This is a genomic window from Peribacillus sp. GL_122, assembly GCF_057835005.1.
This window is the reverse complement of the sequence record NZ_CM174415.1, coordinates 2,771,616-3,232,988: the sequence shown is the minus strand read 5'-3', so window position 1 is coordinate 3,232,988 and position 461,373 is coordinate 2,771,616. Positions and strand designations below refer to the sequence as shown.

General features: G+C 37.9%; 400 protein-coding genes, 1 other RNA gene, 27 pseudogenes and 1 riboswitch (2 of these 429 running past the window's edge). Of the genes and pseudogenes, 343 read left to right on the top strand and 85 right to left on the bottom strand.

The features are described 5' to 3' along the window. The 5 genes from AC3ISB_RS15500 to AC3ISB_RS15480 form a co-directional block, all read left to right on the top strand. Positions 1 to 1,126 carry the end of a metallophosphoesterase gene (locus AC3ISB_RS15500; RefSeq protein ID WP_489276946.1) on the top strand. The gene continues 1,130 nt to the left of window position 1, outside the view, so the window shows 1,126 of its 2,256 coding nt (coding positions 1,131–2,256); its start codon lies beyond the left edge, outside the window; the stop codon is at positions 1,124 to 1,126. A 542-nt stretch (positions 1,127 to 1,668) separates the two neighbouring features. Continuing rightward, positions 1,669 to 3,117 (top strand): sensor histidine kinase, encoded by a 1,449-nt coding sequence (locus tag AC3ISB_RS15495; protein WP_489273680.1) that lies wholly within the window; start codon positions 1,669 to 1,671, stop codon positions 3,115 to 3,117. Beyond that, entirely contained in the window at positions 3,114 to 3,800 is a 687-nt protein-coding gene (locus tag AC3ISB_RS15490; RefSeq protein ID WP_141995212.1) for a response regulator transcription factor, read from the top strand. The genes AC3ISB_RS15495 and AC3ISB_RS15490 overlap by 4 nt, the downstream gene beginning before the upstream one ends. Positions 3,801 to 4,089: 289 nt before the next feature. Next, positions 4,090 to 4,791 carry an ankyrin repeat domain-containing protein gene (locus tag AC3ISB_RS15485; RefSeq protein WP_489273679.1) on the top strand — a complete coding sequence of 234 codons (702 nt, stop codon included), beginning with the start codon at positions 4,090 to 4,092 and terminating at the stop codon, positions 4,789 to 4,791. 81 nt (positions 4,792 to 4,872) lie between these two features. Beyond that, positions 4,873 to 5,832, top strand: a complete 960-nt coding sequence (locus AC3ISB_RS15480; RefSeq protein WP_489273678.1) for a DUF4822 domain-containing protein — start codon at positions 4,873 to 4,875, stop codon at positions 5,830 to 5,832. A 71-nt stretch (positions 5,833 to 5,903) separates the two neighbouring features. On the opposite strand, the gene AC3ISB_RS15475 is transcribed toward AC3ISB_RS15480, so the two are convergent. Beyond that, a complete protein-coding gene (locus AC3ISB_RS15475) occupies positions 5,904 to 7,640 on the bottom strand; it encodes a methyl-accepting chemotaxis protein (RefSeq protein ID WP_489273677.1) in 1,737 nt (578 codons plus the stop codon). 876 nt (positions 7,641 to 8,516) lie between these two features. On the opposite strand from AC3ISB_RS15475, the gene AC3ISB_RS15470 reads away from it, so the two are divergent. From AC3ISB_RS15470 to AC3ISB_RS15360, 23 genes are all read left to right on the top strand, one after another. Then, entirely contained in the window at positions 8,517 to 9,545 is a 1,029-nt protein-coding gene (locus AC3ISB_RS15470; protein WP_489273676.1) for a TRAP transporter substrate-binding protein, read from the top strand. Between the two features lie 36 nt (positions 9,546 to 9,581). Beyond that, complete coding sequence (locus tag AC3ISB_RS15465; RefSeq protein ID WP_260398134.1) at positions 9,582 to 10,154, top strand: TRAP transporter small permease; 573 nt, start codon at positions 9,582 to 9,584, stop codon at positions 10,152 to 10,154. After that, complete coding sequence (locus tag AC3ISB_RS15460) at positions 10,151 to 11,428, top strand: TRAP transporter large permease (protein ID WP_098369467.1); 1,278 nt, start codon at positions 10,151 to 10,153, stop codon at positions 11,426 to 11,428. Before AC3ISB_RS15465 ends, AC3ISB_RS15460 begins: the two co-directional genes overlap by 4 nt. A gap of 58 nt (positions 11,429 to 11,486) precedes the next feature. Then, a complete protein-coding gene (locus AC3ISB_RS15455) occupies positions 11,487 to 12,533 on the top strand; it encodes a TRAP transporter substrate-binding protein (RefSeq protein WP_489273675.1) in 1,047 nt (348 codons plus the stop codon). Positions 12,534 to 12,557: 24 nt separating this feature from the next. Then, positions 12,558 to 13,808 (top strand): nickel pincer cofactor-dependent isomerase, group 22, encoded by a 1,251-nt coding sequence (locus AC3ISB_RS15450; RefSeq protein WP_489273674.1) that lies wholly within the window; start codon positions 12,558 to 12,560, stop codon positions 13,806 to 13,808. Between the two features lie 64 nt (positions 13,809 to 13,872). Then, a complete protein-coding gene (locus tag AC3ISB_RS15445; protein WP_489273673.1) occupies positions 13,873 to 16,077 on the top strand; it encodes a dihydroxy-acid dehydratase domain-containing protein in 2,205 nt (734 codons plus the stop codon). 63 nt (positions 16,078 to 16,140) lie between these two features. After that, positions 16,141 to 16,908, top strand: a complete 768-nt coding sequence (locus AC3ISB_RS15440) for an IclR family transcriptional regulator (RefSeq protein WP_489273672.1) — start codon at positions 16,141 to 16,143, stop codon at positions 16,906 to 16,908. A gap of 31 nt (positions 16,909 to 16,939) precedes the next feature. Then, on the top strand, positions 16,940 to 17,827 hold the full coding sequence (locus AC3ISB_RS15435; protein WP_489273671.1) for a fumarylacetoacetate hydrolase family protein: 888 nt from the start codon (positions 16,940 to 16,942) through the stop codon (positions 17,825 to 17,827). A gap of 11 nt (positions 17,828 to 17,838) precedes the next feature. Further along, a complete protein-coding gene (locus AC3ISB_RS15430) occupies positions 17,839 to 18,138 on the top strand; it encodes a UxaA family hydrolase (RefSeq protein WP_489273670.1) in 300 nt (99 codons plus the stop codon). A 4-nt stretch (positions 18,139 to 18,142) separates the two neighbouring features. Further along, positions 18,143 to 19,300 carry a UxaA family hydrolase gene (locus AC3ISB_RS15425; RefSeq protein WP_141994834.1) on the top strand — a complete coding sequence of 386 codons (1,158 nt, stop codon included), beginning with the start codon at positions 18,143 to 18,145 and terminating at the stop codon, positions 19,298 to 19,300. Positions 19,301 to 19,322: 22 nt separating this feature from the next. Then, a complete protein-coding gene (gene gucD, locus AC3ISB_RS15420; RefSeq protein ID WP_098369634.1) occupies positions 19,323 to 20,792 on the top strand; it encodes an alpha-ketoglutaric semialdehyde dehydrogenase GucD in 1,470 nt (489 codons plus the stop codon). Between the two features lie 68 nt (positions 20,793 to 20,860). Then, on the top strand, positions 20,861 to 22,009 hold the full coding sequence (gene dgoD, locus AC3ISB_RS15415; RefSeq protein ID WP_489273669.1) for a galactonate dehydratase: 1,149 nt from the start codon (positions 20,861 to 20,863) through the stop codon (positions 22,007 to 22,009). Between the two features lie 17 nt (positions 22,010 to 22,026). After that, on the top strand, positions 22,027 to 22,938 hold the full coding sequence (locus AC3ISB_RS15410; protein WP_098369636.1) for a dihydrodipicolinate synthase family protein: 912 nt from the start codon (positions 22,027 to 22,029) through the stop codon (positions 22,936 to 22,938). After that, a complete protein-coding gene (locus tag AC3ISB_RS15405; RefSeq protein ID WP_144552206.1) occupies positions 22,935 to 23,882 on the top strand; it encodes a U32 family peptidase in 948 nt (315 codons plus the stop codon). Before AC3ISB_RS15410 ends, AC3ISB_RS15405 begins: the two co-directional genes overlap by 4 nt. A gap of 67 nt (positions 23,883 to 23,949) precedes the next feature. Continuing rightward, positions 23,950 to 24,909 (top strand): C-terminal binding protein, encoded by a 960-nt coding sequence (locus tag AC3ISB_RS15400; RefSeq protein WP_098369475.1) that lies wholly within the window; start codon positions 23,950 to 23,952, stop codon positions 24,907 to 24,909. Between the two features lie 15 nt (positions 24,910 to 24,924). After that, the gene (locus AC3ISB_RS15395; protein WP_144527779.1) at positions 24,925 to 25,788 is read left to right on the top strand and encodes a fumarylacetoacetate hydrolase family protein; all 864 of its coding nucleotides are present in this window, start codon (positions 24,925 to 24,927) and stop codon (positions 25,786 to 25,788) included. Between the two features lie 21 nt (positions 25,789 to 25,809). Then, positions 25,810 to 26,766: a sugar kinase gene (locus AC3ISB_RS15390; RefSeq protein WP_144527778.1), complete on the top strand. Its 957-nt coding sequence runs from the start codon at positions 25,810 to 25,812 to the stop codon at positions 26,764 to 26,766. Positions 26,767 to 26,779: 13 nt separating this feature from the next. After that, positions 26,780 to 27,412, top strand: coding sequence for a bifunctional 4-hydroxy-2-oxoglutarate aldolase/2-dehydro-3-deoxy-phosphogluconate aldolase (locus AC3ISB_RS15385; RefSeq protein ID WP_098369478.1), 633 nt, complete (start codon positions 26,780 to 26,782; stop codon positions 27,410 to 27,412). 181 nt (positions 27,413 to 27,593) lie between these two features. Beyond that, positions 27,594 to 28,409 carry an ATP-dependent sacrificial sulfur transferase LarE gene (gene larE, locus AC3ISB_RS15380; RefSeq protein WP_430100145.1) on the top strand — a complete coding sequence of 272 codons (816 nt, stop codon included), beginning with the start codon at positions 27,594 to 27,596 and terminating at the stop codon, positions 28,407 to 28,409. Then, positions 28,406 to 29,176, top strand: a complete 771-nt coding sequence (gene larB / locus AC3ISB_RS15375) for a nickel pincer cofactor biosynthesis protein LarB (RefSeq protein ID WP_098369480.1) — start codon at positions 28,406 to 28,408, stop codon at positions 29,174 to 29,176. The genes larE and larB overlap by 4 nt, the downstream gene beginning before the upstream one ends. Next, on the top strand, positions 29,157 to 30,053 hold the full coding sequence (larC, locus tag AC3ISB_RS15370; protein ID WP_489276944.1) for a nickel pincer cofactor biosynthesis protein LarC: 897 nt from the start codon (positions 29,157 to 29,159) through the stop codon (positions 30,051 to 30,053). Before larB ends, larC begins: the two co-directional genes overlap by 20 nt. Further along, complete coding sequence (gene larC2 / locus AC3ISB_RS15365) at positions 30,050 to 30,526, top strand: nickel pincer cofactor biosynthesis protein LarC2 (protein ID WP_489273668.1); 477 nt, start codon at positions 30,050 to 30,052, stop codon at positions 30,524 to 30,526. The genes larC and larC2 overlap by 4 nt, the downstream gene beginning before the upstream one ends. After that, complete coding sequence (locus tag AC3ISB_RS15360) at positions 30,523 to 31,161, top strand: urease accessory protein UreH (RefSeq protein WP_141994814.1); 639 nt, start codon at positions 30,523 to 30,525, stop codon at positions 31,159 to 31,161. Before larC2 ends, AC3ISB_RS15360 begins: the two co-directional genes overlap by 4 nt. Before the next feature lie 386 nt (positions 31,162 to 31,547). Here AC3ISB_RS15360 and AC3ISB_RS15355 read toward each other — a convergent pair whose 3' ends face one another. Next, on the bottom strand, positions 31,548 to 32,465 hold the full coding sequence (locus tag AC3ISB_RS15355; RefSeq protein WP_098369482.1) for a DMT family transporter: 918 nt from the start codon (positions 32,463 to 32,465) through the stop codon (positions 31,548 to 31,550). Positions 32,466 to 32,859: 394 nt separating this feature from the next. Between AC3ISB_RS15355 and AC3ISB_RS15350 the strand changes: the two genes are divergently transcribed. The 8 genes from AC3ISB_RS15350 (at position 32,860) to AC3ISB_RS15315 (ending at position 41,023) form a co-directional block, all read left to right on the top strand. Beyond that, positions 32,860 to 33,816: a sugar kinase gene (locus AC3ISB_RS15350; protein WP_141994816.1), complete on the top strand. Its 957-nt coding sequence runs from the start codon at positions 32,860 to 32,862 to the stop codon at positions 33,814 to 33,816. 26 nt (positions 33,817 to 33,842) lie between these two features. Further along, on the top strand, positions 33,843 to 34,853 hold the full coding sequence (allD, locus tag AC3ISB_RS15345; RefSeq protein ID WP_489273667.1) for an ureidoglycolate dehydrogenase: 1,011 nt from the start codon (positions 33,843 to 33,845) through the stop codon (positions 34,851 to 34,853). 8 nt (positions 34,854 to 34,861) lie between these two features. Next, the gene (locus AC3ISB_RS15340) at positions 34,862 to 35,881 is read left to right on the top strand and encodes a zinc-binding alcohol dehydrogenase family protein (protein WP_141994818.1); all 1,020 of its coding nucleotides are present in this window, start codon (positions 34,862 to 34,864) and stop codon (positions 35,879 to 35,881) included. A gap of 13 nt (positions 35,882 to 35,894) precedes the next feature. Beyond that, positions 35,895 to 36,515: a bifunctional 2-keto-4-hydroxyglutarate aldolase/2-keto-3-deoxy-6-phosphogluconate aldolase gene (locus AC3ISB_RS15335; protein WP_141994819.1), complete on the top strand. Its 621-nt coding sequence runs from the start codon at positions 35,895 to 35,897 to the stop codon at positions 36,513 to 36,515. A 12-nt stretch (positions 36,516 to 36,527) separates the two neighbouring features. After that, positions 36,528 to 37,604, top strand: a complete 1,077-nt coding sequence (gene uxuA / locus AC3ISB_RS15330; RefSeq protein WP_098369487.1) for a mannonate dehydratase — start codon at positions 36,528 to 36,530, stop codon at positions 37,602 to 37,604. Further along, complete coding sequence (locus AC3ISB_RS15325) at positions 37,601 to 38,437, top strand: SDR family oxidoreductase (protein WP_098369488.1); 837 nt, start codon at positions 37,601 to 37,603, stop codon at positions 38,435 to 38,437. Before uxuA ends, AC3ISB_RS15325 begins: the two co-directional genes overlap by 4 nt. Positions 38,438 to 38,622: 185 nt before the next feature. Beyond that, entirely contained in the window at positions 38,623 to 39,624 is a 1,002-nt protein-coding gene (locus AC3ISB_RS15320) for a LacI family DNA-binding transcriptional regulator (protein WP_377411998.1), read from the top strand. Between the two features lie 157 nt (positions 39,625 to 39,781). Next, positions 39,782 to 41,023 carry an MFS transporter gene (locus AC3ISB_RS15315; protein WP_489273666.1) on the top strand — a complete coding sequence of 414 codons (1,242 nt, stop codon included), beginning with the start codon at positions 39,782 to 39,784 and terminating at the stop codon, positions 41,021 to 41,023. Positions 41,024 to 41,119: 96 nt separating this feature from the next. Here AC3ISB_RS15315 and AC3ISB_RS15310 read toward each other — a convergent pair whose 3' ends face one another. Further along, a complete protein-coding gene (locus AC3ISB_RS15310; protein WP_489273665.1) occupies positions 41,120 to 41,989 on the bottom strand; it encodes a helix-turn-helix domain-containing protein in 870 nt (289 codons plus the stop codon). Positions 41,990 to 42,187: 198 nt separating this feature from the next. On the opposite strand from AC3ISB_RS15310, the gene AC3ISB_RS15305 reads away from it, so the two are divergent. From AC3ISB_RS15305 to AC3ISB_RS15290, 4 genes are all read left to right on the top strand, one after another. After that, a complete protein-coding gene (locus AC3ISB_RS15305) occupies positions 42,188 to 43,693 on the top strand; it encodes a UxaA family hydrolase (RefSeq protein WP_489273664.1) in 1,506 nt (501 codons plus the stop codon). A gap of 44 nt (positions 43,694 to 43,737) precedes the next feature. Continuing rightward, on the top strand, positions 43,738 to 44,751 hold the full coding sequence (locus tag AC3ISB_RS15300) for a zinc-binding alcohol dehydrogenase family protein (RefSeq protein WP_489273663.1): 1,014 nt from the start codon (positions 43,738 to 43,740) through the stop codon (positions 44,749 to 44,751). An 88-nt stretch (positions 44,752 to 44,839) separates the two neighbouring features. Continuing rightward, on the top strand, positions 44,840 to 46,360 hold the full coding sequence (locus AC3ISB_RS15295; RefSeq protein ID WP_489273662.1) for a tagaturonate reductase: 1,521 nt from the start codon (positions 44,840 to 44,842) through the stop codon (positions 46,358 to 46,360). A gap of 287 nt (positions 46,361 to 46,647) precedes the next feature. Beyond that, positions 46,648 to 47,352, top strand: coding sequence for a TerC family protein (locus AC3ISB_RS15290; RefSeq protein ID WP_141994836.1), 705 nt, complete (start codon positions 46,648 to 46,650; stop codon positions 47,350 to 47,352). A 198-nt stretch (positions 47,353 to 47,550) separates the two neighbouring features. On the opposite strand, the gene AC3ISB_RS15285 is transcribed toward AC3ISB_RS15290, so the two are convergent. Then, positions 47,551 to 49,032 carry an aldehyde dehydrogenase family protein gene (locus AC3ISB_RS15285; RefSeq protein ID WP_489273661.1) on the bottom strand — a complete coding sequence of 494 codons (1,482 nt, stop codon included), beginning with the start codon at positions 49,030 to 49,032 and terminating at the stop codon, positions 47,551 to 47,553. A gap of 518 nt (positions 49,033 to 49,550) precedes the next feature. On the opposite strand from AC3ISB_RS15285, the gene AC3ISB_RS15280 reads away from it, so the two are divergent. The 9 genes from AC3ISB_RS15280 (at position 49,551) to AC3ISB_RS15240 (ending at position 62,509) form a co-directional block, all read left to right on the top strand. Continuing rightward, complete coding sequence (locus tag AC3ISB_RS15280) at positions 49,551 to 51,383, top strand: sigma-54-dependent Fis family transcriptional regulator (protein WP_489273660.1); 1,833 nt, start codon at positions 49,551 to 49,553, stop codon at positions 51,381 to 51,383. Between the two features lie 252 nt (positions 51,384 to 51,635). Beyond that, positions 51,636 to 52,766: a histidine kinase N-terminal domain-containing protein gene (locus AC3ISB_RS15275; protein WP_063235023.1), complete on the top strand. Its 1,131-nt coding sequence runs from the start codon at positions 51,636 to 51,638 to the stop codon at positions 52,764 to 52,766. Positions 52,767 to 53,583: 817 nt separating this feature from the next. Continuing rightward, positions 53,584 to 55,005 (top strand): amino acid permease, encoded by a 1,422-nt coding sequence (locus tag AC3ISB_RS15270; RefSeq protein ID WP_480339483.1) that lies wholly within the window; start codon positions 53,584 to 53,586, stop codon positions 55,003 to 55,005. 15 nt (positions 55,006 to 55,020) lie between these two features. Continuing rightward, entirely contained in the window at positions 55,021 to 55,152 is a 132-nt protein-coding gene (locus AC3ISB_RS15265; protein ID WP_489273659.1) for a hypothetical protein, read from the top strand. Between the two features lie 428 nt (positions 55,153 to 55,580). Further along, positions 55,581 to 56,339 (top strand): hypothetical protein, encoded by a 759-nt coding sequence (locus tag AC3ISB_RS15260; protein ID WP_489273658.1) that lies wholly within the window; start codon positions 55,581 to 55,583, stop codon positions 56,337 to 56,339. Between the two features lie 270 nt (positions 56,340 to 56,609). Beyond that, on the top strand, positions 56,610 to 57,605 hold the full coding sequence (locus AC3ISB_RS15255) for a cation diffusion facilitator family transporter (RefSeq protein ID WP_098369502.1): 996 nt from the start codon (positions 56,610 to 56,612) through the stop codon (positions 57,603 to 57,605). A 176-nt stretch (positions 57,606 to 57,781) separates the two neighbouring features. Next, a complete protein-coding gene (locus AC3ISB_RS15250; RefSeq protein ID WP_098369503.1) occupies positions 57,782 to 58,525 on the top strand; it encodes a Cof-type HAD-IIB family hydrolase in 744 nt (247 codons plus the stop codon). Between the two features lie 171 nt (positions 58,526 to 58,696). Continuing rightward, positions 58,697 to 59,695 carry an NAD(P)H-dependent flavin oxidoreductase gene (locus AC3ISB_RS15245; RefSeq protein ID WP_098369504.1) on the top strand — a complete coding sequence of 333 codons (999 nt, stop codon included), beginning with the start codon at positions 58,697 to 58,699 and terminating at the stop codon, positions 59,693 to 59,695. 420 nt (positions 59,696 to 60,115) lie between these two features. Next, positions 60,116 to 62,509, top strand: a complete 2,394-nt coding sequence (locus AC3ISB_RS15240; RefSeq protein ID WP_489273657.1) for a YhgE/Pip family protein — start codon at positions 60,116 to 60,118, stop codon at positions 62,507 to 62,509. Between the two features lie 828 nt (positions 62,510 to 63,337). On the opposite strand, the gene AC3ISB_RS15235 is transcribed toward AC3ISB_RS15240, so the two are convergent. The 3 genes from AC3ISB_RS15235 to AC3ISB_RS15225 all read right to left on the bottom strand — a co-directional run bounded on the left by AC3ISB_RS15235 (position 63,338) and on the right by AC3ISB_RS15225 (position 65,958). Beyond that, complete coding sequence (locus tag AC3ISB_RS15235; protein ID WP_489273656.1) at positions 63,338 to 63,937, bottom strand: exonuclease domain-containing protein; 600 nt, start codon at positions 63,935 to 63,937, stop codon at positions 63,338 to 63,340. Between the two features lie 209 nt (positions 63,938 to 64,146). After that, positions 64,147 to 65,028: a helix-turn-helix domain-containing protein gene (locus AC3ISB_RS15230; RefSeq protein WP_098369507.1), complete on the bottom strand. Its 882-nt coding sequence runs from the start codon at positions 65,026 to 65,028 to the stop codon at positions 64,147 to 64,149. A 303-nt stretch (positions 65,029 to 65,331) separates the two neighbouring features. Beyond that, positions 65,332 to 65,958, bottom strand: a complete 627-nt coding sequence (locus tag AC3ISB_RS15225) for a CAP domain-containing protein (RefSeq protein ID WP_098369508.1) — start codon at positions 65,956 to 65,958, stop codon at positions 65,332 to 65,334. A 784-nt stretch (positions 65,959 to 66,742) separates the two neighbouring features. On the opposite strand from AC3ISB_RS15225, the gene AC3ISB_RS15220 reads away from it, so the two are divergent. The 8 genes from AC3ISB_RS15220 to AC3ISB_RS15185 all read left to right on the top strand — a co-directional run bounded on the left by AC3ISB_RS15220 (position 66,743) and on the right by AC3ISB_RS15185 (position 75,404). Next, a complete protein-coding gene (locus tag AC3ISB_RS15220; RefSeq protein WP_098369509.1) occupies positions 66,743 to 67,321 on the top strand; it encodes a GNAT family N-acetyltransferase in 579 nt (192 codons plus the stop codon). A gap of 176 nt (positions 67,322 to 67,497) precedes the next feature. Further along, on the top strand, positions 67,498 to 67,932 hold the full coding sequence (locus AC3ISB_RS15215) for a DMT family transporter (RefSeq protein ID WP_480339490.1): 435 nt from the start codon (positions 67,498 to 67,500) through the stop codon (positions 67,930 to 67,932). A 706-nt stretch (positions 67,933 to 68,638) separates the two neighbouring features. Next, a complete protein-coding gene (locus tag AC3ISB_RS15210; protein WP_480339491.1) occupies positions 68,639 to 70,273 on the top strand; it encodes a peptide ABC transporter substrate-binding protein in 1,635 nt (544 codons plus the stop codon). Between the two features lie 133 nt (positions 70,274 to 70,406). Next, positions 70,407 to 71,336 carry an ABC transporter permease gene (locus tag AC3ISB_RS15205; protein WP_141994689.1) on the top strand — a complete coding sequence of 310 codons (930 nt, stop codon included), beginning with the start codon at positions 70,407 to 70,409 and terminating at the stop codon, positions 71,334 to 71,336. Then, entirely contained in the window at positions 71,336 to 72,265 is a 930-nt protein-coding gene (locus AC3ISB_RS15200; RefSeq protein ID WP_063235006.1) for an ABC transporter permease, read from the top strand. Before AC3ISB_RS15205 ends, AC3ISB_RS15200 begins: the two co-directional genes overlap by 1 nt. A 49-nt stretch (positions 72,266 to 72,314) precedes the next feature. After that, positions 72,315 to 73,328 (top strand): ABC transporter ATP-binding protein, encoded by a 1,014-nt coding sequence (locus tag AC3ISB_RS15195; RefSeq protein ID WP_480339492.1) that lies wholly within the window; start codon positions 72,315 to 72,317, stop codon positions 73,326 to 73,328. 13 nt (positions 73,329 to 73,341) lie between these two features. Continuing rightward, positions 73,342 to 74,334, top strand: a complete 993-nt coding sequence (locus AC3ISB_RS15190) for an ABC transporter ATP-binding protein (protein WP_377412043.1) — start codon at positions 73,342 to 73,344, stop codon at positions 74,332 to 74,334. Between the two features lie 215 nt (positions 74,335 to 74,549). Beyond that, positions 74,550 to 75,404 carry a crotonase/enoyl-CoA hydratase family protein gene (locus tag AC3ISB_RS15185; RefSeq protein WP_218925100.1) on the top strand — a complete coding sequence of 285 codons (855 nt, stop codon included), beginning with the start codon at positions 74,550 to 74,552 and terminating at the stop codon, positions 75,402 to 75,404. 220 nt (positions 75,405 to 75,624) lie between these two features. Here the strand turns inward: AC3ISB_RS15185 and AC3ISB_RS15180 are convergent, their stop codons facing one another. Continuing rightward, positions 75,625 to 75,825, bottom strand: coding sequence for a cold-shock protein (locus AC3ISB_RS15180; protein WP_029714163.1), 201 nt, complete (start codon positions 75,823 to 75,825; stop codon positions 75,625 to 75,627). 154 nt (positions 75,826 to 75,979) lie between these two features. Next, complete coding sequence (locus AC3ISB_RS15175; RefSeq protein ID WP_489273655.1) at positions 75,980 to 76,156, bottom strand: hypothetical protein; 177 nt, start codon at positions 76,154 to 76,156, stop codon at positions 75,980 to 75,982. Positions 76,157 to 76,556: 400 nt separating this feature from the next. On the opposite strand from AC3ISB_RS15175, the gene AC3ISB_RS15170 reads away from it, so the two are divergent. The 5 genes from AC3ISB_RS15170 (at position 76,557) to AC3ISB_RS15150 (ending at position 82,024) form a co-directional block, all read left to right on the top strand. Further along, positions 76,557 to 77,105: a GNAT family N-acetyltransferase gene (locus AC3ISB_RS15170; RefSeq protein WP_144552263.1), complete on the top strand. Its 549-nt coding sequence runs from the start codon at positions 76,557 to 76,559 to the stop codon at positions 77,103 to 77,105. 219 nt (positions 77,106 to 77,324) lie between these two features. Further along, the gene (locus AC3ISB_RS15165) at positions 77,325 to 78,782 is read left to right on the top strand and encodes a CoA-acylating methylmalonate-semialdehyde dehydrogenase (protein WP_347939637.1); all 1,458 of its coding nucleotides are present in this window, start codon (positions 77,325 to 77,327) and stop codon (positions 78,780 to 78,782) included. 71 nt (positions 78,783 to 78,853) lie between these two features. Further along, positions 78,854 to 80,194 (top strand): aspartate aminotransferase family protein, encoded by a 1,341-nt coding sequence (locus AC3ISB_RS15160; RefSeq protein WP_489273654.1) that lies wholly within the window; start codon positions 78,854 to 78,856, stop codon positions 80,192 to 80,194. A 324-nt stretch (positions 80,195 to 80,518) separates the two neighbouring features. After that, entirely contained in the window at positions 80,519 to 81,133 is a 615-nt protein-coding gene (locus AC3ISB_RS15155) for an NUDIX hydrolase (RefSeq protein ID WP_141994694.1), read from the top strand. A 93-nt stretch (positions 81,134 to 81,226) separates the two neighbouring features. Continuing rightward, a complete protein-coding gene (locus AC3ISB_RS15150) occupies positions 81,227 to 82,024 on the top strand; it encodes an endonuclease I family protein (protein WP_452450637.1) in 798 nt (265 codons plus the stop codon). 61 nt (positions 82,025 to 82,085) lie between these two features. Here AC3ISB_RS15150 and AC3ISB_RS15145 read toward each other — a convergent pair whose 3' ends face one another. The 3 genes from AC3ISB_RS15145 to AC3ISB_RS15135 all read right to left on the bottom strand — a co-directional run bounded on the left by AC3ISB_RS15145 (position 82,086) and on the right by AC3ISB_RS15135 (position 85,566). Beyond that, positions 82,086 to 83,144: a lactonase family protein gene (locus tag AC3ISB_RS15145; protein ID WP_489273653.1), complete on the bottom strand. Its 1,059-nt coding sequence runs from the start codon at positions 83,142 to 83,144 to the stop codon at positions 82,086 to 82,088. 146 nt (positions 83,145 to 83,290) lie between these two features. Next, positions 83,291 to 85,048: an adenine deaminase gene (ade, locus tag AC3ISB_RS15140; protein ID WP_489273652.1), complete on the bottom strand. Its 1,758-nt coding sequence runs from the start codon at positions 85,046 to 85,048 to the stop codon at positions 83,291 to 83,293. Positions 85,049 to 85,080: 32 nt separating this feature from the next. Beyond that, on the bottom strand, positions 85,081 to 85,566 hold the full coding sequence (locus AC3ISB_RS15135) for a nucleoside deaminase (protein ID WP_141994698.1): 486 nt from the start codon (positions 85,564 to 85,566) through the stop codon (positions 85,081 to 85,083). 225 nt (positions 85,567 to 85,791) lie between these two features. On the opposite strand from AC3ISB_RS15135, the gene AC3ISB_RS15130 reads away from it, so the two are divergent. The 10 genes from AC3ISB_RS15130 (at position 85,792) to AC3ISB_RS15085 (ending at position 93,180) form a co-directional block, all read left to right on the top strand. Continuing rightward, complete coding sequence (locus tag AC3ISB_RS15130; RefSeq protein ID WP_480339498.1) at positions 85,792 to 86,694, top strand: AEC family transporter; 903 nt, start codon at positions 85,792 to 85,794, stop codon at positions 86,692 to 86,694. A 274-nt stretch (positions 86,695 to 86,968) separates the two neighbouring features. After that, positions 86,969 to 87,379 (top strand): hypothetical protein, encoded by a 411-nt coding sequence (locus AC3ISB_RS15125; RefSeq protein WP_141994699.1) that lies wholly within the window; start codon positions 86,969 to 86,971, stop codon positions 87,377 to 87,379. A gap of 442 nt (positions 87,380 to 87,821) precedes the next feature. Then, positions 87,822 to 88,550, top strand: a complete 729-nt coding sequence (locus AC3ISB_RS15120; protein WP_098369521.1) for an amino acid ABC transporter ATP-binding protein — start codon at positions 87,822 to 87,824, stop codon at positions 88,548 to 88,550. 22 nt (positions 88,551 to 88,572) lie between these two features. Next, a complete protein-coding gene (locus AC3ISB_RS15115) occupies positions 88,573 to 89,400 on the top strand; it encodes a transporter substrate-binding domain-containing protein (protein ID WP_098369522.1) in 828 nt (275 codons plus the stop codon). 106 nt (positions 89,401 to 89,506) lie between these two features. After that, positions 89,507 to 90,145, top strand: a complete 639-nt coding sequence (locus tag AC3ISB_RS15110) for an amino acid ABC transporter permease (RefSeq protein ID WP_489273651.1) — start codon at positions 89,507 to 89,509, stop codon at positions 90,143 to 90,145. A 14-nt stretch (positions 90,146 to 90,159) separates the two neighbouring features. After that, on the top strand, positions 90,160 to 90,810 hold the full coding sequence (locus tag AC3ISB_RS15105) for an amino acid ABC transporter permease (RefSeq protein ID WP_098369524.1): 651 nt from the start codon (positions 90,160 to 90,162) through the stop codon (positions 90,808 to 90,810). 675 nt (positions 90,811 to 91,485) lie between these two features. Beyond that, positions 91,486 to 91,767 (top strand): DUF4190 domain-containing protein, encoded by a 282-nt coding sequence (locus tag AC3ISB_RS15100; RefSeq protein WP_098369527.1) that lies wholly within the window; start codon positions 91,486 to 91,488, stop codon positions 91,765 to 91,767. A gap of 103 nt (positions 91,768 to 91,870) precedes the next feature. Further along, positions 91,871 to 92,191, top strand: coding sequence for a type II toxin-antitoxin system HicB family antitoxin (locus AC3ISB_RS15095; protein WP_076369562.1), 321 nt, complete (start codon positions 91,871 to 91,873; stop codon positions 92,189 to 92,191). Positions 92,192 to 92,491: 300 nt separating this feature from the next. Then, a complete protein-coding gene (locus tag AC3ISB_RS15090) occupies positions 92,492 to 92,941 on the top strand; it encodes a nucleoside 2-deoxyribosyltransferase (protein ID WP_311624969.1) in 450 nt (149 codons plus the stop codon). 110 nt (positions 92,942 to 93,051) lie between these two features. Further along, positions 93,052 to 93,180, top strand: coding sequence for a hypothetical protein (locus tag AC3ISB_RS15085; protein WP_260398137.1), 129 nt, complete (start codon positions 93,052 to 93,054; stop codon positions 93,178 to 93,180). A 394-nt stretch (positions 93,181 to 93,574) separates the two neighbouring features. Here the strand turns inward: AC3ISB_RS15085 and AC3ISB_RS15080 are convergent, their stop codons facing one another. Beyond that, positions 93,575 to 94,318, bottom strand: coding sequence for a L,D-transpeptidase family protein (locus tag AC3ISB_RS15080; protein ID WP_141994700.1), 744 nt, complete (start codon positions 94,316 to 94,318; stop codon positions 93,575 to 93,577). Positions 94,319 to 94,539: 221 nt separating this feature from the next. On the opposite strand from AC3ISB_RS15080, the gene AC3ISB_RS15075 reads away from it, so the two are divergent. Beyond that, a complete protein-coding gene (locus AC3ISB_RS15075; protein ID WP_286178826.1) occupies positions 94,540 to 94,992 on the top strand; it encodes a YueI family protein in 453 nt (150 codons plus the stop codon). 606 nt (positions 94,993 to 95,598) lie between these two features. Here the strand turns inward: AC3ISB_RS15075 and AC3ISB_RS15070 are convergent. Next, the gene (locus tag AC3ISB_RS15070; RefSeq protein WP_141994701.1) at positions 95,599 to 96,666 is read right to left on the bottom strand and encodes an AI-2E family transporter; all 1,068 of its coding nucleotides are present in this window, start codon (positions 96,664 to 96,666) and stop codon (positions 95,599 to 95,601) included. Positions 96,667 to 96,999: 333 nt separating this feature from the next. Further along, complete coding sequence (locus AC3ISB_RS15065) at positions 97,000 to 98,268, bottom strand: L-lactate MFS transporter (RefSeq protein WP_098369531.1); 1,269 nt, start codon at positions 98,266 to 98,268, stop codon at positions 97,000 to 97,002. Between the two features lie 686 nt (positions 98,269 to 98,954). On the opposite strand from AC3ISB_RS15065, the gene AC3ISB_RS15060 reads away from it, so the two are divergent. Continuing rightward, positions 98,955 to 100,043 (top strand): branched-chain amino acid aminotransferase, encoded by a 1,089-nt coding sequence (locus tag AC3ISB_RS15060; RefSeq protein WP_141994439.1) that lies wholly within the window; start codon positions 98,955 to 98,957, stop codon positions 100,041 to 100,043. A gap of 42 nt (positions 100,044 to 100,085) precedes the next feature. Here the strand turns inward: AC3ISB_RS15060 and AC3ISB_RS15055 are convergent, their stop codons facing one another. Beyond that, positions 100,086 to 100,772 carry a response regulator transcription factor gene (locus AC3ISB_RS15055; protein WP_098369533.1) on the bottom strand — a complete coding sequence of 229 codons (687 nt, stop codon included), beginning with the start codon at positions 100,770 to 100,772 and terminating at the stop codon, positions 100,086 to 100,088. Between the two features lie 130 nt (positions 100,773 to 100,902). Here AC3ISB_RS15055 and AC3ISB_RS15050 point away from each other — a divergent pair, with 130 nt between their 5' ends. Together AC3ISB_RS15050 and AC3ISB_RS15045 are read left to right on the top strand one after the other, a co-directional pair. Then, entirely contained in the window at positions 100,903 to 101,790 is an 888-nt protein-coding gene (locus AC3ISB_RS15050; protein ID WP_098369534.1) for a R2-like ligand-binding oxidase, read from the top strand. 118 nt (positions 101,791 to 101,908) lie between these two features. After that, complete coding sequence (locus AC3ISB_RS15045; protein ID WP_489273650.1) at positions 101,909 to 103,138, top strand: iron-containing alcohol dehydrogenase; 1,230 nt, start codon at positions 101,909 to 101,911, stop codon at positions 103,136 to 103,138. A 145-nt stretch (positions 103,139 to 103,283) separates the two neighbouring features. On the opposite strand, the gene AC3ISB_RS15040 is transcribed toward AC3ISB_RS15045, so the two are convergent. Beyond that, positions 103,284 to 103,538 carry an alpha/beta-type small acid-soluble spore protein gene (locus AC3ISB_RS15040; protein WP_489273649.1) on the bottom strand — a complete coding sequence of 85 codons (255 nt, stop codon included), beginning with the start codon at positions 103,536 to 103,538 and terminating at the stop codon, positions 103,284 to 103,286. 231 nt (positions 103,539 to 103,769) lie between these two features. On the opposite strand from AC3ISB_RS15040, the gene AC3ISB_RS15035 reads away from it, so the two are divergent. The 7 genes from AC3ISB_RS15035 to pabB all read left to right on the top strand — a co-directional run bounded on the left by AC3ISB_RS15035 (position 103,770) and on the right by pabB (position 113,999). After that, positions 103,770 to 104,504: a YqcI/YcgG family protein gene (locus tag AC3ISB_RS15035; protein ID WP_098369536.1), complete on the top strand. Its 735-nt coding sequence runs from the start codon at positions 103,770 to 103,772 to the stop codon at positions 104,502 to 104,504. A gap of 185 nt (positions 104,505 to 104,689) precedes the next feature. Continuing rightward, positions 104,690 to 105,364, top strand: coding sequence for an FMN-dependent NADH-azoreductase (locus AC3ISB_RS15030; RefSeq protein ID WP_489273648.1), 675 nt, complete (start codon positions 104,690 to 104,692; stop codon positions 105,362 to 105,364). Between the two features lie 117 nt (positions 105,365 to 105,481). Continuing rightward, positions 105,482 to 107,278 carry an oligoendopeptidase F gene (pepF, locus tag AC3ISB_RS15025; protein WP_489273647.1) on the top strand — a complete coding sequence of 599 codons (1,797 nt, stop codon included), beginning with the start codon at positions 105,482 to 105,484 and terminating at the stop codon, positions 107,276 to 107,278. 231 nt (positions 107,279 to 107,509) lie between these two features. Next, the gene (locus AC3ISB_RS15020) at positions 107,510 to 109,756 is read left to right on the top strand and encodes an AAA domain-containing protein (RefSeq protein WP_489273646.1); all 2,247 of its coding nucleotides are present in this window, start codon (positions 107,510 to 107,512) and stop codon (positions 109,754 to 109,756) included. A 287-nt stretch (positions 109,757 to 110,043) separates the two neighbouring features. Further along, on the top strand, positions 110,044 to 111,042 hold the full coding sequence (locus AC3ISB_RS15015; RefSeq protein ID WP_141994433.1) for an LLM class flavin-dependent oxidoreductase: 999 nt from the start codon (positions 110,044 to 110,046) through the stop codon (positions 111,040 to 111,042). Between the two features lie 93 nt (positions 111,043 to 111,135). Next, the gene (locus AC3ISB_RS15010; RefSeq protein ID WP_098369541.1) at positions 111,136 to 112,158 is read left to right on the top strand and encodes an LLM class flavin-dependent oxidoreductase; all 1,023 of its coding nucleotides are present in this window, start codon (positions 111,136 to 111,138) and stop codon (positions 112,156 to 112,158) included. A gap of 92 nt (positions 112,159 to 112,250) precedes the next feature. After that, on the top strand, positions 112,251 to 113,999 hold the full coding sequence (pabB, locus tag AC3ISB_RS15005; RefSeq protein ID WP_489273645.1) for an aminodeoxychorismate synthase component I: 1,749 nt from the start codon (positions 112,251 to 112,253) through the stop codon (positions 113,997 to 113,999). 281 nt (positions 114,000 to 114,280) lie between these two features. On the opposite strand, the gene pdxR (AC3ISB_RS15000) is transcribed toward pabB, so the two are convergent. Further along, positions 114,281 to 115,675, bottom strand: coding sequence for a MocR-like pyridoxine biosynthesis transcription factor PdxR (pdxR, locus tag AC3ISB_RS15000; RefSeq protein WP_489273644.1), 1,395 nt, complete (start codon positions 115,673 to 115,675; stop codon positions 114,281 to 114,283). 134 nt (positions 115,676 to 115,809) lie between these two features. Here pdxR (AC3ISB_RS15000) and pdxS point away from each other — a divergent pair, with 134 nt between their 5' ends. From pdxS to AC3ISB_RS14865, 27 genes and pseudogenes are all read left to right on the top strand, one after another. Beyond that, positions 115,810 to 116,697, top strand: coding sequence for a pyridoxal 5'-phosphate synthase lyase subunit PdxS (gene pdxS, locus AC3ISB_RS14995; protein WP_098369544.1), 888 nt, complete (start codon positions 115,810 to 115,812; stop codon positions 116,695 to 116,697). 1 nt (position 116,698) lies between these two features. Continuing rightward, on the top strand, positions 116,699 to 117,298 hold the full coding sequence (gene pdxT / locus AC3ISB_RS14990; protein ID WP_141994430.1) for a pyridoxal 5'-phosphate synthase glutaminase subunit PdxT: 600 nt from the start codon (positions 116,699 to 116,701) through the stop codon (positions 117,296 to 117,298). A 156-nt stretch (positions 117,299 to 117,454) separates the two neighbouring features. Beyond that, positions 117,455 to 118,200: pseudogene (locus AC3ISB_RS14985) on the top strand (SDR family NAD(P)-dependent oxidoreductase). Between the two features lie 175 nt (positions 118,201 to 118,375). Then, positions 118,376 to 118,963 carry a TetR family transcriptional regulator gene (locus AC3ISB_RS14980; RefSeq protein WP_141994428.1) on the top strand — a complete coding sequence of 196 codons (588 nt, stop codon included), beginning with the start codon at positions 118,376 to 118,378 and terminating at the stop codon, positions 118,961 to 118,963. A gap of 210 nt (positions 118,964 to 119,173) precedes the next feature. After that, positions 119,174 to 119,707: an NADPH-dependent FMN reductase gene (gene ssuE, locus AC3ISB_RS14975; protein ID WP_141994427.1), complete on the top strand. Its 534-nt coding sequence runs from the start codon at positions 119,174 to 119,176 to the stop codon at positions 119,705 to 119,707. 276 nt (positions 119,708 to 119,983) lie between these two features. Further along, positions 119,984 to 120,092, top strand: a riboswitch (SAM riboswitch). 163 nt (positions 120,093 to 120,255) lie between these two features. Next, entirely contained in the window at positions 120,256 to 120,399 is a 144-nt protein-coding gene (locus AC3ISB_RS14970) for a YezD family protein (protein ID WP_141994426.1), read from the top strand. A gap of 180 nt (positions 120,400 to 120,579) precedes the next feature. After that, the gene (locus AC3ISB_RS14965; RefSeq protein WP_377412323.1) at positions 120,580 to 121,284 is read left to right on the top strand and encodes a phosphoadenylyl-sulfate reductase; all 705 of its coding nucleotides are present in this window, start codon (positions 120,580 to 120,582) and stop codon (positions 121,282 to 121,284) included. 29 nt (positions 121,285 to 121,313) lie between these two features. After that, complete coding sequence (gene sat, locus AC3ISB_RS14960) at positions 121,314 to 122,462, top strand: sulfate adenylyltransferase (RefSeq protein ID WP_141994425.1); 1,149 nt, start codon at positions 121,314 to 121,316, stop codon at positions 122,460 to 122,462. A 43-nt stretch (positions 122,463 to 122,505) separates the two neighbouring features. After that, positions 122,506 to 123,105: an adenylyl-sulfate kinase gene (gene cysC / locus AC3ISB_RS14955; RefSeq protein ID WP_061463380.1), complete on the top strand. Its 600-nt coding sequence runs from the start codon at positions 122,506 to 122,508 to the stop codon at positions 123,103 to 123,105. Between the two features lie 16 nt (positions 123,106 to 123,121). Beyond that, positions 123,122 to 124,747 (top strand): nitrite/sulfite reductase, encoded by a 1,626-nt coding sequence (locus tag AC3ISB_RS14950; RefSeq protein ID WP_489273643.1) that lies wholly within the window; start codon positions 123,122 to 123,124, stop codon positions 124,745 to 124,747. A 20-nt stretch (positions 124,748 to 124,767) separates the two neighbouring features. Then, entirely contained in the window at positions 124,768 to 124,983 is a 216-nt protein-coding gene (locus AC3ISB_RS14945; RefSeq protein WP_076369513.1) for a DUF3906 family protein, read from the top strand. A 19-nt stretch (positions 124,984 to 125,002) separates the two neighbouring features. After that, positions 125,003 to 125,779, top strand: coding sequence for a uroporphyrinogen-III C-methyltransferase (gene cobA, locus AC3ISB_RS14940; protein ID WP_141994423.1), 777 nt, complete (start codon positions 125,003 to 125,005; stop codon positions 125,777 to 125,779). After that, positions 125,779 to 126,540, top strand: coding sequence for a sirohydrochlorin chelatase (locus AC3ISB_RS14935; protein ID WP_489273642.1), 762 nt, complete (start codon positions 125,779 to 125,781; stop codon positions 126,538 to 126,540). Before cobA (AC3ISB_RS14940) ends, AC3ISB_RS14935 begins: the two co-directional genes overlap by 1 nt. Continuing rightward, positions 126,521 to 127,153, top strand: a complete 633-nt coding sequence (locus tag AC3ISB_RS14930) for an NAD(P)-binding protein (RefSeq protein ID WP_098369553.1) — start codon at positions 126,521 to 126,523, stop codon at positions 127,151 to 127,153. The genes AC3ISB_RS14935 and AC3ISB_RS14930 overlap by 20 nt, the downstream gene beginning before the upstream one ends. A 153-nt stretch (positions 127,154 to 127,306) precedes the next feature. Next, positions 127,307 to 128,206 (top strand): sulfite exporter TauE/SafE family protein, encoded by a 900-nt coding sequence (locus tag AC3ISB_RS14925; RefSeq protein ID WP_489273641.1) that lies wholly within the window; start codon positions 127,307 to 127,309, stop codon positions 128,204 to 128,206. 1,163 nt (positions 128,207 to 129,369) lie between these two features. Beyond that, a complete protein-coding gene (locus tag AC3ISB_RS14920) occupies positions 129,370 to 129,888 on the top strand; it encodes a mismatch-specific DNA-glycosylase (protein WP_098369556.1) in 519 nt (172 codons plus the stop codon). A gap of 30 nt (positions 129,889 to 129,918) precedes the next feature. Continuing rightward, the gene (locus tag AC3ISB_RS14915; protein WP_141994419.1) at positions 129,919 to 130,659 is read left to right on the top strand and encodes an AzlC family ABC transporter permease; all 741 of its coding nucleotides are present in this window, start codon (positions 129,919 to 129,921) and stop codon (positions 130,657 to 130,659) included. Next, positions 130,650 to 130,976 carry an AzlD domain-containing protein gene (locus AC3ISB_RS14910; protein ID WP_141994418.1) on the top strand — a complete coding sequence of 109 codons (327 nt, stop codon included), beginning with the start codon at positions 130,650 to 130,652 and terminating at the stop codon, positions 130,974 to 130,976. Before AC3ISB_RS14915 ends, AC3ISB_RS14910 begins: the two co-directional genes overlap by 10 nt. 326 nt (positions 130,977 to 131,302) lie before the next feature. Next, on the top strand, positions 131,303 to 132,316 hold the full coding sequence (locus AC3ISB_RS14905; protein WP_098369559.1) for a glycoside hydrolase family 15 protein: 1,014 nt from the start codon (positions 131,303 to 131,305) through the stop codon (positions 132,314 to 132,316). 247 nt (positions 132,317 to 132,563) lie between these two features. Continuing rightward, entirely contained in the window at positions 132,564 to 134,504 is a 1,941-nt protein-coding gene (gene glgB / locus AC3ISB_RS14900) for a 1,4-alpha-glucan branching protein GlgB (protein WP_489273640.1), read from the top strand. Continuing rightward, positions 134,504 to 135,670 (top strand): glucose-1-phosphate adenylyltransferase, encoded by a 1,167-nt coding sequence (locus AC3ISB_RS14895; RefSeq protein ID WP_489273639.1) that lies wholly within the window; start codon positions 134,504 to 134,506, stop codon positions 135,668 to 135,670. The genes glgB and AC3ISB_RS14895 overlap by 1 nt, the downstream gene beginning before the upstream one ends. Before the next feature lie 21 nt (positions 135,671 to 135,691). Beyond that, positions 135,692 to 136,798 (top strand): glucose-1-phosphate adenylyltransferase subunit GlgD, encoded by a 1,107-nt coding sequence (gene glgD / locus AC3ISB_RS14890; RefSeq protein WP_489273638.1) that lies wholly within the window; start codon positions 135,692 to 135,694, stop codon positions 136,796 to 136,798. Between the two features lie 16 nt (positions 136,799 to 136,814). Next, the gene (glgA, locus tag AC3ISB_RS14885) at positions 136,815 to 138,251 is read left to right on the top strand and encodes a glycogen synthase GlgA (protein WP_141994415.1); all 1,437 of its coding nucleotides are present in this window, start codon (positions 136,815 to 136,817) and stop codon (positions 138,249 to 138,251) included. Between the two features lie 127 nt (positions 138,252 to 138,378). Then, the gene (cls, locus tag AC3ISB_RS14880) at positions 138,379 to 139,884 is read left to right on the top strand and encodes a cardiolipin synthase (protein ID WP_489273637.1); all 1,506 of its coding nucleotides are present in this window, start codon (positions 138,379 to 138,381) and stop codon (positions 139,882 to 139,884) included. Positions 139,885 to 139,959: 75 nt separating this feature from the next. Then, positions 139,960 to 140,715 carry an exodeoxyribonuclease III gene (locus tag AC3ISB_RS14875; RefSeq protein ID WP_489273636.1) on the top strand — a complete coding sequence of 252 codons (756 nt, stop codon included), beginning with the start codon at positions 139,960 to 139,962 and terminating at the stop codon, positions 140,713 to 140,715. Positions 140,716 to 140,777: 62 nt separating this feature from the next. Next, on the top strand, positions 140,778 to 141,182 hold the full coding sequence (locus AC3ISB_RS14870; RefSeq protein ID WP_098369566.1) for a cytosolic protein: 405 nt from the start codon (positions 140,778 to 140,780) through the stop codon (positions 141,180 to 141,182). Between the two features lie 15 nt (positions 141,183 to 141,197). Beyond that, positions 141,198 to 141,401, top strand: a complete 204-nt coding sequence (locus tag AC3ISB_RS14865; RefSeq protein WP_489273635.1) for an HNH endonuclease — start codon at positions 141,198 to 141,200, stop codon at positions 141,399 to 141,401. Between the two features lie 115 nt (positions 141,402 to 141,516). On the opposite strand, the gene AC3ISB_RS14860 is transcribed toward AC3ISB_RS14865, so the two are convergent. Beyond that, the gene (locus AC3ISB_RS14860; protein WP_034306915.1) at positions 141,517 to 142,038 is read right to left on the bottom strand and encodes a DUF2179 domain-containing protein; all 522 of its coding nucleotides are present in this window, start codon (positions 142,036 to 142,038) and stop codon (positions 141,517 to 141,519) included. Positions 142,039 to 142,273: 235 nt separating this feature from the next. Between AC3ISB_RS14860 and AC3ISB_RS14855 the strand changes: the two genes are divergently transcribed. From AC3ISB_RS14855 to AC3ISB_RS14820, 8 genes are all read left to right on the top strand, one after another. Further along, positions 142,274 to 142,624, top strand: coding sequence for an avidin-fold protein (locus AC3ISB_RS14855; protein WP_489273634.1), 351 nt, complete (start codon positions 142,274 to 142,276; stop codon positions 142,622 to 142,624). Between the two features lie 27 nt (positions 142,625 to 142,651). Continuing rightward, positions 142,652 to 143,221 carry a histidine phosphatase family protein gene (locus tag AC3ISB_RS14850; protein ID WP_098369645.1) on the top strand — a complete coding sequence of 190 codons (570 nt, stop codon included), beginning with the start codon at positions 142,652 to 142,654 and terminating at the stop codon, positions 143,219 to 143,221. Between the two features lie 73 nt (positions 143,222 to 143,294). Beyond that, positions 143,295 to 143,975 (top strand): NAD(P)H-binding protein, encoded by a 681-nt coding sequence (locus AC3ISB_RS14845; RefSeq protein ID WP_489273633.1) that lies wholly within the window; start codon positions 143,295 to 143,297, stop codon positions 143,973 to 143,975. Between the two features lie 259 nt (positions 143,976 to 144,234). Then, positions 144,235 to 144,651 (top strand): BlaI/MecI/CopY family transcriptional regulator, encoded by a 417-nt coding sequence (locus AC3ISB_RS14840; protein WP_063233685.1) that lies wholly within the window; start codon positions 144,235 to 144,237, stop codon positions 144,649 to 144,651. Continuing rightward, positions 144,651 to 145,505 carry a M56 family metallopeptidase gene (locus AC3ISB_RS14835; RefSeq protein ID WP_098369569.1) on the top strand — a complete coding sequence of 285 codons (855 nt, stop codon included), beginning with the start codon at positions 144,651 to 144,653 and terminating at the stop codon, positions 145,503 to 145,505. The genes AC3ISB_RS14840 and AC3ISB_RS14835 overlap by 1 nt, the downstream gene beginning before the upstream one ends. A 69-nt stretch (positions 145,506 to 145,574) precedes the next feature. Next, entirely contained in the window at positions 145,575 to 146,003 is a 429-nt protein-coding gene (locus AC3ISB_RS14830; protein WP_141994409.1) for a DoxX family protein, read from the top strand. Positions 146,004 to 146,413: 410 nt separating this feature from the next. After that, the gene (locus AC3ISB_RS14825; RefSeq protein ID WP_144553421.1) at positions 146,414 to 146,839 is read left to right on the top strand and encodes a VOC family protein; all 426 of its coding nucleotides are present in this window, start codon (positions 146,414 to 146,416) and stop codon (positions 146,837 to 146,839) included. 611 nt (positions 146,840 to 147,450) lie between these two features. Next, entirely contained in the window at positions 147,451 to 148,230 is a 780-nt protein-coding gene (locus AC3ISB_RS14820; RefSeq protein ID WP_141994407.1) for a hypothetical protein, read from the top strand. 197 nt (positions 148,231 to 148,427) lie between these two features. On the opposite strand, the gene AC3ISB_RS14815 is transcribed toward AC3ISB_RS14820, so the two are convergent. Next, positions 148,428 to 149,072, bottom strand: a complete 645-nt coding sequence (locus AC3ISB_RS14815) for a 2OG-Fe(II) oxygenase (protein WP_141994406.1) — start codon at positions 149,070 to 149,072, stop codon at positions 148,428 to 148,430. Between the two features lie 610 nt (positions 149,073 to 149,682). Here AC3ISB_RS14815 and AC3ISB_RS14810 point away from each other — a divergent pair. After that, on the top strand, positions 149,683 to 150,204 hold the full coding sequence (locus tag AC3ISB_RS14810; RefSeq protein WP_141994405.1) for a kinase: 522 nt from the start codon (positions 149,683 to 149,685) through the stop codon (positions 150,202 to 150,204). On the opposite strand, the gene AC3ISB_RS14805 is transcribed toward AC3ISB_RS14810, so the two are convergent. The 3 genes from AC3ISB_RS14805 to AC3ISB_RS14795 all read right to left on the bottom strand — a co-directional run bounded on the left by AC3ISB_RS14805 (position 150,136) and on the right by AC3ISB_RS14795 (position 153,053). Beyond that, the gene (locus AC3ISB_RS14805; RefSeq protein WP_489273632.1) at positions 150,136 to 150,924 is read right to left on the bottom strand and encodes a HipA family kinase; all 789 of its coding nucleotides are present in this window, start codon (positions 150,922 to 150,924) and stop codon (positions 150,136 to 150,138) included. The genes AC3ISB_RS14810 and AC3ISB_RS14805 overlap by 69 nt on opposite strands. A gap of 567 nt (positions 150,925 to 151,491) precedes the next feature. After that, a complete protein-coding gene (locus AC3ISB_RS14800; RefSeq protein ID WP_489273631.1) occupies positions 151,492 to 152,580 on the bottom strand; it encodes a glycosyltransferase in 1,089 nt (362 codons plus the stop codon). Then, on the bottom strand, positions 152,580 to 153,053 hold the full coding sequence (locus AC3ISB_RS14795; protein ID WP_489273630.1) for an NUDIX hydrolase: 474 nt from the start codon (positions 153,051 to 153,053) through the stop codon (positions 152,580 to 152,582). The genes AC3ISB_RS14800 and AC3ISB_RS14795 overlap by 1 nt, the downstream gene beginning before the upstream one ends. 327 nt (positions 153,054 to 153,380) lie before the next feature. Here AC3ISB_RS14795 and AC3ISB_RS14790 point away from each other — a divergent pair, with 327 nt between their 5' ends. The 7 genes and pseudogenes from AC3ISB_RS14790 to AC3ISB_RS14760 all read left to right on the top strand — a co-directional run bounded on the left by AC3ISB_RS14790 (position 153,381) and on the right by AC3ISB_RS14760 (position 163,223). After that, entirely contained in the window at positions 153,381 to 153,977 is a 597-nt protein-coding gene (locus tag AC3ISB_RS14790; protein ID WP_144553412.1) for a serine/threonine protein kinase, read from the top strand. Positions 153,978 to 154,190: 213 nt separating this feature from the next. After that, a pseudogene (locus tag AC3ISB_RS14785) lies at positions 154,191 to 155,395 on the top strand (IS3 family transposase). A 951-nt stretch (positions 155,396 to 156,346) separates the two neighbouring features. Beyond that, positions 156,347 to 157,252 carry a UTP--glucose-1-phosphate uridylyltransferase GalU gene (gene galU, locus AC3ISB_RS14780; RefSeq protein ID WP_061463341.1) on the top strand — a complete coding sequence of 302 codons (906 nt, stop codon included), beginning with the start codon at positions 156,347 to 156,349 and terminating at the stop codon, positions 157,250 to 157,252. Between the two features lies 1 nt (position 157,253). Beyond that, positions 157,254 to 158,573, top strand: a complete 1,320-nt coding sequence (locus AC3ISB_RS14775) for a UDP-glucose dehydrogenase family protein (protein ID WP_489276940.1) — start codon at positions 157,254 to 157,256, stop codon at positions 158,571 to 158,573. A gap of 409 nt (positions 158,574 to 158,982) precedes the next feature. Next, positions 158,983 to 160,632 carry a glycosyltransferase gene (locus tag AC3ISB_RS14770; protein WP_489273629.1) on the top strand — a complete coding sequence of 550 codons (1,650 nt, stop codon included), beginning with the start codon at positions 158,983 to 158,985 and terminating at the stop codon, positions 160,630 to 160,632. Continuing rightward, a complete protein-coding gene (locus AC3ISB_RS14765; protein ID WP_141994398.1) occupies positions 160,619 to 161,800 on the top strand; it encodes a hypothetical protein in 1,182 nt (393 codons plus the stop codon). Before AC3ISB_RS14770 ends, AC3ISB_RS14765 begins: the two co-directional genes overlap by 14 nt. Before the next feature lie 418 nt (positions 161,801 to 162,218). After that, the gene (locus tag AC3ISB_RS14760; RefSeq protein WP_480339522.1) at positions 162,219 to 163,223 is read left to right on the top strand and encodes an NAD-dependent epimerase; all 1,005 of its coding nucleotides are present in this window, start codon (positions 162,219 to 162,221) and stop codon (positions 163,221 to 163,223) included. A gap of 781 nt (positions 163,224 to 164,004) precedes the next feature. Here AC3ISB_RS14760 and AC3ISB_RS14755 read toward each other — a convergent pair. The 3 genes from AC3ISB_RS14755 to AC3ISB_RS14745 form a co-directional block, all read right to left on the bottom strand. Further along, positions 164,005 to 164,370: a hypothetical protein gene (locus AC3ISB_RS14755; protein ID WP_098369580.1), complete on the bottom strand. Its 366-nt coding sequence runs from the start codon at positions 164,368 to 164,370 to the stop codon at positions 164,005 to 164,007. Between the two features lie 141 nt (positions 164,371 to 164,511). After that, entirely contained in the window at positions 164,512 to 165,168 is a 657-nt protein-coding gene (locus tag AC3ISB_RS14750; RefSeq protein ID WP_480339523.1) for an acetyltransferase, read from the bottom strand. Beyond that, entirely contained in the window at positions 165,165 to 166,190 is a 1,026-nt protein-coding gene (locus AC3ISB_RS14745) for an SDR family NAD(P)-dependent oxidoreductase (protein WP_489273628.1), read from the bottom strand. The genes AC3ISB_RS14750 and AC3ISB_RS14745 overlap by 4 nt, the downstream gene beginning before the upstream one ends. 459 nt (positions 166,191 to 166,649) lie before the next feature. Between AC3ISB_RS14745 and AC3ISB_RS14740 the strand changes: the two genes are divergently transcribed. From AC3ISB_RS14740 to AC3ISB_RS14650, 19 genes and pseudogenes are all read left to right on the top strand, one after another. After that, entirely contained in the window at positions 166,650 to 167,768 is a 1,119-nt protein-coding gene (locus AC3ISB_RS14740; protein WP_489273627.1) for a DegT/DnrJ/EryC1/StrS family aminotransferase, read from the top strand. Beyond that, positions 167,765 to 168,811, top strand: coding sequence for an N-acetylneuraminate synthase (gene neuB / locus AC3ISB_RS14735; RefSeq protein ID WP_480339526.1), 1,047 nt, complete (start codon positions 167,765 to 167,767; stop codon positions 168,809 to 168,811). Before AC3ISB_RS14740 ends, neuB begins: the two co-directional genes overlap by 4 nt. Beyond that, positions 168,804 to 169,964, top strand: coding sequence for a UDP-N-acetylglucosamine 2-epimerase (gene neuC / locus AC3ISB_RS14730; protein WP_480339527.1), 1,161 nt, complete (start codon positions 168,804 to 168,806; stop codon positions 169,962 to 169,964). The genes neuB and neuC overlap by 8 nt, the downstream gene beginning before the upstream one ends. 21 nt (positions 169,965 to 169,985) lie before the next feature. Continuing rightward, on the top strand, positions 169,986 to 170,699 hold the full coding sequence (locus AC3ISB_RS14725; protein ID WP_480339528.1) for an acylneuraminate cytidylyltransferase family protein: 714 nt from the start codon (positions 169,986 to 169,988) through the stop codon (positions 170,697 to 170,699). Positions 170,700 to 170,762: 63 nt separating this feature from the next. After that, positions 170,763 to 172,223: a hypothetical protein gene (locus tag AC3ISB_RS14720; RefSeq protein ID WP_480339529.1), complete on the top strand. Its 1,461-nt coding sequence runs from the start codon at positions 170,763 to 170,765 to the stop codon at positions 172,221 to 172,223. A 308-nt stretch (positions 172,224 to 172,531) separates the two neighbouring features. Then, a complete protein-coding gene (locus tag AC3ISB_RS14715) occupies positions 172,532 to 173,998 on the top strand; it encodes a CDP-glycerol glycerophosphotransferase family protein (protein ID WP_480339530.1) in 1,467 nt (488 codons plus the stop codon). Positions 173,999 to 174,176: 178 nt separating this feature from the next. Next, positions 174,177 to 175,637 (top strand): CDP-glycerol glycerophosphotransferase family protein, encoded by a 1,461-nt coding sequence (locus AC3ISB_RS14710; RefSeq protein WP_489273626.1) that lies wholly within the window; start codon positions 174,177 to 174,179, stop codon positions 175,635 to 175,637. 23 nt (positions 175,638 to 175,660) lie between these two features. Next, the gene (locus AC3ISB_RS14705) at positions 175,661 to 176,623 is read left to right on the top strand and encodes a Gfo/Idh/MocA family oxidoreductase (RefSeq protein ID WP_489273625.1); all 963 of its coding nucleotides are present in this window, start codon (positions 175,661 to 175,663) and stop codon (positions 176,621 to 176,623) included. After that, positions 176,608 to 177,570 carry a Gfo/Idh/MocA family protein gene (locus tag AC3ISB_RS14700; protein WP_141994387.1) on the top strand — a complete coding sequence of 321 codons (963 nt, stop codon included), beginning with the start codon at positions 176,608 to 176,610 and terminating at the stop codon, positions 177,568 to 177,570. Before AC3ISB_RS14705 ends, AC3ISB_RS14700 begins: the two co-directional genes overlap by 16 nt. An 846-nt stretch (positions 177,571 to 178,416) precedes the next feature. Beyond that, a pseudogene (locus AC3ISB_RS14695) lies at positions 178,417 to 179,180 on the top strand (sugar phosphate nucleotidyltransferase). Positions 179,181 to 179,283: 103 nt separating this feature from the next. Next, the gene (locus AC3ISB_RS14690; protein WP_141994386.1) at positions 179,284 to 179,625 is read left to right on the top strand and encodes a hypothetical protein; all 342 of its coding nucleotides are present in this window, start codon (positions 179,284 to 179,286) and stop codon (positions 179,623 to 179,625) included. Next, positions 179,622 to 181,373 carry a glycosyltransferase gene (locus AC3ISB_RS14685; protein ID WP_489273624.1) on the top strand — a complete coding sequence of 584 codons (1,752 nt, stop codon included), beginning with the start codon at positions 179,622 to 179,624 and terminating at the stop codon, positions 181,371 to 181,373. The genes AC3ISB_RS14690 and AC3ISB_RS14685 overlap by 4 nt, the downstream gene beginning before the upstream one ends. A 28-nt stretch (positions 181,374 to 181,401) precedes the next feature. Further along, positions 181,402 to 181,857: an NUDIX hydrolase gene (locus AC3ISB_RS14680; RefSeq protein ID WP_489273623.1), complete on the top strand. Its 456-nt coding sequence runs from the start codon at positions 181,402 to 181,404 to the stop codon at positions 181,855 to 181,857. Positions 181,858 to 182,160: 303 nt separating this feature from the next. After that, positions 182,161 to 183,891 (top strand): phospho-sugar mutase, encoded by a 1,731-nt coding sequence (locus AC3ISB_RS14675; protein WP_489273622.1) that lies wholly within the window; start codon positions 182,161 to 182,163, stop codon positions 183,889 to 183,891. A 660-nt stretch (positions 183,892 to 184,551) separates the two neighbouring features. Further along, positions 184,552 to 184,672 (top strand): annotated as a pseudogene (locus AC3ISB_RS14670) (oxidoreductase); the annotation flags it as partial. A gap of 325 nt (positions 184,673 to 184,997) precedes the next feature. After that, positions 184,998 to 185,384 carry a DUF192 domain-containing protein gene (locus AC3ISB_RS14665; RefSeq protein ID WP_098369594.1) on the top strand — a complete coding sequence of 129 codons (387 nt, stop codon included), beginning with the start codon at positions 184,998 to 185,000 and terminating at the stop codon, positions 185,382 to 185,384. A gap of 245 nt (positions 185,385 to 185,629) precedes the next feature. Continuing rightward, entirely contained in the window at positions 185,630 to 186,082 is a 453-nt protein-coding gene (locus AC3ISB_RS14660) for a YoqH family protein (protein WP_141995194.1), read from the top strand. A gap of 813 nt (positions 186,083 to 186,895) precedes the next feature. Beyond that, positions 186,896 to 187,294, top strand: coding sequence for a hypothetical protein (locus AC3ISB_RS14655; protein ID WP_489273621.1), 399 nt, complete (start codon positions 186,896 to 186,898; stop codon positions 187,292 to 187,294). Positions 187,295 to 187,357: 63 nt separating this feature from the next. After that, positions 187,358 to 187,618: pseudogene (locus AC3ISB_RS14650) on the top strand (transposase); the annotation flags it as partial. 13 nt (positions 187,619 to 187,631) lie between these two features. Here the strand turns inward: AC3ISB_RS14650 and AC3ISB_RS14645 are convergent. From AC3ISB_RS14645 to AC3ISB_RS14635, 3 genes are read right to left on the bottom strand one after another with little or no spacing between them, the layout of a single operon-like run. Continuing rightward, positions 187,632 to 188,936: a (Fe-S)-binding protein gene (locus tag AC3ISB_RS14645; protein ID WP_489273620.1), complete on the bottom strand. Its 1,305-nt coding sequence runs from the start codon at positions 188,934 to 188,936 to the stop codon at positions 187,632 to 187,634. 1 nt (position 188,937) lies between these two features. After that, the gene (locus AC3ISB_RS14640; RefSeq protein ID WP_489273619.1) at positions 188,938 to 190,347 is read right to left on the bottom strand and encodes an FAD-binding oxidoreductase; all 1,410 of its coding nucleotides are present in this window, start codon (positions 190,345 to 190,347) and stop codon (positions 188,938 to 188,940) included. A gap of 24 nt (positions 190,348 to 190,371) precedes the next feature. Beyond that, positions 190,372 to 191,079 carry a FadR/GntR family transcriptional regulator gene (locus AC3ISB_RS14635; RefSeq protein WP_056528840.1) on the bottom strand — a complete coding sequence of 236 codons (708 nt, stop codon included), beginning with the start codon at positions 191,077 to 191,079 and terminating at the stop codon, positions 190,372 to 190,374. Between the two features lie 434 nt (positions 191,080 to 191,513). Here AC3ISB_RS14635 and AC3ISB_RS14630 point away from each other — a divergent pair, with 434 nt between their 5' ends. The 11 genes from AC3ISB_RS14630 (at position 191,514) to AC3ISB_RS14580 (ending at position 203,183) form a co-directional block, all read left to right on the top strand. Continuing rightward, positions 191,514 to 191,810, top strand: coding sequence for an MFS transporter (locus AC3ISB_RS14630; protein ID WP_427586844.1), 297 nt, complete (start codon positions 191,514 to 191,516; stop codon positions 191,808 to 191,810). 83 nt (positions 191,811 to 191,893) lie between these two features. Next, the gene (locus tag AC3ISB_RS14625) at positions 191,894 to 192,349 is read left to right on the top strand and encodes an N-acetyltransferase (RefSeq protein ID WP_098369600.1); all 456 of its coding nucleotides are present in this window, start codon (positions 191,894 to 191,896) and stop codon (positions 192,347 to 192,349) included. Between the two features lie 1,216 nt (positions 192,350 to 193,565). Further along, positions 193,566 to 194,267: a FadR/GntR family transcriptional regulator gene (locus AC3ISB_RS14620; RefSeq protein WP_098369601.1), complete on the top strand. Its 702-nt coding sequence runs from the start codon at positions 193,566 to 193,568 to the stop codon at positions 194,265 to 194,267. 202 nt (positions 194,268 to 194,469) lie between these two features. Next, positions 194,470 to 194,793 (top strand): hypothetical protein, encoded by a 324-nt coding sequence (locus tag AC3ISB_RS14615; RefSeq protein WP_098369602.1) that lies wholly within the window; start codon positions 194,470 to 194,472, stop codon positions 194,791 to 194,793. Then, entirely contained in the window at positions 194,790 to 195,797 is a 1,008-nt protein-coding gene (locus tag AC3ISB_RS14610; RefSeq protein ID WP_098369603.1) for a DMT family transporter, read from the top strand. Before AC3ISB_RS14615 ends, AC3ISB_RS14610 begins: the two co-directional genes overlap by 4 nt. A gap of 17 nt (positions 195,798 to 195,814) precedes the next feature. After that, entirely contained in the window at positions 195,815 to 196,054 is a 240-nt protein-coding gene (locus AC3ISB_RS14605) for a hypothetical protein (protein WP_098369604.1), read from the top strand. Positions 196,055 to 196,157: 103 nt separating this feature from the next. Then, a complete protein-coding gene (locus AC3ISB_RS14600; RefSeq protein ID WP_489273618.1) occupies positions 196,158 to 198,200 on the top strand; it encodes a hydantoinase/oxoprolinase family protein in 2,043 nt (680 codons plus the stop codon). 3 nt (positions 198,201 to 198,203) lie between these two features. Further along, a complete protein-coding gene (locus tag AC3ISB_RS14595; RefSeq protein WP_098369606.1) occupies positions 198,204 to 199,883 on the top strand; it encodes a hydantoinase B/oxoprolinase family protein in 1,680 nt (559 codons plus the stop codon). A gap of 43 nt (positions 199,884 to 199,926) precedes the next feature. Beyond that, positions 199,927 to 200,121 (top strand): hypothetical protein, encoded by a 195-nt coding sequence (locus tag AC3ISB_RS14590; protein WP_144527680.1) that lies wholly within the window; start codon positions 199,927 to 199,929, stop codon positions 200,119 to 200,121. A gap of 156 nt (positions 200,122 to 200,277) precedes the next feature. Beyond that, positions 200,278 to 201,741, top strand: coding sequence for an NAD-dependent succinate-semialdehyde dehydrogenase (locus AC3ISB_RS14585; protein WP_489273617.1), 1,464 nt, complete (start codon positions 200,278 to 200,280; stop codon positions 201,739 to 201,741). 101 nt (positions 201,742 to 201,842) lie between these two features. Next, positions 201,843 to 203,183 (top strand): aminotransferase family protein, encoded by a 1,341-nt coding sequence (locus AC3ISB_RS14580; protein ID WP_480339544.1) that lies wholly within the window; start codon positions 201,843 to 201,845, stop codon positions 203,181 to 203,183. A gap of 490 nt (positions 203,184 to 203,673) precedes the next feature. On the opposite strand, the gene AC3ISB_RS14575 is transcribed toward AC3ISB_RS14580, so the two are convergent. Continuing rightward, a complete protein-coding gene (locus AC3ISB_RS14575) occupies positions 203,674 to 204,864 on the bottom strand; it encodes an MFS transporter (protein ID WP_098369610.1) in 1,191 nt (396 codons plus the stop codon). A gap of 644 nt (positions 204,865 to 205,508) precedes the next feature. Between AC3ISB_RS14575 and AC3ISB_RS14570 the strand changes: the two genes are divergently transcribed. From AC3ISB_RS14570 to AC3ISB_RS14530, 9 genes are all read left to right on the top strand, one after another. After that, a complete protein-coding gene (locus AC3ISB_RS14570; protein ID WP_098369611.1) occupies positions 205,509 to 205,691 on the top strand; it encodes a hypothetical protein in 183 nt (60 codons plus the stop codon). Between the two features lie 80 nt (positions 205,692 to 205,771). After that, the gene (locus tag AC3ISB_RS14565) at positions 205,772 to 205,903 is read left to right on the top strand and encodes a DUF6254 family protein (protein WP_220127011.1); all 132 of its coding nucleotides are present in this window, start codon (positions 205,772 to 205,774) and stop codon (positions 205,901 to 205,903) included. Between the two features lie 65 nt (positions 205,904 to 205,968). Then, positions 205,969 to 206,154, top strand: coding sequence for an SDR family NAD(P)-dependent oxidoreductase (locus AC3ISB_RS14560; RefSeq protein ID WP_489273616.1), 186 nt, complete (start codon positions 205,969 to 205,971; stop codon positions 206,152 to 206,154). Positions 206,155 to 206,604: 450 nt separating this feature from the next. Continuing rightward, positions 206,605 to 207,696: a GerAB/ArcD/ProY family transporter gene (locus tag AC3ISB_RS14555; protein ID WP_430095605.1), complete on the top strand. Its 1,092-nt coding sequence runs from the start codon at positions 206,605 to 206,607 to the stop codon at positions 207,694 to 207,696. A gap of 412 nt (positions 207,697 to 208,108) precedes the next feature. After that, the gene (locus tag AC3ISB_RS14550) at positions 208,109 to 208,279 is read left to right on the top strand and encodes a hypothetical protein (RefSeq protein ID WP_489273615.1); all 171 of its coding nucleotides are present in this window, start codon (positions 208,109 to 208,111) and stop codon (positions 208,277 to 208,279) included. A 113-nt stretch (positions 208,280 to 208,392) separates the two neighbouring features. Continuing rightward, positions 208,393 to 209,217, top strand: coding sequence for an SAM-dependent methyltransferase (locus tag AC3ISB_RS14545; protein WP_098373839.1), 825 nt, complete (start codon positions 208,393 to 208,395; stop codon positions 209,215 to 209,217). A 326-nt stretch (positions 209,218 to 209,543) separates the two neighbouring features. Continuing rightward, positions 209,544 to 210,404, top strand: coding sequence for a transporter substrate-binding domain-containing protein (locus tag AC3ISB_RS14540; RefSeq protein ID WP_489273614.1), 861 nt, complete (start codon positions 209,544 to 209,546; stop codon positions 210,402 to 210,404). A gap of 178 nt (positions 210,405 to 210,582) precedes the next feature. Continuing rightward, positions 210,583 to 211,095 (top strand): DUF6584 family protein, encoded by a 513-nt coding sequence (locus tag AC3ISB_RS14535; protein WP_098373837.1) that lies wholly within the window; start codon positions 210,583 to 210,585, stop codon positions 211,093 to 211,095. Between the two features lie 181 nt (positions 211,096 to 211,276). After that, positions 211,277 to 212,068 (top strand): phosphotransferase, encoded by a 792-nt coding sequence (locus tag AC3ISB_RS14530; protein WP_489273613.1) that lies wholly within the window; start codon positions 211,277 to 211,279, stop codon positions 212,066 to 212,068. Between the two features lie 562 nt (positions 212,069 to 212,630). Here AC3ISB_RS14530 and AC3ISB_RS14525 read toward each other — a convergent pair. The 4 genes and pseudogenes from AC3ISB_RS14525 to AC3ISB_RS14510 form a co-directional block, all read right to left on the bottom strand. Further along, a pseudogene (locus AC3ISB_RS14525) lies at positions 212,631 to 213,847 on the bottom strand (Ger(x)C family spore germination protein). 343 nt (positions 213,848 to 214,190) lie between these two features. Next, positions 214,191 to 214,349, bottom strand: coding sequence for a hypothetical protein (locus AC3ISB_RS14520; RefSeq protein ID WP_185150970.1), 159 nt, complete (start codon positions 214,347 to 214,349; stop codon positions 214,191 to 214,193). A gap of 210 nt (positions 214,350 to 214,559) precedes the next feature. Beyond that, positions 214,560 to 215,405, bottom strand: a complete 846-nt coding sequence (locus AC3ISB_RS14515; RefSeq protein WP_489273612.1) for a TVP38/TMEM64 family protein — start codon at positions 215,403 to 215,405, stop codon at positions 214,560 to 214,562. A 136-nt stretch (positions 215,406 to 215,541) separates the two neighbouring features. Next, positions 215,542 to 215,759: pseudogene (locus tag AC3ISB_RS14510) on the bottom strand (IS110 family RNA-guided transposase); the annotation flags it as partial. Between the two features lie 420 nt (positions 215,760 to 216,179). Between AC3ISB_RS14510 and AC3ISB_RS14505 the strand changes: the two are divergent. From AC3ISB_RS14505 to AC3ISB_RS14490, 4 genes and pseudogenes are all read left to right on the top strand, one after another. Continuing rightward, a pseudogene (locus tag AC3ISB_RS14505) lies at positions 216,180 to 216,350 on the top strand (NADPH-dependent FMN reductase); the annotation flags it as partial. A 223-nt stretch (positions 216,351 to 216,573) separates the two neighbouring features. Next, positions 216,574 to 217,410, top strand: coding sequence for an alpha/beta fold hydrolase (locus AC3ISB_RS14500; protein WP_489273611.1), 837 nt, complete (start codon positions 216,574 to 216,576; stop codon positions 217,408 to 217,410). Positions 217,411 to 217,641: 231 nt separating this feature from the next. Further along, positions 217,642 to 217,806 carry a hypothetical protein gene (locus AC3ISB_RS14495; protein WP_179891114.1) on the top strand — a complete coding sequence of 55 codons (165 nt, stop codon included), beginning with the start codon at positions 217,642 to 217,644 and terminating at the stop codon, positions 217,804 to 217,806. Between the two features lie 696 nt (positions 217,807 to 218,502). Next, positions 218,503 to 219,759 (top strand): cation:dicarboxylate symporter family transporter, encoded by a 1,257-nt coding sequence (locus AC3ISB_RS14490; RefSeq protein WP_098372412.1) that lies wholly within the window; start codon positions 218,503 to 218,505, stop codon positions 219,757 to 219,759. A 551-nt stretch (positions 219,760 to 220,310) separates the two neighbouring features. On the opposite strand, the gene AC3ISB_RS14485 is transcribed toward AC3ISB_RS14490, so the two are convergent. Beyond that, the gene (locus tag AC3ISB_RS14485; RefSeq protein WP_489273557.1) at positions 220,311 to 221,546 is read right to left on the bottom strand and encodes an IS110 family RNA-guided transposase; all 1,236 of its coding nucleotides are present in this window, start codon (positions 221,544 to 221,546) and stop codon (positions 220,311 to 220,313) included. 468 nt (positions 221,547 to 222,014) lie between these two features. Between AC3ISB_RS14485 and AC3ISB_RS14480 the strand changes: the two genes are divergently transcribed. From AC3ISB_RS14480 to AC3ISB_RS14465, 4 genes and pseudogenes are all read left to right on the top strand, one after another. Further along, positions 222,015 to 222,200 carry a hypothetical protein gene (locus tag AC3ISB_RS14480; RefSeq protein WP_034306238.1) on the top strand — a complete coding sequence of 62 codons (186 nt, stop codon included), beginning with the start codon at positions 222,015 to 222,017 and terminating at the stop codon, positions 222,198 to 222,200. Next, positions 222,197 to 222,589, top strand: coding sequence for a hypothetical protein (locus tag AC3ISB_RS14475; RefSeq protein WP_489273610.1), 393 nt, complete (start codon positions 222,197 to 222,199; stop codon positions 222,587 to 222,589). The genes AC3ISB_RS14480 and AC3ISB_RS14475 overlap by 4 nt, the downstream gene beginning before the upstream one ends. Before the next feature lie 1,111 nt (positions 222,590 to 223,700). Beyond that, a pseudogene (gene ltrA / locus AC3ISB_RS14470) lies at positions 223,701 to 224,900 on the top strand (group II intron reverse transcriptase/maturase). A gap of 199 nt (positions 224,901 to 225,099) precedes the next feature. Continuing rightward, entirely contained in the window at positions 225,100 to 226,377 is a 1,278-nt protein-coding gene (locus AC3ISB_RS14465) for a DUF4365 domain-containing protein (RefSeq protein ID WP_489273609.1), read from the top strand. Positions 226,378 to 227,047: 670 nt separating this feature from the next. On the opposite strand, the gene AC3ISB_RS14460 is transcribed toward AC3ISB_RS14465, so the two are convergent. Beyond that, on the bottom strand, positions 227,048 to 227,467 hold the full coding sequence (locus tag AC3ISB_RS14460) for a hypothetical protein (protein ID WP_489273608.1): 420 nt from the start codon (positions 227,465 to 227,467) through the stop codon (positions 227,048 to 227,050). Continuing rightward, positions 227,454 to 228,956: an FTR1 family iron permease gene (locus AC3ISB_RS14455; RefSeq protein ID WP_489273607.1), complete on the bottom strand. Its 1,503-nt coding sequence runs from the start codon at positions 228,954 to 228,956 to the stop codon at positions 227,454 to 227,456. The genes AC3ISB_RS14460 and AC3ISB_RS14455 overlap by 14 nt, the downstream gene beginning before the upstream one ends. Before the next feature lie 627 nt (positions 228,957 to 229,583). On the opposite strand from AC3ISB_RS14455, the gene AC3ISB_RS14450 reads away from it, so the two are divergent. Continuing rightward, entirely contained in the window at positions 229,584 to 230,081 is a 498-nt protein-coding gene (locus tag AC3ISB_RS14450) for an LURP-one-related/scramblase family protein (protein WP_489273606.1), read from the top strand. Positions 230,082 to 230,268: 187 nt separating this feature from the next. On the opposite strand, the gene AC3ISB_RS14445 is transcribed toward AC3ISB_RS14450, so the two are convergent. Beyond that, positions 230,269 to 231,531: a benzoate/H(+) symporter BenE family transporter gene (locus AC3ISB_RS14445; RefSeq protein ID WP_489273605.1), complete on the bottom strand. Its 1,263-nt coding sequence runs from the start codon at positions 231,529 to 231,531 to the stop codon at positions 230,269 to 230,271. A gap of 122 nt (positions 231,532 to 231,653) precedes the next feature. Between AC3ISB_RS14445 and AC3ISB_RS14440 the strand changes: the two genes are divergently transcribed. Both AC3ISB_RS14440 and AC3ISB_RS14435 read left to right on the top strand, forming a co-directional pair. Continuing rightward, on the top strand, positions 231,654 to 232,523 hold the full coding sequence (locus tag AC3ISB_RS14440) for a LysR family transcriptional regulator (protein ID WP_144529279.1): 870 nt from the start codon (positions 231,654 to 231,656) through the stop codon (positions 232,521 to 232,523). Between the two features lie 583 nt (positions 232,524 to 233,106). Further along, complete coding sequence (locus tag AC3ISB_RS14435; protein ID WP_402937401.1) at positions 233,107 to 234,204, top strand: L-dopachrome tautomerase-related protein; 1,098 nt, start codon at positions 233,107 to 233,109, stop codon at positions 234,202 to 234,204. Positions 234,205 to 234,841: 637 nt separating this feature from the next. On the opposite strand, the gene AC3ISB_RS14430 is transcribed toward AC3ISB_RS14435, so the two are convergent. Both AC3ISB_RS14430 and AC3ISB_RS14425 read right to left on the bottom strand, forming a co-directional pair. Next, entirely contained in the window at positions 234,842 to 235,222 is a 381-nt protein-coding gene (locus tag AC3ISB_RS14430; RefSeq protein ID WP_489273604.1) for a topoisomerase C-terminal repeat-containing protein, read from the bottom strand. Positions 235,223 to 235,291: 69 nt separating this feature from the next. Further along, entirely contained in the window at positions 235,292 to 235,597 is a 306-nt protein-coding gene (locus tag AC3ISB_RS14425) for a DNA topoisomerase (protein WP_056519680.1), read from the bottom strand. A gap of 467 nt (positions 235,598 to 236,064) precedes the next feature. On the opposite strand from AC3ISB_RS14425, the gene AC3ISB_RS14420 reads away from it, so the two are divergent. After that, positions 236,065 to 236,214, top strand: coding sequence for an AbrB/MazE/SpoVT family DNA-binding domain-containing protein (locus AC3ISB_RS14420; RefSeq protein WP_489273603.1), 150 nt, complete (start codon positions 236,065 to 236,067; stop codon positions 236,212 to 236,214). A 350-nt stretch (positions 236,215 to 236,564) separates the two neighbouring features. On the opposite strand, the gene AC3ISB_RS14415 is transcribed toward AC3ISB_RS14420, so the two are convergent. Continuing rightward, positions 236,565 to 236,864, bottom strand: a complete 300-nt coding sequence (locus AC3ISB_RS14415) for a spore coat protein (protein WP_489273602.1) — start codon at positions 236,862 to 236,864, stop codon at positions 236,565 to 236,567. Continuing rightward, positions 236,864 to 237,067, bottom strand: coding sequence for a hypothetical protein (locus AC3ISB_RS14410; protein ID WP_098371985.1), 204 nt, complete (start codon positions 237,065 to 237,067; stop codon positions 236,864 to 236,866). Before AC3ISB_RS14410 ends, AC3ISB_RS14415 begins: the two co-directional genes overlap by 1 nt. A 187-nt stretch (positions 237,068 to 237,254) precedes the next feature. Here AC3ISB_RS14410 and AC3ISB_RS14405 point away from each other — a divergent pair, with 187 nt between their 5' ends. From AC3ISB_RS14405 to AC3ISB_RS14395, 3 genes are read left to right on the top strand one after another with little or no spacing between them, the layout of a single operon-like run. Further along, the gene (locus AC3ISB_RS14405) at positions 237,255 to 237,470 is read left to right on the top strand and encodes a spore coat protein (protein ID WP_489273601.1); all 216 of its coding nucleotides are present in this window, start codon (positions 237,255 to 237,257) and stop codon (positions 237,468 to 237,470) included. Positions 237,471 to 237,482: 12 nt separating this feature from the next. After that, positions 237,483 to 237,845: a spore coat protein gene (locus AC3ISB_RS14400; protein WP_048682441.1), complete on the top strand. Its 363-nt coding sequence runs from the start codon at positions 237,483 to 237,485 to the stop codon at positions 237,843 to 237,845. A gap of 15 nt (positions 237,846 to 237,860) precedes the next feature. Continuing rightward, complete coding sequence (locus AC3ISB_RS14395) at positions 237,861 to 238,997, top strand: zinc-dependent alcohol dehydrogenase (protein ID WP_057215463.1); 1,137 nt, start codon at positions 237,861 to 237,863, stop codon at positions 238,995 to 238,997. Between the two features lie 249 nt (positions 238,998 to 239,246). Here the strand turns inward: AC3ISB_RS14395 and AC3ISB_RS14390 are convergent, their stop codons facing one another. Further along, entirely contained in the window at positions 239,247 to 239,480 is a 234-nt protein-coding gene (locus AC3ISB_RS14390) for a topoisomerase C-terminal repeat-containing protein (RefSeq protein WP_489276938.1), read from the bottom strand. 67 nt (positions 239,481 to 239,547) lie between these two features. Next, complete coding sequence (locus AC3ISB_RS14385; protein ID WP_057215460.1) at positions 239,548 to 240,213, bottom strand: GntR family transcriptional regulator; 666 nt, start codon at positions 240,211 to 240,213, stop codon at positions 239,548 to 239,550. 593 nt (positions 240,214 to 240,806) lie between these two features. Here AC3ISB_RS14385 and AC3ISB_RS14380 point away from each other — a divergent pair. The 5 genes from AC3ISB_RS14380 to AC3ISB_RS14360 all read left to right on the top strand — a co-directional run bounded on the left by AC3ISB_RS14380 (position 240,807) and on the right by AC3ISB_RS14360 (position 247,787). Continuing rightward, the gene (locus AC3ISB_RS14380; RefSeq protein WP_489273600.1) at positions 240,807 to 242,249 is read left to right on the top strand and encodes an aldehyde dehydrogenase family protein; all 1,443 of its coding nucleotides are present in this window, start codon (positions 240,807 to 240,809) and stop codon (positions 242,247 to 242,249) included. An 18-nt stretch (positions 242,250 to 242,267) separates the two neighbouring features. After that, positions 242,268 to 243,473, top strand: a complete 1,206-nt coding sequence (locus AC3ISB_RS14375; RefSeq protein WP_489273599.1) for a hydroxyacid-oxoacid transhydrogenase — start codon at positions 242,268 to 242,270, stop codon at positions 243,471 to 243,473. Between the two features lie 117 nt (positions 243,474 to 243,590). Then, a complete protein-coding gene (locus tag AC3ISB_RS14370) occupies positions 243,591 to 244,835 on the top strand; it encodes an iron-containing alcohol dehydrogenase (protein ID WP_489273598.1) in 1,245 nt (414 codons plus the stop codon). Between the two features lie 134 nt (positions 244,836 to 244,969). Beyond that, positions 244,970 to 246,265 (top strand): MFS transporter, encoded by a 1,296-nt coding sequence (locus AC3ISB_RS14365; protein WP_489273597.1) that lies wholly within the window; start codon positions 244,970 to 244,972, stop codon positions 246,263 to 246,265. A gap of 58 nt (positions 246,266 to 246,323) precedes the next feature. Continuing rightward, on the top strand, positions 246,324 to 247,787 hold the full coding sequence (locus tag AC3ISB_RS14360; protein WP_489273596.1) for an NAD-dependent succinate-semialdehyde dehydrogenase: 1,464 nt from the start codon (positions 246,324 to 246,326) through the stop codon (positions 247,785 to 247,787). Between the two features lie 244 nt (positions 247,788 to 248,031). Here the strand turns inward: AC3ISB_RS14360 and AC3ISB_RS14355 are convergent, their stop codons facing one another. After that, complete coding sequence (locus AC3ISB_RS14355) at positions 248,032 to 249,540, bottom strand: phospholipase D-like domain-containing protein (protein ID WP_489273595.1); 1,509 nt, start codon at positions 249,538 to 249,540, stop codon at positions 248,032 to 248,034. 144 nt (positions 249,541 to 249,684) lie between these two features. Further along, positions 249,685 to 249,819 carry a hypothetical protein gene (locus AC3ISB_RS14350; RefSeq protein ID WP_321175395.1) on the bottom strand — a complete coding sequence of 45 codons (135 nt, stop codon included), beginning with the start codon at positions 249,817 to 249,819 and terminating at the stop codon, positions 249,685 to 249,687. A 357-nt stretch (positions 249,820 to 250,176) separates the two neighbouring features. Between AC3ISB_RS14350 and AC3ISB_RS14345 the strand changes: the two genes are divergently transcribed. Next, on the top strand, positions 250,177 to 251,016 hold the full coding sequence (locus tag AC3ISB_RS14345; RefSeq protein ID WP_489273594.1) for a tyrosine-type recombinase/integrase: 840 nt from the start codon (positions 250,177 to 250,179) through the stop codon (positions 251,014 to 251,016). Positions 251,017 to 251,125: 109 nt separating this feature from the next. On the opposite strand, the pseudogene AC3ISB_RS14340 reads toward AC3ISB_RS14345, so the two are convergent. After that, positions 251,126 to 252,103, bottom strand: a pseudogene (locus AC3ISB_RS14340) (IS110 family RNA-guided transposase); the annotation flags it as partial. A gap of 1,008 nt (positions 252,104 to 253,111) precedes the next feature. Between AC3ISB_RS14340 and AC3ISB_RS14335 the strand changes: the two are divergent. The 3 genes from AC3ISB_RS14335 to AC3ISB_RS14325 all read left to right on the top strand — a co-directional run bounded on the left by AC3ISB_RS14335 (position 253,112) and on the right by AC3ISB_RS14325 (position 256,892). Next, positions 253,112 to 254,479, top strand: a complete 1,368-nt coding sequence (locus AC3ISB_RS14335; protein ID WP_489273593.1) for a purine-cytosine permease family protein — start codon at positions 253,112 to 253,114, stop codon at positions 254,477 to 254,479. 47 nt (positions 254,480 to 254,526) lie between these two features. Continuing rightward, positions 254,527 to 255,204 carry a cyclase family protein gene (locus AC3ISB_RS14330; RefSeq protein ID WP_048683782.1) on the top strand — a complete coding sequence of 226 codons (678 nt, stop codon included), beginning with the start codon at positions 254,527 to 254,529 and terminating at the stop codon, positions 255,202 to 255,204. A gap of 218 nt (positions 255,205 to 255,422) precedes the next feature. Then, positions 255,423 to 256,892 carry an aldehyde dehydrogenase family protein gene (locus AC3ISB_RS14325; protein ID WP_489273592.1) on the top strand — a complete coding sequence of 490 codons (1,470 nt, stop codon included), beginning with the start codon at positions 255,423 to 255,425 and terminating at the stop codon, positions 256,890 to 256,892. 343 nt (positions 256,893 to 257,235) lie between these two features. On the opposite strand, the gene AC3ISB_RS14320 is transcribed toward AC3ISB_RS14325, so the two are convergent. Continuing rightward, on the bottom strand, positions 257,236 to 257,655 hold the full coding sequence (locus tag AC3ISB_RS14320) for a MarR family winged helix-turn-helix transcriptional regulator (protein ID WP_489273591.1): 420 nt from the start codon (positions 257,653 to 257,655) through the stop codon (positions 257,236 to 257,238). A gap of 103 nt (positions 257,656 to 257,758) precedes the next feature. Between AC3ISB_RS14320 and AC3ISB_RS14315 the strand changes: the two genes are divergently transcribed. The 6 genes from AC3ISB_RS14315 to AC3ISB_RS14290 all read left to right on the top strand — a co-directional run bounded on the left by AC3ISB_RS14315 (position 257,759) and on the right by AC3ISB_RS14290 (position 265,095). Continuing rightward, positions 257,759 to 258,745, top strand: a complete 987-nt coding sequence (locus tag AC3ISB_RS14315) for a YhdH/YhfP family quinone oxidoreductase (protein WP_489273590.1) — start codon at positions 257,759 to 257,761, stop codon at positions 258,743 to 258,745. Positions 258,746 to 259,295: 550 nt separating this feature from the next. Beyond that, the gene (locus tag AC3ISB_RS14310) at positions 259,296 to 260,843 is read left to right on the top strand and encodes a spore germination protein (RefSeq protein ID WP_489273589.1); all 1,548 of its coding nucleotides are present in this window, start codon (positions 259,296 to 259,298) and stop codon (positions 260,841 to 260,843) included. Beyond that, complete coding sequence (locus AC3ISB_RS14305; protein ID WP_489273588.1) at positions 260,840 to 261,934, top strand: GerAB/ArcD/ProY family transporter; 1,095 nt, start codon at positions 260,840 to 260,842, stop codon at positions 261,932 to 261,934. Before AC3ISB_RS14310 ends, AC3ISB_RS14305 begins: the two co-directional genes overlap by 4 nt. Further along, positions 261,931 to 263,157 carry a Ger(x)C family spore germination protein gene (locus AC3ISB_RS14300; protein ID WP_489273587.1) on the top strand — a complete coding sequence of 409 codons (1,227 nt, stop codon included), beginning with the start codon at positions 261,931 to 261,933 and terminating at the stop codon, positions 263,155 to 263,157. The genes AC3ISB_RS14305 and AC3ISB_RS14300 overlap by 4 nt, the downstream gene beginning before the upstream one ends. Before the next feature lie 779 nt (positions 263,158 to 263,936). Continuing rightward, positions 263,937 to 264,305: a DUF2750 domain-containing protein gene (locus AC3ISB_RS14295; protein WP_283867320.1), complete on the top strand. Its 369-nt coding sequence runs from the start codon at positions 263,937 to 263,939 to the stop codon at positions 264,303 to 264,305. Between the two features lie 325 nt (positions 264,306 to 264,630). Beyond that, entirely contained in the window at positions 264,631 to 265,095 is a 465-nt protein-coding gene (locus tag AC3ISB_RS14290; RefSeq protein WP_489273586.1) for a VanZ family protein, read from the top strand. A gap of 296 nt (positions 265,096 to 265,391) precedes the next feature. On the opposite strand, the gene AC3ISB_RS14285 is transcribed toward AC3ISB_RS14290, so the two are convergent. Further along, a complete protein-coding gene (locus AC3ISB_RS14285; protein WP_489273585.1) occupies positions 265,392 to 266,213 on the bottom strand; it encodes an STAS domain-containing protein in 822 nt (273 codons plus the stop codon). 343 nt (positions 266,214 to 266,556) lie between these two features. Between AC3ISB_RS14285 and AC3ISB_RS14280 the strand changes: the two genes are divergently transcribed. The 8 genes and pseudogenes from AC3ISB_RS14280 (at position 266,557) to AC3ISB_RS14245 (ending at position 270,756) form a co-directional block, all read left to right on the top strand. Further along, entirely contained in the window at positions 266,557 to 266,745 is a 189-nt protein-coding gene (locus AC3ISB_RS14280; protein WP_489273584.1) for a YolD-like family protein, read from the top strand. After that, complete coding sequence (locus AC3ISB_RS14275) at positions 266,724 to 266,900, top strand: YolD-like family protein (protein ID WP_387548532.1); 177 nt, start codon at positions 266,724 to 266,726, stop codon at positions 266,898 to 266,900. Before AC3ISB_RS14280 ends, AC3ISB_RS14275 begins: the two co-directional genes overlap by 22 nt. Before the next feature lie 56 nt (positions 266,901 to 266,956). Further along, positions 266,957 to 267,223 (top strand): hypothetical protein, encoded by a 267-nt coding sequence (locus tag AC3ISB_RS14270; RefSeq protein ID WP_489273583.1) that lies wholly within the window; start codon positions 266,957 to 266,959, stop codon positions 267,221 to 267,223. Positions 267,224 to 267,651: 428 nt separating this feature from the next. After that, on the top strand, positions 267,652 to 267,831 hold the full coding sequence (locus AC3ISB_RS14265; protein WP_330502006.1) for a hypothetical protein: 180 nt from the start codon (positions 267,652 to 267,654) through the stop codon (positions 267,829 to 267,831). A gap of 168 nt (positions 267,832 to 267,999) precedes the next feature. After that, on the top strand, positions 268,000 to 268,548 hold the full coding sequence (locus AC3ISB_RS14260) for a GNAT family N-acetyltransferase (protein ID WP_430102251.1): 549 nt from the start codon (positions 268,000 to 268,002) through the stop codon (positions 268,546 to 268,548). Between the two features lie 209 nt (positions 268,549 to 268,757). Then, entirely contained in the window at positions 268,758 to 269,012 is a 255-nt protein-coding gene (locus tag AC3ISB_RS14255; RefSeq protein ID WP_489273582.1) for a hypothetical protein, read from the top strand. Positions 269,013 to 269,070: 58 nt separating this feature from the next. After that, entirely contained in the window at positions 269,071 to 269,277 is a 207-nt protein-coding gene (locus AC3ISB_RS14250; protein WP_489273581.1) for a hypothetical protein, read from the top strand. Between the two features lie 268 nt (positions 269,278 to 269,545). Beyond that, positions 269,546 to 270,756: pseudogene (locus AC3ISB_RS14245) on the top strand (IS110 family RNA-guided transposase). Positions 270,757 to 271,161: 405 nt separating this feature from the next. Here the strand turns inward: AC3ISB_RS14245 and AC3ISB_RS14240 are convergent. Beyond that, positions 271,162 to 271,278 (bottom strand): annotated as a pseudogene (locus tag AC3ISB_RS14240) (YjcZ family sporulation protein); the annotation flags it as partial. Between the two features lie 466 nt (positions 271,279 to 271,744). Between AC3ISB_RS14240 and AC3ISB_RS14235 the strand changes: the two are divergent. The 27 genes and pseudogenes from AC3ISB_RS14235 (at position 271,745) to AC3ISB_RS14105 (ending at position 298,692) form a co-directional block, all read left to right on the top strand. Next, positions 271,745 to 271,939, top strand: coding sequence for a CDGSH iron-sulfur domain-containing protein (locus tag AC3ISB_RS14235; RefSeq protein WP_081109037.1), 195 nt, complete (start codon positions 271,745 to 271,747; stop codon positions 271,937 to 271,939). A gap of 255 nt (positions 271,940 to 272,194) precedes the next feature. Then, positions 272,195 to 272,479, top strand: coding sequence for a hypothetical protein (locus AC3ISB_RS14230; RefSeq protein WP_489273580.1), 285 nt, complete (start codon positions 272,195 to 272,197; stop codon positions 272,477 to 272,479). A 74-nt stretch (positions 272,480 to 272,553) separates the two neighbouring features. After that, positions 272,554 to 272,784, top strand: coding sequence for a hypothetical protein (locus AC3ISB_RS14225; RefSeq protein WP_144480161.1), 231 nt, complete (start codon positions 272,554 to 272,556; stop codon positions 272,782 to 272,784). A 151-nt stretch (positions 272,785 to 272,935) separates the two neighbouring features. Further along, complete coding sequence (locus AC3ISB_RS14220; protein WP_144480159.1) at positions 272,936 to 273,223, top strand: hypothetical protein; 288 nt, start codon at positions 272,936 to 272,938, stop codon at positions 273,221 to 273,223. 297 nt (positions 273,224 to 273,520) lie between these two features. Next, entirely contained in the window at positions 273,521 to 273,973 is a 453-nt protein-coding gene (locus AC3ISB_RS14215) for a hypothetical protein (protein WP_489273579.1), read from the top strand. Between the two features lie 328 nt (positions 273,974 to 274,301). Further along, positions 274,302 to 274,652, top strand: coding sequence for a helix-turn-helix transcriptional regulator (locus tag AC3ISB_RS14210; protein WP_202317114.1), 351 nt, complete (start codon positions 274,302 to 274,304; stop codon positions 274,650 to 274,652). Beyond that, complete coding sequence (locus AC3ISB_RS14205) at positions 274,639 to 275,460, top strand: permease prefix domain 1-containing protein (RefSeq protein ID WP_489273578.1); 822 nt, start codon at positions 274,639 to 274,641, stop codon at positions 275,458 to 275,460. The genes AC3ISB_RS14210 and AC3ISB_RS14205 overlap by 14 nt, the downstream gene beginning before the upstream one ends. After that, the gene (locus AC3ISB_RS14200; protein ID WP_489273577.1) at positions 275,447 to 276,289 is read left to right on the top strand and encodes a permease prefix domain 1-containing protein; all 843 of its coding nucleotides are present in this window, start codon (positions 275,447 to 275,449) and stop codon (positions 276,287 to 276,289) included. Before AC3ISB_RS14205 ends, AC3ISB_RS14200 begins: the two co-directional genes overlap by 14 nt. A gap of 156 nt (positions 276,290 to 276,445) precedes the next feature. Beyond that, positions 276,446 to 276,952 (top strand): hypothetical protein, encoded by a 507-nt coding sequence (locus AC3ISB_RS14195; protein ID WP_061463518.1) that lies wholly within the window; start codon positions 276,446 to 276,448, stop codon positions 276,950 to 276,952. A gap of 195 nt (positions 276,953 to 277,147) precedes the next feature. Then, entirely contained in the window at positions 277,148 to 278,425 is a 1,278-nt protein-coding gene (locus AC3ISB_RS14190) for an IS110 family RNA-guided transposase (RefSeq protein ID WP_489273571.1), read from the top strand. 540 nt (positions 278,426 to 278,965) lie between these two features. Further along, positions 278,966 to 279,457, top strand: coding sequence for a DinB family protein (locus AC3ISB_RS14185; protein WP_489273576.1), 492 nt, complete (start codon positions 278,966 to 278,968; stop codon positions 279,455 to 279,457). A gap of 647 nt (positions 279,458 to 280,104) precedes the next feature. Further along, positions 280,105 to 280,329 (top strand): annotated as a pseudogene (locus AC3ISB_RS14180) (YolD-like family protein); the annotation flags it as partial. Positions 280,330 to 280,550: 221 nt separating this feature from the next. After that, entirely contained in the window at positions 280,551 to 280,811 is a 261-nt protein-coding gene (locus AC3ISB_RS14175) for a hypothetical protein (protein WP_289321062.1), read from the top strand. A gap of 9 nt (positions 280,812 to 280,820) precedes the next feature. After that, positions 280,821 to 281,087, top strand: coding sequence for a hypothetical protein (locus AC3ISB_RS14170; protein ID WP_289321061.1), 267 nt, complete (start codon positions 280,821 to 280,823; stop codon positions 281,085 to 281,087). Positions 281,088 to 281,205: 118 nt separating this feature from the next. Further along, entirely contained in the window at positions 281,206 to 281,868 is a 663-nt protein-coding gene (locus AC3ISB_RS14165) for a DUF421 domain-containing protein (RefSeq protein ID WP_098373593.1), read from the top strand. Positions 281,869 to 282,015: 147 nt separating this feature from the next. Continuing rightward, positions 282,016 to 282,495, top strand: a pseudogene (locus AC3ISB_RS14160) (alpha/beta hydrolase); the annotation flags it as partial. Between the two features lie 291 nt (positions 282,496 to 282,786). Continuing rightward, complete coding sequence (locus AC3ISB_RS14155) at positions 282,787 to 283,866, top strand: DUF3626 domain-containing protein (protein WP_489273575.1); 1,080 nt, start codon at positions 282,787 to 282,789, stop codon at positions 283,864 to 283,866. Positions 283,867 to 284,582: 716 nt separating this feature from the next. Next, positions 284,583 to 286,958: a M14 family zinc carboxypeptidase gene (locus AC3ISB_RS14150; protein WP_489273574.1), complete on the top strand. Its 2,376-nt coding sequence runs from the start codon at positions 284,583 to 284,585 to the stop codon at positions 286,956 to 286,958. 1,378 nt (positions 286,959 to 288,336) lie between these two features. Next, complete coding sequence (locus AC3ISB_RS14145; RefSeq protein WP_430100036.1) at positions 288,337 to 288,564, top strand: COG4315 family predicted lipoprotein; 228 nt, start codon at positions 288,337 to 288,339, stop codon at positions 288,562 to 288,564. A gap of 185 nt (positions 288,565 to 288,749) precedes the next feature. Next, positions 288,750 to 289,253 carry a hypothetical protein gene (locus AC3ISB_RS14140; protein ID WP_489273573.1) on the top strand — a complete coding sequence of 168 codons (504 nt, stop codon included), beginning with the start codon at positions 288,750 to 288,752 and terminating at the stop codon, positions 289,251 to 289,253. Positions 289,254 to 290,258: 1,005 nt separating this feature from the next. Further along, the gene (locus AC3ISB_RS14135; protein ID WP_141995095.1) at positions 290,259 to 291,086 is read left to right on the top strand and encodes a glycerophosphodiester phosphodiesterase; all 828 of its coding nucleotides are present in this window, start codon (positions 290,259 to 290,261) and stop codon (positions 291,084 to 291,086) included. A gap of 599 nt (positions 291,087 to 291,685) precedes the next feature. Beyond that, positions 291,686 to 292,195, top strand: coding sequence for a DinB family protein (locus tag AC3ISB_RS14130; RefSeq protein WP_489273572.1), 510 nt, complete (start codon positions 291,686 to 291,688; stop codon positions 292,193 to 292,195). Between the two features lie 241 nt (positions 292,196 to 292,436). After that, positions 292,437 to 293,714, top strand: a complete 1,278-nt coding sequence (locus tag AC3ISB_RS14125; protein WP_489273571.1) for an IS110 family RNA-guided transposase — start codon at positions 292,437 to 292,439, stop codon at positions 293,712 to 293,714. A gap of 455 nt (positions 293,715 to 294,169) precedes the next feature. Continuing rightward, positions 294,170 to 295,648 (top strand): UDP-N-acetylmuramoyl-L-alanyl-D-glutamate--2,6-diaminopimelate ligase, encoded by a 1,479-nt coding sequence (locus AC3ISB_RS14120; protein WP_489273570.1) that lies wholly within the window; start codon positions 294,170 to 294,172, stop codon positions 295,646 to 295,648. A 302-nt stretch (positions 295,649 to 295,950) separates the two neighbouring features. After that, on the top strand, positions 295,951 to 296,526 hold the full coding sequence (locus AC3ISB_RS14115; RefSeq protein ID WP_489273569.1) for a hypothetical protein: 576 nt from the start codon (positions 295,951 to 295,953) through the stop codon (positions 296,524 to 296,526). A 234-nt stretch (positions 296,527 to 296,760) separates the two neighbouring features. After that, positions 296,761 to 297,213, top strand: coding sequence for a DUF4279 domain-containing protein (locus AC3ISB_RS14110; protein WP_489273568.1), 453 nt, complete (start codon positions 296,761 to 296,763; stop codon positions 297,211 to 297,213). A gap of 276 nt (positions 297,214 to 297,489) precedes the next feature. Next, positions 297,490 to 298,692: an IS110 family RNA-guided transposase gene (locus AC3ISB_RS14105; RefSeq protein ID WP_489273567.1), complete on the top strand. Its 1,203-nt coding sequence runs from the start codon at positions 297,490 to 297,492 to the stop codon at positions 298,690 to 298,692. Positions 298,693 to 299,065: 373 nt separating this feature from the next. On the opposite strand, the pseudogene AC3ISB_RS14100 reads toward AC3ISB_RS14105, so the two are convergent. Further along, positions 299,066 to 299,182 (bottom strand): annotated as a pseudogene (locus tag AC3ISB_RS14100) (YjcZ family sporulation protein); the annotation flags it as partial. 749 nt (positions 299,183 to 299,931) lie between these two features. On the opposite strand from AC3ISB_RS14100, the pseudogene ltrA (AC3ISB_RS14095) reads away from it, so the two are divergent. Beyond that, positions 299,932 to 301,193, top strand: a pseudogene (ltrA, locus tag AC3ISB_RS14095) (group II intron reverse transcriptase/maturase). Positions 301,194 to 301,361: 168 nt separating this feature from the next. On the opposite strand, the gene moaA reads toward ltrA (AC3ISB_RS14095), so the two are convergent. Continuing rightward, the gene (gene moaA, locus AC3ISB_RS14090) at positions 301,362 to 302,375 is read right to left on the bottom strand and encodes a GTP 3',8-cyclase MoaA (RefSeq protein ID WP_057219154.1); all 1,014 of its coding nucleotides are present in this window, start codon (positions 302,373 to 302,375) and stop codon (positions 301,362 to 301,364) included. 803 nt (positions 302,376 to 303,178) lie between these two features. Further along, a complete protein-coding gene (locus AC3ISB_RS14085; RefSeq protein WP_048683094.1) occupies positions 303,179 to 303,397 on the bottom strand; it encodes a hypothetical protein in 219 nt (72 codons plus the stop codon). A gap of 269 nt (positions 303,398 to 303,666) precedes the next feature. Here AC3ISB_RS14085 and fdhF (AC3ISB_RS14080) point away from each other — a divergent pair, with 269 nt between their 5' ends. The 4 genes from fdhF (AC3ISB_RS14080) to AC3ISB_RS14065 are packed head-to-tail and all read left to right on the top strand — an operon-like array spanning position 303,667 to position 307,607. Further along, on the top strand, positions 303,667 to 306,648 hold the full coding sequence (fdhF, locus tag AC3ISB_RS14080; protein WP_489273566.1) for a formate dehydrogenase subunit alpha: 2,982 nt from the start codon (positions 303,667 to 303,669) through the stop codon (positions 306,646 to 306,648). Next, on the top strand, positions 306,623 to 307,141 hold the full coding sequence (locus AC3ISB_RS14075; RefSeq protein WP_489273565.1) for a helical membrane plugin domain-containing protein: 519 nt from the start codon (positions 306,623 to 306,625) through the stop codon (positions 307,139 to 307,141). Before fdhF (AC3ISB_RS14080) ends, AC3ISB_RS14075 begins: the two co-directional genes overlap by 26 nt. Beyond that, complete coding sequence (locus tag AC3ISB_RS14070) at positions 307,141 to 307,374, top strand: heavy-metal-associated domain-containing protein (RefSeq protein ID WP_489273564.1); 234 nt, start codon at positions 307,141 to 307,143, stop codon at positions 307,372 to 307,374. Before AC3ISB_RS14075 ends, AC3ISB_RS14070 begins: the two co-directional genes overlap by 1 nt. A gap of 23 nt (positions 307,375 to 307,397) precedes the next feature. After that, positions 307,398 to 307,607 (top strand): hypothetical protein, encoded by a 210-nt coding sequence (locus AC3ISB_RS14065; RefSeq protein ID WP_048683083.1) that lies wholly within the window; start codon positions 307,398 to 307,400, stop codon positions 307,605 to 307,607. Between the two features lie 247 nt (positions 307,608 to 307,854). Here the strand turns inward: AC3ISB_RS14065 and AC3ISB_RS14060 are convergent, their stop codons facing one another. Continuing rightward, positions 307,855 to 308,910 carry a P-loop NTPase gene (locus AC3ISB_RS14060; RefSeq protein WP_377373687.1) on the bottom strand — a complete coding sequence of 352 codons (1,056 nt, stop codon included), beginning with the start codon at positions 308,908 to 308,910 and terminating at the stop codon, positions 307,855 to 307,857. 262 nt (positions 308,911 to 309,172) lie between these two features. Here AC3ISB_RS14060 and AC3ISB_RS14055 point away from each other — a divergent pair. From AC3ISB_RS14055 to AC3ISB_RS14040, 4 genes and pseudogenes are all read left to right on the top strand, one after another. Beyond that, positions 309,173 to 309,370, top strand: a pseudogene (locus AC3ISB_RS14055) (IS110 family transposase); the annotation flags it as partial. Between the two features lie 8 nt (positions 309,371 to 309,378). Then, positions 309,379 to 309,471, top strand: a pseudogene (locus AC3ISB_RS14050) (VOC family protein); the annotation flags it as partial. A 238-nt stretch (positions 309,472 to 309,709) separates the two neighbouring features. Next, positions 309,710 to 310,045: a hypothetical protein gene (locus AC3ISB_RS14045; protein WP_489273563.1), complete on the top strand. Its 336-nt coding sequence runs from the start codon at positions 309,710 to 309,712 to the stop codon at positions 310,043 to 310,045. A gap of 852 nt (positions 310,046 to 310,897) precedes the next feature. Continuing rightward, entirely contained in the window at positions 310,898 to 311,332 is a 435-nt protein-coding gene (locus AC3ISB_RS14040) for an OsmC family protein (protein ID WP_063593813.1), read from the top strand. A gap of 399 nt (positions 311,333 to 311,731) precedes the next feature. Here the strand turns inward: AC3ISB_RS14040 and AC3ISB_RS14035 are convergent, their stop codons facing one another. Continuing rightward, positions 311,732 to 311,971, bottom strand: a complete 240-nt coding sequence (locus tag AC3ISB_RS14035) for a hypothetical protein (RefSeq protein ID WP_387513078.1) — start codon at positions 311,969 to 311,971, stop codon at positions 311,732 to 311,734. A 487-nt stretch (positions 311,972 to 312,458) separates the two neighbouring features. Here AC3ISB_RS14035 and AC3ISB_RS14030 point away from each other — a divergent pair. The 3 genes and pseudogenes from AC3ISB_RS14030 to AC3ISB_RS14020 all read left to right on the top strand — a co-directional run. Further along, positions 312,459 to 312,623: pseudogene (locus AC3ISB_RS14030) on the top strand (hypothetical protein); the annotation flags it as partial. After that, positions 312,563 to 312,859 carry a DDE-type integrase/transposase/recombinase gene (locus AC3ISB_RS14025; protein ID WP_489276936.1) on the top strand — a complete coding sequence of 99 codons (297 nt, stop codon included), beginning with the start codon at positions 312,563 to 312,565 and terminating at the stop codon, positions 312,857 to 312,859. The pseudogene AC3ISB_RS14030 and the gene AC3ISB_RS14025, both read left to right, overlap by 61 nt. Then, on the top strand, positions 312,777 to 313,085 hold the full coding sequence (locus tag AC3ISB_RS14020; protein ID WP_353051630.1) for an IS3 family transposase: 309 nt from the start codon (positions 312,777 to 312,779) through the stop codon (positions 313,083 to 313,085). Before AC3ISB_RS14025 ends, AC3ISB_RS14020 begins: the two co-directional genes overlap by 83 nt. Positions 313,086 to 313,257: 172 nt before the next feature. Here AC3ISB_RS14020 and AC3ISB_RS14015 read toward each other — a convergent pair whose 3' ends face one another. The 3 genes from AC3ISB_RS14015 to hxlA form a co-directional block, all read right to left on the bottom strand. Continuing rightward, positions 313,258 to 313,974 (bottom strand): 3-ketoacyl-ACP reductase, encoded by a 717-nt coding sequence (locus tag AC3ISB_RS14015; RefSeq protein WP_387594928.1) that lies wholly within the window; start codon positions 313,972 to 313,974, stop codon positions 313,258 to 313,260. Between the two features lie 137 nt (positions 313,975 to 314,111). Continuing rightward, on the bottom strand, positions 314,112 to 314,669 hold the full coding sequence (gene hxlB, locus AC3ISB_RS14010; protein WP_056519727.1) for a 6-phospho-3-hexuloisomerase: 558 nt from the start codon (positions 314,667 to 314,669) through the stop codon (positions 314,112 to 314,114). A 7-nt stretch (positions 314,670 to 314,676) separates the two neighbouring features. Continuing rightward, positions 314,677 to 315,324 (bottom strand): 3-hexulose-6-phosphate synthase, encoded by a 648-nt coding sequence (gene hxlA / locus AC3ISB_RS14005; protein ID WP_048686234.1) that lies wholly within the window; start codon positions 315,322 to 315,324, stop codon positions 314,677 to 314,679. Between the two features lie 222 nt (positions 315,325 to 315,546). On the opposite strand from hxlA, the gene AC3ISB_RS14000 reads away from it, so the two are divergent. The 5 genes and pseudogenes from AC3ISB_RS14000 to AC3ISB_RS13980 all read left to right on the top strand — a co-directional run. Further along, positions 315,547 to 315,912 carry a winged helix-turn-helix transcriptional regulator gene (locus AC3ISB_RS14000; RefSeq protein ID WP_063593816.1) on the top strand — a complete coding sequence of 122 codons (366 nt, stop codon included), beginning with the start codon at positions 315,547 to 315,549 and terminating at the stop codon, positions 315,910 to 315,912. A 273-nt stretch (positions 315,913 to 316,185) separates the two neighbouring features. Beyond that, on the top strand, positions 316,186 to 316,338 hold the full coding sequence (locus AC3ISB_RS13995) for a hypothetical protein (RefSeq protein ID WP_489273562.1): 153 nt from the start codon (positions 316,186 to 316,188) through the stop codon (positions 316,336 to 316,338). 74 nt (positions 316,339 to 316,412) lie between these two features. Beyond that, complete coding sequence (gene yraA / locus AC3ISB_RS13990) at positions 316,413 to 316,925, top strand: cysteine protease YraA (RefSeq protein WP_489273561.1); 513 nt, start codon at positions 316,413 to 316,415, stop codon at positions 316,923 to 316,925. A gap of 99 nt (positions 316,926 to 317,024) precedes the next feature. Next, positions 317,025 to 317,741, top strand: coding sequence for an SDR family oxidoreductase (locus AC3ISB_RS13985; protein WP_377373676.1), 717 nt, complete (start codon positions 317,025 to 317,027; stop codon positions 317,739 to 317,741). Between the two features lie 255 nt (positions 317,742 to 317,996). Then, positions 317,997 to 318,468 (top strand): annotated as a pseudogene (locus AC3ISB_RS13980) (aldo/keto reductase); the annotation flags it as partial. 354 nt (positions 318,469 to 318,822) lie between these two features. Here AC3ISB_RS13980 and AC3ISB_RS13975 read toward each other — a convergent pair. Beyond that, positions 318,823 to 319,473, bottom strand: a complete 651-nt coding sequence (locus AC3ISB_RS13975) for a TetR/AcrR family transcriptional regulator (RefSeq protein WP_230302911.1) — start codon at positions 319,471 to 319,473, stop codon at positions 318,823 to 318,825. 291 nt (positions 319,474 to 319,764) lie between these two features. Here AC3ISB_RS13975 and AC3ISB_RS13970 point away from each other — a divergent pair, with 291 nt between their 5' ends. The 4 genes from AC3ISB_RS13970 to AC3ISB_RS13955 all read left to right on the top strand — a co-directional run bounded on the left by AC3ISB_RS13970 (position 319,765) and on the right by AC3ISB_RS13955 (position 323,209). Beyond that, the gene (locus AC3ISB_RS13970) at positions 319,765 to 320,607 is read left to right on the top strand and encodes an SDR family NAD(P)-dependent oxidoreductase (RefSeq protein ID WP_489273560.1); all 843 of its coding nucleotides are present in this window, start codon (positions 319,765 to 319,767) and stop codon (positions 320,605 to 320,607) included. A gap of 400 nt (positions 320,608 to 321,007) precedes the next feature. Then, positions 321,008 to 321,313: an NIPSNAP family protein gene (locus AC3ISB_RS13965; protein ID WP_141993620.1), complete on the top strand. Its 306-nt coding sequence runs from the start codon at positions 321,008 to 321,010 to the stop codon at positions 321,311 to 321,313. A gap of 449 nt (positions 321,314 to 321,762) precedes the next feature. Further along, on the top strand, positions 321,763 to 322,395 hold the full coding sequence (locus AC3ISB_RS13960; protein WP_489273559.1) for a LysE family translocator: 633 nt from the start codon (positions 321,763 to 321,765) through the stop codon (positions 322,393 to 322,395). A gap of 268 nt (positions 322,396 to 322,663) precedes the next feature. Then, on the top strand, positions 322,664 to 323,209 hold the full coding sequence (locus AC3ISB_RS13955) for a GrpB family protein (protein ID WP_489273558.1): 546 nt from the start codon (positions 322,664 to 322,666) through the stop codon (positions 323,207 to 323,209). Between the two features lie 172 nt (positions 323,210 to 323,381). Here the strand turns inward: AC3ISB_RS13955 and AC3ISB_RS13950 are convergent, their stop codons facing one another. Beyond that, positions 323,382 to 324,617, bottom strand: a complete 1,236-nt coding sequence (locus tag AC3ISB_RS13950) for an IS110 family RNA-guided transposase (RefSeq protein WP_489273557.1) — start codon at positions 324,615 to 324,617, stop codon at positions 323,382 to 323,384. A 423-nt stretch (positions 324,618 to 325,040) separates the two neighbouring features. Here AC3ISB_RS13950 and AC3ISB_RS13945 point away from each other — a divergent pair. Beyond that, positions 325,041 to 326,310, top strand: a pseudogene (locus AC3ISB_RS13945) (IS110 family RNA-guided transposase). A 551-nt stretch (positions 326,311 to 326,861) separates the two neighbouring features. Next, the gene (locus AC3ISB_RS13940; RefSeq protein ID WP_480340496.1) at positions 326,862 to 327,143 is read left to right on the top strand and encodes a YesK family protein; all 282 of its coding nucleotides are present in this window, start codon (positions 326,862 to 326,864) and stop codon (positions 327,141 to 327,143) included. Positions 327,144 to 327,322: 179 nt separating this feature from the next. Here the strand turns inward: AC3ISB_RS13940 and blaI are convergent, their stop codons facing one another. Together blaI and AC3ISB_RS13930 are read right to left on the bottom strand one after the other, a co-directional pair. After that, the gene (gene blaI / locus AC3ISB_RS13935; RefSeq protein ID WP_098372414.1) at positions 327,323 to 327,703 is read right to left on the bottom strand and encodes a penicillinase repressor BlaI; all 381 of its coding nucleotides are present in this window, start codon (positions 327,701 to 327,703) and stop codon (positions 327,323 to 327,325) included. Continuing rightward, entirely contained in the window at positions 327,684 to 329,495 is a 1,812-nt protein-coding gene (locus tag AC3ISB_RS13930) for a BlaR1 family beta-lactam sensor/signal transducer (RefSeq protein ID WP_489276934.1), read from the bottom strand. Before AC3ISB_RS13930 ends, blaI begins: the two co-directional genes overlap by 20 nt. Positions 329,496 to 329,805: 310 nt before the next feature. Here AC3ISB_RS13930 and bla point away from each other — a divergent pair, with 310 nt between their 5' ends. Then, entirely contained in the window at positions 329,806 to 330,738 is a 933-nt protein-coding gene (bla, locus tag AC3ISB_RS13925; RefSeq protein ID WP_489273556.1) for a class A beta-lactamase, read from the top strand. 135 nt (positions 330,739 to 330,873) lie between these two features. Here bla and brnQ read toward each other — a convergent pair whose 3' ends face one another. Further along, entirely contained in the window at positions 330,874 to 332,217 is a 1,344-nt protein-coding gene (brnQ, locus tag AC3ISB_RS13920) for a branched-chain amino acid transport system II carrier protein (RefSeq protein ID WP_489273555.1), read from the bottom strand. A gap of 724 nt (positions 332,218 to 332,941) precedes the next feature. Continuing rightward, positions 332,942 to 334,621 (bottom strand): NucA/NucB deoxyribonuclease domain-containing protein, encoded by a 1,680-nt coding sequence (locus AC3ISB_RS13915; protein WP_489273554.1) that lies wholly within the window; start codon positions 334,619 to 334,621, stop codon positions 332,942 to 332,944. 588 nt (positions 334,622 to 335,209) lie between these two features. On the opposite strand from AC3ISB_RS13915, the gene AC3ISB_RS13910 reads away from it, so the two are divergent. Further along, complete coding sequence (locus tag AC3ISB_RS13910; protein ID WP_286178864.1) at positions 335,210 to 336,379, top strand: MFS transporter; 1,170 nt, start codon at positions 335,210 to 335,212, stop codon at positions 336,377 to 336,379. Between the two features lie 323 nt (positions 336,380 to 336,702). Next, positions 336,703 to 337,260 carry a cysteine hydrolase family protein gene (locus AC3ISB_RS13905; protein ID WP_480340499.1) on the top strand — a complete coding sequence of 186 codons (558 nt, stop codon included), beginning with the start codon at positions 336,703 to 336,705 and terminating at the stop codon, positions 337,258 to 337,260. A 286-nt stretch (positions 337,261 to 337,546) separates the two neighbouring features. Here AC3ISB_RS13905 and AC3ISB_RS13900 read toward each other — a convergent pair whose 3' ends face one another. Beyond that, a complete protein-coding gene (locus tag AC3ISB_RS13900) occupies positions 337,547 to 338,005 on the bottom strand; it encodes a DUF3574 domain-containing protein (protein ID WP_489273553.1) in 459 nt (152 codons plus the stop codon). 592 nt (positions 338,006 to 338,597) lie between these two features. On the opposite strand from AC3ISB_RS13900, the gene AC3ISB_RS13895 reads away from it, so the two are divergent. Further along, positions 338,598 to 339,755, top strand: a complete 1,158-nt coding sequence (locus AC3ISB_RS13895) for a trans-sulfuration enzyme family protein (protein ID WP_480340500.1) — start codon at positions 338,598 to 338,600, stop codon at positions 339,753 to 339,755. 556 nt (positions 339,756 to 340,311) lie between these two features. Here the strand turns inward: AC3ISB_RS13895 and AC3ISB_RS13890 are convergent. Both AC3ISB_RS13890 and AC3ISB_RS13885 read right to left on the bottom strand, forming a co-directional pair. Further along, complete coding sequence (locus AC3ISB_RS13890) at positions 340,312 to 340,524, bottom strand: hypothetical protein (protein WP_480340501.1); 213 nt, start codon at positions 340,522 to 340,524, stop codon at positions 340,312 to 340,314. A gap of 228 nt (positions 340,525 to 340,752) precedes the next feature. Then, complete coding sequence (locus AC3ISB_RS13885; protein WP_489273552.1) at positions 340,753 to 341,397, bottom strand: YczE/YyaS/YitT family protein; 645 nt, start codon at positions 341,395 to 341,397, stop codon at positions 340,753 to 340,755. A 144-nt stretch (positions 341,398 to 341,541) separates the two neighbouring features. Here AC3ISB_RS13885 and AC3ISB_RS13880 point away from each other — a divergent pair, with 144 nt between their 5' ends. The 3 genes and pseudogenes from AC3ISB_RS13880 to AC3ISB_RS13870 all read left to right on the top strand — a co-directional run. Beyond that, on the top strand, positions 341,542 to 341,886 hold the full coding sequence (locus AC3ISB_RS13880; RefSeq protein WP_489273551.1) for a MarR family transcriptional regulator: 345 nt from the start codon (positions 341,542 to 341,544) through the stop codon (positions 341,884 to 341,886). Positions 341,887 to 341,911: 25 nt separating this feature from the next. After that, positions 341,912 to 342,430 (top strand): spermidine/spermine N(1)-acetyltransferase, encoded by a 519-nt coding sequence (paiA, locus tag AC3ISB_RS13875; protein WP_489273550.1) that lies wholly within the window; start codon positions 341,912 to 341,914, stop codon positions 342,428 to 342,430. Positions 342,431 to 342,451: 21 nt separating this feature from the next. After that, positions 342,452 to 342,610 (top strand): annotated as a pseudogene (locus AC3ISB_RS13870) (FMN-binding negative transcriptional regulator); the annotation flags it as partial. Between the two features lie 171 nt (positions 342,611 to 342,781). Here AC3ISB_RS13870 and pdxR (AC3ISB_RS13865) read toward each other — a convergent pair. After that, positions 342,782 to 344,161, bottom strand: a complete 1,380-nt coding sequence (pdxR, locus tag AC3ISB_RS13865; RefSeq protein WP_489273549.1) for a MocR-like pyridoxine biosynthesis transcription factor PdxR — start codon at positions 344,159 to 344,161, stop codon at positions 342,782 to 342,784. Between the two features lie 182 nt (positions 344,162 to 344,343). Between pdxR (AC3ISB_RS13865) and AC3ISB_RS13860 the strand changes: the two genes are divergently transcribed. The 4 genes from AC3ISB_RS13860 to AC3ISB_RS13845 all read left to right on the top strand — a co-directional run bounded on the left by AC3ISB_RS13860 (position 344,344) and on the right by AC3ISB_RS13845 (position 348,444). Then, on the top strand, positions 344,344 to 344,955 hold the full coding sequence (locus tag AC3ISB_RS13860; protein WP_141994953.1) for an FMN-binding negative transcriptional regulator: 612 nt from the start codon (positions 344,344 to 344,346) through the stop codon (positions 344,953 to 344,955). 277 nt (positions 344,956 to 345,232) lie between these two features. Beyond that, a complete protein-coding gene (locus AC3ISB_RS13855; RefSeq protein ID WP_489276830.1) occupies positions 345,233 to 346,834 on the top strand; it encodes a bifunctional metallophosphatase/5'-nucleotidase in 1,602 nt (533 codons plus the stop codon). 430 nt (positions 346,835 to 347,264) lie between these two features. Further along, complete coding sequence (locus AC3ISB_RS13850) at positions 347,265 to 347,654, top strand: cupredoxin domain-containing protein (RefSeq protein WP_489276828.1); 390 nt, start codon at positions 347,265 to 347,267, stop codon at positions 347,652 to 347,654. Positions 347,655 to 347,889: 235 nt separating this feature from the next. Then, a complete protein-coding gene (locus tag AC3ISB_RS13845; RefSeq protein ID WP_489276827.1) occupies positions 347,890 to 348,444 on the top strand; it encodes a hypothetical protein in 555 nt (184 codons plus the stop codon). A gap of 84 nt (positions 348,445 to 348,528) precedes the next feature. Here the strand turns inward: AC3ISB_RS13845 and AC3ISB_RS13840 are convergent, their stop codons facing one another. Continuing rightward, positions 348,529 to 349,956 carry a PQQ-dependent sugar dehydrogenase gene (locus tag AC3ISB_RS13840; protein WP_489276825.1) on the bottom strand — a complete coding sequence of 476 codons (1,428 nt, stop codon included), beginning with the start codon at positions 349,954 to 349,956 and terminating at the stop codon, positions 348,529 to 348,531. A gap of 794 nt (positions 349,957 to 350,750) precedes the next feature. Here AC3ISB_RS13840 and AC3ISB_RS13835 point away from each other — a divergent pair. Next, positions 350,751 to 351,131 (top strand): DedA family protein, encoded by a 381-nt coding sequence (locus AC3ISB_RS13835; RefSeq protein ID WP_489276823.1) that lies wholly within the window; start codon positions 350,751 to 350,753, stop codon positions 351,129 to 351,131. A gap of 370 nt (positions 351,132 to 351,501) precedes the next feature. Here the strand turns inward: AC3ISB_RS13835 and pdxR (AC3ISB_RS13830) are convergent, their stop codons facing one another. Next, entirely contained in the window at positions 351,502 to 352,902 is a 1,401-nt protein-coding gene (pdxR, locus tag AC3ISB_RS13830) for a MocR-like pyridoxine biosynthesis transcription factor PdxR (RefSeq protein ID WP_489276822.1), read from the bottom strand. Between the two features lie 193 nt (positions 352,903 to 353,095). Between pdxR (AC3ISB_RS13830) and AC3ISB_RS13825 the strand changes: the two genes are divergently transcribed. The 11 genes from AC3ISB_RS13825 (at position 353,096) to AC3ISB_RS13775 (ending at position 363,179) form a co-directional block, all read left to right on the top strand. Next, positions 353,096 to 353,542 (top strand): carboxymuconolactone decarboxylase family protein, encoded by a 447-nt coding sequence (locus AC3ISB_RS13825; protein WP_339200100.1) that lies wholly within the window; start codon positions 353,096 to 353,098, stop codon positions 353,540 to 353,542. Positions 353,543 to 353,846: 304 nt separating this feature from the next. Continuing rightward, positions 353,847 to 354,029, top strand: coding sequence for a DUF4083 family protein (locus AC3ISB_RS13820; protein WP_098372434.1), 183 nt, complete (start codon positions 353,847 to 353,849; stop codon positions 354,027 to 354,029). Between the two features lie 504 nt (positions 354,030 to 354,533). Further along, on the top strand, positions 354,534 to 355,028 hold the full coding sequence (locus tag AC3ISB_RS13815; RefSeq protein WP_144529625.1) for a helix-turn-helix transcriptional regulator: 495 nt from the start codon (positions 354,534 to 354,536) through the stop codon (positions 355,026 to 355,028). A 316-nt stretch (positions 355,029 to 355,344) separates the two neighbouring features. Next, positions 355,345 to 355,809, top strand: a complete 465-nt coding sequence (locus AC3ISB_RS13810; RefSeq protein WP_339200098.1) for a hypothetical protein — start codon at positions 355,345 to 355,347, stop codon at positions 355,807 to 355,809. Positions 355,810 to 356,057: 248 nt separating this feature from the next. Then, positions 356,058 to 356,444, top strand: a complete 387-nt coding sequence (locus AC3ISB_RS13805) for a DUF1259 domain-containing protein (protein ID WP_141992093.1) — start codon at positions 356,058 to 356,060, stop codon at positions 356,442 to 356,444. Between the two features lie 239 nt (positions 356,445 to 356,683). Next, entirely contained in the window at positions 356,684 to 357,337 is a 654-nt protein-coding gene (locus AC3ISB_RS13800) for an ArsR/SmtB family transcription factor (RefSeq protein WP_141992092.1), read from the top strand. 11 nt (positions 357,338 to 357,348) lie between these two features. Next, a complete protein-coding gene (locus tag AC3ISB_RS13795; RefSeq protein ID WP_141992091.1) occupies positions 357,349 to 358,620 on the top strand; it encodes an MFS transporter in 1,272 nt (423 codons plus the stop codon). A gap of 581 nt (positions 358,621 to 359,201) precedes the next feature. Then, positions 359,202 to 359,960 carry a carbon-nitrogen hydrolase family protein gene (locus AC3ISB_RS13790; RefSeq protein WP_141992090.1) on the top strand — a complete coding sequence of 253 codons (759 nt, stop codon included), beginning with the start codon at positions 359,202 to 359,204 and terminating at the stop codon, positions 359,958 to 359,960. A gap of 269 nt (positions 359,961 to 360,229) precedes the next feature. After that, complete coding sequence (locus AC3ISB_RS13785) at positions 360,230 to 361,084, top strand: hypothetical protein (protein WP_480340514.1); 855 nt, start codon at positions 360,230 to 360,232, stop codon at positions 361,082 to 361,084. A gap of 62 nt (positions 361,085 to 361,146) precedes the next feature. Then, positions 361,147 to 362,052, top strand: coding sequence for a VanW family protein (locus AC3ISB_RS13780; RefSeq protein ID WP_489276819.1), 906 nt, complete (start codon positions 361,147 to 361,149; stop codon positions 362,050 to 362,052). A 443-nt stretch (positions 362,053 to 362,495) separates the two neighbouring features. Beyond that, entirely contained in the window at positions 362,496 to 363,179 is a 684-nt protein-coding gene (locus AC3ISB_RS13775; protein WP_489276818.1) for a C40 family peptidase, read from the top strand. A gap of 269 nt (positions 363,180 to 363,448) precedes the next feature. On the opposite strand, the gene AC3ISB_RS13770 is transcribed toward AC3ISB_RS13775, so the two are convergent. The 3 genes from AC3ISB_RS13770 to AC3ISB_RS13760 all read right to left on the bottom strand — a co-directional run bounded on the left by AC3ISB_RS13770 (position 363,449) and on the right by AC3ISB_RS13760 (position 366,084). Further along, complete coding sequence (locus AC3ISB_RS13770) at positions 363,449 to 363,673, bottom strand: twin-arginine translocase TatA/TatE family subunit (protein ID WP_489276816.1); 225 nt, start codon at positions 363,671 to 363,673, stop codon at positions 363,449 to 363,451. A 209-nt stretch (positions 363,674 to 363,882) separates the two neighbouring features. Beyond that, complete coding sequence (locus AC3ISB_RS13765) at positions 363,883 to 365,052, bottom strand: ZIP family metal transporter (RefSeq protein WP_489276814.1); 1,170 nt, start codon at positions 365,050 to 365,052, stop codon at positions 363,883 to 363,885. A 15-nt stretch (positions 365,053 to 365,067) separates the two neighbouring features. Further along, the gene (locus AC3ISB_RS13760) at positions 365,068 to 366,084 is read right to left on the bottom strand and encodes a multicopper oxidase domain-containing protein (RefSeq protein ID WP_098373275.1); all 1,017 of its coding nucleotides are present in this window, start codon (positions 366,082 to 366,084) and stop codon (positions 365,068 to 365,070) included. A gap of 843 nt (positions 366,085 to 366,927) precedes the next feature. On the opposite strand from AC3ISB_RS13760, the gene AC3ISB_RS13755 reads away from it, so the two are divergent. The 11 genes and pseudogenes from AC3ISB_RS13755 (at position 366,928) to speD (ending at position 377,742) form a co-directional block, all read left to right on the top strand. Beyond that, a complete protein-coding gene (locus AC3ISB_RS13755) occupies positions 366,928 to 368,373 on the top strand; it encodes an alkaline phosphatase PhoX (protein ID WP_489276812.1) in 1,446 nt (481 codons plus the stop codon). 56 nt (positions 368,374 to 368,429) lie between these two features. Next, positions 368,430 to 368,657 carry a twin-arginine translocase TatA/TatE family subunit gene (gene tatA / locus AC3ISB_RS13750; protein WP_141992084.1) on the top strand — a complete coding sequence of 76 codons (228 nt, stop codon included), beginning with the start codon at positions 368,430 to 368,432 and terminating at the stop codon, positions 368,655 to 368,657. A gap of 47 nt (positions 368,658 to 368,704) precedes the next feature. Beyond that, entirely contained in the window at positions 368,705 to 369,718 is a 1,014-nt protein-coding gene (locus AC3ISB_RS13745; protein WP_489276810.1) for a bifunctional metallophosphatase/5'-nucleotidase, read from the top strand. A 916-nt stretch (positions 369,719 to 370,634) separates the two neighbouring features. After that, positions 370,635 to 370,862, top strand: a complete 228-nt coding sequence (locus AC3ISB_RS13740; RefSeq protein WP_141992083.1) for a hypothetical protein — start codon at positions 370,635 to 370,637, stop codon at positions 370,860 to 370,862. A 161-nt stretch (positions 370,863 to 371,023) separates the two neighbouring features. Continuing rightward, a pseudogene (locus AC3ISB_RS13735) lies at positions 371,024 to 371,131 on the top strand (HU family DNA-binding protein); the annotation flags it as partial. A gap of 805 nt (positions 371,132 to 371,936) precedes the next feature. After that, positions 371,937 to 373,112, top strand: coding sequence for an acyl-CoA dehydrogenase family protein (locus AC3ISB_RS13730; protein ID WP_489276807.1), 1,176 nt, complete (start codon positions 371,937 to 371,939; stop codon positions 373,110 to 373,112). Positions 373,113 to 373,315: 203 nt separating this feature from the next. Next, positions 373,316 to 374,470, top strand: a complete 1,155-nt coding sequence (locus tag AC3ISB_RS13725) for a betaine/proline/choline family ABC transporter ATP-binding protein (RefSeq protein WP_489276806.1) — start codon at positions 373,316 to 373,318, stop codon at positions 374,468 to 374,470. A gap of 12 nt (positions 374,471 to 374,482) precedes the next feature. Beyond that, the gene (locus AC3ISB_RS13720; protein ID WP_347939536.1) at positions 374,483 to 375,136 is read left to right on the top strand and encodes an ABC transporter permease; all 654 of its coding nucleotides are present in this window, start codon (positions 374,483 to 374,485) and stop codon (positions 375,134 to 375,136) included. 11 nt (positions 375,137 to 375,147) lie between these two features. Beyond that, a complete protein-coding gene (locus AC3ISB_RS13715; RefSeq protein ID WP_489276804.1) occupies positions 375,148 to 376,065 on the top strand; it encodes an osmoprotectant ABC transporter substrate-binding protein in 918 nt (305 codons plus the stop codon). A gap of 17 nt (positions 376,066 to 376,082) precedes the next feature. Continuing rightward, a complete protein-coding gene (locus tag AC3ISB_RS13710) occupies positions 376,083 to 376,745 on the top strand; it encodes an ABC transporter permease (protein WP_098373284.1) in 663 nt (220 codons plus the stop codon). A 160-nt stretch (positions 376,746 to 376,905) separates the two neighbouring features. Beyond that, positions 376,906 to 377,742: an adenosylmethionine decarboxylase gene (gene speD, locus AC3ISB_RS13705; RefSeq protein ID WP_098373285.1), complete on the top strand. Its 837-nt coding sequence runs from the start codon at positions 376,906 to 376,908 to the stop codon at positions 377,740 to 377,742. Positions 377,743 to 377,766: 24 nt separating this feature from the next. Here speD and AC3ISB_RS13700 read toward each other — a convergent pair whose 3' ends face one another. Further along, entirely contained in the window at positions 377,767 to 378,792 is a 1,026-nt protein-coding gene (locus tag AC3ISB_RS13700) for a YeiH family protein (RefSeq protein WP_489276932.1), read from the bottom strand. Between the two features lie 134 nt (positions 378,793 to 378,926). Between AC3ISB_RS13700 and AC3ISB_RS13695 the strand changes: the two genes are divergently transcribed. The 10 genes and pseudogenes from AC3ISB_RS13695 to uvsE all read left to right on the top strand — a co-directional run bounded on the left by AC3ISB_RS13695 (position 378,927) and on the right by uvsE (position 393,583). Then, positions 378,927 to 379,817, top strand: a complete 891-nt coding sequence (locus AC3ISB_RS13695) for a selenium metabolism-associated LysR family transcriptional regulator (protein ID WP_098373286.1) — start codon at positions 378,927 to 378,929, stop codon at positions 379,815 to 379,817. Positions 379,818 to 380,060: 243 nt separating this feature from the next. Continuing rightward, complete coding sequence (locus AC3ISB_RS13690) at positions 380,061 to 380,972, top strand: hypothetical protein (protein ID WP_480340525.1); 912 nt, start codon at positions 380,061 to 380,063, stop codon at positions 380,970 to 380,972. A gap of 499 nt (positions 380,973 to 381,471) precedes the next feature. Continuing rightward, positions 381,472 to 382,098, top strand: coding sequence for a metal-dependent hydrolase (locus AC3ISB_RS13685; protein ID WP_098373289.1), 627 nt, complete (start codon positions 381,472 to 381,474; stop codon positions 382,096 to 382,098). Between the two features lie 205 nt (positions 382,099 to 382,303). Beyond that, positions 382,304 to 382,747 carry a C40 family peptidase gene (locus AC3ISB_RS13680; RefSeq protein WP_260398190.1) on the top strand — a complete coding sequence of 148 codons (444 nt, stop codon included), beginning with the start codon at positions 382,304 to 382,306 and terminating at the stop codon, positions 382,745 to 382,747. 507 nt (positions 382,748 to 383,254) lie between these two features. Then, on the top strand, positions 383,255 to 385,384 hold the full coding sequence (locus tag AC3ISB_RS13675) for an ATP-dependent Clp protease ATP-binding subunit (protein WP_489276801.1): 2,130 nt from the start codon (positions 383,255 to 383,257) through the stop codon (positions 385,382 to 385,384). A gap of 382 nt (positions 385,385 to 385,766) precedes the next feature. After that, positions 385,767 to 387,647: pseudogene (gene pulA, locus AC3ISB_RS13670) on the top strand (type I pullulanase); the annotation flags it as partial. Between the two features lie 189 nt (positions 387,648 to 387,836). Further along, a complete protein-coding gene (gene fdhF, locus AC3ISB_RS13665; RefSeq protein ID WP_489276800.1) occupies positions 387,837 to 390,800 on the top strand; it encodes a formate dehydrogenase subunit alpha in 2,964 nt (987 codons plus the stop codon). Beyond that, positions 390,793 to 391,314 (top strand): annotated as a pseudogene (locus AC3ISB_RS13660) (helical membrane plugin domain-containing protein); the annotation flags it as partial. The gene fdhF (AC3ISB_RS13665) and the pseudogene AC3ISB_RS13660, both read left to right, overlap by 8 nt. A gap of 611 nt (positions 391,315 to 391,925) precedes the next feature. Next, positions 391,926 to 392,429 (top strand): PCYCGC motif-containing (lipo)protein, encoded by a 504-nt coding sequence (locus tag AC3ISB_RS13655; protein ID WP_489276798.1) that lies wholly within the window; start codon positions 391,926 to 391,928, stop codon positions 392,427 to 392,429. Positions 392,430 to 392,611: 182 nt separating this feature from the next. Next, positions 392,612 to 393,583: a UV DNA damage repair endonuclease UvsE gene (gene uvsE, locus AC3ISB_RS13650; protein ID WP_489276797.1), complete on the top strand. Its 972-nt coding sequence runs from the start codon at positions 392,612 to 392,614 to the stop codon at positions 393,581 to 393,583. Between the two features lie 306 nt (positions 393,584 to 393,889). Here the strand turns inward: uvsE and AC3ISB_RS13645 are convergent, their stop codons facing one another. Both AC3ISB_RS13645 and AC3ISB_RS13640 read right to left on the bottom strand, forming a co-directional pair. Then, positions 393,890 to 394,021, bottom strand: a complete 132-nt coding sequence (locus AC3ISB_RS13645) for a TetR/AcrR family transcriptional regulator (protein WP_489276930.1) — start codon at positions 394,019 to 394,021, stop codon at positions 393,890 to 393,892. A 136-nt stretch (positions 394,022 to 394,157) separates the two neighbouring features. Next, positions 394,158 to 395,078: an SDR family oxidoreductase gene (locus AC3ISB_RS13640; RefSeq protein WP_489276795.1), complete on the bottom strand. Its 921-nt coding sequence runs from the start codon at positions 395,076 to 395,078 to the stop codon at positions 394,158 to 394,160. A gap of 928 nt (positions 395,079 to 396,006) precedes the next feature. Between AC3ISB_RS13640 and AC3ISB_RS13635 the strand changes: the two genes are divergently transcribed. After that, positions 396,007 to 396,579: a site-specific integrase gene (locus AC3ISB_RS13635; RefSeq protein WP_194719377.1), complete on the top strand. Its 573-nt coding sequence runs from the start codon at positions 396,007 to 396,009 to the stop codon at positions 396,577 to 396,579. Between the two features lie 802 nt (positions 396,580 to 397,381). Here AC3ISB_RS13635 and AC3ISB_RS13630 read toward each other — a convergent pair. Beyond that, positions 397,382 to 398,089, bottom strand: coding sequence for a Dph6-related ATP pyrophosphatase (locus AC3ISB_RS13630; protein WP_098373299.1), 708 nt, complete (start codon positions 398,087 to 398,089; stop codon positions 397,382 to 397,384). A 592-nt stretch (positions 398,090 to 398,681) separates the two neighbouring features. Here AC3ISB_RS13630 and AC3ISB_RS13625 point away from each other — a divergent pair. The 4 genes from AC3ISB_RS13625 (at position 398,682) to glaH (ending at position 402,225) form a co-directional block, all read left to right on the top strand. Beyond that, the gene (locus tag AC3ISB_RS13625) at positions 398,682 to 399,356 is read left to right on the top strand and encodes a GntR family transcriptional regulator (RefSeq protein ID WP_489276792.1); all 675 of its coding nucleotides are present in this window, start codon (positions 398,682 to 398,684) and stop codon (positions 399,354 to 399,356) included. Between the two features lie 14 nt (positions 399,357 to 399,370). Next, positions 399,371 to 400,588, top strand: a complete 1,218-nt coding sequence (gene lhgO, locus AC3ISB_RS13620) for an L-2-hydroxyglutarate oxidase (RefSeq protein WP_098373301.1) — start codon at positions 399,371 to 399,373, stop codon at positions 400,586 to 400,588. Between the two features lie 28 nt (positions 400,589 to 400,616). Next, positions 400,617 to 400,958 carry a DUF3870 domain-containing protein gene (locus tag AC3ISB_RS13615; RefSeq protein WP_098373302.1) on the top strand — a complete coding sequence of 114 codons (342 nt, stop codon included), beginning with the start codon at positions 400,617 to 400,619 and terminating at the stop codon, positions 400,956 to 400,958. Positions 400,959 to 401,286: 328 nt separating this feature from the next. Continuing rightward, positions 401,287 to 402,225, top strand: coding sequence for a glutarate dioxygenase GlaH (glaH, locus tag AC3ISB_RS13610; RefSeq protein WP_098373303.1), 939 nt, complete (start codon positions 401,287 to 401,289; stop codon positions 402,223 to 402,225). A 1,054-nt stretch (positions 402,226 to 403,279) separates the two neighbouring features. Here glaH and AC3ISB_RS13605 read toward each other — a convergent pair. Then, positions 403,280 to 404,398 (bottom strand): NAD(P)/FAD-dependent oxidoreductase, encoded by a 1,119-nt coding sequence (locus tag AC3ISB_RS13605; RefSeq protein WP_489276788.1) that lies wholly within the window; start codon positions 404,396 to 404,398, stop codon positions 403,280 to 403,282. A gap of 175 nt (positions 404,399 to 404,573) precedes the next feature. Between AC3ISB_RS13605 and AC3ISB_RS13600 the strand changes: the two genes are divergently transcribed. From AC3ISB_RS13600 to AC3ISB_RS13590, 3 genes are all read left to right on the top strand, one after another. Next, complete coding sequence (locus tag AC3ISB_RS13600) at positions 404,574 to 405,167, top strand: branched-chain amino acid aminotransferase (RefSeq protein WP_098373304.1); 594 nt, start codon at positions 404,574 to 404,576, stop codon at positions 405,165 to 405,167. Between the two features lie 696 nt (positions 405,168 to 405,863). Beyond that, positions 405,864 to 406,802 (top strand): MBL fold metallo-hydrolase, encoded by a 939-nt coding sequence (locus AC3ISB_RS13595; RefSeq protein WP_480340352.1) that lies wholly within the window; start codon positions 405,864 to 405,866, stop codon positions 406,800 to 406,802. A 206-nt stretch (positions 406,803 to 407,008) separates the two neighbouring features. After that, positions 407,009 to 408,235 (top strand): MFS transporter, encoded by a 1,227-nt coding sequence (locus AC3ISB_RS13590; protein ID WP_489276786.1) that lies wholly within the window; start codon positions 407,009 to 407,011, stop codon positions 408,233 to 408,235. An 81-nt stretch (positions 408,236 to 408,316) separates the two neighbouring features. Here AC3ISB_RS13590 and AC3ISB_RS13585 read toward each other — a convergent pair whose 3' ends face one another. Beyond that, the gene (locus AC3ISB_RS13585; protein ID WP_489276784.1) at positions 408,317 to 409,924 is read right to left on the bottom strand and encodes an FMN-binding glutamate synthase family protein; all 1,608 of its coding nucleotides are present in this window, start codon (positions 409,922 to 409,924) and stop codon (positions 408,317 to 408,319) included. Positions 409,925 to 410,882: 958 nt separating this feature from the next. Between AC3ISB_RS13585 and AC3ISB_RS13580 the strand changes: the two genes are divergently transcribed. The 7 genes from AC3ISB_RS13580 (at position 410,883) to AC3ISB_RS13550 (ending at position 419,462) form a co-directional block, all read left to right on the top strand. After that, a complete protein-coding gene (locus tag AC3ISB_RS13580) occupies positions 410,883 to 412,022 on the top strand; it encodes a glycerate kinase (protein ID WP_489276782.1) in 1,140 nt (379 codons plus the stop codon). Positions 412,023 to 412,763: 741 nt separating this feature from the next. Continuing rightward, positions 412,764 to 413,519: a GTP cyclohydrolase II gene (locus tag AC3ISB_RS13575; protein ID WP_489276780.1), complete on the top strand. Its 756-nt coding sequence runs from the start codon at positions 412,764 to 412,766 to the stop codon at positions 413,517 to 413,519. A 706-nt stretch (positions 413,520 to 414,225) separates the two neighbouring features. After that, positions 414,226 to 415,221, top strand: coding sequence for an asparaginase (locus tag AC3ISB_RS13570; RefSeq protein WP_098373309.1), 996 nt, complete (start codon positions 414,226 to 414,228; stop codon positions 415,219 to 415,221). Between the two features lie 150 nt (positions 415,222 to 415,371). Further along, on the top strand, positions 415,372 to 416,805 hold the full coding sequence (locus tag AC3ISB_RS13565; RefSeq protein WP_489276778.1) for an alanine/glycine:cation symporter family protein: 1,434 nt from the start codon (positions 415,372 to 415,374) through the stop codon (positions 416,803 to 416,805). 270 nt (positions 416,806 to 417,075) lie between these two features. After that, positions 417,076 to 417,864, top strand: a complete 789-nt coding sequence (locus tag AC3ISB_RS13560; protein WP_339202274.1) for a fumarylacetoacetate hydrolase family protein — start codon at positions 417,076 to 417,078, stop codon at positions 417,862 to 417,864. Positions 417,865 to 418,138: 274 nt separating this feature from the next. After that, positions 418,139 to 418,486 carry a PadR family transcriptional regulator gene (locus AC3ISB_RS13555; RefSeq protein ID WP_034306796.1) on the top strand — a complete coding sequence of 116 codons (348 nt, stop codon included), beginning with the start codon at positions 418,139 to 418,141 and terminating at the stop codon, positions 418,484 to 418,486. Next, positions 418,473 to 419,462, top strand: a complete 990-nt coding sequence (locus tag AC3ISB_RS13550; protein WP_489276775.1) for a hypothetical protein — start codon at positions 418,473 to 418,475, stop codon at positions 419,460 to 419,462. The genes AC3ISB_RS13555 and AC3ISB_RS13550 overlap by 14 nt, the downstream gene beginning before the upstream one ends. A 176-nt stretch (positions 419,463 to 419,638) precedes the next feature. On the opposite strand, the gene AC3ISB_RS13545 is transcribed toward AC3ISB_RS13550, so the two are convergent. Beyond that, positions 419,639 to 420,172 carry a DL-endopeptidase inhibitor IseA gene (locus AC3ISB_RS13545; RefSeq protein ID WP_098372401.1) on the bottom strand — a complete coding sequence of 178 codons (534 nt, stop codon included), beginning with the start codon at positions 420,170 to 420,172 and terminating at the stop codon, positions 419,639 to 419,641. 655 nt (positions 420,173 to 420,827) lie between these two features. Between AC3ISB_RS13545 and AC3ISB_RS13540 the strand changes: the two genes are divergently transcribed. The 5 genes from AC3ISB_RS13540 to ssrS all read left to right on the top strand — a co-directional run bounded on the left by AC3ISB_RS13540 (position 420,828) and on the right by ssrS (position 426,066). After that, positions 420,828 to 421,220, top strand: coding sequence for a sporulation protein (locus AC3ISB_RS13540; protein ID WP_286177144.1), 393 nt, complete (start codon positions 420,828 to 420,830; stop codon positions 421,218 to 421,220). Positions 421,221 to 421,241: 21 nt separating this feature from the next. After that, the gene (locus AC3ISB_RS13535; RefSeq protein ID WP_489276773.1) at positions 421,242 to 422,123 is read left to right on the top strand and encodes a mechanosensitive ion channel family protein; all 882 of its coding nucleotides are present in this window, start codon (positions 421,242 to 421,244) and stop codon (positions 422,121 to 422,123) included. A gap of 661 nt (positions 422,124 to 422,784) precedes the next feature. After that, positions 422,785 to 424,038: an MFS transporter gene (locus AC3ISB_RS13530; protein WP_144551677.1), complete on the top strand. Its 1,254-nt coding sequence runs from the start codon at positions 422,785 to 422,787 to the stop codon at positions 424,036 to 424,038. Between the two features lie 229 nt (positions 424,039 to 424,267). After that, positions 424,268 to 425,749, top strand: a complete 1,482-nt coding sequence (locus tag AC3ISB_RS13525; RefSeq protein ID WP_480340344.1) for a UDP-N-acetylmuramoyl-L-alanyl-D-glutamate--2,6-diaminopimelate ligase — start codon at positions 424,268 to 424,270, stop codon at positions 425,747 to 425,749. A gap of 130 nt (positions 425,750 to 425,879) precedes the next feature. Further along, positions 425,880 to 426,066: non-coding RNA, 6S RNA (gene ssrS / locus AC3ISB_RS13520), on the top strand. A 161-nt stretch (positions 426,067 to 426,227) separates the two neighbouring features. Here the strand turns inward: ssrS and AC3ISB_RS13515 are convergent. Beyond that, a complete protein-coding gene (locus AC3ISB_RS13515; RefSeq protein ID WP_098372396.1) occupies positions 426,228 to 426,770 on the bottom strand; it encodes a ribonuclease H-like YkuK family protein in 543 nt (180 codons plus the stop codon). A gap of 672 nt (positions 426,771 to 427,442) precedes the next feature. Here AC3ISB_RS13515 and AC3ISB_RS13510 point away from each other — a divergent pair. From AC3ISB_RS13510 to cobA (AC3ISB_RS13495), 4 genes are all read left to right on the top strand, one after another. Continuing rightward, the gene (locus tag AC3ISB_RS13510) at positions 427,443 to 428,648 is read left to right on the top strand and encodes a nitrate/nitrite transporter (RefSeq protein WP_098372395.1); all 1,206 of its coding nucleotides are present in this window, start codon (positions 427,443 to 427,445) and stop codon (positions 428,646 to 428,648) included. Between the two features lie 54 nt (positions 428,649 to 428,702). Continuing rightward, on the top strand, positions 428,703 to 431,024 hold the full coding sequence (gene nirB / locus AC3ISB_RS13505) for a nitrite reductase large subunit NirB (RefSeq protein WP_489276770.1): 2,322 nt from the start codon (positions 428,703 to 428,705) through the stop codon (positions 431,022 to 431,024). Between the two features lie 96 nt (positions 431,025 to 431,120). Beyond that, a complete protein-coding gene (gene nasC, locus AC3ISB_RS13500; RefSeq protein ID WP_489276768.1) occupies positions 431,121 to 433,271 on the top strand; it encodes an assimilatory nitrate reductase catalytic subunit NasC in 2,151 nt (716 codons plus the stop codon). A gap of 117 nt (positions 433,272 to 433,388) precedes the next feature. Then, positions 433,389 to 434,159, top strand: a complete 771-nt coding sequence (cobA, locus tag AC3ISB_RS13495; protein ID WP_489276766.1) for a uroporphyrinogen-III C-methyltransferase — start codon at positions 433,389 to 433,391, stop codon at positions 434,157 to 434,159. A 183-nt stretch (positions 434,160 to 434,342) separates the two neighbouring features. On the opposite strand, the gene AC3ISB_RS13490 is transcribed toward cobA (AC3ISB_RS13495), so the two are convergent. Further along, positions 434,343 to 434,663 carry a MerR family transcriptional regulator gene (locus AC3ISB_RS13490; RefSeq protein ID WP_098372410.1) on the bottom strand — a complete coding sequence of 107 codons (321 nt, stop codon included), beginning with the start codon at positions 434,661 to 434,663 and terminating at the stop codon, positions 434,343 to 434,345. 210 nt (positions 434,664 to 434,873) lie between these two features. Here AC3ISB_RS13490 and nirB (AC3ISB_RS13485) point away from each other — a divergent pair, with 210 nt between their 5' ends. The 6 genes from nirB (AC3ISB_RS13485) (at position 434,874) to AC3ISB_RS13460 (ending at position 441,997) form a co-directional block, all read left to right on the top strand. Further along, the gene (gene nirB / locus AC3ISB_RS13485) at positions 434,874 to 437,288 is read left to right on the top strand and encodes a nitrite reductase large subunit NirB (protein WP_489276764.1); all 2,415 of its coding nucleotides are present in this window, start codon (positions 434,874 to 434,876) and stop codon (positions 437,286 to 437,288) included. Between the two features lie 17 nt (positions 437,289 to 437,305). Next, the gene (gene nirD, locus AC3ISB_RS13480) at positions 437,306 to 437,623 is read left to right on the top strand and encodes a nitrite reductase small subunit NirD (RefSeq protein WP_098372390.1); all 318 of its coding nucleotides are present in this window, start codon (positions 437,306 to 437,308) and stop codon (positions 437,621 to 437,623) included. Between the two features lie 218 nt (positions 437,624 to 437,841). Further along, positions 437,842 to 439,461 carry a family 14 glycosylhydrolase gene (locus AC3ISB_RS13475; RefSeq protein ID WP_489276763.1) on the top strand — a complete coding sequence of 540 codons (1,620 nt, stop codon included), beginning with the start codon at positions 437,842 to 437,844 and terminating at the stop codon, positions 439,459 to 439,461. A 662-nt stretch (positions 439,462 to 440,123) separates the two neighbouring features. Continuing rightward, positions 440,124 to 440,549 (top strand): OsmC family protein, encoded by a 426-nt coding sequence (locus AC3ISB_RS13470; RefSeq protein WP_489276762.1) that lies wholly within the window; start codon positions 440,124 to 440,126, stop codon positions 440,547 to 440,549. Between the two features lie 353 nt (positions 440,550 to 440,902). After that, complete coding sequence (locus tag AC3ISB_RS13465) at positions 440,903 to 441,223, top strand: hypothetical protein (RefSeq protein WP_098372388.1); 321 nt, start codon at positions 440,903 to 440,905, stop codon at positions 441,221 to 441,223. Between the two features lie 312 nt (positions 441,224 to 441,535). Then, the gene (locus AC3ISB_RS13460) at positions 441,536 to 441,997 is read left to right on the top strand and encodes a hypothetical protein (RefSeq protein ID WP_141994452.1); all 462 of its coding nucleotides are present in this window, start codon (positions 441,536 to 441,538) and stop codon (positions 441,995 to 441,997) included. 470 nt (positions 441,998 to 442,467) lie between these two features. On the opposite strand, the pseudogene AC3ISB_RS13455 reads toward AC3ISB_RS13460, so the two are convergent. Continuing rightward, positions 442,468 to 442,584 (bottom strand): annotated as a pseudogene (locus tag AC3ISB_RS13455) (recombinase family protein); the annotation flags it as partial. Between the two features lie 163 nt (positions 442,585 to 442,747). On the opposite strand from AC3ISB_RS13455, the pseudogene AC3ISB_RS13450 reads away from it, so the two are divergent. From AC3ISB_RS13450 to AC3ISB_RS13405, 10 genes and pseudogenes are all read left to right on the top strand, one after another. Further along, positions 442,748 to 442,987, top strand: a pseudogene (locus AC3ISB_RS13450) (ArsR/SmtB family transcription factor); the annotation flags it as partial. 93 nt (positions 442,988 to 443,080) lie between these two features. Continuing rightward, on the top strand, positions 443,081 to 443,473 hold the full coding sequence (locus tag AC3ISB_RS13445) for an SRPBCC family protein (RefSeq protein WP_489276928.1): 393 nt from the start codon (positions 443,081 to 443,083) through the stop codon (positions 443,471 to 443,473). 82 nt (positions 443,474 to 443,555) lie between these two features. Beyond that, positions 443,556 to 444,149 (top strand): YdeI/OmpD-associated family protein, encoded by a 594-nt coding sequence (locus AC3ISB_RS13440; RefSeq protein WP_098372385.1) that lies wholly within the window; start codon positions 443,556 to 443,558, stop codon positions 444,147 to 444,149. Between the two features lie 898 nt (positions 444,150 to 445,047). After that, a complete protein-coding gene (locus AC3ISB_RS13435) occupies positions 445,048 to 446,991 on the top strand; it encodes a transporter substrate-binding domain-containing protein (protein WP_489276758.1) in 1,944 nt (647 codons plus the stop codon). Positions 446,992 to 447,015: 24 nt separating this feature from the next. Then, complete coding sequence (locus AC3ISB_RS13430) at positions 447,016 to 448,392, top strand: sigma-54-dependent transcriptional regulator (protein WP_489276757.1); 1,377 nt, start codon at positions 447,016 to 447,018, stop codon at positions 448,390 to 448,392. A gap of 162 nt (positions 448,393 to 448,554) precedes the next feature. Beyond that, positions 448,555 to 449,562, top strand: coding sequence for a TAXI family TRAP transporter solute-binding subunit (locus tag AC3ISB_RS13425; RefSeq protein ID WP_489276755.1), 1,008 nt, complete (start codon positions 448,555 to 448,557; stop codon positions 449,560 to 449,562). A gap of 19 nt (positions 449,563 to 449,581) precedes the next feature. Next, positions 449,582 to 450,682, top strand: coding sequence for an ABC transporter substrate-binding protein (locus AC3ISB_RS13420; RefSeq protein ID WP_144551650.1), 1,101 nt, complete (start codon positions 449,582 to 449,584; stop codon positions 450,680 to 450,682). A gap of 47 nt (positions 450,683 to 450,729) precedes the next feature. Next, on the top strand, positions 450,730 to 451,863 hold the full coding sequence (locus AC3ISB_RS13415) for an ABC transporter ATP-binding protein (protein WP_098372407.1): 1,134 nt from the start codon (positions 450,730 to 450,732) through the stop codon (positions 451,861 to 451,863). Then, positions 451,827 to 452,771 (top strand): ABC transporter permease, encoded by a 945-nt coding sequence (locus AC3ISB_RS13410; RefSeq protein WP_098372380.1) that lies wholly within the window; start codon positions 451,827 to 451,829, stop codon positions 452,769 to 452,771. Before AC3ISB_RS13415 ends, AC3ISB_RS13410 begins: the two co-directional genes overlap by 37 nt. Then, the gene (locus tag AC3ISB_RS13405; RefSeq protein ID WP_094246734.1) at positions 452,771 to 453,577 is read left to right on the top strand and encodes an ABC transporter permease; all 807 of its coding nucleotides are present in this window, start codon (positions 452,771 to 452,773) and stop codon (positions 453,575 to 453,577) included. Before AC3ISB_RS13410 ends, AC3ISB_RS13405 begins: the two co-directional genes overlap by 1 nt. Positions 453,578 to 453,639: 62 nt before the next feature. On the opposite strand, the gene AC3ISB_RS13400 is transcribed toward AC3ISB_RS13405, so the two are convergent. Beyond that, positions 453,640 to 454,281 carry a hypothetical protein gene (locus tag AC3ISB_RS13400; RefSeq protein WP_489276753.1) on the bottom strand — a complete coding sequence of 214 codons (642 nt, stop codon included), beginning with the start codon at positions 454,279 to 454,281 and terminating at the stop codon, positions 453,640 to 453,642. Positions 454,282 to 454,393: 112 nt separating this feature from the next. On the opposite strand from AC3ISB_RS13400, the gene AC3ISB_RS13395 reads away from it, so the two are divergent. Both AC3ISB_RS13395 and AC3ISB_RS13390 read left to right on the top strand, forming a co-directional pair. After that, a complete protein-coding gene (locus tag AC3ISB_RS13395; RefSeq protein ID WP_489276752.1) occupies positions 454,394 to 455,800 on the top strand; it encodes an FAD-binding oxidoreductase in 1,407 nt (468 codons plus the stop codon). A 32-nt stretch (positions 455,801 to 455,832) separates the two neighbouring features. Further along, positions 455,833 to 457,128 (top strand): (Fe-S)-binding protein, encoded by a 1,296-nt coding sequence (locus tag AC3ISB_RS13390; protein WP_430099464.1) that lies wholly within the window; start codon positions 455,833 to 455,835, stop codon positions 457,126 to 457,128. Between the two features lie 296 nt (positions 457,129 to 457,424). Here the strand turns inward: AC3ISB_RS13390 and AC3ISB_RS13385 are convergent, their stop codons facing one another. Continuing rightward, on the bottom strand, positions 457,425 to 458,054 hold the full coding sequence (locus AC3ISB_RS13385) for a homoserine/threonine efflux transporter (RefSeq protein ID WP_098372376.1): 630 nt from the start codon (positions 458,052 to 458,054) through the stop codon (positions 457,425 to 457,427). 138 nt (positions 458,055 to 458,192) lie between these two features. Here AC3ISB_RS13385 and AC3ISB_RS13380 point away from each other — a divergent pair, with 138 nt between their 5' ends. From AC3ISB_RS13380 to AC3ISB_RS13365, 4 genes are all read left to right on the top strand, one after another. Continuing rightward, positions 458,193 to 459,020, top strand: a complete 828-nt coding sequence (locus tag AC3ISB_RS13380; protein WP_141994459.1) for a TrmB family transcriptional regulator — start codon at positions 458,193 to 458,195, stop codon at positions 459,018 to 459,020. Positions 459,021 to 459,345: 325 nt separating this feature from the next. After that, a complete protein-coding gene (locus AC3ISB_RS13375; protein WP_141994460.1) occupies positions 459,346 to 459,801 on the top strand; it encodes a HEAT repeat domain-containing protein in 456 nt (151 codons plus the stop codon). A 319-nt stretch (positions 459,802 to 460,120) separates the two neighbouring features. Then, entirely contained in the window at positions 460,121 to 461,062 is a 942-nt protein-coding gene (locus tag AC3ISB_RS13370; protein WP_489276926.1) for an XdhC family protein, read from the top strand. Further along, a protein-coding gene (locus AC3ISB_RS13365) for a nucleotidyltransferase family protein (protein ID WP_430099472.1) crosses the window boundary here: on the top strand, positions 461,059 to 461,373 show its 5' portion. It continues 288 nt past the right edge of the window; 315 of the gene's 603 nt are visible here — the first part of the coding sequence; its start codon is at positions 461,059 to 461,061; the stop codon falls past the right edge of the window. The genes AC3ISB_RS13370 and AC3ISB_RS13365 overlap by 4 nt, the downstream gene beginning before the upstream one ends.

Sequence of the window (461,373 nt, the reverse complement as noted above, 5' to 3'; positions counted from 1 at the left end):
GTTAGACGCAGACTTTACCGCATTTTCTGAATTCTATATTGATCCTGTTCCAAAGAATTTAGAGTTCCCTGTAGCTGGTCTTAAGCCAGGTACAGATTATGAAATTAAGGTACAAGCACTAGATTCATTTAACAATAGCAGTAAAAAGGTGTTACTGGCTGAAGGCCAGACAAAAGCCCTGGAAATGGTCTCAGCACTAGCTTCTCCTTCTTTAGTAACGGAAGGTGAATCGACTACACTCCAAGTGAAGATGAAAAATTTTGGAAATGGTAGTGTGAAGGGGAAAATTAAAGTTGATGCACCTGAAGGTTGGAGTTTGGAGCACAATGAACTTGATTATGAGCTTTCGGGAACTGAAGAAAAAATGTTGCCAATTAAAGCTACACCTAGTAAGGAAAGTTCCGGATCATCACAATTCACGATTACTGCTTACGAGGGCGGCCAAATAATTGGCTCCAAGAATATAAATGTATTCGTAAACATGTTGCTTGGAGAAAGTTTTGACCAATTAGAGTCTGGATTAAAGCCAGCAGTGAATGAAAACATTCCAGGTTCTATTCTCGGTTGGAGCCATGCAGCCCCTAACGGCTGGTCGGTGACAAATAGCTCAAATATGCCAGCCGGTACAATGGAGTGGCAAGGTTGGAGCTTCACAACAAAGGACTTTTGGACAAAAGCAGAAGACCAAGATCGTAACAAATTTGAGCTTGGTCAAGGTGTTATAGCTGTAGCGGATCCTGATGAATGGGATGATAACGGTTCACCATCATCAAAAGGTTTTTTTGATAGTACATTAACTTCACCTTCTGTAAAAGTTGATGGTGCAAAAGATCTGTACTTAGGATTTGCATCCCATTATAAACAAGAAGGAACGCAAACAGCTGAAGTAACTGCTGTCTTTGATAATGGGGAAAAACAACAAGTTCTCGTTTATGACAATAAAGCTGCTTCCGATAATAAAAATGGACATGTTTTGAATAAGTATGAAGTTAAATCGATTAAGGTTCCTGAAGATGCTTCTTCGATGACAGTACAATGGAGAATGCATAATGCGAAAAATAATTGGTTTTGGTCGATTGACGATATTAGATTGGATGACCAAATGATCGTTTCACCAAATGAATGAGAAGAACAGGTGAACTTTTCTTGAAATTTGTATTAGTAAAAAGCGGACTTTCCTTAAGGGTAAGTTCGCTTTTTCTTAATTTATAATGGTTTATTACTCATTTATTTCGTATCTTTGTTAGGATAATACATCAAAATAAAGGTATAGTTATTAATTTATTAATCATTGAAGTGCAGCTTTATTTAACTCTTGGATAATTTATAAACCATTCCATTATTATAAAAGGTAGGATGAAAATCTAATATTTTATCAAAAAATTAGCTAGCCGAGACCCGAGAGAAGCTTTCGTCGAGGAGGCTTGGCATACAGTAGGCAGAAATGGAGCGATTTCTGAAAACAACTGGAACGTTTTATAATTAAAAAATTGTAGACCGACATAGAATTTTTTCTATGTATTTTAGAAAATTTTAAGATTTGTGTGATATGTTTTTTTAAAGTTCTAAGAAAAATTATCGTGGAAAACATTTTCCATGCAAGAACAGCGGATAAACGGTGAACTTTTCTATAATCGTAAACGAGAGATCGATATGGGGTGAAAATATTTGTCAATTAAAATGAGGTTTCTATTGTCCTACGTTGGCGTAATTCTTATTTCCATCACTTTATTTTTAGCAGCTGGATTTTTACTTACTTTTGCAATAACAGGCGATATAAAATCGATAGAGCATTTATACAAAAAATCTTATCTCCAAAAACCTTTGACTGCAGTAGAAGAAAGTGTGTTTCTCGATTTAAAGCTTTTGGCAAAAAATAATCCAGAGCAGCTTTTGAATGAAGAACAGCTGGAGAAGATTGAACATAGAGATATTAAAATTGTCGTTAGAAAAGATAATAACATTGAGTATACGTCTCCCACACTTGATAAGCTGGGCTTGGTTCAATCACTTCCTATGTTCGAAGAAACGAACATCAATACGCGGGACACAATCAAAATGAAAGACACTTTTTTCACATATGTGAAGTTTGATTTTTATTTTTCTGATAAAAGTGAAGGAAGTATTTTTGTATTGAGAAAGGCAAGTTCCTTTGCTGAGCTGACCCGCGAGTCATTTCCCATTTTATTCGCGCTATTGTTATTACTGTTTGTAATGATTATTGGACTTTTAAATTATTTAGTTTCAAGAAGCATCATCAAACCTATCTCAATACTTAAAGAAGGTGCAGAGCGTATAAAATCAGGAGATTTAAACTTTGAAATCAAAGCGACTTCGAATGATGAAATAGGACAATTGAATAGGGAGTTTGAGGAAATGAGAAAAAGGTTAAAAGAGTCCGTAAACCTTCAGCTTCAGTATGAGGAAAATCGCAAAGAACTTCTTTCCAATATTTCTCATGATTTGAAGACACCGATCACTTCGATTATGGGATATGTAGAGGGGATAAAAGACGGAGTAGCAAACACCCCACAGAAGATGGACAAGTATTTATCGACTGTATACCTAAAAGCAAGAGATATGGATTCATTGATAGATGAATTGTTTTTATTTTCCAAGCTGGATTTAAAAAAAGAACCATTCACTTTTGAAACGGTCAGACTAGATAAATATTTAATAGACTACGTAGATGAACTTCAATTGGATTTACTTCAACAAGGAATCCAGATTGAACTTCAACAGCTGCATACACCGATACACGTGACAGCGGATAGAGAGAAACTAAAACGTGTATTGGCCAACCTAATCAGTAATTGTGTAAAGTATATGGATAAAAATGAAAAACACATTTCCATTTCTCTGCATGAAGGACAATATGATGTAGTCGTACAAGTAACAGATAATGGCTATGGAATAGAATCTTCTGCATTGCCTTATATTTTTAACCGCTTTTATCGTGCTGAGCAATCTAGAAATTCTCTGACAGGTGGAAGTGGTTTAGGGCTTGCGATCGCAAAAAAAATTATCGGCGAGCATGGAGGAGATATTTGGGCTACTAGCGAGATAGGAAAAGGAACAAGTGTCTTCTTTTCCATAAAGAAAGGTGAGGAAATGTGAAAAAGATATTACTTATTGAAGACGAAGTCAGTATTGCTGAATTGCAAAGGGACTATTTGGAAATAAATGATTTTAGTGTCGATATTCAACATACAGGTGATGCAGGTCTCCAACAGGCCCTTCAAGGAAATTATCATTTAATCATTTTGGACATCATGCTTCCAGGATTGAATGGATTTGAGATATGCAAACAAATACGTGCAGTCCATAATATTCCGATATTGCTTGTATCCGCCAAAAAAGAAGATATTGATAAAATTCGGGGACTTGGTTTAGGGGCAGATGATTATATTACAAAGCCATTTAGTCCAAGTGAACTAGTTGCAAGAGTGAAAGCGCATTTAGCGCGTTATGAACGTTTATCAGGAAGTCACCCCAAATCTAATTCAATCTATGTTCATGGGATTTCAATAGATAAGTCAGCACGCAGAGTTCACATAAATGGGGAAGTGGTCCCGTTTACAACGAAGGAATTCGATACTTTAGTGTTTTTTGTCATGCATCCGAATCAAGTATTAAGCAAAGAGCAGCTTTATGAAAATATTTGGGGATTGGAATCGGCTGCAGATGTTTCGACTGTCACCGTCCATATCAGGAAACTACGTGAAAAAATTGAAAGAAATCCTGCACATCCTAAATTTTTGGAAACCGTTTGGGGAGCAGGGTATCGCTTTAATGTTTAAATAGCATGTTTTATGACCCGTCACGAAGGTGGCGGGATTTTTTTATAAAGATTAAGAAATTTTATGAATAAGTTAATCATTTTTTAAGAAATTGTTTAGAGGGAGTTTAAGAATAGGCACTAATATAATGAAGACGGAATAAGTAAGCAACTAAAAATAAAAGGGAGAAAAAAACCTCATGAAACCTTAAAAAGCATTTTAGAACAAGCCCTTTTGTTTGGTGCATCAAAATGACGGAAAATCTTTTTGGGGCAGATGATGTACAAACGGGGAAAGGATGGTGTGTTTCATGTGGAGACGGCTAACGATTGTCATCTGCTGCCTTTTCATCCTTCAAGCCTGTGTCTTAGATAACGAAGGAGAGTTAAATAAACAAGAAAAGGAGACAGGAAAGGGAATGAATGAACAACTGATTCAAGCTGTAGAACGAAATGAAACGGAAAGAATAAGAAGTTTGATTGAGCAAGGTGCTGATATTAATACACAGGACTCGGAAGGGCGAACCGCCACTATGATTGCGACTTATAACAATGATGTAGAGACTGCAAAAATCCTTATTGAAGCGGGTGCAGACGTCAACATTCAGGATGACATGAAAAATAGCCCCTTCTTGTATGCCGGTGCTGAAGGTTATGTAAATATACTTAAACTTGCAATTGAAGCAGGTGCCGACCCGTCTATTACAAACCGTTATGGAGGAACGGCTTTAATCCCTGCTTCGGAACATGGTTATGTTGAGGTTATTAAAGAACTCCTTACTAAAACCGATATTGATGTGAATCATGTAAATGATCTCGGCTGGACAGCTTTGCTAGAAGCTATCATTTTGAATAATGGTGATGGAAAACAGCAAGAAACAGTGAAATTGCTTATTGATCATGGGGCAGATGTCAACATCCCTGATAATGGTAGTATGACACCTATACAACATGCCCGTGAGAAAGGATTTAAAGAGATTGAACAAATTTTACTATCCGCAGGAGCAAAATAACCGATCGCCGATACTTGCAATTTGAAATGTCAATTGCACTACTAATTAATTACAACCATAAAATATTGAGGAGACGAAAAAATGAACAAAAAAGCAAAAATTTCATCATCTATACTACTTGGGTTAACATTGGCCTTAACAGGATGCAACACAAACGCACAAGACAATCAAAGTGCTCAGAAGCATGAACAAACTGCTAAAGAGAGTAAACAAGAACATAAGTTAACCGCAGGACAGGAAATGACTAAAATTCTTAGTGGCACGAATTGGCAAGGATCAAAAGTTTATGATAAGAATAATAATGATTTAACAAAGGAAAACGCAAACTTTATTGGTCTAGCGAAATATGATGCTGAAGCATCGAGATATGAATTTTTTGATAAAAATACTAAAAAAAGTCGTGGTGATAAAGGAACTTTCTTTATCACAAATGGGAAGATGCGAGTGTTAATTTCAGAATCAATGGGTTACCAAGCCGTTGTTGAAATAACAGAACTGAATAAGGATATGTTTACTTATAAAAGAATGGGTAAAGATGCAAAAGGTAACGACGTAGAGGTGTTTGTTGATCATATTCCTTATACTGAAACAGAACTTTCCTTTACTGATCCAGACAAAAAATTGGAAACTTACACAGGAAAAGTAGTTACAGACGTTGATGGTGACAAAATTTTATCCAGCACTCCATGGCAAGGAACGGTGGCATTGGATGAAAAGGGAAATGATGTATCAAACTATAACTCGAATTATTTAGGACTGGCAAAATACGATGATAAAACAAATAAGTATGAATTTTTTGATGCTAAAACCGGTGAAAGCCGTGGTGATTACGGCTTTTACGATGTTGTTCATGGAAATAAGATTAGAGCCCTTGTTTCACAAGGGGAAAATAAGTATGGCGCAGTTCTTGAACTTACAGAGCTTAATGAAGATAAATTCACTTATAAAAGAATCGGTAAAGATAAAGATGGAAAAGAAATAACGATAACAGTTGAACATATACCATATGAAGGTAATTTGAAACTAAAATCAACTAAGTAAAATAGAAAGGGATTTTGCATTAAAGCAAAATCCCTTTCTTAATATAGTAATAGAATAGTGGTTCAAGATGTTTACGCGTTAAACTGTTCAACAGATGTTTCCAGGTCATTAGCGAGTTTTACCATCGAGGAGGTTGATAAGGAAATATCCTCCATGGATTTCGCTTGTTGATCTGTTGATTGTGCCACTTGTTTTGAAGCCACTGCAGTTTCCCTTGTTAACACTGCAAAATCTTCTATCGAAGCATTGATTTCCTGAGAACTCGCTGCCATTTGCTCTGTAATGGCTGATATTTCTTGAATCTGATCACTAACATGCTCAAAAGATTTTATAGTCTGTTTAAAAGTTTCTCTTGTATTCAGGACAAATTTTGTCCCTTCCTCTACCTCTTTAGTTCCAGTTTCCATCATTTTCACTGACTCATTTATGATGGATTTAAAATGTAGTAGGGACTCTTGTATATTGATAGCAGATTCCTTCGTACCTACTGCCAATTTCCGTACTTCGTTCGATACCACCGCAAAACCTTTACCCTGCTCACCGGCTCTAGCAGCTTCAATTGCCGCATTTAGTGATAGCAGGTTTGTTTGCTCGGCAATTCCTGTAATTAAATGTACAATATTCACAATTTCATTTGCTTGTTCGTCCAATTTCTTTATTTTTGAACTTGTTTGCAGCATCACATCTTTTACTTGCAGAATTTGATTTGAGAGTTCATTTATATCTTTATTTCCAATGGACATTCTAGTTGAAACATGATTTGTCTGTTCGCTGACTTCTGAAGAAGCTTCTGCAATTCTTTGTATCCCTATGGTCATTTCCTCGATGACCCTCGATGATTCTTCACTTCTGTGCAATTGTACTTCCGCAGCTCCTGCGACTTGCTGAATGCCATTAACGATATATTGTGTGGAAGTATCCATTTCTTTGATTTTGTGTTCGATATCACTTGATGACTCCAAAAGCTGGAATGATGAGCTTTTCATGGAGTTGACGATCCTACTTGTATTGGTAATCATTTCTTCAAAGGATTTCACTAAAACCTTGATTTCATCGTTCCCATTTACTTTTATGTTGCTAATCAGTTTATTGGCAGTTAATAAATTCCCATTTGAGATCTCCTTTGCAGCCAAGCTGACTTTAAGAAGGGGACTTAACTTTTTAGTCAAGAACCATATTAAGGCACCCACTACGATCGCCATTAAGATTACATTGATTATTATGGTCAGTGGAAGGATGCCGCCCAGAACCTTGCTGGCAGTTGCGTCGACTTTGCTGGCATCAATATCCACCCCTAGTATTCCTATGACCTCGTCCCCTTTCTTTATGGGAACAAAAACGGATAAATAGTCACCATATTCAGGATCATGAACGATGGAAGTGGTAGAAACCTTTCCCTTCATGACTCTTTCTACATCCTGATATGAAGTTGCGGTTGTGGGTGTTAAAATGGGGGATGCTTTTTTATCTCCATTACCCATTCCATCTATAAGAATATGGACTTTTTCGCTACTTTCGTTAATCCCCAATGTATATACATATAATGCTCCAGTTTTTTGCCTATAATCGTCTAACTGTTCGCGTATCTCCCAATATGTAGAGGTTTCGGATTGATTACTTAAAAAATCAGCATAAGATATTGGATTTATTCCTTGAGAGATGTTGCTTGCTATGTCTAAGCTGCTCATAGCGATTGTTTTCTCAACCGTATCATTTGTACTTTTATACATCAATAGTAAACTTCCAATTAATGTAATGGCCGTGCCTGTTAAAAGGACAAAACCTATTTTCGTACTGAGTTTATTCATCTTTGTTTATTCCTTCCCCGTGTTATATATTAACCATGTTTTATATATCGGTAATAATTAAATATATTTAATGAGACCTTTTTAAAACCTTCTGGTGGAGTTTTTATTCATTTAGTCTTTAACCTGTTGTAATAGAGGTTCATAATGAAAAGATCTCAATATTAATAATGGATTGTAATTTTTCAAAAGTGAAAAAAAGATATATACCTTTAAAAATGGAATATATCTTTTGAAGGAAATGGACGGGTGAATAAACATACTAACAAGGAAAAAATTAAACAGACGAATACCACTCTGATAAAGCGGAAGTTCAAATAAAAAATAATTTCTTAAAGACAGATTTTTCAGCAGGAAATACAAAATTCCCGACTAAAAGTTCAATTAAAAAGAGTAGAGGAATGTATTTTTAAGAAAACCTGATTTTGTATGATTTTCTATTCTATAAATATCCTAGTATAGAAAAAAATAAATTTTCTTTTGCGTTCTGATTCCATAAATCTTGACTGGAAGGATGAAATTATTAAATGTTGAACCTCTAAATATTAATTAGTGAAATAGAGGATTTGTTAAATTGTTATAAAATTCAAAAAATGGTTTGACATTAGTAAAAATGGAAGCTTATAATCAACGTAAGATTTCAAATTCAAAAACCGAGTTTTATATTATAGAACACTCTTAAAAGTAATCGTTTAAAAAGTCATGAATCAACTTGAAAAACGCAATTAGAGGTGAAGTGTTTTCCTTACTCCGAATAAAACAAAAACGGAGTTTTATATTATAAAACAAAATAATTTTGGCTTATACAAGGGTGAGGAGAAGTTATTAAGATAGGTCATAAATGATAACGCTTACAAAAAACTTTGGGGAGGGTTTTTATTGAAAAAAAGAAAGCTTTTTGTATTATCCACAAGCTTAACTCTAGCAATGGCATTCCTTTTATCAGGATGTGGTGGAGACGAGGGAGAAAAGACCAGTGGATCTGGAGTTGAAAAGAAAACGATTAAAGTGGCAAATTATTTTGCTGAAAATCATCCTCAAAACATTGCATTGAAAGAAAAATTCAAAAAAATGGTTGAAAAGGAGAGTAATGGTGAATTAGAGGTTCGGATTTATGCGAACAGTACATTAGGTGCAGAAAAGGAATTTTATGACGGCGTCAGAAATGGAACGATTGAAATGGGTGTTCCAGGACTAATTATGCAGTCGGACATTCCTAAAATGGGTGTTCCGGAATGGCCCTTCCTATTTAGGGATTACGACCATGTAAAGAAGGTATTGAATGGACCTATCGGAGAGGAATTGACAGAAGAGCTTGATCCAAAACATGGAGTGACACCGCTTGCTTGGAGTGCAAATGGATTTAGGATGTTTTCGAGTAATCGTCCAATAAAGAGTATGAAAGATTTTGATGGACTTCGACTCAGAATGCCGAACATCCCGAATTACATAAAATTAGGTGAATCATTGGGAGCGAACGTTAGCCCATTACCTATTTCAGAAGTTTTTACCGCACTTGAACAAAAGGTAGTTGATGCTCAAGATAATCCAATTGCCACGCTGAGATCCTCGGGGTGGAATGAAGTTCAAAGTGATGTACTGGAATCCAAGCATATGTTCAGCCCCAATATTTACATTATCAATAGCAAATTCTATAAAGGGCTAACAAAGGAGCAACAAAAAATCATACAAAAAGCAGCAAAAGAGTCGGCAGCATATGAGTTTGAATTGATGGAAAAAAGTTATGAAGATGACAAAGCATATCTTAAGGATAATGGAATCAAATTCACTACGCCTGACGAAGACTTTTTAGAAAAAATGTTAAAAGCATCTCAACCTGTTTATGATGACGTCTTTAAGGAAAATGACTGGGCGGAGGAGCTCGTCGGAAAAATAAAAGCAGAATGAAGCAGGCGCTCTAGATAGGAAGGGGGAGATGTATAGGTGAATAAAATATCCAGAATCTTGGAAAATTCGTTAAACATTATTATGGCAGCTGCTTTAGCAATAATGGTCGTGCTCGTGTTTGGTAATGTAGTTCTTCGTTATTTCTTTAATTCAGGAATTACTTGGTCAGAAGAAATGTCAAGGTATCTCTTTATTTGGTTGACGTTCCTCGGCGCCATCGGAGCTTTCAAAAACAAAGAACACTTAGGTGTCGACATGGTCATTAAACGGCTCCCGAATAAAATGAAAAAAGTGGTACTTGTTATTAGTGATTTGATGATGTTATTCGTTCTTCTCTTAATCCTGGATGGAAGCTGGAAAATGACTATGATAAACATTGATAGTGCTGCACCGGCCACTGGAATGCCACTGGCTTTTGTATATGGTACAGGTATTCTTGTAAGTATTTCAATGGGCAGTATGATCATTTTCAATTTGTATCGGATTTTCTTCAATAAAATTAAAGACGAAGAATTGGTGATGATAAGTGAGTCAGAAGAGCTAATTTCCCTCCATGCTGATGATTTTGAGTCAGATATTAGGATAGTTAAGGAGGAGAAGCAGGGATGATAGGTGTATTTGTCGGATCTTTACTGGGAGCCATGGGACTTGGAATACCTATTGCATTTGCCTTACTTGTTAGTAGCGTAGTGCTTATGTACTTTCTTGGTATTTTTGATAGTCAAATTATCGCACAAAACCTAATCAGTGGCGCGGATAACTTTCCTCTAATGGCTATACCGTTCTTTATGCTGGCAGGAGAGGCGATGAATCGGGGCGGTTTATCACGGCGTATCGTTGAGATGGCAATGAATTTGGTTGGCCATATCAAGGGAGGCCTTGGCTATGTTGCGATCATTGCGAGTGTGTTGTTTGCGAGTTTATCAGGATCTGCTGTTGCCGATACGGCAGCGCTTGGGGCTATATTAATTCCAATGATGGTGAAGTCTGGTTATGATGTGAACCGTTCAAGTGGGTTGATTGCATCAGGTGGTATCATTGCCCCGATCATTCCGCCAAGTATTGGCTTTATCATTTTCGGTGTCGCGAGTGGTGTGTCCATTACAAAGCTGTTCATGGCAGGAATCGTTCCAGGTATTTTACTAGCGGTTGGACTTACGGTTACCTGGGCCATTGTTGCACGAAAAGATAAAGTCGCCGTTAACCCCCGAGCTTCAGCAAAAGAAATACTTACTTCTTTTCGTCAAGGCATTTGGGCTCTATTCTTGCCCGTCATTATCATTGGTGGATTGAAATTCGGTTTATTTACACCTACTGAAGCGGCAGTGGTGGCTGCAGTCTATGCAATATTTGTCGGTCTTGTAATCTATCGCGAAATGAAAGTGAAAGATTTGTATGAGGTCTTTGTCCATGCAGGAAAAATGACGAGTGTTGTCATGTTTCTAGTCGCTGCAGCACTCGTGTCATCCTGGCTGATAACTGTAGCCGATTTACCTGGTCAGGTAATTGGATTGCTTGAGCCATTTATGGATCATCCATTCCTTCTATTAATAATGATAAACCTATTGGTTATCGTAGTCGGAACTGCTATGGATATGACGCCGACAATCCTTATTCTAACACCTGTCTTGATGCCATTGGTGGTCGCTGCAGGTATTGATCCAGTTTACTTTGGTGTCCTGTTTATCCTGAATAACGCCATCGGTTTACTTACACCACCTGTCGGAACCGTTTTAAATGTCATGTGCGGCATAAGTAAGATCAGTATGGAAGATATCATGAAGGGGATTTGGCCTTTCTTGCTCGTTGAAGTGATTGTATTGATCTTGTTGATTTTGTTTCCTTCCTTAGTGCTGGTTCCTCTAGAATGGTTTACCTCCTAAAGGAATTTATCAAGTAATTGGTCTGTATGCTGATATTCAACTTATTTAATAGGAGGAAATGAAAATGAATAATTTGTTCAAACGTTTGGCGGTTGGAGTTTTACTGCCGGCAGTACTGCTATTAAGTGCTTGCGGAAGCGGACAAAATGAAAGCGCTTCAGCTGACGGTATTCAGAAAAGAACAATCAAAGCAGGGATCGGAAATAGTAAAATGCATCCACAAGGAAAAGGAATGGAGAAATTTAAAGAACTGGTTGAAGAAAAAAGCGGGGGGAAAATGAAAGTCCAAAACTATTTTGATGCCACCCTCGGAGATGATCAGAAAATGACAGAAGCTCTTCAAGGTGGCTTACAGGAAGTAACTGTTCCTTCAACCTCACCACTTGTTGGTATGATTAAGGAATTTGGAATTTATGACTTCCCATTTGTCTTTAATAATGAAGAAGAAGCTTATACAGTACTTGATGGTGCAGTAGGCAAAAAACTTTTGGATAAATTACCGGAACATGATTTAGTAGGTTTGGGATACTGGGAAAATGGTTTCCGAAACTTAACCAACAGCAAACACCCTGTAAAAACGGCTAACGATTTCAAAGGTCTTAAACTTCGTACCATGCAAAATGAAGTGCATTTAGATGCATTTTCAAAGTTAGGGGCGAATCCATCGCCGATGGCCTTCTCTGAAGTATTTACTGCACTGGAAACAGGCACTGTTGATGGTCAGGAGAATCCACTCGCAACAATTCAAACGCAAAAATATAATGAAGTGCAAGAATACTTAAGTCTTACAAATCATGTTTATACACCATTTGTATTCCTTGTAAGTAAAAAGTTCTGGGATGACCTATCAGAACAAGAGCAAGAAATCATGAGTGAGGCCGCACAAGAGGCTGGAAAGTATCAACGGGAAGTTAACCAAAAAGAAAATGAAAAAGCACTTAAGTATCTAAAAGAAGAAGGAATGAAAATCAATGAAGTAAAGCCGGAAGAAATTGAAAAAATGAAGAAAATCATCCAACCAGTGACGGACGAATATGCTCAAAAATTCGGGCCGGATCTTGTAGAGGAAATGATGAGCGAAGTTGAAAAAGTACGCGGTAAATAATCCAGACTGTTTGGAGGATTGAAAATGGACATTATCTCTGAACTTTTACGTGAAATCCAATTACCGAAAATGGTCAAAGTGAGGCAGAAATTTCATACACCTCAAATCGCTGATGTAGCTGGTGAGGTGAAGAAGGCGATAAAAGAAGCAGGTGTTTTATCAAGAATAAATGAAGATGACAGGGTGGCAATTGCAGTAGGAAGCAGAGGGGTAGCGGACCTCCCTACTCTAGTAAGAGAAACGGTGGCTGCCGTTAAGGAGGCTGGCGGCAATCCTTTTATAGTCCCTGCAATGGGAAGCCATGGGGGGGCTACAGCGGAAGGACAAATCGATGTGTTGCTTCAGCTGGGTATTACAGAAGAATCGGTTGGAGCGCCAATACTGTCATCGATGGAAGTTATTAAACTGGATGAATTGCCAAATGGGCTCCCTGTCTATATTGATAAGCTTGCATATGAATCAGATAAAATCATAGTCATTAATCGGATAAAACCACATACGGCATTTCGTGGACCGGTTGAAAGCGGACTAATGAAAATGATTACAATCGGTTTAGGCAAGCAAAAGGGAGCCGAAGCTGCACATGCATACAGCTTTAAGTATATGGCGGAACATGTCCCTGAAATGGCGAAAATCTCTTTAGCAAAAGCTCCTATCATATTTGGTCTTGCGACTATTGAAAATGCCTATGATAAACCAGCGAAAATCGTCGCAGTCCCCGCAGAGGAACTGGAGGAAGTGGAACCGGGACTATTGCTTGAAGCAAAATCAATGATGCCAAAAATCCATTTCGATTCGATCGACGTACTTATTGTAAATGAACTCGGAAAGGATATTTCGGGGGATGGAATGGATCCGAATATTACGGGTAACTTCGCCACTCCATATGCTACCGGGGGGCCAGACGTTAAACGGACCGTTGTACTTGGACTTACTGAAAAAACTCACGGTAATGCAAACGGCATTGGCATGGCTGATATGACGACGAAGGCCGTCATGAATGAAATCGAATGGGAAAAAGGCTATGCCAATGCACTCACAAGCACAGTGACAGATGTAGTAAAGCTCCCAATGTTTTTAGATACGCAGGAATTGGCTGTTAAAGCTGCTATCAAAACGTGCAATGCCTTCGATTTGAATAAAGTGAGAGTGGTAAGAATAAAAAACACGCTTGAAATCGGTGAAATTTGGATTTCTGAAAGCATGAAGGAAGAAGCTTTAAAAAACAAAAATATAGAGCTCCTTTCAGAACCAGAAGAATTGGCACTAGACTAAAAACCTTTGTTAATATTTTTAGAGAATGGAAGAATCCATTTGAAATCAGAAAAGGAGTGCTGAAATGACACACCTATATCCACTAATTGATAACGAAATAAACTCTTACCGCGATAATGTACAGGGAAAAGCAAATGAACCCATTACGGTTGCGGGTCTGTTGGACCGTTCGAAGCTGACGCTTGGCTCCACATATGAAGGGGGGAAGCCTGATTGGACGCTTGAAGAAATTTATATGCGGCTCGAGAGGAATGCCCCGCGTATCGCAATTATCGGTGGTTCGTCCGATCATCCGGCCCACATAATGGATTATCAAACGTCGGCACGGGCAGCAATCCGCATCTGGCAAAACGGCGGCGTGCCGTTTCATTTCTCGACACCGGTAATGTGTGATGGAACTGCGCAAAACAATCAAGGAATGAGTTACTCTCTCCAGAGCCGAAACGCGGTTGCACAAATGGTTGTCAACCAGCTAGAAGCTCACAGTTATCATGGTGCATTCGTCATTCAAGGGTGTGATAAGCAGCCTCTTGGTGTTGTAAGTGCACTCGCACATGTTGATCGTGTTCGCCGAAACCGTGGTGAAGCTCCCTTTTTCGCAACATTCGCGCCTGCTCACGTATTAGAAGGCGGTTCGATTCCAGCTGACGTGATCGAGGAATTGGAAACTCTTGCGAAAAAAGCGGAAAATAAAGGAGCTACTGATGTAGCCGTTGATTTACGAGATACGATGGCATATATATTGCAATGTTCATCGAATACTGCATTTCAGGGTGTGTTTGAAAGGGCGTATGAACGTGGAATATTGACGAAGGAACAGCATAAATATTTTGAAATGAGACTTGCTGTCGCAACATGTGACGGGCAGGGAGGTGTATGTGCCTTCAATGGTACGGGTAATAGTTCACGTCATTTAGTGGCAGGCATGGGTCTCGTTCATCCAGCCGTGGAGCTGTTAACCGATCCACCAACACAACGCCAGATTAACTCGGTGCTTGATAGCTTTGCCGGCATGATAAATGAAGAGCGCTACGGCGTGGCCAACATTGTCGCTGCGAACATAAAAAATGCAATCCGTATTCACAGCGCCTCGGGTGGTTCTACTAATTTAATGATGCATATTGTTGCAGGCATGCTTTATGCAGGATTCAAATTCAGCTTATGGGACCTTGACCGCATACATCATTCACATCCAATTCCTGACTTATTTGATTACAGTTTGACAGAAGGAAGGGACATTTATTCACTTGCGATGCAGTGTTGCAGCGGGACAAGCAGGGGAATGGAAACACTTTTTTATGAACTTATCGAGAATGGTGTACCAATGGATCAGGATGCGCCGACTGTCGCAGCAAAAACCTGGAAAGAACGTCTTTCGATTACAAGTAGCCTAAAAGCGGTTAATGTAAAGAAAAATCAGGTCATTTTATCCAATCCACGCCGTGGATTCAGCGGTGTAGATGTATTAAAAGGAAACTTCTTTGAAAGCGCCGTTGTTAAAATCAGCGGAATGCCGACTCCTCAGCTTGACCAATTCGATGATAAGCTGGCATTTGTCCTTTATTATGAAAATGAAGATGATGCAAATAAAAGCCTGCTCGATTCAAATCTGCTTTCAAAAATAAAAGAGCAAAGGCTTTTTGAACATAATCTATTGCTAGAATCTCTTAAATACAACAATGAGCCGGAATGGTCTCTTCTAAAAACTGCTTCCTATGGGGAGTTATTTGACAGGATGGTTGAAGAAGGCACATTGAAAATTGCCGTCATTATCTCAGGGCAGGGGCCAGTAGCATTCGGAATGCCGGAAATGTTTACACCAATGCAACACATCAATGCAAATCGTGTTATGAAAAAAATCGCTACAATCATAAGCGACGGCCGCTATTCAGGAGTCACATATGGTGCTGCTATAGGACATATGACACCGGAATCGTATGAAGGCGGCGGTATTGGTTTACTTAAATCAGGGGATGTAATTCACCTTCAGCTTCGTAATCGACGGATTGATTTTGTAGATGCTACTCAACTTCATTCAGGAAAGGTTGTTCATGATTTTGCAGATCATTTTAAAGAAGAAAGACAATCATTGGCAGCTGAACGTAAGCAGCGGATGAAAGTTAGACAAAAAATGGTTGCGGCCAGCAACAGGATGTTTGGACATACAGATGCAGCAAATGGTGTTGTTCCAATCGCTGTAATTGAGGATGCGGTACTTGATTATGAACAGGATATATTACTCCAAGGAAAAAAAGTTGAAATAAAGTGAGGAATGCTCGTCATAAATCCGATAAGATAAAGGTAGACAGAATTATAAAAGGAGTGAGGAACGATGCCTATCATCCAATCGGTGGAGCGTGCCTTGAAAATATTGGATTTATTTGATGAGCGTGAGCGCGAACTAACTATCACAGAGATAAGCAAGCGAATGAATTTACATAAAAGTACGGTTCATTCACTATTAAAAACTTTACAGGAGCATCACTATATTTCACAAGGCGAAGAAAATGGAAAATATTCGCTAGGATTAAAGCTATTGGAGAGGGGAAGTGTTGTTGTGACCCATCTCGATTTGCGCAACGTAGCAAGAAAACATCTTGAATGGCTTTCAGCAACAACGAATTTAACACTGCACCTTGTCATATTAGACGGGCAGGAAGGCGTCTATGTTGATAAAGTGGAGGGCACTGGGGTAACGGTCCTCTATTCCCGTATTGGCCGACGTGTTCCGATTCATACGAGTGCAGTTGGCAAATCTCTTGTTGCAACCAAAACGGATAGTGAAATGGATTTGCTCTTGGACGGCTATGATTATACGGGACCGACCGAAAAATCGATTAGATCCAAGGAGCAGTTTTTAGCGGAAATCAAAAAAGCCCGCATTAATGGCTATTCAATGGATAATGAAGAAAACGAACCGGGCATTTACTGTCTTGCTGTACCGATAAGAGATTATTCAGGAAAGGTAATCGCTGCAATGAGTGTTTCGATGCCTGCTTCGAAAGTAAATGAAGAAACACATGAGTATTATGTATGTCTCTTAAAGGAATGCAGCAGTAAAATTTCGCAGGAGCTCGGTTATGAATATCAAAAAATATAAATGAGGCCTGCCATTTAGGAGGAACTAGAAAATGAGAATTATTCGCTATGTAAAGGAAAATCAGAAACAACTTGCTGCCGTGACAAACGAAAACAATGTGGTGGATCTTCCATTTACAGATTTTATGTCGTTGATTACAGCGGCACGCCATGATAACAGAACGGCGTTTGACATTGTAAAACAAGTTGTCGCCGAAGGGGAAAAGCGGCCATTGGAAGGTCTTCAATTAACAACGCCTATCGATGCACCGGAAGTATGGGCATCTGGCGTTACGTATAAGAAAAGCAAGGAAGCACGTAACTACGAAGCAACACAAGGAAAGCTGGACCGCCAAACTTTCTATGACAAAGTTTATGATGCAGTGCGTCCTGAGATTTTCTTTAAATCGACTGCAGCAAGAACCGTGGGCCCGAATGATCCAGTATACTTGCGTTCTGATTCAAAATGGCAAATTCCGGAGCCGGAGCTTGGTCTTGTCATAGATAAAGAGGGAACGGTACTCGGATATATCGCAGGTAATGACATGAGCTGCCGTGATATTGAAGGTGAAAATCCGCTTTATCTTCCACAGGCAAAAGTATGGAAAAACTCTTGCTCCATTGGACCGGCCATCTTGTTAAAAGAGGCTGTTCCGGATCCATATGAGCTTAAAATCATGTGCCGTATTTATCGAAATGAAGAAAAAGTATTTGAAGGTGAAGCGAAAGTAAACCAACTGAAACGAAAATTGGAAGAGCTTGTCGACTATTTAGTATTAGATAACACTATTTTTGACGGATCAGTGTTACTTACAGGTACATGCGTGGTTCCGCCAAATGAATTTACATTGAAAGGCGATGACCGAATCGAAATCGAAATACCAGGGATTGGAGTATTAAACAATCCGGTTATCCAAAGTAAAGCAGTTCAAACAATTTAAGGGGTGACAAAATGGGCGAGTTTAAAACACTTTACTTAAGTACGAAAGATAGTGTAGCTGTCGCTTTATCCGAAATCCCTGCAAACACATCAGTAGTTGTGAAGGCAGACCTTGAAGAACTTGTCGTACCCATTCTTGAACCGATTCGTTTTGGACATAAGTTCGCAGTCAAAGCCATCGAACAAGGAGCAGACATATTTAAATATGGGGAAGTCATAGGGGCAGCCTCAGCTTTTATTCCCGCTGGTGCACATGTTCATGTACACAATTTAGAAGGTAAAAGAGGAAGGGGTGACAAAATTGCTGAATGAAAAAATGCAGTTTTGGGGCTACCGCCGTCCGGATGGCCGCGTCGGAGTCCGGAATCATGTACTGATTTTGCCAACGATAACATGCGCAACCCAAACTGCACAGCGCGTCACAGAATTGGTGAGCGGAACCGTCACATTCATTCATCAGCATGGCTGTGCGCAAGTGGGCTCTGATTTTGATCAAACGGCCAGAACCTATGCGGGAATGGGGATGAATCCAAATGTATATGGTGTCATAGTACTCGGTCTTGGCTGTGAAACACATCAGGCGCACCGTATTGGAGATGAAATTGCTAAATGCGGTAAACCAGTGGAAACTGTATCGATTCAGGAACATGGCGGCACTCTTCAAACCATTGCCGAAGTAGCTAAAATTGCGGTCAAAATGGTTCAGGATGCCTCAATGGTGCAGCGGGAATTATGTGATTTTAGCGAGCTGATTGTCGGCACGGAATGCGGTGGGTCTGATGCATGTTCAGGCTTATCGGCTAACCCGGCAGTCGGACGTACAAGCGATTTGGTTGTTCAGCAGGGGGGAACCGCAATATTAGCGGAAACGACTGAACTTATCGGTGCAGAGCATTTGATCGCTAACCGGGCGGCAAACGACCAGGTAGCCAAAAAAGCTTATACGGTTATTAAAATGATGGAAGACCGCTCGATTCAAATGGGCGTAGACATCCGCACCGGAAATCCGAGTCCGGGAAACATTGAGGGAGGTCTCAGCTCAATCGAAGAAAAATCACTGGGGGCAGCGACAAAATCAGGCACAACCAGGCTGGAAGAGGTCATTGATTATGCCCAGGTGCCCACAAAAAAAGGGCTCGTATGGATGGATACGCCTGGCCACGACATTGAGCAATTGACGGGTATGGTCGCAGGCGGTGCCCAAATCGTTCTCTTTACAAGTGGAAGAGGGACGCCAACAGGTTCTCCTATAACACCCGTCATAAAAATCTCAACTAATACTCCAATGTTTGACAGGATGAATGAAAATATGGATTTAAATGCAGGTACGATTGTTGATGGTTTAGAAACCGTTGATGAGGTGGGAAGTCGCATCATGCAAGAAATTCAACATGTTTCAAACGGAAAACTAACAAAAGCGGAGATCTTAAAGCAGCATGACTTTGGTATTTGGAGAATTGGACCGACATTCTAAAACGAAAAAGGAGCTAAAGATTATGATATCAACTACATTTGCAACGAAGACATATAAAAATTTCATTAATAATGAGTGGGTGGATGCATCTTCTGGAAATACAATCGAAAGCATTAATCCTGCGGACAAAGAACCGGTTGGCTACGTTCAAAGCTCAACCGGAGATGACTTAAACAAGGCTGTAGCTTCTGCGCATAAGGCAAAGAGGGATTGGCGCAGGCTCGGGCAGTCTGCACGTGGGCAAATCCTTTTCAAAACGGCTAATATATTGGAAGAAAATCTAGATGAAATTGCCGAAACCATGACTCGCGAAATGGGTAAAACGTTACCTGAAGCAAAAGGGGAAACGGCACGAGGTGTTGCGATCCTCCGTTACTATGCTGGTGAAGGGATGCGGAAAGACGGCGATGTTATACCATCATCCGATAAAGATGCCCTAATGTTTACAAAACGCTCCCCACTTGGTGTTGTCGGGATAATCACACCATGGAACTTCCCGGTTGCAATTCCCATCTGGAAAATGGCTCCAGCTCTTGTATATGGCAATACAATCGTATGGAAACCCGCTACGGAAGGGGCCGTTACAGCAGCGAAAGTCATGGAATGCTTTACCAAAGCAGGCTTCCCAGAGGGTGTTGTGAATTTTATTACCGGTAAAGGATCAATCATTGGCCAGGGGCTCATCGATCATCCGCTTTTAAATGCAATCACCTTTACCGGTTCTGAAAGTGTCGGTCAGAGCGTCGCAAAATCAGCTTCCGCCCGCGGCATAAAATATCAGCTTGAAATGGGAGGCAAGAATCCAGTCATCGTGACGAAAGATGCAAACATCGACCAGGCAGTCGAGGCGGTCATCAACGGTGGATTTCGTTCCTCCGGCCAAAAATGCACAGCTTCTAGCCGTGTGGTTGTTGAATCATCGGTCTATGATGTATTTAAACAAAAACTAGTTGAAGCAGCAGCGGAAATAACGGTTGGCAACGGCCTTCAAGAGGGAATTTGGATGGGTCCCTGTGCAAGCGAAAGCCAGTTCAATACGGTGAAAGAGTACATTGAAAAAGGCAAGCAGGAGGGTGCAAAACTCATACATGGCGGGGAGATATTAACTGGCGGTGACTATGATAGGGGCTTTTTCATTACACCAGCGATTTTTGAAGATGTGACGACGGATATGGTGATAGCGCAGGCAGAAATTTTTGGACCAGTTATCGCGCTTATGAAAGCTAGCGATCTTGTCGAAGCGATAGACATGGCAAATAATACGAAATACGGATTGAGTGCTTCAATCTTCACATCAAATATTAGCTCGATTCTGGAATTCATCGATGAAATTGAAGCAGGGCTTGTCCGTATTAACGCAGAAAGTGCGGGCGTGGAATTGCAAGCCCCATTCGGAGGCATGAAAGCATCGAGCACGGGTTCGCGAGAGCAAGGTGAAGCGGCGAAAGAATTTTATACAGCCATAAAAACGGTTTTTATTAAAGGTTCTTAATAAGAGTAAGAGAGGTTTCCATGTTTGAAAATCTCTCTTTCTTCCAAAAAAACAATGCGAGGTGCTTGATGAAAATCATAAAAATTTCTTTATACAAAGTTCCACCCCGCTGGCTGTTTTTAAAAATCGATACGGATGAAGGCATTTCCGGCTGGGGAGAGCCTGTCGTGGAAGGCCGTGCTGAAACGGTTAAAGCAGCAGTTAACGAATTGACCGATTATTTGATTGGGAGAAATCCGAACGACATTGAAGACATCTGGCAAACACTTTATCGAGGTGGATTTTACCGTGGGGGGCCAATTTTAATGAGTGCCATTTCTGGCATTGAGCAGGCACTATGGGATATAAAAGGAAAATACTTCAATATTCCTGTATACCAAATGCTCGGCGGTAAAGCACGCCAAAAAATTAAAGTGTACTCATGGGTCGGAGGAGATCGACCAGTGGATGTCGTTGCTGCTGCAATCGAAAAACAGAAGGAGGGCTTCCTTGCTGTCAAAATGAACGCATCAGAAGAAATGAATTACATTGATAGCTTTTCGAAAGTAGAGGCGGTCATCGAACGCGTTGCATCAATTAGGGAAGCGGTTGGCAAAGACTTTGGCATTGGTGTGGATTTTCATGGAAGGATTCATAAAACGATGGCAAAGGCGATTGTGAAAGAACTTGAACCGTACCATCCAATGTTCATTGAAGAGCCGGTGCTTCCGGAAAATAATGAAGCACTTCGTGAGATTGCCTGGCATACTACGTGCCCGATTGCGACGGGTGAAAGGATGTATACACGCTGGGGCTTTAAGCAGCTTCTTCAAGATGGCTATGTGGATATTATTCAGCCGGATCTATCCCACACAGGTGGTATTTTAGAAGGAAAAAAAATTGCCGCGATGGCAGAAGCCTATGATGTAGCGATCGCTCCGCACTGCCCGCTCGGTCCGATGACTCTCGCTTCATCAATTCATTTGGACGCAACGACACCGAATTTCATTATTCAAGAGCAAAGCCTTGGTATTCATTACAACGAAGGCATGGACATTCTCGATTATACGAAAAATCCAGAATTATTCGACTATGAAAATGGTTATGTGAACATTCCGGATAAACCGGGTCTTGGTGTGGAAATCGATGAGGAAAAAGTGAAGCAGGCAGCAGAAACCGGACATGATTGGAAAAACCCCATCTGGCGTAATGAAGACGGGAGTATCGCTGAATGGTAATAAAAGGAGGAAAAACAATGGACTTTCATGGCATCATTCCACCGGTAGTCACCTTATTTGATGAAACGGGGAACTTAGATATGGCGCTGAACAGAAGCTATATCGACCTATTAATCTCACGGAATATAGACGGTATTTTATTGATGGGAAGTTCAGGTGAGTTCTCATCGCTTACAACAGAAGAAAGAAAATTATATGTACGCGAAATGATAAAGCATATTAACAACCGAGTGCCTGTTATGGTCGGGGTGGGGCATACCGCATTAAAAGAGGTGCAAGAACTGACTTCTTATGCAGAAGAGCATGGAGCGAACGGCGTTCTCGTAGTCAACCCATATTACTGGAAGCTGTCTGACGAGCAATTATACCGACATTTTTCCAGTGTAGCGAATCATACTAATCTGCAAGTTTTCATTTATAATATACCGCTCCTGACAGGTCAAAATTTATCAATCGAATTGATTAAAAAATTAGCTGAAGATCATTCAAACATTGCTGGAATTAAAGAGACGGTCAGTGATTTCGGGCACCTTCGTCAAGTGCTGGCGGAAGTGAAGAAAGTTCGCAGTGATTTCCGCGTCTTCTCTGCTTTTGACGAACACTTGCTTCCGGCTCAAATGATTGGTGCAGCGGGAAGCATTAATGGAAGCGCTGTCTTTGCACCGGAAATTTCCGTTGATTTATATCAATCGTATCATAAAGGTGACCTTGCTGAAGCACAGAAAAAGCATCAAGTGATTTCAAAACTGATGGATGTGTACAATTACGGTCCGACATTTTTTACTGCCATGAAAGAAGCAGTTCATCAGCGCTGGTTTGATGTTGCGGCTGGACACCGTGCACCCTGCGACGTATACCCTGCTGATTTGAGCGACAAAGTAGCTGCTCTTTTAAAAAATATAAATATGAAAGAAGGCGTCCAAAAATGAAAGAATCACGAGACTTGCTCGAACAATTAGGCTACCCATCAACTGATCTTAAAGACCTTCCTACATCAACGAAAACATTTCCAGACGGTGCTCAATACCGCATTGAACTCCCAAGCGTAGAAGGTCCAATAGCACTAAAAGAAACATTGAAAGAAATTGACCGACTCGGCTTGACTATTCACCGAATATCTCAAGGCAGCGGTATCATGCTTCAAACGGATGAAGAAATTATAGAAATGTGTAAAATGACAGCAGAGCGAGGCATGGAACTGAGTTTGTTTGTCGGTCCCAGGGGTTCATGGGATGTCAGTGCGGGACCGCTTACGCCAGGAGGCAAATCTCAGGGAATCCGCCATGAGGGCTCCGATCAGCTTGTTTATGCCATGGAAGACCTGAAAAGAGGGGCTGCACTAGGTCTTCGCGGTGCGTTAGTTGCGGATGAAGGACTCCTTCTTTTAACGAAAGAAATGAAAAAATACGGACAGCTTCCGGAAGACTTTGTTGTTAAAGTATCGGTTCAAATGGGGTCAGCCAATCCAGTATCCGTCAAATTAATGGAAGACATCGGTGCGGATACCTACAACGTGCCACCTGCATTAACGCTGTCTAAACTTGCAGCGATCCGACAATCAATAGACATTCCAATTGATTTATACGTTGAAGTTCCGGATACCTTCGGAGGCTTTCTTCGCTATTATGAAATACCGGAAATAATCCGTGTGTTGGCGCCTGTTTACATCAAATTCGGCCTTCGTAATCACCCAGATGTATACCCCTCAGGGAAACAATGGGAAAGTACGAACATCTCACTTACAAAGGAACGTGTACGCCGTGCCGCAATTGGTATTCAAATGATCGAACGATACTATCCAGAAGCAAAAACATCGAAACTCGGTGCAAAAGGACTCGGAATTGCGAAAATTGAAAAGGCAGCAGCGAAATAGATGATATTAACGTGAGGGATCCCCTCTGATATTCACGTATTTGTTACTAAAAAGGAGTTGGGCACAAATGTCCTTTAAAATATTATTAACGGATTACGAATTTGAACATTTGAAATATGAAGAAGAGATTTTTCAAGAAAGCGGTCTTGAAATCGAATTCATCAAAGCGCAATGCAAAACTGAAGAAGAAGTAATGGAGCAGGCAAAAGAAGTGGATGCAATTTTAAATCAATATGCTCCTATCTCACGCCGAGTTATTGATTCGCTTGAAAACACGAAAATCATTTCCCGTTACGGTGTTGGCGTCAATACAATTGATCTCAATGCGGCTAAGGAAAAGGGGATTACTGTCGCCAATGTACCGGATTATGGCATGGAAGAAGTATCGAATCATGCATTGGCACTTTTACTTTCTTCGGCGCGGAAAGTGACACTGTTAAACAAGGAAGTGAAAAAAGGTAACTGGGACTTTAAAGTGTGTGTCCCGATTCATCGCTTTAACGAGCAAACTGTTGGGGTTCTAGGCTTTGGCCGGATTCCGCGCCGTTTCATTGAAAAGGTGAAACCGCTCGGCTTTAAAACTGCTGCTTACGATCCTTTCGTATCGGCGTCCGACATGGATGCGGTTGGGGTTCAAAAAATGGAACTCGACGAAATTATAGCAGAAGCCGATTATTTGTCGATCCATGTGCCCTTAATTGATGATACATACCATCTGATTAATGAGGAGCGCCTTAAACAAATGAAGAGAAATGCGGTTATCATTAACACGGCACGTGGACCGATAATCGATGAAAAAGCACTTTCTGATGCACTTGAAAAAGGAGTAATTGCAGGTGCAGCACTTGATGTGACAGAGAATGAGCCGGTCAGCACCGATAGCCCGCTGCTCACAATGGACAATGTCATCATTACGCCTCACAGCGCCTGGTATTCAGAGGAAGCAATGGTTGAACTTCGTCAAAAGGCAGCGAGAAATATCGTTCAGGTGCTAAACGGAGAAATAACACCATACGCTTTGACTTAGGAAAGGGGAAAAAATATGAAAATAGCGACTTTTTCCGTACAAACCGAACAACACATCGGTCTTGTTAAAAATGATCAAATTATTAGTTTAACGGCTCTCGGTCCAGAAGAATTTCCAGCTTGCATGAAAAAATTCATAGAACGAAGCAGCGAGTTAAGAACACGTGCTGAACAGTTAATTGAGCAACGGGTTAATGACGATGCAATATTCAATCTGTCAGAAGTAAAAATCCTCCCGCCAATCGCAAAGCCGGATAAAATCATTTGCGTAGGACTTAACTATTTTGATCATTGCAAGGAAACGGGGATGGAGCCTCCTGAATCACCGGTCATTTTTTCAAAATATTCAAATGCCATTGCCGGTCATAATGATGCGATTGAAATTCCAATTAATTCAACCGCGGTCGACTTTGAAGCAGAGCTTGCATTTGTCATTGGAAGAGAAGCGAAACATGTATCAGAAGAAGAAGCGAATGACTACATCTTTGGCTATACAATCATGAATGATATTAGCGCCCGAGACTTGCAATTTCAGGATGGCCAGTGGTCGAGAGGCAAAACGGCGGACACATTTGCTCCATTTGGTCCTGTTATCGTGACACAAGATGAAGTGGGTGACCCCCACAATCTAGCGATTTCGCTTGAATTAAACGGTGAAATTATGCAGGATTCAAATACAAGCAACCTAATTTTTACGGTTCCGAAAATCATATCATTTTTATCACAGTCCATGACACTAATGCCAGGTGATTTGATTGCAACTGGCACGCCACCAGGCGTTGGAATGGGAAGGAATCCGAAAACCTGGTTGAAAAAAGGTGACCGGATGAACGTCAGTATTGAGAAAATCGGTACGCTTTCTAATCACGTAATAGCATGACAAGAGAAAGTAGGTGATGATATGGATGTTGTAACCATCGGAGAAACAATGACAGTGTTTACCCCGAATGAAGAAGGTCCACTTCGCCACGCCCGTTCTTTTTCAATGAAGTTTGGCGGTGCGGAATCCAATGTCGCGATCGGGTTAAGCCGACTCGGTCATAGGTCACGCTGGATTAGCCGTCTCGGCGAGGATGAATTTGGCGATGCCATGCAATCGTTCATTCGCGGAGAAGGCGTTGATGTCTCTTATGTAACAAGAGACCCAGATGCGCCTACCGGAGTCTTTTTTAAAGAATTCAGACGGCTGAATGATACTAGAGTTTATTATTACAGGAAAGATTCGGCAGCTAGCAAAATGACAGCGGAATTACTAACTGATCTTGCCATCCAAGACGCAGCTTATCTCCATATTACCGGAATTACCCCTGCACTAGGGAATTCGTGTCAGTCGCTCTTGGATAAAGCGATCCGCATTGCTAAAGAAAACGGAACAAAAATCGTCTTCGATCCGAATATTCGCTTGAAAATATGGTCGGATGAAAATGAAGCACGTCACATCATAACAAAGTACGCCTCGAAAAGTGATATCGTCATGCCCGGGGTGGCCGAAGCCGAATTTTTATTCGGCTCCCATACTCCGGAGTTATTTGTCGATCATTTTCATGAACTCGGTGTCGAAACAGTTTTACTTAAATTGGGCAAAGAGGGCTCTTTAATTTCAGCCCCGACTGTACCGAAAACATACGTTCCTGGATTCTTTGTGGAACGGGTCGTGGATCCCATCGGTGCTGGTGATGCTTTTGCATCCGGTGTACTTTCCGGCCTGCTTGATGGACTGCCGCTAGATGAAGCTGCAAGGCGTGGAAATGCCATGGGAGCAATGGCAACGATGGTAAATGGCGATGTTGAGGGTTTGCCGGTCCGTGCCGACCTCGCTTTGTTCATGAGTGGCGGCACTGATGATGTGACGAGGTAGAAAGGTGGAAAAAATGACTAAACTTGAAGAGCTTAAACATGGGAAGCTGGTCGCCGTCATTCGCGGTGCACGCCCAGATCAAATTATACCAATTGCCCGGGCCCTGAAAGAGGGCGGCATCCGAACGCTAGAAATAACAGTGGAAACTCCCAAAGTGTGCCATTTAATTGAAAGAGTGAAAGAGGAGTTCGGTGATGATATCATAGCGGGTGCCGGTACAGTATTGGATCCTGAAACGGCCCGTGCGGTCATCATGGCAGGGGCGGAATTCATCTTTTCTCCAACCGTCAATGTCAAAACGATTAAAATGGCGAAGCGCTATGGCGTTATTAGTATTCCTGGTGCGCTCACACCAACCGAAATATTGACTGCTTATGAGCATGGAGCTGACATTATCAAAGTTTTCCCGGCAGATGCACTGGGTGTTAGCTACTTTAAAAATCTTAAAGGACCGCTTCCTCACATTCCCCTTATGCCAACTGGCGGTGTCAACCTTGACAACCTTGCATCTTTTTTTAAGGCAGGGGCCATCGCGGCGGGACTTGGTGGTTCATTGATCAATCCTACGAAATTGATTACGGGTGAAGATTATACCAGGCTGACAGAAACGGCAAAAAAATTTTCAGCTATCGTACAAAAAAGCTAAAGCAATCCGTCGCTTATATGAATTTCAGTCCAATAGGCGCTGGGAATGAAAGTATGAATGTGTTTATTTCCTCCTTCTAACCAATTTGATGTATCTCTTTCAATCTTTTAGTAGTCCATCAAGGGTTTTATTTCTGGTGGACAGTAGATAAATTCAGACAAATAGAAAGGGGAAAAGTGCTATGTTACAAGAAAAGTATAGAAATCTGCAGGGGATTCTCCAAAAAATGGAGTCGGTGGTGGTCGCTTTTTCAGGAGGGGTGGACAGCACTTTTTTGCTAAATGTTGCTATTGATACTTTGGGTTATGATAATGTGTTAGCCATTACAGCAGATTCGGAAACCTATCCGTCGAGTGAGTTGAAAGAAGCCATTATGCTATCAAAATGGATTGGTGCCAACCATCGAGTCATTCAGACTTCGGAGTTGGCCATTCCTGGATATTCAGAAAATAATCAGAATCGCTGTTACTTTTGTAAAAGTAGTTTATTTGACCACCTGCTTCCTATTCTTGAAGAATATGAATTTAATAATATAATTTATGGAGTCATCGCTGATGATGCTAACGAATTTCGTCCAGGCATGAAAGCAGCTAAAGAAAAAGGAATCAGGGGACCTCTTCTAGAAGCCGGTTTATTCAAAGAAGAAATAAGAGAATTGTCCAAGCAAGCCGGTTTGCCAACCTGGGATAAACCATCATTCGCTTGCCTATCTTCACGCATTGCATATGGCGATATCATTACGAAGGAAAAATTGACGAAAGTGGATAAATCAGAAGCTTACTTAAAATCATTGGATATTCATCAGGTAAGAGTCAGGACGCATGAGGATACTGCCCGAATTGAAGTTGAACCCGTTGATATGCCGCGAGTGCTCCAATACCATGTGGCGATCACGAAACGACTGAAGCAATTTGGTTATAAGTATGTATCAATGGATCTCACGGGCTATACAAGTGGAAGTATGAATATAGCACTTAAAAAGGAAGAAAAGTTATGATTGATGATATTTTAGAGCAGGTTCAAAATGGTTCATTGACAGCAGCTGAAGCAAAGGAAAAACTTGCATCATATGAAAATTTAGGGTTTGTAAAAATTGATCATCATCGTAAAAGGAGACAAGGCTTTCCCGAAATTGTGTTTGGAGAAGGTAAAACAGCTGAGCAAATTTTAACGATTGTACAATCACTGCGGACAAGGAATGATTCTGTGCTTGTGACTCGAATTTCTCGGGAAAAAGCAGTATTTGTACAAAAAGAATGCAGTGAATTTGAGTATAACGATATGGCACGGACACTTGCTTGGGTTAAAGAAAAACCTAAATCCGTTGGTTCATATATTGCAATTGTGTGCGCCGGTACATCAGATTTGTCCGTTGCTGAAGAAGCTGCCGTGACGGCCGAAACACTAGGTGTTCCAGTCAGGCGTATATACGATGTTGGTGTTGCTGGGCTGCACCGCCTCCTTGATAATATAGACGAGATACGAGGGGCTACCGTATCAGTTTGTGTAGCGGGGATGGAAGGGGCACTCCCAAGTGTGTTAGGAGGCCTTGTCACGAATCCAATTATTGCTGTTCCGACAAGTATCGGTTACGGTGCCAATCTTAACGGTTTATCGGCACTTTTATCAATGCTTAATTCATGCGCATCGGGTGTAAGTGTGGTGAACATCGATAATGGATTTGGTGCAGCCTACAATGCAGCGATTATATACAAACTTGTACATAAAAAGGAGATCAATGATGATGAGGACATTATATTTTGACTGCTTTTCCGGCATAAGCGGAGATATGGTTATTGGTGCATTGATTGATGCAGGTGCAGACCCTTTACAAATGGAAGAAGAGTTAAAAAAGCTGAATATAGATGAAGAATATAGTCTGTCATGGGGGAAAGTCGTCAAAAATGGCATTACGAGTACTAAATTTGATGTCATTCTTACCAGTAAATCAGAGCAACCACATGAACACAGCCACAGTCATGGACATGAACACAGCCACAGTCATGGACATGAACACAGCCATAGTCATGGACATGAACACAGCCACAGCCACAGTCATGGACATGAACACAACCACAGTCATGAAACCGAACCCAACCATAGCCATGCACCTCACAATCATCATGGTAGCCGCACCTACAAACAAATTGTAGAAGCTATCAATGAGGCAAACCTTAATGAATCGGTAACAAACATGTCACTCGCCATATTTAAGAAGATTGGTGAAGCGGAAGGGCACATACACGGGCTTCCGCTTGATAAAGTTCACTTTCATGAGGTAGGAGCTGTAGATTCAATAATAGATATAATCGGGGCTGCAATTTTAATCGATCAGCTAGGTATTGAATCAGTTCAGTCATCAGCCATTCCAACGGGATCTGGACATATACATATTGATCACGGTGTATACCCGGTTCCTGCACCTGCCACACTTGAAATATTAAAGGGGGTACCGATTGCCTCAAACGTTATTCGTTCTGAATTAGCAACACCGACCGGTGCTGCCATCGCTGCGGTTTTAGCTGGAAAATTTGGCACGCTTCCAGCCATGACTGTCGAATCGATTGGCTATGGTGCGGGGACAAAAACATTTGAAAATCATCCGAACGTCCTTCGCATTATTATAGGGGACATCCAATGAAGCGCCCACCTGATCATGAGCATCTTGATGGACAAATGGTAAAAATGGAAGTGAATCTAGATGATATTTCCGGTGAATGGCTTGGTCATGTAATGGATTTGTTGTTTGAATCAGGAGCAAATGATGTATTTTATACTCCAATCTTCATGAAAAAAAATCGACCGGGGGTGTTATTGCAACTTCTCTGTTCACAGCAGGAGATTTCGAAAATCAAGAAGATATTATTTGCTGAAACAACGACTCTCGGTATACGCTACTATCCTCTTACCGTGCACAGGCTCGAACGATCTTTTTTACATGTAGACACACAATGGGGGCAAGTGACGATAAAGAAAGGGTACTATGAGGGCCAACCCATACAGCAGGCACCTGAATATGAAGATTGCCGTAAAATTGCCGTTCAGAACAATATACCTCTTAAAAGGGTGTATGAAGAAGTATGGAAGTGTCTCGGGGAGGTGGTAGAGAAATGAGCTTGGTATCGATTCTTACATTAGGATTCCTATTGGGGATAAAGCATTCGTTAGAGCCGGATCATGTTATTGCAGTAGCAACCACGGCAGGAAAAACGAAAAAATTATCACGGTCCACTCTAACGGGGGTGTATTGGGGAATAGGGCATACATGTACGCTGTTTCTTATAGGTATGCTATTCATTTGGATGAAAGGGGAAATTCCAGAGTCGTTAAGCATGTCGCTGGAATTCGGTGTTGGTATCATGCTTGTTATGCTAGGGGCGAAAAGTTTATTTAAAGCTCGCCCTGATATCACGAACGACAAAGATAGATTTCGTCCTTTTTTGGTGTCCGCTTTAATTGGGTTCGTCCATGGTCTCGCGGGCAGTGCTGCAATGGTCATTCTAACGATGTCGACCGTAACCGGTATAGGTGAAGGATCCATCTATATCATTATATTTGGCGCAGGGACGATTATTGGCATGCTGTGCTTTACAACTTTACTAGGCATACCGTTTGCTTTGAATGGAAAGGACATCGTTTTGAACCGAATCTTCATCAAAATGGCGGGAGCTTTAAGTTTTGCATTCGGACTTTATTATATATACAAATTGGGTGTAACAGAAGGCTTGTTTGCAATCTGGGCTAATTGATTTATTTTTAAGCATGACTGGAATCTCAGGCTGTCTGTAATCTCCGTAGACAGTCTCTTTTATATTTATTAATTCAACAAACAATAAGTCTTCAAGGAGGTTTCTCAGAAAGAAAAGGGCCATAGCTGATAAAAAAGCTTGTCATAATGGGCACACTTCAATGGACATGTCCATGTGAATTTAGGGGTATATTGTAACGGTTATGAATCTCCAATTATTATTCTGCAAGTATGTTTCAAGGGCTTATAATCATCTGTAGATGGAGGAGAGGGTGGACAACATATAATAAGACCCTATGACACTGCTATGCCATTGGGATGGTAGTGTCATAGGGTCTCTTATTCTGGTACGAAGAAAGTTACTGAATCTAGGGGCTGCCGTTGCCGCTAGGCAGATATACGTTTATTTTTCCTTTGAAGAATCCATATTTCAATTGCACCGGAGCCAAGCAATACCCCCGAAACAATGAAGATAAGTCCAATGAAATGTGCAGGCACAATGGCTTCATTAAGGAAAAAAGCTGCCCCTAACAAAGAGAATAAGGTGTTTAAGTTAAGAAATATGGATGATTCGGCTGCGCCTACCTTCCCAATGGCATAATTATAGCTCATGTGCCCGAGGGCAGTAGCAAAAATGGCGGAGAAAATGAAAGCTCCCCAGATGGAGGGTGGTGCAGTTGTCAGTGAAGATAAGCCCTCTGGTTCCTTCCATAAGCTGATGGCAAAAAGAATAAAAGACCCGATCAGCATCATGTAGCCGGTTAGTAATCGTGGATCCATTGTTTTTGAGGCTTTATTGATAAGTATGAAACTTAATGCCTGTGAAAGTATGGAAAGTAAAATATCCACATCCCCCAGATTAATAGAATGAAGTCCTCCACTTCCTGCCATAACGGTAAAACTCACACCCATGGCACCGCATATAAAGCCAAAAAGCCTGATTAAAGTGGGCTTTTTACGAAAGAATATCATGGTCAAGATGACAGTCAAAATTGGCCCCATGCCCAAAATCAGTCCAGCATTCGATGCAGAAGTCTTCGTCAATCCCTCAGCTAAAAAATAATGATGAAAAACGACACTCAAAAGTGCTCCTCCAAAAACGTAAAAAAGTTCACTCTTTTTAGGAAGGCGTATTAGTCCAAAAAAGAAAAGGATAAGAATGACTATAAGAGAAGCAGTAAAAATTCTCAAAGAGGTTATTGTTACGGGCTGTGTATTCGCAACTAAAATTTTAATAACCGAGACATTTAACCCCCATGTAATCATTATTCCGGTAAGTAAGATGTATATTTTCAAAAGACTCATTCCAAACAACCTTTCAAACTTATTTAACAATTGATATATTATACAACTTTCTCCAAATTAATAGCAAAGAGTAAATTTGATAGAAAGCTCTTGGATGAAAAATCAGAAACTCTTAATCATTATAAAAGAGGGAAGAAATAAGTCCTTCCATTTTACCGTAATGTGGTTTTTTACCATAAATTTGGATGGAAAATAATATGAAATATACCAAATAAAAATAAAATTATAAATTATCAAACTTTTCTATTGTTTTTGGTAGGGTTTTCATTTACAATTTCCTTATGATTTACCAAACCGGTTTAGTATTTAACTAAATCGATTTAGTTAATGAAAATGATATGATCAAATGTTTTTTGTTTTTATTTGTGATTGTTCGAAAGAAGGAGGTACTGTATTGTCATCAAAATATGGTGTTTTAACGCTTGGCGACGCCATGATTACGCTAAATCCGGAAGAGACAGGACCTTTAAGATTCGTAAACCGTTTTGAGCGAAAAGTAGGAGGCGCTGAACTGAATTTTGCGATTGGCTGTGCAAGGCTTGGCATGCGGGCAAAGTGGATAAGCCGCTTAGGCAAGGATGAGTTCGGTAAAGTTATATATAATTTCGCTCGCGGGGAAGGCGTGGACATGAGTGATGTTGCCTATGTAAATGGATATCCAACATCTCTTAACTTTAAAGAAATCCGGGAAGATGGTTCCGGAAAGACATTTTATTACCGCTATCAATCTCCCATTTTAACTTTAAACCCGGGAGATATAACAGAGAAGATGTTTGAAGAGATTGATATAGTCCACCTTACTGGAGTGTTTTTGGCTATAGATCCCAAAAATGTGGATATTGCCAAGAGGGTCATGGATATTGCAAAACAAAAAAATATACCTGTTTCTTTTGATCCGAATATCCGCTTAAAGCTATGGTCCATCGAGGAAGCAAGATCAGTTTATTATGATATTTTTCCATATGTTGATATTTTGCTTACAGGTTTGGATGAAATAAGATTGATCATCGGAACGGACTCTAAAGAATCTTTGGCGGAATTCGCAAAGGTGAATGACATTGATCAGCTTGTCATTAAGGACGGGAAACATGGTTCAAAACTATATACCGAAAGTGAATGGCATGAAAAAGAAGCATTCCCAGTTATACCTGTTGATACTGTTGGTGCGGGAGATGGTTATGATGCCGGTTATATTTACGGATATCTTCATGGTTTATCTATTGATGAAAGATTGACATTCGCAAATGGTGTAGGAGCTCTTGTCACCACTGTTGCAGGGGACAATGAAGGGTTACCGTATTTGGATGAAGTAATGCCTTTCATACAGAATGAGGCTGTTATAGAAAGATAGATGACAGAAAGAAATGAGGGGAGAAAATGGCAACAGTAACGATACAAGCCGAGGAAGCAAAACGATTAGTCATTCAACAGCTGACCAAAGAGGGTTTAAATGAAGAAAATGCCGGGAAAATCGCGGAAGTATTGGTTCATGCCGATCTCAGAAACGTCAATTCCCATGGTGTTTTGCGAACAGAGCATTATGTGAACCGTTTACAGGCAGGAGGCATAAATCCCGATGCCCAGATTTCCTTCCAAAAGACAGGGCCAGTTACCGGTGTAGTTGATGGAGATGATGGGTTTGGGCATGTGATTAGCGACGTGGCCATGGACCATGCAATCGAAATGGCTAGAGATAATGGCGTGGGAATGGTGACAGTTTTTAATAGCAGCCATTGCGGGGCACTAAGCTATTTCGTTCAAAAAGCCGCTGATGCAAAGTTGATTGGCATCGCGATGTCACATACCGATAAAATTGTGGTCCCATTCGGAGGAAAAACATCATTTCTTGGTACCAACCCAATCGCTTACGGAGTTCCTGCCAAAACGAAGAAACCCTTTATTCTTGATATGGCAACATCCAATGTTGCGCTGGGGAAAATCCTCCAGGCACGCGAAGAAGGAAAGGAAATCCCTGAAGGATGGGGAGTGGATGAAAATGGAGCTAATGTGACAGACCCGAAGAAAGTCGTTTCCCTTTCCACTTTCGGAGGCCCTAAAGGCTATGGCCTATCCGTAATTGTGGATGTGTTTTCTGGATTATTGGCCGGTGCGGCATTTGGCCCTCACATTGGGAAAATGTATGACGACCTTGATAAGAAACGGAAGCTGGGACATTATTTTTGTGTGATTAATCCTTCGTTCTTTACGGATACTGAAATATTTTTAGAGCAAATGGATCAAATGATCGAAGAGCTGCAACAGGTTGAACCTGCTCCAGGGTTCGATCGCGTATATGTACCGGGTGAGATTGAACAAATCAATGAAGAAAAAAACCTGAAACAAGGGATTACGATAGCATCAAGTGTTTATGAATTTCTTACAAAGTAGGTGGGGAAATGAAAGCGGTTCAAGTACGGAAAGCTCATGAACTTATCATTCAAGAAGTGGAAAAACCTCGGATTTCAAACTCGACGGATGTCCTTGTGAAAGTAAAAAGAGTCGGGATTTGTGGATCGGATATGCATATTTATCATGGTACGAATCCTCTTGCTACACTGCCGCGAGTCGTTGGGCATGAAGTAGCGGGAGAAGTTGTGGAGATAGGTCAAGGTGTCACGGGCATAAAAGTGGGGGACCACGTTGTTATTGAGCCCATCAGTTATTGCGGGGAGTGTTACGCCTGCCGTAAAGGCCGCCAAAATGTTTGTGAAAAACTTTCCGTTTTTGGGGTGCATGAAGATGGTGGGATGAGGGAATGGTTCGTCCTTCCGGAGAAACAATTACATGTTGTGGATCCCGCTTTAGCTTGGGAAGAAATAGTATTGGCTGAGCCATACACAATCGGCGCACAGGCCGTTTGGAGAGGCGAAGTGGAGGAAGGGGAAACAGTGCTTATCCAGGGGGCCGGGCCTATTGGAATTTGCATATTAAAGATGGCAAAGCTTCAAGGAGCATCAGTGATGATCACGGATTTAAGTGATGAGCGTTTGGAATTCGCTAAAGAAAGCGGCGCCGATATCACCGTCCATGCTGGAAAAGAAGATGTTCAAAAACGAGTGGAAGAATGGACGAATGGCGAAGGGGCGAACGTCGTCATTGATGCAGTATGCTTGCCGATGACATTCGAATTGTCCTTCGATGTCGTGTCAACGGCGGGGCGGATTGTCGTACTCGGTTTTGATGAACGTCCTTCATCGGTTTCCCAGCTACCAATCACAAAAAAGGAAGTATCGGTGAAAGGGTCCAGATTGCAAACCGATCAGTTCCCGAAAGTGGTAAAACTTTTAAATGAAGGAAAACTCAGACATGAAGGTTTAGTTACCCATACATTTTCGCTCGATGATATCCAGGAAGCATTTAATTTTGTTGAAAATCATCCCGAACAAGTTCGAAAAGCGATCATCGTTTTTAATTAAGGGGGTAGGAGTTATGGATAAACATTCAATCATACATCGAATAACGGAAACGAAAGTTGTAGCTGTTATCCGGGGACAGGATGCAAAGGAGGCGGCACAACTTTCTAAAGCAGCTGTGGAAGGCGGTATTCAGGCAATCGAATTGACTTATACAACACCGGGAATTGAAGAAGCTTTCAAAGAAATGAAAAATACGGATGCACTATTAGGAGCAGGCTCTGTACTTGATTCTGAAACGGCTCGGCATGCGATTTTAGCTGGCGCCAATTTTATCGTCAGCCCCTATTTTGTCAATGGCGTAGCAGAACTTTGTAATCGATACGGCATTCCCTATATGCCTGGATGCATGACCATTAGAGAAATGGCTACATCATTGGAAGCAGGTTGTGATGTTTTGAAGTTATTTCCGGCAAACCATTTTGAACCTTCTTTCATTAAGTCGGTTAATGGTCCACTCCCCAATGTAAGGATCATGCCAACCGGCGGAATTAATTTGGATAACATGAAGGACTGGCTGAATGCAGGCGCGGTAGCAATCGGGATCGGCAGTGACTTGAACAAAGCCTATCAAAATGGCGGCTATGAAGCCGCAGTGGAATTAAGCCGAAAATACATGCAAAAAATTGCGGAATAATGGAGGTGCATGATGAACATTACATTTAGATGGTACGGGAAAGACAATGATACCGTTACATTGGAGCACATTAAACAGATTCCTGGAGTGAAAGGGATTGTCTGGGCACTTCACCAAAAACCTGTTGGTGAGGTATGGGAAAAGGAAGAAATTCAAGAAGAAATTGAGTATATCCAATCATTTGGTTTTCACACGGATGTCGTAGAAAGTGTAAATGTCCATGAATCGATTAAATTGGGTAATGAAGACCGCATGATATATATAGAGAAATACAAAGAGACGATCCGGAATCTTTCGGAAGCTGGAGTGAAAGTCATTTGTTATAACTTCATGCCGATCTTTGATTGGACTCGGACGGAAATGTTCCATCCTTTGGAAGATGGCTCAACTGCCCTGTTTTATGAAAAAGCGAAAGTGGATACGTTAGAGCCGCAAGATTTAATTCGTACTGTAACGGAAGCTTCAGATTTGACTTTACCAGGTTGGGAACCAGAAAAGATGGATAGAATCTCTGAATTATTCGAAGCTTACAAAACTGTGGACGAAGAGCAGCTATGGGCAAATCTTGAAATATTCCTAAAAGAAATATTACCTGTTGCCGAGGCTTGCGGTATAAAAATGGCAATACACCCGGATGATCCACCATGGTCCATTTTTGGCTTGCCAAGAATCATCACCGGAGAGTCGAGCTATGAAAAATTGATTTCGATTTCGGATTCACCATCGAATGCATTTACCTTGTGTACAGGATCGATGGGGGCAAACCCTGAAAATGATATGGTTCAGGTGGCTAAAAAGTATGCAAACCGTTCGCCTTTCTCCCATATACGCAATGTGAAGATTTATGAAAACGGTGACTTTGTGGAAACATCCCATCATACCCAGGATGGATCGATCAATATACAGGGCGTCGTGGAAGAATTGAATAAGCAAAATTATACTGGTTATGTCAGACCGGATCATGGCCGCCATATATGGGGTGAAGTTTGCCGCCCAGGTTACGGTTTATATGACCGAGCATTGGGAATCATGTATTTGCTCGGATTATGGGATGCATATGAAGCTACTAAATTAGGTGAAAAATCATGATTCCCATTCATGAAAACTTATCGAACAGGGTGGCAGTGATCACTGGAGGCAGCGGTGTTTTATGTTCCAAAATGGCGGTGGAATTGGCCCGTCATGGTGTCAAGATAGCTATATTGAACAGAACGGCGGAAAAAGGGCAAGAAGTGGTCGAACTCATTGAACAAACTGGGGGGACTGCGATTTCCATAGCGGCAGACGTTTTGGATAGAACCTCATTGGAAAATGCAAAAGGGAAAATAATAGAATCGTTCGGAAGAGTGGATCTATTAATAAATGGTGCGGGAGGCAATCACCCTGATGCCATTACAGCTCCAGAGAAATATGGGGAAGAAGCAGAAGGAAAATCCTTTTTTGATTTGGATGAAAATGGTTTCTCCCAGGTTTTTGCCAGTAATTTCACCGGTACATTTTTGGCCAGTCAGGTTTTTGGGAAAGAGTTATTGCAAGTGGAAGCACCTGTTATCGTAAATGTATCTTCCATGAGCGCCTACGCTCCAATGACTAAAGTACCAGCATATAGTGCTGCCAAAGCTTCGATAAATAATTTTACCATGTGGATGGCTGTTCATTTTGCCGAAGAAGGTTTACGGGTGAATGCCATTGCTCCAGGATTCTTTTTGACGAAGCAAAATCGGAATCTTCTGCTTAATGAAGATGGCAGCCTGACGGCAAGATCTAATAAAATAATTACTTCAACACCCATGAAGCGCTTTGGGCAGCCTGAAGATTTACTTGGTACCTTGCTTTGGCTAGTTGATGAATCCTATTCGGGCTTTGTCACAGGAATTACGGTACCAGTCGATGGGGGCTTCATGGCATACTCAGGTGTCTGAATTCGGGGCCAATAAAAAGGCAAACAAGTGACCGTGATTAAATTAGTTCCACGGTATGGGAAATTGACTTTTTTACTGCATCAGAAGGTGATTGTAAAGCTTTCCTTATTATAATAGAATATTCCTTATATATCTAAGCCATTTTGGTAATAGAGAATTGAAACCACACGACAGGAATGAATGAATTGAAAACCATTACAATTACTGATGTTGCCAATCACGCGAAAGTATCAAAAAGCACAGTTTCCCAATACTTGAACAAACGTTACGAATATATGAGTGAAAAAACCAGGAAAAAGATTGAAGAAACTATAGAAGAGTTAAACTATCAGCCTAATATAATAGCACGCAGTTTAAAACAAAAATCCACTTTTACCGTTGGGGTGGTGGTTGCCAATATTCTTCACACGTTTTCAACTCAGGTTATTAGAGCTATAGAAAACTACTTTTATGAACAAGGGTTCCATATTATCGTATGCAATGCAGATGACAATCCTGAGAAGGAAAAGAATTATATTGAAATGCTAAGAGCTAAACAAGTTGATGGGATCATCATATTCCCCACAGGGGACAATCTTGATTTATATCAACGTATGAAGAGTGATCATTTCCCGATTGTTTTCATGGATAGGACGATCGAAGAATTGGATATTGCAACAGTCATGCTCGATAATCACCTTGCTTCCAAGTTAGCGATCGACAGGTTTATTGAAAAGGGTTATGAAACCATTGCAATCATAACCACCTCAATAATACGCGATATTAGTCCTCGTATCGAACGGATCCAAGGGTACAAGGATTCACTCGCGACACATGGGATACCATTTAATTCTGAATATATTAAAACAGTGAACGCAGATGAAATTCCGGTTGCACTTTCAGAATTTTTCGAATTGGAAAAGCCGCCTCAAGCCATTTTGGCAGGAAATGATATCGTACTTAATGAAGTGTTGCGTTATATGAAACAGCACGAAATCAATATACCTGATGACATAGCGGTCATAGGGATCGATGATGTGCCCTATGCCAGTTTCTATACACCGACCATCACAACGGTTAATCAGCCAGCCATTGAAATGGCCAACTTGGCAGCAGAGTTATTGCTTAGTCAAATCAATAAAACAGGAATAGAGGATACAAGCGTGCATCGCTTGAAACCGACTTTGCTTTCAAGGAATTCTTGCTAGAACCCGATGTAAGAATTCCTGTGAAAAAGAAAGCGCTTTTTTACGGGAATTCTAAACCGATTTAGTTAAAGGTCATATAGGCTTTACTCTTGGTTATTAAATGGAAACGTTTCCAAAAATGCTGCTGCATTTATTGAAACGTATAGGGGGGTATTTTATGTTTTCAAATGGTAGAGGGATGGTTATCGTTTTCTTGTTCTTGGCAGGTGTAATAAATTATCTGGACCGATCTGCACTGTCCATTGCAGCTCCGTTCATCCAAGATGATTTATCCTTAACAGCAACACAGATGGGGATTATTTTTAGTAGCTTTTCAGTTGGTTATGCCATATTTAATTTTCTTGGAGGAATGGCGTCCGATAAATGGGGTGCAAAGCTTACGCTTTTCGTGGCGATGATCGTTTGGTCTTTATTCAGTGGTGCACTTGTACTTGCTGTCGGTTTTGCCAGTATGATAGTCATCCGCATCTTGTTTGGAATGGGCGAAGGCCCTCTTTCTGCAACCATCAATAAGATGGTGAATAACTGGTTCCCAGCGAATCAACGGGCATCTGTCGTTGGTTTGACGAATAGTGGGACGCCGCTTGGTGGCGCCATAGCAGGTCCGATTGTTGGATTTATTGCCATCTCTTATGGATGGAGAGTTTCTTTCATTGCCATAATGGTGATTGGCCTTATATGGGCGATTTGCTGGTGGAAGTTCGTTAAAGAAAAACCAGCAGAGTCAAAAGAACAGAAACATACTGGTAAATCTTATGTAGCCGCAACATCGGAAGGAAAGTTGAAATTCACCTTTTATTTAAAACAAAAAACTGTTTTATTTACAGCTCTAGCCTTTTTTTCTTACAACTATATTCTCTTCTTTTTCTTAACTTGGTTCCCAAGCTATTTGGTGGATGCACGCGGCCTAAGTGTAGAAAATATGAGCATCATTACTGTGATTCCATGGATTTTTGGATTCATCGGACTTGCTTTGGGTGGATTCGTTTCGGATTTCTTCTCTAAAAAATTCGCTCAAAAAGGTGTTTTATTCTCACGTAAGCTCGTGCTTGTAACATGTTTATTCTTATCGGCGGTATGTATCGGCTTTGCCGGACTGGTATCCACAACGGTCAGTGCGGTAACGCTTGTCGCACTTTCCGTCTTCTTCCTATATTTGACTGGTGCCATTTACTGGGCAATCGTCAACGATGTTGTCGACCCTGGTAATGTTGGATCTGTTGGAGGTTTTATGCATTTCTTGGCAAATACAGCAGGTATCATCGGACCGACGTTAACAGGATATATTGTCGATACCTCAGGCACATACACAGTTGCATTCTTGCTTGCAGGAGGATTGGCCATCGTTGCATCGCTTGCAGTCATCCGTTTTGTAAGACCGATAGTAAAGCCTGCGTAATAGATTGTTAGAATGGAAGTGTCTCCCAAAGAAAATATCAAGGGAAGACACTTCCATTTTTCATGAATTAATATTTTTCATGTTTACTAGGCATGCTTAGCGCATCCGATATTCTTTTCGAAATGTTGCAGGTGTTTTTTTATTGTATTTTTTAAAGGTGCGAAAAAATTGGGGCATGCTTTCAAAACCACACATCTCAGCAATATGGGCAATGGTGTGATTCGTTTCCAGCAAAAGTTCCTTTGCCTTGATGATTCTTTTCGTATTTAAATATACTATTAAGCCAATTCCGGTCGTTTCCTTAAAAACTCTGCTGAAATGAGCGGGACTGACCAAAGCTTTTTGTGCAAGTGTCGTCAAAGTCAATGCTTCATCGATATGTTCATTAATATAAATTAAAATATCTTTGATCCATTCTGAACTATAGCTATTGCCCTCTGGTATATCTTCTTTGCCATTTATCCGGGTACGGTATAAATCAAGTATGATTTGATGAACGGTCAGCAAACAAGCATGCCTCGAGCCCATTGATTGGCTAGTGGTTTCTTGCAGGATGAGTTGTAGCTGTTCCTCCATCTTTACTTGTTTATTTTTCGGCAATGATATTTTATAATTCTTACTCTTTTTTGTCAGGTCAAACAAATGTAAATATGAAAAAGAATCATCAACCATATCTTTATATATCAATGTGGGACTGAAAAAGATAATGGTGGAGGTAACAGGGTCGTCCTTATTGGGTAAAGCCCTATGAATTGTATTATTAGGGATCAGGAATACATCCCCTTGCTGCATATCATAAAACACATCACCGATAAAAAAGGTCCCCTTACCGTTATAAACATAAACAATTTCATAATAGTCATGCATATGATCGGACAATTCATTCTGGGGACTTTTCGTATCCTGATAGACAAAAGAAAATGGGAAGAGTAAATCATGATTTAATGCATTATGAATTTTTTTCATTTCGTTCATCTCCTGAAAGTATAATACAACAAGAATGAGTATATTTATAACAAAATATGCAATTTATATTTCGAAAATTGATGTTAAAATTAAAATAGATTTAAAAATTAAAAAAGTTCAAGCGAAAAATGAAAGGGCTTTCGGAATGGATTGACGTTTGGTTTTGAACGTCTTCACTCATGATAAGGAGGGGACAAAATGAATAAATTTGTTCAATTGCATTCAAATGATGATGTTGTTATTTCCTTGGAGGGGATTCATAAAGGACAGAGCCTCCAGATTCAATCGGAAGACAGTGGAATGATCCATATAAAGGCAAGTGATGACATTCCTAAAGGGCATAAAATGTTAGTGAAACCGATAAAACGAGGGGAGGACGTAATCAAATTTGGCTACTCGATCGGAAAAGCTAAAGAAGATATCTCGATTGGCGATTGGGTTCACACCCATAATCTAGCATCCGGTTTGCATGGTATATTGGATTATTCCTATCAACCTAGCAGTCAAAATACAAAAGAGTCAAGTCAAGATCATACCTTCCAAGGATATATCCGTGAAAATGGGGAAGTGGGTATCCGAAATGAAATCTGGATCATCAACACGGTTGGTTGCATCAATAAAACATGTGAAATTCTCGCTAAAATGGGAAATGAGCAGTTTAAAGATCGACAAATCGATGGGATTCAACACTTTTCCCACCCATACGGCTGTTCTCAATTGGGTGATGATTTGACACATACACAGAAACTTTTAGCTGCCTTGGCTCAACATCCAAATGCGGCAGGGGTTTTAGTTGTAGGGTTAGGATGTGAGAACAATCAAATCGAAGCATTTAAAGAGGTCATAGGCGAATTTCCTCCAAATCGCATTAAATTTTTAAAAGCCCAGGAGGTTCAAGATGAATTGGAGAGCGGCTTACGTTTAATGGGAGAATTAGTGGAATATGCCGAAGGATTCGTACGCAAGCCCGTACCGGTTTCAAAGCTGAAAATAGGCTTGAAATGCGGGGGTTCCGATGGTTTTTCAGGCATTACAGCTAATCCATTGGTTGGTGCGGTTTCCGACCTTATTGTAGAAAATGGCGGGACCACGATATTGACAGAGGTTCCTGAGATGTTTGGAGCGGAAACGATATTGATGAACAGGGCAAGAGATGAAGAAACCTTTAATAAAATCGTTTGCCTTATTAATGATTTCAAACAGTATTTCATTCGCCATGATCAGGAAATTTATGAAAACCCTTCACCTGGAAACAAGGAAGGCGGCATAAGTACGCTGGAGGAAAAATCTCTTGGGTGCACGCAAAAAGGCGGCCATGCCACTGTAGTGGATGTTAGCCCATATGGTGAAAGGGTAGTGAAGCATGGTTTGAATTTAATCAATTCTCCTGGAAATGACCTGATTTCGGTGACGGCTTTGGCAGCAGCAGGTGCACATATCGTTCTGTTCACTACGGGAAGGGGAACACCATTTGGCGGACCGGTGCCAACCGTGAAAATAGCAACGAATTCAGATTTAGCCGATCGTAAAAAACACTGGATTGATTATAATGCAGGGCAACTGATTGAAGGTCAAAAGATCGAGGAATTAAAGGACGATTTATTCCAATACATTCTTGAACTTTCATCAGGTAAAAAGAAAACGAATAATGAAAAATTCGGTTATCGGGAGATAAGCATCTTTAAAGAAGGCGTCATTCTCTAACAGGTGTAAATATCTATTAAGATACTAAAAAGGAGTGTTATTCAGTGAAAAGTATTGTTTGTGAACAACCTTTTGAATTTAAGATGATCGAGACGGAAAAACCGGTTCCAAATTCAGGCGAAGCTTTGGTTCGTGTGCGGCGAATAGGAATTTGCGGTACGGATATTCATGCCTATGGTGGTAATCAACCCTTTTTTAGCTACCCTCGAATACTTGGACATGAATTATCCGGTTATATTGAATCCATATCGGAGAATGAATCAGGGCTGAATGTCGGAGATCAAGTATCGATCATCCCCTATATGGAATGTGGAAAATGCCTGGCTTGCAGAAGTGGAAAAACGAACTGCTGTACGGATATGAAAGTTTTGGGTGTACATGCTGAAGGCGGCATGAGTGAGTGGATGACGGTTCCTTATAATCATTTGGTGAGAACAGAGGGTCTTACACTTGACCAATCCGCAATGATAGAGCCTTTAAGTATAGGGGCTCACGCAGTTAGGCGCGCTGCTATTCAAAAAGGGGAATTTGCACTGGTAATTGGTGCTGGTCCAATTGGCTTGGGAGTCATGGCATTCGCTAAAGAACAGGGTGCGAAGGTAATCGCAATGGATGTAAATGATGAACGCCTTGCGTTTGCTGGCAAATGGGCAAATGTCGATTATACTTTGAACGTTTTGGAGAATCCAATGGCGAAATTAGCTGAATTGACAAATGGAGATATGCCAAGCGTGGTATTTGATGCAACAGGTAATGCTAAATCAATGATGGATTCATTTAAATATCCTGCTCACGGCGGAAGATTGATATATGTAGGTTTAGTTAAAGCGGATATTTCCTTTAATGATCCTGAATTCCACAGTAAAGAGCTTACATTAATGGGAAGCCGTAATGCAACAAGGGAAGACTTTGATTATGTCGTGAATACGCTGAAAAATGATAAGTTGGATATGAGTCAGTATATTACACACCGCACACATTTACATGAAATGATCAATCAGTTTGAAGGGTGGTTAACTCCTGAAGCTAAAGTGATCAAGGCCATTGTCGAAATATAAGCATAAGCATTAGGTTTGCTGTCGTAAGGGTAACCTCTTGAAATCACACTCAAATTGGATATTTCTGTTAGAAAGGAGTTCTTTGGTCATGAACTTTAATAAAAGCCAACTGAAGGGTCTGAGTAAAGATACAAAAGCTGTCCAATATTCACATATGATGGATTTTCCCATAAAAGTATTGCAGATTGGGGAAGGTAATTTTCTTCGGGGCTTCTTTGATTGGATGATTTATGAATGTAATAAACAAGGCCATTTCCTGGGAAGTATTGCAGTTACCCAGCCACGCCCCTCCGGAAAAGGCAAAATAGAGGAAGTAAAGCGGCAAGATGGATTGTATACATTAATGTTACGTGGTTTTCACCAAGGGGAGAAAGTGGAACATACAGAGATCATTTCCGTTTTTTCGAAGGTAATTGATCCATATGGAGAATGGATGGAATTTTTAGCACTATCAGAAAACCCTGCATTGGAATTTGTAGTTTCTAACACGACTGAAGCAGGACTCAAATACCAGCCGATTCCTTTGGAAGAAGGAATCCCGATTGAATCTTTTCCAGGAAAACTGACTGCTTTTTTATATCATCGTTATCTGCATTTCAACGGAGATGCGGAAAAAGGACTCACCATGCTTCCATGTGAGCTTTTAGAGAGAAATGGTGATTCATTGAAGCAATGTGTTCTTAAGCATAGCAGGGATTGGGATTTACCAATTCCCTTCATGGAGTGGGTGGACCGGGACAATCTATTCTTAAACTCGCTTGTAGACCGTATCGTTACAGGATTCCCAGCTAATGAGGCGGAAAAACTATTTGCATCATGGGGATATACGGATACTCTGCTAAATACGGCAGAACCCTATCATTTATGGGCTATTGAAGGTGACCCTTCTATTGATGAACGTCTTCCCTTACAACAATCCGGATTAAATGTGCGTTGGGTTAAAGATTTAGTGCCTTATCAAATGAGGAAGGTACGGATTCTTAATGGTTCACATACCTTGATGGCTCCTTTAGGCATTTTATCTGGATTGGAGGAAGTAAAACAGGTAATAGATCATCCTGATTTCAACCGATTCCTGAGCAATGCCATCGAAAAGGAAATAATTCCTTCATTACCTTTTGATCAAAATGAGATGATGCTATATGGGGAAAGTGTTCTTGAGCGATTTAAGAATCCTTTTGTACATCACCTCCTGGCCGATATTTCGCTGAATAGTATTTCGAAGTTTAAGGTTCGTCTCCTGCCTACGTTAGAGGAATATCATAGGGCGAAAGGCAAGCTACCCGACTGTATCGTCCGAGGTTTTTCGGGCCTGATCCGATTTTATAAGGTTCATGATGTAAAGGGGAGTTATATTGGTAAAAGCTTCGCGGGTAAAGTCTATGTTGTTAAAGATGATATAAAGACTATTGAATTTTTCAAGGAACAATGGCTTGGTTATGAGAGGGGAGGGATCCCGCTTAGACAATTGATAGAAGCCACCTTAAGTAATCAATATCTATGGGGGAAGGATTTGAGCGGTATCCCGAACCTAGGAAATGAATTATGCCAATATCTAGAAGGAATGATTGATGGAGATTATCCGTTGAAAGGATTCGGGCAAAGTTAAGTTCATGAATATCCTTCCTATCTCTTATTTTTTTCTTTATTTTATTTGTATTTTTGGTATACTGGATAAGTGATATAATTACTTGGTAGTTTCCTAATGGAAGATATCAAAAGAATTACATATTCTTTATTCCCGTGAAGGGGAGTAGCGTCAGGGATAACCTGAAATAAAGTCGTCATTACGTGGAATTCCACCGGCTTTATTGGCCTAATTCATTTAGTGCTTAGCGAGACCTTTGCCATATATGGCAGAGGTCTCTTTATTTTTGTATAAAGGAGGAAAATATGTTGGATTTTTTAACAGGTGAATTCATTTCAGGACTTTTAGCGATCATTATGATAGATTTGGTTCTAGCCGGTGATAATGCGATCCTTATTGGATTGGCTGCAAGAAAGCTTCCAAAAGATCAGCAAAAAAAGGTGATAATATGGGGAGCGGTCGGGGCAATAGTGATAAGGATCATCGCAACGCTGCTGGTTGTTTGGCTCTTAGAGGTGCCTGGACTGCATTTAATAGGGGGATTACTTCTTGTATGGATTGCTTATAAGCTCCTTATCGAAGAAGAGGAACATGATTTGAAGCCTGCAGACTCTATGTGGGCTGCCATAAAAACTATCATTATTGCGGATGCTTTGATGGGATTGGATAACGTCCTAGCGGTTGCAGGTGCATCTCATGGTAACTTCACTTTAGTGGTGATCGGTTTACTTGTATCTATCCCAGTAGTGATGTATGGAAGTACTTTGATCCTGAAACTGATTGAACGTTTCCCAGTCATCATAATAATTGGTGCGGGAATACTAGGTTGGACAGCTGCTAAAATGATTGTAGCTGAACCCTTCATGCAAGACTATTTTGCAAATCCCTTCATTAAATATGGATTTGAAGCGATAGTGGTGATTGGAATCCTGGTTGCCGGGACTTCAAGACAGAAAAATATAGAAAAAGAAAAAGCAAACAGAGAGAAAATGCAAATCGAACGTAATGGATGATGGACACAAAGGGACCTTTCGAAAATGAAAGGTCTCTCTTTTTTTCTATGCCCCAATGATAAAAGTTTCAAAACAAGAAAAGGGAGTACCAAAGTCCGCACTTTGGTACTCCTTTTTGCGAATATTTATGGAATCGATAACATGCATTCCAATCACGATACCCGAGACAAATGATCATATGGAGCGTTCATTCTTTTATTAGTTTAAGTTAATCCATACACTTTTGACTTCCGTATAATTATCCAAAGCATAACTGCCCATTTCCCGTCCGATTCCACTTTGTTTATAACCGCCAAATGGTGAAGCTGCATCGAAGGCGTTATAACAGTTTACCCAAACTGTACCTGCCTTTAATTCATTAGCCACATAATGGGCTTTTTTTACATCTTGTGTCCATAAACCAGCAGCCAATCCATATTCAGAGTTATTTGCACGGTTTATCACATCATCCAAATCGTCAAATGGCATGGCAGCTACAACAGGACCGAAGATTTCTTCTTTAGCGATTGTCATTTCATCTTCAACGCCTGCAAATATTGTAGGTGTTACAAAATAGCCCTCTCCTTGTCCGTAATTGCCCCCGGTAACCACTTCGGCTCCTTCAGACTTTCCTTTTTCAATATAACTACCCACTCTTTCCAATTGTTCACTGGAAACCAAAGGCCCTATCTGGGTAGATGGATCAAGACCGGCCCCTTGTTTAATGTTTTTTGCATGTGACACTAAGTCAGCTACCACATTGTCATAGGATTTCTTTTGAATGTACAGTCGGGAACCGGCACAGCAAACTTGTCCTTGATTAAACATGATGCCCATTAAAGCACCAGGAATGGCTTTACTCATATCTGCATCCGGTAAAATGATATTAGGTGATTTTCCGCCTAATTCCAACGAGATTTTTTTCACAGTTCCCGAAGCTTGGCGCATGATCATTTTCCCTACTGAGGTTGAACCGGTAAAGGCAATTTTATCGACATCTGGATGGTCTACAAGCGGTGACCCTGCTGTTTCCCCAAATCCAGGTATGACATTAAGAACGCCAGGAGGAAAACCTGCTTCAAGCGCCAATTGACCTAAATATAATGCTGAAAGCGGCGTTTGCTCCGCTGGTTTTAAAACGATCGTACATCCGGTTGCTAGGGCTGCGCCTAATTTCCATGCGGCCATAAGTAGAGGGAAATTCCAAGGGATGATTTGCCCTACCACTCCAACTGCTTCATGACGGGTATAGTTGAAGTAATTCCCAGCAACAGGTATTGTTTGTCCTACTATCTTAGTGGTCCATCCAGCATAATAACGGAAGTGATCGATTGCAAGGGGGACATCGGCATTAGCCGTTTCGCCAATTGGCTTGCCATTATCCAGGGTATCCAATTGTGCTAACGCCTCTTTATGTTCCTCCATGAGGTCCGCTAATTTATAAATGAGGCGACTGCGTTCCGATGCACTCATTTTTTTCCAAGGACCGTTGTCGAAAGCCTTACGGGCTGCTTTGACTGCTTTATCGACATCTTCCGGACCTGCTTCACTCACAACCGCTAAAACCTTGCCGTTTGAAGGATCAAGAGTCTCAAAGGTTTTTCCTGAAGCAGCTTCCACCAATTCCCCATTAATCAAAAGCTTTTTAGTGCCCTTCAAGAATTCTTGCACTCGTGGATTTAGTTTAATAGTTTGTTCCATGTATAATACCCCTTTTCATTTGGATTTAAGGTTCCATCATAAAATCTGTTGAGACAATGGCGTTCCTCTAAGTAAAGGATTAGGTATAAGCTTATGTTTTCGATACATTTCTCTTTAGCTGACTTGCAGCATGTCTGAATATCTTTAAAAACTTGATTACTTGATTTCGTTCCCCCCTTATCAAAAAGGAATCAATTTCTCGACATGTAATTATGCAAGACTTATGCCAATAACAAAAAAACAATGAAACCAGTTAAAGAAGATAGTAGAGGGATATGGGAAGGTGCCGTTCTGTTCCATATTGGAACAAGCAGGTGTTCCAATATGGAACAAAAAAGTGAAGTAGTTCGCAGATGGCTGTCTTCACTTTGGTGAATATCTGAATTTTCTGTTATAATTAAATTGAATGAACAAATCCTAAATACTCTAAAATATTAAATTGCATATAATTTCATTAATGAAATTGAATAAAAAACAGTGGCCATTTTACTGGATTATACATACGGGAGGATTATTCAATGTCTGTTAATATTAGCGCGGATAAAGGAACCATACCGGCATTTATTCAAGAATCATGGCAGCGGTGCATTTCGAAGGGGCTTCAGCCAAGCAGGATGGATAAGGAAGATATGCTTGGTGCATTTGAGTTGGCCGAATACCACGAACGATATGCAGAACTCCTGTACCATTCTTCCCCCATTTTAGAAGAAGTTTATCGCTCGATTAATGGTTTGGAGTCCATATTATTACTTGCTGCTCCTGAAGGATATATCATCGAAACAGTTGGAGATCCAGCTTTCATTCGCCATGCAGATAATGTTTCCCTGAGAAAAGGGGCAAATTGGCTAGAGGAATCAAAAGGAACAAATGCAATAGGAACTGCCATAGTAGAAAAAAACCCAGTATTGATTCATGGCAGTCAACACTTTCATCAGGATAACCATTTCCTTACTTGTGCCGCATCGCCCATTTATCACCCCGATGGGCAGCTGCTTGGTGTTTTGAACTTAAGCAGTCATCAACAGAATTATCATCCTTTTTCCATTAGTTTAGTTCAGAGGGTGGCTGATAGCATCAAACAAGCACTATTATTGTCCCATACTCAAAAAAGGGAGAAAAACCTTTATTATATTTATGATTCATACCCTGATCCGTTAATTACCCTTGATAAAGAGGGGAAAGTTACAGATCTCAATTTAGCGGCGTCGCATGTTATAGGCACATTGAGAAAACCGGTATCGAATATAATATCTGGAACAGACCCACTTGTTTTAGAACAGAAGGTTTCAATTAAAGACCAGGAGTTCTTGGTACAAACCCTCGGCAATAATATAGAACATCAATCCTCCGTGATCGTGCGGTTAAAAAAACAAAAATTGATTGATGGTTTAACAACTAATCGTTATCAATTTACTGATATAATAAGTAATGATCCGCAAATGAATCAAACCATATCCATTGCTAAAAGAGCTGCAGCACTTGATATCAGCCTGCTAATCACTGGAGAAAGCGGAACGGGAAAAGAACTGTTCGCTCAATCCATTCATGGGGTTAGCTTAAGAAGTGATAAGCCATTCATCGCCATCAATTGCAGCGCAATTCCCGAAAACTTATTGGAAAGTGAGTTATTTGGGTATGAAAAGGGTGCCTTTACTGGCGCAAAAAGCGGCGGGCATAAGGGGAAGTTCGAAGCGGCAGATGGCGGAACCCTGTTTTTGGATGAAATCGGGGATATGCCGCTTCAAGCTCAAGCGACACTGCTCCGTGTGCTTCAGGAACGATGTGTGACGCGTGTCGGCGGACATGCTTCCATTCCCATCGATGTAAGGGTCATTGCCGCCACCAACAAAGACTTACAAAAAGAAATTGAAGCTGGAGAATTCCGTGCAGATCTATTTTTCCGTCTTTGTGGATTATCTTTAAAACTTCCAAATCTAAGGAGTCGTAAAGATTTATTGCTGTTAGCAGAATACATTTTAGCGGATTTACCTTATAAGAGTGAACATACCGAACTAACTGACGAAGCTAAAACATTCATTTTGGAATATTCGTGGCCAGGAAATTTCCGCGAATTACAAAACGTGCTCGGTCAGGCTGCATTCCTAGCTGATAATGGCCCGATTAGAAGGGACTTGCTTGTAGCACTTTGTCCTGTTTCTTCCGTTACACATGAGGAAGGGGCAAATGCCGATCGAGAACCAAGAAACTTTCAAGAACAAGAAACCCAACTTATCAGAAATGCATTGGAACGAACAAATGGAAATATCAGTAACGCCGCGAAACAACTCGACATCGGCCGAAATACGCTTTATAGAAAAATGAAAAAATATGGAATCAACTATCAAAAGTAAGAGTTTCATCGTATATAAAAAAACATGAATGATGCGTTTCCTTTTTATGACAATATCGAATTTTCGACCTGATTTGGTCGAATCTTTGTTATCGCAAGTAACTATATGCGGACCAGCATACCTTATCTCTTTATAAGCTACATTTCACCTTGAAAAACAATAAATAATGAAGTGCAGGAAATCAAAATCTCATATAGAATGATGTTATTGATATAGTATCTAAAATTCCGCAAGGGATGTGTGGTCAATAGTATGAAGTTGTCATCTGAACATACGAAGTATAAACATGTATTGATTCAATATTTGGAAGAAAATGAATCTGCGTTTTTAAATGAATGGAATGAGACTATTAAGATCAATGAAATAGACCCCTACAAAGAAAAGATTAAAGAAAATGGTTATGGGATGTACTCACTGGTCATCCAAACGTTCAAGGAAATATTGTCTGATGATGTGCTGATAAAATTGGCTTACCAGGTTGCAAAAGAACGTCTTGAAGCAAATATCAACATTGGGGATTTTCTATATAATATCAATTTGGGGAGAAATATCATAATTAGAAATGTTTTTGGGGCCAATATCCCAATTAATTATATGAAGAAATTCATTAATGACATCAACTTGCACTTTGATACGTTCAGCTACCATGCAGTAACTAGATATACGAATCTTACAAATGAAGTGATTGAGGAAAAAAAGTCTTATATTAGTGAAAACCACAAAGATAAATTAGCGGTACTGGGTCAGATATCATCAAGTTTTGTACATGAGTTCCGAAACCCTCTTACAGCTATCATGGGGTTCAATAAATTACTGAAGAGGGAGAACCCGAGCTTGAAATATTTGGATATCATTGATTATGAGTTAAATCAGTTGAATTTCAGGATAACCCAATTCCTCCATACCTCTAAATCTGATTTTAATGAGGAACAAAGAGAGGAAATTTCCGTGTTAAAGTTAATTGAAGAAATACAAGAACTGACATATGCAAATATAGTGGATGCCAGCGTTAATGTGGAAATAAATATTTATCCAAACTTTGTCATGACAGCGAGCAAGGATGGGTTAAAACAGGTGTTCTTGAATCTTTTTATAAATTCCATTGATGCCTTAAAGGATAAGGAACATCCTAGAATTTTGAGGATAAACTCTATAATTGAGGCGAATGAAAGAATAATCCGAATTTCAAATAATGGACCGGCCATTGCCAGTGAATTGATAGAATCTATTTTTGAGCCTTTTGTCACAACGAAGGAGCTAGGAACGGGAATTGGATTATACGTATGTAAAAAGATTATTGAAAGTAATGATGGATATATGAATTGTGTCTCCAATGAAAATTTAACTACATTCAGCATCCATTTCCCAAAAGTTCAGAACTGAATATATAATGGGTTAATACATATCATATTGTGACTTTACATACAGCATTATATACATATCGATATTTTTCGACGCTTGTACATAGTTCTTTGATTAATAGTAGAAGGGCATTCCGGGTCTGCCGGTAATTTACATAAAATCATTCTCAGTGAAAATAAATCTATTTGGAAGGTGCCAAGAAATCATTTTGGATTTTAGCATCTTCTTTTTTATCCCTGTTATTTTTCAGTATATATGTGTGTCGAAATTTCAAAAGAAAACAATTAAATTGTCATTTTTGATTCGATTGTGAATCGAAAAGGGTTAATAATTAATATTTGAATCGAAAATTGAATTTTTGATTCAATATCGAATCGTTTTAAATTCATAAAAGCGTTAAACACTACTAAAATAACTATCCTTTTTTTGGCATGGATATTGCTTTTATAATATATGAATAAAATTTTTAGTGAGAGAGGGTGCTTTTATAAAAAAAGAAGAGTGAGGAAGGAATAATAGAGCTGGGTAACTATATTTTTACATAAAAGGACTTCACTCAACAAAAAGCAAAAAGTGCAAAATCAACCAGAACATTGTACTTTCCGTGTATTTCGTTGAGGGGCTGATGGTAGTAAAAAAGGATTATAAAAAGAAAGCGGATACAGTTAATAGAGTATATGCTGTGCAATATACATATATCGATATGAATTTGGCCTCATTAAAACTATTGATGAAACGGGATAAGACTGTAACCTTTTTTTGAATGAAAGATTTCTACTAGGGTACCCATGAGCAGTGGTTTACTGCTTACAAAACGGTAAATAGACAGTTTTAAAGGATGGTGACAATAGTGGCACTTCAAACAAATGAATTGAAACATGGTCTCAAGACCAGGCATGTCACAATGATTTCTATTGGCGGGGTAATTGGGGCAGGACTATTTATCGGAAGCGGAACAATAATAAATTCAGCAGGACCTGGTGCTATTATATCGTATATAATCGCAGGATTGATGATCGTGCTTATAATGCGCATGCTGGGTGAAATGGCTGTAGTAAATCCTGATAGCGGATCCTTTTCAACATATGCACATCAAGCATTTGGTCCCTGGGCCGGATACACGATCGGCTGGTTATACTGGTTCAACTGGGTTATCATCATTGCTATTGAAACTACATTATTGGGTACTATGATTCATGATTGGTTTCCTGGTATACCTATGTGGGCTGCTAGTCTATCTTTCCCTATATTAATGACGATTACTAATATCTATTCAGTCAAAGCTTATGGGGAATTTGAATACTGGCTAGCTTTCATGAAAGTGGCTGCCATTGTAATATTCCTCTTCCTGGGTGCCGCCATGATTTTTGGATTTGTTCCGGGTTTTGATTCACCAGGCCTTTCAAACATTACTGGGGATGGAGGATTTTTACCAAAAGGTTTTCTGCCTGTCCTTCTTAGTGTGATATTCATTACTTTCTCTTTATCGGGAAGTGAGGTAGCTGCAATTGCTGCAGGAGAGTCTGAAAACCCTGAAAAAAATATTATTAGAGCCATAAACAGTGTTGTCTGGCGTCTCCTTCTTTTCTTTGTTGGTTCAGTGACCGTGTTGGTTCTCGTAATCCCCCAGGGGGCTGAAGATTTACTAAAAACCCCCTATGCCAGCGTATTTGATATGGCAGGCCTGCCGGCAGCGGGTCAAATCATGAATATCGTAATCTTCACTTCATTGCTTTCTGTTTTGAATTCAGGGCTATATACAAGCTCCCGTATGTTATATTCTTTATCAAAAAAAGGTGATGCACCGAAAATCCTTTCTCGTGTGAATAAGAGGGGAATCCCGATTTGGGCGTTAACGGCAAGTGTTTTCTTTTCTTATGTGTGCACGACATTTAAATTTGTTTCTCCTGATAAATTGTTTGCTTTTCTCGCAAACAGCTCTGGAGGAGTCACTATGATCATGTATATCTTTATCGCCTTTTCCCATCTATATTTACGGAAAAAGACGGAAAAAGAAAATCCCGGGACACTCAAAGTGAAAATGTGGCTATTCCCTTATTTAACCTACGCGACTATTGCCGTATTATTTATTATATTCGTTGCTCAGGCGTTTATTGATTCCATGAGATTGCAATTCTTTCTTACAACCCTTCTCACGATTCTAGTAATTGGGTCATACTTCCTGTTTTATCATAAGAAAAAGGTAATAACTCCTGAACAAGAAGCAACACTAAAAAAAATTCACGTTAAGGAAGGGTAACGGATGTAGTCGATTTTGTGTAATTATAGAAAGAAAAGATTGACTATTCTAATAAAACGCTGCTCTTCAAACAACCGTTTTCTAGCAAAAGGATATTATGGTAAACAGAACAAGGGCTACGGCTGTATTGACCCGAAGAGAAAATGAAATGATCGATCAAACCTTCTTTAACGCAAAATCCAGCCAGCATATGAATTCCAAAAGTCTTTTTTGAAGATGGGGAGACTCCTGTGGGAAAAGCGCGTCAAAGGGAGACCCCACAGGCGCAAAGAGCGCCGAGGGCGGAACGCCCGCGGAATGCGAGTACCCTACGTTCCAATCAACGTTCAAGTTTTTACAAACCCTCAAAAAAACATAGACAAACTTAATTTTTATCTAGTTTGTCTACAGTCTGAGCTGCTCTTAATGGGCAGCTTTTTTTCTGGTTCCATAAATGATCACATACATTTAATGGGGGGAATTTAAGCGTGTTCGTAATTGTGACTGCTATCAACCCCATTATGATGCTCATTCATTTGCAACTTTGAAATCCTTTGCTAGAATATAATCTATAGAAAAGATTAGGAGTGGTGACTGTGGCTGAAACTCCAGCTGAAGATTTGATTCATTATATTGCACCAAAAGGAGAGTATATCTCTTTTTTAGATGATACGGACTATATCGCTAAAGGATTGGAATGGAAATTATTCACTGCCCGTTCGGTAAAAAGAGAACTATTATATAAAAGCGGCAGTTTTCAAGCAAAAGTCAAATTAGCAGGCTATGAACAGTATGGAAATGGTCTAGACACTGTAGTCGTTGAATTTGAAAATGGTAAGCTTAGTTGCATTCACCCTTCCTATTTAAAGGAAATGCAAAGCTCCAGTTTCGAAAAAGAATTGTTGAGTGGACCGGTTTCCGAAACATCTGCAGATCCAATTGAAACTGAACAGGTAATGGAAGCACCAATTACGGAAAACTCTGATCAGCTAAGTGAAGAACCAAAAAAAGCAAAAACCAAAACTAAAAAGACGACAGCAAAACCTAAGTTAGACTTACCAGGGGAAAAAGTGCATTTCACTGCAACCGTCAAGGAGTTCACGGCGAAAATGAACCATTTCACTGGTGAAGAAGATGAAGTCATACTCTTGGAGAATGTCAAAGTGACAACGGAACCTGAATTGACAATCGGCGATGCTTGGTGTGGTTATAGCAAGACATTAAAAAAAGCTGAGCTCGAAGAAGGGGACGCAATCGAATTTGATGGAAAAGTGGTCGACAAAAAATACAATAAAGAAATACGGTATAAAGTAAATAATCCATCTAAGTTAGTGAAAAAGGGGATGGAAGCTTAAAAGCATAAGTTCTTGAATGAAAGGGAGTAAGCTACCGCTTACTCCCTTTTTTTGTTGTATTAATCAGTTTTCTAAAGAAATGAATGCTCATTGTGAACTTATTAGAATAGATGAGTCCATTCCTGGAATATATTCGTTTGTGGGAGATACAACATATAACCATTCTCCAATCGTATAGTTAAGGGTTTCGCTTTTGTGGTTTCATATATTCCAGTGTTGGGGATAATACATTATGATAATGGATTTATAAAAAGATTAGGGGGGGGTTATATGAAAGAATTATTTCGGTTATTAAAACAAGGTAATAAATCGGCGTTCATTGCTGCCTGTGTGAATAGTATCATCGCTGTGCTAAAGGGGATTGCTTATTTCATGACAGGGAATGTCGCTATGTTTGCTGAAACTTTACATACTTTGGGCGATGCTGCAAATCAGTTTTTCGTCTTCATTGGATCCGCACTAAGTAAAAAGTCACCAACTGATCGATTCCCTGATGGTTTTGGACGTTTGGTTAACCTCGTATTATTAGGGGCAGTATTGGTTGTCGGGATTATGTCTTATGAAACGATTAAAGAAGGGTTCCATCACATTTTGCACCCTGTAGAATCAACTGGTATCCTTATTAACTTGTCCGTCCTTTCGTTAGCGGTTGTGTTGGAATCATATGTATTATTTAAAGCGATGAAAGAAGTGGTGCATGAGACTGGAATCGAAGCTAAAGGAGCAGCCGTCATATTTAAGAGCTTCGCTGGTTTAAAAAGAGCAAAACCGGCGACGAAATTAGTATTTATGGAAGATATGGTAGCAACCGGTGGTGGGGTACTAGCGATAATTGCCATTTTATTAGCAAACTTCACGCCCTTCATCCAAGCGGAAGGCGTTGCTTCCGTCATGATCGGTCTCGGTATGTTCTATGTGGTTGGTAGGGTATTTCTTGATAATGCTGCAGGTGCTCTTGGGGAAGCCGATATTGAAATGCGACAAAAAATCGGAACTAAGGTCATGGATGATCCAGACGTAAGGGATATACAGAAACTTGCCGTAATAAAAGAAGGGGAAGACTTTCATGTTGAACTTGAAGTTGAACTTGATCCCCATATTTCAATCGCCCAGGCGGATGACATTAAAGATCGGCTGTTTAATGAGATATTCAAGGAAAGAGGAGTAACGGATGTCATTATAGAATTTGATGAAAATGATGGTATCCCAAAATGGGAAGGTCAGATAAAAAAAGAATTGAATGAAATGAAAAAAGAAAGGGAGTAGACGATGTTTAGAATGGCAGAATATAAAGTGGCCGGATAAAGATATTTGGTTGATTATAAAAATCATGAAACGAATGGCAATACCTGTTCAATTATTCACGTACTTTCCCTGCGTATGCATTATAAGCTATCATGGAATTAGTTACATAAAGAAGGATTATGGAAGGGTGAATAAGAATGAAGGAACAAGATATTAAGCTGGTTGCACTTGATATGGATGGCACGCTTCTCAATAAGGCTGGAGAGATATCCCAAGAAAATCGGAGAGCGATAAAAGAAGCAGAAAATCAAGGGATTTTTGTTGTATTGAGCACAGGAAGATCCTACGCGACATGCAGTGATTTTGCAAAGTCAATGGAACTCCAATCATACCTCATTACCGTTAACGGAAGTGAAATATACGATAATCAAGGAAAACTGGTGGAAAGGAATATCGTCGATAGTGAGTCCATACAATGGATGTGGGAACTAAGCCAAAAACATGGTACACATTTTTGGGCAATTAGTTGCGATAATATTTACAGGGCTGAAATGCCTGAAAAAATCCATGATTCGCAATGGCTTAAATTCGGTTTTGATACAACTGATGATGACGTCCGCAAAATCATCATGGATGAACTGGTATCAAAAGGAAACTTTGAAATAAGCAATTCTAGCCCAACGAATATTGAAGTGAATGCCATGGGCGTCAATAAAGCGAAAGCGATAAAGCTTGTATGTTCATTGCTCGATATTACGATGGATAATGTTATGGCAGTAGGTGACAGCCTTAACGACCTTGCAATGATTTCTGATGCAAAAGTGGGTGTGGCAATGGGAAACGCCCAAGAAATTGTGAAAGAAAAAGCAGATTGGGTTACAGCAACAAACGAAGAAGATGGTGTGGCTAAGGCCATTCGTAAATGGGCGCTTTCAAATTGAATCGAAACTGTATATGGGATGCATTCCATATACAGTTTTTTCATTGACATGGCGCTTCATGACAAGTTAATTCAGCTGCTGAATTAATTTCTTGAAAATTGTGTATTTTAGAAGTATGATAATCTTGTAGTGTTATATTTTGGTAATATATTAAAATGGGAGGTTTCATAGATGACAAGAAGTTTGCCTGAACAGTGGTGGAATCAATTAACTTTACCAGTTATCTCAGCACCTATGTTTTTAATATCCGGTCCTGAGTTAGTGAAAGAATGCTGCTTGAATGGGGTGATCGGCTCTTTTCCAGCACCGAATGCGCGGCCGATTGAGGTACTGGATCAATGGATGAGTGATATAAACGACACATTGATTGCAGCAAAGGATAAAGAACCTGGCTCAAAGATTGCTCCATGGGCAATGAATATGGTTGTCCACCGTACATATAGCCGTCTTGAAGAAGAGCTGGAATTGGTCAAAAAGCATCAGCCTCCCATCGTCATTACATCATTAGGTTCACCAAAACATGTGGTGGATGTCGTACATAGCTATGGCGGGTTGGTCTTTTCGGATGTCAGCTCGGTGGATTTTGCAAAAAAAGCTGCGGAGTCAGGTGTGGACGGATTGATCTTGGTTGCTGCGGGAGCCGGTGGTCATGCTGGTGAGATAAATAGCTTTGCTTTCGTGGACAGCGTAAGGACATTCTGGGACGGAATCATTTTGCTTGCCGGATCCATCAGTACTGGTCACAGTATCTTGGCAGCTCAAGCTGCAGGAGCGGATCTTGCATATATGGGTACACGTTTTATCGTGGCTAAAGAGAGCAGGGCCAATGATGAATATCGTGAAATGCTTGTCGATTCTGATCATGATGACATCATCTTGACTGATGCATTTTCAGGCGTTAATTGTAATATGCTGAAACCGAGCATCAGAAAGGAAGGATTAGACCCTGAGCAATTAGCCAAAAAAGAAAAAGTCGATTTTGACAGCATGTCCAAATCATCTGAATCTAAAGCGTGGCGTGATATTTGGTCAGCGGGTCATGGCGTAGGGGCGATTAAAAAAATAGATACCGCCGCCGGCATCATAAAACAATTAGAAAAAGAATATCAGCAATCCTTAAAGAAACTGACCGGGCAGGCGGAAAAATTAAAAGGCATTATATCAAAATGATATGTAAGCGCTTCATTTAATTATGCTAATATAGCTAATTAAAAGGGTATCCATAATGGATACCCTTTTTTGCCATGAAATATAGAGGAAATTTTAACAGCCGATGATAAGGGCTTAATCAATAAAAAGGGAATCTAAACAGAATATAAAGAGATAAATAGTAGGTATAGGATGTAAGACAGTGAAAAAGTATTGATAAATGAATGGATAAATGTTATATTATTTTCGTGTTAATGACCAAATGAACGATATAGTCATTAATTATTGTTTGCTTAAAAAGTAATATATATTAATGATTAAGATAGTGAATTTTAAATATATTGCAGAAGCAAATGAGTTAAAAATGTATTCTTCAATCCGTTTTTCACCGAGATAGATTAAATAAACGGCATATTCGTCGTATAGGAGGGCTTGGTAGGCGTGTTAAAATCTTTAAAGGGTGAAATTTTAGCCATAATAAAACATCCTATGATACTCATTTCGATAATAGGGATCATACTGGTTCCATTATTATACAGCGGCACTTTCCTGTGGGCATTTTGGGATCCATATGGTAAGGTGGACCAATTGCCTGTTGCCATTGTCAATATGGATGAGGGTGCGGAGTTCAATGAATCGGAACTTACAATAGGAAAAGATTTAGTCAAGGAGTTAAAGGAAAAGAAGGATTTCGATTGGCATTTCGTCAGTCAAAAAGAAGCAAATGAAGGCCTGGAAAAACAAGATTATTACATGAAAATAGAAATCCCGAAAAACTTCTCCAAAAATGCAACGACCTTACAGGAGGACAATCCGGAAAAACTTGATTTAATTTATACGTCCAATGAAGGGTTCAACTATATTTCCACTAAAATAGGTGACGCAGCTTCGGAGAGAATTAAAGGGGAGGTTTCGTCAGCCGTTACGAAAACCTATGCGGAGTCAATGTTCGATAATTTGAACGAAATGGCTGACGGACTCAAAAGTGCCAGTGACGGAGCTGGAGAATTGAAAGATGGAACAGATACAGTGAAGAACGGATCAAGTGAACTTGGTGATGGGATTAACTCGGCTAAAGAGGGTTCCAAAAAAGTCGATGAAGGAATTGATTCCCTTCATTCAGGTTCTGTCGAAATCCATGAAAACCTGGAAAAATTAGCTGAAAAATCATTGACCTTTTCGAATGGAGTCGGTTCGGCAGCTATAGGATCAAAAGAACTCAATCAAGGGTTACAACAGTTTAGCTCTGGTGTTGGACAAATGAAAGATGGGCAATCCGAGCTTTTGCAAGGAGCCAAGAAATCTGAAGCGGGTACTGGTGAATTGGCCTCTGGACTGCAACAGTCATTAGAGGGCTTCAATCAAATCGAAGAAAAGCTGCCCGCTTTGACAGATGGAGCAAATGGTGTAGCTGCTGGAGCTTCCCAACTTTCAGGTTCATTGGCTGAATGGAGTGCAGCATCGAACGAAGCAAAAGCTGGGGCATCTGAAGTTTCTGCAGGTTTGGATGAGGTAATTTCCGGATTGAAACAACAATCTGAAGCTACGGATGATCCTGCAGAGAAAGCGCGTTTGGAGGGAGTGATTACTTCTCTAACCCGCATCAGTGAAGGTAGTAAAGGAGTATCTGAAGGAGTAGGGGAACTATCGGCAAGTGCAACTGAAATTGCTAAAGGCTCAAATAGTCTTAGTGCTGGAGCTAATCAGTTAGGTGAAGGCACAAGTGCAATAAGCGGCGGTTTCACTCAATTGAAGCAAGCTCAGGATAAACTCGCCAATGGGGCGGATGAACTGAAAAATGGTCAAGGTCAATTGGTATCTGGCTTGACAACATTTGGCGATAGTATAGATTCAGCACAAAGTGGGCTTGGACAGTTAACCGAAGGCAGCAATAACTTGGTAAGCGGGCTTGATCAGCTTGAAGATGGCTCCAAGCAATTATCAAGTGGAACCTCACAGCTTTCCGAAGGTTCGAAAGGTCTGGTTACAGGAACGGATAAGCTGAAGGAAGGTTCATCCAGCCTTACTAGCGGAATGGGAGAACTGGCAAATGGAGCCATTAAGTTACAAGATGGAATCGCCAAACTTTCAGATGGATCTGCAGAATTACATGACGAATTAAGTGATGGGGCAGACGAAGCAGGTAAGATAAAGTCCAATGAAGAAGTATATGACATGTTTGCAAGCCCAGTTAAAGTGGATAAATTACCAATTAATAATGTCCCGAACTATGGCACTAGTTTTGCACCATATTTAATTTCATTAAGTTTATTTATCGGGGCTATCGTTCTGACGATCATTTTCCCGTTAAAAGATCCTGCTGTTAAACCTGCGAGTGGATTTAGCTGGTTTATTAGTAAATACAGCGTCATGGCACTCATAGGAATCTGTCAAGCCATATTGGTGGACTCGATTTTAATTTTAGGTCTTGGAATCAATGTTACGAGCCTGCCGCTATTTTTTGCAGTAAGCATTCTTGCTAGCTGTACATTCATGGCAATCATTCAGTTCCTGGGTTCGGCCTTTGACAATCCTGGTCGGTTCATAGCGTTATTGATTTTGATTCTTCAACTGACCAGCAGTGGCGGAACATTCCCAAATGAATTAGTTCCTGGCTTCTTGCAAGGATTCACACCGTTCCTACCGATGACATATTCTATTAATGCTTTCCGTGCAGTCATCTCAACAGGAGATTATAGCTTCATGTGGCATAATCTTGGCATATTGGCCATATTCCTCGTTGTGGCATTAATATTATCACTTCTTTACTTTATTTATCGGTATAAGAAATTGAACGGCGCATTAAATGAAAAACAGGAAGAAGCAACTGTATAATGATCAAAAAACAGCGACCCGTCATGGGTCGCTGTTTCAGACTGTAGGCAAATTCGAGGAAAGCGAGTTTGCCTACAGTTTTTTTAAAAAAAATTTCCAGTTGGTTGAAGAAATCCACTCCCTTTCCGCCGACTGTCTGACAAGCCACATCAAAGCAAGCGGCTGTGGGGTCTCGACTAGCCAGTTATTCGGCAGGAGTGTCGCAAATTTCTTCAATCTTGAGAGGATTTCACCCTATATAAAACAGTGAAAAATTATGGAGTAAAACCAAGTCTCGTTTTGAAATCATGGTAATAATTTCGGATTCGGGATAAGGCCGTCCCGGCCCCACTTTTGTCGACAAAGGGGTTTCTATCTAAATTTTAAAACAAAGTATGGAACGGAAGGTACGAGACTCCTGCGGGAAAAGCGTGTCCAAGGGAGACCCCACAGGCGCAAAGAGCGCCGAGGAGGCTCCCGGACCGCCCGCGGAAAGCGAGTGCCTGGAGTGGAAATCAACGTTCAAATTTTAACTCCTCAAAATAACGTTCCAGTTGATTTCATCCAAATAAAAAAGTGAAGATACATGAAGGATAACTAAGTATTCTTTTATAATCATGTTTTGGGGAGAGACCATTCCGAACCCCCTTTTGTCGACAAACTGAAACAGCGACCCGTCATGGGTCGCTGTTTTTTAATAAATATCAGGAAATAAGTGAAATGCAGGGAAATAAAAGTGTCCCTAAAATAACACCCATCGTAAAGAAATGTATTCCTGTTCTCATGGAATGAGCAATTTTGTGACAAAACTTTGGTGCAGCCTGTACAATGAAGTATTTTTGCAATCAGCTATACCCTTGTCTTTTGAGAAGCAGGTGCATATTTCTTCATTGGATTTTTTGCTATGACTTCCTTTAAATAAGGATGGCCAGAAGGTCCTGGTTTTCTCATGAGTTCCATTAGGTAAGATATATCGTCCATAGCCCTGTGTGTTTGGAAATTTGTGATATTATGTGCCTGCAGTAATGTTAAGAGTTTACTATTCTCAAATCCGTATTGCTTCCAAGGAACATTCCGCATCGTACAGAACCACTTTTGATCATTGATTTCCGGATACATTTGGTAAAGGAAACTTCTATCGAAAGAAGCATTATGTGCGAAAATCGAATCGGTACGGGCAATGAAGGATTTAATTTTTTCATCGTGAAAACTTTTTCCTTCTACTGAGCTGTATGGAATTCCATGAATTCTGTACGCTTGATCATAATTCCTTCTTGATCCATAGGAGAGAGGCTCCCTTAAAAATGATTCCTGATCAATAAGATTAATAATTTCACCTGTTTCACTGCTGTATGTAAAGAGTATAAGAGCAAGCTCGATGATTTCATCGGAAGAGGGACGTAAACCAGTTGTTTCTACGTCAAGCACTAAACCTAATCTATTAGACAATTTTTTTTCCTCCAGTTGGGTTTCATTCTTCTATTATAGCTGACATAGAATAGCTAATGAAAGTGTAATGATTGTTTTAAAGCAGCATTTTTAACTTGAAAAAAATAGTCATTCCAATGATTGGTAGAACAAGAACTAACAATGCTAAAAAAAAAGATAGAGTATTGCTTTTTTCAAAGCAATCTCTATCTTTTTTTATCCATTGAAATTCATAAGCATTGCAAAATGCTTTCCAATTCATCTTCGGCAATTCGTATGAATTCTTCGTTTTTTTGAAGACTGAAAATGTTCTTGGATTGTTTTATATAGTGCAGTCCTTTTTCAGGTTGTTGAAGATGAACTAGATTCTTACCAGTTAATAGATGGAGTTCCGCATATAAATATAATGATTCTATCGAATTACAAATGTTGATCCCTTTAAGGGTATAATTTAATGATTCCTGATAATAATGAAGTTCAGTCAATGTTTGTGCCAATCCATGAATGATCTTCAAGATAATGGTACCTTCTTGATTCACATGGGGAATATTCTCGATAAATTCCAGTGCTTCATTGAAGATGTTGATGGCCTCTTCATAATTCTTCGTTTTAAAATGGATAATTCCGATACTATTTAAAACTTCTATCTCCTGTTGATGAAGAATGACCCGTTTACCCATGGTAATCTGAATGGCCTCATTCAATAATTCTATAGCCCTTTGTTTGTCATTGTACAAATAAAAAAAAGAGATACCTTCATGCCATTTCAAGAATTGATAAAACGATATCGATTTTTCCGGTGCAGTTGCCATTTCTTTTTGGACGATTTCATAAATTGCTTCATAATTACGTGTGCGTTTGTATTTGTTAATCAAAAGTTTAATGGTTTCTATGTAATTATAAATCGGTTCATTTTTGGTGGTGAAGAAATACGGCAGGTCAACTTTAAGTTTATCCGCAAAAAGTGCCAATTCATCAATTGTTGGAGAAGTGATGCTTCTTTCATAATCTGACAGGGCATTAGGTTCACATATATCCCTAGCCAGTTCTTCTCTTGTAAGATTTTGTTTTATTCGTAATTCGTTGATAACAGAGCCAACCTCAATTTTCATTACAATTGCTCCTTTGTACCTATGTCTAGAATTCTATTTTAACATAATTTTATTTTTATAAGAACGATAATTGAAAGATAGTATGATATAACTACTTTACGTGTATTCCTATAGTATTCATCCAACAAAAAAAATGAAGAACGACTTTTTATTGAAGCGAAAAATGCAAGACGTCTTTTCTATATAAAGTGAAAGATCCCCGCATATTTTTGCTTGGAGTCTATAATCCCGGATAATAGCAAGCTTTAGATTTGGAATATAAGGATAAAAAAAGGAGGCGGCAATCTGCCGCCTCTAACGTTTTTAATTTCCAATGAATTGCTGGGTCCAATAGTGGGTGTATTTCCCACCTGTCACATGCCCAATTCCAATATGTGTATAGTTCTTGTTCAGGATATTGGCCTTATGTCCAGGGCTGTTCATCCATGATTTCATGACAGCATCCGCACTAGGTTGACCTGCTGCGATATTTTCCCCTGCGTACTTGTAACTGATCCCAAAGGATTTCATCATTTCGAAAGGCGATCCATAACTGGGGCTTGTATGATTGAAATAATTACTATCTCGCATATCCTCAGATTTCAGAATTGCTACGTTAGAAATGGCTGTATCCATTTTAAGGGAAGGTAGGCCCGATTTTGACCGTTCTTCATTCACTAAACTAAGGACCTGCTGTTCAACTGATTGACTTTCTGCGCGATTAACTGTGGTGTTGGACGTGGGAAGATTTATGATTTGTCCGATTCGAATTTGATTTGCATCGTTTATAGCAGAGTTCGTTTTAAGTAATTCGTCAATGCTGACATCATATTCAGTAGCAATTTTCGTTAAGGTATCTCCTTTTGCCACCTCGTATGTATTGGCTCCCAGAGCAACTTTTGGAGATAATAGGGATAGAGACAGTGCTGATAAAAGGATGATTTTCTTCATTTTGATTCCTCCTAGTAGAATATCTGGATTGGAAGTATAGTATGCTATAAAAATAGTTTTGTGTAAAATTAGCTCATTAACAATCTCTATTGGAATGGGAAAAAGGTATCGAATGGGAAGATGATGTTAAGGGTCCATATAACCCGGAAGTGTGTTAAGGGTAACCAAAATCATAGGGCTTTTTGATAAATTGGAAGAATTATTTCATGTAGATAAAGAATCATTTTACGTTTGCAGGCCATATTTGTCAGGGAAAATAATAATAACATCAAAACGATATAGTTATATGGAACTAAAAATGATGGATTCAATAAATTATCCTAAGGGTGGAATTGAATGGATTTAAAGGCAGGGAAAGTGTTTTGGAAAAGATAAATTTGAAGCTAGAAAATATCCAATGTTGGAAGAGAATCTTTCATGTGATGTTTGTATAGTAGGAAGAGGTTCATCGGGGGCACACTGTGCCTATTTTTTTGCAGATACGGGCCTGAATGTCGTCCTGGGGGCTCTTTTTGGTGAGACCCATGATGGTTTACCGACGATAGTAGAATGTATCCTAACCATCCAAATTGCTATTTCTTATAAGGTTATGGCGGAATGGGACGGTTTACAGTGTCAGCCTTTCCCATATCATCATGGATTTGATTACAAAGGGAGGACATTAGGACTCGGCATTGTATGTAAAAGAAATGGATTTTTCAAAAAGTATTGTACATTAAGAAAGGTATCTCTTCTTCACGAATAGAATAAAGTAGTCAGCTGAAAATACCGGGGGGATTCTTCGATGTGGTTTAAGGAATTGGAAACAGAAAGGCTGCGTTTAATCGAAATAGGTCACCATCATGCTGAAAGTCTGTTCGAAATTCTCTCTAAAGATGAAGTGACCAAATATGATGGAATAGAAAGTTTAATCCGAGTTGAAGATGCCCGCCGCTTAATCGATTCGTTTAAAAGTGCTTATATAAACAAACGTGGGATGCGGTGGGGAGTCATTTTAAAGGATTCAGGCAAATTCATCGGTACTGTTGGGCTGAATCAATTGAGCCTCGCGAACAAACGCGTCGAAATAGGATATGAAATCCATCCCGAATATTGGAGGAATCACTTTACGTCTGAAGCCGTCAACGAAGTATTGCGCTATTGCTTTGAAGAATTGGGACTAATCAGAATTGCGGCTTTAACTTTCAAGGATAATATTGCATCCAGAAACCTATTGAAGAAATTTGGATTCAAAGAGGAGGGCAGCCTTCGAAGTTATCTATTTCTTCGGAATCAATCCCATGATGCCCTTGTATTTTCCTTGTTAAGTACAGAGTATTGCCAGTTAAGACAACAAAGTATTCAGGGGTCAAATAGATTATAGTTTAGTATTAGAACATTGCAGCTGGCCAATAGTGCCAGTTTTTTATTTGTGCAATATCTCTTCCGTTTGGATCAATTTATATCACTAAAGGACAATATACATATTTTTCATGTTAAAATAGAGTGCGGATTCATAATCAGTCCGGATGGACGGACATAAAAAGGAGCAAAATCATTGTGAAGATATTATTTCCGTTGCTTGCGGTCCTAGGCGGAATCACCATTGCCATACAAGGTCAAATCAATGGTGGATTAGGGAAAAAAGTGGGGGTCATTGAAGCCTCTTTCATATCGTTTGGAATCGGGACACTTGCTTTATTATTAATTGTTTTGTTCGCGGGAAATGGAAACATATCTGCCATCGCGTCTGTACCAAAATGGCAATTGATAGGCGGACTGTTAGGGGCTATTTATGTCATTGTGATAGTATTGGTTGTCCCTCAGATTGGAGTGGCACCTGCATTGGTCGGGGTTATCGCAGGCCAGATACTGATCGGGGCAGTCATTGACCATTTCGGTTTATTTGGAGGCGTACGAATCCCATTGGATGCGAAAAAGGTGGCAGGCATTTGTTTACTTTTCGTGTCATTATATTTATTTAATCATAAATGAGGAAGGGTCATTATTCATTGGATTTGCTTCGTACATATAGGTGAGAAACTGATGGAATATCTCTATTCCTACATAGTTATTATCCGTTATTTGGGATTTGCTTGAAAATAACTCAATAGTTTATTGAGAAAAAATATTATTCTACTAAAATATATTATTGAATTGGGAATGGTTTGCTAGGAAAGTGGTCTTAGTAACCAACCCGACTTTAATTATTAGAATATTTAGAAAAAAATAGACGAGCGAACTTATATGAATACTGTCATAAAGGTGTTTGAAAAAACCACTGGAAGTCGGAAGTCATTTTACATCAAATAGGTTATCATTTCTTTTTACCTAGTATCTAGATCGAATTGATTAGCAAATAATTACTATCTTGTGAAAAAGTACTCATCGGTTTATTGATTTTTTGATTTATTCGTAATATACTTAAAATTCAACATCTTTAATTCGAGGTATAGTACCCTTAGCGAGGTTGAAAAGAGGGTGATTTTTTACTAGTAAACTGCATTAATGCGTTTTTTAGGGAGAACTACAGATTTATGCAAACGGTTCGCTAGTTGTTTTTGGTGAATTCCTGCAATGAATGCTTCTAACTTTCCTCGCTGACATTATATGTACTATACGGAAGATTAATAGGTGCTAGAAGGATAATCTCTTAAATGAGAATATCCTAAGAAAGATTAAAGATAAGGGGGAATATTTTTTGAAAAAGTCTAAATTTTCAGTGCTTGCTCTTCTTATGGCCATCATGCTTATGCTTGCGGCATGCAACGGCGGTTCGAAGGAAACTTCGAATGAAAAAGAAGGCGGCTCGGGTGACTCATCCGGATCAAAAGTATTAAACGTAAACAACTCAAGTGAACCTGGTTCGCTTCACCCTGCAAATGCGCAAGGTACTCATGAATCATGGATCCTTGAACATACGTTTGAGGGACTGACAAAGAAAACAGAAGAAGGCAAAATCGTACCTGGTTCTGCAGAATCATGGGAAATCAGTGAGGATGGATTAACTTGGACATTCAAATTGAAAGATGGTTTGAAATGGTCAAATGGTGATCCGCTTACAGCCAATGACTTCGAATATGCTTGGAAATATGCTTTGAAACCGGAAACAGCTGCTGATTATGCTTACCAACTTTATTATCTTAAAGGCGGGGAAGCTTACAACAGTAAGAAAGGGAAGGAAGAGGACGTAGGCGTTAAAGCGACAGACGATCATACATTAGTCGTTACTTTGGAACAGCCTACACCATATTTCCTTGACTTGACTTCTTTCTATACTTTCTATCCAATCGATAAAAAGGTACAGGAAGAAAATCCAAAATGGGCTTTGGATGCAAAAACACACGTTTCAAACGGTCCGTTCAAATTAACGGAGTGGAAACATAAAGAAAGCCTGAAAATCGAAAAGAATGAAAATTACTACGATAAAGATAAAATCAAATTGGATGCGGTCAACTTTGCTCTAATTGAAGATGAAAATACAGCATGGCAAATGTATCAGAGTGGCGAATTGGATATTGCGTATCCACTGCCAGTGGACGTGCAAGGTCAATTGGTTAATTCTGGAGATAAAGAATTTAAAAACGGTGCAGAACTTGCTGTTTACTATTACAACTTCAATACGGAAGTAAAACCTTTCAACAATGCAAAGGTAAGGAAAGCGCTTTCAATGGCTATTGAACGTAAAAAAATTACCGAAAATGTTGCTCAAGGCGGTCAAAAGCCTGCATTTGGTGTAGTCCCTCCGGGAATTCCTGATGCAACTGGTGATTACCAGGAAAATACAGGTGACTTGTTTAAGGAAAACGTAGCTGAAGCAAAGAAATTGTTAAAAGAAGGTCTTGCTGAAGAAGGCATGAAAGAATTACCTGAGTTTTCAATTTTGTATAATACTTTAGATTCCCATAAGAAAATTGCTGAAGCCGTTCAAGGGATGTGGCGTGATAACCTAGGTGTTGAAGTGACACTTGAAAATGCAGAATTCCAAGTTAAGCTTGATCGTGAAAAAGCTGGCGACTTCGAAATTTCCCGTGCAGGATGGGTTGGTGACTATGTTGACCCGATGACCTTCATGCTTTGGGAAACTGACGGTGCCTATAATGATGCAGGTTGGTCCAACAAAGAATATGATAGTTTATTAAAAAAGGCAAAATCTACAATGGAACCAAAAGAACGGATGGCTGCTTTACATAAAGCAGAGGAAGTTCTGATTGAAGAAATGCCGATCCTTCCGGTTTACTTCTATACAAAACCATATATGGTTAAATCGAATGTTACTGGAGTCTATGCTCCGATTAACGCTTATCCGAACTTTATTTACGCGGATAAAAAGTAAGAGAGTGATAAAAGTGAAATGGGAGGTATGTCCGATTAAGGACATACCCCATTTTTCAATTGCGAATTTGAATATTTCATGAATTCATTTCCGTTTTCAACTCCTTAGAAAATCGATGATTGGGGTGATTACCATGTTGAGATATACATTAAACCGTTTTAAATGGGCGATTATTACTTTATGGGCTGTTATTACATTAACGTTCATCATAATGCATACGATTCCGGGAAATCCATTTGCGAAAGAAGGAGCTATGCCTCCTGCAGTTTATGAAAACCTTCAAGTCCACTATGGATTGGACAAGCCGTTGTTGACCCAATATGGGAATTATTTATTGGAAGTCGTTCAATTTGATTTTGGTCCTTCATTGAAATCTTCATCCATTTCTGTGAATGATTACATTTTGAAGGGATTTCCAGTGTCCTTGCACTTAGGGGCACAAGCATTGGTGATTGCCATCTTCTTTGGGCTAATTTTGGGTGTAGTGGCTTCACTGAAAAGAAATAAATGGCCCGACTATTTATCAATGGTCATTGCCATCGTAGGGATTTCCGTTCCTAACTTTATCCTGGCGACTATTTTAATCAATTATTTTGCGATTAAATGGAATATATTCCCTGTTGCTACATGGGCGACATGGCAGCATACCATTTTACCATCCATTGCCCTTTCGATGATGCCGCTTGCTTTCATCGCAAGATTGATGCGGACAAGCATGCTTGAAGTAATGGGGCAGGATTACATTTTGACAGCAAAGGCCAAAGGGTTGAAACGGAGCGGTGTCATAATCAAACATGCGATTCGAAATGCGTTATTGCCGATTATCACGATTCTGGGCATCCTTACGGCTAATATCGTGACAGGAAGCTTCATCATTGAACGTATTTTTGGTATTCCAGGCATGGGAGATATGTTCGTAAAGGGAATATCCAACAGAGACTACCCGGTCATTCTTGGTTCCACAATTGTGTATAGTGCGGTGCTTATCCTATTGATATTCATTGTTGATATAGCCTATACGTTGATTGATCCTAGAATTAAAGTGACGGGGGAGAAGAAATAATGGCAGATAAAGTGCATTTAACCGAAGATATGTTCCAACCCGCAGAAGACAACTTTAAGGAAGCTGAAAAAATAGCCAGACCTACAGTTTCATATTGGTCTGACGTCTGGCGTCGGTTTAAAGAAAATAAGCTGGCGATGACGGGATTTGTTCTTATAATCCTCCTGGTATTGATGGCGATTTTTGGTCCATATATTAACGGATATACTTATTATGGACAAGATTTCGAGAAAAAGAATCTTAGCCCAAATAGCGAACACTGGTTTGGAACGGATTCATCAGGAAGGGATCTATTTACGCGAGCTTGGTATGGTGCGAGGATATCCTTGTTCATTGGATTGATGGCAGCGCTGATCGACTTTTTAATTGGTGTCCTTTATGGCGGAATTTCAGCCATTCGCGGTGGGCGCACAGATAATATCATGATGCGTTTTGCTGAGGTGATCTATGCGATCCCATACCTATTGATGGTTATCTTAATGATGGTCGTATTAAAACCTGGTATTCTGCCGATCATCATTGCGATGTCGATTACAGGGTGGATTCCGATGGCTCGACTGGTACGTGGACAGGTATTACAACTAAAAGAGAATGAATATATCCATGCTGCAACCATCTCTGGAGCCAACACGAGCTGGACTTTAAGAAAACATATGATTCCAAATACAATGGGACCGATCCTTGTCAATTTAACGTTGACTGTGCCTACTGCCATTTTCGCCGAAGCTACACTTAGCTTTTTGGGATTGGGAGTGCCAGCACCTCAGGCAAGCTGGGGAACATTGACAAGTGATGCCCTGGGAAGCATTCTGGTAGGGAATTTCTATCAACTTTTAATCCCGGCAATATTGATCTCCTTAACCATGTTCGCGTTCAATGTAGCTGGTGATGGACTGCAGGATGCCCTGGATCCAAAACTACGGAAATAAATGAGTCCTAACATAAAGAATTGATATTACTAGAATAGGAGGGACGATGATGGAGAACCTATTAGAAGTGAATGATTTACACATCACCTTCCATACGTATGCAGGAAAAGTGCAGGCTGTGCGCGGCGTGAACTTTGAAGTGAAAAAAGGGGAAGCCGTCGCCATTGTCGGGGAGTCCGGATGCGGCAAAAGTGTAACTGCGAAATCTATCATGAGATTATTGGAAACACCTCCAGCAGAGTATGGAAAAGGGTCAATAAAGTTCGGCGGTAAAGACCTTATTAAAATGAGTGAAAAGGAAATGCAGAAGATTCGTGGAAATGAAATTAGCATGATTTTCCAGGATCCGATGACTTCGCTCAATCCAACGACAAAAATCGGCAGCCAGATCATGGAAGGTATTTTAAAGCATAATAAAAACATGTCCCGAAATGATGCATATGAACGGGCGTTGGAAACGCTCAAACTGGTAGGTATTCCTCAGCCGGAAAAAAGGATGCAGCAATATCCGCATGAGTTTTCAGGTGGTATGCGTCAAAGGGCGATGATAGCAATGGCCCTTGCTTGTGAACCGAAATTGCTGATTGCCGATGAACCTACAACAGCATTGGATGTAACGATACAAGCGCAAATTTTGGAACTGATGAAAGATATCCAACGAAGAATGGATACTTCCATCATTTTAATCACTCATGATTTAGGTGTGGTTGCGGAAACTTGTGAACGGGTAGTCGTCATGTATGCAGGCAAGGTCGTGGAGACGGGGACGGTAGAAGCTATATTTTCAAACCCGCAGCATCCATATACAAGAGGCCTGCTTAAAACGGTGCCAAGGCTCGATATGGAAAAAACGGCCCCGTTGGTTCCGATTATCGGATCACCACCGGATCTATTGGATCCGCCAAAAGGGTGCCCATTTTATCCAAGATGTGAATCAGCAATGAAAGTGTGCAAAGACCATGATCCGGAGCTTGAAGTAGTGGAAGAAGGTCAGACAGCCGCATGCTGGCTGCACCACCCAATGGCAAAGGCAGCACAGGTACAAGCACCGACTAATGTATAAAGGAGGAGAACCAATGGTTTCACTGAAAAATAAGGCCGTAAAAGAAATGACAGACAACGAAAATTCTCCTCTTGTTGAAATAAAGAATCTGAAGAAGTACTTTCCTATTGGTTCTCAATCGCTGAAGGCGGTAGATGGTTTGGATCTCAAAATCTATCCAGGGGAAACTGTCGGTCTTGTTGGGGAAAGCGGTTGCGGTAAATCGACTGCAGGTCGTACGATCACTCGGCTTTATGAACCGACAGATGGAGAAGTTCTTTTTCAGGGGAAAAATATTTTCGATTACAAACCTGGGGAAATGTCACATATCCGCCGTGAAATACAAATGATTTTCCAAGATCCCTACGCATCATTGAACCCAAGGATGAAGGTGGAGGAATTGATTGGGGAGCCACTTGCCATTCATGGGATATCAAAAGGTAAAGAGCGAAGAAAACGGGTGGAAGACCTGTTAAAGCTGGTTGGTTTAAGTCCGGAACATATCACTCGTTTTCCCCATGAATTCAGTGGTGGACAACGCCAGCGTATTGGAATTGCAAGGGCTTTGGCTTTAAATCCTAAATTCATCGTTTGTGATGAACCAATTTCTGCATTGGATGTTTCAATACAGGCTCAAGTGGTCAACTTATTAAAAGAGCTTCAAAAAGAAATGGGATTGACTTATTTATTCATCGCTCATGATTTATCAATGGTCAAGTATATTTCAGATCGCATTTTAGTCATGTACCTTGGAAGAATGATGGAACTTTCGGATAGTGATTCTTTAACGAAAGATCCGCTTCACCCATACACACAGGCCTTGCTTTCTGCAGTGCCGATACCAGACCCGACTATTAAACGGGAAAGAATCGTACTTAAAGGCGATGTACCAAGTCCCATCAATCCGCCGAGCGGCTGTGTATTCCGAACTCGCTGCCCTAAAGCGATGGAGATATGCTCAAGTGCTGTACCTGAATGGAAAGAACAAAAACCAGGGCATTTCGTTGCTTGTCATTTATATTGGTAAACAAAAAAACCAGTTGCATTTGCAACTGGTCTTTTTTACACATTTATGTAAAATATTTTTAGAATAGGAGCGATTATCCTGAAGATTTAAATTATTTATCAGTATGTCAAAATAAATTACTAGGAATCTGAAAATAAAACATATAATATGTAATTATATGTAAAAATTAACTTCTGTAGAATTTTTTCAATTTGTGAGAGAGGGAGGGACTGTTATTGTATTCCACGATAACTAGTGAAATCGTCGATCGTGTCATGATTGTTACTCTTAATCGTCCTGAGAAAATGAATGCTTTCAATGAAAAGATGTGTGAGGAGATGATTCACGCTTTTAATGAAGCGGACGAAAATGATGACGTACGAGCCGTCATTTTAACTGGCGCTGGGGATGCTTTTTGTGCTGGAATGGATTTGGAAAAAGGTGCAGAAACCTTTATGGATCACACTCCTTTGGTTGAATATCGCGATGCAGGGGGAATGTTGTCATTACGGATTTTTGAAATGAAGAAACCTATGATAGCGGCCATTAATGGAGCGGCAGTCGGGATAGGCATAACAATGACTTTGCCCATGGACATTAGAATTGCTTCATCAAATGCAAAAATGGGTTTTGTATTTGCGAGGCGGGGGATAACGATGGAGGCATGCAGCGGCTGGTTCTTACCTAGGCTTGTCGGAATGGGTAAAGCTTCCGAATGGATTTTTACCGGCAGGATGATTTCAGCCAGTGAAGCATATGAGGGAAGGTTGGTAAATAAGATCGTCGAGCCAAACGAATTGATGTCGGCTGCAATGGAAATTGCAACAGACATTGCGGAAAATACATCTTCCGTCTCTGTGACGCTATCCCGGCAGTTAATGTGGACGATGCTCGGTGCAAACCATCCTGTTGACTCACACAAAATAGAATCAAAAATGATTCATTGGACCGGAAAACAAGCGGATGCACTAGAAGGGATTGAAGCTTTCCTCGAAAAAAGGAAAGCCGAATTCAAAATGAAAAGCAGCACTGATATGCCACCGTTTTATCCATGGGGAACAGATCGAACATATGAAGTGGAAAAGAAATGAATGGGGTAATATCAGGGAATCCAGGGCTTCGAAAGTGCTTGATAATTTTTACTTTTCGGATAAATTAGGGTTTCTATTCCTAGTGTGTTATACTGAGTTTACCATTTACTAAACTTGTTTCATGTTCCCTATTCCATGTGAATAGGGTTTTTTTATGATTGCTTTTTCAATCAAAAAAACAGACCCTACAAGTAGGGTCTGTTATATATTGTATTTAAAATTACGCTTTTTGAACGTTAGTAGCTTGGGGTCCACGTTGACCTTGCTCAACTTCAAAAGTAACTTCTTGACCTTCGTCTAATGATTTGAATCCTTCGCTTTGGATAGCTGAGAAATGTACGAATACATCGTCTCCGTTTTCGCGTTCGATGAAGCCAAATCCTTTTTCTGCGTTAAACCATTTTACTTTACCTTGTTCCATTGTTGTTGCCTCCTAGTGTGAATCCACACATTGTGTTACTACCCTTGCTCAATCATTAGACGAAAAGTTTTTCACTTATCAATCTTCCCGAACAAAAATAATTCTTTTTAAATATAACAGATAATGTCGGAATCTGCAAGCTATCAAAGGAAGATTATTTATGTTCACAGACAATGAATAATTCTTGATACCCTTTTTTGTAATCAAGCAAATTTGTTGAATGTTTTTTCCATTTAGATAGTTCATTAAATTCGGCATGAAAATATCTAAGCCTTTGGTCGTAAAATTCCGTATTTCCGTATGTGTGCGGAGTGATGATTACATTGTTCACCCCCCCATAACGGACTATTCTCAGGAAGTGGCTCCGTTTCAAACACATCAAAGTCCAGCGCCCGCAATATCTTTGTCCATAAGCGCGTGAACCAATACGTATTGAATGACGAGATTACGCCTTCCTATGTGCGTGATGCCAAGTCTTTGCAAGCTGTTGATTACTATATTTATCTACTTTGTTGAGGCAAGCATTAACCCGATATCATTTCTGAAATGAGATACGCATGAACGCCGGTTGACAGGGTAATGCATTCACTCCGGCGCTCCATGTCTGGATCCATTTTACATCGCTTGTATCATTTGGAATTATTCGTAAGTTTCGATATTATTTCAAAGGGGAAAGCGATTGCTTAACAATCTTGCTATAATACTAGTAATAAATGGAATGGGGTGTAATCATGAACGTGAAAGACATATATGGACAGCTGCCTACTATGGAATCAAAACGCTTGGTTATGAGGAAAGTCACCATGAATGATGCCGAAGACATGTTCGCTTATGCATCCAACAGTGAAGTTTCCCGTTACGTCACATGGGAAGCTCATCGTTCCCTATGTGATACAAAAGATTTCATCCGATTTATCCTACAAAATTATGAGGATAAGAAAATTGCTCCATGGGGCATAGAACACAAGGAAAGTGGTAAGTTGATTGGTACGATTGATTTTGTTACATGGCAGGTTGATCATCATAGTGCAGAAATCGGGTATGTGCTTGCACCCGAATATTGGGGGAGTGGCTTGATGACGGAGGCAGCCCAAAAGATAATCGCCTTTGGCTTCGAAAATATGAACCTAGTTCGAATACAAGCACGGTGCTTCGTTGAAAATTTGGGTTCAGAGCGAGTCATGCAAAAGGCTGGCATGTCTTTTGAGGGAATCATAAGAAAAGGAATGTTTGTTAAGGGAAAGCATCAAGACCTAAAGCTATATTCCATTATAAAATGATGGCTGTGAAGTCTGCTGATCAAAGAGAAAATAAAAGGAAATATACATCGGCTTTGAAAGCCTGAATTTCTGTTCATGATTATTATGAATATGGGAAAATCAAAAACAAACAATATGTGCAAATATTGAATCAAAAACTATACAAAACGTCTAATGTAAAAAGTCGATTTGAAAAATATAATGAAACTATGAAATCGTGTTGAAATGGAGGGTATATTAATGGCAGTAATCAATGATGTAGAAACGTTGAAAAATTATATCGGTGGAAAATGGGTGGATTCCACAACTTCGAAACATGAACAAGTGCCTAATCCGGCAACAGGAGAAGCATTGGCAATCGTTCCCCTTTCAACAAAGGAAGATGTAAACCAAGCGGTGCAGGTTGCTAAAAAGGCTTATAAAGAATGGAAAAAGGTGGCCGTTCCAAAAAGAGCTCGCTTCCTATTCCGTTACCAACAATTATTGATAGAACATTGGGATGAGCTTGCAAAGCTGGTCACTATCGAAAACGGAAAAAGCTATACAGAAGCATATGGTGAGGTTCAGCGTGGGATTGAATGCGTGGAGTTCGCAGCAGGTGCGCCTACCTTGATGATGGGCAGTCAGCTACCTGATATTTCCCCAGGCATTGAATCTGGCATGTACCGGTATCCAATGGGTGTCGTTGCCGGAATTACGCCGTTTAATTTCCCGATGATGGTGCCATGTTGGATGTTCCCGCTGGCAATTGCTTGTGGAAATACGTTTATCTTAAAACCTTCAGAACGGACACCGCTCTTAGCCAACCGTCTTGTGGAATTATTGACAGAAGCCGGAGTTCCGGATGGCGTTGTCAATATTGTCCATGGTGCCCACGATGTCGTGAATGGGATTTTGGAACATGAAGACATTAAAGCGGTATCATTTGTTGGATCCCAGCCTGTCGCAGAGTATGTATATAAAACGGCAGCTGCCAATAAAAAACGTGTCCAGGCTTTATCAGGAGCGAAAAATCATTCAATCGTCATGCCTGATGCGGATTTGGATAATGCGGTAACGAACATAACGAATGCCGCTTTCGGATCTGCAGGCGAGCGCTGCATGGCTGCATCAGTGGTTGTTGCGGTGGGGGAAGTTGGAGATTCGCTTGTTGAGAGATTAAAGGCTGCAGCGGATGATATCAAGATTGGAAATGGAATGGATAAGGACGTTTTCCTGGGACCTGTGATCCGTGATACTCATAAAAAGAGAACAGAACAATATATTGAAATCGGGGAAAAAGAAGGAGCTGTCCTCCTTCGTGATGGCAGGAATGAAGGCGATCAGGAAAATGGCTATTTCGTTGGACCGACATTATTTGATCATGTGAAAACAAATATGAAAATATGGAAGGATGAAATTTTTGCCCCTGTCTTATCCATAGTTCGGGTTAATACCCTGGAAGAGGCAATTGAATTGACCAATCAATCCGAATTTGCCAATGGTGCCTGCCTCTATACGGATAGTGCAAAAGCCATCCGGGAATTTCGCGAAGAAATTGATGCAGGGATGCTTGGTATTAACCTCGGGGTACCCGCACCAATGGCATTCTTTCCATTTTCCGGATATAAAAGTTCATTTTATGGAGACCTTCATGCCAATGGGAAAGACGGCGTTGAATTTTACACTAGAAAGAAAATGTTGACGGCAAGATACTGATAGGAAAGTGGGGGTCGACACAAAGTGTGGTCGGCCTTCATTTATACATTATTTTAGGAGGAGTGCAGCTTATGCAGGTTGAAAAACAGGGTCAGGATCTTAAAGCGATGGATGGTAAATATGTATGGCATCATATGAAAGGGGCTGAATCCAGCCCTGAAGCAATGGTGATTAAAAACGGGCAAGGAGCATGGATAACGGATGTTGATGGGAATCGTTACCTGGATGGGATGTCAGGTTTATGGTGTGTCAACGTTGGTTATGGCCGCACGGAACTGGCTGAAGCAGCTTACGAGCAGCTGAAGGAACTTCCTTATGCCCCTTTAACGAATAGCCACATACCGGCCATTAAGCTAGCAGAGAAATTAAATGAATGGCTTGGTGGGGATTATGTGATTTTCTTCTCTAACAGCGGTTCAGAAGCGAATGAGACTGCTTTTAAAATTGCGCGGCAGTATCATCAGCAAAAAGGTGAACATGGACGTTATAAATTCATTTCCCGTTATCGCGGCTATCATGGGAATTCAATGGGCGCCCTGTCAGCTACCGGGCAGGCGCAGCGAAAATATAAATATGAACCACTCGCCCCAGGATTTCTTCATGTATCACCGCCAGATTCTTACCGAAATCCAGAGGATGAAAGCGGTGAAAAAAGTGCAGCGGAAATTGAACGTACCATTACATGGGAGTTGAGCGAAACGGTGGCTGCGGTCATCATGGAACCAATCATCACTGGGGGCGGAATTTTGATGCCGCCTGATGGTTATATGAAACGTGTCAAGGAAATTTGTGAGAAAAATGGTGTCCTTCTCATTTCGGATGAGGTCATTTGCGGGTTTGGTCGTTCTGGTAAGAAATTCGGATTTATGAACTATGATGTAAAACCAGACATCGTAACAATGGCTAAAGGAATCACGAGCGCTTATCTGCCATTATCCGCTACAGCAGTCAAACGTGAAATTTATGAAGCGTATATTGGCTCAGACGTTTATGACCGCTTTCGACATGTAAATACATTTGGAGGCAATCCGGCTGCCTGTGCACTTGCTTTAAAGAATATTGAAATATATGAAAATGAAAAACTTATAGAACGGTCTAAGGAGTTAGGTCTACGCTTTCTGCAAGAGTTTGAAGAAATCAAATCTCATCCCAATGTTGGGGATGTACGTGGGAAAGGTTTATTGGTAGGCATTGAACTAGTGGAAGATAAACTTACAAAACAACCAATCGAACTTTCCAAAATCAATAAAGTGATTGCATCATGCAAAGAAAAGGGGCTGATCATAGGTAAAAATGGTGATACAGTAGCAGGTTTCAATAATGTCCTGACTCTTGCTCCCCCACTTAGTATAACTGAAGAGGATTTTTCATTCATCATAACGACGGTAAAGCGAACGTTAGCTGAACTATGAAAATAAGGTGATGGTAAAAAACTGAAAATTCAGCATTTAATCAAGTTTCTGTATATACCTGCTGATACTCACTATTTATTTAAGAAAGATCGCATCCATACTTTGCTTTTTAAACGAGACTGCTGCGTTTAATTTTAGCACCGTTCAGAAATTTGAACGGTGCTTTTGGCAATGATCTAGGAAGAATAAGCGGAAAAGGATTCTATTGCGAACTTAGGGGACATTTTGGAATCGTTTTCCTTGCTTAGTTATAGCGGATGTTCGAAAATGGAATGATAAGGAGTAGCAGAAAATCGATACTATCAGGCAGAAGAGGTGAGGGACATGAATAATGAAGATATAACAAAAAAACTGACATTACATATCCCTGAAATTTTAGGGAGTGGAAATTTTTCTAAGTATGCTGTATTGGTACCGCTTATTGAGAAAGAAGATGGAGTTCATGTTCTTTTCGAAGAGCGTTCACACAAACTGAGAAGGCAGCCGGGGGATATATGTTTTCCGGGCGGGAAAATAGACAAATTGGACCATGATGAACAGGCGGCTGCGCTAAGGGAAACATATGAGGAACTTAATTTGAGAAAAGAAGATATCGATAATGTCTTTCCAATCGATTATTTGGTATCTCCATTTGGGATGATTGTCTATCCATATGCAGGATTTGTTCGTAACCATCAACGGATAATACCTAATCCAGCTGAGGTAGAAACCGTTTTTACGGTCCCGCTATCCTTTTTCATGGAAAAACCGCCAGAGATTTATCATGTCAAATATAAGGTGGAACCGCATGACAACTTCCCCCATGATTTAGTCGTTGGCGGGGAGAATTATAAATGGCAGCCAAAACAGATGGAAGAATATTTTTACTTATTTAATGATCGGGTAATCTGGGGAATGACGGCGAAAATCCTTACCCATTTTATTGAAATTCTTCGTTAGACCCTTCTAAAGGACCTTTTTTTCTCGATGGATTTCTATTAAACTAAAATTATGGTAAAAGTTAGGTTTTAATAGAAGCGGGGGGATGAGTGGATGAAGTATAGTTTTGAAGTACTTGAAAAAGAACGGGAAATGGCAATGGCTGCACTTGTGAACTTCAATGAAAACCGCGAATACTATGATGAAAACAAAGATCAGGAACTTAAGCTAGCATACTATAAAGATGGTTCCTTGGACCGGGAAGGATTGAAGGACCTACTTGTGGCAACCCATAAAAACCAGCTGAACTACTCACCACATCGTCATGTTTACCCTTGGGTGGACTTACAGGAAAATGGCCAGTTGAAAAGTCTGTATTCCGGTAAAGGTATGGATCCTGTACGAGTAATAGAGGAAGATATCCGTATACTAGAATTGGTGTCAAGAGACATAGAGTCAACAAATACGGAGAACATTCTCGTTAATTGTGAACATGTCGTACCTCAATCATGGTTCGCTAAAAAAGAACCGATGAGGGGGGATTTGCATCATCTATTCGCCTGTGAACCAACTTGTAACAGTAGCCGGAGTAACTATCCATACCATGATTTTAAGGATTATATCCCTGAGAAATCGGCTGCCGGTATAAAAGCGGGTTGCGGGAAATCAGAGGAGGGTAAATTCGAGCCTGAATACGGAAAAGGCATCGTGGCGAGGGCTACTTTATACTTTTTACTCAGATATGAGGGCATCATCGATAGCGGCAATATTGACCTGGCGCTGCTCATGGAATGGCATCGGCTTTTTCCGGTCAGCACTTATGAAAAACATAGAAACCAGGCTATACATGAAATGCAGGGTAATCGTAACCCATATATAGATTTTCCCGAAATGGCGGAGAAATGGAATTAAAGAAGGATAATAAAAAAGGATTGAAGCTGTGGTACAAGCTTCAATCCTTTTTTATTATCCATTATAAGAATTTTACGCAAACAGGGAAGGGAACTTGAACATCTTTTTGCAATAATGTTAACTTTCCGTCATGTTCATTCCGGGAATATAGTGTCAGGTTTCCTGATTGTTCATTTGAAGCGATTAGGAATTTTCCGCTAGGATCCAATGAAAAATCACGTGGCCAATGTCCTTCGGTAGAAACCAGTTCAACGAATGCCAGTTTGCCAGTTTCTTGATTGATTTGGTAAACGGCAATACTATCATGTCCGCGATTTGCGGCATATATGAATTGACCGTCATCAGAAATATGAATCGCGCTTCCTTGGTTATTTTCCTTGAAATCTTCCGGAACGGACCGAACTGTTTGTACTTCAGAAAAGCTTCCGGTTTGACTATCGAAGCTCAAAACAATGACTTCAGGTACAAGCTCTGCCATAACATACGCAAATTTTCCGTTTGGGTGGAAGGTCAAATGCCGTGGTCCGCTGCCGGGAGCAACAGATAAGCTGTTTACTTCTTCCAAAACCCCATTATCTATTTTATAGGTTATTACTTTATCTATTCCTAGGTCGACTACAGCAATGAACCTTTCATCCGGTGTGAACCCGGCGAAGTGAGTGTGCGCTTTTTCCTGACGTTCTTCATTCGGTCCTTGACCCTCATGCTGAACAGTGGATGATACGGGCAAAGGGGTCGCATCGTCAAGAAGCGGATATGATTCAATCACGCCTTCTCCATAACTGGAAGTGACCAAGACCTGTTTCTTGCTGTCGACACTTATATGGCAGGAAGAGCCATTTGGTGTCAGTTGTTTGCCCAAGAAGGTAAGCTCACCTGATTCTTCATTGATCGAATAGGCTGAAACTCCACCGCTGCCCGCTTCTTTTAAAATGGCGTAGAGATTCTTCTTGTCCTGGCTGATGGCGATATAAGTTGGATCGGTTAATTCTGCTGCAAGAACCGGTGTACTGAGTTTTCCTTCTGCTGTATCTAAAGTGAAGCGGTAAATACCTTTGCTGTTTCCTTTTGTGTAAGTGCCTATGTATCCAATTATGGTTTGTTGATCATGTTTTGCCATATTTATCTCCTCCAAGAAAGATTTGTGTTTAATTTTATTTTAACATAGATGATACCCATAATATCCTTTTCCCGGTTTAAGTCGAGTTGGAACCTGATTCATTTAGAAATTACTAGGGTGAGAAGAAAAAAACCCCGACTAGGGGGTTAAATTTTATCGACTGGCTTTGATGATTCGATAGGAATATGCCTAAACTCAGAAACTGAAAATAAACCCTGATCCGTCAGTTTAATTTCAGGGATGACAGGCAACGCCAAGAATGCAAGTGTAAGGAAAGGGTTGAAATGCCTGTTGGCACCCAGTTTCAATAGGGCTCCATCGATTTTTTTCAATGAACGGACTACATCCATATAATTCCATTCACTCATCAATCCAGCTATCGGAAGGGGAAGTGAAGCGAGTATTTCCCCATTTTGGATTACGGTCAATCCGCCCTGCATTTTTTTGATTTCATTTGCTGCCATAAGCATATCTTGATCATTCGTCCCGGCAATGATCAAATTATGTGAATCATGGGCTACTGTCGTGGCAATTGCACCTGAATTCAAACCGAGCCCTTTGACGATTCCTAGACCTACTTGTTTGGTCATATGATGCCGTTCAATTACAGCAAGTTTTATATGATCAACATGTTTGGAGAACCGGAATAGCCCATCCTGATTAAGTGTAACCGGTTCAATCGAATGCTTTGTAATCAAGCTGTTTGGAGTTATCTCAATAATATTAGCGAACTTATTTTTAAAAGGTATCGCCAAATCACCTTCCGTTATTTCATGAAATTGAACGGAGTGCTTCAACCCTTCGTCAATGACCTGTTCCTTTTCAGGTGGAAAGTTAAATAAACGATTATTTTGAACGATAAGCTTTCCCTCTTTAAAGACCGAGTGGATGATGACTGAATCAAGATCATCCAATATAAGAAAGTCTGCCTTGTATCCAGGTGCTATGGCACCAGTTTCCTTTAAGCCAAAACATTCAGCTGCATTAATGGTCGCCATTTGAATGGCGGTTATTGGCGGGACACCTGTTTTTATGGAAAGTCGAACGTTGTGATCGATACTACCCTCAGATACAATATCGTCAAGGTGCCGGTCATCGGTGACGAATAAACAACGGCGGGAGTTCTTCTCATTAATAACTGGAATCAGGTTTTTTAAGTCTTTGGCAACGGTGCCTTCCCTGATCATAAGATACATTCCTTTACGCAGTCTTTCTTTTGCCTCTTCCGCTGTAGTGCATTCATGATCCGTTTTAATGCCTGCACACATATAAACATCGAGCTGTTGTTCGGATAATCCTGCCGCATGGCCATCGATGTTTTTGCCTAGTCTATTAGCATCGTATATTTTTTGCAGCATATCCTCCTCCGTATGTGAAACGGCCGGGAAATTCATGACTTCGGCTAAACCGAGCACTCTCGGGTTCTGATAAAACGGAATTAAATCTTCACTTCTTAAGACAGCACCAGAATGTTCAAACTCAGTAGCAGGTACACAAGAAGGCATCATGAAGTAAAAGTCAAAAGGAAGTTGATCGGATTGATCAATCATATATTCCATGCCCATTTTGCCAGAAACATTGGCAATTTCATGAGGGTCTGCAATAATGCTGGTCACACCATGTAAAAGGAGGATTTTTGCGAGTTCCGATGGCCTTACCATCGAAGATTCAATATGGACATGGCCATCAATGAATGTAGGGCATACGAATTTTCCTGCTGCATCTATTTCTGAAATACCCTCATAACGCCCAATTCCAGCAAAAAAACCATCGACGATAGCAATGTCGCCTGTATAGATATCACCATTGAAAACATCTATGATTTGTCCGTTCTTAATGACGCAATCCGCAGGCGTTCTCCCTGCAGCAACGTCTATTCTCCTTTTAAGCAAGTTTTTATTCATATGCGTAACCCCTTTGGCAAAAATATAACCGGTTAATATTTCACTTTTTCAGTATTGGTTTCCCATGTTCGGAATGGTAATTCGTGGTCATTAAAAGACAGTTGTTCCATTTTTATCGTGCGTTTTTCCATTGGCAGGGCAAGTTCTTGGTATATAAAGTGATCATCAAAGCCAATAAGTGCAGCGTCTTCTTTAGTACATGCGTAATAAATGGCTTTTGGACGTGCCCAATAAATAGCACCGATGCACATGGGGCAAGGTTCGCAGCTAGTGTAAATTTCACAATCTGTAAGCTGGAAGCTGTCGAGATTCCTGCATGCATCACGAATCGCCTGCACTTCGGCGTGAGCTGTAGGATCGTTGGCCGTTGTCACATTATTACATCCTCTGCCTACGACTTTGCCATCTTTAACGATTATAGCACCAAAAGGTCCCCCGTTCTTTGCCACAACATTTTCATATGCAAGCCGAACAGCCATCTCCATGAATTTTACATCCACTAAAAAACACCCCTTCATATATTAATAACCAAAAAGTGTTGATGTTACGTTTATTAACGTAAATATAATAAACAATATACCATATGCATTGGGAAATGGAGCGTTATTTTCTGAAAATAAAGAAAATTCATTTACGTTAGAATATATGACGTGCAATCAAAAGTGGTTTAAAAGAATTTTTACAAATAATTATAAAACTGATATTGTTAGAAGAAAATCATTAGAATTATGAAGGTGATATGCATGGGGTTTTTGGGAGTTCTTTTACCGATATTCGGTATATTTGTTTTAGGTTTTATCGGTCAGAAAAAGTTTAAACTTGATACAAAATCGATTTCCACGATGGCATTATATTTAATGTCACCTTTTCTTGTATTCCGAACTTTTTATTCCGCAGAATTTACGATTAATTATTTTTATCTATTCTTATTCACGATAGTACTTTGTCTTTCTCTCATTCTGGTAGTCTACATCATATCTTTTTTCCGCAATTATACAGTCACTGAAACAAGCGGCATGATATTGGCATCGGCATTCATGAATAACGGGAATTACGGAACACCCGTAATTTTCCTGTTATTCGGAGCCGCAGGACTCGATTATGCAATCATCCTTATGGTGGGACAGCAGTTAGTGATGTGCACGATAGGCATTTATTTCGCAGCAAAGGGCAGCCCGGAAGGTAACGGAGTTCAAACAGCGATTAAAGCAGTATGCCGGATGCCAATTGTTTATGGAGCCATTGCGGGTACAGTATTTCAGTTCGTGAACATACCTTTAAGCAATTCGGTTATGGAAGCTATTAACCTTGTTGCAAATGCAGCGATCCCAACAATCATGATTACACTGGGAATGCAGCTGGCCAACATTTCCCTGAAAAAGATTGCCTATCGAAAGCTATCAGTTTCGCTGCTACTTAAACTTGCCGTTTCACCAGCCATTGCCTTCCTGTTATCACTTGCCTTACCAGTGGGTGACATGGTCAGGCATATCATGATCATCGTAGCTGCCATGCCAACGGCGGCCAACACTACGATGTATGCGCTCCAATTCAATACGGAGCCTGAATTCGTATCAAGTGCTACTTTCATAAGTACATCATTAAGCCTGATTACGCTTCCGATCATCTTTTTCATTGTATTATAGAAGATTATGATTCTAATTATATGGGCAAACTTATTATATGCACGAAGCAGAGGATTCCTAACTGATTAAAAAACGGGATTCGGACAGATTGCATGTATTGCCCTTGATGACCAAAACTTGGGCTAGGTTTCCATAGTTGTTAGTAAACGAACTAAGGGACTTGGATTTATATGTTGATCGGGAAAAGATCTTCAACAATTCATTTATATTAAAGGGTGAGCTTGTTTAACTGGCGTTTACTTTTTTAAATGCTGTATTTGATTGGAGGGATTTTGTGTTCCAGACTAAAATTAAACTGATTAATACTGGAAAGATTGATGCCATTTTAAAGGAAATCGTTCTGAAAACCTATGAAGAAGCACTAGAAGAAAAACTCTTGCTATGCATGGAGTGCGGGGATGTCGATTTTTATATCGCGTATTCAAATAACGAGGAACTTCAAGATGCGATCAATGAAAACTTTGAAATTGATGAATGTGGGGAAATCATGAAAATAGATGAACATCAGGAGCTTATGGATGATTTATTCGATTATTTCTTGATCATACATAAGGAAAGTGAAATGTTTGATTATTTTCCAGCAGGTCCATATACTCTCGGTGGGGAAATCCGTGAATCGGATACGGATATGCTGGCGCCAAGAGGTTTATATTCAGCGCCATTTGAAGATGCGTTAAAGGAATGATGAAAAAGACAGCAAATGCTGTCTTTTTTTTCGTGCTGATTTACAAAAGCTCGTTGTGCTTACGGGAAATAAATGATTTTTTACAAAAAGAGGGAAGGGGTTGGGGGTAAACAGTTTTTACTTATCAGTTTTATGAAATATAGCAATAATATCATGGAATATGAAATCATTTTTAACAAATTAAAGTTTATATGGTAATTTTAAGAAAAATTTTATATAATAAAAAGTGTGAATATTGAATATATTATTTAAATTACTAGTTTAAAATAACAATAAAAATGGTCGTTTTACTATAACTCTCGAAATATTGGGAAATAATATTGGAAGAAAGGATTATACATAAAATTTGATTGAGTTAGGAGAATGCTATATTACGCTTTTATAATTCTGATTATTATAAATTTTCAGCTTTGGAAGATTGATTATGGGCGGGGGGCTAATTATGATAGTTTTTGACCGAGTGAATAAGTTTTATGGCGATTTTCATGTATTGAAAGAGATTAATCTTACAATTAAGAAGGGGGAAGTGGTAGTGGTCATCGGACCGTCCGGATCAGGGAAAAGTACACTGCTTCGATGCATTAATCGTCTAGAGACCATTTCGGAAGGTTCCCTTTCCATAAATGGTTCAAATGTAGCGGATAAAAAAACGGACATAAACAAACTCCGTCGGAATATCGGTATGGTTTTCCAGCATTTTCACTTGTATCCTCATAAAACCGTGATCGAGAATATCATGCTTGCCCCCAGGAAGGTTTTAGGACAATCCGAAGAGGAAGCGAAAAAGATTGCACTAAAGTATTTGGACAAAGTGGGGATTGGAGATAAAGCGAATTCATTTCCTTCCCAGCTTTCAGGTGGACAGCAACAACGGGTAGCGATTGCCAGAGGTTTGGCAATGGGGCCCGAAATCATGCTATTTGATGAACCTACCTCAGCCTTGGATCCAGAAATGATCGGCGAGGTACTGGATGTGATGAAAGCCCTTGCCCATGAAGGAATGACGATGGTGGTGGTTACGCACGAAATGGGATTTGCCCGTGAAGTAGCGGATCGAATCGTATTCATGGACGAAGGCAGGGTATTGGAAGAGGCATCACCGGCTGAGTTTTACGCCAATCCTCGTGAAGAGAGGGCTCGTTTATTTCTTAGCCGTATATTAAATCATTAAATAAAAAACAGGGGTGAATTGCATGTTGAAGAAAAAGAAATGGTTAAAATTATCTTTGCTATCATTACTGGCTGTCATCTTATTAGCTGGATGCGGCGGGGGGAATGATTCAGACAAGGCTGAAGAGGGTGGAGGAAAAGACAAAGAAAAAGATGTTCTCGCACAAGTGAAGGAAAAGGATAAGATCGTTTTTGGGGTGAAAAATGATACAAGGCTATTCGGACTGAAAAATCCTAAAACTGGAGATGTAGAAGGCTTTGATATTGATATCGCCAAAGCTCTTGCAGCAGAAATCCTTGGTGATGAGAATAAAGTTGAATTTAAAGAAGTGACTTCTAAGACAAGGATGGCATTATTGAATAATGGTGATATCGATGCGATTGTAGCGACCATGACGATCACGGAAGATCGTAAAAAAGAAGTTGACTTCACTGATGTTTACTTCGACGCCGGACAATCTTTGTTAGTCAAAAAGGGCAGCGATATTAAGGGGATTGATAGCTTAAAAGGGAAAAAGGTATTGGCCGTCAAGGGCTCTACTTCTTCCATAAATATCCGTGAAAAAGCTCCTGAAGCACAAGTGCTTGAATTTGAAAACTATTCCGAAGCGTTCGCTGCACTTAAATCCGGACAAGGGGATGCCTTGACCACAGATGATTCCATCCTTTATGGAATGGCGGATGAAGATCCAAGTTATGAACTTGTTGGAGGTACATTTACGGAAGAGCCTTATGGGATTGCCGTGAAAAAAGGAAATGCTGACTTTGTTGACGAGTTGAATAAAGCCCTTAAGTCACTTAAAGATTCAGGCAAGTACGATGAAATCCATGATAAATGGATTAAACATTAAACAATTTAGCAAATGTATAAGGGAAGCTGACCTTAAATAACATTTGAACATTTGTCTATGAGGATGAGCGTTTTGCTCATCCTTACTAGTTAAAGGAGTGTACGCCGTGCTTGATTTCTCCATTTTAACAGAGAACCTGGATATGTATTTATTAGGCTTTAGAAATACGATCATGTCGAGTTTGATCGCGTTGATAGCGAGTTTGATTCTTGGTGTGCTTATTGCTATCATGCGGATTGCGCCGATAAAGCCACTAAACTGGCTGGGTACCGCCTATGTCGAGTTCATTCGGAATATACCGTTATTGATCATTACCTTTTTCTTCTTTCTCGGTCTTAAACTAAGCGGTCTATACGCAGGGACATTGGCCTTGACCATTTACACTTCATCTTTCATAGCTGAGGCAATTCGAGCGGGCATACTTTCCGTGCCAAAGGGTCAAATGGAAGCTGCCCGTTCATCAGGTCTGACATATGGGCAGGCAATGAGGCTCGTCATATTGCCACAGGCCGTTAAAATAGTCATACCTCCTTTAGGGAACCAATTTATCAATCTAGTTAAAAATTCTTCCATTTTAGCCGTCGTTGCAGGACTTGATCTTATGTACCACGGGGATTTGATTTCTTCAAGGACATTTGTCGTGTTTGATGTGTACATTTTCGTTGCAGCGTTTTACTTAATACTTACCATTCCTTTAAGTTTTGGCGTTGGTTATTTGGAAAAACGTCTGGCTAGGAGTAATTGAGGGAGGTATATGATATGGATTTTGCAGGTGCCTATACACCAGATAATCTAAAGTTTTTATTAGAAGGATTTTGGGTAACGCTCCAGGTAGCTTTTATATCCATTATTCTAAGTTTCATTATTGGCGGGCTTGTAGGTATAATCCGTTACGCAAAGGTGCCGGTGTTATCACAAATATTAGCTCTGATTGTAGAAACGGTACGTAATTTACCGCTGTTATTAATTATATTTTTTACGTATTTTGCTTTGCCGGAGGTGCGAATTAAACTGGAAATCATTCCGGCAGCCATTGTTGCCTTGACAATTTTCGAGTCTGCCATGCTTTCTGAAGTCATTCGAAGTGGGCTTAAATCGATTGATAAAGGCCAAATGGAAGCTGCCCGTTCATCAGGCTTGAGCTATACACAGGCATTGATACATATTATTCTGCCCCAAGCGCTGCGCCGCATGGTTCCTCCTATTGTCAGCCAATTCATTTCATTATTAAAGGATACCTCTTTAGCTGTTGTTATCTCTTTACCGGAACTGACTCATCATGGCCAAATCATATATGGACAAAGTCAAAAGTACTTAATACCTATTTTGATCCTGGTGGCTCTCATGTATTTCATTGTTAACTATTGTCTTTCTTTGGTAGCCCAGAGACTTGAATTGAAACGAACCTAAGAAAACGACTCAGAAATGAGTCGTTTTCTACTTGTCTACAAAAGGTGGTTCGGATTGATCTCACCTCGGACCATGGTTATAAAATAAGGCTTGGATATCCTCATGTATTTTTACAATGGTTTGTATAATTTGAACGTAGGGAACTCGCTTTCCGCCCTTGACGCACTTTGCGGGTCTCCCTTGGGCGCGCTTTGCCTTCAGGAGTCTCGTAGCTGCCGTTCCAATCAACTGGAATGTTTTAATAAAAAACTGTAGGACGGTCTCATCCCGATTTCCTGTCACGATTTTTCCATGGGAATGATTACCATGATTTTTTTCTCATTTATATGGGATGAAACCTCAAAAGATTGAAGAAGTTTGCGACACTCCTGCCGAATTGCTGGCTAGCCAAGACCCTGCTAGAGGCTTGGCAGACAGTCGGCGGAAAGGGAGCGGATATTTGAAATCAACTGGAACGTTTTTTAGAAAAACTAAAGGCAAACTGGCATTCTTCGAATTTGTCTATAGTCTCAAACGATTCAGATAGAGGGTTTTTTACATGTATGAATCCGACCAGGTGCATGATGAATTAACCGGCAGGATAGCTTGGAATATTAGAGATGAATGAGTACACAAAAAAATGAATCTTTTGCTTTTATTAACCGTATATATAAAGGAAGAAAGAAGGTGGAATATATGTCGGAAATCAAACAAAGCAATAGCAAAGCGATTGTAGCATTGATCATGGGGGTATTATCGCTGTTAATTCCATTCATAGGAATCATATTAGGTATTCTAGGTTTAATATTTGCATCGAAGAGTAAACAAGAAATTAAGCTTACTGGTGAATCTGGAAATGGATTAGTGACAGCTGGAAAAGTGTGCAGCATTATTGGAATAATCTTGAATGTTGTCGTGATCCTGATCTTCCTGGTGTTTTTTTATTTCGCAGTTAGTACGGACATAACAACCTATTGAATGTAACTTGACAAACAAAGAAAAGTAAATTAAACCTATAAAAAATGGAAATTCATGTTATAATTAATTTAAAAACCTGAATATTGTATGAAGGGATGATATTTTGACCATTCAAATCTTTGAGTATCCAGCCGTATTCTATTATGAAAAGCACCCGTTGATTATCGATTCTTTTTCCGTTCAAGTTTGTTTCCCGGATTTTAGGCGAGAAGGTATTATTTCTTCCGTTAGCGGTAGGAATCGGGTAGATGCCTTAGCTTGTGCTCAAGAACTGTTGGAAGCCATGGTCGAACATTTTATTCACGATAAAAAAACAATCCCGGATGCAAGTGAAATGGAAAAGGTGAATCTGGATAGGGGAATTAATATTTGTGAGGCTGCACCCTTCAGGATTGAAATAGAAAATATCACATATGAAAAATAAAAAAACCTTGCCGATTAGGGGACAAGGTTTTTATTTTGTATTTTTTTACATTCAATGAACATTTTATAACCCGGAATGTCAAACCAAAATGAGTATATGGTTTACTATTTTTTGAGTTAGCTGAAGTCGAAGGTGAAAATGATTCCACTGCATACTTGAAAAACCATCATTACCTGTAAAAGGAATGAAGGTTTTTTGTTTCGCTTGAATCCTTTTAATTATTTTTTATTTTTGGGTAAAGGATATTGCGTTCTTAATAACGAATATGTATAGTATAGGTAACATAGGTAAAAAGTATCAATAGTTATATATTTTGGAGGTGTATGTGTGAAATATTATATAGCATCAGACGAAAAAAATATGAAGCAAGTAAGGTCATTGATCAAGAAATTGACTTCAAAAGGGTTTACTTGTGTGAATGACTTGAATTTAATTACGAATGATGAGAAAAACCAAATAACGGACGACATTGGAGAATATGAAAAAAAGGGGATTGAGGAAGCCGACTTCATGCTGATCTTCCTAACAGCAGGAAAAGGCAATCTATATGAGCTTGGATATGCTTTATCTTTAAATAAGAAAATTATTGTGTATTCACCAGAGAAAGACAATTATCATATTAATAAAAAATCAATATTTCATAATCTGCCCGAGGTTACAATCTGCAGCGGGACCTTTTATAAGCTGGTTAAATTGATACATACGCTTTCTCCGGAAGGATCTGAAAAAGACTCACTGCATCTAAAATGAATGTCAAATGTAAAATTTAAAGGAAACCCTCAAATAAAATTTCTTTTGAACGAAGTGTTTAATGTATTAAAAATGAGGGTAAAGACCATTAAAAAAGGGAGAGGACTGTTTTGGCCATTATTGATATCGACCAATTATTGTCAGCCACTGAAGCGATTGCAGAAGAGTCAGTTCCATTCCATCTTGATACATTTGACATCGATCAACTTTTAGATAAAACGGATTATTGGAATTGGTAAGGAAAAGCATGCCCAGAGAGGATATGCTTTTTTTCTGAGTGAAAAATAACCTGATTACCGGTATGAAAATAATACATGTAATCAGGCAAGTGAGAATATTTTAGATAAAGTTAAAAACGGCGTCCTTTTACGAATCCTAAAATCACAAACATCGCGATGGTACCAATTACAAAAATTGCTTTAATGGATGTTAAGAGAATTTCATCGTACATTTGTATTACCTCCTTGTATGTAATGACAATGCGATTATGATTAGCTGTTGATGTATAAATTATAACATAAAGTCAATAACGGATGGTGGAAAATTAAAGACGATATGGGTAATAATGTATAGTTTGTACATATAAAACATAAAAAAAGATATCCTCTAAACAGTGGATATCGATAATGAAAATTATTTAAGTCCAAGCGCTTTTTTCGTTTTGGGTCCGACGACCCCATCGGAAGTGAGTTTTTTGGCTTTTTGAAATTTCTTTACAGCAGCTTCAGTATTTTTTCCAAATGACCCATCTACTCCTTTAGTGCTGTATCCAAGTTTAGTTAATCTTTTTTGCAGTTCAATTACTTGGGGGCCACTGCTTCCTTTCTTCAGGGAAGCGTTGGTATTTACGGGTAGGCTCACAGATCCGCTCACTTTATATCCATTCGTGGCAGCTATGGTGGCAAATGATTTATTCGAACTGGCAATCAACACTACAGTGTTCATTTTTACCCTATCGTACAGCCATTGAACATCATTGTTATACATACGAATACAACCGGCACTTATATATTTCCCAATGGTGTTAGGATCATTATTGCCGTGTATTGCGTACGTATTTCCTGGTGTATTCCTTGCATTGATCCCCAGCCATCTTTTACCTAGAGGGTTTTTTGGGTCTCCGCCTCTAATGTTGCCTTTATAATAAGGCCGATTCACAATTTTTGTCACTACCTTGAACTTTCCTTCAGGAGTGTAGGATGCTTTCTTTCCTGTCGCCACGCTGAATACCCTCACCAAATTATCATTTTCGTAATAGGCAAGCTGATTATTGGCTTTATTGATGATAATCAGTTGTCTTGCTGCCGCATCTGAAGTATTACTGAACCCAACAAAACTAAAAGCGAATATTAATATAAATACAATTAATTTTTTCATTTTTTTCCCCGTCCCTCATTTAAGCAACCTACATTTACACATATACTATCCTATGCATGAAGTGAAGCTAGAGTGACAATTTTTTAAAGTGGGGGTAGACTAAAAATGTGTAATATTAAACCCAGAGCACTTTCTGCTTTTTTGCATACCCAGAAAATGATGGGCACTAATTTTGGCCATATTACATACATTATTGAAGTGAAAGCGGAGGTGGGTAAGAATTGTCACGCCTAAAGGTGGAGGACTATCTAGAACAAGGCATCCATGGTCCAAAAGAAATCAAGCCTGGTGAACGTAGGGAATTTCTGGGCACATTACGGGAGCGCGTCGTCATCGTCCTAAAAAAAAGGCAAGTCTTTGAAACGAATGTATATCCGGAGATAGAGCAAATGATGAAGAAGCATCCCCGTTCAAATTTGTTTTTAAATGGTCAGATGGACTATCAATATTTAGGGAAATATATAAAATTGGCAATGAGTCATAATATTCCTTACAAAATTGTCCTAAACAAAGATCATAACTCCGATTTGGGTCTGGTATTAGCAGAAATTAATGCCATAAACAAAGAAGAAATTTATATCGAGAAGCAATATGATGTCCAGCAAGTTATTAAAAAGAAAAGCTTCAAAGCATTTTTCAAACGCTGTGTTAAAAAATTATTAAACAAACGTTGATAGAATTATCAACGTTTTTAGCTTGTCTACAAAAGGAGGCACGGAATGGTCTCACCCCGAACCATGATTTTAAAACAAAAATAGGTTATCCTTCTTGTTACGGTGAAATCAACTGGAACTTTTTTTTAGGGTTTGTAAAATTTGAACTTTCATTTCCACTCCAGGCACTCGCTTTCCCCCGGGCGGTCCGGGGAGCCTCCTCGGCGTTCTTTGCCCCTGTGGGGTCTCCCTTGGACGCGTTTTTCCTGCAGGAGTCTCGCACCTTCCGTTCCAATCAACTGAATTAGACAATTCTTTATGGTTTTTAACTGTTTTAAACCCTCACTAGATTGAAGAAATATGCGGCACTCCTCCCGATTAACTGGCTAGCCAAGCCTCCAAAGACGCTTGCGTCGAGGAGGCTTGGCAGACAGTCGGCGAAAAGGGAGCGGATTTCGGAAATCAATAGGAACTTTTTTGAAATAAAAACTGCAGGCAAACCCGCTTCTCATAGAGGTTGACTACAATCTAAAACGTTGAGGGGATGTCCTTTTTTAAAAAAATACTTCTAATAGGATTACTAAGGATATAGCTCCATTATTAAGGTGCGTAGACAACCATACTTGTTTATGTAACCCTTTTCCGTAATCTATAAAACCTCCTGAAATTCCCTATAATTGTTTTTACTACGGAATAAGCGGGGATAGCGATTAAAATGCCAACGAAACCGTATATTGATCCTGCAGCAAGCAGCAATAAGATAATGGTAAGTGGGTGAATGTTAAGCCGTTTTCCCATAATATTCGGTGTAACCAAGTGCCCTTCGACCTGTTGAACAACGGTAAGGACAATGAGTACTTTCACTGCCAACCCAATGTCTTGCTGTAAGGCAATGAAAAGGGCAGGGATGATGCTTATTAATGGACCAAGGAATGGTACAACGGTAAAAATCATGGCGAATATGGCTAATACGAGTGCATAATCGAGACCGATAATCAGGTAGCCGATATACATCAAAGTCCCAATAACGATTGATATGATAAATTGACCGATAATATAAGTTGAAAGGGCTTTATCGACGTCTTTTAAAATCGTGTTCCCCTCTGATTCAACATCGTTCGGTATATATTTTAATAGAAATGGTCTTAATTTACCTCCATCCTTCAAGAAATAGAATAAAATGAATGGTGTAATGACCAATACTGTTAATACACTAGTGATCGTGGAAAAAATGGTATTGACATTCACTAATAGTTTTTCCGAGTAATCTTTCAAATGCGAGACCGCTTTTCCTTTTAGAACTTCCATATTAACCATGCCAAAATCATTTTTTTCAATCATAACTTCAGATTCTTTAGAGAATTCCTTGACTTTGCTAGGGAGGTTTTCAGATAATTTTTGAAATTGGTCCACGATTACTGGACTTCCAAAGTAACTTACCATCCCAATTATGCTAAATATAATCAAAAACACGGTGAAGATGCTAGCTGACCTCGGGATAAATTCAGTTAATAAGTTAACGACCGGCCGTAATATATAGTATAAAAGCCCAGCCACAATAATTGGGAAAAACATGGCAGCAATGATTTTTTGTAGCGGCAGCAGAACGTAATCAATCTTACCTAGTAAAAAAATAATTAAAATGATCAAAATGGTCGCGCATGCATATTTGAAAAACGGTTTATTGATCCACAAGACTATCCCCCCTAATTCCATCTCTTACTTGATTCCCTGATTTAGCTTAATGTTAAACTAAATAACTTGTTCAAATGTTTGGTGCAAAACATGTTATAATGATGAATGTTTATCATTCAACTTTAATTCGATTGTAATGTTTCAATTTAGAAATGATCACAACTGCACGAGCAAAGGTTCCGGAGGGGATGACATAATCCATAAAATCTCCGGATGGGCTTCAGTTCCAAAAGATACACCGTTATGGCCATAAACAAACTAAAAAAAGGCATCATCAAAGGTAAATTCCGTTTAGGGAAGTTTACTTGATAATGCCTTTTGCAAGGTTTTAAATTAGGATATTTTACTAAATGTGTTCGTTACTCCTTGTTTCTGTTTACTTTGCATTTTTTTAATGTCGAGACGCAGCCAGATGGAGATGGCGAATGCTATCGCAATTAATACTGCGAAAACGTAGAATACCGGGATGTAGCTGTTCGTACTTTCCCTGATTGCAGTAACCAACATTGGTCCGCAAACCCCGCCTAGAGACCACGTAGTTAAAAGATAACCGTGGATGGCCCCAATTTCCTTAGTTCCAAATAAATCCCCGGCAAACGCAGGGAGATTTGAAAATCCTCCTCCATAACAACTAACGACCAGCAAGATGAGTCCTTGGAACAATAGTGTATTTGTAGTCGTTGGAAGTAAAAGGAACGCTCCGATTTGAATGATGAAGAAAATGACGAAAACATTTGGACGGCCAATATAATCAGATGCTGCTGCCCAGCCAAGTCTTCCTCCTCCATTAAAGATTCCCATAATGCCGACTAATGTTGCTGCACCTGCTACAGACAGACCAACAACGTCTTGAGCCATAGGTGAAGCTACAGAAATCATCATGATCCCTGCACTTGTATTTATCAATTTCATGGACCATAACATCCAGAAGTGTTTAGTTTTAACCGCTTCTTTTGCAGTTAATTGCCTTAGGTCTTTCTTTAGTTCTTTCTTACCGGACTCAATATCTTTCTTCATTCCTTCAGGTAGCCAGTTGGCCTTTGGAGGTGCAATATAGGATGCACCTAAGAACATCAGTATGAAATAGCCTGCTCCTAAAATATAATATGTAGTATAAATGCCAACGGATTCCATAAGGCTTGCAGCTACTGGGGCTGTAATGAGAGCTCCGGCACCGAATCCTAATACTGCCATTCCTGTTGCCAATCCCCGGCGATCTGGGAACCATTTGACTAAAGTGGATACTGGTGAAATGTACCCGATCCCCATGCCAAGTCCACTTAAAACTCCATATGTCAATAGGTAAAGCGGAAGTGAATCGACCATTACTGCTAAACCAGAACCGGCTTGTCCTAAGCCGAATAATACAGCTGCGACCATAGCAGACTTTCTTGGGCCATTTTTTTCCACGAATTTACCAAAGAAGGCTGCAGAAGTTCCTGCAAGCGCCATCATTATTGTGAATGCTAACGTTACTTCAGTTTCTGACCACCCCATAGTCTCAACTAAAGGTTTTTTGTATACGCTATAGGCGTATGCACCACCAATGGAAAGGTGAATGGCGATAGCTGATAAAGCGATTAACCATCTGTTTTTTGTCATGTTGTTACCCCTTTTCGTCAAAAATAAGAAAGTTGCATGCGTTTTATCTATAATATATCGTTTTGCATGCGTTTTATCTATCTTGTGGAATAAGTATATAAGATTATTATTTAGTAGTAAACTACTAAATTGAATTTCATGAAAATTTTTCCTCTTTATTCCATTGGATTAAAATTGGTAATGGCACGAAAAAACCACTTTATGAATCAGAATAAAAAATGATATATTTTCTTAGGTTTTATAATATACATATAAGTTTGTAGGTATCAGCTTTAAGTGTTTTTAGAGCACCTGTAATCACGAACTTGCTGCACATCTTTTTATTTATCGATTTTCCTGTTTACAAAAAGGGACGATTAAATTTACTTAAGGTGGCATGATGAAATAATTAGAATTATTCTCATTGGCTTTATTATAATTATTTTGTTAAAATAAACTAATATTTACGAGTTCAAGTTACCTTGGCGAACAATCGGAATGGATATTTTTTGAGAGGTTTCAGGAATAATTCATTCTTTTTTCAGGAATCATAGTCTGGAAATCAAAAAAATTTCATTTATTTTAAAAAAATTCCGAAAATTTCGTCTTAAAGGCTTGAACTATGATTCCTGATAGGAGTAAACTAATTAAAGATAGATTTTATGGAAGTGAAATCTTGTAAATTTAATCAACAAGGGGTTTTGGTAATGAAGGAACATGACATGCAAATCACGCTTAGTACAACAAAGAAAGAAAAACCACAGGCGGACCAGCTTGAGTTCGGTAAGCAGTTTACCGATCATATGTTTATAATGGATTACACACAAGGGCAAGGGTGGCATGATCCAAGAATTGTTCCTTATCAACCGCTCTCATTAGAGCCTTCAGCTATGATTTTTCACTATGGCCAATCCGTTTTTGAAGGATTGAAAGCATATGCAACACCTGAGGATGAAATTATCTTATTCCGTCCGGAAAAGAATTTCCAACGCTTAAATAGTTCAAATAGCCGATTATGCATACCGGATATCGATGTTGATTTTGCGTTGAAGGCCTTAAAGACTTTAATTAGCGTTGATAAGGATTGGGTTCCCCAGGCAGAAGGGACATCCTTATATATCAGGCCATTTATTATAGCTACTGAGCCATATCTAGGAGTTTCTCCATCGGATAAATATCAGTTCATCATCATCATGTCACCAGTGGGCTCGTATTATAAAGAAGGTATTCATCCAGTTAAAATTGCAGTGGAGTCAGCTTTTACACGTGCAGTTAATGGAGGTACGGGTGAAGCCAAAACGGGCGGTAATTATGCATCGAGCCTGAAAGCCCAAGAAGTATCCGAAAAGATGGGTTATGCCCAAGTTCTTTGGTTAGACGGAGTAGAGAAAAAGTATATCGAAGAAGTTGGAAGCATGAATGTTTTCTTCAAAATTAATGGTGAAATCATCACTCCTGCTTTAAATGGAAGTATCCTTCCGGGTATTACTCGTGATTCCATTATCGAATTGCTGAAACATTGGGGTCTTCCCGTGTCGGAAAGACGCATTTCGATGGAGGAAGTCCATGAAGCCTATAAATTAGGTCAATTGGAAGAGGCCTTTGGAACGGGTACAGCCGCGGTCATATCACCAATTGGTGAATTTTTGTGGAATGGTGAAGAAATGATTGTTCAAAGCGGGGAAACTGGAGAACTTTCTAGAAAGCTTTATGATACACTGACAGGTGTGCAAACAGGTAAAGTCGCAGACGAGTTGAACTGGACTGCGAAAGTTGAAGAAAAAGTGACTCAATGATACTTAAACAAAAAAAACCTTCTTAGAAGGTTTTTTTTGTTTTCACATAATCATTTTGTGTCTTATGGCAACCGCGACGGCCTCTGTCCGATGATTCACTCCCAATTTCCTGATAGCAGAAGAAATATGATCTCTGACGGTAAATTCACTAACGCTCATTTTTGGTGCCATTTGCTTTAATCCCATTCCATTGGCTAAATATTGAAGGACCTCCACTTCACGTTTGCTTAGAAGGTAAGTGGGAGGGGCGGAATCCATTGTTGAACCGAAAGCCAGTTTTAAATAATGGGAAAGCTTCATTAAATCATTCTTGGTAATTGGCTCGTTGGCGTGAATGGGGTCGACCAAAACTAAACCGATGGCCAAGTCATTCACAATTATCGGAATGATTGCCAATGATGAGATGGAAAATCTTTTAACGTATTTTGCAGGGATGGAGGATTTTGCATGCTGGATGGTTAAGAATATGGGTTCGTTATGGATGACTGCTTGGTGGATGGGGTATATATCATGAATATTTTCTCTAACATTATGTAATGAAAAGGTATCTTCACTTGTACATGCACATATTCCTTCACCCATTCCCGTTAAACATGAGTAACTGAATAAAGATGCTCGTTGAAATGAAAAAAAATCCACACAGCCCTTTACGATCATTTGTGATTTATTTGCCATATCTTTTTGTTGGGAAATCTTTTTTACATGATTCAACAGAGTTTCCTCAAGCATTCGACTTTATTCCTCCCTACATTTTCAGTGCTAGGATAAATTCTACTAATATCTTACAATATAATGAAAACTCTTACAAATTAAAAAAATCCAGAGATTCAAAAGTTAATAATTTCAAGGAGGCATTACCATGAAAAGAATGAATTTAACGACCACCAGCAGGAGTTTTAGAGAAGGTTCCCTACCATTTAAACTTTATCAAAAGGCTAAGAAATTCGGAATATGGAATCCTCGTGACATTGATTTTAGCCAGGATAAAGAAGATTGGAAGTCATTTACTGATATTGAAAGGCAAGTGTTATTAAGGATCATTTCCCTTTTTCAGGGCGGAGAAGAAGCGGTGACTTTGGATTTGCTGCCGCTCATTATGACGATAGCCAAGGAAGGCAGGATCGAAGAAGAAATGTACTTAACGACATTCCTTTTCGAGGAAGCGAAGCATATGGAGTTCTTTCGTTATACGTTAGATCAAATAGGTGAAACGGGTGATTTGACGGTTTATCACTCAGACACTTATAAATCGATTTTTTATGAAATATTGCCTGAAGCGATGGAGAGACTTTTATCCGATCAATCCCCTGAAGCATTGGCGGAAGCAGCCACTGTTTATAATATGTTTACCGAGGGTGTACTTGCAGAAACTGGATATTTCGGGTTTTATCAGACTCTCGAAGCTAATAAAATGATGCCAGGTTTATTAAAAGGCGTGGGTCTGTTGAAGAAGGATGAATCACGCCATATTGCTTATGGGACCTTCCTGCTGCAGAGAATCATCAGTGAACATCCACATATCTTTAAACAGGTTGAAAAGAGAATGGAGGAACTTTCACCACTGGCCATCGCGTTAAATACGGAGGGATATGATCGGTTCGGAAATCCATTTGATAATGACCAACAAGCTATATTGAATTTTACCATGAAACAATTATCAGTGCGGATGGAGATTTTAGCCAGGGCAAAAGGAAAGGGGATTGAAGAGATCTATCAAACTAACGAAAAGGAATATGGGGTTTTGTAAAGCCAATAAAAGAGACAAGCTTAGTGTCCATTTTACATTTGCTAATGACTGGCCATCAGAAACTTGGTAGCAGGGCATGAACAATTCTTAATTGCGAATATAGACTAATATATCTGAGGTGAAATTTTATGATGGTAAATACTCATTCGAATTTTTGTTAAGGTCTTCAGTTTACAGTGGCACTAACACTCGTTCACTCATTCCGGACCTATTCAATGGTCTCGGGGCCAAAAGGATTCTACTCGTGAGTGATGCCGGGTTGGAAAATGCAGGTGTCGTTAAAAAGGTTGCCGAAACTTTTGAGCAACAGAAATTAGGTGCCAGAGTTGAAATAGTTGGACAGTTTCTGGATGTTACACAAGACGCTGCTAGTGAATGTGTAAACGCAGCATTGAAATATGCACGCGAAGTGAATGCCGATGCCATACTTGCCATTGGTGGAGGGAGTGTCATTGATACAGCAAAAGCATTGAAATTCGGATTATATAAAGGAATTACGGATATAAATGATTCGATACCAAGCGGTAATCTGTATGAGGGTTTTCCAAAAGCCCAATCCATGAATATCCCGCATATTTCCGTAGCCACAACAGCAGGGACCGGTTCTGAAGTATCCCCGATCGCGGTCATATACAATGAACATAAAAAAGTCAAAATGAATATATACAATGTTTTTTTAAGTTCGGATGTTGCCATTCTAGATCCCGAATTAACAGTCGGACTGCCGTCTGACATTACGGCGTTTACTGGTGCAGATGCATTGACACATGCAATTGAAGCGATCGTTTCACCTGCAGCGACATCAATAACCGATGCATATGCATATCAGGCCATTCGAGTTATTGAAAGAAACTTACCGAGGGCAGTAAAGGACGGAACGAACATTGAGGCCAGAATGGAAATGCTGCATGGAAGCATGATGGGAATCACTGCATTTTGTAGTGCACTGAATGCGATTCCGGTTCATAACTTTGCCCATGCATATGGGGCGTTATTCCGTATTCCGCACGGATTGGCCAATGCCGTGTTATTACCGGTCGTCATGGAATCAACCTCGGATTTATATCTTCCAAAGGCCCATTTGATAGCCGAAGCCTTTAGTGTGAAAATACATGATGAAGATTCAAAAGGGATCTTAGCGAAAGTGATAGAAAAGCTCCGCATTTTCCTATCTGAACTTGGGCTGCCCTCCGATTTCAGCGCATATGGAATTAACCAGTCAGATATGGGAAGAATTCTTAAAGCAGTAATGACGGATCCAGCTGCCACTAATTACCCGATGTCAGAGGAATTAATAATGTCAGTAGTTTCAAGAGTTTCAAGAGTTGCACCCGTGAGAATTAATTAATATTAAAAAAAGCCAGCCCATAAAGGTTGGCTTTTTTGCGTTGTGTAATAATTTCCATATGTTAAGTCCCAAAATTTTTCGTTCAGTCAGTTCGTTTCGATATATGATCTTTTAAAGGAGCAACCCCAACCGGAATCGACTCTTGTTAATGTTTTTTTCCTAAGTTCTCCTGTGCCAACTTTACAAGTTCCTTGACCATTCCTCCGCCTAACTTTCCGCCTATTTTTCCATTTTGCTTGGATGTCAGTTCACCGTTATAATCTTTTTTCAGGGGTACGCCCATTTCTTTTGCTACTTCAAACTTTGCTTCTTCGGGATTGTTTGTACCAGCAACTTTGGCTTTTAAATCATCGAGTCCTTTTCGCGCTTCAGATACTAAAATTTTCCTTCTCCTTGCCAATTTGCATCACTCCTATTTTTTTCTTAGGTTATCCTAATGTAAAGAAAATGATTAATATGCAGATCGAAAGTTTTTTAATTGGAATCCCGAAGAATCGGGAGGCAGTCATACACTCTTAAATAAAGAAGTAAATATATAGGATGCGATTTATTGAGTTTATTTGCAGTCCGAAGAAGTTTTAGTTTATTTAAAGCGGGTAACATATAATAAAATGATTTAAGGAGAAAAATAATGCTGACTGCTAATTCAAGTTTGTTAACAAAAGAAGATATAACAAACCCCGATCGAGTGCCGCAATGGTTAATTAAGGAATATCAAACATTCCATAATACAGTGACCGATAAAACCTTTCCTTGTTATTTTGGTATGAAAGCTGAAAATAAAGGGGAACTTCGTTATGCTTATATCACACAGGAAGATTGGTCCAATCTCCCAAAAGCAGTGGAAAGCTTTCTTGATTTATTTCAGGAACCACCATATATCAGGCATGGCCTTTTTGTCTTTATGGAGCCTGAATCGATAGAGGGTGATATAGAAATTTACCGTAAAAGGTTTTGGGATATCCTGCAATACCTGCATAAAGCGGATAAAAAACCTTGGCCAATCGAAAAGCCGAAAGATCCCGAGCATTATTTATGGGACTATCATTTTGCAGGGCAACCAATCTTTGTCTTTGGTAATGCACCTGCTTATAAACAGCGTAAAACCCGAGATTTAGGAAATAGCCTTGTACTTGGATTCCAACCCCGGATGATCTTTGAAGGCCTGGAAGGAACGGAAAAAGGCGGAATCATGTCGCGTGAAAAGGTTCGGGAACGAGTGGAGAAATGGGATAACCTTCCTAAACATCCTGATATCAGTCACTTTGGAGATGTAAATCATAATGAATGGAAACAATTTTTCATAGGGGATGATATAGAACCGATAAAAGGTAAGTGTCCCTTCCATCATAAAGAGTTAACTTAACCGAGAGCAAATTGCTTTCGGTTTTTTCGCATCTTAATTAGAAGGCATCAGGGATAAAAACTCAAGGAGTGGAAATTACGTAAAATGTACATTTGAAAATAAAAAACATATCTCTTGCCTTATTGGATTTTCAGTTTTATAATGTGAAAGTAGCAATTGCAGTTAATTCGAGATATATGGATTAAATGCTATTTTTTAAAAAACATACAAAAATAACAATTGGGGGAACTAAAATGTCTAAAGTATTATTTGTTAAATCAAATGACCGCCCAGCGGATCAAGCTATTAGTGTCAAAATGTATGAAACGTTTTTGAACACATATAAGGAAGCAAATAGTAACGATGAAATAACTGAATTGGATTTATTTAAACTGAACTTACCTTACTACGGAAATACAGCAATTACTGCCCTATATAAACGCAGCCAAGGTATGGAATTGACTGAAGAGGAAGTGAAGATTGCCGATATCGTGCAACAATACTTGAATCAATTCCTTGCTGCCGATAAAGTAGTATTTGCCTTCCCGCTATGGAATGCAACGGTTCCGGCACCATTGGTCACTTATATTTCTTATCTTGCTCAAGCGGGAACAACATTCAAATATACAGCTGAAGGCCCAGTCGGCTTAGCTGGAGGTAAAAAAGTGGCATTACTTAATGCACGCGGATCCGATTATGCATTGCCTGGAATGGATGCTGGCGAAATGGCAGAGAAATACGTAACGATGAATTTAAACTTATGGGGCATAACAAACCCAGAAACAGTTGTAATCGAGGGACATAATCAATACCCAGATCGCTCACAGGATATCGTTGCAGAAGGATTGGCGAAAGTTGCTGAAACTGCAGCAAAATTCTAATTACAAAAGCGGAAACCAGTATGTATTTTTAGCATACTGGTTTTTCTATGCAGATTTTTCTGAAAGTCGATTATAATAAAGAGTAAGCCTATAAGCATGAAAGGAAGTGCAGACAATATGCAAACGTTTAAATCACGTGACGAAATAAAAATAGAAGAAACATGGAACTTAAAGGATATTTACGATGATCAGTCTAATTGGGAAAATGATTTTCAAGAAGTCCTGAAGATGACAGAAAAATTAAAAACTTACGATGGACATATTCAGTCGGCTCAAGATTTGTTCGAGTATTTACGATTAAGTGAGGAACTTGGGTACATTTATAACAAGCTATATGTTTTTGCCATGCTGCAAGCGGATTTGGATACACGGGTAACCACATCACAAGCATTACTGGATCGGGCTGGTAAGTTAGGGCAGAAAATAAGTAATGCTTCTGCATTTTTCATGCCGTTTCTTTTGAGCCTGGAAGAACAAACATTAAAAGGGTACATAAAAGAAATCGAGGGTTTGAAATATTTTGAGGAGGATCTACTGGATTCCTTCCGCTATAAAGCCCATGTGTTAACGAAAGAACAAGAAGAGGTGCTTTCCCAAATAGGCGAAGCCTTTTCAGCACCTCAAAAAACGTTCGGGATGATAAACAATACTGATATTAAATTTGGGGAAGTTACGAATGAAGACGGCGAGAGGGTAGAGCTGACGCGAGGATTGTATTCCAAATTGATTGAAGACGATGATCGCGATAAAAGAAAAGAGGCCTATTTCGCCTATTATCAGCCATATGTACAATTGAAGAATACAATCGCTTCCACACTTTCCACAGCAATCAAGAATAATGTGAATCTGTCAAAACTAAGAAATTATCCATCTGCCTTGGAAAAATCATTATTTGGAGATCAAGTTCCAAAAGAGGTTTATGATAATTTGATTATGTCTACTAAGCAAAATATCGGACCCATGCATAAATATATTCATTTAAGAAAAAAATTGCTGGGTGTAGAAGAATTGCGTGCCTATGATTTAAGTGTACCATTAGTCGAAGGCGCTAAAGAGGAGATTTCTTACGATGATGGTTTTTCTTTGATGGTGGAAGCGCTGAAACCTCTTGGCGAAGAGTATATCACAATTCTGAAAACGTTTAAGGAAAAAAGATATATCGATGTCAGGGAAACACCTGGAAAACGTTCAGGTGCTTACAATATAGGACTTTATGGTGTTCACCCATTCATCTTATTAAATCACCGTGATGACTTAGACAGTGTATTTACACTTGCACATGAATCTGGACATGGCATGCATTCATACTATAGCTCAAAATACCAACCGCAAATAAGTGCTGGGTATTCCATTTTTGTCGCTGAAGTTGCTTCCACTGTGAATGAAATCCTTTTAATTCGCCATTTAATTAAGACTACAAAAGATGTACAGAAGAAAAAACACTTACTTAACCATTTCATAGATAGTTTTAAAGGAACATTCTTCACACAGGTGATGTTTGCGGAGTTCGAAAAGATCGTACATGAAAAAGCTGAAAATGATGAACCCCTAAATGCCGAGGTTTTTAATACAGCCTATGAATCGATATTTCGTGCTTATAATGGAGATGAAATAATTTTCGATGAAGAAGTGAAGTATGGCTGGTCACGCATCCCGCACTTTTATCGTCCGTTTTATGTCTACAAATATGCTACTGGTTACGTTTCAGCCATTACTATCGCTGATAAGATCCTTTCTGGGGACAAAAAAACACTTGAAAGTTATTTGACTTTCTTGAAAAGCGGGAGTTCTGATTTCCCATTGGAGCTGCTTAAGAAAACAGGCGTAGATTTAACTAAACCTGATCCAATCGAAAATGCAATGAAGATTTTCAGTGATCTGGTCGATCAATTCACTGATTTGACAGAAGGCTAATCTAAACCATTTCTTCCAAAAGAGCCCATGGTATGATGTTATAAAAAATGCTATAGTTAAAACATTGGCGTAGGAAAGGCCCAATCAATAGATTGGGCCTTATTTTATATGCTGAAGAAACAGGTAATTCGCGAAAAAAGTCATGGTGACAGCGTTTTTTAAACATCGGAGCCTAGCCAATGGGCCAGTTTCTTTGTACTTCAATGGCATATTTTGTGAGGAAAGTGAAAAATGAATTCGACAGTAAATTATATAAAAGAATGGCAGCAGGCACTTCAACTTGAGATCCTGCATTTGAAAAAGTATGGCAGCACAAAATACCTGGTTTCAAACGGCCATCTGCTTACAAGTGACGGTTCTTTCAATTATTATTTTGAAACAGGTTCATCGATAAAAATCCCTGTCGGTTCCCTCGTTCGACTGGAATGGGGAGGGATTAAACAGGATGGAAGAATCCTTTCATCAGAGGGGAAAAGTATAATCATTGTTTTTGATCGTTCGTTAGGCGATATGATCGGTGAAGCCTTTTTATATCATGATCCTTGGGAATTGCTGGAACAATTGATTGTCCGCTTGGATGAAATCAAGAGAAGCAAAAGGAAAAGGCTTCGGATCAAGCGACTGATGGATCCGTCCATGCCGCAAAAACATCCTTTAAATGAAAATCAAAGCAGTGTGAAAGAATTATATGCGCGCTCGAAGTTCAATCCTGTTACTTTTGTTTGGGGACCCCCTGGTACAGGAAAAACCTATACATTGGCTCGTACAGTAGCCAATCATTATTTACAAGATAAAAAAGTTCTGGTTTTGTCACATAGCAACCAGGCTGTCGATGTTTTGATGGCTGAAATTTCATCATTTATTAAAAAGAAAGATCGTTTCAAAGAAGGCGATGTGCTTCGCTATGGATCTCAAATCGGTGAATCACTAGCCATCCATGATGATATTGTTACAGGGCAATTATTAGGTAAACATGAACCGACATTAGTTAAAGAAAAAGAAGAGCTTGGCGAAGAGAAACGTCTATTAAAGTATGACTTGGCAGGGTCATTCAGTAAAAGGGATACAGATCAATTAATTGAGATAGAGAAAAAGCTGGCCAAGGTCTTGGAGAAAATCCGCCAAAAAGAGATTCAATTCGTAAAAGAAGCAAAAGTTATCGGGACGACCTTAGCTAAAGCCGCAAATGATGAAACGGTTTATCAAAAAGAGTATGATCTGGTTATTTTGGACGAAGCGAGTATGGCTTACGTACCTCAGGTAGCTTTTGCTGCAGCGTTAGCCAAACATATTATCGTTTGTGGTGATTTCAAACAATTGCCACCTATAGCTTCGGCTCGTGATTCCCTCGTGAAACTTTGGCTGAAGGAAGACATATTTCATCGGGCCGACGTCGCCCAGTCTGTTGAAGAAGGAGAACTCCATCCTCATTTATTCCTATTAAAGGAACAGCGCCGCATGCATCCGGATATTTCAGCATTCACTAATCGTGTCGTCTATAACAATTTTGTTGGCGATCATAAAAGTGTTGCGACTAGCAGGGAGGGCATAATGCTGTCGGAACCGTTTGCCAATAAGGCAGCAGTACTTCTTGATACTAGCTTAGCAGGGGAATATTGCATCACTGAACGGACATCCCACTCTAGAATGAATTTATGGCAATTGCTTTTATCTTTTCAACTGATTCATGAAGCTTATATGGGCGGATCAAGGTCAATTGGTTATGTTGCCCCTTACCGTGCTCAGGCAGACTTGATGGAAAAACTATTGGATGATTTATATGAGAAAGAACGGCAAACGGCGGATATCATCGCTGCAACTGTACATCGTTTCCAAGGAAGTGAACGTGAGATGATGATCTTTGACACTGTTGATAGTTATCCGCAAAACAGGGCTGGAATGTTATTGACAGGGAGAGAAAGTGAAAGGCTCATTAATGTAGCCATAACAAGGACTAAGGGTAAGTTCGTACATGTATGTGACACTTCATTTGTTAACAAACACGTTTATCGCAGCAAAACACTTCGTCAGCTTGTTGATCATCAAATTCAAAATGATCAGATTGTATCAAAGAAAGACATTGGAAAATGGGTTAAACACCAGCACCCGAGATTGAAATGGATGCATGCCCGTAAATTGGGGGACTTTCAGGAAGATGTTGAATCAACAAAACAAGAGATGGTTATCGCTGTTCCGGATTTGAACAGTTTGTCAGAAGAATGGCAGCAATATTTAATGAAACGAAACCCTGCAGTGAAATTGACGATCATTTCAGCAAAAAGAAACCCTGATATCAGCGCTGATCATTTTATTTGTTCACCTGTTTCTTTTTCCTTTATCATCTTTGATAAAAGAGTTGTCTGGCTAGGTTTGCCCGTAGAGTCCAATAATCGGGTCCAGCCCCCGTTTATAGCGGCTCGTTTGGATTCGCAAATAATGGCGGATGAATTACTATCTCAATTCAAAAAAAGTGAATAGCTTCGGAAAGGCCCTTAAAAAGGGCTTTTCTTCATTTGTGTTTATTCAAAAAAAACCTCGATAGAATAAGTGATGAAATGACTCCTTAAGTCACCTGCACAATTAATGTATTATATCAAACACCTCGCTAGAATATATTATTCACTTCTACTCCCCAATTTAGTTTCAACTCCTTATAATTTCCGTTAAAGGCTGCAAACTAAAAAAACAAAGCAAGCTTTTCAAGCGACTTTCGACTAGTTATGATTTACCATTAAGTTACGAAAGGCAAGAAAGGCGGTAACAAAATGAAACTGAGCATTTTGGATCAATCCCCAATTGCATCCGGACAGTCAGCACAAGAAGCATTGCAGGCATCATTACAACTAGCGCAAGAAGGGGATAGACTTGGTTATAGCAGAATCTGGTTAACTGAACATCATGATCTGCCGGGATTGGCCTGTTCCGTTCCAGAGGTTTTGATAAGCTACATTGGTGCACAAACAAAAAAAATCCGGATTGGATCAGGGGCAGTGCTGCTTCCGCATTATAAGCCATATAGGATAGCAGAGACTTATAATATGCTTGCAACACTTTTCCCAGGACGGATTGATATAGGACTGGGGCGTGCTCCTGGTGGATCTGCCGAAGCAACGATGGCATTATCCGATAATTTTCTTCAGAATGTTTACAAAATGCCAGAACTTGTTCAAGAACTGTTGTATTTTCTAAGAGATGAATTTCCGAAAGAACATCCTTTTTCAAATGTCTCAGCTGCTCCTATCCCAATGGTACCGCCTGAACCATGGATATTGGGAACAAGCGGGAAAAGTGCAAAACTTGCCGCTGAGAATGGAACTGCATATGCGTTTGGTGAATTCATGAGTGAAAGTGATGGCGTGCAGAGTTTTCACCAGTACCGTGAGGACTTTCAAACAAAAGGGTTACTTAAAGCACCTAAAACGATCGTTACGGTTTCGGCCATATGCGCAGAAACGGAGGAACGTGCGAAAGAAATCGCTCTTAGCAACATTCTATGGAAAATTCAAAGTGGACAAGGGGAAAGAAAGCAGGTTCCAAGTATAGAAGAAGTAAGGAACCATGATTGGACTGAAAAAGAAAAAGCATTGATGGAGACCATGGATAAAAAACTGATTTATGGTACGCCTTCACAAGTGAAGTATCATCTTTTGGAGATTCAGGAGAAATATCAAGCAGATGAAATCATGCTGATAACCATCACTCATAAGTTGGAGGATCGGCTTAATTCGTTTCGTTTGATTGCCAGGGAAATTCTTAACAGTTAATCCGTGCGAGCATTTTAAGTGCATTTTGTGTACATTTTCTATATGATGGCTTTGCGTCCAATTAATCATAATTGAAAGAAAGAAGATGAAGATATGAATGCTGATCAACATGCAAAAAAACTTAGCGACATTTCTTTTTCCGTTCTGGATCTGGCTTCTATCGTTGAGGGTGGTACAGTTTCGGGAGCTTTTAAAAATACAGTAGAATTAGCTAAACATGCGGAGCAATGGAATTACAACCGTTTCTGGGTTGCAGAACACCATAGCATGCCTGGGATTGCAAGCTCTGCAACGTCAGTGCTTATAGGCTATGTTGCAGGTAGGACGGAAAGGATTCGTGTGGGATCTGGAGGCATAATGCTACCGAATCATGCACCGCTGGTTATCGCAGAACAATTTGGAACATTGGAAGCAATGTATCCTGGTAGAATAGATTTAGGACTGGGGCGTGCTCCGGGAAGCGACCAATTTACAGCCATGGCACTCCGGGGTGATGTACGTAATAACGGACAGGATTTTCCTGAACAATTGGCACAGCTCCGTAGCTATTTAGATGCGGATTCTAAACATAATCGTGTTCGCGCCATACCTGGCGAAGGACAGGATATCCCGATTTGGCTGCTTGGTTCAAGCGGCTTCAGTGCAGCATTATCAGCACAGCTGGGATTGCCATTTTCATTTGCAAGCCATTTTTCCCCTGAAAATACTCAACCAGCTTTAGCTCGTTACCGCAATAATTTCCAACCATCCGACGTTCTCAATAAACCTTATGTCATGGTTGGTATCAATGTATTTGCAGCTGATACTACGGAAGAAGCGCAAAGGATTGCTACATCTTATCAACAGCAGTTCTTGAATTTGATACGGAACACGCCTGGTCAACTTGCTCCTCCAGTTGATACGATGGAAGGCCTTTGGACAGAATATGAAAAGGCCATTGTCATGAAGCAGCTGAACGCTTCCATTATAGGAAATCCAAAAGAGGTTAAAGAGCAGTTGCAGTCATTTTTAAATGAAACACAGGCGGATGAAATGATTATAAACTCTGCCATTTATGATCAGGATGCACGCCTTCGTTCTTATGAAATCATTGCAGAAGTTACTGGAATGAAATAAGTGTCAAAGAATGAGCTTGCAGATTACGTGTCTGCAAGCTTTTTTATAAAATACATACCGATTGTCTTCATAAACAAAGTTAGGAGAGAAGAATGAAAAGAGAAGATCCTTTATCCTTAATATTTCACTTCACAGATAAACAAGGTGACAGCCGGCCTCTTTATTTTACGAACCCGAAAAAAGTGTTCACCGCCCATTCAATTGGGGATGTCCTTCCCCAATTCCAAAAAGTCCAGGAAGCGATTCAACAGGGGCATTATGCAGCGGGATATGTTTCCTATGAAGCGGCACCTGCTTTTGAAAAATCTTTTAAAGTAAAAGATGGAGCCAAGATGCCGTTATTATGGTTCGGGATTTTTGATAAACCGGAAGAAGAATTACCTGAAAAAATGACAGGGGCTTTTAATTTAGCTGAATGGCAATCAGAAACGGATTCAAATACCTATCATTCCGGGTTTCAAAGAATAAAATCCGAAATCGAGAAAGGCAATACGTATCAAGTCAATTATACGATGCGTTTGCAATCCCAGTTCGAAGGAGATGACTTCGCTTTCTTTAATCGCTTGAAGAGAGCCCAACGCTCGAACTATAGTGCATATTTGAATGTGGGGACACATCGAATCCTATCGGCTTCACCCGAGTTGTTTTTCCGTTGGGAAGATGGTCAGCTGATTACTCGTCCAATGAAAGGAACGGTAAAACGGGGAACGACACTGAAAATGGATCAGCTCAATGCAGACTGGTTAGCAGCCTCGGAAAAGAATCAGGCTGAAAATTACATGATTGTGGACTTGCTCAGAAATGATTTGGGAGTGATTGCAGAACCTGGAAGCGTCAAGGTTCCACAGCTTAAGGCAATTGAAAAATATCCGACCGTTTGGCAAATGACATCCACGGTTACAGCCGATACGAATCCCGAAACAACAATCATTGATATATTCAAGGCACTTTTTCCATGTGGATCGATAACAGGTGCACCTAAAATAAAAACGATGGAGATCATCGCTGATATCGAGAATTCACCACGTGAAGTTTATTGCGGTGCAATCGGGTTTATCACCCCTGAATCCGAAGCCGTTTTTAATGTACCGATTCGTACAGTCGTGATCGATGAGGCAACAGGGAAAGCTGAGTATGGGGTAGGCGGGGGAATCACTTGGGATTCCGAGTTATTGGAAGAATATGACGAAGCTTTTTTAAAAGCCAAATTATTGACGGTGGAAAGGCCTGCTTACAAACTATTGGAATCGATGAAACTTAAGGATGGCGAATATTATTTGTTGAATGATCATATCGATCGGATGAAACAATCCGCTGATTACTTCAATTACCGATTCTCTGAATTGTATGTAAGAGATCGACTCCAAAAGTATGCGGAATTAAACCATGGGACGTTGCAAAAGGTAAGGGTACTACTTAATGAAAATGGTGAAATTGAAGTCTCCGGACAAGCAATCAAGCCCCTTGATTCAGAATTTACGGCCATCTTGGCTGAAACTCCAATATCAAGTGCAAATCCATTTCTATTTCATAAGACCACCAATCGTGATGTATATGAAGGCTTTCAAATGAATAATCCCGACTTCCAGGATGTTCTGCTTTGGAATGAAGAAGGATTCATCACCGAATTCACGAACGGAAATGTAGTGGTGAAGTTAAATGGTGACCTCTATACCCCTCCTGTGGACTCAGGTCTCCTTGCTGGAACATTTCGTCAAGACTTGATCAGGAAGAAGGAAATCAAAGAAAAACCCATTTCAAAGGATGACCTAAATAACGCTGAGGAAATTTGGTTTATTAATAGCGTGCGAGGGAAATTAAAAGTGAATTTAACTTTCTAAGCTGATTATTCGTAAAAAGTGAAAATTGAAATCTTTATTGCAGTTTATAGAATGCTTGCGAGTGATGAATACAAGGAGCTTTTTTAAAAAAATATTCGAATGCTGACGATTCAACCGGAAATTAGGAATGAGTATTGGAATACATTCGGCAGGAGTCTCGCAAATTTCTTCAACCTATTGTGGTTTCATCACAAATAAAAGTCTTGTATTAAAATCATGAAAGGGACCTCATTTTGTTCGACAAACTTAAAGAAGTTCACGAAAGTGAACTTCTTTTTTCTTTATAAACCCCATGAGAACAATAAAAGGTGAATGGCCTTTTCCAATTCGGATTCAGGGATCCCTGCAAAGCCCAATATGATTTTTGGAGGGTTTTCGTCAATTTTTTCAATAGAATATGTCGATAGTCCATAAATTTTAATATGATTTTCATTTGCCTTTTGAATAAGTGTCTCTTCATCCATGCCGTTCTTAACGATGAGGACGATATGCAATCCTGACCGTTCACCAATGATCTTTATTTGCTTATGTGGTTTAAACAGATCAATCACTTTATCCAATTTGCGACGGTAAACTTTCCTCATTCGATTCAAATGCTTTTCGAAATCCCCTTCCTTCATGAACTGTGTTAACACATGCTGATCAATCCGAGAAACGGTGGAATGGTAAAAAGATAATTCCTGTTGATGGATTTGTAACAATGGAGCGGGAAGAACCATATAACTGATCCGAATCGATGGCATCAATGATTTGGAAAACGACCCTAAATAAATCACCTTTTCACCAGCATCCATACTTTGTAAGGAAGGAATTGTTTTTCCACTATAACGAAATTCACTATCATAATCGTCTTCGATAATATAGCGGTTTGTTGCCCCTTGGGACCAGTTCAACAATCGCGTCCGTCTGTTAACGGATAGGATCGTCCCATTTGGGAAGTGATGTGAGGGAGTGACATACACGACGTCGATCTTTGAATCTTCAATTTGGTTAACCTTTACGCCTTCTTCATCAATTTGAAGGGGATGGACTTCATTTGGGTAGCTGCGTAAAATCCGGTGAATCAAGTGATACCCAGGATCTTCAACACCATAGATGGCATTTTTATCGAATAGAAGGACAAGCTGCTGCAATAAAATCTCCATTCCTGCACCAATGATGATCTGTTCGGGAACACATTGTACGCCACGTGCATGATACAAATAATGGGCAATTTCACATCGTAGTTCATATTCCCCTTGAGAATCCCCCAGTAAAAGAAGATCTTGATGTGATTCATCGATTTTGCTTTTCGTGTATTTTCTCCATTTTTCAAATGGGAAGTGTTCCGTGTCAATTTGGCTGGGATGAAAATGATACAGTAATTCCCCTTCTTTATGATTGTTTTTTTCCAAGGATACTTGGTTAGCTTGTGTATACTCTAAATCCTCGAATGTTTGAATATAGTACCCTTTTCTTGGGATGACTTCAACGTAACCTTCAGCAGTCAATTGTTCATATGCAGTCTCGACAGTATTTTGACTTATTTGAAGGAACTCTGCCAATTTCCGTTTGGAAGGTAACTTTGTACCGTAAAGAAGACGGCCATCAATGATTTCTTTTTTAATATGTGAATATAATTGTTCGTACAAAGGTATTTCACTTAACCGATTTAAATCACAAGAAAGCATATTCATTTTGTTTCCACCTTTTATAAAAAATTAATACTGACCCCATTAAATTTATTAAAACTGACACTTTCAATGCGGTCAACTATTTTTTATACTAAATCTAACAAATCTAAAAAATGCAAATATTAGGGGGAAGAGAAATGGAAAAATTATTAGGAACTGACACAGTAAAAAGAGGAATGGCACAAATGCAAAAGGGTGGCGTAATAATGGACGTCATTAACGCTGAACAAGCAAAAATCGCAGAAGCATCAGGTGCTGTCGCTGTCATGGCATTGGAAAGGGTTCCTTCCGACATCCGTGCGGCTGGCGGGGTAGCTAGAATGGCAGATCCGCGAATTGTCGAGGAAGTAATGAATGCAGTGTCCATCCCGGTCATGGCTAAAGCAAGGATTGGCCATATTGTTGAATCAAGGGTACTTGAATCCATGGGAGTCGATTATATCGATGAAAGTGAAGTGCTGACTCCTGCTGATGAAGAATACCATATTCTAAAAAGTGATTTCACCGTACCTTTCGTTTGTGGATGCCGTGATTTAGGCGAAGCTGCACGCCGTATTGGTGAAGGAGCATCAATGCTTCGTACAAAAGGAGAACCAGGTACTGGGAATATTGTGGAAGCTGTGCGTCATATGAGAAAGGTACAGTCACAAATTCGTAAAGTGAGCATCATGAGTGATGATGAATTAATGACAGAGGCAAAAAATATTGGGGCCCCTTATGAAATTTTAAGAGAAATCAAACGCACAGGTAAATTGCCTGTAGTTAACTTTGCAGCTGGCGGAATTGCCACTCCAGCAGATGCAGCACTGATGATGGAATTGGGAGCAGATGGCGTTTTCGTGGGTTCTGGTATTTTTAAATCTGAAAATCCAGAAAAATTCGCATCGGCAATCGTTCAAGCTACTACATATTTCACCAATTATGAATTGATTGGCCGCCTATCCAAAGAGTTGGGCAGTGCAATGAAAGGAATTGATATTTCCAAACTAGCTCCGGCAGAACGGATGCAGGAACGTGGATGGTAATATGATAACTATCGGTGTTTTGGGATTACAGGGAGCAGTTGAAGAACACTTGAACCAAATCAAAGCTGCCGGCGAACAAGCAATTATAGTAAAAAAACCGGAACAGTTGCTGGAAATCGATGGCTTGATCATTCCAGGCGGAGAAAGCACCACGATGAGGAAGCTAATGGATCGTTATGGATTTATGGAGCCGATCAAAACTTTCTTCGAAGGTAAAAAACCTATTTTCGGTACATGTGCAGGGATGGTATTGGCGGCCAATGAATTGACTGGCGATGAGAAGGCCTATCTTGGACTAATGGACATTTCCGTGAAACGGAACGGATTTGGACGTCAACGGGATAGTTTCGAGGCTGAACTATCAATCAAAGGAATGGAAGACCCTTATAAGGCTGTATTCATCCGGGCGCCATTTGCTGATGGAATTGGAGAAGGTGTAGAAATATTGGCTGTTTATGAAGAGAATGTAGTGGCTGCAAGACAAGACCATGTCCTTGTCAGTGCGTTTCATCCAGAATTAACAGGTGATGATCGTTTTCTGCAACTTTTCATTGAAATGGTGAAGACCTCCGTAAGTAAGGTCGAATTGAAAACCTGCTAAACAAATGAAGCTGTCCTATTAATAGGACAGCTTCAATTTTTGAATGCTCATAACACTATAAAAATACATATTGCTTGAATTCAATATTCTTTACTTTTATAATGAAAAAAATAAGTAATCACTTACTTAATTTTTAGTGGTGAGAGGTGAATGGAAATGACAGCAAGAGTTGCAGTTATTACAGGAGGAGCAAGCGGAATTGGCCGAGCAACATGCTTGAAATTCGCAGCAAAGGAGGATAAGGTCGTCGTTGCGGATTTTAATGAAGAAATGGGACAGGAAACTGTTAAACAGATAAAAGCGGATGGTGGAGAGGCCATTTTTGTTAAAACGGATGTATCTAAGCAGGAAGATGTTGAATCGTTAATCAATAAAGCAGTGCAAACATATGGAAGGATCGATATCATGTTTAATAATGCCGGCATTGGTGCAGGCGGTATGATCCTCGATCAGATATGGAGGGTTACTTCAAAACGATTGAAGTGAACCAGCACGGAGTTGCCTTTGGAATCATGGCAGCAGGACGGAAAATGAAGGAGCTAGATAACAAGGGAGTCATTATAAATACCGCTTCCGTGTTTGGCTACTTAGCTTCCCATGGGACTTTTGCCTATCAGGCAACTAAAGGCGCTGTAAGAATGATGACACAGACAGCAGCTTTGGAATTGGGTGCTTATGGCATACGCGTAGTGGGCATTGCGCCAGGCGGGGTTGACACTCCTATCATACAAGGCTATAAAGATATGGGAATCATCGATAAATTGAATGCAAGTCAAATGCGCGGTAAATTAATTAAGCCAGAAGCCATTGCAAATGCCGTCTATCTATTATCGTTAGAGGAAGCGGATGCAATCAATGGAAGTGTAGTCATGGTCGATGATGGCTATGCATCTTTTAAGTGATTTTCTGAAAGAGAAAACATCGTCCCAATCAGACGATGTTTTCTATTAATGATATATGGGAATATTGAATTCTAATAGATCAAAGGTAATATGTTGACCGATTGATACCATCGAGATATCATGGAAAATAGATTGGTGAAACCGGTCTTATCTTTATAAAAGAAGGTTGATATTTTTGAAAAAAGGGCAGCAAACCAAAGAACGAATCATAAATGTAGCCCGGACTCTTTTTGCCACTAAAGGTTTTGACATGACAAGAACGAATGAAATTGCCTCTGCTTGCAATGTTTCCGAAGCTACTATTTATAAATACTTTGACAGCAAAAAAGATTTGCTTTTGGCTACAATTACCCCTAATGAAAAAGAAGAATCCGAAGATGGGACTAGCCATCTATCTACGGATGAACTAGTTGAGAATCATGTTTGCACCATGATAAAAAAAATTCTTGAAAATAAAGAACAGTTTTCGATATTATTTAGGGAAACACAATTCGATCAAGATATTTCAAAGCAATATGTAGATCAGATTTTCAAGCCAAATGCCAAGCATATTGAAATACAGAAGAGAATAGATAGCGGAGAGATACAATATATCTCTGATATTATCCTATTTAATGTGGGGATCATTTCTTTTACATTGGCATTATCCACACATTATGAGATCCATCAACAAAAAAAGGAGCCATATTTTACTTCTGAACGAATTAAGAGCATTGCTCAACTTTTGGTATATGGTATTCATGGTAAACAAAATCATACATAATGAAACGGTCATATTGAAGGGCATGAGCATCAAGCCGCAAATATGACCGTTTTATTTTCATTCAGAGTCGATGAAGTCAACTAGTGAATTCATTAAACCCGAGTGTAAGATTTGACTTATATTTTTCAGACTATTACGATAAAATCATGCTGCACGAAATGCTTTACGAAGATTTTATCTTTAAAACATGTAACATAGGAGGGGTTTTAAATGAGCGATATCGTAATTTTATCAGGAAGTCCTGCTATACCATCAAGAACGGACATTTCACTAAAACATATTCAATCATTAGTCGAAAACGAAGGATTTACCACAGCTTATTTCTCAATTACGGATTTCTCAGCAGATGATTTATTTCAAGGGAAATATAATAGCGAAGATATCTTAAAGCTTTCAGAGAGAATTCAAGCAGCTAGAGGAATTATTATTGGTTCACCGGTTTATAAGGCTTCTTATACAGGTGTATTGAAAGCCTTGATTGATTTGCTGCCAGAAGGTGCTTTTAAGGGTAAGCCAGTTCTGCCAATCATGATTGGTGGAAGTAACAGGCATCTATTGGCGATTGACTATGCGCTTAAACCATTAATTTCAATATTAAAAGGCGAGCCGCTGCAGGGCATTTATTTTGTTGATAAGGAAATAGATAAACAGAATTCAGAAAAACCGATTAATGATTCGCATTTAATTGATCGCGTCCAGAGTCAAGTTCAAGAATTTGTAGAAGCGATACAGTTAAGAAATTAATGACTTCAAGTAATCCCCTCTTCAAAAGGACTGAAATTCGAGAATTTTTTTAAAGTAAGGATATACGACAATAATAGGCTTTTTATGAAAATAGACTTATTTTTTTGGAGACCTTATCTAAAAAGACAAGTCTATTTTCTTATTTATATGAACATAAAATCATAAATTGAATAGTGTGTATAAAAATAACAGTTCATCCATAATATTAAACCAAGTTATTTTATAAGAAAACTCCATTGACAAGGATTAAATATATGTTAATATTTAAAATAATAAAACTTATCCAGAGCGACGGAGGGAATTGGCCCTTTGAAGTCCAGCAACCTGCATGATGGATGCAAGGTGCTACCTCCAACAAAATGTTAATCATTTTGGAAGATAAGGTAAAGATATTTACCTTGGGATCTTTCCATCATGGAAAGATTTTTGTTTTTTTTGAGGCAAACCATAACAATGTAAGGTTGTATGGAATTATATAAATCTAAGAAATTTTTTTAATCAGCGTTGAAAATAAAATATTCGCGGATTTTCTTAAAGGAGGAACTGGTTTGGAAAAAGAGAATCAGCTTGAAGAAATATTTGAACGACTTCAAGAAATGCTTAATTCAATGAAATATGGATCCATTACACTTATTGTCCAGGATGGTAAAATCATTCAAATGGAAAGAAATGAAAAATTAAGAATTAAATAAGGTATCTGCTGACTAGAAAAACTAGAGGCGGGTTTAACTGATATAAAGAGAGTATTGGTTAGATTCGTCTCTTTTTCCTAGAATCAAATAAACTGGGGAAGTTTAAACGGGTATTGATCAACAGTTACTCTAACCTGATACAGCAAGTTTTTAGAGGGGGCTACAAAGTTGGCTGGATTAATAAACTATGAAAATTTCAATACAGGGGAATTCCCTGTATTTCCTGAAGACAGTGAAACAAAAGGTGCTTTGGAAGTTCTGCAATGGGCGAATGACCATTATGGAAGCAAACTGATTTATGCTTGCAGTTTTGGTATTGAAGGCATCGTGCTTACGGATTTATTGGCGAAGGTCAACCCTTCGGCAAAAATTGTTTTCCTTGATACAGATGTTCATTTTGAGGAGACTTACCAATTGATCGAGCAAGTGAAAAAGCGCTATCCAAAGCTTTTGATCGAAATGAAGAAACCGGCCTTGACGCTTGAGGAGCAAGCAGCGGAATATGGGGATGAATTATGGCTTAGTGATTCCAATAAGTGCTGTAACATCCGTAAAATCATACCGCTTACCGATGTGCTTTCAACGGCAACAGCCTGGCTTTCGGGACTGCGGAGGGAGCAATCCGAAACAAGGGCCTTAACCGAGTATATCAATAAGGATAATAAGTTCAAGTCAGTTAAAGTATGTCCACTCATACATTGGACATGGAAAGATGTTTGGCGCTACGCCCACAAAAACGGACTTCCATATAATATCCTGCATGATAATGGATATCCGAGCATTGGATGTAAAACGTGTACAGCACCTGCATTCAATGCAGATGATTTACGCTCAGGCCGTTGGCAAGGAGCCCAAAAAACGGAATGCGGATTGCATTTATCATAAATAAATAGAAACCATAGGGGGAATTTAGCATGACAATCAGTTTACCGCACGGAGGAACATTAATTGATCTTTGGGAACCAAAATATGATTTTAGTAAATTAACAAAATCAATCGAAATCGATGAAATTGCTTTGAGTGATCTTGAATTGATAGGCACTGGTGCCTACAGTCCGATTAAAGGATTCTTTACAAAAAGTGATTATGAGGCAGTGGTCAAGGATATGAGGCTTAGTAGCGGACATGTATGGAGCATCCCGATTACGCTGCCTTTGACCGAAGAAACTGCAGAAACCCTTACTATAGGTGAAGAAGTAAAGTTGACTCATGAAGGTGAAACATACGGGGTTCTCACCGTTTCCGATATTTACACTCCGGATAAGCAATTGGAAGCGACATTAGTATATCAAACGGATGATGAGAAGCATCCCGGAGTGAAAAATTTATATAACCGCGGTGATGTATATGTCGGCGGGGAAATAAAGTTGATTAAGAGAATAGAACGTCCGCTATTTCAAGCTAATTATCTGGACCCGGTCGAGACAAGGAAAGCTTTTGCTGAAAAAGGATGGGAAACGGTTGTTGGTTTCCAAACGAGGAACCCTGTTCACCGTGCACATGAATACATTCAAAAGACAGCATTGGAGATTGTCGACGGCTTATTCTTAAATCCTCTCGTAGGTGCCACTAAATCCGATGACATTCCGGCAGATGTAAGAATGGAAAGTTATAAAGTGCTGCTTGAAAAATATTATCCTAAGGATCGCGTCTCTCTTGCAGTTTTCCCTGCTGCCATGCGTTATGCAGGACCTAGAGAAGCCATTTTCCATGCGATGGTCCGTAAAAATTATGGTTGCACCCATTTTATCGTCGGACGTGATCATGCGGGTGTGGGCGATTATTATGGCACATATGATGCTCAAAAAATCTTTGGGAATTTTAACGCCGATGAGTTAGGGATCACGTTATTATTCTTTGAACATAGTTTTTACTGTAAAGCATGTGGCAATATGGCTTCCGCTAAAACTTGTCCGCACGGGAAGGAAGACCATGTCATCCTGTCTGGAACGAAGGTTAGGGAAATGTTGCGTAATGGAGAAATTCCTCCAGCTACCTTTAGCCGTAAAGAGGTCATCGAGGTGTTGATCGAAGGTCTAAAAAAGAATGAAGTTTTTAACTGATTGGACATAAATTGAAGGATCACATGAAGAGGGGGATTATTATATGAGTAAAAGTACGAATGTCACTTGGCATGAAACGTCATTGACCAAGGAGCTCCGCCGGAAGCAAAACGGGCATGAAAGCACAGTTCTATGGTTTACAGGGCTCTCGGGATCCGGAAAATCAACGATTGCTAACGCGGTCGCTAAAGAGTTATATAATCGGAATATTCGAAGTTATGTTTTGGATGGTGATAATATCCGCCACGGTTTAAACAAAGATTTAGGTTTTTCTGAAGAGGATCGAACCGAGAATATTAGGCGAATCGGTGAGGTTTCTAAGTTATTCGTGGATAGTGGGCAGTTCGTATTGACCGCCTTCATATCCCCATTCAGGGCAGATCGGCAGATTGTACGTGATTTACTCGAAGAAGGGGAGTTTATTGAAGTATACATAAAGTGTCCGATCGAAGAGTGCGAAGTGCGTGATCCAAAAGGTCTTTATGACAAGGCGCGTAAAGGAATCATTAAAGATTTTACCGGAATCGACTCTCCTTACGAAGAACCAGAACAACCGGAAATCATTTTAGAATCCGACCAATATAGCATTGAAGAGTGCGTTGAACAGGTAATCGGCTATTTGACAGCAAAGAAAGCGATCTAATCAAGGAGGAAATGTAATGGTTTACGAGAAATTTTGGTCGGAAAATCCACTAATCGCTAAAAATAAAACGGAAATCTGGAAATTGGAAAAAGACGGATTGAAGATATTCGCTGATATTCCACATTACGCTGCAAATGGTTTTGATTCCATCCCTAAAGAGAATTGGGATATGTTCAAGTGGGCAGGTCTATACCTGCAACGGCCAAAAGAAGCTGGTTACTGGATGATGCGTGTCGTTATTCCCGGAGGTATCCTGTCTTATGATCAACAGATAACTCTAGCTAACATCGCTAAAGATTATGGGAGGGATGTATATGATATTACAACCCGTCAAGCCATTCAATTCCACTGGTTGACCATCGAACAAGTCCCGGATATCTTAAACCGTTTGGAAAAGGTTGGACTGACTACGGCCGGTGCATGTGGTGATATCACACGTAATATCATCGGTAATGCATTGGCAGGCATCGATCCTGACGAACTTTTTGATACACGCGAAGTACTTTATGATGTATTTGAGTATTTCCGCCTTAACGAAGACTATTCGAACCTTCCTAGGAAATATAAAATGTCCATTAGTGCTAATATCCATAATGCTTCAAATGCTGAAATCAACTGTGTTTCATTCAATCCAGCCACTAAAGTAATTGATGGAGTAACGGAAGTTGGTTTTCACGTGAAAGTAGGCGGTGGGCTATCCTCCGTTCCGATGCTGGCAGAAGAACTTGACTTATTCATTTTACCTGAAAAAACAGTCGAAGTAGCGGCCGCCATCACGACGATATTCCGTGACTTTGGGTACCGTGAAAAACGTCATCGCTCGCGTTTGAAATTCCTTGTCGCTGATTGGGGTCCTGAACAATTCAAGGAAAAATTGCTGGAGTACACCGGTCCGCTTCCTGAAAAGGGTGAAAGTGCGGTGAAGGGATGGAATGCAGGCTATTTCTACGGCATCCATAAACAAAAGCAAGATGGTCTGAATTATGTTGGAGTCAATATACCAGTTGGTCGTCTAAATCCAGACGAAGTGATTGAGTTTGCCGAACTTGCGAAGAGATATGGAAATGGTGAAATCCGAAACTGTAATTCTCAAAATCTAATCATTCCAAATGTGCCGGATGCAAAACTTGAGGAATTAAAACAGGAATCCATCTTTGAAAGATTTCCATATCAACCAAAAAAATTCATTGGTTATTCCGTTTCTTGTACAGGCATCGAGTATTGTAACCTGGCACTCGTTGAAACAAAAAAACGAATGAGGACCATATCTGAATCATTGGACAAGGAAATAGATCTCGATGTACCTGTAAGGATGCATATGGTCGGTTGTCCGAATAATTGCGGTCAAAGAGCCATCGCTGAAATAGGGCTTCAAGGCATAAAAATGAAAAACCAGGACAAAAAGATGGTCGAAGCTTTTGAGATATACGTCGGAGGAACGCTGAATGAAGGCGGTAAGTTCAATGAAAAACTTAAAGGAAAAGTGGAAGCTGAACAGCTCTATCATGTTCTGAAAGAACTGATCCTATTTTTCAAAGAAACAAAACTTCTATCAGAAACCTTTCTTGATTTTGTGGAAAGGGTAGGGATATCGCAGTTACAAAGTAAGCTTGATGATATATTAACGGAAGTGGCCGTTTAATAGGGGAAGGTAAGCAATCCATGAATCTATACCGTTTCGAAGTCACTATCAAGGAAAAACCAATCCATGTCATCATTGTTGCCGATTCGGATGAAAAGGCGTTTGAACTTGTTGATATCGAGCTGGAAAAACATTTTTTGAAAATGCCTGAAGTGGATGACATCTCATTATATGAAAAAAAGAAAATTAAAAATGGAGCAGGTTTCGTTTTATCGGAATTCGAAACGATTCTCTAAGGGAAGGCAGGTTGCATAAATGGGGAAAGTATATCTAGTAGGAGCCGGTCCCGGAGATCCAGATTTAATTACATTAAAAGGATTAAAATGCATTCAAGAAGCTGATGTCATTTTATATGATCGACTTGTCAATAAAGAACTTTTGAATCATGCAAAAGACGGTGTAGAGCTGATTAATTGCGGTAAACTGCCGGATTATCATTTATTGCAGCAGGATACCATCAATCGGTTCCTGGTCAAATATGCAAAAAAGGGAAAAATAGTCACCCGTTTGAAAGGCGGCGATCCATTCGTCTTTGGGAGAGGCGGGGAGGAAGCGGAAGCCCTTGCCAAAAGTGGCGTGAGCTTTGAAATCGTTCCAGGAATTACGGCTGGTATCGCCGCTACAGCTTATGCGGGAATTCCAGTTACACATAGGGACCATGCTTCATCTTTTGCAATTATTACCGGTCATCGGAAAAAGGATGAAGAGGACAATATCAAGTGGGAATCCCTTGCAAAAGGAATCGATACATTAGCCATTTACATGGGTGTTAAAAACCTGCCATATATTCAAGGAAAACTTTTGGAGCATGGAAAAAGTCCAGAGACTCCTGTAGCCCTTATTCATTGGGGGACATTAAAAACGCAAAAAACAGCTGTCAGTACTTTGGCTAATGTAGTGGAAACGGCCAATAACGAACAGATTTCGAATCCTTGTATGATAGTCGTGGGCGATGTCGTTAATTTACGAGAAAAAATCAAATGGTTTGAAGGAAAACAAACCGAAAATTTGTTGGCGAATGAGGCATTTTAATGGAAGCCATTTTATATATTTGCCATGGCAGCCGTGTTAAAGAAGCTTCAGCCCAAGCCATTGATTTTATTAAAGTTTGTATGCAAGCACAGCCAAGTTCCATTCAGGAGTATTGCTTCTTGGAATTGGAAACTCCTACGATTGAAGAGGCGTACGAACGATGCGTAAAAAAAGGTGCGACAAGAATCATTGCCATTCCAGTTCTATTGCTAACAGCTGTACATGCAAAACATGATATTCCAGTCATATTGAACAAAATGAAAGAACGGTACCCAGCCGTTGACTTGAAATACGGAAGGCCAATTGGTGTCAGTGATAAAATGGTTGACATTTTAGTGGAACGGTTGGAGGAAACAAATGTAAGGGTTACGGAGGATTCCTTAGTTTTATTGGTTGGAAGGGGCAGCAGTGATCCCGACGTGAAAAGGGATTTGTCTCGATTGGCCGATTTGCTAAGGAACAGGTTTCCAAAAATCCGTGTGCAAGAGTGTTATTTGACAGCTGCTACACCAAGCTTTGGAGAAGCATTGGAATTCGCAGAGGAATCTCGACCAAACTTAGTATTTATCATTCCTTACCTATTGTTTACCGGTCTCTTAATGCAGTCCATCGAAAATGGAATAAAAAAGATTCAAAAAAAGGGTAAGCAGAATTTCATACTTTGCCGATATCTAGGTTATCACCCAAAGATTGAACAAGCCATATCGGAACGAATTCATGAAGTGAGTGGGGAGGGAGCTTATGTATCCAATTACGCTTAATATTGAGAACAGAAAGTGTATCATCATCGGCGGTGGTAAAATAGGTTACTTTAAAGCGGGCCCATTATTGGAAGCTGGTGCTGAAGTGACCGTCGTAAGCCCCGAGATTTGCACAGGTTTTCAACTGTTGGAGAAAGAAGGTAAGATTCAAGTTTTACTTAAAGAAGTGGAAGAAACTGACTATAAAGATGCGTTTTTAATCATCGTTGCAACAAATTCGACTGAAGTTAATGAACGAGTGTACGAGAATGCATCCAAAAGTCAGTTGGTGAACGTAATCAGTAATCATGAGCTGGGTAATTTTCATATACCGGCGACATTGAATAGAGGCATGCTTTCCATAAGTGTTTCTACCAATGGAGCAAGCCCAACACTCGCAAAAAAAATTCGGAATGATCTAGGTAAAGTATATGATGAATCATATGAAGAATATCTTGAATTCCTTTTTGAAGCAAGGATGATTATAAAAAATGGTTCATTTTCAAAAGAGGAAAAATCTAAGTTACTGAAAGATTCAATAGAGGATATTTATAAATATTCCCTGAAAGAAAGATATCGTTTTTTAGCTAGGCTTTTACCAGTAGAAACCGAAGAAAATATATCATTGGGCTGATCAGAAAAACTGAAGGCACCTAACCAACATGTCATTTCATTTTGGTTAGGTGCCTCTTTGTGTCTTAATGGAAATCTAAATGATTTTTAAAGGCAAACGGTTCCATCGGGTGATGTTATATAGGTTCTATTTTAATGAAAAAAGGGGAATGTCATGAAAAAGTTAATCGTTTTGGCCTTTATCGGGTTTTTAGCCCAATTAATCGATGGTTCGCTTGGAATGGGGTATGGAGTGAGTTCCACGTCCTTATTGCTGACATTCGGGATCGCCCCTGCAGTAGCATCAGCATCCGTTCATTTATCGGAAGTAGTGACCACAGCAGTATCCGGAGCTTCACATATAAAGTTTGGGAACGTGGATAAAAATATGGTCTATCGCTTGATCATTCCAGGTTCAGTTGGTGCATTTGTAGGTGCATGTTTCCTGAGCAACCTGCCAGCCGAATTAGCTAAACCGTATATTGCCATATTTTTATTTGGCCTAGGTGTATACGTTTTATTCCGCTTTTTATTTATTTTTAAACCGTCGAAGGAAAATGAAATCGTAAAGCCATTGACCGCAAAACAATCCATTCCGTTAGGCCTTTTTGCAGGCTTTTGTGATGCAACAGGCGGAGGCGGTTGGGGACCGATTGCAACGCCCGTTTTATTGTCAAAAAAAGGAATGACGGCGAGAAAAGCCGTAGGGACTGTAGATACGAGTGAATTTGCCATTGCTATCTTCGGAAGTCTTGGTTTTATCATTTCGCTCGGATGGGAAGCTGTCAATTGGCTTTGGGTCGTAGCGTTGATAATTGGTGGAGTGGTTGCCGCACCAATTGCAGCCTGGCTCGTCAGGATGCTTCCTGCTCAATTAATGGGTGTTTTAGTGGGTGGTTTCATTATCTTAATCAATGTAAGAACATTATTAGCTACATGGATTCCGGTTGAAGCCCATATATATATCTATACAGGCATCGTGATTATATGGCTTTCTGGAATTCTTCTTACCATCAATAAGATGTCCAATACGAGAAAACATGATCATATCGAACAACGGCAGAATGTTTCCTGATTCCCGAGCTTGAAAGAAGCGAATATACACAAAAGCATATTCAGAAACGTAACTTAAAAACTCGTAGGTACATAAATACCTACGAGTAAAGTCATTTGCCAAATTGGATTCCCACTTTAAAGTTGTTGCTGTTTTAATAAAGGTTCTTGATCCTATTTAATAGTTTCATTTATTTTCTGGCCCCATTTTTTTAACTGTCTTTATCATCGTGAGATTTAAGCCCCCAGTCTATTCTCCTAACAAAGAATCAATAGTATCCCCTTTAATAAAGTCAGCCATCGTAAGAGATTTGAATAATTTTAGAACAGCAGCAGAACCATTAATTTATGGCCTGCTTTAAGTTCAAATGATTGAACTTACTTTCATATAATAAGCGGTATTATATTTTTTTTACTATCGAATTTAAATCCCTGTCTGTTTGAACAACGGCATTTGGTTGATGGAGGCTTATTCACCGTCCAAAATATCAGTGATTTCCACAAGAAATAACGGGTCTTTCGCATGCCATTGCTTCCAAAGTAACCCTCCCCGTAGCACTTTCACTTTCTCTAGATTCCCCAGTGAAATGAATGAACTCTTTCTTACATGAAAATTGGATGCTAACAGCTACATGCTTTAATGTCCATTAGCTGGCTGCCGTTTCCGACGGTGATTACATGAAGATTGAGATATCTTTTAATTTTGAATCCCTGCAAGCTTTGATTAAAGGCATGCAGGTTTTTGCTTTATGCCGAGTTGTCCTGGTAAGTATAGATTTTGGCATTCAGAGGATATTCATTTTTCTTAATAATTCCAGTGAGGGGGAATGGAGAGAGATCGGTTATCAATCCATTGCATTTAAGAAATATTCTTTGATATTTTTGTATATGTTTTTTTACCGGTTCAATAACTGCAACCGCGGCATTTGTAAACTGTAAAAAACCTTTTATAAATAATTTCTGGAAGTGTGTCCCGGAAGTTATGAACGGCATTTTTTAGGAGCAATAGGTTTTTTAATATTCAAGTTGTCATGTTTTCACCCATATTATTTAGCTATCATCGTTCATTCTTTTCAAAACGTTTTAAGTTTTTGAATAAAAGTTGTGAAAATGACGGAAAAGGTAGTTAAATATATTTCAGTTTTGTACAATGATTAAATAGCAAATTTTAAAAGGAGTTTTAATATGGAAGGCATCTCTGATCATTTAAAAGAAGATTTGGATATTTTGTTCGTAGGTTTCAATCCAAGCATTCGTTCAGGCGAGACTGGCCATCATTATGCGAATCCAAACAATCGCTTTTGGAAAATCCTCTTCGAGTCCGGGTTGACACCAAGGAAATATGAACCAACTGAAGACTCGTCTTTATTGGATTTAGGTTATGGTTTTACCAATATCGTTTCCAGGCCTACAAAGGGTGCGGACGAAATCACTAAAGAAGAGTACATAAAAGGAAGGAAGCAATTAAAAAGGAAAATAGAAAAGTATAAACCTAAACTCGTCTGTTTTGTAGGCAAGGGTGTCTATCAGGAATATCGTCAATTACGAAAAATCTCTTGGGGTCTGCAAGAAGAGCCTTCATTGAATGAGACCATTGAATTCGTTGCCCCTTCTTCCAGCGGTTTAGTTAGAATGCCGATAGAAGAGATCATCGAAATATATAGTGAGTTGCCAATTCTGCTTGGCAAGTTGAAAAGCAATTGAAGGAACTAATTAAAACAAGGGTGGAATTATATGAGTCAGGATAGTGCTGAATGGAAAAGCGATGGATTTTCCGAGGTCAATGATGGGGAAGGCTTTTGGCAAGGAGTAAGAGATTGCATTCCGACATTATTGGGATACCTTAGTATCGGTTTTGCTGCAGGGGTCGTCGAAAAAACGTCAGGATTAAGTATGATTGAAGTGGCACTTATGTCGCTTTTACTCTATGCAGGGTCTGGTCAATTCATAGCTGCGGGGATGATAGCTGCAAGTCATCCAGTATCGGCCATAATTTTCACGATTTTTTTTGTTAACAGTCGTCATCTATTACTTAGTGCTGCATTGGCTCCATATTTCAGGCAGCAAAGTTTGAAACAAAACCTGATAACCGGAGCTTTATTAACTGATGAAACGTTTGGAGTGGCCGTCACAACGGCACAGAAGAGGAAACAACTTGATTTTCAATGGATGTTAGGCCTGAATCTTGCAGCCTATTTAAATTGGTTCATTGCAAATATGGCCGGCGGTTTCTTTGGCCAATGGATTCCAAATCCCGAAAAATATGGGATGGACTTCGCCCTGCCAGCGATGTTTATCGGCCTTTTAGTTTTGCAAATATTAAGTAAAAAGGACTTTTTTATTGATCTTGCAGTCGCTTTTAGCAGCATATTAATCGTTGTTGCAGTAAGTTTCTTCTTTCCTGGCAGTACTGGCGTCATAGTGGCAACTGTTGTTGCTTCAACGATAGGGATGGTGATTGGCAGGTGGAAATAAGCGGATATATCCTTGCTGTCATTGTAGGGATTTCGATTGTAACTTTCATACCTAGAGTCGTTCCTTTGATACTGCTTAGTAAAATGGAGATTCCAAAGTGGGGCATCGATTGGCTAAAGCATGTCCCAGTGGCTGTAATGGCGGCGTTATTGGCTCAAGAACTTCTATTATCGGAACAGGTCTTTTCAATTAAGGATAATGCGTTGAATTTGGTCGCAGCTTTACCAGCTTTCCTGGTTGCCATTTTTACGAGAAGTCTATTGGGTACGGTTATGATTGGCGTGCTTTCCTTGATGATATTACGATTTTTCTTTTAATAAATACTAAACATTTAAATGATAGGCCGATATAACCAGTAATGGATTGCCATTACTGGGTTTTTATTTTCCAAAGAACATATGTCATGACCGGTAGCTTTTTGAGTTGGTTTCGGTTAGGCAAATGACGCTTTTTAATGAACATTGGAAGCTTGATTATCAAAAAGGGCAGTGATTACATAAACTAAGGTGAATGTACTTCTGAAAAATTGTGTTGGTTAGCTGAATTGAAAGCGCTTCTAATTGAAAATGAAACAACAAACGTTTAGAAAATGAGAGTCTGTCAACAATGGGAATAAGCAAATTATTATGGAGGTGCTTAATTAATGAATGTAAATGGTGCACTAGAGGTTCTTGATCGCATGCGGCTTCCTAATGGCGCATATACTGCAAGCGTTTCCGATGATTATAATTTTGTCTGGATAAGGGATGTCGTTTATACAGTATTGCCTTTTTTAAATGATCCATCCAATCGTTACGAGAAAGCATATCATGCTTTATTCGACTTATTTCAATCCTATGAGTGGAAGATAGATATTCATACGGAACAGAAACCCCAGTTTCTATTTGAACATATCCATGCAAGGTATTCCACTGAGCTTAAAGAACTGCCCGATGAGTGGGGCCATGCCCAAAATGATGCGATAGGTGCCTTTTTATGGGGTGTTGGTGAAGGATATAGGCAGGGTAAAAAGGTGATGAGAAATCAACGTGATTTACAAATTGTTCAAAAGTTGGTCAATTACTTGGAATGCCTGCAATATTGGCAGTCGGAAGATAACGGGATGTGGGAAGAAAATATAGAAATCCACGCTTCAAGCATAGGTGCATGTGTTGCTGGTTTGAATTCAGTCAAAATGCTGGTCAACGTCAAGGAAGAACTGATTAAAAAGGGAGAAGAAACTCTACGTTTCTTGCTTCCAAGGGAAAGTTATTCAAAAGAGACGGATTTAGCACTTTTATCCTTAATTTATCCGTATCGGCTGGTAGACCGTGAAATAGCACTTAAAATATTGAAAAATGTCACAGAGCGCCTTGAAAGAACAAATGGTTGTATAAGATATGAAAAGGACCTTTATTATAATGACGGTCAAGAAGCGGAATGGTGTTTCGGGCTTCCGTGGTTGGGCTTATGCTACCTTGAACTTGGAATGATGAACAAAGTTAAGGAATATATAGATAAAACGAAAATGATCATACCGGAAAACTGGGAAGTACCCGAATTATATATAGGAGGCAGTAATATTCCAAACAAGAATACTCCTTTGGCATGGTCAGTCTCATTATCCTATTTATTTTTGACGAAGACTTCCGTGAATCGAACTGAACAAATAACATGAAGCATTCATACATGATACCTTAAAGCTCTTTCCAAAAAATAGGGGGAGCTTTTATTGGTATAATGTTTTTTTTTACAAAAAATGTCTATTTTCTTTAAAAAAATGTTTTAATTTACAAAAAAACGGCTATTTATAACAATAACTTCACCTCCATTTGAAGGATTAATATCATTTTCATCGAATATATATAATAACTGGGGAAGGATGGGTAAAATACTATCGAGTTAATACTGATGGAGGGGTTTTATTGAGTACAATTATTGACCAGCTGCAAGAGATTTATCCAAGCGAATTTGATTTGTATTTGTTTCATGAAGGCACCCTTTATGAAAGCTATAAAATGCTTGGGGCACACATTGTAACATCATTAGGTAAAGAAGGAGTACGCTTCGCCGTTTGGGCCCCCCATGCCAAGCAAGTTTCAGTAGTCGGTAATTTTAATAATTGGGACGGAAAAGATCATGCGATGAAACGGATCGAGCGATCAGGTATCTGGGTGTTGTTCGTACCAGGACTACAAGAAGGGGAACTATATAAATACGAAATACATACACCTGGAAATAAACGAATCCTAAAAGCCGATCCATATGCTTTTTATTCGGAAGTCAGACCAAATACAGCCTCGGTCATTAAAAGGCTGGATAATTTTGAATGGCAAGATTCGAAGTGGATAGCCGATAGGAAAAAGGAAAATATTTATCATAAACCCATGTCCATTTATGAAGTGCACCCAGGAACATGGAAACAGAAAGAAGATGGCGAATTTTATTCGTACCGTGAATTGGCTGATAGATTGATTGATTATGTGATTGATAATAGTTTTACACATATTGAAATCATGGCCATAATGGAACACCCATTTGATAAATCGTGGGGATACCAGGTCACGGGCTATTATTCTGTAACCAGTCGTTACGGCTTACCGGAAGATTTTAAATATTTAATAAACCTTTGCCACCAAAAGGGCATTGGTGTAATTCTTGACTGGGTTCCCGCCCATTTTTGTAAAGACACGCATGGACTTTCCCGTTTCGATGGTACGCCTCTCTATGAACCAATTGATCATACTAGAGCAGATCGCCCGTTATGGGGGACATACAACTTTGATTTTACCAAACCGGAAGTAATCAGTTTCCTTATATCAAATGTAATGTTTTGGATGGATGTATACCATATTGATGGGATCCGTGTCGATGCGGTATCGTCAATGGTTTACTTAAATCATGATAATCCATTGCCGGTCAAGCTGAAAAACCAGTTTGGCGGAGAGGAAAACCTGGAAGCCATACAATTTTTGCAAAAACTTAACGAAGTGGTTTTCAAGAAATATCCCAATGCATTAATGATGGCTGAAGAAGCAACAGACCGGCCACTTATAACTTCTCCTACCGATATAGGCGGCCTAGGCTTTAATTACAAATGGAATATGGGATGGACTAACGATATCCTTCGTTATATGAAACTTGAAACGGGGGAAAGGCCAAATCATCATAGTCTCTTAACTTTTTCATTTTTCTATGCTTTTTCAGAAAATTTCGTCTTGCCCTTTTCACATGATGAAGTGGTTCATGGCAAGAAGTCTTTATTGAATAAGATGCCAGGCGACTATTGGCAGAAATTCGCTAATTTACGGTTACTCTTTGGGTATTTCATGACACATCCAGGAAAGAAGCTTCTATTTATGGGCGGTGAATTTGGCCAGTTCATAGAATGGAAAGATGAGGAACAATTGGATTGGCTTCTTTTGGAATATGAATCCCACGAAAATCTGGCCTATTACTTCCGTACCCTTCAGGATTTTTATAGGCAATCATCCGCACTTTGGAGACTGGATCATGTCCAGGAGGGATTTGAGTGGATAGATCCGAACAATAGTAAACAGAGTATCATTACCTTTATGAGAAAAGGCAAACGCAAAGGCGATTATTGCATTGTTGTCTGTAATTTTTCTGCGCAGGCTCATGCTCAATATCAAATAGGCGTACCATCTCAGGGTAAATATATAGAGGTTTTCAGCAGTGATTCAGCAGCTTTCGGAGGATCTGGTCAGATCAATGAAGAACCCATTAATGTCAAAAAGGAACCATACCATAATCAACCATTCAGCATGGAAATAACAGTACCTCCATTAGGCATTTCTATTTTTATGAAGCAAACAAAAAAAAGACGGGGGAGAGTGAACGAATAATGGGAGCGAAAAAATGGATAGCAATGTTATTGGCAGGAGGCCAGGGTTCAAGGTTAGGTGAATTGACAATCGGTTTGGCAAAACCAGCTGTTCCCTTTGGCGGTAAATATAGAATCATCGATTTTCCATTAAGTAACTGCACTCATTCTGGTATTGATACGGTTGGGGTACTGACCCAATACCAGCCATTGATTCTAAATGATTATGTTGGTAATGGCAAAGCTTGGGACCTTGATCTGGATGTTGGCGGAGTTTCCGTACTTCCCCCTTATCAAGGGAAAGAAGGCGGTGAATGGTATAAAGGGACGGCAAACGCTGTTTATCAAAATATCCAATATATTGATAACTATGATCCGGAACATGTACTGATTCTCTCCGGTGACCATATTTATAAGATGGATTACAGTAAGATGCTGGATTATCACATCGAAAAAAATGCAGAGGCAACCATAGCTGTCATTCAAGTGCCGTGGCAGGAAGCAAGTCGTTTCGGGATCATGAATACCAATGATGATGATAAAATCACTCAATTCGATGAAAAACCAAAGTATCCAAAGAGTAATCTCGCTTCAATGGGAGTTTACCTTTTCAAGTGGAAAACCCTAAGAAAGTATTTAATAAATGATGAAAAGGATGAAAATTCTTCCAATGATTTCGGCAGCAACATCATTCCAAAGATGCTTGAAGACCGAAAAAAGCTATATGCCTATCGTTTTAATGATTATTGGAAAGATGTCGGAACGGTCGAAAGCCTTTGGCAGGCACATATGGACTTATTGGAAGATACGCCAAATTTCCAGTTGGATGATCAGCAATGGAAAATTTTTGCCCGCAATGCAAATCATCCGCCGCAATATATATCACCGGATGCCGAGGTCAGTCAGTCGCTTATCAATGAAGGGTGCATGATACATGGGAAAATTGTACATTCGGTTTTATCCTATAATGTTCAGGTTGGCTATGGGTCAACCATAAAAGATTCAGTCATCATGCCTAATGTCACGATTGGTGAAAACGTTCATATAGAAAGAAGCATCATAGCCAGCAATTGTGTTATAGAAGATGGTGCCATAGTTGGCAATTCAGCGATTACATCCGATATTACCTTAATTGGTGAAAATCAGACCATTATCAATCCAAACAAAAAAAAGATCACTCACTCTTAACTAGAAAAAGGGGAAGATGCTATGGAAAATGTGTTGGGTATTATTAACTTAATCAATGAAAGACAACATTTAAAAGATCTGACTGCTCACCGAAATGTAGCATCTGTGCCATTTGGTGGACGCTACCGATTGATTGACTTTACGATGTCGAATCTCATTAATGCAGATGTATCAAAAGTAGCCGTTTTTCCAAAAGAAAAGTATCTTTCTGTTATGGATCATCTTGGCTCAGGTAAAGAATGGAACTTGGCTCGGCGTTCAGGAGGCTTATACATCTTGCCCCCTATCCATCCGGATGAAACGGTAACAGGTGATATGAAACAATTTTATGATCATCTTAAATTTTTCGAACGTGCAGAGGCAGATACTGTAATCATTTCCCCTGGAAGCCATGTATGCAAATTGGATTTTAATGAAGTGCTTGATTATCACAAAAAACAAAAAGCGGATATCACGGTCGTATATAAGGATTATGTAGGGGAATTGATTGAAAAACCAATCTATCACACTTGCTCGGTAAATACGGATGAAGACATTACTGACATTAGCTTTTATACCATCCCTAGACCAGGTGACCATGTTTGTCTAGAAACCTTCATCATAAGTAAAACGCTATTGGTGAACTTGATCAAAAGCTGTGTTGCCAGTGGGGAATATGACTTTTTGAAAGACGCTGTGAAAGCAAATCTTCATCGCTTTACAGTTAAAGGCTATAATTTTGCTGGAGATATGCCATTCATCCATTCCATTGAAAGCTTTCATTCCAGTAATATGAATTTCCTGAACCCTTCGGTAATCCGTTCTTTCTTCGGGGATACTTGGGATGTTTATACAAAAATCAAACATGAGGCACCGACCAAATATTCAAGTTCTTCGAAGGTTACCAATTCATTGATAGCCAACGGTTGTGATATTGAAGGGACTGTCGAAAACAGTATACTATTCCGTGGGGTAAAGGTGAAAAAGGGTGCGATTATAAAAAATAGCATCATCATGCAAAAAGGCGTGATTGAAGAAGGAGCCATCGTTGAAAATGTCATAACTGATAAAGAAGTGAGAATTACTAGTGAAAAATCAGTTATTGGATTAAAACAGCCTACTGTAATAAAAAAAGCGGAAGTAATTTAATAGAGGAGGTGCGGCAATGAATGTTGTATTTGCTGCTTCAGAATGCGCCCCCTTTATAAAAACGGGAGGGCTCGGAGACGTTATAGGCGCGCTCCCGAAAGCGCTGAAAAAACAGGGAGTCCATGTAAGTGTCATCCTTCCTAAATATGGGGATCTTCCTAACCAAATCAAACAGGAATTGGAACATATGACGAGTATTGAAGTTCCTGTTGGTTGGCGCCAGCAATTCTGTGGCATCGAAAAACTTGTTGCTAATGGAATTACATATTATTTTCTGGATAATGAATATTATTTCAAAAGACATGGTAGTTATGGTTTCTTTGATGATGGCGAAAGGTTCGCCTTCTTTTCCCGTGCAATTTTAGAGGCTTTACCCTATTTAGAAGAAAAGCCGGATGTCATACACTGTCATGATTGGCAAACGGGCCTTGTCAGTGTTTTGCTGAAAGCTCACTATAGTAACCATCCATTCTATCAGGATATTAAAACGATATTTACTATACATAATTTACGCTATCAAGGAGTTTATCCTAAAGCTGTTTTAGCTGAATTACTCGATTTGAGTGAGTTATATTTTAATATCGATGGTCTTGAATTTCATGGAAATGTAAGTTATTTGAAAGGCGGCCTAGCTTTTTCTAACATTGTCACAACTGTAAGCCCAAGTTATGCGGACGAAATTCAAAGTCCTTATTTCGGGGAAAATCTGGATGGGTTTTTACGCAAGAGAAATGGTGACCTTAAAGGGATTATCAACGGAATCGATTATGAGGAATATAATCCGGCGGCAGATGAATATCTTGCTGTTCCATTCGATTCCTATGAGGGTAAGATGGAGAATAAGCGTCAGCTACAGGAATCGCTGGATCTTCCTGTAAATGATGGGGTCCCGGTTATATCCATGGTAACCAGGCTTGTTGATCAAAAAGGAATTGATCTTATTCTCCATGTTTTTCATGAAATGATGAAGCAAGGAGTTCAATTCATTCTTTTAGGTACGGGTGATGAGCAATATGAATCGGCATTCCGCCATTTAGCTGACCAATATCCAAATCAGGTTTCAGTCAATACATATTTTGATGAGGGTTTAGCAAGACGGATATATGCAGGTTCTGATTTATTCCTGATGCCGTCACAATTCGAACCATGTGGTATCGGCCAGCTTTTGGCGTTGCGTTATGGTACTCTGCCTTTAGTGAGGGAAACTGGCGGACTTCGGGATACGGTCATACCGTATAATCAATTTACTGGTGAAGGCAATGGCTTTAGTTTTACGAATTATAATGCACACGATATGCTTCATACAATTGAGCAATCTGTTGGTCTGTACAAATTCCAGTCGAAAAGATGGAGGAAAATGGCCGAAAGTGCAATGAAGTTAGACTTCAGTTGGACATCATCTTCCTTAAAGTATATTGAGCTGTATGAAAGTTTGATTCCTGTCATGAAGTGATAATTGGATAGGTAATACACAAAGCACTTGCGAATATTTTTTTCGTAAGTGTTTTGTTTCTTTTACCATCAAATATGGGTATATGTATAGATATATATATAATATTGCTGTGTAGGAGAATGAAAAGATGAAAAGAAGAAGAATGGAATTTGTATTTTTATTTATTTTAATTGCTTCAGTCTATATGATCCTATTCACTCAAGTTAGCTTCGACGTGAAGCTATTTTTTATTGGATTATATATTTTAGTCATGTTTATTACCATATTTTCACTCATGCTTGAAAATAGATTTGCCCACGAGACCCTTTTGTGGATGTATGTGCTTTTGTTTTTCCCGGTATTTGGATATGTATTTTATCTATTCTCAGGTCAGCTCTATTTAAAGGGGTATTTATTTCAAACTAAAAGGAAAAAAGATCGTGAAGAATGGAAGAGTCTTGTCACACAGGTATCATCTCCAGATTTATCGTTCTTGAATAATCATCAGCAATCATTTGCAGCTTTTGCCAAAAATGCTTCTGAGACCATCATTAGTACATCATCGCAAACGGAAGTATTGAAAAATGGTAATGAAACGTTTACAGAAATCATAAAACAGTTAAAAAAAGCTGAGAAATTCATCCATATTGAATATTATATCTTTCGTTCCGACAGGCTTGGTACTGAAATTATAGATATACTTATTGAAAAAGCAAAAAATGGTGTGGAAGTTTTATTCATTTTTGATGCGGCCGGAAGTTTAAGCCTTTCAAATAATGAAGTTAAACGAATGAAAAATGCCGGGATAAAAGCATATCCATTTTCGCCACTGAAACACGGATTTTTTAATCAAAAGTTTAATTTTAGGAATCACCGTAAAATCATCATCATAGATGGGGAAGTTGGCTTTGTTGGAGGTTTAAACGTAGGAGAGGAATATTTGGGCCGAAATAAAAACATTGGCTTTTGGAGAGATACACATATGGTACTTAAAGGTGAAGCGGTATTTATGCTCCATACTGTTTTCCTTTTGGATTGGGAATATGTCAGCGGGGAAGATGTATTGCAAGATCGTCCAGAATTCAAGAATAAAGTGGAACAAGGGGATGGAGCCGTTCAGGTGGTAGCAAGCGGACCTGATACACAACAGGGAATCATGAGTGATTATTACTATTCACTTATCACAAACGCGACTGAATCAATCTGGATTGCAAGTCCATACTTCGTACCTAATCAAGCGATTAAAGCAGCCATTAAACATGCCGCAATTAAGGGGATACAAGTCAGGCTTATGGTTCCGGCAGTAAATGATGGGTTTTTAACCCAATATGGGAGTCGCTCCTATTTCGGGGAGCTGCTACAATTCGGTGTAGAGGTATACTTGTATAAAAAGGGTTTTCTACATCAGAAACTTATTATCGTTGATGGTGATATGGCTTCCATAGGAACAGCAAATATGGATATGAGAAGTTTTCATCTGAATTTTGAAGTCAATGTCTTTCTTATGGGCAGCCGTTCCATTGAAGATCTCATCATTCATTACAAAGAGGATATGGGGGATAGTGAAAAACTAAATTCTATCGTTTATAACAAGCGTGGTTTACTGGAACGTTCAAAAGAATCATTTGCCAGATTGTTTTCGAATGTACTCTAATGGGAAAAAAAGCAGATAAATAGTATAGTTGAAATGTAAAGAAATTAATTGGCCATAAGGAGAATTAAAGAAAATATGAAATTGGTTTCCTGGAATGTGAATGGAATAAGGGCTTGTGTAAAAAAAGGATTTTTAGATTACTTTAAAGATGTGGATGCAGATATTTTTTGCCTTCAAGAAACTAAGCTACAAGAAGGGCAGATTTCACTTGAGTTGGAAGGGTACCATCAATATTGGAATTATGCATTGAAAAAAGGATATTCCGGTACAGCCATTTTCACGAAGGAAAAACCGCTTTCCGTGAAATATGGGGTAGGGGAGCTGAACGAGGAGCCGGAAGGCAGGATCATAACACTGGAATTCGAGAAATTTTATATGGTGAATGTTTATACACCCAATGCAAAAAGGGATTTATCCAGGCTGAATTACCGTCTCGAATGGGAAGATGGGATGATAAATTATCTTAAGGAACTGGACTTGGTGAAGCCGGTTATCTTTTGTGGGGACCTTAATGTCGCGCATTCTGAGCTTGATTTAAAAAACCCAAAAACCAATATTGGGAATTCCGGATTCACTAATGAAGAGCGTGGAAAGATGACTGATTTACTTGATGCAGGATTTATCGATACTTATCGCTATTTTTATCCGGACCGGGAAGGTGCCTATAGTTGGTGGTCATATATGGCTAAAGTGAGAGAGCGGAATATCGGGTGGAGAATCGATTATTTCATTGTTTCAAAACGTTTGGGGGATTCCTTATTAGAGGCTAACATTCACTGCGATGTCATGGGCAGCGATCATTGCCCTGTTGTCTTGGAAGCAAATCTCTAAATCGAATAAATCCGGTTAAATGGGAATACTATGGTTATCCATATTCAACAGGAGGTTAGATTATGAACACATTTATCGTGGGCTTTCATAAGGAAGATAATGTAGACAGCATGCAAGTGCAAAAATTGACGTCGGCTGAGTTTGAAAAATCAACATCACGCGGTTTTCGCAGATTATTTGAACTGGATACAAATATCGGGTATTTCGTTTTTTTTGATGCTGAAGATGATGAGGGTGATTTATCCCATCTAGTTTTACAGTATGAAGAAGATAGTCAGGATCCAAGTGATTGTTACTCCTTTACTAAAAATGATTTTTATGAGTTCATGGCACTTTATTTACAAGGGATGGATGAAGTGGAAGTGGAGAATGAAGAAGATGATGACAATGAAGAGTATGGACCAATACACCATCTTGCCCATTTGATGTTTCATATTGTTGAAGAAGGAAAATCCGTAAAGCCATAATGGACGAGTAATGAGATGAAGGGTATTTGTGAGCTTTGTGACAGGGATGAGATAGAACTGACCATCCATCATTTAACACCTAGAGAATTAGGCGGCAGCCATTTACCCATTGCCTATCTCTGTAAATCTTGTCACAAACAGATTCACGCCCTGTATTCAAACCGAGAGCTGGCCATCCGGCTGAATACCGTGCTATTGCTGAAAGATGATGAAGAATAAAAAAATACTTAAAGTGGATTAAAAAACAACCGATAACGAGGGCAGTGAAGATCAGAAAACCAAAAACGAAATAATGCAAAAGCCCATCTTGAAAAGATGGGCTTTTGCATTTCATTCAGCTTGCTTTATTTTTCAACCGGTCCAATAAAAATCCACCTTTAAAATAACGTGGTTCATATGAAATGATGAAAGCCTTAGGTTCAAACTTTTCAACGGTTGCTATCAATTCTTGTTCCCGATTCCGTTTTGTCAAAATTTCCATACGATAACGGTTGCTATCCCTGCCCTCGCCTGTATAAAGAGTTACACCAAATCCGTTGTTCCTCAGTGTATCTACCAAATGTTCATTTTTGGTTTGAGTATTAACGGTTACATTAATAAAACCGATGGCAAGTTTTTGCTCAATTTTCGTACCAAAAATTATTCCGATTCCAAAACCGACTGCATATACAACCATGGCGAGTATGCTTTGGTCACCGCCAAATACTAAGGATAAACCAAAAACGTATATTAACATTTCTGCTATACCAAGTATCGAGGCAAGTATGGTAATATTTTTTACTAAGAAAATGGTTCGCAACGTGTAAATCGGAACATAAATAAGTTGTAATAGTAGAATCAGAAGTATTTCTTTCACTTGAGCACCTCACCAACATCTTCCAGTTTAATTAGACGTTTCAACTTGGGGATTGTTCATTCCATAAGTAACATCTTCCATAATCTAACCACAATATAATAGTGGAATTCAATGGGGAATATTATGTATTTTTTGTGTCATTTCCATCGACACAGAATTAAAATCCCATAAGATTTTTCAATATTATTTTTTTGAATAATTTGGTATCATTATCCTTATTAATTCATATGGGGGAATGATGATGTTTAATTATGATGGTCGGATATTCAAAGCTAAAGTCAATTCTGAAAATGGAGAAGTGTCAGGAAATACTTCCTTCCACTATTCACAAGAAGGCTCAATCCTTTCAGCAAGTTATCAGGGCGGAGAGATTGTTAAAGGGACTTTAATAGGGCTTGTCAATCTGGATGGAACTCTTGAATTCAGGTATAATCATATCAATGAAAAAGGGGAAATTAGAGGAGGCAGCTGTCTTTCCACCCCTGAAATGTTGCCGGATGGAAGGATACGTTTGCATGAAAAATGGAATTGGTCAGATCTTGAACAGACTGAAGGACATTCCATCATTGAAGAAGTGAAGAAATAACAATTTACTTAGAGGGGTTTGAGGACAATTACTACTATTTGTTTAGTGCGGCATGGTCAAACAGATTGGAATGCACTAGGGAAACTGCAGGGGCAGACTGATATTCCTTTAAATGAACTCGGAAAGATTCAGGCACGGCAATGTGGTGAATTTTTGTCAAAAGATGATTGGGATGTAATTATTTCAAGCCCTTTAAAAAGGGCAAGGGAAACGGCAGATATCATTTCGCATTATATTGAAGTCCCGGTTATTGAAAAAATGGAATTCATTGAAAAGAATTTTGGCGTCGCTGAAGGAATGACAGCAGCTGAAAGGGAGTCAGCATTCGTGAATAAAGAATATCCTGGTCAAGAAAATCAGAAATCTTTACGAAACAGGCTGATGAATGGACTCCAGGAAATTCAGAAGGAGTATCCTGAAAGGAAAGTCATACTTGTTGCACATGGAGCCGTCATTCATTTTATTTTACGCTTGATGTCAAACGAGTCAATCGTATCCAACGAAATGCGATTGTTCAATGCATGTTTGAGTACGATTAGATTTGAAGTCGACTCTTGGATAATTAATGATTTCAATCAAGTAAATCATTTATCTTAGTCCTATTAAGCTTGGTTATAGTTAAAAAGGATATGGTTGATAGTAAGGTGCTAATTATAGAAAGAAGGGAATCATGACTAATAAGACGGCATTGATTTTAGGGGCTACAGGTTTGGTCGGCACCCAGTTGGTTAAAGAGCTAAGCAACAGCAAAATCTATAGTGAAATCCATTTACTGACAAGAAGCGAAATGAAAATCACTGATGCCAAGTGCATAGGCCATGTGGTGGATTTCGATAATTTATCCAAGTACGCCGATTTGTTCAAAGTCAGCGATGTTTTCATTTGTTTGGGTACTACGATCAAAAAGGCTAAATCGAAGGAAGCTTTTCGTAAAGTGGATTATGACTATGTTATCGAAGCAGCTAAAATGGCAAAGACGGCCAATGTTGAAAAATTACTCGTCATAACGGCAATGGGAGCGAATTCCAAATCAAAGTTTTTCTACAGTCGTGTTAAGGGCGATGTAGAAGGAACACTACAACACTTGGAAGTGAATACTGTACATATATTCCGCCCTTCCTTACTTCTTGGAGAACGCAAGGAATTCAGGGCAGGTGAAAAGATTTCTGGGCTGATAAGTACTTTTGCTAAATATTTCTTTGTGGGCTCTATACGCCCATATCGTGCAATAGAAGCAAACAAAGTAGCTGCTGCAATGTACGCTGCGGCCCAAACGACGGCAAAAGGATATCATTTTTATAATTCTGATGAAATAGAGAAACTTGCACAAAGAGAAATTATTAATCAGTGAAACGAGCCTCCAATAGGCTCGTTTTTTTATTTATTAGCAAATTTTGATCCCTGCTTATAAGGAAAAAGGAACGGATGAACATTTTCTGCTGAAAAAGGAGTGGAGTGTAATAGAGGTGGAGGACCAGAGGAACTTGGTAAAGCAAGGACAATAGAGACCTGAAAAGTCAATCTATAGACATCCGTGATACTAATCTTCCGGATGAAACTTGATTGTAACAAGGATTTCCACTACAATTTGTAGTGGGAGGTGTTAAAGGATGAATATTAAAAATTTTAAATATGATGAAGTTGGACTGAATCGTTTCTTTGGTCCATTGGAAGCTAATATCATGGAATATTTATGGGATAAAGATGAACAGAGCATTAAATCGGTTCAGCAATCATTGGAACTTGACAAACCTATCAATTTCAACACAGTAATGACCGTCATGAATCGTTTAGTAGAAAAAGGCATTCTTGAAAAGAGGTCTGAAGGGAGACTTTCATTATTTCGCCCGGTGCAGTCCAAAGCGGAGTTTTTAGAAGAGCAGTCAAAGAAATTGACTGAGAATTTGCTGGATGAATTTGGTGGGGCGGTCATAAGCCATATGCTGGATGCCATGAAAGACGCTGACCAAGGTTTAATTGAAAAATTGGAACAAAAAATCCAATCGTTAAAAAAGGATAAATTATAATGTGGAAGAGAAAGTCTTATTTTGTTATAAGTCTGAGCCTTTTAATTGCATGTGTAGTATGGTGCCAAATGGGAGCGTTTTTAGTACATATCTTTTTTGGTGTGAATATTAAAGCCAACTTTTTTAAATTTTGTTTTAGTTTATTCAAGGAAGATTCAGTATACTACTTTGTGGTTGTCACCCTGCTCAGTATAATAATATCCTATAGTATATTGAGCACATTATTCAAAATTGCTGAGCAATACTTCTTATCCAGAAGATTTAAACAAAAGCTTTTTCTTTCAAAAAACGTTGATATGACAAGGTCCATAAATGAAACATTCAATCGGGTCAACAATGATATCTTAGTTGTGAACGCTGAACATCCTCTTGCGTTTACGCTTGGTTTCAGGCGGCCTTTCATTGTGTTCAGTACTGGCTTAATTCGATTATTGGACTTTGATGAACTAGAAGCGGTAGTGGAGCATGAAGCCTTTCACCAAAAAAAATATGATCCGCTGGTAATCTTTATTTTACAGTTGATCTCAGATGGGTTATGGTTTGTCCCACTGACAAAATGGTGTCATAAAAATTACAAAATAATAAGTGAATTATCAGCCGACGAGAATGCGATTAAAAAAATGGGGACTGAATTAGGCATAAGTGCCGCTTTATTGAAGTTAATTAAACATGGTTGCACTGATAAATCCTCTCCTGTCCTTGTCCACTTCTCCAATGAATCAGTTAACTATAGACTTCAGCAATTAATTGATCCTCATAAATCAATTCCTTTGAAGGCTGAAACTATCACGATTTTCGTTTCAATTTATGTTTTGGTTTTACTTCTGGGAATGACTATAGTGATTGTCGGATGACTTTCACTTGATTTTTTTACCACTTTACACTACACTTTGTAGTGTAAAATAAAAAAAAGGAGATGTGACATGAATAAACAAGAGATCGGTACCTTTTTATTAAGAGTTATGTTGGGAATTTCATTTTTCTTGCATGGTTTGTCAAAATTCAAAGGTGGATTGGATAACACTGCAGGATGGTTTCAAAGTATAGGCATTCCGGGATTTATGGCCTATGTAGTAGGTATTATTGAATTGGTTGGAGGAATTGCCTTAATTATAGGTCTTGGAACAAGAATAATTTCTGCCCTCCTTGTTTTCATCATGGCTGGAGCAATTGTTTATGTGAAATTCCCAGCAGGTTTTATGGGGAATGGAGAAGGTACAGGGTACGAACTGGATCTCGTACTTATGATTATTGCACTTCACCTAGTATTGAATGGAAGCCGATTCCTATCTATAGACTCTAAGTTACCAAACCTTAAAAAAGGACAAGATTCTGAAATGATAGCAAGTTAATTAAAATAAACGATATCACAAAAAATTAAACACTTTTTAAACAGACTTGAGGCATGAAACCGGCAATCTACTGGGGTCATGCCTTTTTCATTTCACCTTGTTCTCGTTTGAAATGCTTCATGATTTGAAAAACCGATAATAAATCAATCAGATTTTGGTAATCAAAAGTAGTTTTACATGACTGCATTAAAGGCCGGACCAACCACCTTGGAATTTTCATTTCAATCGTTAACACAAAAAAAATTGATAGTTTTCAGTAAATTTTAATTGACGAACACATGTTCCGTGTTATAAAATCCAATCATGGGTAATAATGGTATGGTGGTTATTGCCACTGACCAGTTCAAAAGGAAGCTTGGAAATTTCTCAAGCTTTGTAAAAAAACTCAAAGCAAAAGGAGCTATTTAATTATGACAATGCGATTATCTCCATATTTAATGATGAACGGAAATGCAAAGGAAGCGATCCAATTTTACGAAAAAGCATTGGATGCAAAAGTCGTTTTTAATCAAACTTTTGGAGAAATGCCAGAAAACCCGGAATTTCCTCTGCCAGAAGAAGCAAAGGATCTTGTGGCGCACGCAATGTTAAAGGTTGGGGAAACGGACCTCATGTTTTCCGATACGTTTCCAGGTCAAACCAGTCAATCTGGAGATCAAGTCACGATCTGTATTTCAATTAATGATATTGAAAAATCAAAACGAATCTTTGAAACTTTGTCGCAAGGTGGAGAAGTGAAAATGCCGCTGCAGGAAGCATTTTTCAGCCCTGCTTATGGGATTGTATCAGACAAATTCGGCGTAACCTTCCAAATTTATACAGAGGGTCAACAATAATTTTCTGTAGTTAAATAATATCAACATGGAAATAGCGGCTGTTTTAGTGTCTTTTAGTTGCAGCTTAAATCGTAATTGATGAATAAATAAATCCCAATTTCTCATTTATATCACTGAGAGATTGGGATTTTTAATATTGGAATTTCCTTAACGCTGTAAATCCACTTATTGCTTGCGGTACTCCTTATGGGATTATTGGTATGATTCTTATCTCTTTTCATATGCAGCCAAAAATCATCCCGCACGGTAGCATAGCATGTAAGATATGTATAATGTAGCGTTCATTCTCACTTTCCCATGATCCTGGATTCAATCTGAATGTATATATTGCTCATAATAACTGAACTCCACCATTGATTTCATGACTTTAGTAGTTACCGATAATTTATTTCTGGTTTCACACTTTTAATTTTGATACCTAATCGTTACCTCTCTGTGATATTCGTCATATATTCTTCATCTATTTGTTCTTTGTTTAGAAAATGGCTATGCTATTATTTAAAACATTGACATACAAATTAATCGCATTCGTTGAAAAATATATTCCTTTTAATAGGCTAATATCATTCGAGTAACATTACATTGCGTAATAAGGAGAAAGGGGGAACAATGTGAACACAGATCAAGCTTTCGACCTGTTAAAGGATGCAGGAGTAACAGAAAGTAGCAGTATACAAACTGTAAGACGCTGGCTTCGTGAAGGTAAGATTAAATATGAGGGAGGAAACAAGAATAGAAAAGCCGGATACATAATGGATGGCACAGATCAAGCATTTGAAATGTTGAAAGATGCAGGAGTAACAGAAAGTAATAGTGTACAAACTGTAAGACGCTGGCTTCGCGAAGGTAAGATTAAATACTCTGGAAACGGAAAGAGGAACAATGGTTACATAAGCGATGGCTCAGCTTCAAAGCTGGCTATAAATGATATCATAGATCAAAATAAGGACGAAATCATACATCGATTAAAATTAAAAATACAAGCTCAAGATAAGCATATAGAAGGTATTGAAGAACTTCATGAGACTGCAAAAAGAATATTGATTCAGCAGAGGGATATGTTCAAAAAGGAAGTTACCATTCTAAAGAATGAGAAGAGTGAATTACAAAATGAAACAAAGGATTTATTAAAAGAAAATATTGAATTACGTAATGAATTGATAAAATTAAAAGAAAACATCAGAAACAATTACAATATTGACTCCACTACTCAATCAAATGATTATAGTGAAAAATTAGGGCTTTCTAAAACGGCGAGCAATAAAGAAGTATTAGCAGAATATAAAGGGTTATTAAAAATAACTCATCCAGACCATAATGGCAACGCGAAGGTATTCCATTACATTAAGACCGATTACGATAATTTTAGAAAAAGTACTAAGGGTAAATGAATAGTGTACTCAGAAATTTTGGAGTTCAAAGAGACCAACCAGTGTTAATTTAGACTATTGATCATTCTTTTTTTGATTTCATCGTTTGGCCATTTTTAATAAACAGAATCCTAATGAACAAATAGGTGCCTAATGAACAAAGGCACCTAAAATTAAGACTTTTAAAGTCAATCGTTTAAACATTATCAAGCTGCAGACTATTTTTGTCTCCTCATCCATTGTGTTGCAACCCATTTTTCACCAGTGATAACGGGTGCTCCAGCGTGTAGAGTTAGTTCGTTTAGATTTTTGTCGTTGTAGAAGTATTCGAAATACACAGCCATTCCCTTTCGCGGGGACACTGAAAAATTCAGTTTAGGAAAAAAAGTTTCTCCCCCATGCTCCACATCATTTAAGTACATGATGATTGTGCTAATTCTATTATTTTTTGCTGCTATACTTGAGGATGTAAAAAAATCAAAATGAGCTTTATATTCTTGCCCAGGAGTATATTTAAGAATTTGAATACCATCTCCATGTTCAATGGGTATATTCATGATTGTTGAAATCCTTTTTTCGATTTTGGTAATGATTTCATATTCATTTTCTTGAAAAAACATACTACTGCTCGTTCTTATCTCATTTACTTCGTGCTTAACTCCAATTTTGGAACGATTCATTCTGTCTTTTGACAATTCAATAAGTCCGTCACATTCTTCGTCACTCAAAACATTCCCTAATATTACAATTAGTGGTTCATCTAATCTAGCAATTACATTAATTTCTCGATCTTCCGTTTTGATTTTATTTCCAATATGATTAAAAATAGTTTGTTCTTTACTTATTTTATTTTCCACCGTCAACTTTCATCGACTCCTAATAGAATGAATTTTCCGAACAATTAGTTTGAATTGCCACAGTAAGCGTTTTACTATGTTAATTATACCATGAACCTTGTTATATAACTGTTTCTTAGTTCTTGCTAACAGTGCACCGATTATGAGGTGGACCAGTAAAAATTACTGGTGACCTGGCGCTTGATTATGGCAAACTCTAATCATTTACATAAAATATAGAAAGCTCACAATCTGCCCAAGTCACTTTGTAAAGATATTCATGTGTGTATTTTCACCAAAATTCATACGTGAATTTATGTCCTTCTTCATCAATTATAGAAGGACTTTTCAAAAAAGGAACATATTTCATTTTGTAATAAGCCGTTCAAGAAACTTAGAGAAAAAGAGATAAAGAGAAAAAGAAATGTATGATAGGAAATGTGAAGGAAGTGAACGAAAGCGGAGGACTTTAAATCTTTCAGTGTTACTGAAGGGATTAAAAAGGTGATGTAATAAAAAATCCAACTTCGTTTCCGCTGAATGGTAAGGGGTCGCAAGGTGCCGTTTTAAAAATCTCTTCAGACAAATGTGTGAAAATTTGTAAAAACCAGAATATGCCATTAAAGAGGGGGATGTATTGAAAATTGCACAAGAGTCTTCCACTATTCCACGGCTTTATGAGGTGGGGAAAAACTATATTATTATGGAATATCTTGAGGGGTCAACTATATTCCAATATTTAGAATTTGGAGGGATCCTATCCGGAAAATTGATGAGGCAAATTCTTTTTGCGCTTAAAGAAATGGAGCGTTTAAAGTTTATCAGAATGGATGCCTATTTGCGCCACATTATTGTAACTAAGGATGAGGAATTAAAAGTAATTGATCATTATAGCTCCTATACAAGGAATCGAAACAGGCCAGAGTCGATATTCAAAGGTTTAAAAAAGTTGGGTCTATTACCATTGTTCTTGGAAGAGTTAAAAGAAATGGATCCCGAGTCCTATATGGAATGGAAAGATTTACAGATAAAAAAAGTAACTCCTTTAAAGCTAATAAGGAGTTACTTTTTTCTGGGGAAAAAACCAGCGTTATCTTGGATTGCTATGATGCTGGATGATACGATCAACGATATCTGGCAATTTAATTTTCTGGTCTAAAAGAAACTTGTAGAGAGCATCTCTATCCTCCGTACTCACATTCCACTCTTTTGGGATTGATTCAATCACTTGGAAAATCGATTTGTTCGGCAAATTCACTATTTTTTCTATATACGATGTAAGCTCTGTGTGATCATCGAGAAGAGAGAAGGTCCATTTATAAAATGGCCAATGGTAGTTATATACCGGTGTTTCTCTCAGCGTTTGAGCTGACCATTGGTAACGTCCCGGAAAAACTCTGCCATGATCAATCATATGGACATAATAGCCACCATCACTGAGATTTTCCAAAATGACATTCATCGTACCTCGATCAGAGTTATTTACCCATTGGTCGAATACCGTTATACCGGCTAGCATATCGCGGTTTTTAACATCCGTCTTAGTGGGAGGATTTCCTCTAACATTTTCGAAAACTGTACTGTTTTTAATAAAAACACAGCCATATTGGTATCCAGAACTATAGTTGTGTTTAGTGGATTGTAATTCAGGAGTTTTCTTGATAAATTCTTCTGGTATATATACAAGATCAAATGGGATAACGGGAAGTGAAAGCAGCTCTGCCAATTTGCCGATCAGGTATTCATTGACCACTTCTTTTTCTCTACCTTTATTAATACCGAACCACTTCACGACATATTCTTTACCATCGCTGAAAAGAATGACATGAGCTGTTCCGCCCCTTAATGTTTGTACATATTGAACTGGATATTTTGTCATATCACTTTGTCTCCTTTAAAAAGATTTGTCTAGCTCTATATCTTTTTTACCTTATCTTTTTTATTAACCATATTGCTTTTGCATTGTTCAATGAAATTGGTTATAAGATTCGGTAAATGACTTTTTTGTTCTAAAAGAAATTTGTACAGCGCTTCACTTTACTCCTTCGGGACCCCACCATCTACAGGGATGGTTTGGGTAACTTCATAGTTGATTCGTTTGGATGGGACAATTTTTTTAGCATAGAGGAGCCCCATCGGTTAGTTTCATGGTAAGGGATATCGTATTTCAGATTCTGGGTAAGCATTTTTTCAGACCAATGATATCCACCCAAACATGTTCCATGATCAATCAAATGGACATAATTGCCGGCTTCCTGTACTTCAATGTAAATGATTATGGTCCAATCTCGCGTATTGTCATTCTGAACTGAATTTGTATTTTTTAGAATGTGATTTAGGAGTACTTTTATGAATTCATCTGGGATATATACTAGTCCGAGGGGAACAAAAGGAGTGAAGGAACATCGCTAATTTACTGAGCACATAATCATTTACTTTGACTATGTCAATTAACTCCGTTATTTTTTTCCATTAAGCTGTATAGCCTTTGTTGTTCGATGATTTGTTTTTTTAAATCAAAATTTTCATCAATAACCTGTCTTGCACTTCTGGTATATCTCTTCCATACTCTTGGATGGTTCAGGAAATATTTTATACCTTGAGCCAATTTTATATCATCTTTCTCAGGAACAAGGTATCCTGTTTTTTTATGCTCAATCAATTCCGGGATTCCTCCATGAAAGGTGGAGATGACTGGTAAACCGCTTGCCATGGCTTCTTTTAATGCATTTGGGATTCCTTCTACATCGCCATCTTCGCCCGTTTCACTGGCAAGGCAAAAGAGATGGGAATCTCTTAATTCCTTAGAAATTTGGTTAGAATCCATTGGCCCCCTAAGAAAAACGTGTTCGTTTAATTGGTTTTCATCAATGAAAACTCTTAGCTTCTCTTCATCTTCACCTGTCCCAATGATGTGCAGTGTCGTTCTTGGGTATTCCTGATGAATCCGTTGAAAAGCCTTCAAAAGCGTAAAAAATCCTTTTTTCGCGACAAGCCTGGCTACAGACAAGATTCGAATTTCACCTCCCTTAGGTAGGGAACGTTGGACATATGGGTATAAATCTAAATCTAGACCGCCATATAATACATGTATTTTATCTTCTTTAAATCCTAATTTTTTTAATTCATCTGCAAGAAAATGGCAAACAGCAAAACAACCAGCTCCATGTTTTACTAAATTTTGATATCGGAGTACATTTTTGCGAAATCTCTTATATGTTTGAGTGGATGAATCACGTCCCCGAAAATGTACAATCAAAGGAATATCATACTCTAAAGCTATTGGTAAAATATCGGTGGAATGTTTCCCTTGATGAGCGTGAATCGCGACGACATTTTGCTCCTTAAGGAAGGTACCAAGGTCTTGAATTTCGTTCAAATTATAATAATGTTCAAACTGAAATTGAACATTGTCGCTATTTGGGTAAGGTCCTATTACAATAGGCCGATATTGATCCAACATAATGATCTGATTGTACATAAATCCTTGATTTATTTTAATAGGCTCTCTAATGTAAAAAGCGATTGTCTTCACTATTTCAATCCCTTCCTTCCCTCTAAAATCAAATTTTCGATAAAACTTTGAAATATTTGTCGATCTCGTTCAGTTAAATCTTTCGGAAAAGCGGACCATTTAAAAAATTGTACCTTTTGTATTTCTAAATCATCAGGTTTTAAATCTCCGCTGAGTATTTCTTTGGTCACGTAAGCAATATTGACTGGAAAGTATTCATCACCATTAGGAAGCTTCGTAAAATAGTCCTTCCCTGAAAAAACGCCAATTAATTGAAGGTTGCCAATGTTAATCCCTGTTTCCTCCAAAATTTCACGTCTGCATGCCTCTTCCGCAGATTCTCCTAATTCAATAAAGCCGCCTGGAAATTTCCACATATTATCGGATTGTACCATCAGAAAACGGCTGTTCTGATCGATAACCAAAACGGTGACCCCCGTAAGGATCAAAGCTCTAGTCCCAACGAGAGCACGTAAATCTTCAATGTATCCCATCACAAGTCTCCTTTCTGGTTTTTACTCTTTTATAGTAAATGCAAAATAGAAAAGATTCGAAACGGACAAGTACATATATTTGTATGTTTTTTGTAAATTTCTTAATTGTATGTGTATGAGCATAAGACACTGAAGAAATGCTGGGAAAAGATTTCCTTAAGAGAATTATGCACCAATTGCTAATAGGTCCTTCTCGTCCTTAAGAACCCAGTAAAAGAGGGTATGACTTAATTTTGTGAAAAAGTGTTATTTACCTAAAGCAACTAATCGATGATTTCATATTATAGGTTATGGTTATTAAAAAGAAGAAAAGAGGTGCAAGATTAGATGGATGATTTTAAATTAATAAAGGTTGAAAGAATAGAAAAGAACGGTAAAAAAGAACTTATTATTCATAATCCAACCACGTTAAAACTAATTGGGGAAGGAAGTCAAGGTGCAGTTTTTCAGCTTGATGAAGATCTTTGCGTAAAAATTTATGTCAATCCAAATGCAGCAACTAAAGAGGGGAAAGCACTTGAAGCAGCGAAAGAAACTCAAATTGTTCCGAGGTTATATGAAGTCGGACCAAACTATGTAATCATGGAATATTTAAAAGGTCCCAATTTAAGAGATTATTTGAAAAAAACGAAAGATATTCCCGAATCGTTTACAGAACAAATCATAATGATTCGAAAGGAACTAAAGAGAGTTGGATTTATTAGAATCAAGACCTCAATCGGACATTTTGTTGTAACAGAGGGGAATGTGCTGAAAGCAATCGATCATTCAGATGGTCTCACAATGAATGATCCATATAATCCGAAGATGTTTCGTGATCTAAAGAAATTGGGGTTATTGGATACATTCCTGGAACAAGCAAAGAAAATCGATCCTGAATCATATGAAGACTGGCAGAAAAATATCGATTTCAATGCGATATAGGAAACCTACCCGTTAGGATGACAATATGGGCAGATGGCTTCAGCAAAGGCTCTAACCGGTTCAAGTATGGCATACGTCAAAAAAATTTATGATGAATTCCTCACAAAACCAATTATGTTGTACAAGCAGGAAAATCTAAAAGAGTCGATTCCTTAACGTTGAACTGCACCCCAATTGTTAGACACAACTTACAATTGGAGGTGCAGTTTTTTTATGGCGAGATTTTCTTCAGAGAAAAAATACAGGCAGTAAGACAATATATAGATGGTAATGAGGGAGGAAAAACAATTGCTAAATCTATTGGTGTTCATCCGAGTTTACTCCATCAGTGGATTAAACAATTTGAACTTTTTGGTTTAGATGCTTTTGAAAAACGCTATACACCCTACCCCGCAAAGTTTAAACTAGATGTACTCAATTATATGAACGAACACGGGGCGTCCATCCATGAAAAAATAAGACATCAAGTACTCAAGTACCGGATGAAGGATCAATAGAGGCTTTACAGGCGGAGAATGAACGTTTACGTATGGAGAATGCCTATAGTTCAAAACAAGGAAAAATCACCAAACAAGACAAAGCACAAGTAGTCTATGAATTAAGGAATGCATTACCGGTGAAAGCACTTATACAGCTGGCAAACATTTATCGTAGCACGTATTACTATTGGGTAAAAAACTTCGGTCGTCCTAATCCAGATGCAGAACTGAAAGTATTGATTATCTGTTTTCGATGAACATGAGGGTCGGTTTGGTTACCGGTGTATTCGTGATGAATTTAAAAATCGCGGACACAAAGTAAACCACAAAAGGTACAGCGTATCATGAAAGAACTAGTGCTAAAATGTCTTGTCCGTATGAAAAAATACCGCTCTTACAAATGGACTGTGGACAAGATTACACGAAATATTTTAAATCGCAATTTCAAAGCTGAAAAACCAAATGAGAAATGGGTTACGGATATTACAGAGTTTAAATTATTTGGAGAAAAGCTATATTTATCGCCGATATTGGACTTATTTAATGGAGAAATCATTACGTATACAATCGGTTTATGACCAACACTAGTCACTCATATCAACGATGTTAGATCAAGCATTTGAACGGTTAACAGACGACGATACTCTCCTTATTCATTCAGATCAAGGCTGGCATTATCAAATGAAACAATACTGTAATGCCCTTAGGGAGCGTGGCATTACGCAAAGTATGTCTCGCAAAGGGGATTGTTACGATAAAATCTGTAATGGAAAATTTCTTTGGTATCATGAAATCGGAACTTCTTTGTCTAAAAGAATTTTAAAGTGTGGAACACTTTAAACAAGAACTAGCAAAATATATAGAATACTATAATCACAATCGAATCAAGGCAATATTAAAAGGCATGAGCCCGGTATACAATACCGAGCTCATGTCTAACAAGCTGCCTAACGAGATTACCTGTCTAACTTTATGGGGTCAGTTCACGTAAAGGAGTTCGACTTTTTAGGTTGGAATTCTCTTAGACTATAAAATTTTCGAAATTTACTCCCGTTCATAAAAGTACACGTTCGCGAACGGTGGCGTTTTTTCCTGAGACAGCCATTTTTAATGTTCGTAAAACTACGAACGTTTTGAATGCGTCATTTTTATTTTTTAATAATGAAAACGCTAAATGTTTTTAGTACATTGTTTCTTCTTCGGTAATACCCATGTAGCGTAGGGTGACAGAAGGATAGGAATGATGCAGGATCTGTTGCAGCATGGTAATATCCTTCGTGGCTTTGTAAAACCAATAGCCAAATGTCTTTCATAAGGTATGATTTCTGACATACTCCACGCCAGCAAACTCTGCAGCCTAATTTAACTGCCTGTAGGCCTGAGTTAGGCCTCCCTTTCTGGACGGGAATAAATAGTAGGGACTCTGGACGTTTTTGGCATAGCAACAGACCTCCTGAAAGCAATTCGCGATTTACATATCGCGGATTTTTTCATTTTTGCCTTCCTTGACCCGGAGATCTTGTTTTTTTTGCCTTTGAGTTCCAGGATCTGTTGCGTGGTTAGTCGGAGCAAGGTCCCCGACACGGAGGCCGGTTTCACAGTATTGCCCAATCCTGTTCTACAAATGTACATCCAGTGGTTTATCCAAACCGTTTACCGACCATTACACGAAAACCATGGTAACTCCATTGCATAAAAAGTGTAATGAAGTTTTTAATTTGGCACGTAACCGATAGGTTGCGAGGCTCGGCCACAGCCAGATTGGGATTCTTACATGTATAGCCTACTAGTCCCTGTTAAATAAAAAAAGGACTAATTGGGCTTCTAACTAGACCGAAAGTTGTCCTATTGCATATAAAGGATTAATGAATGACAAAAGGGAGGCAGCTTATGAAAATCCGAAAGGCTATTATTCCGGCCGCAGGCCTCGGAACCCGATTTTTGCCTGCAACAAAAGCTCAGGCTAAGGAAATGCTGCCGATTGTTGATAAACCAACGATTCAATATATTGTTGAAGAAGCAGTAGCTTCAGGTATAGAGGAAATTATTATCATAATCGGTAGAGGAAAAAGATCAATAGAGGATCATTTTGATAAATCCTATGAGTTGGAAGATGCACTTTTAAGAAAAAACCAGCTAGATATTTTAGAGGAAGTTCAGAAAATATCTAGTTTGGCAAATATCTATTATGTCCGCCAAAAGGAACCGATGGGGCTAGGACATGCAATTCTCTGTGCTAAAAGCTTCATTGGAAATGAACCTTTTGCTGTTTTGTTAGGGGATGACATCGTTATGTCTGAAACACCCTGTCTGAAACAAATCATCAGTGTTTTTGAGTATTGCAACAGTTCCGTCGTAGCTGTTCAGAATGTACCGGAAAAGGATGTCAGTAAATATGGAATTATTAAGCCAAAAGGGACAATGATTGAGCCTAACCTTTTTCATATTGATTCTTTGGTGGAAAAACCGAAAAGGGAAGAGGCTCCTTCCAGATATGCGATAATGGGGCGTTATGTTTTTAGACCTGAGATTTTTGAAACAATGTCAATGCTTCCGGTTGGACATGGTAATGAATTACAACTTACTGATGCCATAAATGAGCTAAATAAGCAGCAGGCAGTATTAGCATATAATTTTGAGGGAAACCGATATGATATTGGTGATAAAGTTGGATTTATTAAGGCAACAATAGACTTTGCTTTGCGCAGGGATGATATAAGAGACGAGGTACTTTCCTATTTAAGGGATGTAAATAAGAAAGAAAACCTTCAGATTATAAAGAGAGAGCTTGAATAATATGAAAATTGCTGTTTTGGGTACAGGTTATGTCGGGCTTTCCACTGGTGTTTGTTTGTCAGAAATAGGGCATAGTGTCATTTGTATCGATACAGATGACAAGAAAATTAAAAGTCTACGTCAAGGAATTTCTCCAATATATGAACCGGGTCTGGAGAATTTGCTTGCTCAAAATGCTGCAGCGGGTAGACTGCTATTTACAACATCTCATCGAGAAGCGCTAAATGGTGCCGAGATTATCATCATTGCCGTAGGAACACCGCAAATGGAGGATGGGGGAGCAGATTTATCGTATATTGTGCAAGCCGCGAAGGATATTGCTGCGAACCTAGTACAGAGTTCAGTAGTCGTTATAAAGAGTACTGTACCAGTTGGTACGAATGATTTTATTAAAAAAATTATGGAAGAACTTTGTAACAAAAGGATCACCTTCAATATGGTTTCAAATCCTGAATTTTTAAGACAAGGGTCAGCTGTTATGGATACGATGCAAGCAGATCGAATCATCATTGGTTCTGAAAATGACGAGGCGGCTAAGAAAGTACAAGAAATGTATCGTCCGTTAAATGTACCATTTATATTAACAAGTATTAGAAGTGCGGAAATGATTAAGTATGCTTCTAATGCCTTTTTGGCGACTAAGATTAGCTTTATCAATGAAGTTGCCAATTTATGCGGAGTAGTAGGTGCAGATGTTAAAGATGTAGCAAAGGGAATGGGAAAAGATAAAAGGATTGGAGAAGCTTTTTTACAGCCCGGTATTGGTTATGGAGGATCTTGTTTTCCAAAGGATGTTAAAGCGTTGCTTCATACTGCCAAGTTAAATGGAGTACATTTTTCCTTGTTAAAAGAAACAGTAGCGATTAATGATTATCAGCAGGAACTCCTTGTAACGAAAGCGATAAATCGCTTGGGGGATTTAAAAGGGAAAAAGGTTGCAATGCTTGGTCTTGCTTTCAAGCCAGAGACAGACGATATGAGGGAAGCACCATCAATAAAAATTGCGCGTTCATTAACCAAACTTGGAGCAGAAGTGGTAGCTTATGATCCGGTTGCAATAAATAATGCGAAGAACATATTAGGGGATACAATTAGATTTGCCAGCTCAGTTCGCGAAGCGACAGTGGATGCGGATGCTGTATTTATTGTTACCGAATGGAATGAGTTTAGACATTTAGATCTGGAGACATTGATGAACACAATGAAACAACCGATTGTTTTTGATGGTAGAAATTGTCTTGAAGAAAATCGAATCAGAGCTTGCAAGAAAATTGAATATTATCCAATAGGAAGGCCAGCAATTGTTATTGGTATGACATAAAACGAAACTTTTTCTAACACTTTATTAACGAGAACATGATTTTTTAAAGCCATATATTAGGTTAACTTAACCATTCAAAGAGGGAGTTGTTATTCTATAGGCGGGCAAACTGGCAATGCAGCACCTTTGATATAGTTCTTAGGTGCTTTTTTTTTATTTCTTTAAATAAAAGAAAAATCTTCATCGACCATTAGAACCATAGAAAAACGTCAATTATTAGTATCATTGTTTGCAAATACTCTTGTGTCATAGCACTTACTTAACTCACCTTTACATTAAGTAAACGCATACTCACTGCCATTTAGCTTTACTGTATGTTATTAGTCCATGCGTACTTATAGAGTCCTGCATAATATACTTGAAAAGGTCCAGGAAATTTGCTTACTATGCTAGAAAGGAGAACATTAATTTGCACACAGTTATGCATTTGAATTTAAGAGTTGATCAGACCCAATATATCCCACAGATTCGAGAAGTTCCTGATTATGATTATATTCATATGGTACGACAACCTAAATATATGATAGATCTTTCCCTTTTGAATGAGAAAGTTCATTATCTCAATGAAATTTTCTCACCAAAAGAATATGTGAAAAGAAATGATATCTCCCTCTTACATGCTCACCATGGTCAATTAGGGATGTTATTACTTCCTTTTAAAGAAGGAACAAACCTTCCGTTGGTAACAAGTATTCGAGGCAGGGATGCAACCCTAGCTAATCAGCCCATTGGCTATCTAGATAACATGAAAATGCTATTTGATCGAGGTGAGCGTTTTTTTCCAGTTTGTCAGTATTTAGCAGATAGGTTAATTGCTTGGGGTTGTCCATCAGAAAAAATTAGAGTGTTATATGGTGGCGTTGACCTTAACGAATTCAAATACCGGACTCCACATAAAGGGGGCTCTCAAAACATTTTATCCATCGGTAGGTTGGTGGAAAAAAAAGGACATCACATCTTAATGCAAGCTTTTCAAAAAATCAAAGATAAATTTCCAAATGCAACCCTGACGATCATCGGAAGAGGGGAGCTTGAAGAATATCTCATTTCTTTGGCAAATCAACTTAATTTAGGAGACTCTTTTCATTTATTAAATCATCTACCTAAAGATCAAGTACGAGAACAATTGACCAATGCAGATTTATTTTGCGCCGCGAGCCTAGAAGCCGCCGATGGAGATGTAGAAGGTATACCTAATACATTAAAAGAAGCTATGGCGATTGGGGTACCAGTGATTTCGACCAATCATGCCGGCATCCCTGAATTAATAACAAATAACAAAGAGGGTGTTTTAGTACAAGAAAATAATGTAGATGAACTGGCAGATGCTCTTGAATTTATGCTAACTAACAGAGAATTATGGGAAACATATACAGTAGTGGCTCGTCAAAAAATCGAACAAAACTTTAACCTCGTCCAACAGCTTCAACAACAAGCTGAATTTTATGATGAACTTTTAGCCCCTTATAAAGTAAGTAAACAAAATTCAGTAACACCTCGCCAAATAGATAAAAAAACCCTTAAGGAGACTACAAAGCCTCAACAGCAAGATAAGTATGATGGCGAAACAATAGCGCCTAGAAAAAAAGCCGGTTTAGCCAGAAAAGCCCTTATTTATATGCAACAGCATCAAGAGCATCAAGAGCATCAAGAGCATCAAGAGCATCAAAAGCATCAAGAGCATCGAGAGCTTCAACAGCTTCAACAGCTTCCACGGCTTCAACAGCTTCAGCAGCTTCAACAGCTTCAACAGCTTCCACAGCTTCCACAGCTTCAACAGCTTTCACAGCTTCCAAAGCTTCAGCAGCTTCAGCAGCTTAAGCAGCTTAAGCAGCAGACTAAAGATAAAGTCAAAGATAAACATGAAGCATCTAATAAAAAAGACAAAAAAGCAAAGATTCAACAAAAGACTAAAGGAAATGAGGAAACAATAGCATCTCGTAAAAATAAAAATAAGGCTCAAAAATCCGAAAAAGTTAAAAAAGCCCTTAATAAAATTCAACAGTTTCAACAGAAGTCGATGGATGAGCAGTTAGGAGGAGATCATGGAGAATTTTAAAACCATTACTGTAACCAAAGGTGAAAAATCTTTGGAAATTCATAATCCCACAACCTATTCGCTGATTGGAATGGGTGCTCAAGGTGCAGTATTTAAACTTTCAGAAGATAAATGTGTAAAAATCTATTCAGACCCGGTACAAGCGAAAATGGAGGATGAAGCTCTTAATGCTGGAAAAAATCTACCCTTTATGCCTTTGGTATATGATACAGGACCAAACTATATAGTCATGGAATATTTTAATGCTCCAACCTTAAAAGAATACCTGAGAAATTGTACGTATATCCCTGATTCTATAGTAAAGAAACTTCTCTATATATTAAGGGAATTAAAACAAGCAAAATTCACCATGATAGATGCTCCCCTACGCCATATTTTTGTCGTTGGGAATGAGGAACTTAAGGTGATTGACCATGTAAATTCCTTTAAAAGAATGCATCCTGTACCATTAAAATTATTAAGAGATTTAAAAATAATCCTTTTAAAGGATTCGTTCTTAGCCCAAGTGAAAAAGCTCGAACCGGACACCTTCAATGAGTGGGAGGATTATTTCAATCAAAATAGTTTGGACTTTAGAAACATTCCCGTCCTCTCAGGAGGGTCAGGGAATGGAGTAAAAGTGGATAGCGCTATAACACAAACACTCATTGGAAAAGGGCATCAAGGTGCTGTTTATCGAGTGTCTGAAGACACATGCGTAAAACTTTACGGAAAAACTGAACATGCAAATCAGGAAAAAATGGTTCTTTTATCAAGTCAAGACTTGCCTTTTATCCCGAAAGTCTTTGAAACAGGACCAAATTATATTTTAATGGAATATCTATTAGGACCAGATTTAAATACGTTTCTTAAAAAACAATCTGTACTTTCTGAGGACATAACAAAACGTTTACTCTATATATTAAAAACAATGGAAAAATCAGGTTTTAAGCAAATTGATGCCCCATTACGGCATATTATTATAACCAGGAATGGTTTTAAATTAGTCGACCATGTGTACTCGTTTTCACGTGAACAAAAAAGACCTCTCGAGTTATTTAAAGACCTGCGAGAAAGAAATTTTTTAGATTCTTTTCTAAAACAAGTGAAGGCGATAGACCCTGGTACGTATGCTGAATGGACAAAAACACCAATCCCATTAGATGAAAATGAAAATACGCTTATGTAACTGAATCAACTGAATCCTAACGAAAAAATTAAAAAGGTATTACTCCTAATTTTTGAAGTTTTAGTTATCACAAAAATGAGCATATCAAAATCTATGGTGATTTTGCATTCAACGGTTTCCGAGATCGTTTTAGCTTAAACTTCATTCGTAGGTGCTAGTTCACAGCGGGTATAAGAGTGGAAAACTCATAAGGCTTAAAGCGAAAAAGGATATCATGTCATTGGTGGATTACGAATAAAACGTAAGTCTCTCCCCCATGAAGATTTTGAGTTTGCTTCCTCTTTATATCCGTCATCATGAACACTGTTCTGTTATTGTAAAGGATCGAAAGTATCAATATATATAAATACGGATGCTTACTCAGTGTTCCAGAAAGGTGTCAAAATCCTATTGTATAGAAAGGATTGAAATCAATACTATGAACATTATAGTAACAGGGGCTGCAGGTTTCATTGGTTTCCATTTAACAAAACGTTTGTTAGCCCAAGATATCAATGTTATAGGAGTAGACAATATTAATGATTATTATGATGTCTCTTTAAAGAACAATCGACTCAAGATATTAGAAGAAAACCCTGATTTCGAATTCCATAAAATGGATTTATTGAATAAAGAAAAATTAAATCAATTATTTAAAGACAGAACCATTGATATAGTCATCAACTTAGCAGCTCAGGCTGGAGTACGTTATAGCATAGACAACCCGGATTCTTATGTTAATTCCAACCTAGTTGGGTTTGTAAATATCTTAGAGGTCTGTCGACAAAATAATGTAAAGCACTTAATTTATGCATCCTCAAGTTCTGTATATGGAGCAAATATTAATATCCCCTTCTCAACCAAAGACCCAGTGGATCATCCAGTAAGTTTATATGCTGCCACTAAAAAGTCTAATGAATTAATGGCTCATACTTATAGTCATTTATATAATATTCCAACTACTGGACTCCGTTTCTTTACGGTGTATGGTCCATGGGGGAGACCTGATATGGCTTATTACTCTTTTACTAAAAATATTATTGAAGAGAATACAATAAAGGTTTTTAATAATGGGAATATGAGAAGAGACTTTACTTATATTGATGATATTGTTGAAGGAATAATCCGATTACTTGATAAACCACCGGTTTGTAATATTGGATGGGATAGAGCTAATCCTGATTCAAGTTCAAGTTATGCCCCATACAAAATTTATAATATCGGTAACAATAAGCCCATAAAATTAATGGATTTCATTAACACATTAGAGAAACTAATTGGCAAAAAGGCAAAAATAGAATTCTTACCAATGCAACAGGGAGATGTTAAGGAGACATATGCAGATATTGCCGATTTGCATGCTGATGTGGGGTTCTATCCTTCAACAACAATAGAAGAAGGTTTAACTCATTTTGTAAATTGGTACAATAAGTACAATAAATAAGGAAAAAAGAAGTAGTGAATTTTACTAAGTGGGATATTAGTGGATAAAAAATAATGATGGAATCTCTGCTTCAGTCAGTAAGATTAAAAAATATCAATCACGTCAACTTTGTTAATGATAACAAAAGAGGAGGTAATGAATCTAGTTTCCAATGACCAAATATTTCAAGTGTTTTTACTTCCTTTGGGCATTTTTAGATGGAGGTGCCAACATTAAAACTGCCCGGGTCTCTCTTGGATTTTGGCGCGATATCATTAATGACTCAGTATGGTAATAACTTCCCGTGATAAAGCCAGTAATAATTTGTTTAAAAAGATAATTACTCTGTTAGGAAATTGAATTAGTTCAGGTTACCGTGTATGATCCTACTTTGGAATCTGTTTGGCTAAGTCTAAAGAATACTTTCCAAAGGGTTTTCAAGTTTTACGGCGCTCAGCATACTGCTCTTGAGCTTCCTAGCTGTTATATTATATATAGCGCTTATATTTATGGATACTCACGCTCAAAACAGGAATGATGACGATTAAGAACAGCACTAATTTCCTCTTGTAGAATGCCCTAGTGTATGGAGCACTTCTAGTTGTCCACGCTCAAATGTGGTAAGTTCATACTCGTCCTCCATGTAAAAAGTTGTGTGGTAACTTCTATTTTACAAGAGGCAAGTAGGGCTTTTTTTCTAGGTGTCGCATTTAAGTCTGCAATTCATATAATCTAAAAAAAGCAAGCCACAGTAAAAACCAGTTATGTTAGCTTGCATAAACACGATGATTAAAGTAGCTTTTTATGATTTTATGCGTGTTAACGGCAGTTCTCTTATAATTTCTCCTAAAGCATTTTTCCCGGTCACAGATGCGAGGACATCGTCTTTGCGTAGCTCAATTTGAATTTCAAAACGGTTTAATTCAGATACGTCTAATTCAGAAGTGTAACCATATTGTTCCTCTACTTCACCCTTATACCGTCCTACTCTGGTTTTTAGACCATCTACATCGTAGACTTCTATTATTATTCCGGTACTCTTTCTTTCATTATTATTTAGAATGTTTACTACGAGAGTATAAAAAAGCTTGTCCAACGTAAATGATGGGTCTAAGGAACCGTCACCATTCATGTTTTCAACAGGACCTGTTGAGTATAGTACTGACATATCTTAATCCCCTTTTTTTAGCAAAAATTTGACTTTCATCAATTATTTATATGAAATAATTGGAATGATTGTTATGGATAAATAGTGGAATTTGAGAAAAATGGTTAATATTTATATAGATTAAGTTAAGCAAGATTAAATCTATATGGTTTTCTTACACTGTTTGTCCTCTAAAAGTTTTATTACTTGAGCTGGAACACCATAAGCCAAGCTGAAGTCTGGTATGTTTTTTACTACCACAGAACCTATCCCGATTATACAGCCTTTTCCTATTTTTACATGTGGTGCCACAGAAACCCCAGTTCCTATTTCAGTTTTTGTTCCAACTGAAACATGACCTGCTAAACGGGAACCTGGTCCAATATTTACAAAATCACCTATCATACAATCGTGATCAATGCTTGCAGAGGTATTGATAATACAGCCTCTACCAATTCTTGTAGACGCATTAACTACTGCACCTGCATTTACAAAGGTACCTTCATCTATAGTTGCAGAAGGGCTAACAATAGAGTTCTTGTGAATAATAGAAGAAATGATTAGTTTTTTTTGTTCTAACTGTTCTAGCTTTTTTTCCCTGATGGAAATATCTCCAATCGCTACATGCCAACTATCAATAGTATTTTCATGCAAATGAATCATTTTTTCTTCATCTAATACGATCGGATATGGAAGGAAAAAGGGATGATTAGGAAGTGCTTTTGAAAAACAAGTAACCTGAACATAATGACCGAAGGATTTAATGGCTTCAAGAACTACTTTGCTGTGACCTCCTGTCCCGATTATTCCCCACTTCATGTTCGGTCAAGATCCTTGAGTATTTGGAGAACTTCCTTCTGAGTAATTAGATTAACTTTATCTGATCGATAATCAGATAAGTATAATTTTTTGAATAGGGTTGTATCGGGGGAGTTAGGCGAAATTACATACATCTCTTCGTTTTCATACAAATTTTCAAGTTCCGATTCCAGTACCAATTCTTCGTATAATTTTTCTCCTTGTCTTATTCCAATAATTTGCACTTCAGGTTCTTTTACCTGTTTTTGTTTTGAATACTCTTTTAAACCAACTACTAGATCTGAAAGCATTAAAGCTTTCATTTTAAGAATGTATATTTCTTCGCCCTCAGCATAAGCGCCTGCCTTAATAGTAAGTAGAACTGCTTCTTTGATAGACATAAAAAAACGTGTCATTCCAAGGTCGGTAATGGTCAAGGGCTCTTGATTCATAAGCTGTTCAAATAGGAGAGGAAAGACAGAACCGCGTGAGCCGAGAACATTCCCAAAACGAACAGAAGAGAACTTTGTATGGTGATTATTTAATTTTAAATTAGCCTGCTTAAATAATTTTTCTGCTAAAAGTTTTGTTACCCCCATGGTGTTTGTCGGGTTGACTGCCTTATCAGTACTAATATTTATAACTTTCTTTACTCCATTATTTATGGCAGCTTCAATAATATTTAGACTCCCTAAAAGGTTTGTTTTTATGGCCTCATCTGGATTTTCTTCGCATATAGGTACCTGTTTCAATGCAGCAGTATGAAAAATATAATCTACCCCACGTGATACATATTCCACTCTCTGGAAATCGCGAATATCCCCTAGTATATAATAAATGTTATTAAATTCTTTCATTCTTTTTTTCATTAAATATTGTTTGCTATCGTCTTTACTATAAATAATGATTTTTTTAGGAGAATATTTGACTAGTTCCATTACAATTTGACTGCCAATTGAACCAGTGCCGCCAGTAATGAGAATGACTTTATCTTGATAATGATCATATAGATCAGGATTAATATTTAAAAAAGAACCCTGCAAAATATAAAACCTCCTAATTAATAAGAATTGGTAAAAATTATCATTAATCATATTATGTAGATCTATAACAAAAGGCGTTAGTGAATTCAAACATTTTACAAGTAAAACTAGAAAAGATTTGGAAAGCTCCTTTTAATTGAAGAATAATGTTGGAATGATAATATTTTCCTTGGGTAAAGTATTTTATGAGAAATATCGAATGGAGGCAAAGCATGGGAATGCGCCTTTTATTGATAGGCTAGGTTTTTGGTGTGAACAGAAATTCCTTATCTTAATATAATAAAAAGACTTCGGTTTTACGTTAAGTACAAAACTCATAAAGGGTTGAATGACTAGAGTAAAAGCATAGCCAATAGCCCCTTAAATAAAAACCATCGGGATCTGAGTGATTTTTAGAGGTTGAATCCAAAAAGAATATTTTAGAATAAGCCCTTATTTAGAATAGAAAGGAGAATGTATGTGCAAATTCCATTATCTAAGCCTGATATAACTCACATAGAAAAGACATATGTAATGGATGTTTTGAATACAGGGGAATTAAGTTTAGGGAACAAAATTATCGAGTTTGAGCGGAAATTCCAAGATTTATTAAACGTTTCCTATGCAGTAGGAATGAATAGTGGTACTAGTGCTCTGCATGTTGCAGTTAAGGCATTGGGACTAAAGGAAGGTGATGAGGTTATTACGTCACCGTATAGTTTTGTGGCTTCAAGTAATTGTTTACTCTATGAAGGAGTAAAGCCTGTTTTCGTGGATGTTCATCCTGATACAACCGTTATGGATGAAAGTTTAATAGAAAAAGCAATTACTGATAAAACAAAAGCCATTTTAGTTGTCCATATATTCGGTCACCCTTGCAATATGGATGAAATTGTTAAAGTAGCCAAAAAATATAATTTAAGGATCATTGAGGATGCTTGTGAAGCAATCGGGGCTACCTGGAATGGCAGGCTTGCCGGAACCTTTGGAGATGTAAGTGTATTTGCCTTTTACCCTAACAAACAAATAACAACGGGTGAGGGAGGAATGTTAGTTACGAATGATGAACAAATATATAACATGGCAGCCAGTCTACGAAATCAGGGTAGAAGCATAAGCAATGAATGGTTAAGCCATGAAAGGCTCGGATACAATTATAGACTTTCAGATATCCATGCGGCTATAGGTGTTGCCCAAATGGAAAGACTTCCAGAAATCTTAAAAAAACGAGAGAAGGTTGCCGAACAATACCATAAGCTCATAAATGAATACCAAGTTCCAGTGATGTACTTAAAAAATCATCAACATGCAACGATTAGCTGGTTTGTGTATCCTGTATTGCTTCCTGAATATACGAATCGAGATAAAGTGTTGGAAGAGCTTCTTAAAAAGGGCATTCAGTCAAAACCATATTTCCCATCGATACATTTACAACCTTTTTATAAAGATCTTTTTCAAACAAATGAAGGTGATTTTCCAGTCTGTGAAATGTTGGCAAAACGATCTCTGGCAATTCCGTTTTTTAATGATTTAAGTGAAAAAGAACAAAAATATGTTATGACAACTCTGTTAGATATATTAACGAGGGATACTCAATGAAACTAGAATTAAAGCATATATTGATTGACCGTAACAGTCCAACATTCATTATTGCTGAAATCGGAGTAAATCATAATGGGTCTTTAGAATTGGCTAAAAAATTAGTGGATGCGGCCATTGATGCAGGTGCAGATGCCGTGAAATTTCAAATGTTTGACACCGAAGAATTGACAACAAGACAAGCGGATTTAGTGCAGTATCAAAAAAAGACGAAGGAAAAAAACCAGTATGACATGTTAAAGAAATTAGAGCTATCATCTGTTGAATTCATAGATCTAAAAAAATACTGTGACAAGAAAAATATTATTTTTTTAGCAACTCCTTTTGATTTGAAGAGTGTTGATTTTTTAAACGATTTGGATATGTCCGCTTTTAAAGTGGGAAGCGGAGACCTTACGAACTACCCCCTCTTAAAACGTATTGTTGAAACAGATAAACCAATTATTCTTTCTACGGGAATGTCTTTAATATCCGAAATTGACCAAACTATCGCCTATTTAAGGGGATTAAAAGAAAACTTACAAATTAGTATTCTCCATTGTACCTCCAGTTATCCAACTCCCGAGCAACAAATCAATTTAAAAGTCATTAACGATTACTTAAATAGATATCCTTATGTGATCGGCTACTCGGACCACTCAATCGGGACCCATATTCCTATTGCTGCGACTGCTTTGGGTGCAAGGATTCTCGAAAAGCATATTACCCTAGACAATACATTGCCAGGCCCGGATCATTTAGCTTCTATTGATATAAAGGGATTCAAGGAAATGGTTCAATTAGTGAGATTAACGGAATTATCCCTTGGTTCCGAACAAAAGCAGTTAACGGCAAATGAAAAAGGAGTGAAACCTTTAGTAAGGAGGAGCCTTTATTTAAAATCAAATGTCCCCATCGGAACCATTATTTCAGAAAATGATCTTATCGCTCTTCGACCGTTAGCTGGAATAGAGGCAAATGAATTTGAAAAAGTAATCGGGAAAGTCTTAAGAGTTCCAAAAAAGAAACATGAACCTTTATCGTGGACTGATTTCAATGACTAAAAAAGAAGTTCTTTGTGTTACTGGTTCAAGAGCAGACTACGGAATCTATCGGCCCTTATTGCTTAAACTGGAGGAAAATTCAGAATTCAATCTCTCCCTTATCGTAACGGGAATGCATTTGTTGGGTGAGTATGGGGAGACCATTCAAGAGATTAAAAAAGATCATCTAAGGATTTCAGCAACTCCTTCGATTTTAGTGAAAGGTGATAATAAGGCTTCCATGTCCCAATCGTTAGGGTTAGGAATCTTATACTTTACTGAGATTTTCAGGGTAAATAACCCCGACTTCTTATTAGTTTTAGGAGATAGAGGGGAAATGCTTGCTGCTGCCATCACTGCTCATTATTTGAATATCCCGATTGTTCATTTTCATGGAGGGGAAGTGAGCGGATCGGCTGATGATTCCATTCGTCATGCGATCACAAAATTAGCACATCTTCATTTTGCTTCTACTGAAAAATCATACAGGACCTTACTCCGATTAGGTGAGGAAGACTGGCGGATACACGTGATAGGCAGCCTTCGAAAAACTGAAATTAATCAGGTGAAAAATCAGTCCATTTCTGAAAATGAGTTGTTAAGGAAAAAATATTCTATTCAATCTAATAAAAATCTCCTGATAGTGGCTTTTCATCCAGATTCCCGTGATGCTGTCCCTGTTGAAAAACAAGTGGAGACTCTACTTTTTTCATTAAAACCAATTTGTCATGAACAATTAATCTTTATTGGGGCAAATAGTGACGCTGGAGGGGATTTCTTTAATCAAAAAATAAAGGAATTTTGCCACTTTAATAAAGCTGCAACATCTTTTTATCATTCAATACCGCAAGAGGATTATTTGTTTCTTTTAAGTCAAGCGAATGTATTGGTTGGCAATTCCAGTAGCGGATTGATAGAAGCCCCCTTTTTTAATCTCCCGTATGTCTTAATAGGAAATCGGCAAAAGGGAAGAGAACGGGGGAGTAATGTAGTAGAGACTCCCTATAATGAGGTACAAATTATCGAAGCAATAAAAACGGTTTTGCTAACGGAAAAGAGAATTAGTTCAAATCCATATGATACTGTAAAATGTCCGGAAACTCAGGTTATTAAGGTGTTAAAAGAAATGACAATTGATAAATGGATGTTAATCAATAAAAGTTTTAATAAATAAAACAAGTGGGGGTGAACAAGATTGTATAAAGGCAAAAAAATTATTGCTTTAGTACCAGCAAGAGGAGGAAGCAAAGCCGTTCCTTATAAAAATATAAAACTTCTTTGTCAAAAGCCCCTTATTGCTTGGACCCTTGACCTAGTAAAGGAAATTCCTGAAATCGATAAAGTAGTCGTATCAACTGATGATATAAATATTTCGATCATTTCCCAACATTTTGGTGCTGATGTCATAAAGAGGCCTGAACATATATCAGGGGATCACGCTTTGGCGATTGATGTAGTTAAGCATACAATTGATGTAATAAATGAACAAAAGGAGATCTATGATATTATGCTCTATTTGCAACCGACCTCTCCTCTTCGCTCCAAAGAAGATATTTATGATTGTTTAGATCTTCTTATTGAAAATAATCAAGGTTACAGAGCAGTTGCGACTTTTTCAGAAGCTGAATTAAACCCAATAAGAGCGTGGGTTTTTGAGGATACAAGTCCCATAACTTTCATAGAAAAGGCAAATCCCTTTTTGCCACGACAAAAGCTTCCGAAAGCTTACCAACTTAATGGTGCTGTTTATTCGTTTTATCTAAATGAGATAAATGATGAAAATGAACAATTTCTTGGTAACCATCCTGGGGGAATCATTATTCCGAAAGAAAGAGCGGTTGATATTGATGAAGAAATGGACTTTTTAATAGCAGAGATGCTTATAGAAAAGAGATTAAATGATCAATAAGGAACGTTGAACTTTTGATATGAGATTTGAATAGAAATTTCACTTATTAGCGGGAGGTTTATAATGTACGGTGAAAATGAGGTGAATGATTATCATCTAGTGAAGTATTCTTTACTGTATGATTTTTTTAACAGTTTTTCTTCAATTGAAATTTCAGGTTTGCCTTTACCTCAATGTTTAGCAGCACAATTTTTAGTCCATATCCAACCATTCGTTGATAAGAACAGGGTAAATCAAAGCCTCATTAAACAGTTGCATAAGCAACAAAAATTTCACACAATGGGGGATGTTAATGAAAAACTTGTAGCTTTCGAAAATATATCTCAGGTAACTATTCAAAAAAATCAGAAGTCTATACTCCTCTCGAACGATTATTATGCTTTCGCGACTGATCAACTAAAAGATTACGAAGTCACATTATTTGCTGTTGCCGATAATGAACTGCATGATAATCTACCGAATCATTTTGAAAATTACCTATTTAGGGAGGAATTTTTAAAAACTAATAACCAGGAAGTTAAACAACAACAAGTACTCCTGAAAAAACAGGTGGATGATAGGTTAAAGGGTATGCCACAACATTATTACTTCAGTAAACCATCATTTTACCAATGGGTTTCAAAATCCTGTGGTGGCATTATTAGATGGGTTTATATTTTAAATCGGTTAATTTTGAAAACGAGACCATCTGTAATCATCATACCTTCAGAAGCAAGCCCTTTTGGCTCAATACTTGGGCTTCTCTCAAAAAAGTACCAAATACCAATTATCTTTATGCCAATTACCGCAATTGGAGACCGGTCCATCATTCCTTCGAGAGCCGATTATTATTTTGCGTGGGGGGGATATCAAAAAAAGTGGTTTATGGAGCGAAAGATTAGAGAAGATAAAATTATGGTTACTGGAAATGTGAAGTTCTATTATGAACAGAAATATACTGCTAGCTTTAAAGAAACATTTTGTGGGAAATTCAATATTCCAAGCAATCATTATATTCTAGGTTTTACAACTCAACCACATCAATCCAATGATAAGCTTGAAAAATGGATAGAAGAAATACCAAATAATCTTCCGATAACAATAATAGTTAAAAAACACAGGCTAGATCAATACAAATACCCGTCGATAAACAAAAAAAGCAATGTGAGAATCCTATCTAGTCATTATCCATTATATGACTTTTTGTACAACATAAATGGTTTAATGACTATTGCATCGACTACTGCATTTGAAGCTGCACTATTAGGTAAACCTCTCTTAATCCTTCAACCTATTATTCCCTATAATTATGTATTAAGTAACAATCAAAACAATGCCTTCTTTTCCCAAGCTAAAGCAGGAGAAGTTATAGAAAGTGCTAAAGATTTAATACAGGTTGTAACAAAAATAACGACTGATCCAAGTTTTATAGATGATTTAAAGAGGAAAGGAAATAAATTTCTTGCAGAGGCGCATATACCTGTGGATCAGACTCCTATTTTAGCAAAAAAAAAAATAGAAGAAATTATTTTGAAACATTTATAAAGTGTTTGTCGAATTTTGATGTGATTTTTGATAAAGGCAAAAAGTGAACTATTTTTCATAGAAATGAGGGGGAGAAATAAACACTCTTATCCAAAGTTTTTTGGTAAATACACGCGTGAAAATAGGTGTTCATAACAACCTTCATCCAAGCTTGTATTAAGTACTTCCTGCTCATTAATTAAAGCATCTTATTAAACATATATTTCGGTTTTGCTAAATTCTCTATACTTTAATAAGGATAAATTTAACCCTTGGCAGAATAGGAGAAAAAAAGAGTAAATAATATTTATTTATGGGGGGGCTTTTAAATGTTCGGTGAAAATGAGGTAAATGATTATCATCTACTAAAATATTCTTTGCTATATGATTTTTTTGTGTATTTTTCTTCGGTTAAAATTTATGGCTTACCATTGGCACAATGTTTATCTAGGCTATTTCTTTTGCCCCATATTCAACCATTTGTTGATCAGAATCTTGGAAATCAATTTCTTATGAATGAATTTCATAAGCAACAAAAATTTCAGACAATGGGAGCTATTAATCAAAAATTAATAGCTTTTGAAAACATTGCCCAGGTTACCATTCAAAAAAATAAGAATTCAATACTGCTTTCGGATGACTATTATGCCTTTGCGATTGATCAACTTAAAGAATATGAAATCACATTATATGGGGTCCATCATAAAGAAATTCATGATAATCTCCCACATCAGTTTAAAAGTGCTCTTTTTAGAAATGAATTGTTAAAAGTTGATAACCAGATGGTTAAGGAGCAACACGCATTTTTAAAGAAAAAGATTGATGAAAAGTTAAAGTTTCTACCACAACATTTTTATTTCAGTACACCCATATTTCAGCAATGGCTTTCAAAAGCCTGTATAACTATAATAAGGTGGGTTTATATATTGGATCAGCAAATTTTGAAGACACGACCAGCTGTAATCATAAATCCTTCAGAAGCTAGTATTTTTGGTACAATCCTTGGACTGCTTTCAAAAAAATATCAGATTCCATTTATCAACCTGCCTCTTACAACCATTGGAGATCTTAACATAATTCCTTCTAGAGCCGATTATTATTTTGTGTGGGGGAAACATCAAAAAGACTGGTTAATGAAGCGATATATTAGTGAAGATAAGATAACTGAAACTGGAAATATAAAATTCTTTTATGATAAGAAAAATCCCTCTATTTCAAAAGAATCATTTTATGAAAAACTTAAAATACCAAGTAATCATTTTATCTTAGGCTTTACAACCCAACCGTATCTAGATACCAATGATAAGCTTGAAAAATGGATAGAGGCTATACCTATTAATCTTCCAGTAACCATCTTAGTCAAAAAACATAGAAACGATAAATATGAATATCCATCATTAAGTACAAAGAAGAACGTACAAATATTATCTAGTGATTACCCATTGTACGATTTTTTACATCATATAGATTGTTTAATGACGATTGCATCTACTACGGCATTTGAAGCCGCACTTTTAGATAAACCACTACTAATCCTTCAACCTAGCATACCCTACCATTATGTGTTAAATCATAATCAAAATAACGCTTATTTTGCACAATCTCAAGCGGGCGAAATAATAGAAAATGCTACAGAGTTAATTCAAGCGATAACAAAAATAACAACGGTCCCAGGCTATGTAGATCATTTAACAAAGAAAGTAAATACATTCCGAAAAGGTTCAATTAAAACAGTACACTGGGCCCCTGCTTTAACAAAAAATAAAATAAAAGAAATTATGATGAAGCATCTATGAAATATTATTCCGAACAAGAAGAGAGTTGTAAAAACAGTAATGAAAAACTCTCTAGAATGGGAATGAAAAAAATGGAATATCGAGAAATAGGTAATGTCGTTTAATTAAATCCGTGTAAATAGGTAAAGCAGTAATATGAATATGTAATAAATAATCTTTATTCGTAGGAGTGGTTTTAATGTACGGTGAAATCGAGATAAATGATTATCATCTAGTCAAATATAATTTAATATATGATTTTTTTCAGTGTTGTTCTTCGGTTGAAATTTATGGACTACCATTAGCCCAATGTTTAGCAGCACAATTTGAAGTGCATATTCAACCATTTGTTGATCGAAACCGAATAAATCAAGCTCTGATTAAAAGATTTCGTATGCTAAGAAGGTTTCAGACAATGGGAGATATAAATCAAAAATTATTAGCTTTTGAAAATATTTCTCCTGTTAATATCAAAAAAAATAAGAATGCAATATTGCTTTCGGATGATTATTATGCATTTGCGGTTGATCAACTTAAAGAATACGAAGTTACACTGTTTGGTGTTCAAGATAAAGAGCAAAATAATAATCTCCCAAAACAGTTTAAAAATTATCTATTTAGGAATGAACTCTTAAAAGTCAATAACGTGGAGGTTAAGCAAAATCAAGTACTTTTAAAAGCACAGGTAGAAATGGTTTTAAAGACTGTTTCTCATTATTATTTTAGTACACCCTTATTTCAACAATGGTTAATAAAAGTATGTTCGAACATTATAAAATGGGTTTATATTTTAGATCAGTTAATTTTAAATACGAGACCATCTGTAATAATAATTCCTTCAGAAGCCAGTATATTTGGTGCAATTCTAGGAATGCTTTCAAAAAAATATAATATACCATTTATCGACATGCCACTTTATATAATTGGGGATCGAACCATAATTCCCTCCAGAGCCGACTATTATTTTGCATGGGGGGAAAATCAAAAAAACTGGTTTTTCGAGCGAAAGATTAAAGAGGAAAAACTTACTGAGACTGGAAATATAAGATTTTATTATGAAAAAAAAAGTCCTGTTAGTTCAAAAGAAGCATTTTATCAAAAATTGAACATTCCAAGCAATCATCAAATCCTAGGTTTTACAACCCAACCATTCCTAGATACCAATTGTCAGCTAGAGAAATGGATAGAAATATTTCCCGAAAGTCTTCCCGTAACCATATTAATCAAAAAACATAAGGGAGATCAATACGAATACCCAATATCAGGTAAAAATAAGAATGTGAAAATCCTATCTAGTGATTACCCATTGTACGATTTTTTACATTATATCAATTGCTTAATGACAATTTCCTCCAATACCGCAATCGAGGCAGCAATTTTAGACAAGCCACTTTTCATCCTACAACCGAACATTCCCTATCATTATAAATTAAACACTAATAAACTCAATGCTCACTTAGCAAAAGCTCAAGCTGGAGAAATAATAGAAAATGCGACAGATTTAATAAAAGCTGTAACAAAAATAACAACCGATCAAAGTTATGTGGATGATTTAAAAAAGAAAGGAAATAAATTTCTGTCAAAGACACTTATATCTGTAGAGCAGGCTCCTATTTTAGCGAAAAATAAAATAGAAGAAATTATTATAAAACATTCATAAATGGGGGGAGGAGAGCTGAAAATATGTTTAAAGTTTTAATCATAGGTAGCGGAAATATAGGATACAGACATTTTGAAGGACTGCTCAAGACAGATTTATCTCTAAAGATATATGTTATAGATCCAAGCGTTGAAGCTTTAAATCTCGCGCAAAGGTGTTATGAGGATTCTAATCCAATAGAGAAAACATGTTATTTTTTCGAATCTATAAAAGATATTCCAGGTCAAATGGATCTATGTATCATTGCTACCAGCTCAAAAGTTAGACTGGAAGTTGCAGAAACCTTATTAAAAACTACTTCAGTGAAATATTTGATTTTAGAAAAAGTGCTATTCCAAAAAGTGAGTGACTACGATCAAATGTCATCTCTTCTTAAGGAATTCAATGTAAAAGGTTGTTGGGTGAACTGTCCGTTAAGAACCCTACCTATATTTATGGAACTGAAAGAGAAAATCAAAACTAGTTTAAACTATTATATTGAATATAGTAATTTTGGGATTGGTTGTAACAGCATTCACCAATTAGATTTATTTTCCTTTTTGACAAATTGTCTAGACCTGAAGATTGAAACGAGTAAATTGGAAAATGTAGTTGAGAGTAAAAGAAAGGGATATTTGGAGGTTTTGGGAGTATTAACAGCTTGTACGAATAAGGAAGATACATTGATCATTTCATCAAGTAACCAATCAAGTCTTGAGTATGTCATGAAATTTAAATTTAACGAAGAAATTTGGACGATATTCCCTTTGTTGGAGAAAATCACGGTAGAAGACACTCAAAATAATGAATTTATAGAAAAGGTTATCAACTATCCAAAGCAAAGTTCGATTACCTCTCTCTTAGTAACTGATTTATTATTACTTGGAAAATGTTCTCTTCCGGATTATGAGACATCTAAAAAACTACATGTAAACTTGATTATTAATCTAAATACTTTCTTCTCAAAGGTTCTAGGTCATAGGGTGATAGAATGTCCAATCACTTAAAACCAATACTTCTTGTAGGCGCAGGGAATATGGGCTCTGAGTATGCAAAAGTTTTAAAGCAAATGAATCAATCATTTCATGTATTCACAAGATCTGAGGAAACAGCTCTTCATTTTCAAGAGTTAATTGGAAAGGAGGCTTCATTTGGAAATCTAGATCAAATATTGCATGAAAAGCATTCATATGATAGGGCAATCGTGGCCGTTTCCGTAGAACATTTAAAAGAAGTCGCCATTACGCTTATGCAAAACGGTGTTAAAGAAATCCTGCTTGAAAAACCAGGAGCAGTTAGTGGTGATGAATTAATAGAATTGCAAGCAGTAGCTCAAATATTTAATTCAAAAGTATTTATTGGGTACAATAGAAGGTTTTATGAATCGGTTAACAAGTTGCTTTCGTATGTCACAGAAGACAATCCTATTCGCTCTATACATTTTGATTTTACAGAACTTAGCAAGCAAATAGAAAAAAGTAAAAATACAAATGAAGTGAAGAAAAATTGGCTAATTGCCAATTCTTCACATGTCATCGATCTAGCATTTTTTATTGCTGGAAAACCAAAAGTAATACAATCTTTGTCCACAAATCATCTAGCTTGGCACCCTGATGCGGCTATCTTTACAGGCTCTGGAATGACAAACAATGATGTATTGTTCAGTTATCACGCGAATTGGAAATCACCAGGTAGGTGGGGAATTGAAGTAATGACTGACCAATACAAACTTATTCTTCAACCGCTCGAAAGATTATATATAATGAAACACAATTCCTTTCATATAGAAGAAATATCCCTCATAAAACATCATGATACAGAATTCAAACCTGGTCTTTTTAAACAAGTCCAAGCTTTTCTTACTGATAAAAGGCACTTAGTCGATGTGTCAGAGCAGATACAATCCGTTAACAGGGTATACAACTCAATATTATTTGGATATAAACAAAAATAGAGTAATAATATTTGTGAAAAAAACTTATAGGATGCTACTTTTCCTCAAAGTTAATATAGAAGGTGAAGGAGGAAAGGGAAATGCCATACAAGGTTCTTGATGGCTCGGGACAGGATAAGTGAATATATGATTGGTTTGATCGCCAGGGAGGATTTAACTAACGACTATGAAGCTGAATCGACGGCTATGCTTTTCTTCGCTAACGAAAGGGATACTTGTCTCAAATGAAGCATTTTAGAGCAGGTTTTATTTCGGCTTACCGGTTCAGTTTCAGGGAGGAACCTTAATAATTTAACAGCGGTTCTATCTTATTTGGCTAGTGGGTGGACTCTTTATATTTACCATTGAGAGACATAGAAAAACCCGAATTAGAGGGCACTTTTTTATTAGTATATATTATTCGGGTATATAACAATCGCACCATAAGTTCATGTGCAAATCATAATAAATGTTCACTCCTTCTTCAATTAAATCCTTTCAATGAAACTTAAAGCTGAAGCATTTTAAATTTGAGTGATATAGGGAATGTTTAAATGCAATAAATAGTTGAATTTTGTAACACATCTTAGGGTGGTATATTTTCCGGAAAGACTACCAGGCTCCCAATTAGCGTAGGAATGTCTACTTTTTTTATAATAGACTTTTGCCATTCAATATTTACAAATTCTTAAATAATTTATAATTGTTTTGCATATAGACAATAGTACAAACAATAAAGAGGACTAGTTCATTTAATAATAAAAAGGTTTACTTTACCCTATAGAAAATTCAATTTTCACATTGCTAGACGATTACCAAACTAAACAAAAAAAGTAAAGGAGGGGTTTTGCGATAATTTAAAAAGCAATTATTCCTGCGGCTGGATATGGAACGAGGGGTTTACCCGTAACGAAGGTTGTTCCAAAAGAATTATTTCCGATAGTTGTTAAGCCTGCTATTCATTATGTCGTAGAGGAGGAAATGGCGTCAGGCATTGAGGAAATATTAATCGTCGTTTCACCATCATAAAATCTGATTGCAAACTATTTTGATCGGTCACTTGAATTTGAAGCATTTCTTGATAAAAAACAAAAAACTCATTTATTAGAAAAAAACAAGATTCCCAATTTTCATATCCAATACACTATACAGCCCTATGCTAGTGGGCTTGGTGATGCAATCCTCTTAGGGAAAAACTTTGTTGGAAATGAACCACTTGCTGTATTGTTGCCTGATGAAGTTATTATTGAAAAAGAGACGGCTGGATTAGGTCAGTCAGTAAGAGTTTTTGAAAAAAATAAAAAAAGTGTACTCGGTCTAAATGAAGTTGAAAAACAGTTGTTGTCAAACTACGGTGTGATGAATTGAAAAATATAGATAGTGGTATAGGTAAAGTTATCAATATCGTTGAAAACCATCAAACGATCCACCTTCAAATTTAGCTGTCATTTGAAACCATTTAATTTTTCTTGTTTAGAAAAAATCCTGGAGTTGGTGATGAAAGGTCAAATAACAGATGCCATTAATGAAATGCTGAAAATTAGAAAATGTCTATGGGGAAAACGATTGATGGAGACAGATTCGATATTAGTAGATTTGAAGTGTACAAGGCAGCAGATCAATATAATTAAAAATTTAATGAGTAAAAGCCTAAAATCAAATAAAAAGAGATAGGTAAATAGGTAAATTACATGCAAGCAAAAAATATGTAAGTTAATAAAAGGAGAAAGTAATTTGAACCCTGAAAATATGAAAACTCCATTGGAAGTTCTTAAAGAGTATAATTTATCAGATTTTCTCATGACGTCCCTTACACGTAATTCTGCAAAAGATCTTCTATTCAAATTAAATCCTCTGTTTGAAAACTACCTTAAAGTTTGTTCTGAAGACCTACCATACAAAGACATTTTTTATAAAGCTGATTCCATGTTCCCTCATGAATTTCACAAGCAAGTAAAACAAATTGGAGAACAAGGAAAAATAAAAAAATTAGGCAATTATCAAGAGCTATTAGTTTTAGCAGGACGCGAGAAGAGCAAATATGAATTTCTTGTTAAAGGGACTGAGGCAGGATGAAAACCATTGCTTATTTTGTAAGTGAAAACATTAAAACACACCAACGTTTTATATATAATCAAATCGTAAAAATAAGTAGCTATCGCTCAATCGTAATCGGCCCATTCGACGATACCAACCAAACAGAGTTCCCCTTTGAAAACTACTATAATTTAAACAAGATTAAAGATCTAGAAAATTTCTTCAAAGAACAAGAAATCATAGCCATTCATGCTCATCACGGAAAACATGGACAAGAAATTTTGCCTGTATGTGAAAAATATAATATCCCATTGATTGTTAGCATTAGAGGACGTGATGGTTCTGATAGACCAGAAATTTTCAGAAAAAATGCTAAGCGATATTCATCATTTATTAAACATGGTGCACACTTTTTTCCTGTTTGCCAATATCTTGCAGAAGGATTAAGAAGTTTAGGAATTCCGGATGAAAAAATTCATGTGTTATATGGTGGTATCGAAACAGATCTTTTCGCCTATTCTACCCCCATTCTTCCTAAAGAAGGCGAAATAAGAGTTTTATCTGTAGGTAGACTTGTAGACAAAAAAGGATTTGTTACTCTTATAAATGCATTTAAACGGATTTATTCACAATATCCAAGGGCTAGACTGCATATTATTGGAACAGGTGAAGATGAGGAAAAAATTAAATCGGTCATTACAGAATTTAACCTTAAAGATGTTGTGATTCTTAGAGGAGCTATGGATTCAAAACAAGTTTCGAACGAATTAAAAAAAGCTCATATCTTTTGTCTTGCAAGTCAGACAGCTAAAACTGGTGATATCGAAGGCATCCCTAATGTCTTAAAAGAAGCAATGGCTAGCGGTTTACCTGTCGTTTCCACTCAACACGCGGGAATCCCTGAATTAATTGAACACCAGAGAACAGGTTACCTAGCTCCAGAAAAAAATGATATTGAGTTAGCGAAAGGCATACAATTCTTTTTAGACCATCCAGAGATTTGGAACGCCTATACGGAAAGAGCACGGAAAGTCATTGAAGAAAAATTTGATGTCAATAAACAAATTATGGAGCAAGAAAGATTATATTCTCTCGTTAATACAACGGAAACGAAGACGGAAGCCGAAATGGAAACGAAGACGGAAGCCGAAATGGAAACGAAGACGGAAGCCGAAATGGAAACGAAGACGGAAGCCGAAATGGAAACGAAGACGGAAGCCGAAATGGAAACGAAAACGGAAACGAAAACGGAAACGAAGACGGAAGCCGAAATGGAAACGAAAACGGAAACGAAGACGGAAGCCGAAACGGAAACGAAGACTAATATATCAGTAAACTTAATTATTTCAATTGCAGCAAATAAAAGTAATGGAGCCATAACTCCAACTATGGCTGAAGCCGAAATGGAAACGAAAACGGAACAGAAAACGGAAACGAAGACGGAAGCCGAAATGGAAACGAAAAAGGAAAAGAAAAAGGAACAGAAAACGAAAACGGAACAGAAAACGGAAACGAAGACGGAAGCCGAAATGGATACGAAAAAGGAAAAGAAAAAGGCGCAGAAAACGAAAACGGAACAGAAAACGAAAACGAAGACGGAAGCCGAAATGGATACGAAAAAGGAAAAGAAAAGGGAACAGAAAACGAAAACGGAACAGAAAAAGAATACGGAAAACGAAAAGGAAAAGAAAACGAAAACGGAAAGGAAAAGAAAAAGAAATCGAAAAAATAATTCAAGTAAGGAAAACTTAAAAACAGTTACGAAAAACAAGCTGGATACCCAATAGTTATCATTTAAGCAGGTAGGGGAGTGACATGGGCTATATTGAAGATTTACGCAAGCTTGTGGGAAAAAGGCCAGTTATTTTAACAGGGGCAAAAGTATTAGTATTTAATCCACTTGGGCAGATTTTATTACAATTTCGAACAGATACAAATGTATGGGGATTACCAGGGGGACTTATGGAGCTAGGAGAATCATTAGAGGAAACAGCATTGCGTGAAGTAAAAGAAGAAACAGGTTTAACGATTGGTCGATTACAATTTCTAAAAGTTATATCAGGCGTAAACTATTTTATTCACTTACCAAATGGAGATCAATTCTATTCTGTTAATGCTTTTTATATAACAAATGAAATTATCGAAGGAACCTTGAAACCTGATGGTAATGAAGGAAGTGCTGTAAAATTCTTTTCAATAAATCAGTTGCCAAAAGATATGGATCCCGAAATCAAGAAAGAAATTTATAATTATTCAAGATTTCGCAATTGAATTCTTTCGAAAACCAGCCGTATTTTCGCTCTTCCAAAGAAATAGTGAAGAATAAATGACGCTCTTTCCAAAGTATTGGTTAGGAATATGAATGGATCTAACCAACAACTTTGGAAGGAGGACATTTGGCGATTCTTCAACTCCGTTGCAGGATAAGGAACTACTTTAGGAAGCTAAAAATGATATCGTAATGGGTGTTTTAGGAACGATGGCTTTTAGACTTCATACTCATTGATCGCCTACAATGTGTACTAAGGTCAAAGAGAAAAGAAAAATATACAGGCTGGAAGGAGCTGTTTTTTCATGGACTGGAAGTCTTTATATACTATTTGGACAAGTTACAGAAATTTAGATAATGAAATGCGTTTAATGCTTGAAGAAATGAAGGATGATGAGATAGCACTTGAAGACGCCTTTTATAAAAATTTGGAATTCGGGACGGGTGGTATGCGAGGGGAAATTGGTCCAGGTACGAATAGAATGAACATTTATACCGTGCGAAAAGCGACAGTAGGACTTGCTGAGTATATTCAATCGTTTGGAAACGAGGCAAAATCCAGAGGAGTCGTAATTGCTTACGATTCAAGACATAAGTCTCCAGAATTTGCATTGGAAGCAGCCAAGACTTTGGCAACAAAGGGAATTAAAGCTTATTTATTTGATGAATTACGGCCTACCCCACAGCTCTCTTTTTCCGTACGTAAGCTGAGTGCATTTGCCGGTATCGTCATTACAGCAAGCCATAATCCGCCTGAATATAATGGGTATAAAGTGTACGGATCAGACGGTGCACAGCTACCTCCTGTAGCGGCGGATCAAGTCATTAATTACGTGAACACGATTGAAAGTGAGCTTTCCATTGTAGTGGAGGAAGAAGAAATCCTAAAAGACAGAGGGCTCATTCAAATCATTGGGGAAGAGCTGGATACTGCTTATAATAAGCATTTGCTCACTATTCCGGAAGATCCAAAGTTAGCAAATGAAATCGATGTAAAGCTCGTGTTTACACCGCTTCATGGTACAGCCAATAAATCAGTAAAACGTGCTTTGCATGATCTAGGATATCGAAATGTCCATATTGTTAAAGAACAGGAAATGCCCGATGCTAACTTTCCTACTGTTAAATCGCCTAATCCAGAGGAACATGCTGCTTTTGAATTGGCCATCGCGCTTGGAAACCGTGTCGACGCTGATTTATTGATTGCCACCGATCCAGATGCGGATAGGCTCGGAATTAGCGTGAAAAATAATGCTGGAAATTATGTCGTATTAACAGGAAACCAAACAGGCGCTCTCTTTTTGGATTATTTAATTTCACAAAAACAAAAGAAAGGGACTCTTCCAGAAAATGGAGTGGTATTAAAGACCATTGTGACTTCAGAAATAGGACGCGCGATTTCTGATCAAAATGGTTTGAAAACGGTAGATGTTTTAACTGGATTTAAATTCATTGCTGAAAAGATCCATGAATACCACACAAGTGGAGAACATTCTTTCCTGTTTGGCTATGAAGAAAGCTATGGATATCTAATCAAAGACTTTGCACGAGATAAGGATGCCATACAGGCGACTATTCTGGCAGTGGAAGTTTGTGCCTATTATAAAAAGCAAGGCAAAACGATGTACGAAGGTTTACTGCATGTTTTTGAGAAATATGGCTATTACTTGGAAGATTTACGATCGTTAACTTTAAAAGGAATTGAAGGTGCCAGACAAATTCAAGCGATCCTTAATGAATTCCGTGAAAATCCACCAGAGCAAATATCTGGTCATAAAGTAGTGGTTCGAGAGGATTATCTCAGCAGAAAAAAATACATGTTTGCGTCAAATAGGGAAGAGGCCATCAAGCTCCCAAAATCCAACGTATTAAAATACTTTCTTGATGATGGCACATGGGTATGTTTACGACCTTCCGGAACGGAACCTAAAGTTAAATTTTATTTCGGTGTTCAAGGAAGCTCGATGAAGGAAGCTAAGGGGAAATTATCCACCGTTATGGAAGATTTTATGAGAAGAATCAATAAAATGCTTTAAAGAAGGACTCTCATTCAGAGGATTTTCTTTAAAAAACTAGGGTCAGCATTCATTATGTAAAGAAATGCGGGCCATTCTTTGTCTATCATTAGATTATTACTGCTTTCTAAATCTAGCACACAGCCTTTCGGAGTCATAAATACCCTGCGAGAAATCAAGGTTCCCGGTAGGTCGTCCTTAGGTCTTTCGGCGTTGTATCCCAACATGGGTTGGGTAAGAGGGTGTGCGTGGTAGGGTATAAGGGGCTGATGCTGATATTTATTACTTTTCTACACTAATTGGAATATTGAACATATAATATACTATTCCAATCCAATTGTCCAAATCCCCCCTATATAGTAGCCTTGCTGATACCGTATGACGTTACGTAGTACAGTTGTACAGGCCCTAGGATGGGCCTTATGAAAGGTGCTAAATGGGGAGGGTTTTTAAAAGGGTCCTTATTGGCGCTCATGGTGAGGCCATCCCCTATGAGAAAAGTCAAATAAGAAAAGAACCTTTAAAGTTGAAGTCTTAAAACGTAAAGCTAGAACATTTAACATAATACATAAAATCGACATTCAAACAAAAGAACCTACCCAATTTAACTATGGCAGAGGAATGTTATAAAGATATATTTTATATAGCGTGCATACCCCGAACTGGTTCATTAAGGGTGCCTCTAAGACTCCTTTAATAACACTTTCCCGTGGACTTGCCGGATATTACTAAAGGAACTGGAGTAACCGTTAACTCAGTCCTTCCAGGTCTTACATGGACAGCAGGTTTTGCTCAATTCATTACAGATTGGAAGAAGAGGGGGGAAACTACTAAAAGTAATGTTTTTAAGTTCATGATATCTTCCAAAACACACCTGTGTTTTTATATATAGTTTCTGTGTTTATTGAAAAAAAAGTATTAAATTTAAGAACATGGAATAAGTATTAGAAGTGAAAGTGGAGCTTGCTTAGTTATTTTTTTCATCTATATTTATCTCCAACTTTCTTCCTTTTTATTATTAGGGAATAGACGTTTTTTCGAAAAAAGAAAATTTCAATCTCATGAACTTCTTTTAAAAAACATCAAATTTCTTTCCTGCTTATAATAATACTCGAAGGTGAGTGAACATGAAAAATAGAATGAAAACAAGAATGATAAAGATACTTAGTGGAAACAAGGAAATTAGATTAACCGTTCAAGTTGCAGATACTCAAAGAAAAAGAGAAAAGGGCTTAATGTTTGTTGGGAAATTACCCGAAAATGAGGGGATGCTATTTGTGTTTTCAGAAGAAATATATGGTGGATTTTGGATGAAAAACACTTTAATTCCTTTATCTATTGCTTTTCTTGACTCAGCTGGGGAAATTCTGAAAATACTTGATATGGAGCCTTGTAAAGAGTATATATGCCCTACCTATGATCCAGAAATATCATATAATTATGCAATTGAAGTGAATCTTGGATGGTTTGAAAAGAATCAAATTAAAGTAGGGGATTATGTAAAGCTTGGTTGAATTCATATCACCTCACCTTTAGTTCTTTGAGGTGAGTTTTAAATGGATATTTATGTTAATGCTACTCGGGAGATTGTGAAGAATTGTACTTAAACAAAATAAGGTGCTTTAAACTTTATTACCAGGAGCTGTTCAGCAGCTCCTTTTCTTATGCAACTAGAGAGGCAGGTTACTTGAATAAGGACTATCTATATTTAGATCATAATGTGGGTAAAATAACCAAAATAATTGTAAGAGGTGTTGGTATGAAACAAATTGTTTTGGGCATATTTATTATCTTAACTTTTGTCATTTCTCCTATACAAACAAATGCAACAACTTTGCCTTGTAGTATGGTATTGGATCCAATTGATAAAAAGCTTACAAATTCAAAGGGAACAGCATTGGTTTATAAAGTGCAGTTGCGCCCACCAAGTTTTGCACGAACTAATATAAGTATTCTTGGGGTACACCTTCCAGAGCCATCTTCTTATGGGAATTACGATAGCTATGAAGGTTTTGCTTTTATACCAGACGAAATTAGTTGGCGTTTCAGGCTTTATCCTTCTCCAGAAAAAGATAGTCCAACTTGGGCTGGAAGATTTGATGAAATTACAGCGAAAATGGAAAATGTAGAAGTACATGTGCGTCTTTCTAATTCAAAAACTGAAAAATTGGGACCCATTATATTAAGAAGTAATATCAAAAACTGTAAGTAGCTATTGAACTAACGGATACTTTCGTATTCTAAGGTCGTCCAGTAAAATTACTGGTTGACCTTTTTTTAATAGAATCTATTTTATCAGTAGCCAGGGTAGGACGTACGGGTGCGTGGGACTTAATCCCGTGAAGTAAATTGTCCGCCAGAAACATGTTTAAGGCTGATTGTACTTAGATTCGTATAACAAGCGAAGCTATGACACTGCATGGAGGAATATGATTAGTAAGTAGAGGAGGAAAATTGGAAGGTTTTTTTATTGTTGTTAAAGGAATATCCTACTTCAGAGGCGGTATTACAGCTGGAGAAAGTAGACTAGCAGAGAGTAAAATTGAGTTCTGTCCTAACAAATAGGGCGAATGGGATTTCTTACCTGTTCCCTTACCTTCAAAGATGGACACATCCACTCAAAAATCATTATTAGGACATGACTAAAACGAACTTTTAAAAACTTATATAATACATAAGATGGAGCTTGACAGCAGTAACTGGGCATCTATTTTTCCGAGGCAACAAAACAAAAATATGAAAAGTTGGCTAAAACAGATTGACAGTGATAATCATTATCATATAAAATACTAAATGAAAATGATTATCAATTTCATTTAGTTATATTGCATGTTAATAAAAAGAATTTCGATATTAAAAAGGCGACAATAATGAATATACAGTTTGGACCAGGAAGAAAAATTAAAAAATTAGTCAACCTTATCAGAATAGACGGTAACTCTGACCAAAAACAGTCTGACTGACAAAGAGCTAAGGTTGAAGTAGAATTCAAAAAAAACTGAATGTGAGTGAGGGAGGAAAACCTATGAATAAAAATTTTGTAATATTGGAATTATTTCAGCATCAAGTAAGCTGCTGCTGTCCTGGGCAAAGGCACCAACATATAATTGAGTTTCTTCAAGGTGATGTTTGGACAATTACAAACGAACGGAAGTACGTTGATTGCCTAGGATGGCACTCTTTAATAGTTGTCAACAATGAGTTTCAGTTTTTTATGCATGTGGAAGATATTGAGGAACTGTATACCAATGGTAGCATTTGCTCCATTTTGGATTTGAACCTAAAACTTAACCATTTGAGCTTTAAAGTAAACGAAGCACTAGATGCACATGATAGGGAGTCTTTTCTTTCATTTGCCGATGAATTGAGCAACGTAGAGAAAATAAAGAATAAAATGAACTCTGGAGATGTACATGTTTTTTAAGAAAACAGGGCAATTTCATGAACATATAAAAAAAACAATAATTCGTTTGAGTTGCCTTTTCATTACCAAGGATACCTCTCTGATTTGGAAAATTTTGTAGTTACCCTGGCAAATGTAATGGAAGAATATAAGGTCATCCAATCGATTCCCGGTATAGGAGGGAAAATCGCAGCTAAGATTATCCCTAAAATGGGTGAAATAGGTTGCCTTCACTGGAGTGGCTCTAAGCGTTCACTCATCGGGTAAATTTAAGGCAACCTCGTATTACTAAAAGGGGTTTTGACAAGACTACGTCATTCCTGGTATCTTGCCGTACTATGGGGCAGAAAGAAGGAATTTAATAATCGATACCGGCAGCTTCAGCTAAATATTCAATTAGATGAAGGGCGCGCATTGATTGTGTGAGTCCTTCACGATCAATACCAAGTTTCATCTGTAATAGGCAGCCAGGATTTGTTGTAATAATAACAGCTGCCTCTGTGGTTTTAGTGTGCTTCATTTTCTCGTCAAGAATCTGCATGGATGAATCATAGTTTAAAATATTATAAATGCCTGCAGATCCACAGCACATGTCAGCCTGATCCATTTCAATAAGTTGTATTCCAGGCACTTGTTTCAATAATTCGACTGGTTCTTGCGTTACTTTTTGAACGTTCGTCATATGGCAAGAGCGCTGATACGTAACTCTCTCGCCAGCTCGGGCTGCTATCTCTGGTAATCCGCATTCAACAAGAATTTGGCTGATATCTTTTGACTTAGCTGAAAAAGCTCTTGCTCTGTCTGCCCATTCGCTGTCATCTGAAAGTGAATGACCGTATTCATATAACATGGCGCCGCATCCTCCAGCATTATTGACAACAAAATCAGCTTCCACTTTTTCAAAAGCCAGAATGTTTTGTTTCGCAAGATTGCGTGCTTCATCCATTTCTCCAGAATGGGCGTGCAGTGCGCCGCAGCATGTTTGTTTCGGTACAACGACAACATCACAGCCCGCTTCTGAAAGAAGCTTAATGGATAATTGGTTAATGTGGTGGAACATCGCATCCATAATACAACCGGTGAAAAAGGCAACTACATATTTCGGATTCAATTTTGCTTTCACTTCTGTCAGGGCACGCCCTCGTTCCACCGGTGAAACCGGTTCCGGCATGATTGCTTCGAATGCACCAAGATTATAAGGTAACTTTTTCATAATACCTGATGAACGAGTCACTTTTTGCAGCCCACTTTTTTTGTACAGCCAAATGGAGTGTCCAGTGACGTTCATCATCTTCCTACTTGGGAAAACCTTTTTCAGCATTGATTTTCGCAGTAGTCGCACAGGAATAGAAAAGGTTTTGCGTTTGACAAGTGCTGCGCGAGTGGCTTCTAAAATGGAACCATATTCTACACCTGTCGGGCAGGCTGTTTCGCACGCCCTGCAGCCTAAACACAAATCGAATGGTTCTTCGAGAACAGATAAGTCTGTAATTTTTCCTTCACCGACCATTTTCACTAAGTTAATTCGACCACGTGGTGAATGTGTCTCTTTTCCGAATGTTGTATAAGTCGGACACACAGGCAAACAATAGCCGCATTGGACGCAGTTATTCGTTTTGTCGTATTGAAGTTCTGCTCTTAACTGTTTAAGTGATGTTTCCATGTTAGCTCAACTCCAATTTTTGTCCCGGTTCAGGGAAAATTTTCCCTGGGTTCATAATGTTATTTGGATCCCATACTTCTTTAATCCGTTTCATAATATCGAGGCCAGCTGCCCCTAGCTCCATTTCCATAAAGGGAGCTTTCATCATTCCAATGCCATGCTCGCCGGACAAGGTTCCTCCAAGCTCAATGGCCGCCATAAAAATATCCGCAACAGCTAGTTCAACGCGACTCATTTCTTCTTTATCCGTTTTATCACAAATAATGTTAGGATGAAGGTTACCATCACCTGCATGCCCAAAAACAACGAGATGAACACCGTACTTGTCTCTTATTTTCTGCAGTCTTTCACACATTTGAGGAATTTTGCTGCGAGGAACGGTGGCGTCTTCTGAAATTTTCGTAGGCTTAATCCGAACAATGGCCGGAGATACGAGCTTTCGTGCTCTCCATAGTTCCGCTTCTTCGAATTTGTCCTTTGGAATTCTAACTTCTCTTGCTCCTACGGCACGACATAATTCAGAAGCCTGGGCAACTTCTTCTTGCAAAGCAAGTGGATGGCCATCCATTTCAATTAAAATAAGTGCAGCCGCATCAACAGGTAAGCCAAGTGGCTCAAACTGTTCAACTGCTACAATGGATGCCTGATCCATCAATTCCATTTTTGAAGGGAAGATACCGGCAGAAAGAATTTTGGAAATCGCACTTCCTGCATCTACTAAACTATCAAAAATAACCATTATTGTTGCAGTAGCCTTCGGTTTAGGAATGAGTCTGAGCACTGCTTTCGTAATGATGCCGAGTGTACCTTCTGATCCGACAATCAGCTTCGTTAAGTCGTATCCTGTCACATTCTTAACGGTACTCCCGCCTGTTTTTATGAGTTCTCCTTCAGGTGTAATCACTTCAAGGCCAATAACATAATCTTTCGTTACGCCGTATTTCAGCCCCCTCGGCCCTCCAGAGTTTTCAGCTAAATTGCCGCCAATTGTCGAGACGTGAGAACTGCTTGGGTCAGGTGGATACATAAATCCTTTTTGTTCAGCTGCTTTATGTATATTCGATGTCAAAACACCAGGAGAAACCACTGCTACAAGGTCCTCTTCGTGAATTTCCAGAATATCATTCATCACAGATAAATCGAGGACGATGCCCCCTTTAACCGGAAGCGGCCCGCCACTTAAACTAGTAGACTGGCCCCGTGGATAAAGAGGGATTTTTTCCCGATTCGCAAACTTCACGAGGGATACTAGCTCTTCTGTACTTTTTGTCTGAATGACGAGGTCCGGCAAATACGTCCCGAATGAAGCATCGAATGAATAGCTAAAGCGGTCACTTTCATCTGTATAGACTTTTCCCGTTTTTATAATTGCATCGATTTCCTGAATGTGATTGGCGGTTACTACTTTCATTTCATTATCATCCTTTCTGTTTTGCTATACTGTATAATCCTGTAAAAATAAACTTAATTTTTTCTCGGCGTTTCTTAAATGAATCTGGCATTGAAGTTTAGCCAATTCGGGCTCTTCTGCTTCAATTGCCAGAAGAATGCTTTGATGTTCATCGTAGACTGCTTTACGTTTTCGTTTTAATTGTTCGTTTGGACGAAGAGTAATGTTTAACGCTTTTTCATAGAGAGTAGATAAGCTTTCAAGCGTTTGAATCATAATCGGATTTTGCGTAGCCTTAATAATGGAACTGTGAAATTCTATATCAGAATGGATGGCAGTAGTTCCTTTTTCAATAGATTCTTCTTCCATTCTTTTTAAAATATTCTTCATTTGGTCAAGGCATTTTGGTGTACGTCTTAGGGCAGCTAAATAGGCCGCTTCAGGTTCCAGAATCTTTCGCATCTCAAATAGATACTTAATATTTTCAACATCATCTCTTTCAACTTGTATGCGATGTATGAATGTTGAACTTGTCGTTTCTTCCACATAGCTTCCGCCTCCTTGACGGGAGTTAATGACACCAGCAGCACGCAGCATGCTTAATGCCTCGCGTATGGGTGCTCTGCTTACAGAAAAATGAGCCGTTAACTCCTTTTCCGTTGGCAGCTTAGAACCTGGACGGAACTGCCCTGTTTCAATCATGTTTAATAATTCACGGGAGATCATTTGAGAAACACTTTCTTTTTGGGACAAAATAATCTATCACCTTTCATGTTTTATCTCAATAGAGAAGGATAAAAGCTAATAATTTGTATGACATATTTATGGAATGCATTGAGATTTTATTCTAATTTTTAGAAATATCAAATCGAAAGCGCTTTCAATTTGTTTATAATAAAGAAAAACCTTTAATTAAACTACGAAAAACGAATATTTGTATTACAAATATTGTATAAAAAACTGTTGAGTTAATCAAGAGTTTTCTTTAATGACTACAACCTGGTTTCGCAAACTGTAAACTTAATATTAAAAGGGAAGAACTTTAGAAACTTTACTGATGTAAAAGGGTACTTTTAAGTTGTTTTCAGTCCTCAATTAATGGAATGTTATTTAGCTTATTCTCATTAACAAATAAATTGAGGTTTTTGTTTTTAAATATTTGCATTTATGAGTGAGCGACATGAGCAATGCAACTATGTTTAGAAAGACAAACGACTAGAAAAGTGAAAAGACGAATTGTACCATTTCTTATTGTCTTGTATGTAATTGCATTCATTAACAGAGCGAATTTAGGTTATGCGGCTTTGGACAAGAACGAAGCACTGGCACTGACAAGCCAGATGTTTGGAAGCGTTTCTGGTATTTTCTTTATCAGCTATTTCTTGTTTGAAATTCCAAGCAACGTGTTGCAGGAAAAGTCCGGTGCGCGAAAATGGATTGCACTTATTCTTGTTACGTTGGGAGCCGCCGTAGTGTTGACATAAATAAAAAAACATTTCATTGCATAAAAATACAAAATAATATATTTTTATAATAAACATTCTAAGATCTAATAAGGAGATAAAATATGGATATTTATCATGCAGTAACTAGTGATGTTAAAAATATTTATAATTTAATACAAATTCACGCTGAACAAGGAGTAGTTTTACCTCGTACAAAATTATCCCTATATCAACATTTACAATGTATGTATGTCATGAAAGAGGATAATAAAATACTTGGGGTTGCCGGATTACATGTTTTAGGTCAGGACCTGGCAGAGGTACGTTCATTAGTCGTTGCTCCAAGTCATTCTGGTCAAGGTATAGGTCGTAAATTAGTTAATCATATTATAAATGAAGCCTCACGACTTGAAATTAGCAGATTAATATCATTAACATACGAAACGGAGTTTTTTAAAAAATGTAACTTTGAAATTATTTCAAAGGATACTTTGCCAGAAAAAGTGTGGATTGATTGTATGAATTGCCCAAAGTTTAACTCTTGTGATGAAGTTGCAATGATTAATTATATTGGATAAAAAATTATCATCAGTCCATTCAATTATGGCTGTCCTTAATAAAGGCGGATTACACATTTCCGTTAATGTTATTTTAAGTAGAAAGCACCTTATGATAAGTGGTTAGAAAGAGAGGGTGACACACGAGAGTGATGAGTATATTTAAGTAAAATATGTATTTATAGCTTTAAAATATAAAAGTAAAGGTTACGAGAGAAAGAGAATGGCCCCCTAACGATGGTGCCATTTTCTTCGTCCTTTCGGAGAGAAGTTAACGCCGAAAATACAATTTTGGAATAAATTCTAAATAAAGTACTAGCGATTGAATTAGATATTACAAATTATACAATGATTAAAACAAAAAAGATTGTCAAGAATAGTACCTGGCAACCTGAAAAATAATGCTCTTTTTACTATAGGGATATTAAAAAAATAATAGACTAATAATATTATGTTGTATAATCTTTTATTCGTACGTAGTCGTAGGAAGATCAAAACCCCATACGGTCGGATTTTCTTTACCTAAATTAAGGGGTACTCGAATTACATCTCAGATCCTTGTAGATAGTTTTTAACTTTTGTTAATTCTAAGTCGTTTAGGGGTTTTCCTTCATAAATTGCCCAAAGAAATAGATATTGTTCCAGATAGAATTTCTAATTCTTTGTCACATTTACCGATAGCCATTGCTAACCGCCTTAGTCATTATGGCAACAGTTTAAATGCAATAGTTATTTTTTTTTTTTGATATTTGTTCTTCGAATATAAAGAATAGTAGCTCTAACTTACCAAACGTCAAATCATATTTCGAAATCTAGGAATATGTTTAAACTCAACATCAGCTAGTGTCCGTGCAAATACATTAAGAAAGCAAAAGTAAAATGTGTTTTTTTACATAACTTTGGTAGCGTACCTAGTCTGATCCCGAAGAAGACGGTATTTATCACAAAGATTCTTAAAAAATACAAATGCGAAAATGGGATAATTTTTAAGAAAAAAAAGATTGACAAAGGCAAATAGTTAGTTTAATTTTTAATTAAGAATATTCTGATTAATAAAAAATTTTTAAACTTTATTCTGATTTACACACGGTCGACTGGAAAATGATGGTGTATTTGAATATCTTTTTATAAGATTACATCAAGAACTAAATAACATATTATTTTTTTAAAACATTTGCTTTTTCTGGTTATACTGGTAATACCGGTGTAACCAATAAAAGAAATAAGGTGATTAGAGATGAGTGGAAATTTATTATATTTTGAAGTAGCTGAAGAAATAGAGAACAAAATTAACAAAGGAATTTATGAAGAAGGAGAAAAACTTCCTTCTGAGAGAGAGTTAACACAATCATACAATGTAAGTAGGAATGTGATTAGGCAAGCACTCACTATTCTCAGGGAAAAAGGGTTAATTACCATAAAACCAGGAAAAGGAGCTTATATTACAAAGATAAAAGATACGTTAGTTACTGAAACTTTGAAAAGAGTAATTGACAAATATGACTCCTCTATTGAAGATATCCAGGAGGTTCGTCATGAACTTGAAACTTTAGTCATTAAATTAGCTGTTAAAAAGGCTAGTAGTGACAATATCGAAGAATTAAAAAGCATTTGTAACCAAATGGATGAAGACATCAGTATCAGTAGTTTTTTAGACTGGGATTTAAAATTTCATAGGACTTTAGCTAGTTCAACTCAAAATCCAATTTTTTCTGTTTTAGTTAATTCATTCTTTGATATGACTGAACATACGACTTTCTTATTAACTAACTATACAAGTAGTTTTATCAATGTAATGGATAAAGCTCAAGAACATCATTGGATGTTGATAAAATCAATTGAATCAAGAGATGTTGATCGTGCGATATTAGTCATGCATGATCATATGAATTTATTCGGTGAAGAAATCAGTTTACTCAAGATTGATAAACTAATTTAAATAACTACTTTGAAAGGGGTGATGTACTAAGGTTTTAGTTGTACGAAAAAACAAAAAAGGGGTTGTAAAAAATGGATAAGAAGCTACCGATTTTTCACCCTGGGATTCCAGCTACAGTAAGTATTGTAATTGCGGTAATTACTGCATTGTTATGTGCAAACTGGCTAGACAATATTATGAAATTATAGTTAGGAGTGAAAAAGTGAAACCACCTTTAAAGTATTCTATTTATTCAATTTTATATTTTTCCGAAGATGGAATTTGGGAGTATGAAATATACCAAGGATTAAAGAATCATTACAATAAACAATCGCTAAGTAAAATTCGCTCTATATTACTTGAGTTATCGAATAAAAGTTGGACAGATGAAGTGGAGGTGGTAACTCACAATGACTCTATTTTAAGGAAGTATAAATTACAAGCACGTCACAAGGAATTTATTGATTACCAACTCTCACCTCGAAAAATTATTGATGAATTAGGTTTAAAAATAGGAAATCTAATTACGGGGAGGGGCACTGCATGAGCGCCGAGTCTTTAGAAAAAATTAAAATGTTGCAAGAATCTCGTAAAGTTCGAATAGGGATGGTGTATGCAGCACTTGGTGCTCCTATGCTAGGAGTAGCTTTTGGTTTTGCAGGTTCAGCAGGGACTTTAGCCCCTTTTAATATGGCATTCCCTACAGGTTCAATGGCATTTCAATTTTTTGAATATATGTTTGGTCTGCTTGCTATCTTTATCTATTCTTTTATGGTTGGAAGCGCAAAAGATAATTTTAGAATTTTCAAATCAAAAATTTCATGGTACGGGGTTTTTACCGCCATGACGGGTATGATTGGCGATTTTCTATTCTTTTCAGCTTCTGCGATAGTAGGAGGAGCAATTGCTGGTCCTTTAGCAGCATTGTTTGGATTTTGGGGAGCTGTCATTACTTCGCTAGTCTATAGGGAAAAGATACTGCAAAAGTGGACAATAGTAGGAGTTATCTTTATAGTAGCTGGAATTTGGGTTGCATCTGGTGGAATGAGTATTGCAGCTCCAGAGGGTGTTTCGGGAACAATTGTTTTGATAGGTGCTGCTATGGGACTGCTTTCTGCCATCATGTATGGAGTTGAGAACTTCGCGATTGCTGCTGGTTCAGATATGATCCCTGAAGAAAGTACATTGTTTTGGAGAGCTGGCTGGGCATTAGTCGCTTTGATTATTCTTAACTTCACAATAATGCCTAAGTTTACAGATATTGCTAGTATAATGTTTCAAGAACCTATGTGGTGGGCATATGCTGCAGTAACTGGTGGTGCTTGGGGAGTCTATATGATTGTCGCTCTATATATAGGAATAAATACAGCAGGAACTGTTGGTGGAGGATTATTAGCGAGTACAGGGTTTGTATGGACAACACTTCTTTCGATGACTGTTTATGGCGGGACTTGGAGCACTTCATTATTAATAGGTTCCCTAATCATGTTTGCTGGAATTAGTGTTATGTTATTAAGGCCGTCCAATTCAATAAGTAAATTAAGAGAATAGAAAAGGAGTAATGCCAATTGGATGAGATCAAAAACGAATATTTAAAGATATCTGAAAAAGAAGCCAATTACTTAATTCGTGGTGTCCTTGCAAGTTCAATGGTATTTGTTATTCCATTTATCATTATTATTATAAATGGTTGGTGGGAACCGTTAGGTACTTCACAAGACGGCTGGCGTTGGGTCGCTACTTCAACAGTACTTATTGCTTTAGTATATATAGCGTTAATCTTTGATAAGAAGTATCGGAAACATTAATTTTTGAATCAGTAACGGATTTCATTTCTTTAAACGGTCAAGTAACTATATCGATAAATTTTGTAATATTTAAAATAGTTAGAATTAATAAGGGGGAACAAGTATGAGTAAGTACATTTGCGGCATTGACATGGGAGGTACATTTACTGATTTTGTATCTTTTAACACAGAAACACAAGAAGTAGAAGTTTGGAAAAATCTATCTACTCCTAAACAACCTATTAATGGTTTATTGACTGGATTAAATAATTTTGATGATCTAACAAGTGTAGGTCAAATACGTCATGGCACAACCATTGCCACAAATGCAATTTTAGAAAGAAAAGGGGGAAATGTGGCATTTATTACAACAAAAGGCTTTAAAGATGTCCCATTTATTCAACGGGGAAATCGAAAAAAACATTATGATATCAGTTGGATTAAGCCTGAACCACTGGTAAAACGGAGGAATTGTTTTGAGATTACAGAGCGATTAACTCATAAAGGCGAAGTATTACAGGAAATAAATGAAGAAGAAGTAAAACAAATCGCAGAAGAAATAAGAAATAGAGGCGATATTGATTCTATTGCAATTAACACTCTATACTCCTATGTAAATCCCTCACATGAACAACAAATAAAATCTCTCTTTAAAAAATACCTACCTGAAATTCCAGTTTCGATTTCATATGAAGTTCTCCCAAAATGGAAGGAATACGAAAGAGGCAGTACAGTTATTGCAGATGCCTATATTAAACCGATTGTTTCAAACTATGTGAAAACGTTAGAAGAAAACTTTGAAGATATGAACATCACAAAAAATGTAGGAATCATGAAATCAAATGGTGGAATTATGACCATCGATGCTACTGATCAAGCTCCGATTAACACTGCAGTTTCAGGCCCAACTGGAGGAGTTGTAGCTGGAAAATCAATTGCAAATCTATGTGGAATTGATAATCTTGTCACACTTGATATGGGTGGAACTAGTACAGATGTAGCGGTAATCGTAAACGGAGAAGAACAATTTACGACGAACTTCGAAATTGAATGGGGAATCCCTATTCAAGTACCAATGATAGATATTCGTACAATTGGTGCAGGTGGCGGAAGTATTGCTTCTATAGATAAAGGCGGAATGCTAAATGTTGGACCAGAAAGTGCAGGTGCACATCCAGGACCAGTGTGTTATGGAAATGGTGGAGAGAAACCGACTGTAACGGATGCCAATTTAGTATTAGGCCGTTTAAATCCACAAAATTTCCTTGGTGGAAAAATGAAACTTGATTATGATTCTGCTTATAAAGCTATCGAAAAACTGGGTGAACAAATAGGAATGTCTGTAGAAGAAACTGCACTGGCAATTGTGAAGATTGCCAATAACAATATGGTTGGAGCATTAAGAATGGTATTAATTGAACAAGGATATGATCCACGTGACTTTACAATGCTCAGTTTCGGTGGAGCGGGCCCTGTACATGCAAGCGACATTATTGATATCGCTGGTATTCCAAATTGTATTGTTCCAGTGTACCCAGGACAATTTTCGGCGTTTGGCTTTGTCCAATGTGATGCCCGAGTGGATTTGCAGCGAACTGTCCAAATGACCTCTAAGTTTTTTGAAATTGATCGAGCAAATCGAGTATTCCAAGAATTAAAAGAAACCGGTATGAATGACTTAATTTCACAAGGATACAGAGAAAATCTTGAAGTTATTACATCCATTGAAATGAGGTATTTAGGCCAAAACTATGAATTAGATATTCCTTTTACTTATGCCCAAATTAATGAAGATAATGTTCAACATATTTGGAATACTTTCCATGATATGCACAATGATCGTTTTGGTTTCAAAATTGACGGTGAAGTGATGGAGATTGTTAACTACAAAGTTACAGTCATTAGTAAACCTGAGAAAGCAAAATTAAAAAATATTGACTTAGCAAATGGAGGAATCGCAGTTCCAAAAGATGAACGTTTAGTTCGATTTGATGATGAATTTTTGGCAACAGCTATTTATGATCGAGATACTCTATTAGCCGGTCATAGAATTGCTGGTCCGGCAATTATTGAGGAAAGTGCATCTTCAACTGTAATTAGGCCTAATCATATCGTAATAGTTGACGACTTTGGAAATCTTCATATTAAAACAAAGGAAGGGTGTTAATAAATGGATTATGTAACAATGAATATTATTAATTCTGCAATGATATCAATTTGCCGTGAGATGGGAATTACTCTCATGAAAACCTCTTATTCTACTATTTTTAATGAAGCTTTAGATTTTACATGTGGTCTTGCAAATACAAAAGGGGAATTAATAGCAGTTGCTGATTTCTGCCCTGCAATGATTGGTGGTATGCCAGTTTTAATTGATAACTGTATCAAAGAAATACCTGTTTCTGAAATGAAGCCTGGAGATGTCATTCTTCATAATGATCCATACAGAGGGGGATTGCATATTCCAGAACATACATTATTTAAACCTATCTTTGTAGACGGGGAAGTGGTTGGTTATGCGGTCGCCATTGGACATATAGCAGAAATTGGTGGAATCGTTCCAGGAGGTTTTGCTGCAGAAGCAACGGAAGTATTTCAAGAAGGGATAAGATTACCTCCTGTGAAAATTATTAACGAAGGAAAAGACAATGAGGCTGTGTGGAAAATTATGCTAGCTAATGTAAGGACACCGAGACATAATTACGGTGATTTAAGAGCGTTAATCAGTTCTGTTAATTTGGGTGAATCAAGATTATCAGAGCTAATCATTAAATATGGAAAAGAAATCTTTACACAGACAGTAGATGATCTATTGGATTACTCTGAACGTCGTATGCGTGCAGAATTAAAGGAAATTCCAAATGGTTATTATGATTTTGAAGATTATATTGAAAATGATGGAATTGAAGATAAGACTTTCACGATTAAAGCAAATGTGTATGTGGAAGATGAAGAAGTCATTGTAGACTATACGGGAACTTCACCACAAGCACGTGGACCGATTAATGCTACTTATGGTGTATCTGTTTCAGCAGCTTATAATGCCTTATTGCATATTACAGATCCTGAAATTCCAAAGAATTCTGGATGTTTTAGACCTATTAAAGTAGTAGCTCCTCCAGGAACAGTAGTAAATGTTGATTTCCCAGCACCGGAAGTAGGGGGCAATACGGAAACACATCCAAGAATAGCATTAGCTATTATAGGTGCTTTCTCTAAGGCAGTGCCAGAGAAGGTCATGGCTTGTGAAGGTGGTACTCATCTAAACTTTGTATTTGGAGGGCATCACGATGACTATGATGAATATTATGTTTGCTATGATTTAGAAGCTGTAGGATGGGGTGCGCGCCCATATGCTGATGGAAATAATATGGTTGACTCGATAAACGGAAATTGTCGTACGACACCAACTGAAGTTTTTGAAACGAGATTTCCATGGCTTATAGAATCTTTTAATTTAAATCAAGATTCTGGCGGCCCTGGAAAGTATCGTGGTGGATTGGGTGCTGAAAAGGTTTTAAAATGTGTGGCCCAAGAAATAACTGTAAGCCAAATGTCAGATCGACATCAAATTGCGCCGTTTGGATTATTTAACGGTCAAGAAGGTGGACTAGGTGCAACGCTCGTGATGAAAAATGGAGAGAGTGAATGGAAAAATGTAAAAGAAGCTTATGGAAAGGTTTCTTCAAGTAAATTCTCCAATCTTACGGTGAAAAAGGGAGATAGAGTAAAGATAGTTACACCTGGTGGTGGTGGATATGGAGATCCATGTGATAGAGATAGAAGTAAACTGGAAGAGGATATTAAGGATGGTTTTGTGTCCGAAGGAGCAGCATTATCAATCTATTAAAATCCCTGAATGTTAAAATATTTAATTATGAGGAGATGATTTGATGAAATTCTCGAGTAATGGTTATTACGTGGAAAAATATGAAAAATGTTCAGTATGCGGAAAATTAGTTTATGAGAATAGAATTGAGACATTAAATATCCATGGAGTACAATCATTATTTTGCTCAGATTGGTGTGTGGATTGGGAAAAGATTAGGGTTCAAAAAAAGAAACAAGCCCAAAAATTATTAATCTAAATAAAAAATTACAGTATTGAATATAATAACAAATTACTAATAACACATTAAATAAGGGCAAGAAAAACGTCATACATGGCCTTTCATACCCAAATGAAAGGCCATGTATGATATGAAAATAAATGAAGTTGTAAATAGTGTAACGGGAGGTCTAAAATGGAAATATTAAAGTCTCCAAAAAAATATCAGCTATTTATAAATGGGGAGTGGAAGGATTCAATTTCCAATCAATTTATTGAAGTGGTAAATCCAGCAAATGGAAATGTCGTGGGGCAAGTCGCTTCCGGAAACATGGTAGAGACAAAGGAAGCAATAGATGCTGCTTGTAATTCTTTTTTGAGTTGGTCAAAAGAGACTCCTAAAGCAAGAGCGGATATTTTATTGAGACTCTACTCCCTTTTATTAGAAAATGAAGATCATTTTGCGTCGGTCATTACAAATGAAATGGGAAAACCTATTGTTCAGGCACGTAGTGAAGTGCAGATTGCTGCTGAACATTTTCGTTGGAATGCTGAAGAAGCACGGAGAATTTACGGTCAAACGATGCAATCATCTGAAAAGCAAAAACGTCTTTCCATTATACGTCAATCAGTTGGACCGGTTGCAGCAATCACACCATGGAATTTTCCTCTTTCAATGGTGGCTAGAAAATTAGCACCCGCACTTGCTGCAGGTTGCACAGTCGTATTAAAACCAGCCGAACAAACCCCTATATCTGCTATTGAATTTTTTAAACTAGCAGAGAAGGCTGGAGTTCCTAAGGGAGTTATTAATCTTGTGATTGGAAATCCAAAGGAAATAGGAGATATCCTATTAGAAGATAAACGAATTAGGAAGATTACTTTTACTGGTTCAACAGAAGTGGGAAAACTTTTATATAAAAAAGCAGCTAACCAAGTTAAACGAGTTTCTTTGGAACTTGGCGGACATGCACCAATTATTGTTTTTGAAGACTGTGATTTAGAGAGTACAGTGAATCAAGTAGTAAGGAGCAAGTTTAACAATACAGGGCAAACTTGTGTATGTCCTAATAGAATTTATGTACAGGAGTCAATTAAGGATACATTTATTAATTTATTTAAGGAAAAAGTCCAATCTCTAAAAATGGGGTATGGAATAGATGAAAATATTGATGTTGGACCAGTGGTGAATAAAAGTGGGCTAGACAAAGTAAAAAAACATGTAGAGGATGCTCTGCAAAAAGGGGCCACCTTAGTAGTTGGAGGGAAAGTTTCTGATAAAGATCATCACAAAAATGGTTATTTTTATGAACCTACAGTCTTAGATTGTGTAAATGAACAAATGTTAATTGCTAATCAGGAAACATTTGGTCCCGTCGCTCCTATATTTAGCTTTGAAATTGAGGAAGAAGTAGTAAAAAAAGCGAATAATACAGACTATGGTCTGGCGGCATATATATTTACAGAGAATCTTTCTCGTTCAGTTAGAGTTTCTGAGGCATTAGAATACGGAATGGTAGGGATTAATGATACAGTAGTCTCGCAAGTAGAAGGATCTTTCGGTGGAATAAAAGAAAGTGGCATCGGGAGAGAGGGCGGCCCTGATTGTCTTGACGATTTTCTGGAAATGAAATTGATTACTACAATTATTCGAGATTAGACAATGTGTTGACATATGAAAAAAACAGTAGAGAACTTTCTTAAATGGTAATACCAGTAATACCATTTAACAAATTTTAGATAGAAAGGGTGTTTAGACTTATGAGTAACAAAAATAGATTTCAAGAGTTGAGCGAGTTAGATAAAAAACACTTTCTACATCCTACATCCTCGATAAAACAACAACAAGAAGATGGTCCTGCCTTTATTTTTTCTGAAGGAAAAGGTATTTATCTTTATGACATATTAGGGAATAAAGTTATGGATGGAATGTCGTCACTTTGGAATGTGAATATAGGCCATGGCAGAAAGGAAATAGTAGAAGCTGCAGCGGAACAAATGTCAAAGTTAGCATATAGCTCATGTTTTAATACATTTAGTAATGAGCCAGCTATTAAATTAGCAGAGAAAATTTCTCAAATCACACCAGGTGATTTGAATACGACTTTTTTCACTTCTGGTGGATCGGAATCAAATGATACAGCTATTAAACTAGTACGACATTATTGGATATTAAAAGGCGAAAAGGACCGAAAGAAGATTATTTCTAGGAAAAAATCCTACCATGGTTTAGCAATGGGAGCCACCAATGCTACAGGTCTAAAACCATTTCGGGATTTTTCAAACACATTTTCTCCAGACTTTTTCCATGTAGAAGATCAATCAATAGAAGCCCTTGTTGATTTAATTGAAAAAGAGGGACCTGAAACTATTGCTGCATTTATTTCGGAACCTGTTCAAGGGTCTGGAGGAGTGCATGTTCCTCCTGAGGATTATTTTAAAGAATGTAGAAGCGTATGTGATAAGTATGGAATTCTATTTATTGCAGATGAGGTTATAACTGGATTTGGAAGAACAGGGAAATACTTCGGTATGGAACACTTTGGTGTTATACCTGATATTATGATTATTGCAAAAGGGGTTACAAGTGGATATGCACAATTAGGTGGTGTGGTAATAAGTAAAAAAATACATGAAGATCTAATTGAACTTTCTACGGATACTTTTCTTCACGGATATACTTACAGTGGTCATCCAACTGCATGTGCTGTAGCTTTAAGAAATATCCAGGTTATTGAAGAAGAAAATTTGATTGAAAATGCTAGATTGATGGGTGAGGAGATGTTGAAGGGATTTAAGTGGATTCAACAAGAACAAAATATTGTTGGAGAAGTACGGGGACTAGGATTATTAGGAGCAATTGAATTAGGAAAAGATAAGAGTACAAATGAAAGGTTCAATAACCCTCTAGCTCCTTTGGTTGTAAAAGAAGCTGCAAAAAGAGGATTAATGTTTAGATCGGTTATTTTTGAAGGCCAAGATACGCTTGTATTCTCCCCTCCCTTAATTATTAATAAGCATGAGGTTCATAAAATGATAGAAGTTATATCTGATTCTATATCTGCAGTTAAACTGAAGCATAACGAAAAAGAGCTTATCTAAAGTATTAAAGTATTGATTCAGGGAAATTGGATTGATGGCATTAATTCATGAATTAATTTTTTTATATTATGATGGAGAAATCTTATGTTTCTAGCGAATGTTTTCTCCACTCGAAACGTAAACCTGCTGCTAAATTGAAGAAATAAAGAATATAAATTCATTGGGGTTATATCTCAATAATGTTTTTTTGATTAACTAGGTGGGACCGTATCAAAAGTAGTTTTTTTAATGTATTTTTAAGAAGGAAAATTCGATTCTTAGATTAATATTTCCTTTAATCAGAAACATTGATCTTGATAAGTTCTTTTGCAATTGTCCGCTTGAATTTAGATGTAAGCACCTATACCTATTTTAAAAAGAAGTATCAAAGAACAACTCAACGTTTTTGATACTTCTTTCTTCAATTTTATTGAAGGATTAACTGTAATCTCGTTTATTATGCCATTGCAGGTACCATAGGAAGCATACCAAGGCGCTCATAGCTTCTATCTTATGCTAGTTTCTTTTGTTTTTGGTCTAAGCGATGACTTAGGAAAGTTAGAAGACTTGCAAAGATAGCAACCAGCCCACCGACCCATGTCACACTCATTAAATTTCCCTGATGGTAAACAATTCCGCCTAAAGCGGAACCAAAGGCGATACCGACATTGCTTGCTACTGGCATCAGTGAAGCAGCTAGCCCTGTAGCTTTTGGTTGATAAATACCGGCAAGGTCTATCAAATAAAGCTGGGTAGATGTTGTTAAAAGGATGGCCATTAATGACATCAAGCCAATGTTAATCAATCCAAAGATAAAATTATTTGTCGTCCAATATAAACTGATCAGTACGATTGCTTGCACGAGGAAAACAAACCGGAGGCGTCCGATAGCATTGTGGCTGGCAATTTTACCTGCGAGTATGTTACTGAAAATGGAAATGAATCCGTAGCCAAACAAGATCAAACTAATTGAATTACTTGGTGCTTCCATTCCTTTCAAGATCGGAACAAGATACGTATAAACGGCATACGTTGCACCAAATCCAAGAGATGGAATGAAAAAAGCCATTAAGATTCGTGGGTGTGTTAACAAAGAAAATTGCTCACGCATTGAACTGCGAAATGTACTGTTCATAGTAGGCAAAATGAAGAAAGATGCCAAAAACGCAATTCCACCGAGAAAAGTAGTTAACAGAAAGGTTGCATTCCAGTCGTACCAATCAGCGATGACAGTGCCTATTGGTACTCCAATTACATTTGCAAGAGTAAAACCACCGAAAACGAATGATATAGCAAGTCCACGTTTTGCGATTGGCATGGTTTCGCTTGCAACAATCATGGCAAGCGAAATTAAAACTCCTGTTACGATTGCTGTCATCATCCGAAGAGCAAGGAGCATGATGTAGCTCGTCGAAATTACGCACAAAGCATTCAAGATGATGAACGACCCTATCAAAAACAACATCCATTTACGTTTTGGAAAATGGCTTGTTGCCGACATCACGAGTGGTGTCGCAATGGCAAACGTAATCGCAAACGCAGAAACGAGTGTACCTGCTTTTGCATTTGTAATATGGAGACTCGAGGAAATATCGGTTAAGATCCCGATGATAACAAATTCGCTTGTCCCGAGAACAAATGTTAATAAAGTAAGTGTTAAGATGAGTAGCCAATGTCGCTTGGATAATTCTGTGTCGTGCATAAATACCTCTTTTCTTAGATGAATGTAAATGTGTCACAGGGTAGATAAACAATCTAACTATCATATCATAAAAAATATTTATGAGGAAAACCCTTGCTTAGTTATCGTTTGATATTTTGCTAAAAAGCTTGTACCTGAATCACTAATTTTACCGTAACCTGTTTTGTTATAGAACAAAAAATAAAACGGATTAAAAAGGAAAAGCATAAGGATCTTGATGGTTAATGAAAATAAGCAAAAAAAACAAACGGGAACAATGGAAAAAGAAAGTTAAGGATAATCTGAAGAGGGAAGCTGTCAAAAATATCATAGCAAAAACGGGAGACCTAGCATGCTAAAGTCAATAATACTTACACTTTAAACATCAAGGATGGAAGGATGATAAGCAAAATATAAATTGGAAGTGAGTTGTCATTAATGGAAAAATCCAAGTCAAGAAATTCTGGTGTTAAGTTAATTTCAAACACCTTATGTGGAAATGGCAACATTGTAGGTATGTAACTTATAAAATAACCGAACCGGAACTTATTATACACTTTGTTTTTTACCCGAATTACATGACAGATTCATGTTACTAACGGTTTTAATTCGGTGTATATTTCTTCTTTCTGATCTCATACTAAAAATAAGAAGGAGGGGTATCCATGGCAAAACGAACAAAGAAAAATGATGCAGACCAAAAGAACAAACAAGGATTCAATTCAAGCAAAACTGATTCAGAATTTTCCCAAGAATTTGGCAGTGCAAAAGCTAATCAAGCACATAAAAATAAAGCAAAAAAAGAAAAAGCATCTAAAAATCAAGGTGAGTGGAAAGGCATGCATTAATTAATACTTGCTAGACTCGAACTGATGATAAGTGATGACTGCACCGAGTAAAAAGACTTTATGTAAAGGAGCTTATTTAGATGACTCAATCTAAGCGACAAGAAGAACGCCAATGGAAAGATCGTAAACAATCGCAGAATCCACATGGTAAGGTTAAATCATTTGAACAATTAGCTGAAGGCATGGGCAAAAATGAATCTGAAAATAAGTAAAACTGCTTAAGAATGAGAGGCTGTCCCAAAGGGGCAGAGGCCCACATAATAGTGAGGTCACTTCCTTGGGGGTACCTCTCTTTGTCGTTACCGATGCTAAAAAAATGGTTGAATTAAATGTAAAAGGAACTATCGTTAATACAGCATCAATCTATGGGACAATGGCAGCATTTGGAAGTTTTAATTACAACGCAGCTGTGGTTATGATGTCTAAATCTGGGGCATTAGAGTTAGCTGAACACGGTATCTGAGTTGTAGGAGTTGCTCCAGGATTCATTGATTCGTCCATACTTGGTGACAATGAAGAAGTGAAAAATGCTCTAGCTGCACAGCATATGCGGGGAAAGCTCATCCAGCCGAAGCAAGTGGCCAGCGTAGTGTTGACGATGGTATCCTAAGTTTCAAATCTATATAAGCTTTTCTTTAAAAAAGACTTAACGGTGTAAATTCGAAAATTCCCGAATTTACACCGTATTTTTATGTATTTATAGTGAATTAGATTTTATGTCTAATACACTGTAGAAATGTATACCGACTAAAATAGGAATGCAACCTTCCTTCCAGAGCAGTCGTAAGATTGTGATTAGTTTATTGAGGGAGGTTCGAACTGTACTTACCGTTTGTATCCTTTGAATAAATTACTCCTTTAAAAGCCAGATTATTAACATAGGAAATACGAGTGATATAAATGAGGGTACATTATGAACCAAGCTGGTGTGAATGAAAAGTATAAGGTATCGCCATTCTATGTGTTTTTTTTACTGCATTCCATGCAAACAGGATTAGGCGTGTTGAACTTTCAAAGAGATTTAGCCAAGGCGACGGGGACGGATGGCTGGATCTCCATACTCCTAGCCGGACTGATTGTTCATATCTTAATTTGGCTTATATATAAGATTTTCAGTATTGTTCCCGGCGATATCATTTCTGCTAATAATCATGCATTGGGTAAATGGATTGGGAATTTCTTTAGTCTCTTATTCATTCTGTACTTTTTCGCCCTTGGAATGACGATCATAATCGGCTATATAAATGTCATTCATGTTTGGATGTTTGAAGAGGTACCTTCTTGGGCATTTGCTTTGGTTTTCCTGGTCCTGATTTATTACATCATTTCGGGAGGGTTCCGAACCATTACGGGTATTGCCTTTTTAAGTGTAGTTGTTTCATACTGGTTTTTATTTGTACCTCTATATGGTTTTAAATACGCTGATTTCACCAGTTTTCTCCCTATTTTCGATCATACGTTAATCGAAATAATGAAAGGAACCAGAAGTACTTCATTATCAATGCTCGGTTTTGAAATGATCCTGATGTTTTATCCGTTCATCAAAAATCCTGAAACATCACAAAAATATGCTCATGGAGGAGCATTGGCTACTACGCTATTGCTCCTATTACTTTATTTTGTTTCGACAGTCTTTTATTCACAGAAACAGTTGGTCCTTACCCTTTGGCCAACACTCTCATTGACCAGTATTATTGAATTGCCCTTTATTCAACGGTTCGAGTACATAACCGTTTCTTGGTGGAACATCGTTATTATAACTAACATGGTCATTCCTTTGTGGGCTGCTAGCAGGGGGGTCAAGCGCCTATTCAACGTCCAGCAAAAGTATCCCTTATGGGTAATGTCCATAATCATAATACTCGTCAACATATTCTTTTTCGATGTCGATTCCTTATATGTATTAAATAAAATAATCAATCCTTACAGCGTGGCCTTCCTTGTTTTATACTTGCCTCTTCTTTTGGTTTTAATAAGCATAAAAAAGTGGAGGAACCGTTTATGATCCAATTATCATTTATATAAAATGCAAAAGAATTAATAATATATTACTTAGACAAAACTCGAAGAAAAGAGAGTTTGCCTGCATTTTATTTCATTTGAAAAACGTTCCAGTTAATTTCCGAAATCCGCTCCCTTTCCGCCGACTGTTTGCCAAGCCACCTCGCCGGTAATGGTGATAATTACCTTCACAAAATCGTGAAACATAATATTACTTTAAACAGGAGTTGCTTTGGCAGCTCCTTTTCTTATGGAGCAAACAGGGCAGTTTAGTTCAATAACTGAATATAGTCTATTTAATGTATAATATTGGTAGAAATCATAACAGGAACTGAGAAGTTGAAAACAACCAGTTACCACAACTTAAAGGCATTTCCCTGGATGTACTCATAAATGATTATGACGATGTTATAAGTATGATTAAATCTATCTACTACCAGTTAACAGATAAACAGTTAAATCAACAAGTTGAATATGAAAATGGTAAAGAGGCCACTATTAAATGGGATATTTGGCACATGGCAGACCATAATAGATATCATCAAGCTCATATTAGCCAACTGCGTAAATGGTTTAGCCAAAGTTGAGATGTTCGTTATTTTGTTCAACTAACGGGTGCTTACTTCAATAAGGGAGATTGCTGAGGCAGCCTTTTTCATTGTTGATGAACCAATCACAATAAATGTGGGGTGAATGATACGTGAAGTCATTTCAACTAAACGAAAAAACAATGTCTTTTTTATCGAAATATCAATTATTCGAGGATGATTTGATCCAACAAGTTCAGTTGCAGCACCGGTTGGAATTAGTAAAAGCATTTGGGATTCAAAAAGGAATGCGTGTATTAGAAATAGGTTGCGGGCAGGGGGATACAACTGTTGCATTAGCCGATGCGGTAGGAGAAAACGGATGTGTTGTCGCAATAGATATTGCTAGTCCCGATTACGGAGCACCGTTAACTTTAGGTCAAGCAACTGAACGTATTAAGAAATCTCTATTAGGAGAACGTATTAACTTCCATTTTGAAATGGATTTTGATTTTTTTGAAGCAACTATGCCATTTGATGTGGCGGTATTATCCCATTGTTCATGGTATTTCAAGCAACCAGAAGATTTATTGAATTACTTTAGAAAAATTCGTGGTTTGGCAAAACATATATGTTTTGCAGAATGGGACCTTGATTTTACCTGCATTACGCAACGTTCCCATTTTTGTGCGGTTTCCATTCTGGCATTGTATTCAAACTTCGTAAAGAATGAAGGAAATATCCAAAACTTGTTTCATAAAACTCAAATTCACCAGCTACTCCAGCAAGCAAATTTTGAAGTGGTGAAACAACTTACAGTCGATGCAACCTTATTACAAGACGGTCAATGGGAAAAAAGTTATGCAAATAGTATCCGTGCAGAATTTATTAAAGTTCCTTCCATGATACAAACGTTGATAACTAGTTATTATGAATTGATGAACACTTCAAATGGAAATGAGAATTCATTAAATTGCTTCATTGTTTGTGCAAAGTAATACTTTCCTCTTTTAAGATATGCTTTTCGGTATTTGTATGATTGTGAAGGAATGTACTGCAACTAACGAGTTCAAGACTAGATCCGCCGTATGGGTTGCTTTTTTGCTAATAGAATTAACAGGTGGTTCAGTTCAGCAATAAATTAAATTAGGACTGCACATTTTAGAAATGTCTAAAATGTGCAGTCCTTTTCATATCAACTGTTACGCTAATTCACCTTAATATAAAAAAGTGTTTTGTTTTAGAAGGTGATTCATTTATTTTGTTGTATTTTTAATAATTGGTAGATTAATTAAAAATATAGAAAAAATGGAGGTAAATTCACATGTTTAACAATTGGAAAAAAACACTAATGGCTGGAGTGATCAGCTTATCCCTACTAGGTACAGGGTACGTCGGTCACGATCTGATCTCCTCGCAAAACGTCTCGGCTGAACCGGCATCAGAAAGGGCCCCAGGGCATTTGAAAAAAGTCGAGGCTTCCCAGCTTGATGAAATAATCAAACGTGGATACATTCGGGTAGGAATGACCGGCGACTACAAACCTTTTACCTATTTGAATCCGGAAACAAATGAGTATGAAGGCTTTGACGTGGACGCTGTCAAAGAACTTGGCAAAGACCTTGGTGTGAAGGTGGAATTTGTCGCTACTACATGGCCTGCGATGTTGAAAGACCTGGAAGCGGACAAATTCGATATCGCTGTGGGCGGTGTGACTCGCAATACAACGAGACAAAAAAGCGCTTATGTATCCCAAGGTTACCTTTCATTCGGTAAGGTGCCTTTAATTCGCAAAGAAGATAAAGACAAGTATCTTACCATTGAGGATATTAACAAGCCATCTGTACGCATCGGCGTAAATCCAGGCGGAACAAACGAAGAATTTGTCCGTCAGTATCTAAGCAAAGCTAACGTAACCGTTGTAGAAAACAACCTTGATATCCCACATCTTGTTGCAGAAGGTACGTATGATGTCATGATCACTGACACAGTAGAAGCAATGCTGTATGCAAAAGCTGATCCCAGACTGTATGCGGCTCAAACTGACAAGCCATTCACAAACAGTGAAAAAGGTTATATGATCCCGAGAGGTGATTTCATTTATGCAAGCTACTTGGAAATGTGGATGGATGAAATGAAGCTACAGGGAAAATTTGATGCCCTATACAAAAAGTGGATGGAATAGAATATAGAGGTGTGTGGTCAGTTTTTAGGGTAGATTTTTTTGTGAAAATAAAAACAGAAGAGTAAATTACTTCTCCTTTTTCTTCAGGAAGTATAGGGACGGGTTAAAGGAAAAAGGAACAATTCTATCTATTAAGTAATAAATAGAAAAAATTTGTTTCTGATTATTTCGACTGTAAATAGATGATGAAGGAGGAGTACTCATAGAAAAAATACCTGTTAAAACTTTAAAGAAGATAGAAGAGGACATTAAAAATAATGATTTAGGAAAAGCAAGAGATAGAATACACGGGTTAATTATCACCTTTCCAGATGAATTAGAACTCCGTAAAAAGTTAGGCGATATTTATTTTGCATTAAAATATCCCTCGATGGCCGGTCGATATTGGTATCTAGAAAAGAATAAGACACCTGAAATGGTAGATGCGTGCATTCAGTTCGAAAAATCCATGGGTAACGATCCTATTAGAATTGCCAGAGTTCTAAAGTTTAAAGGAGATAGTGATATTATAAAAGGACTGCAAGATCAGGCAATTTCTCCTATACAAAATAAAGTTAAAGAAAAATTGACTGAAGAACCTGATGAGACATTGGAGGATAAGTTATTTACTATTGGGTGTATCACGATATTAATATTAATCATTTTCTTTACATTAATCGGAATTTACACACTCTTTAGCTGGATTTTTTGATTCCTGGAATCTTTCTTCAAGAAAGGTATTTATAGTTGTTGTTCTTTAGCCAACAGTCCTTTACTTCATTACCAAGAGTTGATCAGCAGCTCCTTTTCTTATGAAACAAATGCGGCAGGTTAGTTTTACAAACAGGATTTATTTTACGGGTTAAAGAAAGTCAGATTAGGGGGATATTTAGATGTCAAACAATGAAAACGAAGAAATGCTGACAGGAGGGAATGTCTCTAACGTTTATCGTTCGGGAGATACTGTGCGACGAGAATTAAAACCAGATAGTCCTAAAGTTCATAAGCTATTAAAGCATTTGGAGAACAAAGGTTTCAGTTATGCCCCAAAGTTTTTAGGTATTGATGAAAAAGGAAGAGAGATATTATCATTTATTGAAGGAGAAGCTGGTAATCATCCTTTAAAAGAATACATGTGGTCTGATGATGTCTTAATGGAAATAGCGAAAATGCTCCGTCTTTATCATGATTCTGTCAGCGATTTTTCATTTGATGATAGCTGGCAATCGATAGATAACACCCCCCAACAATTTGAGGTACTATGCCATAATGATTTTGCGATATACAACATTATTTTTAAACATGAAAGACCAATAGGTATTATTGATTTCGATGTCGCTGGACCTGGCCCAAAACTTTGGGACATAGCGTACACTCTTTATACTGTTGTCCCCTTAAGTAGATTTAATCTTTCTGAAACAGGTGAGAAAGTTTATTATAATTCATTACAGCACTCTAACCGTATAAAACAAAGAGTTAGATTGTTTTTTGAATCTTACGGTGAGGGAATAGAAGAAGATTATTTGGAAATGGTATTGCTACGATTGGAAGGGTTATGTAAAACAATTACAAGAAAAGCCAGTGAAGGTGACATTGCTTTTCAAATGATGATAGATGAAGGGCATCTTGAACATTATCAAAACGATATTAAATTCATTCGTGAACATGGAAAAGAGTGGATTTAAGCGTAGGTTTTTTGTTGAACTAACGGGTACGTTAGCTGAAGATCGGAGCTGTCTTTAAGGCAGCTTTTTCTTTATGCAACAAACGGGGCAGGATAGTTGAAGATGAAATGATAATAGTGAGGGTGTTATTGGTTGAATATATAGAATTATATAAAGAAATTTTATTGCATCTGTACTGATATCAAATGGTATTATTTAGTTATGGATAATGTGTAACATTTTACCAATAATGAGTGTGTTCAGATGCAAATGGAAGGTAATTTTCAAATTTTCACTGAAAGCTAAAACTAAAGTACTGATAAAGAGCTGCTCAAATGAAGGGCGGCTTTTTTTATGGCCTGATTTCAGAAGCGGGGATACAGATACCAAAAGGTACAGTAATTGTGGGGTTATTTATACTATATATAGGTAAACAACAAGTAGCCCCAAATACGTTTACGAATAAAGTATTTAGGTCCCATTAAAAAAAGATGTATAGACTTTTTGCAGTTTAAAAATTTTAACCTATTCATCTTTCACATTTAATGGAGACTAGGAAGGTCAATGTGGTTATCCTGAGGGTTCACTTCTTTGCAGACCCTGATGTTCCATAATTGTTAATCGTTAATTTTACATTGTAGTTGACCGGGGTTTCACTGAATGTTTGGTCCCAATCCTTTTTGACCTTCTTCCATACTTTGGGGTTCTCAATTCTCAATCGATTTCCGAAGCCAGCAACGTCCACTTGGTATTCTTTTTGCATTTTTTCTACTACATTTCTCACCAAGCGTTTTACTTCTTTTTCAGAGGATTTTTCTGCTTTTTTTAGAAATTCATTATTAAAAGCATTTCCCGGAACCACCCAAGTTTCAGATAGTCTTCCCTCTGATTCAATGTTTACATCAAAAGGATGTTGTTTCCATTAACTCGAGGTTTAATTCTGCTTTTCATGGACTCTATCTCATACACAATCTGCTGACCAGTCTCTTTATCATAGCTTTTCACTACACCGCCTTTTCCCTTGCCTTTTATCCACGTTATGCCTTCTAGTTCTTCCTCATTCAAAACACCTGTCATTTTGTGGGTCTTTCCGTTGATTACTGCGGCTCCGGCAAATTTGACTTGCCCATTCACTGATAATACTTTTTGCAACAGAAAACTAGATCCTGAATGGAGCATGCTCTGTACTTTAATTTGCGGCATAGGAGGCAAAATCCTCGTTGTTCGATAGGCATTTTCTACAATGCCAACCAGACGAAACGATGGAATCTCTCCTGCTGTCTTTGTTTCCAGTGTCTCACTTGCTTTTCCTTTACTAATGAGCACAAGACAGCTTGGTCTAATTTCATTATCACGAAGAACTTGATCAAGTAAATTTCCCAATTTAAACGATTTTGCAAGATCTTCACTTATGACAATCACTTTCATATGAGTACTTGTTATGGGATTTTCAATTTTTAATGAGAGTTCACGAACCATCTGATGGACGGAATCTCCAGTTTCCGAAAAATTAATATAAGATTTTTGTTGTGGTCCGGCTTGTATAGTTGTTGAACTTGCAACTTCTGGAGTGATAAATTGATAGGTTGATGTAATCAGGTCTTCTTTTGAATAATATCCTTCCTTTTGTCCATTTAACTTTTTCTCAATGATGGACTCCTTGCCTTTATCGAATGCCAAACCTATACCTAAACTTTGCTCTTCAATTTCACGAGTGCTCCAACATCCTGTAAGAGATAAGAACAAGAGAACGGAGAGTGAAACGAAGAGGGGCCGTATATTGATTTGTGATTGTTTCATACTTTCCTCTTTTACTCTTAAGATAATAAGCAGGGGTAGTGGGAGTAAACCGAATAACAACAATGCGCCATTGCCGACGGAATCTCCAAGTTTTAAAAGGTCATTGATATTTTTCGGTATCATGGCAATCATATATAAAATCGGAAGCAAACCATAGGTACTTGTGTGAATGCTCTTTTTCGAAAGTAATAAATCGACATGATTTATAATGTGCTGTTTCAAAGAATAGTATGCATGAAGTAATAGATATGAATAATTTACAAAAAATCTTTTTTAGCTCACGTAATTACACACACTATTCGAGATGAAAAAAACCTAAATTTAACCTTGTTTTTACTCTTTTTTAATCTCGCATTGCTCCTGCCTCTCGGGAAGTCATTGCACCTTGTCCTTCGCTTACATCTTTTTGAATTTCTTGTTTTACTTTTTGTGCATCAGTTCCTGAAAATCCTGGTTCCATAATTGAACCCGAATTCTTTTTAGCTTGGTGATCCTGTTGCATACAAGTCCTCCTTAATCCATTGTTTAACACTCTTATTATTCACAAATGGTACTCAGTATATCCCGAGGATTTGAGCGGATATTAATTCTAAAGGGGAAGGTTAGTTCCATAAACGTAGCAACAGCGTTATGAATGAATTTGATACCTGGTGTTTTTTTATCACACAAAAAAAACGCTCTCCTTTCCAGCGTTTTTCCCATAATACATGCTCTATTCTTCATTTCTTTTGTTTAAAAGCCATTTTACCCCTAAATATAAAATAAATAATCCTCCAGCAGCAAGTGATACAGCCGAGATTAATTCCTGTCCTTTCAAGGAGAGGGCTTTTGCCAATTCGACTGAATATGATAGGGACGAGGCTGACATTAGTTTTGATAGTGAAGCGATCAGGATAAATCTGCTGAAAGATACTCCGCTTATCCCCGATCCGAGGCAAATGATTTCATCTGGGAGAATCGGGATAACGAACAGAAGGAAAAGGATAGCCGTTTCATTTTTTTGCATATATTTCTGGTAGCTTTGCAAGTGCTTTTCTTTTACTAATCTTAATGCAAGCTTTTGCCCACCAATCCTAGCTATAAGGAACATGACTGCTATTCCGGAAATAGTTCCGAAAAAACTTAGATAAGTTGCGGTGAATGAGCCAAAAACTGCACTGCCTGCAGGAACCGTTAAAGCTTCAGGCAAGGGCAATATGATTGGCTGAAGGAAACAAATAAGGAGGAAAAGGAGTTTACTTAAGAGGGGGTTTCCTCCTAAAACGCTCCCAATACAGATCACGTCTGTCAGAAACAAAAACTTTGTTGTATAAAAAATCAGACAGACAATAATCAAAAAAATGCTCAAGTACACTAGTGCGAGGCGTGTAAGTTTTAAATAGTTTTCTTTTTTCATGATTATCAAAACAAGATTAATAGACAGAATGCTTATTAAAATGACTATAAATATAACTTTATATATTGTCAGCAGCGATGGCAAAAACACAAAAATGCACATGGCTACAAAAGCGCCCATCAATAAATGCGTCCACAGCTCATGTTTCTTTCCAAGAATCACAGTATTCTTTCTCCCTTTAAGTGAATTTTATTTGTATGATTAAGTGTACTGACAAAGCCATCTTAAGAAAGCAGGCTTGGGGTTTAATTGAAAGTAAGACCTGAGGTTTAGAATCCCTACTAGGACACGGGCGAGTTTTCATGATGGATTTAATTTTCTTAATCTTTTTCACTTTAACATTGTTGGAGTGTAGGGCTTTAAACTCAGGGCTATTCATCACCAGACTCATGGTCGCAAGGAAGGATAACGCCGCAGTCGTGATCCTCCACATTTGGGAAGGACAATTTGGCTTTTTCACATCCCGGAGCTTGCCTCAGCGAGATGCAATCGTGCATGACGAAGGAGCGCAAAGCCGAAATAACGAACTACAGGAATGCTAATAGGGGCAGGATAGTTCAACAAGGAATTAGAATTAGACTTCATCCTGGAACTAGCAAGGAGTAAGAGGTGTTATAGGAATGGTTGTGGATTTAACTAACATATTGCTACTTGGGGATTTAAACGTAAAGTTCAAAAAGACGAAGGGGATATATCTTTATTTGCAACCCTGTCTCTTACTTTAGTTGTCTTTCCTATTGTTCAATTCTTTTCATCCAGACGTTATATTAACGGAACCCATACACAAAAAGCCTTAGATTCTATTGAATTCAAGGCTTTTCGAAATGTAACCTTATTTTCGTTTATCTTTTTTATTCCATTATTGGAACCCATTCCCACATTTGATAAAGTATAGTATCATGAATAGGTATTTCAAACAAGGAGGAGATATGACCAAAAGCCATGCAAGCTAATGTCGTTCCATTTCAAAAAGTACTAATTTCGCAAGTACACGAAAAGATTGACTACAATCAGAAAGCGCTTACTGACGAAAAACCAAAACGATATCTTCAGAGCTATTTAAGACAATTTATTCATTGGATCGATCACACTCCTGTTCTAGTTTAACAAAAGGAGATTATCAGTTTTAGATAAACTTCTTTTAAGTTGCATTCATGATAAAAAAGGTATTAGATGGGAAATTGTTACAAAACAGAAAATGAATCATCGGAACAATAGGATTCATTATGCTTGGAGTCCGCAACATAAAACGTGAATAAATAGGCTACGGGATTCATCCGTATTATTAGAGAATAGGATATATATCGGAAAATTTTTTGGAGGTAGAAAAATGGCAAAAATTACTGTAGGAACCGAAAATGAAACACCGATTGAACTATATTATGAGGATCACGGTACAGGGAAGCCGGTAGTATTAATTCACGGATGGCCATTAAGTGGCCGATCTTGGGAATATCAAGTTCCTGCTCTCGTTGAGGCTGGATACAGAGTCATAACTTATGACCGTCGAGGGTTCGGGAACTCTTCTCAGCCATGGAACGGTTATGATTATGACACATTCGCTACTGATTTACACCTGTTACTAGAGCATTTGGATATCCAAAATGTGACACTGGTCGGATTTTCAATGGGGGGTGGAGAAGTAGCCCGCTATATCGGAACTTACGGAACAAATAGAGTAGAGAAGGCTGTATTTGCAGGAGCTGTACCACCATTTCTTTACAAGTCAGTAGAACATCCTGAGGGAGCATTTGATGATGCAGTCATTCAAGGATTAGAAAATGGAGTAAAAAATGATCGCCTAGCATTTCTTGATGAGTTTACGAGAGGATTTTTTGCTGCTGGAGAACGAACTGACATAGTCAGTGAACCATTCCGGCTTTACAATAGGGATATTGCAGCAGGTGCATCGCCTAAAGGGACACTAGAATGTATTTCTGCTTTCAGCAAAACGGATTTCAGAGGGGATTTAGCCAAGTTTAATATACCTACCCTTGTTCTTCATAGTGATTCAGATGCAATTGTTCCATTTGAATATAGTGGGAAGCTGACACATGAAGCAATTCCTGATTCAAAGGTAACTTTAATAAAGGGTGGTCCACATGGGTTCAATGCAACACATGCCAAAGAATTTAATGAAGCACTGCTAACATTTTTAAAGGGCTGATTACAAATGACCGTAAATTGTTGCAAACTGATCGATAAAAATCGTTTTTTTTTGATAAAATCAACAATGAATATAACAGAGCCACTTTAAAAACGGGTGCGTTAGTTTAAGATTGGAGCTGTCTTTAAGGCAGCTTTTTCTTTTTGCAACTATCGGGGCGGATAGTTCATTAAGAGTTATAATTTAAAAGGAGAATTTTTACTTGCCTTCGTTTAATAGGAAGTTTTTACTTTGAAGAAAACAAATATTTCTTTGGTTACATTTGCCGTAATCATTACAGTTTTAAATCACTTTGTTTCTCCAATTTTCTTAGATGTAGGACCTGATAGTTCAGGGACTGGCTTATCAATTCTTTTATTGGCTATTGCACTATTAAATCATCTTAGGGAAAAATAATAATTGTACTAATAGGTGCTTGAAATAAAAATTTTACTGTTATTAAGCTGTTTTCTTGTTACACTAACGGGTGCTTTCCTTCATTTAGGCCTAGTCACCACAGGGGTGCTGCTTTAATCCGTCGTGATTTACTGAGGTAAAACCTAGTGTGCCTTGTCTAAATACCTATACAGGTCTCCCTCCTTTCTTACCTCTTGATCTTGCTGCTTGAAGATCCGACTTTATTCGTTCACTAATAATAAGCTCGAAAATGGAGAAATACGCTACAAAGTTTTTTGATTTTGCCATGGTCCGCCAAAAGGTGACAGAACTGCAAAAAAAGCTCAGGAGCAAGCTGCGCTTATAGTCGAATTAACGTGAAAAAATTCTTTCAAGTTCTTTATTTTGAAACGAAGCGATAGAAGTAGGAGTCATTAATTATACAAATATGCGAAAGAACAAGTACTCCTATACTTGTTCTTTCGCATATTTGCATGCGTAAAAAAATGGGCGCGTTTACATTTCAGAATATTCTAAAATAATAAATGTGAGTTTTTGTAGTTTTTTGTAGGATGTTGTAATTTCGATGATAAAGTAAATGAAAAGTTAAGTTTTTATTAACAATGGTAATCGTTAGGGGATACAGAGTCATGGTAGTAAAGGTCAAAAAGTAAAAAGAGCTTAAGCATAATGAAAAGGGAAAGGTGAGGAAAGTAAATGAAGAAATTTAAATTAAGTTTAGCTAGCCAAATTTTCATTGGTTTAATTCTAGGGATTATCGTTGGTGCCATTTTTTATGGTAATGAGACGGCCCAAAACTTTTTACAGCCATTCGGAGACATTTTTCTTCGAATGATTAAAATGATTGTTGTGCCAATCATTGTGTCAAGTCTTATCGTTGCAGTTGCTGGTGTAGGTGATTTGAAAGCGGTAGGTAAACTAGGTGCTAAATCATTATCATACTTTGTAGTGGTAACTATGATAGCGATTGCTGTTGGTTTAATTTCAGCGAATATCATCCAGCCTGGTGCTGGTGTGAATATGAATAATCTGGAACAAACTGATATCTCTACATATGTGGATACAGCAGAAACTAAGCAGCATGAATCCTTTGTAGATACACTCGTTCACATTGTACCATCCAATCCAGTTAAAGCCATGGTAGAAGGCGATATGCTAGCGATCATTTTCTTCTCCGTGTTGTTTGGGCTTAGTATTGCGGCTATCGGTGATAAAGGTAAACCAGTATTCCGTTTCTTCCAAGGTACAGCAGAAGGAATGTTCTACCTAACTAACATGGTCATGAAATTTGCTCCTATCGGGGTATTTGCACTAATCGGTGTGACCATCTCCAAGTTCGGTTTGGAATCTTTAATTCCGTTAGGAAAGTTAGCGCTTTCTGTATACGGCTCAATGATTTTCTTTGTAATTGTCATTCTGGGTCTTATAGCGAAATTTGTCGGATTCAATATTTTTACGTTGATTAAACTTCTAAAAGAAGAATTGATACTTGCGTTCTCTACAGCAAGTTCAGAAGCGGTTCTTCCGAAAATCATGGAAAAAATGGAGAAAGCGGGATGTCCGAAACATATTGCTACATTTGTTATTCCGACTGGATACTCTTTTAACCTTGATGGCTCTACATTATATCAAGCGTTAGCAGCTATCTTCATCGCTCAAATGTATGGAATTGATTTAAGCGTGTATGAGCAAATTACGCTAATGCTAGTGTTAATGATCACGTCTAAGGGGATTGCGGGTGTACCAGGTGTATCTTTCGTAGTTCTTTTAGCGACATTAGGAACAGTTGGTATTCCTATTGAAGGTTTAGCATTTATTGCCGGTATCGACCGTATTCTTGATATGGGACGTACAGTAGTAAACGTTATTGGTAATTCACTTGCGGCAATCGTCATCTCTAAATGGGAAGGTCAATTTAATGATGTGAAAATAAAGTCGCATAATGTTTCATGACCGAGTTTAATGACTGAGAATAGGAATCGGAATTCTCTTTGAAGAAATTAACCTAAATGATTGGAGGTTCATCCTCAACATAACCGCGATAATGTTATTATGGTTCTGGTGTTAAACTTCAAGATTATAGTTTAGAAGAGATGGACTCTTTATCTGAAGCAAGTAATCCAGAGTGATATCCAAATTTTAGTTATCATATACTATATATCGATCTTCCGCAATCGGGCGCTTTTATTGAGTAAGGATCACAGAAGTGATCAAACTTTTTTATAAAAGAATGATTGAATTGAATATATTAAGAGCGTGTTTTGATCAATCTTTTTTTCAAAACACGCTCTTTCTTTTTGTTGTTTATCAAGGTTATTATTATCAATTTGATCAAACATTAATCTAAAGCTACAAGTCTTATGCAACTAAACCAGCCAATAGTTTGTCAACATTTTTCAATAAACACTTAAAAAGTTTCATGATATACTAAATTTGCGTATACCAAATAACCGTCCAAGGTTCTGTGTTTGGAAAGTTTTGGGCTGTTTAGTTATACTTTAAAACTAGGCTAGATCTTGGAAAGTCGATTTGCTTTTTAAAAGTGCATAAATCCAATGTAAGAATTTATTGGCACATGCTATAACGGCTACTTTAAAGGGCTTTCCTTCCCCACGTTTCTTATCATAAAACTCTCGTAATCGCTTGTTACGAGGAATGATTTCATCTGTCGTTTTCTTTTTGCGACAATCACGAATGGCACATTTTACAGCCATATACAAGGCGTGTCGTAGCCTACTAGAACCTCTTTTGGTAATCCGATTTAAAGTACCTTTGAATGTACCAGATTCAAAAACACTTGGATCGATTCCAGCAAATGCAACCAGTTTCTTAGGGTGATTAAACCGATCAATTTCCCCAATTTCAGAAATTATCGTGGCAGCGATTTTTTCACCGATACCAGGGATCGATTGGATAATCTTACACTCTTCAATACCTTTTGCTAAAGCATCTATCTCATCTTCAAGCTTGGATAGATGCTTTTTGTATTCAAGAAGCATATTAATATACATATCCAGGCTTAAGGTCAGACTATGATATAAGTTTTTCTGAAATGGATTTTGAGCTGCGGCGGCCATCAGTTTTTCTGCCTGACTGTCTGCCCATTTTTGCGAACGACTTTTACATAATTCCTTTATTTTCTTGGCGATTGTCTCTTCACCAGTATCCAGGATTTTTTGTGATGTAGGAAATGTTTGTAAGGTTAGTAAAGAAACATATGAATGTAAGTCACCAAAAACCCCACGGTATTCAGGAAACACTTGATCCAGAATTGCTTGAAATTGTAATTTAGTTTGTACAAACAGGCCTGTAATATTTTCGTGCTGTCTTGTAAGGTTACGTAAGTTTAAGAGTTGGATTCCTCGCTGTTTATACGGCTCTAAGTCCTCTTTATAATACAGCTCGCAGAGATGACGAGCGTCAATAACATCTGTCTTTACCTTGCGTAAACTAGAACTCTTAGCTCGATACGATATGAGTGGATTTACGATAATCAATAAGTACCCTATATCCTCGAAAAACTGGACAACTGGTGTATGATAATGTCCAGTGGATTCTAATACAATGGGAGGCCGTCCCCCGGATACATTTTCTACTTCTCTAATAAAGTCTAGAAGACTAGCTAACCCTTCAAGAGTATGTGCTACTTTAAAGCTTTTTTTGTAAGGCTGCTTTTTATCCAAGAAAGCTTGAACCTGAATTTCCCCTTTTGCCACATCCAGACCAACAACTGGATTCATAAATTATCTCCTCCTAATATAAAGTCACCGGTACCCCATTTCCTTCTTGTAGTATCATAGCTTCGCTTGTTATACGAGATCATAGTCCCAACCAGCCTCAATCATGTTTCTACAAGTAGGGGGCGAACTGTTTAGTTGACGGGATCAAATCCCACGGGTGCGGACGTTCTACCCCGGCTACGGTTATCATATATCGATATAAAAAAGGGTCAACCAGAAATATTTTCTGGATGACCTTATAATACGAACGGGTGCGTTAGTTCACTAAAAGAAAAAAGGAGAGTACATATTATACATGGCTAATATGTATTCTCCTTTATTTATTAAGGTTTTTTATAATTAGGTCTAGATAATTTTGAAAAACTAACAAACATTAAAGGACCGCCAATAGACCTGTTTTTTGTACGAAAGAAGGATGGCCACCAAGTTTCGACGAATATATCAATATACTTTTTGGAGGTGTTGGATATGGGGATTTGTTGTGGAGAGTGTCACGTTGAATTAAAGAGTGATGATTATGTCACATTGGATGAATTTAGCACGCTGAGGCACACATATTGCGGTTATGATCTTATTGCCGAGCTGATAAAAGACATTGGGACTTATCGAAATATCAAAACAAAGTATTGGTTTTCCCGTGAGCGTACTAAATGAAAATCGGTAAAATCTTGGAGTTAATTAAAACTGATACACCAGCGAATATTGCCAAAAGGGCTGATGTTCATCTTTCAGAAAAATTACTAAGAAAAGCATTGAATAAAGCTGGTTATGAGTATAGAAATTCAGGCGAAAAAGGCTGGTATTTCGTTGGTGAAGGTGACGAGGAAACGGTACAAGAGCAGCTTATTTATGACTTTGCAACAGCAGGAAAAGCAAAGGCGAACGTTTCAACTAATGTAAATAAAGAACCTATTAACGATACCAACCAACGTTCTAACGTTGGCATAAAACGTGGTAAAGAACAGGTCAAACAAGCGAACGAACAATCAGCACCAACCATAGAACGAACCAACGTTATAAGAAAATGGATGTTGAACTTATGAAGGAACTAAAAATACAAGCAATCATTCATGATAGGACGGTTTATGAACTAGTTGAAGGTGCCGTAAGGCACTATTTAGCTGAATTAAAGGGAAAATGATGTGGCTTTGAAATAAAGTCACGATGTTTATAATAAAGTTGTACCGTTTTACCCCTTTGGATAATATCCTCTAAAGGGGTGTTTTTATGTCCAAAAGATAAAGTACATCTGAAATTTAAAAATGGTTCAAGGGAATTTTTGAGTGGTAATAGAGTTGTTCTGTTAAAGGGCGCGATTCTTTAATAAGAATTACTTTTCTTATAGAACTACCATGAAAATAAGTTTCTTTAAAAATGAAAAATAACAATACTTAAGAAGACCCTGCTCAAACGTTAAAAAAAGAGGAGAGCGTTAATTAATTAGTCTATGGATTAGGGTTGACTGGATTAAGGTCAGTATCAGTATTGACACTTCCTAACCATTTTCATTCTTTGTGGTGAATCGCCGATTTTTGCGATTCATGGATGGCTAACGGGTGCGTTAGCTGAAGATCGGAGCTGTCTTTAAGGCAGCTCTTTTCGTGCGCCCGGCATGGGTGCAATCTATAGGGTGTGAGTCCCGAACCATGAAGGCAGTAGTAATGGTTAGCTTAATACAAGGGTGTCCACGGTGACGTGGAATCTGAAGGAAGCAAGCGGCAAACCTCCGGTCTGAGGAACACGAACTTCATATAAGGCTAGGTATCATTGGATGAGTTTGCGAAACAAAACAAAGTCCTTACTGCCGAAGGTGGTACAGAGTAAATGAAGCAGATAGATGGAGGGAAAGATTGCGCTCTTACCCGGGGAGGTCTGATGACAGCCAAGTACACTTGGTAACCTGTCCAGTGATGGACAGCTGAATCATTAGAAGTCAGCAGAGGTCATAGTACTTGTCTAATCGAGAAGATAAGGAAGGGCCGAACAGATTAAGGAGGACGGATACTAGGCGTTCGTTATTCTGCGAAGAAGCAAACAATTCCTTTTGGAACTTATTTGAAGGAAGAAGTGGTGAATACACGGGGAACTTCAAAAGGGCGGAGCAGATAAAGGCACAAATAGACCATCTCGTCCACGTAAGAAAGGATATCAACGATGTTAATGGAACAGATACTAGAGAGGGGAAACTTAATACAGGCATTGAAGCGTGTAGAAAGAAATAAGGGGAGCCATGGTGTAGATGGAATGCCGGTTCAAAACCTGAGACCGCACCTCGTAACCGAATGGGACAACATGAAAAATGCCCTTTTACAGGGGACCTATCAACCGCAGCCCGTCCGACGTATCGAAATCCCGAAACCAAACGGCGGAGTTCGGCTATTGGGTATTCCAACCGTTCTAGACCGTTTCATTCAACAAGCCATTGCCCAAATATTGACCAAGGTATTTGACTCAACCTTTTCGGAGAATAGCTATGGATTTCGCCCTAACAAACAAGGACACCAGGCGGTTCGAAAAGCAAAGTTCTATATCACCGAAGGTTATACATGGGTAGTGGATATGGACTTGGAGAAATTCTTCGATAAAGTGAACCATGACAAGCTCATGGGAATGGTAGAGCGGAAAATTCAAGATAAACGGGTCCTCAAACTGATTCGTAAATTCCTTCAAGCAGGCATGATGATAGGAGGATTATTTCATAAAAGTGAGGAGGGAACTCCGCAAGGAGGTCCGTTAAGTCCTTTACTATCTAATATCATGTTAGATAATTTAGATAAAGAACTAGAGAAACGCAATCTTCGATTCGTAAGGTATGCGGATGACTGTCATATCTTTGTGAAAACTCGAAAAGCCGCCAAACGTGCAATGGGAAATATCTCAAGCTTCATTGAAAATAAACTGAAGTTAAAGGTCAACTACGAGAAATCGAAGTATGACCGTCCTTGGAACAGAATGTTTCTGGGTTTTAGTTTCACGATGTCAGAGAAGAACCCGAAGGTTCGACTGGCTAAATAAACGGTGAAGAGAGTAAAGAAACGAATCAGGGAAATGACCCATGGAAATCCGAATAAATAAGTTGAAGCAATACCTTAGAGGTTGGATGGGGTATTTCTCCCTCATTGATACTCCTAACGTATTGAAGAATTTAGATTCATGGATTCGAAGAAGACTCAGGATGTGCCTATGGAAACAATGGAAGTTGCCAGGAACGAGAGTGAGAAAACTCAAAGGACTAGGCGTCCCATTTGTAAAGCATATGAATGGGGAAATAGTAGAAAGGGTTATTGGCGTATTGCGCATAGTCCTATTCTAGACAAAACCCTTAATAATGCTTATTGGCATTATCAAGGGTGAACAACTTGGAGTTGGTCCTAAAGTAATTAGCTAATATTTCCATTGTAGATGTTATAATTAAAGAATTAACAATTAAATTATGTTGGGACTTGGAGATTTGTCCCAAGTGCAGTGGTCAAGCAATAAACTGTTCCTGCAACGTATATGATGAAATGGTTGATTGAAAAAATACACTATTAAATTGTAGGAGGTTGGTGAAATGGACTTGAAAAGGTCTCAATATGATGAAAAGAACATAAATGAGGGTAAGTCAATCAGATTCTTTGAAGGAGTAATTGAAGAAAACGGTTGGAAATACAGACGACAAGAAAAAGACAATGATATTGACGGTGAGATAGAGGTTTTTTCAAAAAAGGGAGAAACAACTGCAAAAATCGTTAAAGTACAGTTAAAATCTACAACCTCATTGGAGGTCAACAAAGATTCAGTAATATTTGATTGTTCAGTAAAGTTTTTAAATTTTTGTGATGTATGTGATATTCCAATTATCATTGTTGTCTATGGAGTCGAAGAGAAAAAGGCATACTGGTTATGGACACAAAAATATATTTTACAGACGTTAGATAATGATAAGTCTATATGGAGAGACAACACTTCAACCGTAAGACTTAAAATACCAACATCCAATGAAGTATTAGAACATGAACAATTTTACAGTGAAGTAGAAAGAATTTCTAATGATGGAATTAATGAGATACAGCAATGGAGGAAACGAGATACAAGTGAATATTACTATACAATACTGGAAGAAAAAGATAATTCAACTTTAAGTAAAAGAAGAATTAGTGCCAAAATATACATAGAGCGTTCTTTTGCTTCCTCGAAGGATTCCATGGTTGAACTCATTAAAAAGATAAATGAAAAGGTCAAAAGTAATAATTACAACAAAGGTGTACTGAAAGGAATTAAGGAAGAGTCAGAACCAGACTATATTTGGCTTTATTTCTATGATGATTTAATTCAGTTTGAATATGGATTACCTTTTTGTAGAACTGAATGGTTTGTTAATAAGAGAAATTCACCTATATTATTAGAAAAATATGACCAGTTAATTACTGACTTAAATATAAGAGTTACATGGGAATACAACAGACCATTACAAAAATATTTGATATCCAACGGATATTCAAAGAATCAATATTTAAAAGATATAATAGAAGTTCTTAAGTTTGTAAACGAGGAACTTAAACTACTTCCAAAATATTTTAACCAGGAAGATAAAACAAAATTTTATAATCACATCAGTGAGAAAAGAAAAGAATATTTAAGTAACTTTTTAGTTTTAAGTGATTTGCTCCCACCTTATGAATGTAGAACACTACATGATGTATTGCAAAGCGCATTGGGCGATATAGATAATTTAGCTAATGAAATTGAGAATAAACAACGGAACGAACGATATTTGAATAACCAATACCTTGCAAAATTCCTTGTTCATTTTATAACACTGAATTATGAAGTTTCTAAAATAACATGATATAAAATAGGATATAGCAAAATATAAGCTGATGGGTATGTACTTAAGGTTTAGAAGGAAATCCAGATGATAAAAAATTAATAAATGCCAATTCCATTTTCATTAAACATGATCCAATGAATTTTTTAACTTTTATTGCTAAGGTTTTGAAACATCAAGGGACGGAAGAACATGAATTACTCCCTACGATCTGAAAGGGTAGTTTCTTGGCCAAATTAAATGTTACAAAGATGACCTGGATTTTGAGGCAATACCTATACTGCATCGTATATTATTAAGCAAGGGTTACCAGTTGGGTATGTAATTACAACAGGGACTTTACTAAAAATGCACGTTGTAACGCTGAAGTAAATCAATGGGGGCCAAATAGTTGAGCTTGGGTTAGAAGGATTAAATGAGATTAAGCAACTAATACCAGAATATATGTAACAAACTATTTAGGGTTGAACTGTATTGTGTTTTTTTAGAGGCATCTATGCTTGCTATCTCTAATTGAGGTGGCTGAAGTTAAAGGTACTTTTAATTTAAGGAAAGAACAGACTATAAGTTTACATAATACGGATTATTTACAGTCAATAACTATGATTTCCCCCTACAAAAAAAGGATAGAGTCTATAGGCTTCTATCCCTTTTTGTTCTATGGTTTAACTAATATAAAATGCTTTACCTGTTATTTTAAATTTTGAACGTCAGATAAAACACCATCTAACTCTTTTGCCGCTTTTGTAAGTGTTGGCGCATCAAGCGGGGAAGACGTTGCACCAGCTTCTATTGTGTGAAGGGGAGTTTCGACCTTACCATATAGATCCGGGCTTTTAGCTTTCACGTCGTCTTCAAATGTTTGCCAAGATTCCTCAAGCTTCGCTCCACTTTCTTTTACTTTTGTAGCATCCTTGGCTTTTAGCTGTGCATTTAGGGTTGCAATCGTTTGTTTCATATCCTTCGCGCCATCACTAATGGAAACAGATTTTGAAGAGGACTGTTCGGTTTTCTTGGTTTCATCAGCTTTCTTTTCGTTATTGGTACCGCAAGCAGTTAAGCTTAATGCAGCTACTACGAGGATAGGAACTAGTAATTTACGAGATTTCAATTTTGTTACCTCCAGTATGTACTTTAATTTTACTATCTTTTCTTTTATTTAAAAGTGCTGCAATAACAGCAATTATAAGTAAGATCACCTGAGGGATAATACTTTCCCAGGTTGAATATACACCGAAAAAGTCAATGCTAGGGATGGGTGCCTGAGTTGCCGGTAATAACCCGGCAAGCTGCAACCCATGAATCCCCATGCCAGCAAACTTAATGCATAGGTAGAACATCAAAATGCTTGATACGAGGAAGAATGGACGCATTGGAATTTTCAAACCTACCTTGAGTATGAGGTATGAAACAATTACAAGGATGATCAGCCCAATGGCAATCCCTAGTAAAAGCGATGCTAACTTAATGGAAGCAGCCATCCCGATAAAGAATAGGACAGTCTCTGTTCCTTCACGGAAAACAGCCAGGAACGAAAGAATGGCTAGGGAGAACAAGCTACCGGTATCAAGTGCTTTTGTACTTTGTGCCCGAATATATCGTTGCCATTCAGCAAGACTTGATTTACTGTGAAGCCAATAACTCATATATAGAAGCATCACTGCTGCAAATATCCCTGTCCAACCGGATATCAAGAAATTGTTACTTCCGAATGTACCAGCAGAAAATAATAGGTTTACAATTACGCCAAGTACAAGGCTTACTCCAAGTCCGGCTCCTACTCCGTACCAGATCCATTTACTTTTCGCTTCATGGCCTGCTTTTCTCAAAAATCCAAGCAAAGCCACCACTACAAGCAATCCTTCCAATCCTTCGCGAAGAAGAATGGTCGTTGCATCCAGCATCGTATAACTTGTCTTAGCTACCAGTGGAGAGAGGTAATCACGCATACCTTCAATCGTTTTTTTTGCACCTAGCACATCTGGGGGATTGGAGGATAGCATGGCGTAGCTAGCAACCATATCCCTTTCTGCTTTACCATATATCTTTGAGGACTGAGTAAGGACAATTCCCTCGACATTCAACCATGATTTTCGGAACTTCTCTATGTCCCTTCTTGCGCCTTCAATATCATTATCATTAATCTTCGAAAGAGACTGATTTAGCAGTGTCACAAGTTCTGCTATATTTCCAGTGGTACCTGTATTTTTACCACTTTTAGATGAAGAAGAATACTTACCCTCTATAAACTTTTGGTTGGTCTCTTTTAATCTAATAAGTGCATTTTTTAATTTCTCATTATCCACAGGCTGCTGAGCAAAAGCGAACTGAGCTTGACCCATGTTATCTTCAATATCATGATAGGCGAGCTGAGAATGGTTTTTCACTCCATCTTCAATTGAAATCCAAGTAGATGTAAAGGTTTTGTATTGCTTAAAAGCTGACTTTGTGTCGCCCTTATCCACAGATTGGATAGTTTCTATAATTATCTCATTTGCTTTTTTCATATCATCGGATGCATTAGCTGCAAAACTGTTTATTGGTAAAATGACAAAAGCTGTGAGTAAAATTAAAAAAGTCGTAACTAACTTGCTTTTCATAAAGGCCCCCTATGGAATGAAAAGTATCCCTTGTTATGTAAAAATAATTTTTATAATCAGTAATGAAAATCATTATCAATTATATCTATAGAAACTATACGTTCTTTATTAATGGTTGTCAATAAGTCTTTTCAAAGGAGTATATTGGTACAAGTTTTTCAACTTCCTTTAACAGAGCCAAGAATTAAAAAAAAGCATTTAGCTGTCTTATTTGCACTTGCAAATCCATGTCCATCCAAATCCATGAACCCATACTCTCCTACATCTTAGACCCCAGTGATCGTGACCATGTCCGTGACCGAGCAGCTCGAACTAGTAAAACCCACAAACAGGAGAAGAAATACAAATGCGGCTTCAAAAGTTGGCCAGTCAATTGATCAATGGGCAAAAAACTTTTTGATTAGGCTAGTTGAAGAGTACATAAGGAGTTATTCAACAATTGGGCCAGATTGCGAAGGAAGAATTGCTGACTTTACAAAAGGTAAATTAGTAAGGATAAATAGTGGTGAACCGAAAAGAAGGCGCTTTTGAGTGAAGCTATTATTTGGAATTTAATGCATAAGATTGGAACCAATGCCCATTTCAAACGTAAGTAATGTAAAAGACTTAAGGATGGGAGGCATAAGTATGAGGCAGCTTTATATAAAGCAGAAGGTATTCAGTCTTAGCGGGAAATTTACAGTAAAGGATCAGCAGGAGAAGGATATATATTACGTGGAGGGAAGTTTTATGCAAGTTCCAAAGACTTTCTCCATTATGAATACAGCAAGAGATGAAGTAGCACTCATTACGAAAAAGGTGTTCAGCATTTTACCAAAGTTTTTGGTTGAGGTGAATGGTCGAGAGGTATTTACAATAAAGAAGGAATTTTCCTTCTTAAAAGCACGATATACAATTGATGCGGCAGGCATTGAAGTACATGGTAATTGGTGGGATATGGATTTTCAAGTTTTACAGCATGGTAAAATCGTAGGTGAAGTGGGCAAGGAGTGGTTCACTTGGGGCGATAGCTACAAGGTTCAAATAATAGATGAAGAGATGGAAACCATTATTATTGCACTCGTTGTTGCAATTGATTGTGTGAAGGCTGATCAAGCAGCTGCTTCCTCAGCAGCGTCGATTTAAAGTAGAAGTGTAAAATTAAAAGGCTGACATTTTTTAAAAAATCACTGCTTGAATAGGTGCGGTGAATTGTATCATAAGTATATGAGGTTTTTATTCTATACAAAGAAATAAATGACACCTAGACTGCACTATGTCTAGGTGTCATTTATTTTGTCATGAGATGTATCCGAGGTCTAAAGAAACGGTGTTAGGAAATTTGGTCCTTGTATAGAGCTTCACTCAAGTTAGTTTCATTGTTTTGGTCACTTGATTCGGATTTATAAAAATCTTGTTTATCCAAGAATACGGTGGCCAAGGTACCCCCAACCAGACCCCAGAATGGCGCTCCAATATGGAGAATAGAGATCCCAGAGATTGTGATTATAAAGGAAAAGAGGGCGCCTGATTTGAATGGACCAGAGAAACTCATTTTCAAAGAGTCAACCAGTACACTAATCATGGCAACGCCACCTAGTAATTGAATTAATGAGGCAGGAATGACATATGGAATTTGCGAAGCTATTGGAGAGAATAGAGCTAATAGACAGGATAATACTCCTAATACAATAGCAGCGACATACCTATGTTCAAGTTTGCCTGATTCTTTATTAACAAGTAAGCCCGTCATGGGACCTGCAATACAGGCTGGGTGGCCCCCAAAAAAAGCATTTATAATAGTACCGATTCCGCTCCAATTGGTCATGGCATTGATCGGTGGACGATAGCCATGGGTCTCTAACATAGCAATCCCTTGGGCATTTTGAATGGCAATAACCGTAAAGAGTAATGGAATGACAAGTTCCCCTACAACGGAAAAACTAAATGATGGAATGATAAAATGGGGAATGCCCATTGTTATATGGATAGGCTGTACAGAAACGTTCGGCAAAAATTTAAGACAAAGAATTGCTGCAATGATCGCCCCTAATATAGGCGGAAACTTTTTTGAAAATCGTAAGAAAAAAGAAAGAGCAAGAAAGACAAGTAAAGGGATTCCGTTGAGTAAAGGATTTTTTACAACCGAGCCGATCATTTCAGTTCCGAAAGGGAGTAAGACGCCTGACACCATCCCCATCATAACTGGCATAGGCAAAACCTTCATCAATTTTGTAACAAGGCCAGATAATCCTAAAAGAAAAATAAGGATCCCGGTTATAATATAGGCACCAACCACTTGGTTGAAAGAATAATGGGTTAAGCTTGAGCCGACAAGAATGGCTCCAGGTATTGAAAAGGCATAGCCTATGGGTTGCCCATAATATAAGGAGACGATGAGCGTTAGGAGTCCCCCCATTCCATAAATGGCGAAAATCCATGAGCTGGTTATGCTACCAGACAAATGACCTTTTGCAGCAGCTTGTAAAACAATTAATAATGGTCCTGCTGAACCAAAAAGCCAGGCCACAAATCCATTCGATATATTCCCAACTGATAAAAGCTTTGGAAATTGTATGGTATTTTTTTTGAACAACAAAGTCACTCCCCTTCAACTTATGAATTACACTACATCTTAGTGTATACTTGATTTATCAATACTTAAAATATCTGTTTTATCTTTTTACTATATCTTTTAGGTATGATGGAGGTTTCATTTTGGATATTCGACAGTTAAAATACTTTGTCACTATAGCAGAAGAAGGTAAGATCACGACAGCTGCAAAGAAATTAAATATTGCTCAACCCCCTTTGAGCAGACAACTCAAACAAATGGAAGAAGAGCTAGGCGTCATTTTATTTGATCGAGATAACAAAAGTCTTAATTTAACCTTGGAGGGGGAAAGATTACTTCTTCGAGCAAAAGAACTTTTAAATAAACTTGATGAAACAATGGTAGAAGTTCAAGAATTGAGGAAAGACGCCAGTGGGATTTTATCTGTTGGATCCAATCTTTATTGTGCATCTTTAATTCTTTCCAAGGTGGTAGATATTCGTGAGAAAAATCCTGGTCTTACTTTCAAAGTATGGGAAGGTGAAACGATTCATCTCATAAAAATGTTATCTAAACGTCAGATTGAGATTGCGATAACAAATAGTCCAATAACAGAAAAAAGTATCTCTCAAATGACATTGGAAAGTGACCCATATGTGCTTGTTTTGCCTGAAAAATGGACGTGGAGTGGATCAGAACAATGCAGGTTAGAGGAAATCATCGATTTGCCATTGATTCTTCTGCGACCAAACTATGGTTTAGGTGCGTATGGACAAATTGTCAATGAATTTCAACGGTTAAATTTAGAACCAAATATACTGTGCGAATGTCAGGATTTAATTATGTTACTTGGTCTCGTTTCATCGGGGTTTGGTGCAACGATCTTACCGCTCTCGTTATTATCCCTCCATTCATTGGGAGGATTGAGAGTCATTCAGCTAAAGGATCAGACCTTAATATCTGAACCCAAAGTAATTTGGAGGAAGAATAGTTATTTATCAAAAGCAGCAAAAGAATTTTTAAAACTTTTTTAGACACCGAAATTATTTACTCAAAAGTAAAAGACTTCAACGTTGAAAAATGGCAAATAAAATGAAACAGGTATTAGTTTTGACTGTGGTAAAGTAGATCTATAAATGAAAAATAAAATATATCCATGGTTTTATAACCTCATTTAGATTCGTTACGGGGAACCGTATCATAAGTAAATGAGGTTCTTAAATAATCTATATTAAATGAATATTGCCCCCCACTTTATAGGCTTCTAAAAATTCTTACTTATGCTCAGGATGAAAAAGTTACACTAAACTTAAAAATACTCCCCTTTAAAGGAGACAGATTTATTTTCTAACCAGGCTGCTGGACGGGAGCAAATCATAATAGTTTTTATGTTAGTTCTAAAATTGACTGCAAACGTAAATTAAGATGCTCTCATTCACCGCCGTCTTTGGAGAGCCAGTGGAAGTTTGAATCACTTTATCGAAACTCCCATGTTTCTCCTGGACTAATAAACCCACAGCATCCATCACGATAGAAAAATTTATCAAGAACCAGGCACTACAAAAAATTTTCATCATATATAGGTGATATCCGTTCGGATTTGATGAGGAGGATATCATGCAACCTATGTTACCTATGGAAAAATATTTTGGGCAGTTTGAACTGGTGCATGCTTTTTATGGGGCTATGCCTACAGGTGTCAGCGTTTCCGAAACCGGTCGTATTTTTGTATGCTTTCCGAAATGGGGAGACGACGTTCAATTTACTGTGGCGGAAATTGTTGAGGGTGAATTGCAGCCTTATCCCAGTGTAGAAACCAATTTGGTTAATACTGGGAATATTACGATGTCTTTCGTCAGTGTCCAAAGTATCGTTGCTGATGGAAGAGGAACACTTTGGGTACTAGATACAGGGGCACCAAATTTTTCTGAACCTATTCAAGGGGGAGCAAAATTAGTTGCTGTTGATTTAAGCACGAATACAATAAGGAGAGTATATACCTTTACAGAAGATGTTGTCTTGCCAACAACTTATCTGAATGATGTCCGTTTGGATTTTCGGGTTGGAAGAGCAGGCTATGCATATATAACGGATTCTTCTTCCAGAGGGCCAGGGGCTATTATCGTCGTAGATTTAGAAAATGGGAACGCGTTTAGACGGTTAAATGGGGCAATATCAACTTCACCTGATCCCTATTTTTTACCGAAAGTAGAAGGTGAAATTTTGATGAATCGAAACCCGGACGGCTCGACTTTCCCATTTAGATTGGCTTCCGATAGTTTAGCGATTTCTCCTGATGGAAAGGTTTTATTTTATGCTCCGCTAACCAGCCGTCAGCTGTTCTCGATCTCAACAGAAGCCCTAAGAGACAGAAGGATACAGGACCTGAATTTATCCCAATATGTGCAGTATTGGGGGGAAAAAGGTGCGTCTGATGGAATGATCACCGGCGCAAAAGGAACCGTTTATGCGGGAGACTATGAAAACAATAGTATCCGGAAGATATTGCCGAATGGCGCAATGGAAACCATCGCACATGACCCGAGAATTTTATGGCCGGATACTTTTTCGATTGGCCCCGATCAATACTTATATGTCATTGTGAATCAATTACATCGGCAGGCGAGATTTCATTATGGAAGAGACCTGCGGGAAAAACCATATAGTTTACTTCGTATGAGAATTGATGAATTCCCTGCTCCTACCTTTTCATAGTAATCGTAAACGAAGGTAGCTATCCCCTATCAGGGAGCTGCCTTTTTTGTCAGATATTCCCGCAACTGTCCTATAATAAAGAAGTGACTTAACTCAAATTGAAAAGCCTGCTTCATCTTAGATTTAAAAATATAAATAAAGCACCATAGGCATGAAGTATTTGATACAAGGACAGATGGATGTATTAAAGTGGTCCTTAAGCCATAAAGATGGTTGATTTCATTTGGAAAAATAGATTTTACAACTATGGATATGGATTATGAGTAAGAAGGGAAGGTATCAAACCCTTTATTTAACTTTTTGGAGGTAATTTTTACTTCTGGATGAAATACGCATAGAAGAAGATTTAAGAAAAGTGAACACCCCTGTCTTGGGAGCTACATTTACCTTATTCAAATTAAGCACCAGAAAAGACGATTTTGCCCACGTTAAGGGAAAATCGTTTTTTTTGGTGCTCTAAGCTAGCTTTTTTTTCATTAAGTAAAACCCACGACCTACAAAGACTATAAGGGGCAAATTAGTTATAGGGTTTTTGTTATTTTTTACTTTTTTTCGTTTGGATTTATCACATATACTCTTTCTTTTCTTCGGAGATCAAAATCAGAAAAGGTTATAGCAGTAAGTAGATTCATTCAGCTTAATCATTCGGCATATACTCTTTCATAGTAAAATCCCTATCAATTGTGATAGAGTTTGCAAATTCAAATCCAATCGATCCATCATCTTTCAAAACAAGAGAAGCATCAAAAGGCTTCTTTTCTTTTGCCTTCGGTTTCATCCCTTTGATCACACTTGCTTTCTTCTTGGTGCATAAATCCTGTTTTTCTGTCACTTTCTTTCCAAGCATTTGAGATGGGAATGTCTGTTTACACCCACTTGCATATTCCGAGCATCCATAGAAGGAACGTTTGAAACTGATATTCCCTTTTTTACAGGCAGGGCATGGAGCAATGATATCCGATTGCTGAACTGTTTCAATACTTTGTGTAATGTTTTCTGTCTTTAATTGTTCTGGCACTTCTGCCAATAATTTATGAATGAATTTTACAATGTTCCCCAGGAAGGCTTCTTGTGAACCGGTGCCATTTCATATTTTCTTTAAGTATGTTTCCCATTTAGCTGTCATGGAAGGACTGGACAATAAATTTCCTTCGATGGACTGACAAAGAATCTTTCCTTTTTCGGTGATATTGACTATATTTTTCTTTACCTCGATATATTGCTGTTTCTTAATGATTTCAATAATGCCACTTCGGGTTGCTTCTGTACCAAGACCCTCTATCTCTTTTAGAATTTCAATTTCTTCTTCATTTTCAACGGTTTTTCCGCATATTTTCATCATTGGAATGAGGGCTTGTGTGTCGTCATTCTTCGACTCTTTTTCATCGCTCATTGGAATATTAATGATCCACTTCCGTCATTTACCATTTTTGGTCTTTCCAGTAGTCTCAAAATCAAGTTGATTTACATCTGTTATGACTTTCGTTTCTTCATACACATAATCTTCATGGAACATAGCAAGGGTTGTGTTAAGCACCTCAAAATAGATGTTTCGTTCTTCGAGCGTTAAGCCTTACAGAGTGGAACTAGAAGGAATGGTTTTTGTCGGGATAATGGCATAGTGTTCTTGAACCTTAACGTGCTCATAAGATAATATTTGCTATACCATTTTATACTAAAGAATTGGTAGGATAATGGAGGATGTTCAGCTTGTTGAATAAGGTCCCTTTTAGGGTCTGAATTTGCAAGTTTTTTCTGTGATCAAAAATAACAGATTCAAGTTAAAAGTAGTATAAACCATAAAGACTAATGTTATAATAGTAATAACAATTATAACTTCTATTGAAGGAGGAATGAATAATGGCTATTAGGAAATTAACTAAAGTCGGAAATAGCTTGGGTATAACGTTTCCGGTTGAAATGTTGAAAACTGCAAATTTAGCCTTTGGAGACGAATTAGAGGTTGAGTACAAGGGTGAAGAAATCATTTTAAGGAAAATAAAAATGTGAAATTACCTAAAGGTGTAGATGCAGAATTTATGGAAATGTTATCAGATGTTATTAAAGAACATGACGAAGCATTCAAGGGATTGGTAGATAGATAGTATGACGTTGGATTTATTGCTATCAATGCCATTCAAATAAAAGTTTATTCCCCTACTGAACAAATCGGAGTGAAAGACCCCGGTCTTATAGATTGGATCATCTACATTACCATTATTCCCCCGTTTAGCTAAGAACTTGCTATAATATACCCCCCAAAAAAAAGCAATGTTTCTCAAGTTCGAGAAATTCATTGCTTTTTTTCATTTGCCCCAACCTCTGTGTAATCTGTCTGTTTTCACATCCATGAGTTGACTTTATTGTTGAGGAAGGTTTAGGGCTGTATTTGCTGTATTTAAATCAACTTGTAATTGTTCACTTAAATCATGTGGATGATAGTAACCTTTTGAAATCATATAGTTACTTATCTCTCCGTGTCTTTCTACAGCGACACGAAGCTGTTCTCTTAAGGCTGCTTTCAATTCAGGTGTTTTTGTTTCTGTAATGGCAAATGCAATATTTCTAATTCCTGATTTTGCGGATATTAAGAAGTCCGTTGCAATCACCTGATCAGTCATGCCACCCAAACCCGCCATATTTTGCAAAAAATTTGTCATTACTGTTCCCCTCGATTCGTCAGAATTTCCTGCAGTTTTTGAATATCTTGTGTTCCAGTGCTCATGTCTTTTAATAGAATATTTTGTAGTTCTGTATCCTGCACTAAACTGCTCATTGTAGAGGACTTTGTTAGACAAAGACTCTTGAAAGTTAAAATTTCGTGCGCCTCTAAAGTCTCATGCAGTCCTAAATTTTTAGTCATGATTTTTCACTCCATTTCTTTGAGAATTCACTTACATATCTTTCGTAATACAATAGTTTTTATACATCATCATTTGCAAAGGTAACGTGTATTTTGCGAAATAAACTACCTATCGGTCAATATCCCGTATAACAAACAGATGAACTGGGAAAGGTATTTTTGTTATATAGATTAGGGAGGTGAACGTATGGAAAATGAAAGCTTGGCATTTCATGAAACCATGGAAACGCATGAAATTTTAAATATTAAAACAATAGGTTTAATGAGATCAAAATTAATGCAAGGAATTTGCTTTGACAATGACTTAAAAGCATTAATGGAAAAAGACGTACAACAATCTATAGCTGCTATAAACGAGCTAAAGGGTTTTTATACAGAAGCCCGAACAAACTATGAAAAATGAGGTGAAATTAAAATGGAAATGGATTTTTTAGATCCTCAAGGCGCTGAACATATGCCGGAAATGGCTGATTCCTCTTTCGCGCTAGATTTTCTACTCTCTATCAAAAGTGGGATTCATACTTATGGTATTGCATTATCTGAAACAGCGAATCCCGCATTGAGAAAAGCATTGTACCAGCAAATGGAGCAATCTATTGACTTACATGGTGAGTTATCCGATTTAATGATCAGGAAGGGCTGGCTTTATCCGAACGATGTAGGTAAACAGGTGGAATTAGATTTGAAATCAGCCGATATGGCAGTTAGTATCGCTGGAATGAATCTTTTCCCGAATGATACTGACAGACTCGGCATGTTCGCAACGCCGAATAAATAAAGGAGGAAAAGCATCATGAAAGCCGTAACTTACCAGGGCAATAAAAATGTACAGGTTAAAGAAGTTAAAGACCCTAACATCAAAAATTCGGATGATATTATTGTAAAAGTCACTACTTCAGCGATTTGCGGCTCCGATTTGCACTTAATTCATCAATTAATTCCCAATATGCCAACAGATTATGTGATTGGTCATGAGCCGATGGGGGTTGTTGAGGAAGTTGGACCAGGGGTAACTAAGTTAAAGAAGGGAGACCGGGTCATTATCCCCTTTAACGTTAGCTGCGGGAGCTGCTGGTATTGCGACCACGACCTTACAAGTCAGTGCGATAATTCAAATCCTCATGGGGAAATGGGTGGTTTTTTTGGATACTCAGAAACAACTGGTGGGTATGCGGGCGGGCAAGCTGAATATATGCGTGTTCCTTATGGAAACTTTACCCCTTTCAAAATCCCAGAAGACTGCGAGGTAGAAGATGAAAAATTGGTGTTGCTCGCTGATGCAGCATCCACAGCATTCTGGAGTGTAGATCACGCCGGTGTTAAATCTGGCGATACGGTTATCGTTTTAGGCTGTGGTCCTGTAGGTTTACTTACTCAAAAATTCGCTTGGTTAAAAGGGGCGAAAAGAGTGATTGCTGTCGACCATCTCGATTATCGTTTAGAGCATGCAAAAAGGACGAATAAAGTCGAAACCGTAAATTTTGCACAATATGAAAACACTGGCGAATACCTTAAAGAAATCACTAAAGGTGGTGCAGATATCGTTATTGACTGTTCCGGGATGAGTGGCAAAATGACTCCGATGGAATATCTTGCATCGGGTCTTAAATTACATGGGGGAGCCATGGGAGGGATTGTAATTGCGTCCCAAGCCGTGCGTAAGGCGGGAACCATACAAATAACAGGCGTTTATGGCGGCCGTTATAATGGATTCCCCCTAGGAGATATTTTCCAAAGAAACGTGGATATTAAAACCGGACAGGCTCCTGTTATTCCTTATATGCCCTACCTTTATAAACTAATATCAGAAGGAAAAGTAGATCCTGGCGATGTTGTAACCCATGTACTTCCAATTGACCAAGCAAAGCATGGGTATGAGGTATTTGATACAAGGACAGATGGATGTATTAAAGTGGTCCTTAAGCCATAAAGATGATTGTTTTCCTTTGGAAATAAATTTTACAACTATGGATATGGACTATGAGTAGGGAAGGTATCAAACCCTTTTTTTACTTTTTTTCGTTTGGATTTATCACATATACTCTTTCTTTTCTTCAGAAATCAAAATCAGAAAAGGTTATAGCAGTAAGTGGATTCATTCAACGAATCATTCGGCATATACTCTTTCATAGTAAAATCCCTATCAATTGTGATAGGGATTTTAGTTTGTTATTTTGATTTAGCAAATGTTTTTTTTTGCAAATTCAAATCCAATCGATCCATCATCTTTCAAAACAAGAGAAGCATCAAAAGGCTTCTTTTCTTTTGTCTTTGGTTTCATCCCTTTAATCACACTTGTTTTCTTCTTGGTGCATAAATCTTTCACATGTTTTTCTGTCCCTTTTTTTCCAAGCATTTGAGATGGGAATGTCTGTTTACACCCACTTGCATATTCCGAGCATCCAAGTGAAATGAAATGTGATCAAAGCCATTACGATGACTGATATCCGAATAAGATTATCCTCAATAGCTTCCAAGTATTATCTTTTTGTCCTCTCCAATAAACGATCTATGGAATCCTGTATGTGGCTGGAGATCGCAATCTCGGCTCTGTATACATCCCTTGTCCGGATGGCCTCAATGATTTCCATATGTTCCGATGGTGCGTCTTTTTGGTCGATCTCACCTTTGACGTGATAAAACCGGCCTATATGAAGATGACAGTGCATGCCTTTATATGCTTCAAATAAAAACGGGTTTCCTCCAGCATTCATGATGGCATGATGAAATTGTTGATCTAAATGAGTAAAATCTAGTATTTTTTTGTTGGAAGCACCTGTGTTTGTGGAAAACATTTCATCTGTAAGCGCGGCCATTTCTTCCGTCACGCTTACATTATTTAAGCGGATAATATTCCGGACCGCATGCGTCTCCAGTAATATCCGGGCCTCTAACATTTTTGCCATATTTTCAGTATCTAATATGTCACTGACCCGATACCCCTTATTTGGTTCTAAGATGACTAAGTTCTCAGAGTTCAGACGAGATAATGCTTCTCTGAGAGGTATGGCGCTAATGTTGATTTCCCGGGTTAAGTGGCTGATATTGATTTTTTGTCCCGGCGATAAATCCCATTCAAAAATCTTTTCTTTTAATAAATTGTAGACATATTCCGTTGTCTCTCCGCGTTCTTTTTCCTTTATCATCGAAATGCCCCTAACTTAAAAAAATTTCTATGAGAACGAGTGTTATTTCATATAGATGTAACAACTTAAATTATTACTGAAGTAGCTTTCTGCTTGTTGCCCTATCAATAAGATAAGGCGAAACCATATTGATATCAAGAATAGAGAGTTTATAAGGGGACTCTATAGTTTGCTGGATAGCTACAAAAATATATCCTCATTACTGATAATTATATATTATATTCGGTGAGTTTTGTGAAAATTATATATAAAATCATCCGAATTAATAGGAATTAATTAATCTGTCGATATTATTTAAATCCATAAATCCTTTATCAGTAAGGTTTTTATAAAAAACTGAATATTTTTAATTTTAAATATTTACATAATCGTATATTATATGATATATTTTTGGAAATGATTACATACTATTTTTGAGCAGGATTCTACAATAATCAGTTACTAAAGAGTGTTGATGGGCAGGCAAAATCTTAAGTTTAAAATGGAAGCGCTTTATGCTTGCCGTTTTCTTGATTGAAATTTATTGAATCTATTAGAAGAAATAACTGTGAAGTTAAAAAAAATGATCTTATTTTTCAAAGGAGGAATCTTCAATGAGCACAACGCTGAGCAGAAAAAACACATTTTATGGCCATTTCATAAATGGGCAATGGATATCCGATCAACATACAATCGCTGTTATTAACAAATATAACAAAGAAGAAATTGCCCAGATCGGCAGGGCATCCCGGAAAATTGTTTCTGAAGCGGTGACCAATGCCTTGGAAACCTTTAATACGAGAAAGCTAGATTCCAATCAACGCTACGAGATTCTAATGCGTGCAGCGGATATCGCTAAAGAGAGAAAAGAAGAGCTGGCGATGATTCTGGTTCAGGAAGTCGGTAAAGTATTGAAGGATGCCAGAGGGGAAATCGATAGAGGAATCCAAACGATGATAGCTTCAGCGGAAGAAGCAAAACGGATTGCCGGTACAGGCGTTCCTTTGGGGCAGTCTGGAAACGACAATAAGATGGCTTTCACCATCAGGGTTCCTGTTGGAGTTATCGGTGCAATCACCCCGTTTAACTTCCCGTTCAATCTCACCATCCACAAGGTGGCTCCTGCGTTGGCAGCGGGTAATACAATCGTGTTGAAGCCGGCTGAAATGACGCCGCTCATTGCATGCAAGATAGCAGAAATCTTTTCCGAAGCTGGATTGCCCGCAGGTTTTCTGAATGTGGTCAACGGGTTTGGGCAGGAAACAGGTCAATATCTTTTGGAGGATGAACGAATTGCGATGTTCACTTTTACAGGGAGTCCCGGCGTAGGACGGCACATTAAGAGCAGTACGGGAATTCGTAAGGTTACCTTGGAATTAGGGAATAACTCCCCAAATATCATTCACAAGGATGTACCTGATTTAGACAGAGCAGTTGAGCTCTGTGTCACCCGGGGGTATGTGAATGCAGGGCAAGCCTGCATCTCTGTGCAGCGCATCTACGTTCATAGAGATATTTGCGATGTGTTTGTGGAGAAGGCAGTCATGGTGGCACAGGGCTTGAAGGTCGGAAATCCTGCAGATCCTTCCGCGGACATTGGTCCTATGATTTCCGAGAAGGAAGCAAGACGTGCGGAAGAATGGATTCAGGAGGCTGAGCGTCTAGGTGCCAAAGTGCTATATGGAGGGAAAAGGAGGGAATCGATTCTGGAACCTACTATATTAATAGATGTGAAACCGGAAATGAAGGTAGTCTGCCAGGAAGTGTTCGCACCGGTGATCAGCATCATTCCTTTCGATAGCATCGAGGAGGCTTTCTGTCAGGCCAATGATACAAAGTTCGGCTTACAAGTTGGTTTATTTACATCCAATATCACTTTAGCCATGCGGGCAACACAGGAACTTCATTTTGGCGGTGTGATCATCAATGATGTTTCTACATACCGTGCCGACATCATGCCGTATGGCGGCGTGAAGGACAGCGGAATTGGCAAAGAAGGACCGCATTATGCCATGCAAGAGATGACAGACGAAAAACTTGTCGTCATCAATCTATAGACTTTGGAGGTAAGGAATATGAGAAATACATGGGATTTTTATTCTACCGAAAGAATCGTATTTGGAAACGGGGCAATCGGGCAATTGGATGTGATCCTTCAAAGATTAAAGGCGAAAAACATCTTGCTCGTTACTGACCCAGGGATCAAAAATGCAGGAATCGCAGACAGAATTTCATCGTTGTTGGGACATGCAAATTACGAAACAGTTATCTATGACCAGGTCGTACCGGAGCCGCCTGTAGAATCGGCGATGGATTGTTATAAGTTTGCGGAATCTCAAATGGATATTGATGCAGTAATTGGCCTTGGCGGAGGAAGCAGCATTGATATGGCCAAGATCGTCGCCTTGTTGGTCGCCCATGGAGGACATCCGCTGGACTATTATGGCGGGGAAAACCAGGTTCCCGGACCAATCGCGCCTCTTGTAGCGATTCCGACGACGGCTGGAACCGGTTCAGAAGTGACATCAGTGGCGGTATTGACCGATGTGGAAAATAACCTAAAAGTTGGTATCTCGGATAACTACCTAAGACCAACCGTTGCTCTGCTTGATCCAGAATTAACGTTAGGGCTTCCCGCTTATGTAACAGCTTGTTCCGGAATTGATGCTCTGTCACATGCGATAGAGGCATACACAGCCAAACCTTCTGCATATATCCAGGCAGAAGGAAACATTTTATTCCAAGGTTCAATCCCCATAAGCGATGCACTCGCCTACAGAGCTATTGAATTGATTGCAAAAAACCTGCCTCTTGCGGTGCAGCAAGGGAGCAATCTCGAGGCACGTTCCAATATGCTAATGGGCAGCCTGCTTGCTGGAATGTCCTTTTCAAATGCAGGTACAGCAGCAGCCCATGCATTGGCTTACCCAATTGGAGGGCTTGTGAAGTCACCGCATGGAGAGGTGACCGGGCTCTTGCTCCCATATGTCATGGAATATAATGCAGCTGTAGAAACAGAAAAAATGGTGAGGATTTCCCAGGCATTCAATTTGAACTCGGATGGCCTCTCCGATAAGGAAGCCGCTTTGGCTGCTTCAAAAGCTGTGCTTACCCTGCTTGGGGAAATTGGACTGCCTACAAAGCTGACGGAGATTGGGATCAAAGAAGAGGATATTCCCGAAATTGCTGAGAAGACCCTCCAAATCGATCGCCTGATTCGGAATAACCCAAGAATGCCAACCCAGCACAGTTTAGAAGAATTACTTAGAAAAGCTTTATAGATTGCTTGTAAAGGAATGGTGTCCCTGGAAGGTTAAGCATCATAACCATTCATGATGGATCTGCAGACCGGGGCGGAAAGGATTTCACCATCTAATAGAATATAAATGGAGAGGAAGATGAAAATGTCTCTTATGCCTTTTACATATAGTATGCCGACACGGGTGGAGTGCGGTAACGGAATATCTGGAAAAACAGGGGAACTAATTAAGGATTTAGGTGTATCGAGTGTGCTGATTGTAACAGATAAAGGGGTTAGAGGAGCCGGTCTCTTACAAGGCATTGAAAAATCCCTTGCTTCGGCAAACCTTTATTTTGAGATTTACGATGAGGTAGAGCCTAATCCATCAGCTCAAACAATCCAACAGGGGACAGTGTATCTTAAGCAACAAAAGATGGAGGCGGTTCTGGCTGTAGGCGGAGGAAGCAGCATTGACACAGCCAAGGGCATTGCGGCAATGGCTACTAATCCCGGCCATATCCTGGATTATGAAGGAGTTGGAAAGATTTCCAATCCTCCGCTCCCGATCATAGCAATCCCGACTACGGCTGGAACTGGCAGTGAAGCTACTAATTCGACAGTGGTAACGAATAAGGACACCTCTTTTAAATTAGGTGTACTTAGTTCACTTTTGTTTCCAAAGCTAGCTATATTGGATCCTGCCCTTACATTAAATTTGCCTCAAGAGATTACTGCAGCTACTGGTATGGATGCTCTGACTCATGCAATTGAATCTTACACCTCCAAATCTGCCAACCCTGTCAGCAAGGCTTTCGCTATGCAGGCCATTAAGATGATCGGTGAAAATTTAACAAGATCGTACTTTGTGGGAACGGACATGGAAAGCAGGGAAAACATGCTTGTAGCCTCCTTGTTAGCTGGTGCAGCCTTTTCACAATCCCGACTGGGTAATGTACACGCCATTTCCCATACATTTGGAGGAGTCTTTAATATCCCGCATGGCATCGCAAATGCAGCACTATTGCCATTTGTCATGAGATTCAACCTGCCGGCATGTGAGGATCAGTATAGAGAAATTGCAATAGCTTTAGGAAGGGATGTAAGCGGTTTATCCAATGCGCAAGCAGCCGAGAAAGCAATCGAAACGATCATCGAAATGAATCGGAGTATGAATATTCCTCTTAATATTAAAGAGCTTGGAGTCTCATTGGACGTTTTGCCGAAATTAGTGGAAGATTCCATGCGAAGCGGTAACGTGGTCGTTAATCCAAGGCTGACGAAGGCTTTAGATATCCAACTAATTATAGAGAAGGCTTATGCGGGGGACTTTGAAGGTTTTAATAATGGTAATCGAATTGCAAGCAGTGCAAAAAATTCAGAAACGGCCATCGTGAATGTATAAAAACCATTCAATTTGAAAATCACCTGGAATTTCAGGGGGTTTCGAATCAGTTTCCCCTTTTTAACTTTTTTTCGGACACATGGATTTCCCTCAGCATTTTTCTACCTGAATATAATTATCTAATGAGGTGACGTATGAAAAAGACCAATGGAAGATGGCTTGTAGTGGTACTCCTTTTCGTCGCAACAACAATCAATTATATGGATAGGGCAATTCTTGGCATTGCAGGACCCTCGATGATGAAGGATCTTTCGCTTTCGGCAGTAGAATTCGGGATATTGGGGTCAGCGTTCTTTTGGTCGTATGCCTTAATGCAGATCCCGGTCGGGGTAATCGTTGATAAATTGGGGGCACGCTTAACGTATTCGATTGCCATCGTTTGGTGGTCGCTCTGTACGATGTTTACTGGAATGGGACGTTCGCTTGGCGGACTGATCGGTATCCGCGTTTTAATGGGAATCGGAGAGGCTCCAGCGTTTCCAACCAATACGCGCGTTATTTCAGACTGGCTACCGTCACACGAACGGGGCATTGCAAACGGGATATTTAATTCTGGTACAGCTATCGGGATTGGCATAACGACACCCATTTTAGCATGGATCATCCAGACTTGGGGATGGCAAGCATCCTTTGTGGTAATTGGATCCATCGGTTTTGTATGGCTGGCATTCTGGTTATTCTTTTTCAAAAACCATCCAGAGCAAAGTAAGATTGCAAACGAGGCCGAAGTAGCCTATATCAAAGAGGAGCAAACTCAAACCGAAAAAGCGACGACACTAAACATCTCGCCATTTAAATTCTTTAAATTCAGAAGTGTTTACCCTATGTTATACGGCTTGTTTGCCCATAACTATCTTACTTATTTAATGATGACCTGGCTTCCCACTTATCTTGTAGTCGAAAGGCATATGACTCTTTTAAAAGCCGGATTTTTTACGATGCTACCTTGGATCATGTCCTTTCTGGGAAATATTCTAGGAGGGGTGTTGTCGGATTTCTTAATTAAAAGAGGCTGGAATTCCATCAAAGCAAGAAAAACTGTTTTAACCATCGGCATGCTTTTTCCATTAGCCATAATACCGACTATCTATACAGACAGCGCCATAATGGCACTTACGTATATCTCAATAGCAATCGGCGGTGAAGGATTGGCTGCGGGTATTCTCTGGGCCACTGTTTCGGATGTTGCTCCAAAGGGTGCGGAAGGAAAGCTTGCAGGGCTGCAAAACTTCGTGGGGAACCTCGCTGGCTGGATTGCTCCAGTAGCAACAGGGATCTTAATAGCGAAGTTCAATAATTTTAATATAGCCCTGATCATACCTGTAGTCATTTGCCTTATTGCTGCTGTGGGGTATACCTTCGTTCTTAAAAATGAAAGGATTTCTATTAACACTGACATTGACGGGGGAACGAAAGTTTCAGGGCTATAATCTTTTTGTGTATACAATGAAGCGCTTTGCAAATCCAACGAAAAAAGGAGACATATTCATGCTGAAAACTAGTGGATTAGTCAATTTAACTGAACTGAAAATGTATGTAAACGGTGAATGGACTGCAGCACATAACGGAGAAACTTTACCAGTAACAAATCCATCAACAGGGAAAGTGGTGGCAAGGATTCCAAATGGAGGACGCCAAGAAACGCATGCGGCAATTGCAGCTGCTGAGGAAGCGTTTAAAACCTGGTCAAAACTGACAGCACAGGAACGCAGTAAATATCTAAAGAAATTGCATGACCTTATGCATGAATATAAAGATGAATTAGCAGAAATCATGAGTATGGAAATGGGCAAGCCCTTAACGGAAGCCCGGGGTGAAGTGGATTTTGCTGCAAGCTACCTGGAATGGTTTGCGGAAGAAGGCCGCCGGATTTATGGGGAAACGATCCCTGCTTCTGCTGCAAATAAAAGGCTATCGGTGATTCGCCAGCCGATTGGAGTGGTCGCTTCCATTACCCCTTGGAATTTCCCGTTGGCCATGATGACGCGGAAAGTAGGACCTGCCATGGCCGCTGGATGTACAGTCATTGTCAAGCCTGCAAAACAATCTCCTATTAGTGCGTTAGCGTTTGGTAAATTGGTGGAAATGGCGGGAGTGCCTGCTGGAGTGGTAAGTATCGTAACTGGGAGTGCCAGACATATCTCGGATGAAATTTTTGAAAATCCAGTAGTAAGGAAAATTTCTTTTACAGGATCTACTGAAGTAGGCAAATTGCTAGTTACCAAGTCAGCCCCGCAGCTCAAGAGACTTTCCCTTGAGCTTGGAGGACACGCGCCATTCATCGTCTTTGAGGATGCTGATTTGGAAGCCGCAGCAGCTGGTGCCGTTGCAAGCAAGTTCAGGAACACCGGACAAACGTGCGTATGCGCAAATCGAATTTACGTCCACCATTCTGTCATCAATAAATTCTCTGCACTTTTTGTTGAAAAGGTACAAGCTCTAAAAGTCGGAAATAGCATCGATCCAACCGTTGAAGTCGGGCCTCTTGTCAGCAGTGATGGCCTGGAAAAGGTAGAGGAGCATGTACAAGATGCCTTGGATAAAGGTGCCAGCCTTCTTTGTGGCGGACAAAGAGTTGATGGGGAATTGGCTGATGGATTATTCTATGAACCGACCGTTCTGGGTGGAGTGAACAAGGATATGCTCATCACATACCAGGAAACATTTGGACCGGTCGCACCAATCATCCCGTTTGATACAGAAGAAGAGGTGATCGAGCTTGCCAACAATACAGAGTACGGGCTGGCCGCTTATTTTTACACACAGAATATAAGCAGGGGAGTCAGGGTATCCGAAGCTCTGGAGTTCGGCATCATCGGATACAACGACGCCATTCCCACCGTTGCACAAGCCCCATTTGGCGGCATGAAAGAAAGCGGCATGGGGAGGGAAGGCGGCCATCAAGGCCTTGATGAATATTTAGAAGAAAAATATATATCGATGGGTTTTTAAAATAGGGCAAGAAAAGGCTTAAGGTGAAGTCGAATCCTTAAGCCTTTCCTTATTTACCTCATATTTTCGCCATTTTAGATTTCAACAATTTCCGCCACAAATGATTCATCATGGTCATCCTTTCCCATCCCAATAAAAAACACTATTTATTATAGTTTTGTTTTATGTGAGTATATTTGGTGAAAAAAGAAGTAATCCGCTAAAGAAAGTCGATCTATTTTAGTAAGAACAAGAAAAACAGAATTTATAACAATGGTGAAAGTAGACGAGCACCTTTTTCGAGAATGCACTCTGTAAGGGATCGTTGTAGTAAATCTTCCTGATGCAGCGGGACAGAATCAATAAGATCGCGCTCGAATTGCTGTGTGAGTTCCTTAGCTACATCAGCACTATACAAGACTTCACACACCTCATAATTAAGACGAAAACTTCTCATATCGTAGTTTGCTGCTCCTACTTCTGCGATCTCCTCATCTATGATCATCAGCTTCGCATGTAACATTCCTTTGTCATACTGGTAAATTTGGACTCCTGCTTCTATAAGTTCCCCGTAATAGGTACGGCTTGCAAAGCCCACAATTTTTTGATCAATATGACGAGGAACCAGCAATCTTACGCGTACACCACGAGCCACAGCTGTCTTTAATGCCATGATAATATCTGTATTTGGTACAAAGTAGGGTGTCGTTATATCAATCGTCTTGGTCGCCTGTGATATGCATATAAAGTAAGCCTGCCGAATGACCGGAGTAGGAACTCCAGGATTTCCTTCCAACGTATGAATGTACGCTTTTGGCAATGTCCCTGATTTGTTTACCTCTTTTTCCTCTACGATGCTCAATTCAGATCCCCATTCGGCTGACCATCTGGAAAGATCTACGCTGCCAATTCGATCGACTTCCTTTGATTTATGTTTTGGAAATTTAGTGGGTTTTTTCGTTATCTTAGATTTTGTTTTCGACTTTATCTGTTCCGGCAAAGCGATATTCCAATGAACGTCGAAAATCGTCTGCAAATCTTCTGTTGCTTCCCCTATGATTTGCAAATGAGTATCCCGCCAGTAACCTATCTCAGGCTTTAATCCTGTATATTCATACCCCACGTTGATACCACCGGTAAAAGCTTCCTTTCCATCGATTGTGACAATCTTAGAATGATCCCGATAATTCCAATTGGACAGAATCCAGGGAAAGCGTAAGGGGAATATTGTCCGGCATTCAATCCCTGCATCCATCATCCGAAGGATCTCATTACGCGGAAATTTTTTGCTTCCCCAACCATCTCTCACAAAACGAACCCGAACTCCGTTTTCTGCTTTATCAATTAGCAGTGCTGTGATTCGATTCCCAATTTGGTCATTCCGGTAGATGTAATATTCCAGATCAATGGTTTTTTGGGCTGTTTGTAGGGATTTGATTAGTTGTTCATACTTTGCTATTCCATTGTTAAGTACTTGGACTTGGCCGACTCGAAGCCCATGCACGGTGAAATGCCGTAAAGCATCAGCGATTATCGAGGCAGAATCACCATATGTATCAGGTAATTTGTCAAACTCATTATGAGAAGAGGTTAATCTTTTCCGATGAATACGCTTGGGATTTGATGTGCTGAGATATAGCAAGAAACCAAGGACAGGCAAAATAAGGCCGAGTGTTATCCAATTTAAAGCCTTGGCAGGCCTACGAACTTCCCAAATTGCTATGAATAACATAAAGAACGTATTTAACAGGTATAGATAAAAAATCCATTCCAACTGAAATCCCTCCCTTGTTTTTCTCTTAACATGTATACCTATGAAGAGTCAAGTAATCCTTCATGTTAGTGGATTGCTTGACTCTTCATTTTCGTTAACCTGCAAGTTTCTTTTCGGAAAAGCAAAGAAATCACGAGATTGTACTTATTTGGCATTGCGCGGGGGCTTATTAGTTGGATAAATTGCTTTTTCCAAGTCTTCTGCTGCGATCACTGGATCTATTGTATTGCTATTAGCTTTTCCCTTCTGACTATAACCTTTATCACGCTTTTGGCTCATGCTTAGAACCTCCCTCCATGTAGCTTCATTTGTTAAGATGGACTAATAGATGGCGACTTATTCACCAAACGAGAAGGGCCTCGTTTGGATGTGTATACATCCAAATAGGGTTTTATATGTAAATGATGTCAGCTAATGTTGTATAGACAATTCAATGTTTAAATTGTATTGATATTGTGAAATGTTGTACTTAAACAAACGGGTGCGTTAGCTGAAGATCGGAGCTGTCTTAAATACAGCTTTTTATTTTTTACTAACAGGTGTTACTGTTTAATGAAAACTCTACTAATCTAGTATAATAGTTATTCTTTTGACTATACTGTCTATTAATAAGGTATAGATTGGAGAGAAACTGGTATGATCTTAACTGATGTATGGGGTTTATATAAGGCAGATAAGCAAATCCAAGGTTATTCTCCACAAACATTAAAGGCCTATTACGTACAATTTAACTTGTTGTTGAATAGTTTTGGAAATATATCCATTCAAGAGCTTTCAACTAATTCTCTTAAAGTTTATCTGGGAAAAGCAGCTGAAAAGCTTAAGCCATCCAGTCTGGGTCATAGAATCCGATTTATTAAATCTTTATTTAGATGGGCTCAGGATGAAAATTTAATTAATGGAAATCCTGCTTCCAAAATCAAGGAACCAAAATTAGAATTAAGGGTACCAAAATACTTGTCTGAAGAGGAAATTGAACATTTGCGGGAAGCTTGTCATACAACATTTGAAAATGCTTTATTTGAGTTTATGTATTCAACAGGATGCAGAATTGGTGAAGCAATAACTCTAGATAGGGCCTCAATCAATTTCTCTAATCAATCAGCAATCGTTTTAGGTAAAGGGCGTAAAGAACGAGAAGTATATTTCAATACTCGTTGTGAAATATGGTTGAAGCGATATTTAAGTGAGCGAAAAGATCATGAGGAAGCACTATTTGTGACAACACGCGCACCCCATCGAATGAGTATTTCTCAAGCGAGGAACATTATAAAACTGGTAGCAAAGAGAACGGACATTAAAAAGAGCATTCATCCCCACCTGCTTAGACATAGTTATGCCACAAATTTATTGAATAATGGAGCGCCTCTAGAAGTGATTCAAAATTTAATGGGTCATGAAAAAAGTGAAACCACAAAAATTTATGCATATCTAAGTGGTGCAATGCGGAGAGACTTGTATAGAAAGTATTTTTAAGGGACCAAGGGTCCTTTTTATTTTGTTCTTAATAAACTATCGGGGCAGGTTAGTTCCATAAGAACTTCTATGGCGGCGATCCTCGCCGCCACCATCTACCACGAAAATCTCTTTTAGTAATACGATTAATGGTTTCCGTAAACTTACCCGATGAGTAAACACTTGGATTTACTCCAGCAAAGGCAACCAGTTTTTTCGGATGATTAAACCGAACGATTTCACCAATTTCAGAGATAATCGTGGCTGCGATTTTTTCTCCTATACCGGGAATCGATTGGATAATCTTATATTCTTCCATTTCATTTGCCAAGGTCACTATACGATCTTCCAAATCAGAAAGGTGTCCCTGGTAATGAAAAAGCAACTCAATATACATACGAAGATTGATTACGTGACTTTCATACACGTTTTTTTTGAAATGGATTTCGAGATGCGGAATCCATCATTTTTTTTGATTTTTCCCATGCCCATTCACTCGATCGGCTAGAACAGAACTCTATAACACTCTCTGCAAGTCTACTTTCTCCGGCTGTTAATACCGCCTCTGAAGTAGGATGTTCCTTTAACATCAATAAAGAAACCTTCGAATATAGATCCCCAAAAACCTTCCGGTATTCAGGAAACACTTGATCTAAAATGGTGTGAAACTGAAGTTTAGCTTTCACATACATATTCGTTACGATTTCCTGTTGTGTTGACAAATTCCGAAGGTCTAAAAGCTGAATCCCTCTAATTTTATGAGGTTCACCTTTATAATACAGCACACACAACTGGTACGCAGCGATTGCGTCTGTTTTTACCTTACGTAAACTGGTCTTCTTTTCCTGATAAGAAATAATCGGATTTAGTAAGATATATAGAATTCCTTGTTCCGCCAAGTATTGAATAACGGGAGTATGGTAATGCCCTAGATTCTAAAATGACCATAGGCATCTGCCCTGTCACCTCTTCAGCTTCTTTTAGAAAGTCTAAAAAATGATCTAATTCCTCTTTGATATGCTTCATTGAAAAGCTCTTCCCAGACGGTTTAAATTGCCTGAACTTGACTCTCTCCTTTTGCCACATCCAGACCAACAACTGGATTCATTGTTTTTTCCTCCTCTACTTACTAATCAGTACCCCTAGTCCTCCATGTAGTCCCAACCAGCCTCAAACATGTTTCTACAAGTAGGGGCGGACAGTTTATAGTTCACGGGATCAATTTCCACGCACCCGTACGTCCTACCCTGGCTACTGATAGAATAGGTTCTATTAAAAAAGATCAACAGTAATTTTTACTGGCCGACCTTAGATAATACGAACGCACCTGTTAGTTGAACAAGACTTAAGAATTTAGTTGTTTAAAATTTGTGTTTGTAAACCCAAATACGTCAACGTCTTCATATGGTTCAGCCTGATAGATATGCTGTTTTATTGAACCTTCATTTTTTATTCCAAGTTTTAACATAACTTTGCAGCAGCTGGGTTTTTAGATATAGCCATTGCCCATATACGATTAAGGTTTAACTGTTCGAAACCAAATAGAACAATTTCTTTGGTTGCTTCTGTAGCATAAGCTAGTTCCCCTTTATTATGTTGCTGATCAACCCGAATTGTCATTCCATCATCAAATAGGTTCCCCTCCTTTTATGTCTATAGATGTTGATTAAAATATAAATTAAAAAGAGGAAATAATTAAAAATTAAATCAGAAAATAAGAAATTGATTAGATTTTAAATCAATATATCAAAAAAACTAGCGGAAATGGCTGTCAATATCTGTGTAGTAAATTGGCGCGAATCTTGCTTAAGTAATATGTAAATTGATACTTTTCAGACGTTATTCAAGAAAAAGGAGTGTTTACATACTTATGAAAAACATGGAGGCGTTCAATATGCTGTAGATAGAAGCCGTTGCAAGTCCGTCTACAATAGTGTTGATAACGTGATGACTTAACGTCGTCCAAAGCTATTAAAGGCTATTATCAGACTGAAATGCACACAAAGCATTGTCAAAAAAAATCAATACAATTGAAGGTAAAGACCTAATAAGCAGAAAATTAAAGCCAGGTGATAAAATTTACTGCGAAATTTTAGTGGAATAGGGAGGGAATTGGATGTCGAATTCACCTGAAACAAATGGCATAGATCGTATGAGACCAATCGCTATGAATGAAAGGTCAATGAGTTGGTTCTCTACTTTATTTCTTTGGTTAGGCTCTAATGTTGTAGTAACCACAGTATTTTCTGGCATGCTGTTTGTTCCTGACATGGCATATCCAAAAGCGCTTACAATAATTATAATCGGAACGTTAGTAGGTGGAATACCATTAATTTTAATGGGGAATATAGGGACTCGCACCGGCTTACCCACCATGATATTGGCTCGAGGAGCCTTCGGTCATCGAGGAGCAGTATTGCCTACAGCCGTGAACACTCTTGTTCTCATCGGCTGGAGTTGGGTACAGGCATATATGGGGGCTCTGAGCCTAAATCAAGCGGTATTTTATTTGACAGGATACACCAATATTAATTTATTTACGATTCTAACTGAAGCGCTAGTTGTTCTATTGGCTATGTACGGCCACCGTGTAATTGAGAGCGCGGAAAAATTTATCGTTAGTTTAATGGTTATACTGGTTGTTATCGTTTTTGGTTATATGTTTATTAAATTTGATGCAGGAAGTTTAATTCAAATGACAACAATTGATAATACGTCCATAACTGCTATAGTGGCATTTGATATTGTAGTTGCAACTGTTTTTTCCTGGATGCTTATGGTAAGTGATCATAATTGCCATTGTAAAACAGAAAAAGGCGGTATGATTGGAACTTATTTTGGGTTTAGTACCGCAACAATTATTGCGATGACACTTGGGGCAACTGTCTCTGGATTTTCACTATTGAATAATATGACACGAACGTATGACCCAACTGTTTTAATCGGAGAATCCAATCCTGTTTTTGGTCTTGTTGCTGCGCTAGTTATCTTCATCTCTGTTGTATCAACGAACACAATGGTTTTATATAGTGCCACGATTTCTTACTTAGCGATTTTTAAGAAACAGCGATTCTGGAAAGTTGCGCTAACAATAGGAATCATTTGTATATGCGGTGCCCTGCTTAAAGATTGGTTACTTTCGAATTTCCAAGGCTTCCTAATAATGATCGGAAGTCTTTTTATACCAGTTGTATCTATTATGTTGACAGATTACTACCTTCTTAAACGCAGCCTGTATGATGCTTCTGAGATTATTTCTGGCGAGAACAAGCTTTACTGGTATCGGAATGGGATTAACTATGTTGCTTATATTTCTTTTATTATCGGAGCAGGATTCTCTTATTACTTTACCTACGTACAACCTCTTTCCATAGGAACTACAATAGTAACCTTCCTGCTTACCTGCGTAGTTTATTCAGGGCTAATGAAAGTTACGGGAAAAATCAGGGTGCAGGAAGAAAGCAAAGAATCTGAAGTCATATAAAAAATAACAAATAAATATGCGTGTGACGCAGAAAGGGAGGCATAGTTATGCTTAAAATTGAAAAAATTGTTGATTTATCACTCCAATTAACGAATGATACACCTATTTATCCTGGAGATCCTGAACCGAACATTAGTGTTGCTACAACTCTAGAAATGGACGGGTATAATCTTCTTCATATACATCTTGGTTCACAAACAGGCTCTCATGTAGATGCACCATACCATTTTATTAGTGAGGGCCAACGTATTGATGAATCAGATTTGCGTTTATTTATTGGGATTGGAGTAATAATTCCAGTAACAGAAAAAGGGGAGGAAGAAGCTATTACCCTGAAAGATGTGGAACCTTACTTGGATCAACTCGCTTCTGGAAAAATCGTTTTGTTTTATACAGGTTGGTCACGATATGTAGCGAAGGAATCATTTTTTCGTCATCCTTATGTTCATGAAGATGTTATTCATGAAATGATAAAAAGGGGAATTCGCACATTTTTCATCGATACAATCAATATCGATCGTACAGGTGGTACAGAATTTCCTATCCACGATGCAGTGGCCAAGGTAAACGGAATCATCGCGGAAAATCTAACTAATTTTGGAGCGATAGATTTTCCTAATCCTCTCATCAGCGCTTTTCCTTTACGGATTGTAGGTGCGGATGGTTCACCTGTACGAGCGGTAGCAATGAAAGTTGATTATAAAATCGATACACAAAAAAATTGATAGATAAGGATTCGATCTCCTTACTTTCAAGCTATTAATAAAAATTATCCTCAAATAATGTCAGGTCATAAAAGTATCCTAAGAAGGTAGTAAGTACCTTTATACCAATTTTGGACACTATTACTACACAAGGAAACTTCAGCATGCTATGTTTCAGCTACCGAAGCTGTAGAGGATTTAGCTGATTAATAAATAAATTTTTAGGGAGAGTGCATCATTTGAAAAAACTATTAGAAAAATGCGACCAATTATACATTAACGGACACTGGCTGAAGGGTGAAGGAGAAAAAAGAGTTCTGTCCAATCCAGCTAATGAGGAATTTTTGACTAAAATACACGAAGCGAGTGTTGAACAGGTTGAACTGGCCATACAGGCAGCTTTCGATGCTTTCCGAACAAACGATTGGGCAATCAATAAAGGAAAAAGAATTGAAACTCTGAAAAGAATAGCCCAACGCTTGGAAGACGCAAAAGAGGATTTGACTAAATTGGAAGTTATTAATACAGGCAAGCCATATAATGAAGCAAAACTAGACATAGATGATTCAATTGCATGTTTGCGCTATTATGTGGATTTAATAGTTGAAAAGCAGCCAAGGCGTATCAAAATGGAAGATGGGTCTGTCAGTGAAGTTCACAAAGAACCTATCGGTGTCTGTTCGTTAATTGTTCCTTGGAACTTTCCATTTTTACTTGGGATGTGGAAAATAGCACCGGCTCTAGCAGCTGGAAATACAATCGTGTTTAAACCCTCAGAAATAACTCCTTTATCATCAATTCTGTTTACAGAACTGTTAGATCAATGCGATGTGCCGGATGGTGTGTTTAATTTAGTTTTAGGTGCTGGTAAGGGACCCGGTGAAGCTCTGGTGACTAGCGATAAAGTGGATAAAGTCTCATTTACTGGTGGTTCGGAAACTGGAAGAAAAGTTATCGAATTATGTGCTCAATCGTTTAAACGGGTATCTTTAGAGCTTGGCGGAAAATCACCTTTTCTTATTTTTGATGACGTGGATGCTGATTTAGCAGCTGAATTGGCTATTTATGGTGCATTTTTAAATCAAGGGGAGGTTTGTGTGGCCTCTTCCCGATTACTTGTGCATGAAAACCTTTATGAAACATTTTTAGGAAAACTTAATGAAAAGCTTCAAAAATTGAGAATTGGTGACCCATTTGACGAAAATACGGAAATGGGTGCCATTATTTCAAAAGAACATTTGGCCAAAATTGAGCGGTATATTTCCATTGGAAAAGAAGAAGGAGCAACCCTATTATTCGGTGGAGAGCGTTTAAATCGCAAAGGTCTATTTATCACTCCGGCAGTATTTACGAACGTAAAACAAAATATGAGAATTGTGCAAGAGGAAATATTTGGTCCAGTTGTAACAGTTCAATCTTTCCGCACGGAAAAAGAAGCCATTGAATTAGCAAATGATACGAAATTTGGCCTTGCTGCGGGGATTTTATCTGGTAATCAGGAACGAGCACAAAAAATAGCTGGGGAACTTAAAGCTGGAACGATTTGGATTAACAGCTATCATACACCATACGTGGAAGCGCCTTGGGGAGGGTACAAACAAAGCGGAATTGGGAGAGAGCTTGGCCCAGAAGGATTGGACAGTTTTTTGGAAACAAAACACGTAAATACACAAAAAAGTGTAGAATCACTTGGTTGGTATAAATTTTAGAGGGTTAGAAGTTCTTCAAAAAGAAAGAATACTACTTTATATTTATATTTCATTGCGGTAATACCTATTGAGTGTTACCGCTCTTAAACGCCCCTTCTTCCCCGTTTCTTATGGCACTAACGGGGCAGGTTAGTTTAAAAGAGGGTAGCTTCAAACGAAGGATTTATTCTATAAAATCTACCAATTTAAAATTTTCAATTTGGTCACCCCCATCAACAGATTATGACGGGGGTCTACTTTAATTTGTTTTTTCTAAGCTAAATATAGTTAGAGATAGTCCATAATTTTACACGCCGTCAAAGTACTGTTCCAAACATAGGTTAAGAGAAAATAGATTTTATAATTATAAATCAGACTTTATTATTGTTTCTAATGCTTTTTTTAGCACTTCTTTATCGTTTTCTGACAAGTTTTGAAGAACCTTATTATTCAACTTAATTGTTGCAGCTTCAACTTCATCTCTAATTTTGTTAGATTTTTGAGTAGCTATCACTAAAACATTTCTACGATTTTTTTGATCTACCGAACGTTCTATTAATTCGGCTTTTTGCATTTTATCTAATATCCCAGAGACAGTAGGGGCTTCTAAATATACCATTTCTCCAATTTGTTTAGGAGATAATTGTCCTTCTCTCCACAAACAATTCAACACACCATATTGAGCTGGTGTTACTCCAAATTCCTCTAAAAGCTTGCTAAAATATTTGAAAACTTTATTCTGACTAACACTTAGTAAAAAGTTCATACAATTTTTTAATTCCATAGTATCTCCTCCATATTGACAGTAACCATAATATCATGTTAGATTTTGCAATGAAACATTTTTGTTACAAAAATGTTTTGTGACAAAAAAGGAGTGGATAATTATGAATACATTCAAGGCAATTATTGTACAAGAAAGACAGGATCAAGTAATTTATGATTTGGAAGATGTTAATCTTGACAGTCTTTCTGATGGCGAGGTTTTAATAAAGGTGGCATATTCTTCAATAAACTATAAGGATATGTTGGCTGTTCAAAAAAATGGGGGAGTTATTCGAAATTATCCAATGATCCCCGGAATTGATTTAAGTGGAACCATTGTTCATACTACAGATAATCGTTACAAAGAGGGACAGAAAGTTGTTGTTACAGGTTTTGCAATGGGGATGAGCCATACAGGAGGGTTTGCAGAATATGCTAGAGTCTCTGCAGATTGGATTGTTCCTTTGCCATTCAATTTAACCTTGAAAGATGTTATGGTTTTTGGGACAGCAGGATTTACGGCTGCACTCTCCATCATAGCTTTAGAGAAGAAAGGAATGAATATAAATAACAATCCTAGGATACTAGTCACTGGTTCAACTGGTGGAGTAGGTAGTATTGCATTACAAATTTTATCTAAAATTGGTTACAAAAATATTTCTGCTTTAGTTCGAAAAGAACACCAAGCAGAGGTAGCAAAATCTTTAGGAGCAACTAATGTGATTTTTGTTAATGAGTTAGGAGAGCAAAATAAACCATTAAATAAACAAAAGTTTGACTATGTCCTAGATACTGTTGGTGGGGAAGTTGCTTCTGTATTAATTCCTCAAATTTCTTATGGTGGAAGTATGAGTATGTGTGGGAATGCAGGTGGTATAAAACTAACATCAACAATATTACCGTTTATACTCAGAGGGATTAACCTTTTGGGAATTGATTCTGTAAATGTACCAATTAATAATCGTGGTTATATTTGGGAGAAAATAGCGAATGAATGGAACATTTCTCAAACTACTCTTATAAGTGAGATTTCACTTACAGAATTACCTAAAACGATTGAAGCAGTTAAGGACGGTCACCATTTAGGAAGAACAATTATTAAGTATTAAAAATCATTTAAACTTACTCAAAAAGTAAAAAACGCCTCTTATTATAAATCGATTTATATGTAAATTTAAAACTTACCAATTTTCTCTGATAGAACTGCATGTATCTGCAGTTCTTTTTATGGTTAAAAGAGTTTGAAAGAAGTAAATTTAAACAATGGATGCTTTCCTTTAAATGATTCAGTTGCAATAATCAGTAAGATTTTTGGTTAGGTCGCAGTTGGGCAGCATTTTTATAATAAATCTAGTGTAAAGGTACAAGTTTGTGAAGAAATTTACTTAAACTATCGGGTGCGTTAGCTGAAGATTGGAGCTGTCATTGAGGCAGCTTTTTCTTTATTCAACTAACGGGTGTGTTAGTTCACTAAAAGAAAAAAGGAGAGTACATATTATACATGGCTAATATGTACTCTCCTTTATTTATTAAGGTTTTTTATAATTAGATGGGTAAAAATCAAGTTAAAATTTTAAACACTGAATTACAAAAGAAACATTTAAGAATTAACTTATAGTCTTTTGCCCCATACTAAGTAAAAAGCAGGCAGAGGTGTGTATGATTAACTTTCATTCAAGAAAAAAGAAATCTAAAATAGAAGAAAACACAGAAGAAGAAAATTTGATTTTTTCGTGTGATTTACAGGAAAACAGCACCTATCTGAAAACCATTTTTTCTTATCCTGATAACTCCGACCTTGGAGTCCGTCCTATACATGTGCCTTCACAAAATAAAGACGCCCAATTTTTTTTTATGAGGGGGATGGTGGATGCCACCCTCATTGACCACGCCATTTCTTCTTTGCAAGAAAAGGAGATACAAATAGAAGTGGGCGAAGATTTAACCGAGGTGATAAGCAAAACGATTCTTACAGGAAATCAAGTTTCCACCCTTATAGAAAGGAAAGAAGCCGTCTCCGCTTTATTGGACGGACAAACCATCATCCTGATGGAAGGGTCATCAAGCGTCCTGTCGCTTCAAACAGCCAAATATGATGGTCGAAGCGTGGATAAGCCGCAATCGGAAAACGTGATTAAAGGGTCCAATGAGGCGTTTGTGGAGTCAGGAACCGTCAACGTCTCCCTCATTAGAAAAAGGCTCCGTGACGAATCCTTAGTGACGGAAACGCTTTATATCGGAAATGGCAAGAAGACGAAAATCAGCCTGATGTATCTGAAAAATGTGATGGATTTTGACTTATTGCATCAAATCAAAGAACGCGTATCACAAATTGACGTGGACTATATCGAGGATGTATCGGTGTTGGAGCAGCATCTAGAAGAAAGGGCCTACTCCCTTGTTCCGACCATTCTCTATACGGAACGACCCGACAGGGCGACTTCCTTCATACGGGAAGGGAATGTGATCCTTCTCATGGAGAATTCACCTGCCGCGCTTGTGGCGCCCGCTACTTTTTGGTCGTTTTTTCACACGTCGGAAGACTATTACCTGAGGTGGGCCTATGGAAATTTTATACGGATGATTCGATTGTTATCAGTCTTCATCGCTCTATTTACACCCAGTTTATACGTGGCGATTGTGAATTTCCACAGTGCGATGATTCCAACCGATCTTCTCCTTGCCATTGCTGCAACAAGGGAAACGGTCCCATTTCCCGTCATTTTTGAAATCATCATGATGGAATTGGTGTTTGAAATCTTACGGGAAGCAGGAATCCGAATTCCGACGGTGATGGGTTCGACAATCGGAATCGTGGGGGCGCTCATTTTAGGGCAGGCAGCCGTGGATGCCAATATCATCTCCCCGATTTTGGTCATCGTGGTTTCGATAACGGGACTTGCCTCCTTTGCCATTCCGAATGTATCGTTCAGCTTTGCGGTTAGGATTATGCGTTTTGCCCTGCTCATTCTTGCCTCCTTCATGGGACTTTTTGGCGTCATGATGGCGACAATCATGTGTGTCGCCTATTTATCCACCCTCACTTCCTTTGGCGTGCCGTACCTGGCACCCACCATTCCTTTCTTTCCGTCGTCTAAAGATACGATAGGAAGAAAGGTTTCCTGGAAGGAACGAATCAAACCGATGTATCTGCATCCAAAGAAAGCGACGGAAAACTCAAAAACGAAAGGAAAAAGAGGGCTATGATCCAAAAGAAAGAGTATAAACTCGGAAAAAGAGAAATCATCTCGTTACTTTTGCCCGTCATTGGAATAAAGTTTGCCGATATGACGCCCACTTTGCTGTTCGACGAAACGGAAACGGCCAGTTGGATGGCGATACTCGTTTCCGCTCTTTGTTTTCTTCTTTCCTTTCTAGTTTTTTTAAGTGTGATGAAGAAATACCCTGATAAAGGATTAATCGACGTGTTTGACATGATTTTCGGAAAACCCTTAGGTTTCCTAGTAGGATTGATTTTCTTTCTCCTTTTCCTGATCGGAACAGCAGTGGACACTCGAAGCTATGTGAATATCATATCCACCCTTTATTTTCCTAAAACGCCGCTTCTTGCCCTTTACACCCTGCTCCTTATCGTGTGCGTGTTTCTTGCGAAAAGGGGTTTGGAAGGAATCACAAGAACCAGTTTCATTTTTCTTTTTGTGATCAAAGGAGGGTTATTCCTCCTCATTATCCTCCTTTGGGATCGGCTTGAATTTTCGTATCTTTTTCCGATTTTCGGACGAACATGGGAGAATATTTTTATCACAGGGTTCAAGTTTATGCCACTTTTCGTGGAAATTATGGCACTTGCCGTCTTCATGACTTTTTTTAGGGATTTTCCCACCTATAAAAAATCGAGCCTCATCAGTTTTGCTATCGTCTGTTTCGAACTCGTCACGTTTTTCTTGTTTTATATCATGCTGTATGATGTGCCACTGGTTACCGAAATCACCTATTTATTCCATGAAACGACCAGAAATGTTTCGGCAGGCCGATTTTTAGCGAACCCTGAAACCATCTTTTTACCCATTTGGCTCCTTTCGACGTTTATCCGATTTTCCTTTTATCTGTATATCACCACCGCCCTATTTTCCTATTTATTTAAAATCAAAAAAATCGAACCCCTTTTGATTCCCTTTGCCGCACTTCTCATCGGTCTAGGCATGCTTCCTGAAAATCCTGTCGAATCGGAATACATCATAAGGGAAAATGTTATTTTCCGTTTCGGTTCCTTTTATTTCTTTTTCTTGCCATTCATGATGTGGATATTTGCGAAGAGGAAGGAGAGGAAATCATGAAAAAGTGGATGCTTGTCTTGTCCCTTTTCTTATTAACGGGGTGCTGGGATAAAATAGAACTGGAAGAACAAGCGTTTGTTGTGGTGGTGGGTTTGGACAAAGGAAAAAATGGGATGCTCGATGTAACCTATCAAATTGCCAATCCGCAAGTCGGTTCAACGGATCGTTCCAAAGCAGAGAAAGAAAAAGCATTTGAAATTGTGACCCTGTCTGCCCCGAACCTTGCGGTCGCTACACAACTCGCGAATGTAAGCATATCAAGGAACGTATCCCTCTCGCATGTGAAAGCGTTAATCGTTGGGGAGGAACTGGCGAAAGATAACATGTTTCTGCATATATCAGAAACCATCACAAAAGAAAGGGGACTGAGAGAAAACGTGTTATTTTTGGTATCGAAAGAGAACGCTTCTTCTTTTATCAGAAACAACAAAACGCCTTTTGAAACAAGACCCCACAAATTTTACGATTTGATGGGTCAAAGGTGGAAAGAGACAGGATTCGTTCCTTTATCGACGTATCAAATGTATTTGAAAAATACGCAGCACGATGCGGGTGCCTTTTTAGCCATTTATAGCACAGCCAAGGAAAGGAAGCAACGGATAATAAAAGATGAAGATGAAAATGTGGCGGGTGAGGTAAAAATCCGATCAGGAAGCCACACGCAATCCATCGGTTCGGTTGTGTTCAAGAATGGAAAAGCGATCGGAAAGTTGACGGGTGAAGAAACGAGGTTAACCCTTATGTTGCAACAAGATTCAGATGTGGATGAATTAACAACCGCTTTTACGGATCCCGTCAAAACAAATGAAACGATTGGGACACGAGTTTATATCGAAAAAAAAGCCAAAATAAAAGTCAATACAAAAAAATCAAGTCCCGTCATTACAGCGACCGTTCCCGTGAAAGTGGATCTCGTTTCTGTTCCGAGTTTGGTTAATTACTCAACGAATATCGAGAATGGAGACATGCTGAAAAGCCATATTGAAAAAGAATTGGAAAGGAAAACGGACAAGGTGGTGAAGAAATCACAAGAAAAACTGAAAGTGGATCTTTTTGAATTCTATTATATGGCCAGGCGGAAATTTCTCACCATGAAACAATACGAAGCCTACAATTGGATGGAAAACTATCCAAAAGCCACGGTCAACATTCATTACGAGGTAGAGTTATACCAATTCGGAGAACAAGTTTTGCCCACTAATCGACAACGTGTAAGGGATTGATATAATGGGTCTTCTGGCAAATCTTTTATTGATTATGGTTATTTTACACACGATTCAATATGGAATAAAAGCTGGGAAAGAGTTTGGAAAACAGGCAAAATATGCGGTTTGGTTTTTAGCCCTTTCCCTTGTTTTCCTGCAAGGATATCATTTTTTTCGTTAAAAAAATGAAGAGTGTCACCCATACGCAAGGTGTCTTCTGACAGGCAAAGATTATAAAAAGACTGAGTCACTCAGTCTTTTTTTCTAAACGTGTATTCAATCTTTTGGTCCACCTTTATCCTCGGCCTTTCAGGCTGTACAACAATCGGCTGCCTTCGTGAAGATGTTTTTCTCCCAGGAGATTAGTTCATTAAATGAGATAGGAATTACTCTGCTGCTACATTATACTCAACTAACGGGGCAGTTTAGTTTAATAAGACTTTTAGAATCAAGCTATCAGTTGAAACCTTTTTAGGAAAAATTTCGTATACAGATTTAGGAAAATGTTTTTTAGAAAAGGAGAAACAGGTTATGTTTATAGGGGATATTATATTTCAAGTAATTGTTTTCGGAGGTATAGCATTAATTTTAGGTGTTTTAGGTTATTTATTATTTAAGAGGACAAAGAGAAGCTAATTAAATTTCTAATTTAAGTAACGATTGCTTTACTTATCAGGAGTTGATCAGCAGCTCCTTTTTTATGCAACCATCGGGGCAGTTTAGTTCAGGAAGGAAAATTACAGACAGATATAGAAACTTGTATATTTTCTAACAATTATCATAAAGGAATGACATATATGAAATTAATTAAACGATTTATCTTAAACCGTCCTGCTGAAAAGCGACTTGCATATTTTTATGGTATGGTTGCAACGGATGAACAGGTGTGGTTACTACGCGACGAAAATGGCGACTTATTACTATTAGAAGATGATGATGGAGACTATCCATTTTTACTACCTGTTTGGCCAAGTCGAAGTTTTGCTGAAATGGAGTCTGCCAATATAGATGAGTCATACGAAGCGTTCAACATACCACTTTTGAATTTTTTCGATTTACTAGTTGATATTGAAAATGACGGTGGTGCCACAGCGATTTTCCCAAATAAAAACGATACAACCATTCAAAAACGTGATGAAATAAAGGAAATGATTCGCAATTTATAGCAAGTAAGATGCTCCCTCACATTAAATTGGAAAATTTAAAGTAAGACAAGATCTTACATCTAGTTTTATGTCATTTATTTAATTGTAATATTTATAAAATAAAACCGCAATTAGACTAGTAAAAGAGAAACCTATCATTAGTAGGACCAATTCTTTAGTAGAAATTGATTTTGTTATTTAACTAACGGGTGCTTTACTTCATTATCAGGAGCTGATTAGCAGCTCCTTTTCTTATGGAACTATCGGGGCAGTTTAGTTTAATAATGGTAAAATATTCTTGCGAACGATTCAATAGAAAACATAAAAGTAAAAAAAGGAGAGGAAAATGAAAAGATTTATAAAAATTGTATTAAGCATCAGTTTTATTTTTTATTTACTCGCATTGGTAGTTCTATTATTCTTGGGTACAAGAGGTAACGTATGGACAGATTTGACTTTGATGGAATATATTAAGAGGTCTTCGAATTTTGTTCCATTTAAAACGATAAGTACATATATAAAAGCAATTTTTAGCGGAAGTATGAATATGGATATACCTATAAAAAACCTCGTTGGTAATTTTATTATGTTTTTGCCAATGGGTATCTATCTGCCTTACTTTATAAAAAGAATAAACAAAGTAAGTGTATTTTCAATTGCAATTATTATATTGTTATTTGTTATTGAAGTAATACAATTAGTTACAAAAAGAGGAAGTTTTGATATTGATGATTTCATCCTTAATATGTTCGGAGCTTTGATAGGATTCGGAATTTGGAAAGTGAAGGTTGTTCAGAAGTTGCTGAAATAGCACTTTGGGAGATTCTTCATTTGCAGTTAAGAGTTTGTGAAGGATTGTACTTAAACTAACGGGTGCGTTAGCTGAAGATCGGAGCTGTCTTTAAGGCAGCTTTTTCTTATGGCACTAACGGGGCAGTTTAGTTGAAGAAGAAAACGAATTGATTAGTGTTGAATTAAATACCTAACTATATTTTTTATACAAAGATGTAACTGCTAGGCAGGAAAAAATATTTAGACAGTTGGTCAGAATATATTGAATAAGGAAAAAGAGTCGGCAAAGCGACCCTCCTCTAAGATTCTCTGTATTTAACTTATTAAGTATTTATTCAACGCTTGTTGTAAAGTTCCTAATGTTTGTGCTTTTTCATTTAATCTCATTCCTAAGCGTATCATATTGCTAGCCACTTCAGCTCTTAACCCGGTAATCACAGTGGTACATCCCATTAATGAAGTGCCGTCAATAATCTTCATTAAATGATCAATTACCTCAGTCTCCATTTCCATAATTCCAGATAAGTCCATAATCAATGTTTGAATACGTAATTTTCCAATCTCTATTAAAACTTTTTCCTCTAGAATATTCGTTCGGTAAAGATCAACCGCACCAATTAAAGGCAAAATACATATAGTGGGTGTTATTGGGATTATTGGCACAGAAAGATTTTCGACCAATTCTCTTTGAGCCATTATCAATGAATCTTTGTATTGAGAATATGTGATAAAAAAAACATTTAAAAACCTGTCTACTTGATTATTTATTTGTTTTTCTACCGAAAAAAAATCTTCATTTATAACGTGATTCGTTACCTCGTTATATCCTTGTAGGAACTTCCACAAAGTTCTTCGAATGGCTTGCACCCACTCTAATTTGAAAGTTAATGGTATTTCGTGTGTCGCCCAAGCTATACCTTCTTGTTTAGCAAATGATTGAAGCTCTTGTTCTTCACCCTCAATAATGTATCGAACCAGCTTACGGGCATTATTTATCAGGTCAATATTACCGACCATTAATATTTCTTTAATTTTGTCTTTCACATTAGATGCTTCGTTTAATAATGAATCTTCAAAATCCTCGTTATTTTCTTCGATGAATTTCATTAAATTATATATATCAAGTGACGAATCCATAATTTAATCTCCTTTTTTTAAATATGCCAAATCATAAATACCCTATTATTATAATTACTAAACCCATTTACACAAAAAACTTCTAATTTAAGGAAAAAAGATGATATTTATGTTAATTAATATTGTGAAGATTTCTACTTAAACTAACAGGTGCATTAGTTCTATAAGGCATGAAAGGAGACCGCAATAAGTGGTCTTTTTTATTTGTTCTAATATATTTAACAAATCCTTATTATTAATACAAACAAGATTAAATCCATTCTCGGGAATAGCCATTTTTTCCTACCTTTAACAAGAACGCTAGTTCGTATATAATAAATGAAAAGGAGAGATCTTCTTTCTAATGGGTACAATTCGTGATAGAGGAATCATTAAATGGCAAGCAGCATTGATGTTACCAGAACATAAAGCATTAAATAAAAAAAAGGATAAAGACGATTATTTCTTAAATAAAAAACCTATCCTTGATGAATACCGGTTGAAGAATTTGAAAACAACATTCATTATGCAATGGAATATCATTTACCGATAAGCTTTAGATTGCATAACGAGGGAAATCCAATTGAACTGCATGGATACTGTGTGTATATTGATCCTGTCACGAAAGAGTTAAGTATTCAGAAGAAAGATAGTTCCTTCGAGAAAATTAAATTTAATGAAATTATTAGTGTGATCGTTGAGGATTAAAAAAAGTCCTTTTTAAATTCAGGAAGGAAAAGGCACAGAGATTTAGGAGTATACAAATGGAAATTCAGATTGAGGTTCAATTGTTTGCGAACGGTGCTAAGTTCATACAGTCTGGTAGTTGTTCAGTAATTACAACTGACTTTAGAAAAGAACCGGAATGGACAGCTGCTGTATCAGCGTATGAGTGGATACAAAAGATAAAAAGCTCTGCTCGCTATCCAGGCGACTTTCAAATTGTTAGTGTTGTTTACAACGGAGAAAATGACATTACAGATTTAGTAAGAAAGGTACGCCCTTTAATAAAAGATGATTTACCTTTTTAGAATTAATCAACTAAAAATATAATTTAGGGATCTCTTTAGAGGTTCTTTTTTTGTTCATAATTAAAAATTTTATTGGCTAGACCCTAGAAACATTTTAGTTTAATAGAATAGATTCCACCTGAATAAGTAAGGGGGAGTTTAATTTAATAGAATATACTCCACTTCATTAAGTAAGAGGGGGAATTTAAATGTTAAATATGAAAATTTATGTTGGCAAGGCTAAGAACAGGTGGAACAGTTTCACAGTAGGAATAATCGTTGGTATCGGAAATGATCAATATTACATAGTAAGGTTTAGAGATGGAAGGAAAACGTGGATTAGGAAAGATTGGATTTTGTTTTGGTATTAGAAAGCTCCCTGCGGGGAGTTTTTTTAGTGTATAGTAAAATATAGGAAAACATAGGAAAACATAAATAGGGGGATGTAAATGAAAATTTTATCAAAATTATCGTTAATCCTTATCTGTTCATATTTTTTGATTCCTGCATCCGAAGATTGGATGACTTGGAAACCATCCCTTTACATTTTCGATGAAAATGGAAAATTAGTGGATAAATTAGAAGATACACCTAAACATCCTCCAATTAATTTGGCAGATTTTTTTTAGGGCATATAAATTAGAAGATACACCTTAATGAATCTCTTTAGAGGTTCTTTTTTTATTTGACTGTTCCAAATGGGTACCCCTTAAGGAACTAACGGGGCAGGATAGTTGCATAACTTTTTGTATAATAAAAACCTGTGTTAAAATAGGGAAAAATTAGGTGGTGTGAAGATGTTCTCATTCAAAGTAGATAATCAAATAGAAATTGAGTTACTTCAACAGCAGCACAAAGAGGAATTATTCAAATTGGTAGATAATAACAGAGAACATTTACGAAAATGGCTACTTTGGGTTGATAAAAGAAAATCTTCACAGGATTTTGAGCCTATCATACCCATATGGATAACCAATTATGGCAATAATAATGGTTTTGATGCTGGCATTAGATATAATGGAGCATTAGTTGGAATGATTGGTCTTCATTTTATTGATTGGAAGAACAAATCTACAAGTATCGGCTATTTTTTGTCAGAAGAAGCACAAGGGAATGGAATAATAACTAAGAGTGTAAGTTCATTAGTGAACTACCTATTTAAAGAGTTGGATTTAAATAGAATTGAAATTCAGGTTGCAGTTAATAACCTAAAAAGTATATCTATTCCACGAAGATTGGGATTTGTTCAAGAAGGAATTAAACGGGATGGACAATGGTTATATGACCATTATGAAGACTTAATTACATTTAGCCTATTAAGAAGTGATTGGGAGAAAATCGAGTAGATTAATCTAAAATAAGGTTATACACTTCATCCTTAATGAACTAACGGGTGTGTTAGCTGAAGATCGGAGCTGTCTTTAAGGCAGCTTTTTCTTATGGAACTAACGGGGCAGGTTAGTGGAATAAAAATTTCCCAATCGAAACTCAATCAAAACCCTTTAAATGGTAAAATTGATAAAGAATTCAATTTTATAATTTGGGAGGAGTTTAGTTGAAGAAAATATTCACTATGTTATTTATAATAATGGTTTTAACAGCTTGTGGTACGAACGCATCGAACAAAGATTATAATGCGGAAACCTCTAAAGAAGAAAATAATACCGAAACGACTAAAAAAGATACTAAATCGGAAACGACTGAACATAATTATCAATTTATAGGAGAAAGCGAACATTGGGAGGCTATATATTCTTATAAAGCAACCGAAATATGGGGGGGGGAATGGCAAACAAACAACTCATTCTAGCAAAGATAACTATGTACTTACATTAAAATACAAGGGATCTTTGGAAGAGTTATCTTCGATGAAAAACCTTGATTATTCTTATGAAACAACCATTAGTAGCGGAAATAAAAGAGAGGCCTACCCTGATCCACCTAGTGAAAAAGTATTTAAAACTAGTGGAAGTTCAGTAAATGGAGCAATGGTAGGTAAAGATGAAGTTATAAAGGTAAATGTAAAATGGGATGGCTTTGAAGAGTCATTTGAACTGCATAATAAGGATAAGTAATTTAGTTAAACTAACGGGTGCGTTCGTATTATAAGGTCGACCAGTAAAAATTACTGGTTGACCTTTTTTTAATAGAATCTATTATATCAGTAGCCAGGGTAGGACGTACGGGTGCGTGGGACTTGATCCCGTGAACTAAACTGTCCGCCCCCTACTTGTAGAAACATGTTTGAGGCTGGTTGGGACGCAGATCTCGTATAACAAGCGAAGCTATGACACTACATGGAGGACTAGGGGTACTGGTTAGTAAGTAGAGGAGGAAAAAACAATGAATCCAGTTGTTGGTCTGGATGTGGCAAAAGGAGAGAGCCAAGTTCAGGCATTTTTAGATCAATCTAAACCGTATGGGAAGAGCTTTTCAATGAAGCATATCAAAGAGGAGTTAGAGCATTTTTTAGAATTTCTAAAAGAAATTGAAGAGGTGACAGGGCAGATGCCTATGGTCATTTTAGAGTCTACAGGGCATTACCATTCTCCTGTTATTCAATACCTTGAGGAACAAGGGATTCCATATATCTTAGTAAATCCGATTATTTCTTATCAGGCAAAGAAGTCCAGCTTACGGAAGGTAAAAACGGACGCTATCGATGCGTACCAGTTGTGTGTGCTGTATTACAAAGAGGATTTAGAACCTCATAAAATTAGAGGAATTCAGCTATTAGACCTTCGGAATTTGTCCAGACAACAGGAAATCGTAACGAATATGTATGTGGAGGCTAAACTTCAGTTTCACACCATTTTAGATCAAGTGTTTCCTGAATACCGGAAGGTTTTTGGGGATCTATATTCAAAGGTTTCTTTATTGATGTTAAAGGAATATCCTACTTCAGAGGCGGTATTAACGGCCGGAGAAAGTAGACTAGCAGAGAGTGTAATAGAGTAATAGAGTTCTGTTCTAGCCGATCGGGTGAATGGGCATGTGAAAAAGCAAAAAAAATAATGGATTCCGCATCTAGAAATCCATTTCAAAAAAGCGTGTATGAAAGTCACGTAATCAATCTTCGTATGTATATTGAGTTGCTTTTTCATTACCAGGGACATCTTTCTGATTTAGAAGATCGTATAGTGGCCCTGGCAAATGAACTGGAAGAATATAAGATCATCCAATCGATTCCCGGTATCGGAGAAAAAATCGCAGCCACGATTATCTCTGAAATTGGTGAAATCGATCGGTTTAATCATCCGAAAAAACTGGTTGCCTTCGCTGGAGTAGATCCAAGTGTTCACTCATCGGATAAGTTTACGGAAACCATTAATCGTATTACCAAAAGGGGTTCGAGCAGACTACGTCATTCTCTGTATCTTGCCGTACTATGCGGCATAAGAAGTTCAAGGAACAAAAAGCTTAAAGCATTCTATGATAAGAAAAAATCAGAAGGAAAACCTGCCAAAGTGTCAATCGTTGCCTGTATGAATAAGTTGCTTCATTGGATTTATGCTTTATTAAAGAGAAAAGAAACGTTCCTAGATTTAGCCTAATTAACGGTTTTGTGAAACAGAGAAAAATCCTTCCAAAAGGGTTCTGGAGGGTTATTTGGCATGGCCAAAAATAGTATATCATAAGGGAAATGAAAATATTAGAGAAAGATATTGACATCCTATTAGCTGGTTTAGTTCATTAAGATATGAGATCCTTGAGGATTCTAAGCGTAGGAAATTCGGGGCTTTATTTTTCATAAAATGTATTATCATAGTTTTTCGCGTTTTGTCGTCTGGACCATAATTAGAGTGTTCAAAATAACTATCATTCCTCAGAAATAGGAATCAAATTTGAAGAAGCCGACCAATAAAGGTCGGCATTTTTCATACTATTTAGCAGCAGCCTCCGTAACCGCCTCCGTAACCGCCTCCGTAACCGCCCCCGTAACCATAGCCACCGCCGCCGTATCCACCGACAAAGCTGGCTCCAACAATGATTAGGAGTATAAACAATACGACTATAAAGGCGAAACCTCCACCAAATCCAAAACCGTCATCACAACTTGATTCACAACGTGACATCTAGAAACATCTCCTTAATTGTTTTTAAGGAGGAAATCAATTAAATGGGTAATATCACATTATGCTCAAATTAGGAAAATGACACAATAGTTTCCACCCCATCTCTGTTCATAGGATAAAATGTTGGAGGTACCTCTTAATGAGCTAACGGGTGCGTTAGTTCATTAAGAAGAAGTAAAAAAAGTCGATTCCTTAACTAACGGGTACGATTCTTCATTAAGAAGGATTGCTTTTTCTTATGCAGCTAAAGGATCAGGTTAGTAGAATAAGGTTTTTGGAACTTTTTAAAGTAATATCCTCTAAAAATAAGGGGGAGGGCGATAAAATGTGGTGTGTTTTTATTGGTATAACACTTCTTCTTTTGGTAATTTCAGGATGTCAATCAAATAATATTGAGGAAGTAGAACTTATTTATCGTTTAAAGTTATTCCCCCATGGCAAAAATGTTTTAAAAAAGAGGTGATTTATTATAGCTACTATTAAAGTTAATGATAATGGTTCATTACGTGTATCAGGGAATGTAGAGCTAGTCGATGGTGAAGGGAATAAAATTGAAACAAAAGAAGCCTTTTCCCTATGCAGATGTGGACTTTCCGATAATAAACCTTTTTGTGACGGATCCCACAAAAGTAATTTCGAAAGCGTAGTTAGGGCAGAATAAAGCTAGTGGGACAGAAGCTTTAGGGCACTCTTTTGGGAAATCGAACCCCAAAAAGCCGCCCGATTCATTTTTCTTTTACGAAAGAGTATGTTGTTGAACTATCGGGTGCGTTGTTGAGAACCGGGGCTGCCATTTGGTGGCCTTTTTGCTTAATGAACTAAAGGGGCAGTTTAGTTCAACAAGATTGAAAAATTTTCATATATGAAATAGAATTTTTTTCGCTTATGCTGAAAATAAAAAAGAAGGTTAAGGCGTATGAATGTCACTGATTTACTTATTTTGTCTGTGGTTATAGGCGTAATTAATGGTTATAAGGACAAGAAATTTAAAATAAAAAGTTTTTTCAAAACGTCTTTAACATTTTTCATATTAGGTCTAATCTTCATCATAACAGGAAATCAATTTCTGAATGATTTATTAGATAAATATCTTCCTAGTGAAGAATATGGGATATGGCTATTTGGAGGTTTGTTATTGTTGTATCCGATTTATACAACAATTAAAGGATTTAAAAAAAAGACCACCAACTCTATTCGTTAATTATCTTTAGGGTGCGATCCTTTAATAAAGGATGAAATTAAGGTTTGAAACCAAAATTCATCATGGAGGAACCAATGATAAACAAGTTTGAAACCAGATATTTTTATATTATTAGCACAAGTGATGATAAATTTATTAAGTGGAATACAGTCAAGGGAATTCTTAACGAAGATATAGTAGATGATTATGAAATAATTTCTGATTTAATGGCTCAAGATGTTCGAGATAAGTTTGGGGAGGAATACGAAGTTTGGGATATAACTAAAGATGAATTTGAACAGAGAATAAAGCCTAAAATTAAATAAAGTGGCTTAGCCTATTTGAATGGTGCGTTAGCTGAAGATTGGAGCTGTCTTAAGGCAGCTTTTTCTTTATGCAACTAAAGGGTCAGGTTAGTTTAATAAGGAATGCTATAATAGCCTTAATTTCAAAATGATTTTAAGGAGTTAAACTCTTATGATTATAAAAATTGACTTTGGTGACGATTTTATTCAATACATTTCTTGTTCAACAAAAGTAGGTAGGAAGATGAACAGTATTCAGGAGGACTTTCTAAATTGGATTTTTGACGAGGAAAAGAATACAGAATATTGGGCTTTAGAAAATGGGGAAAGAATTCACCCTAATTATGATGCAAAAGCAATTGTTGAATGGTTAAACAATGTAAGATTTAAGCGAGGAATAGCGAAAGCTAAATTAATCACGAATCCTCAATTATGTGTTAAAAAGAAATTATATTTTTAGAGTGTTTCTTAAATGTTTAATGTTCAAACTATAAGATTGTGAAAAAATGCACTTAAACTAACAGGTGCTTTAGCTGAAGATCGGAGCTGTCTTTAAGGCAGCTTTTCTTTATGGAACTATCGGGGCAGTATAGCTTATAAGAAATTGGTTTATTATGGTATAATTTTTGGATGATTGTCTTCAATACTTTATTACCAATAATAAATAATATGGTAGCCGCCATCGTTTTCTATTTATAGGTTCGTCGAGCGACAAATAATTCCAGTTATTTCTGGGAGAATAGTAAGGAGTAAATATATGAAACAAATTTTTAGTTTAATTGGTGGATTGTTATTTGCCTTTTCTTTAACAGGGTGCTTAGGAGAGGATTATGATTTTACACCTCCTAGCGTTACACTCTCTAATCCTACAAACTCTGAAAGTGATATCAAATTAAAAGTAGCTAATATAGATTGGAAATCTGATAAAGAATATAAGAAAAAAACGAAAGATATTCTATCACTTGCAAGGAAACAAAAACAAGTAAGTATTAATTCAGGTCAACAAGATTATTTAGACTTTGATAGTCAAGACTTTAAGATTGAAAAAATAAGTATTTGGGTATGGAAGCAGGATGAGAAGGTAGAATTGGAAGTTGATAAAAATCTCAACTTCAATTTCCCAAAAGAAAAAGGAGAATATCTAATAGAAGTGGACCTTCTTACGGATAACGGAAGTGCTGAATATGTAGGTAATATCGCCATTAAGTAGTGGATAACATACTTCTTAATTACCAATTAACATAAGCTTTTGTTTGGTAAGACCATCGAAATTTAATGGTCTTTCTTTATGTCTAAATATCAACTTTATCAGAGCCTAAAATAATAATATTGTTCAAATGAAATAATACACTGTTTGTGAGGTTTTTCACTTAAACTAACGGGTGCGTTAGCTGAGGATCGGAGCTGTCTTTAAGACAGCTTTTTCTTTATGCAACTAACGGGGCAGGATAGTTCATTAAGACCTACCCGTTTTTTTTTGATGAATACCTTGCATTATATAGTAATATAAAATATATTTATACCAAGAGGTGGATAATTTGGAAATTAATAAGGAAGTCTTAAAAGGGCATATAGACACTCTCATCCTTTCTCTTTTACATAGGAGGGATATGTACGGCTATGAATTAGCCAAAATCGTTCGAGAAAAAAGTGATAACCAATTTGAATTAAAAGAAGGTACACTTTATCTGTCTTTAAAGCGATTAGAGAAGAACGAATGGATTGAATCTTATTGGGGCGATGAACAAGGTCCAGGAGGAAGAAGAAAATATTATAAAATTACTTCAATAGGTATAAACGGATATAAAGAAAAGCGTTTGGAGTGGCAATTTGTGAAAAGAATTATGGATTCGTTTTTACAAGGGGGAGACAAGAATGAAAAAAATTGAATCATTTGTAGATACAGTATATCTAAACGTTGCTGGAAGTCGAAAAGAAATAAAAGAATTAAAAACAGAAATGAAAAGTCACTTGTTAGAAGCTGTACACGAGTTGATGTTAGAAGGTAAGTCAGAACAAGAAGCTATTGAAATCGCTATTGAGCGTTTTGGTGGAGAAATAGAAATGCAATCCATTATTTCAGGGCTATTTCGTGTTCAAAAAACATTTGCCAAAAAGATATTTTACACTGCTTTTGCCTTTCTATTAATTGGTATAGTTTCATTTGGAATTATTTATTTTAATGAAGTGAAAAAAGAAAGATTGAGAGAGGATTTAGTTATGTCCACTATCCTTAATCGTTTAGGGGACAATAAAGAGATAAGCAAGAGTGATAAACGGTATATGGCAAAGCTTGTAGAAAAAAGCCCTGCCATATATGAAATTACGCTTATGGACCACGAGAAAATATTTTCTGCTTCTTCTAATGAAGAATTTCAAAAAATCAGACCAGAATTTGAAGTAAGGAAAGATGTATTGACAACTAATCACAATGTTATTGTACAAACAGGGTACAGTCTTGGAAACAAAATTTGGGATGTCAATCTAACTTATATCAGTTATAGACCACTTGCAGATAATATTTTATTTTTGGGTGTTTTAATCTATTGGGTGTTGTTTACTATTTGGGCAATTATTAATGCTAATCACCAGAGGAGATTGAACATTGTTTGGATTATTATATTTGCTTTATTAAATGTTGCAGGGTATCTGTTTTTCCGTTTTATTGGAAAGGGGATAAAAAATGAAACAAATTGAAGAATACGTTCATTCGGTTTACCGAAATGTTGATGGAGATAAAGAAGAAATCCAGGAATTAAAAGAGGAAATGCAATCGCATTTATTAGAGGCTGCCTATGAGTTAAAAGAAAAGGGAGTATCAGAAGAAGAAGCGAGCAGAATGGCTATTGAAAACTTCGGAGATAAAAAACACATGATTAAAGGATTATCAGAATTTTTTAGTGTACAAAAGAGATTTGCTCGTTATATCTTATTATTTTCATTGGTTTCACTTGTGCTAGGAGCTATCATTTTTGTAAATACCTCCTTAGAAATATATAATTTCAAGGAAGAAAGAAGCATCATCATGAACGATGTGTTAACCATTGTAGGTGATGATGATATGATTTCTGACTCCAAAAAAGAGGATATTCAAACTCTTTTCGACGAACATAAGGATCATTTGAATTATCTTGCAATATTTAACACAGAAGAGAACGCTCAATTAAAAGATTGGTTGAAAGAATTTAATATAACACAAAAACCTTCTACCACTTACCCCATTGAATATCAGTATGCAACATTTATGATAGAAGATCCGTATGAAATTTTTAATAAAGAAAGAATTGTTAGCGATGATTATGATTTAGGAACAGTGGCGAGTACAAAGGATAATTGGATTGTTCAATATGAATATAAGGATACCTACCAGAATGTTATTGAAGCAAATAATTCATGGGCATTAGGAGATTATATGGATATTTTTCAGCTGCCGATTTTGTTCTTTGTAGTGTTTGGGGTTCTAATTATTGTTTGGGGATTCTTAAAAAAATGTCATAAAACATATTTAAAAGGACTTATAAACTGAATTTCTTAATGAACTAACGGGTGCTTTAGCTGAAGATGAGGGCTGTCTTAAAGGCAGCTCTTTCTTTATGCAACTATCGGGGCAGGATAGTTTAATAATCATGGATAATTTTCCAATTTTCATATAATGTAGAAGGAAGAAATGGAGGGATGAAATTTGAGATTTTTCAAGATGTTTTCTTTTTGCACTTTAATGATAGTATTCTTAAATGCTTGTAGTTTAGATACTACAAAAACGAAAAGTGAAATTTTAGAAATACCTAATATAGATGAATATACAACTTTATTAGTGCAAGGTGTTGATGAGGACGGGGTATCTTCCGAGTCAACTTCAAAGGTCATTACAGATATTAATGAAATACAAGCTTTTATAGAAAAAGTGAACAAAATGGAAGTTGTGCAACCTCCTAATAAGGAGTTATTGGAGAAGAGTAAAGAATTAAATAAAAAAGGGAATTACTTTTTTATATTATCCGATAAAGAAACCATGGATAACAAAGTATACACTATGAATTTTTTTAGTGATGGAAGGATTATGTTTCAAGAACCGAACGGAAAGAAGCAAGAAGCAAATGGAGCAGGACAGAAAATGATGTATTTATCAAAAGAAAAACATTCTGATGTTCTTCTTGAAATGAAAGAATTATTAAACATTAAGTTTTAATTAATCCTTAATGAACTAACGGGTGCGTTAGCTGCAGATCGGAGCTGTCTTTAAGGCAGCTCTTTTCTTATGGAACTAAAGGGGCAGCATTCCTGTTAGGAGGATGTTCGAAGTCTTGAAAGAAAAAGAGCCCTCTTGTATGATGCATGAGTGTCAACGACCATTGACTCAGCATCAAACAAGGAGGACTTCTCTATGCAGTTTAAATGGAATGAAAAAATTAATCAAGTTACTGAAAATACACTCGTTGTTGGTATGGATATTGCCAAGCGTGTTCATTACGCTTGTTTTGTTGATGAACGAGGGCGCGTGATAGAAAAAGCCTTCGCAGTACATCAATCAAAAGAGGGCTTTGAACACCTGTATGAAAAGATTCGTCAAACGATGAAGGAAGCTAAGAAAACAGAAGTAATTGTTGGAATTGAGCCAACAGGCCACTACTGGATGAACTTAGCTAATTTCTTAGATCATTACGGCATACCACTAGTCATGGTGAATCCAATGCATGTCAAACGATCGAAGGAACTGGACGATAATTTACCGACAAAGAACGATAAAAAAGATGCATTAGTCATCGCTCGTTTATTGAAAGATGGGCGTTTTAGCTATCCACGTTTATTAAAAGAAGTAGAAGCAGAACTTCGTATCGGATCTACTCTTCGTTCAAAGTTAACGGAAGATTTAGCGAGTATTAAAAACCGAATCATTCGTTGGCTTGATCGTTATTTTCCCGAGTTTACTCAAGTCTTTCCGGCTTTCGGAAAGATGGCTCTAGCTACATTGGAAATGACTCCGTTGCCACAGGATATCGATGGAAAAAGTGCTGAGGAGCTTGTCTTTCTTTACCGTAAGGTAAAGGGAATGAGAGCCCCACAGCTACCAAAAGCAAAGCTACTTATTGAAGCAGCGACGAACTCAATTGGACTGACAGAAGGGACACAGATGGCCCGACATGAAATTGCCACGCTCCTGCGTCAGTATCGCTTACTAGAAGACGAAATTGAATCTGTGAATAGTCAATTATCCGAAATGGCCCAAACAACTATGGAATATGAGCTGCTGGCTTCAGTTCCTGGATTAGGAGATGCAACCATTGTTGATTTGCTTTCAGAAGTTGGAAGCTTTTCACTTTATGAAAATCCACGCCAATTGATTAAACTAGCGGGATTAACATTACGTGAAAACTCATCTGGTCAACATAAGGGACAAAAACATATCTCCAAACGAGGAAGAAAGCGACTTAGATATATTCTTTTCAAAGTAATAGTACCACTCATTCGTCACAACGAGGGGTTTAAACAGCTTCATGAATATTACACAACACGCCAACAAAATCCCTTACGCGGAAAGCAATCGATGGTGGTACTCTGTGGTAAATTGTTGAAAGTATTGCATGGTATTTGTAAAAAGAAAGTCCATTTTAATGAGCAGAATATGATGAAGGATCTCTACTGCCTCTCAGAGGCAGCGTAAGCATTTCTAACTATCGATTTATAACAAGAAGGATGACACGGAGAAGCCAGCAACATTACTAAACTAAGACCAAGAGTCCCCGGGGCAGCTTAGCAGGCCTCTGCCTTATGAATAGACCGAACGAAGGAATGTAAGCGCAAATGACGCTAAGAGACATGGGAGGGTACGTCATCATAAGTTTCGCAGAGATCTATTGTGCATCACATAGTGGAGAAAATAGCTAATGATTTCCATTAGTTTTAGCGAAGCGTATGCTCAATTTAGTAATAAAAACCAGAATTTCAATACTCTGTTTAAAAGTGGAATGAAAAAATAATTACCCTAATACACCGAGTGGTGCAAACCGTTGATACATCAATGTTTATAGAGGGAGAATAGTTGAACAATAATTAATACGATAACTAATCTATTAGAAGGTGAAATAATGGAACAAGTAATAAAAGAAATTCTGTCTAGAGGAATACTCTTTAACTGATGCGAATCTATTGTAAGGTAAGTAATAATAAATTCAATCTAGGATTAAATTGGAGGGAATAGAAAATGGATGTAAAGACACTTTTGTTACAACAATGGGCAAGCTGCTTAGATGAAGAAGACTGGTTTCCACCACTTGAAAAAGTGCTAGAGGACATCACTTTTGAACAGGCAATTTGGAAACCAGCTGATGGGTCAATGAATTCCATTTGGGAATTAGTTTGTCATTTACTTTTCTTTGAAAAGAGATATCTGATGCGATTTCTTGGTGAAACAGCGAATGAACCACAGGCAGAAAATAATGACTCTACATTTCGATTACCAACTGAGACGTTAGAAAATTGGAAGGAAACAAAACACGAATACTTTTATGTTCATCGTGAACTTGGAAAAATACTAGCAAAATCAGAACATGAAGATTTGTATAGACAGATTCCAGGAGATAATTCATTAGTGCTTGAACTGAAGAGTTTAGCAATGCACGACGCATATCATATTGGGCAAATTGTATTCCTTAGTAAAATGCAAGGTGCTTGGGCAGCGAAACGCAGCTTTTAAAAAGCTTCATTAGCTTTACAGTTATTCCATTATAGGGGGGCTTTAATGGAATAAGAACGGGAACGTCCAAATCGGACGTTCCCATATTTTATACCTGAAAAACAACAATACTATTTAACAAAGCCTAAGATAAAAAAAAGTTTGTGAAGATTTTCACTTAAACTAACGGGTGCGTTAGTTGATTAAGGATCACAAAAATAATCACTCTTTTTTATAAAATAATCAAGAAAATTAAAAATATATGTTGTTCGAAAAAGGGGAGGGTATAGATATTGCCTTCCCCTATGTGTTTACAGATAAATTTGTATGACTGTATTGTTTATAATGTACTCGATTTTGTATCTCAAAACAGTTTAGAGATTGAATTGGTGCGGTTTTGAGTGGATTAATAACTCTATGTACTCAAATTCATGTCCCCAATGTACTTATCTTTGTGTCTTCGTACAATTCTCTGGAATAGGTATTTTTTTCTGCCTTTCATAAGAACACTAGTTCGTATATAATAAATAAAAAGGAGGGTTCTTTCTAATGGGTACAATTCGTGATAGAGGAATCATTAAATGGCAGGCAGCATTGATGTTACCAGAACATAAGGCATTAACTAAAAAAAGGATAAGGACGATTATTTCTTAAATAAAAAACCTGTCCTAGATGAATACCAGGTTGAAGAATTTGAAAACAACATTCATTATGCGATGGAATATCATTTACCTATAAGTTTTAGATTGCATAACGAGGGAAATCCAATTGAACTGCATGGATACTGTGTGTATATTGATCCTGTCACGAAAGAGTTAAGTATTCAGAAAAAAGATAGTTCCTTTGAGAAAATAAAATTCAATGAAATTATTAATGTAATCGTTGAGGATTAAAAAAAAAGCCCTTCTTAAAATTCAGGAGGGCTTTGCAGTGTTGCTTCGATTCAATGGTTCGAGAATTAGATAAGAAAAAAAAGGATATACTGGAACAAAAGGGCTTTAATTTGGATATTTTTCCAAACTTTCTATGAGACAGGTAATTTTGTAGTAAGTGTAGAATTAACTGAGGAAGAAATTAAAGAACTGGGGTTCAATGAGAAGGAGGAAGAAGAGTAATGAATAAAGACAACCTATTTATATATATTCATCCTGCATCTACAAAGACTGATGTTGATTTCTTTGGATATGATCATGAGGACACCAAATTTGAAGCACCTACACTGGCTGAATTAGAAAAATTTGATGATCTTTCTAGTTGGCTTCATAATATGCCTGAGGGTTCAAAAGTTCATTTAGCTGATATAACTTTAACTGTTTCAAATAACACTATTGAACTTGAGGATAAAGAATACACAAAAAAAGGCACAGAGATTTAGGAGTAACAAATGAAGATTCAAATTGAGGTTCAAATGTTTGCGAACGGTGCTAATTTCTTACAGTCTGGTAGTTGTTCAGTAATAACAACTGACTTTAGAAAAGAACCGGAATGGACAGCTGCCGTATCAGCTTATGAGTGGATACAAAAGATAAAAAACACCGTTCGCTATCCAGACGACTTTCAAATTGTTAGAGTTGTTTACAACGGAGAAAATGACATTACAGATTTAGTAAGAAAAGTACGCCCTATAATAAAAGATGATTTACCTTTTTAGAAAAAACCAACTAATATTTTGGATTAGACAACCCTTAAACCAAAGAATTTAGAGGGCTTTTTTTATTTTAGTAGCCGTTATCTCAATGAAATTTGAAACATACTTAAAGGAGCTTTTCATGGAAGACTTAATACAACCAATTATTCGTACAGTTATTTCCTATATAGTCTTACTTGTTTTTACATACTTATTTGGTAAACGTATGAATTCCCAACTAAATTATTATAGTTTTGCTTTATCTGTAACAGTTGGCTCCTATATTGCGAATATGGGATTTGATACAAACCTTCAATTTTTTCCAACACTTGCTTCCTTTCTAACACTGATTTTTATCTTTTTCCTTTCTTCTCTTTTTTCTTTTAAACAAAGAGGTTTTCGAAAATACTTATCGGGAAAGCCTCTTATTATTATTGAAAAAGGGGAAATCAATGAGTTCAACATGAAAAAAGCTAAATATTCTATCGATGATTTAAAACAGCAAATCAGGGAACAAGGGCTATTTAAGATAGATCAAATCGAAACAGCCATACTCGAAGTAAGCGGAAAACTTTCGATTCAAAAAAAAGAAGAATACCAGCCATTATTGAAGAAGGATATAGATCTAATAACTTCAGAAATTCCTATTGAACTCATATTTAATGGTGAAATTATTACAAAAAATTTAACCTCTTTATACAACGAAGAATGGGTTATGAAACAATGCAAAGATCGAAAAATCACGGCTAAGGATGTTCGATATGGAGTTGTTGGCAGGAATGGAGTTTTTTATGTAATGAATTGATAGGTGATAATTTTGCTCCATTCAGGAATTTTAACGTCACAAGTCTCATAACGTCCTATTTGTCAATTTAACTGGATAAAATGAAAAAAGTCCCTTTAACATGTGGGGCCTAGACATCCCCTGCTTTAACTTGAGGGAGGGAATCCAGACAACATTTCTATTGCTGGCGACAGCGCAGGTGGACATCTTGCTTTAGTAACGTGTTTACGATTAAAAAAACAAGGCCATTTGATGCCTAAACGGCAAATTCTAATTTACCCAATGCTTGATGCAAAGGCATCAAGCGATAGTTATAAAAAATTCGGTGATGATTATGTGGTGACAGCCGATGCTTTAGTAAGTGGCTTTGAGGCTTATTTATCAAATTGTCTACCCCCTGAGCACCCAGAAGCAAGTCCGTTATACTCAGATGATCTCGAAGGGCTACCAGAGACTCACATTTTAACTGCTGAATTTGACCCTCTTGTCGACGAAGGTGAAGATTTTTATCGTCGTTTACTTAATGCAGGGGTAGAAGCACAATGCCAACGGTACCTTGGAGTTACACATGGCTTTTTTCAGTTAGGTGGTATTAGCCTAGCAGGTAGAAAGGCAATTCAAGAGGTCGCTACCATATTATCTAATTGAGATTATATAAAGATTTTATTAGGTGGTGGTAGAATGGATAATTGTCTTAATAGTATATTATCAATTGTCTAACCTAGAAAATTAATGATTACTCCATTAAAGGGCGCGATTCTTGAAGAAGTTTCGCTTTTCTTAATGAACTAACGGGTGCATTAGCTTAAGATCGGAGCTGTCTTTAAGGCAGTTTTTTTATGCAACTAAAGGGGCAGATTAGTTGAATAAGAAGGGAAAAAAAAACTTTTCATTGAATTAATTAGGATCAATTTAATGAAAGGAGAGACTCATCTGTTCATGGAATTATCAATGTCACAACTATTTGCTTTAGAGCATTTTACAAAGTATGCAAGGAACCATAAACATGAAGCTAAAGAAACAATTAATCACATATTAAAAATGTCTAATATCTCGGATAAGATATTTGAAAATGCTGTTGTTAATTTAAAGGCTCACGCAAAGATTGGCCTACATTTTCATCCAGATAGACCAGATTCGACTATGAAAAGCGTTGCTGAAGCACTGCTTGAGCAGGGAATATATAAGAGTCAGTTTGAAACATTTTTATCTAATGGTAGCGTATCCGCATACTCTGGTGGTGAACGTGACATTTGGGAGAAGAGAATTTTTGGAGGAGCATATCAACTGGAGGGCACAACCAATAACCAACGGCCTAAATATGGGGCACTTAATTTGATGTTACATCCAGATGGGCCTGCTCCACGTTTTGGATCATGCTATTTTGTTCTTTCCCCTGAGGCCTCATATCGTTCCACCTACACGTATTTGGATTCGCATCAAGACCCAAAAGAAAAGGGTACTTATGAAGAGTTTGACATCATTTTGGCTGCACTCTTGGAAGAGGCGTTCTTAAGAGATTTTGCAATCGGTGAAAGAAATCTGACGCCAGCAAGATTAATCAATCATTTACTGGTTAACCTAGAAAGCCCGTTTATGGACCCAGCAAACAAAGAGCCAAACCGCAATCTTAACCACTATCTTGAAGCCCAAGTTCATGGGGATATTTCACTTAAAGAAGACGTGGAAGTGCTTGTTGCAGATCCTTCATTCAAGGACACTCATGTAGGGAGAACAATGGAACAAATATGCCTTAAGTATTCTATTGATCTATATTGGCACATGGGCTTTGTACTTATGGTAGACGAGGTACCTGCTGATTTTAGGGGTCCATCAATGACTTCCTTGGCAAAACGCATTGCACAAAATAATTTTATCGATGCGAACATAATTGGATCTGCTGTAATGGACTTGAAACGCAACCCAGTATCTTGGAGTGATCGCGGAACTTATAAGGAGATACTTCAGGAATTAAAACTATTGTGGCACGTTTTAGTGAGATATGGAAAGACAATCTAAAATTGAACTAAAGGGTGTATGAGTTGAACAAGGAGTTGTTGAGGCAACTCCTTATTTTACCTATAGTAGAAAAATGAGATTGTGAAGATTTGTACTTAAACTAACGGGTGCGTTAGCTGAAGATCGGAGCTGTCTTTAAGGCAGCTTTTTTATAAATACTATTGCTTCTGAAGTGTGAAAATAGAAAAAAATCCAGTTGTTATTAACTGAAAATTCCTAATTTATACAAAAATAAGTATATAATATTATAAAACAGTTATCTAAGTTTGTGGGTTACTACTTCTTAATAAGGAGGCGATACTCTTAAACATGTATGGAAATTTATTTTTTAGAAAGGAAATATTAGTAGGATTCAGAAAAGGAGAAATTTATTAGTCTAGAAAGGAATTAAAGCAGCTACAGTAGCCGCTGGAAATGTGGGTTTAGGTATTGCGTTTCCACAAAGTCGTTCAATGTTAATTTTTATTGGGATTCGCTCCAATTGCAGCACTAGTTTCGGAAGGTTAACTTTATGTAGCATTACTTGCTGGGGGGGCTTATCAAATTTTATACAGAATATTTTTAACGATGTGGTTTGTTCAACGTTGTAAAATTAAAGAGCTTTCAACGGAATTTGTTCAGCCCATTAGCCAGCCATTTCGTGTTGTATTCAATTAAAAAATGTATTAATTAATATATACAAAAAATCACTATATATCCATACTGGAGGTTTTAGGATGAAGAAGAAAAAAGCATTATCCGGCCTGATGGCTGTGAGTTTACTAACAGTAATTCCGTGGAGTTCTGGACATGCTGAGAAACCTCAATGGACAAATGTGAATACATATGAGGAACAGGACGGAAGCAAGTTTAATAGCGAAAACTATGACTTTGTGAAATTCTCACAAATTGGTTCCAAATTAAAAGAGATTGAAAAACTTTCAAACCGTGTGAAAGTTGAAGTCCGTGGAACATCAGCTGATGGAAACCCACTCTACGTTGTCACGATTGCTGACCCAACAACGCAAGGGAAGTTCGGAAAAGTGAAGGCACTTAGAAAGCAAATGTTTAAGAATCCAGGCAAAGCTCAAGAATGGGTTGCTGATAATCCTGACTTTAAAGTTCCAATCATGATTAATGGTTCTATTCATGGGACTGAATTTGTCGGAAGCGATGCAATCCTTCAATTAATTGAACGTTTTGCTACCCAAAATGATGCAACAACCAAAGACGTTTTAGAGAATAATATTCTTATTTTCAATGTCGTGCAAAACCCTGATGGACGTATTGATGCCACCCGCTTTAATGGCGAAGGAATTGACATAAATCGTGACTTTATCACCCAGTCGCAGCCAGAAACAAAAGAGATGGTTGAGCTCATTAAAGAATGGAACCCGATGGTGTTCCTTGATACTCATGGTTATGTGAAGAATTATCAGCCAAATCTGCAGGGGTTAATTGAGCCTTGTACGCCTCCGCATAATCCTAATTACGAGTATGACTTATACGGAAAATGGGCATATAAACAGGCAGAAGCGATGGAAGCGGAAATAATGAAGGATCATGAGAACTATTCAGGATCCTTGTATCAAAACATGAAAGGTACCTATATTCCGCTGCGCGATGATTCCGCCGGCTGGGATGATTACCCACCAATTTTCACACCAATGTATGCGATGTACCATGGTGCTTACGGTCATACATTAGAAGCTCCAACAAATGATTGGGATGGCGTACGATGGATGTATAATTCGATTATGGGGGCACTGAAATTTGCAACAGCTAACAAGCAATCCATGATTACTGATCAAATTGAAGTTTTTAAAAGAGGAATTAACTTTGACCATCCTTTTCATAAGGAAGGGTTATTTCCAAAAGCCTACATACTTCCACTAGACCCTAAGGATCCGACTGTTACGAATAAGGCTGTAAATCATTTGATCAATAATGATATTGAAGTTGTTCAAGCTGTGAATGCATTTGAAGCGGATGGAGTGTCATATCCAAAAGGAACTTATCTCGTTGAGATGGATCAGGCGAAAGCCGGATTAGCAAACACGATGCTCTGGGATGGGGAAGACATCACGAACGATACCCCAGCAATGTACGACATTTCCGCATGGAGTTTACCGGAGCTTTGGGGCTTCGAGGCAGTAGCCACACAAAATCCTATTAAAGTCAATGCAACGAAAGTAAACCAGATTACAGGTCAAGGAACGGTTTCAGGAAAAGGACCGTTTCTGATTCCGAACAGCTCTGTCCAATCGGTAAATTTAGTAAATGCATTGCTTAAGCAAGGAATACCTATTGTACGTGATGCACAAGGTAACTTCTTTGCAAAAACAGTAGTTAATCAGGTATCAGCAGCGGTGAAAGAATCTGGGTTACAGGTTGGAACTGCTGATGTACCAGCAGACGCAGTGGCTATTACGTCTTTAAAAGTGGCTATATTAAAGGATGGAGGTATGGGTAAACAGAAATCACACGCAGGAACAAAGCTCGCTTTGAAAAGACTAGGTTTTGATGTGACAGAAGTTACGCCAGTTGAAGTGGCTAAAAATACCCTTAACGGTTTTGATATTTTTGTCTATAGTGGAACGGAAAGTCTCATTTCTTCCAACCTATCTGAAGCTAATAAAGAATTTGGATTACAGAACGACGGGCAACTTAATGCGTTTAAAGACAATGTGACAAGCTTCTTAAATGAAGGAGGCAAATATATAGCTGTAGGTGCTGGTGCATCTAGAGCAACTAAGACACTTGGTCTTACAGACGACATCATTAATGTAGGAGGTTCCAACAGTAATGGTATCGTAAAAGTCGATTATGAGGGGACCGGTTTAACAGCAGGATATGGAGAGGATGATATCGGCTTTGTCTATCGTCCAACATGGTTCACGGGTACGGATAATGATGAAGTCGTCGCGACCCTTGCAGATTCAGATAATTTCTTCGTAGCTGGTCACTGGAAAAATAACATAACCGCCAAGGGCCAAGCCGTAATCGTAAAAGAACAGAATAAAGATGTAACTCTTATTGGGTTAGAAGCAGGTTTCCGCGACCACCCGGATTACTTGTTCCGTCTTCTATCAAATGCAATTTTCGAAAAATAGTAGAAATGGCCAAAGCCGGATTCAGCAATGAGTCCGGCTTTGGCTATTTGAAAAATGCTGAACGCTTGCTACTGAGTCTTGAACAATTATCTAAGCAACTGCTATATAAATACTCATTACTTTTAATCATCTGTTGCAAAAACCGCTGAAGGACGATTCTTTTCAAGAAGTATTTGCCGATTGAAAGGCGTTTTCTACCATATACCCACTATCTATTGAGTATATTAGGGTGTATAAAAGATCTCGCAATATAAGGTTTACTAAGTAGTTTGATAAAAATTAGTAGTATTCAGAATAATAGAACTTGTATATGAAGAATAAAATACTTTATAAGTATGTAAATGAAGGTTATCCTCAACAATTCAAAAAAGGAGCTGCTATGGACCAAAAAACGTTACAGCAAATTATTAAAGAGGCTTCACTCTTTATCTACGGGCCAGAAAAAAGTTAAAAAAAATACCACCTTATTTTATCAAGATACAAAATAAGGTGGTATTTTTATTTGATTAGTAAACGAAAATTTCAGCTCCTAATTAAAATAATAGTACTTTCATTTTATGAATTTGATATGTACCTGTTTTAACAGACAATAACCACAAACTGTGTCATAACTTAATAGTACTGACACCGATTTCGAAGAGCTGTAACTTTAGGAGATAATTTGCACTTATTTTAAGTGCTATTTTGCACGTAAAAGAATCAACTGTAGGGATTGATCAAAAGTTCCTCCTGTACCCCCATATTAGCGTAAATAAAAAGAATCCATTTTGAAAAAAAATGATCAAAATGGATTCTTTTCTAGTGATTTAGTATACGGTTTTTATAAAATAGTTTGATTATTTTTAGTGATCCTTATAGAACTAACGCACCTGTTAGTTCGGTTCTGGTGCAAGAACCATTAGGTCTAATAATCGGCCAAAAAGGGGCCATACATGAATTTTCCGTGTATCCATAAAAACACTAGGCTTTGCCTAGTACCACAACTTAGTTGGGGTTAGTTTTTCCTTATTCTAAATCCTGAAAGTGTCTATCAACATATCAAAATCGTAATTAAAATGGGGCCATTATTCAATTTAAGGGTTCAATCTACACATGAATCGTAAATTTTAAAAAAATAATCAAACCAATATTCTCCTCTATACGTTTATATATAGTGAAGGGAGCAAAACCCCGAATAAAAATTTTTAAAGGGAGGTGGTTGGGAAACCTGCAGCATATTGACAGGCATTCGATTCCTGTTCATCTGGATTTAAGGGAACATTTATCAAGAACATCAAGAACATAATTTCACAAGGTGAAGAAATGTTAAAACCTTCTCCTTCACTATAATTCAGGATGAGTCAAAAAAGTACAAGCTTAAAATGCTAAATCAGACGAAGTGGGAAAGTATTTAATAGACCAAAAAGGAATGACACTTTATTATTTCACAAAAAGTGATTCAAGCGTCAGTAATTGCAAAGGTCAAGGTAGTGAAATTTGGCCGCCTTTCCATGCAGATAACATCATCTCCTCTAAATGGTTGGACAAAAAAGAGTTTAAAACAATCATAGGTGATGACGGACAAAAGCAAACAACGTACAAAGGGCATCCACTTATTACTTTGTGAAAGATAAGCAGGCCGGTGATATAAATGGTCAAGGCGTAAAAAATGTCTTTTGCAAAAACAAAGAATCAGGAACGCTGATAAGTAGCAAAAAAGTTGTTTAAGTTAGAAAACTTGAACACGCAAAAACCATTCATTTTTTTTGAACAGATGAAAGATAAAAATAGTATTTCCAGAGGTGGATTAAAATGAAAAAATTTAGTTGTTTTTTAGTGGTGATGATTTTTATGCTTTTAATGACAGCTGGCTGCAGCTCTAATATTAACGATGAAAAAGCCAATGAAGAGCAAACAGAATTAACAGAAGACGGAGCAGACAGTGAACAACCAGAAAAGCAGACTGTGGAAGAAGCAACAGCAACAAGTGAAGACATGCCAGATTTTCTTTCAAGCGGTAGCGAAGAAGTGATCATTTCACTGCTGGAACTAAAGGCCAATATAGAAACAGAGTCTGAAAATACCGAGCAAATCCAAACAACAGGCAAAGACCTTGAAGAAAGTTGGGATTCAATAGAAAAACAAGTAGAGGAACAGCACCCTGTAGATTATAAAAACATCGAAGAAAGTCTTTATCCACTCATCGATGAAATAAAAAAGGATCAATCAGATGTGGAAAAAATAAAGCAGTTAACTAATGACACGACAGAAAAAATGAAGGCATTTAAAGAAAAAATAGCATCTGCTTCTTCATAATAGTTATTATGGTGAATTCGAAATCTATACAGAAAAAAAGCGACACGTACAGAATGACAGAAAGGTGTTTTTCCTTTCTAATCAGTCTGTAGTGCTGCCGCCCAAATATATATTTTGGATCTCTAAAGTTTAAAATAAAAGCTGATCGCAAACCTAACTGAAAGTGAAAACATACCTTTTACCAGACAAAAACACAACTTTTTAAAATAATGTGATGCTGAGAAACGCTCTACAACGAAATTAACTACATTTAGACTTATAATTACCTATTCGATTCAAATAAATAGGGTCATACATTCCATAATTGACGTCCGGAAAATGGGGGTTTGCGGTTTCACATTTACACTGCTTTCGTTTTTATTGATCATCATAAAACTAAAATTTTTCAACTCTAGTAACCAAGCATTGTTATCAAGCTAACATAATCTTATATTCATACGATCATGTAGCTTTGAAATAAAGTTTGATTTAATTAACGCTTTCAATTTTGATATAAGTTCCAATATAAAGAGCATGTTTAGAGATAAAAGATTGATCAAAACATGCTCTTATTTAATATTATTTTTTAATCCTGCGAATTAGCGAGTATTCGTGAGCATTATCTAATAAACTGAGGGAGTTTATTAAGATTAATCCTTTTTTTGGCAAGCTATCTTCAATTAAACATCAGTTCATGTGAACTGAATCATTTCGCAACAATGCTTTTTATCTCTAGTAGTCCTACAAGATATCGCCAAACAGGTTGGTTTTGTACAGCGATCTAGTTAGTATCAAGCAAACGAACTCATTTCCCTGTTCAATCACCTAGTAGCATTAGGATTTGAATTCTTCAAAGTGAAAAAAAGAAAACTAAATATTATACTAACAAAAGTTGATTATTCCATAACTTAGATAAATCAAAAAGGATCTTAAACATATAAAACCAATACATTATAAACACAATGCTTCAACATTTCTTTTCTATAATTATAGTTGTATACATATTTTAGATTGGAGATGGAGAACATGAACAAAAAATTATTAGCAGGTGCCGGGGTAGCGTTTACGTTGTTATTCAGTCCACTAAGTCAAGCTTTTGCAGCAGAAACAATAGGAGACTTAAGAAAGGTTGATAATGTTGCCCATCGTGGGGCATCGGCATATGCACCTGAAAATACGATTGCTGCTTATGATAAAGCAGTAAAAATGAAGGCAGATTATATTGAAATTGATGTTCAAAGAAGCAAAGATGGAGAATTAGTACTTATCCATGATACGACAGTTGATCGTACAACGGATGGATCTGGAAAAGTTGGTGATTTCACGTTTGAAGAACTAAGAAGCCTAGATGCAGGCAGCTGGAAAGGTGAGCAATTTGCTGGTGAACAAATCCCAACATTTGATGAGATTCTTGATCGTTACCACGGGAAAATTGGAATATTAGTAGAATTAAAGGCTCCAGAGCTATATCCTGGGATTGAAGAAAGTGTAGCTGAAGAATTAAAAGAACGAAATCTTGATAAACCACAAAATGAAAAAATCATTCTACAATCATTTAACCATGAATCAATGGAAAAAATGAATGATCTCGTTCCTAAAGTTCCAATAGGTGTGTTAACATCTTCAAGAGCTGACACAACAGAACAAGCCTTACAGGAATTTTCAACATATGCTGACTATTTTAATCCAAGCTATGGAATTGTTACTAAAGAATTAGTGAATCAAGTTCACTCTCTTGATATGAAAATTGGATCATGGACAGTACGTAGTCAAGAGGCAGCAGATTTCCTATTAGATATGAGAGTTGACGCAATTATTACGGATTATCCAGATTATGTGGATCCAAGAAACTAATATTTTTGTATAATTATTAGAAAAAGGTCGATTTCTACAGGAGATTGATCTTTTTTTTGGGTTGAAACCTTCTTAACGTTGGAAAAAAGGTCTGGAATACTTCCTGCGCCTGATCGGACTGGAGCCAAAGCAATAGCAAGAAAAGAGGGGAAGGAATGCAGAGCATTCCTCCCTTTCTTTTTTATAAAATAAGAAGAGCAGAGTTCAAAAGCTTGATAGAATTATTGATTTACTTGAAAAGGATAAGAAAAATTAATCTTTAATCTCTTTTGGCATTAATCCTTACTGCACTAATTATTTCATTATCTACAATAAGTCTTAATGAACTTACGAGTGCGTTAGCTGAAGAGCGGAGCTGTCTTTAAGGAAGCTTTTTCTTATGGCACTAACGGGGCAGATTAGTGGAATAAAAAGTGAATTAATCCATTATTATCTGTATTATGTTAACTGCATAAATCAGTTGTACAGAGATAATAAAGTTGTTTAATTTGCAATTATTTTGCGGTAATGAAATTAAATATCAAATAAAGGAAATATCTTCTTGACAGTCGAATATTAGCCTAGAACCATAATTAACTATTCCGATGAGGAGGATTCTTGTGCGTCCACGCCCATTATCTATTGAAAATCCAGAGTATGATAGGTATGTTAGTCTTGTGCCAGATGGAGATATTGAAGAAATACTTAGTAAGCAACGAACTAAGACCATTACCTTCTTGAGCAGCATATCAGAGGGGTCAGCAAGGAAGGCGTACGCACCAGGGAAATGGACTTTAAAAGAAGTGATTGGGCATTTGGCCGACGTGGAACGTGTGATGTCGTATCGAATGCTTGCCATTGCACGAAATGAAAGTGCACCACTCCCAGCAATGGATCAGGATCAATACGTTTCTGCGGCAAACTTCAACAAATTATCCTGGGAGCAGCTACTAGCTGGTTTAGACACGGTACGCTCCAACACGTTAAGTCTTATTTCAACCATTGATGATGCAGCGTGGGATCGTTATGGAACTGTAATGAACAGCCCAGTTTCGATAGGTACCTTTGCATATGGCATTGTCGGGCACGAGTTACACCATATGAAAGTGATTAGTGATAAATACTTATAAGTCTTTTTCTATTAATGAAAAAACCTAATTTCTCATTTAATGCTGAGAAATTAGGTTTTTTAATATTGAAACTTCCTTAACGTTGTAAATCCGCATTTTCCTGACACTACCCCTTAATGAACTAAAGGGGCAGCATTCCTGTTAGGAGGATGTTCGAAGTCTTGAAAGAAAAAGAGCCCTCTTGTATGATGCATGAGTGTCAACGACCATTGACTCAGCATCAAACAAGGAGGACTTCTCTATGCAGTTTAAATGGAATGAAAAAATTAATCAAGTTACTGAAAATACACTCGTTGTTGGTATGGATATTGCCAAGCGTGTTCATTACGCTTGTTTTGTTGATGAACGAGGGCGCGTGATAGAAAAAGCCTTCGCAGTACATCAATCAAAAGAGGGCTTTGAACACCTGTATGAAAAGATTCGTCAAACGATGAAGGAAGCTAAGAAAACAGAAGTAATTGTTGGAATTGAGCCAACAGGCCACTACTGGATGAACTTAGCTAATTTCTTAGATCATTACGGCATACCACTAGTCATGGTGAATCCAATGCATGTCAAACGATCGAAGGAACTGGACGATAATTTACCGACAAAGAACGATAAAAAAGATGCATTAGTCATCGCTCGTTTATTGAAAGATGGGCGTTTTAGCTATCCACGTTTATTAAAAGAAGTAGAAGCAGAACTTCGTATCGGATCTACTCTTCGTTCAAAGTTAACGGAAGATTTAGCGAGTATTAAAAACCGAATCATTCGTTGGCTTGATCGTTATTTTCCCGAGTTTACTCAAGTCTTTCCGGCTTTCGGAAAGATGGCTCTAGCTACATTGGAAATGACTCCGTTGCCACAGGATATCGATGGAAAAAGTGCTGAGGAGCTTGTCTTTCTTTACCGTAAGGTAAAGGGAATGAGAGCCCCACAGCTACCAAAAGCAAAGCTACTTATTGAAGCAGCGACGAACTCAATTGGACTGACAGAAGGGACACAGATGGCCCGACATGAAATTGCCACGCTCCTGCGTCAGTATCGCTTACTAGAAGACGAAATTGAATCTGTGAATAGTCAATTATCCGAAATGGCCCAAACAACTATGGAATATGAGCTGCTGGCTTCAGTTCCTGGATTAGGAGATGCAACCATTGTTGATTTGCTTTCAGAAGTTGGAAGCTTTTCACTTTATGAAAATCCACGCCAATTGATTAAACTAGCGGGATTAACATTACGTGAAAACTCATCTGGTCAACATAAGGGACAAAAACATATCTCCAAACGAGGAAGAAAGCGACTTAGATATATTCTTTTCAAAGTAATAGTACCACTCATTCGTCACAACGAGGGGTTTAAACAGCTTCATGAATATTACACAACACGCCAACAAAATCCCTTACGCGGAAAGCAATCGATGGTGGTACTCTGTGGTAAATTGTTGAAAGTATTGCATGGTATTTGTAAAAAGAAAGTCCATTTTAATGAGCAGAATATGATGAAGGATCTCTACTGCCTCTCAGAGGCAGCGTAAGCATTTCTAACTATCGATTTATAACAAGAAGGATGACACGGAGAAGCCAGCAACATTACTAAACTAAGACCAAGAGTCCCAGGGGCAGCTTAGCAGGCCTCTGCCTTATGAATAGACCGAACGAAGGAATGTAAGCGCAAATGACGCTAAGAGACATGGGAGAGTACGTCATCATAAGTTTCGCAGAGATCTATTGTGCATCACATAGTGGAGAAAATAGCTAATGATTTCCATTAGTTTTAGCGAAGCGTATGCTCAATTTAGTAATAAAAACCAGAATTTCAATACTCTGTTTAAAAGTGGAATGGAAAAATAATTACCCTAATACACCGAGTGGTGCAAACCGTTGATACATCAATGTTTATAGAGGGAGGTTAGTTGCATAAGAATGTAGAATATAAGAATAAATTGCCAATAAAAGTTTATAAATATAATTAATTGAGAGGGGTTCTAATTTGAAGTTAAAAGAGATAGCTGACCTTTTTATGGTCAAAGAAATAGAAGGGAATATGGATGTCGAAATTACAGGATTACAAATGGATTCAAGGAAAGTGGAAAAGGGGAATTTGTTTATCTGTGTACCAGCCATTAAGGGATTTCTTGAAGATAGACACCATTATGCAAAAGGTGCCATAAGGAATGGTGCAGTAGCACTTTTAGTCGAACGTGATGTTGATATTGATGTACCAAAGATATTTGTTAAAGATGCAAGACATGCAATGGCAGTTATTGCTTCGAATTTTTATAATCATCCCTCACATGAGATGAAACTTATTGGAATAACAGGAACGAACGGCAAAACCACTACCTCTTACATTATTGAAAAAATTTTCACTGATTACGGACTTAAAACTGGTCTGATGGGTAATAACGGCATTCAGATTAACGGAATCATGTATCCCACAGATATAAATACACAGGAACCCCCAATTTTACAAAGAAATCTCAGGGAAATGAGGGAATACAACACAGAATATTGTGTTATGGAAGTTTCATCTCAAGGGTTAGACATGAAGCGTGTAATGGGGTGTAACTTTAGAACAGCTATATTTACAAACCTTACTCAAGATCACATAGATTATCACGGCACAATGGAACAATATAGGAATACTAAAGGCCTTTTATTCTCTAGACTCGGAAATACATTTAAATCTAAAGATGAAAAATACGCTGTCCTAAATGCAGATGACCCAAGTTTTGAACATTTTCGTAAATTATCATCAGTGGAAGTTATTACTTACGGAATCAACAATGAAGCTGATGTTTCTGCAAAAAATATCACTATGACATCGCAAGGAATTCGGTTTTTACTTATTACTTTTAAAGGAGAAATTGAAATACACTTACAATTAGTAGGGGGTTTTAATGTTTATAATGCATTAGCTGGTATAACAGCAGCGTTAATTGAAGGAATACCCCTTGAGAATATTAGAATTAGTCTTTCCTTGTTAAAAAGTATAAGTGGCAGGATGGAAATAGTGGATGAAGGACAAGATTATCTTGTTTTAGTTGACTACGCTCATACACCAGATGCTTTAGAAAACGTATTAAAATCAATTAAAGAGTTCACAAAAGGAAAAGTAATTACTGTTTTTGGTTGTGGTGGGGATAGAGATAAAGGAAAACGACCAATTATGGGAGAAATTGCTAGCAGATACAGTAACATTGTTTTTGTTACTTCTGATAATCCACGTTCAGAAGACCCTATTAAAATTATGAATGACATAGAAAAAGGAATGAAAAAGTCTAATTCATTACAATATGAATTACTCGCTGATCGAGAAGAAGCTATTTATAAAGCTATCAAAGAGGCTACTTCAAATGATGTTGTTATAATAGCTGGAAAAGGTCATGAGACCAATCAAAAATTTAAAGATAAAACAATTCATTTTGATGATAAAGAAATAGCGAGAAAGGCAATATCTGAGAAGTAGTATTAATTACTTTTAGGTCTTAACGATGCTTTAACCAGGCATCTTCTTTTTGTTTGTGAAGTATTGTACTTAACTAACGGGTGCGTTAGCGCCATAAAAAAGTCGCCAAATGGCGGCCTTTTTAACGTGCGATTCTTTACATTATCATACATTAAAATTAAAGAAAATATACCCTTGTTCAACTATCGGAGTTGCAATAACCCACCATATAAAACGGGCGAATCCCCTTCTCTAACTGCTGATACATCAATAGTAGCTTGTCCATATACTATATTGATAAATATAAAGGAGGTGTTTATAAATTGGGTGATCGATCAAAACATTGTAAGAAATGTAAATCAAGCGTATGTTGTTGTGCAATCGAAAATGAAAATGAGAACAAAATACGGAACAACCCTACGAATACGAATACATTCAATCCAACGATTAATGTAAATCCAGTAATTAACATTCCACCTTCATCTTCACCTGTGTGTCCACCTGCAACACAACCGAATGAACCACCAGAATGCGAACAGCGAAGACAACAAATTAACGGGGATGTATTCAACGCTGCTAATGGATTTCAATTTGGGTTAATCAATGTGTTGCAAGATTTTCCTACTGCTACTAATCCTCTTAATCCTAACAGTTGTGAAGGTGTTTTTGGTGGTGGCTGGCACATACCACCAATCGAGGAATTGCTTCTCATCGAAAATGATATAAGACAAATTAGAGTAAATGGTGAACCATTATGCCCTATGCTAATTTGGGCACTAGTTAGTGGATCTCCTACACTTGTATACGTTGTTCCAGAAAGTCCCTTTACTATCATAGTAGTTCCAACACCATCTATATTCTGTCTAGCTTACTCTCTCTGTATAAATTCAGGAGCATAACCAATAGTAAGCCGTGAGCCATTCTTCATCTAAATTTGAATAATAATACTCGTTGTTTGTTAGTAGCTGCTGTGATAGCTAGTTTCTTTATTGAAGTAACGGGTGCGTTAGCTGAGGATCGGAGCTGTCTTTAAGACAGCTTTTTCTTTATGCAACTAACGGGGCAGGTTAGTTGTATAAGGGTGATATAATAATTTCAATAGAAAAGATGGAAAATGGGAGGGGAATTTGTACTTGGACAAAACTCAAGTAATGGTTTATTTCTGCTTGTATGGAGATGAGTTTCCAATAGATTATGTGACCGAAACGTTTGAAATTGAACCAACAAAAACCTATAAAAAGGGTGAAGTCATTGTAAGACCTCATAATCCAAATGTTATTTCAACGAAAACTCTTTATCGAAAAGAAACAGCCTGGGAATTAAGTACGGGCTATCAAGAATCCTATGATGTGAAGGAACAAATGGACCAGATTTTAGGACCGTTAAAAAATAAAGCAGCTATACTAAATCAGGTAAAAGCAAAGTATAAACTGGAATGTAAAATCTTCATCGTTATTATTATGGAAAATGGAGATTCACCGGGTTTGTATCTTGATAACGAACAGATTGAATTTGCAAATAGTGTTAAAGCTGAAATTGATATTGATTTGTATGCAAACCCTTATGAAAATGAATATGACGACTAAAAAAGCACAAACTTTCTTCAACTAACGGGTGCTTTCGTATTATAAGGTTAGCCAGTTTTTACTGGTTGACCTTTTTTTAATAGAATCTATTATATCAGTAGACAGGGTAGGACGTACGGGTGCGTGGGACATGATCCCGTGAAGTAAACTGTCTGCCCCCTACTTGTAGAAACATGTTTGAGGCTGGTTGGGACGTAGATCTCGTATAACAAGCGAAGCTATGACACTACATGGAGGACTAGGGGTACTGGTAAGTAAGTAGAGGAGGAAAAAACAATGAATCCAGTAGTGGGTCTGGATGTGGCAAAAGGAGAGAGTCAAGTTCAGGCATTTTTAGATCAATCTAAACCGTATGGGACGAGCTTTTCAATGAAGCACATCAAAGAGGAATTAGATCATTTTTTAGACTTTTTAAAAGAGATTGAAGAGGTGACAGGGCAGATGCCTATGGTCATTTTAGAATCTACAGGGCATTACCATACTCCGGTTATTCAATACTTGGAGGAACAAGGGATTCTATATATCTTACTAAATCCAATTATTTCTTATCAGGCAAAGAAGACCAGTTTACGGAAGGTAAAAACAGACGCAATCGATGCGTATCAGTTGTGTGTGCTGTATTACAAAGAGGATTTAGAACCTCATAAAATTAGAGGAATTCAGCTATTAGACCTTCGGAATTTGTCCAGACAACAGGAAATCGTAACGAATATGTATGTGGAGGCTAAACTTCAGTTTCACACCATTTTAGATCAAGTGTTTCCTGAATACCGGAAGGTTTTTGGGGATCTATATTCGAAGGTTTCTTTATTGATGTTAAAGGAATATCCTACTTCAGAGGCGGTATTAACAGCCGGAGAAAGTAGACTAGCAGAGAGTGTTATAGAGTTCTGTTCTAGCCGATCAGGTGAATGGGCATGGGAAAAAGTAAAAAAAATAATGGATTCCGCATCTCGAAATCCATTTCAAAAAAGCGTGTATGAAAGTCACGTAATCAATCTTCGTATGTATATTGAGTTGCTTTTTCATTACCAGGGACACCTTTCTGATTTGGAAGATCGTATAGTGGCCCTGGCAAATGAACTGGAAGAATATAAGATCATCCAATCGATTCCCGGTATCGGAGAAAAAATCGCAGCCACGATTATCTCTGAAATTGGTGAAATCGATCGGTTTAATCATCCGAAAAAACTGGTTGCCTTCGCTGGAGTAGATCCAAGTGTTCACGCTTCGGGTAAGTTAACGGCAACCATTAATCGTATTACCAAAAGGGGTTCGAGCAGACTACGTCATTCTCTGTATCTTGCCGTACTGTGCGGCATAAGAAGTTCAAGGAACAAAAAACTTAAAGCATTCTATGATAAGAAAAAATCAGAAGGAAAACCTGCCAAAGTGTCAATCGTTGCCTGTATGAATAAGTTGCTTCATTGGATTTATGCTTTATTAAGCAGAAAAGAAACGTTCCTAGATTTAGCCTAATTAACGGTTTTGTGAAACAGAGAAAAATCCTTCCAAAAGGGTTTTGGAGGGTTATTTGGCATGGCCAAAAATAGTATAACATAAGGGAAATGAAAATTTTAGAGAAAGATATTGACATCCTATTAGCTGGTTTAGTTCATTAAGATATGAGATCCTTGAGGATTCTAAAGCGTAGGAAATTCGGGGCTTTATTTTTCATAAAATGTATTATCATAGTTTTTCGCGTTTTGTCGTCTTTAGAGTGTTCAAAATAACTATCATTCCTCAGAAATAGGAATCAAATTTGAAGAAGCCGACCAATAAAGGTCGGCATTTTTCATACTATTTAGCAGCAGCCTCCGTAACCGCCCCCGTAACCATAGCCACCGCCGCCGTATCCACCGACAAAGCTAGCTCCAACAATGATTAGGAGTATAAACAATACGACTATAAAGGCGAAACCTCCACCAAATCCTAAACCGTCATCACAACTTGATTCACAACGTGACATCTAGAAACATCTCCTTAATTGTTTTTAAGGAGGAAATTAATTAAATGGGTAATATCACATTATGCTCAAATTAGGAAAATGACACAATAGTTTCCGCTCCATCTCTGTTCATAGGATAAAATGTTGGAGGTACCTCTTAATAAGCTAACGGGTGCGTTAGCTTAAGATAGGAGCTGTCTTTAAGGCAGCTTTTTCGTGCGCCCGGCATGGGTGCAATCTATAGGGTGTGAGTCCCGAACCATGAAGGCAGTAGTAATGGTTAGCTTAATGCAAGGGTGTCCATGGTGACGTTGAATCTGAAGGAAGCAAGCGGCAAACCTCCGGTCTGAGGAACACGAACTTCATATAAGGCTAGGTATCATTGGATGAGTTTGCGAAACAAAACAAAGTCCTTACTGCCGAAGGTGGTACAGAGTAAATGAAGCAGATAGATGGAGGGAAAGATTGCACTCTTACCCGGGGAGGTCTGGTGACAGCCAAGTACACTTGGTAACCTGTCCAGTGATGGACAGCTGAATCATCAGAAGTCAGCAGAGGTCATAGTACTTGTCTACTCGAGAAGATAAGGAAGGTCCGAACAGATTGAGGAGGACGGATACTAGGCGTTCGTTATTTTGCGAAGAAGCAAACAATTCCTAACGGAACTTATTTGAAGGAAGAAGTGGTGAATACACGGGGAACTTCAAAAGGGCGGAGCAGATAAAGGCACAAATAGACCATCTCGTCCACGCAGGGAAAGGATATCAACGATGTTAATGGAACAGATACTAGAGAGGGAAAACTTAATACAGGCATTGAAGCGTGTAGAAAGAAATAAGGGAAGCCATGGTGTAGATGGAATGCCGGTTCAAAACCTGAGACCGCACCTCGCAACCGAATGGTACAACATGAAAACTGCCCTTTTAAAGGGTACCTATCAACCGCAGCCCGTACGTCGTATCGAAATCCGAAACCAAACGGCGGAGTTCGGCTATTGGGTATTCCAACCGTTCTAGACCGTTTCATTCAACAAGCCATTGCCCAAATATTGACCAAGATATATGACTCAACCTTTTCGGAGAATAGCTATGGATTTCGCCCTAACAAACAAGGGCACCAGGCGGTTCGAAAGGCAAAGTCCTATATAACCGAAGGTTATACATGGGTAGTGGATATGGACTTGGAGAAGTTCTTCGATAAAGTGAATCATGACAAGCTCATGGGAATGTTAGAGCGGAAAATTGAAGATAAACGAGTTCTCAAACTGATTCGTAAATTCCTTCAAGCAGGCATTATGATAGGCGGACTTTTTCATAAAAGTGAGGAGGGAACTCCGCAAGGAGGTCCGTTAAGTCCTTTATTATCTAATATCATGTTAGACGATTTAGATAAAGAACTAGAGAAACGCAATCTTCGATTCGTAAGGTATGCGGATGACTGTTATATATTTGTGAAAACTCGAAAAGCCGCCAAACGTACAATGGGAAATATCTCAAGCTTCATTGAAAATAAACTGAAGCTAAAGGTCAACTACGAGAAGTCGAAGTATGATCGCCCTTGGAACAGAACGTTTCTCGGTTTTAGTTTCACGAAGTCAAAGAAGAACCCGAAGGTTCTACTGGCTAAACAAACGGTGAAGAGAGTAAAGAAACGAATCAGGGAAATGACCTCGAGAAAATTACTGATACCCATGAAACTCCGAATAAATAAGTTAAAGCAATACCTTAGAGGTTGGATGGGGTATTTCGCCCTCATTGATACTCCGAACGTATTGCAGAATTTAGATTCATGGATTCGAAGAAGACTCAGGATGTGCCTATGGAAACAATGGAAAGTGCCAAGAACGAGAGTGAGGAAACTCAAAGGATTAGGCGTCCCATTTGGAAAAGCATATGAATGGGGAAATAGCAGAAAGGGTTTTTGGCGCATAGCGCATAGTCCTGTTCTAGACAAAACCCTTAATAATGTTTATTGGCACCACCAAGGGTTAGTCAATCTATATGAACGATATACAAAACTACGTCAGACTTAAACTGAACCGCCGTATACCGAACGGTACGTACGGTGGTGTGAGAGGTCGGAGGCTAAGCCCACCTCCTACTCGATTGTATGAAAACAAATAAGCCCTCTATATTCTAATTTTTGAATTAGGGATGGTAACGTTGCCATCCCTTTATGATTTCGGAGAACTTACTGTTTGTCACCCGCCTATGAATGACATTTCGATTTTTTCCTGTTTTTTCACTGTTCCCGCTGACCGCTCATCCGAATAGCGGTCCTCCCTCCGGTTCCAAAGTGAAATAATGAAGCAAGTCAATTCTTCATCTGACATCTTGGAACGGAGCAATGACTTTAAGTCATGCCCCTTTCCATTAAACAGACAAGTATATAAACTTCCGTTAGCAGAAAGACGAGCACGAGTGCAACTGGAACAAAAAGACTCAGACATGGATGTTATAAACCCCACTTCGGTTGTAGTTCCCTTATACCGGAAGCGTTTTGCCACTTCTCCAAAATAATCTTCTTCAACTGGTTCAAGATCGAATTTTGCTTGGAGAATCTCGAGTAACTCTTTTTTTGTAAGTACATTCTTCATCTGCCAGCCATTTGTATGTCCGACGTCCATGAATTCTATATAGCGTAATTGAATGCCCTCTTCTTTACAAAACCGTGCCATCGGAAGGATTTGGGATTGATTGGTTTCTTTTTTCACTACCATATTCACTTTAACTCCAAGGCCTGCTTCTTTGGCAGCAGCTATTCCTTCTATGACAGGCTTTATCCCGATACCCCTGCCGTTCATCTGCTTAAAAAGTTCATCATCCAGGCTATCTAAACTGATATTCACCCTCTTTAATCCCGCTGATTTCAAATTCCCGGCTTGTTTTTTCAGAAAAACACCATTTGTAGTCAAACCGATATCTTCTATACCTTCAATTTTGACGAGCTTTGAAATAAGAGTTGTAAGGTCTTTCCGCAATAAAGGTTCCCCGCCTGTCAATCTTAGTTTTATAACTCCCAAGCTTGCAAATATTTTAGAAAGCCTTACGATTTCCTTAAATGACAAGAGCTCACTTTTAGGCAAAAATTGAAAATTATCATGAAAAATTTCAGCAGGCATGCAATACTGACAGCGAAAGTTACACCGATCTATGACGGAAATCCTTAAATCCCTTAGTGGTCTGTCCAATGAATCTTTTATATGATGGTTCATTTAATCACTCCCAGCCCCAAGTATTAGAAAAAAAACCAGATTATAAAAAGTGGCACCATAGTATGGCTTATTCACTATATGTATTTCCGGCACACCTGTTTTTTCAGTCTTTCATACTTTTTTGACTAAAAATCCTTTAATGAATAGTTGGTTCGTGTGGACTCGAAAAATTTTAAAAATAGTATCTGAAGATATTGATCTCTGTTCTGAATAAATATTCCAAATAACTGTCATACGACATTCTTTTTACATTCCCACTTATTTCTTAAACTTTTTTAGGACCTCGTCTAAAGCTTTTTGGCGTTCAGATAAATATTTTTTTCTACTTCCAAAAGGGTTATTAATGTATATTCATCTTTCATCAAATAATTAAGAGTATCATTATAATTTTTTACAAACTCTTCAAACTCTTTGCTAATTCTTAACCCTTTCAAAATCCTCATTAACTTTAATTTGTAGATTGTTTTAGGTTAAGGAATTAATGCAAGACAAACGTTGAGGGGAGGGTGCTCTTTTTTTGCGTTAACAACGGAATTGTCAAAGTGGATTATGAGGGAAAGAGAATCACCGCTTTGCTATAAATCGAACAATATCGGCTTCGTCTACCGTCTGGCGTGGTATTGCGAGGAAGGTGATTTTTCTGGCAGACTACTGGAAAGATAACGGACTAGCTCAAGGTAAGCCGGTAATTGTTAAAGATACATCAGAAAGACCCCACCAAGATGGGCTCTTTTAAACGTCAAGAAAGGGAGAAAAATATTTTTACTCTTCGAAATAATTCGTGAAGTGGGGACGGTCCCCTATTATGGCAGCATGTAAATGGTGTTGTGCGGCGGCTGTTCCAGTTTTGATTGTCGGAGGCGCCCTTCTTGTACAAGTTCCTGCAATCCTTTTTCGATATGGGAGATGGAGGTTTCTAGGAGGTCTGCAACTTTCACCGTAGAGATGCTCATGTATTTTGGTTTCTTTGATGAGGACATGATCATTGATTGAACTAGCTGCAAAAGAATTTCTTTTTCCATAGCTTCGGTTCGCCTGCCTTCAGTTAAATTTCTTTATATATGTAGACTCGATTCGCTATCAACAAATCATCTCCTATAAACTTGCCAAAAAAGAAAGGATTAATACACTGAGGTTTTAGAATAATTTTTAAGGGCTGTAAAAATATATTTTATTTTATTTTATTCATATCCTTTTTGGGAATACTAGGATGAATCAACAGCATTTGCTGGTGTATGGCTTAATTAATAAAATAATTCAGCTTAACGGCAGCAAGATAGGAGGGAATCACATGTCTGACCATTCTTTTTCCATCCGAATCGACGAAAAGGAATTAACAGCACAGCCAGGTCAAACGATATTGCAAGTCGCCCAAAGTCATGAATTGTACATTCCAAGCATTTGTTATCATCCCGATCTGGGGACGATCCAAACCTGTGATACATGTTTTGTGCAGGTGGATGGGGAATTGGTCCGTGCTTGCTCGACAAAGGCTGTTCCAGGTTTGACGGTTGATACAATGTCAAAGTCTGTTAAGGATGCCCAGTATGAAGCGATGTCACGGATCCTAGAAAATCATGAACTGTATTGTACTGTTTGTGATAATAATAACGGCAATTGTACCGTCCATAATACTGCCGAATACTTAGAGATTGAGCATCAGAAATATGAATTTAGAGAAAAACCCTACCCTCCGGATAATTCCCATCCTTTCTATAGGTATGAACCGGATCAGTGTATTTTGTGCGGCCGGTGTGTTGAGGCCTGTCAGGATTTACAGGTCAATGAAACCTTAACTATTGACTGGGGAAGAGAAAGACCAAGGGTTATCTGGGATAATGATGTTCCAATTGATGAGTCTTCTTGTGTATCCTGTGGACACTGTGTGAACGTGTGTCCATGTAATGCTTTAATGGAGACATCCATGCTCGGTGAAGCAGGATTCTTAACAAACCTGCCGGCTCCAATTTTAGAGCCTATGGTTGATTTAATTAAAGAAGTGGAGCCTGGATATAAAGAAATTTTTGCGATATCAGAAGTGGAAGCTGCCATGAGGAAAGCACGGATTAAGAGGACTAAGACGGTTTGTACATACTGCGGTGTAGGCTGCAGCTTTGAAGTATGGACAAAGGACAGGCAGATTTTAAAAATTCAGCCTACCCATGAAGCTCCCGTTAACGGCATTTCCACCTGTGTAAAAGGAAAATGGGGCTGGGATTTTGTTAACAGTGACCAGCGCTTAACCAAGCCTTTGATTCGTAAAAACGGAGAGTTTGAAGAAGCGACCTGGGATGAAGCGTTAGATCTGATTTCAAGTAAGCTTACGGAAATAAAGGAAGAGTATGGCCCGGAATCCATTGGGGTGATAGCTTCTTCCAAGTGCTCCAATGAAGAAAACTTCGTGGCGCAAAAATTTGCGCGTGCGGTTATCGGAACAAACAATATCGACAACTGCTCTAGATACTGCCAATCTCCGGCTACTGCAGGACTCTTAAGGACAGTAGGATTGGGGGGGGATTCTGGAACTATCCAGGATATTGAAACTACAGACTTGGTTATTGTAATTGGTGCAAATCCAGCGGAATCTCATCCTGTCCTCGCTACACGTGTAAAACGGGCTCATAAGCTATTTGGACAAAAATTATTAGTAGCTGATATTAGAGAGCATGAGCTAGCACAACGTGCGGATTTCCTCTTGCATCCTAAGCCGAGTTCTGATTTAATCTGGATTTCTGCCGTAACGAAGTACATTATCGATCAAGGTTGGCATGATAAAGAATTTCTGGCGAATCGTGTATCAGGCGTAGAAGGATATATTAAAACACTGGATAAATTCACCATAAGCTACGCAGAAGAGATGACCGGACTTTCGCAGGAGGAATTAATCAAAGCAGCTACAATGATTCATGAAGCTAATTCAGTTTGTATCCTTTGGGCTATGGGGATTACCCAGCATTCCGGCGCAACAGACGCAAGCACTGCCATTTCAAATTTATTGCTGATTACGGGAAATTATGGCCGTCCAGGTACAGGTGCCTATCCCTTAAGAGGCCACAATAACGTACAGGGAGCCTGTGATTTCGGTACAATGCCATCGTGGTTTCCTGGTTATGAGCCAGTCGGAAATGCCGAGGTTAGAGAAAAGTATGAAAAAGCATGGGGCGTTGAAATTCCAAAAGATCCTGGAATGGACAACCACCACATGGTAGAGGCAATCCACAAAGGAAAATTAAAATCCCTTTATCTATTTGGAGAAGAAATGGGGCTTGTGGATGCAAACTCGAACCATGTTCAGAGTGCATTTGAAAAATTAGACTTCTTTGTCGTACAGGATATTTTCTTCTCGAAAACGGCACAATTTGCCGATGTTGTTTTACCGGCATCACCTTCACTTGAAAAAGATGGGACATTTGTAAATACGGAAAGGCGCATTCAAAGGTTCTATAAGGTGTTTGATCCGCTGGGCGATTCGAAACCGGACTGGCAGATCTTCCAGGAAGTAGCGAACCGTATGGGTGCCAACTGGAATTATTCGCACCCAAGTGAAATTATGGATGAAGCAGCCAGTCTTGCTGTCCTATTTGCAGGTGTGAGCTATGACCGGCTTGAAGGCTTTAACAGTCAAGTTTGGCCGGTTCACAAAGATGGAACGGATACACCTCTATTATATGAAGACAAATTTGCCTTTGCGGATGGAAAGGCAAGGCTGTTCGCTGTTGACTGGACTCCTCCATATATGGCAGGAGAAGAATATGATCTCCATTTAAACAATGGACGTTTGCTTGAGCACTTCCATGAAGGGAATATGACGTACCGGACAGAAGGACTTATCCATAAGGTACCTGGCACATGGCTGGAGGTATCGCACGAATTGGCGGAGGAACGCAATCTCAGTGACGGTACATTAGTTAGATTAAGTTCACCATATGGACAGGTTAAAGTAAGGACGCTTGTTACGGACCGGGTTAAAGGCAAGGAAATTTATCTCACGATGAACAGCTTTGAGGACGATGAAGCTGTCAATTACCTGACAAGTAGCTATCATGATCTAGTTACACATACTCCTGCATATAAGGAAATCGGTGTTAAAATGGAGATTTTAGAAGCAACAGGTGAACCGCCATTGCCTAAGCATAACCACCGGTTCGGTAACAGGAATCCGCAGATCAGCGTTCGGGTTGAGGAAAAGTGGCAGCGTGACGATTTTCAAGCGATAGAAGAGTTATTTGGAAATGGAGGGGAAGCATATGGCGAAAGCAATCAGGCAAATTAATAAACAGGTTCCAAATGCGATGGAAGAACAAGCTCAGTCAATCGGGGAAATATTAAAAGCTCTTGCTGATAACAAAGAAGGGATTCTTTCTGCACTTGCCATATTAAAGAATCTACAGGAAATTGGGATTCTCGATGCGCTTCATGCCATTTTGGAAAATCGTACAGACGTCGGCGTTATAGCCATGCAGCAAGTTAACCAGCCTGGTATGCATAACACCATCAAAAATGCCATTTACCTTTTCAATTTCATGGGCACCTTAAAGCCTGACCAGCTACAATCTATGCTGGGCGGTGTTACAAAAGGCCTTGACAATATGGGCGAAAGCATCAAAAACCATGAAAAACACAGCTTATGGAAATTAGGTAAAAGCTTGAGAGATCCAGAAATCAAAGCGGCGATGACAACCATGGTTGAATTCCTGCATGGCATGGGTGAATCATTTACACAGCATCCTTCACAGCAACTTCATCCCGAAGGAGGACAAGGGTAATGGAAGAACAAGGTTTTATCAAGATTCATGGACCGCTATCGGAAAAAGATTCCGACGAAATCATTCGGTCATTAAACGGTGTATGGGGCATTCTCCGGGCAGATGTAAATAAAGAAAGCGGAGAAGCAAGAATTGGCTATGATAAAAATGCCGCTTCATTCCAGGATTTTCAACAGGCCATCAGAGACTCAGGCTACGATATAAAAACGGAAAACCAAAATTCACCTCATTAAGAGGAGGAAGATTATGCAGATTTGTGAATTATGCGGCAGTGAGCAGGAAATGGAAACAGAAGAAACTGAATCAGAAAGAACCAGAATTCTTCATGTCTGTGAAAACTGTCAGAACGACAGAGCTTTCAACTATTTTGACAACTAAAAGAAGACGTGAGAAAAGGGAATCCGATTGTGGAATTCCCTTTTTTTATGGCAAGGCGGTAAGAGCAGCTGCCAGTTTGGCTGTATAAAGCTGTGAGTTAATCCAAATAGCAGTCCACATATGAGCGAGAGTACTTGAAGCTGTGACTCAGTCAGCATAAACCAGCTCAGATTGCGATATAAAGAAGTTTTAGTCACTAAAATTGCCGTATGGCCACTAAAAAATTCATTTAGAGTTATACTTTAGTCTTACCGGGTTTAACGTTACGTTCCATACCCTAAGAAACCAGAACCTTCATAAAAAAAGCGATATAAAAATCTATATCGCCTTCCATTTTATTGAGCATCCTTATATAACACATCTTCTGCCAGGGATCGGAATAGCTCTCCTACCAGTGAGTCTTCGTCATATACAGAAGAACCTGCTGCTTGTACAGGACTCGCAAAGGGGACTTGTGCGATTACATCTGTTTGAAGCCGTTCAGCCAGGCGTTCTCCGCCGCCTCTTCCAAAAAGGTAATTCCGTGTTCCATCGCTTTCTTCAAAGTAGGCCATATTTTCAATTACGCCTAATATGTCATGTTTCGTATGACGCGCCATGACCCCAGCTCTTGAGGCAACATGCGACGCTACATTATGAGGAGTAGTCACGATCACTTCCTTTGCCTGCGGAATCATGGCAGCCACATCAATTGCCACATCTCCTGTACCTGGAGGCAGGTCGAGAAGCAGATAATCCAGTTCGCCCCAATGGGTATTGGCAAGGAAGTTTTGAATCCATTTATTCAGCATCGGCCCCCGCCACATAACCGGGTTATTATCCTCTGAAAAAAAACCCATGCTCATTACCTTTACATCATGACTGAGAACTGGTATTGCAGTTTTGCCGATCATAGTCGGCTTTTCATTAATCTGCATCATGGACGGGATGCTGAATCCATAAATATCCGCGTCCAAAATTCCTACCTTTTTCCCCATTCGGGCGAGGGCAGCAGCCAGGTTGATGGTAACGGTCGATTTCCCAACGCCGCCTTTGCCGCTGGTTATTGCGATAAAGCGTACCCCGGAATCATGGCGCAGCATCGACGGCATCCCGCTTTCCGTTGTTGAATTCTTCTTCAATACTTGAGTTAATGAAGCTCTTTCTTCAGGACTCATGGCCCCAAAGCTTACATACACATTTTCAGCACCAATGCCTCGAAGAGCATTTTGAACATCTTCTTTAATCTTCGCTTTTAAGGGACAGCCCTGAATGGTTAATACAACCTCAAGACTAACATCTGATTCTTCTATTTTTACGTTTCTAACCATTTTTAACTCAACAAGGCTTCTGTGAAGTTCTGGATCCTGCACACCACTTAAAACTTGCATCACTTGTTCCTGTGTAATCATTTTATAACATCCTCTAATGTTTTTATCCTCAGTATGGTCATTTTTTATAAAAAAAAGACTGAAAAGATTAGGTGTCCTTTAATCTTTCATCAAAAATTGTGTAATGTCTTTAAGGCAGCTTTTTCTTTATGCAACTAAAGGGTCAGCATTCCTGTAATAACTGAAAATGAGGTTTGAACGAAAAAAGACCTCTTGATAAGATGAATGTTTCCTAAGCTGGCCAGCTAAAAAAGGACAAAACACATCTATTTGGAGGTCTACAATGAATAATAACCAAAATCATAAAACCACTCAAATGACTTCTGAAACCCTAATTGTCGGAGTAAATATAGCCAAGCACAATCATGTCGCGAGAGCACAGGATTTTAGAGGATTGGAACTGGGTAAAACGTGTTTCTTTGAAAATACGAAAGCAGGATTTCATTCGTTTCTAGATTGGATTAACCAACTTGTTAAAGAGTTGACCATATTCAGCTCGCTGCTCCTAAAGGTAGTGAGGACACTGCAAGAAAATTTTTAAATAATATTTTAGGTTTTGCCGAAGTTGAAAAACCTGAAGAAGGGGTCCTACCAACAAAATGCGGAAAACATACGTTAAGGAACATTTCCATCGTGATTATAGCTTTCGGTGGCATCCGTTTACTTAGACACTTTACAAATGCCAGATTGGAAGTTGCTACCACAATTGAAGGAGATTTGAAAAATATTACTAATCATAAAGAAGAACATGGAGCTATATGGTATCAACTTGTGACCTTTTCGGTATCGGGCTTCTGATTACTATGACCCTTGTTTCCAAATGAACATGGGCTTTGGAGCATTGATGATTGGTCTAGCTCTGGGGTTGATGGCACCGTCTAAACAAAATCAAATCCTGAAGCAAATGTCATGGTCTGTAATGATCATGGTAACGGGTATCATGACATATGTAGGCGTTATGGAAAAAGTCGGGACGATGAATTACATGACTGAACAGATTGCAAATGTAGGGAACCAGTACTTGCGGCTCTTATTATGGCTTCATATGTTGGAGGAATCGTCTCGGCGTTTGCTTCTACAGCCGGTTTCCTTACCGCATTTATACCACTTTCAGCTCCTATTCTACAGGACCCTAACATGTCGTCCATCGGTGTAGTTTCAGCACTTGCTGTGAAAACAAGGAGCCACTGAGCTTCAAATTGATGAAATTGACAAGCAAATACGAAAGATTAATTTAGAGATACAGAATATGAGAAAAAGGATGGAATAAATATTTTCATAAATTCCCGTCTTGAACGATGAGATTATTTTGTTTGTTGAACATTTCTAATTTTTATAAATGGGGCTTTTTTAGGAAATGGGCGTTTTTTTATTGAACCTACTTCATGCGGTTAGCACTACAGACTGTACAGAAAGAAAGAACCCCTTTCTGACAATCTGTACGTGTCGCTTCGGCATTAAATGATTCGATAACGACGAACTGTACCGCTCATGCTGCGCCTACATTCCATAGGTTCCTGTTCTTTACGGCTACCGCAGCCATACCAAACGACCGGCTACCGTAGGATTAAGGGATTAAAAGAATAAAAGATCAAAAGGATAGCAGCCGGGCGGCTGCTTTTTTTATTATTTTTTCCCTTTGCCTTCCAAATCGTAAAACAGCGCAGGCCGGCTAACCTCCCAGCCGGTAGGACCCCCGAACCTTTCCGGCAGGAAGCTAAGACGGCCATTCATTCGATCAAGAGGCAAAAAACTTTTTGATTAGGGGCGCTAGCGCAACATCAAAAACTTTTTGTGCTTACTCCCTTGACCGATTGCCTAGGCGTGTTTTTCGTTCTACACGTCAAAGGGGAAAAATAATCCCCCTTTGCCGACTGGTAGGTACTAATTAAAACGTAATAAATGTTCTTCTTGTCTTTTAACGAAGTGTTTGCGATACCCATCGAGTAAAAACATACGTGAATAGGCAAGATATATATGCAATTAATATATTGAAGGAGTGTTAATTATGGCTGATATGAAAATAAATGTGAATGCAATTTGGGATGGTGGGGTAACAGGGAATGGAACCCTTAAAGCGGAGTATCTTGATACAAAAATCGCTATTCCAACATCATTAGGAGGTAGTGGTAACGGAGCAAATCCAAAAGAGGTTCTCGTTGCTTCTGTAACAACTTGTTATGCAGCAACACTAACATTTGTGCTTGAAAGCAGAAAACTTCCTGTGGCGGAACTTACAGTGAACTCTGAGGCAAGTATATCTGATAATGAGTTTAAAATTATCCATTATCCTCACATCGTTTTATCTGCTGGCGCGACAGAAGAACAAATTCAATCTGCACAAAGAGCGACAGAAGCAGCAGATAAAGGGTGCGATGTCGGAAATATATTGAAAAAAGCAGATGTTAAAATTGAAGTTCAAGGTAAAGTTTCTGTGAAATGATATGATTCACCCAAAGATGTAGAAATATATCACTTTTTTGTTCAAATTTATCGATCTTCCACAATCGAGGCATTATCTACAGTATGGAAAAAAGCCCAATTTCTCAATTTAATGCTGAGAAATTGGGCTTTTTAATATTGGTATTTCCTTAACGTTGTAAATTTGCGTTTTCCAAAATAAACCCCTTGGGAGTCAATGGGTTTATCTTTCACTTTTATTGTTTATGTAATTTTTTTCAGCAAAAAAAGGAATTTTTTCTAAGTCCTCTTCCGATATCGGCCCCGCCTACGCCAGATACTATGACAGCCACACATGCCATCCAATCTATTGTTATGATTATAGGAAAACGCTTACATCCCCGAAGATTACTAGAAAAAATTGGACTTCTTATTCTACGATTTAGCGTTGCATGGTTGTTTCTCTTAGTAGTTTCTCATCTTCAATTGTCCGGGAACCCATATCATGTAGGTATTCAAATGAGATCCCCCTTCTTAATGCTGCTTGTTCCATTAATTTAATTTCATGATACATGGCATCAGACAAGATTCCTTTATCAATGTTCTTATTTATTACAAAATAAAACCCAGCCAATAGTCCTAACGGTAATTTATCGTAAAGGGAACTTTTTTCTTTTACCATAAGTCATCTCCTCATTCGACAATACAAAAAATTAGCAAACATTGAAAGATTTTTTTTGTAAAACAACATAATTGATTTTAAGGGAAGCTTCCAAGGAACACTCTGAATTTAACCAAATTAGGGGGTTGTATGTGAAAAAGGGGACAAAGCACTTAACATGATTTATGAAGTACTATTTTTACCTCGTAAGAAGCTTAACAGTTTCATAAAAATAGGGGTTTACTTCTATGTACTGTATCCGGTATTGGCCCCACCTACGCCAAATACTATGACGGCCACGCATGCCTCCCAACCTATTATCATTATAAAAGAAAGCGCTTACATTAAAGAAGCGGATACTACAAATGGTTAAAACGTAAAATATCCCCTTCTGAAAAGCAACTGGATGATGAAGAGATTAAGAAAAAAATTATAGGATGCTACAATAAACTCAAAGGAATCTATGGGTATCGAAGAGGAAAATGTATGGCTGGATTAAACCTACGGTTTAAACCTGAACCACAAGCGTGTCCAGCGTCTTATGCGGGAGCTAGGGTTAAAGTCCCTTTTCGGAAAAGGAAACCTTATTACGGGAAGAAAGAAGCATATGTCATTTCTAAAAACCTTCTTAATAGGGATTTTCATGCATCCAGATCTAATGAGAAATGGGTAACTGACATTACATATTTGATTTTTAATAGACAGAAACTTTTCCTATCCGCCATAAAAGACCTCTATAACAATGAAACCATTTCTTATCAAGTCAGCCGGAGAAACGACTTAAAACTTGTAATAGTAACAATAAAAAAAGCAAAGAAAAAACGGAATGTTAAAGGAATTCTTCTGCATTGCGACCAGGGGTACCAATACACTTCCCACCAATACAATAACCTATTTGAAAAAATATAAAATGCAATCCAGTATGTCAAGAAAGGGAAACTGCTGGGATAACGCTTGTATGGAGAATTTCTTCAGCCACTTTAAATCGGAGTGTTTCTATATGAACTCCTTCGGTACCTCTGAAGAGGTTCGAGGTGCTGTAAGTATGTATATTCGATTCTATAACCATCATCATCGCTTCCAGAAAAAATTAAACAACCTGAGTCCATATCAATATAGAACTCAGGTTGCTTAATTAGTCTTTTTTATTTCTGTCTATTTGATAGGGGGCACTCCACAATACAGAGATCATCTTCTTCAGGCTGCCTAATCCCTTTTTTAAAAATGTCCTTTACAAAGGGTACACTTTACAACTAGGTTCCTGCTTCTTATCCAATATAGACAAGAAGAGTCGATCGCTTCTCAAATTAAGGATTAGTTGACCATAATCCTGAAGTCTTTACTAGGACTCTTGGATGAAGCTTTAACCCGGCTACAAGCAGCTCTGCTAAATCCTCTGATTGCATAACATTTTCAGGATTTCCACTAATAAGATTGGTTTCAATGGCCAAATCAGTTGCAACTGTACTTGGTGTTAATGCCGTTACACGGATATTATGCTTTCTTACCTCTAGCATGAGTGATTCCGTTAGTCCTAAAACAGCAAATTTAGAAGCGCTGTAAGCACTTGTAACAGGTGCTCCTTTTTGGCCCGCAGTTGAGGAGATATTCACAATATCTCCTGATTTTCTTTCAATCATATCAGGTAAAACGGCTCTTGTTACATTATATACACCCATCAAGTTTACTCGGATGATGTTTTCCCATTCTTCAGGAGTTAAATCAAGAAAACCGCCAAATTTAGCTATACCTGCATTGTTGATTAAAATATCAATAGAACCTAGGTCTGATTTGATGTGTTCAACAGCATGATGAACTGCTTCAAGATCGGCTACATCTGCTGTTGCTGCTGAAACGTTCACATCATATTGCTCTAGTTCCGCGGTTACCTTTTCAAGATTTGACATCGTTAATCCAATCAATCCTAAATGAACTCCTTCTTTTGCTAAAGCAATCGCAGTAGCACGCCCGATTCCTCTGCCTGCCCCAGTAATTAAAGCAGTTTTTCCTTTTAATGAAATCATGCTATCATTCCTTTTTAAAAAATTTTAGAATAATTGTTAATAATAACAAAATAATGTTTTAAAGACTAACCAAAAGACCGCAAAGTTTCTTTAGTATGTCTGCGGTCTTTTGGTTATTACATTCTTAGGACTATGTTTTATTCAAGATTGGCATGTCTGCCATACATCTTATTGGTATCTAATCCCTTTTTCTCCATGAATCTCAAGATGACGGCATCATAAAAAAGTAAAAGGGTCTGCTCAAATAGTGAGCCCATTGGTTGGATGGTTTTATAATCGCCCTCTGATTGGTCTTTCGGGGATCCAGGCAATTTAATGGTGATATCTGCTAACTGTCCAATAGTGGAATCAGGGAATATCGTGACAGTTGCAATTTTACCACCAATGCTTTTTGCTTTTTCAGCCATGGAGACTAAGCTTTTCGTTTCCCCGGATCCGGATCCGATGATTAAGATATCCTCTTTTTCAAAGTTGGGAGTTACAGTTTCACCGATTACATAAGAATCAATTCCCATATGCATCATCCGCATGGCGAAGGATTTGGCCATGAATCCTGATCTGCCTGCACCGGCGACAAAAACCTTTTTCGATTCAAGTATCCCGTTGACGAGTTTTTCAGCTTCTTCATCTGCGATTAAGTCAGCTGAATGATTAAGCTCTTTTAAGATTTCTGCTACATATTGAGTCGTCTGCATCTTAGGATTAACCTGCTGTAACCGTTTGTTCTTTAATCATTTGTTGCATTTTGGCAGCAGCAGCTTTTTTATCAGCTTGTCCAGTAATCCCGCCGCCTACAATGACAAGGTCCGGATTTACTTTTATGACTTCTGGAAGTGTTTCTAATTTAATGCCGCCTGCGATGGCCGTTTTAGCATTTTTAACTACACTTTTGATGGTTTGTAGATCTTCAAAAGAATTTTTTCCGACTGCTTGAAGATCGTAGCCCGTGTGAACACAAATATAATCCACGCCCATAGTATCCACTTCTTTAGCACGTCCAGCAAGGTCTTTTACCGCAATCATATCGACAAGGATTTTTTTACCCTGTTTTTTCGCTTCTTCTACAGCACCTTTAATCGACATATCTTCAGCCGTTCCAAGAATAGTGATGATATCAGCACCTGCTTCGGAAGCTTTCATCACTTCATATCCAGCAGCATCCATAATTTTCAGGTCTGCTAATACTTTTAAGTTAGGGAATGCTTCTTTTACTGCCTTTACAGCATGGAGACCTTCGTTGATCACAACCGGTGTTCCGATTTCTACGATATCAATATGCTCCTCTACTTCTTTTACCAATTCGATTGCTTCTGGAATGTTGACTAAATCTAATGCTAATTGTAATTCCATCTATGTTTCACTCCTCATAATTTTTTAAGCTTGTTGCACAGTAGTAATAATGCCCATTGTTCATTTTCATTTCTCCTGGCAACCGTAACCAATGCTCTTGTTAACAATGGTACAGTGTTAGTATAATGTGTATATTAAAAGTGTGAAAGTACGCACTTTATTGTTACATAGTGTTAAAAAGTATACTATGTGTTATTCTATATAGAAGTGGAGGTGAAACAAATGTCACGTATGCAGGAAAAAATGTTTAACTGTGAAAAAGAATTAACGCTTTATGTTATTGGCGGTAAATGGAAAATGCTGATTTTGTGGCATTTAGGAAAAGAGGGAACGAAGCGATTTGGTGAGCTGAAGGCTCTTATGCCGGGCATTACCCAACGAATGCTTGTTAACCAATTACGCGAGCTAGAAGAAGACCTCATTGTTGAACGAAAAGTCTATCCTGTTGTTCCGCCAAAAGTAGAATATTCATTGACCGAACAAGGAAAAAGCTTAATGCCAATACTCGATTCCATGTATGAATGGGGTAAAAACTATATGGAGAATGTGATGGATACTCCTGCCAATAAAAGTGCACCTATTAAATAGCAATCATTCTAAAAAGAGGGGATTAAAAACCACAAGTAGACTTTTAATAAGTCAAGACTTGTGGTCTTTTTATTTGCAATGATCCAGTTCATAAAGGAAATAAAGGAGTACATTCTGGAAAAAGGTAAATAATATTCCTGTGTTGTAAAGGATTTTAGCTGAACTGTTTTATAGTAAGGAATCAAGAATAATACATATTTTCAGGTGAGATGATGAAAAAATGCCATTAACAGTAAAGGAATTTGGTGTGGGAGAAGCATGTGGGAGAAGCATGTGGGAGAAGCAGAATTTGAAAAACACCTGAACCAGATGGCCGCAGGAGCTTTTGAGGATCCTTGTACTCCGTCCAATCCACGAGAAGTATCGGTGGAGGATATGAAAAAAATCTATATTGCGGCTTACAACGGAGATAAAATCAACTTCTAATGAAGATAATCAGAACATGGTACGAAAATGAATATTTTTACTTCTGTTCTATGATTTTAAGGAGGTTAATGAACATGAGCAAAAAAATCGCTACGCTTATAACAAACCTATTTGAAGATGTGGAGTACACTGAACCAGTACAAGCCTTTAAAGAAGCTGGTCATGAAGTTATCACGATTGACAAACAATCAGGTAACGAAGTAACTGGTAAAAAAGGCACAACCGTAAAAATTGATAAATCCATTGATGAAGTTCATCCTGCAGACTTTGATGCGTTGCTTATCCCTGGTGGATTCTCTCCCGATTTATTGCGTGAAGACATTCGTTTTGGGGAATTCGCAAAAGCATTTATCCAAGACGAAAAACCCGTTTTTGCCATTTGTCATGGACCACAAGTGTTAATCGATACAGACCTTTTAAAAGGTGTCGACATCACTGGCTATAAATCCATTCGCAACGATTTGAAAAATGCTGGTGCAAATTATAAAGACGAAGAAGTTGTTATCAGCAAAAATATTGTAACAAGTCGAGAACCAAAAGATATTCCAGCATTCAATCGTGAATCACTGAAACTTTTAGCTAAATAACAATGGTGATGTATAAACTTAAATATATCTAACTTGCGGATTCTTTAATCAGAATCCGCAAGTTGGTTAAACAAACGTATGAATAAAGGAGGAATTTCGTTGTCATTAAAAGGAAAAAGAGTGGTTGTTTTAGGAGGTACATCTGGTATTGGTTTAGCTGCTGCTAAGGCGTTTATCGATGAATCCGCTCAAGTCATTATTGCTAGCCGTTCTGCTTCAAAATTATCTGACGCAAAAGTGAAGCTTAGTGGTAATGTAGAGGGCTATGAAATCGACTTTCGCAGCGAGGAAAAGGTTGCTGGCTTTTTCAAGAAGGTTGGAAAATTTGATCACCTAGTGGTTACTGCAGGTGAAGGCGCAATGGGTCACTTTAGCGAACTGCCTGTTGCAACAGTAAGAGAGGCTTTTGATAGTAAGTTCTGGGGGCAGTATATTTCGGTTCGTGCTGCTCTTCCATACTTGAATAATGAAAGTTCTATTACATTAACTTCTGGTGTATATGGTGTGCGTCCTCCTCAAGGTGCAACGACTCTAGCTTCCATTAATTCAGCAATCGATGGATTAGTACGAGGACTTTCAGTAGACCTGGCACCTATCAGAGTAAACGTGGTATCACCTGGTATCGTTGACACTCCTCTTTACGGCGGAATGCCAGAAGATGAAAGACAAATTATGTACCATGGGATCGCTAAGCAATTACCAGTTGGACGTGTTGCTCAACCTAAAGATATAGCTGAAACCTACGTTTACCTAGCGAAAAATGGGTTTACAACTGGCACATCGGTTCTTATCGATGGAGGAGCTCATCTGATCTAATCCATTGATATCAAAGTCGATTGATAAATTGATTTAGAATAGAAGTGGTGAGGTTGACTCAAAGTGTCAGACACTTACAGACCTTCCTCACTTTCTTTGTTTTTGTTGCACAGACGGAAGCAGAAATGGCCATATCATGCAATAAAGAATGGCTTTGTTGGTTACGGAAATTCTAAATATATGCGTAGTATACGAAGAGACGTTAACATTCTACTTCTATGATACCCAAATACATAAAAGAAAGGGTCGAGCCTAATGGATGAAAAGAAAAGAGCGGAAATTAAAAATGCATTAGCCAAACACGTGGTATCCCTATCTGACGGCACTTCTTTACCTAGTTTAGGACAAGGAACATGGTACATGGGGGAAAATCCCCAAGTGAGAGACAAAGAAATAAAAGCCTTGCAGCTCGGCGTAGAATTAGGCATGACACTTATTGACACTGCTGAAATGTACGGAAATGGCGATTCTGAACGCTTAGTTGGCGAAGCCCATTAAAGGACGCAGAAATGAAGTCTTTTTAGTCTCAAAAGTGTATCCCCATCATGCAGGTTTAGATATGATTTCAAAAGCATGTGAAAACAGCTTAAAACGACTCGGAACAGACCACTTGGACTTATATCTTCTCCACTGGAGAGGAAGTGTTCCTTTAGAGGAAACAATTGAAGGAATGGAAAAACTACGTGAAGAAGGGAAAATTTTAAGATGGGGCGTCTCCTATTTCAATCGGCCCTCATCTTATCAAAACGGTCCTATCTCTTTCGTTCATCTAAAGCAACCTATACCATGTGGTTTGAAATCCTGCGAATAAGCGAGTATTCGTGAGCATTATCTATTAAACTGAGGGAGTTCATTAAGGAACATAAAAATGTTCAAACTTTTTTATAAAAGAATAATCCAATTAAATAGTATAAGGGCATGTTTTGATTCAACTTTTTCAAAACATGCCCTTTCTATTTATTCATTTATCAAGGTTGCTGGTATTAAAAAAATACCCTCGTGTCGTTTTGAAATAAATTTGCGACGTTTAAAAAAATAAAGAAAAGACACCCTAAGGTGCTTTTTTCCCTCTCTAGAAGCCTCAACTCGAAAATAACGAACCGACAACCAAAGACAACGTTTGCTCGTAAACGGCATGTGCGGACTGCACATCACCAAAATGTCCGCACATGTAAAGATGGATAACACCGTGGAGCGACGCCCAGAAGATACGGACGACGGTTTCCGTGTCATACGGACCGGTAATCAGTCCCTGCTCTTGCGCATTACCAATTACCGTCAACAATTGCCGCATGGCTGTTACGGTGCCGTGTATGCTCTCCTCGTCTGGTTTGAAATCCGCGAAGGCTCCTCCGAACATCAGCTTGTAATAACCGGAGTAACGCTGTCCGAATTGCCAGAAGGTTTCGCCTAAATTAAACAGCTGCTGCATCGGATCGTCAGCGCGCGGCGTTCCCTCGAATTCGTTGGCGAGAAGCTTGCAGCCGTCGAGATAAAGCTGCTGAGCCAGTCCATCTTTATTGACAAACAGGTTGTATATGATTTTGGTAGAGCAATTCATCTTCTGCGCAACTTTACGCACCGTCACAGCTTCAGGGCCCTCATCGTACAAAATCGTTGCCGCAGCATCGACGACGAGCTTTCGAAGATTTTCAATATTTTTCAAGCGAGCCTCCTGATACGTTTCCAACTTTTGCGTATTTGCATCGAAGGAATTATTTTGATCTGTCATCGCTATCACCCTCAATTAATACATTTTTGATAAGAAACAATGTTTCCAGCTCTTAACAGGAATTTTAATATAATTGTCGGACCGTTGTCAATGTTGCGAGGGATGCCAAAAACCAACGATTCAAAAAACGATGTTGACTTTCTTAAAAAGCTTAGTTACAATGATTTCAAATAGAAACAGTGTTACTGGAACGCATCTCAATTCTTGACTCTTATGAGAGTCAGGAATTATTTTTAAGGACAAAGTAACACTGTTTCCTAATTATAAAAAAGTAGATAGGAGAGTTGCACAATGAACATAAAAGGAAATTGGGCGCTTGTCACGGGAGCTTCATCCGGCATCGGAGAGCAATTCGCCCGACAATTGGCCAAAGAGGGTGGCGACCTTGTACTCGTAGCCCGATCGAAAAACAAGCTGGAGAACCTGGCATCGGAGCTTAGAAAGAAGCACGGCGTCAAGGTCGAGGTGATTCCTACCGATCTTGGCAAAGAGGGCGCGCCAGGCGAGTTATATCGGCAATGTCAACTTCTGAATTTAGAGATCGAACTGCTGGTTAACAACGCAGGCTTTGCCACGCACGGTTTGTTTGAACAAGTGTCAGGCGTGCGCCAGCATGAGGAAGTCATGCTCAATGTTGCGGCTGTTGTAGATATGACGCACTTGTTCTTGCCGGATATGTTGTGTAGAAACTCCGGGGCCGTTATCAATGTCGCATCGACCGCCGGATTTCAGCCCCTTCCCTATATGGCCGTATACGGAGCAACGAAAGCCTTCGTCTTGTCGTTTACCCAAGCCTTGTGGTGGGAAAACCGCAACAGTGGCGTCCAATTTCTCACGCTTTGTCCCGGAGCGACGGACACCGGCTTCTTCAACATCGTAGGCACGGAAGAAGCCGCCGTCGGTAAGAAAGACACACCGGAGCGAGTCGTGGAAGTTGCGCTTCGGGCATTGAAGGACGGGAAGCTGTATGTCGTTCCAGGTACACAGAATTATGTAGGTACGCAGATCGGACGATTCATGACGAGGAAACAGGGACTTCGTCTCGTTGGCGGCATGCTTCGTCCACGTGACGGCTCCGCCAACAATAAGAAGCCGGCCGGTCCGTCCGATCTTGCAGGATGGATGATCCATTAGGCGCGCTGATGGCTAATTCGGCAAATATTTTATTCTGCCTTCTCGAATTGAATGTGCCAGCTCTCCATGACTTTCCCGGCCGGGCTGATCTCTGAAACAAGCCTGTGCTTCACCGGCAAATATTTTATAAAAATCAAACTGGAATATTCTGGATAGGAATCTATTTTGATCAATCTTTTTTCAAAATAGATTCTTTTTATTTATCGTAAAATGTGGGTTTGCGAGATATTTTTGATTAAACTTTATTTAAAAGCTACACCTCGAAAGAGGGTGGAGTTTGATTGAATTACTAGTAGGATAAAGAGGTGGAAGTACATGGAGTAACCAATTGTACTAACGGGGCAGGTTAGTCGAATTATATGTTGTGATGGAAAAAAATAGATTTTTTAGGGGGATTAAAATGGTTACATGCTATTTGAAATATGTTATTGACCCATATAAATTAAATGAGTTCGAGGAATACGGTAAGATGTGGATTCGATTAGTTAATAAATTAGGCGGTACACATCAGGGTTATTTCCTTCCACATGAGGGTGCTAATAATATTGCTTTTGCATTATTCACTTTCCCAAGTTTAGCAGCATATGAAGAGTACCGAGTAAAAATGGCATTGGATGCAGAATGTCAAGAAGCATATAAATTTGCAGAAGAGACTAAATGTATTTTAAGTTATGAGAGAAGCTTTATGCGTCCTATATTCGAATGAACAGGTGCTTTACTTCAATAAGGGAGGTTGCTGCGGCAACCCTTTTTTTACGGAACTAACGGGGCAGAATAGCTCTATAAAAATATTAATTATACTTAGATTAAATAAAAAAATCCCGACCAATTAAGGTCAGATTTTTCTTATACTATTTAGCAGAAGCCGCCATATCCATGACCGCCGGCACAACCTGACATATCGAAACATCTCCTTATTTGTTTTTTAAGGAGGAACTTAAATGGGTTATAATGTATAATTATTGCAAAAGAGAGAGGGATATTATATTTTGCAGAAGTTTCAGATGCACCATTAATTCAGGATTTAATGATTAAGACTTTTATAGAATATAAAGATGAATTTCCCTCATCAAGTGCCTTAGAGGAGACCGTACATTAGAAGAAATTTACGTTATTTAACCTGTATAGTGATGATTGAAAAGGGGGGGCGATTTAATGATGGAATTAGGAACATTAGGCGCTTTTGCTCTAGTATCTTTAGGGATGGTTTGTTCACCTGGTCCTAATATGATTTATTTAATATCTAGAACAATTTCGCAAGGTAAAAGGGACGGGATAATATCTCTTTTAGGAGTAATTACTGGTTTTTTGATTTATATCATCGCTACAATGTTGGGCTTATCCTTCTTGTTCGAATTAGTTCCAGTAATGTATGACATCATTAAATGGTTAGGTGTTATCTACTTGTTGTGGTTAGCTTGGAATGCAATAAAACCAGGAGCAAGTTCCATCCTGGAGCCACAGCATTTAGCCGTAGAGTCACCAAAAAAACTATATGTTATGGGCCTTATGACAAATTTGTTTAATCCAAAAATTGCGGTCTTGTATGTTTCACTTTTACCTCAATTTATGGATCCTAAAAGTGGTTCACTGCTTGTTCAAACTGCTCAATTAGGAACGGTGCAAATTTTTGTTAGCTTTGCTGTAAATTTACTAATTATTTTATTTGCTGGGCAGGTCGCGGTTTGGGTTGGAAGAAGACCTTTTTTGGTTAAAATTCAACGTTGGTTCATGGCATCTGTTTTAGGTGCCTTAGCTGTAAACTTAGCTTTTCATGAAAAAAAATAAAGAAGAGTTTTATTAGCTCCTCTTGTTTTTATCACGAAAGAAAACGTGTGTTTAAATACGGTGGCTGTATTTAATGATTGCTTAATCAACAAAATCAGCTTGTATTTCTTATTTGTGAGAAAATGTACTTAAACTAACGGGTGCGTTAGCTGAAGATCGGAGCTGCCTTTAAGGCAGCTTTTTCTTTTATCGAGGCAGGTTTGTAAAAGAATGCAGGTACTAAGATTTTTCTGAAACTGAAAAAATTAAAATCTTGAGGGAGAGTAAAATGAAAGATATTCATGATGAAACCACATGGCCCGTTTGGGCTAATGAGACAATAGACATTGTCGAACCAAATCCCAAGTGGGTAGAAAAAGGTAATCAGGAAAAAGCACTTCTTCTTAATCTTCTTTCAACTTTCGGCATAACGGAAATTCAACATTATGGAAGTACATCTATTCCAAATTTACCAGCTAAACCAATCATTGATTTAATGGCTAAAATTGATTCATTTCAAAAAATAAAAGAAATATCTTCATTGTTAGCTAATCACGACTGGAATTATGTACCACCTAACATGGACAATCGACCTTGGCAAAGATTCTTTGTGAAAGTAATTAACGACAAACGAGTAGTACATTTACATATTTTACTTGAGGGAGAAGAACGGTGGGATAATCAGCTACTTTTTCGTGATTTATTACGGACTAATCAGCAGTTTATTGATGAATACGCTATTCTTAAAAGAAATTTAGCAAAAAAATATAGCAATGATCGTGAAGCGTACACTAAAGCAAAAACAGAATTTATCAATTATGTTCTTAAATCTTAGTTGCGAACTAATATAAGTTTGTGAAGAAATTCAACTAAACCAGCCAATAGTTTGTCAACATTTTTCAATAAACACTTAAAAAGTTTCATGATATACTAAATTTGCGTATACCAAATAACCGTCCAAGGTTCTGTGTTTGGAAAGTTTTGGGCTGTTTAGTTATACTTTAAAACTAGGCTAGATCTTGGAAAGTCGATTTGCTTTTTAAAAGTGCATAAATCCAATGTAAGAATTTATTGGCACATGCTATAACGGCTACTTTAAAGGGCTTTCCTTCCCCACGTTTCTTATCATAAAACTCTCGTAATCGCTTGTTACGAGGAATGATTTCATCTGTCGTTTTCTTTTTGCGACAATCACGAATGGCACATTTTACAGCCATATACAAGGCGTGTCGTAGCCTACTAGAACCTCTTTTGGTAATCCGATTTAAAGTACCTTTGAATGTACCAGATTCAAAAACACTTGGATCGATTCCAGCAAATGCAACCAGTTTCTTAGGGTGATTAAACCGATCAATTTCCCCAATTTCAGAAATTATCGTGGCAGCGATTTTTTCACCGATACCAGGGATCGATTGGATAATCTTACACTCTTCAATACCTTTTGCTAAAGCATCTATCTCATCTTCAAGCTTGGATAGATGCTTTTTGTATTCAAGAAGCATATTAATATACATATCCAGGCTTAAGGTCAGACTATGATATAAGTTTTTCTGAAATGGATTTTGAGCTGCGGCGGCCATCAGTTTTTCTGCCTGACTGTCTGCCCATTTTTGCGAACGACTTTTACATAATTCCTTTATTTTCTTGGCGATTGTCTCTTCACCAGTATCCAGGATTTTTTGTGATGTAGGAAATGTTTGTAAGGTTAGTAAAGAAACATATGAATGTAAGTCACCAAAAACCCCACGGTATTCAGGAAACACTTGATCCAGAATTGCTTGAAATTGTAATTTAGTTTGTACAAACAGGCCTGTAATATTTTCGTGCTGTCTTGTAAGGTTACGTAAGTTTAAGAGTTGGATTCCTCGCTGTTTATACGGCTCTAAGTCCTCTTTATAATACAGCTCGCAGAGATGACGAGCGTCAATAACATCTGTCTTTACCTTGCGTAAACTAGAACTCTTAGCTCGATACGATATGAGTGGATTTACGATAATCAATAAGTACCCTATATCCTCGAAAAACTGGACAACTGGTGTATGATAATGTCCAGTGGATTCTAATACAATGGGAGGCCGTCCCCCGGATACATTTTCTACTTCTCTAATAAAGTCTAGAAGACTAGCTAACCCTTCAAGAGTATGTGCTACTTTAAAGCTTTTTTTGTAAGGCTGCTTTTTATCCAAGAAAGCTTGAACCTGAATTTCCCCTTTTGCCACATCCAGACCAACAACTGGATTCATAAATTATCTCCTCCTAATATAAAGTCACCGGTACCCCATTTCCTTCTTGTAGTATCATAGCTTCGCTTGTTATACGAGATCATAGTCCCAACCAGCCTCAATCATGTTTCTACAAGTAGGGGGCGAACTGTTTAGTTGACGGGATCAAATCCCACGGGTGCGGACGTTCTACCCCGGCTACGGTTATCATATATCGATATAAAAAAGGGTCAACCAGAAATATTTTCTGGATGACCTTATAATACGAACGGGTGCGTTAGCTGAAGATCGGAGCTGTCTTTAAGGCAGCTCTTTTTCTTACGGGGCAGCATTCCTGTAATAACTGAAAATGAGGTTTGAATGAAAAAAGACCTCTTGATAAGATGAATGTGTCCTAAGCTGGCCAGCTAAAAAAGGACAAAACATCTATTTGGAGGTCTCACAATGAATTATAACCAAAATCATAAAATCACTCAAATTACTTCTGAAACCTTAATTGTCGGAGTAGATATCGCCAAGCACAATCATGTCGCGAGAGCACAGGATTTTAGAGGATTGGAACTGGGTAAAACGTGTTTCTTTGAAAATACGAATGCAGGATTTCTTTCGTTTCTAGATTGGATTAACCAACTTGTTAAAGAGTGTAAGTTAAATCATGGAGCCAACCGGTCACTACTGGTTAAATCTAGCTCATTTTCTAAAAGAGAATAATATTAAGTTCGTATCTGTCAATCCACTACATGTTAAACGAAGTAAAGAATTAGACGATAATTCACCTACAAAGAATGACGTGAAAGATGCAAAAGTCATCGCACAATTAGTCAAAGACGGAAGATACGCCGAACCGACAATTCCACAAGGAATTTATGCAGAACTCCGAGTGGCCAAAAAACTTCGCGATCTTCTCAACGTTGACTTACAGGTCGTTCAGGGACAAGTTCATAACTGGCTTGATCGTTACTTTCCCGAATTTTTGACAGTGTTCAAAAGTTGGGAAGGCAAGGCAGCTATTCATTTTCTAAAGCTAGAAGCCTTGCCACATGAACTTGTAAATTATACGGAAGAAGAGCTCTTACTTTCCTTAAGACAAGTGGTAAAACGCAGTATAGGCTTAAAGAAGATACGAGCACTCAAAGAAGCAGCCAATCGTTCGATTGGTATTCGTCAAGGGGCAGCTATGGTGAAATTAGAGTTGAGAGCTTTACTAGAGAAGTATGATTTTATTCAAATGAAATTCGAAGAATTAGATCAGTTATTAGACCATATCCCAGGTGTCACACAGATGTTAGCGGTGTCAGGAATCGGTCGAGATACAGTAGCAGGTTTTTTCGCAGAGGTCGGCGACCTCAGAGACTATCATCATCCTCGCCAAATCGTAAAATTAGCAGGTTTAAGTTTAAAAGAAAACACATCCGGAAAGCACAAAGGTCAGACCAAGATTACCAAACGGGGACGAAAGAAATTGAGGGCTCTCTTATTCCGGGCAGCCATGATACTGGTGGCAAAGAACAAGGCTTTTAAAGCTCTTCATATATATTACACAACACGTTCTCAAAATCCCTTAAAGAAAATGCAATCTCTGATAGCCTTATGTAACAAGCTTATTCGAATTCTGTTTTCAATCGGTAAAAAACAATTTACGTTTCAAGAAGACAAGATGTTAAAGGATATCCCTCATATGGCAACATTTGTAGTCCATCAAACAGTCGCATAGTTCATTAAATTTTAAGGTTACACGGTCATTTAATTAACACTTATTTAAAAGTGAAGCACGGATTAGTCGGCAAAGCAACTAACGTGAGGGCTTAGATCCTGTGGGGCAGCATGACCGACATCCACCTCATGGAAAGGTTGAACGAAGGAATGTAGGAGCATCGACTCTGTGAGACATGGGAGGGTTGACCTCCATGAGACATGTGGATATCCTAAAGTGCGATCATAACATTACTTAAACCAATTTTTTCCTATGATTGGCTAGTTTAGCATACACTTTTTTCGATAAATCCCTATCCTTGAGGAGTAATGCCGAGCTTACATAGATAACGGTTAATGGTATGACTATGAAATCCTAAGAATTCTAGAGCAATCGTGAGATTGTGTTTAGTTTATTGAGGGAGGTTGGTTCTTTAAGTGTAGTGTCTTCGTCCTGTGTCATAAATACGAAATAATGAAAATAGAATAATAATTATTGGTATTTAAATAACCTAATTGTATTTTAATGGTAAAATTAGCTATTGACCTAATCATTACCAAAGAGGTGATTTAATGGGTATTATATTCTCTTCTTATACTAGCTACTTGATAACCTTTATTCTTCTAGTTACTTTTGGAATAGCCCTTACAAAGAACAAAAAAAGAATAGCCATTGCTTGTCCACTTATTTTCATCTTTTTAGGCATTATTAATTTTGTATCTGGCCTTTTAGTTGTAGGAGGTTTTGAAGGAATGGCTGTTTCCATATTTGGTTTTGTTTATTTAGGACTAGGAGCTATTACACAACTTATAAACAGTCTATTTATTTATTACAGGACAAAAAAATATTCATAAATTTTTAGATTTCATTATTTCACAGTTTGTGTCAACTCTACAATAAGGCAGGTTGCTGGGGCTGCCTTTTTCTTATGGCACAAACGGGGGAGTTTAGTAATTACATGAGAAATATGTCCTCAGCTATTTCGACGGAAAAAAGCGATTTGGAAAAATCCCAAATCGCTTTTTTAATATTATTACTTTTTAGGTTTCTTATTTAAAATAAAGCGTAGTTCATTGATATCATCATCAGATAGGGTATCTTCCTGAATGAATTGGACAAGCATGGATTTCAGTGTACCTCCATAGATACGGTTGATAAATGATTCAGTCTCGGCACGCTGGCACTCTTCCTGTGTATAGAGCGGGTAAAAGGTGTAAACTCTTAGATTTTTATTGACACCTACTACATCTTTTTGAACCAATCGATCGAGAAGAGTGCGTATGGTTTTCGGCTTCCAATGGGTACTCTCCTGTAAGGAACCTATGATGTCATTTGCTGTTTGAGGGGCTTTATCCCAAAGCACGTTCATGATTTCCCATTCTGATTCTGATATGCTAGGAATGTTTTTCTCCATTTTTCTCCCCTCCGTTTTCTTTATAGAGTCCTAAATCTTTTAAAATTGATAAAGTAATTTCTCCCGCCTTGCTTCCAGAGGAATCATCTTCATTTTGAATATTGGTAGCAAAGAAATAAGTATTGTTCTTCGTCTCTACATACCCGATAAACCAGCCATTGATGTTTTTTCCATTCACTGTTCCTGTACCTGTTTTTCCTGATAGGCGAGCTTCCTCACTCTTTTCTAAGCGTAGTGCTTTCTTTACAGCTTGGATATGCATTTCATTATATCCCAATTGATTGTAATAAAAGGCTTGCAGCAGTTGGACTTGCTCGACTGGAGAAATTTTCAATGAGGATTCGAGCCAGAATTCACCCAATTCCCCAGATACATCGGAATTTCCATAGTTTATCGCTTGTAGATTGGATTGGATTGTTTCAAATCCTGTTCTACGATCTAATTCCTGGAAATACCAGTTTACAGAATTTTGTAAAGCAGATGAGACATCCTGATCCATATTCCAAGCGTCATAGGGTTGCTTAGTCCCATCCCAGGAAAGGGTGGATTCTTCGGGTGATATCACATTTGATTGTAGTGCAAATAAGGCACTATAGATTTTATAGGTGGAATCAGGTGATACCCGCAACGTACTTTTCTCTTCATTATAAATGCGATATTGCTGTGCGTCATGATTATATAAAACAAAGCTTCCTTCATACCCTTTAAAGAATTGATGTAAATCCTCAAAAACCACTCCATCATTATTAAAATAGTATCGGTCATTTTCCGTCGCAAATGCGGAAACGAAAGGTAATTGGATTGTCAAAATGATACTGGCCAACACATAAATAAAGACGCTTTTTCTTATTGATTTTTTTGTGGAATGTTTATAGGCAGAAATTCGTTCAATTCGTTTTTTGATTTGAAGCTTCGAACCGTTTAAATGTGTCACTATCTGTAGCTTACTTGACCGTTTTGAAAGATCCAAAAAATTAATGATTGTATTTCCATATTCACTAAATGAATGATCATCTATTAACTGTAAAACAGATGTATCACATGCGATTTCCCGATCCAATCTCATTTCTCTAAAAGCAAGCCAGACAAGGGGATTAAACCAATAAATGATTTGATAGAACAATATCACGTAATTAGTCAGCAAATCCTTGTTTTTATAGTGACTCAGTTCATGAAGAAAGATATACTCGTAATTTTTCAAGCTAAGCCAGTTTTCATACTGGGAAGGTAAGACGATATATGTTTGAAAAAGTCCGAATATCATTGGAGACTGGACTCTTTTCGAAATAACAATCTTTATTGATTTTTTAATCTGCAGTTTTTTCTTGCATTCTTCGAAAAGCACGAGAACTTCTTGATTGGAAAACGGAGAAGAATAATTCTTTATCCTTCTAAGTGTGAGCCATCCACGAACCATAGTAAAGGTAAATAAAAGCATCCCTGACATCCAAAAACCCATCACTCCAATATTAAGTAAGGACAGGTCCGGCCGATTGACCGATACAGAAAAGTCTTGTATTAGGTGGAGGCCTTGCATCATATCAGTTCCAGTTATGTTCATATTAGAGCTGGGTGCATTAGTCTGATATGAATCCCCACCGCTAAAGAGAGTACTAAAATTATATAAATCAGTAGGTATGAATGGAAGTGCTAAAGCCATAAAAAGAAACATCCACAAATGATAGTACCATTTTGCTGTTAATTGTCTTCCAAACCATTTTCGTATAAGTAGAATAACAGCAACGGAAAATGAAGACACCAATAGACCTATTATAAAATGAGTTAAAAACATGTACTTCAATACCAACTCTCTTGACTTTTAAATTTTTAAAAAAGGTATATAGCATATTTATAGTGGCTTGAGGGTGAAAAAATAAAGAATTGACTTTATTTGATTACATATGTAATACTGTACTACAGATGTAATAAGACTACAAATGTAATCTGTTAAAACTCCTTGGTTTTTTCAATTCGTACACAAGAGTCTAATCAAAATCAGGAGGTCTACATCATGAACAAAAGATAGGGTGCAAGTGTTAAAGATCCGGCTGCTATCCCAGGAGAATACATACTAAATATTTTTTAGAAAGAGGTTGAATCTTATGAAATCATTGAGCAACATTTTTAGTACTTCCGCATTCAGAAAAATTGTACCTGTTCTATTTCTTTCATGTGCAACGCTTGTAGGTTGTTCAAACAATAACGTTAATGCTGAATTAACTAAACCTAAAAAACAATCAACTGCCAATAATCATCACTTTGCTAAGCTTGAAGAAAAATTTGATGCTAAACTTGGTGTCTTTGCGTTGGATACTGGTACAAACCAAACAGTAACCTATCATCCAGATGAGCGTTTTGCTTATGCATCTACTCATAAGGCTCTAGCTGTAGGAGCACTTTTACAACAGAAATCAATAGAAGAACTTAATCAAAGAATTACCTATACACGTGAAGATCTTGTTAATTATAATCCGATTACAGAAAAGCATGTTGATACGGGGATGACTCTTAAGGAGCTTTCTGATGCTTCTCTTCGATACAGTGACAATACTGCTGGAAACCTTATTCTTAAACAACTGGGGGGACCGACTGGATTTAAAAAGGCATTGGAGGAAATCGGGGATAATGTTACCAACCCTGAGCGATTTGAGCCAGATTTAAATGAAGTTAATCCTGGTGAAACTCATGATACGAGTACACCAAGAGCACTTGCTACTAGTCTTCAGGATTTTACATTGGGAGATACACTTCCAACTGAGAAACGTGAACTTTTAATAGATTGGATGAAGAGAAATACTACTGGAGATGCGTTAATTCGTGCTGGAGTGCCGAAAGGTTGGGTAGTGGCTGATAAGACTGGAGCAGGATCATATGGTACGCGAAATGACATTTCGATCATTTGGCCATCAAAAGGAGACCCTATTGTCCTTGCTGTACTTTCAAGTCGTGATAAAAAAGATGCTGATTATAACGACGACCTTATTGCTGAGACAACAGAAGAAGTAATTAAGGCCCTTAAAGTAAAAAATAAATAGAATATGATTGTACTAAAAAAGGTTACGTAAAGTTGCCTTTTTTAGTAGATTGATTCTAAAATGATTGTTATGGTGACCCTTCAAGAACGGACTAAAAGGTCAACCAGAAATGGTTGACCTTATTTTAATATTTATTTAACTACTAGTTGGGGGATTAAGACCGAATTTCCCTCGTAGTATGCTACTGCTAAACCCTATAAATCCTCCAACAATTGCTGGAATAATCCACCCTAGTCCGACATCGTACATAGGAAGAATTTCATTAAAAAAATTATTAATGGATGAAAAGTGTATACCAGCTCGATTTAATCCATCAAATAAACTAATTATAAATGTTAAAAGTAAGCTTCCTTGATACACTTCAGCTTTCCCTCTAAATAAAGAATGAAAAAATGTCAAGAAAATTAATACAATGGCTAATGGATAAATAGCTGTTAAGAGAGGAACAGAAACAGCAATTAACTGTGTTAGCCCAATATTGGCAACTATTGCACTAAAAATAGATAAACTTATAGCAATTGTTTTGTAAGGTACCTTTGGAAATAGTTTATGGAAGAATGAAGAACAAGATGTAACAAGTCCTACGCTTGTTGTTAAACAAGCTACTGTAATCATTAATCCTAATAATATCCCGCCATAAGCTCCAAAATAATAATCCGAGACTTTTGCTAAGATGGTACCTCCATTTTCCAGGTGCCCAAGTTTTTCTACACTTGAAGCACCCATATAAGAAAGAGCTGAATACATGGTTGCCAGGAAAAAGGCAGCAATTCCAGTTGCTTTTGCACAAACAACCATAATTTGTTTTTTTGTTTTAGCACCTTTTTCTTTAATGGCATTAATGATGATGATGCCAAAAACAAAAGATGCAAGCGTATCCATTGTTAAATAACCTTCTCTAAACCCATTAAAAAATGGTTGAACTGAATAATTCTTAATAGGTGATTGAAAATCTCCGATTGGATGATTAAAAGCAACTACTACGAGGATTCCAATGAACGTTATCTTGATTGGTGTTAATATTTTCCCGACAATTCCGACAACTTTCGCGGGATTGATCGAAAAAAGGCACGTAATACTAAAAAAGATGATTGTGAAAATAAGTAAAGGTAGAGGGCCTGAATTTTCCGACAAAAAAGGTTTTACACCGATTTCAAAAGAAACGTTTCCTGATCTAGGCAAAGCAAATAAAGGACCAATGGCTAAATAAAGAACGGTTGTGAATACAATACCAAATACAGGATGTACCCGACTTGCTAACGACTGTAAATCATCTTTCCCCGAAAAACCAAGTGCTAACACACCAAGTAACGGTAAGCCAACTCCTGTTATTAAAAACCCTGCATTTGCTGACCAAATATTCATTCCTGCTGATTGACCAAGCATTGGTGGAAAAATTAAATTTCCTGCCCCAAAAAATAGAGCAAATAACATTAAACCAATAACTAATATAAATGAAAATGGTACTCTAGTAGCCAAATTAGAACCTCCATGAAAGAACAAAATTTTACTTTAAAAAAGAAATAATTTTCAAAAAAATGATCACAAACTTAATACATAAGATTGTATAATGACCTGATAAAATTAATTTTTTAAGTTTTTCCTTATGGGCGGCCTTATTTAATATGCAATAAGGTTCTTTCAAATTTTAACGACAAGCAGATTGTTACTACCATGATTACGATTCAAATGATAACTGCTGTGAATTACAGAAAATTCCCCTACTTATCCCCCTATTAGTGATATGTAATCATTAACTAAAATTCCATTTTATCACTATTGATATATTGTAATACATACTTCTTTCTCTTAAAAGGATACAAAGGAGGAAAAAACAAGAAATAAAGTTGTCATTAAGGGGGAAAAAGTGGTAGCTGTGAAAAAACAACGTATCAGATTAGTGAAACAAGAACTAAAGGAGATATAAATGTAGAAGAGAATTAATACAGATATTAATTAAGAAGTGTTGTTAACTCGCTTGAAAATGCAAAAATGCGTGTTGAGAATAATAGGATGCTTAACATTGAAGAAGTCTTTTAAAAATTAATTGGAATGTTATCTGTGAATAATACATTTTTGTTTATTTCGTTATCGGGGATATGGTGGAAGTAGTCACTATAAATACCTAGTCAAAAGAGCTTAGATAGGAGTCTCCAAGCTCTTTTGACTAGCCTTGGTCTTTTATTCAACTAACCTTCTATTATTAAGGGATTGCATAGACTTCGACAGTGAAGCTTTCTCCATCGGTGTTTTCCGGTCTGGCGATGTAGAAATCTTCACTCGTTTTGATTTCTGACTCGGACCCGTCTGTAAGGTCATAGAAGATCGTTTCGTCGATACCGAAGCTGATGTCTTTCATGACATCGAATTTTGCATCTTTAGGACCGTCGACGATTTTCCATTGTAACTTGGTCGCGTAAGTAGGGATGTTCCCGATCGTGAAGTTATCACTTGATCGGTTATCCTGGCCGTCCTGAGGCTGACCTTCCGATTGGATCGTCGCGATTTTCTCAGGAGCTTCGACCTCCACATTAAAAGCATCTCCATCCAGAATCCGGTCATAGGCGTACCAGGCACCGAGCCATGTCCCTGCAGCACCGTTCGAATCAGCGGAAATCATTCTTACAGAAAAATTATCCGATCCGTTCGTCGATGAACCTTCCCAGGTGGAAGCGAAAGGATATTCGTCACACTGCTTTCCTGTCCGATCCTCATCTCCGAACTCCCGGTCACAAATCCTTCTTGTCTTGTTTCTATTACGGTTGTATTCCTCCTGATGACGTTTTGTATACATCCGTGTCAGTGTGCTGTCTCCTACAGCTCCCGGTATTTTCTTTCCAACCATTTGAGGCTTTGTCTGTTCTGGGTGGTCCATAGCGTCCTTCCAATGCTGGCCGGCTTCAGTTAGCATTTCGAATTCCGGTTTCGTGATCGGGACATTGAAGACCGGTGTGGCTTTGCTGAATACGGCTCCTTGCCAGAAATATTGATCTGGGAAAGCGAACATGTATTTTGCAGAGTCATAACGGACGGTCTGTTTAATGCCATCTATGCTTTTTTTGTATTTCCTTGCTGAATGGGTAAGGGTGAGTTTCGGCCAAAATTCCATGTATCCCAACTGGTCAGGATTTGAATCAGTTGCTGGGGGCGCTTCTGAGGTGAAGATTTCTGTATCGAAGTTCGTGTTTTTCCAGTGGGCGATCGTTCGTTCCGTCGGTGGATAGTCGGGATCCTCTTTACAGTCACCTGCGTTCAATTTCGATTCACATACCATATCGATTTTCAACTTGGCTCCATTTAAAGCTGGATCGGTCACGATGATATCATCAAGTGTATAATAGATTCTCATGTTCCGGCTTTGGTTGGAACCATAACCTATTTCCGTGAATTGAAATTGAACTCCTGCGTTTATACAGATTCCTCCGATGCATTTTACAGGGACTTGATATGTCGCAACATGGGACCAACAGAAGGAATAACGGTTCTTGATATACCCTGTTTCTGAACTGCTGTCAGGACTTCTCCGGCATTCATCTATAGTCTGGATATGATCATAGTCAAATTCCGGGGGTACCCATCCGACCGCCGTCTTGATCGGAGGTGCCAAGTTCGCTCTGTATGTCGCTTTACTTTGCTGGTCTACTTCCATCAATTCATCTAATGTCTGAATGCCTTCTTTTTGCTGGATTTGATCTTGTTTGATTTCGAGCTCCCCGAGGGATTTACCTTGCTTCATCAGTTCGGTTGCCTTCTTGATCTTGCCGTCTGGGACCCAGTATCCTCCACCTTCTGAAGTTGCCTGTGTCTGTACAGGTGCAAAGATGCCAAGGGTCAAAAGCATGACAAGGACAATTGAAAATAATTGCTTGTGTAACCTGGACATTACAATTCCTCCCTTATTGAAATAGTAACAGCTGTTTATTACCCATGGACTAGTGCGCTATTAGGTCGGTGCGATTTAAATCGCTGATAGATTACTACAAAATAAAATGTTTTACAATACATTCCAAATCAAATAATGCTATCAACCTACATTTTTTACCAAATAATATTTAAATAGGAAGATGGTGACCGATTCAAAAGACCTGATAATGTTAATGACAATAAAGATGTTGCATTAAATAAAGTTGGTTAAAGACGAAGATATGATTAAGGCGATTGTTCAATAACACTCGAAGTAGGGAATGTATCGGGCATTTTAGTTGAAGAGGAAATAAAACATAATAAATGATGAAAAAAACAAGGAAGGGGAGAACAATGATTAAACTTAAATATTTTGAACGTTCAGAAATTTTGGTTCTTACTCTATAGTTTATAAAATGATATAATTTCATTTATTGGGAAATTTTATTAATATTTCTTCATTTGTAAATTGTTCATTATTGTGAAGTGGTTCACTTGAACTAACGGGTGATTTAGTTCATTACCAGAGTTGATCATCAGCAATTTATATTTAAGGGGCGGTTTCGAATTGAAAAACAGCAACATTTGGATATTAAGCTTCGTTAGTTTTTTTACAGATATGGGCACCTATATGGTGACTCCTTTAATACCAATTATTCTTGCTTCGTCAGGCCCTTTAATTATTGGGATTGTAGATGGTTTATCAGAAACCTTGGCAAGTTTTTTGAAATTTTTCTCTGGTCGTCGTTCGGATCGTTTGAAAAATAGAAAAGGGTTTGCTTTGATTGGTTATGGCTTATCAGGTTTAGGAAGAATATCTTTGATTATTTCAAGTTCCTGGGTCGGCGTTTTCATATGGAAACTGATAGATCGTACGGGAAAAGGGATACGAACGGCTCCAAGAGATGCTCTTATATCTGAGTCTGGAGGAAAAAATAAACAAGGAAGAGTTTTCGGATTACATCAAATGATGGATATGTTGGGTGCTTCTATCGGGATTGGAACTGCTTATTTCATATTACAGATGAATGGAAATCAAAACATTCATGATGTTTTCCTGTATTCTTTAATCCCTGTAATTATTGGTTGGTTACTGTTATTGGGCATAAAGGAAAGAAAGTATGAACCAATAGTTAAAGAAATGCCGCCTACCACGAAACCTAAACTTGACGTGAAACTTCTAAATCCGAATGTGAAAAAATTATTGTTTATTGTTTTTCTCTTTACTATTGTGAATTCATCAAATTCGTTTCTTTTACTAAGAGCAGCAGATTTAGGAGTTTCTACTGCCAATGTTCTATTATTATATCTACTCTTTCACCTTACTGCGTCTTTATTTTCATATATTTCCGGAGCGTTTTCAGATCGGTACGGACGAAGGGGTATACTAACTGTAGGATATGCGTTATATGGATTTGTATATATTGGTTTTGCGGAAGTAAATACAACGATTGGTTTAATCGGTCTATTTACATTATATGGGCTGTATTCAGCTTTTACTAAAGGGGTCGAAAAGGCGCTGGTTGCTGATATATCCAATCCAGAAAGTAAAGGAACTGCACTTGGTTTATATGCTATGATTACGGGGATTGGTCTATTTCCGGCTTCTTTGCTTACAGGTTTGTTATGGCAGATATTTGGCGCTGAAGTTTCATTCCTTATTAATGGGATCATCGCATTGATTGCATCTATTTTGTTATTTAGAATGCTCTCTATTAACGTAAGAAAAGCAACATAGATCTTAATGATTGATATATTCTTATATAACGTCTCCATAAGTAGTTAAGCAGATTATGAACAAAAAATGAATTTGCTTCCATTAAACGCGCGATTCTTTTATAAGAATCGCACCATACTAACAGGTGCGTTAGCTGAAGATCGGAGCTGTCTTTAAGGCAGCTTTTTCTTTATGGAACTAAAGGGGCAGGATAGTTCAAGAAGGTATTAGTAAATCTTTTGACGAAAATATAAAGAGCTTAGTAAGAAGTGCTTAAAATACTATCTGATATTTAATGAAAAACAGGGAAAAACTAACTGCTAATAACTTTAGGGGGGAAAATATTGAAACAAACATTACTGATAATCGATGCTCAACAGGAATTAATAGAAGGTAATAAAGAAGAACAAGGAGTCTTTGAGAAAGAAAAAATCGTTAATAACATTAATACTGTAATTGAAAAAGCGATAAATGAAAGTATCTCCGTTGTTTTTATAAGAGATTTAGATGTTTCAAAAGGAGAAGGACCTGGATTCCAGATACACAGGGATATTAAAGTACCATCAACTGCTATCATATTTGATAAAGCTGCCACAAATTCATTTTATGGCACTCCATTACTCGAACATTTAAGTAAAAACAATGTAGATCATATTGTAATAATGGGATGTAAGACGGAACATTGTATTGATACAGCTGTTAGAACAGCAACAATCAATCATTTTGATGTGACATTAGTTGGTGATGGACATTCTACTTCTGATTCCAAAAACTTATCTGCAAAACAAATAATCCTTCATCACAATGAAACCCTTCACGGTCACTATAATGTAGACAATTTTTCACTTGTTAGAAATTCTTATGAAGAATTGTTTAACCCTGTTCACAATAATTACCGATAATAATCATCTTCAACAAACGGGTGCGTTAGCTGAAGATCGGAGCTGTCTCTAAGGCAGCTTTTTCTTATGGAACTATCGGGGCAGGATAGTTGAAGAGTGCTGTTTGACCTTTGTTCAACAATTGGGCCAGATAATTGAATAACAGCAGGAATTTTCACGTAAAAACTATGTTTCGTTATAAACAACGGACAGCTTACCCTATTGGAACTTTCATTTCACCAATAAACTCTTATTCTTAAAGACTAAAAAGCCTTGAGATATAAAATCTCTAGGCTTCTTACATCAGTTATTCAATAAAATACATCTTCCCATTTACTTCAAGAGACACTGATGATTGTTTCATCTCTTCCTTTAGAGACTTGGCATAGGCAACTACTTGATTAATTTTTTTCTTATCCAAATCTTCTGCATAGCTATATACAATCGTTACTTTCTCCTTGACCAATTGATTATCATCAGATAACCACGATCCTGTCCCATCGATCGCTGTTGCTCCTCCAAACATTCTTGAGAATTCTTCTAACGACTTGTTAACATATGGAGTATTATCAATTGGTTGGTCAACATTATATGTAGATGGTACGTAAATTTTTACTACATCTTCTAGGTAGAATTGCTCCTTTAAAGCGGAAGATTGTTTCACTTTAGATGTTTCTTGTTGTTCTGTAGCGTACACAGCATTTCCTAAAAAGACAATTAATAGCATCGGGATGATCCAATAGAAGATTTTTTTCCTTTCCAACATTGCCACTCCTTTTTATTCAACAGTTTGGCTACAATACAATGGTGAGTTTTCTATCTATCATTATACATGCCGCAATCAGTTTATTGTGGGAAATTTTAACTTTTTTTATCAGCGAATCAAAAAAAGCAACCATATTTTAGATAAGAGCCTTCTTGAAAAAATCTATGCAGTCGGCAAATTATTAGGCAGCCCGCATTAATGCAAAAGGCGAGTAGTTTTTTAAAATACAGAATAATAACAATGGACCATGCTGATATTTGAGCATGGTTCCTTTTCTTAGGTAGTGCAGGAGAAGGAACAGTGACTTGTCTGCAAAATGAAATACCAAGAAGTTAGAAGGGTAGCTAAATTCTTTTCAATTTTAGAAAAATATTATCAATATTGCTAAATTGGTAATTTCGATAATTACTATGTTTTGCAGTGCACCTTGCCAAAAATGAAAATAAATAAAGAATTTTAATATTAAAACTGTAGATTTTATAAGGTTTACAGAATTGGCATAATTTTTGCATATAAAGATTTGCATACAACTAATGGGAAGAAATAAAAACGGCAGCATTCCAGATTACTAAAATTAGGAGGCATAATAATAATGAACTATTCATCAAAGCTAGTAAAAGTAAATAAAGATCCAGGGCATGGCTCACACATCTCTCCTGTTTATATGACTTCAACATTTGTTTTTGATAATGCAGAAGTAGGAGCACAACGCTTCGCAGGAGAAGATCCAGGATTTATGTATTCACGCCTGGGAAATCCTAATGTAAGAGAACTGGAAGAGAAGGTAGCGGCATTGGAATTTGGTGAAGGTTGTTTGGCTTTCTCATCTGGAATGGCTGCTATAACTGGCTGCCTTTTGGGTGTTTTGCAGGCAGGAGATCACGTTGTTGCACACACAGCGTTGTATGGGGCGACGCACGCATTTCTATCCAAAACAGTAAAGAAATTTGGAATTGATGTAACATTTGTACCGTTTAAGACAGGGGAAGAGCTTGAACCACACATTACAGATAGAACTAAAGTGGTCTACTTTGAAACTCCTTCTAATCCCACGCTTTCCTTAGTGGATATGAAGAGTGTAGCGGCGATCGCTAAGCAAAAGGGTATCTTGACTATTGTTGATAATACGTTTTTGTCCCCATATTTACAAAATCCTATTCTATGCGGCATTGATATTGTTGTCCACAGTGCAACAAAATATTTGTCGGGTCATGGATATCTTATTGGCGGACTAGTGATTTCCAGCAAGGAAATTATTGATCCGATGAGAAAAGAAGTGCAGAAGACTATGGGAGCAAATTTGGCCCCTATGGATGCCTGGCTTCTCTTTCAAGGGATACGTACATTGCACATTCGCATGGACCGCTCACAAGAAAATGCACAAATTTTGGCTGAACGCTTGGAAAAACATAAGGCTATAGAGAAGGTTTATTTTCCAGGGGTAGCAAGTTTTGAAGATAAAAATATCATGGAGAAACAAATGAAAGGTCCTGGAGCAATGATTTCTTTTGTCTTGAAGGGGGGATACGAAACAGGTGTTAAAGTTATGAATTCTGTAAAACTGAGTACTTTAGCAGTTTCCCTAGGAGATGTAGGTACATTAATTCAACATCCAGCTTCGATGACACATGCGATAATCCCTAAAGAAGAAAGAGAAAAAGCAGGTCTTTATGATGGACTCGTTCGTTTTTCGGTTGGAATTGAAGATGTAGAAGATATATGGAAGGATCTCGAAATGGCATTAGAATAACGGTACGGCTGGAGGATTTGTCAATTTCATTGCGGTTAAAGGAATAATAATGCTGACATGAATAGCAAATTAATATTCATATTTAAGAGATTAGCGAAGCAAGGAGGCAAGTGATTTATAAAAAAGGAAAAGTATGAAAAAGAAGTATTAAAAGGGGATTTTTCAGGTGTAATACTTAAAATTCTTTATACTTTCTTTAACTAGGTGCTTTAGTAAAATAGCTGAGGTGCCATTTTTGTAGCTTTTTCACATTTTCCATATTCAGCAATCGGGCGCGATTGTTGAACAACATAGGTAGAAAATGATCAAACTTTTTTATAAAAACCAAACTTAAATCTGCTAAAGAAGAATCCATTTTGATCAATCTTTTTTCAAAATGGATTCTTTTTATTTATCGTAAAATAAGGGTTTGCGAGGTATTTTTGATCAAACTTTATTTCAAAGCTACACCAACCTCTTAATTTGTCGATAATGAGGTATCGAGTGAGAAGTCCAGTGGAGGGAGACTATAGGCGCTATATTCTTCTTAGAAGATTGTATTCTAGTTCGATAAATTCTAGTGCCTTTTTCTCATCTCGATGTTTCCAGGAAGTAAAAGAACCTTTTTAATATTGTTATTATGCCAAACAACCTTAGTGTACCGAGCATCCGCATATAGCTCCCTAAACCATCCTTCAGAACTTAGATTTTCTATTGCCATTCTTAGTTTGAAATAGGAGGTAGGTTTCATTAGGCTGATTACATCTGAAATTAATTGAATAAAATCCACTGGCTAGACCACCTACCTGTCTTCGAACAACCTTAGAATTATATATATGCTAACACTCATTAATCCACCTCTTTTAAAGGGATTGCATTTTGTTCTTGGAATGGGGAAAGCCTAGACTTTCTTAATCAACTAACAGGTGCGTTAGCAGAAGATCGGAGCTGCCTTAAAGACAGCTCCCTTATGCAACTATAGCGACAGGTTAGTTGAACAAGAAAAATAGGGAGCATACTATATTGAATGGTTTTTATCTTTATCATAATTTGGTGATGGACTAGAGTGTGTTAATTTGCGGTCTAATACTTTTTCAGTAAATGGCATAAAGTAATTAAGTATTAGCCCCCCTAAACAAACGGATAATAAAGTTCCAACGCCAATTGGTCCATTTAAAATCATTGCCATTATCAAGAATACGAGATAAATGAATGTTCTCGAATAAAATATATTTGTTCTAGTTAATTCTTGTATGATTAATGTTAATCGGTCAACTGGAATCGGTGCAAAATTTGTGTGCAAATATGTTGCAGTTCCTAATCCTATAGTAACCAAGCCGATTCCAAAACAAAAAACTTTGCTGTACCATAGTTCAGGTGTTATCAAATTGTGCAATAAAAAAAGCCACATATCAATACCAATACCCGTTATAAATGCTGTTAACAACCCCAAAACTTCTGGTCTTTGCCTTTTTAAAAATGAATTACAAAATATCAATATTAAAGCTATTATTATTTCCCAACTTCCGACAGTAAGCCCCACATTTATGGACAGTCCTACCAAAAGTGCATCAAATGGTGAAGTTCCAAGGTCTGATTGTATAGTGAAAGAAATACCAAGAGTTAGTATTAAAATTCCTAATACATAAAAAACATATTTCACTTTGCTCGACCCCTTTATCTTTATTTTTTTTGTTGCAAACGCAACAAAGTAAGGTTAAATTTAATATATGCTATTTTTATTGCATTTACAACAAAAATCCAAGCTAAGGAGTTAATTATGAAGTGAATTCTTCGTGAAATTGGAATGATGGCAAGGGCATTAGATTCTATAAGTAAAAAAGAATTTAAAGAATATGACCTTACAAAAGGACAGTATTTGTACCTTGTGCGAATATGGGAAAACCGAGGAATCATTCAAGAAAAGTTAGCTGAGATGATAAAAGTAGATCGAACAACAGCAGCTTGTGCTATAAAAGAACTTGAAATTAATGGCTTTATTGAAAAGAAAGGAGAAAAACATAACATTCATTGCATAGAAGTATTTTCCGAAAGAGAAGTAGAAACCATTTTCAATCTTCTTCAAAGAGTAAGAAAAAATATAGAAAAAGACTGGGAGTTTGTTAAAAAGGAAAACAAGAGAAATTATTGATTATATAAAGGAGCGACATATTTAAATGACTAAAAATATTAAAAAGTGTACTCTTAAAGATTCACGCGAACTTCAAGAAATTAGTTATGAAACATTTAATGAGACATTTAAGCATCAGAATACACCTGAAAATATGAATGCCTATTTGGAAAGGGCATTTAACTTAAAACAATTAGAAAAAGAATTATCCAATATTTCTTCGCAATTCTTTTTTGTTTATTTTAATAATCAAGTCGCTGGATATTTAAAGGTCAATACCAATGATGCTCAGACTGAAGAAATGGGTGATGAATCACTTGAAATCGAGAGGATTTATATAAAAAACAAATTTCAAAAACATGGGTTTGGTAAATATCTGCTAAATAAAGCTATGGAAATTGCGGAGGAAGGTAATAAAAAGAAAATCTGGCTCGGCGTATGGGAAAAAAACGAAAATGCTATTGCTTTTTATAAGAAAATTGGGTTTGTTCAAACTGGTGCCCATTCTTTTTATATGGGTGATGAGGAACAAATGGACTTTATAATGACAAAAACACTCATCTAACTTTTTTGGAAGGGTGGATTATTATGTAAAAGTGAACTGAAAGGTATAGTTGGATTTAAGATTAAGGCGGGAGAAATTCAGCCTGCATATAAAATAAGTCAGGACCGAAATGAAACGGATTATCAAGAATTAAAGAACGGAACGGAGCTGTCATATTGGCAGCTTCTCTTCAGTTTGTAAAGGATTGTACTTAAAGTCCATGGTGCGTTAGTTCATTAGAGAGCTGTGACGATCAGCAGCTCTTTTCTTATGAAGCTAACGGGGCATGTCAGTGGAATAAGAACCTGTGTTTTAAAAGTCCATGATTTGCCCCGCCATTATTTGACATAAGCTGTAATTACGGGGTGTTTATTATACCCAAGCCTTTTTTAGGAGCTCAACGCCAAGCCCGATTTCCTCACAAGAAAGATTACTGAAACCAAGTTTGATAATTGGTTTATCGGTATTATTTTTAATGAAGTAGAGTGAGGTAGGATACACTTTAACACCATGAAAGGAAGCGCGCTCTATTAGCCATTCTTCTGAACCGTTCAGGTGTACTTTGATTAATAAATACAAACCGGACTGATTACCGATAATGGATATATGTTGATCGAATTGCTTTTTTAATACTGATACCAAGTGCTGCATTTTTCGTTTATAAACAAGACGCATACGTTTAATATGGCGATTCCATTCTCCCTCTTCCATAAATTTAGCCATTGTGAGTTGGCTTAGAAGTGAAGTGGTACTCTCGAAATGAAGAAATTGATTTTTATAACGGTTTAAAAGCGGCTCGGGCAACACCATATAACTTAAACGAATTCCTGGAAGAAAGGACTTTGAGAAATTCCCTAGATAAATGACTCTTGCAGAATCAATGGAAGCGAGAGCTGGAAATGGTTGTTGCGTATAACGAAATTCACTATCATAATCGTCTTCGATAATATAACCTTGCATCGTGTTAGCCCAATGAATAAGCGTTTGCCGTTGGTGAATGGACATGCTTACCCCATATGGACTGTGATGGGAAGGTGTTACATAGATTAATCGTGATTTGATTTGTTCCAATTGTGAAAAATCAGCACCTGCCTCATAAACTGGTAACGTTTCAATCGTAAAACAATGGAATTGAAAAGCTTCCCTAGCGCCATCATATCCAGGGTCTTCTACTGTAATGCTTGGAAAATCACCCTTCAGTATATGTCCAAGATTGATAAGCATTTGTTGGGTACTGCTGCCGATAATAACGGCATTTGCATCTGTTTTCACCCCACGAGATTGGAGTAAGTATGTGGCAATTTGTTCACGTAGGCACACCTCACCAAAGGGTTCCCCATATTGAAAACTCTCCTGTAACGTTAATACTAGATTGGCAATCCTCCTCCAATTTTTCAGAGGGAAATGTGCTTGATCTACGGCACCAGCCCGGAAATCAATGAGGGTAGGTGTTACTGGCTCTCTTTGCGTTTTATCATGAGGAATTAACTCTTCATGGGATAAAAGTGGTTCTAATTCATTTACAAAATAACCTTTTCTCCCTTCTCCACGAATATAGCCTTCAGCTACAAGTTGATCATAAGCCATTAATGTCGTATTGCGACTTACTTGAAGGGAATCTGCAAGTTGACGGATGGAGGGCAATTGTTCATCAGCAAGTAAGTCACCCCGTTCAATAAATAACTTAAACTGTTCGTAAATTTGTTTGTATCTGGGAGAATCCTCCTTAAAAGCAAAGATGGTATTTATCATTTAAGATCTCCTTTGACATGTTTATTTATTTAGAATTGTACCTTTTTATATGTCAGTTTGTATAATACTATATTTTACAGATGAGGTTCTCGAGTATTCAAGGTAGAAATGAGGATGGGCACTTAGTAAAAGACGCTATGATTGTGAATGGAATAATATTGACGGATGAAAGGAGATTTTTTATGTATATCCCTAAACAATTTGAAATAAAAGAATTAGCAGTAGCCTACGATATAATACAGGAGAATGGTTTTGCAACATTGTGTTCAATGCATGAAGGCATGCCTTTTGCTACACATTTACCACTGCTGTTGAATAAGGAGAAAACCTATTTGTATGGTCATTTTGCTCGTCCGAACCCTCAATGGAAAGATATTGAAAATCAAACAGTCTTAGCAGTCTTTCATGGTCCTCACTGTTATATCTCTTCCTCTTGGTATGAGACGAACCAAGCAGTACCAACATGGAATTATGTGACTGTTCATGTATACGGCGAAGTTGAACTTATTGAGGATGAACAAGAGTTAACGGATACCTTGGATGACATGGTATTGAAGTATGAAGCCCCTGATAGTTCATACAATTTGCAAGATTTAGATGCTGGCTTTCTCGCTGGGATGAACAAAGGAATTCAAGGCTTCAAAATAAAAATCAACAAGATAGAGGGGAAAGCGAAGTTAAGTCAAAACCATTCATTACATCGGCAAGAGCTGGTTATTAATCAGCTGGAACAGATCCAAAATACAGATGAGCAAAAAATTTCCTTTTTAATGAAGGAAAACCTAAAAAAATAACGTTGAATGTTACTGCACTAACGTGAGTGTTGATCCATTAAGGATTTACACTCTTTTTGTTGAACTTCTTTTACAACGGAGCAGATTTCAATACTAACTGTAATTAGCAGTAACATTTTTTTCACTATGGGGTTATGAACATTTTTAAAAAGATATGCACATGCTGGCTTAATTTAACAATCGTTATATAAAATATAACAAAAAATCACGGTCCCTTTATACGGATATAAAATTCTAGAGTTATTCTTAATTTACATCCAGAGGGAGGGATCGGAAGTTGTCAAAATTTCAGGCCATAACTTCTTTGTTCATCTTGGTATTTATCATCATTTTCGTAACTTATAAAATCACAGCACACTCATCCAAGCATTCCACAACAAATCATTCCACATCCAACCGCCACATTCAAGTACAATTGTTAGGCGTTAATGATTTTCACGGCCAACTAAACAAATATCAAATGGTTTCAGGAACCATGGCAGGGGGGGCTGAATACCTGGCTGCCTATTTAAAAAAATATATACAAGAAAACCCGAATACACTACTTGTTCATTCTGGTGATATGGTAGGAGGAAGTCCTCCAATCTCTTCTCAATTTAAAGACGAACCCACGATCGAGTTTTTAAACCTCCTGCACTTTGATGTCGGGACACCTGGAAATCATGAATTAGACCAAGGCGTAAATGAAATGAAACGTCTTATTTATGGAGGCTTCAATAAAAAAACAGGTTATTTTCAAGGAGCCAATACTTCTTATAGTTCTGCAAATATCATCGATACAAAGTCGGGTACACCCTTGTTACCACCGTATGTTATTAAACAAATTGACGGAATTAATATTGGATTTATCGGTGTCGTCACAAAAGAGACCAACCTGTATGTGGCACCTGAAAATCGAAAAGAAGTAGAAATTACGGATGAAGTTTCAGTCATTAACCGAACCGTTAAGCTTTTAAAGGAAAAAGGGATTAAAGTAATTGTTGTACTTGCACATGAATCAGCTAAATCAGATCAGTCAGGAGCAAATTCCAGTGGAGCTTTAGTGGAGATGGCTCCAAAAATCGATGATGAGGTCGATGTCATTTTTGCCGGTCACAGCCATGAATATGCCAATACCTTTGTAGCCGGTAAACTGATCGTTCAAGCTTATTCTAATGGGAAAGCCTTTTCTCAAGTAAATCTTGAAATTGACCCACATACTAAAAATATTGTTAAGAAACAAGCAAAGATTATTGTCACTTCACATCATAAAATAAAACCAGATAAAGAAACGGTTGCTCTTCTAAATAAATATAGAAAAAGGTTGGGGAGCTATTTTAATCAAATAATAGGAGAAATGCCTGAAGAAATCTCACGAAATCAAGATGCAAACGGTGAATCCCCATTAGCGAAAATGATTGCAGAATCTGAGCGGGAAGCCATGGGGGTAGATATAGCTTTTGTCCATCAAGGAGAAATGCGGAAAAATTTTAAAAAAGGGGACATCACTGTAGAAGACCTTTATACAGACTTGCCTATGGGTCATAGTGTCAGTAAGTTAATTTTAACAGGAAACCAAATAAAACTTGCTTTAGAACAGCAGTGGGCGAAAGATTATGAAAATAGGTTACAAACGGTTGGTTTAACGTATAATTGGGACCCAAATGCTCCAATTGGCAACCGCATTGTTGCGCTGAAAGACATGAAAGGTCAAGAGATACAGCCAAACAACGAATATGAAGTAGCGGTTAGTAATTATTTAGCTTCAGGCGGTGATAACTTCACTGCATTTAAACAAGGTAGGCTCGTGGAATCCGGTCCACAAGTTGTCACTGCACTTATACGCTATATCCAACAGAAGTATCCCCATGAAATTTCTCTCCATTCATTGAAAGAATGAAGGGGAAAATACAAGGACTTGCATAAGTGGCTTTTGAGGAAGATGAAGCTGGAGGATTTAATGAAATGGCTTTAGGAATAGCACGAGATATTGAATGTCAATGGGTATTATTTTTGGTAAATACTTACTCATTAAAAGAATCTTAGACCTCTATTTTATAGAGTGGTTAGAGCAATTAAACGAGGTAACTACTATTCAAATAACAAGTGCTTTACTTCAATAAGGGAGTTGCTTTGGCAGCTCTTTTTTTTATGGAGCTAAACGGGCAGTTTAGTTGCATAAGAATAGGATTCCAGAAAATCGTCATTAGAGTCGAGCTTTTTCTTTTCACTGTTTCAGATAAAAAAGTTACTATCTGAAGCACGCAACCAAATTTATAGTAATAATATTTCATGAATTAGAAAAAAATAGAGGAAAGGAGGGATTGCGAATGTCTGTGAAAAAGTGGGTAACAGGATTGGTCGGTGTACTTGCGATGTTTGTAGTTGTGACAACACTAGGCTCACTCGGTGTATTTGCCGAGTCCGGTGTTGTAAATCAACCTATGGAGACGAGAAAATCGATTGAGGTCGAGTTGAAAGATGATTTCTTTAATCCGAAAGTCATCACTATTCCGAATGGAACAGCCACAACGGTGATATTGAAAAACAAAGGCAGTAAAGAGCACACCTTCACAGTTGAAAAGCTCGGAGTTGACGTTGAGGTCCAGCCAGGTGAAGAAAAAAACATTAACGTGAATCCGAAACAGCCCGGTACATATGAACTGATATGTCGGTACCATTTCCAGGAAGGAATGTTTGGGAAAGTAATAGTCGAATAAAATGCAGGGCCAATAAGGCCTTGTTTTTTTATAGGCAAAGGAAATTACTTACTTCCTCCGCGAACGGACTTTTTTACTTTGTATGATCGATCAAGGTTTAGAGAGGTTTTTTATTAAGCTTATTTTTTCATTACAGAGGATATTGATGCTTGGATTAATAATAATTGTTCCACCTCTAATAAATGGTAAATATAATGTAAGGTAACGCATAAACCATTTAGAATGAGGTGGAAAGGTGTATTTTTTTAAACCTATTTCTGATGAGGTTCGTTTATCTCAAATAATATTCAATAAACATAAAAAAACGATGAAGCTCATTTTAGTGTCTATTTTTGCCTGTATTGCTGCTATTCTGCAGGCTGCTGGAGTTTTACCAGGGATAGGATATTTTATAAGTCCGCTGGCCACTGCACCTATCCTGTTATGTTCCATGTTTTCCATTCCATTTGGAGCAATGTCCTGCTTTCTGACAATTATACTGTTATTCATCCTACAGCCAACGGAACTAATTGTATTTCCTTTTACAACAGGATTGTTAGGACTTGGAATAGGGGCATCTTTTCACCTTTTTAAGATGAGGTTAAGTATTATTGCTACTGGTGCCAGTCTTTTAATGTTAGGAATTATGAGTCTAATAGTTATTTTTCACTTTCCAGTTTTAGGTCCTGCCGTCTCTGTTTCCTTTTCATTTCTTATATTTGGCTTTTTATTTGCCTTCATTTATAGCTGGTTATGGGTTGAAATTGCTATAATCCTTTTTAAAAAATTAAAAAGGATTATAATTCAGTGATTCTCCATCACACGGTTGTAATTTCGGTTCATTAAATCCATGTAAGCGATTTATCAAGATTAAGTGGAAATTTATTGTTTTGATTCATGGAACTATTTCAAAAACAGTGCCTTGGTTAAAATCAGTCACTTTCATAGAGCCATAAATCGCTAAATATAAGCTGGTTTGATTCAGGTTTGTTCCCAAACTAACATAATAGGCTGAGTGAGGCCCAAAATCATAATCGGTTTGTATCACACTAAAATCATTTTGTCCACCATTTGGTCTTACGGTGGTATAAGCTAAAGCTCCTCTAACCCGAGGTTGGGATTCCTTCCGGGCAAGATCGGTAAACACAACGCTTCCTGTTAAACCAGGAATTGTATTCCCCATATAGGCTTGCACTCCTGTAAGTGCAGTTCCTCCAAACTTACCGGGTCTGGTATCTTTATGAAAATAACTGGTTAAAGGCTGAAGACGACTCGCTGAAAGTGTTACTGCTTCATTGTAATATGCAATTGTTTTCTCATCCAAGGTCTGATTTTCAGTGCAGCCTCTTATAATCGAAGTAGGAAAAGCTCCTTCCCAACCTCGCCAGCCAAAGTTAATGAATCCTTCTTTGTCAGCTTCAGAATTCATGAAAGAAGCTTGAACAAGCTCAGTAACCGGTATTGGTTTATAATGAACGAATGAAAAAATCGACTCGACCAAATTTTGGCCGACATTTCCCGCATATTTAATATACTGATTATAAAACCTTTGAAATGAAATGCCTGTTATATTGCGCACCCCTTTTGCAATTACCGTAAGCGTTTCCTGAATAGGTAAGGGAAGTTCATTAAAACGTGTGACTACGGGTGGATCATCGTTAATTATATTCTTAACTACATCAATTTCAATTATTTTACCAGCTATCTCCATATCATCTTGACTTAAATTAAATGGATCATAGCCTGATCCACCATCTCCAGTTGTTAAAATAAGTTTTCCGGTTTCAGGTGAAAAGTTTAAGCTATTGACACCATTATGATTAAAAAATGGTCTTCTTATGTTAAGTAATGTCCGTCGTTTTTGAGGTTGACCATTCGATTGTAAAATCCATTCTTCAACTGTATCAATATGATCATATTGAGTTTCTCTATTTATCCACTTTAGGTTTAAAGTTCTGGGATCACACGGGTTAGGCTTAAAATGTTCAGTAAGGGCCCCTGGACCTTGTGTTCCAGCTACTGAATAATGAAGATAAAACAAACCGTTATAATAAAATTCTGGATGAAACGCTAGCCCTAATAATCCCCGTTCATCATATCCCCTACCTGAAACACCTTGTTCAGAACTACCTAATTTTAAAATTCGCGAGCGAATATCTAAAAAAATCCTAATAACTCCGTTTCCTATGTAAAAGATCTCTCCTACCTGGGTTGCAATAAATAATCTTTCAACTGAGTCACCTGGAAGTATAGTTGTCTTTAAAATAGTAGGTAAATTTATATTACTTACAATGGGCCGTAAACCAACCCTAACTTTTATCAACTGACTTTGCACTCCTTCTTATTGTTTTCTTATAAGAATATGATTAGAACCGTCTATTAGTACCAAATAAGGCCGGGAATCCGATAAGGTATTGCACTACTTTCCGCATGAGCGTAATTAAACTAAAGGAGTGCGTTAGTTGAACTAAAATAAGTGAAATTTTTAAGAATGAGGATAAATTCAAGCTATTCCATTAAAGGAAGCTTTCCTGTAACAAGGATAAGCGCTTATTTTCATTTCAGGTCCATATTCTTGAATAAGGGGGAGCATCAGGAAAACTTGTTTACAACGATAAGCGTTCTGATACAGGTCATATGAGACATATTGAACTCTATTTTTTATGTGATTGGATTGTGTCTCAAAAGGCTGTACACTATTGAGATTGTGAAAGCATGTACTTAAACAATAGGGGGAATTTAGTGCAATAAGAAAATCAAAAATTGGGGATAATGTTAAAGGTATTATCCCCAAAGAAGAGTAAATTTTCTTTTTTTATTATTTAAAAACTGCTGATAAAAAATAATCAGAAATGATTGTTTGACATTACCTAAAAGTTGGAGTGAGAAAGTGGAAAATCATGTTGCTTACCTTCTAGAACATTATGGGTACTTCGGAATTATATTTGCTTTAATCGGAGGTATTGTAGGACTTCCTATACCAGACGAGGTTCTTCTTACATATATTGGTTACAATGTGTTTCAGGGTAAATTATCTTACTTAATTTCAATAGTAAGTGCCTTTGTAGGAGGAGCGGGGGGATCTCGCTTAGCTACTTTATTGGTTATAAATTTGGGTTGCCTTTATTAGAAAAGTTTGGACCGAAACTTCACATAACCGAACAAAAAATTAATAAAACAAAGAAATTATTCAAGAAATTTGGACCCTATCTTTTATTATTTGGTTATTTTATTCCTGGGGTACGGCACCTTACAGCGTATATAGCATCTGTCAATCGCTTCCCTTTTAGAAAATTTGTTGTTTACGCCTATACTGGTGCATTAATATGGAGTTTTACTTTTATCACATTAGGAAGAATATTAGGGGAAAATTGGAACAATGTTGAACTATATATGTCAACATATAGTATTTATGTAATTACGAGTTTATTGGTCCTTTCAATATTCATTTATTTTTTTTGGAGGAGAAGAAATCGATTAAGAAGGGGTATTTCATAAAAGTGACGGTTTAGATGGAAGACTTTAATAAAATTATATTTAGAGCTTATAGAACTATCGGGTGCTTTAGCTGAAGATCAGAGCTGTCTTTAAGTCAGCTTTTTTCTTATGGAAATGAAGGGCAGGCTAGTTAACGAGTGCTGTTTGCTCTTGGTTCTACAATTGGTCTTAGGATGTTGAACAATACAGGCTGGTGTAGATTTAAAATAAAGGTTGAAAATACTTTGGTCATTTGCAAAAAAGATAGAAAAAAATATTCGTAAAAGACCATCTTCTAGAAAACCAATTTTTAAGAGATGGTCTTTTATTTTTCTGGAAAATGCTGTTTTTAAGGATGAATAATTCAATAAAATACTCATTAATAGGTTGTTCACTCTATATTTAACCAAGCGTCTGCCAACTTTTCAATTCCTTTACGTATTTCGAATTCTTCTAAGCCGGCAAAACCGAGTTGAATAGTGGGGTGACTCGGGAATTTCTCCATGTAAAATGGGGAGCATGGATATACTTTAACGCCGTTTTTGAGCGCTTCTTTGACGAGCCACTCTTCACTTTGCGTTGTTGCAACTTCAATGACAATATAGATGCCAGAGGAGCCACCTATTATTTTTACAGTATCTTTAAAGTGCATATGAATGGTGTCACATAACACCTTCATTTTCCGTTTATATATTGTTTTCATTTTACGTAAATGGGCATACCAATGTCCTTCTTCTATAAAATGATGGATTGTACGTTGGTGAAGTGTTGAAGCTGTTTGCTGTAGTAATGATGAAATTTGATGATATCTAACTAGTATTTCTTTTGGCAACACCATATAGCTAAGCCGAATGGAAGGCAATAATGCCTTAGAAAAAGTACTCAAGTATATGATATGCTCGCTGTTTGTTAAACTTTGTAATGAAGGTATAGGCTGCTGTTTATATCGAAATTCACTATCGTAGTCATCTTCAATGATATATCCATTCACTTTTTCAGCCCATTCAATTAGATTATATCTTTTGTTGATAGGCATTGTTATCCCTAGTGGAAACTGATGTGATGGTGTTACGTAAACCAACCGGGCATTACACTTATCTAAGTGTGTGATGTCAATACCGTCCTCTTTAACTGGTATGGGGACAACTGAATAGGATTGTAATGAAAAAAGTTCTCTGGCCCCATTATATCCGGGATCTTCTACAGCGATTTGAGTATGTTCTTCTTTTAAAAGGATGGATAAGATCGTCAAAAGTTGCTGTGTGGTACTACCAATAACAATTTGGTCACTGGTTGCCCTTACCCCTCTAGATTGAAATAAATACTTTGCTAAAGATTCCCGTAATAATAAATCCCCTTGATTCTCTCCATATTGATAAATCAGATTATCCTTTAGGACTTTATTCGAAAGATTGCGCCATTTCGCAAGAGGGAAATTGATTCCATCTACAGCTCCAGCTTGAAAATCAATTGTAGGATTTACAATATTCTTGGAGGAAGCTTTGGTATGAGGGATTATCTCGGAAATAGATAATAGTTCCGAAATAGAAGCTTGTACATAATACCCTTTTTTATATTCACTGCGAATGTAACCCTCTGCTTGTAATTGTTCATACGCCAGCTGTGTGGTATTACGGCTCACTTGTAGCAGCTCTGCAAGCTGCCGAACAGATGGCAATTTCGAATTCTCTGCAATTTTACCTGAGACAATTTGGGATTTAATATAGCGATAAACTTGTTGATACATAGGAAGAGTGCTATTTCGATCAACATTAAATACAAGTTCTTTCATTTTATACACCTCATCTGTCATTTTTAAATAGTATAAACTGCACCTTTTCGAAATGACAACGGAAGTGAATAATAGCATTATATATAATTCATTGAAAAGGGGAATGTAACATGGAATTTCAAAAAGTCCTTTATTAATATAATTCCCTACTTTTGGGTAATATAAGCTTTTAATTATTTTAGGAGGAATGGAAATGGAACAACGCATTAATTATCTTGAAGTAGCACCTGAAGCAATTAACATTATGATGGAAATGGAGAAGTATACTAAATCTACTGAAATAGACCGTAAACTGCGTGAACTAATTAAAATCCGTGCTTCTCAAATTAATGGCTGTGCTTTTTGTCTTAATATGCATACCTCTGAGGCACGAAAAATGGGTGAAACGGAACAGCGTTTATACTGCGTAAGTGCATGGAGAGATTGTAATTTTTACACAGATGCTGAAAAAGCGGCATTAGAATTAACTGAACATGTGACGTTAGTTCCAACTAAGGGTGTACCTGATGATCTTTATAATCGAGTGCGTATCCATTTTAGTGAAAAAGACTATGTAGATCTTGTTATTTTGATCAATCAAATTAATAGTTGGAATAGACTCTCCATTTCAATGGGGAATTTCGCAACTGCCGAAAAATAAGAAGTTTTTATCTCTATATAAGTAAAAATTTTCAGCAAGCGGGCGCTTTAATGGCATAAGAATCACGGAATGATCAAACTTTTTTATAAAAGAATGATTCAATTGAATATAGAAAAAGCGTGTTTTGATCGATCTTTTTTTCAAAACACGCTTTTTCTATTTGCTTTTTAAAAGGTTCATTAATTTAATCAAAACTTTATTTCAAGGCTAAAAATTGGAGGTTAATTCATTAAGCGCTGTATAGTCGAACTGTGTTTTGGATAATTATGGTATACTTAGTCAATCTGTAAAGGTGGGAACTATTATGACCATTAATGGCGGCGATGCAATATATTCGATATTTTTCCTTATTTGTATATTTGGGATATTTTCTGGAGTGTTTTTTCTTGTACGGTCACTCGTTACTAAACAGCCAAGCAAGTCAGATCGTATCGAACAAAAACTTGATAGAATAATTGTGTTACTTGAAAAGGATAAGAAAGAGTAATCTTTTTGGTCCTTTTTAACTTAAATTTTACCTCACAGTTTGTGTCACCTCTGCAAGACTTATAGAACTAACGTATTACGAAAGGAATGTATATATTGTTTTTCTTATATGCAATTTTATTTTTCATTTTTGGATATAGTTTTATATTAACATTAATAAAAGCTATACAAGAGGAAGTATCCCAGCATCTTGCTGCAATCCTTTTTCTTGTATGGGCTTCATTAGCAATAATTGTTACTGTGAATTTAATGAGTTTATAATTATTGTTCTTATTCAACAATCAGGTGCTTTACTTCAATAAGGGAGTTGCTTCGGCAGCTCTTTTTTATATAGCTAACGTGGCGTTAGTTCAACAAGCTTTAATTAAGAAATATTCCCATCTCAAACTTATTTAGAGCAAGGTTATTTCATGCTTTTTTCTGTTTTAAAGTTGCTTTTTATTCAAAAATGGGAAAAATAATACTTTTAGTGTAAAATTACACTAAAAAGGAGTATTTAGTATATATGGAAAAAGAAGAATTCATCAATTTAATATCAGAAAAAATGAAACTTGTCCGAACAGAACAAAGTTTTTCTCAAGATAAGATGTCTGAAATTCTAGGGATTTCAAAAAAAACACTAGTTCAAATTGAAAAAAGAAGAACAGAAGCCAATTGGACCACCGTTGTTGCATTTTGTGCTTTGTTTAATCATAGCCAATTGTTGATAGCATCTATTGGTGACAATCCAGTTGAATTTGTTCAGTTAATTGCTATAAAAAATGGTGGTACGCCTAAAGAAAAAACAATGGGTGGTAAGATATGGTGGAAAGAAATCGAGTATAGAGGGGATTTTCGTTTGCAACAAAATTTGATTAGTAACCATTACCGTATATTGGATCAATATGATTATCGTTGGCATAGTTCTTTTAATAAAGAAGAGAGTTTAAGTCGTTTAAATGAATTACACGAGGTGGGGACTATCGAGAAAGACAAAGGTATAGGGATATATGAAGAATAAGATTTTGCTTTTTCTATTGATAATAAGTTTAGGAGCAAATTTGTATATATTCGGAAAATAGTTTCTGACTGAACAATGGTATGAACCTTCCTCTGAAGAATAGATTATGTTAAGTGAAATGGTTCAAAAAACGGTTGAGAGTGAAGATTATAAAAAGATAGCAGAAAAAGAGAATATCATTGCTATTGATAAAAGTATTGATAAAAATAAAGGGGGAGGATAGGTGCAAAAAAATTTCCCAATAGAAATCCAACCGAAACCCTTTAAATGGTAAAATTGAACAAGGATTCAATTCGATCATTGTGGAGGAGTTAAGTTGAAAAAAATACTCACCGTATTATTTATAATAATGGTTTTAACAGCTTGTGGTTCGGACACCACTAACAAAGATAATAATCCGAAAACCATTAACAATGATTATAAATTCATAGGAGAAAGCGAACATTGGGAAGCCGAATATTCTTATAAAGGAACCGAATTATGGGAAGAAGATGACGGTAAAACTGCATACTCTAACGAAGATAGCTATGAACTTATATTAAAATATAAGGGGTCTTTGGAAGAGCTGTCTTCCATGAAAAAACTTGAATACACTTATGAAACAATCACTGAAAGCGGTAGTAAAACAGAGACATACACTGAACCACCTAGCGAAAAAGTATTTACAAATAGTGGAAGTTCAGAAGGTGGATCAAAAGTAAGTAAAGATGAAGTTATACAAATTATTGTAAAATGGGATGGCTTTGATGAGTCATTTGAACTGCATAATAAAGTTAAGTGATTTTGTTGAATTAACGGGTGATATATTTCATTATCAGAAGCTGATCAGCAGCTCCTTTTCTTATACAACCATCGGGTGCATTAGTTCATTAGTGAGCTTTGATGATCAGCTCTTTTCTTATGGAGCTAACAGGAGCAGGATAGTTTAAATAAGATATAAAATTAATTTTCATTTCAAAATAGATTCATATCCGTTTCGGATCTATTCATTGATTCATATCCTATTAATATTAGGGGGGGGATGAATAGATGGCATCTAATGATGAATTAATTTGTCAAAAGTTTGCTAGAATTATCGGCGGACAAGAAGGGTTTGCGGGTGGAAAATGTGTGACAACCATAAATCGAAATGAAATAAAAGCAAAAATTTTAGGAAAACGTTTTAGAGTAACCTCTTCTTTCTCATTTGAATCAAGAGATAATCAGACTGGACGAGCATTGTGCCTAGGTAGGGTTGCACTCTTGCAAAGTGAAGTCGAGAATTTTGTTGCTTTGATTCTTAAACAAGGAATAATAGTTTCATCCATACACAATGAGTGGCTATTTGATAATCCGAATTTGATTTACGTTAATATCGAAGCTGTTGATGATCCATTAGTTTTTGCAAAGAAAGTCAGAAAAGCGCTAAGGAACTAATGGATTTCCCACTTGTCTGATTTTTTAATGAACATAATACACGGTAAAATACTGGTTTTGTTGAACTGACAGGTGCCTTAGCTGATGATCAGGGCTGTCTTTAAGGCGTCTTTTTCTTATGGAACTAAAGGGGAACTTTTAACAAACGGTTGGTCAAGGAATTGTTTGACAATTCTTATGGTTTTGATTAATATTCAAGTATTCAATAAAACACTTGAATAGATAGATGGTGATTTTACATGTTTAATGAACGATATTTAAAAGATTTATTGTATCAAGAGTTCGCAAGAATAGGTAAAAGTCTTTCTAGTCCAAAACGATTGGAAATTCTTGATATTTTATCTCAAGGTCCAAAGTCGGTGGAGGCATTATCTAAAGCTGCTAATATGTCTGTGGCGAATGTTTCTCAACATTTACAAACCCTTGCTAATTCTAGATTGGTAAAGTTTCAGAAGAAAGGGAACTACGTCATTTACGAACTAGCAGATGCAGCCATTTCGGATTTTTTAACTTCCTTGCATACATTATCAGAAAAACAGTTTGTACAGGTTCAACAAATCAAGAAAAAGTTCTTAAATGTCAATCTTGAAATGGATGGGATTTCACTTTCAGAAATTAAAGATCGGATGGATAAAGGTGAAGTTATTTTGTTGGATGTAAGACCTATGGAGGAGTATGAAGAAGCCCATATTCCTGGTGCAGTTTCTATGCCAATTGAAGAGTTAAGCGAGAAACTTTCAACTTTACCAAGCAATTGTGATGTTGTTGCTTATTGTCGCGGTTGTTACTGTTTAATGTCAGTGGAAGCTGTTGAACTTTTAAGATCCAAAGGTTTTAATGCATTTCGTCTAGAGGAAGGTGTACATGATTGGAAATTACAGAATGATAAATGAGGTATTAACAAATGTCTAATAAAGCATATCAATTGAATCAGAGTTATGTAGATTCTCAAGAAAAACAAAAAATGTTATACAAACGCACATTAATTATTGTAAGTATTTCACAAATTTTTGGTGGTGCTGGATTAGCGGCTGGAATTACGGTGGGGGCACTTCTTGCACAACAAATGCTTGGCACAGATGCATTTGCTGGACTTCCTTCGGGTTTATTTACTTTAGGGTCTGCAGGGGCTGCTTTAATCGTAGGGAGACTTTCTCAACGTTACGGTCGTCGTACAGGTCTAACAGCTGGTTTTATGATAGGTGGACTTGGGGCAATAGGAGTCATAACTGCAGCTATAATAAATAGTGTTTTCCTTTTATTTGCTTCCCTGCTTATTTATGGTGCAGGAACAGCGACAAATTTACAAGCTCGTTACGCTGGTACGGACTTAGCGAACAATAAACAACGAGCTACTGCTATTAGTATTACAATGGTGTTTACAACATTTGGTGCAGTTGCAGGTCCAAATTTAGTGAATGTAATGGGGGGGTTTGCTACTTCTATTGGCATACCATCACTTGCTGGTCCTTTCATTTTATCAGCAGCAGCATTTATCCTGGCAGGTCTTGTACTTTTCGTCATGCTACGCCCAGACCCATTAGTTATCGCAAGAACGATAGAAGCGTCCAACCAAGAAAGTAAGCGAATAGAACATTCGACGGATAGTGAACAAATAGCAAACAAAAGAGGTATTATTGTTGGTGCGACAATTATGGTTCTTACTCAAATCGTAATGGTGGCTATCATGACAATGACACCAGTTCATATGGGACATCATGGACATAACTTGGGTGAAATAGGTCTTGTAATTGGATTTCATGTAGGTGCCATGTATCTCCCTTCACTGGTTACAGGTGTCCTTGTTGATAAGTTTGGTCGTACTGCTATGGCTATTGCCTCTGGGTCCACTTTGCTTCTGGCAGGCTTAGTATCAGCGATTGCACCAGGTGATTCCATGATTCTCCTAGTAATTGCTCTTTCATTACTTGGATTAGGTTGGAATTTTGGTTTAATAAGTGGGACTGCTCTTATTGTTGATTCAACTGAAACTTCAACTCGTGCTAAAACTCAAGGTAAAGTGGATGTTTTAATTGCATTATCAGGAGCTTCTGGCGGAGCCTTATCCGGAATGATTGTGGCTGGTTCAAGTTATACAACATTATCATTTATTGGAGGGTTATTATCTTTATTATTGATTCCAGTGGTTATCTGGTCCCGGGGAAGTAAAAAATAGAATTTGAAGTAACAGATGCTTTAGCAAAATAAGAGAAATAACAAAGTCATTTCCTATCGTATAGGAAACGGCTTTTTTTTGCTGGGATTTGCTTATCATACAATTACCGTAGTTTGGTGATACCCCTTCTATACGTCTTTTTCGATGAATGAAAGGTTAAGCGTGTTTTAAAAGATTGATCAGAACATGCTCTTATATATTCAATTGAATTGTCCAAGGCGAGATTGAATTCATACATAAATTATTTGGAGTAGCCTCATAGTTCATTGATGAAAAGGATATTGTGTCCATCTTCTATAACTTGTTCTCATAAAGACCACCCCTCTAATAAATGTTTTCCTTGTTCCTTATGATTATGACCATTTAACTTTTTGCTCAGAGGAGAAAGATCAGGGGGGACTGTCGTAGTTAATTCTTTTTTTCAAATGTGAGGTCATACACTTAAATTAAGATGTGTTTTTCTTGAATTCCTAGGTTTTATGCAGCTAAAGGGGCAGATTAGTAGAACAAGCCAATCAATGTCTATGCTACAATCATTACAAGCATGGCCATTAAAATAAGTTGATGTTTGGGAGATCACTATGGGAAAAATAAAAATAGCTTTATTACATCTATTGCCTATTGCTGGTGATGTGGAGTATAACCAAAAACTAATTGAACAAGCCATTCAAATAGCATCAAATAATAATGCCGAATGGATTATAACACCCGAACTATGTGTCAGCGGGCTTCAATTCAATCATAAGATTGGCACTGGATGGATTAACAGGCAACCTGATGCTTGGATGAGTGAATTGAGCCGTAAACTAAAGAATTTGAATAGCACTGTATTTTTGGGTTGCCCTGAAAAAGGCAGTAACGGAGAGCTGTATAATTCTGTGTTTGTCATAGATAAAAAAGGTCATTTATTAGGTAAACAGAGAAAAATCAGTGTTATTGATGATTGGTCAGCTTCGGGGGATGTAATAGAGCCAATAAAAACAAACAATGTTGAGGTTGGTATTATGATATGTGCTGACGCATATACCAAAGATATTGCTAACAACTTATTTGAAAAAGGAGCAAAAATATTAATTGCACCGTCTTCCTGGGGTCCCGGATTACATGGTCCAGAGGGGGAATGGGAACAAAGGTCATTAGAAACAGGACTGCCTGTAATTGTCTGTAATCGTACTGGCGAAGACGAAACTGTCCGTTTTTGGGATGCAGAAAGCATGATCATAAAAAATGGTGTACCTCTCCTAACACACAAATCAAAACAATCAGCTATACTTACCTTTGAATGGGATATACAAAGCATGGAATTAATATCCCCTCATTTCGACATCGATTACATATAATGAGAACTTAATTAAGGAACATGAAAATGAAAAAACTTTGTTAAGGAACCCATCAAAAAAACCCCTTGGCGGCCAAGGGGTTTTATCCGTTTATGCATGCCAAAAAAAGCCCGAAGCCGCCATATCCATGACCGCCGCCACCGCGTCACAACTACATTCAACGATATAAATGAACAGAAAGAAGTTGAATTTGAAGAATTTCCAAATATTCAATGGTATTCAACTGATAAAGTTCTGAAATAATAAGAAAAAAATGCGGGAGAAACCAAATGAAAAACAATAAATTTTATCAAGTAATTATCGCTATTTTTATAATTGTCTTAATGGGCGATCACCCGGTCTATGCAACGGAATGGGAAGATGAAGAAGGACCAATAAGCTTTAAAATTGAGATGTTACCTTGGGAGATTGTGAACAACATTATTCCTAATAAAACTATTTTCACCATTATTGATATTGAAACTGGTTTATCATTTAAGGTACAGCGAAGAGCAGGCAGCCATCATGCCGATGTACAGCCACTAACCAAAGAAGATACTCAAATCATGAAGAAAATTTATAATAATAAATGGAGTTGGAATAGAAGAGCCATTATTGTATTAATCAATAATCAAATGATTGCTGCATCTATGCACGGAATGCCACATGGTGCCGGTGCTCTACAAAATGGTTTTTCGGGTCATTTCTGTGTTCATTTCTCTGGAAGCATTACGCATCGTTTGAAAAACGAAGATCTTTCTCATAAATTAATGGTATTGAAAGCGGCTGGTAAGCTTGATGATTATATACAAACGGTAAGTCCCTATGAACTTATCCGTATTTTTACCATTGCCGTTAATCAAGGAGATCAGAAATTATTAACAATGACCTTTTCAAATCCGGGACATCCTAATCGTGTCAATAAACTTGTTAAAGATATTACATATTTTGGAGTTGATGACCCTTTAAGACAACCGTCGGAACAACTAAATGGGCTATTTCTCGTGGATGTACCCGTTCAAGTAGCTATTTATAAGAAGAGAGAAGGCAAAGAAAAAAAGGTAATGCATTTTATGATCCGAAGGGAAAGTTTGACTGATCGTTGGTTTATTGATCAGGATTCGCTCCATGAAGACTTAAAATAGGATTTGTGAAGTTAGGTATTGAAATGATTAATCCTAACTATATTAGTGTGGGGGTGCATTCAATGAGATTAACATGGATTGCCGGAATTTTACTATTCGTTCAACAAGTGAATATCTCTGAAAGCTTATCGGTAACTCAACATGGGCAAACCATTGCCACTGTCAACCGTGCTGATGTTACTATGCCCATACTAAATGTTCCTATGATGGACTTGGATAACTACAATCTGTTTATTGAAAAACTAGACCGCCAAGTGTATCAAAAACCTGTAAATGCCACTATTGATAAACATGGTAATATTCTACCCGGTCGGGTAGGTTATAAGCTTTACCATCAGGCGTTTAATGAGCAATTTTATTCCTTTTTGTATAGTAGTAAAGCATACAAATTGGAAGTGCCTTTGCTTGCTATTTATCCAAAAGTTGACATCGAATTGCTTGCTCAGATTCGTGTGAAAAAAATAGGTGAATATAGAACCTATTTTAATCAGAACAATAAAAATCGTTCAAATAATATCTTGCTTGCTACAAAAGCCATTAATAATTATGTCGTGTTTCCAGGAGAGAAGTTTTCTTTTAACCAAGCCGTTGGCAAGAGAACAGGAGACAAAGGATATATGCTTGCTCGGGTCATAGTCGAAGGAGAGTTTTCTGAAGGGATCGGTGGAGGGATCTGTCAGGTGTCATCCACCCTGTTTAACGCTATCGACAATGCAGGATTGCAAACAATTCAACGCTATTCCCATACTAGGAGCGTTCCTTATGTTCCATCTGGTCGGGATGCTACAGTAAGCTGGGATGGTCCTGATTTTAGTTTTAAAAACAAGTACAATCAACCAATCCTAATCCGAGCTACAACACATGGAGGAATTGTGAGCATCACGGTTTATTCTTCAGATATGGTAAATTATGATACCCGAAAAGTTCCAAACGCTTCAAAACACATATCAAAAGAAATTTCGGTGTGATTAATAAGTAAACGCAAGCATGTTCTGTCCGTGGGAGCTAGACACCAATACTCATCTAAAAGATAGATACTGCCCCATTAATACAATATTCCATAAAAATAAGGTTAGTAAAACAAGTTCGTAAAAGTACACGTTTACGAACTTGTTTGTTTGTGGCTCTGTTGAACTATGTTAAAGGTCTAACCGCTATTACTAATATATGGTAACTTTAAATTAATGAATTTTATTAGGAGAGCTAAAATTATGGGGATTATACTTTCAATTTTTTACGGCTTTGTTGGTAGTCAAAAGAAAAAAGAAAAAGAATTTTAGGGGTATTTTAGGTATTTTGTATTTTTTGCACACTTTATGCATAAATTTGTAATCATAATGTAAAATTAGGTAAATATGTTTGTCACTTAAAGCTGATAAAATCAAAAAAAAGGATTTTATCGGGGGAGAAAATGAAAAAAATTATAGCATCTTTTGTCGTGTCTGGATTGTTACTATCAAATCCGTTGGTTAGTAATGCTGCATTGGGCGATCGTACATTAAAAAGTGGAATGACCCATACCGAAGTAAAGCAATTACAAGAGGTTCTAAAGAAAAAAGAATATTTTAAGAGTAAGAATACAACTACATATTTTGGGACGGTTACTAAAAGTGCAGTTGTAAAGTTCCAAGAAAGTAAAGGCTTAAAAGCTGATGGCATTGTAGGACCGAATACATATAAAGCATTGGGTGTAAAAAAGCAGACATCCAACGTAGCTAATGTGAATAAAGCAAGCAATAAATCTTCTGCGATAGTGAAAGAAGCAAAAAAACATTTGAATGTACGGTATGTATGGGGTGGAACTACACCAAAAGGTTTTGATTGCAGTGGATTCCTAAAATACGTTTTCGATAAAGGTGCAGATGTCACTTTACCAAGAACGGTATCTGAAATTTATAAAAAGGGGACAAAGGTGTCCAAACCACAAGTTGGAGATTTGGTCTTTTATGAAACCTATAAACCTGGTGCCTCACATGCTGGTGTTTATATCGGTGGTAATCAATTCATACACAGCTCCTCATCAAATGGTGTAAGCATTTCCTCTATGGATAATAGTTATTGGAAGAAAAGATATTTAGGAGCAAAAAGAATGTAATAGAGAAAGTTGCCAGTTCTTTTTTTAGATACTGGCTTTTATTTTTTTAAATTGTTCTACCAATAGGTTACAATACTGAGAAGTCCTATGTGATCTTTATCAATCAAATAAGGATGCTAGCATTAAACCCCACAAATCCATACTATTCATTAAGTAACGTGGACCAAGTTCTCCAAATGTTCAATAAGATTTATTTCATTGTTTTCATGGGTGGATGTATCCTTTTAAAATGAAAAATAAAAAGACGAGTTGCCTCGCCTATCCATTCCTTATGAAACTGTTGGTTTATCCTGCTTCTTTTCAACAGTCGTTAACTCAGGATTTTCCCCTTCATCCTTATCTTCATCATTTACTAATCCCTTGGTAGCACTCTTGAATTCAGTTAAAGTACGTCCAAAGGCTCTACCGATTTCCGGCAGCTTTTTAGGTCCAAAAATTATCAAGGCAATGACAAGTATTAAAATTAAACCTGGTATACCTATACTTTGAAACATAATGCTTCCCCCAAGTAATTAAATTTTGTAATTCCTTTAGCTCATTTTTAGAATAACCTCAGTAAATAAAATCGTTTGAATCCATTTTCTTATCAAGTTTTTTTAAATCTAGATTTATTTTAATTACCGTTTCTTTCCTCTTCAATGTTGAACCCACAGCTCTACCAAGTTCGAATTGTTTATGCGTCCAAACAAGATTAAGGCATCCCTTAAAATTTCACAAAAAATGCAGTAAAGTACATGATTAATAGTCCAATTGCGAATCCCGAAAGGTTTAACCATGAAACAGATGCTTCATTATGTTTTCTATGATCTTCAATGAGCATTTTCGTTATTACATAAATTACTTGAACAATTGCCCCTGCCCCAATACCTAGGAACAAAGCTCCCCAAATTGGTGAGAAGATGAATCCGCCAACCCAAGTACCTACAATGGCGGGTGCACCTGCGATAACTCCCAGTAATAGAAAGTCTCTAAATCGAGGTGTGGTCTTTAATAAAGGAGCAGCGATTCCAATCCCTTCCGTAATGTTGTGCAGGGTAAACCCGATAATTAAAAAGGTCCCTAAAGCAGCTTCACCTAGTGCAAAGGAAGAACCAATTGCCAAACCTTCTCCAAAGTTATGAAGCCCTATTCCGGTAGCCATCAACAAAGCCAGGCCAAAAGGAGAATATCCTTTCTTTTCTTGTTTTCTTTGTTGATACTGATCAAAACCGATCAATAATAAGAAGGTTAAGGAAGCCCCAATTATGACAACCATATTTCCCTGAAAGACTGAAGGTGCTTCTGCACCAATTTCAAATCCATCAGCCAGAGTCCCAACAAATAAGAATAAAAGGAGCCCAACGGTAAGGGCAAGAATCCCATTTATGGATTTTCGTGAGAAGCGTTTCATAAAGGGATACCACAACAACCCCAATGTAATCGGGACAATACCAACGTAAAAGCCGATTAAGCCGTAATTAAGAAAGTTGCTCCAGGTGGTTTCTGGAGTGAGTGTGGCAGCTGCAACTTCACCTTCCGTGATAATCCCATTCTCTGTGATTAACTTAATGGTATGTGGATCACCTTCCACCCATGGGTAAGAGATGGTCACCTTTCCCTCATCAAATCGTTCAAGTTTTGCTTGAGGAGAGACATTGTAATTCCACACTGAATCATTAACCATCACTTGAGAAATCGTTAAGGGTTTGGGTCCGGTATTACTAACAAATAATTCGAAACCGATTTTAGTTACCTTGATGCGTTCAATGTTCAAGACTTCTATCGGTGCTGCTGGATCTTTTTCTACACCTGCTCCATTCTTCAGTACCCATCCTAGCACCCCTATAAGTAATACTAACGGTATTAAAACAGTAATTAACCATTTGCCCTTCATATTATCCCTCCTTTTTTACTCGACCTCAAAGAATCCCATCCAGCCTAACTCAGCAAATTCACTTACATGGGCATGAAACATATAGATACCCTTGTATGGAAACCGAACTTCAATAATTCCACGCTCTCCTTGACATTGCATAATGGTATCTGTGAACTGGGAGGGGTTATCGTTTCTGCCTGTTGGATAATACGTAAAGTAATTCGCATGTAAGTGAAACGAATTTAATAAGTCGAATTCTGTTAAATTACTTAGATAAATTCTTACGAGTTGATCTTTTTTGATTTTAATAGGGTGATTCATAAATGCGAAAGCATAGCCATTCACCGTATAAAACTCGTTTTCGCCGTCTAAATCCAAGTCATATCCATTCATAACCATGTTTAACTCTAATGCCGGTTCTCTTGGCTTCTTTGGATCAATAATAAAATTACCGTATAAGCCTTTATGGATATGGCGGGCTAGGGGGAGTACATGGCAATGGTAAATTTGCAAACCATAGGGTTTCGCTTCAAATTCGTACGTGAATCTTTGTCCAGGATAAATGGAAGTTAAACCGTCCATCTCAGGAGGGTGGATTCCGTGAAAATGGATAGAGTGGGGATGGCTGCCCTCATTAATAAAGTTAAACCGCAAAAGGTCCCCCTCGGTACATCGAAAAGTTGGTCCTGGAATAGTTCCGTTATAAGTCCAGCCTGGGAATTTAATTCCTTTGGCAATTTCGATTTCCTTATCAATTGCCACGACTTCATATTCCCGGAGTGTTTGGCCATTTGGCAACTTGGTAACTTTTCCGTAATCAAACTCAGTAAGGAGTCGTTCAGCCATTTTATAACCGGTTGTTATTGTCTTATCACTCATATTTGCATGATTGGAATGATTGCCCTTCTTATGAGACGAATCATTGGATGCCTGAGCCACAGTTGGAATTTGTGTCATTTTATTTAAGTAATAAGATCCAGCTATTCCAAACGCACCTGCAGTCCCCATCTTTAAAATATCTCTGCGGGAAACCTTTTTCTCTTCAGACATTACTTGACCCCCTTCTAAAAAGTTTCCTCAAGGAAACTTTTTGTTGTATAAGCTATACTTTAAGTTAGGTACAAGTTTCGTGTCAACTCTTTTTTTAGGCCATATTCGTATTAAATTATTGCTCAGGTGGGGGAGATTCATCCGTATTAAGACTGGGGTGTTTTTTTATGCATCTTTAAATAAAACTATATGTGCTCTTATGAATCGGAAACCCTACAATAAGTCTCCTTTCATTTACCTGTGTAATCTTCTCAAACCTATGGATCTCGTACAGCCACTTTTAATATAATCCTTAATTGAATCGAAGGATTGCTGTATTCTCCAGTCATAATCCCTGCTTTTAGTTTCTATAGCCTCGCGCTTCGTTTTACCTGCTTTTTTAACTTACATTGAAAAAAATTCCATGTTGAGCTGGAGGTAGCATGCTTCTGTAGCTTACTCATACAAAATGTGGATTAAAAATTGAAATGAAAAGAAGCAATTCCTTGTCAATAATAGAGTTCTAATGTTAAGTAAAATAATCAGGTTAACAAGTTTGTCATAGTGGATTATTTACAAACTATTAATAAGCTTTAATAATCTGCATCAATCTTTTTAAGACAAAATCCTTAGTTTTTTCTCCACTTTGGACTCATACCATCAATTTCCACCTTATGCATGCTGCAAATGTGGTAATAACCTCCATTTTTTTCGTGCAAACTGTGACTTCTGGCTTATTTTTCATGCGAAGGAATAAAATCACATGGTATTAACAGAGTATTTAAAAAGGTCTGTTAATTTTGAGGGTAGAGTTTGCTATAAGGAATATAGCATCCCTCAAAAAAAATTTTGGAGGTAATGTTAATGATATCTAGCAATAGTGGTTTAAACAGACGTAATTTCTTAAAAGTTGGTGGAATGAGCACTCTAGCATTAACACTTGGTTCAACTGGGGTATTTTCTCTTGCGGGAGCTACAAAAGGATTTGCAGTGGAATCTAGCAATCCAACAAGCGGTTTTGGTGGATATGGCCCGCTAGTAAAGGATCCAAATGGAGTTCTTGATCTGCCAAGCGGATTTCATTACAAAATGCTTTCACGAACTGGTGATGTCATGCCTAATGGTGATCTTGTCCCTTCTGCTCACGATGGAATGGCTGCCTATAAAGGGGAGAAGGGTACAACCATTCTTGTAAGAAACCATGAAAATGGGACAAATTCTGATTACCCTGTAAACGGAAAAAAACCTTGGAGCGCTGGTGCTGCGGGCGGCACAACCACATTAATCGTTGGACAAAATAATAAAGTCATTGATCAGTATGTATCAAGTTCAGGTACAATCCGTAACTGTGCGGGTGGAGCTACGACTTGGGGTACCTGGTTAACAATGGAAGAAACTCGTGATATGGGACATGGCTTTGTATTTGAAGTAAATCCGCTTGATCCTGAAAACGAAATGTCAAGAACACCGATCCGTGATATGGGTTATTTCTCCCATGAAGCTGGGCATGTTGACCCTTCAACAGGGATTTGGTATTTAACGGAAGACGCAAGTCCAAGCTTCTTGTACCGTTTTACACCAAATGACCGAAGTCAAAAACTAGGTTCTCTGCAAAAGGGCGGTACACTTGAAGCCGCAGCGATTGATGAATTACCAGCTGCTGCTGCAAGTCAATTTAGTACTAGACAAAAATTCGGGATTGTTTGGAAAAAATTAAATCCTGAAATCGCACAGCAAGACGCTAAGGAAAAAGGCTGTATTCAGTTTAGCCGCTTAGAAGGGGCTTATTTTTCTGAAGGTACTTTATGGTTTGATGATACAAGTGCAGGTTCAGCACGCCTTGGCCGTGTTTATCGCTACACGCCAGCGACAAACACCTTAGAACTATTTTATGAGTCTACGGATAAAAATGATTTAGAAGCACCAGATAACATTACAATCACTCCTTGGGGAGATTTATGGATCGCCGAAGATGGTGGCGGTAATGATCGTATTGTCGGATTAACTCCTGAAGGAAATATTTATACTTTCGCTGAAAATATGATGAACGGTTCTGAATTTGCTGGCCCTACATTTTCTCCAGATGGAAATACTTTCTTTGTAAATATGCAAACACCAGGTATCACCTTTGCGATTTGGGGACCATTTGCACGCAGAAATTCAACCCGTAGACGAGCTATGAACCAGGCTCTGCCGCCAGCAAGTCTTGCTCCTGTTGTTTCGGAAAAACTTACTGCATTTGCAGATGAACAAGGCATGTCTATATTAGAAGCAGCAGCTTTAGAGCGTCATGGTATGCCAATTTTATAAGTAATGATCGCATTTTTGAGTACGAACAAACCATCATGGTTTAGGAGGTGAGAAGATTGTTATCTAGTATCGGAATTCCTGGCCTAATTCTCATTCTAGTCATAGCGTTAATCATTTTTGGTCCTTCTAAATTACCAGAAATCGGAAGAGCTTTCGGGAAAACTTTAAATGAATTTAAAAAAGCAACAAATGATTTGATCAGTAATGACAAAGAAGAAAAATCTAACTCTGAAGAAAAAACTAAATTAGTCGCTCTTGAGAAAAACGAAAAGACTGGAAACTAAATAACTTGTTTTACCATTTTTTAGTGTAATTGCTTGGAGGAAATAGTATGAATAAAATGGTAATGAATTTATTGACGGGCTGCTTTTCGCTGGCGATGGCTGCTGCTTTAGTCGGAAAGCCCGTAACAGCAGCTGCGGAGGAAAAGCTCAAGGAGGGAGAGAAGTTTGAACTCACCATTCTCCAGACGAATGACTTTCATGGTCATTTGGATGACATCGTCACGCTGGATGATGGAACCATTCATCACAATTCTATTGCGAAGTATGCAACCATCATTGAAAATGTGCGCAATGAAGAGGAGAATCTGCTTCTCGTCGATGGCGGGGATGTCTTCCTGCGCGGCGAGTTTCAGGCGGGTCAAGGAGAGTTGGAGACGTCTCTTTTGAAAGCTTTGGGCTATGATGCAATGGTTCTCGGAAACAACGACTTCCGCGTTTACCCTGCCGGAGAGGGAACACAGGACAGCCGTTATGAACAGTTAAAGAATTACCACCGCCACGTCAATTTCCCCATCCTTACTGGTAATGTCATTGACAGGGAAACAGGAAAGTACATTCAGAATGTCAAGCCTTGGAAGAGTTTTACTTTCAATGGCGTTAAAGTCGGCATGATCGGCCTTACTTCGATGAAGCCGGAAATTCGCGGTTGGAATGATGTTGCAGACCTCGATTTCATCGAACCGGTTGAGGCGTTGAATGAGTTGCTTCCTGAAGTGAGTGAAAAGTCGGACATTAATATTGTCCTTTCGCATGCCGGAAATACTGAAGACCACAAGTTGGCTCAGGTTCCAGGAGTTTCAGCGGTAATCGGAGCAGATACACACAAGGTCATCCAAACGCCCGAATACGAATTCAACGGGGAGGTGATGGTGCCAATTACTCAAGCCGGCGGAGAACAAGAACATTATTTGGGCCGCCTGGATTTGACTTTTGAAGTTGTTGACAGCAAAATGACGTTAGTCGAATCCGATGGATTCCTCTACGACGTCACAAATGTGCCAGCTGATTCGGAGGTACAAGCGATTATAGACGAATATCGTTCAGAGTCTAATGCACAATAATCCAAATGAAGTCTTCATAATGCTTTGAGGTATGGACAAGGCGAGTTTTTCGCTTTGTCGTTTCTTTATTAATTATGCAGTAGGAATGCAAGGGGGTGTGCAGAAAGTTTGTGAAAACTAACGACTGCCGGCCTTTTTATTTTTGCGCATTTCCGCCCTTTCCACGGAGAACGTCGATCTTAGTGTAGATTTTATCTGTGTCGTTTAGCTTAATTCCGCTACTTTTTTATAAAAAGGATGGTTAGGGAACTAAGCATTTGTTATGCCATTGAGATTGCGAATGATTTGTACTTAAACTACCATGAATAACTTGATTTAAACAATTGTTGATATCCATAAACAACCAATTATATTTTGCCAGCAGATGGTCATAATAAATAAAGAAGAAGGGGCTAGTGATTTACGTATGATTCTTATCATAGTAAATGAGGTGTCAGTTAAAGACGTTTAACTTAACTACTGAAAGGCTTCATTAAAAAATCGTTTCGAGCAAGGGGATGGTTCGCTTGCACGTAAAAGCAGAAAACTCATTCAATAATTGTCAATTATGCTTTGAAAGTTGATAAAACTTTTAAGATATAGGGGATGGTTGCTTTGGATGGTAAACTCTAGTCAGATACCGGTATTTACTCTAATGTAGATGAGGTGTTTATCGCAGAGAATTTATGCTGATTCGAAATGAAGCAAACCCCTTTTTCAAGCAGGGTGCAACATTCAGTTGCATCCTGTTTTTATGTGTGTTCATTTCTTGATATCACAAGCGTGAGCCATTTTATTAATTTTCTCTTTACTTACCTGTTACATTATAAAATAAAAAAAGACTCAATTAGGAAAAGCATAAAGGTAACAAGATGATAAAAATATAATACACTATTATCGGAGAAGACATAAATCAAACAAAAAGGATGGGATCCTGATGGTTGATGAAAATAAGCAAAAAAACAAACGGGAACAATGGAAAAAGAAAGTCATGGATAATCTGAAGAGGGAAGCTGTCAAAAATATCATAGCAAGAACGGGAGATTTAGCAAGATTAGATGCTAAAGTCAATAATACTTACACTGTATACATCAAGGATGGAAGGATAATAAAGCAACCTACAAATGGGAAGTGTGTTGTCATTAATGGAAAAATCCAACATTAAAATTTGTGAAGGAATATAGAATATACATTATAGAAGGCGAAGGTATATAGCGGCTGGACCACAGTAATTGGTGCAAGGCCATAACAAAGTTTATTAACGTGCTTGTTAAGGAGCCAAGATAGTGTAATAAATCTCGAGTCCTTACTTTTATGAGTTGTAATTTGATTAGATTTAGTACATTTGAAGTGTACGACCGAGCAGACCAAACTAGAAACCCACATACAGGGGAAGAAATTCAAATTGCTGCTTCCAAAGTTTACTGCTTTTAAACCGGATAAGGAAAAGAGGCGGCTAAATGAAAAAGTAGTATTGCGTAAAAAAATACTCTGGGATGAGATATTCTCCAGAGTATTTTTTGCTTTATGAAAAGTTTAGGTTATATACTTTCGCTTCTGTTTTTACATAGATAAGTGCTACGGGTAAAATGCAAAACACTCTTAAATGAGCTTGAGAGGATACTTGGATTTATTTCAAGCTTCAAATATAAACGAATGGAGATTATGTGGGATTCTTTTTATAAAAAAATTCTAATATATCAGTAGCCTGGGCAGGACGTACGGGTACGCGGGACATGATTTCGTGAAGAAAACTGTCCGCCCTCTACTTGTAGAAACATGTTGGAGGTTGGTTGGGAATTAGATATCATATAACATACAAAAGCTATGACACTGCAGGGAGGGCCAGGGGTACTGGTTAATAAGTAGAGGAGAAAAAACAAAGATATTGACAACCTTTAGATGGTTTAATGCGTTAACAGCCCTTGTTAAAGCATCCATTTTATTATGCAATTATAAAAGGAATTTTGTTAAATGAATACCAAGTGTATTCCAAAAATAACCTCGACAGAATATATGATAAACCCATATTCCAAGCAGTTAAGTAATAAACAAACAAGATTTAAAATGGTAAAAAATTGATTTATAAAAGGGAATTCAATACTTTTGTTGAACAAGAATATTGTGGGTCATTTTAACAGTTTGATATTTGTGGTTGTAACCGTTTACATCGAGGTATTTAACTTGAGCATGTTAGTGGATTATTAGTATAAAATCGTTAGAGAATGGAGGTTAACCCATGGTTAGCACGATGGCAATCAATAAGGATGATTCTCGTTCCTTCCTAACGGAAGAACACTTATTATTTAAACAATCAATTCGTGAATTTCTCGCCAAGGAGGCTGTCCCCTTTTATGATCAATGGGAAAAGGAGGGGGGAATACCTCGCTCATTTTGGAGAAAGATTGGAGATAATGGTTTTTTATGTCCATGGCTTGATGTGGAAATCGGAGGAATAGGAGCAGATTTTGGATATTCAGTTGTACTGGCAGAGGAATTGGAAATGGTTGGATCAGCGTTAAGAGGAATATCCATTCATTCTGATATTGTAGCCCCTTATATTGCCTCATTCGGAACAATAGATCAGAAACAAAGATATTTACCAAAGTTCATTACTGGTGAATTGATTTCAGCTTTTGCATTGACAGAGCCGGGAATGAGCTCGGAATTAGGGGATATTCAAACCACAGCGATCCAGAAAGATGGGTATTATATTGTCAATGGAGCCAAAACGTTTGTCACAAATGGCTTTAAAGCTGACTTCATGATAGTGGCATGCAAAACTGATCTTAATGCTGTTCCTTCCCAGTGCGGAATCAGTTTGCTGCTCATTGATAAAGATACACCAGGATTTTCAAGGGGAAGAAAGCTTGGTAAAACAGGACAGGGATGCTCAGACACAGCCGAACTATTTTTCGATGATGCTTCAGTTCCTGTTGGCAACCTCCTTGGGGAGGAAGGGAAGGGTCTCTCATATATCATGCAAAAACTGCAGCAGGAAAGACTAATGTGTGCGATTGGGTCATTAATGGCAGCGAAAGATATGCTTCACTTAACGATGAATTTTATAAGTGGACGAAAAGCATTTGATAAGAAAATAAGTAAATTTAAAAATGCACAGTTTACCATTGCTGAAATAGCGACAGATATTCATCTGGGAGGAACGTTTGTTGATGGTTTGATCTGTAAACATATGACTGGGGAGAATATCATAGCTGAAGTATCGATGGCCAAATATTGGATAACGGAAATGTCTAAGCGAATATCCGATAAGTGCATGCAATTACATGATGGCTACGGAAATATAGGAGACGATAAAATTGCCCAGCGTCACCGGGACATTCCTTTAACAACTTTCTTTACAGGGACAGATGAAACCGTAAAAACCCTGATTGCTAAAAATATTGGGTTTTAATTCATCTTTTAAAAATCTTTCAACTACCTCAATTAACATGAGGTGGTTTTTTTTATACCATTTATTCAATATAATTCCAACGAACTAGTTTTTTAAAATAAAAGGTTTATACAGTTTGCTATATGGGTATAAGAGACTGTGCAAATGAAAATTAATATATTTGTAAAATTTGTAATTGTATGCGAATGATGGAGGTGCTTGTTATGTTAAAAATCGAAAATGTATCGAAAATCTATAAGGGAGGAAAGAAAGCTGTAAAAAATATATCATTGGATATTAAAAAAGGGGAGTTCATTTGCTTCATTGGTCCGAGTGGATGCGGTAAGACAACGACAATGAAAATGATTAACCGTCTTATCGAACCGTCGGAAGGCAAGATACTTATTAATGGTGAAAATATCATGGATAAAGATCCAGTCGAGCTAAGAAGACAAATCGGGTATGTTATCCAGCAAATCGGACTTTTCCCTCACATGACGATTCTTGAAAATATCACCCTCGTTCCAAAACTTCTTAAATGGAATGAACAGAAGAAAAAGGAACGTGCACTGGAATTGCTTCAGCTTGTCGATATGGGACCTGAATACCTGGAAAGGTATCCCTACGAATTGAGCGGCGGGCAGCAACAAAGGATAGGCGTTCTCAGAGCACTAGCTTCCAATCCTCCACTCATTTTAATGGATGAACCTTTTGGCGCACTAGATCCAATCACCCGCGATGCCCTTCAGGAGGAATTTAAAAATCTACAGCGCACACTTGATAAAACTATCGTTTTTGTTACCCATGATATGGATGAAGCCATTAAGCTAGCCGACAGGATCGTCATCTTAAAAGCTGGTGAAATCGTCCAAGTGGGAACACCGGATGAAATCCTCAGAAACCCAGCCAATGAGTTTGTGGAAGAATTCATCGGCAAAGATCGCCTGCTTCAAACGAGACCAAATGTTGAGTTTGTTGAACAGATCATGAGTCGAAATCCAATATCCATTACAGAGGAAAAATCCCTTACAGATGCTATTACGATCATGCGCGAGAAAAGGGTAGATTCTTTACTTGTGGTCGATGAGCAAAATGTGTTGAAAGGGTTCGTGGATGTTGAAACGATCAGTGAATATCGAAAAAAGGCTAAATTTATCAGTGAAGTCATCAATACTGAAGTCTATTCAGTGAAACAGGATACTTTAATCCGTGATTCCGTTCAGAAGATTTTAAAACGAGGATTCAAATACGTGCCGGTAGTTGACCACAATAAACATTTGGTCGGAATTGTCACTAGGGCCACATTGGTGGACATCGTATATGACAGCATCTGGGGAGAGGAAGAAAATCAAATGGCAGAAATGGCAGAAATGTTTTAGGAGGTGAATGAGATGGAAACTTTGCTCGATTTTTTACAAATGAACTGGCAAGAATTGGTTTTTAAGGCATGGGAGCACTTATATATATCCTTGATCGCTGTTTTCCTTGGAATAATAGTTGCCGTACCACTAGGGATCATGTTGACGCGAATGAAAAGGAGCGCTTCGATAATAATCGGAATAGCAAACATCATGCAGACATTGCCGAGTTTAGCGGTCCTAGCCTTTTTCATTCCTTTCCTCGGAGTTGGGAAAACACCCGCAATCATTGCGTTATTTTTCTATTCCGTTTTACCCATACTCAGAAATACATACACAGGCATTAAAGGCGTAAATGGAAATCTTCTGGAATCCGGACGCGGCATCGGGATGACAAGCTGGGAGAGAATTCGTCTGGTTGAATTCCCGCTTGCACTTTCCGTCATTATGGCTGGCATCCGTACGGCTTCCGTCTATTTAATTGGATGGGCCACCTTAGCCTCCTTTATTGGAGGCGGGGGACTTGGAGATTACATATTTATCGGTTTGAATTTATACCAAACAGAATATATCATCGCAGGTGCAGTTCCGGTAATCATCATGGCTATCCTGGTGGATTATGTATTCTCGATCATTGAACGAAAAGTCGTACCAAAAGGATTGAAAGGTATGAAGGAAGTTGCTTGAGGAGGATTACCATGTATAAAAAAATGCGACGTATAATTTTAAAGGCCCTTATAGTTTGTTCATTAGTGATCACCGGCTGCTCCTTGCCTGGTTTAGGGTCATCTTCTGAAACTACTATAAAGATCGGGGCCCAAAGCATGACCGAATCCGAGATCTTGGCGAACATGATCGCTCAACTCCTTGAAAGGAATACGGAAGTTGATACGAAAATCATTAAAAATCTAGGTTCCAATTTCGTTCAGCAAAAGGCGATGGAGACCGGTGACATAGACATAGCCGCAACTCGATATACAGGGACTGATTTAACAAGTGTACTGGGACAGGAAATTGAAAAGGATCCAGTAAAGGCGATGGAAATTGTTCAAAGGGAATTCAAAGAACAATATGGGTTCAAATTTTTTGATTCTTACGGATTCGATAACACTTATGCCTTTACGATTTCAAATGAATTGGCAGAGGAAAAGGGGTATCAGAAAATATCGGATCTGGAAAAGGATGCAGATAATTTAAGGTTAGGTGTAGACAGTGCTTGGCTGAAAAGAAAAGGGGATGGTTATAAAGGATTCGTCGATACATATGGATTGGAATTTAGGGAAACTTTTCCGATGCAGATTGGCTTGGTGTACGATGCAGTCAAAAGTGGTCAGATGGATATTGTCCTTGCATATTCCTCAGATGGACGGATTAAGGTTAATGATTTGAAACTTTTGGAAGATGATAAACAATATTTCCCTCCATATGACTGTTCACCGGTCGTTACCGAAGAATTATTGGAACGATATCCTGAAATTGAAGATGAGCTTAACAAGTTAATTGGTGAAATCACTACTGAAACCATGCAGGAACTGAACTATGAAGTTGATGGGAACTTGAAGGAGCCATCGGTCGTAGCATCTGAATTCCTTAAAGCACATAAATATTTTGAATAAATGGGAGGTGCACACTAATGGAAACCTTGCAACAGCTGGGAACTTATTATTCCCAAAATTGGATGTATGTACTTACTGAATTTTATCGACACTTTTTAATGTCCGCCTATGGAGTTTTATTTGCAGCAATTGTAGCCATCCCGATAGGAATTTTCATCGCGAAACATAAGAAATTGAGCAATTGGGTATTTTCGATAACGAATGTCATACAAACCACACCAGCATTGGCTATGCTCGCTCTCCTGATGCTAGTAATGGGGTTAGGAACAAATACGGTAATCTTATCATTATTTTTATATTCCTTACTGCCAATCTTGAGGAACACTTATGTCGGAATTACAAGTATCGATCATGCTTATTTAGAATCTGGCAAGGCTATGGGGATGACGAAGTTCCAATTACTGAGAATGGTCGAACTGCCATTATCTCTGTCTGTCATCATGGCTGGCTTACGTACAGCGCTTGTCGTTGCAATTGGAGTAACCGCTGTCGGTACATTCGTAGGCGCAGGCGGACTGGGGGATATCATTGTCAGGGGAACGAATGCTTCGAATGGAACGGCGATCATACTTGCAGGAGCAATTCCGACGGCATTGATGGCCATTCTCTCAGATCTTATACTCGGCTGGCTGGAACGAATTCTTTCACCGATAAAAAAGAAAAAAATTCATACTGCCTAAACCAAAAGAGCCATTGCATGTTAATGCAATGGCTTTTCCATGGCCAGAAATGACAAATACCGATTAGAAGTCAGAAGCTTAGAGTGGCAGACTTAGTTTTTTATTTCAGAAAAAGGGTAACTATAAGGGTAGTCGTAAAAAAATATAAGGGGAATCAATCATGAAACTTACACCAGAGCAGCGTATTGAACTTCATGGCTTTAATAATCTTACGAAATCTTTAAGCTTTAATATGTATGATATTTGTTACACAAAAACCAGGGAAGAGAGAGAGGCCTACCTGGATTATATCGATGAACAATATAATGCAGAGCGGCTTTCGAAGATCTTGCACAATGTTTCTGATTTAATAGGGGCACATGTTTTAAATACGGCCAAACAGGATTATGTCCCTCAAGGCGCAAGTGTAACCATTCTTGTTTCGGAAGGTCCTGTTGTAGAAGTACCTACGGGAACTTATGAAGAATCACCAGGGCCTTTACCTGATAATGTGGTCATGCAACTCGATAAAAGCCATATTACCGTACATACATATCCTGAATTCCATCCAAATGAAGGCATAAGCACATTCAGGGCCGATATTGATGTCTCTACTTGTGGGGAAATATCACCTCTTAAAGCCCTTAATTATCTCATTCATTCCTTCGATACCGACATTATCACGATCGATTACCGAGTAAGAGGCTTTACGAGAGATAAGGATGGGCGGAAATTGTTCATTGATCACGATATTAATTCCATTCAAAACTATATTCCTGATGAAGTGAAGGGTTTATATGACATGATTGATGTGAATGTATACCAGGAAAATATATTTCATACAAAATGTAAGCTGAAAAGATTCGATATTAATAATTACCTATTCGGCTATACAGAGGAAAAGCTGAATACAGATGAAAGGCAAGAAATTATAGAAAGGCTTCGAACGGAGATGGATGAAATTTTTTACGGTGCCAATGTTCCGCATCCAATAGAAAAAAACAAGCATGCCGATTAAGGGATGCTTGTTTTAATTGAAAAGTTAATTTAAATGGAAAACCTGAACTAATACATACCCGAGACAAGTCAATAATATAGAGCCGATCAGTCCAGCTATAAAAGGTTTACCGCCATATTTTCTAAAGGTTAAAAGGTCAATATTCAATCCTAGTCCTGCCATGGACATAGCCATGAGGATATAGGAAAGCATAACAAGTTTATCGGCTATGGGTTCAGAAACTGCACCTGTAGAATAGAGGGCACTCATTAACAAAAATCCAAAAATAAACCAAGGTATTTGAATGGACTTCCAGGAAAATTTCTTTCCGTTATCTCTTGATCGATCTTTCCAATTCATGATGAAACCGATTAAAATGGCAACGGGAATGAGCAGGGCCACCCTAGTCAATTTGACCACGACTGCCAAGTCAACTGCCTCATTTCCCCCTGGCGCTGCTGCAGCGATCACGTGAGCGATTTCATGGAGTGTCGCTCCCGAGAATATACCATAGCCTTCATCGGATAACTCCAATAATGGATATAGGATTGTATAACCGAAAGTGAAGGTTGTACCTAAAACAGCAACCGTCGCTACGGCTATTGCAGTATCTTTTTCTTTTGCTTTTATTTGGGAGGAAATTGCCAGGATGGCAGCAGCTCCACAAATTCCCGTTCCGCAAGCTGTCAATATGCCTAGCTTTTTCTCAACTTTAAAAAGACGGGTCAATCCATAAACTACTAATATAGCAAATACAAGACAAATTGCACCCACTGCAAATGTTTTCGGACCGGCATTAAATATATCCTTTAGGTTCAGGCGCATTCCCAATAAAATAATGCCCACTCTCAAAAGGACTTTACTTGAATAATTTGTACCTGCAACGGTGTAAACTGGGACGCCAATGATCGCTTTCCAAACAACACCAATCAGTATCGCAATGACTAACTGTCCCATTATATGAAGGAATGGAAGCTCTGCTAAGTATTTTGCAGCAATGGCAATTAGCAAAGTCAATGCTATTCCTTTTGTAAATCCAAGTTTTTTAGTTTCAACGTTTGTTTGTTCCAGTGTGATCACTCCATCTATGTTGATGCCTTAACTTTAAAGCTTAATTAAAAATAAGTGAAATATATTTTTGCTATTTCAATGATTACTTCTACTTATGATAAAATGAAACACAAAGGTAAATAAGGGAGGTAACCATGGATCCGTTAAAAGTATTCGTCACCGTAATCGAACAGAAAAACTTTTCAAGAGCAGGGGATATTCTGAACTTGTCTCAGCCAGGAGTCAGTCTTCACATAAGAAATCTGGAAAATGAATTAGGAACGAAATTAATTTATCGTTCTCCCAAACAAGTGCAAATAACAGAGCCGGGAAAAATTTTGTATAGACATGCAAAGCAAATGCTTGATCATTATGAGACAGCAATAAGAGAAATAAATGAATTTAATAACGTGGTTAGCGGAACGATGAAAATAGGAGCAAGCTTCACGATAGGGGAATACTACCTTCCAAAAGTTTTAGCGGAATTTGCGGCTCAATATCCGATGGTGGACATACAAATCATCATCTCGAATTCCAATGAAGTCATACAAGGAATACGTTCGAATAAGCTTGATATAGGCTTGATTGAAGGTGAAACGAATTATAAAGATATTGATGTCAGACCATTCATGAATGACGAGATGATAGTCGTCGTCCCCCCGGTTCATCCACTTTCACAGATGGATCTCATCGAGGGCACATTGCTCCAAAACCAAACGTGGGTGCTTAGGGAGCAAGGATCTGGAACCCGTACATATTCCGATAAACTTCTGAGCAGCCTGGAGTTAAATATAAAGAAAACGTTTATTTTCACCAGTATCCAAGGAGTGAAAGAAGCGGTGATGGCTGGGCTTGGCATTGCCCTGTTATCACGATTGACTGTACAAAAAGAACTGAAGTCCAATGAATTGAAAACCTTTCATTTGAAAAATGAACCCATTATAAGACCTTTTTCGATCGTGAAAAAGTTAGACCTCGAAGCCTCAAAAGCCATCGAGTTGTTTTTAAGGAAGGTCGAAGAATTTGCGATAAAGGGTCCGTCCTAAATAAATCACCTAAACTTTTGCTCATCCTTTCATTTTCAATGAAGAGGTTGGGCATTTTTAACGACGAAATATTATTAATTTTAATGAAAACGTCGAAAGTATTTTGGAATATGTCAATCATTATACGAATTTTACGTATTTTCACATAATTATAAACATATAAATTAAATAGATAGTCTCCAGGAAGTTCTAAGTCCCTGTAGACTTTTCCTGATATTAATAATCTTAAAAGGAGCAACCACATTGGCTATAGAGGAGCAGAAAGATAAGCGAATTTCTGTTTTCGACAGGATTATAGGATTCATGCCAAAATTTTATGTGATTGGGACAATTTTAATTTTTGTTTATACGCTAGTTGCAATGGCTCATTTAGGTATCCAAACTTTGAAAAGGCCAGAGGAAGCCGTTGGTCCTGCCACAAATCCCCCTATATCTCAGGGCTTTGAACATACATTGATATCGTTAATCATCGAACCGATTGTGACGTCTGAATTTTATCAAATCATCTTTAACACGTTATTTCTTTACCTTGTTTGGATATTGCTTTTCCTATTAGCACCGATTGCTTTTTACCGTTTAAAACACTTTAAATTTTTTAATATCGAAATTGAAATTGAAAAACAAGATGCAGCCGTTTATGAAGTATTCAGCATGAGCAGTTCAAAAATGAAATTTGCTGCGTATTTAACATCCGAGGAATATCAATTGGAGATATCAGAGGAAATTGCTAACAGCAAGGACTTTAAAACACCCTTAATCTATACATTGGACTGTGCCGTAGATTTTTATTCCGATCAATTAGGACTTTCATTTACCTACGATATTTATACCCTGAACCAGTTCAAAAAAGCAAAGCTGCCTAAATCCATCAAAGCGATGCTAGATAAATCCATTCAAACCGGCGATCCATGCATTACGAATAAAAGCAATAGTGATAGTGAATATCACAAGAACTTTCTTATCCATTATTTCGAAAACATTGACGGGAAATTTGTCACTGTCTTAAATAGTTACCAAACTGAATTCGATACATTCGATAAATCACTGCTTAAGATCCTGCAAAATGTCATATACGATTACTATTTACAGTATCACTATATTTACGATGCGAGTGAGAAGCTGGAAAAGAATGAAACGATTTCCCTTAATAATTAAAAAAACCACCCTACAAGTGGTTATTTTTTTTGGAAAGGTGATTGTTAATTATATTTTGGACAATTACATTATTACCAATGAGCTCAGACGATTTCTTTACGTGTTGTTCCCGAAAATCCATGTTCTTTATTTTCTTGGACTTTTTCCCGTTTTTAAAATTATTGAAGGCATTTAAAAAAGCTATCTGAATCACTCCCCTTATAGATTAGTATATTCATATTTTGGATAAAATTTCATGAAAAACTACAATTTACAGAAAAATATTTTGCGGTTTTAAGTGATGAAAATTACCTAAACAAAACAATTAAAGACTTTCTAGAAGAATTGATTTTAATTTAGAACGAGGGATTTATTAGCTCAAATTAATGATTACTACGGCTTTTTTATAAAAAATAAAGAAATTCCCCCAAAAATATTGTATAGTTAGAATACAGGAGTTCGAACAAACATTCGTTTCTTGGAAACAGAGATTACTTCTTAGTAGGACAGGAGAGAGACAGTGAACGGTACAGCACACATGGCATTAGGGGCAACAGTTGGATTCTTGACGGCAAACACACTTCAAACAGATCCAACTACCACTTTATTCTTGGTTGGCATTGGGGGAGTTTCAGGTCTTATGCCCGATATGGATATTGATGGGAAGTTAAGTAATAGGATTACTTTTTCACATAAGTTTATTCGAACGATAGCACAAACGATTGGGATACTAATGATCATTTATAGTCTTTTTGAAGGCTCTGAAACGGAAAAATGGATCGGTGTAGGGGCAGGAATCGGAATCATCATCATTTCATCTTTCATCAGACAAAGGCATATGCTGACCTTGACTGGATTAGCGGTTTTAGGCGGTGGTTTATCTTTGCAGGAAAGCTGGCTGTGGCTGTTAGGAGTTTATATTATCCTAGCATCCTTTACACCACATAGAAGTTATACACATTCGATTGCAGGTATCGCTTTCTTTGGCATCATTGCCCATCAATTCGAAGCCTTTATGGGGATTGACGGAATTTTCACTACTTGTATATTAGGATACATAAGTCATTTAATTGCAGATTTGAAATGTTTACCTTTTAACAAACGTGGGGTAAAGTTATTTCTTCCATTTTTCTCAAAAGAATTTTGACAGTGGTTCGCTTACCGCTGTTTTTTCTATGAGGTAAAATAAATTTAAATTGAAAGGACACCTGATTCGACTTTTTTTTATGTTTTATATGGTCATTCTTCCTAAATCTACTAAATGTAACATATTTGTAAAGATCCTGTGATGCGAGTGATATGCATATTCTAGTATATTAAGTTTAGCAAATCACATCAGGGGGTAAAATAATTTGTTTAAGAAAATTGTCGTCGGATTGTCATTGGCTATCATGCTTGTATCCGCATCTTTTGCTGGGGACCAAGTGGAAGCTGCTTCATATCATACAAAAGCGATTAAAGTGGCTAAAAGTGAATTAGGTACAAAATATAAAATGGGTGGCATTTCTTCTTCAGGTTTTGATTGCTCCGGTTTAGTGAAGTATTCATATCAAAAGGCTGGTAAGAATTTACCAAGAACCGCTGCTGACATATATAAAAAAGGAAAGAAAGTTAAAAGCCTGCAAAAAGGTGACTTAATGTTTTTTGCACCAAATAAAGCGAAAAAACCTACACATGTGGCTATATACATAGGAAACAATGAATTCATACACTCATCATCATCTAAAGGAGTTTCATACGCTAAAACCAATAATAGTTATTGGAAGCCAAAGTATATTGGTGCGAAACGTATATAATAGAAGGAAATCAACCTTAATATAAAAAACTAAGAGACTTAATGATATCTCTGACTGCAGGGAAACTCGAAATAATTGAGTTTCCCTGCAGTTTTTTCTTTATAAACGTTCAAATTGCTTGGCAGACAATCCGCTCCCTTGTTTTCTACAAAAAGAGACTTTAATGAAGTCTCTTTTTTTGTTTTAAATATAAGAGGGGATGAGGCATATGGGCAAGGAGAAAGGGAATTGATGTTTTGTTAATAGATTAGGTTATGGTTATCCTGAAGTGGGTAATCAATAATATCTGAATGTACTAAGAGGCATACATAGAATCTTTTTATTTGACTGGAATTGGATAGTTTAATATGCTTAGCAAACCAAATCGAAGGAATTTCTTTTTTATTGCAAAAAAATTCCCAGACAAAATTATTGAAAGTCAAAGAAGGTCAATGTATAATAAAGTCAGAAAGTCAAAGAAGGTCAAAGATTTATAGTGAATTCAATTTTTAAAAGGAGGAGTACTACATGCTTTGTGAAAAATGCCATGTAAACCAAGCAAATATTCAAGTTCATCTAAATATGAATGGTCAGGAGCATGATGTGAAACTGTGCTCCACTTGTTATAAAGAAGAGCGAAACAAACTTGGAGCAGCGATGGGCGGAATGGATACAGGAAAATTCCAATATAATGGATTTCCAAATTCATTCAATCCATTTAATTATAATGATGTACCAAAGCCGGATTCAGCTGAACATGGCGAGGACGGAGGATTGCTTGAGGAGTATGGCCACAATTTGACCGATGCTGCTAAAGCAGGACTTATCGATCCGGTTATCGGAAGAAATGAAGAAATCAAACGCGTCATTGAAGTTCTAAATAGACGCAATAAAAATAATCCCGTTTTAATCGGTGAACCTGGTGTCGGTAAAACAGCCATTGCCGAAGGTCTTGCTTTAGCGATTGTTGAAGGTTCAGTGCCTGTTAAATTACGTAATAAGCTTGTATATATGCTTGATATAGCGTCCCTTGTTTCGAATACTGGAATTAGAGGGCAATTCGAAGAACGAATGAAGCAATTGATCAGCGAATTGCAGGAAAGAAAAAATGTCATTTTATTCATAGATGAAATTCACCAACTTGTGGGAGCGGGTTCAGCCGAAGGATCAATGGATGCAGGAAATATCTTGAAGCCTGCACTTGCACGCGGCGAGCTTCAGCTTGTCGGAGCAACCACTTTATCCGAATATAGGAAAATTGAAAAAGACGGTGCCCTTGAAAGACGCTTCCAGCCTGTACACGTTAATGAGCCGACAACGGCTGAGGCATTGGTCATCTTACATGGTTTAAAAGATAGTTATGAATCTTATCATGGTGTAACATATAGTGAGGAAGCCCTAAAAGCGGCTGTTGAACTCTCGAACCGCTACATTCAAGACCGATTCCTGCCTGATAAGGCAATAGACTTAATGGATGAAGCTGGTTCCAAATTGAACTTGACCATCGAAGACGGCCAGGTAGAAAAGATGAAAGAGCGTCTGGTGCAAATTTATAAAGAAAAAGAAATGGCCTTAAAAGAAGAAGCATATGAAAAAGCTGCCCTTCTCCGTGATGAAGAAGAAAAACTGGAAAAGTCCTTACAGGCTGGGGAAGATGCAATTAAGCCAACCGTTACCGTTGAAGACATTCAAAATATCATCGAACAAAAGACTGGTATACCTGTAGGTAAGCTCCAAGAAGATGAGCAAGAAAGAATGGTTCATCTCCAAGATGAGCTGATGAAAAAAGTAATCGGGCAGCAAGAGGCTGTCAAAAAGGTTTCCAAGGCCGTTCGAAGAAGTCGTGCAGGGTTAAAATCCAAAAATCGTCCTACCGGTTCTTTCCTTTTCGTTGGTCCGACGGGAGTAGGTAAAACCGAATTGGCGAAAACTCTTGCTGAGGAATTGTTCGGGGACAAGGAAGCAATGATTCGTCTTGACATGAGTGAATTCATGGAGAAACACAGTGTTTCTAAATTAATCGGTTCTCCTCCTGGATATGTAGGGCATGAGGAGGCTGGACAATTGACGGAAAAAGTTCGCCGCAAACCTTACAGTATCATCTTATTGGATGAAATTGAAAAGGCACATCCGGATGTATTGCATATGTTCCTGCAAATCATGGAAGATGGCCGCTTAACCGACAGTCAAGGGCGGACCGTTACTTTTAAAGATACCGTGATCATCATGACGAGTAATGCTGGGGTCGGAGAGAAACAAAAAGTAATGGGATTCGGTACAAGTTCAGCTGTGGAAGAGGCTTCAATCCTACAATCTTTAGGCAGTTTCTTCAAACCGGAATTCTTGAACCGATTCGATAGCATCATTGAATTCTCGGCATTGAAGAAGGAAGATCTTCTGCAAATCGTTGATATCATGATTCACGAGCTAGACGAAACCCTTGCTGCAAATGGTTTATCTTTAGATGTAACGAATGAAGCGAAACAAAGGCTAATTGAACTCGGATATCACCCAGCTTTCGGGGCGAGACCGCTCCGCCGTGTTCTTCAAGAACAGCTCGAAGACGGCATCACTGACTTTATCTTTGAGCAGCCTGAAGTTAAGAATTTCACTGCAATTGTTGAGGATACCTCTGTGAAAATTATTAAAACACCATAAAGAGTACTAGAAATGCCTCCAAGACCGTAAAACTGTTATGGAGGCATTTTTTTTTGAATTCACTTTTCATAAAATGATAGGTAAGGTTCAGCTAATTGACATGCAGCTTTCGATTAATAAATATAGATTTCTGAATTTTCGACATAATTTGCCGATCGAATGTTTTGATGGGAATTGCCTGTGGAATCATACCATAAGGGAAGATTCGCTCATGATTATAAAAATTAATAATTCCTGTTCCAAAATGGGAATTGCAATGGAGGAATGACCTATTAAAGATTCACTTTCTTATTTTGAAGAAGAAAATAAAAATAATCGAAAACCTATGGATAATGAAGCGGAAAATCAGTTGGAATTTCTGCCGATTGCAAATATTAATCCAGTAAACCCGTCGGAATTGGATGAACTATATTTCTATGAAGGCAAAGATTTAGGGAATTCCTATCTTAAAGATAAAACGGCATTCCGATTATGGGCACCACTTGCATCTGAAGCTAAGCTAGTCACTTATAAACATTGGGATGATACAGGTGGAATGGAGATTCAGATGGTTCGTTCGGAAAAGGGGACCTGGACCATTGAGCTGAACGGAGATCAGAATGGTTTGATTTATACATATAAAGTGAGAGTGGGAGAAACCTGGAGTGAAGCCGTCGATCCCTATGTTCGTGCAGTTACTGTTAATGGTAATAAAGGAGTCGTGATAGATTTAACTGATACGAACCCTGAAAGGTGGACTCGGGATAAACCGCCTCTCGAAAAAGCTGAGGACATAGTCATTTATGAATTGCATACACGGGATTTGTCGATTCATCCTGAAAGCGGAATCCATCATAAAGGTAAATTCTTAGGAGTGATTGAAGCCGACACCAAAGGTCCAGATGGAGCGAGAACGGGTCTTGATCATATTAAAGATCTAGGTGTTACCCATGTTCAGTTTATCCCGATATTCGATTTTGCTACAGTCAATGAAATGAAATTGAATGAACCACAATATAACTGGGGATATGATCCACAGAATTATAACGCTCCCGAGGGCTCTTATTCGACTGATCCATATCAACCAAAAGTCAGGATCCGGGAGTTAAAGGAAATGATTCAAGGTTTACACGATCACGGTTTACGCGTAATCATGGATGTTGTATATAATCACGTTTATTCAGTGGAGGACTCAAACTTCCATAAACTCGTTCCTACTTACTTTTTTCGCTATAACGCCGACGGCACCTTATCTAATGGAACAGGTGTAGGAAATGATACCGCGTCTGAACGTAAAATGATGCGAAAATTCATCGTTGAATCCGTAACCTATTGGGCAAAGGAATTTAACCTTGATGGTTTTCGTTTCGATTTAATGGGGATTCATGATGTGGAAACGATGAATGAAGTGAAAAAGGCACTGGCAGAAATTGATCCGTCCCTCATTGTTTTGGGAGAAGGCTGGGATATGGATACTCCCTTGGCCCAAGAGCTGAAAGCAAATCAAAAGAATGCTTTTAAAATGCCTGGAATCGCTCACTTTAACGATGCGATCCGTGATGGTTTAAAAGGGTTTGTAATGAATGAACATGATAAAGGATTCGTGAATGGCAAACCAGGAATGGAAGATATTATAAAAAAGGGCATCGCTGGTGGTTTGAAATATGACGAAGATATAGCAACATATCAAAGACCAGATCAAGTGATCAATTATGTTGAAGCACATGATAATTATACTTTATGGGATAAGCTTCTCATCACTAATCCAGATGCGACAGAACAGGTACGGAAACAGATGCATAAATTAGCTTCGGCCGTCGTCTTACTGTCACAGGGAATTCCAATGATACATGCTGGACAAGAGTTCATGCGTACGAAGGATGGGGATGAAAATAGCTATCAATCTTCCGATTGGATTAACCGGTTGGATTGGAAAAGGAGAGCGGAGTTAAATCGGGAAGTAGAGTATATGAAAGGACTAATTTCGCTCAGGAAAAATCATTCTGTTTTTAGGTTAAGCACACCCGAAGAAATTGAGGAGCACTTACAATTCATTGATGCTCCTCCAAATGCGGTTGCATTTACTTTAAAACATAAGGATTACAAAATTGCAGTGATTCATAATGCAAATTGGGACGCGATAACCATTTCTCTTCCCCACGAAGGTGAGTGGTCCGTTTTAGTGGATGATCAGCGGGCGGGCCTGGAAGAAATAGAAAGGGTTAAAGGGAGTCAGATAACCGTTGCCCCTTTGAGTTCGTTTGTACTAAAAAACAAACTCTAACCAATGATAATAAAGTCGAAGTGAGTGAATACTATGTCTCACTTCGGCTTTATTTCATTTTCTGATATGAAAATTATTGGTCAAATGAAGTCTTCCATTATTTTCTTTCGCAAGTTTGGGAAAAAATGTGCGGGGGTAGAAAATACTTAATGATGAATTTTATCGTTTTTTAAGAGGGGAGCGATTATTTTGCCAGAGAAAGTACAGATAAAAATCAATGGTGCTGAGGCCAGCCTGGAAGGTAATCAAACAATTTTACAAATGCTGACGGATAGCTCGATTGAAGTCCCGAATGTTTGTTATCATTCTAGCCTAGGTCCTATCGAAACATGTGATACATGTTTAGTAAGCGTTAATGGAGAACTCGTAAGGTCTTGTTCCACCAAAATCAAGAATGGGGATGTAATCGATACAGTTGCACCAGATGTAAAAGAAGCACAGGTCATGGCGATGGACAAGATATTGTATAACCATGAGCTTTATTGTACGGTTTGCGATTATAATAATGGCACTTGTGAAATACACAATACTGTTAAGGAAATGAAGGTAAATCATCAAAGTGTTCCTTTTGATCAAAAGCCATATGAAGTGGATCGGTCAAATCCATTTTATCGATATGATCCGGATCAATGCATCCTTTGCGGCCGTTGTGTTGAAGCTTGTCAAGATGTACAGGTCACTGAAACATTGACCATTGATTGGGAAGCTAAACGTCCACGTGTCATTTGGGATAATAATGTTCCAATCAATGAATCTTCATGTGTGTCATGTGGACACTGTTCCACAGTTTGTCCATGTAATGCAATGATGGAAAAAGGAATGGAAGGAGAAGCCGGATTTTTAACCGGCATCGCTAAACAAACTCTTCGACCCATGATAGAAATAACGAAAAATGTAGAAACGGGATATGGTTCGATTTTAGCGATTTCAGATATGGAATCAGCCATGAGGGAAGCAAGGATCAAGAAGACGAAAACGGTTTGTACATACTGTGGGGTAGGATGCAGCTTTGACGTTTGGACCAAAGATCGTAAAATCCTAAAAATCGAACCGCAAGTGGAGGCACCTGCAAATGGAATTTCGACTTGTGTAAAAGGGAAATTCGGATGGGATTTCGTGAATAGTGAAGAAAGACTCACAAAACCTTTAATTAGAGAAGGAGATGCGTTCAGGGAAGCTGAATGGGAAGAAGCCCTTGAATTGATTTCCCGTAAATTCTCCGAAATCAAAGAGTATTACGGACCGGATTCGATGGCTTTCATAACGTCCTCCAAATGCACCAATGAAGAGTCCTATTTAATGCAAAAGCTGGCAAGGGGAATCATTGGCACCAATAATGTGGATAACTGTTCCCGGTATTGTCAGACTCCTGCTACTTTGGGATTATTCAGAACGGTTGGATATGGCGGAGATACAGGGGGTATAAATGATATCGAAAAGTCCGAACTTGTATTGATCATAGGCTCGAATACATCCGAATCCCACCCCGTTTTGGCTACCAGAATCAAACGTTCCCATAAACTAGGTAAACAGAAGCTGATTGTGGCGGACATCAGAAAGCATGAAATGGCTGAACGTTCCGACCTCTTCATCCAGCCTGCTCCGGGAACGGATATCATATGGCTGTCGGCCGTGACTAAATATATCGTCGACAAAGGTTGGACAGATAATGACTTCATCAAAAATCGTGTAAATGGGATGGAGGAATACATCAAGACTTTAGAACCTTACACAATGGAATATGCCGAAAAAGTAACAGGCGTAGCTAAAGAAGATTTAATTACGCTTGCAGAAGCCATTCATGAAGCGGGGAGCGTTGCATCGCTTTGGGCAATGGGCGTTACGCAGCATGGCGGAGGAAGCGATACGAGTACTGCAATTTCCAATTTATTGCTCATAACAGGTAACTACGGTAAACCTGGAACAGGTACTTATCCGTTACGCGGACATAATAATGTCCAAGGAGCCAGCGACTTTGGCAGTATGCCGGATCGCTTGCCAGGTTACGAAAAAGTAACGGACAAAAACGTACGCGCGAAATATGAAAACATCTGGGGTGCCAAAATACCCGAAAACCCTGGCCTTAATAATCATGAAATGGTCGAAGGGATTCATGCAGGTACCATCAAAGCAATGTACTTAAAAGGTGAAGATATGGGGCTGGTCGATTCCAATATCAATCATGTTCATGGAGCATTTGAAAAACTGGAATTCTTTGTGGTACAAGATATCTTCTTATCAAGGACGGCAGAATTCGCGGATGTCGTCCTCCCAGCAAGCCCAAGCTTTGAAAAAGAAGGTACTTTCACGAATACCGAACGCCGTATTCAACGTCTATATCAAGTCTTTGAACCGTTGGGCGACTCAAAGCCTGATTGGCAAATCATTATGAATGTAGCTAATTCGTTAGGAGCAGGTTGGAATTATGAACACCCAAGTGAAATCATGGACGAAGCAGCTAAACTATCACCATTATATGCTGGAGTAAGTTATGAACGCTTGGAAGGATATAAAAGTCTTCAATGGCCAGTGGCACCAGATGGTAAAGATACGCCGCTTTTATTCACGGACGCTTTTCCATTCCACGATGGAAAAGCAAGGTTATTTCCAGTCAAATGGACCAAACCGATTAACTTTGGGGATGAGTTTGATATTCATGTGAATAATGGCCGATTGTTGGAACATTTCCACGAAGGAAACATGACTTATAAATCAAAAGGCATCACTTCCAAAACGCCAAAAGTATTCCTTGAGGTATCCCGGGAATTGGCAAAAGATAGAGGGCTTGAGGATGGCACTCTTGTTCGGCTTACTTCACCATATGGAAATGCAAAAGTGCAATGCCTGATTACGGATCGTGTAAAAGGTAAAGAGGTTTATCTGCCAATGAACGATTCGGGTGACGGGGCAATCAACCAATTGACTAGCAGTCATTCAGATAAAGATACTGATACCCCTGCCTATAAGGAGGTTCAGGCAAAAATGGAAGTGCTCATGGTCAAAGGAGATAATCCATTGCCGAGCATCAACCATCGTAATGGTAATCCACAACCACAGATAGGTGTACAAGTACAAAAAAAATGGGCCCGCGAAGATTATATATTCCCTGGTGACCTCTTGAAAATCAAAAAGGAGGAGAGGAACCGTGGCTAAAGCGACAAAAGTGATCAATCGAATCACCTTAAGCGATGAAGAAAGAAGAAGAATTGAACTCGAGGATATAGAGCGTACCCTTTTGGAAAATAAAGAAGTGATTAAAGAAACGTTTGAAGTTATGAAAGGCATGCAGGATCGTGGGATATTATCAATGGTTAACAGTTTGTTGAAGGAAGGGGACAAAGTGCTGAACATTCTGGTCAAAACTGCAGACACCCCAGAAACGGCAAATACGCTAAAAAATCTCCTACTCATACTTGGCACGTTAGGAACACTTAATGTTCAACAGCTTGAACCGCTTATCCTCAAAGTCAATTCAGGGATTGCCCGTGTGGCTGAAGCTGATAAAACTCCTGATAAGCCAAGCTATCTAACGTTGATGCGATCCTTGAATGACCAAGAAGTCAAACAAGCCATGACTTTTCTGATGACCTTCCTTAAAGGAATGGGAGAAGATACAAGCGATTTAGAAAGAACCACCCAACTACCAGAGAATCAGCAATTGCATAAAGCGAATGAAACAGCAGACATAGAACGGCCGACCACCAGAAAATCATACGGATCAAGTATACCCAGTAAAGGCGGAAGAGGAAAAAAACGAAATACCAGCTGGTTTTGGATCGCAGCAGGCGTTTCACTCGTAACCATTCCGCTAACTTTATCGAGAAGTAAGTAAGAAATAAGGACCTTGCTCGTTCGTATTCGGAATATTGAAATGTTAGTAAAAATGCGAACGATATGGAATTTATCTTGAGTGATGGTGACGAATTCCCACCAAAATATTTAAGCCGAGCCGATGATTCCCTTATAGGAAATCATCGGCTTTTTTCAAAAGGTAAGTGAGGTGATAAACTACTATCAAAATTTTTCTCACTAGCTTTTTATTACATATATTCTTAATCAAAAAGTGGCGGAAAAGTGAGAATAGGACACCTCTTTCTTTTTTCTTAAAGTGTGGATAATACTCTAAAAATATGCACGAAATCGTATTTGAGTTATGTGGTCTGGTCTGGATACTTGATACTTGTCATTTTCAATCCTGATTATGTTGGAACCTTATGCTTGTAGAAATCCCTTGCGTACCATAAAATGGGAGTATCAAATTGATCAAGGAGTGTATAAATGAAGCTAAAATTAATGACAATATCTTTGGGAATCTGTACTTCTTTAATACTTTCAGGTTGTTCAGGAGAAGAGGAAAGTGTTGCTCAAAAAGAAAGCAGTCATGAAGGACATTCAGAGCATACGGTATCAGGAGATCTTCAGGAGGAGACCAGCAGTAATGAAATAGCACCGGATTTCTTGGCTGATAAACCTGAGGATATGAAGACAATCTATTTAGCTGTTGCTCAAAACAAAGATTTACTTGAAAAAATACCTTGTTACTGCGGTTGTGGAGAGTCAGCTAACCATAAAAATAATTACGATTGTTTTATCCATGAAAATAAAAAAAATGGTGAAGTCGTTTGGGATGACCACGGTACGAGATGTGGAGTTTGCTTAGAAATAGCTGCACAATCCATATTGGACTTGAATGATGGTATGAGCATCAAAGAGATCCGGAATAAGGTCGATGAAAAATATAAAAGTGGATATGCCAAACCGACCCCGACCCCTGCAGTGTAAGTACAAAAAAAGAAATGAAATTCTAGCGTGAAAATGAATATTTGAAAAATGGTTTTTGCCCGATAATCATTCGGAAAAAGGCCATTTTTTAATTTTTTGGAGGGATGGTTGCTTACATATATAATATTGATTGCAAAGGGGAATACTTCCAATAACCATAAAACCGTAAAGGAGCTATCCCATTGACATTAATCCGCCTCGGTTATGTAGCCATGAGTAATCATGTTCCAAACTGTTCACCATCCCAAACGATGACTTTTGCACAGTTTTCGAAAATTAAGGACAGAGATGCCGCGATAAGGAAGCTCGAACGCATTTCAATTTCCAATCTTCATAATTGCTGGCGTTTACTGATACATAACGAATCTAATAATATTCAGTTCTTTAGGCTTTCTTCAAAACTTATCCCTTTAGCCAATCATCCAGAAATTCCAGAATGGGATTACATCGATCCTATTTCAGAAGAGCTGGCTAAATTAAAAACATTCATAACGAACCACCCAAAAATAAGGATAGATTTTCACCCAGATCATTTCGTCATCTTGAATAGTACAAATATCGATATTCTGAAGACATCATTAAAAACATTAAGGATACATCATACGTTATTAAAAAAAATGGGAGTTGATCCCGAGCATCGCTGTGTTCTGCATGTTGGTGGCGGTTATGGGGAGCATGTACAGGCATTAGAGCAGTTCATCCATAATTGGGGTTTGATTCCTGAACCGATTCAAAGAATGGTCATTCTTGAGAATGATGATACTACCTATACTTTGTCGGAAACCCTTTATTTATGTGAGAAATTAGGGATTCCAATGGTTTTTGATTATCACCATTACCTCGCACATCAGTTACCAAGTGAAGATTGGAAAGTCCATTGGAATCGAATATTAAATACCTGGAGTAATTCCAAGCTACCTCCGAAAATGCATATTTCAAGTCCAAGGTCCGATAAAGAATTCCGAGCACACGCTGACTTTGTGGATACAGGAATGTTCGTGGAATTTTTGCAACAAATAAAGGGAAGCTTACCACAGCTGGATTGCATGATTGAAGCAAAACAAAAGGATGGAGCACTTTTCCAATTGATGGATGAGCTGAAAGGTTACAAAGAAATAGAAATCATAGATGATGCCAGTTTTTATATTCATTAATTGATTGGGTTACATTTGACAAAGGGAAGTAACTAAGATTCTCTTTATCAAATATATTAGTTTACATAACATAATTATTGTTAATATAGATGAATCTAACAACAATCGAGGAAAAGAAATTCCGGGACCGATTTTAGAAATCCTTAAAAAAAATAAAGCCCCAAATTGCTGCTTGGTCGCTAATCCAGCATCGGATTTCTGTTCTCATTGATAAATTATTCAGAAAGATAAAGGGTAATAACTTATAGGTATAATGACCTTAAGGGAACGCTTACATAACAAAAATTCTCTTTTTGGGTGATAGCATTACGGACGTTCTCGAGTGTCACCTGCGCTTCTTCCATGGCTTCTTTCACAAGCAAAGTAAAAAATCTCTTCTTTGGATTTGAAATAGTGGTAGGAAAGACCTTGGCTAATTCCGGCCTCAGCAGTAATCATACTCATTTTTGTTCCTATGATTCCTCGGTGTGCAAATACTTTAAGACTGCAATGTTAATCTGTTCTCTGCATCATCATGAGGTTCATCTAATTGCGTCAACGATTGTTCACTCTCCAATTTTCAGGTAAGATAGGACTACTCTTTATCAATGGTGTCCGAGCACTGGATCTGTTCCTTGCTTACTTCCCACAAACGCTTTGCCGCGTCCATATTTTGAGCGGGTACAGATGGTATTGTAATTTGCATGTCGGTGTAATAACGGCCATTGTGACTGGTAATTTCGGCTGAGTCCGCCAACCATACCAAAGTTTCGGCACCTTTCTCAGGGCTTCGGGAGAATATCTTCATCACGGACATGGTCAACCGGGCCAATAGTCCGTTGTTCTGGTTAAAGTTCGTGGAAACTAGCCCAGGATCGAAGCAATGAGCTGTGACTCCGGTTCCTTCCAGTCGCCCCGCCAATTCAGCGGTGAATAAGATGTTGGCGAGCTTTGTTTCCGCGTAGCGAAATGTAGGGCCGCCAACGAACTTTTTGGGAAAGCTATAGAGATGCTCCGCGCTAAGATCGTCAAAATTAATCCCCTTCTTGGCCATCTTGTGACCGTGGGATGCGGTTGTGATTACTCGTGATTGCTCACTTTCCTTTAACCGATCTAGGAGCAGTGTCGTAAGCAGGTAGGGTGCTAGATGGTTGACCGCCCAGGTCATCTCCAATCCGTCGACAGTTAGTTGTCGAGTTTCGAACAAGGCGCCGGCATTGTTAATTAAGACATCCACTTTCGGGCACCTAGCCAGAATTTCGGCAGCAACCTGACGTATGGACTGCTGAGAAGACATGTCTGCTAGGAACACATCCACTGTGGTGCTATTTCCGGTTAATGCCTTAATTCGATTCACTACTTCAGTCGCTTTGGTCTGATTACGTGCGACGAGTCCCAGGTTTGCGCCTCGAATTGCGAGTTCTTTGGCTGTGGCCAGCCCAATGCCGCTAGTTGCCCCGGTAATCACGACGTACTTGCCTTTCAGTGTCCACTTATTCGTAATTATACTCTCCATTGTTATTAAACCTCTATCCCTGAAAGTTTATGAATGAACAATTCATTCTTTAGGCAAATAAACGAACATCATAATTTATTTTCGAGCGCTTTTCACTTTACTTGGATTTGTGCCTACTTTAGGAGCCTTATTTTCGACAATTTCTGTTAGAAAAGGGAGTGCAGTCTTATTTATGGCCTATATACAATTATTCGGTACCGCTGCATAATATTCAATTTAATTCTAAAACGATATACCGAATTGCTACTCCGACACATTTTGGTATCTTTATTACGAACATTCCTGCGGAAGTGTTCGCTACGATTCCTATATATATTCGTCCCCTTATCGGTAATGGTCTGTTAATGGGCGTACTTTTAGCTCTGGATCTGGAATGTTTTGTGGATTGGTCAAATTATAAATGGTTGGAATCAAGTTACTAGAGTTACATTCAATAATATTAAGGGCCGATGATTCCTTAGTACAGGGAAAATTGGCTTTTTTTAAACAGAAATTACTTTTAGCGTATGTTTCCTGCCTTTTGTTGGTATGGCCTCTGTGAAAATGGGTAATGCATACAATTTTAGAAAATGTTTAAAAAAATAGTGAATTTTAATATGATGCATTTTCGTACAAAAATATAGATAAGATAAAAAACGAGCTCCATATTTAGCTTTTAAAGGCATTGGTTGAAATCATTAGAGTCATTCATTAAGGATGATATAAAAACGCTCTATGAGGCTGTAAATGCCGTTAATGAAGAATACTAGATTTAACATTATTCACGGTCATTTTTATAAGAATATTCCGAATGTAACAAAGGACCTCTATTGATACATTCGAAAACGCGTTAAATCAAGCTTTACAAGGGTATCGAAATTTATAAAACTTGCCTTTTTTTCACCTGTTCACGTACAATGAAAGAAGGGGAAAGGAGAATGAGCCACTCATGCAAGCAACCTCTCAAAGAATAAAGAATGTCCAGCCGATACGCCGGTTGGATCACATAGAAAAGATGAAAAAGTCATTATTAAAATATTGCAGCTACAGGGATTATATGATGTTTTCAATCGGGATAAATATTGGGTTACGTATAGGGGATCTTTTACAATTGCGCGTGAAAGATATTCTTGAGGGTACGCATATAGTCATTGTGGAGCAAAAGACTGATAAAATTAAGCGATTCCTTGTCAATCCTCAGCTTCGAAAGGAAGTAAGGAAATATGTCCGGAAATCGAACCTGAAAAATGAACAGTATTTATTTCCGAGTCGAAAAGGAAATGGTCCAATCACTAGGGTACAGGCCTATCGGGTCCTGAACAAAGCAGCTGAAATGGCAGACATTCCGGATGTCGGTACACATACCCTTCGAAAAACTTTCGGCTATTTGCATTATCAAAAATTCAAGGATATTGCTTTACTGCAGCAAATCCTTAATCATTCCAATCCAAAAGATACAATGATTTACATAGGACTCACACAGGATTTAATGGACGAAACATTAATGGATTTCTATTATTAACTGAACAACACGGAGTACAAATCCTGTATTACTCAGTGTTTTTATATTGATATCACAGTATTGTAATAGGGGAGTCCTTGCACTACAAAAATTATTTCGATATATCGAAAACTGGTATCATTAGTGTGGAGAGGTGAAAGTACTGTCGGGGTGGGATACGCGCCTTTTACTGGGAAAATCGACTTGTTTTGAAAATTATAAAAGTTTGATCGGGTAAAAAATGGGGCCCGCCAACCAAATCTCGTAAAATCCAGATAATACATTTTTTGGGAATTTTAATTTTTAGCTGTCCTATGCTAACCCTTTGTGCCCTTTCTCTGTAGAGTGATTCCCTTTATAAGATAAAGTTAAGTGTATAATTAATTATAATAATCCAATTTTGTTACACTTATTAAAGCAAAGCTGAATGACAGTCCGTCTGCTAGTCATCCAGCTTTTTTTTGTTGTGTTATTTTAGATTATTATATTCCTCATCAGTTACGGGTTCTAAGCAATCCGTTTCCCCCAGTGCCATTGCTAAGTGTACATTTGGCACCATTTTCTACCTATCCTCGGTGAGCGATTAATTATGATCCTAAAGCCAATACGAGGGTAGGCAAAAATGATTCTATTTTTATTGATCCTCTGAATAGTTTGTTTTTATAAGTTTTCCTGTAAATAATAGTTACAATAATAATATTATGTTAACTTATATTCAAGATTTATCTTGCTGTAAAAATTCTTATCATATGTACTGTCCCCCCCAATTGTTAGTGAACATGTAATAATTGAGGGGCAGTAAAGTGCTTGTAAGGAATGGTTATTAGGTACCAATATCCGCCTTCTTATCTAACTCCAAAGGCAAAAAAGCATATTCTCCGTCCTTAATAATTTCACATTTTCGAACGGGAATTGGCTGTTTAAAAATAGGCCCATCTATTACTGTGGTATGGAACTCTCCACCTTCTCCACAGGGGTCAATGCCGCGAGCTTCAAGTTCCTTCACGTATTCATGGGTTAACTTTCGCCCTAAATCATCATCACGCATTCCCAATGATAAATTAACGGTTACAATGATCGTTACAAATCCTAGATCCAAGAACTCTTCGACAGCTTCACGATGGTTCATTTCCCACAAAGGCATTCCAAGCTTCAATCCAGCATTCTTCGTAACTTTATCATGCCAACAGCCATGGGCGGGCATATCCAAGTCTCCAGTTACTAACACTTCAGCACCTTGATTTTTTGCATTTTCTAAAAGGCGCATAAATACTTCTTCATAATCACTCCAACTGGCAGCTGCAGTATATACGGGCAAACCTATAGATTCAGCTTGGGCACGTATGAGTTCCGGAGGCATGCCATGGGATCTGGAACGTTTTCCTTCTTCCTCCAGCATGACGATCAGTCCTGCAGGTTCGCCAATCTTCATTGCTTTATATAGAGCTAAGACACTATCCTTTCCTCCGCTAAAAGAAGCTATGAATTTATGCCCGCGAGCACTATTTTTCCATTCATTTAATTCCGCCATTCATATTTTCCCCTTTATTCTAATGACTTTTTGGCAATTTCATATTTTATATATGATGTTTCATAACTATATTTGTTTGATTTTATCACGGTTGGAGCCATCAGATAAAATATTAATGCATCCTGATACAAAAAAACTATTATTAAAAGAGAAGTCCATCTCTAAGAAACTACTACATAATGGACTGGACAAGATAAGTCATATTGCTAAAGGAGGATTATCTCAAATCCCTAATGAACAAAGGTGAAATAAAAAGGCATGAGTCCCGGTGGGTGACGGGGTTCATGCCCTTAAGGCGAGCTAAATAAAGTATCTACTTTTAAGGCTTATTTCACATAATAGATGCTTTTATCACTTATATAATTACAATATGTATTTCCACTTTTCCATCAGGATAATACTTTTCAAAATCCAGACTATATTTTCAACGGGGGCCAGAAATAATAATCAGGTCTCAAGTAGATGGTTATCTAATGTTTTGTATCCATTTATTTTTAGATTGGATACAATATATTTAATTTTCAGTATTGTAATCGCTTTATATAGTTGATATAGTTAAAATTGTATCCAATATCGAAAGGTGGAAGCTGAATTGGATAATGCTAATTCTGGAAGAGATAAATCAACAATCGTTAAAAATGTAACCAAAAATCTTAGGAAAGCGATTTTGAATGGGACTTTGAAAAAGGGAGAGCGACTCATCCAAGAGGAGTGGGCCGATCGCCTGGAAGTTAGCAGGATGCCTATTCGTGAGGCCCTTACACAACTTCAACTGGAAGGGTTGGTGGAAATGGTTCCCCATAAAGGAGCAATCGTCACACCGATTACCCGTGATGATATTGAAGAGATTTATCATACCAGGTCTCTGCTTGAAGGTCTTGCAGTAGAAAAATCAATTCCTTACTTAACAAAGGAGGACAAAGAAAAACTAAAGGGAATTTTGATTGAAATGGAAGGAATTCAGTTATCTGATGAAACCAATGAGCATTATATCCTTTTGAATGCGGCTTTTCATGAAACCCTCCGAAAAGGGTGCCCATGGCCAAGGGTTCAAAAAATGGTAGAAACGCTGGGGATCTCACCCATTGCACCGAATTTGCTGATTGATTATTACCCAGAAACGCAACGGGAACACCGGATGATATATGAAGCGGCACTAAGAGGGGATCCTGCAGAACTAAGGGCAGCAGTCGAATTTCACATCTTACGGACTAAGAACAATTTAATTACGTATATGGAGTTGCTGAATACTAAAAATCATCAATAAAAGGAGTGTTAATTGTGTATGATTTCGCAATTGTTGGCGGAGGAATTGTAGGATTATCGACGGGAATGGCACTTTACCAGCGTTTTCCTAATGCTAAAGTGGTAGTCATTGAAAAAGAGGCTGTTGTTGCAGATCATCAAACGGGACATAACAGCGGCGTCATTCATTCAGGAATTTATTATAAACCGGGCAGTTTCAAGGCACGGTTTGCCCGTCAAGGTAGTAAATCAATGACGGAATTCTGCCGGACGCATGGAATTGAACATGATATTTGCGGAAAGGTCATTGTTGCAACAAAGCCAGAAGAGTTGCCCCTTTTAGATGATTTATATTCTCGCGGTTTGCAAAATGAACTGGCTATACAAAGAATCGGTGTGGATGAATTAAAGGAAATCGAACCACATGTTAATGGGCTTGGTGCGATTCGCGTCCCGCAAGCCGGCATTGTCAATTATCGTCAGGTAAGTGAAAAGATGGCGGATATCATCCGGGGCAACGGCGGTGAAATTAAGCTAAAAACAAAGGTTGAGAAGATTGACGAGGGTTTTGATGATGTTATCATCGATACGAACAACGGTACCATTAAAGCAAAAATGGTCATTAATTGCGCAGGGCTGCACAGTGACCGTATCGCAGCAGCAGCAGGGTATAAAACTGATATGAAAATTGTCCCTTTTCGCGGTGAGTATTTTAAACTGAAGCCCGAAAAACGCTTCCTTGTCAATCATTTAATTTATCCGGTACCTAACCCGAAGTTTCCATTTTTGGGGGTTCATTTTACGCGGATGATTAGCGGTGAAGTAGATGCCGGTCCAAACGCTGTACTAAGTTTCAAACGGGAAGGTTATAAGAAAACGGACTTCAATGCGAAAGATTTAACTGAAGTTTTAAGCTATAAAGGTTTTTGGAAGCTGGCTAGTAAATTCATGAAGGAAGGGATGGATGAATATGTCCGTTCTTTTAGTAAAAAGCAATTTACGAAAAGCCTGCAGGAGTTAATTCCGGAAATTCAAGAAGATGATTTAATCCCTGCACCTGCTGGAGTACGGGCCCAGGCATTACAGGATGATGGTAATATGGTGGATGATTTTCATATTATAATGGGGAAACGGACCATCCATGTATGTAATGCACCATCACCTGCTGCAACAGCCTCGATTGAAATTGGAAAAGAGGTTGTTAACCGCATTCCGGAACAATCACACTTATTGGAAGCTGTATTGACAAAATAAAATTCGTTAAGAGAGAGGAAGAAGCCTCATGTTCAATGGTAAAACAATTTTTATTGCAGGTCATGCACGTTTACCTCAAGGGATGGCAGCGAAAAGTGTCTTTGAAACACTGACCATCACTGCAGAAGTCGATGCTAAATATGGGGTTGTCTTGGAAGCTTCCTGTACACTGGCAACAGAGCATGGCCGGGAATTTATTGGGCGTTTATTAAAAGGGATCAGTCTAAATGATGGTGTTGATGACGCGATAGAATCAATTCAATCTTATTATCGGGGGAAAGCGGCAAATGCACTGATTGCTGCCTTGAAGGACCTGGATCTCCATTTTCAGCAAATTAAAGCAGGAGATAAATCGAAACTGCCAAGTTAGGAATATAATTTATCAGAATAATATGTTAAAAGTGTTGACAATTTTACGAAAAAACGTTTTAATGGAATTAAGCCAATATTATGACATTAATACCTTTTGGAAAATACCTTTTCAGAATCGTGTAAAGATCATAATGATTGGAAACAGGAAAAATAAATCATACATAAACTGCATATTCGCTGTGACTCTATTCGCATAGAGCAGTGAAGTGAATATAAGCCAGTTGTACAGTTTGATTCCTATTTTATTTGGGGATCATGTGCGACTGGCTTTTTATATTTCCCGTTAACTTTGTCACCTATATTACAAATAACAGGAGGAATTATTCATGAGCATTGCAGAAAAAAAGAGAGCAAAGTTCGAAAGGAAAACAGAAAAATATGAGGTGAAAGTTCACCCTCAATCCAGCCGTTTATATCATATTGAAATTTCAAAAGAGGCAATCGCCGCTTTTTTAGAAACCGTATCGAAGGATAATCAGTCTGTTCAGCATCTGGAATATACACCATATGCACGACTCATCATTGCTTCATATCTATTGGATCAAGTAGGTGAAGATTTTGGTGAAGTGCTTCGGAACATCGTTCATGATCGGGAATCCGGCGGCTTCACCCTAGGCTTGGAGGGTGTCACGGAAAATACGGATGAATACGTCATTTTTGCAACGGCCATTTCATACTTGCTGGGAACTCCAAACCATGATTCAATGTCAGGAAAATATTATGCCCGCTTTAGTGTTCAAGACACGGATAGCAGTGATTCGTATTTGCGTCAGGCTTATCGTTTATTTACCCTTCATACGGACGGCACCTTTGTAGATGAACCGACGGATTGGTTACTAATGATGAAGATGATCGAACAAAATGCACGCGGTGGCGAATCACGTTTATTGCACTTAGACGATTGGAAAGAGCTTGATATGTATGTGAATCATTCATTATCCAGCCACAAATTCACGTATAAGGCTCCAAAAAGCAAGAACATTGATCAGGAGATTGAAAGATTGACTTTCTTTAATCATAATAACAAACCTGGTATATGTTTTATCGATCAATTCGTTTATCCAGAATCAATCGAACAAGCCAAATACTTACGCGATTTATCCAATTCATTAGAAAGCGATGAAAGCGTCCTTGAACTGGAACTGCCTGTTGGAGATTTAGTTGTCGTAAATAATATATTCTGGCTTCACGGACGCGCTGCATTTGAAAAAGATCCGAACCTGAACCGTGAATTACTTCGCCAGCGCGGAAGATTCAATCAATAGTTTCATTTTGTAAACCCAAATTTTTTTCATCCCCAAACACCATTTTAAGATAAATTCTTTTCAACCGAAGGGTTGGAAAGCAATTTATCTTTTTTTTAAGGTTCAGTTAAAGAGTAATGTTGTTAATGGAAGGGAAAAAGAGGACCTTAAACATGGGGCATCTACCTGTTATCTTGAACTAACGCTATCAGCGTGTAAAAATTATTCTAATCTATATGCTCTTTGATCTTCCTGTTTCATCATTGAAAACTAATTTAATCATTACATTAATGACCAATTCTTTTAACTCTTAAACTATTTAGCGGGTCAAGATTATTTTTGGAAGCTAACAACATACTTCTAGGATTTCCTCATCCATCTGGAGGAAATGGTCATCGACATAAGCAATTTGCAGCAAATAAAGAGCAAATGAAAATGATGTTACAGCACTATTTTTCAAAGTAAATGACCATTGGTTAAGGAGGAGGGCTTTATGCTCAATGAAACTTTATATAGGTATTAAAGGCTAGGAAACATTTGATTAGGAATTCTTTAATTCATCTAATAGTGTTAAAAGTAAAATTAACTATTTACTAGTGATATTTTGGAGATTATAATAAGAACAAATGTTCTTTATTATAGGAGGCATTAACATGGATGAACTAGAGGAATTTTTAAAATCACTTACGATTGAAGAGTTAAAAGTTATTTATGAAGAAGTACGTGGACCTGATATTAATAAATAGATGAAAAAAATTTGAAATAGAAGATACTTATTTTTTCATTTCATGGAATGCAATAATTTCCTTTAGAGAAAAAACATTTCGTATAAACGATGTTTGCTGCGCAAGCAAATATTGTTCAATGGTACATAGATAATTGCGGTAGTTTTGAATTGATGAATTTGTCAAATTTCCACAAGAATGTCCTGTTCGAAAAATTAAGATTTTATAAATCAAGGACCCATTAAAGGTCCTTGATTTTTTATGAGAGGACCATTTGAAAAAAACTGAATCTGGGTATTTTTCAGATCAGTCGATATTCATCATTAAGCCAATAGGTAATGATTTGGAAGTTATGTGAAAAGTGCGCCTCTTACATCATAATTTTCTATATCGATTTCGATTTTTCTATCAAGTGCGAGGTTTGCCAATAGGGAGCCTAAATATGGGCCCATTGTTAAACCGGAAGCTCCAAGACCATTGGCTACGATTATGCCTTCCCAGTCAGGTAGAGGACCCATGACAGGAAGGAATCCCGGCGTGAATGGGCGAAAACCGACCCTTGCTTCAACAAACGTACTATCCGTCAAACCGGGAGCGGTTTGCAAGGCTTTGTTGAAAACTTCCTGCAGCCCTCCTGCGGTCATTCGGTTATCGAAAACTACCGTATTTTCATGAGTCGCCCCAGCAACGATTTTATTATTATCGAAAGCCAAAAGATATTGATCACTCGGAGGCATGACTACAGGCCAGTTATTCGTATTTTCATTTGGCGTTTCCAGATGAATTATTTGAGCCTTTTGGAAGGTGACTTGAAAATTCACGCCCAGTGGCTTCAGTAATTCCGGTGCCCAAGCGCCAGCACAAACAATGACTTTATCAGCAGGTATGAATTCATCTCCAAATGTTACACCTGTCACTTGTGCACCGTTATATGAAAGTATAGCCTCACCATACAAAAGTTGTGCACCGTTTTTTTGTGATGCCCGCAATAAGGAATCACGAAGTGCGCGTCCATCAACCCGCGCGGCACCACTCACGTGAACGGCTGCATATTCACTGGAAAGAGGCGGGAATAAGGCACGGGTCTCCTCTACGGAAAGCAATGTGATCGTCCCAATCTCCGGTGCATCTTCTTTCCGTTTTGCCGCCCGGTTCTTCATGGCATTCAATTTAGCTTCATCTGTATGTAGACTTATGGCCCCAACTTGGGCATAACCAGTTTCTGTTTCCCCGTCCCGTTCAAGTTCTTCAATTAAACCGGGATAAAAAGCCGCCCCATTTTTTGCAAGGAGATACCAAGCTTGGTTGCGCCTTTGCGATATCCACGGGCAAACGATTCCTGCAGCTGCAGATGTTGCCTGACCGACATCTTGACGGTCAATAATGATCACTTCAGCCCCATTTTTAGCCAACTGATAAGCAGTTGAAGCCCCCAAAATTCCTGCACCAACTACAATGATTTTTTGCATATTCAACATCTCATTTCTCTCAAATGTATTAACTCTTACCACTACTACTATATAGAAGACACTAATTGATTGCTACAATCGACATTGTAATTTCTTTCACAAAGTTATTTTATCTATAGGGAATATGCTATGATTGAAATTGCGAGAGCTTGAAAAGATACTAGGAGGACAAATCATGTTAAAAAAACAAATGGAATCATACATATCAAAATCCGTAACCGATAAAAAGGTTGAGTTGTTTAATGAAGAAAAGGATTATGTAGAAAAGCATAAATTAATTGCTGATGATATCATTATAGTGGAAAAAGAAAATGCATCCCGTTTTACAGATGCTTATATGGAGCGCAGTAATAAAGAGAGCGAAGAATTAATCTCTGAAGAGAACTCTGCATTTTTATCACAACCTATCGAGTATTTGAAAAAAAACAAAGATGAATTCCTTTACTTTGAATCACAATGGTTCGAATTAATCGGTGTTGAGGCACTTTCGTTAGAAGTCGATGATGTTTTCGGTACATATAACGCGATGTTCGGATTGAAATTCCAGAAAAAAATGGCTGAAGTTTTAAAAACGTATTTAACTAAGGAACTTCAAGGAGGAATTGGATCGTTCAGTTTAATGTTTAATCAGGGCGACGGGCTATGGGACGTGAATTTTGCCTTGGATAACTTAAAAGGGTTTAGAGAAGACATGTTATTAGAAGAAGCTTTTAATTTAATCTATCATTTTCTTTTTATCCTTGTTCAAACAATCGAGGAAGATATGTAAAACGAGGTACCGCCATTAATTTTAATGATACGTCAGTTTGTAGACAAAAGGGTTTCGGAATGCTCTCATTCCGAAACCTTTTTGGTTTTTTATTGGATTTGAAGCAGTAATAGAGAATAATAAATGGATCATACCTGGGTGTCATACCTCTGAATACATATCTTACACCAAGTCATACATGAAAGAGAAAACATGGCCGTCTCCAGTTTACGACCAAATGTTTCGATGGCACCAGTTGATCTATAGTAATCATTTCAAGTTGATCTCGCTGAATAGAATAATGTTTAGAAAGTACCCTTATCACATTAAGCTTTAATTCTTCTATATTTATAAAAAGACTGTAGGCAAAAAAGGAGTTCTTTCTTATTGTTAAAACAAAGTTGATTGGAACGGAAGTGGCGAGACTCCCTCGGAAAGCGAGTGCCTGTAGTGGAAATAAACGGTCATATTTTTACAGTCCCCCCAAAAAAACTGTAGCCATTAATTTTAAGGGCAGTTCTTTTCTTTCTTGAGTTAACCAATGCCCCAGGCCACGGCTTCTGGATTTTAATCGAATGGCTATGGATATTGATTAAAGGAACTTGAAAGAATTCGTCGAATTGATTAATGATATACCTTTATTTAATAAACTTAAATGTTTTGTGTTTTGATTTTTTGTTCATGTAAATAAAGTTACATCGGAAGGGGAAGTTATATTTGCTGAATGAATTGAAAGTTACACAAGTTACCATTCCAATGCCTTTTAGGTTGGATCATGTCCATTGTTTCCTAGCAGAAGGTAAAAAAGGGTGGACAATCATTGATACGGGATTAAATAACAAAACGACAAAGGATTTATGGAACCCAATTATCGAAAAACACGATATTACCAATATTATCATCACCCATTATCACCCAGACCATTTCGGATATGCAGGGGCATTACAACAATTATCCGGTGCGGATGTTTGGATGACACAAGTGGATGAACATGCGGGAACTACGTATTGGGAAACGGATTCGCTGAATCTGCTTAAAGAAAATTATAAGGCATGTGGAATGGAAGACGAGGTAGCCGTCGCCTTATCCAGTGACGAAAGTGGATTCATGCCCCAAGTAAAACCCTATCCTACCGTAAATCATCATCTTGAAGAAGGAATGAAGCTGCATTTTGGCAAATATGAGTATGAAGTAATTTTCACGCCGGGACATTCTGATGGCCTGATATCATTATACAATAAGGAAAAAAGTGTCCTTTTCTCGACAGATCATATATTGCCCAGGGTATCTCCAAATATTTCGTATTGGTTTAAAGGTTTCTGCAACCCATTGGAAGAGTTTTTTACTTCTTTGAAAAAAATACAAAAGCTGAATGTTGAATATGTCATCCCTTCACATGGGAAACCGTTTCAAAATGCCAATAAAAGAATTGTTGAATTGTTGGACCACCATCAGGACAGGTTGCATATAATTCATGAAAACATGAAAGAGCCGATTTCTGTAAAAAGTGCTTGCCATATCTTATTTGGAAATCTGCCCATTCACGAAACCAGGTTTGCTGTTGGTGAAACATTGGCCCACCTTGAATACCTTCTTTTGAATGACCAATGCAGAAAGTTTAAACGTGATGGCAAATGGTATTATCAATCCATTTGATATATTGAACATTGATTCTAGCTCATGTCATATGAGCTTTTTTTGCATTCAAAACGCAAGTCACACTGTCTTAAATATACTAGTTAATGAATAAGTTTAAACGGTTTTGTTTACTTAAAAGGAAAAAATGTTATGATTATTTTTAGATTCTTATGAATATTGAATCTGTGGTGAACGTTTACTGAAGACAGGTTGGGAGTTTTGAGATGAAGAACATGTATATGAAAACAGCATCAGGAGTGTATATTAATTATTTCCTGTTAGGTATGGTCAATATCATGCTCGCATCGAATATGTCGTATTTAACGGAGCAATGGGATACGGATAGTGCCGGGGTAAGTTATATCATCGCAGCTATAGGGGTGGGGAAATTACTTACATATGCATTTACGGGATATTTATCAGATAAAATCGGGCGAAAGCCATTAATTATTGCTTCATCATTGGGAATGGGTATCTTCTTGATCGGTATTCCATTATCACCAAATTATCATTTGGCTTTTGTTTTTGCCATCCTTGCAGGTGTCGCTAATTCTTCAATGGATGCCGGTTCATATCCCGGTTTAACAGAGCTTTTCCCAAGAGCTTCCGGTTCTGCCAGCGTACTGGTGAAAGCATTCATGTCTGCTGGAGCATTTCTTCTCCCGTTCATGATATTATTTTTCTCGAATCATGAGATGTTTTATGGATATGCCTTTTTTATTCCTGCTGCCATTTATCTATTGAACCTGATGTTTTTATTCACCGTTTCTTTTCCAAGTACGAATATGAATAAGGAAAAACAAGTGGACGATCGTACCGGGAGAATGAAATTCATTTCAGAACCAGTATTACGTAAAGAGGGACTTGCTCTCGTGATAATCGGTTTCACATCAACAGGATTATTCACGGTTTCACAGATATGGCTTCCGACTTATGGTCAGCAAGCTGTGGGCATGACAATGGCCAGTTCCATCAAATTACTGAGTAATTATAGTTTAGGGGCGCTTATTTCTGTATTGGTTTTATCCGTATTATTAAAAAAGATCGTCCGGCCAATAACGGTTATCATGATTTATCCGATCATAACTTTTATTTCAATCCTTACGATCCTTTTGGTTAAAGTACCGATCATTGTTTCCATCACGGCATTTTTCATCGGACTTTCCACTGCGGGGATCTTTCAATTAGCCATTACGATAATGACGGAATTTTTCTGGAGAAAAAAAGGAACAGTGACCGGGTTCGTGGCAACAGCTGCTGGATTGGCGTCTATAGTTATGCCGCTTGTAACGGGTTGGATGTCGAAAAGCGGGAATATATCAATCATCTTCATATTTGATTCATTCCTGTCTGTAACTGGTTTTATAGCTGCAGTTTATGTTTATTATCGCTATGGAAAGCTGATGGGTAAGGGAAAAGAGCAGACAGGGGATATTCGTTTACATGCCTGATAAATTTTGGAGCAGCCAAAAACGGCTTCACTTATTGATAAAGTGAAAACCACCGCCCATCAAACTTGGGCGGTGGTTTTTTCATTGCCTGGCACCTATTTGTCCTTTAACTTCTTTCATGATATCTTCAAGGGATGTGACAATTCCTTTATCATCCTTATAGCTAATGTGCTTAGGTTGAAAATGGATAGGTGAATCCAAACCAGCAGCGGCTGAGATTCGATATAATCCTTTTCTAAGGGTAACAAGAAAATTGACCACACGGTATTTCTTTTCATCGATGACAAGTGCCTTTTGCAGTTCCGGATCAGTGGTTGCTACCCCGACCGGACAAGCATTGGATTGACATTTCATCGTCTGAATACATCCTATCGCAATCATGAAACCACGTGCTATGTTAACAAGGTCGGCTCCCATGGATAGGGCAATGGCGATTCTATCAGGCGTGAACAATTTACCGGAGGCGATGATTTTAACCCGATCTCGGACGCCGTATTTTTCCAGTGTCGATACTAAAATCGGCAACGCGGATTTTAGCGGCAATCCTACGCTATCGATCAATTCCTGATACGAAGCACCCGTGCCGCCTTCACCGCCATCCAATGAAATGAAATCCGGACCTTTCCCGGTTTCTTTCATATAACTAGCAAGCTCTTCGACACTGTCATTGCCGCCGATGACCATTTTGATACCGACCGGGATGCCTGTATGTTCCCTGATTCTTTCAATAAAATCGCACATGGATTTTACGTCATTGAATTGATGGAACCGATTCGGACTATCGATCGCTTTGTATGGAACGACCTTACGGATTTCAGCGATTTCCGGATTCACTTTTTCAGCATCAATATGCCCTCCGCGAGTTTTGGCACCTTGAGCCAATTTGATTTCAAATGCTTTGATTTCTGGTATTTCACTTTTTCTTTTTAACTCATCCCAATCCATCTCGCCTTTACTATCACGAACCCCAAACATGGCTGGCCCGATTTGCATGATTATATCGACACCGCCGGTTAAATGATAAGGAGAAAGTCCGCCTTCCCCTGTATTCATCCATGTGCCTTTTGCTTCAGCCAATCCCTCAGAAAGGGCAGTGATTGCGTTCTTCCCCAAAGAACCATAACTCATGGCGGACATGCCGATAAGTCCTTTTAATCGAAAGGGGTGCTTAGTGTTTGGGCCGATGATCACGGCATCTGTATCATCCAATAAGAATGCAGAGGACACTTCATCTCCCCATTTTTCTTCTCGCTGTGAGAAAAGCGGGTCTTTCATTAGAATGTATCTTTTAGTCGTCACTTTTGTTTCTCGATCGTATTTTTCTTCTTCGGCCAATTTTGGGAACATGCTATTCTTAACAAAGAAGCCTTCTTCATCAAAATCCCGTTTTGAACCAAAACCTACTACATCCCGTAAATATTTTGAACTTTTCACCATATGTTCATAGTCATCGCGGGAAAAGGGTTTTCCTTCGTTATCACTGTTAAACCAATATTGCCGCATTTCAGGCCCGATTTTTTCCAGAAAGTAACGTATTCTCCCGAGCACGGGGTAATTTCTTAAAATTGCATGATGCTTCTGTGTGCGGTCAAAGAAAATCATATAAAGTAATAGGAAAACCAAGACGATGATAACGATGACAATAACGGTAAATCCAAGGATAATTAAAATATTTGCGATGCCACTCATTCAAAATCCCTCCTGATATGCAAAAAAAATCATGTATTGTTAATCTACTCGGTTATTCGATCAATTATACAGATTTCCAATGCAAGGATTTAATAGGGATAGAATGAGTTAATTTAATTAGACCGTCTTGTTCTTAAAATATCTTCAATTTCTCCTTTTCGTTTTACCCAAGTGGCTAACTGCAAAGTTATGTCATCATGCAGCTCCTGTGGATTATACCCTGTAATTACCTTGATTTTTTATTCGGTTTATAAGGGCACATACCCGGACATTTAAGTTACTAAGGAAAAATTGTTACAGCGTCTCGACCAACTTTTCATAAGCTGCCTAGTTTCATTTCCTGATTTCCGTTTCGTCCGGTCATCTATCCTTTCCAACAGTGACTTTGTTTCCGCAGTATATTTAGTAAAAGTGCTGATTTAGCTTCCCGGAAAGAGTGACATTTGTATGATTCCTTTTCCACAATTGAGCTCAAACCGATTCGAATAACAAAGTGCTTTTAATTGTTTGATGACTGTATCCAGTCTTTGGTCTATACTATTTTCAGCAATCGCAGTAGTTACGATGCGTCACGATTTCCAGAGGCGGTGATGGTTCCATTATCATCCGTAATAATAATAATATTTCGGTTGATTCTATTGGTTTGACAATTTCCATTGTACTTTCTTGGGTTGCATACAAGTCATCCTTATAGAATTTTTAGTTATTATCAAGTTTTCGATAACAGAATGGTATTCATTTTCATGCAAACAAGCTATGACTTATAATGAAAAAGGGGATGGTCGTTAGTTTAAGCCTTTAGCAATCTTATACTTTAGGAAGTTGGGAAAATAACAGAATACTTACTGGTATAGCCAAAAAACAAACAACATGTCATACTAATTTTCGTATAGAATGAACGGTGATTAAAATATTTCCAAAGATTATAATTTATAATATATTCAAAGGGGGCCTGAGCATGAAAATTGTTATTGCACCAGATTCCTATAAAGGAAGTTTGTCAGCATTAGAAGCTTCCAAAGCAATCGAGCGAGGGGTCAGGAAGGCACTGCCGGATGCGGAGACAGAATTGGTTCCTGTAGCGGATGGCGGGGAAGGTACGATGGATAGCCTTGTGGCAGCTACGAATGGTCGAAAAGTTGAAGTGACTGTTAAAGGACCTTTACTTGAAGACGTTCAGGCAGCATATGGTATCTTGGGTGATCAGGAAACATGCGTGATTGAAATGGCCAGTGCATCCGGACTGTGCCTAGTAGATCCAGATGAGTTGAACCCATTGATCACTACTACATACGGAACAGGGGAGCTTATTCAAAAAGCATTGAATGATGGCTGTAGAAAGTTCATTTTAGCGGTAGGTGGAAGCGCTACCAATGATGCGGGTGTTGGAATGCTCCAGGCTTTGGGAATGAGGGTGTTTGATGAAGATGGTAAACCGCTGGGATTCGGGGGTGCCGAATTATCGCGGATATCAGAAATTAATACGGAAGGTTTTGATTCCAGAATTGCAGATTCCGAGTTTTTGATTGCCTCGGATGTCCAGAATCCGTTAGTTGGTCCGGATGGAGCATCAAGTGTATTCGGACCTCAAAAAGGTGCCACTCCTGCCATGGTTGAATTGCTTGATAATGCTTTATCATCATGGGCTGATTTAGTGGAAATCAAGACAGGCATACACTTGCATGATAAAGCAGGTGCGGGTGCTGCAGGTGGAATTGGAGGTGCATTTCAAGCCTTTTTCCCAGCAAAAACAAAAAGGGGCATCGATATTGTGTTGGAGCATACGAAAATGGTTGAAAAATTGTCCGATGCTGATTGTGTCTTTACCGGTGAGGGCCAAATTGATTACCAGACAGCTTCAGGCAAAACACCAATGGGAGTTGCACAAGAAGCCAAAAAGCACGATATTCCAGTATTTGTTTTAGCAGGTTCAATCGGAACTGGAATTGAAGTTTTATATGACCATGGAGTAACTAGTGTTCATAGTTTAGTGAACGCTCCTATGCCATTAAAGGAAGCTATGGAAAGAGGAGCTGAATTGTTGGAAGTTTCAGCCGAACAAGTAATGCGGACTTTTTTGGGAGCGATTAAAAAATAGGAGGTAATTAATTGTTTTCTAAAAGAGCTTCAAGATAAAAGAAATCTTATCAATTCAAGTAAAAATGAAGAAGAGCTTGAAACGATTGGATACTTTTTGAATGGGTTCGAAATAAATAATTCGCTTAAAAGATCAGTCCTCAAGGTTTATAAGAATTCCTATTTATTTAACTGTGGGCATTTTTTAAAATTGGTGACGATGCCTTTCCTATTGAACAAACGGGTACGTTAGCCGTAAATCGGAGCTGTCTTTAAGGCAGCTTTTTCTTTATGCAACTATCGGGGCAGGTTAGTACAAAGAACTGAAAATGGGCGAAAGTGAATGAGTATAGAAAATTAACTAGATTTGCTTATCAAGTGTTAATTGAATTCCTATCTTTAACACCCTTTAACAAAATTCATTGTATTTGTTTTAAGAAAGGTACCTACCCTATTTTATTTAATTACTGACGAACAAAACATACAATACACAATAGTATAGGTATACAAAATGAAAATAAGAAGAAGTATGTTAATTACTCAAATTGACAAGCTTGAAAGAAGAAAAAAACAAGTGGGGATGTTGCTTTCATTTGGGATAATCAATTATTCTGTCCTTAACATTTTCTTGAAGTATCCATAAGATTAAAATGGAGAGTTAAGGACGAATGCAAAGCAAAATAGTTCTAAGAAGCTGAGAAAAATTCTATTGGGATAAATTTTGCATCGATGCTTAAACTAACTCAAAAAAGGAGTGAAACTTATGTCCCAAACAAAGTTTGATTCGAAAGTTCTTTCAGTTATAGAAGATAAAATTCGGTTAATTAAAATAGATAAAAAGGCCATTTATTTAGTTGGTCCCATTCGACTACCAGTTAACTTATATGGGGAGACGGTAGAGTTCAAATGGTATTGTTGGCTAAATTGTGACGAAGTAACAGAAAACTATGAGAGAATTATTGAGAAATTATCTTCTGTTAATTTAGCTGAATTGCAGCAATCAAGTGTGTTAGTATATGGTGACTTTTCATATAGTGATGATGCCATTATCAGAATGCATTCCATTTGTCATACAGGAGACATATTTGGCAGTAAGCGATGCGACTGCGGTTATCAATTGAAAAAATCCATGAAAATGATTGTGGAACATGGTGTGGGTGCGTTGTTTTATCTAGCCAATCATGAAGGAAGAGGAATTGGCCTCTTTAGTAAGGCACTGGCTTATATCCTTCAGGAAAATGGTTATGATACAGTTGATGCTAATAGAAAACTGGGTTTTGTAGATGATTCCAGAAACTATAATGACGCGATACTAGTACTGAAAGCACTAAGATCCAAACCGGTTACACTTATAACCAATAACCCAAAAAAGCTGGAAGCTCTGAAAAACGCTGGTTTGGAGGTTGCAAGTAGAAAGCCTTTATGGGGAGATATTTCGGAGTTTAATGAGAATTATCTCCAGACAAAGATAAAACGTTCAGGTCATTTAGAGGAAGAGAGGATTTGTCCAAATGACTAATCTCATCCTGCATCTACACCTATAATTGTTCTGGGCCTATATCCTCAACCACTAAGAAAATATAATATACTTAATTTACTTTATTAATGTGACTTGTAGTTGTTTTAATTGGAAAGATAGATATGATCGCTATCTCTTGACCCAAGGGAAATTATCACACACAAAATGTCACTTGAAGACGCAAGTCATGGTTATCCAATTTTTAATAATCGTAAGGATGAATGTATTAAAGTCGTTTTAAAACCATAATCCCATGGAGCATGGCATTACGCAGAGTTTGTCTCGCAAAGGGTTGTTACGATAACGCTGTTATGGAAAATTTTTTTGGTATCATGAAATCGGAACTGTCTTAAGGCAGTTTTTTCTTTATGGAACTAAAGTGGCAGTTTAGTTGAATAAGAAATAGTTAAATAGAACAAATGCGATTCTTAAATTGATGGATCGCTTTTTTGCGTAATATCTTTAAGGGAACTGTATGTTTTTTATTCTGGACAGGCGTTATATTATCCGACATGGGATAAAATCAATTGTCCCAATTAAAGATTTTAAAATGGCAAAAGAAAATTATTTGAATATTTTTATCTTGAATTATTGTATTTATGTTACTATAATTACATGGAAAGTACGCGAATCGAATAATCACACGCGAACCGAATACTTTCTTTGAAAAACATATTGTAGTAAATAGATAGGGGAGTCATTATCATTGAAAAAATTAATGTTGATTACAACTGGTGGAACAGTAGCCTCACTTGAAGGAGAAAACGGACTTGCACCTGAACTGCATGCCGGTGATTTATTAAGTTACATACCTGAATTAAATGTACGTTGCCGTATTGATACGAAGGAGTTAATGAACATTGATAGCACCAACATGCAACCAGAGTTTTGGATAGACTTGGCAAATGTAATTTACGATCATTACGATCATTACGATGGCTTTATTATTACGCATGGCACCGATACAATGGCTTACACATCAGCTGCACTTTCTTATATGTTACAAGATGCATCAAAACCGATTGTTATTACAGGTTCGCAAATTCCAATTTCGTATAGTAAAACAGATGCTAAACGAAACATTTCAGATGCCATTCGTTTTGCTTGTGAAGAAATAGGTGGGGTATATATTGTATTTGACGGCAAAGTCATTCAAGGGACAAGAGCGATTAAACTTAGAACGAAAAGCTATGATGCCTTTGAAAGTATTAATTATCCGTATGTTGCATCGATGCATGATGACCATATTGAATATAATAAATCCATTCATATCAAAAAAAAGAAACACATTCAATTAGATACATCACTTTGTACAGATGTGGCGGTTGTGAAATTACATCCTGGGATAAAACCAGAATTTTTTGACTGCTTAAAAGGTTTGTATAAAGGAGTGGTTGTGGAGAGCTATGGAAGTGGTGGTGTACCTTTTCAAGTGCGCAACATTTTAGCGAAATTAATTGAATTAACAGAGCACGGTGTATCGGTTGTCATTACGACTCAATGTCTAGAAGAAGGAGAAGACATGAGTATATATGAAGTTGGTCGGAAAATTGACCATGATCGTGTAGTACGTTCTAAAAATATGAACACAGAAGCAATCGTGCCGAAATTGATGTGGGTGCTAGGGAAAACAACAGATCCTAAAAAGGTAAAAGAAATGATGGAAACAACGATTGCAGCAGATATTTCGTTAAATTTTTGAAATACTGCGATTAAGTCTATTAACTCAAATATTTGAGGGCTATAAATTCCTGACTTTGGACAGACTTCATCAGTTGATGAAGTTGATCTTTTTAATAGTGAAAAAACCATGTATCTTCTAAGCTAGTAAATTTTAATAAGAGGTGTTTAAATGCAACAATTATTACATGATGTAATTGGAGTAACGAATGATTTCCTTTGGTCAAAATTATTAATTATTATGCTTGTTTCTTGTGGGATTTATTTCACATTTAAATTGAAATTTGTACAGGTTAGAATGTTAAAGGAAATGGTCCGTGTATTAATGGAAGGAAGAAAGGGTTCTAAAGACAGCGTTTCCCCCTTTCAAGCGTTCTGTATCGGTATGGCCGCTCGCGTTGGAACAGGAAATATCACAGGAATTGCGATTGCGATTGCATTAGGCGGTCCTGGAGCGATATTCTGGATGTGGATTATTGCAATTATTAGCTCGGCAACCAGCTTTATTGAAAGTACGTTAGCGCAAGTATATAAAGTTAAAGATAAAACTGGTTTCCGAGGTGGTCCATCCTATTATATGGAAAAAGGATTAAACAAACGTTGGATGGGAGTATTATTCTCCATTTTAATTACGCTTTCTTTCGGACTTGTATTCAATTCAGTACAATCAAATACCGTTACAATTGCTTTTGAGAACTCATTTGGTGCAGATCGTTTAACTGTAGGGATTCTCATGACAATTGCTTTCGCTGCGATTATCTTTGGCGGTGTGAAGCGTATTGCAAAAATTGCTGAATACAAGGTTATGATTCTAGGTGTGTTATATCTCGGAATTACATTATTTGTCATTGTAATGAACATAACCAAAATGCCGGAAATTCTTTCTCTTATTATTAATAACGCGTTTGGCTTTGAACAACTAGCAGGCGGTTCAATCGGCGCTGCGTTCATGAATGGAGTTAAACGTGGTTTATTCTCGAATGAAGCTGGTATGGGGAGTGCGCCAAACGTTGCCGCAACGGCAAAAACAAGTCATCCGGTGAAACAAGGACTTATTCAGGCATTTGGCGTATTGACGGATACACTGATCATCTGTACAAGCACAGCATTTATTATTTTACTTTCGGATGCTTATAAACACCCAGGGCTAACTGGCATTGCACTTACACAAACTTCATTAAGTGAACACATCGGTTCCTGGGCATCAGGTTGTCTTGCTATCTTTGTTTTCCTATTTGCATTCGGTTCGTTAATTGGTAACTATTATTATGGGGAAACAAATATTCGATTTTTACACTCAGGTAAAGCATGGTTAGTTCTATATCGAATAGGCGCGTTCTCCATGATTGTATTCGGTTCGATTGCAAAGGTCGAGCTTGTATGGGATTTAGCGGATTTATTTATGGGCTTGATGGTTATCGTAAACTTAATTGCTGTTTTCTTATTATCAAAAGTAGCTTTTGCAGCATTAAGTGATTATATGAAACAGAAAAAAGCTGGTCAAGATCCTGTTTTTTATAAAGACAGCATTAATGGTCTTGAAAATCTTGAATGTTGGGAGCATTCTCAAGATGCTGCCACTTTTATAAAAAGAAAAACCATGTAAACATATAAAAAAAGATCTTCAGACAAATTAACTATCAACCGCATACGTTTCCGTCTGACTGTTTTAAAGTAAGTATCAGTGCTTCAACTACATTTCATTGCTCATTATTGAACTTTTCGATGAAATCGAATAAAATAATCTACCACCAGGGCAGCACTTTCTGAGATCATTGTTGAGCTATCTGATATGGAGTTGGAATCTTCGGTGGAGGCCCGAATTTTATATTTTCTAAGGTCAGTATACCTTAATTATCAAAGGAGTTTTTTCATAATGCATGTGCTACAAAAAATAGTTCGCTATCAGAATCAACAGGGCAATATACATTACGGTATTGTTGAGGATGAGATGATATTACAACTGTCTAGCAGTTTTGCTGAACTTGTCAACAAGGAAATAAAGTATGACGGGGTAGAGCTGAAATATAGTGACGTAAAAATTCTGGAACCTGTAAAACCATCGAAAGTTGTTAATTTCGGCTGGACATATGCAGGTCATGCAAAGGAAACCGGGGGAGAGGCAAACCTTGTAGAACCATTTCTCTTCTTAAAGCCATTATCTTCGCTTATTGCAGACAAGGAGAAAATTATCCTTCCTCCAAACGATCTATCCAACCAAGTGGAACTCGAAGGGGAAGTAGCCTTGGTGATTGGAAAGCGCGGAAAAAACATCAAAGAAGAAGACGCGCTTGATTATGTGTTCGGTTGCACGATATTTAATGACGTCACAGCAAGAGATCTTACAAAAAAAGATCCACAGTTTACGCGGGGCAAAGGATTTGATACATTCGGACCTTTGGGACCGTGCATCGTTACCGGGGTAGATCCCACTAATTTGCGGATTGTGACCACTTTAAACGGCCGCGTTGTCCAAGACGGTAATACCAATGAAATGTCTCTAAGCATTCCGTTTCTAATCAGCTGGCTTTCACAGGTAATGACACTGGAGCCAGGTGACATTTTGGCCACGGGTTCACCATCTGGCAGCTGCCCGATCAAGCAGGGGGATGAGGTCGTTGTTGAAGTCGAGAACATCGGTCGATTAAGTAATGCTGTTCAGTAAGATTTGCCAGCATTTGAAAGTGACGGATGCCTACAAAGCTCAAACGATGGCAACCTTAATACAAGGAGTGGTCCAATTATCACGCCGATGATATCCTGGGTCATTCTTGTGTGATATTAATAAAGGAAAAACGGAGAGGCGTGAAACGCTTCTCTTTTTTATGCTTTAAATAAAATATATTTTCATTTTTATGGTGTTGTAATAACTAAATTAGTGTATGATGCATAGTATAAGGTATGGTGTACGTCACATAGTATAGAGAAGAGGTGATTGGATGAGCACTTTACTGAATTCATTAACCACTGAGCTGCGCAGAGGCACTTTGACGTTAGCTGTTTTAAGTCAGCTCAAAACCCCTCAGTATGGGTACTCGCTTGTCCAGCGTTTAGAGAAGTCGGGAATTACCATTGATCAAAGTACTTTATATCCATTGCTTCGCCGCCTGGAAAAACAAGAATTGGTAACCAGCAGCTGGGATACTTCTGAAAGTAGACCGCGCAAGTACTATTCTTTAAGCGATTATGGGGGAGAAATCTTCACCCAGTTAAAAGAAGAATGGGAAAAAACTTCTCAAGAGCTTTATATATTATTAAAAGGAGAGGGAGAAGATGGAGCTGATTGAACTTTATATTCAGGAAGTGACCTGCAGGCTGCCAGAAAAAAACCGGGAGGATATTGCGCTTGAGCTTCAATCTACAATCGAAGATATGCTTCCAGTGGATCATACGGAGCAAGATGTGAAATCCGTTCTTTTAAAATTAGGAGATCCGGTTACACTGGCAAGCCGTTATCGCGATCGGCCGATGCATCTGATTGGACCGCGTTATTTTGATGTTTATATCTGTCTGTTGAAAATGATTTTACCAATCGCTGCAGTCATTTCACTGATCGGATTAATAGGGGATAATCCTTTTCGGGATATGGGGAATACGGTTGTGGACGCAATTTTAATAATAATCGGGAAAGGGATTGCGGGTATCATCAGTACAGGTATCCAAGTGTTTTTCTGGTTAACGATTTCATTTGCCATTTTAGAACGCGTGGATACTTCAAAAGACCAGTCGCCTTTAACAAAAGACTTGAAACCATGGACACCGGAAAACCTAAAAGATATTACGAACATTTCAAAGAAAAAAGCGGTTCCTATGATCGAGATTTTTGCGAGTTTGTTAGGTCTTTCTGTCTTCGCGGCCCTTTATTTCAATGCAGCAAACCTCTTAGGAGTCTATGAAAAAAGAAATGGCAGTCTCATTTTCGTGACACCTTCTTTCAATCAAGACGTCTTGAATTCCTATTGGCTGCTGGTATCATGCGTCGTCATCATTGGGGTGCTCTTGGCGATTTATAAATTATTTTTAAGGCGATGGACCATGAAACTAGCTTTATTTCATGCCATATACCAGCTGTTATCCACTCTGACTTTCATCATCATCATCAGTAATCCTGATTTATTAAACCCGGAATTCATTGCGTACCAAAAAACACTATTTTCAACCGATGAATGGAAAACCTCGATTTACTGGGGGCTCATACTCATCTCCATCTTTTTTGCCGTCTACGATTCCTATCAAGGCTTCCGTAAGGCAAAAATCCGTTAAGGCACAGCATCTAGCTGTGTTTTTTTGTTTGAAAGTTCCCTGAAGTGAAAAGTGAGCTGTTACAAGTCTGTAAGATTATATCTTAAATTACAATGGAAAACAGAAAAACGCCTCATATACTGTATAGTTTTTAACTAACTATACAGTATATGAGGCGTTACATTTAAACCATTTTTTTATTGAACTGCATCGAACTGATTAACTTTCCAAGTGGATCCGGACTTATAAAAGGTAACTGTTCTTTTTACTGAGTCACCGTCGACTGTAGGTACAGTTAAATTGTAGGATCTAACGTTAGTTTTTTGATAAACTAATTTAATTTTTGCTTTTCTCCACTCTAACATGCTGTCGCCGTCTCCGATTGGACGGGCTAATTTCCCTTTATGGGTAATGTAGCTATATTTGTTCAGCCCTTTTTCAACTGCATTATTAGTAAATGTCTCTGCTAAGTAGGTAGTCAATTTATCTTTTGTATTAAACTCTTGGCAAAGGTATGAATACGCTGTTCCTTTATAATTGAAAGTTTTTTGTGAACATGAACGGGTTTTGTACCCATGTAAAGCATTCCAAAAATGTTTGCTGGCATTATCGGCTATCTTTAATGCATTTGCGTCAGACAAATTCTGTGATGTCGTTTTTGCGGTAACCTGACCACTTAATGTGAAAAATAAAATGATAATGGATAATAGCACACCTGAAAATTTTTTCATATTTTATCTCCCCAATCCCTATTAGGATACTTATGTAACGAAAGTTTAATTAATATTACATTTGTTACATTTATATTACAACACGATTGGCATAAGTAAAAGAGAAATCTTGTTAATTTTTAAATAAAATTTTATATATACATAGTTTGTTCACTTTATTCTTTTTGAAATGAGCGTTCACCCATTTGTAAGGACTTGGCTGATACATACTTATTCCACCAACTGGCCTATTTAAAACCCAGCAGTTAATTCTTTTCCAAAAACGGGACAAGTTAATTCATTATATTTTCATTAATATCAAGATATGTACAAAGAACCCGAATTTCCCGGGCAGATCCCGAAAATAATAAAATATAAAGGTTTGACAAACTTTCTAATCCTACCGTATTATAAATTATATACTTGAATACATTCTCCAAAGGGGAGTAGCTTTTACAACAATGTCGTCATTACGGAGCTCTTTGCTCTCGGTGTTGTTGGCAGCATATTGTTGTTAGCCAGACCTTACCTATTGGTAAAGGTCTATTTATTTTTAGTAAACCTTTACCAAAATGGTAAAGGTTTTTTTGTGCAGGATAATGCAGCCCTTAAGGAAATGTATAAATATATTGGGAATAGTAGAATTACAAATAAATATATAATTGGAGTGTATTCTTTGATACTTAGAAAATCTTTGTTACTTTTAGGGATAGGTTCTGCACAAATAGATTTAATCCTTCCGAAAAACACGTATAAATCTGGTGAATGCATAAATGGATATTTCTTGATTAAGGGTGGTACCCTTACGCAAAGAATAAGGAGAATCGAATGTGATTTAATTATGGATACTCATTCTACCGGAATCGACGAAATCCTTAAAACGAGCACCATTTTGTCTTCAAGAGAGATAAATTCAGGGGAAAGCAATGAAATTCCTTTTAACTTTTGTCTGCCTATATTGAAGGAACCTTATAAGCGAGGGGTTTCCTATCGCCTTAAAACGAGACTAATACTGGATAAAGGGATAATAGGCAAGGATGATGACTGGATTTTAATCGATTCTGAATAAAGTGGAAATGGAGGTGGGAACATGAATTTCTTGAAATTTACTGAGCTTGCTATGGATTATTTAAAAGAATTTTTATTATTGAGGCTTTTTATATTAGCTTTACTGTTATTGGCGGTTTATTATATTTTGAATAAAATGGTTGAATGGTTCTTTAAAAGGTCCAATTTTTTTGAGGAAGAAGTCGAGAAAACGATACAGGGGGTTACTCGTTCTTCTCTTAGGTACGGCATTTCCGCGCTTTTCCTTATTTATTTGATTGGACAGTTTATAGACCTAAAAGGAATTTTAGCTGGAGCTGGAATTTTAGGGGTCGTTATCGGATTTGCCGCTCAGCAAATGCTAAAGGATATCTTATTGGGATTCGTAAGGCTATCAGATAATGAATTCCGAGTGGGGAATTTTGTGACATTCAATGGGACAAGTTCTGGGACGATTGAGGAAATCGGTATCAGGTTCATGCAGATCAGGGAATGGTCAGGGAAATTGCTGACTATCCCACACAGTGAAATCAGGACAATTCAAAATTTTAATAAAGGGAGAATGCGAATCATTGAACGCATTACAGTAAGTTACCAAGAAAATCCTGAAAAGGTAAAACGACTGTTGGAAGATATATGCCTTATCTGCAATGAAAAGTATGGTGAAACACTTCTAAGGCTAGAGGATGGTACACCTGAAGAGGATTTTAGATATATTGGCATCACGGATTTAAATCCGAATCTTAAATATGTTGGTTATGAACTATGCTTAGTGGGACTTGTTAATCCTGAACATTACTTTGAAACAGCGAGAAGCGTGAGGTTTGAAATGATGACAGCTTTTCATGAGCATCAAATTATAATGCCATCTGCCCATTTGCTTGTTCAGGGCAATCCTATTCATGAACGTATATTAGAGAATTGAAAAGAAGAATCACAATTGTTTGAGGTGATTCCGGTATAGGGTCATGAAAAAGTGATAGAGAAGATAAAAGAGGGCAGTAAGCATAACTAGTAATTCTTGGTAACTAATGGAATTTAAAATACTTTTTTAATGAAAGTGTTTGAACGTTGATTGGAAAGTAGGGCACTCGCTTTCCACGGGTGGTCCGCCCTCGACGCGTTTACGGCTAGGAGGCTTGGCAGACAGTCGGCGGAAAGGGAGCAGATTTCTGAAATCAAATGGAACGTTTTTTAATAAAAAAACCGCAGGCAAACTCGCTTTTCTTCGAGTTTGTCTACAGTCTGGGCTTTCTTTTAAAGAAAGTCCATTTTTTATACAATACGTCGAACAACCCTGCCCAAAAAAATGGGTTATTTTTATGGATTTCACCTTGATTTATCAGATTAAATAGATTATTATGAAATTAACATAAAATGGAAGGGTGACCTTTAAACAATGATCATTTAATCCTATTCTTTAAGAAAAAAATGCGTGCTAAATACGAACTTTTTTCTGGATAGGATTAGTCTGTACATTAAAATACAAACAAAGATCATTGTGTTCCGTCCATTAGGGATATTTTGCTCTGTTAATTTTGTATTGTACTGCCTCCTGTCCAGATATCTCACAGGAGGTTTTTATATTGGGGGAAAACACATCAGTAACATTGAGTAATAAGGAACCTAACATATTTAAAAATCGGGTATTCCGGGCCATTATCTTTTCAGGCTTGTTTTTACAAATAGGGATATGGGTACGGAATTTTGCAGTTTTGCTATTCGTCATGGAAAAGACAAACGGGGATGCCTTTGCCATTTCCATGATATCAGTAGCGGAATTCGCGCCCATTTTTATTTTTTCATTTATTGGAGGGACGTTTGCTGACCGCTGGAGTCCGAAAAAAACGATGGTTTGGTGTGATATATTAAGTGCAATATCCGTATTTGCTGTGCTTATCTCGCTTATCTTCGGCAGTTGGAAAATGGTATTCTTCGCTACTTTGATTTCGGCGATACTTTCCCAGTTTTCTCAGCCATCAGGCATGAAGCTATTTAAAATGCATTTGCCAGAAAGTCAAATTCAGACGGGGATGTCTGTTTATCAGACCGTCTTTGCAGTATTTATGGTTTTAGGTCCGATTCTCGGTACATTCGCCTTCCAATCATTCGGGATAAACATTTCGATTGCGATTACTGGCCTGGCGTTTTTACTTTCAGCTGGTGCACTCGCCTTTCTTCCAAAAGATCGTAAACTGAATGAAGAGACCGCAAAAACAACGATATGGCAGGAAATGAAAAGCGGAGTGAGGTATGTGTTGCGAAAAAAGGAACTAAGTTTGCTTGGTTTATGTTTTCTGGCAGCCGGGCTCGGACTTGGTTTCATTCAGCCGCTTTCTATATTCCTTGTTACAGAACAACTGGAACTGCCTAAGGAAAATCTGCAATGGTTATTTATGGTGAATGGGTTTGGCATGATTTTAGGTGGAGCCGGTGTGATGATTTTTGCCAAAAAGGTGGCACCTCAAAGATTATTAGCTTTAGGAATGCTTGTGAATGCCATCGGATTAGCGGTAATGGGGCTTTCAACAAATCTTTGGATTACACTTACAGCCGAGTTCTTTAATGGGCTAATGCTGCCTTGTATTCAAATCGGGATCAATACATTGATATTACAGAGGACCGAAGGTGAGTTCATCGGAAGGGTCAATGGAATCTTAAGCCCGTTATTCACTGGATCGATGGTGTTGACCATGAGTGCAGCAGGCGTACTGAAAGAGCAATTTTCACTCGTCGCCATATTTGAAACAGCCGCTTTCTTTTTTATTCTAGGGATGTTTTTCATTTTGCCATTGTACAATCAAAAGGCCGAAACAAAACCCCTGGAAATTCAATCGTAATTATCTTGCAGTATGCCAACACCTAAATACAGCTATAGCCATAAGAAAAGCAGCCAATTTTGGCTGCTTTTCTTTCTTTTTTTCCTTCTGACTGTAATTACAACTAACAAAATCTAGGTTGACAATTATTTTTAGAGTACTGGTAAATACTAAAAATGGGCTTATTGGTACTTATGCATTTAATTTTCAAAAGTTGGTGAATAGCTTACATGAAAAAGGAGAAAAGTTAATGATCCTTAAAGACATATTGAAAGAAGCAATAAACGGGGAGATGCCGAAGGATGTTGAAAATATATCCATCACAGGTGTAACCGATAACTCTAAAGAAATTAAAAAGGGATACCTTTTTGTTGCCGTAACCGGATATAAGTCCGATGGCCATAATTACATTAAAGATGCAATTCGTTTAGGGGCATCGGCTGTTATTGGCAATCGCGATATTAAGGGATTGGAAGTTCCTTTTTTACGAGTGGAGAACAGCCGAAAAGCATTAGGGCTAATCGCCAAAAGGTTTTATGGAGATCCCAGCAATCAAAAAATAATGATAGGAATTACGGGCACAAATGGAAAAACCACAACTAGCTATATGCTTCAGCAAATATTAGAAGAGAATGGGGTAACCTGTTCCGTCATTGGTACGATACAGCATATTATCAATGGAAACAAAGTCGATTCCCATAATACGACTCCAGGTACCATGGAACTGAATTCCTTGCTGGCAGCCAGTCAGGACATGGCTGTCATAATGGAAGTGTCTTCTCATGGATTAGCTCAATACCGTTTAGAAGGAATTGAATTTGATTTCTGTGTCTTCACGAATTTGTATCATGACCATCTCGACTTCCACGGTACGATGGAGGATTATTTCCTGGCAAAATTACTGCTTTTTGAAAAATTAAAACCAAATGGTCTTGCGATTATCAATGGGGATGATTTCTGGGGAGAAAAACTACAAGAATACTTACGGGAGAAGAATGTCAGTGCCTTTGTATTTGGAAAATCCAATCACTGTGATTTAACCATCACCAATTATAATACTGCAATAAACCCCTTTATTTTATTGAATGAGAATCATGACTTTGTGAAAATTATGTTACCTTTACCTGGACTTCATAATTTATATAACGCAACAGCTGCATATTCCGTAGCGAAGATGTTTCCAATTTCAAAAGAGGAAATCCTCACTTCACTGAAACGATTTTCCGGTGTGCCAGGAAGATTTGAAATGTATAAGAAAGAATTTGGACCGACAATAGTCATCGATTATGCACACACTGCAGATGCCATTCAACATATGCTTCAAACTGCCAAAGAATGCGGGGCCAAAAAGATTTATCATATCTTTGGTTTCCGAGGTGGACGAGATACAACCAAAAGGGCTGAAATGGTTAAAGTATCATCGGAACATAGTGATGTTTCGATTTTGACGATGGATGATCTGAATTCGGAGGGAATAGAGGTGATGGAATCGTCACTAAATAAACTCCAAAGCGATTACTCTGCTGTAAATGGGAAGGTTATTCCAGATCGGACACTTGCTATACAGGAGGCGTTGCAAGCAGGAAAGGAAGGGGATTGGATTATCATTACAGGAAAAGGAATTGAGAAGTATGAACAACATTTCGGACTGCCTACTATTTCTGACAAAGAAACGGTACTATATCTGCAAAATATAGACCATGGGGATTTTATCGGTTATTTTGATCAATAGTTTTAGTCTAATACGAATTCTTTTATAAAGGGCTAATAGGGCTTCTTTTCCCTTCTACAGCCATAGGTGATGTGATTTATATGGTGATTATTAACATTGTAACTTATGAGGATTACAGGTATTATAATAATACAAGCTGCACTGTTCGTAATGATAATAAAGTTTTAACCTTTAAGCTGTAATAGGGAGTTTTATATTGAAACAGGAATGTTATGCCTCGTCACTGACTTGGACAACAGGATTTTTTCTGCAAACACCCACTTTGAGGAGTGGTGGTTTAAAACTTTCTTACTGAATACGGCAATGGCGGCTTATATCTTTAAATGTTAAAGCCGGTCTCGTTCTGAGGCCGGTTTTTTGCTGTTTTTCGATAGGGATTGCATGTACCAATTATCCATATTTTTCTAAAATTTTCATTTTGATCAGCCTAAAGAAATCCAATGATGAGAACTCTGGCTTATTAAATGTTTTGGAGACATTACTCTTGCTTTGTATACCGGTTGGCATAACTTGAAGCGACGAAAGCATTGGGTTTGATTTTCGGTTCCACGCCCATGGATTCCATCCTGGCTACCATTTCTTTTACAAACTCACTGGTTTTGTTCCGCTTCCCAATCCCGATATCAATGTGCCCTTCCATTGTGAACGTTGCCCCTTGATATACGGCAGGCAGTACAATATCGATTAACTGATTTTTTCTTTCTTCCGTAAACAGTGATACGATCTCCTCTGTTAACGACAATTCTTGGGAAATTCGTTCATGTAAATGCAGCATCCTTCTAGGAATCATCACTTTTCTTATACAACCCCATACACCATTTCCGACCTGCCGTATCACGATGCCTGTAATGAAAACCGTATGTTTTTTATGTACTTGCGAATCGGTACCGACCATTAATCGATAGTCACCGGAAGGATTTAATTTCATGAACTCAACAATATGAACAAATACCTCTTCAAATGACATGTCTTTTTTCTGAAGGTTTTGAAATGGAATGTTGTGAAATGGATATTGCCTCATATTATCGCACCCAACCTTTCCCCGGATATAATCAAATTATTAAATATCTCATGCCGCTCATAACACATCATATGAAGGAGGTCCTTGTTTCGTGCGGTGGGAAGAACCCGCAACCTATAGAAAATGCAGTCATTTTTTAAAGTTGATCTCGCTGAATAGATATCACCTCCAGTTTTAATTCTTCTATTTTAAACAAAAAGGACTTTAGGCATAAGGAGTCCTATCTTAATGTTAAAACAAAGTTGATTGGAGCGGATGTACGGACTCCTGCGGAAAGCGAGTGCCTGGAGTGGAAATTAACGGACAAATTAAACTGTAAACAAACTCAATCATAATCGGGTTTATCTACAGTCTGGAAGAGAAGCTAAAGCATTAGGTTTCTCTTTTTTTGTATGGAGAATATTACGAAAAAGCTTATTGGTTTTGGTATATCCCCTTCCATAACTGAAAAGTAAACTTTACATCACCTAAGTAAACCACAATATCATTCAATTTATATTAGAAAAAGGAAATGAAATTATTAAATTTTGACCAATAACTCCTTTAAAGTATACACATTTAATAACTTACAAAAAAAGTGTGTGATGTTTTCTTACATAAACAAAGAAATCTTGCTTTTATAAGAGTAAAATAAACAAATATTCAATTAATAAAGTATTGGAGAGATGAAAAATGAAAATATCTGAATTGAAAAAAAGCGGTCATGCTCCGTCATTATTAGCTTCATTCCTTTATTTTGATATCAGTTTTATGATTTGGGTATTATTAGGTGCACTGGGTGTCTATATTACAAAGGATTTCGGACTTTCCCCAGCTGAAAAAGGCTTGATTGTAGCTATTCCGATTTTGGGAGGCTCGTTTTTTAGAATCGTCCTTGGTTTTTTGACTGACCGCATCGGCCCGCGGAAAACAGCGATCGGCGGGATGCTTGTTACGATGATTCCGCTTTTTTGGGGATGGTTATTCGGAGAAAGTTTAGCCGAGCTCTATTTAATTGGGATTTTGCTCGGAGTGGCAGGTGCAAGTTTTGCTGCAGCACTTCCTATGGCCAGTCGCTGGTATCCACCGCATTTGCAGGGTCTAGCGATGGGAATTGCGGGAGCCGGTAACAGCGGAACTCTTTTTGCGACATTGTTTGGACCGCGTATTGCAGAGTCTCTTGGCTGGCATAATGTTATGGGATTAGCTTTGATTCCTTTAACCGTCGTGTTCGTCATTTATATTTTAATCGCAAAAGACGCACCATCTCAACCGCCTGCAAAACCGCTCAAGGAATATTTCAACGTATTTAAAATAACGGACACTTGGTATTTCTGTATTCTTTACAGTGTGACATTTGGGGGCTTTGTCGGGTTTACTAGCTTCTTAAGCATCTTTTTTGTTGATGAGTATGGGTTAACACGAATAAGGGCAGGGGAATTTGTTACATTATGTGTCATCGCCGGAAGTTTCTTTCGTCCTGTCGGAGGATTTATTGCCGATAAAATAGGTGGGGTTAAACTGCTTATGTTTTTATTCGTTGGACTCACAATATGTATGTTTGGGATTAGTTTTCTTTATTCTCTTACTGTCGTTACGATCCTACTGTTCATCGGAATGCTATTTCTCGGTATGGGCAACGGGGCTGTTTTTCAATTAGTTCCACAGCGATTCTCTAAAGAAATTGGTTTTATCACAGGAATTGTAGGAGCTGCCGGAGGTGTTGGCGGATTCTTGGTTCCAAACATACTAGGTACGTTAAAACAGATTACTGGGACATATGCTACTGGATTTTTAGTATTTTCCGCAGTTGGAATCGTGGCTTTGCTTATCCTGGGCCTAGCTCAGCTTTCATGGAAAAAAACATGGGTACTCGGAAAAAATTCAGTTAAGATCTAGATCTTTGTTTACTGGTTATATTGGCTTATTACAGTATTTGTTTGGGGGGATAAAATGTATAAACAAAAACTGGTTTTAGTAGGGAACGGTATGGCGGGATTACGCTGCGTTGAGTCAATTATAAGTAAGGATCCGACTGCATTTGAGATTACTATTTTCGGTAGCGAACCACACGTTAACTATAACCGAATCTTATTGTCGACTGTGCTTCAAGGCAACACTTCGTTTGAAGATCTTGCGATAAATGATAGGGGCTGGTATACGAAGAATAGTATCCAATTGTTTACAGGGGAAACGGTTGTGAAAATCGATAAAGAGACTCGGAAGATAAAAACAGACAAAGAACGGGAAGTTTACTACGATAAGCTGATAATTGCCACGGGTTCTATCCCATTTATTCTTCCTGTTACCGGTGTTGATAAAGAAGGAGTCATTGCATTTCGGACGATTGAAGATTGCCAAAAGATGATTGAAACTTCGCGCAAGCATAAAAAAGCAGTCGTCATCGGAGGCGGTTTATTAGGTTTAGAAGCAGCGAGAGGGCTGTTAAACCTTGGTATGGAAGTGAATGTCGTTCATATTGCTGACCATTTAATGGAAAGACAGCTTGATTCAACGGCATCACTTTTGCTGCAAAAAGAGTTGGAAAACCAGGGAATGAACTTTCTTTTAAAAAAGGAAACACAGGAGATAATCGGTAACGAGCGTGTAGAGCGCGTCCGTTTTAAAGATGGAACGGAGGTGGAAGCAGATTTAGTCGTTATGGCTGCGGGAGTCAGACCGAATATTCAGTTGGCCAAAGACAGCGGAATTGATACAAATCGTGCCATTATTGTAAACGACTATTTAGAAACCAGCATCCCAAATATTTATGCGGTTGGTGAATGTGTTGAACATCACGGAATTGTTTATGGATTGGTGAAACCCCTATATGAACAAGGCGAAGTGCTGGCAAAGCATATTTGTGAGATGAAATGCACCGGATACCAAGGTTCGGTCCTTTCCACCCAGTTGAAAATATCAGGAGTTGAGTTATTCTCTGTTGGAGATTTCCTTGGTGATGAAACAACGAAATCAATCACAACTTTTGATGAATTAGATGGTGTTTATAAAAAGGTGGTTTTTCAAGGAAGAAAAATCATAGGTGCTGTTCTGTATGGAGATACAAACGGCAGTTCACGATTACTCGATATGATTTTAAAGCGGCAAGAAGTAACGTCAGAAGAAAAGCATGTACTGTTCCAATCAACTAGTATGGCTGAGGGATTAATCGCTTCTATGGCAAATCATGAAATCATTTGCAATTGTAATGCTGTTTCAAAGGGGGCAATAATTGGAGCGGTTCAAAATAAGGGATTAACAACCGTGGAACAAGTTAAACAATGCACAAAGGCTTCAGGTTCTTGCGGTGGATGTAAGCCCGCAGTGACCGAGCTTTTGGCATATATTCAAGGTAATCTTTCCGATCAGGCTAATGAACAAACTGCAATGTGTTCATGTACGACATTAACGGAAGATGAAATCGTGTATAAAATGCAGCTCCAAGATTTAACATCCGTCCAAGAAGCGATGGATGTTCTTGGATGGGAAAATACAGGAGGTTGTTCAACATGTCGGCCAGCCCTGAACTATTATTTAGGGATGATTCATCCAGAGTACGAGATCAGACAGCAAACTCTTTTCATAAACGAACAAAAGAATGCAACAGTTCAAAATGATAACCGATACTCTGTTATCCCGCAAATGTACGGCGGGATGACGAATGCGAAAGACTTGCGAAAAATTGCAAATGTTGCAGATAAATATGATATATCCCAGGTGGCGGTAACAAGTGAACAAAGGATTCATTTAATGGGTGTGAAAAAAGAAGATCTCCCAGGTGTGTGGGCTGATTTAGACATGCCGTTAAGTTCGAAATATGGTAACACCGTTCAAAACGTCAAAACATGTATCGGTGAACATGTTTGTTCTTGTGATAAAAAGCAATCCCTTTTACTTGCTGTAGATTTGGAAAAAAGATTGGAGCATGTATCAACACCTTACCGGATAAAGATGGGCATATCTGCTTGTATGCATAACGGTGCAGGATCAACAACGAAAGATATAGGTGTTATGGGCATTGACAGGGGCTGGGAAATATATGTGGGCGGAAGCAGCGGGCGTACTGTACGTGCCGGTGAACTGTTATGTGTAGCTGGAACAAATGAAGAAGCAATTGAAATCATCATCGGCTTTATTCAATATTATCGGGAAACGGCCAATTATATAGAACGGACTTGGCAATGGATTGAGAGAGTGGGTTTAATTCATGTTAGAGAAGTATTGTTTGATAATGAACTTAGTCAGCAACTATCTCAACGACTGGAAATGGCTTAGGTCAGAGAAGGAACGAAGTGGAAAGTACCTTTTGATGCACGAAAACTAACGGGTAATTGTTATCTATAGAAATCCATGAGTAAAGGGTGAGGAGCCTTGACCGAATTATTATTAAAGTATTTCCGAACGAAGCAACAAGAGGTCCAATCAGAGAAACGCTATGATACACAATGTCCATTTTGCAGCATGCAATGTAAGATGCAGCTGTTGGAACAAAAAATAGTGACAAGAAAAAAGTATATGACGATTGGAAAAGATAATCCAACCTCAGAGGGGCGCTTATGTATTAAAGGAATGAATGCACACCAACATGCTCTGCATAAAGATCGAATTAAATACCCATTATTTAAAAAAAATGGTGAATTTGTTCGAATAACATGGGAAGAAGCATTAAACCACATTAAGGAGAATTTCACTAAGATTCAAGCAGAAGATGGTGTAAATGCATTATCTGTTTATGGGAGTGCATCCATTTCAAATGAAGAAGCATATTTGCTTGGGAAATTTGCCAGAGTAGCTTTAAAAACAAAATATATAGATTATAATGGCCGTTTGTGCATGTCCGCAGCTGCTTCGGCAGCAAGCCAAACGTTTGGTATGGACAGAGGCCTAACCAACAGCTTATCAGAGGTTCCGTTCACAAAGTGCATTATCTTGGCAGGCACGAATATTGCGGAATGTCAGCCGACAATCATGCCGTACTTTGAGAAAGCGAAACAAAATGGTGCATATATCATTGCTGTAGATCCACGAGAAACAACAACAACGAAAATGGCCGACTTGCATCTAAAAGTAAAACCAGGGATGGATGCCGCCTTGGCAAACGGATTATTGAAAGTGATCATTGAAGAGGATTTTATTGATGAAGCATTTATCCGAGAACGTTCAAATGGCTATAACGAAGTTAAAGAGTATGTTACATCTTTACAGTTAGAGGAAATTGCCGAAATGACAGGGGTTCCTAGCGACCAAATTCAAAAAGCGGCTGTCATGTTCGGGAAAGAAGAATCAGGAATGATTTTTACAGCAAGGGGCGTTGAGCAGCAAACTGATGGTTCAGCCGCCGTTCGTAATTTTCTTAATATTCTTATTGTTACAGGGAAAATCGGAAAAGTGAATTCGGGCTATGGAGCTATTACTGGACAGGGGAATGGGCAGGGAGCAAGAGAGCATGGCCAAAAGGCAGACCAGCTACCGGGATATCGCATGATTGAAAATGAGAAACACAGATTACATATTGCAAGAATATGGGGAATCGATGAGGCTGATTTGCCACGTAAAGGTGTCTCAGCATACGAAATGATAGAGAAGATAAATGAAGGTGAAATTACCGGCATGTTTTTAATGTGTTCCAACCCAATTGTTTCAAATCCAAATGCTAACTTTGTCAAAAAGGCTTTGGAAAAATTAAAGTTTCTTGTCGCAGTGGATATGTTCGTTTCTGAAACTGCTAGAATGGCTGATTTGATTTTACCTACTTCGTCTTATTTAGAGGATGAAGGAACGATGACAAATTTAGAAGGACGGGTAACGTTGCGGGAAGCAAGTTTTTCGTTGCCTGGGGAAGTGAAGCATGATTGGCAAATCATTTGTGATATAGCAAAAGCTCTGGGAAAAGGGGAGTATTTTCCCTTTCAATCTGCAAATGAGATTTTCGAAGAATTAAGAGTGGCAAGCCGCGGGGGAACCGCTGATTATTATGGTATAACGTATGATCGATTAAGAAAAGAAGGAGGCATTTTGTGGCCATGCCCAACCATTGACCATAAAGGGACAAAAAGGTTATTCGAAACGTCTTTTGCCCACCCGGATGGAAAAGCGGCAATGGTTGTGGTTAATAATGTGCCTCTTGTTCTAAAAGAACAGCCATGTACGGATTTCCCACTTTATTTAACAACAGGAAGAATCATGTCACATTATTTAACAGGAGTACAAACGAGAAAAAGCTCATCATTATCCGCTAGAAATTTTGAATCATATATGGAAATCCATCCGGAAACAGCCAAGAAATATCATATTCCAGACAATACTTTGGTGAAAATTGAATCAAGGCGCGGAAGTATTGTTGTAAGAAGCAAATGGTCAGCAACCATTCGCCATGATACTATATTCGTTCCTTTTCATTGGGCAGACTCACAAAATGTCAATCGTCTCGTTTCAAAGGAATTAGATCCCGCATGCAAAATGCCTGGCTTTAAAGTCAGTGCTGTGAAAGTACATCCTATAGTAGAGTTAACGTCTAATTAATGGGAGGTTTTCTTCCCTTTAATCATAACTTTTTTAGGTTCATTATGGGTAAGCCTAACCACATAGCATTCCATATCAAATGGATTTTACATGACTAACAACAAAAGGGGAAAAAGGATGAAAAAAGGTAAGGTCTATATTGTTGGTGCTGGACCAGGTGATCCGGACTTAATTACTGTCAAGGCAACCAAATGCCTCGCGGAAGCGGATGTCGTCTTGTATGATCGATTGGTTAATCGTGAATTGCTTTTATATGGTAAACCTGAAGCTGAATACATTTATTGCGGTAAAGCGCCTGGTAAACATTGTGTCTCTCAAGAGGACATTCAAAAATTGTTAATTAGTAAATCAATAGAAGGAAAAACGATCGTTCGTCTAAAAGGGGGAGATCCTTTCATCTTTGGACGAGGGGGCGAGGAAGCAGAAGTGCTAGTTAAGCACGGAATTCAGTTTGATATTGTTCCTGGAATCACATCCGGAATCGCTGCGCCAGCTTATGCTGGAATTCCCGTGACTCACAGGGAATGGGGGAGTACCTTCGCAATTGTCACAGGACACGGCGTGACCGGCAAGCCTGATAACATCAACTGGCATCATTTGGCACATGGTGTTGATACCATTGCTATTTATATGGGTATTAAAAACCTGCCATATATCTGTAAACAACTACGTTCCTGCGGAAAGAAGGCTGAAACTGCTGTTGCTGTCATTGAACAAGGAACGACAGGTTTTCAACGAACTTTCACAGGAACAATCGATTCAATAGTGGCGATTGTTACAAGAGAGCAGGTTGCCAATCCCGCCATGATTGTAATAGGAGAAGTGGTGAATTTATCCGAGAAATTATCATGGTTTTCAGAGAAGGCAAAAGATAAGGAGTTCGCTTAGAAGAGGAATGATTAAGTTAGATAACTTTTATTGTAATGAAAATGTGAAAATGGAAAACTGGACATGAAAGTCATCATGTCCAGTGTAACAATGTTAACAGTTATTTTAAAAGTGCAAGGTGAAAATATTATCGGAGACTGAAATATGGACATTGAATTAATAGTTCCGGATTCTTAGCGAAAATCAATTGCGTAGGCCAAAGTGAGCATTTAATTGGCCTTGCAGCATTTTTTTTCGCATTTTTTCCTGTTCAATTTTTCTGTTCTCTTTTAATTTTTCCTGTCTAATTTCATTGGTTTGCACTCCATCCTCTATTTTATCAGCGATTTCCACTAGTGCCTTGACGTCGGAAAAAGAGTATTTACGGTTACCACCCTTAGACCTTTCGGGGAAAACGAGTTTTCTTTCTTCATAATACCGAATTTGTCTATCTGATAGTCCGGTTAATTCTCTGACCACTCCGATGGAAATTACTTTTCTGTCAATATAAGATTCTTTTTGCAGGACGATGAAAACCACCTCATTTTGGATTTATGCTAGATCAATAAGGATATTATATCCTAATTTTCTGAATATTTGTAATAAAAACTAACATTAATTATTGATTTTCAAAAATCATGTGAGATTATATAACATACTTGTTGTTATAAATAGTGACCTCTCCTATAATCAAACACATAATCCTTTCAAAAAAATCTTATTGGAGGACAAAACATGGCTAAGCAGAAATTGGCACTCATTGGGAATGGTATGGCTGGAGTAAGATGTATAGAAGAAATTTTGAAAATTCAACCAGAAAGGTTTGAGGTGACTGTCTTCGGAAGTGAGCCACATCCGAATTATGATCGAATCCAACTTTCGAATGTATTGCAAGGGGCTACGACGATAGATGATATTACAATAAATGATTGGAACTGGTACAAAGAGAATAATATTACACTTTTTTCAGGTGAAACGGTCACGAACATCGACACCGCAAAGCAAATCATATACTCAGACAACAATCGAGCAGTCGAATATGATCAATTAATTTTAGCAACCGGGTCAATCCCTTTCATTCTACCGATAAAGGGTGCTGATAAAAAAGGAGTGACAGCCTTTCGAAATATTGAAGATTGCGAAAAAATGATTGAATATTCAAAAAGTTATAAAAAGGCAGCAGTCATTGGCGGAGGATTATTGGGTCTTGAAGCGGCCAGGGGTCTTTTAAATCTAGGTATGCAGGTAGATGTTATTCACCTTTCTGAATATTTGATGGATAGGCAGTTGGACCCAACAGCAGGAAAAATGCTGCAAAGGGAACTTGAAAGCCAGGGAATGAATTTTTATCTTGGGAAACAAACACAGGAGGTTTTAGGTGAGTTTGATGTTAAAGGATTACGCTTTAGTGATGGGGAGGAAATCAGCGCCGATTTAGTGGTCATGGCAGTTGGGATTAAGCCCAATGTTCAATTGGCCAATGATTGCGGCATCCCTGTCAATCGTGGAATTATCGTGGACGATTATATGAAGACAGGAATCCCGAATATTTATTCGGTCGGTGAATGTGCGGAACACCGTGAGATGGTGTATGGTTTGGTCGCTCCCCTTTATGAACAAGGCAAAGTATTAGCCAAAAAGATTTGCGGGCTGGAAGGCAAAGCTTACGAGGGTTCAGTGCTGTCTACTAAGTTAAAAGTATCTGGTGTTGATGTATTTTCGGCTGGGGAAATTTTCGAGGATGAACAAGCTAAATCAATCAAAGAATTTAATGAATGGAATGGTACTTACAAAAAAGTAATGATTCGAAATGGGAAAATTTCTGGTGGGGTATTATTCGGGGATACAAAGGAAAGCAATAACCTATTGAGCATGATCAATAAAAATGCCGACGTTTCCGAATATCTAAAAGTTGGAACGTGTGGAGATCCCAGCAGTCTTGTCACTTCGATGTCACATGAAGAAATCGTCTGTGGTTGTAATGGTGTAACGAAGGGCGATATTGTGACGGCTATTGAATCTAAAGGGTTAACAAGTATCGAGGAAGTAAAAGGCTGCACAAATGCTTCCAGATCATGTGGGGGATGTAAGCCGTTAGTCAGTGATATTCTCGAGCTGACATTGGGCGCTGATTTCAGTGAGTCAAACCAGAAGGAAACCATATGCACGTGCACCACTTTATCCAGAGATGAAGTTGTTGCTGAAATACGCGAAAAAAACCTGACCCATACTCGAGAAGTCATGAATGTTCTCGGCTGGAATACAAGTGATGGATGCTCGAAGTGTAAACCGGCACTGAACTATTACTTAGGCATGATTCATCCTGTTGAATATGAGGACGAAAAAGAATCCCGCTATGTAAATGAAAGACTACATGCAAATATTCAAAAGGATGGTACATTTTCCGTTGTGCCAAGAATGTATGGGGGCGTCACTAATCCCGATCAATTACGGAAAATAGCAAATGTTGCCGATAAGTATAATGTTAAGTTACTTAAGGTTACAGGCGGGCAAAGAATAGATATGTTCGGCGTTGAAAAAGAAGACCTTCCAAGTGTATGGGCCGACCTGGATATGCCTTCCGGATATGCTTACGGAAAAACCCTTCGAACTGTGAAAACATGCGTAGGGGAAAACTTTTGCCGCTTTGGCACCCAAGATTCAATTGGGCTTGGCATTGCCCTGGAGAAGAAATTTGAACGTGTAGGCACACCGCATAAGGTTAAGATGGCCGTGTCGGCATGTCCTCGTAATTGTGCTGAATCCGGTATCAAAGATCTTGGTGTTGTCGGCGTGGATGGTGCATGGGAAATTTATATTGGCGGCAACGGCGGAACCCATTTAAGAGCTGCTGAATTATTATGCAAAGTGAAAACAAGTGATGAGGTAATTGAAATTGCAGGTGCATACCTCCAACATTATCGGGAGACTGCCAATTATTTAGAAAGAACGTCTGTCTGGGTGGAGCGTGTAGGGTTCGATACCATTAAGACGATTATTGGTGATAAGCAAAAAAGGATTGAGCTTAATCAACGTTTAGATGAGGCCATTTCGGTATTGCAAGAACCGTGGAAAGAAATCATTGAGAGCAATGCGATCCAAACCGGTTTATTTCAAAAAGTGAAAATTCCAGCTATATCAAATAAATGAATATGGGGGAAGCCTACATGGGGAAGACTCTTCAAAAAATCAAGGTTTCAACAGTAAATGAGATGCCAAAAAACCTAGGGAAAACAGTAACCATAGGCTCTCATGAAATTGCTCTTTTTCATTTAGCAAATGGTGAATTCCGAGCTATTGAAAATCGTTGCCCACATAAAGGCGGTGTTCTGGTGGAAGGCATTGTGAGTGGTGATCACGTCTTTTGCCCGATGCATGACTGGAAAATAAGTGTCAAGAATGGAGAAGTCCAAAAACCTGATAATGGTTGCGTAAAGACATTCAATGTTGAAATAGAAGATGGTAATGTTTATATTGTTTTATAAAAATGTAGATAACCCGCTGCTCTGGATAGTCTCTTAAGGGACTATCCATTTTTTCTTTTAGGAGATATGAACTAAATTACCATGACGAAATAATTGATAAATATTTCCAAAACAAATATAATTTCCAGTAAAGGAGTGTCTTAATAAAACGAAAAGAATGTAAGCGACTTCAATGATAAACAAATGAATAAAGTTATTGGGGAAAGGTTGGCGTTCTTATGAACAAATTATCTGTTGGTGTTTTTACCTTTATGCTGTATTTTGTTCCTTTATCAAGTACTTCACCTGGATTAGCAGAAGTAAAACCAGATTACAAGCTTTATGTAATGGCCCCATTGGGTGAAATAACAGATTGGGATGCATTTGAAGCAGAGCTGACCCAGTTGAAGGAGAATGGAGTTTATGCAATAACGACAGATATCTGGTGGGGATTAGTTGAGAGTAAAAAAGATAATCAGTTTGATTGGACTTATTATAAAAAATATGGGGAAACAGTGAAAGCTTCCGGTTTAAAATGGGTGCCCATTTTGTCTACACATCAATGCGGCGGTAATGTGGGGGATGATTGTAACTATCCCATCCCGAGTTGGCTCTGGAATAAAGACACTGCCGAAAACATGGCTTTCAAGAGTGAAAGTGGTTTCTGGAATAAGGAAGTACTTGCTCCTTGGTGGGAAGGTACAGCTGATCAATACAACGAATTGTACAAATCATTTGCAGAGAACTTTGCTGATCAGAAGGGTCTAATAGCTAAAATATATTTAAGTGCAGGACCAGCTGGGGAACTTAGATATCCCTCATACCAGAATGCTGATGGCTGGAATTATCCTGAAAGGGGACAGCTTCAAGTTTATACAGAAGGAGCCAAACGGGATTTCAGGCTAACCATGAGAGAAAAATATTCAACGATAAAAAAATTAAATGCTGCTTGGGGCAAAACGTATAAAAACTGGAATGAGATACAGCCGCCAGGAAACGGGGATGAATTTTTCACAAAGGGCGGAGCAATCGATACACAATTTGGATATGACTTTATGCAGTGGTATCAAGGAGCACTCGAAAAGCATCTTGCAAAAATCTCTAAATTCGCCCATAAACATTTTGACAAAGTCTTTGGCGTGCCAATTGGAGCTAAAATCTCAGGAGTCCATTGGAAAATGAATGATCCCGTACTGCCGCATTCAGCAGAGTATAGTGCCGGCTACTATAACTACTCCAAATTATTGAATCAATTTAAGAAATCGAATATGGCCCTCACGTTCACCTGTTTGGAAATGGGAGATCAAGAAGCACAAACTGCTCCATCCTATAGCGCTCCAAAAACGTTGGTGACCCATATTGCCTCTTTAACTAATGAAAAAGGAATTTCTTTAAACGGGGAAAACGCACTCCCGCTGATCAATAATGAAAGGGGCTTTGACAATATAGCAGAAATGGTTTTTAACCATGGTTTTGAGGGATTTACCTTGCTAAGGATGTCCTATTTATTCGACGATGAAGGAAATCCAACAAATGAGTTCAGGATGATGGCTGATAAATTGGAAGGCATGTCGATTCCAGTTACATTCACAGTTGAAAATGCACCTCCCACACATGGAGTTTACTTAATTGGGGATAGAGGAGAAATCGGCAGGTGGAATCCTGAAGATTACGAATATAAACTCACTCAAAACAAAGATGGCAGCTGGAGTGGAACATTCCGTTTAGCCGCAGATCGATTCTATGAATTCAAGTTCGTCCTGAAAGATGAAAATGGCAATATTACTTGGCAAGATGGGGAAAATAATAGTTATAAAACTCCTTTGAATGGAGAAGGAAACTATAAAACTTCATGGTAGATGGATATATAGGGCAATGAGGAAATCGACGTTCAAAACCTCGCTTTCCGCCCTCGGTTTTTGCGCTTGTGGGCTCTCAATTGGACGCGCTTTTCCCGCATTAGTCTTGAACACTCGTTCTAATCAACTTTGTATAAAAAATTTAGATAGAAACCCTTTTGTCGACAAAAGGAGGTTCGGAATGCTCTCACAACCATGATTCTAAAGGTAAACTTAATATCCTTCTGTTTTTTTACTTCTTTATATGCATGAATCCCTGAATAGATTTAAGAAATTTGCGACACTCCTGCCGAATAACTGGCTAGCCGAGACCCCACAGACGCTTTGCTTTGATGAGGCTTGGCAGACAGTCGGCGGAAAGGGAGCGGATTTCTGAAATCATCTGGAATATTTTTTAGAGGTTTTAAAGCCTGAAGAGTTAAAGTTCAAATTTAACAGCATGACTAACTCAGTAGGACTTGTGGGAAGAATATAAGGAATGGAAAGTCATCACAAGTCAGGGTCATAGTATAAATCCTGAAGTCAATTATTCTGTAAATTTGCGTAATGACCGCAATATTTGGGGCAATATTATTTTAGGACTTAAATGATCTGGACTTACATTAAATAAACATGTGGACTATTTTTGAACTAAACAACAAGTAAGGGAGGAATTGAAATAAATGAAGACAATGATTACATGGACAGGGGAAATGGCCTTTTCTGGCACAACTCCGTCGGGACATGAAATAAAGATGGATGCTGCCGAAGATGTAGGAGGAAAAAATAGCGGAGCAAGACCTACTGAGTTACTTTTGCATTCTCTTGCCGGGTGCACAGGCATTGATATTGTAATGATTTTAAAAAAGATGCGATTTGAAACAAAAGCCTTTCAAATAGAAATAGAAGGGGCACGATCGGAAAATCACCCTAAGCGGTTTACCGATTTTCAAATCCACTATTTATTGGAGGGGGATCTTCCTGAAGATAAAGTGGTTCGTGCGATTCAATTATCTAAAAATACGTACTGTTCAGTATATCACTCATTAAATGCCAACATTAAAATCAGCTATTCGATAAATGGTGTTAAAGGAAAACAAGAATTATAATGTTTTAGTTAAGGGACTATCATTTAACAGAAAGTTGTATTACATCCATATAAGAAAAACAGCCTTCATTTTCTATGCAAATGGGGGCTGTTTTCGACTGAAATGAACATCCTTGTTTCATGGATAATCATTTATAAACCTAAGAAAAAATCCCTCTATATGTTAATCCAAGCCGTATTCTTAAGAAAAAATCATCCTACAATTTGTTTTTCAGGTAACAGAACTCCATTTTCCGGAAGGAAAGGGTTTATTTAGTTAGCAAGTAATCAAATTGTAATCGTTTGTCATTGGAATGCCCTTGATGTTAGGAGTTTATCCATATAAACTTTAGATACAATTGAGGAGTGGTTAAGTTGAAAGAGATAACAATTGACAAATTAAATTTTAAAGATCATTTATCGATGATTGAACAATATTCATTGAAAGATTTCATGTTTAAGTGGCTCGGCAGCCCAGAAGAAGGATTGGATGATCTTCTTCCGCTTACATACACAGATCAAGTTTTTGCAAAAATGGAAACGACATTGGAGACAAAAATAAAGATCAACGGAGAAGAAACCTTCAGATATGTCACCATTACGGAAGATAATCAAATTGTAATAGGGGGCTTGGACTCGAATCAAGAGTTAAAGTTTAGAATTGTGTCCCTGGAGGAGCGTTTGAAAAGCTACTAATGCTTTAGGTTTTGCATTGTATACTATTTAGATTGAATCATATTTTCAGATAAATAATTTAAGACCGTTCCTGTTTATTAGAGGAACGGTCTTTTTATTTTTTTCATCACGTTAAGATCAGCGTCAATACCATATAAGATTTTGATCTGTACTTGAAAGCAATAGGAAATTCATACCTTTGGCCCGTTGAGCAAGTAGTTCTATAAACTTGGGATATTTTTGGATTTATTTAACAAAATATAAACGATTATTGATTTGTCTTAGTGTATTATAAAGTAATGAAGTCAATTAAAACACTTGGGGGGAATTGAGATGAGCAAGACTTTGGCTAGTTCAATAAAAACGCTTTTGAAAGAAACGTTTGAAGGACCGGGAAATGAAGGGAGCTATTATACTGAATCGAAACCGAATACCGGGGTTTTTGGTACACTTGATGGTTTAACCGCAGAAGATGCTTCACGTTCCATAAATGGATCAACCATTGCTGCTCATTCTGACCACATACGGTATTATTTGTGGGTGATCCGAACAATGATCAGTGGTGCAAACTTCGAGAAAGATTGGGACGCAAGCTGGACCATTCATCATGTTGATGAGGTGAAATGGGCGGAAATCAGGGAGGGATTACATAAAGAATATGTAACTCTTTTCGAAGAAATCGACACAATCGATTTAGGAAAATGGCTGACAAATGTAAATGCGACCATTGCCCACTCGGCTTATCATCTTGGAGCGTTACGGCAAATGTTAAAAAGCCTTGAAATAGAAAAATAATTTACAATATTGAGGGTTTGTAAAATGATTGGAGCGATTTGCACCTGTGGGGTCTCCTTTGGACGCGCTTTTCCCGCGGGAGTTTCTTACACCCGTTCCAATCAACTTTGTTAAAAAATTAGATAAAATGGTCCCATCCCGAAGCATGATTTTGAAACAAGCCTAGGAAGTCCTTCATGTTTTTTCCTGTAATCCTTATTGGGTTGAATAAATTTGCGACACTTCGGCCGAAGAACTGGCTATCTGAGACCCCAGAGAAGCTTACGGCGAGGAGGCTTGGCAGACAGTCTGCGGAAAGGAAGCGGATTTCTGAAAAGAAGCTGGAACTTTTTTTGGGGTTTGTAAAATCTTATCGTTTATTTCCATTTTCATATACTTTAATGAAGTCATTATTCATTCATACATATCACGCCGTCATTCTTTGCCACTTCAATTCCTTCAGCCTGTCGTTTGCTTATTTTTTTATGTTATTGCTCAGCCACATATGAAAGCAGAGTTAAATATTGGTCCTCCAATAATTTTTCAGTATCACCCATACCTCTCGATTTCCTACTATCAAAAAGTGCCTCATTTTCAAGTATCACAACTGCGTTCAAATCTCAAGTAATCTATTGAACAAATAATAAAGAAGGAATCTATAAGCTTAATGATGGGTGAATAAAACAAATAATGTGATGTCAATAATAAAATTGACAGGACACCATTTGGTGTCATATAATAAGACACCAATTAGTGTCCTATTAAGGGGGGGTGATTTTGAACGAGAAAAATCAAGAGCGTGATATTTATGTAGCCATCGCTGACCCAACAAGACGTAAATTGCTACGTTTGTTGGCGGACGTGGAAGAATTGCCACTCAATGGGATGTCCGTTCATTTTGAAATGGGTCGTACTGCGGTTTCAAAGCATTTGGCAATCCTTAAGGAGGCTGGTCTCGTAATCAGCAGAAAGGTCGGCAGGGAAACGCGTTATCGGCTGAATGCTGGCCCGTTGAAAGAAATTGAGGATTGGGTATCGTTTTACAAGAGATTCTGGAGTGAAAGAATGTTACTTTTAAACCAAATATTACAGGAGGAACAAAAAATGACTTTAACAGTATCACAAGATTTTAATTTTAAGAGCCCGATCGAGAAGGTATGGCTCGCCTTAACAGATGCAAATACTCTTGCAAAATGGGTAATGGCTAATGATTTTAAACCTGTCGTCGGGCATAAATTTCAGTTTCGGAATGAACAGTGGAATTTAATTATTGATTCCGAAGTTCTTGAAATGGAGGAGCCTTATAAGTTATCTTACACTTGGGTAGGTGGCGGGATAAACACTACAGTCACATGGACATTAAAGCACGAGGATGGAACAACCTACTTACATCTTGAACAAACAGGATTCGAAAAAGAAGATCAAGCGTTCAATGGTGCGAAATTTGGTTGGGCGAAAATGGGCGAAGATCTAAAAAAAGTGTTAGAGGAAATGTAAGACCAAACTTCCGAACTTGTTTTTTAGTATTTAGCTAACATATAGGAAAAAGCAAACTGCTCGGAAAGAGGAGTGTTCCGTAATGACAAATAGTAGAATGAATCCTAAAGTTGATGAATTTATAAGTAAAGCTAAAAAGTGGAAAGAAGAATATGAGACGCTGAGAAATATCGTTCTTGATTGTGAGCTTACCGAAGAATTTAAGTGGATGCATCCTTGTTACACGTTTGAGAATAAAAACATAGTTTTAATACATGGATTTAAAGAATATTGTGCGCTCCTGTTTCACAAAGGTGCCTTGTTAAAGGATGCCCATGGGATTCTAATCCAACAAACGGAGAATGTACAGGGGGCGCGCCAGATTCGCTTCACCAATGTTCAAGAAATAGTTGCAACGGAAACCATTCTGAAGGCCTATATCCATGAAGCCATTGAAGTTGAAAAAGCCGGTTTGGAAGTGAATTATAAAAAAAATACAGAATTTATAATTCCTGAAGAACTTCAAAAAAAATTCAATGAAATTCCATCCTTGAAAACAGCTTTTGAGGCATTGACCCCGGGACGGCAAAGAGCGTACATTCTTCATTTTTCACAACCCAAACAATCCAAAACTCGAGAGTCAAGGGTTGAAAAATGTATGAAGAAAATTCTCGATGGAAAGGGATTAAATGATTAGTATATTCGATGAGAAAATAAATTAATCAAGTTTCAAGATATTTCCTCTACCTGCGTTCATCCAAATAACCTACTGGTAAAAAACAAAAGTGATACGTAGAGTATATGCAAACTACTACCGTACAACAGGCTTACGCATTCCAACTAAGAAAAGAAAAATACACAAAAAAGTGTACCCTTTGGCTTTTATTGAAAGGTACGCTTTTTTGAACTAAAGGGTGTTTATAATGAACTCCAACAAAACCACCTAATAAAAATAATGTGTAAATCCATTATAGGGCGCTTTTATGGAGTAACAAAAAAGCCTAATTTCTCAGTGAATTGGGCTCTTAATTCTGGAATTTCGATTTAAGAAAATGGCGTTTCTTTACATTTGGCAATGTCTGGAGGTTCCCGATGGTTTAATCCCGAACCATGTTTATAAAAGAAAACTTCGTTATCCTTCATGTTATTTTTTTTATATGGAAGAAACCCTTATTAAATTGAAGATTTGCGACACTCCTGCCGAATAACTGGCTAGCAGAGACCACACAGGCGCTTGCTATGATGAGGCTTGGCAGACAGTCGGCGGATAGGGAGCGGATTTCGGAAATCAACTGGCTCCTTTTTAGGTAAACTGAATCTTTTTCTAATTTCATAAAAATTAGAAGTCTATTCCTAATCTAAAACCCGGCAAAGGTTGCTGGGTTTATATTTATTTCGTTTGATAGAATCACATACCTTTTTGTAGGTTATTGTTAGATTGTGTCAGATTATACTAAGAATTTAAAGGGTTCAAGTCCTAATTGGAGAAGTATATTATCATGATGGTTTTAGCCGAGGAATATTAACTGCAGGATTTTGACATAGGAGGAGGGCTCTTAATTAAAAAGCAGCTGTTTATAATAAGTATATTTTGCTTGATAGTCTTTGTTCAAACGCTTTGGTCTCCCGCTGTTTATTCTGAACAAAAAACCTTTATAATTGCTGGGGAAAGTGCTCTTCCTCCATTTTCATTTGAAAATGAAGCTGGTGAGCTGACAGGCATCAATATTGATTTAATGGAGGAAATAGCAAAATTTAATGGCGTAGATTTCAAATATATTCCGATGAGAATGGAAGAAGCCGAAAAAGCTTTAAGTAATGGAACAATTGATGCAATTGTTGGAAGTACCTATAATACCGAAAAAGATAACCAACTTGATTTCACTCAATCCTATTTTACAATGTCCCAATCAATTATCATTCCTAGTAATAGGAAACAGGATATTCATACGTTAACGGATCTACGTGATTCACATGTTGTCCTTGACCAAAACACTCCAGTAATCAGTACATTTCTCAATATGAGGAATACAAATTTAACGACCGTTTCAAATCAATACTCGGGTATTTTAACATTATTGAACAACCGTGCAGATGTATTCATCGGAAACAAATGGACTGCAGATTTCTATTTGAAAAAGTTCCGCCAAGAAAAGAATTACATCATTCTCAATGAAGTCATTGAACCAGCGGATTATACGATTGCAGTGAAAAAAGGGAATCAATCGCTTCTTTTCATGATGGATAATACACTCACAGAACTTAAAGCCAACCGAAATATCAATGGGATAATCGATAAATGGGTCATGCCACAATCCAATCAAAAAATTGCCAGGCTGGAGCAATTCATATTCTGGTTGATCATAATTCTAACTGCCGTGGCCCTTATCCTTCTAATCATCTACATATGGAATCAAAAGCTAAAAAAATCCGTTCATAACCAGACGTTAAAATTACATTTATTAAATAAGGATTTGGAGAAACAACGGCAAAATATTGCTAATGCTGAAGCGTTCAAAGATCAAATCTTAAACAATATCAATCATGGAATCATTACATTCGATCTCGATTTCATGATTACCAGCTGCAATGCAAAGGCATCAGAAATTCTTAACATTTCCAAGGAAATGATTCTGAATTTTATGAATCATTCACAATTAATGAGGAATTTCGGGGCTTTACATCAAGAACAAAATGAGAATAATCGTACGGGTTCTTTTCGAATCTTGGTATTTGATGAGGAAAATGAACAGAAGGTGATTTCATATTCGATGCATAAGATGTTCAACTCTGAAGATATACAAACCGGATACTTACTTTCCATGAATGATGAGACGGAAAAGAAAACATTGGAGAAAAAATTGGTCACACAAGAAAAGCTGCACGCTCTTGGTCAACTAGTTGCAGGTGTCGCACATGAAATAAGGAATCCTTTGACATCGATTAAAACATTTATTGATTTACTTCCGAGTAAATATGATAATCCTCAATTCCGACAAGTTCTAATGGAGCACTTGCCTACTGAAGTTAACCGTTTGAATGCGATTGTTACTGATTTAATTGAATATGCACGTCCGCGTCCGCCAAATATTACAAATTGCCGCGCTCATGAACTTATATCATTACTTGCTTTTCATAAAGTGACAATGGGGAAAAAACAAATAAATTTCGAGCAGACGATTGAGGAGGACCTTATTTTTTATATAGACTTACAACAAATTCAACAAGTACTTCTTAACTTGGTGTTGAATTCGATTCATGCCGTTGAAGAAACAAAGGAAAAGACCATTAAAATCACCATTGATAAAGAGAACGAAAAGACAGGCCGGATTACTATATCCGATACTGGAAAAGGGATGAAACAGGAGGAACTGAACCATATTTTCGAGCCTTTTTTCACAAATAAAGAAAAGGGCGTCGGTTTGGGACTAACGTTATCGTATAGGTTAATTAAAGAAAATAACGGAGATATCCATGTGAAAAGTTATCCTAATTCAGGTACGAAATTCACCATTTCACTACCTTTATATATCGAATAGAATCCTGGAAAGAGGAGGAGTAATATGAAAATGCGTGTATTGGTGATTGATGATGAACCTGCTATTTGCACCGCTCTTAGCTTTGCATTGGAAGATTCTTATCAGGTCGTGACCACTACTGACCCGGATGTGGGGCTCCGGAAGATCGACAATCAGGCTTTTGATATTGTGTTACTTGATTTGAGAATAGGAAATAAAAGTGGACTTGATGTCCTGCCGAAAATCAAACAAATAGCACCTAACGTAACAGTCATCATGATGACTGCCTATTCATCAATTGAAACTTCCATCGAGGCCATAAAAAAGGGGGCCTACTACTATATTGAAAAGCCAATTAATATTGAAGAACTTTCTTTGCTCTTGATGAGGGCAGCCGAATTCAAACAGATGTCCAATCAATTGGAGACATTACATGAAGAATTGGAGATTCAAAAGGGATTTGGTAACTTCCTTGGTAACAGCAAGGCGATGCAGCGTATTTTCTCAATGATCGAAAGAGTGAAAGATATTGATTCCAGTGTTCTTATCACGGGTGAAAGTGGTACTGGAAAGGAGCTTGTAGCCCGAAACATCCATACGCTAGGAAGAAGGAAAAACAATCCAGTGCAGATTGTCAATTGTGCAGCAATTCCTGAGATGCTACTGGAATCTGAGTTGTTCGGTTATGAGAAGGGAGCATTTTCCGGTGCAACACAGAGGAAGGAAGGGAAATTCGTTGCGGCTAATGGAGGCATCCTTTTTCTCGATGAGATTAGTGAAATGCCCCTTCCTCTTCAAGCCAAATTATTACGAGTATTGCAGGAAAGGGAAGTGACGCCTCTGGGGTCCAATACAAAAATCTCATTGGATGTCCGGATTATAAGTGCAGCAAATAAAAACTTGGAACAAATGGTGATGGAAGGGGAATTTAGGGAGGATTTGTATTTCAGGCTAAATGTCATTCCCATCTCGATGCCGCCTCTCAGAGATAGAAAAGAAGATTTACCGATCCTTATGGATTATTTCATAAAAAAGCACGCTAAGGATATGAATCGAGAAGATAAGACTTTCTCGGCAGCCGCACGTCGGATTTTACTAGATTATCATTACCCTGGGAATGTCCGTGAGCTTGGTAACATTATAGAATATGCTGTCGCCCTATCAAACTCGAAAAAAATGGAGGATACCGACTTGCCGCAATATGTTCAAGAGCAGAAGTTCATTCTCCACCCGGATGGCAATGACGACGATTTTAATAGTTTCAAAATCCCAATTGGCATATCCATGAAAGAGATAGAAGAAAAAGTCATAACGGCCACTCTTCAATACTGTAAAAACCATCGGCAAAAAACAGCTCAAATCCTAAAAATTTCTGAAAGAAGCCTGCGTGATAAAATCAAGCTCATTTCAAAAGGAGAATAAAAGGTTCAACGTGTTAATCGGCATTTTTTTCTGGATAACCGGCAAAAATTGCCGATTTATACTTGTATATCATGTAATAAATCGGCAGGATTTGCGTTTTAAAGCAGAAAATCGACTTGGCATGGTATTTGCATCTAAATACAATAAGAAAGGAGGGCCACAATGAAGAATGGAGCACTCTTTATAAAAGTCGCTTTTTTATTTTGTTTCATGACAGGATGTTCTTTTATGAATGAGCAGCAGGAAATATCTAAACCTGCTTCTACCTTGATTCAGAGTCAACTAACTTCTGAAGGACAGGACTTAAATAATAGGATGCTAATCATTGGAACTGGAGATATGACAGGAGTTTATTTTTCATTAGGTCAAAGATTATCAAATATGTATGAAAAATATAATGGAACTGTGTCAGGTACCCAGGTAACCCAGGCTTCCATCGAAAATACTGAATTGGTTAGCCGCCATCGTGCAGAAATTGGTTTCACCACAGTGGATGTACTGGATTTGCCTGAAACGGATAAATCCAAGTTAAGAGCTTTAACGGCCCTATATTCCAATTATGTACAAATTGTTACTACTAAACAAAATGATATTGATTCCTTAGAAGATTTAGTTGGTAAACGCATTAGTGTGGGAACGGCAGGAAGCGGTACAAGGCTTATTGCAGAGCGGATACTGTTAGAATCTGATTTACCGACTGATCAATTGAATTTATCCTATCTTTCTTTTTCTCAATCTGCAGAAGCATTACGAAATGGTACCATTGATGCAGCTTTCTTTTCTTCGGGAATCCCGAATAATGAAATCGCTTTCATATCCAAGCAGACGGAACTATCTTTTATTCCAATCCCGGGAGACATCATTGAAGGTCTTCAAAAACAATATGGAGTTTATACTCATGATGAAATTCCCAGAGATACATACGGGGGAATGAAAAAAAATGTCCAAACGATTTCAATTAAAAATGTCCTGGTAACCTACAAGGAAATGTCTGACCCTCATGCATACAGTCTTGTGAAAACATTATATGAACATCTGCCTGAACTACAGCATACACATCCAGCTGCTTCTGATATTTCAATAAATGAAGCAACTAAACAAGTTCCACTTGATTTTCATCAAGGGGCCATGAATTATTTTAACGAACAAGGAATTATTGGAGATCAATGAAAAACGGGAGGTAATGACTATGAAAAAACTGCTGAGTCTTTTATCAATAATAGTATTGATCGCTCTTGCGGGATGTGGTAATCCTACTCCGCAAAAACCGGGGGAATCCGTCCAAACGGGTGCAGGTGAAAAAGGAGAGAAAAAAATAACGATTGCTGGTAATGGCGGTGTCATTGAAAGTGCCATCAGAGATGTGATCGCACCAAAGTTCAAAGAAGAAACGGGAATCACTGTTAATTATATTTCCGGTTTATCAGGTGAAATCCTATCCAAAGTGGAATTACAGAAGAACGCTCCGCAAATAGATGTTGCTCTTTTTGTACCGGTTGATGTAATTCGAGCTAAGGAGAAGGAACTGATCGTACCAATTGATGAGTCCAATGTTCCCAATATGAAATCGGTGGATTCACGTTTCATTCCGGTTGAAAATGCTGCCGCGCCAGCATTCGGTTTAGTCATTGCACCAGCTTATAATACGGAAACCTTTAAAAAGAAAGGGTTAAAATCAATTGAATCATGGAATGATCTTGTCTCACCGGATTACGAGGGTAAAACGGCATTTTCAGATATTACGAATGACTGGGGTTTCAATACCCTTAATGGTCTGGCGATTTCAAACGGCGGCAGTACGGAAGACATGGAACCAGGCCTTGAAAAAGCAAAAGATCTTGCAGCTTATTCCAATACGTTTTATAAAAACTCAACGCAAATGATGCCAGCTGTCCAACAGGGAGCTGCTGACGTAACGGTCATGGGAAGTTATTCCATAGGCGAACTAGCCGTTTCAGGTATTCCCATTAAGATGGCCGTACCTAAAGAAGGTGTACCGCTTCAAGCTTTTAGTGCTGGTCTCGTGAAAAATACGCCTAATAGCAAAGAAGCCCTTGAATTCATCAACTATGTAATCAGTGAAGAAGCGCAAGCGTTAATTTCCGAAAAAGGATTTTATCCGACGGTAGAAGGAATGAAAATTCCAGAAAAATATGAAGAGTCAATCGGCCTTAAAGCAAGTGATAAAACATTCAAACCTGATTTCGCCAAGTTTGCCGAAATCCGCGCCGAGGTGTCAGACAGATGGGCGAAAGAGGTTACTCCTGAATTAGGGAAAAAACTCAAATAAAAAAGGAGCGTGTTGATCACATGGAAGTATTAAAAAAAGATGTGGAAATGAATAGGCAACCCCTGGAGGCAGTTCAGGGGTTTGGATCAAACAAAAATGATGTAGAGATAAAAGGCGCGTTTAAACAATTTGGAGCGAATGTTGTCCTGAATGGCATTGATCTGGAGGTGAAACAAGGAGAGTTACTTACTCTTCTTGGGCCCTCAGGGTGCGGAAAGTCTACAACCTTGAACCTAATTGCAGGGTTCCTCGATGCAGATCGGGGTGAGGTCCATATTAAAGGCAACAATGTTACGAAGGTTCCGCCTTATAAGCGTGATTTAGGAATGGTTTTTCAAACTTATTCGCTTTTTCCTCATATGACAGTCTATGAAAATCTCAGTTTTGGCTTGAAACTGCGCAAAGTTAGTAAAGCTGAGCAAAAAAAGAAGATAAGTAAAGCGCTTGAATTAGTGAAAATGTCAGGATTGGAGAATCGTTATCCAAGGGAATTATCAGGAGGTCAGCGTCAGCGTGTTGCGATTTCCAGAGCACTTGTAGTTGAACCGGAGCTCCTTTTGCTTGACGAACCGCTTTCAAACCTTGATGCAAAGTTGCGCCATGAACTCAGGGCCGAGATAAAGCGCTTACAAAAGGAAATTGGCGTAACGACCATTTTTGTGACTCATGATCAAGAAGAAGCTCTTTCCATGTCTGATCGAGTCGTGGTCATGAATGCAGGGAAAATTGAACAAATCAGTACTCCGACTGAGATTTACAATCATCCCAAGACTGAATTCGTGTTTCAATTCATCGGGAAATCGAATTGTTTTGAAGGGAATGTGTCTGCTGTGGATAAGCGGAAAGTTTCAGTCAAGATAGGGCCTGATATCACTCATGTCGATGCAAACAACATCATGGGAAATGATAGTGATTTGAAAACCGGTGATGAGGTGAAGCTTTATATTAGACCAGAAAAACTGCAAATTGTTTCTCTTGATGAAAAATCTACCTCTCCATTGGATTTCCAACATGCTAAGATAAGCCAAATTAACTATCTTGGTACCTCTTGGGAAATCAATGTTCTATTACATGGGAAAAGTATTCAAGTATTGACTTCCGCTTTCGATTCATCATGGCAAAATGGAAGTGAGGTGTTGATTGGATGGAGCCCATCAGAAGTTATGCTAGTCAAGAAATAGAACAGGAAACGAATCCTATTGAACCGCAAAAGGAACCTAAAATCAAGAAAAGGAAAGTCTGGGTGCCGGGATTACTCCTTTTAACGCCGATTCTGCTTTTCATATTTGGTTTCTTTGTCATACCGATGTTATACATTTTATATTTAAGCTTCATATCAACAGATAATCTTGGAGGAGCGGATGCAGTTTATAGCCTAAAAAACTATACACAATTATTTACCGATAGCTATTACTTATCTTCTTTATGGCTGACAGTGAAAATCAGTTTATATTCGGTCTTGGTTGCTTTATTTCTTGGATATCCGGTAGCTTTGACGATGGCCAAAAGTTCAGCTCGGATCAGAGGGTATATCACTCTCTTGATCGTGTCACCGCTCTTGGTAAGTATAGTTGTCCGTAATTTTGGCTGGTACCTTTTGCTATTGCCTAACGGAACGATTAATCAAACCTTGATGGCCCTTGGCATAATAGATGCACCATTGAAACTATTGTTTTCGGAAATCGGAGTTGTGATTGGGCTATCCAATGCATATCTTCCTTTCATGATCTTATCCATCGTTGCCAGTCTTTATAATATTGATCCTTCTCTGGATAAGGCTGGAGCAATACTTGGGGCAAGCCCATTCAGAAGGTTCTTTTCGATTACATTGCCGTTAAGTATCCCTGGTATCGTATCTGGCTGCATTCTCGTATTCAGTTTATCAATGAGTGCTTATGTTACGCCTGCACTAATGGGGGGAGCCAATGTGCCCGTAATGCCTGTTGTCATCTATGATCAAATAAATAACTTGCTGCATTGGACATTCGGATCTGCTCTTTCTTATATTCTATTAGCAACCACTGTCATATCAGTGGCCGTCTTTACCAGGGTGTTTGAAAAAGGGAAATTCAAGGAGGTATTCCGATGATGAAAACGTTTGGCGGCCTTCGGATTGCCGTAGCCGTGTTAGCAATTATCTATATCTTGATACCGCTCATAGTCGTTATTCCCGCTTCTTTTACAAGTGCCAATTATCCAAGTTTTCCGGCTGAAGGCTTCTCACTGCAATGGTATGCCAAGATCTTGGAGCGTCCTGAATTTTTGGAAGCCTTTTTGAACAGTGCGAAGTTCGCAGCATTAGCTGCCCTTTTCTCCGTCATATTCGGAACTTTGGGTGCCCTTGGCATCGCAAAGTATGATATACCTGGAAAATCGTATATTACGGCCCTATTAACTTCTCCATTAAGTGTGCCGCAATTAGTCTTGGGGATTGCACTTTTAATGTACTTTACACCAATGATGCTTGCCGGTACGTCTACAGGATTTTTAATTGCCCATATCGTCATTTGCATACCATATGTTATGCGGCTCGTATTAACCGGTTTAAGTGGATTTGATTATAATCTCGAACGGGCCGCGGCGATACTTGGAGCGAATCCACTAACAGTATTCATGAAAGTGACACTGCCGCTAATTGGATCTGCGGCCATCTCAGGGGGATTATTCGCATTTTTAACATCATTTGATAATGTAACGGTCTCTCTCTTTATGGTATCACCGGAAATGAGAACGCTGCCGATCGAAATATTCTCGCAAATGCAGGATGCCTACAATCCAATCGTTGCATCCGTGTCAAGCGTGGTTATTTTCATATCAGTTCTTCTAATCGTCATACTTGAAAAAATTCAAGGTGTCGGGAAAGTTTTTGGTGGTTCCCATCATACTAACGGTTAAAAACGAGATGAATGATGCGACAAACGATCATGCTGGCTAAGTTCTGATATTACGAAGAAAACTCATCCAAACGTTCCATTCAAATGAGCCAAACACCTTTTAGCAGCCAATAGCGGAGCCGTTAGGACAGGGACAGAGGGATTAACCTGCTTTGCGATATGTTCCATACTATATTGTGAAAGCAAAATCACTTCTGTCTTTCCATCCAATTGTTCCGCCATCTTTTTAACCCGATCGTCATGTTCCTTTCTTTTTCCTTGTGATAATAAATGGATGATCCCGGGATCCACCAATGATTCGATCATACAGTCAGGATTCTTATTTAATAAGTAATTTTGAAGGGCGATTGGCGTTTCTTTTACGGTTGAAACCAGGCCGATGCTAGCATAACGAAGCGCTTCATCAAGCATGACCTCATCTGAACGAAATAACTTTACAGGGTATAGAGGTTGTAAGATTGAAGTGATGTCATTAAAAGCAGAGCAAGTAAGTTGGATGCATGAAACATCAGATTCATAGGCTATATTCACTAATGCAGAAAAGCGGCGGATGATTTCCGGAGTCAACTTGCCGCTCTTTTCCATCAAGGCGAGAAGACCCGTGTCCATGAAATGAAGTAGTTCAATGTTTGGAGCAACAGTCTGAAAGGCCACTTCAATTGGGCGTAGTGCAGTCGTGGTTGCGTGAATCAGTGCGATTTTCAAAAAAAAACCTCCTTTTCCTTTCTTCATTATATCTAGCAGAATCATAAAATGCCATTATATTACATACAAATAGTTCTTCTCCAATTTACTATTAAGAAAGGAAGTGAGAGGCATGGAGAAAGAAGCCCTGGACGACCTTAGGCAGGTAATTCCAGATGACAGAATGTTCCTTGATTTGGCAGAAAGGTATTGTTATAGCTATGACGCTTCTTTTGGGGAATATTTACCTGAAATCGTTATACAGCCAAAAAATGCGAAGGAAATCAGTGAAGTGATTAAATTGGCCAATACTCACAAAATACCTGTTTACCCTAGAGGGTCTGGAACTTCGCTAAGTGGAGGCCCATTACCTGTTAAAGGGGGGATGGTTCTTGATATGACCCTTTTACGGGATAAATTGATCATTGATCGGGAAAATATGCTTGCCATTGTCTCACCAGGTGTGATTACGGCAAATATCCATAAAAAGGCTGAAGAAGCCGGCTTGTTCTATCCACCGGATCCAAGCAGTTCCAATGTTGCCACTATAGGCGGGAATCTATTAGAAAACTCCAGCGGCCCAAAGGGATTGAAATACGGAACGACAAAAGAATATGTGATAGGCCTGGAGGTGGTCACCCCGACGGGAGAAATCATTCGTACTGGCGGAAAGACCGTAAAAAATGTAACAGGTTATGATTTGACCCGATTGATCGTAGGATCGGAAGGTACCCTGGGCATCGTTACTGAGGCAATCATCCGCTTAATACCAAAACCTCAATCTAAACAAACTTTTGTCGCCCACTTCAATCATTTGATAGACTCTGGCCATGCCATTACCAGCATTTTATCGTCAGGGATTCTACCATCTGCCCTGGAACTGATGGATAACGCGTGTATCCGTGCTGTCGAAAGCTATCGGCCTTCAGGATTACCTCTTCAGGCAGAAGCCATTCTGATCATAGAAATAGATGGTCACCCATTGGCGATTGAGGAAGAAATCAATAAATGCGCCGATATATGCAAGGCGGAGGGTGCTTCCTACGTCAAGATAGCGGAGACAGAGGAAGAACGCCAAACTATTTGGAGTGCGCGTAAATCTGTTTCCCCGGCCATTACACAAATGGGTCCTACAAAAATTTCTGAAGACGCGACCGTTCCACGCAGTCAAATACCGGCGATGATGGAGAGATTAAACACTATACGGAAGAAATACGGGTTGAACTTGGTTGTATTCGGTCATGCAGGGGATGGCAATTTACATCCGAACATCATTACCGATAAACGAAATATTACGGAAATGAAAAAAGTGGAGCTTGCAGTCAGTGAAATTTTTGAAGCCGCAATCGAACTAGGCGGAACACTTTCCGGGGAACATGGTATCGGTACTTTAAAGTCACCTTATATGGAAATGGAATTAGGAATAACAGGGGTGAATATGATGAAAAAAATTAAAGAAGCATGGGATCCCAATAATATCCTGAATCCAGGAAAGATTTTTCCTGATAAAGGCCAGACAAGGGTCGTGTTGGTTACATGAATCTATCCGTCAAACCGAACGAGACAAATTCAGTGGCCAATAATTTATATTCAGATGCCTATGATTGGACAAACCAATGCGTAAAATGCGGTTACTGTTTACCAGCTTGTCCTACATATGAATCAATGGGAGTGGAATCTGCCTCTCCACGCGGTCGAATCAATCTAGTGAAAATGGCAGCCGAAGGGAAAATAGATTTCCAAAAAGATTTAGCTGAACCGATCGACCTATGTTTAGGCTGCCGTGCTTGTGAAACCGCATGTCCTGTCGGTGTGCCATACGGACATATACTGGAAGCGGCAAAAGAAGCCATTGAAAACTCCCCGTCAGCTAACCAAAAAAACAAAATGAACAAGATCAAAAAACTGGCATTGGTTCATCTTTTTCCATATCCAAAACGTATGAACAGGATTGGTAGTGCAGTACAGTTCTATCAAAAAACAGGATTATCCAAGCTTATCCGTTCATCGAATGTACTGCAAAAGGTTTCCCCAGCCCTTGCACATTTAGAACAAGCACTTCCAGCCATCGAGACATCCTCCAAACGAATCCGGACAGGTACGATAATGCCGGCAAAAGGAGAAACGAAATTAAAAGTGGCATTTTTTGCTGGGTGTATCATGGATTCCATGATGTCACGAATAAATCGTCTTACCATTGAGCTGCTCACTTTAGCAGGTTGTGAGGTCATTCTCCCTGAAAATCAGAATTGCTGCGGTGCACTGCATTCCCATCAAGGTGAAACAAAACAAGCTAAAGCATTGGCAAAGAGGAATATCCAAGCCTTCATGCAATCAGATGCTGATGTAATTGTAAATAACGCAGGAGGCTGCGGCGCTTCGCTTCTTGAATATGGACATTTATTGGCAGATGATCACGAATGGGCTGGGGCGGCAAGGGCTTTCTCGGAAAAATCAAAAGACATCAGTCAAATTCTTCATCAATTAGGGCCACTCCCCTTTACTGAAGAATGGCAAGGCATCGTTTCCTATCAAGATTCATGTCATTTACGCAATGTTCAAAAGGTCCAAAAGGAGCCTCGTTTATTATTGCAATCCATACCAGGTGTTTCCTATGTGGAAATGGAAGGGTTTGACCGTTGCTGTGCATCTGGAGGCATTTACAATCTTCTTCACTTTGATGAATCCATGAAGATATTGGATGAAAAAATGAAGAACCTAAAAGATACAAAAGCCACTACAGTAGTGACCGTTAACCCGGGCTGCCAAATGCAAATGAGTATTGGCATTCAAAGGGAGGGGGCAGCAAATCAAATCAAAAGTATGCATCTTGTTGAAATACTTGCCAAGGCATGCGGCTTGGATTGACAAAAAGGATATTAAAACCTCATAAGACATTACTTGTCAGCATTTTCGCACTTATGGGGAAATGCTGACGTTTTATTTTTCAATTAATTAATGACCATGTTAGGGAACTTAATGAATGAGGAAAAACTCTTTGTAGATTAATAATGCAGTGCCATTTGTACGGATGAAAGATTGATTATATGCAACTTACAGTGCAGGTTAGTATACAGTATGTTAATTGCATGTATATACATATGAAAAAAACCGTTCAATTTTCTGAACGGATAGAATCAAATTAGATGTGTAAGTAAATGAACTTAAATTCCTGTTTTTATGCCAAAACCTATTAAAATTAAGCCAGTTGATTTTTGGAATGCTTTCTGGAATTTAGAGTTGTTCATCCATTTTTTTGCGTAATCAATTAGAAAAACAAGAAAAAGAAACCACAATACAGCGAGTAAGGTTAAGATGAAGGCTAATATAATCAATTGCTGGTTTACATTTCCGTTCAAATTGATAAATTGAGGCATGATTGTTATATAAACTAAAACGGTCTTTGGATTAAGAATATTATTAAGTAATGCTTGCATAAAGGAATCTTTATTATGCCGGCTTGAATACTTCGTAGGTGTATTTGCTTGTGCTTGAATTTCTTTTAAGGAAAAAACGCTTTTAGAAAAAAAACTTTTTATCCCTAAATAAATTAAGTAGGCGGCTCCCAAATATTTGATTGTACTGAAGAGAATCACAGACTTTGCGATGACAACAGATAGTCCAAGAATGGCAATAAGCGTCCAAAAAGAAAGTCCCGTTGCCATTCCGAGAACGGTATAACGTCCGGCTTTTGGACCATAGCTAAGCGTGTTTTTCACTAAGAGCATTGTATCTGCTCCAGGTATAATAACCATCATTGCAACTATTGATATGTATGTAAGTAAGCTATCCATACTATTTCTCCCTTCCTTTTAATAGTGGTTACTAAAGTAACTACTTATGTAAGTATATTAGATGAAAATGGAAATCGTCAACAGATTTTGCTAAAATATTAGTTACAAAGGTAGCAACTACGGTTGTGTGGAGGGTTTATGAAAGAAAACATTTTAGACACATTAAAAAATCTAAATTTTACCGAATATGAAGCGAAAGCATATCTTGCCTTATTGGAAGAATCGCCATTAACAGGCTATGCAGTTGCAAAAAACTCCGGTGTACCACGTTCAAGAATATATGAAATACTGGACAGTCTCGCAATAAGAGGAGATATTCTGGTTAGTCCTGGAAACACACCACAGTATACTCCCGTTCCTGCAAGGGAGCTAATAAAAAACCGACGCATGAAAGCAGAAGAAAATTTTGAACTGGCAGAAAAATCATTAGCGGAGTTTGAACGTTCTGCAAATGATCGTGAAAACATCTGGAATATTATGGGGCGCAATAAAATACTCGATAAGGTAAAAGCTTGTATATTATCTGCTAAAAAAAGAATACTCTTAGAGATTTGGGAAGACGAATTCGAAGAATTAGAGTCTGAACTAAGACAGGCCGCAAATGAAGGAGTCAATGTAACAATTATTGCCTATGGGGAAATCGTCTGTGATTTTGCTAATGTTTACCTCCATTATATGGGGCATGAAATTACAGAAGAGTATGGTGGACGATGGCTTGTTATTAGTGGAGATGATTCAGAAGTAGTAGCAGGTATTGTCTCGCTTGGTAAAGATAGCCGTGCAGCATGGACCATGCATGTAGGTTTGGTAATGCCCATTACAGAAGTCATGATTCATGATTTGTATCTCATGGAAATCATGGAGAAACATAGAGAACTTTTAGAAGAAAGCTTTGGTGTAAACCTCGCTAATTTACGTAAAAAATTTTCTATCCATCCAGATTATAAAAAACATTACGTGGACTAGATTTGTGCTATTATTGTCTGTTTTTACAACATAATAAGAAAAGCTTACTTCATAGTCAACAATAGGGGCATGAATACATGCAGAATTTATGCCCTTTAAAGATGAAGTTACTTATTGAGCATAGGTGCAGATAAGTTTTTAGAAGCAAAGCATCGCCCCCGGCACCCGACTGATTGAAGATACAGCAGATGATTAAGAAATATAACTATATTAAAATATGGAAACGGGTATAATGAAGAATGGAATAAACCATTCTTGGTAATGGGATTATTGTAGTATCGGATTAACATTTTGATATCCGGATTACATAAAGACAGAAGGAGAAATGATTCATTTGAATAATAAAGAAACAAAAGGTATCGAGTTACCTGCCAACTATGAGGAATTAAAAAAATCTGCCAATCGCAAATCTAATTGGAGAGAACGTTTAGATGCGATCGAAGAGTTAGGTCAGTCAAAAAATAAACAAGTAATCGATATTCTCACACATATCATGAATAGTGATTCTGTATATAAAGTTCAAGAGGCTGCATACCGTCAACTGAAAAGATTAGGCGAAGATGTCCAATTGCCACCAAGGAAAAAGGGCGAATTGGTTAAAGGATTAACCAAAATCTTAGTAAGGATCAAGAAGAGTTTACCAGAAAATCACTCATATACTGAATTCAAAGAGAAACTTCAGAAAATGAGAATGGATATATATGATACCTATGAGGGTGAAAAAGGGGCAGATTTTGATAATTGGTTAGAAAATACTTGGTCTGCTTTATCGAAAAGATAAAATTTATTCAAAAGGAAAACAAATAAGATTGGATGCAGGAGCAAAATTTTTGCTCCTTTTTGTTTACCAATAAAATAGGAATACATTTATATCCCTCCCCTTTTTTTAAACCATCGAATGAGACACTCTCTTGCATACAAGGATTAAATGACTGTGAACCTCTAAAGCACAATTCAAGAAAAACCACATTTCCCATGTGTTCAGCCCGCACTAGAATAATTCTATTTCTATATAAACACATTTTTTTTATAAATCAACATAATGATATTAATAGAATGAATGAACTCATAGAAGACCAGGGGGAAGACAAGTGAATCAAATGTATACTATCCTTGAAGAGATTCAATCGACATCCATGGAGTGTGTATTGGCTACCATCATTCATGTGGAAGGTTCAGCATACTTGCGTGAAGGTACCTCCATGCTTATAAAAAAAGATGGTACATCTTTAGGCGTTATTAGTGTTGGGTGTATCGAGGAAGATCTTATTCTTCATTCTTGCAGAGTGTTTGAAAGGAAAAATACAGAGACCTTTGTTTATCACATGGAAAGTGATGAAGATCTAGAATGGGGAATTGGAACAGGTTGTAACGGAACTATATATATATTACTGGAGTATGTGGACCATAAATTAAAAGAAAATCTTTCATATGTCTTGGCTTCCATTAAAGAAGCTAAGGTAATCGTCCATCAAATTGAGTTAGATGATGAGTGGAACTTATTGGGGTCTTCTTTCCGGCCAGAGGATGAGAATAATAATGAACCCAAAGATAATGATGTTAGCTTTATTTATATGCAAAAGTTTATACCTAAACCGTGTTTAATCATTTTTGGAGCTGGATGTGATGTATATCCAGTTGTCACTATGGCTACCTCAATAGGGTTTTTAGTTACTGTTTGCGATTGGAGGTCCGAGCTTTGTAACGAAAATAATATACCCGACGCAGTTAGCCATATTATAGGATTCCCAACTGAAATTATGGAACAATTATCTTTTAAAAAAGATGATTATGTTATCATCATGACTCATAACTTTCAGAGAGATAAAGAAATACTTTCACTAATGATGAATCAGTCATTATCCTATATAGGCGTTTTAGGTTCCAAGAAACGTACAGCCAGTTTATTTGACATGAACCCCCCTAATAATATACACTCACCGATCGGTTTATCAATTGGAGCTAAGGGCCCTTTCGAGATTGCAGTTAGCATTATAGCCGAATTAATTCAGCATAAAAGAATGAAGGGACATTCCGAATGAAAATAACTGGGGTATACCTGGCCGCTGGAAATAGTTATCGAATGGGTATAAATAAATTAGCATTGCCATTAGGAAATAAAGAAATGGGAAGATGGGGATTAGAAAAAGCGGTTCTATCTGAACTTAACGATATTATCATTATTTCAAATCATTTAAACCACCTAGATTTATCAGGTTTTTGTTCTGAAAAAATAATTACGGTCGAAATTAAAGAACCTGAAGCAGGTCAATCCCATTCACTCCAAACAGGTATACGATCAGCAAACAACATACATTCGGACGCCGTAGTAATTTTACTTGCTGATCAGCCC

Excerpts from the sequence above, each read along its gene's own strand:
- AC3ISB_RS14750 (WP_480339523.1), bottom strand. The coding sequence starts at position 165,168 with ATGAAGTGGGGAATAATCGGGACAGGAGGTCACAGCAAAGTAGTTCTT.
- AC3ISB_RS13590 (WP_489276786.1), top strand. The coding sequence starts at position 407,009 with ATGAAGAACATGTATATGAAAACAGCATCAGGAGTGTATATTAATTAT.
- AC3ISB_RS15250 (WP_098369503.1), top strand. The coding sequence starts at position 57,782 with ATGAAGGAACAAGATATTAAGCTGGTTGCACTTGATATGGATGGCACG.
- AC3ISB_RS13535 (WP_489276773.1), top strand. The coding sequence starts at position 421,242 with ATGAATTTCTTGAAATTTACTGAGCTTGCTATGGATTATTTAAAAGAA.
- AC3ISB_RS15460 (WP_098369467.1), top strand. The coding sequence starts at position 10,151 with ATGATAGGTGTATTTGTCGGATCTTTACTGGGAGCCATGGGACTTGGA.
- AC3ISB_RS13475 (WP_489276763.1), top strand. The coding sequence starts at position 437,842 with ATGAACAAATTATCTGTTGGTGTTTTTACCTTTATGCTGTATTTTGTT.
- AC3ISB_RS13970 (WP_489273560.1), top strand. The coding sequence starts at position 319,765 with ATGAACATAAAAGGAAATTGGGCGCTTGTCACGGGAGCTTCATCCGGC.
- AC3ISB_RS14435 (WP_402937401.1), top strand. The coding sequence starts at position 233,107 with ATGCAACCTATGTTACCTATGGAAAAATATTTTGGGCAGTTTGAACTG.
- AC3ISB_RS14530 (WP_489273613.1), top strand. The coding sequence starts at position 211,277 with ATGTCAAACAATGAAAACGAAGAAATGCTGACAGGAGGGAATGTCTCT.
- AC3ISB_RS13765 (WP_489276814.1), bottom strand. The coding sequence starts at position 365,052 with ATGAAGGGCAAATGGTTAATTACTGTTTTAATACCGTTAGTATTACTT.
- AC3ISB_RS14500 (WP_489273611.1), top strand. The coding sequence starts at position 216,574 with ATGGCAAAAATTACTGTAGGAACCGAAAATGAAACACCGATTGAACTA.
- paiA (WP_489273550.1), top strand. The coding sequence starts at position 341,912 with ATGACTAAAAATATTAAAAAGTGTACTCTTAAAGATTCACGCGAACTT.
- AC3ISB_RS14310 (WP_489273589.1), top strand. The coding sequence starts at position 259,296 with ATGATTAACTTTCATTCAAGAAAAAAGAAATCTAAAATAGAAGAAAAC.
- AC3ISB_RS14870 (WP_098369566.1), top strand. The coding sequence starts at position 140,778 with ATGAACACATTTATCGTGGGCTTTCATAAGGAAGATAATGTAGACAGC.
- AC3ISB_RS13635 (WP_194719377.1), top strand. The coding sequence starts at position 396,007 with ATGCAAGCAACCTCTCAAAGAATAAAGAATGTCCAGCCGATACGCCGG.
- AC3ISB_RS13445 (WP_489276928.1), top strand. The coding sequence starts at position 443,081 with ATGACTTTAACAGTATCACAAGATTTTAATTTTAAGAGCCCGATCGAG.
- AC3ISB_RS14265 (WP_330502006.1), top strand. The coding sequence starts at position 267,652 with ATGAAAATTTTATCAAAATTATCGTTAATCCTTATCTGTTCATATTTT.
- AC3ISB_RS15285 (WP_489273661.1), bottom strand. The coding sequence starts at position 49,032 with ATGGAACAAACTATTAAACTAAATCCACGAGTGCAAGAATTCTTGAAG.
- AC3ISB_RS13965 (WP_141993620.1), top strand. The coding sequence starts at position 321,008 with ATGGTTACATGCTATTTGAAATATGTTATTGACCCATATAAATTAAAT.
- AC3ISB_RS13720 (WP_347939536.1), top strand. The coding sequence starts at position 374,483 with ATGGAAACTTTGCTCGATTTTTTACAAATGAACTGGCAAGAATTGGTT.
- AC3ISB_RS15130 (WP_480339498.1), top strand. The coding sequence starts at position 85,792 with ATGGGGTTTTTGGGAGTTCTTTTACCGATATTCGGTATATTTGTTTTA.
- uxuA (WP_098369487.1), top strand. The coding sequence starts at position 36,528 with ATGAACATTACATTTAGATGGTACGGGAAAGACAATGATACCGTTACA.
- AC3ISB_RS14260 (WP_430102251.1), top strand. The coding sequence starts at position 268,000 with ATGTTCTCATTCAAAGTAGATAATCAAATAGAAATTGAGTTACTTCAA.
- AC3ISB_RS15340 (WP_141994818.1), top strand. The coding sequence starts at position 34,862 with ATGAAAGCGGTTCAAGTACGGAAAGCTCATGAACTTATCATTCAAGAA.
- AC3ISB_RS15080 (WP_141994700.1), bottom strand. The coding sequence starts at position 94,318 with ATGAAAAAATTAATTGTATTTATATTAATATTCGCTTTTAGTTTTGTT.
- speD (WP_098373285.1), top strand. The coding sequence starts at position 376,906 with ATGAAACTTACACCAGAGCAGCGTATTGAACTTCATGGCTTTAATAAT.
- AC3ISB_RS15230 (WP_098369507.1), bottom strand. The coding sequence starts at position 65,028 with ATGAAAATTGAGGTTGGCTCTGTTATCAACGAATTACGAATAAAACAA.
- AC3ISB_RS15145 (WP_489273653.1), bottom strand. The coding sequence starts at position 83,144 with ATGGCAAAACATGATCAACAAACCATAATTGGATACATAGGCACTTAC.
- AC3ISB_RS14920 (WP_098369556.1), top strand. The coding sequence starts at position 129,370 with ATGGAAGGCATCTCTGATCATTTAAAAGAAGATTTGGATATTTTGTTC.
- AC3ISB_RS14345 (WP_489273594.1), top strand. The coding sequence starts at position 250,177 with ATGATCTTAACTGATGTATGGGGTTTATATAAGGCAGATAAGCAAATC.
- AC3ISB_RS14480 (WP_034306238.1), top strand. The coding sequence starts at position 222,015 with ATGGGGATTTGTTGTGGAGAGTGTCACGTTGAATTAAAGAGTGATGAT.
- AC3ISB_RS13850 (WP_489276828.1), top strand. The coding sequence starts at position 347,265 with ATGTCTGTGAAAAAGTGGGTAACAGGATTGGTCGGTGTACTTGCGATG.
- AC3ISB_RS13655 (WP_489276798.1), top strand. The coding sequence starts at position 391,926 with ATGAAGCTAAAATTAATGACAATATCTTTGGGAATCTGTACTTCTTTA.
- AC3ISB_RS15105 (WP_098369524.1), top strand. The coding sequence starts at position 90,160 with ATGGATTTTGCAGGTGCCTATACACCAGATAATCTAAAGTTTTTATTA.
- AC3ISB_RS13715 (WP_489276804.1), top strand. The coding sequence starts at position 375,148 with ATGTATAAAAAAATGCGACGTATAATTTTAAAGGCCCTTATAGTTTGT.
- cls (WP_489273637.1), top strand. The coding sequence starts at position 138,379 with ATGAAAAGAAGAAGAATGGAATTTGTATTTTTATTTATTTTAATTGCT.
- AC3ISB_RS15190 (WP_377412043.1), top strand. The coding sequence starts at position 73,342 with ATGGTTTCACTGAAAAATAAGGCCGTAAAAGAAATGACAGACAACGAA.
- AC3ISB_RS13815 (WP_144529625.1), top strand. The coding sequence starts at position 354,534 with ATGGAAAAAGAAGAATTCATCAATTTAATATCAGAAAAAATGAAACTT.
- AC3ISB_RS13395 (WP_489276752.1), top strand. The coding sequence starts at position 454,394 with ATGGAGAAAGAAGCCCTGGACGACCTTAGGCAGGTAATTCCAGATGAC.
- AC3ISB_RS14190 (WP_489273571.1), top strand. The coding sequence starts at position 277,148 with ATGCAGTTTAAATGGAATGAAAAAATTAATCAAGTTACTGAAAATACA.
- cysC (WP_061463380.1), top strand. The coding sequence starts at position 122,506 with ATGAGTAAAAGTACGAATGTCACTTGGCATGAAACGTCATTGACCAAG.
- AC3ISB_RS14175 (WP_289321062.1), top strand. The coding sequence starts at position 280,551 with ATGAATAAAGACAACCTATTTATATATATTCATCCTGCATCTACAAAG.
- gucD (WP_098369634.1), top strand. The coding sequence starts at position 19,323 with ATGATATCAACTACATTTGCAACGAAGACATATAAAAATTTCATTAAT.
- allD (WP_489273667.1), top strand. The coding sequence starts at position 33,843 with ATGGCAACAGTAACGATACAAGCCGAGGAAGCAAAACGATTAGTCATT.
- larB (WP_098369480.1), top strand. The coding sequence starts at position 28,406 with ATGATTGATGATATTTTAGAGCAGGTTCAAAATGGTTCATTGACAGCA.
- AC3ISB_RS15165 (WP_347939637.1), top strand. The coding sequence starts at position 77,325 with ATGGCAGTAATCAATGATGTAGAAACGTTGAAAAATTATATCGGTGGA.
- AC3ISB_RS13550 (WP_489276775.1), top strand. The coding sequence starts at position 418,473 with ATGGAGCTGATTGAACTTTATATTCAGGAAGTGACCTGCAGGCTGCCA.
- AC3ISB_RS13795 (WP_141992091.1), top strand. The coding sequence starts at position 357,349 with ATGTCTAATAAAGCATATCAATTGAATCAGAGTTATGTAGATTCTCAA.
- AC3ISB_RS15485 (WP_489273679.1), top strand. The coding sequence starts at position 4,090 with ATGTGGAGACGGCTAACGATTGTCATCTGCTGCCTTTTCATCCTTCAA.
- AC3ISB_RS14865 (WP_489273635.1), top strand. The coding sequence starts at position 141,198 with ATGAAGGGTATTTGTGAGCTTTGTGACAGGGATGAGATAGAACTGACC.
- AC3ISB_RS14935 (WP_489273642.1), top strand. The coding sequence starts at position 125,779 with ATGGAAGCCATTTTATATATTTGCCATGGCAGCCGTGTTAAAGAAGCT.
- AC3ISB_RS14590 (WP_144527680.1), top strand. The coding sequence starts at position 199,927 with ATGAAATTCTCGAGTAATGGTTATTACGTGGAAAAATATGAAAAATGT.
- AC3ISB_RS14630 (WP_427586844.1), top strand. The coding sequence starts at position 191,514 with ATGCAACTATGTTTAGAAAGACAAACGACTAGAAAAGTGAAAAGACGA.
- AC3ISB_RS14595 (WP_098369606.1), top strand. The coding sequence starts at position 198,204 with ATGGATTATGTAACAATGAATATTATTAATTCTGCAATGATATCAATT.
- AC3ISB_RS13580 (WP_489276782.1), top strand. The coding sequence starts at position 410,883 with ATGAAAATTGTTATTGCACCAGATTCCTATAAAGGAAGTTTGTCAGCA.
- AC3ISB_RS14895 (WP_489273639.1), top strand. The coding sequence starts at position 134,504 with ATGGGAGCGAAAAAATGGATAGCAATGTTATTGGCAGGAGGCCAGGGT.
- AC3ISB_RS14020 (WP_353051630.1), top strand. The coding sequence starts at position 312,777 with ATGTTAAAGGAATTCTTCTGCATTGCGACCAGGGGTACCAATACACTT.
- AC3ISB_RS13790 (WP_141992090.1), top strand. The coding sequence starts at position 359,202 with ATGGGAAAAATAAAAATAGCTTTATTACATCTATTGCCTATTGCTGGT.
- yraA (WP_489273561.1), top strand. The coding sequence starts at position 316,413 with ATGAGCAAAAAAATCGCTACGCTTATAACAAACCTATTTGAAGATGTG.
- AC3ISB_RS14405 (WP_489273601.1), top strand. The coding sequence starts at position 237,255 with ATGGAAAATGAAAGCTTGGCATTTCATGAAACCATGGAAACGCATGAA.
- larC2 (WP_489273668.1), top strand. The coding sequence starts at position 30,050 with ATGAAGCGCCCACCTGATCATGAGCATCTTGATGGACAAATGGTAAAA.
- AC3ISB_RS13740 (WP_141992083.1), top strand. The coding sequence starts at position 370,635 with ATGGTTGATGAAAATAAGCAAAAAAACAAACGGGAACAATGGAAAAAG.
- AC3ISB_RS13710 (WP_098373284.1), top strand. The coding sequence starts at position 376,083 with ATGGAAACCTTGCAACAGCTGGGAACTTATTATTCCCAAAATTGGATG.
- moaA (WP_057219154.1), bottom strand. The coding sequence starts at position 302,375 with ATGAACCATCATATAAAAGATTCATTGGACAGACCACTAAGGGATTTA.
- pdxR (WP_489273549.1), bottom strand. The coding sequence starts at position 344,161 with ATGATAAATACCATCTTTGCTTTTAAGGAGGATTCTCCCAGATACAAA.
- AC3ISB_RS15400 (WP_098369475.1), top strand. The coding sequence starts at position 23,950 with ATGTCCTTTAAAATATTATTAACGGATTACGAATTTGAACATTTGAAA.
- AC3ISB_RS14275 (WP_387548532.1), top strand. The coding sequence starts at position 266,724 with ATGGAATATCATTTACCGATAAGCTTTAGATTGCATAACGAGGGAAAT.
- AC3ISB_RS14840 (WP_063233685.1), top strand. The coding sequence starts at position 144,235 with ATGAATATTAAAAATTTTAAATATGATGAAGTTGGACTGAATCGTTTC.
- AC3ISB_RS13370 (WP_489276926.1), top strand. The coding sequence starts at position 460,121 with ATGTATACTATCCTTGAAGAGATTCAATCGACATCCATGGAGTGTGTA.
- AC3ISB_RS14700 (WP_141994387.1), top strand. The coding sequence starts at position 176,608 with ATGTCCAATCACTTAAAACCAATACTTCTTGTAGGCGCAGGGAATATG.
- AC3ISB_RS14665 (WP_098369594.1), top strand. The coding sequence starts at position 184,998 with ATGAAAAATAGAATGAAAACAAGAATGATAAAGATACTTAGTGGAAAC.
- AC3ISB_RS13380 (WP_141994459.1), top strand. The coding sequence starts at position 458,193 with ATGAAAGAAAACATTTTAGACACATTAAAAAATCTAAATTTTACCGAA.
- AC3ISB_RS15205 (WP_141994689.1), top strand. The coding sequence starts at position 70,407 with ATGTTGAGATATACATTAAACCGTTTTAAATGGGCGATTATTACTTTA.
- AC3ISB_RS13675 (WP_489276801.1), top strand. The coding sequence starts at position 383,255 with ATGCTTTGTGAAAAATGCCATGTAAACCAAGCAAATATTCAAGTTCAT.
- ssuE (WP_141994427.1), top strand. The coding sequence starts at position 119,174 with ATGAGCGATATCGTAATTTTATCAGGAAGTCCTGCTATACCATCAAGA.
- AC3ISB_RS15200 (WP_063235006.1), top strand. The coding sequence starts at position 71,336 with ATGGCAGATAAAGTGCATTTAACCGAAGATATGTTCCAACCCGCAGAA.
- AC3ISB_RS14610 (WP_098369603.1), top strand. The coding sequence starts at position 194,790 with ATGAGCGCCGAGTCTTTAGAAAAAATTAAAATGTTGCAAGAATCTCGT.
- blaI (WP_098372414.1), bottom strand. The coding sequence starts at position 327,703 with ATGGAGAAAAACATTCCTAGCATATCAGAATCAGAATGGGAAATCATG.
- bla (WP_489273556.1), top strand. The coding sequence starts at position 329,806 with ATGAAATCATTGAGCAACATTTTTAGTACTTCCGCATTCAGAAAAATT.
- AC3ISB_RS15360 (WP_141994814.1), top strand. The coding sequence starts at position 30,523 with ATGAGCTTGGTATCGATTCTTACATTAGGATTCCTATTGGGGATAAAG.
- AC3ISB_RS14205 (WP_489273578.1), top strand. The coding sequence starts at position 274,639 with ATGAAAAAAATTGAATCATTTGTAGATACAGTATATCTAAACGTTGCT.
- AC3ISB_RS13630 (WP_098373299.1), bottom strand. The coding sequence starts at position 398,089 with ATGGCGGAATTAAATGAATGGAAAAATAGTGCTCGCGGGCATAAATTC.
- AC3ISB_RS13915 (WP_489273554.1), bottom strand. The coding sequence starts at position 334,621 with ATGTCCAGGTTACACAAGCAATTATTTTCAATTGTCCTTGTCATGCTT.
- AC3ISB_RS15020 (WP_489273646.1), top strand. The coding sequence starts at position 107,510 with ATGAATTCGACAGTAAATTATATAAAAGAATGGCAGCAGGCACTTCAA.
- AC3ISB_RS14685 (WP_489273624.1), top strand. The coding sequence starts at position 179,622 with ATGAAAACCATTGCTTATTTTGTAAGTGAAAACATTAAAACACACCAA.
- AC3ISB_RS15010 (WP_098369541.1), top strand. The coding sequence starts at position 111,136 with ATGAATGCTGATCAACATGCAAAAAAACTTAGCGACATTTCTTTTTCC.
- AC3ISB_RS14420 (WP_489273603.1), top strand. The coding sequence starts at position 236,065 with ATGGCTATTAGGAAATTAACTAAAGTCGGAAATAGCTTGGGTATAACG.
- AC3ISB_RS14905 (WP_098369559.1), top strand. The coding sequence starts at position 131,303 with ATGAATGTAAATGGTGCACTAGAGGTTCTTGATCGCATGCGGCTTCCT.
- AC3ISB_RS15115 (WP_098369522.1), top strand. The coding sequence starts at position 88,573 with ATGTTGAAGAAAAAGAAATGGTTAAAATTATCTTTGCTATCATTACTG.
- AC3ISB_RS14640 (WP_489273619.1), bottom strand. The coding sequence starts at position 190,347 with ATGAAAGTAGTAACCGCCAATCACATTCAGGAAATCGATGCAATTATA.
- AC3ISB_RS14950 (WP_489273643.1), top strand. The coding sequence starts at position 123,122 with ATGGTTTACGAGAAATTTTGGTCGGAAAATCCACTAATCGCTAAAAAT.
- AC3ISB_RS14000 (WP_063593816.1), top strand. The coding sequence starts at position 315,547 with ATGTCACGTATGCAGGAAAAAATGTTTAACTGTGAAAAAGAATTAACG.
- AC3ISB_RS14035 (WP_387513078.1), bottom strand. The coding sequence starts at position 311,971 with ATGGTAAAAGAAAAAAGTTCCCTTTACGATAAATTACCGTTAGGACTA.
- nirB (WP_489276770.1), top strand. The coding sequence starts at position 428,703 with ATGTATAAACAAAAACTGGTTTTAGTAGGGAACGGTATGGCGGGATTA.
- AC3ISB_RS14140 (WP_489273573.1), top strand. The coding sequence starts at position 288,750 with ATGAAAAAATTTAGTTGTTTTTTAGTGGTGATGATTTTTATGCTTTTA.
- AC3ISB_RS15445 (WP_489273673.1), top strand. The coding sequence starts at position 13,873 with ATGACACACCTATATCCACTAATTGATAACGAAATAAACTCTTACCGC.
- AC3ISB_RS13930 (WP_489276934.1), bottom strand. The coding sequence starts at position 329,495 with ATGTTTTTAACTCATTTTATAATAGGTCTATTGGTGTCTTCATTTTCC.
- AC3ISB_RS13405 (WP_094246734.1), top strand. The coding sequence starts at position 452,771 with ATGAAAACGTTTGGCGGCCTTCGGATTGCCGTAGCCGTGTTAGCAATT.
- AC3ISB_RS14105 (WP_489273567.1), top strand. The coding sequence starts at position 297,490 with ATGAATCCAGTAGTGGGTCTGGATGTGGCAAAAGGAGAGAGTCAAGTT.
- AC3ISB_RS14165 (WP_098373593.1), top strand. The coding sequence starts at position 281,206 with ATGGAAGACTTAATACAACCAATTATTCGTACAGTTATTTCCTATATA.
- AC3ISB_RS13725 (WP_489276806.1), top strand. The coding sequence starts at position 373,316 with ATGTTAAAAATCGAAAATGTATCGAAAATCTATAAGGGAGGAAAGAAA.
- AC3ISB_RS14045 (WP_489273563.1), top strand. The coding sequence starts at position 309,710 with ATGAACATGGGCTTTGGAGCATTGATGATTGGTCTAGCTCTGGGGTTG.
- AC3ISB_RS13975 (WP_230302911.1), bottom strand. The coding sequence starts at position 319,473 with ATGACAGATCAAAATAATTCCTTCGATGCAAATACGCAAAAGTTGGAA.
- AC3ISB_RS15335 (WP_141994819.1), top strand. The coding sequence starts at position 35,895 with ATGGATAAACATTCAATCATACATCGAATAACGGAAACGAAAGTTGTA.
- AC3ISB_RS15430 (WP_489273670.1), top strand. The coding sequence starts at position 17,839 with ATGGGCGAGTTTAAAACACTTTACTTAAGTACGAAAGATAGTGTAGCT.
- AC3ISB_RS14835 (WP_098369569.1), top strand. The coding sequence starts at position 144,651 with ATGTGGAAGAGAAAGTCTTATTTTGTTATAAGTCTGAGCCTTTTAATT.
- AC3ISB_RS14875 (WP_489273636.1), top strand. The coding sequence starts at position 139,960 with ATGAAATTGGTTTCCTGGAATGTGAATGGAATAAGGGCTTGTGTAAAA.
- AC3ISB_RS14680 (WP_489273623.1), top strand. The coding sequence starts at position 181,402 with ATGGGCTATATTGAAGATTTACGCAAGCTTGTGGGAAAAAGGCCAGTT.
- AC3ISB_RS14625 (WP_098369600.1), top strand. The coding sequence starts at position 191,894 with ATGGATATTTATCATGCAGTAACTAGTGATGTTAAAAATATTTATAAT.
- AC3ISB_RS15060 (WP_141994439.1), top strand. The coding sequence starts at position 98,955 with ATGAAGGAACATGACATGCAAATCACGCTTAGTACAACAAAGAAAGAA.
- AC3ISB_RS14645 (WP_489273620.1), bottom strand. The coding sequence starts at position 188,936 with ATGGAAACATCACTTAAACAGTTAAGAGCAGAACTTCAATACGACAAA.
- AC3ISB_RS14485 (WP_489273557.1), bottom strand. The coding sequence starts at position 221,546 with ATGAATCCAGTTGTTGGTCTGGATGTGGCAAAAGGGGAAATTCAGGTT.
- AC3ISB_RS14855 (WP_489273634.1), top strand. The coding sequence starts at position 142,274 with ATGATGATGTTTAATTATGATGGTCGGATATTCAAAGCTAAAGTCAAT.
- pdxT (WP_141994430.1), top strand. The coding sequence starts at position 116,699 with ATGATAACTATCGGTGTTTTGGGATTACAGGGAGCAGTTGAAGAACAC.
- AC3ISB_RS15155 (WP_141994694.1), top strand. The coding sequence starts at position 80,519 with ATGAATAATGAAGATATAACAAAAAAACTGACATTACATATCCCTGAA.
- AC3ISB_RS14620 (WP_098369601.1), top strand. The coding sequence starts at position 193,566 with ATGAGTGGAAATTTATTATATTTTGAAGTAGCTGAAGAAATAGAGAAC.
- AC3ISB_RS14455 (WP_489273607.1), bottom strand. The coding sequence starts at position 228,956 with ATGAAAAGCAAGTTAGTTACGACTTTTTTAATTTTACTCACAGCTTTT.
- AC3ISB_RS13440 (WP_098372385.1), top strand. The coding sequence starts at position 443,556 with ATGACAAATAGTAGAATGAATCCTAAAGTTGATGAATTTATAAGTAAA.
- AC3ISB_RS14380 (WP_489273600.1), top strand. The coding sequence starts at position 240,807 with ATGAGCACAACGCTGAGCAGAAAAAACACATTTTATGGCCATTTCATA.
- AC3ISB_RS13375 (WP_141994460.1), top strand. The coding sequence starts at position 459,346 with ATGATTCATTTGAATAATAAAGAAACAAAAGGTATCGAGTTACCTGCC.
- AC3ISB_RS13560 (WP_339202274.1), top strand. The coding sequence starts at position 417,076 with ATGCATGTGCTACAAAAAATAGTTCGCTATCAGAATCAACAGGGCAAT.
- AC3ISB_RS15280 (WP_489273660.1), top strand. The coding sequence starts at position 49,551 with ATGTCTGTTAATATTAGCGCGGATAAAGGAACCATACCGGCATTTATT.
- AC3ISB_RS14585 (WP_489273617.1), top strand. The coding sequence starts at position 200,278 with ATGGAAATATTAAAGTCTCCAAAAAAATATCAGCTATTTATAAATGGG.
- AC3ISB_RS14660 (WP_141995194.1), top strand. The coding sequence starts at position 185,630 with ATGAAACAAATTGTTTTGGGCATATTTATTATCTTAACTTTTGTCATT.
- AC3ISB_RS14215 (WP_489273579.1), top strand. The coding sequence starts at position 273,521 with ATGAAACAAATTTTTAGTTTAATTGGTGGATTGTTATTTGCCTTTTCT.
- AC3ISB_RS15450 (WP_489273674.1), top strand. The coding sequence starts at position 12,558 with ATGGACATTATCTCTGAACTTTTACGTGAAATCCAATTACCGAAAATG.
- AC3ISB_RS14475 (WP_489273610.1), top strand. The coding sequence starts at position 222,197 with ATGAAAATCGGTAAAATCTTGGAGTTAATTAAAACTGATACACCAGCG.
- AC3ISB_RS13695 (WP_098373286.1), top strand. The coding sequence starts at position 378,927 with ATGGATCCGTTAAAAGTATTCGTCACCGTAATCGAACAGAAAAACTTT.
- AC3ISB_RS15395 (WP_144527779.1), top strand. The coding sequence starts at position 24,925 with ATGAAAATAGCGACTTTTTCCGTACAAACCGAACAACACATCGGTCTT.
- AC3ISB_RS15315 (WP_489273666.1), top strand. The coding sequence starts at position 39,782 with ATGTTTTCAAATGGTAGAGGGATGGTTATCGTTTTCTTGTTCTTGGCA.
- AC3ISB_RS15295 (WP_489273662.1), top strand. The coding sequence starts at position 44,840 with ATGAACTTTAATAAAAGCCAACTGAAGGGTCTGAGTAAAGATACAAAA.
- AC3ISB_RS15325 (WP_098369488.1), top strand. The coding sequence starts at position 37,601 with ATGATTCCCATTCATGAAAACTTATCGAACAGGGTGGCAGTGATCACT.
- AC3ISB_RS14410 (WP_098371985.1), bottom strand. The coding sequence starts at position 237,067 with ATGACTAAAAATTTAGGACTGCATGAGACTTTAGAGGCGCACGAAATT.
- AC3ISB_RS14315 (WP_489273590.1), top strand. The coding sequence starts at position 257,759 with ATGAATACATTCAAGGCAATTATTGTACAAGAAAGACAGGATCAAGTA.
- AC3ISB_RS13545 (WP_098372401.1), bottom strand. The coding sequence starts at position 420,172 with ATGAAAAAATTTTCAGGTGTGCTATTATCCATTATCATTTTATTTTTC.
- AC3ISB_RS14775 (WP_489276940.1), top strand. The coding sequence starts at position 157,254 with ATGAAAATTGCTGTTTTGGGTACAGGTTATGTCGGGCTTTCCACTGGT.
- AC3ISB_RS14250 (WP_489273581.1), top strand. The coding sequence starts at position 269,071 with ATGAAAAACCTTGATTATTCTTATGAAACAACCATTAGTAGCGGAAAT.
- AC3ISB_RS14425 (WP_056519680.1), bottom strand. The coding sequence starts at position 235,597 with ATGAGCGATGAAAAAGAGTCGAAGAATGACGACACACAAGCCCTCATT.
- AC3ISB_RS14395 (WP_057215463.1), top strand. The coding sequence starts at position 237,861 with ATGAAAGCCGTAACTTACCAGGGCAATAAAAATGTACAGGTTAAAGAA.
- AC3ISB_RS14710 (WP_489273626.1), top strand. The coding sequence starts at position 174,177 with ATGTACGGTGAAATCGAGATAAATGATTATCATCTAGTCAAATATAAT.
- AC3ISB_RS15225 (WP_098369508.1), bottom strand. The coding sequence starts at position 65,958 with ATGAAGAAAATCATCCTTTTATCAGCACTGTCTCTATCCCTATTATCT.
- AC3ISB_RS14795 (WP_489273630.1), bottom strand. The coding sequence starts at position 153,053 with ATGGGATACATTGAAGATTTACGTGCTCTCGTTGGGACTAGAGCTTTG.
- AC3ISB_RS14760 (WP_480339522.1), top strand. The coding sequence starts at position 162,219 with ATGAACATTATAGTAACAGGGGCTGCAGGTTTCATTGGTTTCCATTTA.
- AC3ISB_RS14580 (WP_480339544.1), top strand. The coding sequence starts at position 201,843 with ATGAGTAACAAAAATAGATTTCAAGAGTTGAGCGAGTTAGATAAAAAA.
- AC3ISB_RS13430 (WP_489276757.1), top strand. The coding sequence starts at position 447,016 with ATGAAAATGCGTGTATTGGTGATTGATGATGAACCTGCTATTTGCACC.
- AC3ISB_RS14925 (WP_489273641.1), top strand. The coding sequence starts at position 127,307 with ATGAAAAAGTTAATCGTTTTGGCCTTTATCGGGTTTTTAGCCCAATTA.
- AC3ISB_RS14185 (WP_489273576.1), top strand. The coding sequence starts at position 278,966 with ATGGATGTAAAGACACTTTTGTTACAACAATGGGCAAGCTGCTTAGAT.
- AC3ISB_RS14300 (WP_489273587.1), top strand. The coding sequence starts at position 261,931 with ATGAAAAAGTGGATGCTTGTCTTGTCCCTTTTCTTATTAACGGGGTGC.
- AC3ISB_RS14945 (WP_076369513.1), top strand. The coding sequence starts at position 124,768 with ATGAATCTATACCGTTTCGAAGTCACTATCAAGGAAAAACCAATCCAT.
- AC3ISB_RS13460 (WP_141994452.1), top strand. The coding sequence starts at position 441,536 with ATGAGCAAGACTTTGGCTAGTTCAATAAAAACGCTTTTGAAAGAAACG.
- AC3ISB_RS13425 (WP_489276755.1), top strand. The coding sequence starts at position 448,555 with ATGAAGAATGGAGCACTCTTTATAAAAGTCGCTTTTTTATTTTGTTTC.
- AC3ISB_RS14490 (WP_098372412.1), top strand. The coding sequence starts at position 218,503 with ATGAAGAAATTTAAATTAAGTTTAGCTAGCCAAATTTTCATTGGTTTA.
- AC3ISB_RS14465 (WP_489273609.1), top strand. The coding sequence starts at position 225,100 with ATGGACTTGAAAAGGTCTCAATATGATGAAAAGAACATAAATGAGGGT.
- sat (WP_141994425.1), top strand. The coding sequence starts at position 121,314 with ATGACAATCAGTTTACCGCACGGAGGAACATTAATTGATCTTTGGGAA.
- AC3ISB_RS14295 (WP_283867320.1), top strand. The coding sequence starts at position 263,937 with ATGAAATTAATTAAACGATTTATCTTAAACCGTCCTGCTGAAAAGCGA.
- AC3ISB_RS14565 (WP_220127011.1), top strand. The coding sequence starts at position 205,772 with ATGACTCAATCTAAGCGACAAGAAGAACGCCAATGGAAAGATCGTAAA.
- AC3ISB_RS13780 (WP_489276819.1), top strand. The coding sequence starts at position 361,147 with ATGAGATTAACATGGATTGCCGGAATTTTACTATTCGTTCAACAAGTG.
- AC3ISB_RS13515 (WP_098372396.1), bottom strand. The coding sequence starts at position 426,770 with ATGAGGCAATATCCATTTCACAACATTCCATTTCAAAACCTTCAGAAA.
- AC3ISB_RS14285 (WP_489273585.1), bottom strand. The coding sequence starts at position 266,213 with ATGGATTCGTCACTTGATATATATAATTTAATGAAATTCATCGAAGAA.
- AC3ISB_RS13785 (WP_480340514.1), top strand. The coding sequence starts at position 360,230 with ATGAAAAACAATAAATTTTATCAAGTAATTATCGCTATTTTTATAATT.
- AC3ISB_RS13955 (WP_489273558.1), top strand. The coding sequence starts at position 322,664 with ATGAAAGATATTCATGATGAAACCACATGGCCCGTTTGGGCTAATGAG.
- AC3ISB_RS15055 (WP_098369533.1), bottom strand. The coding sequence starts at position 100,772 with ATGCTTGAGGAAACTCTGTTGAATCATGTAAAAAAGATTTCCCAACAA.
- AC3ISB_RS15255 (WP_098369502.1), top strand. The coding sequence starts at position 56,610 with ATGAAAGAATTATTTCGGTTATTAAAACAAGGTAATAAATCGGCGTTC.
- AC3ISB_RS14365 (WP_489273597.1), top strand. The coding sequence starts at position 244,970 with ATGAAAAAGACCAATGGAAGATGGCTTGTAGTGGTACTCCTTTTCGTC.
- AC3ISB_RS14280 (WP_489273584.1), top strand. The coding sequence starts at position 266,557 with ATGGGTACAATTCGTGATAGAGGAATCATTAAATGGCAAGCAGCATTG.
- dgoD (WP_489273669.1), top strand. The coding sequence starts at position 20,861 with ATGAAAATCATAAAAATTTCTTTATACAAAGTTCCACCCCGCTGGCTG.
- pabB (WP_489273645.1), top strand. The coding sequence starts at position 112,251 with ATGAAAAGAGAAGATCCTTTATCCTTAATATTTCACTTCACAGATAAA.
- AC3ISB_RS14075 (WP_489273565.1), top strand. The coding sequence starts at position 306,623 with ATGGCGAAAGCAATCAGGCAAATTAATAAACAGGTTCCAAATGCGATG.
- AC3ISB_RS13770 (WP_489276816.1), bottom strand. The coding sequence starts at position 363,673 with ATGTTTCAAAGTATAGGTATACCAGGTTTAATTTTAATACTTGTCATT.
- AC3ISB_RS15410 (WP_098369636.1), top strand. The coding sequence starts at position 22,027 with ATGGACTTTCATGGCATCATTCCACCGGTAGTCACCTTATTTGATGAA.
- AC3ISB_RS13510 (WP_098372395.1), top strand. The coding sequence starts at position 427,443 with ATGAAAATATCTGAATTGAAAAAAAGCGGTCATGCTCCGTCATTATTA.
- fdhF (WP_489273566.1), top strand. The coding sequence starts at position 303,667 with ATGTCTGACCATTCTTTTTCCATCCGAATCGACGAAAAGGAATTAACA.
- AC3ISB_RS14520 (WP_185150970.1), bottom strand. The coding sequence starts at position 214,349 with ATGCAACAGGATCACCAAGCTAAAAAGAATTCGGGTTCAATTATGGAA.
- AC3ISB_RS14155 (WP_489273575.1), top strand. The coding sequence starts at position 282,787 with ATGGAATTATCAATGTCACAACTATTTGCTTTAGAGCATTTTACAAAG.
- AC3ISB_RS15425 (WP_141994834.1), top strand. The coding sequence starts at position 18,143 with ATGCAGTTTTGGGGCTACCGCCGTCCGGATGGCCGCGTCGGAGTCCGG.
- AC3ISB_RS14225 (WP_144480161.1), top strand. The coding sequence starts at position 272,554 with ATGATAAACAAGTTTGAAACCAGATATTTTTATATTATTAGCACAAGT.
- pdxR (WP_489276822.1), bottom strand. The coding sequence starts at position 352,902 with ATGAAAGAACTTGTATTTAATGTTGATCGAAATAGCACTCTTCCTATG.
- AC3ISB_RS13900 (WP_489273553.1), bottom strand. The coding sequence starts at position 338,005 with ATGTTGGAAAGGAAAAAAATCTTCTATTGGATCATCCCGATGCTATTA.
- AC3ISB_RS14150 (WP_489273574.1), top strand. The coding sequence starts at position 284,583 with ATGAAGAAGAAAAAAGCATTATCCGGCCTGATGGCTGTGAGTTTACTA.
- AC3ISB_RS13410 (WP_098372380.1), top strand. The coding sequence starts at position 451,827 with ATGGAGCCCATCAGAAGTTATGCTAGTCAAGAAATAGAACAGGAAACG.
- AC3ISB_RS14385 (WP_057215460.1), bottom strand. The coding sequence starts at position 240,213 with ATGATAAAGGAAAAAGAACGCGGAGAGACAACGGAATATGTCTACAAT.
- AC3ISB_RS15180 (WP_029714163.1), bottom strand. The coding sequence starts at position 75,825 with ATGGAACAAGGTAAAGTAAAATGGTTTAACGCAGAAAAAGGATTTGGC.
- AC3ISB_RS15120 (WP_098369521.1), top strand. The coding sequence starts at position 87,822 with ATGATAGTTTTTGACCGAGTGAATAAGTTTTATGGCGATTTTCATGTA.
- AC3ISB_RS14555 (WP_430095605.1), top strand. The coding sequence starts at position 206,605 with ATGAACCAAGCTGGTGTGAATGAAAAGTATAAGGTATCGCCATTCTAT.
- AC3ISB_RS15150 (WP_452450637.1), top strand. The coding sequence starts at position 81,227 with ATGAAGTATAGTTTTGAAGTACTTGAAAAAGAACGGGAAATGGCAATG.
- hxlB (WP_056519727.1), bottom strand. The coding sequence starts at position 314,669 with ATGCAGACGACTCAATATGTAGCAGAAATCTTAAAAGAGCTTAATCAT.
- AC3ISB_RS14085 (WP_048683094.1), bottom strand. The coding sequence starts at position 303,397 with ATGGAAAAAGAAATTCTTTTGCAGCTAGTTCAATCAATGATCATGTCC.
- AC3ISB_RS14790 (WP_144553412.1), top strand. The coding sequence starts at position 153,381 with ATGGATGATTTTAAATTAATAAAGGTTGAAAGAATAGAAAAGAACGGT.
- AC3ISB_RS14270 (WP_489273583.1), top strand. The coding sequence starts at position 266,957 with ATGGAAATTCAGATTGAGGTTCAATTGTTTGCGAACGGTGCTAAGTTC.
- AC3ISB_RS14125 (WP_489273571.1), top strand. The coding sequence starts at position 292,437 with ATGCAGTTTAAATGGAATGAAAAAATTAATCAAGTTACTGAAAATACA.
- AC3ISB_RS13760 (WP_098373275.1), bottom strand. The coding sequence starts at position 366,084 with ATGTCTGAAGAGAAAAAGGTTTCCCGCAGAGATATTTTAAAGATGGGG.
- glgD (WP_489273638.1), top strand. The coding sequence starts at position 135,692 with ATGGAAAATGTGTTGGGTATTATTAACTTAATCAATGAAAGACAACAT.
- AC3ISB_RS14825 (WP_144553421.1), top strand. The coding sequence starts at position 146,414 with ATGACAATGCGATTATCTCCATATTTAATGATGAACGGAAATGCAAAG.
- AC3ISB_RS13555 (WP_034306796.1), top strand. The coding sequence starts at position 418,139 with ATGAGCACTTTACTGAATTCATTAACCACTGAGCTGCGCAGAGGCACT.
- hxlA (WP_048686234.1), bottom strand. The coding sequence starts at position 315,324 with ATGGAATTACAATTAGCATTAGATTTAGTCAACATTCCAGAAGCAATC.
- AC3ISB_RS13645 (WP_489276930.1), bottom strand. The coding sequence starts at position 394,021 with ATGATTACTGCTGAGGCCGGAATTAGCCAAGGTCTTTCCTACCACTAT.
- AC3ISB_RS14135 (WP_141995095.1), top strand. The coding sequence starts at position 290,259 with ATGAACAAAAAATTATTAGCAGGTGCCGGGGTAGCGTTTACGTTGTTA.
- AC3ISB_RS14350 (WP_321175395.1), bottom strand. The coding sequence starts at position 249,819 with ATGAGCCAAAAGCGTGATAAAGGTTATAGTCAGAAGGGAAAAGCTAAT.
- AC3ISB_RS14540 (WP_489273614.1), top strand. The coding sequence starts at position 209,544 with ATGTTTAACAATTGGAAAAAAACACTAATGGCTGGAGTGATCAGCTTA.
- AC3ISB_RS14600 (WP_489273618.1), top strand. The coding sequence starts at position 196,158 with ATGAGTAAGTACATTTGCGGCATTGACATGGGAGGTACATTTACTGAT.
- AC3ISB_RS15275 (WP_063235023.1), top strand. The coding sequence starts at position 51,636 with ATGAAGTTGTCATCTGAACATACGAAGTATAAACATGTATTGATTCAA.
- pepF (WP_489273647.1), top strand. The coding sequence starts at position 105,482 with ATGCAAACGTTTAAATCACGTGACGAAATAAAAATAGAAGAAACATGG.
- AC3ISB_RS15050 (WP_098369534.1), top strand. The coding sequence starts at position 100,903 with ATGAAAAGAATGAATTTAACGACCACCAGCAGGAGTTTTAGAGAAGGT.
- AC3ISB_RS15170 (WP_144552263.1), top strand. The coding sequence starts at position 76,557 with ATGAACGTGAAAGACATATATGGACAGCTGCCTACTATGGAATCAAAA.
- AC3ISB_RS13640 (WP_489276795.1), bottom strand. The coding sequence starts at position 395,078 with ATGGAGAGTATAATTACGAATAAGTGGACACTGAAAGGCAAGTACGTC.
- AC3ISB_RS14170 (WP_289321061.1), top strand. The coding sequence starts at position 280,821 with ATGAAGATTCAAATTGAGGTTCAAATGTTTGCGAACGGTGCTAATTTC.
- AC3ISB_RS14705 (WP_489273625.1), top strand. The coding sequence starts at position 175,661 with ATGTTTAAAGTTTTAATCATAGGTAGCGGAAATATAGGATACAGACAT.
- AC3ISB_RS15440 (WP_489273672.1), top strand. The coding sequence starts at position 16,141 with ATGCCTATCATCCAATCGGTGGAGCGTGCCTTGAAAATATTGGATTTA.
- AC3ISB_RS13860 (WP_141994953.1), top strand. The coding sequence starts at position 344,344 with ATGTATATCCCTAAACAATTTGAAATAAAAGAATTAGCAGTAGCCTAC.
- AC3ISB_RS14675 (WP_489273622.1), top strand. The coding sequence starts at position 182,161 with ATGGACTGGAAGTCTTTATATACTATTTGGACAAGTTACAGAAATTTA.
- AC3ISB_RS13415 (WP_098372407.1), top strand. The coding sequence starts at position 450,730 with ATGAATAGGCAACCCCTGGAGGCAGTTCAGGGGTTTGGATCAAACAAA.
- nirD (WP_098372390.1), top strand. The coding sequence starts at position 437,306 with ATGGGGAAGACTCTTCAAAAAATCAAGGTTTCAACAGTAAATGAGATG.
- AC3ISB_RS15035 (WP_098369536.1), top strand. The coding sequence starts at position 103,770 with ATGCTGACTGCTAATTCAAGTTTGTTAACAAAAGAAGATATAACAAAC.
- AC3ISB_RS13895 (WP_480340500.1), top strand. The coding sequence starts at position 338,598 with ATGAACTATTCATCAAAGCTAGTAAAAGTAAATAAAGATCCAGGGCAT.
- AC3ISB_RS13585 (WP_489276784.1), bottom strand. The coding sequence starts at position 409,924 with ATGAGTGGCATCGCAAATATTTTAATTATCCTTGGATTTACCGTTATT.
- AC3ISB_RS14375 (WP_489273599.1), top strand. The coding sequence starts at position 242,268 with ATGAGAAATACATGGGATTTTTATTCTACCGAAAGAATCGTATTTGGA.
- AC3ISB_RS13800 (WP_141992092.1), top strand. The coding sequence starts at position 356,684 with ATGTTTAATGAACGATATTTAAAAGATTTATTGTATCAAGAGTTCGCA.
- AC3ISB_RS15160 (WP_489273654.1), top strand. The coding sequence starts at position 78,854 with ATGCAGGTTGAAAAACAGGGTCAGGATCTTAAAGCGATGGATGGTAAA.
- AC3ISB_RS15475 (WP_489273677.1), bottom strand. The coding sequence starts at position 7,640 with ATGAATAAACTCAGTACGAAAATAGGTTTTGTCCTTTTAACAGGCACG.
- AC3ISB_RS14655 (WP_489273621.1), top strand. The coding sequence starts at position 186,896 with ATGAATAAAAATTTTGTAATATTGGAATTATTTCAGCATCAAGTAAGC.
- larE (WP_430100145.1), top strand. The coding sequence starts at position 27,594 with ATGTTACAAGAAAAGTATAGAAATCTGCAGGGGATTCTCCAAAAAATG.
- glaH (WP_098373303.1), top strand. The coding sequence starts at position 401,287 with ATGAGCATTGCAGAAAAAAAGAGAGCAAAGTTCGAAAGGAAAACAGAA.
- AC3ISB_RS13605 (WP_489276788.1), bottom strand. The coding sequence starts at position 404,398 with ATGCAAAAAATCATTGTAGTTGGTGCAGGAATTTTGGGGGCTTCAACT.
- AC3ISB_RS13575 (WP_489276780.1), top strand. The coding sequence starts at position 412,764 with ATGTCCCAAACAAAGTTTGATTCGAAAGTTCTTTCAGTTATAGAAGAT.
- AC3ISB_RS15385 (WP_098369478.1), top strand. The coding sequence starts at position 26,780 with ATGACTAAACTTGAAGAGCTTAAACATGGGAAGCTGGTCGCCGTCATT.
- larC (WP_489276944.1), top strand. The coding sequence starts at position 29,157 with ATGAGGACATTATATTTTGACTGCTTTTCCGGCATAAGCGGAGATATG.
- AC3ISB_RS14765 (WP_141994398.1), top strand. The coding sequence starts at position 160,619 with ATGGAGAATTTTAAAACCATTACTGTAACCAAAGGTGAAAAATCTTTG.
- galU (WP_061463341.1), top strand. The coding sequence starts at position 156,347 with ATGAAAATCCGAAAGGCTATTATTCCGGCCGCAGGCCTCGGAACCCGA.
- pdxS (WP_098369544.1), top strand. The coding sequence starts at position 115,810 with ATGGAAAAATTATTAGGAACTGACACAGTAAAAAGAGGAATGGCACAA.
- AC3ISB_RS15065 (WP_098369531.1), bottom strand. The coding sequence starts at position 98,268 with ATGACAAAAAACAGATGGTTAATCGCTTTATCAGCTATCGCCATTCAC.
- AC3ISB_RS15220 (WP_098369509.1), top strand. The coding sequence starts at position 66,743 with ATGTGGTTTAAGGAATTGGAAACAGAAAGGCTGCGTTTAATCGAAATA.
- AC3ISB_RS13825 (WP_339200100.1), top strand. The coding sequence starts at position 353,096 with ATGGAACAACGCATTAATTATCTTGAAGTAGCACCTGAAGCAATTAAC.
- AC3ISB_RS13755 (WP_489276812.1), top strand. The coding sequence starts at position 366,928 with ATGATATCTAGCAATAGTGGTTTAAACAGACGTAATTTCTTAAAAGTT.
- AC3ISB_RS13775 (WP_489276818.1), top strand. The coding sequence starts at position 362,496 with ATGAAAAAAATTATAGCATCTTTTGTCGTGTCTGGATTGTTACTATCA.
- AC3ISB_RS15390 (WP_144527778.1), top strand. The coding sequence starts at position 25,810 with ATGGATGTTGTAACCATCGGAGAAACAATGACAGTGTTTACCCCGAAT.
- AC3ISB_RS13805 (WP_141992093.1), top strand. The coding sequence starts at position 356,058 with ATGGCATCTAATGATGAATTAATTTGTCAAAAGTTTGCTAGAATTATC.
- AC3ISB_RS14400 (WP_048682441.1), top strand. The coding sequence starts at position 237,483 with ATGGAAATGGATTTTTTAGATCCTCAAGGCGCTGAACATATGCCGGAA.
- AC3ISB_RS14230 (WP_489273580.1), top strand. The coding sequence starts at position 272,195 with ATGAATGTCACTGATTTACTTATTTTGTCTGTGGTTATAGGCGTAATT.
- AC3ISB_RS13820 (WP_098372434.1), top strand. The coding sequence starts at position 353,847 with ATGACCATTAATGGCGGCGATGCAATATATTCGATATTTTTCCTTATT.
- AC3ISB_RS13420 (WP_144551650.1), top strand. The coding sequence starts at position 449,582 with ATGAAAAAACTGCTGAGTCTTTTATCAATAATAGTATTGATCGCTCTT.
- AC3ISB_RS15305 (WP_489273664.1), top strand. The coding sequence starts at position 42,188 with ATGAATAAATTTGTTCAATTGCATTCAAATGATGATGTTGTTATTTCC.
- AC3ISB_RS14755 (WP_098369580.1), bottom strand. The coding sequence starts at position 164,370 with ATGTCAGTACTATACTCAACAGGTCCTGTTGAAAACATGAATGGTGAC.
- AC3ISB_RS15455 (WP_489273675.1), top strand. The coding sequence starts at position 11,487 with ATGAAAATGAATAATTTGTTCAAACGTTTGGCGGTTGGAGTTTTACTG.
- neuB (WP_480339526.1), top strand. The coding sequence starts at position 167,765 with ATGAAACTAGAATTAAAGCATATATTGATTGACCGTAACAGTCCAACA.
- AC3ISB_RS15405 (WP_144552206.1), top strand. The coding sequence starts at position 22,935 with ATGAAAGAATCACGAGACTTGCTCGAACAATTAGGCTACCCATCAACT.
- AC3ISB_RS14550 (WP_489273615.1), top strand. The coding sequence starts at position 208,109 with ATGATTAAATCTATCTACTACCAGTTAACAGATAAACAGTTAAATCAA.
- AC3ISB_RS14040 (WP_063593813.1), top strand. The coding sequence starts at position 310,898 with ATGGCTGATATGAAAATAAATGTGAATGCAATTTGGGATGGTGGGGTA.
- AC3ISB_RS14060 (WP_377373687.1), bottom strand. The coding sequence starts at position 308,910 with ATGATTACACAGGAACAAGTGATGCAAGTTTTAAGTGGTGTGCAGGAT.
- AC3ISB_RS14320 (WP_489273591.1), bottom strand. The coding sequence starts at position 257,655 with ATGGAATTAAAAAATTGTATGAACTTTTTACTAAGTGTTAGTCAGAAT.
- AC3ISB_RS14290 (WP_489273586.1), top strand. The coding sequence starts at position 264,631 with ATGAAAAGATTTATAAAAATTGTATTAAGCATCAGTTTTATTTTTTAT.
- AC3ISB_RS13950 (WP_489273557.1), bottom strand. The coding sequence starts at position 324,617 with ATGAATCCAGTTGTTGGTCTGGATGTGGCAAAAGGGGAAATTCAGGTT.
- AC3ISB_RS13730 (WP_489276807.1), top strand. The coding sequence starts at position 371,937 with ATGGTTAGCACGATGGCAATCAATAAGGATGATTCTCGTTCCTTCCTA.
- AC3ISB_RS14370 (WP_489273598.1), top strand. The coding sequence starts at position 243,591 with ATGAAAATGTCTCTTATGCCTTTTACATATAGTATGCCGACACGGGTG.
- AC3ISB_RS15480 (WP_489273678.1), top strand. The coding sequence starts at position 4,873 with ATGAACAAAAAAGCAAAAATTTCATCATCTATACTACTTGGGTTAACA.
- AC3ISB_RS13880 (WP_489273551.1), top strand. The coding sequence starts at position 341,542 with ATGATGGCAAGGGCATTAGATTCTATAAGTAAAAAAGAATTTAAAGAA.
- pdxR (WP_489273644.1), bottom strand. The coding sequence starts at position 115,675 with ATGAATATGCTTTCTTGTGATTTAAATCGGTTAAGTGAAATACCTTTG.
- AC3ISB_RS15435 (WP_489273671.1), top strand. The coding sequence starts at position 16,940 with ATGAGAATTATTCGCTATGTAAAGGAAAATCAGAAACAACTTGCTGCC.
- AC3ISB_RS14070 (WP_489273564.1), top strand. The coding sequence starts at position 307,141 with ATGGAAGAACAAGGTTTTATCAAGATTCATGGACCGCTATCGGAAAAA.
- AC3ISB_RS15135 (WP_141994698.1), bottom strand. The coding sequence starts at position 85,566 with ATGAAGGGGTGTTTTTTAGTGGATGTAAAATTCATGGAGATGGCTGTT.
- AC3ISB_RS14575 (WP_098369610.1), bottom strand. The coding sequence starts at position 204,864 with ATGCACGACACAGAATTATCCAAGCGACATTGGCTACTCATCTTAACA.
- AC3ISB_RS13470 (WP_489276762.1), top strand. The coding sequence starts at position 440,124 with ATGAAGACAATGATTACATGGACAGGGGAAATGGCCTTTTCTGGCACA.
- AC3ISB_RS13525 (WP_480340344.1), top strand. The coding sequence starts at position 424,268 with ATGATCCTTAAAGACATATTGAAAGAAGCAATAAACGGGGAGATGCCG.
- AC3ISB_RS14015 (WP_387594928.1), bottom strand. The coding sequence starts at position 313,974 with ATGATTTCATTAAAAGGAAAAACTGCTTTAATTACTGGGGCAGGCAGA.
- cobA (WP_489276766.1), top strand. The coding sequence starts at position 433,389 with ATGAAAAAAGGTAAGGTCTATATTGTTGGTGCTGGACCAGGTGATCCG.
- AC3ISB_RS15195 (WP_480339492.1), top strand. The coding sequence starts at position 72,315 with ATGGAGAACCTATTAGAAGTGAATGATTTACACATCACCTTCCATACG.
- AC3ISB_RS14930 (WP_098369553.1), top strand. The coding sequence starts at position 126,521 with ATGTATCCAATTACGCTTAATATTGAGAACAGAAAGTGTATCATCATC.
- AC3ISB_RS15270 (WP_480339483.1), top strand. The coding sequence starts at position 53,584 with ATGGTGACAATAGTGGCACTTCAAACAAATGAATTGAAACATGGTCTC.
- AC3ISB_RS14220 (WP_144480159.1), top strand. The coding sequence starts at position 272,936 with ATGATTATAAAAATTGACTTTGGTGACGATTTTATTCAATACATTTCT.
- AC3ISB_RS14360 (WP_489273596.1), top strand. The coding sequence starts at position 246,324 with ATGCTGAAAACTAGTGGATTAGTCAATTTAACTGAACTGAAAATGTAT.
- AC3ISB_RS15310 (WP_489273665.1), bottom strand. The coding sequence starts at position 41,989 with ATGAAAAAAATTCATAATGCATTAAATCATGATTTACTCTTCCCATTT.
- cobA (WP_141994423.1), top strand. The coding sequence starts at position 125,003 with ATGGGGAAAGTATATCTAGTAGGAGCCGGTCCCGGAGATCCAGATTTA.
- nirB (WP_489276764.1), top strand. The coding sequence starts at position 434,874 with ATGGCTAAGCAGAAATTGGCACTCATTGGGAATGGTATGGCTGGAGTA.
- AC3ISB_RS13745 (WP_489276810.1), top strand. The coding sequence starts at position 368,705 with ATGAATAAAATGGTAATGAATTTATTGACGGGCTGCTTTTCGCTGGCG.
- AC3ISB_RS13565 (WP_489276778.1), top strand. The coding sequence starts at position 415,372 with ATGCAACAATTATTACATGATGTAATTGGAGTAACGAATGATTTCCTT.
- AC3ISB_RS14805 (WP_489273632.1), bottom strand. The coding sequence starts at position 150,924 with ATGACAAAATATCCAGTTCAATATGTACAAACATTAAGGGGCGGAACA.
- ade (WP_489273652.1), bottom strand. The coding sequence starts at position 85,048 with ATGAATAAAAACTTGCTTAAAAGGAGAATAGACGTTGCTGCAGGGAGA.
- AC3ISB_RS15355 (WP_098369482.1), bottom strand. The coding sequence starts at position 32,465 with ATGAGTCTTTTGAAAATATACATCTTACTTACCGGAATAATGATTACA.
- AC3ISB_RS15030 (WP_489273648.1), top strand. The coding sequence starts at position 104,690 with ATGCTATTTTTTAAAAAACATACAAAAATAACAATTGGGGGAACTAAA.
- AC3ISB_RS14330 (WP_048683782.1), top strand. The coding sequence starts at position 254,527 with ATGCTTAAAATTGAAAAAATTGTTGATTTATCACTCCAATTAACGAAT.
- AC3ISB_RS13385 (WP_098372376.1), bottom strand. The coding sequence starts at position 458,054 with ATGGATAGCTTACTTACATACATATCAATAGTTGCAATGATGGTTATT.
- AC3ISB_RS13615 (WP_098373302.1), top strand. The coding sequence starts at position 400,617 with ATGTTCAATGGTAAAACAATTTTTATTGCAGGTCATGCACGTTTACCT.
- AC3ISB_RS14915 (WP_141994419.1), top strand. The coding sequence starts at position 129,919 with ATGAGTCAGGATAGTGCTGAATGGAAAAGCGATGGATTTTCCGAGGTC.
- AC3ISB_RS15015 (WP_141994433.1), top strand. The coding sequence starts at position 110,044 with ATGAAACTGAGCATTTTGGATCAATCCCCAATTGCATCCGGACAGTCA.
- AC3ISB_RS14335 (WP_489273593.1), top strand. The coding sequence starts at position 253,112 with ATGTCGAATTCACCTGAAACAAATGGCATAGATCGTATGAGACCAATC.
- AC3ISB_RS14715 (WP_480339530.1), top strand. The coding sequence starts at position 172,532 with ATGTTCGGTGAAAATGAGGTAAATGATTATCATCTACTAAAATATTCT.
- AC3ISB_RS15100 (WP_098369527.1), top strand. The coding sequence starts at position 91,486 with ATGTCGGAAATCAAACAAAGCAATAGCAAAGCGATTGTAGCATTGATC.
- neuC (WP_480339527.1), top strand. The coding sequence starts at position 168,804 with ATGACTAAAAAAGAAGTTCTTTGTGTTACTGGTTCAAGAGCAGACTAC.
- AC3ISB_RS14450 (WP_489273606.1), top strand. The coding sequence starts at position 229,584 with ATGAGGCAGCTTTATATAAAGCAGAAGGTATTCAGTCTTAGCGGGAAA.
- AC3ISB_RS13600 (WP_098373304.1), top strand. The coding sequence starts at position 404,574 with ATGTTAAAAAAACAAATGGAATCATACATATCAAAATCCGTAACCGAT.
- AC3ISB_RS14845 (WP_489273633.1), top strand. The coding sequence starts at position 143,295 with ATGACTAATAAGACGGCATTGATTTTAGGGGCTACAGGTTTGGTCGGC.
- AC3ISB_RS14570 (WP_098369611.1), top strand. The coding sequence starts at position 205,509 with ATGGCAAAACGAACAAAGAAAAATGATGCAGACCAAAAGAACAAACAA.
- AC3ISB_RS14720 (WP_480339529.1), top strand. The coding sequence starts at position 170,763 with ATGTACGGTGAAAATGAGGTGAATGATTATCATCTAGTGAAGTATTCT.
- AC3ISB_RS14305 (WP_489273588.1), top strand. The coding sequence starts at position 260,840 with ATGATCCAAAAGAAAGAGTATAAACTCGGAAAAAGAGAAATCATCTCG.
- AC3ISB_RS13960 (WP_489273559.1), top strand. The coding sequence starts at position 321,763 with ATGATGGAATTAGGAACATTAGGCGCTTTTGCTCTAGTATCTTTAGGG.
- AC3ISB_RS14830 (WP_141994409.1), top strand. The coding sequence starts at position 145,575 with ATGAATAAACAAGAGATCGGTACCTTTTTATTAAGAGTTATGTTGGGA.
- AC3ISB_RS14415 (WP_489273602.1), bottom strand. The coding sequence starts at position 236,864 with ATGACAAATTTTTTGCAAAATATGGCGGGTTTGGGTGGCATGACTGAT.
- AC3ISB_RS14200 (WP_489273577.1), top strand. The coding sequence starts at position 275,447 with ATGAAACAAATTGAAGAATACGTTCATTCGGTTTACCGAAATGTTGAT.
- glgA (WP_141994415.1), top strand. The coding sequence starts at position 136,815 with ATGAATGTTGTATTTGCTGCTTCAGAATGCGCCCCCTTTATAAAAACG.
- AC3ISB_RS13940 (WP_480340496.1), top strand. The coding sequence starts at position 326,862 with ATGGGTATTATATTCTCTTCTTATACTAGCTACTTGATAACCTTTATT.
- AC3ISB_RS15245 (WP_098369504.1), top strand. The coding sequence starts at position 58,697 with ATGACAAGAAGTTTGCCTGAACAGTGGTGGAATCAATTAACTTTACCA.